At 71.6% G+C, this 452588-nt stretch carries 436 protein-coding genes, 8 tRNA genes, 4 pseudogenes and 2 riboswitches (2 of these 450 cut by a window edge); of the genes and pseudogenes, 205 read left to right on the top strand and 243 right to left on the bottom strand.

Annotated features, from left to right (window positions below; genetic code table 11):
* Window positions 1–3000, top strand: the 3' portion of a protein-coding gene (locus NMQ01_RS08570) for an alpha-(1->3)-arabinofuranosyltransferase family protein (protein ID WP_255183529.1). Its footprint begins 1035 nt before the window's first position; only the last 3000 of its 4035 coding nucleotides appear in the window; its start codon lies off the left edge, out of view; its stop codon occupies window positions 2998–3000.
* Here the strand turns inward: NMQ01_RS08570 and NMQ01_RS08565 are convergent.
* The gene (locus NMQ01_RS08565; protein ID WP_255183528.1) at window positions 2891–4078 is read right to left on the bottom strand and encodes an acyltransferase; all 1188 of its coding nucleotides are present in this window, start codon (window positions 4076–4078) and stop codon (window positions 2891–2893) included. The two genes, NMQ01_RS08570 and NMQ01_RS08565, sit on opposite strands and share 110 nt — an antisense overlap.
* A gap of 81 nt (window positions 4079–4159) precedes the next feature.
* Here NMQ01_RS08565 and NMQ01_RS08560 point away from each other — a divergent pair, with 81 nt between their 5' ends.
* The 4 genes from NMQ01_RS08560 (at window position 4160) to NMQ01_RS08545 (ending at window position 7527) form a co-directional block, all read left to right on the top strand.
* Window positions 4160–5203 (top strand): GHMP kinase, encoded by a 1044-nt coding sequence (locus tag NMQ01_RS08560; RefSeq protein ID WP_255183527.1) that lies wholly within the window; start codon window positions 4160–4162, stop codon window positions 5201–5203.
* Window positions 5200–5808 carry an SIS domain-containing protein gene (locus tag NMQ01_RS08555; RefSeq protein ID WP_255183526.1) on the top strand — a complete coding sequence of 203 codons (609 nt, stop codon included), beginning with the start codon at window positions 5200–5202 and terminating at the stop codon, window positions 5806–5808. Before NMQ01_RS08560 ends, NMQ01_RS08555 begins: the two co-directional genes overlap by 4 nt.
* 29 nt (window positions 5809–5837) lie before the next feature.
* Window positions 5838–6407, top strand: coding sequence for an HAD-IIIA family hydrolase (locus NMQ01_RS08550; protein ID WP_255183525.1), 570 nt, complete (start codon window positions 5838–5840; stop codon window positions 6405–6407).
* Window positions 6408–6483: 76 nt separating this feature from the next.
* Window positions 6484–7527 (top strand): DUF3068 domain-containing protein, encoded by a 1044-nt coding sequence (locus tag NMQ01_RS08545; protein ID WP_255183524.1) that lies wholly within the window; start codon window positions 6484–6486, stop codon window positions 7525–7527.
* A 76-nt stretch (window positions 7528–7603) separates the two neighbouring features.
* Here the strand turns inward: NMQ01_RS08545 and NMQ01_RS08540 are convergent, their stop codons facing one another.
* Window positions 7604–8455, bottom strand: coding sequence for a class I SAM-dependent methyltransferase (locus NMQ01_RS08540; protein ID WP_255183523.1), 852 nt, complete (start codon window positions 8453–8455; stop codon window positions 7604–7606).
* 150 nt (window positions 8456–8605) lie between these two features.
* Between NMQ01_RS08540 and rpsA the strand changes: the two genes are divergently transcribed.
* Window positions 8606–10093 (top strand): 30S ribosomal protein S1, encoded by a 1488-nt coding sequence (rpsA, locus tag NMQ01_RS08535; protein ID WP_255183522.1) that lies wholly within the window; start codon window positions 8606–8608, stop codon window positions 10091–10093.
* 68 nt (window positions 10094–10161) lie between these two features.
* Here the strand turns inward: rpsA and NMQ01_RS08530 are convergent, their stop codons facing one another.
* A complete protein-coding gene (locus NMQ01_RS08530) occupies window positions 10162–11454 on the bottom strand; it encodes a hemolysin family protein (protein ID WP_255183521.1) in 1293 nt (430 codons plus the stop codon).
* Window positions 11455–11512: 58 nt separating this feature from the next.
* Here NMQ01_RS08530 and coaE point away from each other — a divergent pair, with 58 nt between their 5' ends.
* The 4 genes from coaE to NMQ01_RS08510 all read left to right on the top strand — a co-directional run bounded on the left by coaE (window position 11513) and on the right by NMQ01_RS08510 (window position 16435).
* The gene (gene coaE / locus NMQ01_RS08525) at window positions 11513–12721 is read left to right on the top strand and encodes a dephospho-CoA kinase (protein WP_255183520.1); all 1209 of its coding nucleotides are present in this window, start codon (window positions 11513–11515) and stop codon (window positions 12719–12721) included.
* The gene (locus tag NMQ01_RS08520) at window positions 12721–13074 is read left to right on the top strand and encodes a hypothetical protein (protein WP_255183519.1); all 354 of its coding nucleotides are present in this window, start codon (window positions 12721–12723) and stop codon (window positions 13072–13074) included. The genes coaE and NMQ01_RS08520 overlap by 1 nt, the downstream gene beginning before the upstream one ends.
* Window positions 13075–13107: 33 nt before the next feature.
* Entirely contained in the window at window positions 13108–15201 is a 2094-nt protein-coding gene (uvrB, locus tag NMQ01_RS08515) for an excinuclease ABC subunit UvrB (RefSeq protein WP_255183518.1), read from the top strand.
* 244 nt (window positions 15202–15445) lie between these two features.
* Window positions 15446–16435 carry a TerC family protein gene (locus NMQ01_RS08510; protein WP_255186346.1) on the top strand — a complete coding sequence of 330 codons (990 nt, stop codon included), beginning with the start codon at window positions 15446–15448 and terminating at the stop codon, window positions 16433–16435.
* Between the two features lie 58 nt (window positions 16436–16493).
* On the opposite strand, the gene NMQ01_RS08505 is transcribed toward NMQ01_RS08510, so the two are convergent.
* The gene (locus tag NMQ01_RS08505; protein WP_255183517.1) at window positions 16494–17384 is read right to left on the bottom strand and encodes a DMT family transporter; all 891 of its coding nucleotides are present in this window, start codon (window positions 17382–17384) and stop codon (window positions 16494–16496) included.
* A 23-nt stretch (window positions 17385–17407) separates the two neighbouring features.
* Between NMQ01_RS08505 and NMQ01_RS08500 the strand changes: the two genes are divergently transcribed.
* On the top strand, window positions 17408–18025 hold the full coding sequence (locus NMQ01_RS08500) for a LysE family translocator (protein WP_255183516.1): 618 nt from the start codon (window positions 17408–17410) through the stop codon (window positions 18023–18025).
* Window positions 18026–18028: 3 nt separating this feature from the next.
* Here NMQ01_RS08500 and NMQ01_RS08495 read toward each other — a convergent pair whose 3' ends face one another.
* Entirely contained in the window at window positions 18029–18706 is a 678-nt protein-coding gene (locus NMQ01_RS08495; protein WP_255183515.1) for an MBL fold metallo-hydrolase, read from the bottom strand.
* A complete protein-coding gene (locus NMQ01_RS08490) occupies window positions 18703–20520 on the bottom strand; it encodes a glycoside hydrolase family 15 protein (protein WP_255183514.1) in 1818 nt (605 codons plus the stop codon). Before NMQ01_RS08490 ends, NMQ01_RS08495 begins: the two co-directional genes overlap by 4 nt.
* A 79-nt stretch (window positions 20521–20599) precedes the next feature.
* On the opposite strand from NMQ01_RS08490, the gene uvrA reads away from it, so the two are divergent.
* Window positions 20600–23686, top strand: coding sequence for an excinuclease ABC subunit UvrA (gene uvrA / locus NMQ01_RS08485; RefSeq protein WP_255183513.1), 3087 nt, complete (start codon window positions 20600–20602; stop codon window positions 23684–23686).
* A gap of 281 nt (window positions 23687–23967) precedes the next feature.
* Here uvrA and NMQ01_RS08480 read toward each other — a convergent pair whose 3' ends face one another.
* The 5 genes from NMQ01_RS08480 to NMQ01_RS08460 all read right to left on the bottom strand — a co-directional run bounded on the left by NMQ01_RS08480 (window position 23968) and on the right by NMQ01_RS08460 (window position 29571).
* A complete protein-coding gene (locus NMQ01_RS08480) occupies window positions 23968–24681 on the bottom strand; it encodes an ABC transporter ATP-binding protein (protein WP_303707491.1) in 714 nt (237 codons plus the stop codon).
* Window positions 24678–25562 carry an ABC transporter ATP-binding protein gene (locus NMQ01_RS08475; RefSeq protein WP_255183512.1) on the bottom strand — a complete coding sequence of 295 codons (885 nt, stop codon included), beginning with the start codon at window positions 25560–25562 and terminating at the stop codon, window positions 24678–24680. The genes NMQ01_RS08480 and NMQ01_RS08475 overlap by 4 nt, the downstream gene beginning before the upstream one ends.
* A complete protein-coding gene (locus tag NMQ01_RS08470) occupies window positions 25559–27226 on the bottom strand; it encodes a branched-chain amino acid ABC transporter permease (protein ID WP_255183511.1) in 1668 nt (555 codons plus the stop codon). The genes NMQ01_RS08475 and NMQ01_RS08470 overlap by 4 nt, the downstream gene beginning before the upstream one ends.
* Window positions 27223–28182, bottom strand: coding sequence for a branched-chain amino acid ABC transporter permease (locus tag NMQ01_RS08465; protein WP_255183510.1), 960 nt, complete (start codon window positions 28180–28182; stop codon window positions 27223–27225). The genes NMQ01_RS08470 and NMQ01_RS08465 overlap by 4 nt, the downstream gene beginning before the upstream one ends.
* Window positions 28183–28338: 156 nt before the next feature.
* Complete coding sequence (locus NMQ01_RS08460; protein ID WP_255183509.1) at window positions 28339–29571, bottom strand: branched-chain amino acid ABC transporter substrate-binding protein; 1233 nt, start codon at window positions 29569–29571, stop codon at window positions 28339–28341.
* Window positions 29572–29820: 249 nt separating this feature from the next.
* On the opposite strand from NMQ01_RS08460, the gene NMQ01_RS08455 reads away from it, so the two are divergent.
* From NMQ01_RS08455 to NMQ01_RS08410, 10 genes are all read left to right on the top strand, one after another.
* On the top strand, window positions 29821–30216 hold the full coding sequence (locus tag NMQ01_RS08455) for a Rieske (2Fe-2S) protein (RefSeq protein ID WP_255183508.1): 396 nt from the start codon (window positions 29821–29823) through the stop codon (window positions 30214–30216).
* A gap of 9 nt (window positions 30217–30225) precedes the next feature.
* Window positions 30226–32169 (top strand): excinuclease ABC subunit UvrC, encoded by a 1944-nt coding sequence (gene uvrC, locus NMQ01_RS08450; protein ID WP_255183507.1) that lies wholly within the window; start codon window positions 30226–30228, stop codon window positions 32167–32169.
* Complete coding sequence (gene rapZ / locus NMQ01_RS08445) at window positions 32169–33086, top strand: RNase adapter RapZ (protein WP_255186344.1); 918 nt, start codon at window positions 32169–32171, stop codon at window positions 33084–33086. Before uvrC ends, rapZ begins: the two co-directional genes overlap by 1 nt.
* 3 nt (window positions 33087–33089) lie before the next feature.
* Complete coding sequence (yvcK, locus tag NMQ01_RS08440) at window positions 33090–34040, top strand: uridine diphosphate-N-acetylglucosamine-binding protein YvcK (RefSeq protein ID WP_255183506.1); 951 nt, start codon at window positions 33090–33092, stop codon at window positions 34038–34040.
* 45 nt (window positions 34041–34085) lie between these two features.
* A complete protein-coding gene (whiA, locus tag NMQ01_RS08435) occupies window positions 34086–35066 on the top strand; it encodes a DNA-binding protein WhiA (RefSeq protein WP_255183505.1) in 981 nt (326 codons plus the stop codon).
* Window positions 35067–35184: 118 nt separating this feature from the next.
* Window positions 35185–36192, top strand: a complete 1008-nt coding sequence (gene gap / locus NMQ01_RS08430; protein WP_255183504.1) for a type I glyceraldehyde-3-phosphate dehydrogenase — start codon at window positions 35185–35187, stop codon at window positions 36190–36192.
* 44 nt (window positions 36193–36236) lie between these two features.
* Window positions 36237–37448, top strand: coding sequence for a phosphoglycerate kinase (gene pgk / locus NMQ01_RS08425; protein WP_255183503.1), 1212 nt, complete (start codon window positions 36237–36239; stop codon window positions 37446–37448).
* Window position 37449: 1 nt separating this feature from the next.
* On the top strand, window positions 37450–38244 hold the full coding sequence (tpiA, locus tag NMQ01_RS08420; RefSeq protein WP_255183502.1) for a triose-phosphate isomerase: 795 nt from the start codon (window positions 37450–37452) through the stop codon (window positions 38242–38244).
* Window positions 38245–38379: 135 nt separating this feature from the next.
* The gene (gene secG, locus NMQ01_RS08415; protein ID WP_072624685.1) at window positions 38380–38625 is read left to right on the top strand and encodes a preprotein translocase subunit SecG; all 246 of its coding nucleotides are present in this window, start codon (window positions 38380–38382) and stop codon (window positions 38623–38625) included.
* Window positions 38626–38652: 27 nt separating this feature from the next.
* Window positions 38653–39003 carry an RNA polymerase-binding protein RbpA gene (locus NMQ01_RS08410; RefSeq protein ID WP_255183501.1) on the top strand — a complete coding sequence of 117 codons (351 nt, stop codon included), beginning with the start codon at window positions 38653–38655 and terminating at the stop codon, window positions 39001–39003.
* Window positions 39004–39142: 139 nt separating this feature from the next.
* On the opposite strand, the gene pgl is transcribed toward NMQ01_RS08410, so the two are convergent.
* The 6 genes from pgl to tkt are packed head-to-tail and all read right to left on the bottom strand — an operon-like array spanning window position 39143 to window position 47377.
* Entirely contained in the window at window positions 39143–39880 is a 738-nt protein-coding gene (gene pgl / locus NMQ01_RS08405) for a 6-phosphogluconolactonase (RefSeq protein ID WP_255183500.1), read from the bottom strand.
* A 1-nt stretch (window position 39881) separates the two neighbouring features.
* Window positions 39882–40994 carry a glucose-6-phosphate dehydrogenase assembly protein OpcA gene (gene opcA / locus NMQ01_RS08400; protein WP_255183499.1) on the bottom strand — a complete coding sequence of 371 codons (1113 nt, stop codon included), beginning with the start codon at window positions 40992–40994 and terminating at the stop codon, window positions 39882–39884.
* On the bottom strand, window positions 40991–42535 hold the full coding sequence (gene zwf, locus NMQ01_RS08395) for a glucose-6-phosphate dehydrogenase (protein ID WP_255183498.1): 1545 nt from the start codon (window positions 42533–42535) through the stop codon (window positions 40991–40993). Before zwf (NMQ01_RS08395) ends, opcA begins: the two co-directional genes overlap by 4 nt.
* Entirely contained in the window at window positions 42532–44148 is a 1617-nt protein-coding gene (locus NMQ01_RS08390) for a glucose-6-phosphate isomerase (RefSeq protein ID WP_255183497.1), read from the bottom strand. Before NMQ01_RS08390 ends, zwf (NMQ01_RS08395) begins: the two co-directional genes overlap by 4 nt.
* Window positions 44145–45284 (bottom strand): transaldolase, encoded by a 1140-nt coding sequence (tal, locus tag NMQ01_RS08385; RefSeq protein ID WP_255183496.1) that lies wholly within the window; start codon window positions 45282–45284, stop codon window positions 44145–44147. Before tal ends, NMQ01_RS08390 begins: the two co-directional genes overlap by 4 nt.
* Window positions 45281–47377, bottom strand: coding sequence for a transketolase (gene tkt, locus NMQ01_RS08380; protein WP_255186343.1), 2097 nt, complete (start codon window positions 47375–47377; stop codon window positions 45281–45283). The genes tal and tkt overlap by 4 nt, the downstream gene beginning before the upstream one ends.
* A 314-nt stretch (window positions 47378–47691) precedes the next feature.
* Between tkt and NMQ01_RS08375 the strand changes: the two genes are divergently transcribed.
* Window positions 47692–48642, top strand: coding sequence for a heme o synthase (locus NMQ01_RS08375; RefSeq protein WP_255183495.1), 951 nt, complete (start codon window positions 47692–47694; stop codon window positions 48640–48642).
* Between the two features lie 280 nt (window positions 48643–48922).
* On the opposite strand, the gene NMQ01_RS08370 is transcribed toward NMQ01_RS08375, so the two are convergent.
* From NMQ01_RS08370 to NMQ01_RS08360, 3 genes are all read right to left on the bottom strand, one after another.
* Complete coding sequence (locus NMQ01_RS08370; protein ID WP_255183494.1) at window positions 48923–49834, bottom strand: heme A synthase; 912 nt, start codon at window positions 49832–49834, stop codon at window positions 48923–48925.
* A gap of 65 nt (window positions 49835–49899) precedes the next feature.
* Window positions 49900–50658: an ABC transporter permease gene (locus NMQ01_RS08365; RefSeq protein WP_255183493.1), complete on the bottom strand. Its 759-nt coding sequence runs from the start codon at window positions 50656–50658 to the stop codon at window positions 49900–49902.
* Entirely contained in the window at window positions 50648–51358 is a 711-nt protein-coding gene (locus tag NMQ01_RS08360) for an ABC transporter ATP-binding protein (protein ID WP_255183492.1), read from the bottom strand. The genes NMQ01_RS08365 and NMQ01_RS08360 overlap by 11 nt, the downstream gene beginning before the upstream one ends.
* A gap of 87 nt (window positions 51359–51445) precedes the next feature.
* Here NMQ01_RS08360 and NMQ01_RS08355 point away from each other — a divergent pair, with 87 nt between their 5' ends.
* Genes NMQ01_RS08355 through NMQ01_RS08310 form a run of 10 tightly spaced genes read left to right on the top strand, consistent with a single transcriptional unit; the run spans window position 51446 to window position 60660 of the window.
* Window positions 51446–52171: a metalloregulator ArsR/SmtB family transcription factor gene (locus tag NMQ01_RS08355; protein WP_255183491.1), complete on the top strand. Its 726-nt coding sequence runs from the start codon at window positions 51446–51448 to the stop codon at window positions 52169–52171.
* Window positions 52168–53589 carry a Fe-S cluster assembly protein SufB gene (sufB, locus tag NMQ01_RS08350; RefSeq protein WP_255183490.1) on the top strand — a complete coding sequence of 474 codons (1422 nt, stop codon included), beginning with the start codon at window positions 52168–52170 and terminating at the stop codon, window positions 53587–53589. The genes NMQ01_RS08355 and sufB overlap by 4 nt, the downstream gene beginning before the upstream one ends.
* Window positions 53589–54758 (top strand): Fe-S cluster assembly protein SufD, encoded by a 1170-nt coding sequence (sufD, locus tag NMQ01_RS08345; RefSeq protein WP_255183489.1) that lies wholly within the window; start codon window positions 53589–53591, stop codon window positions 54756–54758. Before sufB ends, sufD begins: the two co-directional genes overlap by 1 nt.
* Window positions 54755–55090, top strand: coding sequence for a non-heme iron oxygenase ferredoxin subunit (locus NMQ01_RS08340; RefSeq protein ID WP_255183488.1), 336 nt, complete (start codon window positions 54755–54757; stop codon window positions 55088–55090). The genes sufD and NMQ01_RS08340 overlap by 4 nt, the downstream gene beginning before the upstream one ends.
* A 28-nt stretch (window positions 55091–55118) precedes the next feature.
* Window positions 55119–55898: a Fe-S cluster assembly ATPase SufC gene (gene sufC, locus NMQ01_RS08335; protein WP_255183487.1), complete on the top strand. Its 780-nt coding sequence runs from the start codon at window positions 55119–55121 to the stop codon at window positions 55896–55898.
* A gap of 2 nt (window positions 55899–55900) precedes the next feature.
* Window positions 55901–57181 carry a cysteine desulfurase gene (locus tag NMQ01_RS08330; protein WP_255183486.1) on the top strand — a complete coding sequence of 427 codons (1281 nt, stop codon included), beginning with the start codon at window positions 55901–55903 and terminating at the stop codon, window positions 57179–57181.
* Window positions 57181–57651 (top strand): Fe-S cluster assembly sulfur transfer protein SufU, encoded by a 471-nt coding sequence (gene sufU, locus NMQ01_RS08325; protein ID WP_084451629.1) that lies wholly within the window; start codon window positions 57181–57183, stop codon window positions 57649–57651. Before NMQ01_RS08330 ends, sufU begins: the two co-directional genes overlap by 1 nt.
* Complete coding sequence (locus NMQ01_RS08320) at window positions 57648–57977, top strand: metal-sulfur cluster assembly factor (protein ID WP_255183485.1); 330 nt, start codon at window positions 57648–57650, stop codon at window positions 57975–57977. The genes sufU and NMQ01_RS08320 overlap by 4 nt, the downstream gene beginning before the upstream one ends.
* Before the next feature lie 13 nt (window positions 57978–57990).
* Entirely contained in the window at window positions 57991–58578 is a 588-nt protein-coding gene (locus tag NMQ01_RS08315; protein ID WP_255183484.1) for an acVLRF1 family peptidyl-tRNA hydrolase, read from the top strand.
* Between the two features lie 54 nt (window positions 58579–58632).
* Window positions 58633–60660: a BNR-4 repeat-containing protein gene (locus tag NMQ01_RS08310; protein ID WP_255183483.1), complete on the top strand. Its 2028-nt coding sequence runs from the start codon at window positions 58633–58635 to the stop codon at window positions 60658–60660.
* A 7-nt stretch (window positions 60661–60667) separates the two neighbouring features.
* On the opposite strand, the gene NMQ01_RS08305 is transcribed toward NMQ01_RS08310, so the two are convergent.
* Window positions 60668–61594 carry a neutral zinc metallopeptidase gene (locus tag NMQ01_RS08305; protein ID WP_255183482.1) on the bottom strand — a complete coding sequence of 309 codons (927 nt, stop codon included), beginning with the start codon at window positions 61592–61594 and terminating at the stop codon, window positions 60668–60670.
* Window positions 61595–61710: 116 nt separating this feature from the next.
* Between NMQ01_RS08305 and NMQ01_RS08300 the strand changes: the two genes are divergently transcribed.
* From NMQ01_RS08300 to NMQ01_RS08280, 5 genes are all read left to right on the top strand, one after another.
* Window positions 61711–63309 carry an ABC-F family ATP-binding cassette domain-containing protein gene (locus NMQ01_RS08300; RefSeq protein ID WP_255183481.1) on the top strand — a complete coding sequence of 533 codons (1599 nt, stop codon included), beginning with the start codon at window positions 61711–61713 and terminating at the stop codon, window positions 63307–63309.
* Between the two features lie 91 nt (window positions 63310–63400).
* Entirely contained in the window at window positions 63401–65050 is a 1650-nt protein-coding gene (locus NMQ01_RS08295) for a nitrite/sulfite reductase (RefSeq protein ID WP_255186342.1), read from the top strand.
* Window positions 65047–65787: a phosphoadenylyl-sulfate reductase gene (locus tag NMQ01_RS08290; RefSeq protein ID WP_255183480.1), complete on the top strand. Its 741-nt coding sequence runs from the start codon at window positions 65047–65049 to the stop codon at window positions 65785–65787. Before NMQ01_RS08295 ends, NMQ01_RS08290 begins: the two co-directional genes overlap by 4 nt.
* Before the next feature lie 4 nt (window positions 65788–65791).
* Window positions 65792–66439 carry a sirohydrochlorin chelatase gene (locus NMQ01_RS08285; RefSeq protein ID WP_255183479.1) on the top strand — a complete coding sequence of 216 codons (648 nt, stop codon included), beginning with the start codon at window positions 65792–65794 and terminating at the stop codon, window positions 66437–66439.
* Between the two features lie 88 nt (window positions 66440–66527).
* Window positions 66528–68411, top strand: a complete 1884-nt coding sequence (locus NMQ01_RS08280; protein WP_255186341.1) for an ABC transporter ATP-binding protein — start codon at window positions 66528–66530, stop codon at window positions 68409–68411.
* 1 nt (window position 68412) lies between these two features.
* On the opposite strand, the gene NMQ01_RS08275 is transcribed toward NMQ01_RS08280, so the two are convergent.
* From NMQ01_RS08275 to NMQ01_RS08265, 3 genes are read right to left on the bottom strand one after another with little or no spacing between them, the layout of a single operon-like run.
* Complete coding sequence (locus tag NMQ01_RS08275) at window positions 68413–69189, bottom strand: SURF1 family protein (protein ID WP_255183478.1); 777 nt, start codon at window positions 69187–69189, stop codon at window positions 68413–68415.
* Complete coding sequence (locus NMQ01_RS08270; RefSeq protein ID WP_255183477.1) at window positions 69189–69398, bottom strand: hypothetical protein; 210 nt, start codon at window positions 69396–69398, stop codon at window positions 69189–69191. The genes NMQ01_RS08275 and NMQ01_RS08270 overlap by 1 nt, the downstream gene beginning before the upstream one ends.
* Complete coding sequence (locus NMQ01_RS08265; RefSeq protein WP_255183476.1) at window positions 69398–69673, bottom strand: DUF3099 domain-containing protein; 276 nt, start codon at window positions 69671–69673, stop codon at window positions 69398–69400. Before NMQ01_RS08265 ends, NMQ01_RS08270 begins: the two co-directional genes overlap by 1 nt.
* Window positions 69674–69800: 127 nt before the next feature.
* Between NMQ01_RS08265 and fabG the strand changes: the two genes are divergently transcribed.
* Both fabG and fabI read left to right on the top strand, forming a co-directional pair.
* The gene (gene fabG / locus NMQ01_RS08260; protein ID WP_255183475.1) at window positions 69801–70511 is read left to right on the top strand and encodes a 3-oxoacyl-ACP reductase FabG; all 711 of its coding nucleotides are present in this window, start codon (window positions 69801–69803) and stop codon (window positions 70509–70511) included.
* A 46-nt stretch (window positions 70512–70557) separates the two neighbouring features.
* On the top strand, window positions 70558–71313 hold the full coding sequence (gene fabI / locus NMQ01_RS08255; RefSeq protein WP_255183474.1) for an enoyl-ACP reductase FabI: 756 nt from the start codon (window positions 70558–70560) through the stop codon (window positions 71311–71313).
* Between the two features lie 270 nt (window positions 71314–71583).
* Here the strand turns inward: fabI and serB are convergent, their stop codons facing one another.
* Both serB and glgC read right to left on the bottom strand, forming a co-directional pair.
* A complete protein-coding gene (serB, locus tag NMQ01_RS08250; RefSeq protein WP_255183473.1) occupies window positions 71584–72279 on the bottom strand; it encodes a phosphoserine phosphatase SerB in 696 nt (231 codons plus the stop codon).
* A 44-nt stretch (window positions 72280–72323) separates the two neighbouring features.
* Complete coding sequence (glgC, locus tag NMQ01_RS08245) at window positions 72324–73571, bottom strand: glucose-1-phosphate adenylyltransferase (RefSeq protein ID WP_255183472.1); 1248 nt, start codon at window positions 73569–73571, stop codon at window positions 72324–72326.
* An 86-nt stretch (window positions 73572–73657) separates the two neighbouring features.
* Between glgC and glgA the strand changes: the two genes are divergently transcribed.
* Window positions 73658–74854, top strand: a complete 1197-nt coding sequence (gene glgA, locus NMQ01_RS08240) for a glycogen synthase (protein ID WP_255183471.1) — start codon at window positions 73658–73660, stop codon at window positions 74852–74854.
* On the opposite strand, the gene NMQ01_RS08235 is transcribed toward glgA, so the two are convergent.
* Complete coding sequence (locus tag NMQ01_RS08235) at window positions 74827–75345, bottom strand: GNAT family N-acetyltransferase (RefSeq protein ID WP_255183470.1); 519 nt, start codon at window positions 75343–75345, stop codon at window positions 74827–74829. The two genes, glgA and NMQ01_RS08235, sit on opposite strands and share 28 nt — an antisense overlap.
* Window positions 75345–76100, bottom strand: coding sequence for a hypothetical protein (locus tag NMQ01_RS08230; protein WP_255183469.1), 756 nt, complete (start codon window positions 76098–76100; stop codon window positions 75345–75347). Before NMQ01_RS08230 ends, NMQ01_RS08235 begins: the two co-directional genes overlap by 1 nt.
* Before the next feature lie 38 nt (window positions 76101–76138).
* Here NMQ01_RS08230 and NMQ01_RS08225 point away from each other — a divergent pair, with 38 nt between their 5' ends.
* The 7 genes from NMQ01_RS08225 (at window position 76139) to NMQ01_RS08195 (ending at window position 81283) form a co-directional block, all read left to right on the top strand.
* Window positions 76139–76924 (top strand): ABC transporter ATP-binding protein, encoded by a 786-nt coding sequence (locus NMQ01_RS08225; RefSeq protein ID WP_255183468.1) that lies wholly within the window; start codon window positions 76139–76141, stop codon window positions 76922–76924.
* A 104-nt stretch (window positions 76925–77028) separates the two neighbouring features.
* Window positions 77029–77478 (top strand): NfeD family protein, encoded by a 450-nt coding sequence (locus NMQ01_RS08220; RefSeq protein ID WP_255183467.1) that lies wholly within the window; start codon window positions 77029–77031, stop codon window positions 77476–77478.
* A gap of 27 nt (window positions 77479–77505) precedes the next feature.
* Window positions 77506–78684: an SPFH domain-containing protein gene (locus NMQ01_RS08215; RefSeq protein ID WP_255183466.1), complete on the top strand. Its 1179-nt coding sequence runs from the start codon at window positions 77506–77508 to the stop codon at window positions 78682–78684.
* A gap of 54 nt (window positions 78685–78738) precedes the next feature.
* Window positions 78739–79512, top strand: coding sequence for a sulfite exporter TauE/SafE family protein (locus NMQ01_RS08210; RefSeq protein WP_255183465.1), 774 nt, complete (start codon window positions 78739–78741; stop codon window positions 79510–79512).
* Window positions 79509–80234 (top strand): sulfite exporter TauE/SafE family protein, encoded by a 726-nt coding sequence (locus NMQ01_RS08205; RefSeq protein WP_255183464.1) that lies wholly within the window; start codon window positions 79509–79511, stop codon window positions 80232–80234. Before NMQ01_RS08210 ends, NMQ01_RS08205 begins: the two co-directional genes overlap by 4 nt.
* A 9-nt stretch (window positions 80235–80243) precedes the next feature.
* The gene (locus NMQ01_RS08200; protein ID WP_255183463.1) at window positions 80244–81053 is read left to right on the top strand and encodes an RNA methyltransferase; all 810 of its coding nucleotides are present in this window, start codon (window positions 80244–80246) and stop codon (window positions 81051–81053) included.
* A complete protein-coding gene (locus NMQ01_RS08195) occupies window positions 81050–81283 on the top strand; it encodes a DivIVA domain-containing protein (RefSeq protein WP_255183462.1) in 234 nt (77 codons plus the stop codon). Before NMQ01_RS08200 ends, NMQ01_RS08195 begins: the two co-directional genes overlap by 4 nt.
* A 35-nt stretch (window positions 81284–81318) precedes the next feature.
* On the opposite strand, the gene NMQ01_RS08190 is transcribed toward NMQ01_RS08195, so the two are convergent.
* From NMQ01_RS08190 to NMQ01_RS08180, 3 genes are read right to left on the bottom strand one after another with little or no spacing between them, the layout of a single operon-like run.
* Window positions 81319–81864 carry a YbhB/YbcL family Raf kinase inhibitor-like protein gene (locus NMQ01_RS08190; RefSeq protein WP_255183461.1) on the bottom strand — a complete coding sequence of 182 codons (546 nt, stop codon included), beginning with the start codon at window positions 81862–81864 and terminating at the stop codon, window positions 81319–81321.
* 49 nt (window positions 81865–81913) lie between these two features.
* The gene (locus NMQ01_RS08185) at window positions 81914–82294 is read right to left on the bottom strand and encodes a DUF3037 domain-containing protein (RefSeq protein WP_255183460.1); all 381 of its coding nucleotides are present in this window, start codon (window positions 82292–82294) and stop codon (window positions 81914–81916) included.
* Window positions 82291–83058 (bottom strand): HipA family kinase, encoded by a 768-nt coding sequence (locus NMQ01_RS08180; protein ID WP_255183459.1) that lies wholly within the window; start codon window positions 83056–83058, stop codon window positions 82291–82293. The genes NMQ01_RS08185 and NMQ01_RS08180 overlap by 4 nt, the downstream gene beginning before the upstream one ends.
* 57 nt (window positions 83059–83115) lie before the next feature.
* On the opposite strand from NMQ01_RS08180, the gene NMQ01_RS08175 reads away from it, so the two are divergent.
* The 4 genes from NMQ01_RS08175 (at window position 83116) to NMQ01_RS08160 (ending at window position 85441) form a co-directional block, all read left to right on the top strand.
* Window positions 83116–83529: a VOC family protein gene (locus tag NMQ01_RS08175; protein ID WP_255183458.1), complete on the top strand. Its 414-nt coding sequence runs from the start codon at window positions 83116–83118 to the stop codon at window positions 83527–83529.
* Window positions 83530–83644: 115 nt separating this feature from the next.
* A tRNA-Leu gene (locus tag NMQ01_RS08170) sits at window positions 83645–83730 on the top strand.
* A gap of 110 nt (window positions 83731–83840) precedes the next feature.
* Complete coding sequence (locus NMQ01_RS08165; RefSeq protein ID WP_255183457.1) at window positions 83841–84086, top strand: hypothetical protein; 246 nt, start codon at window positions 83841–83843, stop codon at window positions 84084–84086.
* Window positions 84087–84115: 29 nt separating this feature from the next.
* Window positions 84116–85441 (top strand): M20/M25/M40 family metallo-hydrolase, encoded by a 1326-nt coding sequence (locus tag NMQ01_RS08160; RefSeq protein ID WP_255183456.1) that lies wholly within the window; start codon window positions 84116–84118, stop codon window positions 85439–85441.
* A gap of 16 nt (window positions 85442–85457) precedes the next feature.
* Here NMQ01_RS08160 and NMQ01_RS08155 read toward each other — a convergent pair whose 3' ends face one another.
* The gene (locus NMQ01_RS08155; RefSeq protein WP_255183455.1) at window positions 85458–85667 is read right to left on the bottom strand and encodes a DUF5703 family protein; all 210 of its coding nucleotides are present in this window, start codon (window positions 85665–85667) and stop codon (window positions 85458–85460) included.
* Between the two features lie 23 nt (window positions 85668–85690).
* Here NMQ01_RS08155 and NMQ01_RS08150 point away from each other — a divergent pair, with 23 nt between their 5' ends.
* The gene (locus NMQ01_RS08150; RefSeq protein WP_255186340.1) at window positions 85691–86011 is read left to right on the top strand and encodes a primosomal protein; all 321 of its coding nucleotides are present in this window, start codon (window positions 85691–85693) and stop codon (window positions 86009–86011) included.
* 10 nt (window positions 86012–86021) lie between these two features.
* On the opposite strand, the gene NMQ01_RS08145 is transcribed toward NMQ01_RS08150, so the two are convergent.
* Entirely contained in the window at window positions 86022–87023 is a 1002-nt protein-coding gene (locus NMQ01_RS08145) for a magnesium and cobalt transport protein CorA (protein ID WP_255183454.1), read from the bottom strand.
* 48 nt (window positions 87024–87071) lie between these two features.
* Here NMQ01_RS08145 and NMQ01_RS08140 point away from each other — a divergent pair, with 48 nt between their 5' ends.
* From NMQ01_RS08140 to mshC, 4 genes are read left to right on the top strand one after another with little or no spacing between them, the layout of a single operon-like run.
* On the top strand, window positions 87072–87788 hold the full coding sequence (locus tag NMQ01_RS08140) for an MSMEG_4193 family putative phosphomutase (RefSeq protein WP_255183453.1): 717 nt from the start codon (window positions 87072–87074) through the stop codon (window positions 87786–87788).
* Window positions 87785–88312 carry a DUF3090 domain-containing protein gene (locus NMQ01_RS08135; RefSeq protein ID WP_255183452.1) on the top strand — a complete coding sequence of 176 codons (528 nt, stop codon included), beginning with the start codon at window positions 87785–87787 and terminating at the stop codon, window positions 88310–88312. The genes NMQ01_RS08140 and NMQ01_RS08135 overlap by 4 nt, the downstream gene beginning before the upstream one ends.
* Before the next feature lie 2 nt (window positions 88313–88314).
* Window positions 88315–89103: an SCO1664 family protein gene (locus tag NMQ01_RS08130; protein ID WP_255183451.1), complete on the top strand. Its 789-nt coding sequence runs from the start codon at window positions 88315–88317 to the stop codon at window positions 89101–89103.
* 59 nt (window positions 89104–89162) lie between these two features.
* Entirely contained in the window at window positions 89163–90404 is a 1242-nt protein-coding gene (gene mshC / locus NMQ01_RS08125) for a cysteine--1-D-myo-inosityl 2-amino-2-deoxy-alpha-D-glucopyranoside ligase (protein WP_255183450.1), read from the top strand.
* Window positions 90405–90409: 5 nt separating this feature from the next.
* Here the strand turns inward: mshC and NMQ01_RS08120 are convergent, their stop codons facing one another.
* Window positions 90410–91267, bottom strand: a complete 858-nt coding sequence (locus tag NMQ01_RS08120) for a PAC2 family protein (RefSeq protein ID WP_255183449.1) — start codon at window positions 91265–91267, stop codon at window positions 90410–90412.
* A gap of 34 nt (window positions 91268–91301) precedes the next feature.
* On the opposite strand from NMQ01_RS08120, the gene NMQ01_RS08115 reads away from it, so the two are divergent.
* Window positions 91302–91985, top strand: coding sequence for an HAD family phosphatase (locus NMQ01_RS08115; RefSeq protein ID WP_255183448.1), 684 nt, complete (start codon window positions 91302–91304; stop codon window positions 91983–91985).
* Here NMQ01_RS08115 and NMQ01_RS08110 read toward each other — a convergent pair.
* Both NMQ01_RS08110 and metH read right to left on the bottom strand, forming a co-directional pair.
* Entirely contained in the window at window positions 91982–92806 is an 825-nt protein-coding gene (locus NMQ01_RS08110; protein WP_255183447.1) for a PD-(D/E)XK nuclease family protein, read from the bottom strand. The genes NMQ01_RS08115 and NMQ01_RS08110 overlap by 4 nt on opposite strands.
* Window positions 92803–96525, bottom strand: a complete 3723-nt coding sequence (gene metH, locus NMQ01_RS08105) for a methionine synthase (RefSeq protein ID WP_255183446.1) — start codon at window positions 96523–96525, stop codon at window positions 92803–92805. Before metH ends, NMQ01_RS08110 begins: the two co-directional genes overlap by 4 nt.
* Window positions 96526–96601: 76 nt before the next feature.
* Between metH and NMQ01_RS08100 the strand changes: the two genes are divergently transcribed.
* Genes NMQ01_RS08100 through arc form a run of 3 tightly spaced genes read left to right on the top strand, consistent with a single transcriptional unit; the run spans window position 96602 to window position 100449 of the window.
* The gene (locus NMQ01_RS08100) at window positions 96602–97708 is read left to right on the top strand and encodes a site-2 protease family protein (protein ID WP_255183445.1); all 1107 of its coding nucleotides are present in this window, start codon (window positions 96602–96604) and stop codon (window positions 97706–97708) included.
* 11 nt (window positions 97709–97719) lie between these two features.
* Window positions 97720–98736: a tRNA (adenine-N1)-methyltransferase gene (locus NMQ01_RS08095; protein ID WP_255183444.1), complete on the top strand. Its 1017-nt coding sequence runs from the start codon at window positions 97720–97722 to the stop codon at window positions 98734–98736.
* A 54-nt stretch (window positions 98737–98790) separates the two neighbouring features.
* Window positions 98791–100449 (top strand): proteasome ATPase, encoded by a 1659-nt coding sequence (gene arc, locus NMQ01_RS08090; RefSeq protein ID WP_255183443.1) that lies wholly within the window; start codon window positions 98791–98793, stop codon window positions 100447–100449.
* 28 nt (window positions 100450–100477) lie between these two features.
* Here arc and NMQ01_RS08085 read toward each other — a convergent pair whose 3' ends face one another.
* Genes NMQ01_RS08085 through NMQ01_RS08065 form a run of 5 tightly spaced genes read right to left on the bottom strand, consistent with a single transcriptional unit; the run spans window position 100478 to window position 103781 of the window.
* A complete protein-coding gene (locus tag NMQ01_RS08085) occupies window positions 100478–100843 on the bottom strand; it encodes a hypothetical protein (protein ID WP_255183442.1) in 366 nt (121 codons plus the stop codon).
* Between the two features lie 10 nt (window positions 100844–100853).
* Window positions 100854–101207 carry a hypothetical protein gene (locus NMQ01_RS08080; RefSeq protein ID WP_255183441.1) on the bottom strand — a complete coding sequence of 118 codons (354 nt, stop codon included), beginning with the start codon at window positions 101205–101207 and terminating at the stop codon, window positions 100854–100856.
* Window positions 101208–101216: 9 nt separating this feature from the next.
* Window positions 101217–101819: a DUF3054 domain-containing protein gene (locus NMQ01_RS08075; RefSeq protein ID WP_255183440.1), complete on the bottom strand. Its 603-nt coding sequence runs from the start codon at window positions 101817–101819 to the stop codon at window positions 101217–101219.
* A complete protein-coding gene (locus NMQ01_RS08070; RefSeq protein WP_255183439.1) occupies window positions 101812–102816 on the bottom strand; it encodes an alpha/beta hydrolase in 1005 nt (334 codons plus the stop codon). Before NMQ01_RS08070 ends, NMQ01_RS08075 begins: the two co-directional genes overlap by 8 nt.
* Entirely contained in the window at window positions 102813–103781 is a 969-nt protein-coding gene (locus tag NMQ01_RS08065; RefSeq protein WP_255183438.1) for an alpha/beta hydrolase, read from the bottom strand. The genes NMQ01_RS08070 and NMQ01_RS08065 overlap by 4 nt, the downstream gene beginning before the upstream one ends.
* A 63-nt stretch (window positions 103782–103844) precedes the next feature.
* Between NMQ01_RS08065 and NMQ01_RS08060 the strand changes: the two genes are divergently transcribed.
* From NMQ01_RS08060 to NMQ01_RS08025, 8 genes are all read left to right on the top strand, one after another.
* On the top strand, window positions 103845–104453 hold the full coding sequence (locus tag NMQ01_RS08060; protein ID WP_255183437.1) for a GNAT family N-acetyltransferase: 609 nt from the start codon (window positions 103845–103847) through the stop codon (window positions 104451–104453).
* 9 nt (window positions 104454–104462) lie between these two features.
* Complete coding sequence (gene dop / locus NMQ01_RS08055; protein ID WP_255183436.1) at window positions 104463–105959, top strand: depupylase/deamidase Dop; 1497 nt, start codon at window positions 104463–104465, stop codon at window positions 105957–105959.
* 35 nt (window positions 105960–105994) lie between these two features.
* Complete coding sequence (locus NMQ01_RS08050) at window positions 105995–106192, top strand: ubiquitin-like protein Pup (protein ID WP_255183435.1); 198 nt, start codon at window positions 105995–105997, stop codon at window positions 106190–106192.
* Window positions 106189–107019: a proteasome subunit beta gene (gene prcB / locus NMQ01_RS08045; protein ID WP_255183434.1), complete on the top strand. Its 831-nt coding sequence runs from the start codon at window positions 106189–106191 to the stop codon at window positions 107017–107019. The genes NMQ01_RS08050 and prcB overlap by 4 nt, the downstream gene beginning before the upstream one ends.
* Window positions 107016–107702 carry a proteasome subunit alpha gene (gene prcA, locus NMQ01_RS08040; protein WP_255183433.1) on the top strand — a complete coding sequence of 229 codons (687 nt, stop codon included), beginning with the start codon at window positions 107016–107018 and terminating at the stop codon, window positions 107700–107702. The genes prcB and prcA overlap by 4 nt, the downstream gene beginning before the upstream one ends.
* A gap of 9 nt (window positions 107703–107711) precedes the next feature.
* Entirely contained in the window at window positions 107712–109100 is a 1389-nt protein-coding gene (gene pafA / locus NMQ01_RS08035) for a Pup--protein ligase (RefSeq protein ID WP_255183432.1), read from the top strand.
* Between the two features lie 91 nt (window positions 109101–109191).
* Window positions 109192–110235 carry an FKBP-type peptidyl-prolyl cis-trans isomerase gene (locus NMQ01_RS08030; RefSeq protein ID WP_255183431.1) on the top strand — a complete coding sequence of 348 codons (1044 nt, stop codon included), beginning with the start codon at window positions 109192–109194 and terminating at the stop codon, window positions 110233–110235.
* A 42-nt stretch (window positions 110236–110277) separates the two neighbouring features.
* The gene (locus NMQ01_RS08025; RefSeq protein WP_255183430.1) at window positions 110278–110664 is read left to right on the top strand and encodes an FKBP-type peptidyl-prolyl cis-trans isomerase; all 387 of its coding nucleotides are present in this window, start codon (window positions 110278–110280) and stop codon (window positions 110662–110664) included.
* A gap of 43 nt (window positions 110665–110707) precedes the next feature.
* Here NMQ01_RS08025 and NMQ01_RS08020 read toward each other — a convergent pair whose 3' ends face one another.
* Window positions 110708–111829 (bottom strand): DUF3866 family protein, encoded by a 1122-nt coding sequence (locus NMQ01_RS08020; protein WP_255183429.1) that lies wholly within the window; start codon window positions 111827–111829, stop codon window positions 110708–110710.
* A gap of 38 nt (window positions 111830–111867) precedes the next feature.
* Between NMQ01_RS08020 and NMQ01_RS08015 the strand changes: the two genes are divergently transcribed.
* The 6 genes from NMQ01_RS08015 to NMQ01_RS07990 all read left to right on the top strand — a co-directional run bounded on the left by NMQ01_RS08015 (window position 111868) and on the right by NMQ01_RS07990 (window position 118774).
* The gene (locus tag NMQ01_RS08015) at window positions 111868–112857 is read left to right on the top strand and encodes a YafY family protein (RefSeq protein WP_255183428.1); all 990 of its coding nucleotides are present in this window, start codon (window positions 111868–111870) and stop codon (window positions 112855–112857) included.
* A complete protein-coding gene (locus tag NMQ01_RS08010) occupies window positions 112854–113816 on the top strand; it encodes a YafY family protein (RefSeq protein WP_255183427.1) in 963 nt (320 codons plus the stop codon). Before NMQ01_RS08015 ends, NMQ01_RS08010 begins: the two co-directional genes overlap by 4 nt.
* A 70-nt stretch (window positions 113817–113886) precedes the next feature.
* Window positions 113887–114150, top strand: coding sequence for a Sec-independent protein translocase subunit TatA (gene tatA / locus NMQ01_RS08005; protein ID WP_255183426.1), 264 nt, complete (start codon window positions 113887–113889; stop codon window positions 114148–114150).
* Window positions 114151–114176: 26 nt separating this feature from the next.
* Window positions 114177–115034, top strand: a complete 858-nt coding sequence (gene tatC / locus NMQ01_RS08000) for a twin-arginine translocase subunit TatC (RefSeq protein WP_255183425.1) — start codon at window positions 114177–114179, stop codon at window positions 115032–115034.
* A 10-nt stretch (window positions 115035–115044) separates the two neighbouring features.
* On the top strand, window positions 115045–115950 hold the full coding sequence (locus NMQ01_RS07995) for a diacylglycerol kinase family protein (RefSeq protein ID WP_255183424.1): 906 nt from the start codon (window positions 115045–115047) through the stop codon (window positions 115948–115950).
* 22 nt (window positions 115951–115972) lie between these two features.
* Entirely contained in the window at window positions 115973–118774 is a 2802-nt protein-coding gene (locus NMQ01_RS07990) for an RNA helicase (protein ID WP_255183423.1), read from the top strand.
* A 29-nt stretch (window positions 118775–118803) separates the two neighbouring features.
* Here the strand turns inward: NMQ01_RS07990 and NMQ01_RS07985 are convergent, their stop codons facing one another.
* Complete coding sequence (locus tag NMQ01_RS07985) at window positions 118804–119739, bottom strand: 5'-3' exonuclease (protein WP_255183422.1); 936 nt, start codon at window positions 119737–119739, stop codon at window positions 118804–118806.
* Between the two features lie 35 nt (window positions 119740–119774).
* Between NMQ01_RS07985 and NMQ01_RS07980 the strand changes: the two genes are divergently transcribed.
* The 4 genes from NMQ01_RS07980 to NMQ01_RS07965 are packed head-to-tail and all read left to right on the top strand — an operon-like array spanning window position 119775 to window position 123079.
* Window positions 119775–120197, top strand: coding sequence for an Lrp/AsnC family transcriptional regulator (locus NMQ01_RS07980; protein ID WP_255183421.1), 423 nt, complete (start codon window positions 119775–119777; stop codon window positions 120195–120197).
* On the top strand, window positions 120188–121774 hold the full coding sequence (lnt, locus tag NMQ01_RS07975) for an apolipoprotein N-acyltransferase (protein ID WP_255183420.1): 1587 nt from the start codon (window positions 120188–120190) through the stop codon (window positions 121772–121774). Before NMQ01_RS07980 ends, lnt begins: the two co-directional genes overlap by 10 nt.
* The gene (locus NMQ01_RS07970; RefSeq protein ID WP_255183419.1) at window positions 121767–122555 is read left to right on the top strand and encodes a polyprenol monophosphomannose synthase; all 789 of its coding nucleotides are present in this window, start codon (window positions 121767–121769) and stop codon (window positions 122553–122555) included. Before lnt ends, NMQ01_RS07970 begins: the two co-directional genes overlap by 8 nt.
* Window positions 122556–122608: 53 nt before the next feature.
* Entirely contained in the window at window positions 122609–123079 is a 471-nt protein-coding gene (locus NMQ01_RS07965) for an FxsA family protein (RefSeq protein WP_255183418.1), read from the top strand.
* Between the two features lie 125 nt (window positions 123080–123204).
* Here NMQ01_RS07965 and NMQ01_RS07960 read toward each other — a convergent pair whose 3' ends face one another.
* The gene (locus NMQ01_RS07960; RefSeq protein WP_084452036.1) at window positions 123205–123561 is read right to left on the bottom strand and encodes an RNA polymerase-binding protein RbpA; all 357 of its coding nucleotides are present in this window, start codon (window positions 123559–123561) and stop codon (window positions 123205–123207) included.
* 254 nt (window positions 123562–123815) lie between these two features.
* On the opposite strand from NMQ01_RS07960, the gene NMQ01_RS07955 reads away from it, so the two are divergent.
* Window positions 123816–125174, top strand: coding sequence for an MFS transporter (locus NMQ01_RS07955; RefSeq protein WP_255183417.1), 1359 nt, complete (start codon window positions 123816–123818; stop codon window positions 125172–125174).
* 26 nt (window positions 125175–125200) lie between these two features.
* On the opposite strand, the gene NMQ01_RS07950 is transcribed toward NMQ01_RS07955, so the two are convergent.
* Window positions 125201–126517 (bottom strand): D-alanyl-D-alanine carboxypeptidase family protein, encoded by a 1317-nt coding sequence (locus NMQ01_RS07950; protein WP_255183416.1) that lies wholly within the window; start codon window positions 126515–126517, stop codon window positions 125201–125203.
* Window positions 126518–126614: 97 nt separating this feature from the next.
* Window positions 126615–127388: an NYN domain-containing protein gene (locus NMQ01_RS07945; RefSeq protein ID WP_255183415.1), complete on the bottom strand. Its 774-nt coding sequence runs from the start codon at window positions 127386–127388 to the stop codon at window positions 126615–126617.
* 126 nt (window positions 127389–127514) lie between these two features.
* Here NMQ01_RS07945 and NMQ01_RS07940 point away from each other — a divergent pair, with 126 nt between their 5' ends.
* The gene (locus tag NMQ01_RS07940) at window positions 127515–128099 is read left to right on the top strand and encodes a hypothetical protein (RefSeq protein WP_255183414.1); all 585 of its coding nucleotides are present in this window, start codon (window positions 127515–127517) and stop codon (window positions 128097–128099) included.
* Window positions 128100–128137: 38 nt separating this feature from the next.
* Here NMQ01_RS07940 and NMQ01_RS07935 read toward each other — a convergent pair whose 3' ends face one another.
* From NMQ01_RS07935 to NMQ01_RS07910, 6 genes are all read right to left on the bottom strand, one after another.
* Window positions 128138–128614, bottom strand: coding sequence for a universal stress protein (locus tag NMQ01_RS07935; protein WP_255183413.1), 477 nt, complete (start codon window positions 128612–128614; stop codon window positions 128138–128140).
* 1 nt (window position 128615) lies between these two features.
* Window positions 128616–129992 carry an APC family permease gene (locus NMQ01_RS07930; protein ID WP_255183412.1) on the bottom strand — a complete coding sequence of 459 codons (1377 nt, stop codon included), beginning with the start codon at window positions 129990–129992 and terminating at the stop codon, window positions 128616–128618.
* 108 nt (window positions 129993–130100) lie between these two features.
* A complete protein-coding gene (arfB, locus tag NMQ01_RS07925; RefSeq protein ID WP_255183411.1) occupies window positions 130101–130547 on the bottom strand; it encodes an alternative ribosome rescue aminoacyl-tRNA hydrolase ArfB in 447 nt (148 codons plus the stop codon).
* Between the two features lie 12 nt (window positions 130548–130559).
* Window positions 130560–131693 carry a dimethylsulfone monooxygenase SfnG gene (gene sfnG / locus NMQ01_RS07920; RefSeq protein ID WP_255183410.1) on the bottom strand — a complete coding sequence of 378 codons (1134 nt, stop codon included), beginning with the start codon at window positions 131691–131693 and terminating at the stop codon, window positions 130560–130562.
* A gap of 80 nt (window positions 131694–131773) precedes the next feature.
* Complete coding sequence (locus NMQ01_RS07915; protein ID WP_255183409.1) at window positions 131774–132676, bottom strand: ketopantoate reductase family protein; 903 nt, start codon at window positions 132674–132676, stop codon at window positions 131774–131776.
* A complete protein-coding gene (locus NMQ01_RS07910; protein ID WP_255183408.1) occupies window positions 132673–133440 on the bottom strand; it encodes a hypothetical protein in 768 nt (255 codons plus the stop codon). Before NMQ01_RS07910 ends, NMQ01_RS07915 begins: the two co-directional genes overlap by 4 nt.
* Before the next feature lie 112 nt (window positions 133441–133552).
* Here NMQ01_RS07910 and NMQ01_RS07905 point away from each other — a divergent pair, with 112 nt between their 5' ends.
* The 5 genes from NMQ01_RS07905 to NMQ01_RS07885 all read left to right on the top strand — a co-directional run bounded on the left by NMQ01_RS07905 (window position 133553) and on the right by NMQ01_RS07885 (window position 136859).
* The gene (locus NMQ01_RS07905) at window positions 133553–134014 is read left to right on the top strand and encodes an Lrp/AsnC family transcriptional regulator (protein WP_255183407.1); all 462 of its coding nucleotides are present in this window, start codon (window positions 133553–133555) and stop codon (window positions 134012–134014) included.
* A 49-nt stretch (window positions 134015–134063) separates the two neighbouring features.
* Complete coding sequence (locus NMQ01_RS07900) at window positions 134064–134795, top strand: VOC family protein (protein WP_255183406.1); 732 nt, start codon at window positions 134064–134066, stop codon at window positions 134793–134795.
* A 9-nt stretch (window positions 134796–134804) separates the two neighbouring features.
* A complete protein-coding gene (locus tag NMQ01_RS07895; protein WP_255183405.1) occupies window positions 134805–135191 on the top strand; it encodes a glyoxalase/bleomycin resistance/extradiol dioxygenase family protein in 387 nt (128 codons plus the stop codon).
* Between the two features lie 27 nt (window positions 135192–135218).
* The gene (locus NMQ01_RS07890; protein WP_255183404.1) at window positions 135219–136292 is read left to right on the top strand and encodes an aromatic acid exporter family protein; all 1074 of its coding nucleotides are present in this window, start codon (window positions 135219–135221) and stop codon (window positions 136290–136292) included.
* Window positions 136293–136391: 99 nt separating this feature from the next.
* Window positions 136392–136859 carry a phage tail protein gene (locus tag NMQ01_RS07885; protein ID WP_255186297.1) on the top strand — a complete coding sequence of 156 codons (468 nt, stop codon included), beginning with the start codon at window positions 136392–136394 and terminating at the stop codon, window positions 136857–136859.
* 511 nt (window positions 136860–137370) lie between these two features.
* Here NMQ01_RS07885 and NMQ01_RS07880 read toward each other — a convergent pair.
* From NMQ01_RS07880 to NMQ01_RS07860, 5 genes are all read right to left on the bottom strand, one after another.
* Complete coding sequence (locus NMQ01_RS07880) at window positions 137371–137607, bottom strand: hypothetical protein (protein WP_255186296.1); 237 nt, start codon at window positions 137605–137607, stop codon at window positions 137371–137373.
* A gap of 82 nt (window positions 137608–137689) precedes the next feature.
* Window positions 137690–138214 (bottom strand): putative immunity protein, encoded by a 525-nt coding sequence (locus NMQ01_RS07875; protein ID WP_255186295.1) that lies wholly within the window; start codon window positions 138212–138214, stop codon window positions 137690–137692.
* Window positions 138211–139128: a dihydrodipicolinate synthase family protein gene (locus tag NMQ01_RS07870; protein WP_255186294.1), complete on the bottom strand. Its 918-nt coding sequence runs from the start codon at window positions 139126–139128 to the stop codon at window positions 138211–138213. Before NMQ01_RS07870 ends, NMQ01_RS07875 begins: the two co-directional genes overlap by 4 nt.
* A 19-nt stretch (window positions 139129–139147) precedes the next feature.
* Complete coding sequence (locus tag NMQ01_RS07865; RefSeq protein WP_255186293.1) at window positions 139148–139282, bottom strand: hypothetical protein; 135 nt, start codon at window positions 139280–139282, stop codon at window positions 139148–139150.
* A gap of 20 nt (window positions 139283–139302) precedes the next feature.
* Window positions 139303–139635 (bottom strand): single-stranded DNA-binding protein, encoded by a 333-nt coding sequence (locus NMQ01_RS07860; protein WP_255186292.1) that lies wholly within the window; start codon window positions 139633–139635, stop codon window positions 139303–139305.
* Between the two features lie 177 nt (window positions 139636–139812).
* Between NMQ01_RS07860 and NMQ01_RS07855 the strand changes: the two genes are divergently transcribed.
* From NMQ01_RS07855 to NMQ01_RS07835, 5 genes are all read left to right on the top strand, one after another.
* Window positions 139813–141222 carry an FAD-binding oxidoreductase gene (locus NMQ01_RS07855; RefSeq protein WP_255186291.1) on the top strand — a complete coding sequence of 470 codons (1410 nt, stop codon included), beginning with the start codon at window positions 139813–139815 and terminating at the stop codon, window positions 141220–141222.
* Window positions 141223–141395: 173 nt separating this feature from the next.
* A complete protein-coding gene (locus tag NMQ01_RS07850; protein ID WP_255186290.1) occupies window positions 141396–142409 on the top strand; it encodes a TerC/Alx family metal homeostasis membrane protein in 1014 nt (337 codons plus the stop codon).
* A 43-nt stretch (window positions 142410–142452) separates the two neighbouring features.
* The gene (locus tag NMQ01_RS07845) at window positions 142453–143589 is read left to right on the top strand and encodes an AraC family transcriptional regulator (RefSeq protein ID WP_255186289.1); all 1137 of its coding nucleotides are present in this window, start codon (window positions 142453–142455) and stop codon (window positions 143587–143589) included.
* On the top strand, window positions 143586–144728 hold the full coding sequence (locus NMQ01_RS07840; RefSeq protein ID WP_255186288.1) for a hypothetical protein: 1143 nt from the start codon (window positions 143586–143588) through the stop codon (window positions 144726–144728). The genes NMQ01_RS07845 and NMQ01_RS07840 overlap by 4 nt, the downstream gene beginning before the upstream one ends.
* Window positions 144725–145597, top strand: a complete 873-nt coding sequence (locus NMQ01_RS07835) for an SDR family oxidoreductase (protein WP_255186287.1) — start codon at window positions 144725–144727, stop codon at window positions 145595–145597. Before NMQ01_RS07840 ends, NMQ01_RS07835 begins: the two co-directional genes overlap by 4 nt.
* 106 nt (window positions 145598–145703) lie before the next feature.
* On the opposite strand, the gene NMQ01_RS07830 is transcribed toward NMQ01_RS07835, so the two are convergent.
* From NMQ01_RS07830 to NMQ01_RS07810, 5 genes are read right to left on the bottom strand one after another with little or no spacing between them, the layout of a single operon-like run.
* Window positions 145704–146714: an ABC transporter substrate-binding protein gene (locus tag NMQ01_RS07830; RefSeq protein ID WP_255186286.1), complete on the bottom strand. Its 1011-nt coding sequence runs from the start codon at window positions 146712–146714 to the stop codon at window positions 145704–145706.
* Between the two features lie 28 nt (window positions 146715–146742).
* A complete protein-coding gene (locus tag NMQ01_RS07825; RefSeq protein WP_255186285.1) occupies window positions 146743–147588 on the bottom strand; it encodes an ABC transporter ATP-binding protein in 846 nt (281 codons plus the stop codon).
* Window positions 147585–148658, bottom strand: coding sequence for an iron chelate uptake ABC transporter family permease subunit (locus NMQ01_RS07820; protein WP_255186284.1), 1074 nt, complete (start codon window positions 148656–148658; stop codon window positions 147585–147587). The genes NMQ01_RS07825 and NMQ01_RS07820 overlap by 4 nt, the downstream gene beginning before the upstream one ends.
* Window positions 148655–149707 (bottom strand): iron ABC transporter permease, encoded by a 1053-nt coding sequence (locus tag NMQ01_RS07815; RefSeq protein ID WP_255186283.1) that lies wholly within the window; start codon window positions 149705–149707, stop codon window positions 148655–148657. The genes NMQ01_RS07820 and NMQ01_RS07815 overlap by 4 nt, the downstream gene beginning before the upstream one ends.
* A gap of 53 nt (window positions 149708–149760) precedes the next feature.
* Window positions 149761–152124 carry an excinuclease ABC subunit UvrA gene (locus tag NMQ01_RS07810; protein ID WP_255186282.1) on the bottom strand — a complete coding sequence of 788 codons (2364 nt, stop codon included), beginning with the start codon at window positions 152122–152124 and terminating at the stop codon, window positions 149761–149763.
* A gap of 114 nt (window positions 152125–152238) precedes the next feature.
* On the opposite strand from NMQ01_RS07810, the gene NMQ01_RS07805 reads away from it, so the two are divergent.
* Window positions 152239–152976 (top strand): class I SAM-dependent methyltransferase, encoded by a 738-nt coding sequence (locus NMQ01_RS07805; protein ID WP_255186281.1) that lies wholly within the window; start codon window positions 152239–152241, stop codon window positions 152974–152976.
* A 3-nt stretch (window positions 152977–152979) separates the two neighbouring features.
* Here the strand turns inward: NMQ01_RS07805 and NMQ01_RS07800 are convergent, their stop codons facing one another.
* Window positions 152980–153567 (bottom strand): TetR/AcrR family transcriptional regulator, encoded by a 588-nt coding sequence (locus NMQ01_RS07800; protein WP_255186280.1) that lies wholly within the window; start codon window positions 153565–153567, stop codon window positions 152980–152982.
* A gap of 91 nt (window positions 153568–153658) precedes the next feature.
* Here NMQ01_RS07800 and NMQ01_RS07795 point away from each other — a divergent pair, with 91 nt between their 5' ends.
* The 5 genes from NMQ01_RS07795 (at window position 153659) to NMQ01_RS07775 (ending at window position 160725) form a co-directional block, all read left to right on the top strand.
* On the top strand, window positions 153659–155167 hold the full coding sequence (locus NMQ01_RS07795) for an aldehyde dehydrogenase family protein (protein ID WP_255186279.1): 1509 nt from the start codon (window positions 153659–153661) through the stop codon (window positions 155165–155167).
* On the top strand, window positions 155164–156921 hold the full coding sequence (gene betA / locus NMQ01_RS07790) for a choline dehydrogenase (RefSeq protein WP_255186278.1): 1758 nt from the start codon (window positions 155164–155166) through the stop codon (window positions 156919–156921). The genes NMQ01_RS07795 and betA overlap by 4 nt, the downstream gene beginning before the upstream one ends.
* Window positions 156921–158936 (top strand): choline BCCT transporter BetT, encoded by a 2016-nt coding sequence (gene betT / locus NMQ01_RS07785; protein WP_255186277.1) that lies wholly within the window; start codon window positions 156921–156923, stop codon window positions 158934–158936. Before betA ends, betT begins: the two co-directional genes overlap by 1 nt.
* A gap of 101 nt (window positions 158937–159037) precedes the next feature.
* Complete coding sequence (locus NMQ01_RS07780) at window positions 159038–159487, top strand: MarR family winged helix-turn-helix transcriptional regulator (RefSeq protein ID WP_255186276.1); 450 nt, start codon at window positions 159038–159040, stop codon at window positions 159485–159487.
* The gene (locus NMQ01_RS07775; protein ID WP_255186275.1) at window positions 159484–160725 is read left to right on the top strand and encodes an MFS transporter; all 1242 of its coding nucleotides are present in this window, start codon (window positions 159484–159486) and stop codon (window positions 160723–160725) included. Before NMQ01_RS07780 ends, NMQ01_RS07775 begins: the two co-directional genes overlap by 4 nt.
* Window positions 160726–160780: 55 nt before the next feature.
* Here the strand turns inward: NMQ01_RS07775 and NMQ01_RS07770 are convergent, their stop codons facing one another.
* Entirely contained in the window at window positions 160781–161284 is a 504-nt protein-coding gene (locus tag NMQ01_RS07770; protein WP_255186274.1) for a GNAT family N-acetyltransferase, read from the bottom strand.
* 76 nt (window positions 161285–161360) lie between these two features.
* On the opposite strand from NMQ01_RS07770, the gene NMQ01_RS07765 reads away from it, so the two are divergent.
* A complete protein-coding gene (locus NMQ01_RS07765) occupies window positions 161361–162989 on the top strand; it encodes an AMP-binding protein (protein ID WP_255186273.1) in 1629 nt (542 codons plus the stop codon).
* 70 nt (window positions 162990–163059) lie between these two features.
* On the opposite strand, the gene NMQ01_RS07760 is transcribed toward NMQ01_RS07765, so the two are convergent.
* The gene (locus NMQ01_RS07760) at window positions 163060–164361 is read right to left on the bottom strand and encodes a mechanosensitive ion channel (RefSeq protein WP_255186272.1); all 1302 of its coding nucleotides are present in this window, start codon (window positions 164359–164361) and stop codon (window positions 163060–163062) included.
* A gap of 111 nt (window positions 164362–164472) precedes the next feature.
* Here NMQ01_RS07760 and NMQ01_RS07755 point away from each other — a divergent pair, with 111 nt between their 5' ends.
* Window positions 164473–165600 (top strand): methyltransferase domain-containing protein, encoded by a 1128-nt coding sequence (locus tag NMQ01_RS07755; RefSeq protein WP_255186271.1) that lies wholly within the window; start codon window positions 164473–164475, stop codon window positions 165598–165600.
* Between the two features lie 16 nt (window positions 165601–165616).
* Here NMQ01_RS07755 and NMQ01_RS07750 read toward each other — a convergent pair whose 3' ends face one another.
* On the bottom strand, window positions 165617–165940 hold the full coding sequence (locus NMQ01_RS07750; protein ID WP_255186270.1) for a DUF4190 domain-containing protein: 324 nt from the start codon (window positions 165938–165940) through the stop codon (window positions 165617–165619).
* 149 nt (window positions 165941–166089) lie between these two features.
* Here NMQ01_RS07750 and tdh point away from each other — a divergent pair, with 149 nt between their 5' ends.
* Window positions 166090–167130, top strand: coding sequence for an L-threonine 3-dehydrogenase (tdh, locus tag NMQ01_RS07745; RefSeq protein WP_255186269.1), 1041 nt, complete (start codon window positions 166090–166092; stop codon window positions 167128–167130).
* Window positions 167131–167133: 3 nt separating this feature from the next.
* Window positions 167134–168336, top strand: a complete 1203-nt coding sequence (locus tag NMQ01_RS07740) for a glycine C-acetyltransferase (RefSeq protein ID WP_255186268.1) — start codon at window positions 167134–167136, stop codon at window positions 168334–168336.
* 51 nt (window positions 168337–168387) lie between these two features.
* Here NMQ01_RS07740 and NMQ01_RS07735 read toward each other — a convergent pair whose 3' ends face one another.
* Entirely contained in the window at window positions 168388–169008 is a 621-nt protein-coding gene (locus NMQ01_RS07735) for an L-threonylcarbamoyladenylate synthase (RefSeq protein ID WP_255186267.1), read from the bottom strand.
* Window positions 169009–169134: 126 nt separating this feature from the next.
* Between NMQ01_RS07735 and NMQ01_RS07730 the strand changes: the two genes are divergently transcribed.
* A complete protein-coding gene (locus NMQ01_RS07730) occupies window positions 169135–169689 on the top strand; it encodes a YceI family protein (protein ID WP_255186266.1) in 555 nt (184 codons plus the stop codon).
* Window positions 169690–169716: 27 nt separating this feature from the next.
* On the opposite strand, the gene NMQ01_RS07725 is transcribed toward NMQ01_RS07730, so the two are convergent.
* Both NMQ01_RS07725 and NMQ01_RS07720 read right to left on the bottom strand, forming a co-directional pair.
* Window positions 169717–170763: an ArsO family NAD(P)H-dependent flavin-containing monooxygenase gene (locus NMQ01_RS07725; protein WP_255186265.1), complete on the bottom strand. Its 1047-nt coding sequence runs from the start codon at window positions 170761–170763 to the stop codon at window positions 169717–169719.
* A 6-nt stretch (window positions 170764–170769) separates the two neighbouring features.
* Window positions 170770–171225, bottom strand: a complete 456-nt coding sequence (locus tag NMQ01_RS07720) for an OsmC family protein (RefSeq protein ID WP_255186264.1) — start codon at window positions 171223–171225, stop codon at window positions 170770–170772.
* Between the two features lie 82 nt (window positions 171226–171307).
* Here NMQ01_RS07720 and NMQ01_RS07715 point away from each other — a divergent pair, with 82 nt between their 5' ends.
* Window positions 171308–171904 carry a histidine phosphatase family protein gene (locus tag NMQ01_RS07715; RefSeq protein WP_255186263.1) on the top strand — a complete coding sequence of 199 codons (597 nt, stop codon included), beginning with the start codon at window positions 171308–171310 and terminating at the stop codon, window positions 171902–171904.
* Window positions 171905–171908: 4 nt separating this feature from the next.
* Here NMQ01_RS07715 and NMQ01_RS07710 read toward each other — a convergent pair whose 3' ends face one another.
* Entirely contained in the window at window positions 171909–173390 is a 1482-nt protein-coding gene (locus NMQ01_RS07710) for a glutamate--cysteine ligase (RefSeq protein ID WP_255186262.1), read from the bottom strand.
* Between the two features lie 271 nt (window positions 173391–173661).
* Here NMQ01_RS07710 and NMQ01_RS07705 point away from each other — a divergent pair, with 271 nt between their 5' ends.
* The 3 genes from NMQ01_RS07705 to NMQ01_RS07695 are packed head-to-tail and all read left to right on the top strand — an operon-like array spanning window position 173662 to window position 178594.
* Window positions 173662–174198 (top strand): sensor histidine kinase, encoded by a 537-nt coding sequence (locus NMQ01_RS07705; protein WP_369694864.1) that lies wholly within the window; start codon window positions 173662–173664, stop codon window positions 174196–174198.
* 20 nt (window positions 174199–174218) lie between these two features.
* Window positions 174219–175400, top strand: a complete 1182-nt coding sequence (locus tag NMQ01_RS07700) for an exonuclease SbcCD subunit D (RefSeq protein ID WP_255186260.1) — start codon at window positions 174219–174221, stop codon at window positions 175398–175400.
* A complete protein-coding gene (locus NMQ01_RS07695) occupies window positions 175397–178594 on the top strand; it encodes an AAA family ATPase (RefSeq protein WP_255186259.1) in 3198 nt (1065 codons plus the stop codon). Before NMQ01_RS07700 ends, NMQ01_RS07695 begins: the two co-directional genes overlap by 4 nt.
* A 551-nt stretch (window positions 178595–179145) precedes the next feature.
* Here the strand turns inward: NMQ01_RS07695 and gcvP are convergent.
* From gcvP to NMQ01_RS07650, 9 genes are all read right to left on the bottom strand, one after another.
* On the bottom strand, window positions 179146–182019 hold the full coding sequence (gene gcvP, locus NMQ01_RS07690) for an aminomethyl-transferring glycine dehydrogenase (RefSeq protein ID WP_255186258.1): 2874 nt from the start codon (window positions 182017–182019) through the stop codon (window positions 179146–179148).
* A gap of 70 nt (window positions 182020–182089) precedes the next feature.
* A riboswitch (glycine riboswitch) is annotated at window positions 182090–182184 on the bottom strand.
* A 44-nt stretch (window positions 182185–182228) separates the two neighbouring features.
* Window positions 182229–182804: a MerR family transcriptional regulator gene (locus NMQ01_RS07685; RefSeq protein ID WP_303708361.1), complete on the bottom strand. Its 576-nt coding sequence runs from the start codon at window positions 182802–182804 to the stop codon at window positions 182229–182231.
* A 143-nt stretch (window positions 182805–182947) separates the two neighbouring features.
* The gene (locus tag NMQ01_RS07680; protein ID WP_255186257.1) at window positions 182948–183436 is read right to left on the bottom strand and encodes a bifunctional nuclease family protein; all 489 of its coding nucleotides are present in this window, start codon (window positions 183434–183436) and stop codon (window positions 182948–182950) included.
* A 33-nt stretch (window positions 183437–183469) separates the two neighbouring features.
* Window positions 183470–184189, bottom strand: coding sequence for a MerR family transcriptional regulator (locus NMQ01_RS07675; protein ID WP_255186256.1), 720 nt, complete (start codon window positions 184187–184189; stop codon window positions 183470–183472).
* Between the two features lie 2 nt (window positions 184190–184191).
* Window positions 184192–184641 (bottom strand): FHA domain-containing protein, encoded by a 450-nt coding sequence (locus NMQ01_RS07670; RefSeq protein WP_255186255.1) that lies wholly within the window; start codon window positions 184639–184641, stop codon window positions 184192–184194.
* Window positions 184642–184721: 80 nt separating this feature from the next.
* The gene (gene gcvH, locus NMQ01_RS07665; RefSeq protein ID WP_255186254.1) at window positions 184722–185111 is read right to left on the bottom strand and encodes a glycine cleavage system protein GcvH; all 390 of its coding nucleotides are present in this window, start codon (window positions 185109–185111) and stop codon (window positions 184722–184724) included.
* A gap of 22 nt (window positions 185112–185133) precedes the next feature.
* Window positions 185134–186024, bottom strand: a complete 891-nt coding sequence (locus tag NMQ01_RS07660; protein WP_255186253.1) for a DUF881 domain-containing protein — start codon at window positions 186022–186024, stop codon at window positions 185134–185136.
* Window positions 186021–186353: a small basic family protein gene (locus tag NMQ01_RS07655; protein WP_130629221.1), complete on the bottom strand. Its 333-nt coding sequence runs from the start codon at window positions 186351–186353 to the stop codon at window positions 186021–186023. The genes NMQ01_RS07660 and NMQ01_RS07655 overlap by 4 nt, the downstream gene beginning before the upstream one ends.
* Complete coding sequence (locus tag NMQ01_RS07650; protein WP_255186252.1) at window positions 186350–187348, bottom strand: DUF881 domain-containing protein; 999 nt, start codon at window positions 187346–187348, stop codon at window positions 186350–186352. The genes NMQ01_RS07655 and NMQ01_RS07650 overlap by 4 nt, the downstream gene beginning before the upstream one ends.
* 100 nt (window positions 187349–187448) lie before the next feature.
* Here NMQ01_RS07650 and NMQ01_RS07645 point away from each other — a divergent pair, with 100 nt between their 5' ends.
* The 4 genes from NMQ01_RS07645 (at window position 187449) to NMQ01_RS07630 (ending at window position 191010) form a co-directional block, all read left to right on the top strand.
* Entirely contained in the window at window positions 187449–188576 is a 1128-nt protein-coding gene (locus NMQ01_RS07645) for a MalY/PatB family protein (protein WP_255186251.1), read from the top strand.
* A gap of 139 nt (window positions 188577–188715) precedes the next feature.
* The gene (gene ectA / locus NMQ01_RS07640) at window positions 188716–189240 is read left to right on the top strand and encodes a diaminobutyrate acetyltransferase (protein WP_255186250.1); all 525 of its coding nucleotides are present in this window, start codon (window positions 188716–188718) and stop codon (window positions 189238–189240) included.
* A gap of 53 nt (window positions 189241–189293) precedes the next feature.
* Window positions 189294–190574 (top strand): diaminobutyrate--2-oxoglutarate transaminase, encoded by a 1281-nt coding sequence (gene ectB / locus NMQ01_RS07635; RefSeq protein WP_255186249.1) that lies wholly within the window; start codon window positions 189294–189296, stop codon window positions 190572–190574.
* Between the two features lie 46 nt (window positions 190575–190620).
* The gene (locus NMQ01_RS07630) at window positions 190621–191010 is read left to right on the top strand and encodes an ectoine synthase (protein ID WP_072624544.1); all 390 of its coding nucleotides are present in this window, start codon (window positions 190621–190623) and stop codon (window positions 191008–191010) included.
* A 79-nt stretch (window positions 191011–191089) separates the two neighbouring features.
* Here the strand turns inward: NMQ01_RS07630 and NMQ01_RS07625 are convergent, their stop codons facing one another.
* On the bottom strand, window positions 191090–191359 hold the full coding sequence (locus NMQ01_RS07625) for a Rho termination factor N-terminal domain-containing protein (protein WP_255186248.1): 270 nt from the start codon (window positions 191357–191359) through the stop codon (window positions 191090–191092).
* Between the two features lie 157 nt (window positions 191360–191516).
* Here NMQ01_RS07625 and NMQ01_RS07620 point away from each other — a divergent pair, with 157 nt between their 5' ends.
* Window positions 191517–192134 (top strand): cysteine hydrolase family protein, encoded by a 618-nt coding sequence (locus NMQ01_RS07620; protein WP_255186247.1) that lies wholly within the window; start codon window positions 191517–191519, stop codon window positions 192132–192134.
* On the opposite strand, the gene NMQ01_RS07615 is transcribed toward NMQ01_RS07620, so the two are convergent.
* Window positions 192084–192638 carry a type 1 glutamine amidotransferase domain-containing protein gene (locus NMQ01_RS07615; RefSeq protein WP_255186246.1) on the bottom strand — a complete coding sequence of 185 codons (555 nt, stop codon included), beginning with the start codon at window positions 192636–192638 and terminating at the stop codon, window positions 192084–192086. The two genes, NMQ01_RS07620 and NMQ01_RS07615, sit on opposite strands and share 51 nt — an antisense overlap.
* Before the next feature lie 90 nt (window positions 192639–192728).
* Here NMQ01_RS07615 and NMQ01_RS07610 point away from each other — a divergent pair, with 90 nt between their 5' ends.
* The 4 genes from NMQ01_RS07610 (at window position 192729) to nhaA (ending at window position 196348) form a co-directional block, all read left to right on the top strand.
* Window positions 192729–193220, top strand: coding sequence for a DUF6328 family protein (locus tag NMQ01_RS07610; RefSeq protein WP_255186245.1), 492 nt, complete (start codon window positions 192729–192731; stop codon window positions 193218–193220).
* A 118-nt stretch (window positions 193221–193338) separates the two neighbouring features.
* On the top strand, window positions 193339–194763 hold the full coding sequence (locus NMQ01_RS07605) for an MFS transporter (protein ID WP_255186244.1): 1425 nt from the start codon (window positions 193339–193341) through the stop codon (window positions 194761–194763).
* A gap of 79 nt (window positions 194764–194842) precedes the next feature.
* Window positions 194843–195013, top strand: coding sequence for a hypothetical protein (locus NMQ01_RS07600; protein ID WP_255186243.1), 171 nt, complete (start codon window positions 194843–194845; stop codon window positions 195011–195013).
* 54 nt (window positions 195014–195067) lie between these two features.
* On the top strand, window positions 195068–196348 hold the full coding sequence (gene nhaA, locus NMQ01_RS07595) for a Na+/H+ antiporter NhaA (protein ID WP_255186242.1): 1281 nt from the start codon (window positions 195068–195070) through the stop codon (window positions 196346–196348).
* Window positions 196349–196353: 5 nt separating this feature from the next.
* Here the strand turns inward: nhaA and NMQ01_RS07590 are convergent, their stop codons facing one another.
* The gene (locus NMQ01_RS07590; protein WP_303708354.1) at window positions 196354–197256 is read right to left on the bottom strand and encodes an SDR family oxidoreductase; all 903 of its coding nucleotides are present in this window, start codon (window positions 197254–197256) and stop codon (window positions 196354–196356) included.
* Window positions 197257–197327: 71 nt separating this feature from the next.
* Complete coding sequence (locus NMQ01_RS07585; RefSeq protein ID WP_255186241.1) at window positions 197328–198008, bottom strand: GntR family transcriptional regulator; 681 nt, start codon at window positions 198006–198008, stop codon at window positions 197328–197330.
* Window positions 198009–198139: 131 nt separating this feature from the next.
* Here NMQ01_RS07585 and NMQ01_RS07580 point away from each other — a divergent pair, with 131 nt between their 5' ends.
* From NMQ01_RS07580 to NMQ01_RS07560, 5 genes are read left to right on the top strand one after another with little or no spacing between them, the layout of a single operon-like run.
* Window positions 198140–199396 carry an NRAMP family divalent metal transporter gene (locus NMQ01_RS07580; RefSeq protein WP_255186337.1) on the top strand — a complete coding sequence of 419 codons (1257 nt, stop codon included), beginning with the start codon at window positions 198140–198142 and terminating at the stop codon, window positions 199394–199396.
* A gap of 38 nt (window positions 199397–199434) precedes the next feature.
* Window positions 199435–200205: a LamB/YcsF family protein gene (locus NMQ01_RS07575; RefSeq protein ID WP_255186240.1), complete on the top strand. Its 771-nt coding sequence runs from the start codon at window positions 199435–199437 to the stop codon at window positions 200203–200205.
* The gene (locus NMQ01_RS07570) at window positions 200202–200816 is read left to right on the top strand and encodes an allophanate hydrolase subunit 1 (protein ID WP_255186239.1); all 615 of its coding nucleotides are present in this window, start codon (window positions 200202–200204) and stop codon (window positions 200814–200816) included. The genes NMQ01_RS07575 and NMQ01_RS07570 overlap by 4 nt, the downstream gene beginning before the upstream one ends.
* Window positions 200813–201736: a biotin-dependent carboxyltransferase family protein gene (locus NMQ01_RS07565; protein ID WP_255186238.1), complete on the top strand. Its 924-nt coding sequence runs from the start codon at window positions 200813–200815 to the stop codon at window positions 201734–201736. The genes NMQ01_RS07570 and NMQ01_RS07565 overlap by 4 nt, the downstream gene beginning before the upstream one ends.
* A 25-nt stretch (window positions 201737–201761) precedes the next feature.
* Window positions 201762–202517, top strand: coding sequence for a putative hydro-lyase (locus NMQ01_RS07560; RefSeq protein ID WP_255186336.1), 756 nt, complete (start codon window positions 201762–201764; stop codon window positions 202515–202517).
* A gap of 237 nt (window positions 202518–202754) precedes the next feature.
* Here the strand turns inward: NMQ01_RS07560 and NMQ01_RS07555 are convergent, their stop codons facing one another.
* A complete protein-coding gene (locus NMQ01_RS07555) occupies window positions 202755–204779 on the bottom strand; it encodes a VWA domain-containing protein (RefSeq protein WP_255186237.1) in 2025 nt (674 codons plus the stop codon).
* Window positions 204769–206169, bottom strand: a complete 1401-nt coding sequence (locus NMQ01_RS07550; RefSeq protein ID WP_255186236.1) for an AAA family ATPase — start codon at window positions 206167–206169, stop codon at window positions 204769–204771. Before NMQ01_RS07550 ends, NMQ01_RS07555 begins: the two co-directional genes overlap by 11 nt.
* 90 nt (window positions 206170–206259) lie before the next feature.
* On the opposite strand from NMQ01_RS07550, the gene NMQ01_RS07545 reads away from it, so the two are divergent.
* Window positions 206260–206889, top strand: coding sequence for a ClpP family protease (locus NMQ01_RS07545; protein ID WP_255186235.1), 630 nt, complete (start codon window positions 206260–206262; stop codon window positions 206887–206889).
* Entirely contained in the window at window positions 206886–207473 is a 588-nt protein-coding gene (locus NMQ01_RS07540; protein ID WP_255186234.1) for a ClpP family protease, read from the top strand. The genes NMQ01_RS07545 and NMQ01_RS07540 overlap by 4 nt, the downstream gene beginning before the upstream one ends.
* Before the next feature lie 3 nt (window positions 207474–207476).
* On the opposite strand, the gene NMQ01_RS07535 is transcribed toward NMQ01_RS07540, so the two are convergent.
* The 4 genes from NMQ01_RS07535 to NMQ01_RS07520 form a co-directional block, all read right to left on the bottom strand.
* A complete protein-coding gene (locus tag NMQ01_RS07535) occupies window positions 207477–207833 on the bottom strand; it encodes a helix-turn-helix domain-containing protein (protein WP_255186233.1) in 357 nt (118 codons plus the stop codon).
* Between the two features lie 74 nt (window positions 207834–207907).
* On the bottom strand, window positions 207908–208921 hold the full coding sequence (locus NMQ01_RS07530) for a LacI family DNA-binding transcriptional regulator (RefSeq protein WP_255186232.1): 1014 nt from the start codon (window positions 208919–208921) through the stop codon (window positions 207908–207910).
* Window positions 208922–210616, bottom strand: coding sequence for a glycoside hydrolase family 13 protein (locus NMQ01_RS07525; RefSeq protein ID WP_255186231.1), 1695 nt, complete (start codon window positions 210614–210616; stop codon window positions 208922–208924). It lies immediately after the preceding gene.
* Between the two features lie 100 nt (window positions 210617–210716).
* Window positions 210717–211898 (bottom strand): ROK family transcriptional regulator, encoded by a 1182-nt coding sequence (locus tag NMQ01_RS07520; protein WP_255186230.1) that lies wholly within the window; start codon window positions 211896–211898, stop codon window positions 210717–210719.
* Window positions 211899–211987: 89 nt separating this feature from the next.
* Between NMQ01_RS07520 and zwf (NMQ01_RS07515) the strand changes: the two genes are divergently transcribed.
* Genes zwf (NMQ01_RS07515) through ppgK form a run of 4 tightly spaced genes read left to right on the top strand, consistent with a single transcriptional unit; the run spans window position 211988 to window position 216651 of the window.
* Entirely contained in the window at window positions 211988–213445 is a 1458-nt protein-coding gene (gene zwf, locus NMQ01_RS07515; protein ID WP_255186229.1) for a glucose-6-phosphate dehydrogenase, read from the top strand.
* Window positions 213442–215256 (top strand): phosphogluconate dehydratase, encoded by a 1815-nt coding sequence (edd, locus tag NMQ01_RS07510; protein WP_255186228.1) that lies wholly within the window; start codon window positions 213442–213444, stop codon window positions 215254–215256. The genes zwf (NMQ01_RS07515) and edd overlap by 4 nt, the downstream gene beginning before the upstream one ends.
* On the top strand, window positions 215253–215879 hold the full coding sequence (gene eda / locus NMQ01_RS07505; RefSeq protein WP_255186227.1) for a bifunctional 4-hydroxy-2-oxoglutarate aldolase/2-dehydro-3-deoxy-phosphogluconate aldolase: 627 nt from the start codon (window positions 215253–215255) through the stop codon (window positions 215877–215879). Before edd ends, eda begins: the two co-directional genes overlap by 4 nt.
* On the top strand, window positions 215872–216651 hold the full coding sequence (gene ppgK / locus NMQ01_RS07500) for a polyphosphate--glucose phosphotransferase (protein WP_185222156.1): 780 nt from the start codon (window positions 215872–215874) through the stop codon (window positions 216649–216651). The genes eda and ppgK overlap by 8 nt, the downstream gene beginning before the upstream one ends.
* A 39-nt stretch (window positions 216652–216690) precedes the next feature.
* On the opposite strand, the gene NMQ01_RS07495 is transcribed toward ppgK, so the two are convergent.
* Both NMQ01_RS07495 and NMQ01_RS07490 read right to left on the bottom strand, forming a co-directional pair.
* The gene (locus tag NMQ01_RS07495; RefSeq protein ID WP_255186226.1) at window positions 216691–217251 is read right to left on the bottom strand and encodes a hypothetical protein; all 561 of its coding nucleotides are present in this window, start codon (window positions 217249–217251) and stop codon (window positions 216691–216693) included.
* Window positions 217229–217378 carry a hypothetical protein gene (locus NMQ01_RS07490; protein WP_255186225.1) on the bottom strand — a complete coding sequence of 50 codons (150 nt, stop codon included), beginning with the start codon at window positions 217376–217378 and terminating at the stop codon, window positions 217229–217231. The genes NMQ01_RS07495 and NMQ01_RS07490 overlap by 23 nt, the downstream gene beginning before the upstream one ends.
* Before the next feature lie 442 nt (window positions 217379–217820).
* Between NMQ01_RS07490 and NMQ01_RS07485 the strand changes: the two genes are divergently transcribed.
* Window positions 217821–217982, top strand: coding sequence for a hypothetical protein (locus tag NMQ01_RS07485; RefSeq protein WP_255186224.1), 162 nt, complete (start codon window positions 217821–217823; stop codon window positions 217980–217982).
* 136 nt (window positions 217983–218118) lie between these two features.
* Here the strand turns inward: NMQ01_RS07485 and NMQ01_RS07480 are convergent, their stop codons facing one another.
* From NMQ01_RS07480 to NMQ01_RS07435, 10 genes are all read right to left on the bottom strand, one after another.
* Window positions 218119–218250: a hypothetical protein gene (locus tag NMQ01_RS07480; RefSeq protein ID WP_255186223.1), complete on the bottom strand. Its 132-nt coding sequence runs from the start codon at window positions 218248–218250 to the stop codon at window positions 218119–218121.
* A gap of 194 nt (window positions 218251–218444) precedes the next feature.
* Window positions 218445–218518 (bottom strand) — tRNA-Pro (locus NMQ01_RS07475).
* A 78-nt stretch (window positions 218519–218596) separates the two neighbouring features.
* The gene (der, locus tag NMQ01_RS07470; protein WP_255186335.1) at window positions 218597–220078 is read right to left on the bottom strand and encodes a ribosome biogenesis GTPase Der; all 1482 of its coding nucleotides are present in this window, start codon (window positions 220076–220078) and stop codon (window positions 218597–218599) included.
* Between the two features lie 74 nt (window positions 220079–220152).
* Window positions 220153–220851 (bottom strand): (d)CMP kinase, encoded by a 699-nt coding sequence (gene cmk / locus NMQ01_RS07465; protein WP_255186222.1) that lies wholly within the window; start codon window positions 220849–220851, stop codon window positions 220153–220155.
* A 22-nt stretch (window positions 220852–220873) separates the two neighbouring features.
* The gene (locus NMQ01_RS07460) at window positions 220874–221998 is read right to left on the bottom strand and encodes a prephenate dehydrogenase (protein WP_255186221.1); all 1125 of its coding nucleotides are present in this window, start codon (window positions 221996–221998) and stop codon (window positions 220874–220876) included.
* Window positions 221995–222906, bottom strand: coding sequence for a pseudouridine synthase (locus tag NMQ01_RS07455; protein WP_255186220.1), 912 nt, complete (start codon window positions 222904–222906; stop codon window positions 221995–221997). The genes NMQ01_RS07460 and NMQ01_RS07455 overlap by 4 nt, the downstream gene beginning before the upstream one ends.
* Window positions 222906–223592: an SMC-Scp complex subunit ScpB gene (gene scpB, locus NMQ01_RS07450; RefSeq protein WP_255186219.1), complete on the bottom strand. Its 687-nt coding sequence runs from the start codon at window positions 223590–223592 to the stop codon at window positions 222906–222908. Before scpB ends, NMQ01_RS07455 begins: the two co-directional genes overlap by 1 nt.
* Window positions 223585–224499, bottom strand: a complete 915-nt coding sequence (locus tag NMQ01_RS07445) for a ScpA family protein (protein ID WP_255186218.1) — start codon at window positions 224497–224499, stop codon at window positions 223585–223587. The genes scpB and NMQ01_RS07445 overlap by 8 nt, the downstream gene beginning before the upstream one ends.
* A 5-nt stretch (window positions 224500–224504) precedes the next feature.
* Window positions 224505–225392: a ParA family protein gene (locus NMQ01_RS07440; protein WP_255186217.1), complete on the bottom strand. Its 888-nt coding sequence runs from the start codon at window positions 225390–225392 to the stop codon at window positions 224505–224507.
* A gap of 62 nt (window positions 225393–225454) precedes the next feature.
* Window positions 225455–226366: a site-specific tyrosine recombinase XerD gene (locus NMQ01_RS07435; protein ID WP_255186334.1), complete on the bottom strand. Its 912-nt coding sequence runs from the start codon at window positions 226364–226366 to the stop codon at window positions 225455–225457.
* A gap of 104 nt (window positions 226367–226470) precedes the next feature.
* Between NMQ01_RS07435 and NMQ01_RS07430 the strand changes: the two genes are divergently transcribed.
* Both NMQ01_RS07430 and NMQ01_RS07425 read left to right on the top strand, forming a co-directional pair.
* Window positions 226471–227106, top strand: a complete 636-nt coding sequence (locus NMQ01_RS07430) for a hypothetical protein (RefSeq protein WP_255186216.1) — start codon at window positions 226471–226473, stop codon at window positions 227104–227106.
* Window positions 227107–227540: 434 nt separating this feature from the next.
* Window positions 227541–228212, top strand: coding sequence for a helix-turn-helix domain-containing protein (locus NMQ01_RS07425; RefSeq protein ID WP_255186215.1), 672 nt, complete (start codon window positions 227541–227543; stop codon window positions 228210–228212).
* A gap of 72 nt (window positions 228213–228284) precedes the next feature.
* On the opposite strand, the gene hisS is transcribed toward NMQ01_RS07425, so the two are convergent.
* Both hisS and NMQ01_RS07415 read right to left on the bottom strand, forming a co-directional pair.
* Window positions 228285–229661: a histidine--tRNA ligase gene (gene hisS, locus NMQ01_RS07420; RefSeq protein WP_255186214.1), complete on the bottom strand. Its 1377-nt coding sequence runs from the start codon at window positions 229659–229661 to the stop codon at window positions 228285–228287.
* Window positions 229661–230362 (bottom strand): MBL fold metallo-hydrolase, encoded by a 702-nt coding sequence (locus NMQ01_RS07415; protein WP_255186213.1) that lies wholly within the window; start codon window positions 230360–230362, stop codon window positions 229661–229663. The genes hisS and NMQ01_RS07415 overlap by 1 nt, the downstream gene beginning before the upstream one ends.
* A gap of 56 nt (window positions 230363–230418) precedes the next feature.
* Between NMQ01_RS07415 and NMQ01_RS07410 the strand changes: the two genes are divergently transcribed.
* A complete protein-coding gene (locus NMQ01_RS07410) occupies window positions 230419–231792 on the top strand; it encodes a DUF349 domain-containing protein (RefSeq protein ID WP_255186212.1) in 1374 nt (457 codons plus the stop codon).
* A 262-nt stretch (window positions 231793–232054) separates the two neighbouring features.
* Here the strand turns inward: NMQ01_RS07410 and NMQ01_RS07405 are convergent, their stop codons facing one another.
* The 11 genes and pseudogenes from NMQ01_RS07405 to pdxT all read right to left on the bottom strand — a co-directional run bounded on the left by NMQ01_RS07405 (window position 232055) and on the right by pdxT (window position 242247).
* The gene (locus NMQ01_RS07405) at window positions 232055–234343 is read right to left on the bottom strand and encodes a bifunctional (p)ppGpp synthetase/guanosine-3',5'-bis(diphosphate) 3'-pyrophosphohydrolase (RefSeq protein WP_255186211.1); all 2289 of its coding nucleotides are present in this window, start codon (window positions 234341–234343) and stop codon (window positions 232055–232057) included.
* Between the two features lie 9 nt (window positions 234344–234352).
* Window positions 234353–234901 carry an adenine phosphoribosyltransferase gene (locus NMQ01_RS07400; RefSeq protein WP_255186210.1) on the bottom strand — a complete coding sequence of 183 codons (549 nt, stop codon included), beginning with the start codon at window positions 234899–234901 and terminating at the stop codon, window positions 234353–234355.
* Window positions 234898–236181: a protein translocase subunit SecF gene (gene secF, locus NMQ01_RS07395; protein ID WP_255186209.1), complete on the bottom strand. Its 1284-nt coding sequence runs from the start codon at window positions 236179–236181 to the stop codon at window positions 234898–234900. The genes NMQ01_RS07400 and secF overlap by 4 nt, the downstream gene beginning before the upstream one ends.
* Window positions 236178–238052 (bottom strand): protein translocase subunit SecD, encoded by a 1875-nt coding sequence (secD, locus tag NMQ01_RS07390; protein WP_255186208.1) that lies wholly within the window; start codon window positions 238050–238052, stop codon window positions 236178–236180. The genes secF and secD overlap by 4 nt, the downstream gene beginning before the upstream one ends.
* Window position 238053: 1 nt before the next feature.
* The gene (gene yajC, locus NMQ01_RS07385) at window positions 238054–238356 is read right to left on the bottom strand and encodes a preprotein translocase subunit YajC (protein ID WP_255186207.1); all 303 of its coding nucleotides are present in this window, start codon (window positions 238354–238356) and stop codon (window positions 238054–238056) included.
* A gap of 142 nt (window positions 238357–238498) precedes the next feature.
* A complete protein-coding gene (locus NMQ01_RS15960; protein ID WP_369694863.1) occupies window positions 238499–238756 on the bottom strand; it encodes a Holliday junction DNA helicase RuvB C-terminal domain-containing protein in 258 nt (85 codons plus the stop codon).
* Window positions 238757–238846: 90 nt separating this feature from the next.
* Window positions 238847–239601 (bottom strand): annotated as a pseudogene (ruvB, locus tag NMQ01_RS07380) (Holliday junction branch migration DNA helicase RuvB); the annotation flags it as partial.
* Window positions 239602–239618: 17 nt separating this feature from the next.
* Window positions 239619–240215 carry a Holliday junction branch migration protein RuvA gene (gene ruvA / locus NMQ01_RS07375; RefSeq protein WP_255186206.1) on the bottom strand — a complete coding sequence of 199 codons (597 nt, stop codon included), beginning with the start codon at window positions 240213–240215 and terminating at the stop codon, window positions 239619–239621.
* Window positions 240212–240745, bottom strand: coding sequence for a crossover junction endodeoxyribonuclease RuvC (ruvC, locus tag NMQ01_RS07370; RefSeq protein WP_255186205.1), 534 nt, complete (start codon window positions 240743–240745; stop codon window positions 240212–240214). Before ruvC ends, ruvA begins: the two co-directional genes overlap by 4 nt.
* An 85-nt stretch (window positions 240746–240830) precedes the next feature.
* A complete protein-coding gene (locus NMQ01_RS07365) occupies window positions 240831–241592 on the bottom strand; it encodes a YebC/PmpR family DNA-binding transcriptional regulator (protein ID WP_255186204.1) in 762 nt (253 codons plus the stop codon).
* A 43-nt stretch (window positions 241593–241635) separates the two neighbouring features.
* Window positions 241636–242247 carry a pyridoxal 5'-phosphate synthase glutaminase subunit PdxT gene (gene pdxT / locus NMQ01_RS07360; protein WP_255186203.1) on the bottom strand — a complete coding sequence of 204 codons (612 nt, stop codon included), beginning with the start codon at window positions 242245–242247 and terminating at the stop codon, window positions 241636–241638.
* A 123-nt stretch (window positions 242248–242370) separates the two neighbouring features.
* Between pdxT and NMQ01_RS07355 the strand changes: the two genes are divergently transcribed.
* The 6 genes from NMQ01_RS07355 to NMQ01_RS07330 all read left to right on the top strand — a co-directional run bounded on the left by NMQ01_RS07355 (window position 242371) and on the right by NMQ01_RS07330 (window position 246124).
* A complete protein-coding gene (locus NMQ01_RS07355) occupies window positions 242371–242736 on the top strand; it encodes a YtxH domain-containing protein (protein WP_255186202.1) in 366 nt (121 codons plus the stop codon).
* On the top strand, window positions 242729–243169 hold the full coding sequence (locus tag NMQ01_RS07350) for a phage holin family protein (RefSeq protein WP_255186201.1): 441 nt from the start codon (window positions 242729–242731) through the stop codon (window positions 243167–243169). Before NMQ01_RS07355 ends, NMQ01_RS07350 begins: the two co-directional genes overlap by 8 nt.
* Window positions 243166–243552 carry a DUF3618 domain-containing protein gene (locus tag NMQ01_RS07345; protein ID WP_255186200.1) on the top strand — a complete coding sequence of 129 codons (387 nt, stop codon included), beginning with the start codon at window positions 243166–243168 and terminating at the stop codon, window positions 243550–243552. Before NMQ01_RS07350 ends, NMQ01_RS07345 begins: the two co-directional genes overlap by 4 nt.
* Complete coding sequence (locus tag NMQ01_RS07340) at window positions 243552–244610, top strand: YihY/virulence factor BrkB family protein (protein ID WP_255186199.1); 1059 nt, start codon at window positions 243552–243554, stop codon at window positions 244608–244610. The genes NMQ01_RS07345 and NMQ01_RS07340 overlap by 1 nt, the downstream gene beginning before the upstream one ends.
* Before the next feature lie 165 nt (window positions 244611–244775).
* Complete coding sequence (locus NMQ01_RS07335) at window positions 244776–245567, top strand: hypothetical protein (protein WP_255186198.1); 792 nt, start codon at window positions 244776–244778, stop codon at window positions 245565–245567.
* 170 nt (window positions 245568–245737) lie between these two features.
* Window positions 245738–246124 (top strand): hypothetical protein, encoded by a 387-nt coding sequence (locus NMQ01_RS07330; RefSeq protein WP_255186197.1) that lies wholly within the window; start codon window positions 245738–245740, stop codon window positions 246122–246124.
* 68 nt (window positions 246125–246192) lie between these two features.
* On the opposite strand, the gene pdxS is transcribed toward NMQ01_RS07330, so the two are convergent.
* On the bottom strand, window positions 246193–247092 hold the full coding sequence (pdxS, locus tag NMQ01_RS07325) for a pyridoxal 5'-phosphate synthase lyase subunit PdxS (protein ID WP_255186196.1): 900 nt from the start codon (window positions 247090–247092) through the stop codon (window positions 246193–246195).
* A 124-nt stretch (window positions 247093–247216) separates the two neighbouring features.
* On the opposite strand from pdxS, the gene NMQ01_RS07320 reads away from it, so the two are divergent.
* Window positions 247217–248548, top strand: a complete 1332-nt coding sequence (locus NMQ01_RS07320) for an aminotransferase class I/II-fold pyridoxal phosphate-dependent enzyme (RefSeq protein WP_255186195.1) — start codon at window positions 247217–247219, stop codon at window positions 248546–248548.
* A gap of 41 nt (window positions 248549–248589) precedes the next feature.
* Here the strand turns inward: NMQ01_RS07320 and NMQ01_RS07315 are convergent, their stop codons facing one another.
* The 7 genes from NMQ01_RS07315 to thrS all read right to left on the bottom strand — a co-directional run bounded on the left by NMQ01_RS07315 (window position 248590) and on the right by thrS (window position 255256).
* Entirely contained in the window at window positions 248590–249162 is a 573-nt protein-coding gene (locus tag NMQ01_RS07315) for a hypothetical protein (RefSeq protein ID WP_255186194.1), read from the bottom strand.
* Window positions 249150–250367: a glycosyltransferase family 4 protein gene (locus NMQ01_RS07310; RefSeq protein WP_255186193.1), complete on the bottom strand. Its 1218-nt coding sequence runs from the start codon at window positions 250365–250367 to the stop codon at window positions 249150–249152. The genes NMQ01_RS07315 and NMQ01_RS07310 overlap by 13 nt, the downstream gene beginning before the upstream one ends.
* Window positions 250364–251314, bottom strand: a complete 951-nt coding sequence (locus NMQ01_RS07305; protein WP_255186192.1) for a phosphatidylinositol mannoside acyltransferase — start codon at window positions 251312–251314, stop codon at window positions 250364–250366. The genes NMQ01_RS07310 and NMQ01_RS07305 overlap by 4 nt, the downstream gene beginning before the upstream one ends.
* On the bottom strand, window positions 251311–251949 hold the full coding sequence (gene pgsA, locus NMQ01_RS07300; RefSeq protein ID WP_255186191.1) for a phosphatidylinositol phosphate synthase: 639 nt from the start codon (window positions 251947–251949) through the stop codon (window positions 251311–251313). Before pgsA ends, NMQ01_RS07305 begins: the two co-directional genes overlap by 4 nt.
* A 67-nt stretch (window positions 251950–252016) precedes the next feature.
* Window positions 252017–252577 (bottom strand): HIT domain-containing protein, encoded by a 561-nt coding sequence (locus NMQ01_RS07295; protein ID WP_255186190.1) that lies wholly within the window; start codon window positions 252575–252577, stop codon window positions 252017–252019.
* Between the two features lie 69 nt (window positions 252578–252646).
* Window positions 252647–253111: a GNAT family N-acetyltransferase gene (locus tag NMQ01_RS07290; RefSeq protein ID WP_255186189.1), complete on the bottom strand. Its 465-nt coding sequence runs from the start codon at window positions 253109–253111 to the stop codon at window positions 252647–252649.
* Window positions 253112–253207: 96 nt separating this feature from the next.
* Complete coding sequence (gene thrS, locus NMQ01_RS07285) at window positions 253208–255256, bottom strand: threonine--tRNA ligase (RefSeq protein ID WP_255186188.1); 2049 nt, start codon at window positions 255254–255256, stop codon at window positions 253208–253210.
* A 144-nt stretch (window positions 255257–255400) separates the two neighbouring features.
* Here thrS and NMQ01_RS07280 point away from each other — a divergent pair, with 144 nt between their 5' ends.
* Genes NMQ01_RS07280 through NMQ01_RS07270 form a run of 3 tightly spaced genes read left to right on the top strand, consistent with a single transcriptional unit; the run spans window position 255401 to window position 258558 of the window.
* On the top strand, window positions 255401–256507 hold the full coding sequence (locus NMQ01_RS07280) for a sterol desaturase family protein (protein WP_255186187.1): 1107 nt from the start codon (window positions 255401–255403) through the stop codon (window positions 256505–256507).
* A 25-nt stretch (window positions 256508–256532) separates the two neighbouring features.
* A complete protein-coding gene (locus NMQ01_RS07275; RefSeq protein WP_255186186.1) occupies window positions 256533–257255 on the top strand; it encodes an MOSC N-terminal beta barrel domain-containing protein in 723 nt (240 codons plus the stop codon).
* A gap of 49 nt (window positions 257256–257304) precedes the next feature.
* Window positions 257305–258558, top strand: coding sequence for a NupC/NupG family nucleoside CNT transporter (locus NMQ01_RS07270; RefSeq protein WP_255186185.1), 1254 nt, complete (start codon window positions 257305–257307; stop codon window positions 258556–258558).
* A gap of 49 nt (window positions 258559–258607) precedes the next feature.
* On the opposite strand, the gene NMQ01_RS07265 is transcribed toward NMQ01_RS07270, so the two are convergent.
* Entirely contained in the window at window positions 258608–258973 is a 366-nt protein-coding gene (locus tag NMQ01_RS07265) for a VOC family protein (protein WP_255186184.1), read from the bottom strand.
* Window positions 258974–259087: 114 nt separating this feature from the next.
* On the opposite strand from NMQ01_RS07265, the gene NMQ01_RS07260 reads away from it, so the two are divergent.
* Window positions 259088–260368, top strand: coding sequence for an MFS transporter (locus NMQ01_RS07260; RefSeq protein WP_255186183.1), 1281 nt, complete (start codon window positions 259088–259090; stop codon window positions 260366–260368).
* 8 nt (window positions 260369–260376) lie between these two features.
* Window positions 260377–261753 (top strand): GH1 family beta-glucosidase, encoded by a 1377-nt coding sequence (locus tag NMQ01_RS07255; RefSeq protein ID WP_255186182.1) that lies wholly within the window; start codon window positions 260377–260379, stop codon window positions 261751–261753.
* Here NMQ01_RS07255 and NMQ01_RS07250 read toward each other — a convergent pair.
* From NMQ01_RS07250 to NMQ01_RS07235, 4 genes are all read right to left on the bottom strand, one after another.
* Window positions 261745–262206, bottom strand: a complete 462-nt coding sequence (locus NMQ01_RS07250) for a hypothetical protein (protein ID WP_255186181.1) — start codon at window positions 262204–262206, stop codon at window positions 261745–261747. The genes NMQ01_RS07255 and NMQ01_RS07250 overlap by 9 nt on opposite strands.
* A gap of 101 nt (window positions 262207–262307) precedes the next feature.
* Window positions 262308–263153, bottom strand: a complete 846-nt coding sequence (locus NMQ01_RS07245) for a MaoC/PaaZ C-terminal domain-containing protein (RefSeq protein ID WP_255186180.1) — start codon at window positions 263151–263153, stop codon at window positions 262308–262310.
* Entirely contained in the window at window positions 263153–264490 is a 1338-nt protein-coding gene (locus NMQ01_RS07240; RefSeq protein WP_255186179.1) for a 3-oxoacyl-ACP reductase, read from the bottom strand. The genes NMQ01_RS07245 and NMQ01_RS07240 overlap by 1 nt, the downstream gene beginning before the upstream one ends.
* Window positions 264491–264524: 34 nt before the next feature.
* Complete coding sequence (locus NMQ01_RS07235) at window positions 264525–265814, bottom strand: acetyl-CoA C-acetyltransferase (protein WP_084452727.1); 1290 nt, start codon at window positions 265812–265814, stop codon at window positions 264525–264527.
* A 124-nt stretch (window positions 265815–265938) separates the two neighbouring features.
* On the opposite strand from NMQ01_RS07235, the gene NMQ01_RS07230 reads away from it, so the two are divergent.
* From NMQ01_RS07230 to NMQ01_RS07215, 4 genes are all read left to right on the top strand, one after another.
* Window positions 265939–266622: a TetR/AcrR family transcriptional regulator gene (locus NMQ01_RS07230; protein WP_255186178.1), complete on the top strand. Its 684-nt coding sequence runs from the start codon at window positions 265939–265941 to the stop codon at window positions 266620–266622.
* Window positions 266623–266632: 10 nt separating this feature from the next.
* A complete protein-coding gene (locus NMQ01_RS07225) occupies window positions 266633–268003 on the top strand; it encodes a M20/M25/M40 family metallo-hydrolase (RefSeq protein ID WP_255186177.1) in 1371 nt (456 codons plus the stop codon).
* On the top strand, window positions 268000–269418 hold the full coding sequence (locus NMQ01_RS07220) for an MFS transporter (RefSeq protein WP_255186176.1): 1419 nt from the start codon (window positions 268000–268002) through the stop codon (window positions 269416–269418). The genes NMQ01_RS07225 and NMQ01_RS07220 overlap by 4 nt, the downstream gene beginning before the upstream one ends.
* A 112-nt stretch (window positions 269419–269530) precedes the next feature.
* The gene (locus tag NMQ01_RS07215; protein WP_369694854.1) at window positions 269531–271465 is read left to right on the top strand and encodes an acyl-CoA dehydrogenase; all 1935 of its coding nucleotides are present in this window, start codon (window positions 269531–269533) and stop codon (window positions 271463–271465) included.
* Between the two features lie 15 nt (window positions 271466–271480).
* On the opposite strand, the gene NMQ01_RS07210 is transcribed toward NMQ01_RS07215, so the two are convergent.
* The 3 genes from NMQ01_RS07210 to NMQ01_RS07200 form a co-directional block, all read right to left on the bottom strand.
* A complete protein-coding gene (locus tag NMQ01_RS07210; protein ID WP_255186174.1) occupies window positions 271481–273166 on the bottom strand; it encodes an ABC-F family ATP-binding cassette domain-containing protein in 1686 nt (561 codons plus the stop codon).
* Between the two features lie 88 nt (window positions 273167–273254).
* Window positions 273255–273488 carry a superinfection immunity protein gene (locus tag NMQ01_RS07205; RefSeq protein ID WP_255186173.1) on the bottom strand — a complete coding sequence of 78 codons (234 nt, stop codon included), beginning with the start codon at window positions 273486–273488 and terminating at the stop codon, window positions 273255–273257.
* 15 nt (window positions 273489–273503) lie between these two features.
* Window positions 273504–274343: a PhzF family phenazine biosynthesis protein gene (locus NMQ01_RS07200; protein WP_255186172.1), complete on the bottom strand. Its 840-nt coding sequence runs from the start codon at window positions 274341–274343 to the stop codon at window positions 273504–273506.
* A 65-nt stretch (window positions 274344–274408) separates the two neighbouring features.
* Between NMQ01_RS07200 and NMQ01_RS07195 the strand changes: the two genes are divergently transcribed.
* On the top strand, window positions 274409–275530 hold the full coding sequence (locus NMQ01_RS07195; protein ID WP_255186171.1) for a cysteine desulfurase family protein: 1122 nt from the start codon (window positions 274409–274411) through the stop codon (window positions 275528–275530).
* An 8-nt stretch (window positions 275531–275538) separates the two neighbouring features.
* Here the strand turns inward: NMQ01_RS07195 and NMQ01_RS07190 are convergent, their stop codons facing one another.
* Window positions 275539–276675, bottom strand: a complete 1137-nt coding sequence (locus NMQ01_RS07190) for a class I SAM-dependent methyltransferase (protein WP_255186170.1) — start codon at window positions 276673–276675, stop codon at window positions 275539–275541.
* A 46-nt stretch (window positions 276676–276721) separates the two neighbouring features.
* On the opposite strand from NMQ01_RS07190, the gene NMQ01_RS07185 reads away from it, so the two are divergent.
* Window positions 276722–276997, top strand: coding sequence for an Ada metal-binding domain-containing protein (locus NMQ01_RS07185; protein WP_255186169.1), 276 nt, complete (start codon window positions 276722–276724; stop codon window positions 276995–276997).
* 59 nt (window positions 276998–277056) lie between these two features.
* Here NMQ01_RS07185 and NMQ01_RS07180 read toward each other — a convergent pair.
* The 5 genes from NMQ01_RS07180 to NMQ01_RS07160 all read right to left on the bottom strand — a co-directional run bounded on the left by NMQ01_RS07180 (window position 277057) and on the right by NMQ01_RS07160 (window position 280102).
* A tRNA-Val gene (locus tag NMQ01_RS07180) sits at window positions 277057–277133 on the bottom strand.
* A 97-nt stretch (window positions 277134–277230) separates the two neighbouring features.
* Window positions 277231–277782, bottom strand: coding sequence for a PGPGW domain-containing protein (locus tag NMQ01_RS07175; protein WP_255186168.1), 552 nt, complete (start codon window positions 277780–277782; stop codon window positions 277231–277233).
* A 26-nt stretch (window positions 277783–277808) separates the two neighbouring features.
* Window positions 277809–278657: an aminotransferase class IV gene (locus NMQ01_RS07170; protein ID WP_255186167.1), complete on the bottom strand. Its 849-nt coding sequence runs from the start codon at window positions 278655–278657 to the stop codon at window positions 277809–277811.
* Window positions 278654–279676: a chorismate-binding protein gene (locus NMQ01_RS07165; protein ID WP_255186166.1), complete on the bottom strand. Its 1023-nt coding sequence runs from the start codon at window positions 279674–279676 to the stop codon at window positions 278654–278656. The genes NMQ01_RS07170 and NMQ01_RS07165 overlap by 4 nt, the downstream gene beginning before the upstream one ends.
* A 21-nt stretch (window positions 279677–279697) precedes the next feature.
* Entirely contained in the window at window positions 279698–280102 is a 405-nt protein-coding gene (locus tag NMQ01_RS07160; RefSeq protein WP_255186165.1) for an MmcQ/YjbR family DNA-binding protein, read from the bottom strand.
* Between the two features lie 247 nt (window positions 280103–280349).
* On the opposite strand from NMQ01_RS07160, the gene NMQ01_RS07155 reads away from it, so the two are divergent.
* On the top strand, window positions 280350–281204 hold the full coding sequence (locus NMQ01_RS07155) for a helix-turn-helix domain-containing protein (protein ID WP_255186164.1): 855 nt from the start codon (window positions 280350–280352) through the stop codon (window positions 281202–281204).
* 11 nt (window positions 281205–281215) lie between these two features.
* Here NMQ01_RS07155 and NMQ01_RS07150 read toward each other — a convergent pair whose 3' ends face one another.
* From NMQ01_RS07150 to NMQ01_RS07140, 3 genes are all read right to left on the bottom strand, one after another.
* Complete coding sequence (locus NMQ01_RS07150; RefSeq protein WP_255186163.1) at window positions 281216–281662, bottom strand: DUF421 domain-containing protein; 447 nt, start codon at window positions 281660–281662, stop codon at window positions 281216–281218.
* Window positions 281659–282141: a hypothetical protein gene (locus tag NMQ01_RS07145; RefSeq protein ID WP_255186162.1), complete on the bottom strand. Its 483-nt coding sequence runs from the start codon at window positions 282139–282141 to the stop codon at window positions 281659–281661. Before NMQ01_RS07145 ends, NMQ01_RS07150 begins: the two co-directional genes overlap by 4 nt.
* A gap of 102 nt (window positions 282142–282243) precedes the next feature.
* Entirely contained in the window at window positions 282244–283038 is a 795-nt protein-coding gene (locus NMQ01_RS07140) for a SigB/SigF/SigG family RNA polymerase sigma factor (protein ID WP_255186161.1), read from the bottom strand.
* Between the two features lie 239 nt (window positions 283039–283277).
* Between NMQ01_RS07140 and NMQ01_RS07135 the strand changes: the two genes are divergently transcribed.
* Window positions 283278–283571 carry a PRC-barrel domain-containing protein gene (locus NMQ01_RS07135; RefSeq protein ID WP_162786848.1) on the top strand — a complete coding sequence of 98 codons (294 nt, stop codon included), beginning with the start codon at window positions 283278–283280 and terminating at the stop codon, window positions 283569–283571.
* Between the two features lie 72 nt (window positions 283572–283643).
* Window positions 283644–284315, top strand: coding sequence for a GAF and ANTAR domain-containing protein (locus NMQ01_RS07130; RefSeq protein ID WP_255186160.1), 672 nt, complete (start codon window positions 283644–283646; stop codon window positions 284313–284315).
* Between the two features lie 17 nt (window positions 284316–284332).
* On the opposite strand, the gene NMQ01_RS07125 is transcribed toward NMQ01_RS07130, so the two are convergent.
* A complete protein-coding gene (locus NMQ01_RS07125; protein ID WP_255186159.1) occupies window positions 284333–284938 on the bottom strand; it encodes a flavodoxin family protein in 606 nt (201 codons plus the stop codon).
* Window positions 284939–285061: 123 nt separating this feature from the next.
* Between NMQ01_RS07125 and NMQ01_RS07120 the strand changes: the two genes are divergently transcribed.
* Window positions 285062–286048: an aromatic acid exporter family protein gene (locus NMQ01_RS07120; protein WP_255186158.1), complete on the top strand. Its 987-nt coding sequence runs from the start codon at window positions 285062–285064 to the stop codon at window positions 286046–286048.
* Window positions 286049–286072: 24 nt separating this feature from the next.
* Here the strand turns inward: NMQ01_RS07120 and NMQ01_RS07115 are convergent.
* The 6 genes and pseudogenes from NMQ01_RS07115 to NMQ01_RS07090 all read right to left on the bottom strand — a co-directional run bounded on the left by NMQ01_RS07115 (window position 286073) and on the right by NMQ01_RS07090 (window position 295988).
* Window positions 286073–288299, bottom strand: a pseudogene (locus tag NMQ01_RS07115) (catalase).
* A 34-nt stretch (window positions 288300–288333) separates the two neighbouring features.
* Window positions 288334–289821, bottom strand: coding sequence for an FAD-dependent oxidoreductase (locus NMQ01_RS07110; RefSeq protein ID WP_255186157.1), 1488 nt, complete (start codon window positions 289819–289821; stop codon window positions 288334–288336).
* A 15-nt stretch (window positions 289822–289836) separates the two neighbouring features.
* Window positions 289837–291873, bottom strand: coding sequence for a CocE/NonD family hydrolase (locus NMQ01_RS07105; RefSeq protein WP_255186156.1), 2037 nt, complete (start codon window positions 291871–291873; stop codon window positions 289837–289839).
* A 4-nt stretch (window positions 291874–291877) separates the two neighbouring features.
* Window positions 291878–293176, bottom strand: a complete 1299-nt coding sequence (locus NMQ01_RS07100) for an acetyl-CoA carboxylase biotin carboxylase subunit family protein (RefSeq protein ID WP_255186155.1) — start codon at window positions 293174–293176, stop codon at window positions 291878–291880.
* A 62-nt stretch (window positions 293177–293238) separates the two neighbouring features.
* Window positions 293239–294630 (bottom strand): condensation domain-containing protein, encoded by a 1392-nt coding sequence (locus NMQ01_RS07095; RefSeq protein WP_255186154.1) that lies wholly within the window; start codon window positions 294628–294630, stop codon window positions 293239–293241.
* Window positions 294627–295988, bottom strand: coding sequence for a condensation domain-containing protein (locus NMQ01_RS07090; protein ID WP_255186153.1), 1362 nt, complete (start codon window positions 295986–295988; stop codon window positions 294627–294629). The genes NMQ01_RS07095 and NMQ01_RS07090 overlap by 4 nt, the downstream gene beginning before the upstream one ends.
* Before the next feature lie 192 nt (window positions 295989–296180).
* Here NMQ01_RS07090 and NMQ01_RS07085 point away from each other — a divergent pair, with 192 nt between their 5' ends.
* A complete protein-coding gene (locus tag NMQ01_RS07085) occupies window positions 296181–298394 on the top strand; it encodes an MMPL family transporter (protein WP_255186152.1) in 2214 nt (737 codons plus the stop codon).
* A gap of 33 nt (window positions 298395–298427) precedes the next feature.
* Here the strand turns inward: NMQ01_RS07085 and NMQ01_RS07080 are convergent, their stop codons facing one another.
* The 8 genes from NMQ01_RS07080 to NMQ01_RS07045 all read right to left on the bottom strand — a co-directional run bounded on the left by NMQ01_RS07080 (window position 298428) and on the right by NMQ01_RS07045 (window position 301303).
* Window positions 298428–298967 carry a PH domain-containing protein gene (locus tag NMQ01_RS07080; RefSeq protein WP_255186151.1) on the bottom strand — a complete coding sequence of 180 codons (540 nt, stop codon included), beginning with the start codon at window positions 298965–298967 and terminating at the stop codon, window positions 298428–298430.
* A gap of 52 nt (window positions 298968–299019) precedes the next feature.
* A complete protein-coding gene (locus tag NMQ01_RS07075; RefSeq protein WP_255186150.1) occupies window positions 299020–299832 on the bottom strand; it encodes a hypothetical protein in 813 nt (270 codons plus the stop codon).
* Window positions 299829–300389 carry a SigE family RNA polymerase sigma factor gene (locus NMQ01_RS07070; RefSeq protein WP_255186149.1) on the bottom strand — a complete coding sequence of 187 codons (561 nt, stop codon included), beginning with the start codon at window positions 300387–300389 and terminating at the stop codon, window positions 299829–299831. Before NMQ01_RS07070 ends, NMQ01_RS07075 begins: the two co-directional genes overlap by 4 nt.
* A gap of 238 nt (window positions 300390–300627) precedes the next feature.
* Window positions 300628–300702: transfer RNA gene (locus NMQ01_RS07065), tRNA-Val, on the bottom strand.
* A gap of 27 nt (window positions 300703–300729) precedes the next feature.
* Window positions 300730–300800: transfer RNA gene (locus NMQ01_RS07060), tRNA-Cys, on the bottom strand.
* A gap of 25 nt (window positions 300801–300825) precedes the next feature.
* A tRNA-Gly gene (locus NMQ01_RS07055) sits at window positions 300826–300898 on the bottom strand.
* Between the two features lie 229 nt (window positions 300899–301127).
* Window positions 301128–301199: transfer RNA gene (locus NMQ01_RS07050), tRNA-Val, on the bottom strand.
* 31 nt (window positions 301200–301230) lie between these two features.
* Window positions 301231–301303: transfer RNA gene (locus NMQ01_RS07045), tRNA-Gly, on the bottom strand.
* Between the two features lie 121 nt (window positions 301304–301424).
* Between NMQ01_RS07045 and NMQ01_RS07040 the strand changes: the two genes are divergently transcribed.
* Window positions 301425–303098, top strand: coding sequence for an acyl-CoA dehydrogenase family protein (locus tag NMQ01_RS07040; protein WP_255186148.1), 1674 nt, complete (start codon window positions 301425–301427; stop codon window positions 303096–303098).
* Window positions 303099–303113: 15 nt separating this feature from the next.
* Here NMQ01_RS07040 and NMQ01_RS07035 read toward each other — a convergent pair whose 3' ends face one another.
* Complete coding sequence (locus tag NMQ01_RS07035) at window positions 303114–303983, bottom strand: polyphosphate kinase 2 family protein (protein ID WP_255186147.1); 870 nt, start codon at window positions 303981–303983, stop codon at window positions 303114–303116.
* A 46-nt stretch (window positions 303984–304029) separates the two neighbouring features.
* On the opposite strand from NMQ01_RS07035, the gene NMQ01_RS07030 reads away from it, so the two are divergent.
* On the top strand, window positions 304030–304707 hold the full coding sequence (locus NMQ01_RS07030; protein ID WP_255186146.1) for a dihydrofolate reductase family protein: 678 nt from the start codon (window positions 304030–304032) through the stop codon (window positions 304705–304707).
* Window positions 304708–304727: 20 nt separating this feature from the next.
* Here the strand turns inward: NMQ01_RS07030 and NMQ01_RS07025 are convergent, their stop codons facing one another.
* A complete protein-coding gene (locus NMQ01_RS07025) occupies window positions 304728–305888 on the bottom strand; it encodes a S9 family peptidase (RefSeq protein ID WP_255186145.1) in 1161 nt (386 codons plus the stop codon).
* Between the two features lie 46 nt (window positions 305889–305934).
* Between NMQ01_RS07025 and NMQ01_RS07020 the strand changes: the two genes are divergently transcribed.
* Entirely contained in the window at window positions 305935–306993 is a 1059-nt protein-coding gene (locus NMQ01_RS07020) for an ATP-dependent DNA ligase (RefSeq protein ID WP_255186144.1), read from the top strand.
* Window positions 306994–307079: 86 nt separating this feature from the next.
* On the opposite strand, the gene NMQ01_RS07015 is transcribed toward NMQ01_RS07020, so the two are convergent.
* Window positions 307080–308162: a DNA polymerase domain-containing protein gene (locus tag NMQ01_RS07015; RefSeq protein ID WP_255186143.1), complete on the bottom strand. Its 1083-nt coding sequence runs from the start codon at window positions 308160–308162 to the stop codon at window positions 307080–307082.
* A gap of 158 nt (window positions 308163–308320) precedes the next feature.
* On the opposite strand from NMQ01_RS07015, the gene NMQ01_RS07010 reads away from it, so the two are divergent.
* Entirely contained in the window at window positions 308321–310747 is a 2427-nt protein-coding gene (locus NMQ01_RS07010; RefSeq protein ID WP_255186142.1) for a lamin tail domain-containing protein, read from the top strand.
* A 102-nt stretch (window positions 310748–310849) separates the two neighbouring features.
* Window positions 310850–311278 carry a peptide-methionine (R)-S-oxide reductase MsrB gene (gene msrB, locus NMQ01_RS07005; RefSeq protein WP_255186141.1) on the top strand — a complete coding sequence of 143 codons (429 nt, stop codon included), beginning with the start codon at window positions 310850–310852 and terminating at the stop codon, window positions 311276–311278.
* A gap of 50 nt (window positions 311279–311328) precedes the next feature.
* Here msrB and hemQ read toward each other — a convergent pair whose 3' ends face one another.
* Both hemQ and hemG read right to left on the bottom strand, forming a co-directional pair.
* Window positions 311329–312048 carry a hydrogen peroxide-dependent heme synthase gene (gene hemQ, locus NMQ01_RS07000; protein ID WP_255186140.1) on the bottom strand — a complete coding sequence of 240 codons (720 nt, stop codon included), beginning with the start codon at window positions 312046–312048 and terminating at the stop codon, window positions 311329–311331.
* Window positions 312045–313460: a protoporphyrinogen oxidase gene (hemG, locus tag NMQ01_RS06995; RefSeq protein ID WP_255186139.1), complete on the bottom strand. Its 1416-nt coding sequence runs from the start codon at window positions 313458–313460 to the stop codon at window positions 312045–312047. Before hemG ends, hemQ begins: the two co-directional genes overlap by 4 nt.
* 126 nt (window positions 313461–313586) lie before the next feature.
* Here hemG and NMQ01_RS06990 point away from each other — a divergent pair, with 126 nt between their 5' ends.
* Window positions 313587–314567 (top strand): DUF4349 domain-containing protein, encoded by a 981-nt coding sequence (locus NMQ01_RS06990; protein WP_255186138.1) that lies wholly within the window; start codon window positions 313587–313589, stop codon window positions 314565–314567.
* A 12-nt stretch (window positions 314568–314579) separates the two neighbouring features.
* Here NMQ01_RS06990 and hemE read toward each other — a convergent pair whose 3' ends face one another.
* Window positions 314580–315632 (bottom strand): uroporphyrinogen decarboxylase, encoded by a 1053-nt coding sequence (gene hemE, locus NMQ01_RS06985; RefSeq protein ID WP_255186137.1) that lies wholly within the window; start codon window positions 315630–315632, stop codon window positions 314580–314582.
* Window positions 315633–315695: 63 nt separating this feature from the next.
* Between hemE and NMQ01_RS06980 the strand changes: the two genes are divergently transcribed.
* From NMQ01_RS06980 to NMQ01_RS06960, 5 genes are all read left to right on the top strand, one after another.
* Window positions 315696–316277, top strand: a complete 582-nt coding sequence (locus NMQ01_RS06980; protein ID WP_255186136.1) for a DUF3000 domain-containing protein — start codon at window positions 315696–315698, stop codon at window positions 316275–316277.
* Entirely contained in the window at window positions 316274–317563 is a 1290-nt protein-coding gene (locus tag NMQ01_RS06975; protein ID WP_255186135.1) for an HRDC domain-containing protein, read from the top strand. Before NMQ01_RS06980 ends, NMQ01_RS06975 begins: the two co-directional genes overlap by 4 nt.
* 555 nt (window positions 317564–318118) lie before the next feature.
* A complete protein-coding gene (locus tag NMQ01_RS06970; protein WP_255186134.1) occupies window positions 318119–319330 on the top strand; it encodes a thiolase family protein in 1212 nt (403 codons plus the stop codon).
* A gap of 2 nt (window positions 319331–319332) precedes the next feature.
* Entirely contained in the window at window positions 319333–321405 is a 2073-nt protein-coding gene (locus NMQ01_RS06965) for a 3-hydroxyacyl-CoA dehydrogenase NAD-binding domain-containing protein (RefSeq protein ID WP_255186133.1), read from the top strand.
* A 159-nt stretch (window positions 321406–321564) separates the two neighbouring features.
* Window positions 321565–323106, top strand: coding sequence for a UDP-N-acetylglucosamine 1-carboxyvinyltransferase (locus tag NMQ01_RS06960; protein WP_255186132.1), 1542 nt, complete (start codon window positions 321565–321567; stop codon window positions 323104–323106).
* A gap of 120 nt (window positions 323107–323226) precedes the next feature.
* On the opposite strand, the gene NMQ01_RS06955 is transcribed toward NMQ01_RS06960, so the two are convergent.
* Window positions 323227–324726 carry a GntP family permease gene (locus tag NMQ01_RS06955; RefSeq protein WP_255186131.1) on the bottom strand — a complete coding sequence of 500 codons (1500 nt, stop codon included), beginning with the start codon at window positions 324724–324726 and terminating at the stop codon, window positions 323227–323229.
* 180 nt (window positions 324727–324906) lie between these two features.
* Between NMQ01_RS06955 and NMQ01_RS06950 the strand changes: the two genes are divergently transcribed.
* A complete protein-coding gene (locus NMQ01_RS06950; RefSeq protein ID WP_255186130.1) occupies window positions 324907–325689 on the top strand; it encodes a 3-hydroxybutyrate dehydrogenase in 783 nt (260 codons plus the stop codon).
* Window positions 325690–325715: 26 nt separating this feature from the next.
* On the top strand, window positions 325716–327584 hold the full coding sequence (locus NMQ01_RS06945) for a helix-turn-helix domain-containing protein (RefSeq protein ID WP_255186129.1): 1869 nt from the start codon (window positions 325716–325718) through the stop codon (window positions 327582–327584).
* Between the two features lie 46 nt (window positions 327585–327630).
* On the opposite strand, the gene NMQ01_RS06940 is transcribed toward NMQ01_RS06945, so the two are convergent.
* From NMQ01_RS06940 to NMQ01_RS06890, 11 genes are all read right to left on the bottom strand, one after another.
* Entirely contained in the window at window positions 327631–328566 is a 936-nt protein-coding gene (locus NMQ01_RS06940; protein WP_255186128.1) for an alpha/beta fold hydrolase, read from the bottom strand.
* Window positions 328563–329654 carry a branched-chain amino acid ABC transporter permease gene (locus NMQ01_RS06935; protein ID WP_255186127.1) on the bottom strand — a complete coding sequence of 364 codons (1092 nt, stop codon included), beginning with the start codon at window positions 329652–329654 and terminating at the stop codon, window positions 328563–328565. The genes NMQ01_RS06940 and NMQ01_RS06935 overlap by 4 nt, the downstream gene beginning before the upstream one ends.
* Window positions 329651–330535 (bottom strand): branched-chain amino acid ABC transporter permease, encoded by an 885-nt coding sequence (locus tag NMQ01_RS06930; protein WP_255186126.1) that lies wholly within the window; start codon window positions 330533–330535, stop codon window positions 329651–329653. Before NMQ01_RS06930 ends, NMQ01_RS06935 begins: the two co-directional genes overlap by 4 nt.
* On the bottom strand, window positions 330532–331260 hold the full coding sequence (locus NMQ01_RS06925) for an ABC transporter ATP-binding protein (protein WP_255186125.1): 729 nt from the start codon (window positions 331258–331260) through the stop codon (window positions 330532–330534). The genes NMQ01_RS06930 and NMQ01_RS06925 overlap by 4 nt, the downstream gene beginning before the upstream one ends.
* The gene (locus NMQ01_RS06920) at window positions 331257–331991 is read right to left on the bottom strand and encodes an ABC transporter ATP-binding protein (protein WP_255186124.1); all 735 of its coding nucleotides are present in this window, start codon (window positions 331989–331991) and stop codon (window positions 331257–331259) included. Before NMQ01_RS06920 ends, NMQ01_RS06925 begins: the two co-directional genes overlap by 4 nt.
* Window positions 331988–333187, bottom strand: a complete 1200-nt coding sequence (locus NMQ01_RS06915; protein ID WP_255186123.1) for a substrate-binding domain-containing protein — start codon at window positions 333185–333187, stop codon at window positions 331988–331990. Before NMQ01_RS06915 ends, NMQ01_RS06920 begins: the two co-directional genes overlap by 4 nt.
* A gap of 189 nt (window positions 333188–333376) precedes the next feature.
* The gene (gene dxs, locus NMQ01_RS06910) at window positions 333377–335239 is read right to left on the bottom strand and encodes a 1-deoxy-D-xylulose-5-phosphate synthase (RefSeq protein ID WP_255186122.1); all 1863 of its coding nucleotides are present in this window, start codon (window positions 335237–335239) and stop codon (window positions 333377–333379) included.
* Window positions 335240–335340: 101 nt separating this feature from the next.
* Window positions 335341–335784, bottom strand: a complete 444-nt coding sequence (locus NMQ01_RS06905) for a hypothetical protein (protein WP_255186121.1) — start codon at window positions 335782–335784, stop codon at window positions 335341–335343.
* Window positions 335785–335972: 188 nt separating this feature from the next.
* Window positions 335973–338774 (bottom strand): aconitate hydratase AcnA, encoded by a 2802-nt coding sequence (gene acnA, locus NMQ01_RS06900; RefSeq protein WP_255186120.1) that lies wholly within the window; start codon window positions 338772–338774, stop codon window positions 335973–335975.
* 114 nt (window positions 338775–338888) lie between these two features.
* Window positions 338889–340196: a class I SAM-dependent RNA methyltransferase gene (locus NMQ01_RS06895; protein WP_255186119.1), complete on the bottom strand. Its 1308-nt coding sequence runs from the start codon at window positions 340194–340196 to the stop codon at window positions 338889–338891.
* Entirely contained in the window at window positions 340193–342154 is a 1962-nt protein-coding gene (locus NMQ01_RS06890; protein ID WP_255186333.1) for an APC family permease, read from the bottom strand. Before NMQ01_RS06890 ends, NMQ01_RS06895 begins: the two co-directional genes overlap by 4 nt.
* Before the next feature lie 87 nt (window positions 342155–342241).
* Between NMQ01_RS06890 and NMQ01_RS06885 the strand changes: the two genes are divergently transcribed.
* The gene (locus NMQ01_RS06885) at window positions 342242–342907 is read left to right on the top strand and encodes a TrkA family potassium uptake protein (protein WP_255186118.1); all 666 of its coding nucleotides are present in this window, start codon (window positions 342242–342244) and stop codon (window positions 342905–342907) included.
* Window positions 342908–342910: 3 nt separating this feature from the next.
* Window positions 342911–343594 (top strand): TrkA family potassium uptake protein, encoded by a 684-nt coding sequence (locus NMQ01_RS06880; RefSeq protein WP_255186117.1) that lies wholly within the window; start codon window positions 342911–342913, stop codon window positions 343592–343594.
* Window positions 343595–343633: 39 nt separating this feature from the next.
* On the opposite strand, the gene NMQ01_RS06875 is transcribed toward NMQ01_RS06880, so the two are convergent.
* The 7 genes from NMQ01_RS06875 to NMQ01_RS06845 all read right to left on the bottom strand — a co-directional run bounded on the left by NMQ01_RS06875 (window position 343634) and on the right by NMQ01_RS06845 (window position 348334).
* Entirely contained in the window at window positions 343634–344356 is a 723-nt protein-coding gene (locus NMQ01_RS06875) for a DUF3159 domain-containing protein (protein WP_255186116.1), read from the bottom strand.
* On the bottom strand, window positions 344346–344714 hold the full coding sequence (locus NMQ01_RS06870) for an OB-fold nucleic acid binding domain-containing protein (protein ID WP_255186115.1): 369 nt from the start codon (window positions 344712–344714) through the stop codon (window positions 344346–344348). The genes NMQ01_RS06875 and NMQ01_RS06870 overlap by 11 nt, the downstream gene beginning before the upstream one ends.
* Entirely contained in the window at window positions 344714–345445 is a 732-nt protein-coding gene (locus NMQ01_RS06865; RefSeq protein ID WP_255186114.1) for a DUF3710 domain-containing protein, read from the bottom strand. Before NMQ01_RS06865 ends, NMQ01_RS06870 begins: the two co-directional genes overlap by 1 nt.
* Window positions 345445–345927 carry a dUTP diphosphatase gene (dut, locus tag NMQ01_RS06860; protein WP_255186113.1) on the bottom strand — a complete coding sequence of 161 codons (483 nt, stop codon included), beginning with the start codon at window positions 345925–345927 and terminating at the stop codon, window positions 345445–345447. Before dut ends, NMQ01_RS06865 begins: the two co-directional genes overlap by 1 nt.
* A 3-nt stretch (window positions 345928–345930) precedes the next feature.
* Window positions 345931–346230, bottom strand: coding sequence for a DUF4193 domain-containing protein (locus tag NMQ01_RS06855; RefSeq protein WP_068317285.1), 300 nt, complete (start codon window positions 346228–346230; stop codon window positions 345931–345933).
* Window positions 346231–346359: 129 nt separating this feature from the next.
* A complete protein-coding gene (locus NMQ01_RS06850) occupies window positions 346360–347220 on the bottom strand; it encodes an inositol monophosphatase family protein (protein WP_255186112.1) in 861 nt (286 codons plus the stop codon).
* 1 nt (window position 347221) lies between these two features.
* Window positions 347222–348334, bottom strand: coding sequence for a ferrochelatase (locus tag NMQ01_RS06845; RefSeq protein ID WP_255186111.1), 1113 nt, complete (start codon window positions 348332–348334; stop codon window positions 347222–347224).
* A 92-nt stretch (window positions 348335–348426) separates the two neighbouring features.
* Between NMQ01_RS06845 and sepH the strand changes: the two genes are divergently transcribed.
* Entirely contained in the window at window positions 348427–349734 is a 1308-nt protein-coding gene (sepH, locus tag NMQ01_RS06840) for a septation protein SepH (protein ID WP_255186110.1), read from the top strand.
* A 191-nt stretch (window positions 349735–349925) separates the two neighbouring features.
* On the opposite strand, the gene NMQ01_RS06835 is transcribed toward sepH, so the two are convergent.
* From NMQ01_RS06835 to NMQ01_RS06820, 4 genes are read right to left on the bottom strand one after another with little or no spacing between them, the layout of a single operon-like run.
* A complete protein-coding gene (locus tag NMQ01_RS06835) occupies window positions 349926–350606 on the bottom strand; it encodes a thymidine kinase (protein WP_255186109.1) in 681 nt (226 codons plus the stop codon).
* Window position 350607: 1 nt separating this feature from the next.
* Window positions 350608–351768, bottom strand: coding sequence for an alkaline phosphatase family protein (locus NMQ01_RS06830; protein WP_255186108.1), 1161 nt, complete (start codon window positions 351766–351768; stop codon window positions 350608–350610).
* 8 nt (window positions 351769–351776) lie between these two features.
* Window positions 351777–352382, bottom strand: a complete 606-nt coding sequence (locus NMQ01_RS06825) for a DUF5998 family protein (RefSeq protein WP_255186107.1) — start codon at window positions 352380–352382, stop codon at window positions 351777–351779.
* A 12-nt stretch (window positions 352383–352394) separates the two neighbouring features.
* Window positions 352395–355079: a bifunctional GNAT family N-acetyltransferase/acetate--CoA ligase family protein gene (locus tag NMQ01_RS06820; protein WP_255186106.1), complete on the bottom strand. Its 2685-nt coding sequence runs from the start codon at window positions 355077–355079 to the stop codon at window positions 352395–352397.
* Between the two features lie 133 nt (window positions 355080–355212).
* Here NMQ01_RS06820 and NMQ01_RS06815 point away from each other — a divergent pair, with 133 nt between their 5' ends.
* The gene (locus tag NMQ01_RS06815) at window positions 355213–357648 is read left to right on the top strand and encodes a DNA topoisomerase (ATP-hydrolyzing) subunit A (protein ID WP_255186105.1); all 2436 of its coding nucleotides are present in this window, start codon (window positions 355213–355215) and stop codon (window positions 357646–357648) included.
* Window positions 357649–357707: 59 nt separating this feature from the next.
* Here NMQ01_RS06815 and NMQ01_RS06810 read toward each other — a convergent pair whose 3' ends face one another.
* Together NMQ01_RS06810 and NMQ01_RS06805 are read right to left on the bottom strand one after the other, a co-directional pair.
* Entirely contained in the window at window positions 357708–359147 is a 1440-nt protein-coding gene (locus NMQ01_RS06810) for an APC family permease (RefSeq protein ID WP_255186104.1), read from the bottom strand.
* A gap of 143 nt (window positions 359148–359290) precedes the next feature.
* The gene (locus NMQ01_RS06805) at window positions 359291–361426 is read right to left on the bottom strand and encodes a type IIA DNA topoisomerase subunit B (RefSeq protein ID WP_255186103.1); all 2136 of its coding nucleotides are present in this window, start codon (window positions 361424–361426) and stop codon (window positions 359291–359293) included.
* 206 nt (window positions 361427–361632) lie between these two features.
* Here NMQ01_RS06805 and NMQ01_RS06800 point away from each other — a divergent pair, with 206 nt between their 5' ends.
* Complete coding sequence (locus NMQ01_RS06800) at window positions 361633–361857, top strand: hypothetical protein (RefSeq protein WP_072624437.1); 225 nt, start codon at window positions 361633–361635, stop codon at window positions 361855–361857.
* 13 nt (window positions 361858–361870) lie between these two features.
* On the top strand, window positions 361871–362386 hold the full coding sequence (locus NMQ01_RS06795; protein WP_255186102.1) for a DUF456 domain-containing protein: 516 nt from the start codon (window positions 361871–361873) through the stop codon (window positions 362384–362386).
* Between the two features lie 69 nt (window positions 362387–362455).
* Here the strand turns inward: NMQ01_RS06795 and NMQ01_RS06790 are convergent, their stop codons facing one another.
* The 7 genes from NMQ01_RS06790 to NMQ01_RS06760 all read right to left on the bottom strand — a co-directional run bounded on the left by NMQ01_RS06790 (window position 362456) and on the right by NMQ01_RS06760 (window position 370229).
* Window positions 362456–362893, bottom strand: coding sequence for a DUF3040 domain-containing protein (locus NMQ01_RS06790; protein WP_255186101.1), 438 nt, complete (start codon window positions 362891–362893; stop codon window positions 362456–362458).
* An 80-nt stretch (window positions 362894–362973) separates the two neighbouring features.
* Complete coding sequence (gene dinB, locus NMQ01_RS06785; protein WP_255186100.1) at window positions 362974–364242, bottom strand: DNA polymerase IV; 1269 nt, start codon at window positions 364240–364242, stop codon at window positions 362974–362976.
* Between the two features lie 7 nt (window positions 364243–364249).
* Window positions 364250–365029, bottom strand: a complete 780-nt coding sequence (locus tag NMQ01_RS06780) for a bifunctional 2-polyprenyl-6-hydroxyphenol methylase/3-demethylubiquinol 3-O-methyltransferase UbiG (RefSeq protein ID WP_255186099.1) — start codon at window positions 365027–365029, stop codon at window positions 364250–364252.
* Window positions 365030–365133: 104 nt separating this feature from the next.
* A complete protein-coding gene (locus NMQ01_RS06775) occupies window positions 365134–365502 on the bottom strand; it encodes a DUF4440 domain-containing protein (protein WP_255186098.1) in 369 nt (122 codons plus the stop codon).
* A 138-nt stretch (window positions 365503–365640) separates the two neighbouring features.
* On the bottom strand, window positions 365641–369399 hold the full coding sequence (locus NMQ01_RS06770) for a DNA polymerase III subunit alpha (protein ID WP_255186097.1): 3759 nt from the start codon (window positions 369397–369399) through the stop codon (window positions 365641–365643).
* Window positions 369396–369905, bottom strand: coding sequence for an SAV_6107 family HEPN domain-containing protein (locus NMQ01_RS06765; protein ID WP_255186096.1), 510 nt, complete (start codon window positions 369903–369905; stop codon window positions 369396–369398). The genes NMQ01_RS06770 and NMQ01_RS06765 overlap by 4 nt, the downstream gene beginning before the upstream one ends.
* A gap of 6 nt (window positions 369906–369911) precedes the next feature.
* On the bottom strand, window positions 369912–370229 hold the full coding sequence (locus NMQ01_RS06760) for a DUF6504 family protein (protein WP_255186095.1): 318 nt from the start codon (window positions 370227–370229) through the stop codon (window positions 369912–369914).
* A 161-nt stretch (window positions 370230–370390) separates the two neighbouring features.
* Here NMQ01_RS06760 and NMQ01_RS06755 point away from each other — a divergent pair, with 161 nt between their 5' ends.
* Window positions 370391–371476 carry a polyprenyl synthetase family protein gene (locus tag NMQ01_RS06755; protein WP_255186332.1) on the top strand — a complete coding sequence of 362 codons (1086 nt, stop codon included), beginning with the start codon at window positions 370391–370393 and terminating at the stop codon, window positions 371474–371476.
* Between the two features lie 3 nt (window positions 371477–371479).
* Here the strand turns inward: NMQ01_RS06755 and NMQ01_RS06750 are convergent, their stop codons facing one another.
* Complete coding sequence (locus NMQ01_RS06750) at window positions 371480–371857, bottom strand: Rv2175c family DNA-binding protein (protein WP_255186094.1); 378 nt, start codon at window positions 371855–371857, stop codon at window positions 371480–371482.
* Window positions 371858–372063: 206 nt separating this feature from the next.
* Between NMQ01_RS06750 and NMQ01_RS06745 the strand changes: the two genes are divergently transcribed.
* Window positions 372064–373206 carry a LysM peptidoglycan-binding domain-containing protein gene (locus tag NMQ01_RS06745; protein WP_255186093.1) on the top strand — a complete coding sequence of 381 codons (1143 nt, stop codon included), beginning with the start codon at window positions 372064–372066 and terminating at the stop codon, window positions 373204–373206.
* A gap of 35 nt (window positions 373207–373241) precedes the next feature.
* Window positions 373242–375188 (top strand): Stk1 family PASTA domain-containing Ser/Thr kinase, encoded by a 1947-nt coding sequence (gene pknB, locus NMQ01_RS06740; protein ID WP_255186092.1) that lies wholly within the window; start codon window positions 373242–373244, stop codon window positions 375186–375188.
* A gap of 10 nt (window positions 375189–375198) precedes the next feature.
* Here the strand turns inward: pknB and NMQ01_RS06735 are convergent, their stop codons facing one another.
* The 10 genes from NMQ01_RS06735 to NMQ01_RS06690 all read right to left on the bottom strand — a co-directional run bounded on the left by NMQ01_RS06735 (window position 375199) and on the right by NMQ01_RS06690 (window position 385719).
* Complete coding sequence (locus NMQ01_RS06735) at window positions 375199–376107, bottom strand: TauD/TfdA family dioxygenase (protein WP_255186091.1); 909 nt, start codon at window positions 376105–376107, stop codon at window positions 375199–375201.
* On the bottom strand, window positions 376104–377462 hold the full coding sequence (locus NMQ01_RS06730; protein WP_255186090.1) for an LLM class flavin-dependent oxidoreductase: 1359 nt from the start codon (window positions 377460–377462) through the stop codon (window positions 376104–376106). Before NMQ01_RS06730 ends, NMQ01_RS06735 begins: the two co-directional genes overlap by 4 nt.
* Window positions 377463–377494: 32 nt before the next feature.
* Window positions 377495–378370: an ABC transporter permease gene (locus tag NMQ01_RS06725; RefSeq protein ID WP_255186089.1), complete on the bottom strand. Its 876-nt coding sequence runs from the start codon at window positions 378368–378370 to the stop codon at window positions 377495–377497.
* Window positions 378371–379216: an ABC transporter ATP-binding protein gene (locus NMQ01_RS06720; protein WP_255186088.1), complete on the bottom strand. Its 846-nt coding sequence runs from the start codon at window positions 379214–379216 to the stop codon at window positions 378371–378373.
* Window positions 379213–380256, bottom strand: a complete 1044-nt coding sequence (locus NMQ01_RS06715; protein WP_255186087.1) for an ABC transporter substrate-binding protein — start codon at window positions 380254–380256, stop codon at window positions 379213–379215. Before NMQ01_RS06715 ends, NMQ01_RS06720 begins: the two co-directional genes overlap by 4 nt.
* On the bottom strand, window positions 380256–380855 hold the full coding sequence (ssuE, locus tag NMQ01_RS06710; protein WP_255186086.1) for an NADPH-dependent FMN reductase: 600 nt from the start codon (window positions 380853–380855) through the stop codon (window positions 380256–380258). The genes NMQ01_RS06715 and ssuE overlap by 1 nt, the downstream gene beginning before the upstream one ends.
* Window positions 380856–381121: 266 nt before the next feature.
* Window positions 381122–381236: riboswitch (SAM riboswitch) on the bottom strand.
* Window positions 381237–381633: 397 nt separating this feature from the next.
* On the bottom strand, window positions 381634–382986 hold the full coding sequence (locus tag NMQ01_RS06705) for a class II 3-deoxy-7-phosphoheptulonate synthase (RefSeq protein ID WP_255186085.1): 1353 nt from the start codon (window positions 382984–382986) through the stop codon (window positions 381634–381636).
* Window positions 382987–383050: 64 nt separating this feature from the next.
* Window positions 383051–383731 (bottom strand): response regulator transcription factor, encoded by a 681-nt coding sequence (locus NMQ01_RS06700; protein WP_255186084.1) that lies wholly within the window; start codon window positions 383729–383731, stop codon window positions 383051–383053.
* Window positions 383728–384906, bottom strand: coding sequence for a MacS family sensor histidine kinase (gene macS / locus NMQ01_RS06695; protein WP_255186083.1), 1179 nt, complete (start codon window positions 384904–384906; stop codon window positions 383728–383730). The genes NMQ01_RS06700 and macS overlap by 4 nt, the downstream gene beginning before the upstream one ends.
* Before the next feature lie 3 nt (window positions 384907–384909).
* On the bottom strand, window positions 384910–385719 hold the full coding sequence (locus NMQ01_RS06690) for a 1-acyl-sn-glycerol-3-phosphate acyltransferase (protein ID WP_255186082.1): 810 nt from the start codon (window positions 385717–385719) through the stop codon (window positions 384910–384912).
* Window positions 385720–385827: 108 nt separating this feature from the next.
* Between NMQ01_RS06690 and NMQ01_RS06685 the strand changes: the two genes are divergently transcribed.
* The gene (locus NMQ01_RS06685) at window positions 385828–386355 is read left to right on the top strand and encodes a hypothetical protein (protein ID WP_255186081.1); all 528 of its coding nucleotides are present in this window, start codon (window positions 385828–385830) and stop codon (window positions 386353–386355) included.
* A gap of 6 nt (window positions 386356–386361) precedes the next feature.
* On the opposite strand, the gene NMQ01_RS06680 is transcribed toward NMQ01_RS06685, so the two are convergent.
* The 5 genes and pseudogenes from NMQ01_RS06680 to NMQ01_RS06660 all read right to left on the bottom strand — a co-directional run bounded on the left by NMQ01_RS06680 (window position 386362) and on the right by NMQ01_RS06660 (window position 389640).
* Complete coding sequence (locus NMQ01_RS06680) at window positions 386362–387066, bottom strand: endonuclease/exonuclease/phosphatase family protein (RefSeq protein WP_255186080.1); 705 nt, start codon at window positions 387064–387066, stop codon at window positions 386362–386364.
* Window positions 387063–388045: pseudogene (locus NMQ01_RS06675) on the bottom strand (ROK family glucokinase). The gene NMQ01_RS06680 and the pseudogene NMQ01_RS06675 overlap by 4 nt, the downstream one beginning before the upstream one ends.
* Entirely contained in the window at window positions 388042–389001 is a 960-nt protein-coding gene (locus tag NMQ01_RS06670; protein WP_255186079.1) for an ROK family glucokinase, read from the bottom strand. Before NMQ01_RS06670 ends, NMQ01_RS06675 begins: the two are co-directional and overlap by 4 nt.
* The gene (locus NMQ01_RS06665; RefSeq protein WP_255186078.1) at window positions 388998–389318 is read right to left on the bottom strand and encodes a hypothetical protein; all 321 of its coding nucleotides are present in this window, start codon (window positions 389316–389318) and stop codon (window positions 388998–389000) included. The genes NMQ01_RS06670 and NMQ01_RS06665 overlap by 4 nt, the downstream gene beginning before the upstream one ends.
* A complete protein-coding gene (locus NMQ01_RS06660) occupies window positions 389311–389640 on the bottom strand; it encodes a hypothetical protein (RefSeq protein WP_255186077.1) in 330 nt (109 codons plus the stop codon). The genes NMQ01_RS06665 and NMQ01_RS06660 overlap by 8 nt, the downstream gene beginning before the upstream one ends.
* A 161-nt stretch (window positions 389641–389801) precedes the next feature.
* On the opposite strand from NMQ01_RS06660, the gene NMQ01_RS06655 reads away from it, so the two are divergent.
* The gene (locus NMQ01_RS06655) at window positions 389802–390179 is read left to right on the top strand and encodes a hypothetical protein (RefSeq protein ID WP_255186076.1); all 378 of its coding nucleotides are present in this window, start codon (window positions 389802–389804) and stop codon (window positions 390177–390179) included.
* 58 nt (window positions 390180–390237) lie between these two features.
* Here NMQ01_RS06655 and NMQ01_RS06650 read toward each other — a convergent pair whose 3' ends face one another.
* Both NMQ01_RS06650 and NMQ01_RS06645 read right to left on the bottom strand, forming a co-directional pair.
* Entirely contained in the window at window positions 390238–390684 is a 447-nt protein-coding gene (locus NMQ01_RS06650) for an SRPBCC family protein (RefSeq protein WP_255186075.1), read from the bottom strand.
* 10 nt (window positions 390685–390694) lie between these two features.
* Entirely contained in the window at window positions 390695–391054 is a 360-nt protein-coding gene (locus NMQ01_RS06645) for a hypothetical protein (protein ID WP_255186074.1), read from the bottom strand.
* A gap of 170 nt (window positions 391055–391224) precedes the next feature.
* Between NMQ01_RS06645 and NMQ01_RS06640 the strand changes: the two genes are divergently transcribed.
* The gene (locus NMQ01_RS06640) at window positions 391225–393018 is read left to right on the top strand and encodes a long-chain fatty acid--CoA ligase (RefSeq protein WP_255186073.1); all 1794 of its coding nucleotides are present in this window, start codon (window positions 391225–391227) and stop codon (window positions 393016–393018) included.
* Between the two features lie 39 nt (window positions 393019–393057).
* Here the strand turns inward: NMQ01_RS06640 and NMQ01_RS06635 are convergent, their stop codons facing one another.
* Both NMQ01_RS06635 and NMQ01_RS06630 read right to left on the bottom strand, forming a co-directional pair.
* Window positions 393058–393333, bottom strand: a complete 276-nt coding sequence (locus tag NMQ01_RS06635) for a hypothetical protein (protein WP_255186072.1) — start codon at window positions 393331–393333, stop codon at window positions 393058–393060.
* Window positions 393334–393612: 279 nt separating this feature from the next.
* Entirely contained in the window at window positions 393613–394650 is a 1038-nt protein-coding gene (locus tag NMQ01_RS06630; RefSeq protein ID WP_255186071.1) for a DUF2332 domain-containing protein, read from the bottom strand.
* 65 nt (window positions 394651–394715) lie between these two features.
* Between NMQ01_RS06630 and NMQ01_RS06625 the strand changes: the two genes are divergently transcribed.
* The gene (locus NMQ01_RS06625; protein ID WP_369694853.1) at window positions 394716–396392 is read left to right on the top strand and encodes a DEDD exonuclease domain-containing protein; all 1677 of its coding nucleotides are present in this window, start codon (window positions 394716–394718) and stop codon (window positions 396390–396392) included.
* 10 nt (window positions 396393–396402) lie between these two features.
* Complete coding sequence (locus NMQ01_RS06620) at window positions 396403–396681, top strand: Lrp/AsnC family transcriptional regulator (RefSeq protein ID WP_255186070.1); 279 nt, start codon at window positions 396403–396405, stop codon at window positions 396679–396681.
* Between the two features lie 25 nt (window positions 396682–396706).
* On the opposite strand, the gene trpD is transcribed toward NMQ01_RS06620, so the two are convergent.
* Window positions 396707–397768, bottom strand: a complete 1062-nt coding sequence (trpD, locus tag NMQ01_RS06615; protein WP_255186069.1) for an anthranilate phosphoribosyltransferase — start codon at window positions 397766–397768, stop codon at window positions 396707–396709.
* Window positions 397765–398217: a hypothetical protein gene (locus NMQ01_RS06610; RefSeq protein ID WP_255186068.1), complete on the bottom strand. Its 453-nt coding sequence runs from the start codon at window positions 398215–398217 to the stop codon at window positions 397765–397767. The genes trpD and NMQ01_RS06610 overlap by 4 nt, the downstream gene beginning before the upstream one ends.
* A 171-nt stretch (window positions 398218–398388) precedes the next feature.
* Between NMQ01_RS06610 and NMQ01_RS06605 the strand changes: the two genes are divergently transcribed.
* The 6 genes from NMQ01_RS06605 (at window position 398389) to NMQ01_RS06580 (ending at window position 404435) form a co-directional block, all read left to right on the top strand.
* A complete protein-coding gene (locus tag NMQ01_RS06605) occupies window positions 398389–398970 on the top strand; it encodes a heme-copper oxidase subunit III (RefSeq protein ID WP_255186331.1) in 582 nt (193 codons plus the stop codon).
* 53 nt (window positions 398971–399023) lie between these two features.
* The gene (locus NMQ01_RS06600; protein WP_255186067.1) at window positions 399024–399806 is read left to right on the top strand and encodes a c-type cytochrome; all 783 of its coding nucleotides are present in this window, start codon (window positions 399024–399026) and stop codon (window positions 399804–399806) included.
* Between the two features lie 39 nt (window positions 399807–399845).
* Entirely contained in the window at window positions 399846–400970 is a 1125-nt protein-coding gene (locus NMQ01_RS06595; RefSeq protein WP_255186066.1) for a ubiquinol-cytochrome c reductase iron-sulfur subunit, read from the top strand.
* 2 nt (window positions 400971–400972) lie between these two features.
* Window positions 400973–402679 carry a cytochrome bc complex cytochrome b subunit gene (locus NMQ01_RS06590; RefSeq protein WP_255186065.1) on the top strand — a complete coding sequence of 569 codons (1707 nt, stop codon included), beginning with the start codon at window positions 400973–400975 and terminating at the stop codon, window positions 402677–402679.
* 111 nt (window positions 402680–402790) lie between these two features.
* Window positions 402791–404053 carry a multidrug effflux MFS transporter gene (locus tag NMQ01_RS06585; RefSeq protein WP_255186064.1) on the top strand — a complete coding sequence of 421 codons (1263 nt, stop codon included), beginning with the start codon at window positions 402791–402793 and terminating at the stop codon, window positions 404051–404053.
* Window position 404054: 1 nt separating this feature from the next.
* Window positions 404055–404435, top strand: a complete 381-nt coding sequence (locus NMQ01_RS06580; RefSeq protein ID WP_255186063.1) for a metallopeptidase family protein — start codon at window positions 404055–404057, stop codon at window positions 404433–404435.
* 28 nt (window positions 404436–404463) lie between these two features.
* Here NMQ01_RS06580 and NMQ01_RS06575 read toward each other — a convergent pair whose 3' ends face one another.
* The 4 genes from NMQ01_RS06575 to coxB form a co-directional block, all read right to left on the bottom strand.
* Window positions 404464–405675, bottom strand: coding sequence for an Ig-like domain-containing protein (locus NMQ01_RS06575; RefSeq protein ID WP_255186062.1), 1212 nt, complete (start codon window positions 405673–405675; stop codon window positions 404464–404466).
* Between the two features lie 119 nt (window positions 405676–405794).
* On the bottom strand, window positions 405795–406196 hold the full coding sequence (locus NMQ01_RS06570; protein ID WP_255186061.1) for a cytochrome c oxidase subunit 4: 402 nt from the start codon (window positions 406194–406196) through the stop codon (window positions 405795–405797).
* Window positions 406193–407932 (bottom strand): cytochrome c oxidase subunit I, encoded by a 1740-nt coding sequence (ctaD, locus tag NMQ01_RS06565; protein WP_255186060.1) that lies wholly within the window; start codon window positions 407930–407932, stop codon window positions 406193–406195. The genes NMQ01_RS06570 and ctaD overlap by 4 nt, the downstream gene beginning before the upstream one ends.
* Window positions 407932–408753 (bottom strand): cytochrome c oxidase subunit II, encoded by an 822-nt coding sequence (coxB, locus tag NMQ01_RS06560; protein WP_255186059.1) that lies wholly within the window; start codon window positions 408751–408753, stop codon window positions 407932–407934. Before coxB ends, ctaD begins: the two co-directional genes overlap by 1 nt.
* Window positions 408754–408921: 168 nt before the next feature.
* Here coxB and NMQ01_RS06555 point away from each other — a divergent pair, with 168 nt between their 5' ends.
* Entirely contained in the window at window positions 408922–410112 is a 1191-nt protein-coding gene (locus tag NMQ01_RS06555) for a cysteine desulfurase family protein (RefSeq protein ID WP_255186058.1), read from the top strand.
* Here NMQ01_RS06555 and aat read toward each other — a convergent pair.
* The 4 genes from aat to NMQ01_RS06535 all read right to left on the bottom strand — a co-directional run bounded on the left by aat (window position 410109) and on the right by NMQ01_RS06535 (window position 413601).
* Window positions 410109–410864, bottom strand: coding sequence for a leucyl/phenylalanyl-tRNA--protein transferase (aat, locus tag NMQ01_RS06550; protein ID WP_255186057.1), 756 nt, complete (start codon window positions 410862–410864; stop codon window positions 410109–410111). The two genes, NMQ01_RS06555 and aat, sit on opposite strands and share 4 nt — an antisense overlap.
* 13 nt (window positions 410865–410877) lie before the next feature.
* Window positions 410878–411867 carry a carbohydrate kinase family protein gene (locus tag NMQ01_RS06545; protein WP_255186056.1) on the bottom strand — a complete coding sequence of 330 codons (990 nt, stop codon included), beginning with the start codon at window positions 411865–411867 and terminating at the stop codon, window positions 410878–410880.
* A 69-nt stretch (window positions 411868–411936) separates the two neighbouring features.
* Window positions 411937–412317: an iron-sulfur cluster assembly accessory protein gene (locus NMQ01_RS06540; protein WP_255186055.1), complete on the bottom strand. Its 381-nt coding sequence runs from the start codon at window positions 412315–412317 to the stop codon at window positions 411937–411939.
* A 117-nt stretch (window positions 412318–412434) separates the two neighbouring features.
* Window positions 412435–413601 (bottom strand): glycerate kinase, encoded by a 1167-nt coding sequence (locus tag NMQ01_RS06535; RefSeq protein WP_255186054.1) that lies wholly within the window; start codon window positions 413599–413601, stop codon window positions 412435–412437.
* A 40-nt stretch (window positions 413602–413641) separates the two neighbouring features.
* Between NMQ01_RS06535 and nadA the strand changes: the two genes are divergently transcribed.
* Window positions 413642–414853: a quinolinate synthase NadA gene (gene nadA / locus NMQ01_RS06530; protein WP_255186053.1), complete on the top strand. Its 1212-nt coding sequence runs from the start codon at window positions 413642–413644 to the stop codon at window positions 414851–414853.
* A gap of 39 nt (window positions 414854–414892) precedes the next feature.
* On the top strand, window positions 414893–415534 hold the full coding sequence (locus NMQ01_RS06525; protein WP_255186052.1) for a maleylpyruvate isomerase family mycothiol-dependent enzyme: 642 nt from the start codon (window positions 414893–414895) through the stop codon (window positions 415532–415534).
* Window positions 415535–415658: 124 nt separating this feature from the next.
* Here NMQ01_RS06525 and NMQ01_RS06520 read toward each other — a convergent pair whose 3' ends face one another.
* The 5 genes from NMQ01_RS06520 to NMQ01_RS06500 form a co-directional block, all read right to left on the bottom strand.
* The gene (locus NMQ01_RS06520) at window positions 415659–416513 is read right to left on the bottom strand and encodes a phosphatidylinositol-specific phospholipase C/glycerophosphodiester phosphodiesterase family protein (RefSeq protein WP_255186051.1); all 855 of its coding nucleotides are present in this window, start codon (window positions 416511–416513) and stop codon (window positions 415659–415661) included.
* Between the two features lie 81 nt (window positions 416514–416594).
* Window positions 416595–417635: a glutathione S-transferase family protein gene (locus NMQ01_RS06515; RefSeq protein ID WP_255186050.1), complete on the bottom strand. Its 1041-nt coding sequence runs from the start codon at window positions 417633–417635 to the stop codon at window positions 416595–416597.
* A 22-nt stretch (window positions 417636–417657) separates the two neighbouring features.
* Window positions 417658–418161 (bottom strand): O-acetyl-ADP-ribose deacetylase, encoded by a 504-nt coding sequence (locus tag NMQ01_RS06510; protein ID WP_255186049.1) that lies wholly within the window; start codon window positions 418159–418161, stop codon window positions 417658–417660.
* Between the two features lie 4 nt (window positions 418162–418165).
* Window positions 418166–418771 (bottom strand): hypothetical protein, encoded by a 606-nt coding sequence (locus NMQ01_RS06505; RefSeq protein WP_255186048.1) that lies wholly within the window; start codon window positions 418769–418771, stop codon window positions 418166–418168.
* 12 nt (window positions 418772–418783) lie between these two features.
* Window positions 418784–420148, bottom strand: coding sequence for a dipeptidase (locus NMQ01_RS06500; protein WP_255186047.1), 1365 nt, complete (start codon window positions 420146–420148; stop codon window positions 418784–418786).
* Window positions 420149–420213: 65 nt separating this feature from the next.
* On the opposite strand from NMQ01_RS06500, the gene NMQ01_RS06495 reads away from it, so the two are divergent.
* Entirely contained in the window at window positions 420214–420786 is a 573-nt protein-coding gene (locus tag NMQ01_RS06495) for a DUF3043 domain-containing protein (protein WP_255186046.1), read from the top strand.
* Window positions 420787–420854: 68 nt separating this feature from the next.
* On the opposite strand, the gene NMQ01_RS06490 is transcribed toward NMQ01_RS06495, so the two are convergent.
* The gene (locus tag NMQ01_RS06490) at window positions 420855–421061 is read right to left on the bottom strand and encodes a hypothetical protein (RefSeq protein WP_255186045.1); all 207 of its coding nucleotides are present in this window, start codon (window positions 421059–421061) and stop codon (window positions 420855–420857) included.
* Entirely contained in the window at window positions 421058–422170 is a 1113-nt protein-coding gene (gene gcvT, locus NMQ01_RS06485; protein WP_255186044.1) for a glycine cleavage system aminomethyltransferase GcvT, read from the bottom strand. The genes NMQ01_RS06490 and gcvT overlap by 4 nt, the downstream gene beginning before the upstream one ends.
* Window positions 422171–422253: 83 nt before the next feature.
* On the opposite strand from gcvT, the gene NMQ01_RS06480 reads away from it, so the two are divergent.
* From NMQ01_RS06480 to NMQ01_RS06465, 4 genes are all read left to right on the top strand, one after another.
* Window positions 422254–423741, top strand: a complete 1488-nt coding sequence (locus tag NMQ01_RS06480) for a leucyl aminopeptidase (RefSeq protein ID WP_255186043.1) — start codon at window positions 422254–422256, stop codon at window positions 423739–423741.
* Window positions 423742–423879: 138 nt separating this feature from the next.
* Complete coding sequence (lpdA, locus tag NMQ01_RS06475; RefSeq protein ID WP_255186042.1) at window positions 423880–425274, top strand: dihydrolipoyl dehydrogenase; 1395 nt, start codon at window positions 423880–423882, stop codon at window positions 425272–425274.
* Window positions 425275–425394: 120 nt separating this feature from the next.
* On the top strand, window positions 425395–427260 hold the full coding sequence (gene sucB / locus NMQ01_RS06470) for a 2-oxoglutarate dehydrogenase, E2 component, dihydrolipoamide succinyltransferase (protein WP_255186041.1): 1866 nt from the start codon (window positions 425395–425397) through the stop codon (window positions 427258–427260).
* Window position 427261: 1 nt separating this feature from the next.
* Window positions 427262–428179, top strand: coding sequence for a TIGR01777 family oxidoreductase (locus tag NMQ01_RS06465; protein ID WP_255186040.1), 918 nt, complete (start codon window positions 427262–427264; stop codon window positions 428177–428179).
* On the opposite strand, the gene NMQ01_RS06460 is transcribed toward NMQ01_RS06465, so the two are convergent.
* Window positions 428157–429812, bottom strand: a complete 1656-nt coding sequence (locus NMQ01_RS06460; RefSeq protein WP_255186039.1) for a serine/threonine-protein kinase — start codon at window positions 429810–429812, stop codon at window positions 428157–428159. The two genes, NMQ01_RS06465 and NMQ01_RS06460, sit on opposite strands and share 23 nt — an antisense overlap.
* Window positions 429813–430015: 203 nt before the next feature.
* On the opposite strand from NMQ01_RS06460, the gene lipB reads away from it, so the two are divergent.
* Window positions 430016–430690, top strand: coding sequence for a lipoyl(octanoyl) transferase LipB (lipB, locus tag NMQ01_RS06455; RefSeq protein WP_255186038.1), 675 nt, complete (start codon window positions 430016–430018; stop codon window positions 430688–430690).
* An 8-nt stretch (window positions 430691–430698) separates the two neighbouring features.
* Here the strand turns inward: lipB and NMQ01_RS06450 are convergent, their stop codons facing one another.
* Window positions 430699–431127 carry a pyridoxamine 5'-phosphate oxidase family protein gene (locus NMQ01_RS06450; protein ID WP_255186037.1) on the bottom strand — a complete coding sequence of 143 codons (429 nt, stop codon included), beginning with the start codon at window positions 431125–431127 and terminating at the stop codon, window positions 430699–430701.
* A gap of 160 nt (window positions 431128–431287) precedes the next feature.
* On the opposite strand from NMQ01_RS06450, the gene lipA reads away from it, so the two are divergent.
* From lipA to NMQ01_RS06435, 3 genes are all read left to right on the top strand, one after another.
* Window positions 431288–432343, top strand: coding sequence for a lipoyl synthase (gene lipA, locus NMQ01_RS06445; protein ID WP_255186036.1), 1056 nt, complete (start codon window positions 431288–431290; stop codon window positions 432341–432343).
* A gap of 36 nt (window positions 432344–432379) precedes the next feature.
* On the top strand, window positions 432380–433102 hold the full coding sequence (locus NMQ01_RS06440; protein ID WP_255186035.1) for a DUF4191 domain-containing protein: 723 nt from the start codon (window positions 432380–432382) through the stop codon (window positions 433100–433102).
* 76 nt (window positions 433103–433178) lie between these two features.
* Window positions 433179–434453, top strand: coding sequence for a M18 family aminopeptidase (locus tag NMQ01_RS06435; protein ID WP_255186034.1), 1275 nt, complete (start codon window positions 433179–433181; stop codon window positions 434451–434453).
* Window positions 434454–434525: 72 nt separating this feature from the next.
* On the opposite strand, the gene NMQ01_RS06430 is transcribed toward NMQ01_RS06435, so the two are convergent.
* Window positions 434526–434933, bottom strand: coding sequence for an RDD family protein (locus NMQ01_RS06430; protein ID WP_255186033.1), 408 nt, complete (start codon window positions 434931–434933; stop codon window positions 434526–434528).
* Between the two features lie 207 nt (window positions 434934–435140).
* Between NMQ01_RS06430 and glnA the strand changes: the two genes are divergently transcribed.
* The gene (gene glnA / locus NMQ01_RS06425; RefSeq protein WP_072624367.1) at window positions 435141–436565 is read left to right on the top strand and encodes a type I glutamate--ammonia ligase; all 1425 of its coding nucleotides are present in this window, start codon (window positions 435141–435143) and stop codon (window positions 436563–436565) included.
* Between the two features lie 109 nt (window positions 436566–436674).
* Window positions 436675–437145: a CinA family protein gene (locus tag NMQ01_RS06420; protein WP_255186032.1), complete on the top strand. Its 471-nt coding sequence runs from the start codon at window positions 436675–436677 to the stop codon at window positions 437143–437145.
* A gap of 69 nt (window positions 437146–437214) precedes the next feature.
* Here NMQ01_RS06420 and NMQ01_RS06415 read toward each other — a convergent pair whose 3' ends face one another.
* The 6 genes and pseudogenes from NMQ01_RS06415 to NMQ01_RS06390 all read right to left on the bottom strand — a co-directional run bounded on the left by NMQ01_RS06415 (window position 437215) and on the right by NMQ01_RS06390 (window position 442442).
* Window positions 437215–437700, bottom strand: coding sequence for an Hsp20/alpha crystallin family protein (locus NMQ01_RS06415; RefSeq protein WP_255186031.1), 486 nt, complete (start codon window positions 437698–437700; stop codon window positions 437215–437217).
* A 531-nt stretch (window positions 437701–438231) separates the two neighbouring features.
* Window positions 438232–439263: an aromatic acid exporter family protein gene (locus NMQ01_RS06410; protein WP_255186030.1), complete on the bottom strand. Its 1032-nt coding sequence runs from the start codon at window positions 439261–439263 to the stop codon at window positions 438232–438234.
* A gap of 211 nt (window positions 439264–439474) precedes the next feature.
* On the bottom strand, window positions 439475–439921 hold the full coding sequence (locus NMQ01_RS06405; RefSeq protein WP_255186029.1) for an SRPBCC family protein: 447 nt from the start codon (window positions 439919–439921) through the stop codon (window positions 439475–439477).
* A 27-nt stretch (window positions 439922–439948) separates the two neighbouring features.
* Window positions 439949–440080: a Rieske 2Fe-2S domain-containing protein gene (locus NMQ01_RS06400; protein WP_255186330.1), complete on the bottom strand. Its 132-nt coding sequence runs from the start codon at window positions 440078–440080 to the stop codon at window positions 439949–439951.
* A gap of 325 nt (window positions 440081–440405) precedes the next feature.
* Window positions 440406–441431, bottom strand: a pseudogene (locus tag NMQ01_RS06395) (NAD(P)/FAD-dependent oxidoreductase); the annotation flags it as partial.
* 321 nt (window positions 441432–441752) lie between these two features.
* Window positions 441753–442442 carry a TetR/AcrR family transcriptional regulator C-terminal domain-containing protein gene (locus NMQ01_RS06390; protein ID WP_255186028.1) on the bottom strand — a complete coding sequence of 230 codons (690 nt, stop codon included), beginning with the start codon at window positions 442440–442442 and terminating at the stop codon, window positions 441753–441755.
* 180 nt (window positions 442443–442622) lie between these two features.
* On the opposite strand from NMQ01_RS06390, the gene NMQ01_RS06385 reads away from it, so the two are divergent.
* From NMQ01_RS06385 to NMQ01_RS06370, 4 genes are all read left to right on the top strand, one after another.
* On the top strand, window positions 442623–444116 hold the full coding sequence (locus NMQ01_RS06385; protein WP_255186027.1) for a trehalose-6-phosphate synthase: 1494 nt from the start codon (window positions 442623–442625) through the stop codon (window positions 444114–444116).
* Between the two features lie 97 nt (window positions 444117–444213).
* Window positions 444214–445290: a glycosyltransferase gene (locus tag NMQ01_RS06380; protein WP_255186329.1), complete on the top strand. Its 1077-nt coding sequence runs from the start codon at window positions 444214–444216 to the stop codon at window positions 445288–445290.
* Window positions 445287–446261, top strand: a complete 975-nt coding sequence (locus NMQ01_RS06375) for a glycosyltransferase (protein ID WP_255186026.1) — start codon at window positions 445287–445289, stop codon at window positions 446259–446261. Before NMQ01_RS06380 ends, NMQ01_RS06375 begins: the two co-directional genes overlap by 4 nt.
* A complete protein-coding gene (locus tag NMQ01_RS06370; RefSeq protein WP_255186025.1) occupies window positions 446258–447139 on the top strand; it encodes a glycosyltransferase family 2 protein in 882 nt (293 codons plus the stop codon). Before NMQ01_RS06375 ends, NMQ01_RS06370 begins: the two co-directional genes overlap by 4 nt.
* Before the next feature lie 73 nt (window positions 447140–447212).
* Here NMQ01_RS06370 and NMQ01_RS06365 read toward each other — a convergent pair whose 3' ends face one another.
* Window positions 447213–448190 (bottom strand): cation diffusion facilitator family transporter, encoded by a 978-nt coding sequence (locus NMQ01_RS06365; protein WP_255186024.1) that lies wholly within the window; start codon window positions 448188–448190, stop codon window positions 447213–447215.
* Complete coding sequence (locus NMQ01_RS06360) at window positions 448187–448672, bottom strand: transporter substrate-binding domain-containing protein (RefSeq protein WP_255186023.1); 486 nt, start codon at window positions 448670–448672, stop codon at window positions 448187–448189. Before NMQ01_RS06360 ends, NMQ01_RS06365 begins: the two co-directional genes overlap by 4 nt.
* Window positions 448673–448743: 71 nt before the next feature.
* Here NMQ01_RS06360 and NMQ01_RS06355 point away from each other — a divergent pair, with 71 nt between their 5' ends.
* The gene (locus NMQ01_RS06355) at window positions 448744–449757 is read left to right on the top strand and encodes an NAD(P)H-binding protein (RefSeq protein ID WP_255186022.1); all 1014 of its coding nucleotides are present in this window, start codon (window positions 448744–448746) and stop codon (window positions 449755–449757) included.
* On the opposite strand, the gene NMQ01_RS06350 is transcribed toward NMQ01_RS06355, so the two are convergent.
* The 3 genes in view from NMQ01_RS06350 to NMQ01_RS06340 are tightly spaced (at most 4 nt apart) and all read right to left on the bottom strand, a layout consistent with a single transcriptional unit that may run on beyond the window.
* Window positions 449726–450940 (bottom strand): alanine racemase, encoded by a 1215-nt coding sequence (locus tag NMQ01_RS06350; RefSeq protein WP_255186021.1) that lies wholly within the window; start codon window positions 450938–450940, stop codon window positions 449726–449728. The genes NMQ01_RS06355 and NMQ01_RS06350 overlap by 32 nt on opposite strands.
* Before the next feature lie 4 nt (window positions 450941–450944).
* Window positions 450945–452045: an NAD(P)H-binding protein gene (locus tag NMQ01_RS06345; protein ID WP_255186020.1), complete on the bottom strand. Its 1101-nt coding sequence runs from the start codon at window positions 452043–452045 to the stop codon at window positions 450945–450947.
* A gap of 4 nt (window positions 452046–452049) precedes the next feature.
* A protein-coding gene (locus tag NMQ01_RS06340) for a CPBP family intramembrane glutamic endopeptidase (RefSeq protein ID WP_255186019.1) crosses the window boundary here: on the bottom strand, window positions 452050–452588 show its 3' portion. Its footprint extends 184 nt past the window's final position; 539 of the gene's 723 nt are visible here — the last part of the coding sequence; the start codon falls outside the window, past its right edge — the gene reads right to left on this strand; its stop codon occupies window positions 452050–452052.

The raw sequence follows: 452588 nt of genomic DNA, 5'->3' as shown, positions 1-452588 counted from the left end.
GGGGTCGTCGCCATGGCAGTCGGACGGTCCGGCTCGGCCTCCGGCCCGCTCGCGGAGATCGTGCAGCGGTGGCTCGACGGACCGCTGGCGCCCTTCCGCAACGTCCACAAGGCCGACCTCCTGGTCCGGCTGCCCGTCGCGATCGGGGTGGGGCTGCTCGCGCACTGGGCGACGCGCGTGGAGCGGGGGGCCACCCCCTTCGTCCGACAGCTCGTCGTCGTGGCGACGGTCCTCGCCCTCGTCGGCTCGCTCGCCCCCGTGTGGGCCGGCCGCGTCGGAGATGCCTGGGCGCCGACCGACGTGCCGCAGACCTGGCGCGCCGCGGCGAGCGAGGTCGACACGATGGCTGCCAGCGACGGCGGGACGACCCTCGTGCTGCCGGGCGCTCGCACCGCGGACTACACGTGGGGTCGGGTGACGGACGAACCCCTCGGGGCGCTCGCCGCGTCGCCGGTGCTGGCCCGTGCCGCCGCGCCGCTCGGTCACCCCGCAGCCACCCGCGTGCTCGACGAGGTGGACGAGCTCGTGGCCACCGGCAGGCGCCAGCCGCAGCTGGCGACGGGACTGCGCCGGCTCGGCATCTCGCGAGTCGTCGTGCGGGGTGGTCTCGACCCCGACGTGGGGGCCGTCGACTCCCCGAGCGTCGCCGCCACCCTCGCGGCATCACCCGGCCTGACCCGGGTCTGGTCGCGTGGTGACGGCTCGGAGGAGGTGAGCATCTGGCGCCTCGACGTGCCGGCAACGCCGGTGTCCGTCGTGCCGCAGGGCGGCGTCGTGGGCGTGGCCGGGGCGCCGGAGGCGTGGTTCGCGCTCGTCGCCACCGGGCTGCTCGACCCCGCAGCGGTCACGACGACGGCCGGGGGGTCCGCCGACGTGCGCACCGACACGCTGCGTTGGCAGGCGCTCAACTCCGGCCGCCCGCCGGCCGCCGGGCACAGCCCGACCCTGGCGGCGGACAACCTCTGGCCCGAGCTCCTCGGCACGCGCGACCTCGAGCCCGGTGGGCAGGAGCGGGGACGCACGACGCGCTTCCACGACGGCATCACCCGGGTGGCGGTCTCGTCGAGCGCAGCCGACCCCTTCGCCCGGCAATGGCGCAGCGCCGGCGACGGGCCCGCATCGATGGTCGACGGCGACCCGCGCACCGCGTGGGTGAGCGGCGACGGTGCCCGGACCCAGCGGGTGACCCTCACCCTGGCGCCGGGGGCGCGACCGACGGCCCTGCTCGTCCACGAGGCATGGGGCGGCGACCTCGCCGGTCTCGCTGCCGTCGAGGTCGACGGCAGCGACGGGGTGCGGGTCGGCTCCACGACGACCTGGCGCATCCCGCTCGACGGGCGCGAACGCCGGACGGTCACCCTCGAGCTCACGCGGGCGTCCGAGGCCGCCGCGCAGGCACCACTCGGCATCCGCGAGGTGCAGCTCGAGGACGGCCCGCGCATCGAGACCGGGCTGACCGTGCCCGCCGGCGACGGGCCGGTGCTCATCACCCGGGACCCGCGGGCGGGCGCCGACCTCGCGGCGGGGGAGGACCCGCAGGACCTCGTCCGTGAGGTCGGCGACCTGCCGGAGTCGAGCATCTCGACGACGGTCCGGCTGCGCCCGGGCGACGACGCGCAGGACCTCGTCACGGCCCCGTGGAGCCTCGTCGGCAGCACCCAGCCGGCGACGGCCGAGGCGGCGCGTGACCTCACCCGGTGGCCCGTCGCGGCCGTCGACGGGGACCCCGCCACCCGCTGGCGCCCGGCACCCGGTGCGGAGCCCGTGCTCGACATCGACCTCGGGCAGGAGCAAGCGGTCAGCACGATCACCCTCGACCGGGCCGCCGGTCCCGTGACCGTCGCGACGGACGACGAGCGCTACGTGCTGCCGAGCGGCACGACCCTGACGATCCCGCAGCAGAGCACCCGACACCTCACGCTGACCTTCGCGCGGCCGCGGACCCAGGCCGCGTGGTCGGGCCCCGAGGTGACCGTCGAGGGCGTGCCGGGCCCGGCGTCGCGGGTGTCGCTCGAGTGCAGCGAGGCCGGGGCCGTCGGGCGCGACAGCGGTCGCATCGGTCTGGCTCTCACGGCCTCGCGCTCCGCGCTCGTCTCCGGGGCCGCCGTGCCGGCGACGTCGTGCGGGAACCTGCCGGCCGGCAGCGGCACGGTCACCGCGGCCGCGGCCGGACCGCTCGTGCCCGAGATGGTCACCCTCACGCCGCAGGGCTGGCAGCGCGCCGCCGCCGAGCCCGACCGCACCGTGACGAGCACCCGTGAGCACACCGGCCGCTGGCAGGTCGACGTCGGCCGGGGCGGGGAGGGACTGCTCGTGCTCTCGCAGGGGGCCAACGCGGGCTGGCGGGCGACGACCGAGGACGGGAGCATCCTCGAGCCGGTGACCGTCGACGGATGGCGCCAGGCCTTCGTCGTCCCTGCCGGGGGAGCGGTCGGGGTCACGGTCGACTTCGTCCCCAACGGCCACCACCGGCTGGCCCTGGGCATCGGTGCCCTGCTCGCCGGCCTGCTCGTGCTCTGGGGGGCGCTCGAGGTGTGGTTGCGGCGTCGCTCCGGTGCGGTGACCACCGCCGACGGGGAGGCCGCAGTCGTCCACGCCACGGTGCGTGACGTGGACGCAGACGTGGACACCGAGCTGGGTGACGTCGCCGCCGACGCGGAGGCGGGGGTGGCCCCCTTCGTCCTCGGGGTGCTGCTCGGCGCGCTCGTCGGGCTGCTCGTCGCCGGCTGGTGGGGGCTGCTCGCCGGTGCGGTGGGCGCCGTGCTGCCGGTGCGTCGTCGAGCGACGGCGGTGGCCCTCGTCCTCGGTGCTGCGGGTATCGCCCTGGCCGTTCTCGGGGTCGCCGAGCGTCAGTCGGCGGGCTCGCTCGTCTCGCAGGTCCTCGGCGCGGTCACGCTCGGGGTGCTGGCTGCGGCGCTGGTGCGTCCGTCGTCCGGTGCGCGCGACGCAGCACCGGACGCTCCAGCAGGGACCACGACAGGTGCGCCAGACCCACGCTGACGACCGTCACGAGCAGCAGCGTCGCGGCGAAGGGCGCCGCGAAGAGCCGCAGGTCGAGCAGGGCGAAGGTCACCTGCAGCACGAGCACGTGCCACAGGAAGACCCCGTAGGAGATGTCGCCGAGCCACCGGGCGGCTCCGGCCACCGGTGAGCCGGTGATCGTCTCCGCGAGCCCTCGGGTCGTGCCCGCCAGCAGGAGGCACCCGGCGACGAGCCCGTAGAGCAGCTCCGCCGCGAGTGCCTGCGCGGGCGAGGAGTGCTCGATCCCGCGGGGTCCGGCGACCGGCGTCGAGGAGACCAGCCACAGCACCGCGGCGAGGAGCACGAGGGTGCCCGGGCTGGTCCGCACGGCTTCGAGCCACGGGCGCGGGGTGACCACGACCCCGGCCCGCTCCGCCTGCACGACGACCGAGACCGCGGCGCCGATGGCAAACCACGCGGCGTGACCGGCCGCGCTCGTCGCGAGGATGCCGCCCCACCGGCCGTCCGGCACCGCGGCAAGCGTCTGGAGCACGAGCCCGGCGACCGCGATGCCGGCGCAGACCGCCAGGAGCCGACGGGCGACCGTCGCGGGGGCGGCGCCGCGCACCACGGGCGCGATCACGGCGGCGACGAGGGGCAGTGCGAGGTAGAAGGTCAGCTCGCTCGTCAGGCTCCACGTCTGGGTGAAGGACTGGAAGGTCCGCCCCGTCCAGCCCTGCCCGACGACGAGGTGCACGAGGACGGTCGGCAGGTCGAAGGCGCTCGCGGCGGCTCCGCCGAGCCAGATCGCGACGGCGACCACGGCGACGAGCGCGAGGAGGTACCCGGGGTAGATGCGCGCCGCCCGCCGCACGAGGTAGCGCCGCGCCGACCAGTCGACCTCCTCGCCGAGCGCACGTCGGACGAAGGGGGTCGACAGCAGGAAGGCGGAGAGGGCGAAGAAGACCGCCACGCCGAGCTCACCGCGCACGGCGAGGCCGCCGACCACACCCTGCTCGCCGGCGCCGGTCCAGAAGGCGACGTGCGAGAGCAGGACGAGCCAGGCCGCGACCGCTCGGAGCAGGTCGAGGCCGAGCAGGCGTGACGTGCCGCTCACCGGGGGAGCCTGTCGTGTGTCGATGCCTTCACCTACCATTCGGTAACGATCGCCCATTCTGCCTGCTCGAGAGGACCTCGGATGACGCTCCGTCCCGTGCTGCGCGCCCGCGCACCCCTGCGGGTGAGCTTCGCCGGCGGCGGCACCGACGTCGCACCCTTCACCGAGCGCGAGGGCGGCGCGGTCCTCAGCGCCACGATCGGCAGCTATGCCTACGCGACGCTGCGGCCGCGCACCGACGGGCACATCACCGTCGAGTCGCACGACTACGGCACGAGCATCGGCTACGACGTCGGCACCCCCTTCGAGCTGGGCGGCGAGCTCGACCTGCCCAAGGCCGCGATCGCCCGGATCATGGCGCTCGACGGGGCCATGGCCTCCGACGGCTTCGACCTTTTCCTGCACACCAATGCCCCGCCCGGGTCCGGCCTCGGCAGCTCGAGCGCGGTCATGGTCGCGGTCATCCAGCTCGTGGCCCGGCACTGCGGCCTCGACCTCGGCCCGCACGAGACCGCCGAGCTGGCGTACCGGCTCGAGCGCGACGACCTGGCGATCCCGGGCGGCTACCAGGACCAGTACGCGGCGGCCTTCGGCGGCTTCAACTTCATGGAGTTCCGCACCGACGGGCAGGTCGTCGTCAACCCGCTGCGGGTGCGGCCGGACACCGTCCACGAGCTCGAGCACAACATGCTGCTCGCCTACACCGGACGCACCCGCGTGAGCGACCACATCATCCAGGACCAGGTCTCCCGCTACGAGACGGGCAACGCGGACGCGATCGCCGGGCTGCGGGCGCAGCGAGACCTCGCCGACGCGATGCGGGTGGCGCTGCTGCGCGGCCGGGTCGACGAGATCGGTCACCTCCTCGGCCAGGCCTGGCAGGAGAAGCAGCGGATGTCCTCGCGGATCACCACGCCGCTCATCGCCGACGCGGTCGAGAGCGCGCTCGCGCACGGCGCCCTCGGTGGCAAGGTCACCGGGGCCGGTGGCGGCGGGCACATGATCTTCATCTGCGAGTTCGAGAAGCGCCACCTCGTCGCCGACGAGCTGATCCGCCTGGGCCTGACGGTCTCCGAGTTCACCTTCACCAAGCACGGCGTCACGACCTGGAAGGGCCAGCAATGACAGCGACGCAGGGGGGCCACGCGCTCGTCACCCAGCAGCTCGACGCGGGGATCGCGGCGTGGGCCCGGTTGGCCAGCGAGATCTCGGCACCCGGGGTGCGTCAGGCCGTCGAGGCTGCCGGGCGCGAGGTCGTCGACGCCCTCGCTGCGGGGGGCACCCTCCTCGTCGCCGGCAACGGCGGGTCGGCCGCGATCGCCAGCCACGTCGCCGCGGAGTTCCTCGGCAAGTGCATCCACGACCGGCACCCGCTGCCGTCGATCAGCCTCGCCGAGTCGCACTCCTCGCTCACCGCGATCGGCAACGACTACGGCTTCGACCAGGTCTTCCTGCGTGGCGTGCAGGCCTTCGGCCGCCCGGGCGACGTCCTGCTCGCGATGTCCACCTCCGGTACGAGCCCCAACGTCGTCGCGGCCCTGGAGGAGGCGCGGGCCCGCGGCCTGCGCACGATCCTCATGACCGGCGCGAAGGGCGCGGGGCAGGGGCACCTCGCCGACCACCTGCTCGTCGTGCCCAGCGACGAGACGCCACGCATCCAGGAGGTCCACATGCTCTGGGCGCACGCGTGGTGCGAGGCGGTCGACCTGTCGATGCAGGGGCCCCGCTGACCCCCCAGCCGTGGTGGTTCGGACCGCCGGTGCTCGACCCGCCGGGGGAGGGCGCTCCCTTCGACCTCGTCCTGCTCGACCGTGACGGCACGATCAACGTGCGCATCCCCGACGGCTACGTCACGCGGCCCGACGAGCTGCGTCTGCTGCCGGGCGCGGCCGCGGCGGTCGGGGCGCTCACGGCGGCCGGCTGCCGGACCGTCCTGGTGACCAACCAGCGGGGTGTGGCCCGGGGGCTCATGGACCGCAGCGACCTCGAGGCGGTCCACGAGCGTCTCTCTCACGCGCTGGCCGCCGAGGGCGGACGCGTCGACGCGATCGCCGTCTGCCCGCACGACACGGGTGTCTGCTCCTGCCGCAAGCCGCTCGACGGTCTCTTCCGCGCGGCCCTCGCGGCGGCCCCGTGGGCCCACCCCGAGCGGTGCGTCATGGTCGGTGACATGCCGAGCGACCTGGCGCCGGCGCGGGGTCTCGGGATGCGGACCGAGCGGGTCACGACGAAGCGCGATCTCGCGGACGTCGTCGCGCTCCTCGCGCCGCCCTCCGGGGCGCGCCGGGCCGCGGGCGGCGTGCGACGTGGTGAAGGCCACGTCCCCTAGGCTGTCGACCGGCTGCTGCGACGCTGTCAAAGTGCTACTGTCCGGTAAGTTTCATAGGGCCAAGGAGGGTCAACTCGTGCGCAAGTACCTGTTGCCGGCGATCATCATGGGCGTCGGCGCATTCATTCTCACCATGGGGCTGCTCTTCCGGTTCTATGCATATCCCAAGCTCGCGGTGGTCCCGAACGACCAGAACACGACGCAGATCGTGCAGGACCCCGACGCGAAGTTCTTCGACGCCGACAACGTCAAGCCCGCCGAGGGCGAGCTGACGACGACCGCGCGCATCATCGGTGACCCGCAGGCGGCCGAGAACGCCTCCGAGGAGTCCGGGCGCGACCTGGCCGTGTGGAACAGCGGTCAGATCAGCGACAACAACGGCGACAACATCCCGATGGACGGCAGCACCGAGGTCTACGTCTTCGACCGCCACACCGGCGAGGCCGTCAACTGCTGCGGCGAGTCCAAGAACGGCGAGGAGGTCAAGCGCGACGGCCTGCTCGTGAAGTTCCCCTTCGACACGAAGAAGGACGGCTCCTACAAGTGGTGGGACAGCACCGTCGGCAAGTCCTTCCCGGTCACCTTCGAGGGTGAGGAGGACCTGCAGGGGATGAACGTCTACAAGTTCACCCAGGAGGTCCCCGAGACCAAGTACGCCACGCGTGAGCTGCCCGGCAACCTCTTCGGCGGGCCCGCCAGCTCCGGTGCCGTCAACGCGGACCGCTACTACTCCAACAAGCGCACCTTCTGGGTGGACCCGGTCACCGGTGTGGTCATCGACCGCGTCGAGGAGCAGCACCAGGAGTTCCGATACAACGGCAAGTCGCTGACGGCTCTCGAGACGACCTCGAAGTTCACCAAGGACACCGTCGACAAGAACGTCGAGGACTACAAGTCGAAGTCCTCGCTCCTGGGGATGGTCAAGTCGACCTTCCCCATCGTCTTCGGCATCCTCGGCGTGCTGCTCCTGCTCACCGGCCTCATCCTGTCGATCCTCATCGGTCGCCGCCGCGACCTCGACGAGCAGCCGGCCTACGTCGACAACCGTCCGGACCCGGTCTTCGGCCCCTCGGACCCCGACGAGCCGACGGTTCGCCGCAGCGACATCCACGGCGGCTGACGCCCACGCCGCTGGTCCCGTGACGAGGCCGGCCACCACCCGAGCGGGTGGTGGCCGGCCTCGTTCGTCGTCCCGGTCAACCCGGCCGGTGCGCGACGAAGATCGCGGTCCCGGGCAGGTGCGCCCCGCGCAGCGGAGACCAGCCGCCCCAGGTCTGCGTGTTGTCCGGTGGCCACTCCGGCTCGAGCAGGGCGTCGAGGACGAGACCGGCGTCGACGATCTCGGCGATGCGGTGGCCCGTCGTGCGGTGGTGCTCGACATAGCTCGCGCGTCCCTGCGTCGACTCCACGTAGGGCGTCTCGTCGAAGTAGGACCCCGTCGCGGTCAGCCCCTCCGGCCCGGGGACGTCGGGGAAGGCCCAGCGGATCGGGTGCGACGTGGAGAAGGCCAGCCGGCCGCCCGGGCGCAGGACGCGGGCCAGCTCGACCATGAGACCGGCGGAGTCGGCGACGAAGGGAGTGGCGCCGTAGGCCGAGAAGACGACGTCGAAGGAGGCGTCGGCGAAGGGCAGGCGGGTCGCGTCGGCCTGGGCGAGCAGCGGTGCCGGGCCGGGGGAGCGGGCACTGAGCCGGGCGGCCGTGGCGAGCATGCCGCCGGAGAGGTCGGTCGAGACGACCCGGGCGCCGTGGGCGGCGCACCACCGGGCGCCCTGGCCACCCCCACCGCCGAACTCGAGGACCGTGCGCCCGGCGAGCGATCCCGGTGGGCCGAGGACGTGCAGGTCGTCCTCCGACCAGCCCTCGGGGCCCCACACGAGATCGGCGTCGCCGAGGAAGTCGCCGTGCTCGGCGAGGTAGTCGTCCGCCTCGCGGTCCCACCAGGCGCGGTTGGCGTCGACGGTCTCGGACTGGGCGCTGTCGCGCCGGTGGACGGCGTCCGGCCCGGCCGGGTGGCCCTCTTCGATGCCCTCTTCGATGCCCTCATCCATGGCCGCGACGCTAGCCCACGGGCGCTTTTGCTCCCTTCGGCAGGGAGGCACTAGGATGAAGAAGCACTTTGTGTGCCCACCCGGGCGCCCCGGGTGCTCCCGCACCCGGTCCACACGAGATCAACTGTCCACAATCGGAGTTCCTACTACATGACTGCCAGCACGGTCGACACGACCGCCCCTCAGATCGCCGTCAACGACATCGGCTCTGAGGAAGATCTTCTCGCCGCGATCGACGCCACGATCAAGGACTTCAACGACGGCGACATCGTCGAGGGTCACATCGTCAAGGTGGACCGCGACGAGGTGCTCCTCGACATCGGCTACAAGACCGAGGGTGTCATCCCCTCGCGCGAGCTGAGCATCAAGCACGACGTCGACCCCTCGGAGATCGTCACCGTCGGTGACAGCGTCGAGGCCCTCGTCCTCCAGAAGGAGGACAAGGAAGGCCGACTCATCCTGTCCAAGAAGCGTGCGCAGTACGAGCGCGCCTGGGGCACCATCGAGAAGATCAAGGAGGAGGACGGCGTCGTCACCGGCACCGTCATCGAGGTCGTCAAGGGTGGCCTCATCCTCGACATCGGCCTGCGTGGCTTCCTCCCCGCCTCCCTCGTGGAGATGCGCCGCGTCCGCGACCTCCAGCCCTACGTGGGCAAGGAGATCGAGGCCAAGATCATCGAGCTCGACAAGAACCGCAACAACGTGGTCCTGTCGCGCCGTGCCTGGCTCGAGCAGACCCAGTCCGAGGTCCGCACGACCTTCCTCAAGGAGCTCCAGAAGGGGCAGGTCCGCTCCGGCGTCGTCTCCTCGATCGTCAACTTCGGTGCCTTCGTGGACCTGGGTGGCGTCGACGGTCTCGTCCACGTCTCCGAGCTGTCCTGGAAGCACATCGACCACCCGTCCGAGGTCGTCGAGGTCGGCGACGAGGTCACCGTCGAGGTCCTGGACGTCGACATGGACCGCGAGCGTGTCTCCCTGTCGCTCAAGGCGACGCAGGAGGACCCGTGGCAGCACTTCGCCCGGACCCACGCGATCGGTCAGGTCGTCCCGGGCAAGGTCACCAAGCTCGTTCCCTTCGGTGCCTTCGTGCGCGTCGAGGACGGCATCGAGGGTCTGGTCCACATCTCCGAGCTGGCCGAGCGCCACGTGGAGCTGCCGGAGCAGGTCGTCAACGTCGGCCAGGAGATCTTCGTCAAGGTCATCGACATCGACCTCGAGCGTCGTCGCATCTCCCTCAGCCTCAAGCAGGCCAACGAGGACGGTGCCAACCTCACCGAGTTCGACCCGACGCTCTACGGCATGGCCGCCGAGTACGACGAGCAGGGCAACTACAAGTACCCCGAGGGCTTCGACCCGGAGACCAACGAGTGGCTCGAGGGTTACGACACCCAGCGCGAGGCCTGGGAGAAGCAGTACGCCGAGGCGCACGCCCGCTGGGAGGCGCACCGCGCCCAGATCGAGAAGGCTGCGGCCGACGACGCCGCTGCCGCCGAGGGCGCTGGCGAGTCCGTCGCCACGTCCTACAGCTCGGACAGCACCCCCGCCCCCAGCGCCGGTTCGTCCGCGCCGGCGACCGAGGGCACGCTGGCCTCCGACGAGGCTCTGGCCGCGCTCCGCGAGAAGCTCACGGGCAACTGACCCGAGGCTTCTCGAAGGGGGCGTCGCACCATCCGGTGCGGCGCCCCCCTTCGTCATGCGCCGACGCCTCAGTCCTCGGCGGGTGTCATCCGTAGGCGCGCGACGCGACGACCGTCGACCCCGATGACCTCGAGGTGGTGGCCGGCGACCTCGACGACGTCACCGACCCTGGCCACGCGGCCCAGTCGAGCCATGACCAGGCCACCGGCGGTGTCGACGTCCTCGCCGGAGAGGTCAGTCCCGAGGAGCTCGGACAGCTCCTCGACGTTGAGCGAACCGTCGACGACGACGGCCTCCCCGCGGTGGCGCGTGGCGTCCTCGGGGTCGGTGCCGGTGTCGTACTCGTCGTAGATCTCGCCGACCACCTCCTCGACGAGGTCCTCCATCGTCACCATGCCGGCGGTGCCGCCGTACTCGTCGACCACGAGGGCGAGGGACTGCTTGTCGCCGCGCAGCCTGGCCAGCGCAGGCAGGACGTCGAGGCTGTCGGGGAGCGCAAGGATCGGCCGGGCCAGATCGCTGACCTGCGTCGTCGCACGTGAGGCCGGGTCAGCGCGCATGAGGTCACGGATGTGGACGAAGCCCGTGACGTCGTCGACGTCGCGGCCCGTGACGGGGAAGCGGGAATGGGAGGAGTGCACCACCTGTGCGGTGGCCTCCTCGACGCTCAGGTCGCCGGCGAGAAACTCGATGTCGGTCCGGGGACGCAGGACCCGTGCCAAGGCCCGGTCACCCGCGCGGAAAACGTCGGTGAGGATCCGCCGGGGGTACGGGTGCAGCCCCTGGTGACCCTCGATGAGGTCACGGATCTCCTCGGGCGTCATCTCCTCCTCCTCGGCCGAGGTGGAACCGCCCACGAGGCGCATCACGGCGTTGGTCGAGACCGACAGCAGCCAGATCACCGGTCGCACGAGCATCGCGAAGACGCCGAGGGGAGGGCCGAGGACCCGGGTGAAGGCGAGGTTGCGCTGCATGGCCAGTCGTTTGGGGACCAGCTCACCCAGAACGAGTGAGAGATAGGCGATGAGCAGCGTCATGGCCACCAGCGCGACCGTCCCCGCGGCGCCCTCGGGGATGCCGATGGCGATCAGTCCCGGGACGAGATCGGGCGCGATGGTGGAGCCGCCGTAGGCCGAGGAGAAGAAGCCGGCGACCGTCACACCGATCTGCACGGCGGACAGGAACTGGTTGGGGTTGCGCACGAGATCGGCGAGCCGGCGCCCGCGCTCACCGCCCGCCTCAAGGGCGCGCACCTGCCCCTCGCGCAGGGTGACGATGGCCATCTCGGTCGCGGCGAAGACACCCCCGACGAGGACGAAGAGCAGGACGAGCAGGAGGTTGACCAGGGTCTGTGAGTCCACGCACCGAGGCTACGATGGAGGACGACGTGCGTGCCGGGCCCGGCCTAGGATCGGGCGCATGCTGCGCATCGGACTGACAGGCGGGATCGGGTCGGGGAAGTCGACGGTGTCGGCGAGGCTTGCCGAGCTCGGGGCCGTCGTCGTCGACGCCGACAAGATCGCGCGCGAGGTCGTCGAGCCGGGGGAGCCGGCACTCGAGCAGATCCGGGAGCGCTTCGGGGAGCAGGTCTTCGGGCCCGACGGGGCCCTGGACCGTCCCGCCCTCGGGCGGGTCGTCTTCGGTGACCCGGCGTCGCTCGCTGCGCTCGAGGACATCACCCATCCGGCGATCTGGCGGCGGACGGCCGAGTACTTCGCGCAGGCCGAGGAGGCCGGAACGCTCATCGGCGTCCACGACATGCCCCTGCTCGTCGAGAAGGCCATGGCGGGGGAGTACCACCTCGTCCTCGTCGTCGACGCCGACGAGGAGGTCCGGCTGCAGCGCCTCGTCGAGCTGCGGGGGATGCCGCCGGAGGAGGCCCGCTCGCGGATCGCCGCCCAGGCCACCGACGAGCAACGTCGCGCCGCCGCCGACGTGCTGCTGGACAACAACGGCACTCCCGAGGAGCTCGCGGCGCAGGTCGACCGGCTCTGGCAGGAGCGGGTGACTCCCTTCGCCGACAACCTCGCCGCCGGGCGTCGACGCGAGCGCGAGCCGGTCATCACCCTCTCCGATCCGGACCCGACGTGGCCGGAGCAGGCCGGGCGCCACCTGGCGAGGATCCGGCACGCGCTCGGGGAGCGGGCCGTGACGCTCGACCACATCGGCTCCACCGCGGTGCCCGGCTTCGTCGCCAAGGACGTCCTCGACCTGCAGGTAGGGGTCTCCTCGCTGGCCGATGCCGACGAGCCGGACTTCGTCGCGGCCCTCACGGCGGCGGGGTACCCGCGGGTCGCGGGCTACTTGGCGGACACGCCGCGCGTCGACGGACGGGAGCCGCAGGAGTGGCCCAAGCGGTTCCACGGCAACTGCGACCCGGGCGTCGCGGTGCACCTGCATGTGCGTGAGGTGGGCTCTCCGGGCTGGCGGTGGGCCCTGCTCTTCCGCGACTGGCTGCGCACCGAGCCGGCTGCGCGCGAGGAGTACGCCGCGGTCAAGCGGGGGGTCGAGGCGCGGCGGCTGTCGATGGAGGACTACGCCGAGGCCAAGGAGCCGTGGTTCGACGGGATCCACGAGCGGCTCGAGGTCTGGGCGCGCGAGACCGGGTGGACCCCGGAGGGGCGCTGATGCCCTCGTACCGGGTGGCGATCGACGTGCACGGCGTGGTGCCGGGTTACGCGCCGGAGGACCTGCTGCCGCGGGCGGAGGAGCTGCTCGCCGCGGGGCACCGGGTCGAGGACCGCTCCGTCGAGCTCGTGCGGGGCCAGCCGCAGATCCACCTGCGCTTCCTCGTGACCGGCAGCCACGACGCCCGGGAGGACGACGAGGCTGAGGACGCCGTGCGGGCGCTCGTCGCCGCGCTGGCGCCCGTGGCGCACCTCGGGACCTGGACCCTGCGCCGCGGTCCTGGCGGTCACTGGCGCACGATCCGCAGCGGTGATGCCAGGGACGGCGTGCCGGAGCACCCCGTCGACTTCTGACCGCTGTCGGGGGTGTGGCCTACCGTTGTCGTCATGCGCCCGGTGACCGATCTGCAACGCACGGTGGCTCCCTTCGAGGTCATCTCCGAGTACGAGCCCGCCGGTGACCAGCCGACGGCGATCGCCGAGCTCGCCCGGCGGGTGCGCGCGGGGGAGCAGGACATCGTGCTGCTCGGTGCCACGGGCACCGGCAAGTCCGCGACGACGGCCTGGCTCATCGAGGAGGTGCAGCGGCCGACCCTCGTCATGGCGCCCAACAAGACGCTGGCCGCCCAGCTGGCCAACGAGTTCCGCGAGCTGCTGCCCAACAACGCCGTCGAGTACTTCGTCAGCTACTACGACTACTTCCAGCCCGAGGCCTACGTCCCGCAGACCGACACCTACATCGAGAAGGACAGCTCGATCAACGAGGAGGTCGAGCGGCTGCGGCACAGCGCGACCAACAGCCTGCTCACCCGGCGCGACGTGGTCGTCGTCGCCTCGGTCTCGTGCATCTACGGCCTGGGCACCCCGCAGGAGTACGTCGACCGGATGGTCAACCTGCGCGTCGGCGACGAGATCGACCGCGACGAGCTGCTGCGGCAGTTCGTCACCATGCAGTACACGCGCAACGACCTCGCCTTCACCCGCGGCACCTTCCGCGTGCGCGGCGACACGGTGGAGATCATCCCGGTCTACGAGGAGCTCGCCGTGCGGATCGAGTTCTTCGGCGACGAGATCGAGGCGATCCACACGCTGCACCCGCTGACCGGCGAGGTCGTGCGCGAGGAGCAGACCGTCCACGTCTTCCCCGCCACGCACTACGTCGCCGGGCCCGAGCGCATGGAGCGGGCGATCTCCGGCATCGAGCGCGAGCTCGAGGAGCAGCTGGCCACCCTCGAGCGCCAGGGCAAGATGCTCGAGGCGCAGCGCCTGCGCATGCGCACGACCTATGACATCGAGATGATGCGTCAGGTCGGCAGCTGCGCGGGGATCGAGAACTACTCGATGCACATCGACGGGCGCTCGCCCGGCTCGGCACCCAACTGCCTGCTCGACTACTTCCCCGAGGACTTCCTGCTCGTCATCGACGAGTCGCACCAGACGGTGCCCCAGATCGGCGCGATGTACGAGGGCGACGCCTCGCGCAAGCGCACCCTCGTCGAGCACGGCTTCCGGCTCCCCAGCGCGATGGACAACCGTCCGCTCACCTGGGAGGAGTTCCTCGAGCGCATCGGGCAGACGGTCTACCTCTCGGCGACGCCGGGCGACTACGAGATGGCCAAGTCCGACGGGCACGTCGAGCAGGTGATCCGCCCGACGGGTCTCGTCGACCCCGAGGTGGTCCTCAAGCCGACCAAGGGCCAGATCGACGACCTGCTCCACGAGATCCGCGCCCGTGCGGAGCGCGACGAGCGGGTTCTCGTGACGACCCTGACGAAGAAGATGGCGGAGGACCTTACCGACTACCTGCTCGACAAGGGCGTGCGGGTGCGCTATCTGCACTCCGACATCGACACCCTGCGGCGCGTCGAGCTGCTGCGCGAGCTGCGGCTCGGCGAGTTCGACGTCCTCGTCGGCATCAACCTCCTGCGCGAGGGTCTCGACCTGCCCGAGGTCTCGCTCGTGAGCATCCTCGACGCCGACAAGGAGGGCTTCCTGCGCAGCGCCCGGTCGCTCATCCAGACGATCGGTCGCGCGGCGCGCAATGTCTCCGGCCAGGTGCACATGTACGCCGACAAGATCACCCCGTCGATGCAGGAGGCGCTCGACGAGACCCAGCGTCGACGCGACAAGCAGATCGCCTACAACCGCGAGCACGGGGTCGACCCGCAGCCCCTGCGCAAGAAGATCGCCGACATCACCGACATGCTCCAGCGCGAGGACGCCGACACCGACGCGCTGCTCGGCTCGGGCCGCAGCCAGAGCCGGGGCAAGGGCGGCAAGCTCGCCGCGGCACCCGACGAGTCGACCGCCCGGCGTGATCGGGACCTCCCGGCGGGCGAGCTGGCCCGGCTCATCCAGGAGCTCACCGACCAGATGCACCAGGCGGCGACGGACCTGCACTTCGAGCTCGCGGCGCGCCTGCGCGACGAGATCGGGGACCTCAAGAAGGAGCTGAGGCAGATGACCGCCGCCACCCGCTGATTGGGGACCCCGAGGCGGTCCGGTCGCCGACGCGTCCCCGCACCGGGGCGTGTGACGTGAGAGACTTCGAGAAGCCAGCGGAGGGGAGTATCCCCGAGCGGTGTCTCGTCAACACGGCCGGTCTCCGGCCCGGGGCACCGGCCCACCAGGGTGGGAGAGACCTCCGGACGACTGACCCCTGTCCGGAAGGTTCGCCTTGACCACCATCTCCACCCTCCAACCCGCGATCATGAGCGGCGGCACGATGGACGTGCCGACGTGGGCGTGGCTGCTCACGCTCGCCGTCGCCGCCGTCGTCCTCACCTTCGACGTCATCATGGTCGCCCGCCGGCCCCACGTGCCCTCCACCAAGGAGGTCTCGGTCGTCCTCGGGATCTACGTCGCGGCCGCGGTCCTCTTCGGCATCGCCCTGTGGTTCCTCGAGGGCGGTGACCGCGGGACGGAGTTCTTCGCCGGGTGGTTGACCGAGTACTCGCTCTCGATCGACAACCTCTTCATCTTCATCATCATCATGGCGAAGTTCGGAGTGCCGGGCCGCTTCCAGCAGACCGCGCTGCTGTGGGGCATCATCATCGCCATCGTGCTGCGGACGATCTTCATCTTCGTCGGCGCCGCGGCCATCAACCAGTTCGCCTGGGTCTTCTACATCTTCGGCCTCTTCCTCATCTACACCGCCTACAACCTGGCGACGGAGAGTCATGACGAGGAGGAGGACTGGGAGCCCAATGCGATCATCAAGTGGTTCCAGCGCACCGTGCCGAGCACGACCGAGTGGTCCTCGCGCCTCTTCACGAAGGAGAACGGCAAGCGCGTCGCCACCCCGATCTTCATCGTCGTCATCGCCCTCGGCATGACCGACCTGCTCTTCGCGCTCGACTCCATCCCGGCGATCTACGGCCTGACCAAGGAGCCCTACATCGTCCTGACGGCCAACCTCTTCGCCCTCATGGGCCTGCGGCAGCTCTACTTCCTCATCGGTGGCCTGCTGAAGAAGCTGGTCTACATGAGCCTGGGCCTGTCGGTGCTGCTCGCCTTCATCGGCGTCAAGCTCATCCTGCACGCCCTCCACGAGAACAACCTGCCCTTCATCAACGGCGGTGAGCACGTCTCCGTCCCGGAGATCTCGACCGTCTTCTCCCTCGGCGCGATCGTCGTCATCCTCGGTGTCACGACCGTCGCCAGCCTCTGGAAGTCCAACAAGGACGCCAAGGAGGGCATCGACTCGGGTCACTGATCCGCAGGTGCGAAGGGGGGTGGTCACCGCACGGTGACCACCCCCCTTCGTCCTGTTGTCAGACCGGGATCTCGGGGGAGGGGCCGGTGCGGCGCGCACCCAGCCCGAGGACGAGGACGCTCGCGAGAACGACGAGGGCCATCCCGCCGAGCTGGACGGGCGACAGGCGCTGGCCCAGGACGAGGAGCCCGGCGAGGGCGGCGACCGCCGGCTCGAGGCTGAGCAGGATGCCGAAGACCGCCGGTGCCAGGCGCCGCAGGGCCACGAGCTCGAGCGAGTAGGGCAGCACCGAGCTGAGGACGGCGATGCCGAGGCCCTTGAGCAGGACGGTGCCGTCCCAGGCCGAGGTGCCGTGGACGCTCACGTCCCAGATGCCGAAGGGCAGGACGACGGCGGTCGCCACGACCATGGCCAGGGCCAGTCCCTCCAGCTGGGGGAAGGCCGCGCCAGTGCGACCGGAGAAGACGATGTAGGCGGCCCAGCAGGCACCCGCAAGGAGCGCCAGCACGATGCCGGTGCGCTCGAGGTCGGCGAAGGGGAGGCTCAGGGCCTGCGAGATGAGCACGACCCCGACGCCCGCCGCGGCGACGGCAAGGAGGTCGCGGGGTCGACGGGAGAGCACGGCCGCGAGAGTCAGCGGTCCGATGAACTCGATGGTGACCGCGACGCCGATCGGCAGGTGCCCGAGTGAGGCGTAGAAGGCGAAGTTCATCAGGCCGAGCGCGAGCCCGAAGCAGCCGACGGTGGCCCAGTCCCGGGGGCGGTGACCGCGCCATCTCGGTCGGGCGAAGAGCAGGAGCAGCGCGGTCGCGATGAGCAGGCGCAGGACGACGGATCCGGCGGCGCCGATCTGCGGGACGAGGGTCGCGGCGAGGGCGCCACCGAACTGGACCGACACCACCGCGGCGAGCACGAGGAGCGGGGCTGGGACGGCATCGACACGACTCACGGCGTCACCCTAGTCTTCGCCCCATGGCGACCTATCTGTCCTTCCTCGCCCTGGTCCTGGTCATCACGATCGCCCCGGGTCCGGACACCGCACTCACCCTGCGTGCCGCCCTCGTGCGGGGGCGTGGCGCCGGCCTGCTGACCATGGCCGGCGTGAGCACGGCGGGGGCCGTGCAGGGGTTGCTCGCAGCCGGCGGGCTGGGCGCGATCATCGTCGCCAGCGAGCCGCTCTTCCTCACGGTCAAGTGGGTGGGTGCGGCCTATTTGCTGTGGCTTGGGGGCCACGCGCTGTGGACGGCCTGGCGGGGTGACTTCTCGGCGGAGGCCGCCCGGGAGCCGGAGTCGCGCGGTCGGGGTCGGCTCTTCGCCCAGGGCTTCCTGTGCAACATCACCAACCCCAAGGTGCTGGCCTTCAACCTCGCGGTGCTGCCGCAGTTCGTCGGCGACGGCGCGGGTCTGCCCGTCCTTGCCCTCTACGCCCTGAGCCTCGTGGCCCTCGGGTCGCTCTACCTGTCGACGGTCGTGCTGCTCGCCGACCGGGCCCGGTCCTTCGTGTCCGCCCCGCGCGTGCGTCGACGGATCGAAGGGGGCATGGGCGCGGCGATGATCGGCTTCAGCGCCAAGGTCGCCACGACCCACTGACCGTCACCAGCCGCGCTCGCGCCACTCGTCGAGGTGCGGGCGCTCGGCGCCGAGGGTGGTGTCGGAGCCGTGGCCGGGGTAGACCCAGGTGTCGTCGTCGTAGACGTCGAAGACCCGCTGGGTGACGTCGGCGAAGAGCGCGTCGAAGCTCTGCCCCTCCATCTTGGTGTTGCCCACACCGCCGGGGAAGAGGCTGTCCCCGGTGAAGAGGTGCGTGTGCCCCTGCGGGTCGTCGTAGGCCAGCGCCACCGAGCCCGGGGTGTGCCCGCGCAGGTGGACGACGTCGAGGGTGATCTCGCCGAAGCGCACGGTGTCGCCGTGCTGCAGTCGCACGTCGGGCGCGAGCGGCAGGGCGTCGGCGTCGTCCTCGCCCGCCTGGGTCGTGGGGGAGAAGGTCTGAGCGGTCTCCTCGAGGGCACGCACGTGGTCCCAGTGCTGGTGCGTCGTCACCAGCTGGGCGAGGCCCGACCCACCGGCGGCGACGAGCTCACGAATGCGCTCCCCTTCGTCCGCGGCGTCGACGAGCAGCTGCTCGCCGGTGGTGCGGCAGGTGAGGAGGTAGACGTTGTTGTGCATCTGCGAGACGGCCATCTTGCGGATCGTCAGGTGGGCCAGCTCGCGGGTCGACCACGGGCCGCCCGGCTGGACGTCCGGGTCGTAGGCGTCGGTGGGGGTGCTCATGCGGGGTCTCCTTCGTCGGGGGTGGCGGCCGCGGCGGCCTCGGCGTCGCGCAGGGCATAGGCAGCGCCGATGAGGGTCAGGTGGCTGAAAGCCTGCGGGAAGTTGCCGGCTTGGCGGTCGCCCTCGACGTCGTACTCCTCGGCGACGAGGCCCACGTCGTTGAGCAGGCCGCACAGGCGCTGCATCAGCGCGTGGCCCTTGTCGAGCTGTCCGGTGAGGGCATAGGCGCTGACGAGCCACCACGAGCAGGCGAGGAAGGGGTGCTCGTCGCCGGCGAGCCCGTCGACACCGCTCTCCGTGCGGTAGCGCAGGAGGAACCCGTCGCGCATGAGGTCGTGCTCGACCGCGGCGACGGTGCCGAGGACCCGCGGGTCGTCGGGCGGGAGGAAGCCCACCATGGGGATGAGCAGGAGCGAGGCGTCGACCTCGTCGGTGTCGTAGTGCTGGGTGAAGGTCTGCTTGGCGTCGTTCCAGCCGCGCTCGAGGACGTCGGCGCGAACCCGCTCACGCAGGTCGCGCCAGAGCTCGACCTCGCCCTCGTAGCCGTGGACCTCCACCGCCCGGATGGCGCGGTCGAGGGCGGCCCAGACCATGACCCGGGAGTGGGTGAAGTGGCGCAGCGGACCACGGATCTCCCACAGGCCGTTGTCGGCCTGGTCCCAGTGCTCGGCGAGGTTGTTGACGAGCGAGCGCTGCACGGCCCACGACTGCGGTGACTCCTGCAGCCCCTGGGCCCGGGCGTCCTCGAGGGCGATCATCACCTCGCCGAGGACGTCGGTCTGCTTCTGGTCGACGGCGCCGTTGCCGATGCGCACGGGGCGGCTGTCGGCGTAGCCGGGCAGGTGGTCGAGCTCGCGCTCGGGCAGCTCGCGGCCGCCGTCGACGGCGTACATGATCTGCATGTCCTCGGGGTCGCCGGCGATGGCGCGCACCAGCCAGTCGCGCCACAGCTTCGTCGTGCCGACGTAACCCGACTTGAGCAGTGCCTCGAGCGTGAGCGAGGCATCGCGCAGCCAGCAGTAGCGGTAGTCCCAGTTGCGCACCCCGCCGAAGTCCTCGGGCAGGGAGGTGGTCGCGGCCGCGACGATGCCGCCACGTCGGGTGTCGGTCAGGAGGCGAAGGGTGAGCAGCGACCGGACGACCTCGGACCGGTAGGGGCCCTCGTAGGTGCACCGGGCGGCCCACTGCGAGGAGCGCTCGTGGGTGGCCTCGATGCGCGAGCTGATGTCGAGCGGCGGCGGGATCGCCTTGTAGGAGGCGAACCACGTCGTCGAGAAGTTGTAGTGCTCGCCGGCACGCACGGTCCAGCGGTCGCGGTGGTGGTCGCCGTCGGGCCGCGGCAGGCGGGAGCCGCGCAGCACGAGCATGTCGTTGCCGGCGATGGCCGTGATGACCTCGTCGTCGAGCTCGTGGCCGGGGGAGTGCGCGACCCAGGGGCGGATGCGGCCGTAGCCCAGGCGCACCACCCACTCGTGCTCCATCTCGACCTCGCCCTCGAGCCCCTCGACGACCCGCACGAGGTCGGCGCGACCGTCCCCGAGCGGCATGAGGTCGGTCACCTTGACCGCCCCCGTGGCGGTCCGGTGGATGGTCTCGAGGATGAAGGAGTCGCCGCGGTAGGCGCGGGTCGTCGTCGCCTCGGCGACCGGGCCAATGAGCCACCGGCCGTGCTCGGGGGTGCCGAGCAGCGCGGTGAAGCACGACGAGGAGTCGAAGCGCGGCAGGCAGAGCCAGTCGACGGAACCCCCCTTCGACACCAGGGCTGCGGTCTCGGTGTCACCGATGGCGGCGTAGTCCTCGATCGGGGTGCTCATCCCGACAGGCTAGTGGTCGGCGGCCCCACCACTCGGAGGCCTGACGGCGTTGTCGGGGGTGCGACCTAGAGTGGGGTGCGTGACTGTTGCCAAGGCCGCCGGCTCCCGCCTGCACGACCGGATCGTCGTCCAGGGGGCCCGTGAGCACAACCTCAAGGACATCCACGTCGACATCCCCCGAGACTCGCTCGTGGTCTTCACCGGCCTGTCGGGCTCGGGCAAGTCGTCGCTGGCCTTCGACACGATCTTCGCCGAGGGGCAGCGCCGCTACGTCGAGTCGCTCTCGGCCTACGCGCGCCAGTTCCTCGGCCAGATGGACAAGCCGGACGTCGACTTCATCGAGGGCCTGTCGCCCGCGGTCTCGATCGACCAGAAGTCGACCAACCGCAACCCCCGCTCGACGGTCGGCACGATCACCGAGGTCCACGACTACCTGCGCCTGCTCTTCGCGCGCGTCGGGCGGCCGCACTGCCCGGTCTGCGGCGAGCCGATCACCCGGCAGAGCCCGCAGCAGATCGTCGACCGGCTCCTCGAGCTGCCCGAGCGCACCCGCTTCCAGGTCCTGGCGCCCGTCGTGCGCTCGCGCAAGGGTGAGTTCGTCGACCTCTTCGCCGAGCTGCGGACCAAGGGCTACAGCCGCGCCCGCGTCGACGGCGAGGTCATCTCGCTCGCCGAGCCGCCGACCCTCGAGAAGCAGGTCAAGCACACGATCGACGTCGTCGTCGACCGGCTCGTGGCGAAGGGGGAGGGAGACCGCGCGGCGAAGCAGCGCCTCACCGACTCGGTCGAGACGGCACTGGGTCTGGCCGGTGGTGTGCTCATCGTCGAGTTCGTCGACCGCGACGAGGACGACCCGCAGCGCGAGCGTCGCTTCTCCGAGAACATGGCCTGCCCCAACGACCACGCGCTCAACATCGACGAGATCGAGCCGCGGTCCTTCTCCTTCAACTCGCCCTTCGGCGCCTGCCCGGCCTGCACCGGCCTGGGCACCGAACTCGAGGTCGACCCCGAGCTCATCGTCCCCGACGAGGACCTGACGCTCGCCGAGGGGGCGATCGCCCCGTGGGCGCAGGGGACGCAGTCGGCGCAGTACTTCCAGCGGACGATGGCCGCGCTCGGCGACGACCTGGGCTTCGACATGGAGACCCCGTGGCGGGCGCTGCCGAGCCGGGCCCGCACGGCCCTGCTCGAGGGCAACAACCACAAGGTGCACGTGCGCTACCGCAACCGCTTCGGCCGCGAGCGCTCCTACAGCACGGGCTTCGAGGGGGTCATCCCCTTCATCAAGCGTCGGCACACGGAGACCGAGTCGGACTGGAGCCGGGAGAAGTACGAGGGCTACATGCGGGAGATCCCGTGCCCGACCTGCCGCGGCACCCGCCTCAAGCCCGAGTCCCTCGCCGTCCTCGTCGGCGGACGCAGCATCGCCGACGTCTCGGCCCTGTCGATCGGGGAGGCGGCCGGCTTCCTCGACACCGTCGACTTCACCGAGCGGGAGCGGGCGATCGCCGAGCAGGTGATCAAGGAGATCAACGCCCGACTGGGCTTCCTCCTCGACGTGGGGCTGGAGTACCTCTCGCTCTCGCGGGCGGCCGGGACCCTCTCCGGCGGTGAGGCCCAGCGCATCCGTCTCGCGACCCAGATCGGGTCCGGTCTCGTCGGCGTCCTCTACGTCCTCGACGAGCCGAGCATCGGGCTGCACCAGCGGGACAACCACCGCCTGATCGAGACGCTCACCCGCCTGCGCGACCTGGGCAACACCCTCATCGTCGTCGAGCACGACGAGGACACGATCGCCGCCTCCGACTGGGTCGTCGACATCGGCCCGGGCGCCGGTGAGCACGGCGGGCACGTCGTCCACTCGGGCCCGCTCGCCGAGCTGCTGACGAGCGAGCGATCGGTGACCGGGCGCTACCTGAGCGGAGAGCTCGAGATCCCGGTGCCGCAGGTGCGTCGCCCGCAGGAGCCGGGCCGCGAGGTGACCGTGCGCGGTGCCCGGGAGCACAACCTCTCGGGCGTCGACGTCACCTTCCCGCTCGGCAACTTCGTCGCCGTCACCGGGGTGTCCGGGTCCGGCAAGTCGACCCTCGTCAACGACATCCTCTACAACGTGCTGGCCAACAAGCTCAACGGCGCGCGTCGGGTCCCCGGCCGGCACAAGACGGTGACCGGTCTGGACAACCTCGACAAGGTCGTCCACGTCGACCAGAGCCCGATCGGGCGCACGCCGCGGTCCAACCCCGCGACCTACACGGGCGTCTTCGACCACATCCGCAAGCTCTTCGCCGCGACGAGCGAGGCGAAGGTCCGCGGCTACCAGCCCGGTCGCTTCTCCTTCAACGTCAAGGGCGGTCGCTGCGACGCCTGCTCCGGCGACGGCACCCTGAAGATCGAGATGAACTTCCTGCCGGACGTCTACGTCCCGTGCGAGGTCTGCCACGGCGCCCGCTACAACCGCGAGACCCTCGAGGTGCACTTCAAGGGCAAGAACATCGCCGAGGTGCTCGACATGCCGATCGAGGAGGCCGAGGACTTCTTCGCGGCGGTCCCGGCGATCGCCCGGCACATGAAGACGCTCAACGCCGTCGGCCTGGGCTACGTGCGGCTCGGCCAGCCGGCGACGACGCTCTCCGGCGGCGAGGCGCAGCGCGTCAAGCTCGCGGCCGAGCTGCAGAAGCGCTCGAACGGCCGCACGATCTACGTGCTCGACGAGCCGACGACGGGCCTGCACTTCGAGGACATCCGCAAGCTGCTCCTCGTCCTGCAGGGCCTGGTCGACAAGGGCAACACCGTCCTGGTCATCGAGCACAACCTCGACGTCATCAAGTGCGCCGACTGGCTCGTCGACATGGGACCCGAAGGGGGGTCCGGCGGCGGCACCGTCGTCGCGACCGGCACCCCGGAGCAGGTGGCCGCCGTACCCGAGTCCTTCACCGGCCAGTTCCTCGCTCCGATCCTCGCCAAGAGCGCCACGCAGGCCGTGGTCGGCGAGCTCGTCCGCGAGGACGCGCCCGCCCCTGCGAAGAGGGCCACGGCCAAGAAGAAGAGCGCAGCGAAGAAGACCGCAGCGACCAAGAAGACGGCGTCGAAGAAGACCGCCGCCACGAAGGCGACGGTCTCCAGCAAGGCGACCGCAGCCGCCCGCCGCGCGAAGAAGGCCGGCTGAGTCAGGCCCCCTCCCCGCGCCAGAACTCCGCAGGACCCCAGGTCCTGCGGAGTTCTGGCGCACCACGGCCCGCCGCGCCAGGTGGGCTGGCCGGCTGAGCAGGGAAGGCGAGGCCCGGGGCTGCTGAGCCAACGCGAGAAGGTGAGGAGGGGGTCGGCGCACATCAAGCCGAAGTCCGGGACGTCAACCCGCGGCCGTAGGGAAACGTAGGGACTTCGGCGGGCGCCGACCCCCTCCTCGCCGCCCTGACCACGGAGCGGCGAGAAAGGGGGTGGGACGAGCTAGTCCTCGCCGAGATACGCCTTGCGCACCTCGTCGGAGGTGAGCAGCTCCTGACCGGTGCCCTCGGTGACGATCTTGCCGACCTCGAGGACATAGCCCTTCGAGGCGAGCTTGAGCGCGGCACGGGCATTCTGCTCGACGAGCAGGATCGTCGTGCCCTGCGACTGCAGCGTCTTCACCGTGGCCATGATCCGCTTCATCATGATCGGCGACAGACCCATCGAGGGCTCGTCGAGCATGAGCAGCTTCGGCCGGGAGAGCATCGCCCGGCCCATGGCGAGCATCTGCTGCTCACCACCCGAGAAGGTGCCCGCCGGCTGCTTGCTGCGCTCCCCGAGGATCGGGAAGAGCTCGTAGGCCGCCTGCAGGTCCTTCGGGACCTCCTTGTCACGTCGCCCGAAGGCGCCGAGCAGCAGGTTCTCCTCGACGGTCATCCGCGGGAAGATCCGCCGACCCTCGGGGGAGTGGGCCAGGCCCATCCCGACGATCTGGTGTGCCGCGGTGCCGTCGATGCGCTCCCCGCGGAAGCGGATCTCACCACCACTGGGGCGCAGCAGGCCCGAGATGGTGCGCAGGGTGGTCGTCTTGCCGGCGCCGTTGGTGCCGATGAGCGTGACGACCTCACCCTCGTCGACACTGAAGGAGATGCCCTTGACGGCGATGATCTTGCCGTAGGAGACCTCCAGGTCCTTGACCTCGAGCATGGCGCTCATCGGTCCTCCTTCTCGTCCTCGGCCGCGCTGAAGGCCGTCTCGACCTCGAGCGGGGCGACCTCTTCGTCCTCGTCCTCCGCGCCACCGATGTAGGCCTCGATGACCCGCGGGTCGGACTGCACCTCACCGGGTGTGCCCTGGACGAGGACCTCGCCCCGCACGAGGCAGAGGACGCGGTCGCAGAGGTTGAAGATGAACCGCATGTCGTGCTCGATGACGACGACCGCGAGGCCGGAGTCGCGGATCTTGAAGATCAGCTCCATGGCCTGCTCGGTCTCGCGCGGGTTCATGCCGGCCGTCGGCTCGTCGAGCAGCAGCACCTTGGGGTCCGTCGCGAGGGCTCGCGCGATCTCCAGGCGTCGCTGGTCGCCGTAGGGCATGTTGCGCGCCAGCAGGTGCGCGCTCTGCCCCAGCCCGACGTACTTGAGCAGCTCGTGCGCCTTCTCGGTCGTCTCCTGCTCCTCACGGCGGAACTTCGGTCCCCGGATGATCGAGGTGAAGGCACCGGAGGAGGTGCGGCAGAAGCGGCCGACCATGACGTTCTCGAGCGCGGTCATGTTGCCGAAGAGCCGGATGTTCTGGAAGGTGCGGGCCATGCCGGCCCGCACCACCGCCCGGGGCTTCGGCGGGATCTCGGTGTCGAAGAGCGAGACCCGGCCCTCGGTGGGCTTGTACATGCCGGTGAGGCAGTTGAAGAAGGTCGTCTTGCCGGCGCCGTTGGGGCCGATGAGGCCGACGATCTCGCCCTCACGCACCTCCATCGACACGTCGTTGACGGCCACGAGACCACCGAAGCGCATGGTGACGTTGCGGGCGTCGAGGATGGTGGTCGGCGCCCCCTTCGACCCCGGGGTGCTGGGGGTGACGGTCGCGGTGCTCACTTTGCTGCCTCCAGCTCGTCGATGGCCACTGTCTCGGCCAGGTCCTCGTCGTCGTCGTGGAATTCCAGCTGACGACGCTTGCTCGCGACCAGACCCTCGGGACGCACGCGCATCATGACGACGAGCACGAGGCCGAACATCAGCAGGCGGTAGTCGTCGAGGAAGCGCAGCTTCTCCGGCAGGAACTTCAGCAGTGCCGCACCGATGAGGACGCCGCCGACCGTGCCCATGCCGCCGAGCACGACCGCCGCGAGGAGGAAGGCCGACTCGAGGAAGATGTAGCTGTCGGGGGAGACGGCCTGGTCCATGTGTGCCTTGACCGTGCCGGCCATGCCGGCCAGCGAGGCGCCGCCGGCGAAGGCGAGCAGCTTGAGGCCGAAGACGTTGACACCCATGGCCTCGGCAGCCCGCTCGTCCTCGCGGATGGCGACCCAGCCGCGACCGATGCGCGAGTTGTTGAGGTGGGTGAAGACCACGATGACGAAGACGATGAGCGCGATGAGCACGAAGTAGTAGTTGCCCGCTCGCGGGATCTCGATGCCCAGGAGGGTGTGCGTCTCCCCGAAGTTGAACCCGAAGAGGTTCAGGTCCGGGATGGCGTTGATGCCGTTGGACCCCCGCGTGATGTTGGGGCCGGACGTGCCGTCGAGGTTGAACATCGCCAGTCGGAAGATCTCGCCGAAGGCGAGCGTCACGATGGCCAGGTAGTCACCGGAGACGCGCAGCGTCGGCGAGCCGATGATCAGGCCGAGGATGCTCGAGACGACCCCACCGATGACCATGACGACGAGGAAGGGGGGCTTCCAGCCGATCGTGGCGAAGGCCGACATGGACATCGAGGCACCGACGTACGCGCCGGCTCCGAGGAAGGCGATGTAGCCGAGGTCGAGGAGACCGGCGAGACCGACGACGATGTTGAGGCCGAGGGCGGTCGCCGCGAAGATCAGCACGTTGCCGGCGATCGTCAGGTTGGCCTCCGAGCCGCCCTGCGTGAAGGGGAAGGCCAGCGCCACGACGAAGGTCGCCAAGGTGAAGACCCGACGGTGGCGCGTCGTCACCCCGCCGAGCCAGGCGGCCAGGTTGGATCGGGTGATCGTCAGCGTGACGCCGATGAGCATGCCGACGAGCAGCACGAGGACCCAGGGCTCCTCCTGCTTGAGCGCGTACTGCGCCGTGAAGAGCGCCACCCCGAGCAGGAGCGCGATCGTGATGATCTCGACCCATGCCGGCAGGGCGATGGTGCTCGGGTCGAGCACCTTGGTCTCCGGGCGCAGGTAGCCGCCGACCGTGACGAGCACGGCTCCCACGAGGGCGATCCAGACACCTTCGTTGGCGTTGATCAGGCCGCCGGCCTCGAGCGTCACCGCGATGAGCGAGGCGAGCGCGAAGAGCACGCCCGTCACGCCGATGGTGCGCAGCCCACGGGCCGGGTCGATGTGCTCGGCCCAGCGACCGAGCGGTCCGCTGGCGACCAGCGCCAGGAGGAGCGCGACGGCACCGATGACCATCGCGTAGACCTGCAGCGTGACCGGCCAGAAGCGGACGGAGATGTCGCCGAGGATGGGCTCGTAGCTCCACGACAGCAGGCCGGAGAGCAGGAGCAGGACGGAACCGACGACGGCGAGGATGCCGCCGAGACGGGGATTGCGGGACAGCGTGGTCATGCGCGGTCCACCACCTTTGCGCCCATGATGCCCTGCGGTCGGAAGACGAGGACGAGGATGAGGATGGAGAAGGCCCAGATGTCCTTCCACGGCGAGCCGCCGGGGAGGTACTGGATGGCGATGGCTTCGAGGACACCGAGGACGAGGCCACCGACGACCGCGCCCTGGATGTTGCCGATGCCGCCGAGGACGGCGGCGGTGAAGGCCTTGAGTCCGTAGATGAAGCCCATCTTGAAGTTGATGTTCGTCGTCTGCAGGCCGTAGGCGACACCGGCGATCGCGGCGAGCGCGGCACCGACGGCGAAGGCCGTGACGATCATCCGGTCGACGTTGATGCCCATGAGCCGGGCGGTGTCGGGGTCCTGCGAGACAGCCTGCATCGCGCGCCCGGTGCGGGTGCGGTTGATGTAGAACCACAGGCCGACGGCGCAGATCGCCAGGCAGGCGATCGTGAAGAGCGCCGGGCGCTGCAGCGTCACGCCGCCGAGCTCGAAGGCCTCACCCGAGATGCCGTCCACCTGCGGGAAGACGACCTTCTGCTTCGCCGAGGGGAAGCCGAAGGGGTTGACGTCGGAGACGAAGAGCGTCGGGTCGTTGTAGCCGACGCGCACGAGCTCCTGCAGGAAGACCGAGATGCCGATGGCCGTGATGAGCGGGGCCAGGCGCGGGGCACTGCGCAGGGGGCGGTAGGCGACCCGCTCCATGACGACGGCGACGATGACCGACGCCGCGATGGCGCCGGCCAGGATGAGGGGGAGCGTCCACAGTGCCGTCTGACCCGGGAAGAGGATCAGGGACGTGGACAGCGCACCGAAGGCGCCGATCATGAAGATCTCGCCGTGCGCGAAGTTGATGAGCTGGATGATGCCGTAGACGACGGTGTACCCGACGGCGATCAGGGCATACAGGGACCCGATGGTCAGACCGTTGACGATCTGCTGGGCGACTTGTTCCACGTGTCCTCCTGGGCGTGACCACAGGTCGTGCGGCCACCACGTGTGTCGAGGGGGTGGTCGACAGATGACGAAGGGGAGCTGGGCAGGGGTGAGGCGGGGTGCGCGCGGCACCCCGCCCCTCCCGTGGTCAGACCGAGAAGGTCATGACCGGGTCGATCACTTGAACTCCTCGGTGTTGACGTCGGTCCACTTGCCACCCTTGACCTCGTAGGCGGTGAGGACGCGCGTCGTGTTGTCGCCGTACTCGTCGAAGGCCACCTTGCCGGTCACGCCGTCGAAGGAGACGTCCTTCATCGCGTCGATGGTCGCCTGGCGGGCGTCCTCGACGGTGTCGGCGTCCTTGAGCGAGACCTTGAGCGCCTCGATGATCGACTGGCCGGCGTCGTAGGCGTAGGCGCCGTAGGCCTCGGCGGGGTCGGAGTACCCGGCCTTGTCGTAGTCGTCGAGGAACTTCTTGCCGGCGTCGAGGCTCTCGGTCGGCGCACCCACGGAGGTGGCGAGGTCGCCGTCGGAGCCCTTGCCCGCGAGCTTGATGAACTCCGGCGAGAAGATGCCGTCACCACCCATGAGCGGCACCTTGAGGCCACCGGCCTTGAGCTGCTGGCTCAGCGGGGCGGCCTGGGGGTACTCGCCGCCGTAGTAGACCGCCTTGGGGTTCTTGGCCTTGAGCGAGGAGACGACGGCGTCGTACTTGTCCTCGTCGGGGTTGATCGTCTCGGCGGCGACGATCTTGCCGCCGAGCTTCTTGTACTCCTCGCTGAAGGCGTCGACGAGACCCTGACCGTAGGTCTTCTTGTCGTGGACCGTCGCGAGCTCCTTGATGCCGGCCTTCTCGTAGAGGTAGCGCGCGGCGAAGGGGCCCTGGACGGTGTCGGTGGTGCAGACACGGAAGTAGCTCGCGTAGACGCGCTCGGGGGAGTCGTCCGGCTTCGCGCCGCGGGTGAGCGTCGGGTTGGTGTTGGCCGGCGAGACCATCGTGATCTTCGCCTTGTCGAGGATCGGCTGGACCGGGCCGGCCACCGAGGAGTTCAGGGTGCCGACGACACCGACGACCTCCGGGTCGGAGGCGAGCTTGGAGGCGGCGTTCTTGCCGACCTCGGGCTTGCCCTCGTCGTCCTCCGGGACGACCTCGATCTCCCAGTCGCCGAGATCGCCGGACTCGTTGGCCTGCTCGGCCGCGAGCTCGACCGAGTGCTGGATGCCGAGGCCGAGAGCGGACAGGTCGCCCGAGAGCGGCGAGATGACGCCGATCTTCACGACCTTCTTGTCGCCCCCGCCGTCGCCGTCTCCGGAGCCGCCGCTGTCACCGCCGCGGGTTCCGCATGCGGACAGGGCCATGGTGGCGACGAGCATGGTCGCCCCCGTTGAGATGACGGAACGCCTGATCACGTGTCCTCCTGGTGAAGAAGTCTGGCCCTGGGGCCGCGGCCGGCGACCTGGGTGTCGCCGGCTGTGGAGGGACAGTAGTCCGGTCTGACTGTGTTCTGACCCACATTGGGAGAGCCGTGTCCTGCTCGTTACCAAGTGGTCGGCGAGGAGGGTTACCCGCAGGTCATGCATCCCGCACGCAGGCATCGCGCCGGGCGCTGGCGTGCGAGCATGATGGGACCTTCGACCCCCTTCGACGGAAGGCCTCCGATGACGACCCGACGCACCGCCCTGTCCATCGCCGCGGTCGGCGGGTCCGCCGCCGTCGTCGCTGCCTGCGGTGACGACTCCACACCCTCGAGCGGGGGCGAAGGGGGGAGCGCCGCCGGCACGAGCTTCCCCGTCGCCGACGTGCCGGAGGGCGGTGGCCTCGCCCGCGACCGCGTCGTCGTGACCCAGCCGAGTGCGGGGGAGTTCAAGGCCTTCGACGGCACCTGCCCGCACCAGGGCTGTGCCGTCTCGAAGGTGACGACCGAGGCGATCATCTGCCCGTGCCACGGCAGTCAGTTCGACATCACCGACGGTTCGGTGCTGCAGGGGCCGGCCACGGAGGGTCTCACCGAGATGAAGGCGACCGTCGACGGCGACGAGGTCACCGTCTCGTAGGGTCGAGGGGTGGCAGACCCGTCGACCTACCGTCCCGCACCGGGGTCGATCCCGACCGACCCGGGCGTCTACCGATTCCGGGACGAGCACGGCCGGGTCATCTACGTCGGCAAGGCGAAGTCGCTGCGCTCGCGGCTGTCCTCCTACTTCCAGGACATCTCGGCGCTGCACCCACGCACCTCGCGGATGGTGCGCACCGGTGCGAGTGTCGAGTGGACCGTCGTGTCCACCGAGGTCGAGGCCCTGCAGCTCGAGTACGCGTGGATCAAGGAGTTCGACCCGCGCTTCAACGTCAAGTACCGCGACGACAAGTCCTACCCCTACCTCGCGGTGACGATGGGCGAGGACTACCCCCGCGCGCAGGTCCTGCGCGGCGCCAAGCGCCGGGGTACGCGCTACTTCGGCCCCTACACGCATGCGTGGGCGATCCGCGAGACCCTCGACCTGCTGCTGCGCGTCTTCCCCGTGCGCACGTGCAGCAAGGGCGTCTTCAAGCGGGCCGAGCAGTCCGGTCGGCCCTGCCTGCTCGGCTACATCGACAAGTGCTCCGCCCCCTGTGTCGGCCGGGTGAGCGCCGACGAGCACCGGGCCCTGGCCCAGGAGCTGTGCGACTTCCTCGCCGGTGACACCGCCCGCTTCGTGCGCCGCCTCGAGCGGCAGATGAAGGCCGCGGCCGCGGACCTCGACTTCGAGCAGGCGGCCCGCCTGCGCGACGACGTCGCGGCCCTGACCAAGGCCCTCGAGAAGTCCGCCGTCGTCCTGCCCGACGGCACCGACGCGGACGTCTTCGCGCTCGCCGACGACGAGCTCGAGGTCGCCATCCAGGTCTTCCACGTTCGCGGTGGCCGCATCCGCGGCCAGCGGGGCTGGGTGGCGGAGAAGGACGCGGAGGACCTGCCCGAGCTCGTCGAGCACCTGCTCCAGCAGGTCTACGGCGGCGAAGGGGGCGAGGGCGTGCCTCGCGAGGTCCTCGTCCCGGTGCTCCCGCCGGATGCCGACGGCGTCTCGGCGTGGCTCGGCGAGCGACGCGGCAGCGCGGTGAGCCTGCGGGTGCCGCAGCGCGGCGACAAGCGGGCCCTCATGGAGACCGTGGCCCGCAATGCCGAGCAGTCCCTCGCCCGGCACAAGGTGGCCAGGGCCGGCGACCTCACCGCCCGCAGCCAGGCCCTGCAGGAGCTCCAGGAGGCCCTCGGTCTGGACGACGCCCCCCTTCGCATCGAGGGCTACGACATCAGCCACGTGCAGGGCAGCGACGTCGTCGGCTCGATGGTCGTCTTCGAGGACGGACTCGTGCGCAAGCCGGAGTACCGGCGCTTCATCGTCCGCGGTGACGTCGACGGACGCACCGACGACACCGCCGCGATGCACGAGGTCCTCACGCGGCGCTTCCAGCGCCACCTCAAGGACCGCGAGCGCGACGCCACCGACCCGGAGACGGGCGAGGCGCGGCGCTTCGCCTACCCGCCCAACCTCGTCGTCGTCGACGGCGGCGCGCCCCAGGTGGCCGCCGCCCAGCAGGTGCTCGACGAGCTCGGCGTCGACGACGTCGCGATCGTCGGCCTCGCCAAGCGCCTCGAGGAGGTGTGGGTGCCCGGTGACGACCACCCGGTGATCCTCGCCCGCAACAGCGAGGCGCTCTACCTGCTCCAGCGGCTGCGCGACGAGTCGCACCGCTTCGCCAACACCTTCCACCGCGAGCGGCGCAGCAAGTCGATGACCCGCAGCGCGCTCGACGGGATCCCGGGGCTGGGGGAGGCGCGGCGCAAGGCGCTGCTCGCCCGCTTCGGGTCGGTGAAGAGGGTGCGGGCCGCGAGCATCGAGGAGCTGACCGAGGTGCCGGGGATCGGACCTTCGCTCGCCGAGCGAATTGCGGCAGAGTTGGCCGAGAGGACGACCGCACCCGCCGTGAACCTCACCACCGGTGAGGTCCTCGACGAAGGAGAGCTGACGTGATGGATGCACAGGACCGCCTGCCCACCCCCGCGGGTGAGGGAGGGGTGCCCGAGGTCGTCGTCGTCACGGGCATGAGCGGCGCCGGCCGCTCGACCGTCGGCAACGTCATGGAGGACCACGGCTGGTACGTCATCGACAACCTGCCGGTGACTCTGCTGCCGGACCTGCTCCGGCTGTCCGCCGAGCAGGCCCAGGACCTCGCCACCCACGGCAGCCCGGTGCGCGTCGGCATCGTCCTCGACGTGCGGGCCCAGGGCTTCGACACGCTGACGGCGTCTCTCGAGACCCTTGCCGAGCGCGGGTGGCGCACGCACCTCGTCTTCCTCGAGGCGACCAACGAGTCGCTCGTGCGGCGCTTCGAGAGCGTGCGCCGGCCCCACCCCCTGCAGGGACAGGGCCGGATGCTCGACGCCATCGTCCGCGAGCGCGAGGTGCTCGCCGGCGTGCGGGCCAGCGCCGAGACGGTCATCGACACCTCGGGGCTCAACGTCCACCAGCTCAGCCGCAAGATCAGCCCGCTCTTCCAGGGGGAGACCTCCCAGCGGCTGCGCCTGGCCGTGCTGTCCTTCGGCTTCAAGTACGGCGTGCCCCTCGATGCCGACTTCGTCTTCGACATGCGCTTCCTGCCCAACCCCTACTGGGTGCCGGAGCTGCGCTCGCACACCGGCCGGGAGACCCAGGTCTCCGAGTACGTCCTGTCGCAGCCGGGCGCGGCCGAGTTCCTCGACGGCGTCGACACGCTCCTCGAGCCGGTCATCGCCGGCTACCTGCGCGAGAACCGACGCTACGTCACCCTCGCCGTCGGCTGCACGGGCGGCAAGCACCGCTCCGTGGCCGTCGCCGAGGCGCTCGCGACCCGGCTCTCCAGCCCAGACGTGGCGACCTTCGTCGTCCACCGCGACCTCGGGCAGGAGTGAGGCGTGGTCGACTCCCTTCGTCATGCCCGGGTCGTCGCGCTCGGCGGCGGCCACGGTCTCGCCGCCAGCCTCTCCGCCCTGCGTCTCGTCTGCGAGCAGGTGACCGCCATCGTCACCGTCGCCGACAACGGCGGCTCCTCGGGGCGGTTGCGGGGCGACTACGACGTCCTGCCGCCCGGTGACCTGCGGATGGCGCTCACCGCACTGTGCGACGACAGCGAGTGGGGCCAGACGTGGAGCGACGTGCTCCAGCACCGCTTCACCGGGGAGGGAGACCTCTCGGGGCACGCGCTGGGCAACCTGCTCATCGTCGCCCTCTGGCAGCTGCACGACGACCCGGTCACCGGACTCGACCTCGTCGGCCGGCTGCTGAGCGCACGCGGTCGGGTGCTGCCGATGGCGGCCGTGCCGCTCGAGCTCGTCGCCGAGGTCAGCGGGCTCGACCCGCACGACCCCGCGCACATCGAGACCGTCCGCGGTCAGGTGGCGGTCGCCCGGACCACCGGGCTCGTCGAGTCCATCGCGCTCGTGCCCGACAACCCACCGGCGCGACCGGAGTCGGTCGCCGCGGTCGACGCGGCCGACCACATCATCCTCGGGCCGGGCTCTTGGTACACCTCGGTGCTCACCCACCTGCTCGTCCCCGAGCTGCGCGAGGCCCTCGTCCACGCGCGGGCGCGCAAGGTGCTCACCCTCAACCTCGAGATGAACACGGCCGAGACCCGAGGATTCTCGGCGACGCGACACATCGAGACCCTCCACGACACGGCTCCCGACCTCACGGTCGACACCGTGCTCGCCGACCCCCAGACGATCGACGACCGTGACCGGCTCACCCGAGCCTGCGCGAGCCTGGGCGCCGAGCTCGTCGTCGCCCCGCTGGCCCGCCTCGAGCACCCGGGGCAGCACGATGCGCTGCGTCTTGCGGCGGCCTATCGTGACATCCTCTCGTGACCGCGCACCCGTGATCACGAGCGAGCAACCGAGAGGAACCCACCGATGGCGATGACCGACAAGGTCAAGGACGAGCTGAGCAGGTTCGAGGTGACCAAGACCTGCTGCCGCAAGGCCGAGGTCGCCAGCCTGCTGCGCTTCGCGGGCGGTCTGCACATCGTCAGCCGCAAGATCGTCGTCGAGGCCGAGCTCGACACCGCCAACGCCGCCCGGCGCCTGCGCAAGGACATCGCCGAGCTCTACGGCTACCCCTCAGAGCTGATGGTCCTGGCCGCCGGCGGCCTGCGCAAGGGCAGCCGCTACGTCGTGACGATCGCCGAGCACGGCCCCGCGCTGGCCCGCCAGACCGGTCTCGTCGACGCCGAGGGACGCCCCGTGCGCGGTCTGCCGCCGCGCGTCGTCGGTGGGTCCGTCTGCGACGCCGAGGCGGCGTGGCGCGGTGCCTTCCTCGCGCACGGCTCGCTCACCGAGCCCGGCCGCAGCTCCTCGCTCGAGATCACCTGCCCCGGGCCGGAGGCCGCGCTGGCGCTCGTCGGGGCGGCCCGTCGTCTCGGCATCCCGAGCAAGGCGCGCGAGGTGCGCGGGGTCGACCGCGTCGTCATCCGCGACGGCGACGCCATCTCGGCGATGCTCACCCGGCTCGGCGCCCACGAGGCCGTCATGGCATGGGAGGAGCGCCGGATGCGGCGCGAGGTCCGGGCGACGGCCAACCGTCTGGCCAACTTCGACGACGCCAACCTGCGCCGCTCCGCGCGCGCGGCGGTGGCCGCCGGGGCGCGCGTCCAGCGGGCCATGGAGATCCTCGGCGACGACATCCCCGACCACCTGCGCGAGGCCGGTCAGCTGCGACTGGAGCACACCGGCGCCTCGCTGGAGGAGCTCGGCCAGCGGGCCGACCCCCCGATGACCAAGGACGCCGTGGCCGGGCGGATCCGCCGGCTCCTCGCCATGGCCGACAAGCGCGCCGAGGACGAGGGCATCCCCGGCACCGAGGCGTCGCTGACCTCGGACATGCTCGACGGCTGAGGCCTGGAGCTGACCCGGGGGGGCCACCGACGAGACGGTGTGACGCAGGCCATAGGGTGGGTGCTGACCGGGTCGCTCCGGCGACTGCACTCGCACCACTGACGTGGAGGTACCCAGCGTGACAGTTCGAGTTGGCATCAACGGATTCGGCCGGATCGGCCGCAACTTCTTCCGCGCCGCCAAGGCCTCCGGGGCGGACATCGAGGTCGTGGCCTTCAACGACCTGGGTGACGACGCGACCCAGGCCCACCTGCTCGCCTACGACTCGATCCTCGGACGCTACGACGGGAGTGTCTCGGTCGTCGACGGGGGCATCGAGGTCGACGGCACGGTCGTGACCTCGCTGGCCGAGCGGGACCCGGCCGCGCTGCCCTGGGGTGACCTCGGGGTCGACGTCGTCATCGAGTCGACCGGCTTCTTCACCGACGCGACGCAGGCACGCGCGCACATCGAGGGCGGGGCTCGCAAGGTCGTCATCTCGGCCCCGGCCAAGCACGAGGACATCACCATCGTCATGGGGGTCAACGACGGCCTCTACGACCCCGAGCAGCACACGATCATCTCCAATGCCTCGTGCACGACCAACTGCCTGGCGCCGATGGCCAAGGTGCTCAACGACGGGCTGGGCATCGAGCGGGGGCTGATGACGACGATCCACGCCTACACCGCCGACCAGAACCTCCAGGACGGCCCGCACAAGGACCTCCGGCGCGCCCGGGCGGCCGCGCTCAACATCGTCCCGACGTCCACCGGCGCCGCCAAGGCGGTCTCGCTCGTGCTGCCCGAGCTCAAGGGCAAGCTCGACGGCTACGCCCTTCGCGTCCCGACGCCGACCGGCTCCGCGACCGACCTGACCTTCCAGGCCAGCCGGGAGACGTCGGTCGAGGAGGTCAACGAGCTCATGCGCGCGGCGGCCGAGTCCGGACCGCTCGCCGGCAAGCTGGTCTACACGCAGGACCCGATCGTCTCCAAGGACATCGAGACCGACCCGGCCAGCTGCATCTTCGACTCCGGCCTGACCAAGGTCCTCGGCACCCAGGTCAAGGTCGTCGGCTGGTACGACAACGAGTGGGGCTACTCCAACCGCCTCGTGGACCTCGCGGCCCACGTCGGCGGCTCGCTCTGAGACGATGCCCCCACACCACCACCCGCATCGCCCGAAAGGCCACCGTGAAGACCACTGCTGACCTCGGGGACGTGCGCGGCAAGCGCGTCCTCGTCCGATCCGACCTCAACGTGCCGCTCGACGGCGAGACGATCACCGACGACGGGCGCATCCGTGCCTCCCTGCCGACGATCTCCGCCCTGGCGGACGCGGGCGCTCGGGTCGTCGTCTGCGCCCACCTCGGCCGCCCCAAGGGCGCGCCCGACCCGCAGTACTCGCTGGCTCCGGTGGCGTCGCGGCTCGGCGAGCTCCTCGGGGCGCCGGTGGCCTTCGCCACCGACACGGTCGGGGAGTCGGCTCGCGCGGTCGTCGACGGTCTGGCCGACGGTCAGGTCGCCCTCCTCGAAAACCTGCGGTTCAACGCGGGCGAGACGAGCAAGGACGAGGCCGAGCGCGGCGCCTTCGCCGACGAGCTGGCCGCACTGGCCGACGCCTACGTGTCCGACGGCTTCGGCGTGGTCCACCGGGCGCAGGCCTCGGTCTACGACATCGCGACCCGGCTGCCGGCGGCGATGGGCGGTCTGGTGCGGGCCGAGGTCGACGTCCTGCAGCGACTGACCCGCGACCCCGAGCGCCCCTACGCGGTCGTCCTCGGTGGCGCCAAGGTGAGCGACAAGCTCGGGGTGATCGACAACCTCCTCGGCACCGCGGACCGGCTGCTGATCGGTGGCGGCATGGTCTTCACCTTCCTCAAGGCCCAGGGCCACGAGGTCGGCACGAGCCTGCTCGAGCAGGACCAGCTGGCCACGGTGAGCGAGTACCTCGAGCGCGCGCAGCGTGACGGGGTCGAGATCGTGCTGCCGACCGACGTCGTCGCGGCCACCGCCTTCTCCGCCGACGCCGACCACGAGGTCGTCGCGGCCGACGCGATTCCCGCTGACCGGATGGGACTGGACATCGGTCCCGAGTCCGCGCGGCTCTTCGCCGACAAGCTCGCCGACTGCCGCACCGTCTTCTGGAACGGCCCCATGGGGGCCTTCGAGATGGCGCCCTACGCCGCCGGCACCGAGGCCGTGGCCCGGGCGCTGGTCGAGGCGACGAAGGGGGGAGCCCTCACCGTCGTCGGTGGTGGTGACTCCGCTGCCGCGGTGCGTCAGCTCGGCTTCGCCGACGAGGACTTCGGGCACATCTCCACCGGTGGTGGCGCCAGCCTCGAGTACCTCGAGGGCAAGAGCCTGCCGGGCCTCGCCGTCTTCGACCAGGCCCAGGAGGGCTGACATGGCAACGTCGCGGACCCCGCTCATGGCGGGCAACTGGAAGATGAACCTCGACCACCTGCAGGGCACGCACCTGGTGCAGAAGCTCGACTGGACCCTGCGGGACGCCAAGCACGACTTCGGCGCCGTCGAGGTCGTCGTGGTCCCTCCCTTCACCGACCTGCGCTCGGTCCAGACGCTCGTCGAGGGTGACCGGCTCGCCCTGCGCTACGGGGCGCAGGACGTCAGCCCGCACGACTCCGGGGCTTACACCGGCGACATCTCCGCGGCCTTCCTCGCGAAGCTCGGCTGCGCCTACGTGGTCGTCGGGCACAGCGAGCGCCGCGACGGGCACGGCGAGACCGACGAGGTCGTGGCGAGCAAGGCGGTCGCCGCCTACCGGCACGGGCTCGTTCCGATCGTCTGCGTCGGCGAAGGCCTCGAGGTGCGTCAGGCCGGCGAGCACGTGGCCCACGTCCTGGCGCAGGTCGCGGGCAGCCTAACCGGCGTCACCGCAGAGCAGGCCGCGACGCTCGTCATCGCCTACGAGCCCGTCTGGGCCATCGGCACGGGCGAGGTCGCCACCCCCGAGGACGCCCAGGAGGTGTGCGCGGCTATCCGCGGCAAGCTCGCCGAGCTCTACTCCGCCGACACGTCCGCCGCGGTCCGCATCCTCTACGGCGGCTCGGTGAAGTCGGGCAATGTCGCGAGCATCATGGCCGGCGCGGACGTCGACGGTGCACTCGTCGGAGGTGCTTCGCTCCAGGCCGAGGAGTTCGCCTCGATCTGCCGCTACCAGCAGCACCTCACCGCGTGATCGAGGGGGCCAGGCGCGGGGGACCGCGTGTCGCACACCCCGGCCTGGCCCACCATCCATGTGACAGAGGTATCCTGACCCGGGCGTCAGCCGGTGACGCCGCACCCGAGACCCGACCGACAAGGACCTGATCGCGTGAACGCCGTCCGCATCGGACTGCAGGTGATCCTCGTGATCACCGGCCTGATCCTCACCCTGCTCATCCTCATGCACAAGGGGAAGGGCGGCGGCATGTCCGACATGTTCGGTGGCGGCATGTCCGCGTCGCTGGGCAGCTCGTCCGTCGCCGAGCGCAACCTCACGAGGTTCACGATCGTCATCGGCCTCGTCTGGTTCACGGCCGTCGTCGGCATCGGCCTCATCGACCGCTTCGACGCCTGACGCGTCACGCACCCACAGGAGCTTCGCATGGCAGGTGGAAACGCGATCCGCGGCAGCCGTATCGGCGCCGGTCCCATGGGCGAGGCCGAGCGCGGCGAGGCCGCCCCCCGGACCTTCGTCTCCTACTGGTGCGCCAACGGCCACGAGGTGACGCCCTCCTTCGCCGTCGAGGACGGTGTCGAGGTCCCCGACGTGTGGGAGTGCAAGCGCTGCGGCCTGCCTGCAGGCCGTGACAAGGACAACCCGCCGGCCCCGCCGACGGCCGAGGTCTACAAGACCCATCTGGCCTACGTGAAGGAGCGCCGCTCCGACAGCGAGGGCGAGGCGATCCTCGAGGAGCGCCTCGGCGAGCTGCGCGATCGCGGCCTCATCCGCTGATGTCCTGAGTCGCTGCCCTAGCCCGCCGGACAGACCTGAATCCGCATGACCCTAGGGTCATGCGGATTCAGGTCTGTCCGGCGGTGTTCGGCCGTCCGCAGGGGGCTTCCGGGCGTCAGATGGGCTGCGGGGGCCGGCGTCAGGTGAGCCGGGAGAGCCGGGAGGCGGCGGCCTCGTCGACCAGCCAGAGGGTTCGGCCCAGGGCCTGCAGCTGTGCGGCGGTGCTCTCCTGCGCGGGGGCGCCGGAGACCCCCTTCGCCACGGCCTCGGCCTTGTCGGCGCCCGCCACGACGAACCACACCTCGTGCGAGCGGGCGAGGCAGCCGAGGGTGAGCGAGACCCGGATGGGGGGAGGCTTGGGGGAGTCGTGGACGGCGATCGCGAGGGCGTCGTCGCGGAGCTGCGCCGGGTGGCCGGGGAAGAGCGAGGCGACGTGACCGTCTGGCCCCACACCGAGGAGCACGACGTCCCAGGAGCCCCCGCCGTCGACCCGCAGCGCCCGCTCGTAGGCGATCGCCGCAGCCTCGGGTGATTCCGAGGTGTCGGGGCCGGGGACCCGGTGGACGCGAGCCGGGTCGAGGGGGAGGCGGTCCAGGCCCGCCGAGTCGTTCTGGGTGTCGTTGCGGTCGGGGTCGCCGAGGGGCAGCCACCGCTCGTCGCCCCACCACACGTGCACCCGGGACCAGTCGACGACGTCGACCGCCGGGTGATCGGCGAGGGCCGCGACGAGGGCGGAGCCCATCGATCCGCCGGTGAGTGCCACGTGGGCCTCGCCCCGCAGCGCCACCGCCTCCTGGACGCTCGCCAGCAGCCGGCCGGCGATCATCGTCGCCGTCGTGGCGGCGTCCGGGTGGACGAGGACGATCCGCTGGGCCATCTCAGTCCTCCAGACGCTCGCGGACGGCGCTCTTGACCGCCTCGGTGCTCCGGTCGGCACGCTCGGGGGATGCCTCGACCATCGCGCTGCGGATGATCTCGCTCGACTCCTCCGCGAGGCGCTCGGTCGTGCGGCGCGCCTCGCTCGGCGACGGGACGAGCCCCGCGTCGACGGCCTCGGTCATCGTCATCCGTCGCCGGGTGATCTTGGGTAGACCCGAGGTCAGGGCGTCCTCGTAGACCTCGTCGGGGTCGAGCCGGCTCAGCTCGTCGGCGAGGCACTCGGCGTCCGACCGCGGCGCGAGCGCGATGGCCCGCTGCGGCTGGTCCGGCTGGTCGAGGGTGGCCGTCGCCCCGTGCTGCGGCCGCACGAGGTCGATCGGTCCGGAGGCGCGCTCGAGCCGGACGCTGACGATGCCGGAGCCGGCGCGCGACCGGATGAGCGAGACGGGGCAGCGCAGCCGGGCCCGCAGCCAGCCGGCGAGGAGGTCGGCGGATGGGGAGTCGGCGCCGCCGACGACGGTGGCCGACTCGACGGATTCGAAGGGAGCCCGGTCCAGGGTCGTCGCCAGCAGGCCGCGCCACAGGGTCACCCGGCTCCAGGCGAGGTCGGTGTCGCCCGGCTGGTAGGTGCGAGCGAGCCGCTTGAGGGTGCTACCCGTGTTGTCGGCGACGGCGCAGTCGGTGATCCGTCGCTGGGCCATGGCACCCACGGGGTCCGCGGACGGGTCCTTGGGCGCCTCGCGCGGCCACCAGGCGACGACGGGGGAGTCGGGCAGCAGCAGTGGCGTCACGACGCTGCGGGCATGGCCGACGAGCTCGCCGAAGAGTCGCAGCACGACGACCTCGGAGGCGCCGGCGTCGCCACCCACCCGGATCTGGGCGTCGAGACGCGCCTTGCCGCGGGCATTGGCGAGGATGACGCAGACGATGCGGGCCGGGTGCTGGTGGCTCGCGGAGTTGGCGACCGCCAGGGCATCCTCGGCGTCGTCCTCGTCGACGACGATGACGAGGGTGAGCACGCGGCTGAGCGCCATGGCGCCCACGTCCTCACGGATCTCGACGAGCCGGTGGCTGATCTGCGCCGTGGTGGCATTGGGCAGGTCGACGATCACGGCATCCTCCAGGTGCGTCCGTCACGCTGCATCATCTCGTCGGCGGCCGCCGGACCCCAGGTGCCGGCGGGGTACTGGTCGACGCCTCCGCGCTGCTTGGCCCAGAAGCGCTCGATCGGGTCGAGGATCTTCCACGACAGCTCGACCTCCTCGTGGCGGGGGAAGAGCGGCGGGTCGCCGAGGAGCACGTCGAGGATGAGTCTCTCGTAGGCCTCGGGGCTGGACTCGGTGAAGGCGCGGCCGTAGCCGAAGTCCATCGTCACGTCGCGCACCTCCATCTGGTTGCCCGGGACCTTGGCGCCGAAGCGCATCGTCACGCCCTCGTCGGGCTGGACGCGGATGACGACGGCGTTCTGCCCCAGCTCCTCGGTCTCGGTGTCGGTGAAGGGCAGGTGGGGTGCCCGCTTGAAGACGACGGCGATCTCGGTGACCCGTCGCCCGAGGCGCTTGCCGGTTCGCAGGTAGAAGGGGACACCGGCCCAGCGGCGGGTGTCGATGTCGAGGCGGACGGCAGCGTAGGTCTCCGTCGTGGAGTCGGCGGCGACCCCGTCCTCCTGCAGGTAGCCGATGACCTTGTCACCGCCCTGCCAGCCGCCGGCGTACTGCCCGCGCACGGTCGCGGTCTCGAGGTCCTCGGGGACGCGGACGGCCTCGAGGACCTTCTCCTTCTCGGTGCGCAGCGCGGCGGCGTTGAAGCTCGTCGGCTCCTCCATCGCGGTCAGGGCCAGCAGCTGGAGCAGGTGGTTCTGGATGACGTCGCGGGCGGCGCCGATGCCGTCGTAGTAGCCCGCGCGGCCACCGATGCCGATGTCCTCGGCCATGGTGATCTGCACGTGGTCGACGTAGTGGCTGTTCCACACCGGCTCGAACATCTGGTTGGCGAAGCGCAGGGCGAGGAGGTTCTGCACCGTCTCCTTGCCGAGGTAGTGGTCGATCCGGAAGATCGAGTCCGCCGGGAAGACCTGCTCGACGATCGTGTTGAGTTCTTGCGCGCTCTCCAGGTCGTGCCCGAAGGGCTTCTCGATGACCACCCGTCGCCACGAGTCGTCCGTCGGCGTCGCCAGCCCGGAGCGCTGCAGCTGCTCGCAGACGGTGGAGAAGAACCCCGGCGGGATCGACAGGTAGAAGGCGTGGTTGCCGCCGGTACCGCGCGCCTCGTCGAGCTCGCGCACCGTCTGCGCGAGCAGGTCGAAGGCCGCCGGGTCGTCGAAGGTGCCGGGGACGAATCGGAACCCCTCGGACAGGCTGCGCCACACCTCCTCACGGAAGGGCGTGCGCGCGTGCTCGCGGACGGCCTCGTAGACGACCTTGCCGAAGTCCTGGTCCGCCCAGTCACGACGGGCGAAGCCGACGAGGGAGAACCCCGGCGGCAGCAGCCCACGGTTGGCCAGGTCGTAGATCGCCGGCATGAGCTTCTTGCGGGCCAGGTCACCCGTCACGCCGAAGAGGACGAGGCTGCACGGCCCCGCGATGCGCGGCAGGCGCTTGTCGCGGGGGTCGCGCAGCGGGTTGGAATCGGCGGTGACCCGCGCCGGGCTCATGCGTCACGCCCCGTGAGGGCTCGCGTCACCGCAGCCAGTCCGGCGTCGTGGTCGGTGAGGTGCAGGACGAGCACGGGCCGGCCGTGGTCCGCGAGCACCTGGGCATCGCCGCCGGCCTGCGCGGCGATGAAGTCACCGAGCGTGAAGTCACGACCGGGGACCGGCAGGTCCTCGCGCGGGGTGTCCGTGACCTGCAGGTAGACCCCGGTGGCCGGGCCGCCCTTGTGGTACTGCCCCGTCGAGTGCAGGAAGCGCGGCCCCCAGCCGAAGGTCACGGGGCGCTGGACGCGCTCGGCGAGCGCGTCGGCCACCTCGGCGAAGGGAGCATCGCCCTCGCGGTCGAGGTAGGCCATGACGGCGACGTAGCCGTGCTGCGGGTCGAGCTGGGCGAGCAGGGCGCTGACGGCGGAGTCGACGTCCGTCGCCCCACCGAGCCAGTCACCGCCGAGGTGCCGCACGGTGACCGGGCCGTCGACGAGGTCGTCGGTCGCCTCGTCTCCGCCGGACCCCGACATCAGGTCGCGGGCGGCCTGCTTGGCGCTCTCGACGTCGGGCTGGTCGAAGGGGTTGATCCCGAGCAGCCGACCGGCGACCGCGGTCGCGACCTCCCACAGGAGGAACTGCGCGCCGAGCGAGCCGCCGACGTCCACGGTGGAGGCGGCCACGGGGGCGCTGTCGTCACCGTCGTCGGGCACGAGGCGCACGATCGTCGCGTCGGCCGGGGGAGCGCCCTCGCCGGGCCGGTCGAGGACGACCGGCAGCAGGCCGGTGCCGTCCTTGCCGGTCGACTCCGCGATGAGCTGCTCCGCCCAGTCGCCGAGACCGCGAGCCTGCGTGCCGTGGTCGACGAGGTAGACCTTGTCGCGAAGGGGGGAGGTCCCGCCGATCGCCGCCCCGAGCCGCAGCCCGGGGTTGGCCTCGTCGTCCTCGGCGAGCAGGTCGGCGACCGCCTCGGCGTCGTCGAGGAGGGCCTCGACGTCGGCCCCGGCGAGCCCGGAGGGCACGAGACCGAAGGCCGTCAGGGCCGAGTAGCGCCCACCGACACCGGGGTCGGCATTGACGACGTGGTAGCCGCTCTCGCGGGCCTGCTCGTCGAGCGGGCTGCCGGGGTCGGTGACGACGACGATGCGCTGCGCGGCGTCGATGCCCGCGTCGGCGAAGGCCTGCTCGAAGACCCGACGCTGCGAGTCGGTCTCGACGGTGGAGCCGGACTTGCTCGACACGACGACGACGGTGCGCTCGAGATCGGTCACGGCCCCGCGCACGACATCGGGGTGGCTCGAGTCGAGGACGACGAGCGAGACGCCGGCGGTGGCGCAGATGACCTCGGGCGCGAGCGAGGAGCCGCCCATGCCGCAGAGGACGACCCGGTCGACGCCCTGCTCGCGCAGCCGGTCGCGCAGCGCCGAGATCTCGCCGACGAGGTGGCGCGAGGTGCGCCCCAGGCCCACCCAGGACAGCCGCTTGGCGGCCTCTTCCTCGGCCGCCGGTCCCCACAGGCTCGCGTCCTGGGCGAAGATCCCGCTCGCGACGCCGTCGGCGACGAGGGCGGGGACGTGCGCGGCGACCGCGTCGGCCGCCGCGCCTGCAGCCGCGACGGAGAGGCTGGTCACTTCGCGGCCTTGGTCAGCTCCGCGCTCACTCCGTCGAGGAGCTCGCCCCACGCCTTCTCGAACTTCTCGACGCCCTCGACCTCGAGCTTGTCGGTGACCTCGGTGTAGCTGATGCCGAGGGCCTCGAGCCGGTCGAGGACCTCCTGGGCCTGCGCGTAGCCGCCGGTGATGGTGTCGCCGGTGACCTCGCCGTGGTCGATGGTCGCGTCGAGGGTCTTCTCCGGCATCGTGTTGACCGTGTCGGCCGCGACGAGCTCGGTGACGTAGAGCGTGTCCGGGTAGGCGGGGTCCTTCACGCCGGTGGAGGCCCACAGCGGACGCTGGCGGCGCCCCCCTTCGGCCTCGAGACGCTGCCACCTCGGCGTGCTGAAGACCTCCTCGTAGGCCTGGTAGGCGAGACGGGCATTGGCCACGCCCGCCTGGCCGCGCAGGGCCTTGGCCTCGTCCGTGCCGATGGCGTCGAGCCGGGCGTCGATCTCGGTGTCGACGCGGGAGACGAAGAAGGAGGCCACGGAGTGGATCTTCGAGATGTCCTTGCCCGCGGCGAGGGCCTGCTCGAGGCCCTCGACGAAGGCATTCATCACCGCGCGATAGCGCTCGAGGCTGAAGATCAACGTGACGTTGACGCTGATCCCCTCGGCGAGGGTGCGGGTGATGGCCGGCAGGCCGGCCTGCGTCGCCGGGATCTTGATGTGCACCTGGGGGCGGTCGACGGCGGCGGCGAGCTCCTGGGCGGAGGCCGCGGTGGCCTCGGGGTCGTGGGCCAGGCGGGGGTCGACCTCGAGCGAGACCCGGCCGTCGACACCGTCGGTCGCCTCGAAGATCGGGGCGAAGAGGTCACAGGCCTCGCGCACGTCGTCGGTCGTCAGGGCGAAGACGACCTCGTCGACGTCCTTGCCCTCGGCGGCGAGCCGGCCGAGCTGCTCGGTGTAGGCGTCGCCGTCGGCGAGCGCGGCCTGGAAGATCGACGGATTGGTCGTGACGCCGACGATCCCTGTGGTGTCGATGAGCTGCTGGAGGTTGCCCGAGCGCAGCCGCTCGCGGCTGAGGTCGTCGAGCCAGACGGAGACTCCTGCGTCGCGCAGCGCGGCGATCGGGGCGGGAGCGGTGGGGAGCTGGTCGGCCATGGCGGTCATCCCTTCGCGTTCTTGATGGAGGTCTTTGCCGCCTTGACGACGGCGGCGGACGTGATGCCGAACTTGTCGTAGAGGGTCGCCGCGTCGGCGGAGGCGCCGAAGTGGTCGATGCCGACGATCTCACCGGCATCGCCGACGACCTCGCGCCAGCCGAAGGGGGTCGCGGCCTCGACCGAGACACGCGCCCGGACGGCGGCCGGCAGGACCTTCTCCTTGTAGGCCTTCGACTGGGCGTCGAACCACTCGCGGCACGGCATGGAGACGACGCGTGTGCCGATCTTGGCCTTCTCGAGCGTCGTGCGGGCCTCGAGCGCGACCGCGACCTCCGTGCCGGTGGCGACGATGATCACGTCGGGCACCTCGGTGCTCGACTCGGCGAGGACGTAGCCACCCTTGGCCGCTCCCTTCGCCGACGCGTACTCCGACCGGTCGACGGTCGGCGTGCCCTGACGGGAGAGCGCGAGGGCCGCGGTGGAGCGGTTCTTGAGGACCTGCCCCCAGCACACGCTGACCTCGTTGGCGTCGCCCGGGCGGACGACGTCGAGGCCGGGCATGGCCCGCAGCGACGCGAGGTGCTCGATCGGCTGGTGGGTCGGGCCGTCCTCGCCGAGGCCGATGCTGTCGTGGGTCCAGACATAGGTGACCGGCAGTTGCTGCAGGGACGCCAGGCGCACGGCGGGGCGCATGTAGTCGGAGAAGACGAGGAAGGTGCCGCCGTAGACGCGGGTCAGGCCCTCGAGGGCGATGCCGTTCATCGCCATGCCCATGCCGTTCTCACGGATGCCGAAGTGGAGGGTGCGGCCGTACTCGTCGCCCTTCCACGTGTCGGTCTGCTTGCTCTTGGGCGTGAAGGAGGGCTGGCCGTCCATCGTCGTGTTGTTGGAGCCGGCGAGGTCGGCGGAGCCGCCCCACAGCTCGGGCATGACGTCGGCGAGAGCGGTGAGGACCTTGCCCGACGCGGCGCGCGTGGCCAGGCCCTTGTCCGAGGCCTCGAAGGTCGGCAGCGCCTTGTCCAGGCCCACCGGGACCTTGCCCGCGACGACACGGTCGAGCAGCTCGGCGCGCTCCGGGTTGGCCTTGCGCCACGCGGCGAAGCGCTTGTCCCACTCCTTGTGGGCCTCCTTGCCGCGCTTCTTCACAGCGCGGGTGTGGTCGAGGACGGCCTTCTCGACGGCGAAGGACTTCTTCGGGTCGAAGCCGAGCAGCTCCTTCGTCGCCGCGACCTCGTCCTCGCCGAGCGCCGAGCCGTGCGAGGCGCCGGTGTCCTGCTTCGTCGGGGCCGGCCACGCGATGATCGTGTGCAGCACGATCAGCGTCGGGGCCTTCGTGTTCTTCTTCGCCTGCTGGGTCGCGGCGAGCAGGGCGTCGACGTCCTCGACGTAGGCCTTGCCGTCACCGGTCTTGCGCCAGTCGACGTCGATGACCTCCCAGCCGTAGGCCCGGTAGCGCGCACCCACGTCCTCGCTGAAGGCGATGTCGGTGTCGTCCTCGATGGAGATCTGGTTGGCGTCGTAGATGACGTTGAGGTTGCCGAGCTCCTGGTGGCCGGCGAGCGAGCCGGCCTCCGCGGAGACGCCCTCCTGCATGTCGCCGTCGGAGGCGAGGCACCAGATCGTGTGGTCGAAGGGGGAGGTCCCCGCCTTGGCGTCGGGGTCGAAGAGACCGCGCTGGCGGCGCTGGGCCATCGCCATGCCGGTCGCGGAGGCCAGTCCCGACCCGAGGGGGCCGGTGGTGATCTCGACGCCCGCGGTGTGGTGGACCTCAGGGTGGCCCGGGGTCAGCGAGCCCCACGTGCGCAGGGACTTCAGGTCGCTGAGCTCGAGGCCGTAGCCGGAGAGGAAGAGCTGGACGTACTGCGTCAGGGAGGAGTGCCCGACCGACAGGACGAAACGGTCGCGACCGAGCCACGTCGGGTCGGCCGGGTCGTGTGTCATCACCTGCTGGTAGAGCAGGTAGGCGACGGGGGAGAGGCTCATCGCGGTGCCGGGGTGACCGCTGCCGCACTCCTGGACCGCGTCGGCGGCGAGGAGCCGGCCGGTGTCGACGGCGCGCACGTCGAGGTCGCTCCACCCGGCCTTCTTCACCACGGGCATCGGCAGGTCGCTCGAGCGGGACGAGGTGCCGGCGGGACCGGCGGGGTTGGCCGAGGCCACGGTGCGGGTCGTTCCCTTCGGGGCAGCGCTACCGGCTGCCTTCTTCGCGGGAGCCTTGGGCGAGGTGGCGGTGTCCGTGCTCACGGAGGACCTTTCTGCTGCGGGAGCGTGCGTGCTGCCGCCCACACTAGTCCCGTCCGCCGGGGCCGTGACGAGTGCAACCCGGGGCCGGGAGCACTGCCCGTCACGGGTAGACTCCTCGGAGGCCGGGCCCAGTTCGGCCGTGACCCAACCCCCTTCGGCAAAGGCAGTCCGTGACCACTCTCGAGTCGACGCGCGAGCTGTCGCCGGCGACCCGTTCGTGGCGCCGCACTGTGGGCGCCTACATCGCGCTCACCAAGCCGCGCATCATCGAGCTGCTGCTCGTCACGACGGTCCCGGTGATGTTCCTCGCCGAGCGTGGCGTCCCCTCCCTCGCGCTCATCGTGCTCACCCTCGTCGGTGGCAGCCTGAGCGCCGGCGCGGCCAACACCTTCAACATGGTCTACGACCGCGACATCGACGCCAAGATGGGCCGGACGCAGAACCGTCCGCTCGTCACCGGCGAGGTGACCCCGCGGGCCGCGCTCGTCTTCGGCATGGTGCTCACGGCGCTGTCGACCGCGTGGCTGTGGCTGCTGGTCAACCCGCTCTCGGCGGTGCTCTCGCTCGCCGCGATCGTCCTCTACGCCGTCGGCTACACGATGATCCTCAAGCGTCGCACCCCGCAGAACATCGTGTGGGGCGGCATCGCCGGCTGCATGCCGACGCTCATCGGCTGGTCGGCCGTGACCAACTCTGTCGGCTGGCCGGCGATCATCCTCTTCCTCGTCATCTTCTTCTGGACGCCGCCGCACTACTGGCCGCTGTCGATGAAGTTCACCGACGACTACGCCAACGCCGGCGTCCCGATGCTGCCGGTCGTCGAGCAGATGACGACGGTGTCGCGGCAGGTCGTCGCCTACTCCTGGGTGATGGTCCTGACCTCGCTCGCGCTCATCCCCGTCGCGGACATGGGCTGGGTCTACCTCGGCGCGGCCGTCGTCTCCGGCGGGCTCTTCGTCGGTGAGGCGCACCGCCTCCACGCCGCCGCCAAGCGCGGCGCGAAGCAGTCGGTCCTCAAGCCGATGCGGCTCTTCCACTTCTCGATCACCTACGTGACGCTGCTCTTCCTCGGCGTGGCGATCGACCCGCTGCTGCACCTGCCGCTGCCCGGCCTCGCCTGACCTCTTCGGGTCCGGTACCACTCGCGGGGCCGAGTCGTCCTGCTCCTCGCGCTGACGAAGGGGGCAGGTCGGCGCTGGGCCGAAGTCCTTCGTCGTCGTCCGGTCCAGTTGTCGAGCTCGACTTCGGCTTGATTCGCGCCGACCCACCCCCTTCGTCCGCTGGATGTGCGGTGACCGGCCCCTTCGTCTGCTGCTGCCGTCGCCGGGTCGAAGAAGGAACGCTCGCTCGAGCGGGCGTTCCTTCTTCGAAGCGCGTGTCCGAGCGCGTGGGCGCCGGGGCTCAGTCGGCCGGCAGGGGCTCCGTCGTCCGGGAGAGGACGATCGCGCGGGTGATGGCGACGACGAGCAGGCTCGCGCCGAGCATGTGGGCGAGCACGAGGACCTCGGGCAGCTTCGTCACGTACTGCACGTAGCCGATGAGGCCCTGGGCGAGGGTGACGATGAGCACGACCCACCACGCGCGGGCGGGGCCGGCGGCGCGCTGGGTGAGCTTCGCCCCGAGCCAGACGGCGACGCAGATGCCGACGAAGAGCATCACCGCGTCGGCGTGCAACCACGAGATCGTCCGGGGGTCGAAGCCCGTGCGGGCCGGGGTGTCGGCATCGCCGGAGTGCGGGCCGGAGCCGGTGACGATCGTGCCGAGCAGCAGGACGACCGCGGCCACGGCCACGAGGAGCCACTGCAGCCGGGCGACGAGCGGGTGCAGCAGCGAGCGGGTCGCGCCGGAGGGCTGCCGCTGGCGCCAGTAGAGCCACGCGGAGACGGCGATGAGGCCCATGGAGCACAGGAAGTGGAAGGCGACGATCCAGGGGTTGAGGCCGGTGCGCACGGTGATGCCCCCGACGATCGCCTGGGCGAGGATGCCGGCCATGACGACCCACGTGCCGATGACGAGCTCGCGCCGGTCACGCGCCCAGCGGTAGAGCGCGACGAGCAGCGCGAGCGCGACGAAGCCGAGGAGCCCGGTGAGCGTGCGGTTGCCGAACTCGATGAGCTTGTGGATGCCCTCCTCCTGCTCGACCGTCGGCACGTAGGAGCCGGGGACGCACTCCGGCCACGTCGGGCAGCCGAGCCCGGAGCCGGTGAGGCGGACGAGGCCGCCGGTGACGACGATGCCGACCTCGACGATCAGGTTGAGCAGGAGCAGGCGCGGCAGCCACGTGCGGGCGGCCTGGGGGAGGGTCTCGGGCACCCCACTACGGTATGTCGTAGCCGAGGGCGCTCCGACCACCGGGTCGGCAGCAGGCGAAGGGGGAGTCAGTCCCGCCAGCGGAAGGCCCGCACGACGGCGAGGCTGAGCACCGCGCCCCACCCCACGAGCACGAGCCAGGGCAGCAGCGGCACGCCGTCGCCGGTGAGGGCCTGGCGCAGGGCATCGCCGAGCGCGCCCGACGGCAGCCAGCGCACGACCGCGTCGAGCCCGCCGAAGGTGTCGCCGGGCAGCAGCAGGCCACCGGCGCCCGCGAGCAGCACCCACACGAGGTTGGCGACCGCGAGCACGGCCTCGGCACGCAGCACGCCGGCGAGCAGCAGGGCGAGGGCGACGAAGACCCAGACCCCGAGCGCCGCGCTCACCGGCGTCACGAGCAGGCCGACCGGGTCGGGGCGCCAGCCGAGGACGGCGGCGACGGCCCCGAGGACGACGAGCTGGCCGACGACGACGGACGCGACGGCCAGCGCCTTGCCGGCGAGCAGCCCGTCGGTTCCGACGGGTGAGGTCGCGAGCAGGCGCAGCACGCCGTAGCGCCGGTCGAAGGCGGTCTGGATCGCCTGACCGGTGAAGGCCGTGGAGACGATGGCCAGGGCGAGCACCCCGGGGGCGACGAGGGCGATCCGCGGCTCGGGCAGATCCGGGTAGGAGGTCGCGGTCAGGGCCAGCATGGCGAGCACGGGCAGGACGAGCGAGACGAGCAGCTGCTCGCCGTTGCGGACGAGGATCTCGGCCTCGAAGCGCGCCTGCGCGAGGACGCGTCGGCCCCGCGGCTGGACGGTGCTCGTCGTGGTCTCAGCGGTCACGCAGGCCTCCGGTGAGCGCGAAGTAGGCGTCCTCGAGACGCGCGCCGTCGGCGATCTCGTCGGGCGTGCCGTCGGCCACGACCCGGCCCCCGGCGAGGATGACGACCCGGTCGGCGAGACGCTCGGCCTCCTCGAAGCCGTGCGTCGTGACGACGAGGGCCACGCCCTCGTCGCGCCGCTCGCGCAGCAGGTCCCACACGTCCAGACGGGCGTGCGGGTCCAGCCCCGCGGTCGGCTCGTCGAGGAAGGCGACCTCGGGGTCGCCGAGCAGGGCGGCGGCGAGGGCGACCCGCTGGCGCTGGCCGCCGCTCAGGCGCCGGACCGGCGTGCGGGCGAAGGGGGTGATGTCGAGTCGCTCGACGAGCTCCGCGGCGCGGTGGGTCCGGTGGAGCCGGCCGAGGTGGGCGAGCAGGCGGGTGGCCGGCACGCTCTGGGGGAGGCCGCCGTCCTGGAGCATGACCCCGACGCGGGCGCGGTGCTCGGCGCTGGCGTGCCACGGGTCGGTGCCGAGGACGCGGCAGGTCCCGCCGTCCGGGCGTTGGAGCCCCTCGAGGCACTCGATGGTCGTCGTCTTGCCGGCACCGTTGGGTCCGAGGACGCAGGTGATCTCGCCCGTGCCGGCAGCCCACGAGGCCCCGTCCACGGCGATGGTGTCACCGAAGACGCGGCGCAGGTCCTCCACGACGACGGCAGCAGTCACGAGCGGCAAGTCTAGGCAGACCCCCTTCGGGTGTGGGGTTAGGCATACCTTTGTTGTGTGTTGCGTCGAATTACATAACATGGATGTGTGGTTATTTCCCCGCGGGCACCTCAGGCGTCGGACTCCGACGCCGCGACCCGCGATGCCCGCACCCGGGACCGCGTCCTCGCGATGATCAGCGAGCGCGGCCCGATCACCGCGGCCGACCTCGCCGCCCTCCTCGGACTGACGGCCACCGGCGTGCGCCGCCACCTCGACCAGCTCGCCGAGACCGGCGCCGTGACCAGCCGGGCACCGCACGCCGGCAAGCGCGGCCGCGGCCGCCCCGCCCGTGAGTGGGTCGTCGGCGACACCGGCCACGAGCGGCTCGCCTCCGACTACGACGACCTCGCGACCGATGCGGTCCGCTTCGTGCGCGACACCGCCGGCCCCGAGGCCGTCCGTGCCTTCGCCGACCAGCGCATGAGCGCCCTCGAGGCCCGCTGCGCCGCACAGGTCGACGCCGCGGGCGACCACCCCCGGGCCCGCACCGAGGCCCTGGTGTCCGCCCTTCGCGCCGAGGGCTACGCTGCCAGCGCCCGCACGGTCGGCGACGACGTCGTCGTCGGCCTCCAGCTGTGCCAGGGCCACTGCCCGGTCCAGCACGTCGCCGCGGAGTTCCCGGAGCTGTGCGAGGCCGAGACCGATGCCTTCAGCCGACTCCTCGGCGTCCACGTCCAGCGCCTGGCCACCCTGGCCCAGGGCGATCACGTCTGCACCACCTTCGTCCCCACCGCGGGGGCGCGTCCCCACACAGAGAGGTCCACCCGATGAGCACCAACATCGAAGAGCTCAACCCCGGGCTCAAGGACATCGGCAAGTACGAGTTCGGCTGGGCCGATGCCGACACCGCCGGTGCCAGCGCCAAGCGGGGCCTCAACGAGGCCGTCGTCAGCGACATCTCCGAGCGCAAGGGCGAGCCGCAGTGGATGCGTGACCTGCGCCTGAAGTCGCTGCGTCTCTTCGACAAGAAGCCCATGCCGAGCTGGGGCAGCGACCTCACCGGCATCGACTTCCAGAACATCAAGTACTTCGTGAAGTCCACGGAGAAGCAGGCCGCGTCGTGGGACGACCTGCCCGAGGACATCAAGAACACCTACGACAAGCTCGGCATCCCCGAGGCGGAGAAGCAGCGCCTCGTCGCCGGCGTCGCCGCGCAGTACGAGTCGGAGGTCGTCTACCACCAGATCCGCGAGGACCTGGAGGAGAAGGGCGTCATCTTCGTCGACACCGACACCGGTCTGCGCGAGCACGAGGACCTCTTCCGCGAGTACTTCGGCACGGTCATCCCCGCCGGCGACAACAAGTTCGCCGCGCTCAACACGGCCGTGTGGTCGGGTGGCTCCTTCATCTACGTCCCGCCGGGTGTCCACGTCGACATCCCGCTGCAGGCCTACTTCCGGATCAACACCGAGAACATGGGCCAGTTCGAGCGGACGCTGATCATCGCCGACGAGGGCTCCTACGTGCACTACGTCGAGGGCTGCACCGCCCCGATCTACAAGACCGACTCGCTGCACAGTGCCGTCGTCGAGATCGTCGTGAAGAAGAACGCCCGCGTGCGCTACACGACGATCCAGAACTGGTCGAACAACGTCTACAACCTCGTCACCAAGCGCACCACGGTCGCCGAGGGCGGCACGATGGAGTGGGTCGACGGCAACATCGGCTCCAAGGTGACGATGAAGTACCCCGCGTGCTTCCTCCTCGGCGAGCACGCGAAGGGCGAGACCCTCTCGATCGCCTTCGCCGGCGAGGGCCAGCACCAGGACGCCGGCGCCAAGATGGTGCACGCCGCGCCCAACACCTCGAGCTCGATCATCAGCAAGTCGGTCGCCCGTGGTGGCGGTCGCACCTCCTACCGCGGCCTCGTCCAGGTCCTCGAGGGTGCGACGAACAGCAAGTCCAATGTCGTCTGCGACGCGCTGCTCGTCGACACGATCAGCCGCTCCGACACCTATCCCTACGTCGACGTCCGCGAGGACGACGTGCAGATGGGTCACGAGGCGACCGTCTCCAAGGTCTCGGCCGACCAGCTCTTCTACCTCATGTCCCGCGGGCTGAGCGAGGAGGAGGCCATGGCGATGATCGTGCGCGGCTTCGTCGAGCCCATCGCGCGTGAGCTGCCGATGGAGTACGCCCTCGAGCTCAACCGCCTCATCGAACTCCAGATGGAAGGAGCCGTCGGCTGATGAGCCTTCTGGCTGACTCGGGCCCCAAGGCCCACACCCACTCCGCCGACACCCTGGTCCCGGACCAGTCCCGCGCCGAGCGCACGCGCTCGTGGTCGGTGGCCGACTTCGAGCTGCCGACCGGCCGCGAGGAGGACTGGCGCTTCACCCCCGTGGGTCGGCTCACCGACCTCCTGGCGGACGAAGGGGGGTCCGCCGAGCTCGGCGTGACCCACCACCTGCCCGAGGGCGTCACCCGGTCGGTCGTCCCGGCCGCGGAGGCCCGCGCCCTCGGCGTGCCGGCGCCCGGTGACCGTGCCGCGGCCGTCGCCGCCGGTGGCGGTGACGTGACGCTCATCGACATCCCCGCCGAGGCCGAGCTCACCGAGCCGGTCCGCATCTCGCTCGCCGGCACCGGCGGCGAGATCGTGCGGGCGCACCACGTCGTGCGGGTCGGGCGCTTCGCCCGCGGCACGATCGTCGTCGAGCACTCCGGCACCGCCGACTACACCGAGCTGCTCTCGGTGCTCGCCGGTGACGGCTCGCAGCTGACGATCGTCACGCTCCAGGACTGGGAGGACGACGCTCACCACCTCGGCCAGCACGACGTGGTCGTCGGCCGCGACGCGAGCGTGCGGCACATCGCCGTGACCATCGGTGGCGGCATCGTGCGCCTCAACACCAACGCGACCTACGCCGGTCCGGGTGGCTCCTTCGAGGGCCTGGGCGTCTACTTCGCCGACGCCGGCCAGCACCTCGAGCACCGGCTCTTCGTCGACCACGAGGCGCCGCACTGCTCGAGCAATGTCGAGTACAAGGGCGCGCTGCAGGGCGAGACGGCCCACACCGTGTGGGTCGGCGACGTGCTGATCCGCGCGGCCGCCGAGGGCACCGAGACCTACGAGCTCAACCGCAACCTCGTCCTCACCGACGGCGCGCGGGCCGACTCCGTGCCCAACCTCGAGATCGAGACCGGCGAGATCGTCGGCGCCGGGCACGCCTCGACGACCGGGCGCTTCGACGACCAGCAGCTCTTCTACCTGCAGGCTCGTGGCATCCCCGAGGACGAGGCCCGTCGCCTCGTCGTGCGCGGCTTCTTCAACAGCATCGTCGCGCGCATCGGCGACGCGGAGATCAGCGACCGGATCATGGCCGCGATCGACGTCGAGCTCGAGGGCGGCGCCGCATGAGTGCCGTCGCCGAGCCCGACTACATCCGCGTCTGCAGCCTTGACGAGCTGACCGTGGGGGAGGCGGCCAAGGCCGACATCGGTGGCCGCATCGTGGCGATCGTGCGCACCGAGGACGGCGCCGTCCACGCGGTCGACGACACCTGCACCCACGCCAACGTCTCGCTCTCCGAGGGCGAGGTCGACGGCTGCGCCATCGAGTGCTGGCTGCACGGCTCGCGCTTCGACCTGCGCACCGGCGCCCCCAGCCACCTGCCGGCGACCGTGCCCGTCGCCGTCCACACCGTCCAGGTCACCGAGGCCGGCGACGTGCTCGTCGCCCTCGCCGACTGACCTTCCCCCTTCGACCGAAAGAACCGACATGGCAACGCTCCAGATCACCGACCTGCACGTCAGCGTCGAGACCGAAGACGGCCCCAAGGAGATCCTCAAGGGCGTCACCCTGACCATCCGGTCCGGCGAGACCCACGCGATCATGGGCCCCAACGGCTCCGGCAAGTCCACGCTCGCCTACTCGATCGCCGGCCACCCCAAGTACACCGTCACCTCCGGCGAGGTCACCCTCGACGGCGAGGACGTGCTGTCGATGTCCGTCGACGAGCGCGCTCGCGCCGGCCTCTTCCTCGCGATGCAGTACCCCGTCGAGGTCCCCGGTGTCACGGTGAGCAACTTCCTGCGCACCGCCAAGACCGCCATCGACGGCGAGGCCCCCAAGCTGCGCACCTGGGTCAAGGAGGTCCGCGGCACGATGGAGGAGCTGCGCATGGACTCCTCCTTCGCCGACCGCAATGTCAACGAGGGCTTCTCCGGTGGTGAGAAGAAGCGCCACGAGATCCTCCAGATGGAGCTGCTCAAGCCGAAGTTCGCCGTCCTCGACGAGACCGACTCCGGCCTCGACGTCGACGCGCTGCGCGTCGTCTCGGAGGGCGTCAACCGCGCCAAGGAGTCGACCGACGCCGGCGTCCTGCTCATCACGCACTACACGCGGATCCTGCGCTACATCAAGCCCGAGTTCGTCCACGTCTTCGTCGACGGCAAGATCGCCGAGGAGGGCGGCCCGGAGCTGGCCGACCAGCTCGAGGCCGAGGGCTACGACCGCTTCATCGCGACGGGGGAGCCCGCCACGACCGCAGGGGCCTGACGATGACCTCGCAGCTGATCCCCGAGGAGGAGCTGGCCGCGATCCGCGGTCAGTTCCCGATCCTCGAGCGCACCGTGCGCGGGGGCAAGCCGCTCGTCTACCTCGACTCCGGCGCGACCTCGCAGAAGCCGCTTGCCGTCCTCGACGCCGAGCGCGACTTCCTCGTCACCGCCAACTCCGCGCCGCACCGTGGTGCGCACGCGCTGTCCGAGGAGGCCACCGAGGCCTACGAGAGCGCCCGGGCCGACATCGCCGGGCTCATCGGCGCCCAGCCGCGCGAGGTGGTCTTCACCAAGAACGCGACCGAGGCGCTCAACCTCGCCGCCTATGCCTTCTCCAACGCCGAGGCGGGGTCCCCCCTTCGTCTCGGTGAGGGCGACGAGGTGCTCATCACCGAGGCCGAGCACCACGCCAACCTCATCCCGTGGCAGGAGCTGTGCCGACGCACCGGCGCGACCCTGCGCTGGATCGGCGTGACGACCGACGGCCGGCTCGACCTCGACCAGCTCGACGAGATGGTCACCGAGCGGACCAAGATCGTGGCCTTCACGCACGCGTCCAACGTCCTCGGGGCCGTCACCGACGTCCCGCGGGTCGTCGCCGCCGCCCGCGCCGTCGGGGCCATCACGGTCCTCGACGCGTGCCAGTCGGTGCCGCACCTGCCCGTCGACGTCGCCGAGCTGGGTGTCGACCTGCTCGCCTTCTCCGGCCACAAGATGTACGGCCCGAGCGGCATCGGCGTGCTCTGGGGTCGCTACGACCTGCTCGAGCAGATGCCCGCCTTCCTCACCGGCGGCTCGATGATCGAGATCGTGCGCATGGAGGGCAGCACCTATGCGCCGCCGCCCACGCGCTTCGAGGCCGGCGTGCCGATGACCAGCCAGGCGATCGGCCTCGGCGCCGCCGTGCGCTGGATGCAGGACATCGGCGTAGAGCGCATCGCCGCGCACGAGCAGGCGCTCACCGCGCGGCTGCTCGACGCGCTCGCGCAGCGCCCGTGGGTGCGTCTCGTCGGCCCCGCCGACACCTACCACCGCGGCTCGGCCGTGTCCTTCGTCGTCGACGGGGTGCACGCCCACGACGTCGGCCAGGTCCTCGACGACCAGGGCGTCGCCGTGCGGGTCGGCCACCACTGCGCGTGGCCGCTGCACCGCGCCTTCGGCGTCGCGGCGACCACCCGCGCCTCGCTGGCGGTCTACAACACGCCGGCCGAGATCGACGCGCTCGTCGCGGCGCTCGACCGGGTGCCCGAGATCTTCGGCATCGATCGGGGGGCCGCCTGATGGACCTCTACCAGGAGCTCATCCTCGACCACTCCAAGCGCAAGGTCGGCCACGGCCTGCGCGAGGGGCACGTCGCCGAGGTGCACCACGTCAACCCGACCTGTGGCGACGAGGTGACGCTGCGCGTCCACCTCGACGGCACCGGCCCCGACGCCCACATCACCGACATCTCCTACGAGGCGATGGGCTGCTCGATCTCGATGGCGAGCACCTCGATCCTCGCCGAGGAGGTCACCGGTGAGGTGATCCACGACGCCATGGACGTCCACGCCGCGATGCGGCACATGCTGACCAGCCGTGGTCAGGACCCGGGCGACGAGGAGGTCATCGGCGACGGCGTCGCCCTGGCCGGTGTCGCCCAGTACCCGGCGCGCGTCAAGTGCGCGCTGCTCGGCTGGATGGCCCTCACCGACGCCCTGGCCCAGGCCGGCGTCGACGTCCCCAGCACGACCGAAGGAGAGTCCGCATGACCGCCCAGGCCCCGACCCCGAGCAATGTCGCCGATGTCGAGGAGGCCCTGCGCGACGTCGTCGACCCCGAGCTCGGCATCAACGTCGTCGACCTCGGCCTCGTCTACGGCATCACCGTCGACCCGCAGAACCACGCCGTCATCGACATGACCCTCACGTCCGCGGCCTGCCCGCTGACCGACGTCATCGAGGACCAGGTCGACGGTGCGCTGGCCGACATCGTCGCCGACGCCCGGATCAACTGGGTCTGGATGCCGCCGTGGGGCCCGGACAAGATCACCGACGACGGGCGCGAGCAGCTGCGCGCCCTCGGCTTCAACATCTGAGCGACCCCTGACGATGACCCGCACGGTCGAGGTCGGCCCCGAGCGGCTGGACCGGTGGGTCGAGGGCTTCGGTGCCCGGCACGACGGCGTCACGCGCGCCGACGAGCCGGGCACCGTCGTGCTCACCGGCGGTGACGGCGCCACGGCGACGGGGGAGCGCTTCGACCACGAGCGGATCGGGCTGGTCCTCGTGCGGCGCGGCGGGTACGCCGTCGGCCGTGACGAAGGGGGTGACCTCACCGCGCACACGTGCGGCACCGCCTACGTGCAGTCCCGGACGAAGAAGGGCGGCTGGAGCCAGCAGCGCTATGCCCGTCGGCGTGGCAACCAGGCCGACGGCGTGCTCGACAAGGTGCGGGAGATCTCCCTTCGCCATCTGGGGCCGGGCGCGGTCGACGCACTCGTCCTCGGTGGTGACCGGAGGATGGCCGAGCAGGTCCTCGACGACCCCCGTCTGGCGCACCTGCGGGACCTGCCGCGCCGGACCCTGTGGGACCTGCCCGACCCACGGCTGGCGGTCCTGCGGGACGCCGCGCGCCGGGCTCGGGCGGTGCGGGTCGTGATCACGCCGGTGCCGACCGACGGAGGAGCGCTCGACTAGAGTGCCCCGCGAACGCGGGCCGACGGCGGCCCGCCCGGGGGATCGGGGGATCTCATGCTGCGTCGACCACTCGTCGCCCTCGTGGCGCTCGGCGTCTCGTGGACCGTGGTGAGTGCCTCGGCGGTCGCCGCCGATCCCGCGGCGCCGACGCCCGCACCGACCTCGACGCCTCCCCTGCCCGAGCCGTGGATGCGTCCCGGCGAGGTGGCTCCGCAGGCCTACCAGGGCACGCCGCAGACGCAGTCCCTGGTGGCGAGCGCCCCACAGCGCCGATCCCTGGGGCCGGGGGTGCGGACCGCGGCGGTCGTCGCCGACTCGGCGTGGTCCTGGTACATGGATCCGCGGGTCCTCGGCACGCGCACCGCGACCTATCTCAGCTCGGTGCGCAACAACGGCGACATCCAGGTGACCAAGGTGGCCCGGGGGAGCGCCGAGCTGTCGCACACCGTCCTCGCCGCCCGCTTCCAGGCGGACGACCACAACGCGCCCTCGCTCACCGAGCTGCCCGACGGGCGGATCGCGGCCTTCTGGACGGCGCACTCGAGCGTTCCCGCGCGCTACCGCATCACGAAGCGCCCGGGTGACCTGTCGAGCTTCGGTCCCACGCTCCGGCTCACCGGCTCGGGGCTGGAGTCGGCCCCCTCGACCTACACGACGATGCTGCAGGTGGAGGGCGCCGCCTACCGCTACCACCTCTTCACCCGACGCACGTCGGACAACGCGTGGGTGATGACGCGCAGCAAGGACCTCGCGTCGTGGACACCGGCCGTGCGCCTCTTCGCGCACGAGGGGCGGGAGGACCCGCCCTACCCGAAGTTCGTGACGGCGGGCGACGGCACCATCAACATCGCGGTGTCCGACACGATGGCCTCGCCCGGGCAGCGCAGCTCGATGTACCACCTGACGCTGCGTGACGGGGTCTTCCGCCAGAGTGACGGCACCCCGATCCGCACGCTGGCAGAGGTCGCGGGGAGCGCCGGTCAGGCCCCGCGACCCATCGACCCGCGCGAGGCGACCCTCGTCTACGACGGCCGCAGCGCCGACGGCCGGGCGCGCGTCTACGACATCGCCGTGTCGGGTGGGGTGCCCACCATCGTCCTGACGACGGGCGCCGAGGACGGCACGTGGACCTACAAGTGGTTCCGCCACCTCGCAGGCACGTGGACGATGCGCACCCTCGACCGTGCCGGCGGCGCGCAGCCGTCGGGGATCACCCTGCGTCACGACGACGCCGACCGCGTTTTCCTCTCCCGCGGGGAGGGGGACGTGGGCAGCCGCGAGCTCTACGAGTACCGCACGGGCGACGACGGGGCGTCCTGGCAGGCGCGTGCGGTCACGCACGGGTCGACCAAGGGCAACCGGACCCCGGCCGCCCCGTGGGGAGCGCAGGACGGGTCGGTGTCGACGGCATGGCTCGCCGGCCCGTACACCTCCTTCAGCTCGGGCCAGTGGGCGACGACGGTCTCCATCGAGACGACCGACCCGGCGCCCCTCGAGCTGCGCTCGACGTGGCCGATCGGGTGGTCGAAGGGCAAGGGCATCGACGGCCGGATCACCGCGGGTGTCGGCGGGGTCGGCGTCCCCGGCCAGCGCGCCTGGATCGTCGCCCGGCTGCCCGGTGGAGAGGAGCGCCGGAGGAACTCGGCCCTCACCGACGCCGACGGATCGGTGCACCTCGCGGTCAACCGCTACTACCCGAGGGGGACGCGGGTGCGGGTCGAGGTGCCGGCTGCCGGCGGATGGGGGCGGGCGAGCACCGCGTCGGTCGACACCGCCACGGACACGACGGCCATCGACCTGGACTCGACGTGGCTGCCCGGGTGGGACCGGGGCCTGGGCGTCGGCGCCTCGGTGACGCAGGTCCGGGACGGCGCGCCCCGGGTCGGCGCGAAGGTGTGGGTGCTGGCGCGCTTCCCCGGCGGGACCGAGCAGCGGCGCAACTCAGCGGTGACCGACACGCAGGGATCGGTGCACCTGGGGATCAACCGCTACTACCCGAAGGGCACGCGCATCCGACTGCAGGTGCCGGCGCAGAGCGGGTGGGGCTCGGCAACGAGCGAGAGTCACTGGACGGGCAGCTGAGCCCCGCTCAGATGTTGTTGGGGTCGCTGACCTCGAAGGTGTCGCAGGTGTTGACCGAGTCGGTCTTCATCCCGCGCAGGAGCCAGGCCTGACGCGCCTTCGCCGAGCCGTGCGTCCAGCTCTCGGGGTTGACGCCGCCGCCCGACTTCTTCTGGATCTCGTCATCGCCGACGGACTTGGCCGCGCCCATGGCGTTCTTGATGTCCGACTCGCTGATGTCGGTGATGAGGACCTCGCCGTTGGCGTCCTTGGTCTCGGTCGCGTGCTTCATCCACATGCCGGCGAAGCAGTCGGCCATGAGCTCGACGCGCACGGCGCCCGAGTCGGCGCCCTTCGGGTCCTGCTGCGCGCGGTCGAGGATGCCGTAGACGTTCTGGATGTGGTGGCCGTACTCGTGGGCGAGGACGTAGAGCTCGGCGAGCGTGCCGTCCTGGGCGCCGAGCTGCTGCTCCATGATGTCGAAGAAGTCGGTGTCGATGAAGATCTTCTCGTCGAGGGGGCAGTAGAAGGGCCCGACCTGGTTGCTCGCGGTGCCGCACTGGGACTGGGTCTGACCCGTGTAGACGACCGTCTGGGCCGGGCCGCGGAACTGCTGCCCGGCGTCGTCGAGGGCCTTGGCCAGGTCCGGCTGGTCGCTCCAGAAGTCCTGCAGGCTGTTCTCGCCGAGGACCATGAGGCAGCGGCGCTCCTTCTTCGCGTCGGCGCCCGTCTTGCAGTTGTCCTGCACCCAGGAGTCGCCGCCCGCTCCCGCCGTGTCCTGCGGAGCACCGCCACCGCCGCCCCCGGTCGGGTCGAAGCCGAGCAGGACCATGACGATGACGACGATGACGCCGACGATGCCGCCGCCACCCGCGATGACCGGGCCGCGGCCTCCGCCGCCTCCTCCACCACCCATGCGGGAGGTGTCGAGCGACGCGTTGTCGTTGATGCTCATCTGCTGGCCTCCATCGGGGGCAGGGTCTCGACCGATGCACGCGGATGCGGGAACCCCCGGATCCGCGACTTACACTAGCCGCCGACCGACCCTTCGTACGTGCAGGAGAACCACCCGTGATCACAGCCAGCGGCATCGAGCTGCGCGCCGGGTCCCGGATCCTCCTCGAGGACGCCAGCTTCCGTGTGGCGGCGGGCGACCGGGTCGGTCTCGTGGGACGCAACGGCGCCGGCAAGACCACCCTGACCAAGGTCCTGGCAGGGCAGGGTCAGCCGGCCGCCGGGAGCGTCACCTCGAGCGGCGGCATCGGCTACCTCCCGCAGGACCCCCGCACCGGTGACCTCACCGTCACCGCGCGTCAGCGCATCCTCTCCGCCCGCGGCCTCGACCGCATCGTCACGGACCGGCGTACGGCCGAGCAGCGGATGGCCAGCGCCGACGCCGAGACGCAGGAGCGGGCGATGTCTCGCTTCGCGCGGCTGCAGGAGGAGTTCGAGGCCGCCGGCGGCTACGCCGCGGAGTCGGAGGCGGCGAGCATCGCCTCGGCGCTCGGGATCGACGAGGCCCGGCTCGACCAGACCCTCGAGACCCTCTCCGGTGGCCAGCGTCGTCGGGTGGAGCTCGCCCGGATCCTCTTCTCCGGCCACGAGACCCTGCTGCTCGACGAGCCGACCAACCACCTCGACGCCGACTCGATCACGTGGCTGCGCGACCACCTCAAGAGCTACAAGGGCGGGCTCATCATCATCAGCCACGACGTCGACCTGCTCGAGGTCGTCGTCAACCGCGTCTTCCACCTCGACGCCAACCGCTGCGAGATCGACCAGTACAACATGGGCTGGAAGAACTACCTCCAGCAGCGCGAGACGGACGAGCGCCGTCGCAAGCGCGAGCTGCAGAACGCGCAGAAGAAGGCCGGCGCCCTGCTCGACCAGGCCGAGAAGATGCGCGCCAAGGCCACCAAGGCCACCGCCGCCCAGCAGATGATCAAGCGCGCCGAGCGGATGCTCGCCGGCGTCGAGGGGGAGCGGACCCAGGACCGCGTGGCCAAGCTGCGCTTCCCCGACCCCGCGCCCTGCGGGCGGACCCCCCTTCGTGCCTCTGGCCTCTCCCGCTCCTACGGGAGCCTCGAGATCTTCACCGACGTCGACCTCGCGATCGACCGGGGGAGCAAGGTCGTCGTCCTCGGGCTCAACGGCGCCGGCAAGACGACGCTGCTGCGGATGCTCGCCGGGGTCGACGCACCGGACACCGGGCAGGTCGAGCCCGGGCACGGCCTCAAGCTCGGCTACTACGCGCAGGAGCACGAAAACCTCGACGTGGACCGCTCGGTCCTGGCGAACATGAAGTCCGCGGCCCCCGACCTGGGGGAGACCGAGGTGCGCAAGGTGCTCGGCTCCTTCCTCTTCACCGGTGACGACGTCGACAAGCCGGCCGGGGTGCTCTCCGGCGGCGAGAAGACGCGGCTGTCCCTCGCCCTGCTCGTCGTCTCCAGCGCCAACGTCCTGCTCCTCGACGAGCCGACCAACAACCTCGACCCGGCCAGCCGCGAGGAGATCCTCGGGGCGCTGTCGACCTTCAAGGGCGCGGTCGTCCTCGTCACCCACGACGAGGGGGCCGTCGACGCGCTGCAGCCGGAGCGGATCCTGCTGCTGCCCGACGGCGTGGAGGACTTCTACAGCGCCGACTACCGGGACCTCGTCACCCTCGCCTGACCACGCCGGCCCACCTCGCGCTCCATCAGGTGAGACGCATAACAGGCAGTTATGCAATCCATAAGGGCACTCGTAGGATGGGCGGGTGACTGTGACGACCCGCCCCACCCGCACGAAGTCCACCGGCGCCTGGGCCGACGGCGACCGGACCCCGCTGAACCACAACGAGGAGTTCAAGCAGGAGGACGACGCGCTCAACGTGCGTGCGCGGATCGAGGACGTCTACGCCCAGGGCGGCTTCGCCTCGATCTCGCCGGACGACCTGTCCGGTCGCTTCCGCTGGTGGGGGCTGTACACCCAGCGCAAGCAGGGGCTCGACGGCACGCACACCGGCGAGGACGGCCTCGACGACGAGTACTTCATGATGCGCGTGCGCAGCGACGGCGGCCGGATGAGCACCGAGCAGCTGCGCACCGTCGCGGGGATCAGCACCGAGTTCGCCCGGGACACCGCCGACGTCTCCGACCGGCAGAACATCCAGCTGCACTGGGTGCGCATCGAGGACGTGCCGGAGATCTGGCGCCGCCTCGAGTCGGTGGGGCTGTCGACGACGGAGGCCTGCGGCGACTGCCCGCGCACGATGCTCGGCTCGCCGGTCGCCGGCATCGACAAGGCCGAGATCATCGACGGCACCCCGGCCATGGACATCATCAAGCGCGAGCACATCGGCAGCCCCGAGTTCTCCAACCTGCCGCGCAAGTACAAGACGGCGATCTCCGGCTCGCCGGTGCTCGACATCGCCCACGAGATCAACGACATCTCCTTCGTCGGCGTCGAGCACCCCGAGCACGGTCCCGGCTTCGACGTGTGGGTCGGCGGCGGCCTGTCGGTCAAGCCGATCTTCGCCCAGCGTCTCGGCGTCTGGGTCCCGATCGAGGACGTCCCTGCCGTGTGGCACGGGGTCACCTCGATCTTCCGTGATCACGGCTACCGGCGCCTGCGCAACAAGGCCCGGCTGAAGTTCCTCATGGCCGACTGGGGCGCGGAGAAGTTCCGCCAGGTCCTCGAGGACGACTACCTCGGCCGCCGTCTCGTGGACGGTCCGGAGGCGGTCGCTCCGAAGGGGAGCCGCCGCGACCACGTCGGCATCCACGAGCAGGTCGACGGCCGGGTCTGGGTCGGCGCCGCGCCGATCGCCGGACGCATGACGGGGACCAAGCTGACCCGCCTCGCCGAACTGGCGGAGGCGGCCGGCTCGCAGCGGATCCGCTTCACCCCGCACCAGAAGATCCTCGTCCTCGACGTCGAGCCCGACCGGGCGGACGCGCTGGCCGCGGACCTCAAGGAGATCGACCTCGACGTCCACCCGAGCGAGTGGCGCCGCAACGTCCTCGCGTGCACGGGCCTCGAGTTCTGCAAGCTCGCCCTGACCGACACCAAGAACCGCGCCCGGTGGACCGTCGAGGAGCTCGAGAAGCGCCTGACCATCGACGTCCCCTTCAGCATCCACTTCAACGGCTGCCCCAACAGCTGCGCCCGCAGCCAGGTCGCCGACGTGGGCCTCAAGGGCATGCTCGACAAGCGCGAGGACGGCACCCACCAGGAGGTCTTCCAGGTCCACCTCGGTGGCGCCCTCGCGGAGGAGACCGCCCTGGCCCGCAAGACCCGTGCCCTCAAGGTGGCCGGCGACGACCTGCCCGACTACATCGAGCGCCTCGCCCGCACCTACCTCGCCCAGCGGGACGAAGGGGAGTCCTTCGCCCTGTGGGTGCGCCGCGCCGACGAGGACGACATCCGATGAGCACGCTCCTGGACACCGACCGCCTGCGCGAGCTCGCCCGTGAGGGGCAGGAGCGGTTCGACGCGCTCGAGGCGGAGCTCGGCGGTACCCACGAGGGCCGGGTCGAGATCGGCCGGCAGGCGCTGCAGTGGGCCCACGAGACCTTCGGCGAGGGGCTGACCGTCGCCAGCTCGATGGGTGACGAGGTGCTCGTCCACCTCGTCGGCACGACCCTCGAGGGCGCCGATGTCTTCTTCCTCGACACCGGCTACCACTTCGCCGAGACGCTCGGTACCCGCGACGCCTACGAGGCCATGCTGCCGATCAGCATCCGCACGATCTACCCGAAGCTCACCGTCGCCGAGCAGGACGCCGAGCACGGGCCGAAGCTGCACGACCGGGATCCCAACCTGTGCTGCGCGATGCGCAAGGTCGAGCCGCTCAACCGGGCGCTCGAGGACCACGACGCCTGGGTGACTGGCATGCGCCGCGAGGACGCGCCGACCCGCACCGACATCACCGTCGTCGGGTGGGACGAGCGTCGCGGCATGGTCAAGCTCAACCCCATCGCGGGCTGGACGCAGGACGACGTCGACCAGTACGCCGCAGAGCAGTCGGTCTTCCTCAACCCCCTTCGCCAGAGCGGCTACGCCTCGATCGGCTGCGCGCCCTGCACCCGCCCGGTCGCCGAGGGCGAGGACGCCCGCGCCGGACGCTGGTCGGGCACCGACAAGGTCGAGTGCGGCCTGCACACGTGAGCTCGTGACCACGATCCTGCTCGCGCACGGCTCGCCCGACGCGCGGCACGCGGCGACCCTGGAGCGGCTGCGCGCCCGGGTCGCCGGACCGCTCGACGAGGCGGGGCGCGGGAGCACCCACCTCGTCTACATCGAGCACGACCACCCGCGTCCTGACGAGCTCGGGCCCGGCATCGCCGACGAGGTCACGGTCGTACCGATGCTCATCACCCCGGCATTCCACGCGCGGGTCGACGTCCCGGCGGCCGTGCGGGCCTTCGGCGCCGGCGGTGCCCACGCCCGGGTCACGAGCGCCCTCGGTGGCCACCCGCTGCTCCTCGACGCCGTCGACGAGCGGCTGCGGGCCGCGGGCCACGACCCCGGCAGTCCGACCCTGCTCGTCGCCGGCGGGTCGAGCTCCGGGCAGGCCGGGCAGAGCATCCGTCGGCTGCTCGACGCGCACCCGCGCGAGGGCTGGCTGACCATGACCCTCGCTGCGCCCCGCGCCGGTGCCGCACGGGGCCGGCTCGTCGTGCCGGCCACCCTCGCGGAGGGTGTGCTGCACGACAGGGTGGCCGCCCTCGCCGAGGCGAACGGTGCCCCCTTCATCCCGGGGGGACTGGCCGACACCGACGCCGTCGCACGCCTCGTCCTGCACCGCGTCCTCGGCTGAGGCCGGCGCCCGCGGCACTTTGCGTGCGCGGGAATCCCTTGTGGTGCACCGTGGTTGTCGCACCGGGGACGACAAGGAGCGGACGATGATGATGAACAGCACCTGGGGGCTCATGCAGTCGATGAGCCGGGGTGACTCGGTGACCTCGACACCGCTGCCCAAGGGCACCGCCAGGCGGGTCCTCGGCTACGCGGCGCCCTTCAAGGGCACCATCGCGGCCTTCCTCGGGCTCGTCGCCGTCGGCTCGATGACCGTCGTGGCCGTGCCACTGCTCCTGCAGCGCCTCATCGACGACGGGGTCACGCCGCAGGACCGGCAGGTCGTCGTCGTCATCGCCCTGCTCGTCGCCGCGATCGCCGTCGTCGAGGCCGTGACGAGCCTCGTCCAGCGGTGGCTGTCCGCGCGCATCGGCGAGGGGCTGATCCACCTGCTGCGCACCGAGGTCTTCGCCCACGTGCTGCGCCAGCCGATCGCCTTCTTCACCCGCGCGCAGACCGGTGCCCTCGTCAGCCGGCTCAACAGCGACGTCATCGGGGCCCAGCAGGCCTTCACGACGGTGCTCTCGTCGGTCGTCAGCAATGTCATCTCGCTCGTGCTCATCCTCGGCGCGATGTTCGCCCTGTCGTGGCAGCTGACCCTCGCCTCGCTCGTGCTCGTGCCCTTCTTCGTCCTCCCGGCGAAGTGGATGGGCCGACGGCTGGCCGGGCTCGCCTCGGAGCAGATGAACCTCAACGCCGACCTCGGCAACCAGATGACCGAGCGGTTCAACGTCGCCGGTGCCCTCCTCGTGAAGATCTTCGGCTCGCCGGCCCGCGAGATCGAGCAGTACGACCAGCGGGCCGCCCGCGTGCGCGACATCGGCGTCAAGATCGCGACCAACCGGGCCTTCTTCTTCGTCATGCTCACCGCGCTGGCCTCGCTCGCGACCGCGATGGTCTACGGCGTCGGCGGGGTCATGGCCGTCGACGGAGCGCTGACCGTCGGCACGCTGCTCGCCCTGGCCGCGCTCCTCGCCCGCCTCTACGGGCCGCTCACGGCACTGTCCAACGTGCACGTCGACGTGCTCACCGCCCTCGTCTCCTTCGCCCGCCTCTTCGAGCTGCTCGACATGCCCTCGAGCATCCGGGAGGCACCCGACGCCCGGCCGCTGCCGCAGGGCGAGGCGCTGTCGGTCGAGCTCGACGACGTGCACTTCACATACCCCGGAGCCGACGCGATCTCCCTTCGCTCGCTCGAAGGTGCAACCACCGGCGACCGGGAGCAGGGCGGTCCGGTGCTGCAGGGCGTGACGCTGCGCGCCGAGCCCGGTCAGCTCGTCGCCCTCGTCGGGCCGAGCGGTGCCGGCAAGAGCACGATCACCTCTCTCGTCACCCGCTTCTACGACCCGACGAGCGGCAGCGTCCGCATCGGCGGTGTCGACCTGCGCGAGGCGACCCTCGACTCGGTGAGCGCCTCGGTCGGCATGGTGACCCAGGAGGCGCACCTCTTCCACGACACCATCCGCGCCAACCTCGCCTATGCCCGCCCGGAGGCGAGCGAGGACGAGTTGTGGGCCGCGCTCGAGGCCGCGCAGATCCGCTCGCTCGTCGCGGCGCTCCCGGCCGGGCTCGACACGGTCGTGGGGGACCGGGGGCACCGGCTGTCCGGTGGGGAGAAGCAGCGCTTCGCCATCGCCCGGCTGCTGCTCAAGTCACCGGCCGTGCTCATCCTCGACGAGGCGACCGCGCACCTCGACAGCGAGTCGGAGGTCGCCGTGCAACGGGCGCTCGACACCGCTCTCGAGGGGCGCACGGCCATCGTCATCGCCCACCGGCTGTCGACGGTCCGCGCCGCGGACCAGATCCTCGTCGTCGACGCGGGTCGCGTCGTCGAGCGCGGCACGCACGACGAGCTGCTCGCCGCGCACGGGCTCTACGCGTCGCTGCACGCCACGCAGTTCGAGGGGGAGGGCGACCCGGTCGAGGTCGGCTGACTCAGCCGTCCTCCTCGTCCCAGATCCGCACCTTCTTGGGCTTGGGGGCGCGCCCGGCGTCGCCCTGCTCCTGGCTCTCGCGGCGCAGCGCGAGGACGACGAAGAGCCACAGCGCCGGGATGACGAGCCACCACTGGATCGCATAGGCCAGGTGCGGCCCGGTGTCGGTGTCGGGCACCTCGAGCGGGTCTGGGCGTGGCCCGTCCGGCTCCTCCGACTGGAGCGCCACGTAGCCGCCGAGCACGTCGGCGTCGATCTGCTGCGAGACCTCGTCGAGGTTGATGCTCGCGACCTGACCGGTCGGCATGTCCCGCCCGAGGCTCTTCTCTCCCAGGCGGACCCAGCCGGTGACGGTCACCTCTCCACGCGGCGCGGCCGGGACCTCGGGGGCGACGTCCGCCCCCTTCGGGCTGTTGGGGACCCAGCCCCGGTCGACGAGGACGACACCGCCGTCCTCGAGGCGAAGGGGGAGGAGCACCTCGTAGCCGTAGGTCCCGTCGAGGGGACGGTTGCGCACGAGGACCTGCTCGGTGGTGAGGTACTCGCCGGTCGCGCGCACCCGGGTCCACTCGTGGTCCAGGCCCACCGGGTCGGTGCCCAGGACGTCCGTCACCGGGACCGGGTCGGCGGTGTAGTGACTCGTGATCCGGTCGGCGCTGGCGGACCTGGACTCGTACTTGCCCCACTGCCACTGGCCCAGCCACACGCAGGCCAGGGACACGACGAGGACGAGGAGGAACCACCCGAGCCACCTCGGGGTGAGGGCACGGCGCAGCATCAGCCGGCGTCGTCCGGGATCTCGTCGACCGCGCAAGTCGCGACGGGGAAGCCGCGCACCGCCAGGTGCTCGCGCAGGACCTCCTCGTGCTCGTCGCACGCGAGCCAGACCTTGCGCCGGGACTCGTCGTGGATGCGGGGGTTGCGCCACAGGACGGCGCGGGTCGCCGTCTGCCGGCACGCCTTGCGGCTGCAGATGAGCTCGTCCATCAGGCGCCCAGCTGCCGGCGGTGGTCGGTGACGGGCTGGAAGGTCTCGTCGGCGGCGCGGGGGCGGACGGCGTTGACGAGGACCACGGCGATGTAGGGCAGGACGACGGCGAGGCCCACGCAGACCCAGCGCAGCCAGCCCTCGAAGAAGTAGGCGCCGATGAAGCAGGCGGTGCGCAGGGCCATCGTCGCGAGGTACTGGCGCATCCGGCCGGCCTGCTCCTCGTGGAGCGAGATCGGCGCGGTGGTCACCGAGGGGACGGGCGTGTGGGGCACCCCTTCAGGGTACGTCGCGTGTCTGGGAGCCATCCGAGGGGCGGTCCGTGTCCGGCTACCCGGGGGTAGTGCTCTAGCGTCGGGACGGGCGTGACCTGACCCACACGAGCGGACACCAAGGAGAGAGATGACATCGCGGCGAGTGCTCGTCACCGGAGGCAACCGAGGCATCGGGGAGGCGATCGCGCGACGCCTGCTCGCCGACGGTCACCGCGTCGTCGTCACCTCCCGGTCCGGCGACCCGGTCGAGGGGCTCGACGTCGTCGCCTGCGAGATCACCGACAGCGACTCCGTCGACGCGGCCTTCACCGCGGCCAAGGAGCTGCTCGACGGTGAGGTCGAGGTCCTCGTCGCCAATGCCGGCGTCACCAAGGACACCCTGCTCATGCGGATGACCGACGACGACTTCTCGTCCGTCGTCGACACCAACCTGCACGGCACCTTCCGCTGCGTGCGCCGCGCGGCGACGCCGATGGTCAAGGCCCGCTTCGGCCGGGTCGTCCTGCTCTCGAGCGTCGTGGGCCTCTACGGCTCGCCGGGCCAGGCCAACTACGCGGCCTCGAAGTCCGGGCTCGTCGGCATCGCCCGCTCGATGACCCGTGAGCTCGGCGCCCGGGGCATCACCGCCAACGTCGTCGCGCCCGGCTTCATCGAGACCGACATGACCGCGGAGCTGCCCGACAAGACCAAGGCCGAGTACCAGGCCGCCATCCCGGCGCGGCGCTACGGCCAGGCCGACGAGGTCGCCGGCGCCGTCGCCTTCCTCGTCTCCGACGACGCGGCCTACGTCTCGGGTGCCGTCATCCCCGTCGACGGCGGCCTCGGCATGGGCCACTGAGCCCTCCCGCTCACCCCCGGACAACCCCCTTCGCGAAAGGCAGCAGATGCTCACCGGCAAGACCTTCCTCATCACCGGCGTCCTCATGGAGTCCTCGATCGCCTTCCACGTCGCCAAGCTCGCGCAGGAGCAGGGCGCGCAGGTGATCCTCACGAGCTTCGGGCGGACGATGAAGATCACCCGCACGATCGCCAAGCGCCTCCCGCAGGAGGCCCCGGTCATCGAGCTCGACGTCACGAGCGAGGAGGACCTCGCGGCCCTCGCCGACCGCATCGGCGAGCACACCGAGCGCCTCGACGGCGTCCTGCACTCGATCGGCTTCGCCCCCGAGGGGGCCTTCACCTTCCTCGACGCCGAGTGGCAGGACGTCGCGACGGCGATGCACGTCTCGGCCTACTCGCTCAAGGCTCTCGGGGTCGCGGCGCTGCCGATGATGACCGAGGGCGGGTCGATCGTGGGGCTGACCTTCGACGCGAGCTTCGCCTGGCCGGTCTACGACTGGATGGGCGTGGCCAAGGCGGCCTTCGAGTCGACCAACCGCTACCTCGCCCGTGACCTCGGCCCGAAGGGGGTCCGCTGCAACCTCGTCGCCGCCGGCCCCATCCGCACGACCGCGGCGAAGTCGATCCCCGGCTTCGAGCAGTTCGAGGAGTCGTGGGACGACCGTTCGCCTCTCGGCTGGGACGTCAACGACCCGGTGCCCACGGCCAAGGCCTGCACGATGCTGCTCTCCGACTGGTTCCCCGCCACGACCGGCGAGATCGTGCACGTCGACGGCGGCGTGCACGCGATGGGGATCTGAGCCACCTCTCCCGGTCCCTGAGGAAGGCCGTCCGCGGCCGGCTCGAAGGGTCGGCTCCCGGACCAGTGGGTCCCGTCCGGGCGAAGGGGACGTCGGCACCCGCCGAAGTCCTTGGCTGTCGTGTGGTTGCGTCGTCGTGCTCGACTTCGGCTTGATGTGTGCCGACATCCCCTTCGCCCTACCGCATGTCGTCCTGCAGTTCGGCGCCAGGAGGACCTGCCGGCCCCGGAATCTCGTTGGTCCCAGCGCGAACTGCAGGGCGACACGCGGTCAGGCGAGGGGGTGGCCGCCCTCGTCGTCGGGTTGGGGGAGCGGGTCGAGGCCGATGAGGTCGAGGACCCGGCGCAGGTCGGGCTCGTCGATGCTCGCGTCCGCCTGCTCGCGCACCGCCGGCTTGGCGCAGAAGGCGATGCCCAGCTCGGCGGCGGCCATCATGTCGAGGTCGTTGGCCCCGTCGCCCACGGCGACGGTGCGGTCCGGCTCGATGCCGGCGGAGGCCGCCAGCCGGCGCAGGAAGTCGGCCTTGGCCGCGCGGTCGACGACCTCGCCCAGCACCTTGCCGGTGAGGTGACCGTCGACCACCTCGAGGGTGTTGGCCCGCGCGGTGGGGATGCCGAGCTCGCGGGCCAGGTCGTCGACGATCTCGGTGAAGCCGCCACTGACCAGCCCGACGGTGTGACCCCCTTCGACCAGCGTGGTGACGAGGGTGCGGGCGCCGGGGGTGAGGCGCACGCTCGCCCGCACGCGGTCGAGGACCTCGACCGGCAGGTCGGCGAGGGTCGCGACCCGCGCGTGCAGGCTGCCGGCGAAGTCGAGCTCACCGCGCATCGCCGCCTCGGTGACGGCGGCGACCTCCTCACGGGTGCCGGCGTGCTCGGCGATGAGCTCGATCACCTCGTCCCGGATGAGCGTGCTGTCGACGTCCATGACGAGGGCGATCGGGCCCTCTCCGGGGAGCCGGCTCACGGGCGGTCCCCGACCTCTGCGTGGCTGCGTGGCATGGCCGCAGTCTAGGAGGCGTCGAAGACGTGCCCCTTGCCGACCACGGTGATCCCGGACTCGGTGACATGCAGTCCGCGGGCGCGGTCGGCCTCCGCATCGAGACCCAGCTCGATGCCGGCCGGCAGGCGCACGCCCTTGTCGACGATGACCCGGTGCAACCGCGCGTGCCGACCGACGTCGACACCGTCGAGCAGCACGCTGTCGCGCACCTCGGAGTAGCTGTGGACGAAGACCCCCGGCGAGAGCACCGAGTTGTCGACGTGGCCGCCCGAGACGACGACGCCGGGGGAGACGATCGAGTTCGTCGCGCCGCCGGCCCGCTCGTCGTCGGCGTGGACGAACTTCGCCGGTGGGTAGGGGCCGTGGTTGGTGTTGATCGGCCAGCTGTAGTTGTAGAGGTTGAAGACCGGGTGGATCGACGTCAGGTCGAGGTGGGCGTCGAAGTAGCTGTCGATCGTGCCGACGTCGCGCCAGTAGCCGCGGTCCCGGTCGGTCGACCCCGGCACGGTGTTGTCGGCGAAGTCGTAGGCGTGGGCGCTGCCCCGCGCGACGAAGTCGGGCACGATGTCGCCGCCCATGTCGTGCCGGCTGTCGGCCTCGGCGTCGCGCTTGACGGCATCCATGAGGGCATCGGTCGAGAAGACGTAGTTGCCCATCGACGCGTAGACCTCATGGGGTGCGTCCGGCAGGCCCACGGGGTCGGAGGGCTTCTCGCGGAAGGCCGTGATCCGTCGCCCGTCCTCGCCGACCTCCATGACCCCGAACTGGTCGGCCGTCGAGATCGGCTGCCGGATCGCCGCCACCGTGCACTCCGCGCCGGTGTCGAGGTGCTGCTCGACCATGTCGGAGAAGTCCATGCGGTAGACGTGGTCCGCCCCGACCACGACGACGATGTCCGGGCGCTCGTCGGTGATGGCGTTGAGCGACTGGTAGATCGCGTCGGCGCTGCCCGTGTACCAACTCTTGCCGCGGCGCTGCTGGGCCGGGATGGGCGCCACGTAGTGACCGAGCGGGGAGGCCAGCCGCCAGGCCTGGCTGACGTGGCGGTCGAGGCTGTGTGACTTGTACTGCGTCAGGACGATGATCTTGGCATAACCGGAGTTGACGACATTGCTCAGCGCGAAGTCGACGAGCCGGTAGATCCCGCCGAAGGGCACGGCCGGCTTGGCCCGGTCCGCGGTGAGCGGCATCAGTCGCTTGCCCTCACCTCCCGCGAGGACGATCGTCAGGACACTGGGCTGACCTCTGCGGACCATGTCGACTCCCTTCGCGGTGCCGGTGTCAGGGCCAACCTAGTGGCTCGCCGGTGTCCCTGTCCGCCCCCTCGCCCTAGGCTGACGGGGTGCGCGTCGACATCCTCAGCAAGGAGTACCCACCGGCGGTCTACGGCGGTGCCGGAGTCCACGTCGCCGAGCTGACCCGGGCCCTGCGGCAGCGGGGTGACACGGACGTGCGGGTGCGGTGCTTCGGCGCCCCGCGGGACGAAGGGGGGACGACGGCCTATCCCGACCCGCCGGGTCTGCAGGAGGCCAACCCCGCCCTGACGACGATGGGTGTCGACCTGGCAATGGCGGCCGACTGCGGGGGAGCGGACCTCGTGCACAGCCACACCTGGTACGCGAACTTCGCCGGCCACACGGCGAGCCTGCTGCACGGTGTGCCGCACGTCGTCTCGGCGCACAGCCTCGAGCCCCTGCGCCCGTGGAAGGCCGAGCAGCTCGGCGGCGGCTATGCCCTCTCGTCGTGGGTCGAGCGCACCGCCTACGAGGCAGCGGCCGGCGTCATCGCCGTGAGTCACGGCATGCGGGCCGACATCCTGCGCAGCTATCCCGCGATCGACCCCGACAGGGTCCACGTGGTGCACAACGGCATCGACGCCCGGCTGTGGCAGCCCGCGCACCGCCTCGACGTCGTGCGGCGCCACGGCGTCGACCCCGACCGCCCCTCGGTCGTCTTCGTCGGCCGAATCACCCGGCAAAAGGGCCTGCCGCACCTGCTGCGCGCGGCGCGCGAGCTGCCGCCCGAGGTGCAGGTCGTGCTCTGCGCCGGCGCCCCCGACACCCCGGAGATCCTCGCGGAGGTCGAGGCCCTCGTCGCCGAGCTGCGGGCGCGGCGGGACGGGGTGGTGTGGATCAGCGAGATGCTTCCCCGTGCCGAGGTCATCGCGCTGCTGACCGCGGCGACGGTCTTCGCCTGCCCGTCGGTCTACGAGCCTCTCGGCATCGTCAACCTCGAGGCCATGGCGTGCGAGCTGCCGGTCGTCGCGACCGCCACCGGTGGGATCCCCGAGGTCGTCGACGACGGCGTCACCGGGTGGCTCGTGCCGATCGAGCAGGTCCAGGACGGCACCGGCGCGCCGGTCGACCCGGCGCGCTTCGAGGCCGACCTCGCGGCGGCCCTCGTCGACGCCGTGTCCGACCCCGGGCGGGCGCGCGAACGTGGTCTCGCCGGGCGGCAGCGTGCGGTCGAACACTTCAGCTGGACGAGCATCGGCGATCGGACGATGGCGGTCTACGAGACGGTGCTCGCCCAGTCCTGACGGGTGATCTCGCTGATCACCTCGCCGAGCTCGGCGCCGGGCAGCGGGTCCTCCCACTCGCGGACCTCGATGCGCACCTCGCGCATCCCGAGGCGTCGCATGACGCCGCGAGAGCCGGTGTTGACGACCATCGTCTCGGCGCGCACGACGTCGAGGCCGGGGTCGGCGAAGCACTCTGCGAGCACGGCTCTCGCCCCCTCGACGGCCAGACCCTGCCGCCACCACCGGCCCGCGAGCCGGTAGCCGAGCTCGGCGGCACCCCCTTCGCGCGGCCACAGGGACCACCAGCCGACGGGCTCGTCCTCGACGTACCCGACCCACATCGGCCCGGGGATCTGCGGCGTCCAGAAGTCGCGCGCCTCCGCCTCGGTGCGGGCCCGCCCGAGTATGTGGCGCAGGACCTGCGCGTCGCCGTCGAGCTCGACGAGGAAGTCCAGGTCCCGCGCGACGATCGGCTCCAGCCGCAGGCGAGACGTGGTCAGCGTGCGCATCACCGGCTCGGCACCCAACCGGCCATCGCTGCGCAGGCGGCATTGGTCGCGTCGGCGAGGGTCCGCTCGCTCTCCCGCCGCAAGGAGCGAAGGGCGACGGCGCGCGACTCGTCACCCGCAGCCGTGAGGGCGCCGGAGGCCTGCAGGCCCACCTCGGCCGCGAGCGAGACGGTGCCGGCGAGCGCGATGACCTTGCGGGCCCGCTCCGGCAGCGCGGTGGGCAGGGCCCAGTCGGTGCCGAGACGCTCGTCGACGAGGTCGCGGGCGATCTCGTCGGCCCACGGGGTGCCGCCCACCGCGTCGAGCTCGTCGATGGCCAGGAGCAGCCGGCGGCGCAGGTGGCGCTCGAGCTGCGAGGGCTCGAGCGCCTCGATGCGGTGCGGGGGCACGGGGTCGGCGTCGTGGGCCATCCAGTCGATGCGCAGGCCCTCGGCCCCCGCAGAGCCGAAGGTCGAGACGCTCGGGACGAGCAGGCCGCCGAGCCCGGCGACGTAGAGCGCCTCCCCGGCGTCGGCCGCGGCATCGGTCGCGATCGGGCCGCAGCGCGGCAGCCCGGCGAGGTCGCCGGGAGAGGGCAGGGCCACGAGCACCGCCGCCTCGCCGAGGTCGCGCCACAGCCGCAGCTGCTCGACGAGGCCCTCGGTGTGGTCGACGTCGGGCAGGGCCCGTTCGACGGCCTCGGTGTGGGTGACGCCGCCCGCCCAGGCGTGCGTCACCCAGGCGGCGACACGGACGGATGCGGGCAGCTCGGGCATCTGACAGATGGTAGTCAGCGACGGTTAGGGTCGGGTCCATGAGTGATGTCCTCGCCCTGGCCGGTGCGACCGTGGTCCGCGGGGGATCCACCCTGCTGTCCGAGATCGACTGGGAGGTCGAGGAGGGTCAGCGCTGGGTCGTGCTCGGGCCCAACGGCGCCGGCAAGACGACGCTGCTGCAGCTCGCATCCGGGCGCATGCACCCGACCCGCGGGGTCGTCGGGATCCTCGGCGAGGTGATGGGTGCCGTCGACGTCTTCGAGCTGCGGCCCCGGATCGGTCTGGCCTCGGCGGCGCTCGCCGAGCGCATCCCCGGCCGCGAGCGGGTGGCCGACGTCGTCGTCACCGCCTCCTGGGGCGTCGTCGGCCGCTGGCGCGAGTCCTACGACGGCCTCGACCACGCGCGGGCCCTCGAGCTGCTCGAGGCCCTCGGCGCGGGCCACCTCGCCGACCGCACCTACGGCACCCTCTCCGAGGGCGAGCGCAAGCGGGTGCAGATCGCCCGGGCCCTCATGACCGACCCCGAGCTGATGCTCCTCGACGAGCCAGCGGCAGGCCTCGACCTCGGTGGCCGCGAGGACCTCGTCGGCCGGCTCGGCCAGATCGCCGGTGACCTCGAGGCCCCTGCGCTCGTCATGGTGACTCACCACGTCGAGGAGATCCCGCCGCACTTCACCGACGTGCTCCTCCTGCGCGAGGGTCAGGTCGTCGCGCAGGGCCCGCTCGAGATCACGCTCACCGAGGCCAACCTCTCCGAGACCTTCGGGCTCGACCTCGTGCTCGAGCAGCACGGGCAGCGCTGGGCGGCCCGCGCGCGCTCCTGAGGCCGGTGCCGGACACGCTGTGGTCACGACCGGTGGGCTGATCCCTCTTCGTCGGGGTGCGGTTGACATGATGGGGGCTCGACGCACGACCTAGGGGGCAATACATGGAGTGGCTCGGGGACAACCTCTGGCTGGCGTGGCTGGGCCTGGCGCTCGTCCTGATCGCGATCGAGGCGGCCACCGTCGACTTCGTCTTCGTCATGCTCTTCGGCGGGGCCCTCGTCGGGGCGCTGGCCGCCGGTCTCGGCGCACCCGTCGTCGTGCAGATCGTCGTGGCCGTGGCCGTGGCGCTGCTGCTCATCGCGGTGGTGCGCCCGATCGTCAAGCGGCAGTTCACCGATCCGGCCGCCTCCGCGGACATCGGGTCGGGTGCCCTGGCCGGCCGTCAGGCCCGTGTCCTCGAGACCGTCACCGAGACCGACGGGCGGGTCCGGCTCGCCGGTGAGACGTGGAGCGCCCGCGTCCCCGACGGCGCGCAGCCGTGCATGCCCGGTGACGAGGTCCGCGTCGTGTCGATCGACGGCGCGACCGCGATCGTCACCAAGACCCCCTGACCTGACCTTCCACGAAAGGACTCGCCCATGGACGGCGCCGGAATCCTCATCTTCCTGCTCGCGCTGCTCGTCTTCGCGCTCGTCATCCTCTTCAAGACGGTGCGCATCGTCCCGCAGCAGACCTCGCTGATCATCGAGCGCCTGGGTCGCTACTCGCGCACGCTCGAGGGGGGCATCCACATCCTCGTGCCCTTCGTCGACAAGGTGCGCGCCAGCATCGACCTGCGCGAGCAGGTCGTCAGCTTCCCGCCGCAGCCGGTGATCACCTCGGACAACCTCGTCGTCAACATCGACACGGTCATCTACTACACGGTCATCGACTCCAAGCGGGCCGTCTACGAGATCGCCAACTTCATCCAGGGCATCGAGCAGCTGACCGTCACGACGCTGCGCAATGTCATCGGCTCGCTCGACCTCGAGCAGACGCTGACCAGCCGTGACCAGATCAACGGCCAGCTCCGCGGCGCCCTCGACGAGGCGACCGGCCGCTGGGGCATCCGGGTCAACCGGGTCGAGCTCAAGGCGATCGACCCGCCGATGTCGATCCAGGAGTCGATGGAGAAGCAGATGAAGGCCGAGCGTGACCGTCGCGCCGCGATCCTCAACGCCGAGGGCGTCAAGCAGTCGCAGATCCTCACCGCCGAGGGTGAGAAGCAGTCGGCGATCCTGCGCGCCGAGGGCTCCGCCCAGGCGGCCGTCCTCGAGGCCCAGGGGCAGTCGCGAGCGATCAAGCAGGTCTTCGACGCGATCCACCGTGGCAAGCCGACGCAGAAGCTGCTCGCCTACCAGTACCTGCAGGTGCTGCCGCAGATCGCGACGGGCGACGCCAACAAGATGTGGATCATCCCCAGCGAGCTGACCGACGCCCTGCGCGGCATCGGTGGTGCGCTCGGTGGCGGCGACGGCGACGGGCCGAAGGGGGGTCTGGACTCGGAGGAGTGGGTCGACCCCGGCCCGGAGGACGCCAACGTCTTCGACCAGACTGCGCTCGAGGACCCGGGCGACGCCCTCGCCGAGGCGCGCGGTCAGGCCGGTCAGGCCAGTCGCGAGGCCACCGAGCACGCGACGCCCGCCTCGCGGGTCCAGCCGGCGAAGGGCCCCGGGGTCCGGCTGCCGGAGCCGACCGAGGCACCCGCCGGGCAGCCCCCGGCCCCCGCGCAGACGGACGCCGCCGAGTCGACCGAGGGGCCCGACGCGGCCCGCTGACCACACCGCGACCCCGCTCCACGACACCCGGCCCGCCCTCACTAGGGTGGCCGGGTGTCGTGGCTGGAGATGGGTGCAGTGGTCCTCGCCGGGGTGTGGGCGGGAGCGATCAACACCCTCGTCGGGTCCGGGACACTCGTGACCTTCCCCGTGCTGCTCGCGCTGGGGACACCGGCCGTCACGGCCAATGTCTCCAACTCCATCGGCCTGGTCGCCGGGGGAGTGAGCGGCACCATCGGCTACCTCCCCGAGCTCAAGGGCATGGGCCGGCGAGTCGCCCAGCTCGTGCCGATGTCCGTGCTCGGCGCGATCACCGGTGCACTGCTCCTGCTGTGGTTGCCGCCCGAGGCCTTCGAGGCGATCGTGCCGGTGCTCATCGGCATCGGGATCCTGCTCGTCATCTTCGGTCCCCGCCTGCAGGCGTGGACGAGGTCACGGCACGAGGAGGGCGGCTCGATGCCGACGAGCCACCTCGTCGCGCTCATGGCGGGCGTGCTCGTGGCCGGCGTCTACGGCGGCTACTTCGGTGCCGCCCAGGGCGTCATCCTCATCGGCCTGCTGTCGGCTCTGTCCACCGAGCCGCTGCAGTCCCTCAACGGTCTGAAGAACATGCTCGGCCTCTTCGTCAACGCGGTCGGCTCGCTCGTCTTCATCATCACCGCGCCGGACCTCATCGACTGGCGGATCGCCGCCCTCGTCGGGGTCGGCGCCATCGTCGGGGGAGTCCTCGGCTCCCGCTACGGTCGACGCCTGCCCCCCAACGCGCTGCGGGCCGTCATCGTCGTCGTCGGCGTCGCGGGCCTGGTGAAGTTCGTCTTCTTCCCGTGACCGAGATCCTGGACCCCACGATCCTCGCCCTCGGCGTCGTCGTCGCCATCGGGGCGATGGTGCAGTCGACGATCGGCTTCGGGATCGCGGTCGTCGCGGCCCCCTTCGTCGTCACGGCCCGACCCGATCTCATGCCGGCCTCGCTCATCGTCTGCGTCTTCTTCCTGCCCGTGCTGCAGCTGCTGGGCGGTGCGCGTGACATCGCGTGGCGTCATTTGGGGTGGGCCCTCGGCGCCCGGGTCCTCGCCACCCCGCTCGGGGTGCTGCTCGTCGCGGTGGCCCCGGCCGACGTGATCGCCGTGACCGTCGGCGTGCTCATCCTCGTCTCCGTCGCGGCCTCCGTGTGGGCGCTCGACATCCGCCTCGAGCGACGCAACTCGGCCTTCGCCGGTGCCATCACCGGGGTCTCCGGGACCGCTGCGTCCATCGGTGGTCCCTTCTTCGCGCTCGTCCTGCAGCACGAGCGGCCCGAGCGGCTCCGGGGGACGCTGGCCGCCTTCTTCCTCATGGGCACCGTCATCGGCATGACGGGTCTGGCCATCGGGGGCCAGGTCGATGCCGAGGACATCCGTGCGGGACTGCTGTGGGCCCCCTTCGTCCTCGTGGGGCACCTGCTCGCCGGACCGGTGCGCCGGCGGATCCGTCCGGAGACGGTGCGACGTGGCGTCCTGGTCTTCTGCGTCATCGCGAGCATCAGCGTCATCGCGCGGGCGCTCGTCTAGCCTGCTCAGGTGCCGATCACGATCACCGACCCCACCGACGAGCGGCTGCGGGACTTCGTCGGTCTCACCGACGTCAAGCTGCGACGGGTGCTCGAGCCCGCGGGCGGGCTCTACCTCGCCGAGAGCGAGAAGGTCATCCGCCGGGCGCTGGCCGCCGGGCACCGGCCCCGGGCGCTGCTGATGGGGGAGCGCTGGCTCACCGACCTCGCCGACGTCGTGGCGGACGCAGAGGCCGGCGGGGTCCCCGTCTACACCGGCTCGGCCGAGGTCATCGAGGGGATCACCGGCTACAACCTCCACCGCGGCGCGCTGGCGTCGATGCATCGTCCGCAGCTGCCGACGCTCGGCGAGGTGCTCGACGGCGCACGGCGGGTGCTGATCATCGAGGACGTCGTCGACCACACCAACGTCGGGGCGATCTTCCGCTCCGCGGCCGCGCTGGGCACCGATGCCGTCCTCGTGACGCCGCGGTGCGCAGACCCGTTGTACCGCAGGGCCATCCGCGTCTCGATGGGCACGGTCTTCCAGGTGCCGTGGACCCGGATCGAGCCGTGGCCTGCCGGCATCGCGGACCTGCGGGAAGCCGGGTGGACCGTCGCGGCGCTGGCCCTGGCCGACGACGCGGTCTCGCTCGACGAGCTGTCCGCCGACCCGCCGGAGCGCCTGGCTCTCGTGCTGGGCACCGAGGGAGACGGGCTGGCCCGGCGTACCCTCGGGCACGTGGACGTGACCGTGACCATCCCGATGGCCGGGGGAGTCGACTCTCTCAACGTCGCGGCGGCGGGTGCCGTCGCTGCCTGGGAGTTGAGGGTGCGATGAGCGCCGGCGCGGCCCGCCCGCAGTTCACCCCGACCCGCTGGCGCGAGGGCTATGCCGTGGCCGATGTCGACGACTTCCTCGACCGGGTCTTCCACGCGCTCTCGACCGGCCAGCCGGTGCCGGACGTCGCGAGTGCGATCTTCCGGCCCACCCGCTTCGGTGCGGGCTACGACATGGCCGAGGTCGATGCCTTCCTCGACGAGCTCGCGGCGGGCCTGCCCGGTCAGTAGGGCCGACCCGCCGCGCGGCGTGGGGTGCGGCAGCGTCAGCTGCGGTACATGCCGGTGATGACGGCGCGCCCGATCGTGTGCTGGAGGTAGTTGAAGGCCGCGACGGTGCACGAGACGGAGTCGTCGATGCCCAGGTCGTCGGTGTCGAGCGCGTGGACGGCGAAGACGTAGCGGTGGGCGATGTCGCCCTGCGGCGGTGCCGCTCCGCCGAACGCCTTGGTGCCGTAGTCGGTCGCGGTCATGAAGGCGCCCTCGGGCAGCTGCGTGCCGCCCTCGGTGCCGGCGCCCTCCGGGAGGGAGGTCGTGTCGGCGGGCAGCCCGACGACGGTCCAGTGCCAGAAGCCGGCGGGCGTCGGTGCATCCGGGTCGAAGCAGGAGATCGCATAGCCCTTGGTGCCCTCCGGGGCTCCCGACCAGCTGAGCTGGGGGCTGAGGTTGCCCCCGCTGAAGCCCCAGTCGTCGAAGACCTGGGCGTCGGCGAGGTCGCCGCCGTCGGTGAAGCTCTCGCTCGTCACCTCGAAGGAGGCCGTCGGCGGCAGAAGGTCGTAGGGGGCCGGTGCGGTCGGTCGCGTGAGGTCCATGACCCCGACCCTAGGACGTCACGGGCACGCGTCAAGGCGGCCCTCGGCGTCAGCGGACGAGGCGGTCGAGGAGCCGCTGCACCTCGGCGGCAGGGTCGTCGGTGAGCCCGCTGTGGACCGGCCCGGGCCGCACCACGGTGGACCGGGGGGCGCTCAGCCAGCCGAAGCGGCGCCCGTCGTCGCCGAGTCGCGGCAGGCCGCCGCCCTCCCGGCCGGAGGCGACCTCGCAGACCGTCCGCAGCGCGGCGTCGAGCTCGTCGAGGTCGAGATCGGGGGCGAGCGCACGCACCCGGTCGGCGTCGACGGCGAAGGCGGCCTCGAGGTGGTCGGCGGACTGGCTGCGCAGGACGATGCCGACGTTGACGAACTCCTCGCGCTCGGCCCGGGGGACGCAGCGCAGGACGACGTACTGGTAGGGGTGACGGGTCATCGGCCACCTCCGGGGAGCCAGGCGGAGGGGTGGTCGCGGCGGGTCGTGAGGTGCTGCACGTAGGCCTCTCGGACCGCATCGGGCGAAGGGAGGTGCTCCCCGGTCTCGAGCCACTCTGCGGGGACGAGGTCGACGATGGCCGCGAGCACGTCGTCGGTGAGCCGAGCGGCCAGGTCCGCGTGGGTCGGGGCGAGGTCGTCGACGAGGTCGCCGAGGACGTGGTCGTTCACGTCGTAGGGCTGCCGGGCGAAGCGCTCGGCGTCGGGGGAGCGGCGGGCCCAGGCGTGGTGGAAGTAGAGCGCGGCACCGTGGTCGATCACCCAGGGGTTGCCACCCCACACGAGGAGGTTGGGGTTGGCCCAGGTGCGGTCGATGTTGGCGGTGAAGGCGTCGAGCCAGACGATCGGCTCCGCCTGCTCGCGGGTCGCAGGCCGGCTGCCGTCGTAGCCGAAGCTGCCCGGCAGGTAGTCGAGACCGAGGTTGGTCCCGACGGAGGCCGTCAGCAGGTCCTGGACCTCCTCGTCGGCCTCGTAGCGCGCGATGTCACGCGGCAGGTCGACGACGGCCAGGCGGGGGACCGGGATGTCGAGCGCGCGGGCGATCTCGCCGACGAGCACCTCCGCGACGAGCACCTTGAGCCCTTGACCGGCGCCGCGGAACTTCACGACGTACATGCCGAGGTCGTCGGCGTCGACGAGGCCGGGGAGGGACCCCCCTTCGCGCAGGGGGACCGCAAATCGGGTCGCGGTGACGGTCTCGAGCACGGCCCCAGACTATGCACGGTTTGCCCCGACCCCCGACTTCAGGCAATGGTGGAAGGCATGCTTCCAGGACGCCGCCCGCCCCACGACTACCTCGGCACCGTGATCGGCACGCCCGACCCCCGGGGGCTCGCCCGCTTCTACGCCGAGGTCCTCGGCTGGACGATCCACAGCGACGAGGAGGACTGGGCGACGATCGCGCCGGAGCGCTCTCACGTCTACCTCGGCTTCCAGCTCGAGCGCAACCACGTGGAGCCGGTGTGGCCGGCCCAGCCCGGTGATCAGCAGATGCAGATCCACCTCGACATCGAGGTGAGCGACCTCGAGGCCGCGGTCAGCGCCGCGCTGCGCCTCGGTGGCCGTCTGTCGGAGCACCAGCCGCAGGAGGAGGTCCGCGTGATCATCGACCCCGCCGGCCACCCCTTCTGCCTCTACGTCGGCGCACCCGAGCAGGCGGCGCAGACCCCGTCCTGACCGGTTCTCGAGGTGCGGGCGGGGTCGTGTCGCAGCGGATTTCGCACTCACGACATCCGCGTGTAAAGTTTCACGTCGTTGCCCCGGTGGTTCCCAACCGCCGGATGCACCACTCGTCCGGGTGGCGGAATTGGCAGACGCGCTAGCTTGAGGTGCTAGTGCCCGTATTAGGGCATGGGGGTTCAAGTCCCCCCTCGGACACAGATCGGATCGGCCCCTCGCTCCTCGGAGCGGGGGGCCGATCGCGTTGTCCGAGGGCGATCGCTGCCTGCGTCTGGTAGGACGGACGATCACACGAAGGGAGAGTGACGATGACCGATCCCCGCATCGAGCACGCGGCCGAGGTGGTCCGGCGGGCAGTCGCCGAGGTGACCTTCCTCGGGCTCGACGAGAGCCTGGCCGTGGCGGAGGCGCTGCGCGATGCCGGGTGCCTGCCCGACCCCGCCGTGGCCTGGGAGCAGGGCTTCGAGGCCGGCCGCGAGATGGCCCGGCAGTGGGGCGATGCGCAGTGGTGGACCCTCGGCGAGGAGCCGGCCAACCCCTACCGCGCCCCCTGACCACCACCCTGGGCACGTACGCTGCCGACATGAGCGAGACCACCGCGCCCGAGCAGGAGGTCGTGCGCATCTGCCGCGACCTGCTGCGGATCGACACGAGCAACTACGGCCCCGGCCAGGACGGCCCGGGGGAGCGCGAGGCCGCCGACTACGTCGTCGCCCAGCTGCGCGAGGTCGGCCTCGAGCCCCAGGTCTTCGAGTCCGAGCCCGGTCGCACGACCGTGGCGGTGCGCATCGCCGGCGCCGACCGTGACCGCGGCGCCCTGTGCATCCACGGGCACCTCGACGTCGTGCCGGCCCACGCCGAGGACTGGAGCGTTCCCCCCTTCGACGGCGTGGAGCGTGACGGGTGCCTCTGGGGCCGCGGCGCGGTCGACATGAAGGACATGGTCGCGATGATGCTCGCCTGCCTGCGGCACCTCGCGCGGACCAGCACGGTCCCGCCGCGCGACCTGCTCTTCGTCTTCTTCGCCGACGAGGAGGCCGGTGGCGTCCTCGGCAGCCAGTTCATGGTCCGTGAGCACCGCGAGGTCTTCGACGGCGTCACCGAGGCGATCAGCGAGGTCGGTGGCTACAGCGTCACCGTCGACGACGCGAAGGGGGAGCCCCGCCGGGCCTACCTCCTCCAGACCGCGGAGAAGGGCATCGCCTGGCTCAGGCTCGAGGCGAAGGGCACGGCCGGTCACGGCTCCGTCCCGACCTCGGACAACCCGATCGTCCACCTCGCCGAGGCCATCGCCCGGATCGACGCCCACAAGTGGCCCCGTGAGTTCATCGCCAGCGTCCGCGGCCTGCTCGACGGGCTGAGCGAGCTCACCGGTGTCGGCTACAGCGACGAGGACGCCGAGGCGCTGCTCGAGCGGATCGGGCCGGCCGCCGGCTTCGTCCGCGGCGCGCTGCAGGACACGGCCAACGTCACCATGCTCGACGCCGGCTACAAGCACAACGTCGTGCCGCAGACCGCGAGCGCCTCGCTGGACTGCCGCTTCCTCCCCGGCCACGAGGAGGACCTCATGGCGACCATCCGGGAGCTTGCCGGGGAGCACGTCGAGGTGGTCGTCGACCACCGTGACATCTCGCTGGACGCGCCCTTCGACGGCGAGCTCGTCGACAGGATGCGCGCCGCGCTGCTCGGGGAGGACCCGGAGGCGACGATCCTGCCCTACTGCCTCTCCGGCGGGACGGACAACAAGGCGCTCGAGGCGCTCGGGGTCGTCGGCTACGGCTTCGCGCCGCTGCGGCTGCCCGCGGACCTGCCCTTCGCCCCGATGTTCCACGGGATCGACGAGCGGGTGCCGCTGGAGTCCCTGGAGTTCGGCGCGCGGGTGCTGTGGCGTCTCGTCGAGGACTGCTGAGGTCCCGGGACCGGGCTCAGGGAGTGGGCAGCATCGGCGGGCGTGGCACGCGGATGATCTTGCGCCGCAACCATGCCCGCTGCTTGCCGCTCATGTAGACGACCGTGCGGTGCAGCTCCCACCGGCCGTACTCGGCGTGGTCGGCCAGCTCCTGACGGATCGCGGAGCGTGCGGCATCGCGCGGGAAGACGATCGTGCGGAACTCGTACTCAGCCATCGGTGCCATTGTCGCCCATGACCGGTAGCGTCATGCCCATGAGCGACCCGCGCCCCGCCCTGAACCAGCTGATCGCCGCCTTCGAGCGTCACCTCGAGGCCTCGTCCCAGCGTCGCGGCGAGGACGACCCGACGGTCGTCGCCGCCTACGAGGACCTGGCCGATGCCTTCGAGGCCTACGACGACGCCCTCCACGACGCGACCGGCGAGATGACCCCGCTGGTCGTCGTCGACGAGCAGTTCATGGTCGACGACGATGACGAGTCGGACGACGACTACGACGACGACGAGGACGACCAGTCCTACTCGGGTCTCGACGACGAGGACTACGACCGGGACGACGACCGGTCCTGAGCCCGGTCGCTCACAGCCAGCCGGAGCGCTTGAAGAGCCGGTAGAGCCCGAGGCAGATGAGCACCATCGCCAGCAGGGCCAGCGGGTAGCCGTAGTAGACCTCGTGGCCGGAGACGTCGACGCTCGCAATGAGCTCGGGCATCCCCTCGAAGTTCATGCCGTAGACGCCGGCCACCATCGTCGGCAGGGCTGCCATCGCCGCCCAGGCCGAGATCTTGCGCATGTCCTGGTTCTGCTGCACCCCGACCTGCGCCAGGTGCGCGCTCAGCACGTCGGAGAGCAACCGGTCCTGCGACTCGGTGTTGTCGTTGACCAGTGACAGGTGGTCGACGACGTCGCGGAAGAGCAGGCGCAGCTCCTCCGTCGGCACCGGTGACGTGGCCCCGACGAGCTGGGTCAGCGGCCGGGCGAGCGGGAGGGAGGCCCGCTTGAACTCGAGCACCTCACGCTTGAGCGCGTAGATCTCGCCGCTGTCGACCCGCTGGTCGGGGGAGAAGACCCGGGCCTCGATCTCCTCGAGGTCGGTCTGCAGCTCGTCCTCGATCGCGAGGTACTGGTCCACGACGAAGTCGACGATCGCGTGGAGGACACCCCACGGACCGTGCTGCAGCGGGTGGTTGCGCTCCTCCAGGCGACTGCGCAGTCCCGCGAGCGGGCTGGCCTCGCCCCGTCGGATCGTCACGATGTAGTCGGGACCCCAGAAGACCATGATCTCGCCGGACTCGACGTCGGAGGTCTCCTCGACGTAGCGCAGGGGCCTCAGGACGGCGAAGAACGCGTCACCGTACTGCTCGATCTTGGGCCGCTCGTCGCCCTTGACGGAGTCCTCGACGGCGAGGGCGTGCAGACCCAGCTGGTCGGCGACCTCCTCGAAGCTCGCGGACGACGGGTCACGCATGCCGATCCACAGGAAGTCCGAGCCACCGCCCGAGCGGATGTCCGCCATGGTCGCGCCGATGTCGTCGCAGGGGAGGCGCTGGCCGTCGTGGTAGCGGGCCTGGTTCACGATCACCCGGGCATCGTCTCAGGCGCAGCGCCCGGGGCGCCTAGTGTGAGGGGCGTGGCGTACTGCATCCTCATCCGGCACGGACGGTCGACGGCCAACACGAAGGGAGTGCTGGCGGGCTGGACCCCCGGCGTCTCCCTCGACGAGACCGGCCGGCAGCAGGCCGCCCGGCTCGTCGAGCGGCTGGAGGACACCCCCTTCGTCCACGTCGCGACCTCGCCGCTGCAGCGCTGCCGCGAGACGGCCGAGCCGCTGCTCGCGGCGCACGGGCTGGAGGCACAGGTCCACGAGGGCCTGGGGGAGTGCCGCTACGGCGCGTGGACCGGTCGGGCCATCTCCGAGCTCGCCAAGGACCCGCTGTGGCGGGTCGTGCAGGACACACCGAGCCGGGTGACCTTCCCCGCCGGCGACGACTACGACGGTGAGTCGATGCAGGCGATGTCCGACCGCGCCGTCGCGGCCGTCCGAGAGATCGATGCCGCGGTCACGGCCGAGCACGGTGCGCACGCGGTGTGGGCCGCGGTCAGCCACGGCGACGTCATCAAGGCGGTGCTCGCCGATGCCGTGGGCACCCCGCTCGACGACTTCCAGCGGCTGCACGTCGACCCGGCCTCCATCTCCGTCGTGCACTACACCGAGAGCCGGCCGATGCTGCTGCGCAGCAACGACACCGGCAGCTCCGCGCTGAAGCCGCCGCCCCCTGCTCCGGACACCCCGGCAGCGGGGGACGCGGTCGTCGGCGGCGGGGCAGGACTAGGGTCGACGTCATGACCGTCGTCGAGTTCGACCCCCCGGAGCGCTTCGTCCTGGGCACCGTCGGCCCACCCGGGCAGCGGACCTTCTTCCTGCAGGCCAGCGACGAGAGCCGACGCGTGCAGGTGTCGCTCGAGAAGCTGCACGCCCAGGTCCTCGCCGAGCGCATCGGGGAGCTGCTCGACCAGGTCGCGGGGCTCGAGGCGACCGTCGCGGCCGCGGCCGAGGCGGCCGACAACGCCCCGCTCGACACCCCGATCTCCGAGGACTTCCGCGTGCAGGCCCTCGCCCTGTCGTGGGACGACGACCGGCACGTCGTGCTCATCGAGGCCCACGACCACGACCCCGACGAGGTCGACGAGCTCGAGGCCACGCCCGACCTCAACAGCCTGCGGGTGTCGCTGGGGCCGGCGCAGGCGCGTGCCTTCGCCCGCCGGTGCGAGACGGTCGTGCGCGCCGGGCGTCCGGCCTGCCCCTTCTGCGGTGGGGCGGTCGACGCCGACGGGCACATCTGCCCGCGTGCCAACGGCTACAAGCGCTGACGGTGGCGTCACCCCCTTCGCTCACCGACGGGGAGCTCGTCGTCCTCGGACGGCACCCGTTGGCGAGCAATGCCGTCTTCGTCGCCGAGGTGCGCTCAGCCGGCGGGCCCGCGGTGACCGTCGCCTACAAGCCGGTCGACGGCGAGCGCCCGCTGTGGGACTTCCCCGACGGCTCGCTCGCCGCCCGCGAGGTCGCCGCGTGGCGCATCGACGCCCTCGGCGGCTTCGGGCTCGTGCCCGAGACCGTGTGGCGCGACGGACCGGCCGGGCCGGGCTCCGTCCAGCGGTGGGTCGGTGAGCCGACGAGCCTGTGCCCGACGCCGGTGGCCGTCACCCCACCCGGTGCCGTGCCCGAGGGCAATCTCGTCGTCCTCGAGGGGGAGGACGAGACCGGTGCGCCCCTGCTGCTGTCGCACCCCGACGACTCCCGGCTGCGTTCGATGTCCGTGCTCGACGCGGTGCTCAACAACTCCGACCGCAAGGGCGGTCACGTGCTCGAGCACGACGGAGGCTTGTGGGGGATCGACCACGGAGTGAGCCTCCACGAGGACCCGAAGCTGCGGACCGTGCTGTGGGGCTGGGCAGGTGACCCGCTCACTGCTGGGGACCTCGAGCGCCTGTCGCGTCTCGACGGCGAGCTGTCGCGACCCGAGGTGGTGGCCGAGCTCGTCGAGCTCATCACGCCGACCGAGATCGAGGCGCTGCGGGGCCGCGTCGAGAGCCTGCTGACCACAGGCTCGCACCCGGTGCCCACCGGCGACTGGCCGGCGATCCCGTGGCCTCCGCTGTGAGGCCGCACCGCGTCTCGGGCGCTGGCGTGATCACCTCGCCGACCTCGTAGGCTGTCCGGGTGAGAGCCTGGCCTGCACCCCACCTGCCCGTCGTCCCCGGAGAGCCGATCTCCCTTCGCCTCCACGACGTGGCCCGGGGCGAGGTGGCCCCCGTCGAGCCCGAGGGCACGGCGAGTCTCTACGTGTGCGGCGTGACGCCCTACGACACGACGCACATGGGGCACGCGGCCACCTACGTCACCTTCGACGTCGTCGGTCGCGCGCTGCGCGACGGTGGGCGCGCGGTGACCTACGTGCAAAATGTCACCGACGTCGACGACCCGCTCTTCGAGCGGGCCGCGCGCGACGGGGTCGACTGGCGTGACCTCGGCAGCGACCAGATCGCCCTCTTCCTCGAGGACATGACCGCACTCGGCGTCATCCCGCCGGACCACTTCATGGGCGTCATGGAGTCGATGCCGACGATCATCGCCGCGGTCCAGCGGCTCGTCGCGCTCGGGGTGACCTACGAGGTCGTCGAGGACGGCGTCCGCGACACCTACCTCGACCTGGCCGCCGCCGGCGGACTGGGCGAGCTGAGCCACCTCGACCGCGAGACGATGCTCGCCTTCTCCGCCGAGCGCGGCGGCGACCCCCAGCGCCCCGGCAAGCGCGACCCGCTCGACCCGATGCTCTGGCGCGGCGAGCGTCAGGGCGAGCCCGCCTGGGACGCAGGCGAGCTCGGCCGGGGGCGTCCCGGCTGGCACATCGAGTGCACGGCGATCGCCATGGAGCACCTCGGTGACCACGTCGACGTCCAGGGCGGCGGGACCGACCTCGTCTTCCCGCACCACGAGATGTCGGTCGTCCAGGCCGAGGCGATCACGGGGGAGCGGCCCTTCGCCCGGCACACGGCGCACCAGGCGATGGTCGCCTACGACGGCGAGAAGATGAGCAAGTCCAAGGGCAACCTCGTGCGGGTGTCGACCCTGCGCTCGGAGGGCGTCGACCCGATGGCGATCCGCCTCGTCCTGCTGGCGCACCACTACCGCGGTGAGTGGGAGTGGACGGCCGAGGACCTCACCCGCGCCCAGGAGCGCCTCGAGCACTGGCGCGCCGGGCTCTCCACCGATGGTGGCCCCGATGCGACCGCGACCATTGCCGCGATCCGCGAGGCCGTCGCCGACGACCTGGACACCCCCACCGCGCTGCGGGCGGTCGACGCCTGGGCCGAGCAGTCGCTCGCGGGCCCGGGCGAGGTGCGCTCCGCGCCCGGCGAGCTGGCGCGGGCGATCGACGCCCTCCTCGGCATCCGCCTCTGAGGCGGTCAGGCGGGGTTGTCGGTGCCGTCGCCGCGACGACGCAGGTAGCGCTCGAACTCCTTGGCGATCGCGTCGCCGCTCGCCTCGGGCAGCTCGGACGTGTCCTGCGCGCTCTCGAGGGCCGAGACGTACTCGGCGACGTCCTCGTCGGTGCTGGCCAGCTCGTCGACGCCGCGCTCCCAGGCCTGCGCCTCCTCCTCGAGGTCACCGTGGTCGATGACCGTGTCGAGCAGGTCCTCGAGCTGGCTGAGCAGGGCGAGCGAGGCCTTGGGGCACGGGACCTGAGAGGTGTAGTGCGGCACGCTCGCCCAGGCCGAGATCGAGACCATCTCCGCCTGGTGGGCCCCGTCGGCCACGACGCCCGTGATGCCGGTGGGGCCCTCGTAGCGGGCGGGCTCGAGGTCGTGCTTGTAGGCGACCGCCTCGTCCTCGCTCGTGCACACGACGGGGATGGGCCGGGAGTGGGCGACGTCCGCGAGCAGGGCACCGAGGGTGATGACGGTCGTGACGCCGTTGGCCGCGGCGAGGTCGAGCAGCTCGGTGGTGAAAGCACGCCACCGGAAGGAGGGCTCGATGCCGGTGACGAGCAGGACGTCGCGCCCGAGGCTGTCGGGGGAGGCCAGCAGGATGCGCGTGGTGTTCCAGTGGATGCCGCGCCCCTGACCCTGGTTGATCACCCGCGGGCGGGTCACCTGGAAGTCGTAGTAGTCCTCCGGGTCGATGGCCGCGACGGTCTCGGCGTCCCACAGACTCCCGAGGTGCTCGATCGCCCGGGAGGCAGCCTCGCCGGCGTCGTTCCAGCCCTCGAAGGCGCAGATCATCACCGGGTCGTGCAGCTCGGGCAGGTCCTCGATCTCGATCACGACCACCACCCTACGACGCGTAATCTTGGCGCCTGTGAGCACCGAGCCCGCCGCCCTGCCCGCCGCCGTCCTGTGGGACATGGACGGCACCCTCGTCGACACCGAGCCCTACTGGATCACCGCCGAGCACGAGCTCGTCGAGGAGTTCGGCGGTACGTGGACCCACGAGCTGGCCGTCCAGCTCGTCGGCAACCCGCTCCTCGTCTCCGCGCAGTTCATCCTCGACAACTCGCCCGTCGACCTGCCCGCCGAGGAGGTCGTCCACCGGCTGCAGTCCCGGGTCGTCGAGCAGATCGCCCAGGAGGTGCCGTGGCGCCCCGGCGCACGTGAGCTGCTCGCCGCGTGCCGTGAGCTCGACATCCCGCAGGCGCTCGTGACGATGTCGTGGACCGACCTCGCCGGTGCCGTCGTCGAGGCCACCGAGTCGGGCTCCTTCGGCCTCATGGTCACCGGTGACCTCGTGACCCACGGCAAGCCGCACCCCGAGCCCTATGCCACCGCTGCGGAGAAGCTCGGCGTGCACCCGGCAGCCTGCATCGCCATCGAGGACTCGCCGACCGGCGTGCGCTCCGCGACGGCTGCCGGCGTGCCGACGCTCGCCGTGCCGCACATCGTCGAGATCCCGGACATCCCGGGCTCGGTCCGCGTCGACACGCTCGCCGGGCTCACCCCCTTCGACCTGGTGCCGCTGGCACTGGGGGAGGTCGCGCGGCCCTAGGGTCGCGCGGCGTCCGTGGTCTCCTCCGTCGCACGCGAAGGGGGGAGAGGCGGCGGTGTCCCGCCGAAGGCCGGGCACAGCGCCTTGAAGTCGCACCAGCTGCACAGCCGCGACGGGTTGGGCCGGAAGTCGCCGGTGGCCGTGGCCTGCTCGATCGCCTGCCACACGGCGCGCACGTTGCGCTCCAGGGCCAGCAGGTCGGCCTCGTCGGGGACGTAGCGGATGACCTGGCCGTCGCGCAGGTAGACGAGCTGGAGCAGGTCCGGCACCCGTCCCGTGGTGCGCCAGTGCACGAGGCCGTAGAACTTCATCTGGAAGAGCGCCTTGCCCTCGAAGCGCTCGGAGGGGGAGCGGCCGGTCTTGTAGTCGACGATGCGCACCTCGCCCGTCGGCGCCACGTCGACCCGGTCGATGATGCCGCGCAGGGTCAGCCCGTCCACCTCGACCTCGACCTTGACCTCACGTCGAGACGGCTCGAGCCTCGAGGGGTCCTCGAGGGTGAACCACCGCTCGACGAGCTTCGCCGCCTCGGCGAACCACGACTCCTCGGTGAGGGCTGCATCGTCGAGGATCATCTGGGCGAGCTCGGGCCGGTCGTCGACGAGCGCCTGCCACCGGCCAGGCAGCAGCCCGACAGCAGCCTCCGGGGTGCGCTCGGCCGCGGGCAGGTCGAAGAGCTCCTCGAGCACGGCGTGCACGAGGGTGCCCCTGGCCGCCGCCGGTGACGGCGCCTCGTCGAGCCGGTCGATCGAGCGGAAGCGGTAGAGCAGCGGGCACTGCTTGAAGTCGGCCGCCCGCGACGGCGAGATGCTCGGGGTCACTCCGGCGCGTAGCCGAGGTTGGGCCCGAGCCAGCGCTCGGCCTCGGCCAGGGTCCAGCCCTTGCGCTCGGCGTAGCTCTCGACCTGGTCCTTGCCCAGCCGGCCCACGACGAAGTACTGGCTGTCGGGGTGGCCGAAGTACCAGCCGGACACCGAGGCGCCGGGCCACATCGCCATGCCCTCGGTGAGCTCGATGCCGATCTCGTCGACGTCGAGCAGCTTCCACAGCGTCTGCTTCTCGGTGTGGTCGGGGCAGGCCGGGTAGCCGGGTGCGGGTCGGATGCCCGCGTACTGCTCCTTGATGAGCTGACGGTTGTCGAGCTGCTCGTCGGGGGCATAGCCCCAGATCTCGGTGCGGATCCGCTCGTGCATGCGCTCGGCGAAGGCCTCGGCGAAGCGGTCGGCGAGCGCCTCGAGGAGGATCGCGTTGTAGTCGTCGTTGTCGGCCTTGAACTGCGCGATGCGCTCCTGCACGCCGATGCCGCCGGTCACCGCGAAGGCGCCGACCCAGTCCTTGATGCCCGTGTCCCGGGGGGCGACGAAGTCTGCGAGCGACCGGTTGGGCACGCCCGCACGGTGCTGGCCCTGCTGGCGCAGCATGTGCAGGGTGTGCGCGACCTGCGAGCGCGACTCGTCGGAGTAGATCTCGATGTCGTCACCGACGGCGTTGGCGGGGAAGAGCCCGATGACCCCCTTCGCCGTCAGCCAGCGCTCCTCGATGATCCGGTCGAGCATCGCCTGCGCCTCGTCGTAGAGCTTGCGCGCGACCTCGCCCGTCGCCGGGCTGTTGAGGATGTCGGGGAAGGACCCCTTGAGCTCCCAGGCGTTGAAGAAGGGCTGCCAGTCGAAGTACTCGCGCAGCTCGGCGAGGTCGTAGTCGACGAAGACCTGCCGGGTCGGGCTCACGCCCGACAGGTGCGGCTGCTCGGCCGACCAGTCGACGGGCGTGCGCGCCTCGAGGGCCTCCTCGTAGGACAGCAGCGGTCGGTCGCCCTGCTTGTTGGCGTGCCGCCGACGCAGGGCCTCGTAGTCGGCCGAGACCTCCTCGAGGAGCTGGGGCTTCGCCGTCGGGCTGAGCAGCTGGCTGACCACCGGGACCGAGCGCGAGGCGTCCTTGACCCACACGACCGGCCCGTCGTACTGCTGGTCGACCTTGACGGCCGTGTGGGCGCGCGAGGTCGTCGCACCGCCGAGCAGCAGTGGGATGTCGAAGCCCTGGCGCTGCATCTCCGAGGCGACGCCGACCATCTCGTCCAGCGACGGCGTGATCAGGCCCGACAGGCCGATGACGTCGGCGTCGTGCTCCTTGGCCGTCTCGAGGATCTTCTGCGTCGGCACCATGACCCCGAGGTCGATGACGTCGTAGTTGTTGCACTGCAGCACGACGCCGACGATGTTCTTGCCGATGTCGTGGACGTCGCCCTTGACCGTTGCCATGACGATCAGTCCCTTGGAGCGGCTGGCGTCGCCGGGCTTCTTGGCGGCCTCGATGAAGGGGATGAGGTGGGCGACGGCCTTCTTCATCACCCGGGCCGACTTCACGACCTGCGGGAGGAACATCTTGCCCTCGCCGAAGAGGTCTCCGACGACCCCCATGCCGTCCATGAGCGGCCCTTCGATGACCTCGAGCGGCTCGCCGCCGGCCTCGTCGATCTCGACGCGCAGGGCCTCGGTGTCGTCGACGACGTGGGTGTCGATGCCCTTGACCAGTGCGTGCGTGATCCGCTCGCGAAGGGGGAGCTCGCGCCACTCCTCGGTCGCGGCCTCCGCGACGGCACCACTGCCACGGTGCTCCTCGGCGATCTCGAGCAGGCGCTCGGTGGAGTCCTCGCGCCGGTTGAGCACGACGTCCTCGATCCGCTCGCGCAGCTGCGGGTCGAGCGTGTCGTAGGGGACGAGGGCGCCGGCGTTGACGATGCCCATGTCCATGCCCGCCTCGATGGCGTGGTAGAGGAAGACGGCGTGGATCGCCTCGCGCACGGGGTTGTTGCCGCGGAAGCTGAAGGAGACGTTGGAGACGCCACCGGAGACGAGCGCGTGCGGCAGGTTGTCCTTGATCCAGCGGGTCGCCTCGATGAAGTCGGTGCCGTACTCGGCGTGCTCCTCGATGCCCGTCGCCAGGGCGAAGATGTTGGGGTCGAAGACGATGTCCTCGGCGGGGAAGCCGACCTCCTCGGTGAGGATCGTGTAGGCCCGCTGGGCGATCTCCTTGCGCCGCTCGAGGTTGTCGGCCTGCCCCTCCTCGTCGAAGCCCATGACGACGATCGCGGCGCCGTACTTGCGGCACAGCCGGGCCTGCTCGACGAAGGGCTCGACGCCCTCCTTCATCGAGATCGAGTTGACGATCGGCTTGCCCTGGGTGCGCTGCAGGCCGGTCTCGATGACGTGCCACTTCGACGAGTCGATCATCAGCGGCACGCGCGAGATGTCCGGCTCGGAGCCGACGAGGTTGACGAAGGTGCCCATGGCGGCCTCGCCGTCGAGCATGCCCTCGTCCATGTTGATGTCGATGACCTGGGCGCCGCTCTCGACCTGCTGCTGCGCGACCGCGAGCGCGGCCGGGTAGTCATCGGCCTCGATGAGCTTGCGGAACTTCGCCGAGCCGGTGACGTTGGTCCGCTCGCCGACGTTGACGAAGAGGCTGTCGGCGGTGACGTTGAAAGCCTCGAGGCCCGACAGGCGCAGGGCCGGCTCGACCTCGACCGGGACGTGCGGGGGAGCGGCGGCCGCTCCCTTCGCGATGGCGGCGATGTGCTCGGGGCTGGAGCCGCAGCACCCGCCCAGCAGGTTGACCAGCCCGGAGGTCGCGAACTCGGCGACGAGCCCGGCCATGTACTCCGGGTCCTGGTCGTACTCGCCGAAGGCATTGGGCAGCCCGGCGTTGGGGTAGGCCGAGATGTAGGTGTCGGCGACGCGGCCGAGCTCGACGACGTACTGGCGCAGCTCCTCGGCACCGAGCGCGCAGTTGAGCCCGACGGCGAGGGGCTGGGCGTGGCGCACGGAGTTCCAGAAGGCCTCGGTCGTCTGCCCGGTGAGGGTCCGGCCGGAGGCATCGGTGATCGTGCCCGAGATGATGACCGGCCAGCGCCGCCCGTGCTCCTCGAAGAGCGTCTCGAGGGCGAAGATCGCGGCCTTGGCGTTGAGCGTGTCGAAGATCGTCTCGACGATGAGCAGGTCGACCCCGCCCTCGACGAGGCCGCGGGCCTGCTCGAGGTAGGCGTCGACGAGCTCGGTGAAGGTGACATTGCGCTTGCCGGGGTCGTTGACGTCCGGCGAGATCGACGCGGTGCGGTTCGTCGGGCCGAGCGCACCCATGACCCAGCGCGGCCGCGACGGGTCCTTGGCGGTGAACTCGTCGGCGGCCAGACGGGCCAGCCGCGCAGCCTCGACGTTGATCTCCCGGGAGAGGTCCTCCATGCCGTAGTCGGCCATCGAGATCCGCTGCGCGTTGAAGGTGTTGGTCTCGATGAGGTCGGCACCGGCCTCGAGGTACTGCCGGTGCAGCTCGGTGATGAGCTCGGGCTGGGTGAGCACCAGCAGGTCGTTGTTGCCCTGCAGGTCGCTGCCCCAGTCGGCGAAGCGCTCCCCGCGGAAGTCCGCCTCCGACAGCCCCTGCCGCTGGATCATCGTCCCCATCGCCCCGTCCATGATCAGGACACGCTGGGCCAGCGTCTCCTTCAGCTCGGCGGTGGCGTCGGGGCGAAGGGCGGTGTCGGTCACCTGGTCGATCCTTGTGCACAGGGGGCGGTGGACCACTCATTATCCCCATTCACCCGCCTCGCCTAGGGTCGTGTCCATGGCGGCGCCCCTCGACGACACTCCCCGCGGCATCCGCCTGGCGACGATCGGCGGCGTGCCGGTCTTCCTCGGCTGGTCCTGGCTCCTCATGGGCGGGCTGATCCTCCTGCTCATCGGCCCCTCGGCCGCCCGCGTGCACGGCCCCGCGGTGGGCTACGGCGTCGCCGCCGTCTACGCCCTGGCCCTCCTGCTGAGCGTCCTCGCCCACGAGGCGGCGCACGCCGTCATGGCCCGCACCTTCGGCCACACCGTGCACCGGGTCGTCGCCGACCTCTGGGGCGGGCACACGACCTTCGAGGCGACGCGCGGCACGCCGGCGACGATGGCGGCCATCGCGATCGTCGGTCCGCTGACCAATGCGCTCCTCGGCATCGTCTGCTTCCTGCTGGCCGCGACGCTCGGCGACGGTCTCGTCGCCTCGGTGCTCGGCGGCATCGCCTTCGTCAACGGTGCGCTCGCGGTGCTCAACATGCTGCCCGGCCTCCCGCTCGACGGCGGTCAGGTCGTCGAGTCCCTCGTCTGGGGCGTGACGGGCGACCAGGGCCGGGCCCGGGTGGCCGCCGGCGTCCTCGGCCGGGTCCTCGTCGTCGCCATCGTCGTGGGGGTCGTGGTCCTGCCGCTGCTTCGTGGCCAGCAGCCCCAGCTGTCGACGATGGTCTGGACGATGTTCATCGCGGCCTTCCTGTGGTCGGGCGCCTCCTCGGCCATCGCCCACGGTCGGGCGATGGGCCAGCTCGGCCGGCTCGACGTGCCGAGCCTCGTCGAGCCGGCGGCGCCCATCGGGCTCGACGCGCCCGTGGCGGAGCTGACCTCCCTTCGCGCCCTGCCGGTGGTCGTGGCGGCCGACGGCAGCCCCGTCGGTCTCGTGGACCACGACGCCCTGCGGGCCGTCCCGCCGACCGCGGTGGGCACGACCCCCGTCTCCGCCGTCGTGGCCCGCGCCCCGCAGGGGTGGGCCGTCGAGCTGACGCCCGGCCACGAGGCCACCGACCTCGTCCGTGGCTTCCAGGAGTCGCGTTCGCGGATCGTCGCGGTGAGCGAAGGGGGAGTGCTGCGGGGCATCGTGCGGGTCGAGCGGGTCAACGCAGCCCTGGCGCGCAACTAGACTCGCCCACCATGACCGCCACCGGATCCGCCTACCGTCGCGGCCCCTTCCGTGAGGGTGACCGCGTGCAGCTGACCGACCCCAAGGGGCGGATGCACACGATCACCCTGACGCCGGGCAAGCAGTTCCACACCCACCGAGGGCACGTCAAGCACGACGACCTCATCGGCGCCCCCGACGGGTCGACGATCACCAACACGGCCGGCACCGAGTACCTCGTGCTGCGGCCGCTGCTCTCCGACTACGTCATGTCGATGCCGCGCGGCGCCGCCGTCGTCTACCCCAAGGACGCGGGCCAGATCGTGGCGATGGCCGACGTCTTCCCGGGCGCCACGGTCGTCGAGGCCGGAGTCGGCTCCGGGGCCCTGTCGATGTCGCTCCTGCGCGCGGTCGGCGACACCGGTCGGGTCCTGTCCTTCGAGCGCCGCGCCGACTTCGCCGAGATCGCGACGGCGAATGCCCGCGCCTTCTTCGGCGAGGACCACCCGGCGTGGACCGTGTCCGTCGGCGACCTCGTCGAGTCGCTGCCCGGGGCGGTCGAGCCCGGCACCGTCGACCGAGTCGTCCTCGACATGCTCGCCCCGTGGGAGTGCCTCGAGGTCGTCGCCGAGGCGCTCGCGCCCGGTGGTGTGCTCATCTGCTACGTCGCCACGGCCACCCAGCTGAGCAAGGTCGCCGAGGCGATGCGCGACTTCGGCACCTTCACCGAGCCCGAGGCGTGGGAGTCGCTCGTGCGCGGCTGGCACCTCGAGGGTCTCGCCGTGCGCCCGCAGCACCGCATGCACGGGCACACCGGATTTCTCATCACGACCCGCCGGCTCGCCCCGGGCGTCACCCCGCCGATGCGCAAGCGTCGCCCGGGCAAGGGCTACGCCGCCCAGGAGGGCGACGAGAGCACGGCTCCGGCCGAGGTGCCACCGGGCGCCGACGACGCCGAGTGGACCTCCGAGGCCCTCGGGGAGCGGGTCGCGTCGGAGAAGAAGATGCGCAAGCTCGCCCGAGGCGTGGTCCCCCCGACGCCGCGATAGGGCGAAGGGGGAGACTGGAGGCAGCCGACACCCCGGCCCGAAGGGAGCACGACGATGACGACCGAGCCCACGCCCCAGGACGTGCGGGCCCTGCAGGACAAGCTGACCCAGCAGAAGTCGCAGATGGCGACCGTCGCCTCGCAGAACGAGCGCCTCGTGCGCACGCTCAAGGACGCGCGCCAGCAGATCGTCACCCTCCGGGAGGAGATCGAGCGGCTGGCCCAGCCCCCTTCGTCCTATGCCGTGGTCATCGACGTCAACGACGACGGGACCGCCGACGTCCTCTCCGGCGGCCGCAAGATGCACGTCGCCGTCTCGCCGGCGGTCGAGACCGGTGAGCTCGGGGTGGGTCGTGAGGTGCGGCTCAACGAGGCGATGAACATCGTGTCGGTGCACCCCGAGGACGTCGCCGGCGAGGTCGTCGTCGTCAAGGAGGTCCTCGACGACGACCGCCTCCTCGTGCTCATGCGCCAGGACGAGGAGCGAGTCGTGCGCAGCGGCGGCCGGGTGACCGGCAAGCAGGTGCGCGTCGGCGACGCCGTGCTCGTCGACCAGCGCAGCAACATCGCCGTCGAGCGGATCCCGCGGGCCGAGGTCGCCGACCTCGTCCTCGAGGAGGTGCCCGACCTCGACTACGACGACATCGGTGGCCTCAGCACGCAGATCGAGGCGATCCGCGATGCCGTCGAGCTGCCCTACCTGCACGCCGAGCTCTACGAGCGCCACCAGCTCAAGGCGCCCAAGGGCGTGCTCCTCTACGGCCCGCCCGGCAACGGCAAGACGATGATCGCCAAGGCGGTCGCGGCCTCGCTGGCGCGCAAGGTCGCCGAGCGGACCGGGCAGGACAGCGCGACGGCCTACTTCCTCAACATCAAGGGCCCGGAGCTGCTCAACAAGTACGTCGGCGAGACCGAGCGGCACATCCGGCTGATCTTCCACCGCGCTCGGGAGAAGTCGAGCGACGGCACCCCCGTCGTCGTCTTCTTCGACGAGATGGACAGCCTCTTCCGCACCCGTGGCTCCGGCGTCTCCTCCGACGTCGAGACGACGATCGTCCCGCAGCTGCTCGCGGAGATCGACGGTGTCGAGGGCCTGGACAACGTCATCGTCATCGGCGCGACCAACCGCGAGGACATGATCGACCCGGCGATCCTGCGTCCCGGGCGCCTCGACGTGAAGATCAAGATCGAGCGACCCGACGCCGAGGGTGCCCGCGACATCTTCAGCAAGTACCTCACCGCCGAGCTGCCCCTGCACCCCGAGGACCTCGAGGAGCACGACGGCGACCGGCAGGCCACCGTCGAGGGGATGATCGAGGCGGTCGTCGAGCGGATGTACGCCGAGAGCGACGACAACCAGTTCCTCGAGGTGACCTACCAGGGCGGCGACAAGGAGATCCTCTACTTCAAGGACTTCAACTCCGGCGCGATGATCCAGAACATCGTCGACCGGGCCAAGAAGGCCGCGATCAAGGACCTCATCACGACCGGCGCCGAGGGCCTGCGGGTCGGCCACCTGCTCGACGCGTGCATCGCGGAGTTCAAGGAGAACGAGGACCTGCCCAACACGACCAACCCCGACGACTGGGCGCGCATCTCGGGCAAGAAGGGCGAGCGGATCGTCTACATCCGCACGCTCATCGGCGGCAAGTCCGGTGGCGCGGAGCCCGGCCGCTCGATCGACACCGGCACGCGCACCGGGCAGTACCTCTAGGCGCGGCCTGCCGCGCTCACGGCCGGCCTCACAGGACGACGACGAGGCCGGCAGCGATGGCCAGCGTGAGCGCGAGTCCGCAGGCGCCCGCGAGCGTGCCGAGCGCGATCCCGCCGAGCCGCGGCAGCCACGACCGCTGCACGGCGACGACGACGACGAGCACTGCGAGCAGGAGCGTCCCGACGGCGACCGGTGTCGCGAGGAAGGCGGCGAAGACCAGCGTGTCCTTCGGCGTGAGGGTGCACCCGAAGCCGAGCCCCTCGCACTGACCGCCGGCGTTGGCGTCGGGTGCGACGACCCAGGCGACGCCCCAGCACGCGATGGCGAGCAGCAGCCAGACGCCGAGAGTCACCACCGCGCGGCGACCGCGGTGCGGCGCAGGGGGAGGGGTCATGCCGGCCGTGTCAGGCGATCACACTCACGGCGAGCCACATGAGCGTGACGGTCGCGGCCACCGTGGCGACGCCGACGAGGCTCGACACGTTGCCCAGCGCGCAGGCGCTGCGCCCCGGCAGGGCTCGCGCATGCGCCCCGCCCAGCGCGACCGCGAGCCCGACGACGAGCGCGGGCACGAGGAAGGGAGCGGCCACGACCAGGAAGTACGGGAGGAGGTAGCCGATCCCCCCGCCGATCTCGGGGGGCAGCAGCCGCGCCGCCACGACGGGCAGGATGATGGGTGTCACGAAGAGCCAGGCCACGACGGCCGCCGAGGCCCCGGCGGCACGGAGGCATCGAGAGCCCTGCGTGGTGGTGTCCATGAGGTCAGACTAGTCCTGCGGCCGAGGGTCCTCGGGCGTGCGCGGCTGGCGGATGTCCAGCTCCTCGGCGACCCGGTCCCGGTCGCCGGGCGGGACGACGCCGCGGCCGCGTGTGCGGTCGGACGGACCGTGCAGGTCCTCGAGGCCGAGCGGGTCACCCACGCGGGTGTGCTCGACCGGCGGGCGGCCACGTCCCCGGCGCGGGTCGCTCGTCGGCTCCGGGCGCCGACGGTCCAGGAACCACAGCACCAGGCGCCACCCGACGAGCGTGACGCCGAGGAAGATCGTGGCCACGATGACGAAGGGCAGGGCCGTGCCCTGACCGACCATGTCCCGCAGGGCCATCCCGCCGAAGACCGTGGCGATCCAGACGGTCAGGCCGTGCCACCAGCGGGTCGGCCAGGTCTGGCTCGACAGGGCCACGACGGCCCAGCCGAGAGCCAGGCCCACGAGGAAGGGCCAGGCGGTGCTCCACCAGCCGGCCGGATCGAGCGGCTCGGCGTGGGTACGCCGGCCGATGAGGGTGAAGACCGCGACGACGAGCACGTCGAGACCGGCCGCGAGGGCGGTCCGCCGACCGGGGGACATCAGGGCCTCGTCGCGCTCACGCACCGCGACCGCCCTCGACGAGGTGGCGTCGGATCTCGGTGACGAGCTCGTGGCGTGCCTGCGCCCCGCTGCGTGCCACCCCGGGGAAGCTCGCGAAGCCGTGGGGCAGCCCGAGGTAGTTGGTGACCCGCACCTCGACGCCCGCGGCTCGTAGCGCCTCGGCGTAGCGGAGCCCGTCGTCGCGGATCGGGTCGAGGTCGGCCGTCTGCACCAGCGCCGGGGCGACCCCGGCGGCGTCGCCGAAGAGCGGGGAGACGACCGGGTCGGCGTAGTCGATCGCGTCGTCGGCCTCGCCGATGTAGAGCGAGCGGAAGGCGATGATCTTGGCCTCGGTGAGGATCGCCCCCTCGGAGTGCTCGCGGATCGAGGGCGAGGCCATCGTCAGGTCGGTGGCCGGGTAGATCAGTGCCTGGTGACGGATGACCGGCTCGCCCGCGGCCGTCCGCAGGTCCCGCAGCTGCTGGGCGACGATCGCCGACAGGTTGCCGCCGGCGGAGTCGCCGCACAGGCCGATGCGGTCGCGGTCGCTCCCGTGGTCGGCGCGCTCGTGGAGCCACCTGACGACGTCGATCGCGTCGTGGGTCGCCGTCGGGGCCCGGTGCTCGGGCGCCATGCGGTAGTCGACGCTCACGACGACGGCGTCGAGCTCGGCCGCCAGGTGGGCGCACAGCGGGTCGTACATCCGCGTCGACCCCTGCACCCAGCCACCACCGTGGAGGTAGACGAGGAGGGGGCGGTCCTCCCTTCGTCCGTCTGGCGTGTACCAGCGAAGGGGGATGCTCGCGCCATCGCGCACCGGTGCGCTGCCGTCGTCGATCGTCACGTCCGCGGGGACGCGCCCGGTGATCCACGAGAAGGGGGCGGACGTCGGGTAGACCTTGGCGCGGGCCGCCCGGATGTCCTCGAGCGTCGCGTCGACGATCGAGACCCGACCGATGTTGTCGAGGAAGGTCGTCAGGGTCGCGACGAGCGGCGGCAGGCCGGGGTAGGGGCGCTTCACGGGTGCTCCTCGTGCAGGTGGTGGGCGATCTCCCCGATGAGCTCTTCGAGGGCCGGTGCGGCGGCCGGGGCCAGCCCCGGGAAGGTCTGGTAGCCGTGCGGCGCCCCGCGGTAGGTCGTGTGGCGGACCTCGACCCCGGCCTCCCGCAACGCCTGCGCGTAGGCATCACCGTCAGGACGAAGGGGGTCGACCTCCGCCGTCTGCACGAGCGCCGGCGGCAGGCCGGCGAGATCGCCGAAGGCGGGGGAGACGATCGGGTCGCGGTCGTCGCCCTCCTCGCCGAGGTAGAGACTGCGGAAGGACCGCAGCATGTCGGGCGTGAGCACGGGGTAGCGCTGCGTGAGCAGCTGGAGGTCCTCGGTCTCGCGGTCGGAGAGGTCCGGCGCGGGGTAGACGAGCGCTTGGTGCCGCAGGCCGGCGAAGCCCTCGTCGCGCAGCGTCTGCGCCACGACGGCGGCGAGGTTGCCGCCGGCCGAGTCGCCCGTGACCCCGAGGGCATCGGTGCGTGCCCCGATCTCGGCCGCGTGCTCGATGGCCCAGCGGGTGGCGTCGAGGCAGTCGTGGGCGGCGAGGGGAGCGCGGTGCTCGGGGGCCATGCGGTAGGCGACGGTCACGACGACGACCTGCGCCTGCGCGGCGATCTGCGTGCACAGCGGGTCGTAGACACCCATGTGGCCGAGGACGAAGCCCCCGCCGTGGAAGTGCATGAGCAGCGGGAGCGGCCCGTCGGCCTCGGGGCGGTGGACCCGGACCTTGATCTCGTGGCCGTCGCGGACGGTGATCCGCTGCGTCTGCGAGGTCACGTCGCGCTCGGGGCGGCCGAAGAACCACGTGTACGGCGCGCGCATCGGGATGTTGGCGCGCATCCGCGACAGCTGGGCGGCCGTCATCTCCTCGGCGGGCACGCCCTTGCGGGTCAGCCACCCCAGCACCCGCGTCCGCCACGGCATCCACGTCGAAGTCACGGGCTCATTCCAACACGGCCCACTGGGTCTCGAGGCTCCTTCGTCGCACCTCGACCACCGGGGGTGGCCGTCCTCGACGTCGAAACTCGCTGGTGCACCGCCGGCCGCTGCACGAGCATGGCCGTCATGGAGCTGGCGACCCCGACCCTGCTGACCGAGCGGCTGCGGCTGCGTCCGGTGGAGGACGAGGACGCCGGCTTCCTCTGGGAGCTGATGTCCTCCCCCTTCGTCCTGCGCTACTGGGACGAGCCGCCGTGGAGCGATCCGTCGCGGGCCCAGGGGTTCGTCGACCGGTCCCGCAGGGCTGCGGCCGAAGGGAGCGGTGCGCGGGTGATGGTGGAGAGGGTGGCGGACGGTGCCCGCCTGGGGTGGTGCGGGCTGAGCAGCTGGGACCCGACCTTCCGCAGCGCGGAGCTGACCCTGTGCTTCGGGGAGACGTCCTGGGGGCACGGCCACGCGACCGAGGCAGCAGCGGCCCTGCTCGACTGGGCCTACGACGCCCTCGACCTCAACCGGGTCCAGGCCATGGCGGACACGCGCAACATCGCCTGCGGGCGGGTCCTGCACAAGCTGGGCTTCGTCCACGAGGGCACGCTCCGGGAGGACTGCGTCGTCGACGGTGTCGTCTCCGACTCCTGGGTCTTCGGGCTGCTCGCGAGGGACCGCACCTAGGGTGGGCCCATGAGCGTGCGGCGGGTCATGGGCATCGAGACGGAGTACGGCATCGCGGTGCCGGGGCAGCCCTGGGCCAACCCCATGACCGCCTCCGGTGTCGTCGTCACGACCTATGCGCGGGCGCACGGGCTGCGGGCCGGGCACGGCGCGTGGGACTACAGCGACGAGCACCCGCTCGTCGACGCGCGCGGCTTCGAGCTGCCGCGGGCGCGGGCCGACATCTCCCAGCTCACCGATGCCGAGGACCCGACCCTGGCCAATGTCGTCCTGGCCAACGGCGCTCGCCTCTACGTCGACCACGCCCACCCCGAGTACTCCTCGCCCGAGGTGACCTCGCCGCGGGATGCCGTCGTGTGGGATCGGGCGGGCGGGCTCGTCATGCGCGAGGTCGTCGAGCGCCTCGCCGACACCCCGCCGGGGATCACGCTCTACAAGAACAACACCGACGGCAAGGGCGCGTCCTACGGCACCCACGAGAACTACCTCGTGGAGCGGTCCGTCCCCTTCGACCGGATCGTGTCGGGGCTGACGCCCTTCTTCGTCGCCCGGCAGGTGGTGTGCGGCGCCGGCCGGGTCGGCATCGGCCCGGAGAGCGAGCGCACCGGCTACCAGATCTCCTCCCGCAGCGACTTCTTCGAGGCCGAGGTCGGCCTCGAGACGACCTTCAAGCGGCCGATCATCAACACCCGCGACGAGCCCCATGCCGACCCCGACCGGTGGCGCCGGTTGCACGTGATCATCGGCGACGCGACCCACGCGGACGTGGCCAACCTCGTCAAGGTCGGCTCGACCTCCCTCGTCCTGCGCCTCGTCGAGGCCGGTGCGCTCGACCGCGACCTCGCGCTGCTGCACCCGGTGACGGCGCTGCGCACGATCTCGCACGACCCGTCCTGCCGGGCCACCGTGCCCCTGCGCGACGGTCGGGAGCTCACGGCCGTGCAGATCCTCACCGAGTACCTCGAGATGGCGAGCGCCTTCGTCGAGCGCGAAGGGAGTGACCCCGCCACCGACGAGGTCCTGCACCACTGGGAGCGACTCGTCGGTCTGCTGGCCGGCGACCCGATGGACGCCGCCCGCGACATCGACTGGGTCGCGAAGCTCGCTCTGCTGCAGCGTTATCGGGAGCGTGACGGGATGGACTGGGGCGATGCCCGACTGAGCGCCATCGACTTCCAGTGGTCCGACGTGCGGCAGGACAAGGGCATCTTCCACAAGCTCGAGACGGCCGGGCGGATCACCCGCCTGACGACCGACGAGGAGGTCCGTGCCGCGGTGGGGGAGCCGCCCGCCGACACCCGCGCCTGGCTGCGTGGGCGCGTCGTCGAGCACTTCGGCGACGCGGTGGTGTCCGCGTCGTGGGACTCCCTCGTGCTGCGGATGCCCCGCGCGGGCCGCATCGCGCGGGTCCCGCTCACCGACCCGCTCGCCCACGGGCGCGACGCCGTCGAGGAGCTCGTGTCGAGGGGTGACGTCGACGACCTCGTGGCGGGTCTCGGGGCATAGGCTCGGAGCACGACCCGACGCGACAGGAGCACACGATGGCGCAGGAGCAGATCCGACCCCGGTCCAGCGGTGGGGGCGACGACGCCCAGCCCGATGACGGATTCGGCCAGGTGAGCGCGACCAACGCGGCGCGGGACGAGGACATCGACTCCGTGCTCGACGAGATCGACGGCGTCCTGGAGTCCAACGCCGAGGAGTTCGTCAAGGGCTTCGTGCAGAAGGGCGGCCAGTGAGCCGCGACCCCGCGCAGGGCCGCCTGCCCGCCGCCTTCCTCGCGGCCGGCGGGTCGTCCTTCACGGAGTTCGTGGCCCGGCACGACCCGCAGCTGCTGCCCGGTGGCCGGGCCGCGGGGCCGGTCGGAGGCCACCCGATCGAGACGCCCCACGCGACGACGATCGTCACCCTGACCTGCGCCGACGGCCTCGTCATGGCGGGGGACCGTCGCGCCACGCTCGGCAGCCTCATCGCCAACCGCGACATGCGCAAGGTCTTCGCCGCCGACGAGCACTCGCTCGTCGGCATCGCCGGAGCGGCAGGCGTGGCGATCGAGATGGTCCGCCTCTTCCAGGTCGAGCTCGAGCACTACGAAAAGATCGAGGGCGTCGTCATGTCCCTCGAGGGCAAGGCCAACCGGCTCGCCGCGATGCTGCGTGGCAACCTCGGCCTGGCCATGCAGGGCCTGTCGGTCGTGCCCGTCCTCGGTGGCTTCGACCCCGGCCGGGGGCAGGGGCGGATCTTCTCCTACGACGTGACCGGTGGCTGCTACGAGGAGCAGGAGCACCACAGCGTCGGCTCCGGCTCGCTCTTCGCCCGGGGTGCGCTCAAGAAGCTGTGGCGCCCGGGGCTCGACCGTGAGGCCGCCGTGCGCGTGGCCCTCGAGGCCCTCTACGACGCGGCCGACGACGACTCCGCGACGGGCGGGCCCGACGTCCACCGCCGCATCTGGCCGGTCGTCGGCGTCGCCGACGCCGCCGGGGTGACCTTCGTCGACGAGGCCGACAGCGAGCGACTCGTCGAGGCGATCCTCGCCGACCGCCGTGGTGAGGCAGGCACCCGATGAGCCAACCCCCCTTCTACGTCTCGCCCGAGCAGGTCATGGCCGACCGGGCCGACTTCGCCCGGGCCGGCATCGCCCGCGGCCGCTCGGTCTGCGTGCTCGGCTACGACGAGGGCATCCTCCTCGTCGCCGACAACCCGAGCAGCCGCTCACTCAACAAGATCAGCGAGATCTACGACCGCATCGCCTTCGCGGCGGTCGGGAAGTACAACGAGTTCGAGAACCTGCGGGTCGCCGGCATCCGCTACGCCGACCTGCGCGGCTACTCCTACGACCGATCCGACGTCACCGCACGGGCGCTCGCCAATGCCTATGCCCAGACGCTCGGCACCGTCTTCACCCAGGACCAGAAGCCCTACGAGGTCGAGATCGTCGTCGCCGAGGTCGGGCGGCTGCTCGCCGACGACCGCATCTACCGGCTGACCTACGACGGCTCCGTCACCGACGAGCGCGGCTGGGTCGCCATCGGCGGCGACAGCGACCGGCTCAACGACGAGCTCGGCTCCCGCTGGGTGCCGGGCATGGACCTGCACGACGCCTTCGACCTCGCCCGTGACGTGCTGTCGCTGCGGGACGAAGGGGGCGACCCGGTCGCCCCCGAGGGGCTCGAGATCGCCGTGCTGGAGCGCGGCAGGTCGCGACGCTGCTTCCGCCGGGTGAGCGCCCCCCTTCGCACCGAGGGCTAGCCTGCAGACGTGGAGCGACGCATCTTTGGGATCGAGACCGAGTTCGGCATCACGGCCGTCTCCGACGGCCAGCGACGGCTGACGCCCGACGAGGTGGCGCGCTACCTCTTCCGCAAGGTGGTCACGTGGGGCCGCTCGAGCAATGTCTTCCTGCCCAACGGCTCCCGGCTCTACCTCGACGTCGGCAGCCACCCCGAGTACGCGACCGCCGAGTGCGACGACCTGCTGACCCTCATCGCCCACGACCGGGCGGGGGAGCGGATCGTCCAGGACCTCGTCGTCGACGCCCAGGGGCGGCTGGGCGAGGACGGCGTGGCCGGTGAGATCTTCGTCTTCAAGAACAACGTCGACTCGGCCGGCAGCTCCTACGGCTGCCACGAGAACTTCCTCGTGGCCCGCACGTCCAACTTCGCCGCGGTGACCGACGGGCTGCTGCCCTTCCTCATCACCCGGCAGCTCATCGCCGGGACGGGCAAGCTCATGTCGACGGGGCGGACGACGGAGTTCTCCGTCAGCCAGCGCGCCGACCACATCTGGGAGGGCGTCTCGTCCGCGACGACCCGCTCGCGCCCGATCATCAACACCCGCGACGAACCCCATGCCGACGCCGAGCACTACCGGCGGATGCACGTCATCGTCGGCGACTCGACGATGACCGAGACGACGACGCTGCTCAAGGTGGGCTCGGCGCACCTCGTGCTGCGCATGCTCGAGGACGGCGTCGCGCTGCCGGACATGACCCTCGACAACCCGATCCGGGCGATCCGCGACATCAGCCTCGACCGCCACGGCCGCACCCCGGTCAAGCTCGCCGACGGCCGACGGATGAGCGCCCTCGAGATCCAGGGCGAGTACCTCGCCCGGGCGCAGGACTACGCGCAGCGCGAGGGCATCGACGACCCGGTGAGCCTGCAGGTGCTCGACCTCTGGGAGCGCACCCTCGCCGCCGTCGAGAGCGACGACCTGGCGCAGGTCGGCACCGAGATCGACTGGGTCGTCAAGTACCGCCTGCTCGACGCCTACGCCGCCAAGCACGGTCTGGACATCGCCGACCCGCGGCTCGCCCAGATCGACCTCGCCTACCACGACATCGACCCCGACCGGGGGATCCACCACGTGCTGCAGCGCGCGGGCAAGGTCGCTCGCGTCGTCTCCGACGACGACATCGCGCGTGCGGTCGACCTGCCGCCGCAGACGACCCGGGCGAAGCTGCGCGGTGACTTCGTGCGGACTGCCCGGGAGCACGGACGCGACGTGACGGTCGACTGGGTCCACCTGAAGATCAACGACGAGGCCCAGCGCACCGTCCTGTGCAAGGACCCCTTCGCCGCGGTCGACGCGCGGGTCGACACGCTGATCGACCTGCTGACCTCGCGCGGTACCCCCGCGCGGCCCTGAGCGCCACGCGGGGTGCGGTCGGGTCAGCGAGCGCACAGGGAGCGTGGTTAGGGTGAGCCCGATCGTTGTCCCCGAAGCATTGAGGTAGATCGTGCCGAAGGCCCCCCGCCTGACCACTGCCCTCGCGGCGTCCGCCGCCGCCGTCCTCGCCCTGAGCGCCTGCGGAGGCGACTCCAGCGGTGACGCCGAGAGCGACGCGTCGAAGTCCTCGTCCAAGGCCTCCGGCGACGACGCGAAGGACTCCAAGGACGTCACCCTCGCCGAGCCCAAGCCGGCCGACGCCAAGGCCGTCGAGGCCATCGCGGTCACCGAGGCGAAGGGCAAGAAGGGCCCGTCGATCAAGCTCGACGACTCGCCGGTCAAGGTCTCGGAGACCACGCGCGACATCCGCACCGAGGGCAAGGGCGAGGACCTCGCCGACGACGCCTACGCCGAGGTCGACCTCGCGATGTTCTCCGGCAAGGACGGCAAGGCCATCGAGGGCTCCGAGACCTACACGAGCTCGCCGATCGTCCTCGACCTGGGCAATGCCCAGGCCCTGCCCGGCCTGATCAAGGCGATCAAGGACCAGAAGATCGGCAGCAGCGGCGTCGCCGTCATGCCGCCCAAGGACCTCTTCGGCTCCAAGGGCATGCCCGAGTACGGCGTCGACGGCAAGGACAGCCTCGTGCTCGTCTACGACGTGCGCGGCCAGCTGCCGGAAAAGGTCGAGGGCAAGCAGAAGAGGCTCGGCAAGGACATGCCGGAGGTGAAGTACAACGACGGCAAGCCCGCGGACATCACCATCCCCAAGGGCGCGACGAAGCCGAAGAAGCTCGTCACCGAGACCCTCATCGAGGGCAAGGGCAAGACGATCAAGAAGGGCGACACGGTCTACGTCAGCTACACCGGCGTCACCTGGGACGACGGCAAGGTCTTCGACTCCTCGCTCAAGGACGGCCGCGGGCCCTTCTCCTTCCCGGTCGGTGGCCAGCAGGTCATCCCCGCCTGGGACAAGGCCGTCGAGGGCGCCAAGGTCGGCGACCGACTCCTCATCGTCGCCCCGCCGAAGGAGGCCTACGGCTCGCAGGCCCAGGGCCCGATCAAGGCCAACTCCACGCTCGTCTTCACCGTCGACGTCCTCGGCGCCCCCTGATCTCCACCCCCTGATCCCCGCCACCCACGACAAGGAGCCCACATGCCCTTCGACCCCAGCACCACCAAGCCCGAGATCGACTTCCCCGAGGGCGACGCCCCCACCGAGCTCGTCGTCGAGGACATCACCGTCGGCGACGGCGCCGAGGTGACCGCCGGGTCCCCGATCCAGGCGCACTACGTCGGTGTCGCCTTCTCCACGGGCGAGGAATTCGACGCCTCGTGGAACCGTGGCGCCCCGCTCGCCTTCACCGCCGGCATCGGCCAGGTCATCCAGGGCTGGGACCAGGGGCTGCTCGGCATGAAGGAAGGTGGCCGTCGCAAGATCGTCATCCCGCCGCACCTCGGCTACGGCGACCGCGGCGCCGGCGCCGCGATCAAGGGCGGCGAGACCCTGATCTTCGTCGTCGACCTGGTGAAGGTCGGCTGACGCCCCCTTCGCCCGCAGCAGGCTCCCATAACCCTGCAGGACCCTAGGGTCCTGCAGGGTTATGGTCGTCGTGGAGCAGGGCGGCGGCGTGGCGGCCGGCGAGGGCGGCCGTGACGAAGGGGGTGGGGTCGGCCTCGACGGACCGGCCCATCGTCGAGAGGGGCACCGGGCTCGCCGCGAGGTCGTCGGTGGCATCCGTGCTCGCCAGCGGCACGACCCGGGGTGACCCGGCCGAGGCCGCGACCGCGGTCTCGACCTGCTCGCGGACGCGCGGCCACGGGTCGGTCGCGTCGTCGGGCACGACGACGTCGGCGCTGCCGAGCAGCACGCGCGACAGGACGGTCGTCGTGTGGTGCGAGAGCCCGAGGTGCCGCTCCCTGGCGTCGCTCGCGGACACCCGGGGCACGGCGATGGCGCGGCCCCGCAGCACGTGCACGGCGTTGAGGACGTCGCCGGTCGCCAGGCCCGACCACCCCCAGGTCGTCGACGAGCCGGCATTGCCCGGCCCCTGCGCGACGACCACGACGTCGCAGCCGAGGACGTGCCGCGCGGCGAGCAGCGCGGAGTGGACGGTGATCGCCTCGTGCTCCGCGCCGAAGGCCTGCCCCGCCGAGATGGTCGTGTCGAGCCACCCGGCGTCGACGAGGACGGCGACGAGGTCCGACTGGGCGAAGGGGAGCGCTGCCGTGTCGGTCATGACGTAGCCGACCCGCGCCTGCGGGCGGGCGGCGCGCAGCCCCGCGAGGACCGCCGGCAGGGCGGAGTGCAGCTCCGCGACGACGACCGGCATCCCCTGGAGGTCACCGGCGGCGACGGCCGGGTGCTCGCGCATCGCCTCGTGGTGCGGTGACTCCTGCTCCTCGAGCGCGAGGACCATCTGCTGCAGGGGTGTGTAGCGCGCCTTGACGATGTGGCCGGGCCCGTCGGCGGGGTCCGCCGGGAGGCGGCTGGCGTCGGCGACGACGAGGGCGTGCCCACCGGTGCCCAGCCCACGGCGCAGGGCGGAGACGTTGAGCAGGACGGTGTCGCCGACCTCGGGGCTGCCTACGACCTCGGGCAGGGCCAGCGCGGGCGTGGCGACCCCGTCGACGTCGACGACCAGGCGCACCGCGCCACGCCGGGCGCGGCCGATCTCGCGGACCGTGCCGCTGCGCCAGTGGATCATGTGCGGCAGGTTAGCCTCAGGACGACGAAGGGAGCGATGTGGCAGCACCCAACACGCCCGCGGCCAAGACCGAGCGCCTGCTCAACCTCACGATGAGCCTGCTCAGCACGCGGATCCCCCTGCCCAAGCAGCGGATCCGGCGCATGGTCGAGGCCTACCGCTCGGTCGAGTCCGACGAGGCCTTCGACCGGATGTTCGAGCGCGACAAGGAGGACCTGCGGGCCATGGGGATCCCGCTCGTCACCGAGGAGATCGGGGTCTTCGAGGACGAGCAGGGCTATCGCATCGACCAGCGCGACTACGCCCTGGCTCCCGTGGAGCTGACCACCGACGAGCGTGCCGTGGTCGGACTCGCCAGCCGGGCGTGGGCGCACGCGACGATGGCCGGCCCGGCCGCGACGGCCTGGCGCAAGATCGCTGCCGACGACGAGGTGGGGGAGGACCCCTTCGTCGGTCTCGAGCCGCAGCTCGGGGGCACCGAGCCGGCCTTCGAACCGCTCAAGGACGCCGTGCTGCACTCCACGCCCGTCCGCTTCGACTACGCGCGGCCCGGCGCCGGTGGGTCGCGACCCCGCCACGTCGAACCCTGGTACCTCACCGCCTGGCACGGCCGCTGGTACCTCGTCGGGCACGACCTCGACCGCGAGGCGGCGCGCGTCTTCCGCCTGTCGCGGATCGCCTCGGCGGTCACGTCGACGGGGGAGGCGCCGACCGTGCCCGTCCCCGACGACCTCGACCCCGTCTCGATGATCGCCGCCACCGACCCTGCCCCGGGTCAGGCCTCGCCGGCCGCGCTGCGGGTGCGGGCCGGCACCGGGCACGGCCTGCGCCGCCGGGCCACCTCGGTCACCTCGCTCGACGGCGAGTGGGACCGCGTCGCGCTCGACCACTCCGACCTCGACGGCTTCGTCAGCGAGGTCGTCAGCCACGGCAGCGACGTCGTCGTCGAGGAGCCGGCGCAGCTGCGGACGGCCGTCGTCGACCGGCTGCGGGCCGTCGTCACCACGCACGAAGGGAGCCGCCGATGAGCCGGCCGCAGGTCGAGACCGCGACGAGCCGGGTCGAGCGGCTGCTCACGATGGTCCCGTGGCTCGTCGGACGTCAGGGCATCGAGATCTCCCGGGCCGCCGAGGGCCTGGGCATCACCGAGGACCAGCTGAAGAAGGACCTCGACCTGCTCTTCATGTGCGGCTACGGCCCGATGACCGACGAGCTCATCGAGGTCAGCTACGAGGGCGGGCGGGTCTTCGTCAGCAATGCCGACACGATCGCCCGGCCGCTGCGCCTGAGCGTCGACGAGGCGATCTCCCTCATCGTCGGGTTGCGGTCCCTGTCGGCCCTCGAGGCGGGGGAGTCGAGCGCTGTCGAGCGGGCACTGGCCAAGCTCGAGGAGGTCGCGGGAGCGATCCCCGGTGTCGAGCGGGTCATGGTCGTCGACGACGACACCGAGGCCGGTCGCACCCGCTCGGTGCTGCAGGACGCGCTCTCGGCCGGTCGCCGGGTGCACCTGACCTATCACGTGCCCAGTCGGGACGAGCGGACCGAGCGCGACGTCGACCCGATGCGGCTGGCCCGGGTCGAGGGCCACTGGTACCTCGAAGGGTGGTGCCACCGGGCCCAGGACGTGCGCCTCTTCCGCACCGACCGGATCGAGGCCGTCGAGGTGCTCGACGTGCCGTCCGAGCCCCCGGCCGACGCCGTGCGACGAGACCTGAGCGCCGGCGCCTACCAGCGCGGTGAGGGCGACCTGCCCGTCACCCTGCGCCTGGCACCGTCCGCCCACTGGGTCGCGGAGTACTACCCGGTGACATCTCGGGAAACCTCGGGTGAAGACCTCGTCGTCACCCTGCCGACGAGCAACGAGGGCTTCCTGCGTCGACTCGTGCTGCGCCTGGGCGGCGCGGCCGAGGTCGTCGAGCCCGAGGCGCTGCGCACCGCGGTCACGGCGCACGCGACGCAGGCCCTCGCCGCCTACGACCCCGCCTGAGGGGCGTCAGCGCCCCTCAGGGTCGGGGCATACACTGCAACTTGTTGGTCGCCATCCGAAAGGTCTTGCCATGCCCACTCTGGGTCCCATGGAAATCATCCTCATCCTGGTCGTCATCCTGCTCCTCTTCGGCTTCAAGAAGCTGCCGGATGCCGCCCGTAGCCTCGGCAAGTCGGCCCGGGTCTTCAAGGCCGAGGTCAACGAGATGAAGGAAGAGGACCGCCAGCGCGAGGAGGCCAAGCGCACGCGTGAGGCCGGTACCTCGACCGACGGCAATGCCGTCATCGACGAGGCCAAGCCGCGCACGGACAACCAGTCCGGCCCGGTCGCCTGAGCACCCTCCCTTCGCCCTCCGCACGCATGGCCCGTAGCCCCCGCACGCCCAAGGACCCCGAGGGGCGGATGCCGCTCAAGGAGCACCTCCTCGAGTTCCGCAACCGGCTGATCAAGGCCGCCGCCGCGATCGTCGTGGGCGCGGTCGTCGGGTGGATCATCTACAACCCCGTGCAGGTCGGGCCGTGGACCTACGGCGGTGTCTACGAGCAGCTGACCCTGCCCTTCACCGAGTACAAGAAGGCCAACCCCGGCAGCGTCGTCACGCTGAACTTCGGCAATGCCACGTCGGCCTTCTCCACCCAGCTCGGGCTGTCGATCTTCACCGGGGTCATCATCTCCAGCCCCATCTGGCTCTGGCAGATCTGGGCCTTCATCCTCCCGGGGCTGACCAAGCGCGAGAAGCGCCTGTCGCTCGGCGTCTTCGGGACGGCCCTGCCGCTCTTCCTCGCCGGCTGCTTCTTCGCCTACCAGACGCTGCCCAAGGCGTTGCTCATCCTCTTCGGCTTCACCCCCGACGACGACAAGTCGAGCAACATCCAGCAGGCGAGCGACTACTTCACCTTCATCACCCGATTCATCCTCGCCTTCGGCCTGGCGTGGCTGCTGCCGGTCTTCCTCGTCGGGCTGTGCGCCATCGGCGTGCTGCCCGGCCGCACCCTCAAGAAGTCCTGGCGGATGGCGATCCTGCTGATCTTCATCGCCTCGGCGATCATCACCCCGACGCCGGACCCCTTCACGATGTTCCTGCTCGCCGGGCCGCTGTGCGTCCTGTACTTCGTCGCCCTCGCGATCTGCCTCTGGATCGACAGGCGGCGGATCGAGCGGGGCGAGGAGCCCGACTGGTCGGACCTCTCGGACGACGAGGCGTCACCGCTCACCTAGTCTCGGGTCCATGACCCGTGTGACTGCCGATCGCATCGGCCTGCTCGTCAACCCCACCGCCGGCAAGCACCGCGGGGAGCAGATCGGCACCCGTGTGGCCGACCTCCTCGAAGCCGGCGGACGCGAGGTCGTCGATCTCACCGGCCTCGACGCCGCGCGGGCCGAGGCCAAGGCCCGCCGAGCCGTGGCGACGGGTGACATCGACATGCTCGTCGTCGCCGGCGGCGACGGGGCCGCCGGGCTCGGGGCCAACATCTGCGCCGACACCGACGTCCCGCTCGGCATCGTCGCGGTCGGCACCGGCAACGACAACGCCCGCGAGCTCGGGCTGCCGGTGCAGGACGTCGAGGCGTCGGTCCAGCGGATCCTCCAGGGCTCGGTGCGACAGATGGACCTGGGGCGGGTGAGCGGCCCCGACGGCGAGCCGGTCCGCGACTACCTCGGCGTGCTCTCCTGCGGCTTCGACGCCGTGGTCAACGAGCGCGCCAACCGCATGTCCTGGCCCCGGGGTCCGCAGCGCTACAACCTCGCGATCCTGCGCGAGCTCCCGGTCTTCGGCGCGATCCACTACGACCTGACGATCGACGGAGCCGAGCGCGAGGTCGACGGGATGCTCGTGTGCATCGCCAACGGCCGCGCCTTCGGCGGCGGGATGAAGATCGCCCCGGCCGCCGACGTCGACGACGGTCTGCTCGACGTCGTCATCGTCCACGAGATCCCCGTCCCGACCTTCCTCACGGTCTTCCCCAAGGTCTTCTCCGGCACCCACACGACGCACCCGGCGGTCGAGATCATCCGGGGCGCCCGGGTCACCGTGGCGACCGAGCGGATCGTCAGCTATGCCGACGGCGAGCGGGTCGCGCCGCTTCCGGCCACGGTCGAGGCGGCCCGCGGCGCGCTGTCGATCGTGCGCTGAGCCGCTGGCATAGCGTGGGGGCATGTCCTCTCCCGCCGAACGCTATGCCGCCGCCCGCCGTCGCAGCGCGGGGGAGCTCACCCCCTTCGTCGAGGGTCTGGGCTTCGAGCTCGACACCTTCCAGCGTGACGCCTGTGAGGCCGTCGAGGCGGGACATGGCGTGCTCGTCGCCGCCCCGACCGGCGCGGGCAAGACGGTCGTCGGCGAGTTCGCCGTCCACCTGGCCCTCGCGCGCGGGCAGAAGGCCTTCTACACGACGCCCATCAAGGCGCTGAGCAACCAGAAGTACCACGAGCTCGCCGCCCGCCACGGCTACGACCGGGTCGGTCTGCTCACCGGCGACGTCTCGGTCAACGGCGAGGCGCCCGTCGTCGTCATGACGACCGAGGTCCTGCGCAACATGATCTACGCGGGCTCGACGACCCTCGACACCCTCGCCTTCGTCGTCATGGACGAGGTGCACTACCTCGCCGACCGCTTCCGCGGGGCCGTGTGGGAGGAGGTCATCATCCTCCTGCCCCGCTCGGTGCAGGTCGTCTCCCTCTCGGCGACGGTCAGCAATGCCGAGGAGTTCGGTGCCTGGCTCGCCGAGGTGCGCGGCGGCACCGAGATCATCGTCTCCGAGGAGCGCCCCGTCCCGCTGTGGCAGCACATGCAGGTCGGCCGCGACGTCCACGACCTCTTCGTCGACGACGGCTCCGCCGGCACCCCGGCGAAGGTCAACCCCGAGCTGCTCGACGCCATCCGCGCCCGCGTGCGAGGTGGCGGCGAGGACGACCAGCGTGGCCGCGGCGGCCACCGGGGTGGTCGTGACCGTCGCGGCGGACGCGGCCGTCGCGACGATCGGGGCCGCGGCGGCCAGGGACCGCGCGGTGGGGGAGGTGGCCGCTTCGGCGGTGCCGCCTCCCGGACCGAGGTCATCCGCGAGCTCGACCGCGACGGCCTGCTGCCCGCGATCACCTTCATCTTCAGCCGGGCCGGGTGCGAGGGCGCGGTCGGTCAGCTCCTGGCCAACGACCTGCGCCTGGTCTCCGAGCGCGAGGGCGAGCTCAACCGTCGCACCGTCGAGGAGCGCGCCTCCGTCCTGGAGGGCGAGGACCTCGACGTGCTCGGCTACCACCAGTTCGTCGAGGGCATCTCGCGCGGCTTCGCCGCCCACCACGCCGGGATGCTGCCGCTCTTCCGCGAGATCGTCGAAGAGCTCTTCACCGCCGGTCGCATCCGAGCCGTCTTCGCCACCGAGACCCTCGCCCTGGGCATCAACATGCCGGCGCGCACCGTGGTGCTGGAGAAGCTCGTGAAGTTCAACGGCGAGTCGCACGTCGAGATCACCCCTGCCGAGTACACGCAGCTGACCGGCCGTGCGGGGCGCAGGGGCATCGACGTCGAGGGTCACGCCCTCGTCGTGTGGTCCCGGGGGCTCGACCCCATGTCGGTGGCCGGTCTCGCATCGACCCGGACCTACCCCCTTCGCTCCAGCTTCCGGCCGACGTACAACATGGCCGTCAACCTCGTCGCCCAGGTGGGCCGCCAGACGGCCCGTGAGGTGCTCGAGACCTCCTTCGCGCAGTTCCAGGCCGACCGGGCCGTCGTCGGGCTGGCGTCCAAGGTGCGCGAGCAGCAGGAGTCCCTCGACGCCTATGCCGAGGCCATGCACTGCCACATGGGCGACTTCCGCGAGTACGCCGCGCTGCGACGGCGCATCTCCGACGTCGAGAAGGAGAGCTCGCGCAAGCGCAATGCCAACCGGCGCGCCGAGATCGCCGTCTCCCTCGAGGCCCTGTCCGTCGGCGACATCATCCGCATCGGCGGCCGTCGCTCGGGCATCGCGATCGTCGTCGCGCCGCCGCGCTCCTACAAGGGCGAGCTGTCCGCGCCGACCGTGCTCACCGAGCACAAGCAGATCCGCCGCCTCACCGCAGCGGACCTCGACGGACCGGTCACCCCCTTCGGCCGCCTGGCAGTGCCCCGCGGCTTCAACCCGAAGTCGGTCAAGCAGCGCTCCGACCTCGCCGCGACCCTGCGGGCCAAGGCACCGCACGAGGACGCGCCGAGCGTGCAGACCCACGCGGTCCAGAGTGCGAAGGGGGAGGACGAGCGCCTCGAGCAGCTGCGCCGCGAGCTGAAGTCGCACCCCTGCCACCAGTGCCCGGAGCGCGAGGACCACGCCCGGTGGGCTGCCCGCTGGTGGAAGCTCAAGCGCGAGACCTCGGCCCTGCAGCGCAAGGTCGAGCACCGCACCAACTCCGTGGCGCAGACCTTCGAGCGGATCTGCGTCGTCCTGAGCCAGATGGGATACCTCGGCGAGGACGGCGAGACCGTCACCGACCTCGGCAGCCGGCTGCGCCGGCTCTACACCGAGAAGGACCTGCTCGCGGCCGAGTGCCTGCGCGGGGGAGCCTGGAAGCGGCTCGACCCGGCCGAGCTGGCCGCCGTCGTCTCCATGCTCATCCACGAGCCCCGGCACGACGACGACCCCTTCCCGCGGATGCCGACGGACAACGTCTCGGACGCGTGGCAGGACATGGTGCGCCGCTGGAGCGAGCTCGAGGACCTCGAGCAGGCCAATGCCCTGCCTCCGACCGGCGAGCCCGACGGGGGTCTCGCGTGGGCCGTGCACCGGTGGGCGAGCGGGCGCCGGCTCGACGAGGTGCTCTCCGGCTCGGACCTGACGGCGGGGGACTTCGTGCGCCGGTGCAAGCAGGTCGTCGACCTGCTCGACCAGGTCGCGGACGCCGCGCCCGAGCCGCACCTGCGTGGCGTGGCCCGCACCGCCGTCGACAAGGTCATGCGCGGGGTCGTCGCCGCCGACCGCCTGGACTGACCTCCCCTTCGCCCGCCGGATGGGTGCGCTCAGCCGCGCAGGGCGGTCGCCACCCGGTCGAAGGGGGAGGTGAGCGCGTGGTCGACGGCCAGCCGGCTCATCGCGGCCGGGTCGGCGATGTCGCCGGGCAGGCGCAGGTCGACATCGGGGATCGGCACGTCGTGGGCGACCCGCACCACGAGCGGGGCGACGTCGAGGTAGTCGCTCGCCGCCTCGAGGTTGGCCCGGCGCGCTCCCTTGATCCCGGGGTCGCCGGAGGCGACGGCCTCGCGCACGCCGGCCAGCGAGCCGTAGTCGCGGATGAGCGTCGCAGCGGTCTTGTCGCCGATGCCCTTGACCCCGGGCAGCCCGTCACTGGTGTCCCCGCGCAGCGCCGCCATGTCGGCATAGGCGTCACCGGAGGCGACGCCGTACTTCTCCTCGAGGAAGGCCTGGGTGACGAGGTCGGGATCGCGCACACCGCCGCGTGCGGTGTAGACGACCCGGGTCGCGGAGGCGTCGTCGACGAGCTGGAAGAGGTCACGGTCGCCGGTGACGACGTCGACGGGCATCTGCCCGCGGTGGGCCATCGCCAGGGTGCCGATGACGTCGTCGGCCTCGTAGCCGGCCGCGCCGATGCGGGCGATACCGATGGCCGCGAGCGCCTCGGCGATGACCGGGACCTGCGGGGAGAGCTCGTCGGGGACCTCCTCGCCCTCGCCCGGGTCCTCGGCGACCCGGTGCGCCTTGTAGGTCGGGATCGCGTCGACGCGCCACTGCGGGCGCCAGTCGTCGTCCCAGCAGGCGACGACGTGGGTCGGGCGGTAGCGGGTGACGAGGGTGGCGATCATGTCGAGGAAGCCGGCCACCGCATTGGTCGGGATGCCCGAGGGCGCGTCCGCGCGAGCTGGCACGCCGTAGAAGGCGCGGAAGTACAGCGAGGCGGAGTCGAGCAGGAGCAGGCGGGAGCGCGCCGAGTCGGACATGCTCCGACCCTACGGGTCTCGCTTATTGTTCATGCATGGAAGCGGCGGATCGACGCATCATCGAGCTCCTGCGCCAGGACGGGCGCACGAGCTACACCGACCTGGGCAAGGCCATCGGGCTGTCCACCTCCGCCGTGCACCAGCGGGTGCGGCGGCTCGAGGAGCGGGGAGTGATCACCGGCTACTCCGCGGTGGTCGACCCGGCCGCCGTCGGCACGCCCTTGACGGCCTTCATCTCGGTGACCCCGCTCGACCCCCGCGAGCCCGACGACATCCCCGACCGGCTGCGCGACATCCCGCAGATCGACGCGTGCTACTCCGTCGCCGGGGACGCCAACTACATGCTCCGGGTGCGCGTGGGCACCCCGCAGGACCTCGAGGAGCTCCTCGCGACGGTCCGTAACAAGGGCGGCGTGTCGACGCGCACGACCATCGTCCTGTCGACGCCGTGGGAGTGACGACCCGCCTGCCCCTGCGGCTTCTCCTCGCCCTCGTCGGTGGGCTGTGCCTGTGGCTGTCCTTCCCCGACCACGACCTCGCGCTCCTCGCGATCGTCGGCGTCGGCCTCGTCGGGGTCGCCATGTGGGATGTCAGCCCCCGCGCCGGCGCCCTGCTCGGCCTCGTCGCGGGGCTGGGCTGCTTCGTCCCCACGCTCAGCTGGTCGGGCATCTTCGTCGGCACCTTCCCCTGGATGGCCCTCGCCGTCACCGAGTCGCTCTACGTCGCCGGCATGGGTGCCGTCCTCGCGGCGGTGCAGCGCCCGCTGGTCCGACGGGGCCACCTCCTGCCGGCCGCCCTGCTCGTCCCCGTGCTGTGGGTGCTTCAGGAGTGGGTGCGCGGCACGCTGCCCTACGGCGGCTTCCCGTGGGCCCGCATCGCCTTCAGCCAGGCGGACACCCCCTTCGCCCGATGGGCAGCGATCGGTGGAGCGCCCCTCATCACGCTCGCCGTGGCTCTCGTGGCGGTCCCGCTGATCCTCGTCGTCGTCACCCGCCGCCCGCCGTGGGTGGCCCTGGGGCTCCCGGTCGTCGCCGTGGCCGGCGCCTTCCTCGTGCCGGTGCCGACCGGTGGTGAGGCGACGGCACGCGTCGGCCTCGTGCAGGGCAACGTCCCGCGGGCCGGGCTGGACTTCAACGCCGAGCGGCGCAAGGTGCTCGACAACCACGTGGCCGGCACCGAGGCCCTCGCGGAGCGCCACGACGACCTCGACCTGGTCATCTGGCCGGAGAACTCCTCCGACATCGACCCGCTGCGCAATGCCGATGCCGCGGAGCAGGTGCAGCGCGCGCTCACGGCGGTCGACGTGCCGATCATCGTCGGGGCGATCCTCGACGAGCCCTCCCCGGCGGTCTCCAATGCCTCGCTCTACTACCGTCCCGGGGGAGGGGAACCGGCGCGCTACGTCAAGCAGCACCCCGTCCCCTTCGCCGAGTACGTGCCGCACCGCGACTTCTACCGGCTCTTCAGCAGCAAGGTCGACCTCGTGCGCGTCGGCTTCGCGAAGGGGGACCGCAACGCCGCCTTCACCGTGCCCGGCCGCGATGGCGACTTCTCCGCCGTCCCGACGATCTGCTTCGAGGTGGCCTACGACGGCCTCATGCGCTCGGCGGTCAAGGACGCGGAGACGAAGGGGGACCCCAGCCTCCTCGTCGTACAGACCAACAACGCGACCTTCGGCTACACCGCGGAGTCGACGCAGCAGTACGCGATCTCGCGCATCCGGGCGATCGAGCACGGCCGCAGCGTCGCCCACGTCTCGACGGTCGGCGTCTCCGGCTTCGTCAATCCCGACGGCAGCACGACGCCGGTCACGCAGCTCTTCACCGCCGCCCAGCCGGTCGACGACGTCGTCCTGCGCAGCGGACTGACGGTCTCCGACCGCCTCGGCCCCTGGGTCGAGTGGGGCAGCGCCCTCGTGCTGCTGCTCGCGGTGGTCTGGCGCCTGCGCCGACGACCGACGGGTAGTGTCGGTGACGAGCCACGGAGCGACCAGAGCCCGACCGAGCAGACCGAGGAAGCCACCACCGGTGCCTGACACGCAGCATGCCCAGCGACCGCCGATCGAGCGGGTCGCGGTCCTCATCCCGACCTACAACGAGCGCGACAACCTGCCGCTGATCGTCGACCGGCTGCGCCGCGCGGTCCCCACGGCGGACGTCGTCGTCCTCGACGACAACTCCCCGGACGGCACCGGTGACGTCGCCGACGCGATGGCCGCCGCCGACCCGCAGGTCTCGGTCATCCACCGCGAGGGCAAGCAGGGCCTGGGCGCGGCCTACCTGCACGGCTTCCGCTGGGCGCTCGAGCAGGGCTACGACGCGATCGTCGAGATGGACGCCGACGGATCGCACCGCCCCGAGCACCTGCCCCGCATGCTCGAGGTCGCGGCCGACGCCGACCTCGTCATCGGCTCGCGCTACGTGCGCGGCGGCAAGATCGTCAACTGGCCGGTCGACCGCAAGGCGATCTCCATGGCCGGCAACATGTACATCAAGCTCGTCCTCGGCATGCCGGTCAACGACGCGACCGCGGGCTACCGCGTCTACCGCGCCGAGACCCTGCGGACCATCGGTCTCGACGAGGTGGAGAGCGCTGGCTACGTCTTCCAGACCGACCTGACGGTGCGCACGGTGCGCGCCGGGCTGCGGGTCGTCGAGGTGCCGATCACCTTCGTCGAGCGCGAGATCGGCGACTCGAAGATGGACGGTGACGTCGTGCGTGAGTCGATGGCCCGGATCACCGGCTGGGGCGTGGCCCACCGTCGCCAGCAGCTGCGTCGGCTCGTCGACCGGGAGCCCACGTGGCACCGGTTGTGATCTTCGGGTCGGGTCCCTCGGGGCCCGGCCCATCGCCCCGCCGTCGCCGTCGGGTGGCGTGGATCCCGCTGGCCCTGGTCCTGTGGCTGATCGTCGAGATCGCCGCCGTCGTCGGTGTCGTGCAGCTCGTCGGCGTCTGGTGGACCCTGCTCGCCTTCGTGCTCCTGTCGGCCCTCGGCGTGTGGTTCCTGCGGCGCGAGGGGCGTCGGACGTGGGTGGCGCTGCGCGAGGCGCTGCGCAGCGGTCAGATGCCCTCGCGCGAGATCGCCGACGCCGCGCTCGTCTTCGTCGGGGGACTGCTGCTCACCCTGCCCGGCTTCGTCTCCGACGTCGTCGGTCTCGTCTTCGTCCTGCCGTTCACGCGGCCGGTGGCCCGGATCGGCCTCGAGGCCGTCGTCGCGCGACGCCTGCTCGCCGCCGGCCTCCCGGTCGCGCCCGGCGAGGCCCGGGTGCGCCGCTCGCCGCGACGTGAGGGGCGCGACGACGGGGGAGAGGTCGTCGAGGGCGAGATCGTCGACGACTGACCTCTTCGAGACGGCCGCGGACGGCCTCCTCAGGGACCGAAGGGCGGGGACCGAAGGACATGACGAAGGGGGTGGCCCACCGGTGATCGGTGGGCCACCCCCTTCGTCGTGCTGGGGCGCCGAGGTCAGGCGCTGCGCTTGCGCGGCTTCTCGCCACGGGAGGCGCGCAGCAGCTCGAGGCGCTCCTCGAGCAGCTCCTCGAGCTCGGGGATGGAGCGACGCTCGAGCAGCATGTCCCAGTGGGTGCGGACGTGCTTGGCGGGCTTGAGCTCGGGCTCCGGGCCGTCGAGGAGCTTGCCGAGCTTGCCGCAGCGGCACTCCCAGGTGCCGGGGATGTCGGCCTCGACGGAGAAGGGCAGCTCCGTGCGGTGCCCGTCGTCACAGACGTAGGTCGTGATCTGACGGTCACTGGGGACGACGTTGTCCGTCGTCTCCATGCTGAAGCTGACCATGCGCGTTCCGCGCAGCGTGCGCTCTGCCATGTTGCAAGTCTCCTGGTGTCTCTCGCGATGTCCGCGCCCCTGCCGCGCGGGCCCCTCGTCACATGACAACGCTCGTGGTGCGTCATCTGTTCCGGCTGCACGCATCATTGCGGCGCCGTGACCCGTGGGCGGGCCTTCCGAGTGGGGCCCGATCTGGCGGTGTGCTCGTGGCACGACCTGGGCCGACCCCACAGGATAGCGGAGTGCCACCGTGTCGCGCACATCGAGCCCGCTCCGCCCGCTAGCCTCACCACGTGACCGACGTGATCCCACCGACGAGCGAGCCGACGACCGCCCTGCGATCCGAGCCCCAGGGCGGCAAGGGCCGGATCATCGGGTGGGCCATGTGGGACTGGGGGACCCAGCCCTTCAACACGGTCATCACGACCTTCGTCTTCTCCGTCTACCTGACGAGCGAGAGCTTTGGCGCCACCAACACCACCTCGACCGCGCTGGCGATCTCGACCGCCCTGTCGGGTCTGCTCGTCGCGCTGCTGGCGCCCGTGCTGGGGCAGAACTCGGACCGGTCCGGCAGGGGAGTGCGCAACCTGCGCCTGCAGACCTGGTTGCTGGCGGCCCTGTCGGCCGCGCTCTTCTTCGTCAAGCCGGAGCCGGGATTCCTCGTGCTCGGCCTCGTCCTGCTGGGCATCGGCTCGATCGTCTCCGAGGTCGCGAGCGTCAACTACAACGCGTCCATCGAGCAGGTCGCCTCCCCGCACAATGTCGGCCGGGTCTCCGGCTTCGGCTGGGGGATGGGCTACCTCGGCGGCATCCTCGTGCTGCTCCTGCTCTACTTCGTCTTCATCCAGCCCGAGGTGGGCCTCTTCGGCGTCACCGGCGACGACGGCATGGACATCCGGGTGTCGATGGTCGTCTGCGGCCTGTGGACCCTGCTCTTCACCATCCCAACCTTCCTCGTGCTGCGGGACCGCCCGCGGGAGAAGGCTCCTCGCGTCGGGGTCGTCGACTCCTACAAGCTCGTCGGGGCCTCCCTTCGTCGCCTGTGGCATAGCTCCCGGCACACGGTCTACTTCCTCGGGGCCTCGGCACTCTTCCGCGACGGGCTCGCCGGCGTCTTCGCCTTCGGCGCCGTCCTCGCCGCGGGCACCTTCGAGATGTCGGCCGGGGAGGTCATCATCTTCGGGGCCGCGGCCAACATCATCGCCGGCATCAGCACGATGCTCTTCGGCCTGCTCGACGACGTGCTCGGGCCCAAGCGGGTCATCCTCATCTCGCTCGTCGCGCTCGTGCTGCTGGGCGCCGGCGTCTTCGTCCTGCACGACGGTGGCCCGATGGTCTTCTGGACCCTGGGGCTGGCCATGACCGCCTTCGTCGGACCGGCCCAGGCCGCCTCCCGCAGTTTCCTCGCCAGGGTCATCCCCGAGGGGCAGGCGGGTGAGATCTTCGGCCTCTACGCGACGACCGGACGCGTCGTGTCCTTCCTCTCGCCGGCCGCCTTCGCGCTCTTCATCTGGATCGGCGCACGGATCACGGGGGAGTCCAACACCCAGTACTGGGGCATCCTCGGCATCGCGCTCGTCCTCGTCGCCGGGCTCGCGGTGCTCATCCCGGTCAAGACGCCGCAGGAGCAGGTCGGTCCCCAGGCGGGCTGATCAGCGGGACGGACCCGCCGGGCGTATCAGCCGGCGTACTCCCAGTGCCACGGCTCGGGCAGCGCACCGCCGGCCGCGGCCCAGGACGGGTGGAACCACCCGTAGAGCGGCGCATTCTGCTGCATCCACGCGTGGGCGGGGTGGCCGAAGCTGTTGACGCCACCGCACAGGTCGAGGGCCTTGCCCAGGCCGTGGTTGCTCGTGCCGGGCGCCGCCGCCCAGCCGCCGCGCTGCTGCTTGGTGACGACCTGGTCGGCGTAGGAGCGGTAGGAGTCGGTGACGCAGAGCAGGTGCCCGGTGTCGCGCTGGTAGGCCTTGCTCATCGTGTTGAAGGCCGCCGCGGCAGCGGGTCGCAGGGACTCGCCCGGCGCCCCGATGAGCGGGCAGAGCGCGCTCGGCGGCACCTGGCCGTTGGGATAGGTGCCGACATTGGTCGAGCAGGGCTTGAGCCCCTCGAACTGGCTGACGTCCTGCCCGAGCTTCTTGAGCGCCGAGGTGAGCCGGTCGCTCGCCCCCTGCGCCCGTCCGTCGGGCCGGCTGATCAGGGCGTTGACGACCGGGCCGGCCTCCTTGAGCTCTGCGGCGTGCTTGCGGCGAAGCTCGGCGAGCTCGTCCTTGCGCTCCTTGAGCACCTCGTCGGCACGCTGCTTGGCCCGGTCGGCACGACGCTTGGCGCTGGCGGCCTTCTTGAGGGCCGAGTTCTTCTTCTTCGTCAGCGACGACTTGGTCACCGTGTCCTTGCGGACGAGGTCGACGGTGCGGATCCGCTCGTCGGTCAGATAGCTCAGGTCGCCCGCGGACTCGCCCTTGGTCTTCGAGCTGTCGGTGAGCGTCCCGATCATCGTCATCGTGTCGCTGTACCCGCCGGCCTGGGTGTAGGTGTCGAAGGCCCAGCTGCGCAGGTCGGCGCGTCCCTTCGCCAGCCGGTTGCGGTACTTGTCGAGCTCGCGCTGAGCGGTGTCGGCCTCGGACTTCGCCGAGTCGTACTCGTCGCGTGCCTCCGCCTTCTTCTGCAGGAGCTTGTTGGCCTTCGTCGAGTACGACTTCAGCGACTTCACGGCCGCCGCGATGTCCTTGTTGTCCTTGACCAGGTCGGCCGTCAGCCGGTCCGCCTCGGCGATCTGCTCCTCGAGGTCGCTCGAGGAGAGCGGGGTGTCGTTGCCGTCGCCGACGGGCAGGCCCTCCTCGTCGACGGACCAGGCGGTGCTCGGGCTGGAGGGGGCGCTCGTCGTGGGGGTGGGGTCGACGGGCTCCGCCGACGCCGACGACGCGGCCAGACCGGTGGTCAGACACAGCGCGACGACCGCGCTGGTCGCACCGCCGTGGCGGGGACGAGCTCGCATGGGTTCTCCTGGGAAGGGACAGACCGAGCAATCATAGGGCCGTCGGTCGTCGACGTACACGTCCCCGTGGACGCAGCGCCGGGCGAAGGGGGTGCCCTCAGTCGGTCTTCGAGGTCGCCTTCGCCGTGGCCCTGCGCCGGCGCAGCCGCACCTGCAGCTGGGAGCCGGCCGCCCGGGTCTCAAGGTAGGGCTGCTCGTCGACGAGGGTCGACAGCTTCTGGTGGCCGAAGGTGCGCGGGTCGAAGTCGGCGTGCGCCCGGCTCAGGTGCTGCCCGACGGTGCCGAGCGTGCTCCACCCGTCGTCGTCGGAGGTCGCGTTGATCGCCTTGGTGAGTGCGGACTGGAGGTTGATCGTCGTCTCCGGCTCGGCCTCGGCAGGGGAGGGGGCACCCCCTTCGTCCCGGGCCGGCTCGTCGTCGCGGGCCTGCTCCTGGAGCAGCTCGAGGAAGACGAACTGGTCGACCGCACGCCGCAGCGACTCCGGGGTCTTGCGCAGACCCAGCCCGTAGACCCGCTTGCCCGACTCGCGCAGCCGGGTCGCCAGCCGCGTGAAGTCGGAGTCGGAGGAGACGAGCGCGAAGGCCTCGACGTTGCCCTGCCAGAGCAGGTCCATCGCATCGATGATCAGCGCGCTGTCGGTGGAGTTCTTGCCGACGGTGTAGGCGAACTGCTGGACCGGCTGGATGGCATTGCGGTGCAGCTCCGGTTTCCAGCCGCCGAGCTGGGTCGTCGTCCAGTCTCCGTAGGCCCGCTTGACGGTCGGGGTGCCGTACTTCGCGAGCTCCTCGAGCACGGCGGAGATGTGCTTGGCGGAGACGTTGTCGCAGTCGATGAGAACGGCGATGCGGGTCGTCGAGCGAGGGTCGTCCATGTCGGCGACGCTACCCTCTGGCGCTCGCACGCGAAGGGGGACATACTTCCCCCGGACGACGGGCCCAGGGGAGTGTCAACGGGGGCCGGGATCCGCCACACCCACACCTCTGTCAGGAGTTCACGAATGCACCTGTCCCGCCGCACCATCGCCATCTCGTCCGCCGTCGCCGCCGCCGCGGTCGCCGCCGGTGGGGCCGTCTCCGCGGCCACCACGAGCACCCCGCCGCAGCTGTCGACCATTACCTACGTGGGCGTCTACGACACCACCTTCGCCGGCTTCCCCGGCGACACCCACCGGGTCTCCGTGCTGATGAAGCGCGGTAACACGAGCACCTTCGGCAAGAACCAGCAGAACTTCGTCAACGTCGAGTCCTTCTCCTGCACGGGTGGTGCCGTCGTGCCTCCGGCCGGCCCGGTGCCGGCCGCCTGCACGCTCGTCGCGACGACGCCGATGCGCAACACCGACGCGACGACCGCCTGGGTCTCGAGCACCGGCCGCTCCGGGTCCTTCACCGGCCGTCTCACGTCCCGCTCGGGGACCTCTCGCTCGCTGAGCAGCACCCTGAAGTTCTTCTACACCAACCCGGGCGGCGAGCACTCCTTCGGCCCGGACATGAACGTGCGCAACGGCTCCGGGCGCGTCACGGGCCTGCTGGGTGGCAAGGCCCCGACCAGCGCCTCGGTGCTCGTCACGACCTTCGGCGCGTGAGGTCGACGTCGCCGCCGGCCCGTGTGCCGGCGGCGACGTCACGACTTCTTGCGTCGAGGCCGGGGGATCGGGCGCACGACGAGCACCGGGCACGGTGCAGTGCTCTGCACCCGCTGGGCGGTGCTGCCGATGAGGACCTTGTCCGTCAGACCCCGGCTGCCGCTCGCGACGACGATCAGCTCGATGCCCGACACCTTGGCCGCCCGGATGATCTCGGTCGACGGGGTGCCGCTGCGCACCCGGGTGCGCACCGTGGTCGTCTCGGACCAGTCGTCGAACTCCGCGGCGATGACCGCGACCGCAGCCTCCGCCTCGGCCTTGAAGGAGCTCCCGGTGAGCTGCCTGGGGGCCCTGGCGTCGGCCGAGATCTCGTCGACGAAGGACACACTCGCCAGGGGCCGGGTGACGGCCAGGACGAGGATGCTCTCGACCTTGGTGGGGTCCGCGAAGGACTTGAGGTGCCGGGCGGCCCGCAGGGACTGGCGGGAGCCGTCGGTGGCGATGAGCACGTGCATGTCAGCTCTCCAGATCGGTGGTCGGGGTGCCGCCGCCGAGCAGCCGCTCGGCGATGAAGAGGACGACGCCGACGCCCAGCAGCGCGGCGCAGTAGAGGAGCGACCCGGGGTCGTCGTAGATGACGTAGCCGAGGATGAGGAAGTTGGCCACGACACCGATCGCGAGGAGTGCCCGGGGCGCTCTGAAGGTCTCGTCGGTGCGGTCGTGGCGGTCGAGCTTGACGGCGGAGACGATGACGAGCGCGTAGATCAGCAGGGTGAAGACCACCGTGACATTGGCCAGCTGGGCCAGGTCGGCGCCGGAGACGAGCAGCGCGGCGATGACGAGGACGGAGAAGAGGATCGCCAGCCATGGCACCTGACGGCTGCTGACCTTGGCGAAGGGGGCGGGCACGACGTCCTCGCGTGCCATGCCGTAGAGGATCCGCGACTCGGTGACGAGGCAGACCAGGCAGGTGTTGGTGATGGCCACCATGGCGATGATCGCGAAGATGATCGTCAGCACGGCGACCGAGATCGGCAGGATCCCGGTCTTGACGACCTCGAGCAGCGCGGCATCCGACTCAGCCAGCTGCTGGATGGGGACCGTGACGGCCGCGGTGACCGCGATGAGGACGTAGAGGACGCCGGCCGTCGCCATGCCACCGATGAGCGCCCGCGGGAAGTCGCGGCGCGGGTTGCGCGTCTCCTCGGCGAGGTTGGCGGCATTCTCGAAGCCGGTCATGGCGAAGAAGGCCAGCGCGACGCCCGCGAGCAGGCCGAGGGCGGGGTTGCTGTCGGTCGAGAACTCGGCGATCCGGCCGAGCTCGACCTTGCCCTGGACGGCCGCGACCACGCCGATGACGAGCACGATGACCAGGCCGGTGACCTCGACGAAGGTCATGAGCATGTTGGCCACGACCGACTCGGTGATCCCGATGAAGTTGATGATCGCCAGGGCGACGATGAAGGCCAGGGCGACGACGAGCGCCGGTGCCGCCTCCCACACCTCGCCGAAGTACTGGGCGAAACCGGTCGCGAGGGAGCCCGCCGCCGCATAGCTCGCCGACAGCATGCAGAAGGTGATGAAGAAGGTCAGGGTCTTGTTCTTGAAGGCCTTGTTGACGTAGAGGGCGGCCCCCGCCGCCTGCGGGTACTTCGTCACCAGCTCTGCATAGGCGAGCCCGGTGATCGTCGCGACCGTGACACCGACGGCGAAGGCGGCCCAGAAGGCGCCGCCGACCGCTCCGGCGACGAGGCCGATGAGGACGTAGATGCCGGACCCGAGGACGTCACCGAGCACGTAGAAGTAGAGGAGGCGGCCGCTGACACCTTGCTTCAGCGCGGAGTCGGCGTTGAGCTCGGACGACCCTTCGGGGTTGGCTGTGTCGACGGACATCGGCGTCCTTCCGGCCCGGGTGCGTCGCCGGTGCGGCGCGTGCGTCCCGTGATCCACAACACAACGCACGAGGCGCCGTGTCAAACGGAGGGTGGACGCAGCGTGTCGTCAGTCGTCGCCGGACGGGCGTGAGCGGGCCCGCTTGATCTCGCCCCGTCGGGACTTCGCGGCGAGCCGGCGGCGCTGCGACCCGCGGGTGGGTTTCGTGGCCCGACGCGAAGGGGGAGGGGGCGCCAGTGCCTCGCGCAGCAGCGCGGCCATCCGCTCACGTGCGGCGCTGCGGTTGCGTCTCTGGGCTCGGTGCTCCGACGCGTCGACGGTGAGGGTCGTGCCCACGAGCCGGGGCGCCAGGCGGGCCAGCACCCGCTCCCGCTGACGGTCGGTGAGCGAGGTCGTCGTGGCGAGGTCGAGGGAGAGCTGCACGCGGGAGTCGGTCGTGTTGACCCCCTGGCCGCCGGGTCCGCTGGCCCGGCTGAACTGCTCGGTGAGCTCCCCGGCAGGCACGACGAGCCCGCCGGGGATCCCGGGCCCCGAGGGCACGCGCAGCTCGCTCATGACGTCAGGGTCTCACCCGACAGTGCGCCCCGCCCCGCCACCGGCCGCCACGAGGCGCTGGCTGTGCTGCTGCTCCGGCAGGTCCCGCTCGAGCTCACGCACGAGCGGGATGACCTCACGGCCGAAGCGCTCGACCTCCTCGCGCACGTGGAGGAATCCCGTGAGGACGAGGTCGATCCCGACCTTCTTGTACTCGACGATCCGCTCGGCCACCTGCTCGGGCGTCCCGATGAGCCCGGTGCGGAAGCCGTCGTTGTACTGCACGAGGTCCTTGAACTCGCTGTCGGCCCACATCCCCTTCTTGTCCGCGGTGGACGCTCCTGCCTGCTTGACCGCCTCGCCGAAGTCGTTGACCTTGTCGGTGTTCGCCTTGGCGATGATCTCGTCGACGACCGCGACGGCCTCGGCCTCGCTGTCGCGCACGACGGCGAAACCGTTGATGCCGAAGCGGACCCGGCGGCCGTGGAGGGCCGCCTGCTCGCGGACGGCCTGCACCTGCTCGGCGGCACCCTCGAGCGTCTTGCCGTTCATGAAGTACCAGTCGGACAGACGCCCGGCCATGGCCTGCGCCGACGTGGAGTTGCCGCCCTGGAAGATCTCCGGGTTGGTGTCGGGCGCCGGACGGAAGGTGACGTCGCGGGTGCGGTAGAAGTCGCCGCGGTAGGTGAACTCCTCCTCGTCCCACAGGCCGCGCAGGAACTCGATGAACTCCTCGGCGCGGCGGTAGCGCTCCTCGTGGTCGAGCCAGGCCAGGCCGAGGTCGGTGTACTCCTTCTTGAACCACCCGGAGACGATGTTGAGCGCCAACCGGTTGCCGGAGGTGGACTGCGCCGTCGCGGCCAGCTTCGCGAGGATGTGCGGCGGCCACTGGCCGGGGTGGACGGCGGCGATGACCTTGAGCCGCTCGGTGGCCCCGAGGAGGGCGAGGGAGAAGGCCACCGACTCCTGCTGGGCGTCGGCGCCGTAGGAGGCGAGGTAGCGCACCTGCGTCAGGGCGTAGTCGAAGCCGACCTGCTCGGCCGTGCGCGCCATGTCGATGTTGTACGCGGGGGAGTGGTCGGTGCGCTGCTCGATGTCGGAGACGACGAGGCCGCCGGACACGTTGGGGACCCAGTAGGCGAAGCTCAGGGCGTCGGGGCTGGTCACGATGGCTCCTTCGGTCGACTGCGGATTAGTCCTACCAAATAAGAAGGATTTCGATCACCCAAAGGTGTCTCGGTTCGTGGTCAGGCGAGGATCCAGGAGATCGTCTGGTTGTGCGGCGTGGGCACCCCGTGCCGCCTGCCGAGCTCGACCACGCGATCGGCGAAGAGGGCCACCTCGGTGGGGCGGCCGGCGAGCACGTCCTGGAGCATCGACGTGCGCCCCTCGCCGGGCAGGCCGGCGAGGACCTGGTCCCACCGCTCGCAGTCGGCCTCGCCGAGCGGCACGCCCTCGGGCCCGGAGACGGCGATGACCTCGTCACGCAGGGCGAGCATGAGCGAGCGGGCCGGACCCTCGACCGTGAAGTCCGCGTAGGGCCGGCGCAGCACGGCAGAGGCCTGGTTGATGCAGGTGTTGACCATGAACTTCCACCACATCTCGTGGCGCATGTCCGCCGGTGTCTCCCACCGCAGGCCGGCACGGTCGAGCGCGTCGGTGACGGCGTGGACACGATCGGTCGACGCCAGGCCGGGCGCCGTGCCGAGGGTCAGCTGGCCGGGGGAGAGGTAGGTGACCTCACGCCCTTCGCGGCCTGCCGCCATGCCGAGGGCGATGCACAGCAGCACGCTCTCCGCGCCGAACCGCCCGGCGAGGACCTCCTCGCTGTCCAAGCCGTTGAGCACGGAGACGAGTGTGGTCTGCGGCCCGACGAAGGGGGTGACGTCGTCCATCGCAGCCGCCAGGTCGTGGTGCTTGACCGCCACGACCACGAGGTCGACCGGCTGCGGAGCGTCACTGCCGGGATCGAGGACGGACGCCTGCAGCGGGGCGCCGTTGACGCTCAGACCTTCGGTGCGCAGGCGTCCGGCCCGCTCACCCGAGGCGACCAGGGAGGTGCGCAGACCCCCTTCGACGAAGTGCGCGGCGTACATGGCGCCCATGGCACCTGCCCCGACGACGGCGACGGACTCGATGGCCTGGCTCATGGCCGCAGGCTATCGAGGCGCCCGACGAGCCCAACCACGGCGAGGCATGCCGTCGTGGCTGCGACGAGCGCGAGCCCACCGAGGTGCGGCGCGGTGCAGGCCACGACGAGACCGAAGGCGGCGGCCCCGAGCGAGCCCCGGACCACTCCGCCCAGGAGGTCCTGCACGGCACGGGCTCCGCGGTACCGATGGGTCGACGGGGAGAGCACGAGCGCCACGAGCGGGGCGGCCGCCAGCGTGCCGGCGAGGCCCGAGCCCAGGGTCTCGACGGTCGCGGTCAGCGCGATGACGAGAGCGGAGCCGATCGCGACGCGGACGACGAGGTCGTGCCGTGCGCTCCGCCCGGGCCCGGCCATCGTGACCGGCTCGGCACGGGGCCACCAGGCCAGCACTGCCAGGGCCACGAGCACGTGGAGTGCGGCGGTCACGAGGACTCCCTGCGCGAACGTCCGCACGAGGGCGATGCCGATGACCCAGGCGACGAGGGTCATGGCGAGGGCGACGGCGGAGGAGTGGCGTGGGGCTGCGGTCGCATAGGTGACACACATGGCGACGACCGCGATCTGGCCACCGAGCATGCCCAGGGCGCCGTGGGCGAGTGCCTCGGGGCCATGTGACAGGTGGAGCAGGCCCAGGAAGGTGCCGGAGGTGAGGGGGAGCCCGACGACGAGGCCCCCGAGGCGATCACCGAGACGGCCTTGCGCGAGGCTCGCGACAGCGATGACGAGAGGCGGGAGGAGCAGACGGAGCGCGATGGTTTCCACGTGGCACCACCCTCGTCGGACGGCGACCCTGGATGGCGCGGGATGTGCCCCCGCTGCGCGGGTCTGGCCGTGATGATCGCGGCTAGGGCCTGGAATGGGCGATGATGTCACGGTGAGTCCACTCGATCGCCTCGACCGCCAGATCCTCGGCCATCTCGTGCGCGACGGCCGCGCGACCTATCAGGAACTCTCCCGCGAGGTCCGCCTGTCGGCGAGCTCGGTCGCGGAGCGGGTGCGCCACCTGCGCGCGTCCGGCGTCATCCGTGGCTACCGCGCCGAGCTCGATGCGGCTGCCCTGGGTCGGCCGCTGACGATGGTCAGCGAGGTGCGGCTGCGCGAGTCCACGGTCCGCAGGGAGTTTGCCGCCAGCCTCGCGGCCATCCCGCAGATCGTCGCCGGGTCGCGCCTGACCGGCGACTACGACTACGAGCTGCGCCTGGCCTGCCGGGACGCCGAGGAGTTCGAGTCGATCGTCGACCTGTTGCGCGCCGACCACGGCGTCGTCGCCATCCGGTCGCGCATGGTGCTGCACGACCTCGAGATCGACCCCGGGGGACTCGCCGGGCTCGACTAGGGGTCGAAAGTCCGTTGCGGCACCCGACCGCCCGCCCTAGCGTCGGTGGATGAGCTGCGAGCTGAGGTCCTTGTCCTTCGACGTGCGTGACCCGGCCGCGCTGGCCGCCTTCTGGGCGCGGGTCCTCGGCAGAGACGTGGGGGAGTCCGGCACCGAGCTGCTCCCGGCAGGCCCGAGCGACGTCGCGATCCGCTTCTGCCGACGTGACGACGTGCGACAAGGGCTTGGCCGGACTCACTTCGACCTGACGAGCGCCACCGCGGCAGAGCAGGACTCGACCGTCGCGCTGGCTCTCGACCTCGGTGCCTCGCACATCGACGTCGGACAACTGCCGGAGGAGGGGCACGTCGTGCTCGCCGACCCCGAGGGCAACGAGTTCTGCGTCATCGAGGCGGGCAACGGCTTCCTCGCCGACACCGCGCGCATCGGGGCGCTGTCGTGCGACGGCACCCGCGCGGTCGGCCTCTTCTGGAGCGAGGCCGTGGCGTGGCCGCTCGTCTGGGACGAGGGGGAGGAGACCGCCATCCAGTCCCCGGCAGGTGGCACGAAGATCGCCTGGGGTGGCCCGCCCGTCGCGGCCAAGGAGGGGCTCGACAAGCTCCGACTCGATCTCGTCGTGACGGGTGACTCGACGCTCGACCACGAGGTCGAGAGACTCGTCGGGCTGGGGGCTCGGCGGCTCGACCTCGAGCTCGAGCCGGGCGAGGTGCTCCTGGCCGACCCGGACGACAACGAGTTCTCCGTCGTCGCGCAGGGGAGCGAGGGCGATGCCCGGGGATAGCGTGGGCTCGTGATCACCTCGGGCCTCGTCAACGTCTTCACCCACGACGTGCTCCGGGCGCTGGAGTTCTACGGCGGGCGGCTGGGGCTCACGGAGACCTTCCGGACGCCCACCGACGGCGTGCCCGAGCACGCGGAGCTCTCCGCAGGGGGCTTCGTCGTGGCGATCAGCAGCGCCGAGGCCGCGCGCCGCGTCCATGGCCTCGATCCGCAGGTCGGCAGCCCCGCGATGAGCCTCGTCTTCTGGGTGGATGACGTGGACGCTACCTACCGCGATCTCGAGTCCCACGGGGTCGTCGGTCACACGGAGCCCCACGACACGGGCAACGACAACCGCAATGCCGTGGTTCTGGACCCCGACGGCACGCTCGTCGAGCTCGTGGCCAAGCGCGGATGACGAGCGCCGACGGCCTACGGTGAGGCCATGCGCCTGACCGCGGCCGTGCGCGCCTCCGCACGCGACCCACTCCTGCACGTCGCCAAGACCGCCCTGGCGACGATCGTCGCGTGGATCGTCTGCGACCTCGTGATCCCGGACGGTCCGCCGCCGGTCTTCGGGGCGATCGCCGCGATGCTCGTCGTCCAGCCGAGTCTCAACCAGTCCCTGACGAAGGGGGTCGAGCGCAGCGTCGGCGTGGTGGCCGGGGTCCTGCTGGCGACCGGCATGGGTGTCGTGCTCGGCACGGCGTCATGGGTCGTGATGCTGGCCGTGAGCGCGGCACTCGTGCTGTCGTGGGCGCTGCGGCTGACGACCGGGTCGGGCATCCAGATCGCGATCAGCGCACTGCTCGTCCTCACCCTCGGCGCGTCGACGCCGGACTACGCCACGATCCGCATCGTCGAGACGATGATCGGTGCCGTCATCGGCATCGTCGTGCACCTGATGCTCGTCCCGCCGGTCGCGCTGGCGCCGGCTCGTACGGCGCTCGACCTGCTGGGGGAGGAGACGGCAGAAGCCCTCGAACGCCTGGCCGATGCGCTCGTCTCCCGCAAGACCCGACCCGGCCGCCTGCTGCTGCTCCATGACGCCCGGCGGCTGCACCCCCTTCGTGACGAGGCGACGGAGGCCATCGACGCGGCCGAGGACTCGCTGCTGCTCAACCCGCGCGCAGCGCGCTACCGCGGTGAGCTCGCGGCGCTGCGCGACACGCTCGACATGCTCGCCAAGGTCGGCACGCAGGTGCGGGGGATGACCCGGGCCTACGTCGACCACTACGACGAGGGCGTCCGGCAGGAGCCGCTGGTCGCCGGCATCTCCGAGGAGCTGGAGCGCGCCGCGCACGACACCCGGATGAAGCTGCGGCTGGCCGTGCCGACCACGTCGGCGGACGCGCTCGAGGACACGGCGCCCGCGCTGACCGAGCCGCTCGACACGAGCGCACCGCAGGGCATGCGATGGGTGCTCGTCGGCTCGCTCATGGAGGACCTGCGGCGCATCCGGCACGAGCTGGGTGCCGACGGGCGTGGGGGGCAGGGTTCGACGTCCGGTCATGACTGAACTGACATAATGTGGATTATCGGCGTTATGCCGTCTCCGGTGTCGCGAGCGGTTCTCAGGCGTAGATTTCCTTCACCGGCACACCACGCAAGGAGCCTCATGAGCCAGGTCGTCGACTTCACGCACGTGTCCACCGAGGGCCTCGAGAGCTCGCCGGTCGCCGATGCCCTCGCCGGGCTGCGGGCCAACGAGGCGCGCTACTTCAAGAACAAGTACGACCACACCTTCGCCGTCGACGACGCGGCCGACGTGCCCGAGGTCATCGACCGGGTCTCGCGGATCCTCGAGGACGAGCGCGGCATCGTCATCGCCGCTCGGCCGCTGCAGGCCACCGTCGTCGAGGTGGACGGCATCCACTGGACGCACGTCTTCTACGAGTCCGGGCTGGCGATCAACGTGCTGTGGACCCTCGAGGATGGCGGCAAGCGCGCCGTCGGTTTCAAGCTGTCCGACGGAATGGAGGCGCCCGAGGAGCTGTCCGGCTTCAAGTTCGCCCGCCAGAAGTCGAAGCTCGCCGGGACGATCCGCGGCAGCTACTTCGTCATCAAGGGCGACTACCCGGTCTGACCGGCGAGCCTCCCCCTTGGAGCGTGACCGCGAGGACGAGCCAGACATTATGTCAGAAGCGTCCCGGGGTGGGCCCGGACGAGGTGCCGGGTCGAGTGCAACGTGGCCTCGTGGCGCTCGACCGTGGAGTCCGGGACCCACCAGACGCAGGGTGCCGCGAGGTCACCAGGTCGAAGGATCGATCCTCGAAGGGCAAGGCGTCGGACCGGGCGCCGACGACTCGGCACCACGCGGCCCCAGACGAGCACGTGCCCGGACCGAGTTGGGTGGCCAGGCCTCGGTGAGGACGGTGCGCGAAGGGAGGTCAGCGGCCTCGTCGACCACCTCTCCCCCGCGGTGTCGATGTCCAGTGCGGCGCCGGCATCAGCCAGCGCAGCCTCGATCCATCTGACATAACTCGATGGTGGGCGCTCCTCGGTCGTCCGTCCGTCGAGCCAAGCGAAGCCCCAGCCCGTGACGTCGGCGGCGGCCGCTTCGGCGACGAGGTCGTCGAAGGAGCGCACCGGCCGGATCAGTAGCCGTCAGGCGTGAAGTCGACCTGCGTCGGCGGCGCCAGCGCCTCCTTGGACACCTTGCGCCGCGCGGCCGTGTAGAGGTTCATGACGGCCTCGGGGTCGTGCGCTCGACCCTGGGTGATGGCGGTGAGGATGCCGGCGGCCTCGGCCTCCATCGTGCGTCCGTGGCTGCGGGCCACCTCGCTGAGACGAGTCTCGACGTCGGAGCCCAGGTCGTGGATCTCGAATGTCATCTGGATCACATCCCTTCGTCCACCAAGGTACCGCTGGCCCTCCTGCACGTCACGCGTAGCGCCACGCACGGGTGTCGCGTCGTCAGTGACCGTCCACGTCGAAGACCGACCAGCAGATGTCGTTGCGCCCTGCCATGTCTTCGAGGACCAGCTCGCGGACCGCGTCAGGGAGACGCTCGCACTGCCACGCAGCCTCCACCCGGCGGGCCTGCTCGCCCCCGTCGTCGGGTGCCGCCGCCACGGTCGCCTTGATCGCGTAGGCGGCCGCCCCGAGGTCGTGCTCGGCGACGTGGCCGACACAGGCCGCCTGGCCGGCGGCGTAGGCGGCGAACCGTGCGGGTCCGCGCAGCTCGCGAGCCGCACCCATCGCATGCCCGCCCAGGGCGCGTGCCGTCATCATCGGCATCTCGCCATCGGCCCACGTCCGGGTCGCAGCGATCGCCTCGCGCGGCCGACGGTCGTCGGGCACCGCCGCCTCGAAGAGTGGCAGGACGTGCTCCGCGCACTCGGCGGCCCACAGCGCGAGGAGCCGGTGGTCGGCGTCGGTGAGCGTCCCGCCACGCCGGACCATGATCATCCGGGGGTCACGCACTGGCGGCAGGATCACCGCTCGACCACACCCGCGTCACGAAGGGAGGTGAGCGCCGCCCGCACGTCGGCGCGCCCCCCTTCGTCCAGGGGCAGGACGGGGCGGGGCAGCGTGGGGTGCTGCACGAGGCCGAGCTCCTCGGCGAGCGCGGCGACGACTCGGTAGCTGCCGTGGGCGCCGAAGAGCTGCCACAGTGGGTCGAGCCGGCCGGACAGCCGCTGCGCCATCGCACTGTCGCCGGCAGCGGCCGCGTCGACGATCGCGCGGCACGGCCCCGGCAGCGTGCCGGCGAGCACGCTGTACCAGCCATCGCACCCGGCGAGCAGGGCATCGGCAGCCACGGCGTCTCCGCTGATGCCGATCTTCACCTCGGGCGCGATGACCGAGCGAAGGGAGTCCACCCGCGCCCCGACGACGTCCACTCCCCCGGTGACCGGCGGGATCTTGATCGCCGCCACGTACGGGAGCCGGCCGATCCGGGCGTACAGCTCGTCGCTGAAGGCCACGTGCGTGGTGCCGGGGTTGTCGTAGACGACGACGGGCACCGAGACGGCCGCGTCGACGTCGGCAAAGAGCTGGAAGACCTCGTCGTCGGTCAGCGCCTGGTAGGTGACCGGCGCGAGCAGCAGACCGCTCGCCCCGGCGGCCTGTGCGTCGTCGGCGTGGCGCAGGACCTCGCGTGTGCGTACGTGCCCGATGCCTGCGAGAACGGGGACGTCACCGGCGGTGGCCACCGCGAGCTCGACGACCCGGCGGCGTTCGTCCCGGTCGAGGTAGGCATAGCTGCCGGTCGACCCGAGGGCCGTGATGCTGTCGACCGCCGAGCCGTCGAGCTGCTCGACGATGCGCGCGAAGGCTGCCTCGTCGACCGCGTCGTCGACGATCGGCGTCAGCGGGAAGGCGCTCAACCCGCGGAGGTCGGTGGTCGTCACAGCGAGGTGCCAACGTGCGTCACACCGACTCCACGAGGTCGGACCTCAGTGCCTCGAGGTCGCCCGTCCAGCCGCTGCCCTCCATGGCGAGCATCTCGTCGCGCGTCATGACCGGCACCTCGTCGTGGGCGATCTCGAAGTTGGTGGACCCCATCCGTCCACGGTACACATCGCTCATCGGCGATCCCGGACGAGCCGCCGGACCTCGACCTCGTAGCGACTCGCGGCACCGGCCGGGGTGCGGAAGAAGCGGCGACGCAGGCTCCCTTCGACCCGGACCCGGTCCCCCTCGGACAGGCGCTGCGCGGCGCGGCGGGTGACCGCCGTCCAGCAGGCGCAGTCGATGGCATCGACCACGTGGCCCGCTCCCCGGGTGACCACGACCCGCAGCGTCACGAGCTCGTCGCCGCTGGGCAGCTCGCGGACCTGCGTCCCGCCGCTCAGCCGACCGGTCAGCACGACCTCGTTGACCTCCTCGACCGCCTCGCCCGTGCTCGTCGTGGCCATGGCACTCCCCCTTCGTCGGCATGTGGTGCGTCCAGCCTCACCGAACCGGAGAGTCCGCGGACGGGCCCGCCCGAGGCTGTGGACGCAGCCCGTCGACCGGAGGAGGATGTGGACGGCGCCTGGTCACGGATGGATGACGACGGCAACCACGACAGGGCCCGGCGCGTCGGGGGAATCATGGACATCTCACGTCGAACCGTCCTCGGTGCCGGGGCCGCGCTACCCTTCGTCGCACCCCAGGCAGCGTCAGCCGGGCCGAGCCCCACGGACTGGGCCGACCTCGACGCCGCGATCCGCGGCAGCATCGCCAGACCCGGCAGCAGCCTCTACTCCAGCCGTCGGACGCTCTTCGACCCGCGGTGGGACTTCCGCCGACCGGCGGCGATCGCCCGCGTGCTGTCGACCCGGGACGTCGCGACCTGCGTCGAGTTCGCCCGCGCGCACGGGCTGCAGGTGACCGGGCGCTCCGGTGGCCACTCCTACGTCGGCGCCTCGGCCACGACCGGTGCACTCGTCGTCGACACCCGCAGCCTGCGCTCGGTCTGGCTCACGCCCGGCCGCACGCAGACGACCGTCGGCGCCGGAGCCGGCCTCTACGCCGTGCACGAGGCCCTCGCCGCCCACGGACGCTCGATCCCGACGGGCACCTGCCCGACGGTCGGTACCGCAGGGCTCACCCTCGCCGGCGGGCTGGGCGTCGACAGCCGCCGCTACGGCCTGACGGCCGACCGCCTCGTGCGCGCGACCGTGGTCGACGGGCGTGGACGCATCCGCACGGTCGACGCGTCGCACGACGCCGACCTCTACTGGGCGCTGCGGGGCGGCGGATCGGGCGCCGCCATCGTCACCTCCTTCACCTACCGGACCATCCCGGCCACGTCGATGGGCTTCTTCACCCTCAGCTACCCGGCCTCGGCGGCGGCCACGGTCGTGCGGCGCTGGGCCGCCTGGATGGCCGAGCAGCCGAGCGACACCTGGGCCAATGCCCACGTCGACGTCTCCGGCTCCTCGCTGTCCGTGCGAGTCTTCGGCGTCTGCCCCGCGGGACGCCAGGACGCACGGGCGGCCTCTGCCCGCTCCGCGATCGGCGTCACTCCCCTGCGGACGTCGACGACCTCGCGCACCCACCTCGCCGCGGTGGCCTACCTCGGCGGCGGCACGACGACACCGCGCACGCGCTTCGTCGCCGGCTCCGACATCGTGCGGGTCATGACGAGCGGCACCGCCGAGGCCGTCGTCGAGGCGATGCGCTCGGCCGCCTCCCGCGGCCTGGCCGCCGCCGCGATCCTCGACCCGCTCGACGGGGCGGTCCGCACGCTCGGGGCGACGGACACCCCCTTCCCCTGGCGTGGTCACACCGCGAGCGTCCAGTGGTACGTCGGCATGTCCTCGGACGCCGGGTCGACGCAGTACTCACGTGCCCGCTCGTGGCTCGCGCACGCCCACGACCTCATGGGCACGCGCAGCTCCGGCGGCTACCTGGGCTACCTCGAGGCCGGGCGACCGCAGCGCGAGTATCTCTCGACCAATGCCACGCGGCACGCCCGGGTCCGCGGGACCTACGACCCCGACGCGGTCATCCTCTGAGGGCACGATTTCTCCGTCGGGGACCGTCTCCGTAGACTCCGACCAGCGAAGGGGAGTATCCCGACACCCCACGATCGTCACTACGGAGCCCCGGCTCCCGGTCGTGGAGGCGCGCACAGCGTGGGAGAGACGTTCGCGGACCTGTCCGCCGTCCCCACCCGAAGGGTTCCTCCGTGTCCGCCTACCAGATCTTCGAGATCGCCTCGCTGACCGTGCTCAGCGCGATCCTGATCCTCGACCTGCTCCTCGTCATCAAGCGTCCCCACGTGCCGTCGATGAAGGAGTCGAGCGCCTGGGTCGCCGTCTACGTCTCCCTCGCCCTGGTCTTCGCCGGCGTGCTCTTCGCCATGGGCGACACGCAGCGCTCCGGCGAGTTCCTCACGGGCTGGCTGCTCGAGTACTCGCTCTCGATCGACAACCTCTTCGTCTTCATCATCCTGCTCGGCAGCTTCGCGGTGCCGCACGCGCTCCAGCAGCGGGTGCTGATGATCGGCATCCTCATCGCCATCGTCCTGCGAGGCATCTTCATCCTCGTCGGCGTGCAGGTCATCGAGTCCTTCGCCTGGGTCTTCTACCTCTTCGGCGCCTACCTCGTGTACGTCGCGTGGAAGCAGGCCTTCGGCCACGACGACGAAGGGGGTGCCCCCGACAACCTCGTCATCCGCACCCTCAAGCGGCGGCTGAACTTCACCGACGAATGGCACGGGGCCAAGGCCGTCGTGCGCAAGGACGGGGTGCGCTTCTTCACCCCCTTCGTCCTGGTGATCCTCGCCCTGGGCACCGTCGACCTCGTCTTCGCGATCGACTCGATCCCGGCGATCTTCTCGGTGACCACCGACCCCTTCCTCGTCTTCGCGTGCAACATCTTCGCGCTCATGGGTCTGCGCCAGCTCTACTTCCTGCTCGGCGGGCTGCTCGAGCGCCTCGTCTACCTGCACTACGGCATCGCCGCGATCCTCGGGTTCATCGGCGTCAAGCTCGTGCTGCACGCCATGGAGGCCAACGAGGTGAGCTGGATCAACGGTGGCGAGCCGATCACGTGGGTGCCGCACATCGAGACCTGGCACTCGCTCGTCGTCATCCTCGTGTCGATGGTCGTCGCCGTGATCGCCTCCCTGTGGCGGATGCGTTCGCTCGACCGATCGAGCGCCACGCAGGACGAGGAGCGGGAGCGCGTCGACCACTGACCGGAGCCGGACGGGCAGGGGTGGCGTGCGGGAGACTGCTCGGATGCACCCGCCGCCTCCCCTGGCCGTCAGCGACGCCGGCCTCATCCGCAGCGCCAGCCTGCGCGGGTTCCCCGAGCTGGTGCGCGAGCTCGGGGGCGACCCGCTCGACCTGCTCGAGCAGCACGGGATCGACCCCGAGGTCCTCGAGGCCGACGACGGGGTGCTCCCCATCACCGGTCACGACCTCATGCTCGACCGGGCGGCCGTCGAGCTGGCCTGCCCCGACCTCGGCCTGCGGCTCGCCGCAGCCCAGGACCTGACGATCCTCGGCCCGCTCGCCGTGGCGATCGAGGCGTCGGGCACGGTGAACGAGGCACTCGAGTGCGTCACGAGGTTCCTCTTCGTCCACAGCCCGGCCTTGCGGATCGCCGTCGAGGAGGACCCGAGCGGAGCGAAGGGCGTCGTGGCGATCACCTACCGCAAGCAGCTGCGCGAGTCCCCCTACTCCCCCCAGGCGATGGAGCTCGGCATCGGGTTGCTCTTCCGCATCTCGACGGCGCTCGTGGGGACCACCGCGGGGCTGCGATCGGTCGACCTCCCCCACGCACCCATGTCCCCGCTCACCCGCTACACCGAGGTCTTCGGCGACAGGGTGAGGTTCGGCACCGAGGTCGCGGCGCTGCGGGTCGACCAGCGCACCATGGACGTGCGCTTCGCGGGCGCCGACGAGGCGATCCGCGCCCTGGCGATCGCCCACCTGGCCAGGGACCACCGCGACCCGGGGCAGACGACCTCGGTCAGGGTCCACCAGTTGCTGGTCGAGACCATCGGGACCACCGGCCACGCCCTCGCCGACGTGGCCCGCCTCCTCGCGATTCACCCGCGGACCCTCCAGCGCGCGCTGGCCGCAGAGGGGACGACCTACGAGGCGGTGCTCGACGACGTCCGGCGCACGCTGTCCCTTCGCCTCATCTCGACGAGCACGCTGCCCCTTGCCCAGATCTCGACGATGGTGGGCTTCACCTCGCAGAGCACGCTGACCCGCGCGGTGCGTCGCTGGACCGGCTCGAGCCCTCGGGAGGTGCGGTCGACACGCGGGGGGGCCGGACAATCTGTCGCGCTGAGTCAAGTTCTGCCCGGACGCGACGGCCATGCTGGACGGCACTGCGACCGCACCGACCCCGGAGGCACTACGTGACCGACACCCCGACCACCCACCCCACGACGACGGACGTCCGCTCCCTCGGGGCGCGCACGATCCCCGAGTTCGACGGGGTGCACGACATCTGGCCGCGCGGTGACCGGCTCGAGGCGGTGCGCAGCGCGGCCGTCGCCTACAAGAAGCGCTTCACGGCCCAGGGCCAGGTCACCGCGGTGAAGTCGGTGGACATCGCCTCGGCGCCCTACCCCGTCAAGTACGGCTTCAACACCGCCGTCATCGGGCCGCACAGCCCGCTGATCCCGATCATCAACCGGATGGTCGTCGTGCAGTACGACGACTGGGACGGTCGGCCACGCACGCTCGTCTTCGAGCCGACCGTGCCGGAGGGCTCGGCCAAGGCGCCCTTCTTCGACAAGCTGCAGCGCCTGATGAACAAGATCCCCTACGCGAATCGCGCCGAGCAGGTCATCGTCAACTACTACAACGAGCCGGACGAGGCGCTGGCCCAGGTCGGTCTGGGCCCCGAGGACGTCGACTTCTGCGCCTTCGACCACCTGCACGTGCAGGACCCGCGGATGATCCTCGGCTCCTCCACGAACATCCCCGGAGAGCAGGCCCCGCGCGGCCCGATCTTCGGCAAGGCCAAGATGCTCGTCAACACGCGCGAGCTGGCCACCCTGCAGAACCTGCATCCCATGCAGTGGGCCTGGTACGTCGAGGGCAGTCTCGAGGGCGTCGACCTGGACAAGTTCGCGACCTTCGAGGGCGACATCGAGCTCGGCCCGGGGGTCGCGCTGCTGTGGACCCCAGGGCACACCGACGGCAACCACTCGCTCGTCGTCAACACCCCGGACGGCGTCTGGGTCTCGTCGGAGAACGGGATCGCGCTCGACAACTGGCAGCCCGAGCAGTCCCGGATCCCGGGCGTGAAGCTCTACCACCAGCAGTACGGCCGTGAGATCTGCCCGAACGGCAACACCCTCGAGGACTCGCTCGACCAGTACGACTCGATGATCAAGGAGAAGACGCTCGCGGACCCGAGCACGGAGGACCCGCGGTGGTTGCAGATCCTCCCCTCGAGCGAGCTCGCCCCGTGGAAGCGCTTCTGGCCCGTCGTGCCGACCCATCACCACGGCGGCATCGACTACGGCACGATCCGGGCGGGTCGGCGATGAGCTCCTCCCCCACCCGCTGGCCCGCCGGTGCCGTCGTGACGGGCGCCGGGCGCGGTCTCGGGCGGCAGATCGCCACGATGCTCGTCGAGCGCGGCCACCACGTCCTCGTCACCGACGTCGACGGGGCGGCTGCCACCGAGACCGCCGCCGCGCTCGGCAGCCTGGCCACGGCGATGACCGTCGACGTGCGCGACGAGAGCCAGGTCCTGGCAGCGCGTGACCGCATCGTCGAGGTGGCCGGACGGCTCGACGTCTGGGTCAACAACGCGGGAGTGCTCGTCACCGGCCCGGCATGGGAGCACGACGAGGCGACGCGACGGCTGATGCTCGAGGTCAACGCCCTCGGCACGATGAACGGCACCCTCGCGGCGGTCGGCGCCATGCGCGGGAGCGGCGGCGGCCACATCATCAACATCGCCTCGCTCGCGGGCATCACCGCGGTCCCCGGAGAGGGCGTCTACGCCGCCTCCAAGCACGCGGTCATGGGCTTCAGCCTGAGCACGATCGCGGACCTGCGCGCGGCGAAGGTCAAGGACATCGACATCTCGTGCGTCTGCCCCGACGGCATCTGGACCCCGATGCTCCACGACAAGCTCGACGACCCGGCCGCGGCGCTGTCCTTCTCCGGCAAGCTGCTCCAGCCCGAGGAGGTCGTGCTCGCGGTGAGCCGGGTGCTCGACAAGCCGAGGCTCGTCACGGCCGTCCCGGCGTGGCGCGGCGCGGTCGTGCGCGCCGGCGACCTCTTCCCGGCCTTCGGTCTGGCCGCCGTGCCGGCGGTCGTCGCCCAGGGGCGCCGCGTGCAGAAGAAGATGGCCAAGCGGCGCCTGCGCACCGGAGAGGCGGTCCGCACGCCGCGGCGCCCCGGCTGAGCGCCGGCCGGAGCGTCACCTCACGACGCACGACACCGAAGGGGGCCGCACCGGATCGTCCGGTGCGGCCCCCTTCGTCAGTGGCGGGGCGGGGCGTGACGCCCGGTCACTTCGCCGTGGCGGCTGCCTTGGCGAGGTCGGGGGTGACCTTCTCGACGGCCACGGCGATCGACTCGGGGGTGCCGGCCGCGAGGGCGACGTTCACCTCGTCCTTCTCGTCGAGGACCAGCGCGCGGTCCTCCTTGACGACGGCCAGGGAGCTGATCTTGGCGTCGGACTCGAGGTCCTTGAGCGGCAGGCCGATCGTCGACAGCACGGCGACGTCGGCGTCGAAGGCCCCCACCTGCTCGGCCGCGACCGCGGCGAAGAAGCCACCGCTCGGGGTGAGCTTGCTGAGCGCGGGGTTCTCGACGAAGCCGAGCTCGCCGAAGACGTCGAAGCGCGCGTCGCCCTCGACGTAGCCGCCGTAGGCCTCGCCGAACTTCACGCCGTAGGCGAAGGTCTTGTCCTTGAACTCCGGGTGCTCGGCGGCGGCGTCCTTGATGACCTCGTCGGTCTCGGCGACGGCCTCCTTGGCCTCCTCGTCCTTGCCCAGGGCCTTGCCGATGATCTCGGTCTGGGTGCGCCAGTCGACCGCGAAGTCGGGCGCGTCCTTCGGGGCCGAGGCCACGGGCGCGATCTTCGAGAGGCGGTCGAAGACCTTGTCGTCGCCCGCCGCGCGGACGTTGAGGATGAGGTCGGGCTCGAGCAGCTCGATCTGCTCGTAGTTGTAGGTCGTGCCGGAGTTCTTGATGACCTCGATGTCGGCGTCCTCGACGTCGTCCTGGGCCCACTCGCCGACGCCCTTGTTGTCCGCGCCGTGGCCCTGCCAGTCGTAGATCGCCGTCGGGGTGACCCCGAGCGAGGCGGCGATCTCGCCGTCGGACCAGCCGAGGGCGACGACCTTGAGCTCGTCGCCGGCCTGGGTCACGTCGGTCTCGGGCCCGCGCTCGACGGTGCCGACGACCCTGCCGCCGTCACCGCTCTCCGCGGAGTCGTCGGACGAGCCGCACGCGGCGAGCGCGGTCAGGGCGAGCACGAGGGTCGGGGTGACGACGAGTCGTCGCAGGGGTGCCATGGGAGGGGTCCTTCCGAAGGGGGTGGGGTCAGGGGTGGGACGGGTCGTGGGCGATGGCGGTGTCGCCGGGCAGGTCGGCGGCGGAGACCGCCCCGCTGGCCAGGGGGATGACCATGGGTGTGCGGGTCTCCGGGTCGTCGATCACGCGGGCCCGCACACCGAAGACGCGGTGGACGACCTCCTCGGTGACGACCTCGCTCGGGGTCCCTTGCGCCGCAACGGCACCCGACGACATCGCGACGAGGTGCGATGCATAGCGGGCGGCCTGGTTGAGGTCGTGGAGGACGGCGACGAGGGTGCGTCCCTGTCGGTGCAGGCGGGTGCACAGCTCGAGCACCTCGAGCTGGTGCGCCAGGTCGAGATAGGTCGTCGGCTCGTCGAGCAGCAGGATCGGTGTCTCCTGGGCGAGCGCCATGGCGATCCAGACCCGCTGCCGCTGCCCGCCCGAGAGGGCTTCGACGGGTCGGGTGGACAGCTCGAGCAGCTGGGTGGCCTCGAGCGCCTCGCGCACGGCGCGCTCGTCCTCGTCGCTCCACTGCCGGAAGAGCCGCTGGTAGGGGAAGCGCCCCCGCGCGACGAGGTCGACGACGGTGATCCCCTCGGGCGCGATCGACTCCTGCGGCAGCAGGCCGAGCTCCCTCGCGAACTCCTTGCCGCCCATCTCCCGCACGTCGTGGCCGTCGAGGAGCACCGCCCCGTGCGTCGGTCGCAGCAGGCGGGACAGGGCGCGCAGCAGGGTGGACTTGCCACTGGCATTGGGGCCGACGATGACGGTGAAGGAGCCGTCGGGGATCTCGACGGACAGGTCCTCGATGATCACCCGGTCGTCGTAGCCGACCCGCAGGTCGGCAGCGTGCAGGCGGGAGGGGCTCATGTCGTGGCCTTCCGGGACTGGTGCAGGAGCAGACCGAGCAGGTAGACGCCGCCGAGCGCGGTCGTGATGACCCCCACGGGGAGCTGGACGGGCGCCAGCAGAGTGCGTGCCACCGCATCGCAGACGACGAGCAGCGAGGCCCCGACGGCCGCGGTCGTCGTCAGCGGGATGCCCGGGCTGCGGGCGAGCCGCGCGGCGACCTGCGGGGCGATGAGCGCGACGAAGGCGACCGGCCCGGCCACGGCGGTCACCGCGGCGACGAGCGCGACGGCGACGACGAGCAGGAGGAGCTGGTCGCGGGTGGTGTCGACGCCCTTGCTCCGGGCGGCGGCCTCCCCCAGCTCGAACATCCGCAGGCTCGGGGTCAGTGCTGCGAGCGCCGGCAGCAGGACCGCCAGCGCGGCGCCCACGGCGATGACGTCGACGAAGCGCAGCTGGTCGAAGATGCCCTGACCCCAGGCCGCGGCGGCCGCGGCATTCTCGACCCGGGCCCGCACGAGGAGGAATCCGTTGAAGGCCACGAGCATCGCGCTCACGCCGATGCCGATGACGATCAGGCGGGTGCCGTGCACGCCGTCCTTGAAGGCGAGGAGGTAGATCACCGCACCCGTGAGCAGACCCCCGACGAGCGAGCCGACCGTCGCCCCGGCATAGCCGGTGCCGAGCACGAGCATGGCGACGAGGGCGCCGGTGTTGGCGCCGCTGGTGAAGCCGATGATGTCGGGGCTGCCGAGGGGGTTGCGCGTGATCGTCTGCAGGATGGCGCCGCCGAGCGCCAGGGCCGCACCGCCGAGCAGGGCGACGAGCACCCGGGGCAGGCGGCCCTCGACGACGATGCGCCGCACCACCTCCGACTCGGTGCCGGTGAAGGCCCCGACCACCCGGTCGAGCGGCAGGTCGGACCCCGGCGTGGATCCCACGCCGAGCGACCAGACGGCAACGACGAGCGCGAGGAGGGTCAGGGCGAGCGTCGTGAGGCTCGTGCGCAGGTCCACGCGCAGACTCGTGCGCCCCGAGCGCGTGCGCAGCACGCGGACCCGGCGTGGCCAGATCTGGGCCGGCGCGCTCACAGCTCGCTCGCCCCGCGCGACCGGACGAGGTGGATGAGCACGGGTGCCCCGATGAAGGCCGTCACCATGCCCACCGGCAGCTCGGTCACGAGCAGGACCCGGCCGACGACGTCGGCGGCGAGGAAGAGCACCGGCGCCGCCAGCGCCGAGGCCGACAGAAGCCACCGCTGGTCGGGACCGACGAGCGTGCGCACGGCGTGCGGGATCATCAGGCCGAGGAAGGAGATCGGCCCGACGGCAGCCGTCCCCGCGCCGCAGAGCACGGTCAGGGCGAGGAAGCCGATGGTGCGGACCGCGGTCACCGGGACACCCAGGGAGCGTGCCCGGTCGTCGCCGAGGGCCAGGGCGTTGAGCTGGGTCGACAGCAGGAGCGCGACGACCAGCCCACCGGCGATCCACGGCGACGTGACGGTCAGCAGGTCGAAGGCGTGGTCCTTGTCGAGCGAGCCCACCTGCCACCCGCGGATGGCGTCGAAGGCCTTGGGGTCGACCATCGTCATGCCGAAGGCCACCCCGGTGAAGACACAGCTGACGGCCACGCCGGTGAGCACGAGCTTCGCCGGGCTGGCCCCTCCCCTGCCCCGGGAGCCGACGACGTGCACGAGCGTTGCGGCGACGAGGGCTCCGCCCATGGCGAAGGGGATGCTGCCGGCGGTCGACGTGGCGCCGACGAGGGAGAAGCCGACGACCATGGCGAAGTAGGCCCCGGCGTTGACGCCGAGGAGCCCGGGGTCGGCGAGCGGGTTGCGGGTGATCGCCTGCATGAGCGCGCCGGCGACACCCATCGCGGCGCCGACGGCGACGCCGAGCAGGGTGCGCGGAAGTCGCGACCCGCGGATGATCTCGGCATTGGTGCTGCCGTCGTCGTGCCACAGGGCCCGCCACGCCTCGCCGACCGGGATGTCGCCGCTGCCGACGAAGAGCGAGACGAGCGCGACCCCGACGAGCAGTGCGCCGAGGACGAGGAGGGAGATGGCCCGTCGGCCGAGCGAAGGGGGCGTCCGCGTCGCCTCGCGTGCGAGCTCGAGTCGCGTCGCGGTCGTCGTCATGCCTCACCTCCTCGCCCCCAGCGCCACCGGCCGGCACTGAAGGTGAGGCGATCCTAACTCTCGCGACCCACGTAGGCCGCCAGGTGCGTGGCGGTGAGGGTCTCCCCCTTCGCCACGAGATCGGCCGGCGTGCCCTCGAAGACGACCCGACCACCCTCGTGGCCGGCACCGGGACCGAGGTCGATGATCCAGTCGGCGTGCGCCATGACCGCCTGGTGGTGCTCGATGACGATGACCGACCTGCCCGAGTCGACGAGGCGGTCGAGCAGGGCGAGCAGGTTGTCGACGTCGGCGAGGTGCAGGCCGGTCGTCGGCTCGTCGAGGACGTAGACCTCGCCCTTGTCCCCCATGTGCACGGCGAGCTTGAGGCGCTGGCGCTCGCCGCCGGACAGCGCCGTGAGCGGCTGGCCGAGGGTGAGGTAGCCCAGACCCACGTCGACGAGGCGGGTGAGGATCTTGTGCGCGGCCGGCAGGGGGGCCGGGCCTTCCTTGGCGAAGAAGGCCTCGGCCTCGCTCATCGACATCTCGAGCACGTCGGCGATGTTCTTGCCGGCGAGCTCGTACTCGAGGACCGCCTCCTGGAAGCGGCGCCCCTCGCAGTCCTCGCACGGCGACTCGACGGTGGCCATGACGCCGAGCTCGGTGAAGATCACGCCGGCGCCGTTGCACGTCGGGCAGGCGCCCTCGGAGTTGGAGCTGAAGAGCGCCGGCTTGACGCCGTTGGCCTTGGCGAAGGCCTTGCGGACCGGCTCGAGCAGGCCGGTGTAGGTCGCGGGGTTGCTGCGCCGCGAGCCCTTGATCGCCGACTGGTCGACGACGACGACCTCGTCACGGTGGTCGAGACCGGAGTGGATGAGCGAGCTCTTGCCCGACCCGGCGACGCCCGTCACCGCGACGAGGACCCCGGTGGGGACATCGACGTCGACGTCCTGGAGGTTGTGCGTGCTGGCGCCACGGATCTCGAGCGCCCCTGCGGCGGAGCGGACCTCGTCCTTGAGCGCGACGCGGTGGTCGAGGTGGCGCCCGGTGAGGGTGTCGCTGGCCCGCAGCTCCTCGACGGTCCCCTCGAAGACGATCTCTCCCCCCTTCGACCCCGCCATGGGGCCGAGGTCGACGGCGTGGTCGGCGATGGCGATCGTCTCCGGCTTGTGCTCGACGACGAGCACGGTGTTGCCCTTGTCGCGCAGGCGCAGGAGCAGGTCGTTCATCCGGTCGATGTCGTGGGGGTGCAGCCCGATCGTCGGCTCGTCGAAGACATAGGTGACGTCGGTGAGCGAGGACCCGAGGTGACGGATCATCTTCGCCCGCTGGGCCTCTCCTCCGGACAGGGTGCCGGCGGGGCGGTCCAGGGAGAGGTAGCCCAGACCGATCTCGGTGAAGGAGTCGAGCAGGTGTTGCAGGCCGGCGAGCAGCGGCTCGAAGCCCGGCTCGTCGAGCTCGCGCACCCAGGCGGCCAGGTCGTTGATCTGCATCGAGCACAGGTCGGCGATGCTCTTGCCCTTGATCTTCGACGCGCGGGCCTCGGGGGTGAGGCGGGTGCCCTCGCACTCGGGGCAGGTCTGGAAGGTCACGGCCCGCTCGACGAAGCGGCGCACGTGCGGCTGCATCGCCTCGGGGTCCTTGCTGAGCATCGACTTCTGGATCTTGGGGATGATCCCCTCGAAGGTGAGGTTGACCCCTTCGACCTTGATCTTCGTCGGCTCGCTCCACAGCATCGTCTCGAGCTGCTTCTTCGTGAAGTCCTTGATCGGCTTGTCCATCGGCAGGCCCATGCCGGCGAAGAGGCGGCCGTACCAGCCGTCCATCGAGTAGCCGGGGACGGTCAGTGCGCCGTCCTCGAGCGTCTTGGTGTCGTCGTAGAGGGCGGTGAGGTCGATGTCGCTCACCTGCCCCATGCCCTCGCAGCGCGGGCACATGCCGCCGAGGTAGACCTGCTGCTTGACCGTCTTGCGCTCGGTGTGGGTGCCCTTGTCCGTCGTCATCGACCCGCTCGCCTTGCGCGTGGGGACGTTGAAGGAGAAGGCCGTCGGCGGCCCGACGTGCGGCTGGCCCAGGCGCGAGTAGAGGATGCGCAACATCGCATTGGCATCGGTCGCCGTGCCGACGGTCGAACGCGGGTTGGCCCCCATGCGCTCCTGGTCGACGATGATCGCCGTCGTCAGGCCCTCGAGGTGGTCGACGTCGGGCCGTGCCAGCGAGGGCATGAAGCCCTGGAGGAAGGCGCTATAGGTCTCGTCGATGAGCCGGCGCGACTCGGACGCGATCGTCCCGAAGACGAGCGAGCTCTTGCCCGAGCCCGAGACCCCGGTGAAGACCGTCAGCCGCCGCTTGGGCAGGTCGACGCTCACGTCCTTGAGGTTGTTCTCCCTCGCTCCCTGCACCCGGATGAGGTCGTGGCTGTCGGCGGCGTGCGGCATGCGAGCTCCAGACGAAGGGGGTGGGGTGGGCCACCTGTGATCCAACCAGACCGTCCCGACGACGTCGTCGAAATCCGGTGGCGGCCCGCTGCCTCGCCCTGCTGTGCTGGTGCGATGACGAGCAGCGACGTGTGGACGGCCGAGCAGGCGCAACGCTACGACGACCCGGCGGGCACCGGCATGTCCGCACCGGAGGTGCTGGATCCCGTGGTGGACACGCTCGCCGAGCTCGCGGGTGGAGGGCCCGCGCTCGAGCTCGCGATCGGCACCGGTCGTGTCGCGGTGCCCCTGCTGGCGAAGGGGGTCCCGGTCACCGGGATCGAGCTGTCCGCCCCGATGGTCGACGTCCTGCGGACGAAGGTCTCGGCGGCACAGCTGCCCGTGGTCGTCGGCGACATGGCGACGACACGGGTCGACGGTGAGTTCAGCCTGGTCTTCCTCGTCTTCAACACCATCGGCAACCTGCGGACGCAGGACGAGCAGGTCGAGTGCTTCCGCAACGCCGCACGTCACCTCCGCCCCGGCGGGCGGTTCGTCGTGGAGGTCGGCCTCCCTCCCCTGCGTCGGCTCGTCCCGGGCCAGGTGGCGGTCCCCTTCGACGTGTCCGACGGCCACGTCGGGTTCGACACCTTCGACCCGGTGACCCAGCAGGCGACCTCGCACCACCTGACTCGGCAGGCCGACGGCAGCTATCGCCGGGGCACCCACAACTACCGCTACGTCTGGCCCAGCGAGCTCGACCTCATGGCGCGTTGTGCGGGCCTGGAGCTCGAGTCCCGCCACGAGGACTGGAGCGGGACCCCCTTCGGCCCCGACACCGAGTCCCACGTCAGCGTGTGGCGCCGACCCTGACGGTCAGAACTCGGCGAGGGCGACCTCGACGAGGTGCGCGGCGGTGCGCTCGCCGGCGGCGATGGCCCGCTCCTGGTCGCCGCGGAGCATGCCGGTGATGGCGCCGAGGTAGGCGACGACGACCTCGTCGGCCAGTCGCACGCCACGCTCCCCCGGCACGACCTCGGCGGCGAGCGCCTCGATCCGCTCGTGCAGGAGGGTGTCCTCAGCCGTGAGCATCTCGGCGACCGCGGGTGCCGGGTTGCCCGTCGCGGCGGCCGTCCCGCTGAAGGCGCACCACCGCTCGTCGAGCCGCTCGCGCTGGTAGGTCCGCAGCGCCGGGAAGATCGCGAGCAGCCGGTCGGTGGGCGTGGCGGCGGCGGCGAGCGCCGCGTCCCAGACCTCGGTCCACTCCCCGAGCCTTCGCTCGAGCGCCGCGGCGATGAGCCCGTCCTTGTTGCCGAAGTTGGCGTAGAGCGTGGCGGGCGAGGCGCCGGCACGTCGCAGGATGACGTCGACGGGCGTCAGCACGACACCCTCGACGAACATCAGCTCGTCGGCTGCGGTGAGCAGCCGCTCCCGCGCCGGACGACGGCGCTCCGTGGTGGCCATGTCGCCAGCCTAACCGTAACGCGCGTTTCACATGGAACTGAAACGTGCGTTACGGTCGGTGCCGACCCACGCCACCGACAGGGAGCCACCGATGACGACCTTGCACATCAACGGGCAGTGGCGGACCGCCGCGTCCGGAGAGACCCGTGAGATCACCTGCCCCGCCGACGGATCCGTCGTCGCGACGGTCGACGAAGGGGGTGCCGCCGACGCCCTCGAGGCCGTTCGCGCCGCCCGACAAGCCTTCGACTCCGGCCCGTGGCCGAGCACCCCGGCGCCCGAGCGGGCCGCCCTCCTGCACCGCCTCGCCGACCGGCTCGAGAGCGAGCTCGAGGAGGTCGCGCGTCTCGAGGCCCTCGACACCGGCAAGCGGATGGTCGAGACGCGCATCGACATGCAGGACATCGTCGCGGTCTTCCGGCACTTCGCCGGCCTGGCCCAGGCCGAGGCCGGCCGGGTCGTCGACCCCGGCATGCCCGACGTCTCCTCCCGTGTCGTGAGCGAGCCCGTCGGCGTGTGCGCGCTCATCACCCCGTGGAACTTCCCGCTGCTGCAGACGGCGTGGAAGGTCGCCCCGGCGCTGGCCGCGGGCAACACCTTCGTCCTCAAGCCGAGCGAGCTGACCCCGCAGACCTCGATCTGGCTCGTGCGCACCCTCGCCGAGCTCGGCCTGCCCGACGGCGTCGCCAACCTCGTGCTCGGGCCGGGCGCCACCGTGGGCGCCGCGATGACCGAGGCCCCCGAGGTCGACCTCGTCTCCTTCACCGGCGGCCTGCACACCGGCCGCACGATCATGGCGGCGGCTGCCCCGACGGTGAAGAAGATCGCCCTCGAGCTCGGCGGCAAGAACCCCAACGTGATCTTCGCCGACGCCGACCTCGACGCCGCGATCGACAACGCGCTCACCGCGATCTTCCTCGACTCCGGCCAGGTCTGCTCCGCGGGCTCGCGCCTCGTCGTCGAGGAGTCGGTGCACGACGAGGTCGTCGACGAGCTGGTCCGCCGCGCCCGGGCGATCCGTCTCGGCGGCCCCTTCGACGAGCGCGCCGAGACCGGCCCGCTCATCAGCGACGCCCACCGGGACAAGGTCGAGGCCTACGTCGCCGCGGGTCTGGCCGAGGGCGCGGTGCTGCGCTGCGGCGGCGAGCGCCCCGGTGGCGACCTCGCGGGCGGCAGCTACTACCCGCCCACGATCCTCGACGGGTGCACGAGCGAGATGTCGTGCGTCCAGGACGAGTCCTTCGGGCCGGTCCTGACCGTCGAGACCTTCGCCGGCGAGACCCGCGAGGCGGCGGAGGACGCCGCGGTGGCCATCGCGAACGACACGATCTACGGCCTGGCCGGTGCCGTGTGGACCCAGGATGCGGGGCGCGCCGAGCGCGTCGCCCGCCGACTGCGCCACGGGACCATCTGGATCAACGACTTCCACCCCTACGTCCCCGCGGCGGAGTGGGGCGGCATGAAGCAGTCCGGCATCGGGCGTGAGCTCGGGCTCGCCGGCCTGCACGAGTACCAGGAGACCAAGCACATCTGGCACAACACCCGCCCGGCCCGCGCCGGGTGGTTCGACGACGCCACGACCGAGGGAGAGGACGCATGAGAGATCGCTACGACTACGTCATCGTCGGAGGTGGGTCCGCAGGATCCGCCCTCGCCAACCGCCTGAGCGCCGACGAGGGCACGAGCGTCCTCGTCCTCGAGGCCGGGCGGGCGGACTTCCTCGCCGACCCGCTGATCCACATGCCGGCGGCGCTGATGTTCCCCTCGGGCAACCCGCTCTACGACTGGGCCTACGAGACCGAGCCCGAGCCGCAGATGGGCGGCCGTCGGGTCCCGCACGCCCGGGGCAAGGTGCTCGGCGGCAGCTCGAGCATCAACGGCATGATCTTCCAGCGCGGCAACCCCGGTGACTACGACACCTGGGCCTCCTTCGACGGCATGGAGGCGTGGGACTACGCCCACTGCCTGCCCTACTTCAAGCGCATGGAGACGACGATCGCCGGCGCCGACGCGTGGCGCGGCGGAGCCGGCCCGCTCAAGCTCGAGCGCGGCCCCGCCGACTCGCCCCTCTTCCAGGCCTTCTTCGAGGCGACGACCCAGGCCGGCTTCGCCCGGACGGACGACGTCAACGGCTATCGCCAGGAGGGCTTCGCCCCCTTCGACCGCAATGTCTACAAGGGCAGCCGGATGTCGGCCTCGCGCTCCTACCTGCGGCCGGTCCGCGACCGCAAGAACCTCGACGTGACCACGCTGGCCATGGTCACCGGGCTGCGCTGGCAGGGCACCCGCGTGACCGGTGTGGACTTCGTGCGCGCCGGCCGCAGCCGGCACTCGGTCGAGGCCGGCGAGGTCATCCTCTGCGGCGGCGCCTTCAACTCGCCGCAGCTGCTCCAGCTGTCCGGCGTCGGCAACCCCGAGGTGCTCGGCGCCGCGGGCGTGCAGACCCGTGTGGAGCTGCCGGGTGTCGGCGAGAATCTCCAGGACCACCTCGAGGTCTACCTGCAGCACACCAGCCTGCAGCCGGTGTCGATCTCGCCGTGGCTGAAGAAGTGGAAGGCGCCCTACATCGGCGCCGAGTGGCTCTTCCTCAACCGGGGCGTCGGTGCCTCCAACCACTTCGAGGGCGGCGGCTTCATCCGCACCAACGACGAGGTCGCCTACCCCAACCTCATGTTCCACTTCCTGCCGATCGCCGTGCGCTACGACGGCACGGCTGCCGAGGGCAAGCACGGCTACCAGGTGCACATCGGGCCGATGAACTCCGACGTGCGCGGCCACGTCCACATCAAGAACGCCGACCCGCGGACCAAGCCGGGCATCCTCTTCAACTACCTGTCGACCGAGCGCGACCGGCGTGAGTGGGTCGAGGTCGTGCGCGCCGCGCGGCACATCCTCTCCCAGCCGGCCTTCGCCCCCTTCGACGGTGGCGAGATCTCGCCCGGGCCGGACGTGCAGACCGACCAGGAGATCATCGACTGGGTCGCCAAGGACGCCGAGACGGCCCTGCACCCGTCGTGCTCGGCGAAGATGGGCACTGACGAGATGGCGGTCGTCGACCCGGGCTCGATGCGGGTCCACGGGACCGAGGGCCTGCGCGTCGTCGACGCCTCGGTCTTCCCGACGATCACCAACGGCAACATCTACGCCCCCGTGATGATGGTCGCGGAGAAGGCAGCCGACCTCATCGCCGGCAACACCCCGCTCGCGGCGGAGCACCCGCCGGTCTACCGGGCCAAGCAGGGCATGCCGCTCTACCCGCAGGGCGACCCGCGCAACGACGCCTGGGATGCGCGCACCGAGATCCCCAGCGCCCTTGCGGCAGTGCGTGATGCGCAGTCGAAGGGGGACGCCTGATGAGCACGGTCATCGATCCCGAGCTGACCCGGGACCGGGTGAGCGCACCCCGCGCCAAGAAGTCGGTCCTCGTCGTCTCGGTCGTCGCGACGGTCGTCGTCGCGGCCTGGGCCCTCATCGCGCCGACCAACGCCGAGGCCACCCTCGGCAGCGTCGTGGGGTGGATCGCCAACTGGTTCGGCTGGTTCTACATCCTGCTGGCCACCGCGATCCTCGTCTTCGTCGTCTACGTCGGCATGCGCTACCGCCGCATCCGCCTGGGTGACGACGACGACCGTCCCGAGTACTCGACCTTCGCGTGGGCCTCGATGCTCTTCGCGGCCGGCATCGGCACCGACGTCATGTTCTTCGCCGTCGCCGAGCCCGCGAGCCAGTACCTCGCTCCCCCGCAGGGGCCGGGCGAGACCGTCGAGGCCGCCCGCGAGGCGACCGTGTGGACCCTCTTCCACTACGGCATCACCGGCTGGGGCATGTACGCGCTCATGGGCGTGGCCCTGGGCTACTTCGCACACCGCAAGAAGCTGCCCCTCGCCGTGCGCTCGGCGCTCTACCCGCTCGTCGGCAAGCGGGTGCGCGGGCCGATCGGCGACGCGGTCGACATCGCGACCGTCCTCGGCACGATCTTCGGCGTCGCGACCTCGCTGGGCATCGGCGTCGTCATGCTCAACGTCGGCCTCGGCGTGATGTTCGACGTGCCGCAGGGCATCCCCGCCCAGATCGGTCTCGTCGTCCTCGCCGTCGCCACCGCGACCGTGTCGGCCACCACCGGTGTCGACCGGGGCATCCGGCTGCTCAGCCAGCTCAACGTGCTGCTCGCGATCCTCCTCGCCCTGTGGATCCTCGTCACCGGCGAGACCGCCTTCCTGCTGCGCGCCATCACGATGAATGTCGGCGACTTCGTCTCGATGTTCCCCGGGATGACCCTCGACACGATGGCCTACGACCACCCGACCGAGTGGATGTCCCTGTGGACGCTCTTCTTCTGGGCCTGGTGGATCGCCTGGGCATCCTTCGTCGGGATGTTCCTCGCGCGCATCTCCAAGGGCCGCACCATCGGGCAGTTCATGCTCGGCACGCTGACGATCCCCTTCAGCTACATCGTCATGTGGGTCTCGATCTTCGGCAACAGCGCGGTCAAGCAGATCGCCGACGGCGACGCGGCCTTCGGCGATCTGGCGATGAACCAGCCGGAGCAGGGCTTCTACGCCCTCCTCCAGCAGTACCCGGGGGCGCTCTTCCTCGTGGGGCTGTCGACCTTCGTCGGGCTGCTCTTCTACGTCACCTCCGCCGACTCCGGCGCCCTCGTCATGGCCAACCTCAGCTCCGAGCTGCCCGACAGCGAGACCGACGCCCGCCCGTGGCTGCGGATCCTGTGGGCCGGCGCCACCGGCGTGCTGACGATCGCCATGCTCGTCGTCGGCGGCATCGTCGCGCTGCAGTACGCGACGATCGTCATGGGGCTGCCCTTCGCCATCGTCATGGTCCTCGTGATGATCGGCCTGCACCGGGCGCTCGAGGCCGAGCGCACCCAGACGACGGCTGCCCGCCTCTCGCTCGCATCGCACCTCGTCGGCCGCGAGGGCGCCCACCAGGGCTCCTGGCGCCGCCGGGTCGCCAACACCCTGGGCACGGTGAGCCTCAAGCGCGCCAACCAGCGCCTGGCGAGCGTCGTCGTCCCGGCCCTCCAGGAGGTCGCCGACGCGATGACCGACGAAGGGAGGACCGCCACCGTCGAGGTCAACGACGGCGGCCCCAACCGGCCGGGGTCGGCGCGGCTCGTCGTCGGCGAGGGGGCCTCCCCCTTCGTCTGGTCCGTCCAGGTGCGTCAGGTCGCGGCGCCGAGCTACGGCGCCCGGATGATCGAGGCCGACGACCGCACGGCACGCCTCGAGGTCGCCCTGCCGACCGGTGGCGGGTACGACGTCTTCGCCTACGACCGCGAGGAGGTCTGCCACGACGTGCTCGACCACCTCGAGCGCTGGACCGCCGCAGAGGTCCTCGCCGACCAGGTCTAGCCCGAGCCGACCACCCGAGAGGGCCGCGACACCGACCGGTGTCGCGGCCCTCTCGTCTGCCGGATTGCGTTACATAGGATCCCTATGTAACGTGACGGGACGTGCCCGACGACCCCTTGGACCAGACCGCGAGCGATCTCGTCACCTATGCCGCCCGTCTCGTCCGCGCCTCGCGCCAGCACATCCACCGCACTCCCCCCGCGGGCATCCGCGTGCTCTCCCTCGTCGACGAGCACGGACCCACGGGCATCGGACGCCTCGCCGAGCTCGACCGCACCACCCAGCCGACGATGTCCGGGGCCGTGGCCACGCTCGTCGAGCGCGGCTGGGTGACCAAGCAGCCCGATCCGTCCGACGCCCGCGCCACGAGGGTCACCCTCACCGACGCCGGACGCCGCGCGCTCGCCGTCGTCCGCGAGCGCAGCGGCGGCACCGTCTCCCGGATCATCCGGGAGCACCCCACCCTGACCCCCGAGGACCTCGCCACCGCCGTCGCGGTGCTGCGCGCGGTCATGGAGGCCAGCTCGTCCCAGCAGGAAGGTCAGCAGTGACAACCCCAGCAGTACCCGCCGAGAGCACCCCGTCGATGTGGAAGCAGCCGCGCGCCGTGTGGGCCGTCGCCTTCGCGTGCGTCATCGCCTTCATGGGCATCGGCCTCGTCGACCCGATCCTCAAGCCGATCGCGGACGAGCTGGGCGCAACGCCCAGCGAGACCTCGCTCCTCTTCACGAGCTACATGGCGATCATGGGCGTGGCGATGCTCGTCGCCGGCTTCATCTCCTCGCGCATCGGCGCCAAGCGCACCCTGATCACCGGGCTCGCGCTCATCATCGTCTTCTCCGCGCTCGCCGGCGCGTCCGACAGCATCGGTGCCATCGTCGGCTTCCGGGCCGGCTGGGGCCTGGGCAATGCGCTCTTCGTCGCCACCGCCCTGTCGACGATCGTCGTCGCCTCGGCCGGCAGCGTCGGGCAGGCCGTGATCTTCTTCGAGGCCGCCCTCGGCCTGGGCATCGCCGTCGGGCCGATCGTCGGCGGCCAGCTCGGCTCGATCTCCTGGCGAGCGCCCTTCTTCGGGGTCGCCGTCCTCATGGTCATCGCCGTGGTCGTCACGTCCTTCCTCCTACCGCCCACTCCCCCGTCGGGTCAGAAGACCTCGCTCGCCGCTCCGCTCAAGGCGCTGCGCCACCCGGGCCTGCTCACCGTCGCCCTGACCGCGCTCTTCTACAACATGGGCTTCTTCACCCTGCTGGCCTTCACCCCCTTCCCCCTCGACATGACCGCCTCGCAGGTGGGGTGGGTCTTCTTCGGCTGGGGCGTGCTGCTCGCCGTCACCTCGGTCAAGACGGCCCCGTGGCTGCAGCGGCGCTTCGGCACGATCCCCTCGATCATCGGCGCCCTGACGCTCTTCGGCCTCGACCTGGCGATGATGGCGCTGCTCGTCGACTCCAAGGCGGCGCTCGTCGTCGGGGTCGTCCTCGCCGGCGCCTTCCTCGGCGTCAACAACACGCTGATCACCGAGGCCGTCATGGGCTCGGCGCCGGTCGAGCGTCCGGTCGCCTCGTCGGCCTACTCGTTCGTGCGCTTCTCGGGCGGCGCCGTCGCGCCGTGGGCCGCCGGGCGTCTCGGTGAGGAGGTCGGCCTCAGCGCTCCCTACTGGATGGCGACGGTCGCGGTCTTCGTCGGTGTGGCGATCTTCGTCTACGGCTCGCGCTTCCTGCGGGGCGAGCAGACCCCGGCGGCACACAGCCCCGCCGAGGGCGAGGCGGTACTCGTCGGCGACGCCGACTGAGCGGCCCCTTCGAGACGGTCGCTTCGCGACCTCCTCAGGGACCGGGGCGGGCGTCCTACCCCAGGTCCAGGAACATCACGTGCAGGCCCACGGGACCGTGCTCCGGGTGGTCGAAGGCCCCGGGCACGGTCCCGATGACCTCGAAGCCGAGCGATCGCCACAGCCGCACGGCACGCTCGTTGGTCTCGACGACGGCGTTGAACTGGATCCCGGCGTAGCCCCCTTCGCGAGCCCACGCGACGACGTGCTCGCCGAGGGCTCGTCCCACGCCCCTGGTCCCGGCCTCGGCATCGACCATGAAGGACGCGGTCGCGATGTGCGCCCCACGACCGGGACGGTTGGGGCCCATCTTCGCCGAGCCGACGACGCGGCCCCCGACCTCCGCGACGACGGTGCGACCGGGCGCCGGCTCCATCCACAGCCCGTGCGCCTGCGCCGACGTCAGGCCCTCCGGGTAGGCATAGGTCCGCCCTTCGGTCACGATGCGGGCCCAGAAGGGGAAGATCTGCGGCCAGTCGTCGTCGGTCGCGGGTCGGATGCTCGGGTCGGCGATCGTCATGTCGCCAGCATCGCAGGCCCTGCGGTGGCAGGCTGACCCCTGCATCGCAACGACGCGACCATCGGAGGTTCGACCCATGACCCAGCCCGCGCTCCCTTCGTACTCGTCCGGCACCTCGGACGCGCCCCTGCTCGGGGACACGATCGGCGGCAACCTCGAGCGGACCGTGGCGACCCACGGCGGCCGGGAGGCACTCGTCGACGTGCCCAGCGGTCGGCGCTGGACCTATCGCGAGCTGCTCACCGATGTCGACGCCCTGGCCAAGGGGCTGCTGGCGAAGGGCGTCGCCGCCGGCGAGCGCATCGGGATCTGGGCACCGAACTGCGCCGAGTGGACGCTGCTCCAGTACGCCACCGCCCGCATCGGCGCGATCCTCGTCAACATCAACCCCGCCTACCGCTCCCACGAGCTGACCTACGTGGCGCAGCAGTCCGGACTGCGGATGCTCGTGAGCGCCCAGCGGCACAAGACCTCCGACTACCGCGCCATGGTCGAGGAGGTGCGTGGTGGGCTGCCCGCTCTGCGGGACGTCGTCTTCATCGGCGACCCGTCGTGGGACGAGCTCGTGGCCGGCGGCAGCCACATCGCGGACCAGGCCATCACCGAGCGCGGTGCGACCCTCACCCCCGACGACCCGATCAACATCCAGTACACCTCGGGCACGACCGGGTTCCCCAAGGGCGCCACCCTCAGCCACCACAACATCCTCAACAACGGCTACTTCGTCGGCGAGATGATCCGCTACACCGAGGCCGACCGCATCTGCATCCCGGTGCCCTTCTACCACTGCTTCGGCATGGTCATGGGCAACCTCGCGGCCACCTCGCACGGTGCCTGCATGGTCATCCCCGCGCCCTCCTTCGAGCCGGCGGCCACCCTGCAGGCGGTCGTCGACGAGCGCTGCACCTCGCTCTACGGCGTGCCGACGATGTTCATCGCCGAGCTCGGGCTGCCCGACTTCGCCGACTACGACCTCAGCTCCCTGCGCACGGGGATCATGGCCGGCTCCACGTGCCCGGTCGAGGTGATGAAGCGGGTCGTCGCCGAGATGAACATGGCCGAGGTCGCCATCAGCTACGGCATGACCGAGACCTCACCGGTGTCGACGATGACCCGCACCGACGACGACCTCGCCCGGCGCACGGAGACGGTCGGCCGCTCGATGCCGCACATCGAGTCCAAGGTCGTCGACCCGGTGACCGGCGTGACCCTGCCCCGTGGCGAGACCGGCGAGCTGTGCACCCGCGGCTACAGCGTCATGCTCGGTTACTGGGAGGAGCCGGACAAGACGGCCGAGGCGATCGACCGCGCCCGGTGGATGCACACGGGCGATCTGGCGACGATGGACGAGGCCGGGTACGTCGAGATCGTCGGCCGGATCAAGGACCTCGTCATCCGCGGGGGCGAGAACGTCTACCCCCGCGAGGTCGAGGAGTTCCTCTACACCCACCCGTCGATCGCGGACGTGCAGGTCATCGGTGTCCCCGACGAGCGCTACGGCGAGGAGCTCATGGCGTGGGTCGTCCTCAAGGACGGCGTCGGCACGCTCACCGCCGACGAGGTGCGCGACTTCGCGACCGGCAAGCTCGCCCACTACAAGATCCCGCGCTACGTCCACGTCACCGAGGCCTTCCCGATGACCGTCACGGGCAAGGTCCGCAAGGTCGAGATGCGCGAGCAGGCCGTGGAGATCCTGCGCCCCTGAGCGGTGACCCATGACGAAGGGCGGCACCCCGGTGGCCGGGGTGCCGCCCTTCGTGCTGTGGTGCGGTGGGTCAGACCTGCTGGTCACCCTGCGCCGAGGACTGCTGCTCGGCCTTGGCCGAGAGCTTGTCCAGGGTGCGGGCGGCCGCGTCGCGACCACCGAGCCCGAAGGCGAGCGCCGCGGCGGCAGCGCCACCGACGACGAGCGCACCGAAGCCGAGCTCGATGATCGAGTCGGCGATGCCCATGTACTTCAGGCCCATCGCGACGAAGAGGACGATCGTCGCGTACTTGACGATCGTGGCCCCGGCGCCGGACAGGAGCTTGGCGAGGAGGTTGGCGATGAAGAGGCCGGCCGCGATGATCGCCGCACCGAAGATCACCTTGCCGCCGAGGCCGAGGACCTCGCTGAGGAAGGCCGTGATCTGCGGGAAGTCGAGCAGCTGGGCCGCCATGACCGCGAAGAAGAGCACGATGCCGATCTGCACGATGCGCGCGACGATCGGCACGACCTTGGTGCCCTGCGGCAGCACGTCGAGCTCGGCGAGCTGGCGGTCGACCCCGATGCCGTCGAGCACCTGCTCGACGATGTCACCGGCGAAGCGGGCGATGAAGACACCCAGGGCGAGCATGATGCCCGCGGCGATGATGACCGGCACGGCGTCGAAGATCGACTGGAGCATCTGCTCCGCCGGGCGCGAGATCGAGGCGATGCCGAGGATCTGCAGGGCCGCGATCGTCACCACGATCATGATGAGGGCGTAGACGACCGTCGCGATGGTGCGCGGGATCGACGCGGCCGCGCCGCCACCCTGCTGCCCGCCGGCCGTGTGCACCTGCTGGGTCGGGTGCTGCTGCGGCGGGGCCGGCTGACCCGGCGGCGGGGGCGGCGGACCGGCCTGCGAGACGGCCGGGGCGCCGGGGAGCGAGCTCGTCGTCGAGCCGGCCTTCTTCAGCCAGCGGTCGAAGGGCAGGGCCGCGAGCGCGGTCTCCACGAGCTGACGCACGACCTTGGCGAGCAGGGCACCGACGAAGAAGACGATGCCGGCACCGATGAGGTTGGGCAGGAAGCCCAGGACCCCGTTGGCCATGCCCTGGATCGGCGTGAGCACCTGGCTCAGGCCGAGGACCTGCAGGATGGCGACGAGACCGAGCATCCACACGACGAGGGAGCCGATCGAGCCGAGCGTCGTCCCGACGGAGGCGCCGTCGGCACCTGCCCGCTGCAGCGCCGGGATCTTGCCCGAGAGCTTGGTGAAGAGCGACTTGACGATCATCGCGACGATCCAGGTGATGACGAGGATCGCCACGGCAGCCAAGGCCTTGCCGAGCAGTCCTGGCCAATCGACCCCGTCGAAGAAGCCGGTGTCCATGATGTCCTCCCGTTGTCGTGACATGTGTGTGTCTGGCCCTTCGACCGTACTGACGATCGGCCGTCGGTGCCGGATGAGAGGCCCCCGGATTCCGGATGGTTAGGTGAACCCATGCGCTGCTCCCATCACGAGGCCGGTGAGTGCCGCTCGTGCACCCTCATGGGCCGTCCCTACGAGCGCCAGGTCGTCGACCTCACGGAGCAGGTCGGCGGGCTCCTCGCCGACGCCGTGGACGACGAGGCATGGGGCACCCCCTTCGTCGGACCGGAGGCCGGCTTCCGCAACAAGGCGAAGCTCGTCGTCGGAGGAACCCGTGAGGCCCCGACCTTCGGGATCCTCGATGCCGACCTGCACGGCGTCTCGCTGCCCGAGTGCGGGCTCTACGAACCGCGGCTCGAGGCCGCGCTCGACCGGCTCGTGCCCGCCGTCGCCGAGCTGGGCCTCGTGCCCTTCGACGTGCCGGGACGGCAGGGCGAGCTCAAGCACCTCATCGTCACCGGGTCACCCGACGGCGACCTCATGGCCCGCTTCGTGCTGCGCTCCCCCGGGCAGGTCGGTCGCATCCGACGAGGTCTGGAGTCGCTGCGTGAGGCCGTGCCGGGCCTCAGGGTCGTCTCCGTCAACCTCCAGCCCGAGCACAAGGCGGTGCTCGAGGGAGACGAGGAGCTCGTCCTCACCGAGGAGGACACGCTGCCGATGCGACTGGACGACATCACCTTCCACCTGCGGCCGCGCAGCTTCTTCCAGACCAACACGACCGTCGCGGCCGGCCTCTACCGACAGGCCAGGCAGTGGGTGGCCCGGCTCGACCCGGCGAGCGTGCTCGACCTCTACTGCGGGGTGGGCGGCTTCGCCCTCAACGCCGCCGTGGCGAAGGGGGACCACCCGCGCCGTGTCGAGGGGGTCGAGGTGGCGCCCGACGCCGTCGAGAGCGCCCGCCGCTCGGCGGCCGAGCTCGGGGTGGCCGCCGACTTCCGCGTCGGTGACGCGGGGGCTCTCGCCGATGTCGGCCACGAGCTGGTCGTCGTCAACCCGCCACGACGCGGCATCGGGGCGCCGCTGTGCGCGGCGATCGAGACCGCCGCACCTGCGCACGTCATCTACTCCAGCTGCAATGCGCGCAGCCTCGCCGTCGACCTGGCGGCGCTGCCCGGCTACACCGTGACGCGGGCGCGCCTGTTCGACATGTTCCCCCAGACGCAGCACCACGAGGTGGCCGTGCTGCTCGAGCGGCGCTGAGCCGGAGCGCGATCCGTCAGGTGCCCGGTGCCGACGCCACGAAGAGGAGGACCCCGACGAAGTAGAGCAGGCCGAGCAGGAAGAACACCGCGAAGATCGCCGTGCCGACCATCCCGAGGATCGTGCCGACCTTCGCGTGGTCGCGGTTGCTCCACGCCTGCGGGTTGGCGTCGATCTCCTTCATCGCCGAGGCACCGAGCACCCACGCGAGGATCCCCAGGCCCGGCACGACGGTCAGGCCGACGATGCCGAGCACGAGCGCCGCGGTCGCGGTGCCGTGCGCGCGCTGCTGCGGGAAGGGGTAGGGCGACGGGGCGTAGGGGCCTGGCTGCTGGGTCATGGTGCTCCCACCGTAGGACCTCGCCGCCGCGGTGCACCACGGGGAGGACTCCCCCGTCGACACCGCGTGGTCGCGGCTGGTGTGACCTGCGTCTCGGGGCGGCTACTGTCGGGGGTCGCGTCACCCCGCAGTCCCCGACAGGAGAACGCATGAGAGCGCTCGTCAAGCCCCGCCCCGGACCCGGTCTGGAGCTGACCGACGTCCCCGAGCCGCACGCCGGTCCCGGCGAGGTGCGCATCCGCGTGCTGCGCGCCGGCCTGTGCGGCACCGACCTCCACCTGCACGGGTGGGACGAGTGGGCCGCCTCGGCGGTGCCGAGCACGCCGCAGGTCATCGGCCACGAGTTCTACGGCGTCGTCGACGAGGTGGGGCGCGACGTGACCTCCGTGCAGGAGGGCGACCGGGTCTCCGGCGAGGGCCACCTCGTGTGCGGCACCTGCCGCAACTGCCGCGCCGGACGACGGCACCTGTGCATCAACACCATCGGCGTCGGGGTCAACCGCGACGGCGCCTTCGCCGACCACGTCGTCATCCCCGCGTCCAATGCCTGGGTGCACCACGACGACATCGACCCCGAGCTGGGCGCGGTCTTCGACCCGCTGGGCAATGCCGTCCACACGACCCTGTCCTTCCCGCTCGCGGGCGAGGACGTCGTCATCACCGGCGCCGGGCCGATCGGCGTCATGGCGGCGGCGATCGCCCGTCACGTGGGCGCCCGCCACATCGCCGTCACCGATCTGTCGGACACCCGCCTCGCGCTGGCGAAGGGGGCCGGCGCGGACCTCGTCGTCAACGCCGCCCGCAGCGACCTCGGCGCCGCGATGCGCGAGCTGGGCATGAAGGAGGGCTTCGACATCGGCCTCGAGATGTCCGGCGCTCCCCCGGCGGTCGGCGACATGCTCGACCACATGAACCACGGCGGCCGGATCGCCATGCTCGGCCTGCCCAAGGACCCCTACCCGATCGACTGGGGCAAGGTCATCACCCACATGATCACCATCAAGGGGATCTACGGCCGGGAGATGTACGACACCTGGTACACGATGAGCGCGATGCTCTCGACCTCGCCGACCCTGCGTGAGGCGATCTCCTCGGTCATCACCCACCGCTTCCCCGCGGAGCAGTGGGAGGACGCCTTCGCCACCGCCGCCTCGGGAGAGTGCGGCAAGGTCATCATGGACTGGAGCTGACGCATGTACACGATCAAGGACGACCTCGCTGCCACCCTGCAGGAGATCCGGGACGCCGGGCTGTGGAAGGACGAGCGGCAGCTGACGAGCCCCCAGCAGGCGCACATCACGACGACGAAGACCTCGGCGATCAACTTCTGCGCCAACAACTACCTCGGTCTGGCCGACCACCCCGACGTCCTCGCCGCGGCCACGGATGCCCTGCAGGAGTGGGGCTTCGGCATGGCGAGCGTGCGCTTCATCTGCGGCACGCAGGAGCAGCACACCCGCCTCGAGGGCGCGCTGTCCGACTGGTTCGGCACCGAGGACACGATCCTCTACTCGAGCTGCTTCGACGCCAACGGCGGCGTCTTCGAGGTGCTCTTCGGCCCGGAGGACGCGATCATCTCCGACGCGCTCAACCACGCCTCGCTCATCGACGGCATCCGGCTGAGCAAGGCGGCGCGCTACCGCTACGCCAATGCCGACATGGACGACCTGCGCGCCCAGCTCGAGGCGGCGAAGGGGGCCCGCCGCGCCGTCATCGTCACCGACGGCGTCTTCTCCATGGACGGCTACCTCGCTCCCCTGGAGCAGATCTGCGACCTCGCCGACGAGTACGGCGCGATGGTCCTCGTCGACGACTCCCACGCGGTGGGTTTCGTGGGCGCCGGCGGCGGTGGCACTCCTGAGGCGTGCGGCGTCGCCGACCGCGTCGACCTGCTCACCGGCACGCTCGGCAAGGCGCTCGGCGGGGCCAGCGGTGGTTACGTCAGCGGCCCGGCGGAGGTCATCGCGCTGCTGCGCCAGCGGTCGCGGCCCTACCTCTTCTCCAATGCCGTGGCCCCGGTCGTCGCGGCCGGCTCCCTCAAAGCGATCGAGATCGCGCGCGGGTCCGACGCGGCGCGAGAGACCCTGCAGCGCAACACGGCTCTCTTCCGTGAGTTGATGACGGACGCGGGCTTCGAGCTGCTCCCCGGGTCGCACCCGATCACGCCGGTGATGTTCCCCGGCGACGACGGAGCCCGTCAGGCCGCGCAGATCGCCGACGCGATGCTCGCCCACGGCGTCTACGTCATCGCCTTCTCCTACCCCGTGGTCCCGCAGGGCCAGGCGCGCATCCGGGTGCAGCTGTCCGCGGCGCACAGCGAGGAGGACGTGCGCACGTGCGTCGCGGCCTTCGTCGCCGCCCGGGCCGAGGTGCTCGGGGACCAGCCCACCGCCTAGCGGTCCGCCGACGCGGCGCGCGCTACGCGAGCCGCGGGCCGGCCCCCTTCGTCACTCGAAGGGGGCCGGGTCACCGGCGCCGTGCCGGGCCACCTCGGCGGCACCCGACGAGAAGTCCACGACCGTGGTCGGCTCGGTGCTCACCTCACCGGCGTCGACGACGATGTCGACCTGGTGGTCGAGGGCCTCCTTGACGTCCCAGCCGAAGGTCGGGGTGCGCTCCTCCCCCGGCAGCAGGAGCGTCGAGGTGAGCATGGGGTCGCCGAGGCCCTCAAGGAGGGCCTGGGTCAGCGGGTGCTGCGGGATCCGCACGCCGACCGTCTTCTTCTTCGCGTGGAGCAGCCGACGCGGCACCTCCTTCGTGGCCGGGAGGATGAAGGTGTAGGGCCCCGGGGTCGCCGCCTTGACCGCGCGGAAGACGGCGTTGTCGACGTGGACGAGCTGCCCGAGCTGGGCGAAGTCGGCGCACAGGAGCGTGTAGTGGTGCCGGTCGTCCAGGCGGCGGATCGTGCGGATGCGGTCCTTGATGTCCTGGTCGTCGAGCCGCCCACCGAGGGCATAGCCCGAGTCCGTGGGGAAGGCGACGAGCGCCCCCTCGCGGATCCGCTCGACGAGCTTGCCGACCGTGCGGGGCTGGGGGTTGTCCGGGTGCACTTCGACGAAGGTGGCCATGAGTCCACCGTAGGCGGCGCGGGCCCGGGCGTGGCGCACCATCCGCGCCCGCGCGCCTGCAAGACTGGTGGCGCCACACCGAGTTGCTACAATCTTCAACAAAAGTTTCGTCTCTCAGGGGAGCCCATGACCGACACCGACCTCGACCTCAACGGTCACTGGACCATCGACCCCGGCCACAGCCGCTGCGGCTTCTCGGCCCGGCACGCGATGATCTCGACCGTCCGCGGCTCCTTCAACGACGTCTCCGGCGAGGTGCACGTCGACGTCGACGACCTCGATGCATCCACGGCCCGCGTCGTCCTCAAGGCCGCGAGCGTCGACACCCGCAACGACCAGCGCGACGAGCACCTGCGCAGCCCCGACTTCTTCGACGTCGAGCGCTTCCCCGACATCACCTTCGTCAGCACCAACATCGAGGAGATCCGCGAGCGCGCCTACATCGTCAGCGGTGACCTGACGATCCGCGACGTCACGAAGCAGATCACCATCCCGCTCGAGCTCGGCGGCGTCATGGTCGACGCCTTCGGCGCCGTGCGCGCGGGCTTCGAGGGGTCGCGACGGGTCAACCGCCGTGACTACGGCCTCGAGTGGAACATGCCGCTCGACAAGGGTGGCGTCCTCGTCTCCGAGAAGATCGACCTCGAGTTCGAGATCTCCCTGGTCAAGCAGGACCAGTAGTCCGACCAGCGCTGGGCGCCGACCGGATCACCGGTCGGCGCCCAGCTGCGTCTCCAGGCGTGCGGCGAGCGCCTTGGCCGTGCGGCCGACCCCGATGAGCGTCGCCGACGCGGGTCCGGTCCAGTCCCCGTAGCCGACGAAGCACACCCGCGGGTCGCGCACCGACTGGTTGTCGACGACCTGCGGCACCCCCTCGGACGTCCGCAGGCGCAGCGAGCGCAGGTGCCGCAGCGCGGGCCGGTAGCCCGTGCACCAGATCACCGCGTCGAGCTCGAGCAGGTCCCGGCCGATGATCGCGCCCTCAGGGACCATCCGGTCGAACATTGCGCGCACCCTCAGCGCACCCGCGGCCCGGGCACGCTGCACCTGGGGCAGGGCGACGACATTGCCGACGAAGGCAGCCTGTGCCTCGCCCGGGTCACGCAGCCGCGCGGTCGCCTGGTCGAAGAGGTGCCGGCCGTCGACGTCGTCAGGCAGGAAGCGCAGCCGTCTCGCGGTGACGAGCGAGACCCGGTCGGCGACGTCGACGAGGTCGGCCGTGATCTGGACCCCGGAGTTGCCGCCGCCGACGACGGCGACCCTCAGCCCGGCGAAGTCCTCCGGCCCCCGGTAGTGGGCGCTGTGCAGCTGGCGCCCGGCAAAGCTCGTCGCACCCTCGACCATCGGCACGAAGGGAGCGGACCACGTGCCCGTGGCGCTCACGACGCAGCGCGCTGCCAGCTGCCCGGCGCTCGTGTCGAGCACGAGCGCTTCGCGCGTCGCGTGCACGTCGTGCACTCGCACCGGGCGCTGGACGTCGAGGTCGTAGCGCTCCTCGTAGGCACGCAGGTAGGCCCGCACGTGCTCGACCGGCGGGAAGGTGTCGGGGTGCGGGGGCATCGGCCACCCCGGCAGCGACGAGTAGGCCGACGGCGAGAAGAGGCGAAGGGAGGGCCACGTCGAGGTCCACGCTCCGCCCGGCTCGTCGCGGTCGTCGAGGACGACGTGCTCGATCCCCCGGCGGCGCAGGTGGTAGGCCGTCGCCAGCCCGGCCTGACCTCCGCCGATGACGGCGACGTCGACCTCTCGGCGCATGTAGCCTCAGGCGTCCTCTGCCGTCATCTCCACCGGGACGCCGATCTGCACGGTCCGTGAGACGGTGCACAGCCGGTCGCGGGACTGCGCGACCGACCGGGGGAAGGCCGCCCGGGCGGCGTCGCCCCCTTCGCCCTCGGGGAAGCCCAGGCGGAAGGTGACGGCGAGGTCGCTCATGTGGTTGCCGTCCTCGGGGGTCGAGACCTTCTCCCCCTCGGCGACGACCTCGAAGGACTCCGGCTCGGCCCGCCGCGAGGTGATGTGGTCGACGTCGACGGAGCTGCAGCCGGCGAGGGCCGCGAGCAGCAGCTCGACGGGCGTGAAGTCGTCGGTGGACCCGTCACCGATGGTGATCCGGCCGCCGCGCGCATTGGTGATCTCGTAGCGCCCCAGGGCCAGCCGGGTCAGCTCCACGCTGCGGTGGCCGGGCCCGCTCCCGCCGGTCGTCTCGTCGCTCGTCATGCCTACCTCCACGTCGCTGGTCTGCGGGGCGCGCCCCGTGCTGGTCCGATCCTCGCAGACCGGGCACCACTAGCCTGACCGCATGCACGCGACCCCGCCGCACCGCCTCGTCCTGCTGCGCCACGGAGAGACCGAGTGGAGCCGCGACGGGCGGCACACCGGCTCGACGGACCTGCCCCTGACCGACGAGGGCCGGGCCCGCGCCGCCGAGGCCGCCGGGCGGCTCGAGGAGCTCGGTGTCCGCCCCGTGCTCACCCTGACCTCGGACCTGCAGCGAGCTCGGGACACGGCTTCTCTCGCCGGGCTCGACGCCACCGTCGACCACGACCTGCGCGAGTGGGACTACGGCGGCTACGAAGGGCGCTCGACGGCCCAGATCCGGGAGGACCTCGGCACCGACTGGGATGTCTTCCGTGACGGTGTGGTCCCCGGGGCGACCCCGGGCGAGACGGTCGAGGAGGTCGCGGCCCGTGCCTCACGCGTGCTCGCCCGCGTGCGGCCGCACCTGCTCGAGGGCGACGTCGTCCTCGTCGGGCACGGCCACACCTCGCGGATCCTCGCGACGGTGTGGCTGCGCACCGCTCCCCGGCTGGCGGCCCAGCTGACGCTCGACGCCTCCCGGCTCGCGGTGCTCGGCCACCACCGAGAGGACCCCTGCATCCTCAGCTGGAACTGCTGACGGGCTACGGCAGCGGCCAGGTGTGCACCGGGTCGTTGCGGTGCATGTGCTCGGTGTAGAGCCCGGTCATCTCGGCGAGCGCGGCGGACCGGTCGAGCCCGGCCTTCTCGAGCCGGCGCACGCACTCGGCCTGCCAGACGGCGCCGTTGACGCCGGTGGTGCACCGCCCTTCGATGACCGACAGATAGCGCTCGATGACGCTCTCGGCGACGCCCCAGTCCTGCAGACCGGCGCGAGCCATGGGCAGCAGGTGCCGCAGGACGAGCTCGTCGGCGCCCAGCTCGCCCAGCCCCGGCCAGTAGAGGCGGGAGCCGATGCCGTCGCGGGCCGCCGCCTCGAAGTTGGCCTCGGCCGCGGGGAAGGACATGCGCGTCCAGATCGGCCGGTCCTCGTGGGCGAGGGTGCGCACGCACCCGTAGTAGAAGGCGGCATTGGCCAGGGTGTCGATGATCGACGGGCCCGCCGGGAGGACCCTGTTCTCGACCCGTACGTGCGGGTGACCCTTGCCGGGGTCGTAGATCGGTCGGTTCCACCGGTAGACGGTGCCGTTGTGGAGGTTGAGCTCGCCGAGGTCGGGGGTGCCGCCCTCGCTGAGCACCGCCACGGGGTCCTCGTCGGTCGCCTCGGCGAGCAGCGCCGGGAAGTAGCGCACGTTCTCCTCGAAGAGGTCGAAGATCGAGGTGATCCAGCGCTCGCCGAAGAAGACCCGTGGACGCACGCCCTGGTTCTTCAGCTCGATGGGCCGGGTGTCCGTGGCCTGGGAGAAGAGGGCGATCCGGGTCTCGGCGTGCAGGCGGCGACCGAAGAAGAAGGGTGAGTTGGCCGCGAGCGCGAGCTGGGGCGCCGAGATGACCTGGGCGGCATTCCAGTGGTCGGCGAACTGGCCCGGACCGACCTGCAGGTGCAGCTGGACCGAGGTGCACGCCGACTCCGGGGCGATCGAGTCCGCGAAGGTGTGCAGCCGCTCCCCCGTCGGCCCCTCGATGTCGATGACGATGTCCTCGCCGCGGGCGACGAAGATCGAGTCGTTGAGCGCGGTGTAGCGGTTGTTGGCGCTGATCCACTCGCCCTGGAAGTGCTCGGGCCGGATCGTCGGCAGGATGCCGATGGCGATGATCCGCGCGCCGGCGTCCTCGGCCTTGCCCTCCGCGCGGTTGAGCGACTCGCGCAGGCTCTCCTCGAGCTGCAGCGCCGACTCCCCGGGCAGGGGCCGCGGAGCGACGTTGAGCTCGATGTTGAACTGCGCGAGCTCCGTCTGGTACTCGGGATCGGCGATCGCCTCGAGGACCTCGTCGTTGACGAAGGCCGGTTGCTGCCCCTCGTCGATGAGGTTGAGCTCGATCTCCAGACCGGTGAGCGGCACCTCCTCGTCGAAGGCACGCTCATTGAGCATGCGCTCGAAGACGTCGAGGTTCTGCCGCACCTTTTCCCGGTAGCGCTGACGCTCCTCGCGCGAGTAGCTCTGCGCGGCGACTTCCTTGCCCATGAGTCCACCTCTTCCGGGTCGGCTGCAGTCGAATCTACCCACGCGACCGACCCGCGGCGAGGATCAGACCACGGTCGGATGCGGCACCCCCTTCGTCCTGCCTACGCTCGGTCGGTGATCTCCGAGACGGCACCCCGGCGAGCGGGGACGACCACCAGCGTCCGGGACTGGTTCGACGGGCACGTGGGTCAGCTCGTCGCCGCCGACTCACCGATGCCGGCATCAGACGCCTCGGCCTGGGTCTCGCCGCGATCGTGACCAGCGAGCCCGGATCGCCGTCCAGGGCGAGCGCACCCGCATCGCGCGCGAGATGCACGACGTCGTGGCCCAGCCGCTGAGCGTCGTCGTCGTGCAGGCCGACGGCGCCGCCTGCGCCGCCCGGCACGGCACGGACTTCGGCCGGGAGCAGGCCCACGCCGCGCTCACGACCATCGGTACGACCGCCCGCGGGGCCCTCGCCGAGACCCGGCACTTCGTGGGTGTCCTGCGCACCACGGACGACGAAGGGGAGGTCCCTCACCTCGCGTACGCCCCCACCGAGGGGCTGGCCGACCTGCACGAGGTGCCCCGCGAGGTCGGGCTCGCGGCCTACCGGATCGTCCAGGGGTCGGATCCCTTCGACGGAGCGATCGACGTCCGCGCTGTCGGCCCGTCGGGCGGCACGGGGTCGCCCCGGCCGCTGCGCTGGCCGCCGACTGACGGGCCGACTGCCCGGGGAGTGAGGCCGCGCAGGGGGCGGCCCCACCCCCTTCGTGCCTCGTGCCACGGCTCGGGCGAAGGGGGTGTCGCGCCACGGGGTTGTCGGTGAGGGCTCCTAGGTTGGTGGTCGTGAAGCTGATCCACACCTCCGACTGGCACCTGGGGCGCTCCTTCCACGGCGCCGGCCTGCTGCCTGCCCAGGCGGAGTACGTGGACCACCTCGTCGAGACGGTCCGCTCCGAGGGGGTCGACGCCGTCCTGGTCTCGGGCGATGTCTACGACCGCGCCCTGCCCCCGCCCGACGCCGTGGAGCTGCTCTCCGAGAGCGTCACCCGGCTCATCGACGCCGGCGCCCAGGTCGTCCTGTCCAGCGGCAACCACGACTCGGCGATCCGACTCGGCTTCGCCGCCGACCTGCTCAGCCGGGCCGGCCTGCACATCCGCTCCGACGTGAGCACCGTGGGCACCCCGGTGCTCGTCGGCGACACGGCGATCCACGCGATCCCCTACCTCGAGCCGACCGCGACGACCGTCACCGACGCCCTCGGCGTGACCGAGCGGTCCCACACGGCGGTGCTCGGCGCCGCGATGGACCGGGTCCGTGCCGACCTGGCCGGGCGGGGACCGCGCAGCGTCGTCATGGCCCACTGCTTCGCGAGCGGTGGGGCGGCGAGCGACTCCGAGCGCGACATCACGACCGGCGGCGTCGCGATGGTGCCCGCGAGCACCTTCGACGGGGCCGCCTACACCGCTCTCGGTCACCTGCACCGCCCGCAGCAGATCGGCGAGACCGTCCGCTACAGCGGTTCCCCCGTTGCCATGTCCTTCGGCGAGGCCGGCCAGACGAAGGGGTCGCTGCTCGTCGAGATCGACGAGCGTGGCCTGACCACGGTCGAGCACGTCGCCGCCCCCGTCCACCGCGAGCTCGCCCTCGTGCGGGGGCACCTCGACGAGGTCCTCACCGACGCCCGCCACACGGCCGCCGAGCAGGCCTGGGTCCAGGTCACGCTCACCGACCCGGTCCGTCCCGTCGGTGCCTACGACCGGCTGCGTCGACGCTTCCCGCACCTGCTGCAGCTGTGCTTCGAGCCCACGGGTGAGGTCGTGCCGGTGCGCAGCTATGCCGCCCGGGTGCGGCAGCGCGAGCCGCTCGACGTGTGTTGCGACTTCGTCAGCGACGTGCGGCGCGGCGCGATCGCCGACGAGTCCGAGCGGCGGCTTCTGGGTGACGCCCTCGAGGCCGGCCGGCGTGACCGTGACCGGGCCGAGGAGCACGGCGCTCCCCGGCGACGACGGCGAGGCGCGGCGTGAGGCTGCACCGCCTTAGAGCCAGCGCCTTCGGCCCCTTCGCCGGCACCGTCGAGCTCGACCTCGAGACGATCGGCGAGGGCGGGCTCTACCTCATCCACGGCCCGACCGGCTCGGGCAAGACGAGCCTGCTCGACGCGATCTGCTTCGCGCTCTACGCGGGGGTGCCGGGTGACCGGCAGAGCACCTCGCTCCGCAGCCAGCACGCTGCCGCCGACGTGCCGACCGAGGTGGAGCTCGAGCTGACCCTGGCCGGGCGTCGCCTGCGGGTGGTGCGTCACCCTGCTCATGAGCGCCCCAAGCGGCGAGGGTCCGGCACGACCACCGAGCCGGCGGGCGTGCGTCTCGAGGAGCGCGAGAGCTCGCGGTGGCGGACCCTCAGCACCCGCATCGACGAAACGGCGCAGTTCCTCGACGACCTGCTCGGCATGGGGCTCGAGCAGTTCCGCCGGGTCGTCATGCTGCCCCAGGGCGACTTCGCCGCCTTCCTGCGCGCGAGCGACGAGCAGCGCCGCGAGGTCCTCGAGCGGCTCTTCGACGTCTCGGACTTCGCCGCGGTCGAGGACGTGCTCGTCAGACGCCGGCAGGACGCCGAGGCGACGCTCTCGCAGTCACGCGGACGGCTCACCACCCATGTGACGCACCTCGTCGACGTCCTGTCCGCGATCGACGTCGAGCTGCCAGAGCCCGATGCCCCGTGGGCCGAGCTCGACCCGACGCAGCTGCCGGTCGCGCTCCGGGCGGTCGGCGAGGCCTTCGACATGGTGACCGCGGAGGCGATGGCCCGCGTGGACCGCACCGACGCCGCCGCCGTCGCATCGCGCGAGGCCCTCGACGCGGAGCGTCGACGAGCCGACCTGCGGCGTCGTGGCCTGGTGGCCCGGCGGCAGGTGGCGGAGCTCGAGTCCGTCGCCGACGAGCACGCCCGGCGTCGCCGCACCCTCGAGGAAGCACGGGCTGCGGCTGCCGTGCTCCCGCACGTCGAGGCCACGGCGCGCGCCGAGTCCACACTCGCGGAGGCTCAGCTGGCCCGGGAGGCTGCTGCCAAGGCCCTCCCCCAGGAGCTGCGTGCACGGTGGGAGGCCTCCGCGCCCGGTCGTGAGGCCGAGGCGTCCGCGCAGGCCCGTGGGGTTGAGCTGCTCGAGGTGCTCGACGCGGGTGGCGCTCGTATTGAGCGGGCGCGGCACGAGGCGGCCGGCTTGCGGCGCCGATCGGCGGAGCTGCCGGCCGTGGCCGAGCGGCTGGCAGATGCACGTTCCGCGCTCGAGCGAACCGAGGGGCTCGTGGCCCGCCTCGAGACCGAGGCCGAGGCCGACGAGTCCGTCCTGGAGAGGCTCCAGCACGACCGCGAGCAGCTGGCTACCTCTGCTGCGGAGCTGGAGCGTGTCGAGGCCCTCATCGCCGCTCGCCGGCATGGCCGGACCGTCGACGAGCAGCTTCGCCGGGCGACCGACGAGGCCCAGGAGGCTCGCGGCCATGCCCAGGAGCTGCGCGAGGCGCTCAACGAGCTCGTCGCGGCCCGACTCGACAACATGGCCGGCGAGCTCGCGGGGTTGCTCTCCGACGGTGACCCGTGCGCCGTCTGCGGGTCGACCGAGCACCCCCGGCTGGCCGAAGCCGCCCGCGTGGTCAGGCCCGCGGACATCGAAGCGGCCCGTGCGGCCGCCACCCGTGCCGAGCAGGTCCACGAGGCCGCACGCCAGGCACGTGACGCCGTCGCCTCCCGGCTCGAGGTCGCACGCGCCGAGGTCGCCCGACTGGCTGGGGCGGACGAGTCCGGCACGACCGACGAGAGCGCTGATCCCTTCGAGGTGTCTGCCGCCGAGGTGAGCGCACGCGAGCAGCTTGCGCAGGACGTTGCCCGGCTGCGCACCGCGGTCGGCGCCGCCGACGACGTGGCGCGTCGGGTCGACGCGCGCGCCGCGCGGCTGGAGCGCGCACACGAGTCCGTGCGCGTCGCTGCGGACGAGCTCGCGGCCCTGCGTGCCCGGCACGATCAGATCACCGAGCAGATGGTCGAGGCCGCCGACATCGTGAGAGTAGTCGTGCTCGAGCACGCCGCCTGCGTCTGTGCCGACCCGGCTGACGACCACGACGACCACGCCGGCGGGCACGACGTCGCGCTCTCACCGATGGCCGACGGGTCCGTCGAGTGGGTCACTCCCCTTCTCGATGCCGCCCGGGATGTCGACGAAGGTCACTCCCGCGCCCGAGCCCTCGCGGAGAACCTCGCTTCGGCGACCCTCGACGAGCGCCGCGCCCGTGACGGGGTCACCGATGCCGCCGAGCACCTGGCGGGCGCCCTGGGCGAGCACGGCTTCGACGGTGCGGCCGAGGTGCGGGCCGCGGCTCTTCCGCGGCCAGAGATCGCCGCACTCGAGGCGCGCGTGCATGCCCACGAGCAGCAGCTGGCGACGGCCCGTGGGGTCCTCGCCGAGCCGGACGTCGTCGACGCGCTCGAGACCCAGCCCGTCGACGTCGACGACCTGGCCGAGACCGCGTCCCGGGCCAAGCACGCCGCAGATGACGCGCGCCGGCACCAGGCAAGCACGTCGACCGTGCACCGACAGCTGACGCGGGTCACCCAGCTCGTCGTCGACGAGTGCACGCGCATCGGACCTGCTGCAGCCGAGGCCGAGCTCGTGCGTCGGATGGCCGACCTGGTGACGGGGACGAGCGCCGACAACGACAAGCGCATGCGCCTGAGCACCTATGTCCTCGCTGCCCGGCTGGAGCGAATCGTCGAGCTGGCCAACTCACGGCTGTCGGTGATGGCAGACGGCCGATACGAGCTCGCCCACGACGACGCCTCTGCCAGGGGCCGTCGACGCGGCGGGCTCGGCCTGGTCGTGCGCGACCTGTGGACCGGTCAGGACCGGGCGACGGCGACCCTGTCCGGTGGCGAGTCCTTCACCGCGTCACTGGCTCTGGCTCTCGGGCTGGCCGATGCGATCCGCGAGGAGTCGGGTGGGCTCGAGTTCGGCACGCTCTTCGTCGACGAAGGATTCGGCAGTCTCGACCAGGACAGCCTCGAGCAGGTGCTCGACGTCCTCGACGCGCTGCGCGACGGAGGGCGCTGCGTCGGTGTGGTGAGCCACGTCAGCGAGATGCGCACTCGCATCCCCACTCAGGTGCGGGTCGACAAGGCCCAGCACGGCTCGACCGTCACGGTCGTGGGGGTCCAGGGCGCGGCCTGATCCCCCTTCGTCCCCGTGGCCGGGGACCAGTCCCGTTCGTCTCCCCGCATCAACGACCGCCCCTCCCCCTTCGAATTTCCTTAAGGTCGTGCGGCCGTTGGGCGGAACCAGCCCCAACCCTGCAAGACCCTAGGGTTTTGCAGGGTTCAGCCGCGGGGGCGGTGGATCGAGCGCAGGATGTCGGCCCGAGGCGTGGGTCGTCAGTTCCGTTCGTCCCCGTGGGCGGGGACCAGTCCCGTTGGTCTCGCCGCATTGACGACCGCCCCTCCCCCTTCGAATTCCCTATGGTCGTGCGGCCGTTGGGCGGAACCAGCCCCAACCCTGCAAGACCCTAGGGTTTTGCAGGGTTCAGCGGCGGGGGCGGTGGATCGAGCGCAGGATGTCGGCCCGAGGCGTGGGTCGTCAGTGCCGTTCGTCCCCGTGGGCGGGGACCAGTGCCGTTCGTCCCCGCCCTCCGCCGTCCAGTACAGCAGCGAGCCCCGGCTTCGCACGAGATGCGTGCGACGCCGGGGCTCGTCGGGTCACCCGTGGTTCGGGGGTGCCCCGGTGGCTCAGTCCTCGAAGGCCTCGGGCGAGGGGCAGGAGCAGACGAGGTTGCGGTCGCCGAAGGCGCCGTCGATCCGCGAGACCGGCGGCCAGTACTTGTCGGCTGCGTCGACCCCGACGGGGAAGACGGCGGTGGCGCGGTCGTAGTCGTGCGGCCACTCCCCTGCGAGCTCCGCCGCGGTGTGCGGGGCATTGCGCAGGACGGAGGACTCGACGTCGCCGACCTGGTCGATCTCCTCGCGGATGGCGATCATCGCGTCGCAGAAGCGGTCGAGCTCGCCCTTGTCCTCGGACTCCGTGGGCTCGACCATCAGGGTCCCGGCGACCGGGAAGCTCATCGTCGGGGCGTGGAAGCCGTAGTCGATGAGGCGCTTGGCGACGTCGTCGACGGTCACGCCGGTGTCCTTGGTCAGGCCACGCAGGTCGAGGATGCACTCGTGGGCCACGACCCCGCCGGGGCCGCTGTAGAGGACCGGGAAGTGGCTGCCGAGACGACGCGCGACGTAGTTGGCGTTGAGTACCGCCACCTGCGTCGCCCGAGCCAGACCCGCCCCACCCATGAGTCGGACGTAGGCCCACGAGATCGGCAGGATGCCGGCCGAGCCATAGGGAGCGGCGCTGATCGGGCCCACGCCGGTCGCCGGTCCCGCTGCCTCGGCGAGCGGGTGGTTGGGCAGGTAGGGAGCCAGGTGCTCGCGCACGGCCACCGGCCCCACGCCCGGGCCACCGCCACCGTGCGGGATGCAGAAGGTCTTGTGCAGGTTGAGGTGGCTGACGTCAGCACCGAAGCGGCCCGGCTGGGCGAGCCCGACGAGCGCGTTGAGGTTGGCGCCGTCGACGTAGACCTGGCCACCCGCGTCGTGGACGAGGGAGCACAGCTCGCTGATGGTGTCCTCGTAGACACCGTGGGTGCTCGGGTAGGTCACCATGATCGCCGCGAGGTCGTCACGGTGCTGCTCGACCTTGGCCCGCAGATCGTCCATGTCGATGTCACCACCCTCGGCGGTCTTGACCACGACGACCTTCATGCCCGCCATGACGGCGGAGGCCGCGTTGGTGCCGTGGGCGCTGGCGGGGATGAGGCAGATGTGCCGCTCGGACTGGCCGTTGGCCGCGTGGAAGGCACGGATCGCCAGCAGCCCGGCCAGTTCCCCCTGCGACCCGGCATTGGGCTGGAGCGAGACCGAGTGGTAGCCGGTGACCTCGCTCAGCCAGCCGCTCAGCTGACCCACGAGCTCACGGATGCCGACGGTCTGGTCATCGGGTGCGAAGGGGTGCAGCCCCGCGAACTCCGGCCACGTGATGGCGACCATCTCGGTGGTCGCGTTGAGCTTCATCGTGCAGGAGCCGAGGGGAATCATGCCTCGGTCGAGCGCGAAGTCGCGGTCGGAAAGCCGTCGCAGGTAGCGCAGCATCGCGGTCTCGCTGCGGTGCGAGTGGAAGACCGGGTGAGTGAGGTAGTCGCTCGTGCGCACCAGCTCCTGCGGCCAGCTCGGGGAGATGCGCGCGGTCTCGACGTCAGCGACCTCCGTGGCAGCGCCCAGCGCACCCGCGACGGCCGCGATCTCGCTCGCATCGGTCGTCTCGTCGACGGAGACGAGGACCGTGCTCTCGTCGTGCTGCCAGATGTTGACCCCGGCGGTGACGGCGGCCGCGGCCGCGGCGGCAGCTCCCCCGGGCACGCGCACGCGCAGGGTGTCGAACCACGGGCCCTCGGCCACCTCGACGCCCGCGGCGCGCAGCCGCTCGGCGAGGGCGACCGCGGTGCCGTGGACTCGCTCGGCGATCGCCCGCAGGCCGTCGGGGCCGTGGTAGACCGCGTACATCGAAGCCATCACGGCGAGGAGCACCTGCGCGGTGCAGATGTTGCTCGTCGCCTTGTCACGACGGATGTGCTGCTCGCGCGTCTGGAGCGCCAGACGGTAGGCCGGGCGACCGGCGGAGTCGACGGAGACGCCGACGAGCCGGCCGGGGAGCGTGCGCTCCAGCCCGGCGCGCACCGCCATGTAGCCGGCGTGCGGGCCACCGAAGGACATCGGGACACCGAAGCGCTGGGTCGTCCCGACGGCCACGTCGGCGCCCCACTCCCCCGGCGCGGTGAGCAGCGTGAGCGCGAGCAGGTCGGCCGCGGCGGTGACGAGGGCACCCACCTCGTGGGCCGCGTCCGTCAGGGCACGCCAGTCGCTGATGATGCCGTCGGCACCGGGGTACTGGACGAGCACGCCGAAGACGTCACGGCCACCGGCCGCCTCGCGCAGCGCCTCGGCCGAGGTGACCCCCGTGAGGTCGGCGACGACGACGTCGATGCCGAGCGGCACCGCGCGGGTGTCGATGACCGCCCGGGTCTGCGGGAAGGTGTTGGCGTCGACGAGCAGGACCGCGTCCTTGGCGACCTTGCTCGAGCGCCGCATCACGGTCATCGCCTCGGCCGCGGCCGTGCCCTCGTCGAGCAGCGACGAACCCGACGTCTGCAGACCAGTGAGGTCGGCGACCATCGTCTGGAAGTTGAGCAGCGCCTCGAGCCGCCCCTGGCTGATCTCGGGCTGGTAGGGCGTGTAGGCGGTGTACCAGGCAGGGTTCTCCAGGACGTTGCGCTGGATGACGGCCGGCGTCACCGTGCCGTAGTACCCGAGGCCGATCATCGAGGTGAGCACTGTGTTCTTCGCCGCGAGGGCGCGCAGCTCCTCGACGACCGCGAGCTCGCTCGGGGCTGCCTCGATCGTCAGGGCCTCGGTCTGGCGGATCGCCCCCGGGACGGCCGCGTCGCACAGTGCGTCGAGGGTGGGCTGCCCGATCGTGGCGAGCATCTGCTCGACGTCGCCCTCACGGGGACCGACGTGACGGCCGACGAACTCGGACAGGGGGGACGAGGCGCTCATGAGGCTCCCTTGGACGCGGGTGTACAAAGCCAGCCTCCCCATCTGTCACGCGAGGGCGCTCCAGAGGTGCCTGATCCACGAGGTCCTGGCGCCTGAGAGGTTCCGGGGAGTTTGCCCCTTCGGCGCCCCGCGCGAGACGCGCGAGGACTCTCCCCCGTGGGGTGAGCAGCGGCCACAGGCTATCAGCGGCCGTGGCCCCGTACGGTGCGTCAGGCGAGCTTGGCGCGGCGGCGAGCCGACAGCTCGTCACCGGGGAGCTCGGTCGGCGCGGCGTCGCCGCCACCCATGCGCTCGCTCGGGATCTCGAGCAGGGAGCCCTCGACCTCGCGCCAGACACGGCCGACGGCGATGCCGAAGACACCCTGACCGCCCTGGACGAGGTCGATGACCTCGTCGGCGGAGGTGCACTCGTAGACGCTGGCCCCGTCGCTCATCAGGGTGATCTGGGCGAGGTCCTCGACGCCGCGCTCACGCAGGTGCGTGATGGCGACGCGGATCTGCTGGAGGGAGACACCGGTGTCGAGCAGTCGCTTGACGACCTTGAGCACGAGGATGTCGCGGAAGCCGTAGAGACGCTGGCTGCCGGAGCCCGCCGCTCCACGGACCGAGGGCTCGACGAGGCCGGTGCGGGCCCAGTAGTCGAGCTGGCGGTAGGTGATGCCGGCTGCGGCGCACGCGGCGGGACCGCGGTAGCCGATGTCCTCGGAGAGCTCGGGCAGGTCGTCGTCGAAGAGCACGCCCTGGGCGCGGACCGGGGTCTTGCCCTCGTCGCTGGTGGCGTCCACTACGCCCTCCTGAGTCACCGTCGGTCCGACCCGAGCGGTCGGAGATGACACCGGTGTGCTTCCGGTGATGTCTTCGACGCTACGGCGGTGCCAGCAAACGGTCAAACACCCCCGCCGCGGGAGGCGGGGCGTGTCGGTAACGATCAGGTCGCGGGCGGGTCCTCGTCGGGCGCCTCGAAGTCCTCGGGCGAGACCTCGTCGAGGAACTCCTTGAACTTCGCCACCTCGTCCTCTTCCTCGTCGGACGACTCGATGCCGACCTCGTCGAGGACGGCGTCCGTGGTGACGACCTCGGCCGCCGTCCGCAGCGCGAGGGCGATCGCGTCCGAGCTGCGCGAAGGGATCTCGGTGTCGTCGTCGAGCACGAGGGTCGCGTGGAAGACGCCCTCGACGACGGCGTCGATCCGCACGGTCACGAGGTGCCGGCCGAGGGCCTCGATGACGTCGACGAGCAGGTCGTGCGTCAACGGGCGGGGCGGCTCGACACCCTCTTGGGCGTAGGCGATGGCGGTGGCCTCGGCCGCGCCGATCCAGATCGGGACGTGACGGCCACCGTCGCGCTCGCGCAGGAGCACGATCGGCTGGGAGGTGGGCATCTCCACCCGGACACCGAGGACGTCGAGAGGCTTCACCCCCACACCGTATCCCTCCACCGGGAGGAGCGGTCAGGCACCGTCGGCGAGGCCGCGGCGCACGAGCGCCAGGTGCAGCTCGAGGCAGTCCTCGACGACCTGCCGCCGCACGGTCTCGTCGTCGAGACCGACGGCATCCGCGGCACGGCCCCGCAGCGCCTGCTGGCCCAGGACGTGCTCGGCCAGACCGACCTCGCGCTCGGCCGCGCTCTTGAAGGGGCGCAGGTGCCGCACGTCGATCCCGGCCGCCACGAGCGCCCCGCAGGCCCGGGCGACCTCGAGGTCGCTGCGGTCGAAGTGGTCACGCTGCTTGGGCAGCAGACCGTAGGCGACGAGCTCGCGGAAGGTCCCGGTGTCGATGTCGGCGGCGTGCTGCAGCTCGATGGCCGTGAGGCGAAGGGGGCGACCCCGGTCGGCGGGTGCCAGCCGTCCGGTGGTGGTCGGCTGACTGTCGCCACCGTCGGACGACGGGGCGACGACCGCCCCGTCGTCGGCGACGTCGAGGCCACGGTCGTGGGCGTCGAGCCGCTCACGGATCACCTTGAGCGGCCAGAAGCGGTCACGCTGCGCCGTCAGCACGAAGCGCAGCCGGTCGACGTCGTCCTCGGAGTACTTGCGGTACCCCGAGGCCGTCCGCTCCGGAGAGACCAACCCCTCGCTCTCGAGGTAGCGCACCTTGCTGATCGAGATGTCGGGGAAGTCGCCCTCCAGCCGCTCGATCAGGGCGCCGATCCCGATGCGGTCGCCGGGCAACGTCAGCTGGCGGAGCTGGCGTAGTAGACCAGCCGGAACTTGCCGATCTGGACCTCGTCGCCCGTGCGGAGCGTCGCCTGGTCGATGCGCTCCTTGTTGACGTAGGTGCCGTTGAGCGAGCCCACGTCGCGCACGCCGTAGCCCTGGCCGTCACGGGCGAAGACCGCGTGCTTGCGCGAGACCGTGACGTCGTCGAGGAAGATGTCGCTGTCCGGGCCGCGCCCGGTCGTCACCTCGGCGTCGTCGAGGAGGAAGCGCGCCCCGGTGTTGGGCCCCCGCAGCACGATGAGCAGCGCCGTGCCGGGGTTGAGCGCGTCGACGGTCGCCTGCTCGTCGCGGGTGAGGTGGTAGTCCGAGTCCGGCGCGTCGGCCGGCAGGCCCACCTCCGCCCCGGTGAACTGCTGCGTCGCCGGGTCCTGTCGTGCGGGCTGGTCGTGGTCGTTGCCGCTCATCCAGCGCTCCCTCCTGTGTGTCCGTGGTCAAGCCTACGTGACCGGCACCACTCGGTGCCGGTCACCGTGGTGCGGTGTGGTCAGCCGATCTCGGCCGCGTAGGCCGCGGCGTCGAGCAGGCCCGAGGTGTCGGTGCCGTCGGCGAGCTGGAGCTCGTACATCCAGCCCTCGCCGTAGGGGTCGGAGTTGACCAGCTCGGGGGTCGCGTCGAGCGCGTCGTTGACCGCGGTGATGGTCCCGGCCAGGGGCGCGTAGAGGTCGCTCACCGACTTCGTGGACTCGACCTCACCGCACGAGCCCCCCGCCTCGACCGCGTCGCCGACCGCCGGCAGGCTGACGTAGACCACGTCGCCGAGCGCGTCCTGGGCGTAGTGCGTGATGCCGACGCGGACGACGCCCGCTCCGCTCTCACGAACCCACTCGTGGTCGCTCGTGTACCGCAGGTCCTCGGGGTAGGTCGCGTCGGTCATCTCTCTCCTCGTCGAGCCCGGATCACTTCGAGCCGTCGGTCGGCTCCGGGACGGGCTGAGCGTAACGAGGCGACGAATCGGTGTGCAATGCCTCGACGTTGATCGTCGAGAACTCGCGGATCGTCACCTCCCCTCCCTTGCTGCGCACCGACTCCGACACGCCTCCGGGGATCTCCATCGCAGAACTCATCGTCTGCGGGTCACCGATGACCGTGAAGGTGTACGGACGCTCCAGGGAGGCGCCGTCGGCGATGACTCCGTCCGCGTCGTCGCGGAACCAGGTGCTGGCGACGATGCGCACGTCGTCGACCTGCATCGCCTCGGCCCCCGCATCGCGCAGCTCCTGCACGGTGTCGAGGAGGGTGGCGGCATCGACCCCGCCGTCGGGGTCCTCGATCGTCAGGGTGATGCCCGGGCCGGTGGCACGTTCGGTCCCCGCGAGGATCCCGAGCGTGTCGGCGCGCTCCTGCGCGGCAGCGATCGCCTCCGGCGAGTTGCCCTCGCTCGTGGCGAGACCGTCACGGGTCGACTCGAGCTCGGCGATCTCGTCGTCGAGGCGGTTGCCGTTCTGCGTCACGTCGTCGAGGATCCGCACGAGCTCGTCCTGCCGCAGGTCCTCGAGGCCCTGCGACTGCGTCTGGCGCACCTGGGTCGCGATCGCGAAGCCGAGCAGGCACGCCAGCAGGAGCGCGAAGGCGTTGGCCCGCGTGGCCCGTGGTCTGGCCATGAGGTGGACCCGGCGCCACGCACTGGTCGGGGCCGCGGCGGCAGCCGACGACGTGGGCGGCTCCCCCTTCGGCGTCGTGACCTCGGGGGTCGCCTCGGACGCGGGCGGCTCCCCCTTCGCCGTCTGCGCCTCGCTCGTGGGCTCGGACTCGTCGGGGGTCTCGGGAGTGCTGGGGGTGCTGGTCATGCCTTGAAGAGGTGTCGGCGGATGGAGGCGACGTTGGAGAAGATCCGCACGCCGAGGACGACGACGACACCTGTGGACAGCTGGGAGCCGACACCGAGCTGGTCGCCCAGGAAGACGATGAAGGCGGCGACGACGACATTGGACAGGAAGCTGACGACGAAGACCTTGTCGTCGAAGATCCCGTCGAGCGTCGCCCGCACGGCACCGAAGACGGCGTCGAGGGCGGCGATGACCGCGATCGGCAGGTAGGGCTGCAGCCAGACGGGCACGTCGGGCTGCAGGACGAGGCCGAGCACGATCCCGGCCACGAGTCCGAGGGCGGGGATCACGAGGTCTCCTTCTTCAGTGGGGTCACCCGGGGTGCGGTCCGTCCCTGCGGGACGACCGTGGCCTCACGGGTGCTGACGTTGACGGCGCTGGGCAGGTGGAGCTCCTCCTGCGTCGTCAGCGAGGTCTGGATGCCGTAGTTGCTGCTCAGCCCCGTGAGGTAGGAGCCGGCCGCGCCCTCGGCGAAGCGGGTCTGCATGTCGGTGGAGTCACCGATGGCCTCGATCGTGTAGGGCCGGGTGAGCGGGCGGAAGTTGACGAGGATCGCCTCGCCCGCAAATCGGATCGCGGTGCGCGAGGTGAGCCGCTGGCCGTTGATGCTGATCGCCTCGGCGCCCGCGTCCCACAGGCCGTTGGTGATCAGCTGCATGTCCCTGGACTGCACCCGCCCCTCGTTGCTCACGCTCGTGCGCGGGTTGCCGTCGGCGCTGGTGTCGCCGCCGGGTGCGTCGTCGAGCGTGATCCGCAGCCCCGGCCCGTCGACGGCGACGAGCCCGCTCGCGACGCGCAGGGCGTCGAGCTCGGCCTGCTGGGTGCCCACGAGGTCCGGGTCGAGGCGGGCGGTCGCCCGGTCGATCTCGCGCTGCAGCTCCAGGGCTCGCTTGTCCCGGGAGTCGACGTCGGACTGCCGGTCCTCGATCTGCTGGATCAGCTCGGCACGTGCCTGGGCCCGGGTGCCGTCGCGGTCGCGCAGGGCGGCGGTGCTCACGCCGATGACCAGGCCGATGATGAGCAGCCACACGAGCAGGATGGGCCGGCGCGTCCCGCTGGAGTCCGGCAGGCCGGCGGCCCGTCGCTGCTCCGCGGCAGCTGCGTAGCCGGGGTCGAGCGGCCGCTCGAGCATCGACGTGAGCAGCGTCATCGAGGCGTCACGCCGCCGCGCGGGGTGGGCCACGCCCGAGGCGTCGGCGTAGTCCACCTCGTCCTCGCCGAGGTCCTCCTCGCTCATCCGCGCCGGAGCAGGACGGCGTGCGCCGTCGGGTGCGTCAGGTCGCACTCGCTGCTCCTCTCGTGCGCGGTCGGGTGCCCCCGAGACCGTAGATGTCGGACGGGATCCAGTACAGCCCACCACGCCGGGGCGGTGCCAGAGTGGTCCCATGGACCGACGTCTGCTCACCCTCGACGAAGCCACCTGCCGACGCCGCACGAGCCTGAAGTGGCGCCAGTACCCCGAGGACGTCCTGCCCCTCTGGATCGCCGAGATGGACGTCATGCCCGCGCCCGGCGTCGCCGAGGAGCTGGCCCGCATCGCGCGTGACGGGGACACCGGATACCCCGTCAACGGGCCCTATCTCGAAGCCCTGGCCGACTTCTACGTGGAGCACGGCGCGGACGTCACGGTCGAGAGGATGCGACCGGCCGCGGACGTCATGAGCGGCATGAAGGCCGCCGTCGGCGCGATGACCGAGCCCGGCGACCCGGTCTACGTCACCGTGCCGGTCTACCCGCCCTTCCACGCGATCGTCGGCGAGCTCGGCCGCCGCCTCGTGACCGTGCCGCTGAGCCCGCAGGGTCGGCTCGACGCCGCCGCCCTCGACGAGGCCTTCGGCCGCGACGGCCGTGGGGCCCTGCTCCTCGCCAGCCCCCACAACCCCACGGGAGTGGTCCACACGGCCGACGAGCTACGGGCCGTGGCCGAGGTCGCCGATCGCCACGGCGTCTCCGTCGCGTGCGACGAGGTGCACGCCCCGCTCGTGCTGCCGGGCGCCCGCTTCACCCCCGCACTCGCGGTCCCCGAGGCGCAAGGCTGGCTGTCGGTCATCTCCGCGGCGAAGGGGTGGAACCTCGCCGGGGTCAAGGCGGCCGGGATCGCCGGCGGCGGCGCCGCCGGGGACCTCCTCGCGGCGCTGCCGGAGGGTCTGGGCTACACGACGAGCCACCTCGCGGTCCGACTGCACCGGGTCGCCCTCGAGCAGGACCGCCCATGGCTGGCCGACCTCGTCGCGGACCTCGACGCCAACCGGGGCCTGCTGACCGACCTGCTCCGCGAGCACCTGCCGCTGGTGCGGTGGCAGCCGGTCGAGGCGACCTATCTCGCCTGGCTGGACTTCCGCGAGCTCGGTCTCGGTGAGGACCCGGCGCGACACTTCGAGCGGCACGCCAGGGTCGCCCTGAGCTCCGGCCTCCCCTTCGGCGCCGGCGAGGGCTGGGCCCGGCTCAACCTCGCCGCCTCGCCGCAGATCATCACCGCGGCCGTCGAGCGCATGGCCGCCTCGCTGCCATGACGAAGGGGGTGACCACCGCCACTCCCCCGACCCGCCGGTGGCGAGGTGGTCCGGATCACGAACACGCCAGATCCCTTGGGGCGCAACGGATCTGGCCACCTGAGACGGGACTCGATTTGATCTTGGAAATGGTCACGTTATGTTCGACGAGGTGACCGCCCCCGACGAGACGACCCCCACGACCGAGCCGTCCCCCTTCGTGCTGCGCCCGCCGACCGTCCAGGACGGTGGCGCGATGTGGCGCGTGGCGAGGGACAGCCAGACCCTCGACCTCAACAGCTCCTACGCCTACCTGTTGTGGGCACGGGACTTCGCCGCGACCAGCGTCGTCGCCGAGCGCGACGGTGCCGTCGTCGGCTTCGTCAGCGGCTACCTCCGCCCCGACTCCCCCGAGACGCTCATGGTCTGGCAGGTCGCAGTCGACGCCGACCAGCGGGGCCACGGGCTGGCCGGCCGCATGCTCGACCACCTCGCCGAGCACGTCCCCGGCGTCACCATGCTCGAGACCACGATCACGGACGACAACGGGGCCTCCCGGGCGCTCTTCGCCCGCTTCGCCCGCACCCGTGACGCTCAGCACGAGGAGACCGACCTCTTCGTGAAGGCCCACTTCCCCGACGAAGGGCACGACCCGGAGGTGCTGCACCGCATCGGACCGTTCTGACCCGGCCCCAACGACAGCCCCGCCACACTCCCCCTTCGAGGAAGGACCCCCACATGACCAACCCCGCCACGCAGATCTTCACCGAGCGCGAGTCCGAGGTGCGCAGCTACTGCCGCAACTGGCCCGTCGTCTTCGACACCGCCAAGGGCGTCTACCAGACGACCGAGGACGGCGAGGTCTACACCGACTTCTTCTCCGGCGCCGGCGCGCTCAACTACGGGCACAACAACGACGTGCTCAAGCAGGCCCTGGTCGACTACGTCTCCCGGGACGGCGTGACCCACTCGATGGACATGCACACCGTCGCTAAGCGTGAGTTCCTCGAGACCTTCACCGAGGTGATCCTCGAGCCGCGCGGCATGAACCACAAGATCCAGTTCCCCGGACCGACCGGCACCAACGCGGTCGAGACGGCGCTGAAGACGGCCCGCAAGGCCACCGGCCGCGAGGAGATCGTCTCCTTCACCAATGCCTTCCACGGCATGACCCTCGGCTCGCTGGCCGTGACGGGCAATGCCTTCAAGCGGGCCGGCGCGGGCACCCCGCTCTACCACGCGACGTCGGCCCCCTACGACGACTACATCGTCGGCGAGACCTCCGACTTCGCCTGGCTCAAGCGGATCTGGGCCGACAGCGGCTCCGGTCACAACCTGCCGGCCGCCGTCATCGTCGAGACGGTCCAGGGCGAGGGCGGGCTCAACGCCGCCCGCGGCGAGTGGCTCAAGGAGCTGCAGGACCTGTGCCGCGAGCACGGCGTGCTGCTCATCATCGACGACGTGCAGGCCGGCTGCGGCCGTACCGGCACCTTCTTCTCCTTCGAGCCCTTCGGCCTCGACCCCGACATCATCACGATCAGCAAGTCGATCTCCGGCTACGGTCTGCCGATGGCGCTGACCCTGATGAAGCCCGAGGTGGACGACTGGGAGCCGGGCGAGCACAACGGTACCTTCCGCGGTCACAACCCGGCCTTCGTCACGGCGACCACCGCGCTGCGCACCTACTGGACCGACGACGCCCTGCAGCGCAACATCGCCGACCGCGCCGCCCAGCTGCGTGAGCGGCTCGAGGTCCTTGCCGGCCTCGCCGAGGGCAGCGAGGTCCGCGGCCGCGGGCTGCTGGCCGGCGTCGCCTTCGCCGACCACGAGGTCGCCGAGAAGATCGCCAAGGCAGCCTTCGCCCGCAAGCTGCTCGTCGAGACCTCCGGTCCCGACAGCGAGGCGGTCAAGGTCATGCCCGCGCTGACCATCACCGAGGAGGAGATGGCGGCCGGTCTCGACCAGCTCGAGGACGCCGCGCGCGAGGTGCTCGGCGCACCTGCTCGCACCGCAGCCTGATCCCCCTTCGCCCACCCGAACTGCACCACGAGACAAGGAGATCCGCATGAAGGTCCTCAACGTCAACGACCTCGACGGCACCGAGTACGACGTCACCCACGGCAACTGGCAGAGCCGCCGCATGGTGCTCGCCAAGGACAAGGTCGGCTTCAGCTTCCACATCACGATCCTCAAGGCGGGGACGTCCTCGGAGTTCTGGTACGCCAACCACGTCGAGGCCGTGTACGTCTACCAGGGCAAGGGCACGCTGCTCGACCGCGACACCGGCGAGGAGTACGTCCTCGAGCCCGGCGTGATGTACATGCTCGACGACGCGGACAAGCACACCGTGACCGTCGAGGAGGACATCCACTGCGCGTGCGTCTTCAACCCCCCGGTCACCGGCCGTGAGGTCCACGACGAGAACGGCGTCTACCCGGTCCTCACCGAGGACTGAGCACTCCCCCGGCTTCGGCCGGACGAAGGGGGCGGACCCCAGCGGTCCGCCCCCTTCGCCATGTCCCGGGTCGGACGGGTCAGTGGTGGCGCAAGGCGTCGATCAGGTCGTCCTTGTCCATCGACGAACGCCCCTCGATCCCGAGCTCTCGGGCGCGATCGCGCAACTCGTCGACGGTCCAGTCGTCGTACGACCCGGACTCACCGCCGCGTCGACCCACGTCGGAGCGTGAGCTGTTGGCCGCGGCGTTGGCGATCCTCGCCGCCTTCTCCTTGCTCGCCCCGTCGTCACGCAGCTCCTCGTAGAGCTCTTCGTCCTTGACGCTCGGTCCTGGTGTTCGCTCGGGCACGGCGTGCTCCTCTCGTGGTCACGTGGACCGGTCCTACCCTCGCAGGCGGTCGGCATGCGCGAGAGCAGCATGTTCGGTTCCCTGCGGGGTACACGGGCCCCATGGACAGCCACTGCCCGATCACGCCCTGTGGCGTGCACCCCTCGAGCGCACGGCCGTGCTGACCGTCGACCTGCAGGAGGCCTTCTTCGAGGACCTCGCACTCGCCGCGTGCCGGGACGCCGTCGTCACCCGCTGCCGTCAGGTGCTGTGCTGGGCCCACGCCGAGCGGTTGCCCGTGGTCTCGGTGGTCACCGAGCACCAGCGCGACCGGTCGACGTGGACGACCACCATGTGCGAGGACGATCAGGGCTTCCTCTTCGAAGGCGATGCCCACTCGTCCACGATCGCGGAGCTCGACCTGTCCCGGGCCGTGCGAGTCGTCAAGACGCGCGACGACGCCTTCGTGGGCACGCCACTCACCGACGTCCTCGACGAACTCGCCGTCCAGGCGGTCGTCCTCGTGGGCGTCTCGACGCACACGTGCGTGTACCTCACCGCAGCCCACGCCTTTGCCGCCGATCTCGAGGTCGTGCTCGTGCGCGACGCCATCGCCTCGCACCGACCCGAGCTGCACGAGCTGGCCCTGGACGTGCTCCGCGACGAGTTCCGCCTCCCGGTCGTCTCGGCGGATGCCCTCTGCCGGGTCACCACCTCGCCGAGCCAGGCAGCGCGGCCAGCTCGCTCAGCCGACCGCAGCCAGCACGTCGAGGACCACGGCATTGAAGCCCGGTAGGTCGTCGGGTTTGCGGCTCGTCACGAGCGAGCCATCGGTGACCACCTCCTGGTCCACCCACGTGCCGCCGGCATTGCGCACGTCGGTCTGCAGACTCGGCCACGAGGTGACGGTCCGCCCCCGGACGACGTCCGCCTCCACGAGCATCCAGATCGCGTGGCAGATCGCCGCGACCGGTCGTCCCCCCTCCACGAACTCGCGCACGAGGTCGACCGCCGCGGTGTCGGTGCGCAACGCGTCGGGGTTGGCCACGCCTCCGGGGAGCAGCAGTCCGGCGAACCCCCCAACCGTCACGTCGGCGACCGTGCGGTCGACCGGAAAGGTGTCGGCGCGGTCGAGGTGCTCGAAGGCCTGGACCTCGCCGGCGTCAGGGGCGATGAGCACCGGGTCCCAGCCGCCCTCCACCAAGGCCTTCCACGGGCCGGTGAGCTCGACCTGCTCGATGCCCTCCTGCGCCACCAGTACTGCGATGCTGCGTGTGGCCTGCTCGTCTGCGGACGTCATGCTCTGCTCCTGTCGTCAGATTCGGGTGTCCCCTGCCCCTACCCGGCACCGCTGCCCCCATGTGTCGTCCCCCCGGGGCAGGATGGGGTGATGAACGTGCACGCCGGGGACGGTGACCGCCACGAGACTCCCGCGGAACGGGCCGACCGCAACTGGAACGACCTGCTGCAGGAGTTCCGCGTCCTGCAGACCGGGGTGCAGGTGCTCGGGGGTTTTCTTCTGACCCTGCCCTTCCAGTCGGCCTTCGCCGACCTGGACTCCTTCCAGCGCGGCCTCTACCTCGCGCTCGTCCTCCTCGCGACGGCCACGACGACCGCGCTCGTCGCGCCGATAGCCATCCACCGACGGGTCTTCAGATGGCGCCGCAAGGACCGGGTCGTCGCCGCCGGGCACGCGATTGCCCGAGTCGTCCTCGGCCTCGTCTCGCTGCTCGTCGCCGGGATCGCGACCTTCGTCTTCGATGTCGTGGTCGGACGGGCCGCGGCGCTCGCGGTGGGTGGCGCCATGACCCTGCTCGTCCTCGGATCTCTCGTGGTCCTCCCCTTCGTCGTCGGTGGCCGCGCCCCGGGGTCCGGGACCTGAGAGACCGCTCCACCCCTGGTCACGGCGTTTCGAATGGCGACACGGAGTGGATCTACGTAACGTCGGGAGACGTGCAAAGCCGCGCCACGGCGCGGAAAAGATCAACCCAAGGAGATCCATGAGCACGCACAGCACGGCTGGTGATCCGGCTGCCGAAGGCGCATCCGGCGCCACGGCCTTCGAGGACCTGCCGGACCGACGGACGATCCGCAAGGCCGTCGCCGCCTCGGCGATGGGCAATGCCACCGAGTGGTACGACTACGGCGCCTACGCGGTGGTCGCGACCTACATCGGCACACACTTCTTCCCGGGCGAGCACGCCACGCTGCTGACGATGGCCACCCTCGCCGTGTCCTTCATCGCCCGCCCCTTCGGCGGCTTCTTCTGGGGCCCGCTCGGCGACCGCCTCGGTCGCAAGGGCGTCCTCGCGATGACGATCATCATGATGTCGGCCGCGACCTTCTGCATCGGCCTGCTGCCGACCGCGGAGACCATCGGCGTCGGCGCGCCGATCCTGCTGATCATCCTGCGTCTCATCCAGGGCTTCTCGACCGGTGGTGAGTACGGCGGCGCCGCGACCTTCATGGCCGAGTACGCCCCGGACAAGCGCCGCGGCCTCTACGGCAGCTTCCTCGAGTTCGGCACGCTCGGTGGCTTCGCGCTCGGTGCCTCCGTCGTCCTCGTGCTGCAGCTCGTCCTGGGCGAGGCCGCCATGGAGGACTGGGGCTGGCGCATTCCCTTCTTCGTCGCCGGGCCGCTCGGCGCGATCGGCCTCTACCTGCGCTCCAAGCTCGACGAGACGCCCGTCTACGCCGACCTCGAGGACGCCGGAGAGAGCGAGCAGTCGGCCACCAAGGGTCTGCGTGACCTCATGGTCGAGTACTGGAAGCCGATGCTGACCATGGCCGGTCTGGTCATCCCGCTCAACGTCGTCAACTACACCCTGCTGACGTACATGCCGACCTACCTGCAGACCAAGATCGGTCTGGGCGACAACGAGTCGCTCATCGTCATCATCGTCGGCGAGCTGTTGATGATGCTGATCCTGCCCTTCTGCGGCCACTTTTCCGACATCACCGGCCGCCGGCCGATGTGGTGGTTCTCGCTCATCGGCCTCTTCGTCTTCGCGCTGCCGATGTACTTCCTCATGGGCACCGGCTTCGTCGGCGCGGTGGTCGGCTTCGCCGTCCTCGGCCTGCTCTACATCCCGCAGCTGTCGACGATCTCGGCGACCTTCCCCGCGATGTTCCCCGCCCACGTGCGGTTCGCCGGCTTCGCCGTGACGTACAACGTCTTCACGGCGGCCTTCGGTGGCACCGCGGGCACGATCAACGAGGCGGCCGTCGACGCCACCGGCTTCCTCGAGTTCCCCGCGGCCTACATGATGGGCGCCTGCGTCATCGGCATGATCGCGATGCTCTTCGTCAAGGAGACTGCCGGCGCCTCGCTCCACGGCACCGACATCCCCGAGTCCGAGCCGGAGGACTTCGGCTCCGACGCGATCGCCGAGGAGCAGGCAGCGATGGACGCCTGCGGCCGTTGACGCACGGCAGCAGCGCGAAGGGAGGTGACCGCGGCGAGCCCGCCGGTCACCTCCCTTCGTCCATCCCTAGACTCAGCCTGTGACCGGTCCCGAGTCGCGCACCGCCGCGCAGCCCCGCCTCCTCGCGGAGGCGGCGCGCATGCGCGCGCACATGCGCACGGTGCGGCATCCCGGGACCAATGGCTGGATCAGCACGTGGGGCACCAATGCCCACGGGGAGATCGCCGGCTGCCCGCCGCCGAGCGGCTGACGCGCCACACGGCGCCACCAGCCCACCTCCCTTCGCAAGACAAGGTCGTCACGCATGTCCCAGACCCCCCGAACCACGAGCCGTCTGGCTCCCCACGAGCTGTGGCGCGGTGTGCACGCCACGGCGCAGAGCGACGCCGTCGGCGGAGCGCTCCTGCTCGGCGCGACCGTCGTCGCCCTCCTCCTGGCCAACACTCCCGCCGCTGATCTCTACACCGCGGTCCGCGACTTCACCGTCGGCCCGCACGCGCTGCACCTCGACCTGACGATCGGTGAGTGGGCCGCTGACGGTCTGCTCGCGATCTTCTTCTTCGTCGTCGGCCTCGAGCTCAAGGAGGAGTTCGTCGCGGGCAAGCTGCACAACCCGAGGCAGGCCGCCCTGCCCATCGCGGCCGCCTTCGGCGGCGTCGTCACGCCGGCGCTGATCTTCGCCGCCATCGCCCTGTCCTCCGACTCCGAGGGGGCGATGCGCGGCTGGGCGATCCCCACCGCCACCGACATCGCCTTCGCCGTCGCCGTGCTCGCCGTCGTCGGGCGCTACCTGCCGCCGGCGCTGCGGGTCTTCCTGCTGACCCTGGCGATCGTCGACGACCTGATCGCCATCACGATCATCGCCATCGTCTACGCCGAGGGACTGCAGCTGCAGTGGCTGCTCCTCGCGCTCGTGCCGCTCGCCCTCTTCGCGCTGCTGGTCCAGCGCGGGGTCATCACCTGGTGGCTCCTCGCCCCCCTGGCCGCACTCACCTGGGCGCTCGTGCACGCGTCCGGCATCCACGCGACGGTTGCCGGCGTGCTGCTCGGTTTCACCGTCCCCGTCGTCGCCACCCAGCGGGCTCGGGTGCAGAGCTCGACCGACGAGGACGGGACGCCCGTCTACGACGGCCTGACGGCCTACCTCGCCGACCAGTGGGGTGTCTTCACCACGCTGGTCGCGGTCCCGGTCTTCGCCTTCTTCTCGGCAGGGGTCACCGTGGGTGGGCTCGACGGCTTCCGCACCGCGATGCAGGACCCGATCACCCTCGGCATCATCGCCGGGCTCTTCCTCGGCAAGCCGATCGGGATCACCGCCACGACCTTCCTGCTGAGCCGACTTCCGGCCTTCCAGCTCGACGAGTCGCTGCGCTGGCCGGACATCATCGGCATGGGCTTCGTGGCCGGTGTGGGCTTCACCGTCTCGCTGCTCGTCGGCGAGCTCGCCTACGGCGCCGCGAGCGTCGCCGACGAGCACGTCAAGATCGGCGTGCTGCTCGGCTCGCTCGTCTCCGCACTCGTCGGAGGTGGCTTCCTCGCGGTGCGCAGCCGCGCGGCGCGGGCTCGGGGCTCCGCGCCCGCCTGACCCCGTCAGAAGACCGGCTTGCCGCCGGTCACGCCGAGCACCGTGCCCGACACATAGCTCGCCTCCCGCGGGGAGGCGAGGAAGACGAAGGCCCCGGCCACCTCGGCTGGCTGGCCGGCACGGCCCAAGGGGGTGTCCGCACCGAAGGCCTCGATCTTCTCCCTCCTCTGGGTGGCCGGCTGGAGCGGTGTCCAGATCGGTCCCGGGGCAACGGCATTGACCCTGATGCCCCGGGACCCGACCTCGGCAGCGAGGTTGACGGTGAAGTTGTTGATCGCCGCCTTGGTCGCCGCGTAGTCGAGCAAGGACGTCGAGGGCTCGAAGGCCTGGATCGAGCTGACGTTGATGATGCTCGAACCTCGCCCGAGGTGCGGCAGCGCCGCCCGCGTCAGCCAGAAGAGGGCGTGCAGGTTGGTCCGCATCACTCGGTCGATGCGCTCGTCGCTGATGTCCTCCAAGCCCTCGTCACGGGCCATCTGCACCCCGGCGTTGTTGACCAGGACGTCGAGCCCACCCAGGCCGTCGACCGCTGTGTCGACGACCTCGTCGCACGCGGTGCGCTCGGTGATGTCCGCCGGGCAGAGCATGGCGATGCGGCCCGCCTGCTGGACCCAGTCAGCCGTCACCTCGGCATCGTCCTGCTCCTGCGGCAGGTAGCCCAGCGCCACGTCTGCTCCCTCCCGCGCGAAGGCGATGGCGACGGCCCGACCGATGCCCGAGTCGCCACCGGTGATGAGCGCGCGCATCCCCTTGAGGCGCTCGGCGCCGACCCAGCTGTCCTCACCGTGGTCGGGAAGGGGGTCCATCTCGCGGGTCTCGCCGGGCAGCTGCTGCTGCTGGGCGGCGAATCCCCCTTTGGGGCCGTTGGCCAGCTGCGCGGCTCTTCGGGCGATCTCTGCCTCGATCATCAGGTGCTCCTTCGTCGTCGGGACGAAGGGGACGTACCCAACCCTCCGCGCCGGCAAACTGCACCCGGCGCTCAGGCGGCCATGGCTGCCAGGAGCTGGCTCTCTGCCGTCGCGAGGTAGTCGAGCAGGGACTGCTCCGCCTCGGGCCACCGGCCGGCGTCGAGAAGCTCGACGAGCACACGGTTGTGGGCGAGGTAGGGCTGGTGGAAGGTGCGGGGGTCGTCCATCGTCGCGAAAACCAGGCGCATCTGCGCGAGGACCTGTCGCATCGCCTCGTCGAGTCGCCGGATCCCCGCCAGGGCGGTGAGCTCGGCGTGGAAGTGCATGTTGGCCGAGCCCAGCGCCCGCCAGTCCTCGTCGGCCGCGGCGCGCCCCCCTTCGTCCACGGCGGCACGGACGGCGGTCAGGTCGCCGCCCCGCTCGGCCAGCCGGCGGACGGCCGCGGTCTCGAGGACCCGCCGGAAGGCGTAGAGGTCGCGCACGTCGTCGACATCGAGCGACCGGACGAAGACCCCGCGGTTGAACTCACGGACGACCAGACCCTCGTGACCGAGGAGGTGGAAGGCCTCGCGCAACGTGTTGCGGGAGACGCCGAGCGCTCGCCCGATGCGCTCCTCGGACAACCGCACCCCCGGGCGCAGATCGCCCTCGGTGATCCGCGTCCGCAGTGCATCGGCGACCTTGTCGGTCGCACTCGCGCGCTCCATCTGCTCTCGCTGCGCCTCCAGCGCCGCGACCCAGTCGTCCGCCATCCCGCTCACCCCTTCGTCACCGGTCTGCGGCGACTCTAGCCGATAGGGGTATTGCGGGATTGTTGAACAATCGCTACTTTGGCTGATCGGGAGCACACTGAGGTGGTCCCGTGAGCGACAGGAGAACCCCGATGACGCAGGCTCCCAGCCCCGACACCCACGACGCCGGATCGGTGAAGCCCCCCGGCACGGCCGCCACGGCCACGAAGGGCGCGCTCCTCGGGGCGATGTTCCTCATGGCCACCAGCGCGATCGGCCCGGGCTTCATCACCCAGACCACCGTCTTCACCGCGCAGCTCGGCGCAGCCTTCGCCTTCGCGATCGTCATCTCGATCATCGTCGACATCGCCGTGCAGCTGAACGTCTGGCGCGTCATCGGCGTCTCCGGCCTGCGCGCCCAGGACCTCGCCAACAAGGTGATCCCCGGCTTCGGCTACGTCCTCGCCGGACTCGTCGTCTTCGGCGGGCTCGTCTTCAACATCGGCAACATCGGCGGGACCGGGCTGGGCGCCAACGCGATGCTCGGCGTCGACGCCAAGATCGGCGGTGCGATCTCCGCCCTCGTCGCCATCGGCATCTTCGTCAGCAAGCGCGCCGGCGTGGCCATGGACCGGATCGTCGTCGTCCTCGGCGTGCTGATGATCGCGATGGTCGCCTACGCCGCCGTCGCGACCGAGCCGCCCTACGGCGAGGCGCTCAAGCAGACCGTGATGCCCGACAAGGTCGAGTTCCTCATCATCACCACCCTCATCGGCGGCACCGTCGGCGGCTACATCACCTACGCCGGCGCCCACCGCATCGTCGACTCCGGCATCACCGGCCCCGAGCGCGTCGCCGAGATCAGCCGCGGCTCGATCACCGGCATCCTCGTCACCGGCGTCATGCGTGCACTGCTCTTCCTCGCGATCCTCGGAGTCGTCGTCGGTGGCGTGAACCTCGTCGGGGTCGACAACCCTCCGGCCGTGGCCTTCGAGTCGGCACTCGGCAAGGTCGGTCTGCACATCTTCGGTGTCATCCTCTGGGCCGCGAGCATCACGAGCGTCATCGGGGCGTCGTACACCTCGGTGAGCTTCCTGACGACCTTCAGCGAGACGATCAAGCGGCACGCGCAGTGGGTCGTCGTCGGCTTCATCATCTTCTCCGCAGCCATCTACCTCTCCCTCGGGCAGACTCCGGCGACGCTGCTCGTCCTCGCCGGTGCGCTCAACGGCCTCATCCTCCCCTTCGGCTTCGGCATCCTCATCTGGGTGGCACTCATGCGGCGGGACCTGCTCGGCGGCTACCGCTACCCCAAGGTCCTGGCCTACGTCGGGCTCGTCGTGTGGCTGCTGACGATCTACCTCGGCTACGAGTCCTTCAGCGGGATCGTCGACCTCTGGGAGCAGTGAGTCCCGGGACCGACCACGACGTACGACGACAGGAGCAGATGATGCAGATCGACCTCAACGCCGACCTCGGTGAGAGCTTCGGCCGCTGGACCCTCGGCGACGACGACGCGATGCTCGAGGTGGTCTCGAGCGCCAACGTCGCGTGCGGATTCCATGCCGGCGACTCGTCGGTGCTGCGCCACAGCTGCGAGGAGGCCGCGGCCCGGGGCGTCGCCATCGGCGCCCAGGTGGGCTATCGGGACCTGGCGGGCTTCGGGCGACGCTTCATCGACATCGCACCGGCCGAGCTGACCGACGACGTGCTCTACCAGATCGGCGCGCTCGAGGCCTTCGCCCGGGTCGCCGGGACGCGGGTGCGCTACGTCAAGCCGCACGGGGCGCTCTACAACGCCATCGTCCACCACGAGGAGCAGGCCGCCGCGGTCGTCGCGGCCGTCGTGCAGTACGACCCGACGCTGCCCGTCCTCGGCCTGCCCGGCTCGGCCTGGCTGCGGCTGGCCGGCGAGGCCGGCCTGACGACGGTCGGCGAGGCCTTCGCCGATCGGGCGTACACCCCCGAGGGCACCCTCGTCTCGCGACGCGAGGCCGGCGCCGTGCTCCACGAACCCGACGAGATCGCGCAGCGGTGCATCCGGATCGCGACGAAGGGAGAGGTCGTCGCCGTCGACGGCAGCGTCGTGCCGGCCCCCGCCGGGTCGCTGTGCGTGCACGGCGACAGCCCCGGTGCGGTCGAGATCGCCCGGCGTGTGCGCGCCGGGCTCGAGGATGCCGGGGTGCGGCTCACTCCCTTCGCCCTGGGGGCGGCATGAGGCTGATGCCCGCGGGTGACACCGCGCTGCTCGTCGAGCTCGGCGACCTCGACGAGGTGCTCTCGCTCTACGCCCAGCTCGACGAGGACCTGCCCGAGGGGGTCATCGACCTCGTGCCGGCCGCGTCGACGCTGCTCGTGACGATCGACCCGAGGGCGACCGACGTGGAGCGGATCTCGCGGCAGGTCTCGGGCGTCACCGTCGGCAGCCACGAGCGGGCCACGACGGGTGAGGTGGAGATCCCGGTCGTCTACGACGGTGAGGACCTGGCCGAGGTGGGTCGGATCACCGGGCTCGGCGAGCGGGGCGTCATCGAGGCACACACCGGGTCTCCGTGGACCGTCGCCTTCTGCGGTTTCGCGCCCGGCTTCGGCTACATGATCGGCGGGGACGAGCGGCTGCGGGTGCCGCGACGCGACAACCCCCGCACGCGCGTGCCGGCCGGGTCCGTGGCGATCGCCGGCGAGTTCGCGAGCGTCTACCCGCGCGAGTCCCCGGGAGGCTGGCAGCTGATCGGCCGCACCACGCTCAAGGTGTGGGACATCGGCCGCGAGCCCCCGGCGCTGCTCGTGCCCGGCACGACGGTGCGCTACGTCGAGGTGTCGTCGTGAGTACCGGGGCGGTGACCGGGACGGCGGCCCGGGCCGGGGCCGGGACGCGGGCGATCGAGGTCCTCGCGACCGGGCCGCAGACGACCGTCCAGGACCTCGGCCGGGTCGGGCTCGCCGGGCTGGGCGTGGGCCGGTCCGGCGCCGCCGACCCGGGCTCGCTCCGGCTGGCCAACCGGCTGCTCGGCAACCGGGAGGGGGCCGCGGCCCTCGAGGTCACCTTCGGCGGGCTCGAGGTGCGGTCCGTCGGCGGCACGTGGTTCGCCGTGACGGGGGCGACCACCCCCGCGACCGTCGACGGGGTCCCAGTGGGCCACGCGGCGGTGACCTGGCTGCCGGACGGGGCGCGGCTGCGGCTCGGGGCGGCGGCGGCCGGGCTGCGCAGTTATCTCGCCGTGCGCGGTGGGATCGACGTCGAGCCGGTGCTGCGCTCCCGCTCGACCGACACCCTCGCCGGACTCGGCCCGGCGGTGCCCTCCCCCGGCAGCCTGCTGCCCGTGGGACGGGCTCCCTTCGCCGTGCCGCTCGTCGACCTGGCGCCGGTCGCCGCGCCGACGACCGGCGAGGTGCGGCTGCGGGTCGTCCCCGGACCGCGGGACGACTGGTTCGAGCCCACGGCCCTCGACGCCCTCCTCGGCGGCACGTACGAGGTGACCTCGGAGAGCGATCGGGTCGGGATGCGCCTGTCCGGGCCGCGGCTGGAGCGCGCCCGCGAGGGTGAGCTCAGCAGCGAGGGCATGGTGCCCGGAGCTCTCCAGGTGCCGCCGACCGGGCAGCCCACGCTCTTCCTCGCCGATCATCCGGTGACCGGTGGCTACCCCGTCATCGGGGTCGTCATCGCCGCCGACATCGGGCGCGCGGCCCAGGCACAGCCGGGCCAGCGCCTTCGCTTCGAGCTCGAAGGGAGTGTTCGCCGTGGCTGACCTCGTCCCGGCCGCCTTGTCCCCCATGGAGGCTCGTGCGCGATTTCGCGACGGGCTGTCCGTCCCGGCCTCCGGCTGGAGCGCGGGCTACACGCAGGCCAACCTCATCGCGGTGCCGCGCGAGCAGGCCTATGACGTGCTCCTCTTCGCCCAGCGCAACCCCAAGCCGTGCCCCGTCCTCGACGTCACGGAGCCGGGCGAGGTGGCCTGCTCGATCTTCGACGGCGACCTGCGCACGGATCTGCCCGGCTACCGGGTCTACGAGCACGGCGAGCTCGTCGCCGAGGTGACCGACGTCCGCGACGTGTGGCGCGACGACCTCGTCGCCTTCCTCGTCGGGTGCAGCTTCACCTTCGAGGCGGCGCTGCTCGAAGCCGGGGCACCCGTGCGCCACATCGAGGTCGGCAGCAACGTGCCGATGTACTCCACGAACCGGCAGTGCCGGTCGGCGGGCCAGATCGGCGGGCCGCTCGTCGTGTCGATGCGGCCGATGCCTGCGGACCAGGTCGCCACCGCGGTCCGCGTGACCTCGCGCTACCCCGCGGTGCACGGCGCGCCCGTCCACGTCGGCGATCCTGCCGCTCTCGGCATCCGCGACCTCGGGTCGCCGGACTTCGGCGACGCTGTGCCCGTGCGCGCCGGTGAGGTCCCGGTCTTCTGGGCCTGCGGCGTGACCCCGCAGGCGGCGATCATGCAGTCCCGCCCGCCGTTCGCCATCGGGCATGCACCGGGGATGATGGCGATCACCGACGCGCGCGACTCCGACTACCTCGTGCCCTGACACACCCACCGGGGCTCCGGCGCGCCATGCCGTTGCTCCGCACGACGAGCGGCATCGGTCGAGGCTGCCCCCTCGGCCCCGTGCACTTCGCCGTTGCTCCGTACGACGAGCCACACGGGTCGAGGCTGCCCTCTCAGCACTCGCAGTACGCCGTTGCTCCGTACGCCGAACCGTTCGTCGTACGGAGCAACGGCGTATCGGTCAGCACCGGCCCCCGGCCCGCCGTCGCGGCGGGCATCACTGGTCGAACCAGAAGCCCCGGCCGCCGAACCAGCCGCCGTAGCCGCCCCCTTCGTCTCCGCGGCCCGGCTGCCGTGAGCCGAGATAGGAGCCGACGACCGCAGCGCCGAGGTCGTCGAGCTCGGGCGCCACGACCCGGCCGTCCGCCCGCCGGGCGAGCGACTCGATGAAGCGGGCAAGACCCGGGTCCTCGCCGAGCCGGAAGAAGGTCGTCTGCGCCCCGAGCCGGCTCACCGCGTCGAGCTCGCGCACCGTCCGCGCGATCGTCAGGGGGTGCGGCGGGTAGTCGAAGAAGGTCTCCCCGTGCGGCTCGAGATGGGCGGTGGGCTCGCCATCGGTCACGACGAGCAGCACGGGCTGCGCGTTGGGGTGCTTGCGGAAGTGCCGGTGTGCCAGGAGCAGGCCGTGGTGGAGGTTGGTCCCCTTGTCCCAGAAGGCGTCGAGCGCGGTGAGCTCCTCGATCTCCATGACGCGCGCGTGCCGACCGAAGGCGATCAGCTGCAGGTGGTCACCGCGGAAGCGGGTGCGGATCAGGGTGTGCAGCGCCAGCGCGGTCCGCTTCATCGGCACCCAGCGTCCGTCCATCGCCATCGAGAAGGAGGTGTCGACGAGCAGCGCGACGGCGGCCTGGGTGCGCGCCTCCGTCTCGGCCACCTCGATGTCTTCGGTCGTGATGAGCCGACCACCGTCGGCGCCGGCACCCGCCCGGCGCAGCACGCCGTTGAGCACGGTGCGCGGGATGTCCCACGGCTCGGTGTCGCCGAAGGCCCAGGGCCGGGTCGCGCCCGAGCGCTCCCCCGCCGCGCCCGCCTGTCGCAGGTCGCGCTGGCCCTGACGGCCGGACATGCGTTGCGCAATGTCACGCAGCAGGGCCTTGCCCAGCTGCCGCATCGCCTTGGGCGTCAGCCGCAGGTGTCCCTCGGAATCCCGGCGCAGCGCCCCGCTGCCACGCAGGGCCTGCTCGAGCTCGCGGAGCGCGCGGGCCTCGACAGCGGCGTCCTCACCGAGGAGCCGGGCGAGGGCGTCGAGGTCGATGTCGTCGAGTCGTGCTCCGCCGTAGGTCTGCGACACCTGCTCCGCCAGGGCATCGAGGCTCGCGATGTCCTGGAGCATCCCGGTCCCGTCGCCCAGGCCCAGCCCCTGGTCACCGCCGAAGCGCTCCGACCCGCTCCAGTCCTCTCCCGGACGCATGGCCTGCAGGTTGCCGTCGAGCCGCCCCAGCGCCTCCATCAGGTCGGGCGAGCCGAAGGCCTGCGCGGACAGCTCCATGAGCTCCTGGCGCTGCTCGGGCGTCATCGAGGCCAGCATCCGCTGGGCTGCGGCGGCTCGCTGGGCCAGCGCGTCGACGAGCTCGTCGATGTCCTGGGGTCCCTCGGGGAAGAATTCCCCGTGCTCGGCCATGAAGTCGTCGAAGTCCTGCGGCGTGTCCTCGCCGCGCTGGTGCTTCTCGAGCAGGGAGTTGAGATCGCGCAGCATCTCCCCGACGGCAGCACGGTCCTCGTCCGTGGCCCCCTCCAGCGCCTGCTTCATGCCGGCGAAGCGCTGGTCGAGCACCTCGCGGCCGAGCAGGTCCTTGATCTGCTCGTAGTCGGTCCGCGCCTGCGAGGACTGCCAGGAGTAGTCCTGCAGCTCGCTCACCGCCGCCGCCGTGGACGAAGGGAGCCCGTCGAGCCTCATCTCGGCGAAGGCCCGGTCGGTGTCGTCCATCTGCACGTCCCGGGCCAGCTGCCCCCGCTCTTCGAGCACGGCCCGGTCGAGCAGCTCGCGCACCTGCTGGAGGGTGCCGTCGAGGTTGTGCCGCTGCAGCAGCTCCCGCCGCTGCTCGTGGATGCGTCGGGACAGCTCGTCCAGCCCGATCTGGTCGGACGTGCCCCGGCGCAGCAGCTCCTGCAGCGCCCGCTCGGGCGAGGACCCGCCCATGACCCGCTCGCCGATGTCGTCGAGCGCCTCGGCGATGTCGACGGGCGGGGCGAGCGGGTCACCCCCGGCGTAGCGACGAAATCGACTGCGGCTACTGGCCATACACGGTCTCGCCCCCAGCAGAGTCCTTGCCGACCTTGCGCGCCAGGTAGAGGCCCTCGAGCGCGAGCTCGGCGGCTGCGGCCCGCTCGCCGTCGCTCGTGGCCCCGAGCCGGTCGAAGAGCTCCTCGTAGACCTGCGCCTCCCCCAGCGCCGGCAGTGCGTCGAGGACGTCACGCGCCGTGACCTGCTCGCCGGTCGCGACCTCCGCGCCGTCCTCGATCGCGGCCACGAGCGGGCCGAGGTCGATGCCGCGCAGCAGGTGACGGACGGTGTCGGCCACGGCGGTGCGCAGCAGGTGCGTGAGGACCTCCTGCTCGCGGCCCTCCTCGCCACTCTCGAACTCGATCTTGCCGCCGAGGACCTCGACCGCGGCCTCGAGGTCGACAATGCGGGCGACGGCCTCCCCTTCGTCCTGACGTGCCGCGCGGTGCAAGGCCGACGCGGCGACGGTCTCGGCCCCGGCGATGGTGAAGCGGGCGCTCACGCCGCTGCGCTGGTCCACGGACGAGGAGGCCCGTAGGTTGCGGGTGAACCGGGCGAGGATCTCGAGCAGGTGGTCGGGGACCTCGGCGACGAGGTGCGCCTCCTGCCGGGTGACGGCGACCTCGGCCTCGAGCTCCTGCGGGTAGTGCGTGCGGATCTCGGCGCCGAAGCGGTCCTTGAGCGGCGTGATGATCCGCCCGCGGTTGGTGTAGTCCTCGGGGTTGGCGCTCGCGAGGACGAGCACGTCCAGCGGCAGGCGCAGGACGTAGCCGCGGATCTGGATGTCGCGCTCCTCCATGACGTTGAGCATCGCCACCTGGATCCGCTCCGCGAGGTCGGGCAGCTCGTTGATCGCGACGATGCCGCGGTGGCTGCGCGGGATGAGCCCGAAATGGATCGTCTCGGGGTCGCCGAGCGAGCGTCCCTCGGCGACCTTCATCGGGTCGACGTCGCCGATGAGGTCGGCGACGGAGGTGTCGGGGGTGGCGAGCTTTTCGACATAGCGCTCGTCGCGGTGCATCCAGCTGATGCGAAGGGAGTCACCCTCGGCCTCGGCCCGCCGGCGGGAGGCATGCGTGATCGGCTCGAAGGGGTGCTCCGCCAGTTCCGAGCCCTCGATGACCGGCGTCCACTCGTCGAGCAGGCCGGCGATGGTGCGCAGCAGGCGGGTCTTGCCCTGACCGCGCTCGCCGAGCAGGACGATGTCGTGCCCGGCGAGCAGGGCCCGCTCGACCTGCGGGATGACCGTGTCCTCGTAGCCGTGCAGCCCCGGCCAGGGGTCTTCCCCGGCACGCAGGCGGGCCAGGAGGTTGTCGCGGATCTCGATCCGCAGGGGCTTGGCCTCGTGGCCGGCGGCGCGCAGCTCGCCGACGGTGGAGATGGTGGGGGCGGCAGTCGCGGTGCTCACCCTCCGCAGGCTAGACCCCTCTGCTGTGGGCGGATCCGCCGCAGGCGGATTCGTGCCGCCGGGCGCGCTGCGCCGCGCGACGGTGGACCCATGAGCGAGACACCGACACCCACCTCCTTCGACGACCGCACCCGGCGAGAGCTGCAGCGACAGCGAGTCCTCGTCCTCGACGGCGTCCTCGACGACGACAACGGCACGCTGCTGATGACCCAGCTGATGTCGCTGGCCGCCGACGACCCGACGAGTGACATCGCGCTGTGGATCCACTCCCCCGGCGGCTCCGTCCCCGCGATGCTCGCGATCCGCGACATCATGCGGCTGGTGCCCAACGACGTGAGCACGCTGGCGCTCGGGATCGCCTGCAGCGCAGGCCAGTTCCTGCTCTCGGCGGGTACCCCGGGCAAGCGACGCGCTCTGCCGCACTCACGGATCCTGCTCCACCAGGGCTCGGCCGGCATCGGCGGCACGGCCGTCGACGTGGAGCTGCAGGCCGACGACCTGCGGCACACCCGCGACACGGTGCTCGGCCTGATCGCCGGCGACACCGGGCAACCACTCGAGCGGGTCTTCGAGGACTCCCTTCGTGACCGCTGGTACAGCGCGACCGAGGCGCTCGACTACGGCTTCGTGGACGAGATCGTCGCGAGCTTCGACGACGTGGTCCCGGGCGGCCGCGCGCCCACGGGATTCCGCGGCGGACTCGTCGGGAGCAACCGATGAGCACCTACCCGATCCCCAACGTCATCGCCCAGCACCCGCGCGGCGAGCGGATCATGGACGTCTACTCGCACCTGCTCACCGAGCGGATCATCTACCTCGGCACCGCCATCGATGCCTGCGTCGCCAACGCGCTCATCGCGCAGCTGATCCACCTCGAGTCGGTCGACCCCGACCGCGACGTCCAGCTCTACGTCAACTGCGAAGGGGGCGACCCCAGCGCCATGCTCGCGATCCACGACACGATGCGCTACATCCGCCCGGACGTCGCGACCACCTGTGTGGGACAGGCGATCTCGGTCGGTGCAGTCCTGCTCGCGGCGGGCGCGCCGGGCAAGCGCGCAGCGCTCTCCCACGCCCGGGTGGTGCTGCACCAGCCGTCGACCCAGGGGCGCGGCCCGATCCCCGACCTCATCCTCGAGGCCGACGAGCTGGTGCGCGTGCGGTCCGACATCGAGGGCATCCTCGCCCGAGCCACCGGCCGCACGCCGGAGCAGCTGCGGCGCGACACCGACCGCACTCGGGTCCTCACCGCCGCGGCCGCCAAGGACTTCGGGATCGTCGACGAGGTGATGGACGTGCGGTGAGCGTCAGGCGGCCAGGGCCAGGGTGGACGCGCTCCCCCGCGCCCTGGCCGGCGCCTGCAGCGACGCCGCCACCGAGAGGGTGAGGTCGAGGAGGGTGACGTCGAGCGCGCCGGCGACCGCGGCGATCATCTCGCTCGACGGCTCCTTGAGCCCGCGCTCGATCTCCGAGAGGTACTGGGGGGAGATCCCCGCTCGGGTGGCCGTGTCGTCGAGGGTGTCGCGACGCTCGTGGCGTCGTCGCCGGAGCTGCTCGCCCAGGGCATCGCGCCACAGTGGCTCGGCTGCTCGTCGTCGTCGCTGGAGCAGCGCCCGCTCGAAGGGGGTCGCCTCGCGGTGGGTGGTCTGGGCTGACTCGGCCATGCCTCAGCGTAGGACTGGCCGGCGGCGCTGCGGTGAGAGTTCCGCTCCCGACAGAATCCGGGGGTCGAGTCGCGTCAGCGTGCCCGCGCTGTCGACCCGCGGAGCACGAGCTCGGGCTGGACGAGGAACTCCGCGCGGTGGGCCGTGCTGCCGCCGATCTCGTCGAGCAACGCGTCGACCGCTGCGGTCCCCATCGCCTCGACCGGCTTGCGCAGCGTCGTGAGTGCGGGATGGGAGAAGGCCGCCATCGGGCTGTCGTCGAAGCCGACGACGGAGACCTCCTCGGGCACCGAGAGCCCACGGGCACGGATGCCACGGACCGCGCCCAGCGCCATGATGTCGCTGCCGCACACGATCGCCGTGCACCCCCGGTCCAGGAGCGCACCGGCGGCCGCCTGCCCACCCGCCAGGGTGAAGAGCGAGTGCTCGACGTGGCCTGCGTCGAGGCCCCTGCGGCGCATCGCGTCGGCGAACCCGGCGACCTTGCGGGCGACGGGGACGAACCGTTCGGGCCCCAGCGCGAGACCCACTCGCTCGTGGCCCAGCTCGGCGAGGTGGCTCACGGCCATCTCCATGGCCGCGGCGTCGTCGGCCGAGACGAAGGGGGCCGAGATCCGCTCGCTGTACCCGTCGACGAGGACGAAGGGGATGCCCTGCGCCGCGATCTGTGCGTACCGCTCGTGGTCGGCCGTCATGTCGGCGTGCAGGCCGGAGACGAAGATGATCCCGTCGACGCCGCGCGCGATGAGCACCTCGACGAGGTCGTCCTCCGTCGACCCGCCCGGGGTCTGTGTGCCGAGCACCGGGATGTAGCGGTGTCTCGCGAGGGTCTGCTCGATGACCTGGGCGATCGCCGGGAAGATCGGGTTGCTCAGCTCCGGCATGATCAGCCCGACGAGACCGGCCTTCGTCTCCTTGGGCCGGCGGGGTCGCTCGTAGCCGAGCACGTCGAGCGCGGCCAGGACGGCCTGTCGCGTCGACGCGGAGGGGCCCGCCCGACCGTTGAGGACGCGCGAGACCGTCGCCTCACTGACCCTGGCGTGTGCAGCGACGTCGGCGAGACGCGCTCCCGGGCGCGACTCGGTCATCTAGCCCAGCCACCACGCGGTCGTGTCAGCCGGCAGCACGGCCTCGTCGCCGTCGACCGCGAGCTCCGCCGATGCGAGCAGGAGGCCCCCGGGCAGCGGGAGGCGGACCTCCTCACTCGTGAGATTCGTCGTGACGACGACGGGCGCGCCGTCCTCGCCGCGCCGGACCAGGGCGAGGACGCCGTCGGGCGCGTCGAGCCACTCGACCTCGTCGCCGGCTCCGAGCGAGGGCTGCTCGCGGCGCACGTCGAGGGCGGAGCGGTAGAGCTCGAGGGTCGACCCGGCGACCCCGGTCTGGGCCTCGACGCTCAACTCGCGCCACGCGTCCGGCTGCGGCAGCCAGCTCGGGCCGCCCTCTCGTGGGCCGAAGCCGTAGGGCTGGCTCGTCCCGGACCACGGGATGGGCACGCGGCAGCCGTCCCGGAAGCCTTCCTGCCCGGCCGCCCGGTGGAAGGAGGGGTCGGCGCGGACCTCGTCGGGCAGGTCGGTGACGTCAGGCAGGCCGAGCTCCTCCCCCTGGTAGAGGTAGGCGGAGCCGGGCAGGCCGAGCATGAGGAGCGTCGCGGCCCGGGCGCGGCGCAGGCCGAGGACCGGGTCGCCGGGCGTCACCATCTGGGTCCCCGAGCCGGGTGGGTTGCCCAGACGGGTCGTGTGCCGGGTGACGTCGTGGTTGGACAGGACCCAGGTCGCCGGGGCGCCCACCCGCCGCATCGCCTCGAGCGTCGTGTCGACGACCTCGCGAAGGGCGCAGGCGTCCCAGTCCGTCGCGAGGTAGGTGAAGTTGAAGGCCTGGTGCATCTCGTCGGGGCGGACGTAGCACGCCGACCGCTCGATGGTCGGGGTCCACGCCTCGGCGACGAGGACTCGCTCACCGGGGTACTCCTCGAGGACACGCCGCCAGTCGCGGTAGATCTCGTGGACACCGTCCTGGTCGAAGAAGGGCATCGGTGCGTTGCCGAGCAGGCCGACCTGACCGGTCCGACCGATGTCCGGCAGGCCGGGTGCCTTGACGAGGCCGTGGGCGACGTCGACGCGGAATCCGTCGACCCCGAGGTCGAGCCAGAAGCGCAGGACGGAGCGGAACTCCTCGCGCACGACCGGGTTGTCCCAGTTGAGATCCGGCTGTTGTGGGGCGAAGAGGTGCAGGTACCACTCGCCGTCCTCGACGCGGGTCCACGCCGGCCCGCCGAAGATCGACTCCCAGTCGTTGGGCGGCAGCTCGCCGGCCTCGCCCCGCCCCTCGTGGAAGTGGAAGAGCGCGCGGCTGGCGGAGCCGGGCCCCTCGGCGAGGGCCCGCTGGAACCACTCGTGCTCCTCGGAGCAGTGGTTGGGGACGATGTCGAAGATGACCCGCAGCCCGAGCTCGTGGGCATCGCGCACGAGCCCCTCCGCGTCGGCGGCGTCACCGAAGACCGGGTCGACCTTGCGGTAGTCGGAGACGTCGTAGCCGGCGTCGGCCTGGGGTGAGGCGTAGAAGGGCGAGATCCACACGGCGTCGACGCCGAGGTCCCGCAGGTAGGGCAGCCGTGCGCGGATGCCGGCCAGGTCACCGATGCCGTCACCGTCGCTGTCGGCGAAGCTGCGCGGGTACACCTGGTAGATGACGGCGCCGCGGTACCAGTCGGCCGCGTCCTCGTGGGCGAAGGGGGCGGCCGAGGCGGGCGCGGTGGGTGCGGTGGGTGCGGGGTGGGTCATCGGTCTCTCTCGGTCGGGGTGAGTGCCGACCGACGGTAACGCAGCCGCAAGTTGCCGTGCAAGAGATCTGCAACTTGCTGCAAGCGCGTGTCGCGAGCCCTCAGGACCCCGCCCGCGCGAGGTAGCGGTCCACCCGCTCGGGTCGGAGCACCTCACTCAGGGCCAGCTGGGCGCAGCCGACGACTCCGGCCTCCTGCCCGTGCGTGCTCGGCAGGATCTCGAGGTCCCGCGTCGCGAGTGCCGTCGCCTCCGCGTAGAGGGTCTCGCGCAGTCCCGCGACGAAGAAGTCGTAGCCCGCAGCCATGTCGCCACCGACGACGACCGCCCCGGGGTTGAGCAGGTTGACGACCCCGGACAGCACCTCGCCGACCCGCCGTCCGCTCTCGCGCAGCTGCCGACGCGCGGCGGCGTCGCCCTCGATGGCCCTGGCGACGAGCTCGCGCACGTGGGCCACCGGACGGTCCGCGGCCACCGTGTCCTGGACGAGCGCCCAGCCGCCCGCGACGGCTTCGAGGCAGCCCGTGCCACCGCACCGGCAGGTGCGTCCCGCCGCCGCCGGGGTGCGGGTGTGCCCGATCTCCCCGGCCGCGCCGAGAGCGCCCCGCAGGAGGCGCCCTCCGCCGAAGATGCCGACACTGATCCCGGTCGAGGCCTTGAGGGCGACGAAGTCGTCGAAGCGCCGACGGTGGCCGTCGGCCTCCGAGAGGGCGAGGACGGTCGCGTCGTTTTCGACGCGTACCGGGGCCTCCCCGTAGGCGTCGAAGAAGGGGGCGAGCGGCACGCCGTCCCACCCGGGCATGATCGGCGAGGACAGGCTCATGCCGCGCTCGGTGTCGACGGTGCCGGGCAGGCTGACCCCGATGCCCCGGACTCGTTCCGGCGGCACGTCGATCGATGCGAGGAGCTCCTCGAGTGCCCCGAGGATCCGCGGCATCATCTCCTCCGGCGATGCCCCGTCGGCGTGGTCGAAGGCCGTGGCGGCGAGGACCTCGCCGTCGAGGGCACACACCGCGGCCTGGGTCCGGCTCCGTCCGAGCGGGACGGCGAGGACGACCCCGAAGTCCGAGTTGAAGGTCAGGCGCGCCGGCGGGCGGCCACCTCCCGAGGGTTCGACGACTGTCTCGACGAGCAGCCCGGCCCTGAGGAGCGCGGTCAGCCGAGCGGTCACGGCGGTGCGGGAGAGCCCGGTGACCCGACCGACATCGCCTCGGGTCGTCGCTCGCCCTTCGCGGATGAGTGCGAGGACCTCCCCGGCAGTGGCGGGCGCGGAGGGGGCGGGCACCGCGTCATTCAACCACGCAGGACTTTAGTTCTTTCAAATACTGACTTTTGTATTGCCAGCGTTCATAAGTTTCCCTAGGCTCACCGCCCATGAACGTGACCGCGCCTCTCGAGGCCACCGACTTCGTCATCTTCGGAGGCACGGGCGACCTCGCCCTCCGCAAGCTGCTCCCCGCGCTGCTGCTCCGACTGCGCGACGGCCAGCTGCCCACGCGGACGCGCGTCGTCGCCGTCTCGCGCGCCGGTCTCGACGACGCCGGCTACCGCGACAAGGTGCGCGGCGCGCTCCCGGAGTTCGTCCCCGGCGTCACGTCGGGCGAGATCGACGACTTCGCCGCGCGGCTCGAGCACGTGTGCCTCGACGTCGACGAGCCGGACGACTGGCACGCACTCGGGGATCGCCTCCGCGAGCGGGCGAACCCGGTCCGGGTCTTCTACCTCGCCGTCGGGCCGGCCCTCTTCGGGACGATCTGCCACCGCCTCGACGAGATCGGGCTCGTCCAGCCGAGCAGCCGTGTCGTCCTCGAGAAGCCGCTCGGGCACGACCTCGCCTCTGCCCGGGAGATCAACGACTCCGTCGGCGAGGTCTTCGCCGAGTCGCAGATCTTCCGGATCGACCACTACCTCGGCAAGGAGAGCGTGCAGAACCTCCTCGTGACGCGCTTCGCCAACTCGGTCTTCGAGCCGCTGTGGCACGCCACGGCCATCGACCACGTGCAGATCACGGTCGCCGAGTCGGTCGGTGTCGGGAGCCGCGGCGGCTACTACGACAGTGCAGGCGCGATGCGCGACATGCTGCAGAACCACCTGCTCCAGCTCCTCTGCCTCGTCGCGATGGAACCCCCGACCCAGGTCGCCGGTGAGTCGGTGCGCGACGAGAAGCTCAAGGTCCTGCAGGCCCTCACGCCGCTCGAGGACCTCGACGGCGCGTGCGTCCTCGGGCAGTACACGGCCGGTCTCGTCGACGGCGCGGCCGCCCCCTCCTACGTCGAGGAGGTCGAGGCGCCGAGCCGGACGGAGACCTTCGTCGCGCTCCGGGCGGAGGTCCGCAACTGGCGCTGGGCGGGCGTCCCCTTCTACCTGCGCACCGGCAAGCGGATGCGCGAGCGCTGCTCCGAGATCGTCGTCGCCTTCAAGCCGACCCCGCACCCGATGTTCCCCGGCAGCGAAGGGACGCAGGAGCCGAACAGGCTCGTCATGCGCCTCCAGCCCGACGAGAGCGTCAGGCTCCACCTCGTCGCCAAGGAGCCCGGACCCGGCGGGATCCGAGTCCGCCCCGTCTCGCTCGACCTCAACTTCTCCCAGGCCTTCGGCGCACCCTCCCCCGACGCCTACGAGCGACTCCTCATGGACGTCGTGCGCGGCAACACGACGCTCTTCATGCGCCGCGACGAGATCGAGGCGGCCTGGCGCTGGGTCGAGCCGATCATCCGTGGGGTCGGTGCCCGCCGACCCCGCCCATACGCGGCCGGCACCGACGGCCCCGCCGCGGCCGACCTGCTGATCGAGCGTGACGGACGCTCCTGGAACGAGGACGTGACCCGATGAACCCCACCCTCCACCCCGTCATCGACGACGTGACCACCCGACTCCGCGAGCGGAGCGCGACGACCCGCCGGGCCTACCTGTCACGGGTGCGTGCCGCCGCCGACCGCGGACCCGCCCGCGGCCGGCTCGGCTGCGCCAACCTGGCCCACGGCTTCGCCGGAGCACCTCGGGAGGCGAAGGCGGACCTGCGCGGCCTGGTCAAGCCCAACATCGCGATCGTCACGGCCTACAACGACATGCTCTCCGCGCACGTCCCCTTCGCCGGCTACCCCGAGACGCTCAAGAGGGCGGTGCTCGGGGCGGGCGGCATCGCGCAGGTCGCCGGCGGCGTGCCCGCGATGTGCGACGGGATCACCCAGGGACGCGACGGCATGCAGCTCTCGCTCTTCAGCCGTGACGTCATCGCGATGTCGACCGCTGTGGCGCTCTCGCACGACATGTTCGACGGCACGCTCCTGCTCGGCGTGTGCGACAAGATCGTGCCGGGCATGCTCATCGGTGCGCTGTCCTTCGGCCACCTGCCGACCCTCTTCGTGCCCGCGGGTCCGATGACCTCGGGACTGCCGAACGGTGAGAAGGCGCGGGTGCGGCAGGAGTACGCCGAGGGCAAGGTCGACCGGCGCGCCCTCCTCGACGCGGAGGCCAGCTCGTACCACTCCGAGGGTACGTGCACCTTCTTCGGCACGGCGAACAGCAACCAGCTCCTCATGGAGGTCATGGGCCTGCACCTGCCGGGAGCCACCTTCGTCAACCCCGGCACGCCACTGCGGGAGGCGCTGACCGTCGAGGCCGGGCGCCGGGTCACCGAGCTCGCGCTCGCCGGGCAGGCGCCGCTCGGGGAGGTCGTCGACGAGCGGGCGGTCGTCAACGCGTGCGTCGCGCTCCTCGCAACGGGCGGCTCGACGAACCACACTCTCCATCTCGTGGCCATCGCGCGGGCCGCCGGCATCATCCTCTCTTGGGACGACCTCGCCGACCTGTCGACGGTCGTGCCCCTCCTCGCCCGCATCTACCCCAACGGCTCCGCGGACGTGAACCACTACGCGGCGGCGGGCGGGCTCGCCGTCACCGTGCGCACCCTCCTCGAGCACGGACTGCTCCACGAGGACGTCCTCACCGCGGATGGCCGGGGCCTGCGGCGGTACACCCGTGAGACGCGGCTGCGCGACGGCGAGGTGGTGCGTGAGGAGGGACCGGCAGAGAGCCTCGACGAGTCCGTGCTGCGGACGGTGGACGCCCCCTTCGCCACGGACGGCGGTCTGCGGGTCATCGAGGGCAACCTCGGTCGCGGCGTCGTCAAGGTCTCCGCGGTCGCGCCGGAGCACCGGAGCGTCACCGCACCGGCGCGGTGCTTCGACGACCAGCACGACCTGCTGCGCGCCTTCGAGGAGGGCAGCCTCGACGGCGACCTCGTCGCCGTGGTCCGGCACCAGGGTCCGGCGGCCAACGGGATGCCGGAGCTGCACAAGCTCACGCCCGCGCTCGGGGTCCTCCAGGACCGAGGCCACCGGGTCGCGATCGTCACCGACGGCCGGATGTCCGGCGCCTCGGGCAAGATCCTCGCGGCCATCCACGTCACGCCCGAGGCCAGCCTCGACGGCCCGCTCTGCCGCGTGGTGGACGGCGATCTCGTCACCGTCGACGCGGATGCCGGGACCTTCTTCGTCCACGACGACATCAGTGCGCGGGAGGCGCACCTCGTCTCCCACGACTTCACGGGCACCGGCCGTGAGCTCTTCGACAACATGCGCGCGTCGGCCGGCCCGGCCGACGAGGGCGCGTCCTTCTTCTTCTCAGGTGGTCACGCATGAGCCTTCTCGACATCTCCCCCGTCATCCCCGTCGTCATCCTCGAGGACGCCAGCCGGGCGGTCCCGCTCGCACGGGCCCTCGTCGCGGGCGGCATCGACATCATCGAGCTCACCCTGCGCACCTCGTCCGCGCTCGAGTCCATCGAGCGGATCGCCAAGGAGGTGCCCGAGATCACCGTCGGGGCGGGCACGGTCGTCGACCCGGCGCAGGCGGGGCAGGCTGCAGCGAAGGGGGCGAGCTTCCTCGTCTCCCCGGGCGCCACGGACCCCCTCCTCGACGCCATGACGGAGACCGGGCTGCCCTTCCTCGCCGGCACCGCGACCGTGAGCGAGATGCTCGCCCTGCGCGAGCGCGGCATCCGCGAGGCGAAGGTCTTCCCCGCGCGGGCCTCGGGTGGTGCTCCCTTCCTCCAGGCGGTGCACAGCCCGGTGCCCGACATGCGCTTCTGCCCCACGGGTGGGATCGGCCCGGCCGACGCCGCCGACTACCTCGCGCTCCCCAACGTCGGCTGCGTCGGCGGCTCGTGGATCACCCCCGCGGCCGTGGTCGAGGTCGCTGACTGGGGCGAGATCACCCGCCTCGCGAGCGAGGCGCTCGCGGTGGCCGGGACCATCCGTGCCTGAGCACGTCGTCGGGGTCGACGTCGGCGGGACGACGATCAAGTCCGCCCTCGTCGACGCCGGCAGCGGCATCCTCATGGGACAGCGATTCGTCGCCGACACCCCCCGGCCGGCCACGCCGGCGGCGATCTCCGAGTGTGTGGCGGAGATCGTGCGGGCGTTGGCACCGACCGACGCCACCCCCGTCGGCATCGCCCTCCCGGCCGTCGTCCGGCGCGGGGTGGTCGAGACGGCCGCGAACATCGACCCGTCGTGGATCGGGTACCCCGTCGAGGACTCGCTCCACACGGCACTGGCGCGCCCCGTCACGGCCGTCAACGACGCCGATGCCGCCGGCATCGCCGAGACCAGGCGGGGCGCCGCGGCGGCAGGCTCCGGTGTCGTCGTCGTGACGACCCTCGGCACCGGCATCGGCAGCGCCCTCCTCGTCGACGGCACCCTCGTGCCGAACACCGAGCTGGGTCACCTGCCCATGTCGGGCCGCCCCGCCGAGCACCTCGCCTCGACCGCGGCCCGGGAGCGGGAAGGGCTCTCGTACGTGAAGTGGGCGGAGCGGCTCACCGCCTACTACGGGCTCCTCGAGAGCCTCCTCACCCCCGACCTCATCGTCGTCGGCGGGGCGGTGAGCGCATCGGCCGACCGGTTCCTCCCGCACGTGCGCACCCGCGCCCCGATCGTCCCGGCAGCGCTCGGCAACGACGCGGGGGTCATCGGCGCCGCTCTGGCAGGCCGACGGGTCGCCGACCAACCCGTGGTGATGCCCGCGGCCGGATGACGATGGGGTCCTCAGTCGGGCCGGGCTCGTCGGTGACCTTCACGGCTTCATCCTGATGCCGGGAACGGTCCGATCGACGGTGTAGGCGTGTGCTGCGGTGATGTGCCGCTCCTGACGATCGACGACAGCGGCCACCTCCGTGGACTTGAGGATGTCGTCGAACTGCTGGCGGGAGTCGGCTCCGATGACCAAAGCCGCGTGGTGGCGGCGGTGCGCAGGGCCCGCGTGGTTCACGCCCGGGGTGCTCCACATGGCTGCGATGTAGCGCATGAAGGTGTACGTGCGCAGATCCTGGGCGCCGGCCCCGTGCAACGCTCGTCCCAGCTCGTCGTGGATGAAGGTGCGGAAATCACGGGACCGGGTGCCCTTGCGCTGCCGGATCATGACGACGGTCCGATGCCCGACGCTGTCGTCGAGTCGTTCGGTCCACCACCGCCCTCGAGACTGGCCGGTCTGGTAGCCGATGACGGTCTCGAAGGGGTTCTGCTCGTCGAAGTAGACAGCCTCGGAGTGCGGGATGTTGCGGACGGCTCCGACGACACCCGCGAAGCGGAGCTCGGCGATCCCGTCGTAGTCCTCAGGACTGATGGTGCCGACCATCCCGGTCGCCGGCCGCACGGTCGGCGAGCAGTTCTCCGGTGGTCGTCGCCGAGGTGTCGACCCGAACGGCGCCCTCGGTGGTCTGGACCCACCAGGCGTCGGCGGTTCGAAGGATCGAGATGCTCATGAGGTTGCCACTTTCATCAGGCCCCGGAGCCGGGACAGGTCGAATTCGTTGTCTTCTCGCAGGGCGACGGCCATCGCACGTAGTTCGCGCACCGACTCGCGGCCGGGCGCGATGCCCCGTGTAAACAACACCGCCCACCCCCGCCCCCTTCGCACGCCCCCCGCCCCCTGCCTCGGCGATGCGATGCAGGATGCCTTCCTCGGCGCCCTGCACGGCCTCACCGCCGTCGGTCCCCGTGCGCGAAGCCGCCGAGCAACTCGGCGTGACGACCGACGAGGTCCGGGCCATGGTGGGGCAAGGCATCCTCTCGGCGACTCCCTCCGGTGCTGGCATCACCGTCCCCTCGCTCAACAGGGCCGCAGGACGGCACCAACAGGGCAGCGGGCGCCGCCCGTCGCCGAGCGCTAAGGGTGGGAGCGCCACGACGCGGAAGCGACGCGCGGTGAGCGTCGAGGAGGCTGCCGCCGCCGATCGGCGCCGCCTTTCGATCTTCGATCTATTGGACCGTGAGGACGCCGAGGACGCCCGTAAGATCGAGCGGATGGAAGCGCGCGCGGCGGACCGACGCGCGCGCGGGGGTACCCGCAGCCTCGCGACGGCATGACCGGCCGGCCGGTGAGCGGGGGTCTGCCGACATTGGGCCGCCGTCGCTAGAGCCTGCCTCGGCGCACCGCGCCCCTGTCGGTCTCCCCGGCCGCGTTCTGGCGTGGGGTCGGGACCTCGGCCGCTCCGCGCGCGCTCTAGCCCTCTCCGAGCCCGAACTCCTCCGCCGGGCCCCATGACCCGTCACTGAAGAGCGCGACCGCGCGCCCGTCCTCACTGGCCACGACGACGAAGGTCGCCCCGGCCTCTCCCCCTTCGATCTCATCCATGCGGCGACGGTAGGCCCGCGCCTGACCCTCCGCAACAAATCTCACGCGAGGCGCCTTGCGCATTGCTGTCTGACGCTTCCCGACCACGCCCCGTTTCCCCGTTGCTGTCACGGTTGCTGTCAGACACGCTCTCGCTCCTCGCCCCGGACACGACGAAGGCCCGGAATCCGTTAAGATTCCGGGCCTTTTACCCGTCGGGCTGACAGGATTTGAACCTGCGACCCCTTGACCCCCAGTCAAGTGCGCTACCAAGCTGCGCCACAGCCCGTGGCTGCTCCCTCAGGAGCGAACGTCACCATATCCCACGTCCCCGGCACTCACCGAATCGAGGTCCGCGGGTCTCGGATCAGCGCCGACGACGCTTCTCGCGTACCCGCACGGAGATCTCGATGGGCGTGCCCTCGAAGCCGAACTCCTCGCGCAGACGGCGCTCGAGGAAGCGTCGGTAGCCGGCCTCGATGAAGCCCGAGGCGAAGATGACGAAGCGCGGCGGACGGGTCGAGGCCTGGGTCGCGAAGAGGATCCGCGGCTGCTTGCCCGAGCGCACCGGGTGCGGGTGCGCCGAGGCGATCTCGCCGAGCACGGCATTGAGCCGCGAGGTCGGCACACGGGTGTCCCACGAGTCGAGAGCCGTGTCGAGAGCCGGCGTCAGCCGGTCGACGTGGCGACCGGTGAGCGCCGACATGTTGACTCGCGGCGCCCACTGCGTCTGCACGAGCTCGCGCTCGATCTCCCGCTCGAGGTAGAAGCGGCGCTCCTCGTCGAGCATGTCCCACTTGTTGTAGGCGATGACGAGCGCGCGTCCGGCCTCGACGACCTGGCTGATGATCCGCAGGTCCTGCTCGGTGATCGACTCGTGCGTGTCGATGAGCACGACGGCGACCTCTGCCTTCTCGAGCGCCGCCTGGGTGCGCAGCGAGGCGTAGAAGTCGGCGCCCTTGGTCTGGTGGACCCGCCGCCGGATGCCAGCGGTGTCGACGAAGCGCCACGGGCGCCCGCCGAGCTCGATGATCTCGTCGACGGGGTCACGCGTGGTCCCGGCGAAGTCGTCGACGACGACCCGCTCCTCCCCCGCGAGCTTGTTGAGCAGACTCGACTTGCCGACATTGGGCCGGCCGATGAGGGCCACGCGACGCGGACCCCCTTCGGGCAGTGCCTTGCCGGAGGCGGAGACCTCCGGCATGACGTCGAGGACGGCGTCGAGGGCGTCGCCACTCCCCCGCCCGTGGAGGGCGGAGACGGGCAGCGGCTCGCCGAGGCCGAGGTTCCACAGCGCGGCCGCGTCGGCCTCGAAGCGCTGGTCGTCGACCTTGTTGGCCACGAGCACGACCGGCTTGCCGGACTTGCGCAGCAGCCGCACGACCGCCTCGTCGTCGTCCGTGGCACCGACGATGGCGTCGACGACGAAGACGACGACGTCGGCCATCTCGATGGCCACCTCGGCCTGCTCGGCGACGCGCAGGTGGATGCCCTCGGCGCCGATCTCCCAGCCACCGGTGTCGAGGAGGGTGAAGCGGCGGCCCGCCCACTCCGCGTCGTAGGCGACGCGATCACGGGTGACGCCGGGGGTGTCCTCGACGACCGCCTCGCGGCGCCGCAGCACGCGGTTGACGAAGGTCGACTTGCCGACGTTGGGCCGGCCGACGATGGCGACGACGGGCAACGGCCCGGCGGCGTGCTCCTCCTCGCCCGGCTGGAAGCCGTCGATGATCGCGCGGTCCTCGGCCGTCAGCTCGAAGTCCTCGAGCCCGGCACGCAGCACCCGCTCGACGCCCTCGGCGCTCTCGTCGTCCCCGTGGGGTGCGGTGGGTTCGGTGGTGTCCACGATGCTCCTGGTCAGTCGGTGGTGACGGCCATTGTCGCAGCCGTGGGCGGGCGGGGCCGCCGATGTCGAAGGGGGTGTCAGCTCGCTCGCGCAGCAGCGACGACGTCCATCACCGCGGCGACCGAGCCGTCGAAGTCGAGATCGGAGGTGTCGACGACGGTCACACCCTCCGCGGCCTCGGTGAACTGCGAGACGGTCGAGTCGTCGCGGTCGCGCCGCACGACCTGGTCGCGGGTCGCGGCGATGGCCGCGTCGTCGGTGGCGCCGTGCACCTCGAGCGAGCGGCGCCGCAGCCGGGCCTCCTCGCTCGCGGTGAGCAGGATGCGCACCTGGGCGTCGGGCGCGATGACGGTCGTGACGTCGCGTCCCTCGGCGACGCACGCACCGTGGCGCGCGGCGATGTCGTCGATGAGCGCGCGCTGGCGTCGCTGCATCTCGACGCGCACCTCGGGCACGGTCGCGACGGTCGAGACGAGCGAGCTGATCTCGCTGGTGCGGATCGCCGCGGCGACTTCGGTGCCGTCGACGGCGACCGTCGGCGCCTGCGGGTCGTCGCCGATCTCGAGCGGCAGGCTCAGCGCGGCCGCGATGATCGCATCGGCGTCACCGAGGTCGACCTCGGTGTGCCGGCACCACCAGGTCAGGGCGCGGTACATCGCGCCGGTGTCGAGGTAGCCGGCGCCGAGCCGGGTGGCGACGGCGCGCGAGACGCTGGACTTGCCGGATCCCGAGGGTCCGTCGATGCCGATGACGAAGGGGGCGGGCTGGCTGGTCACGAGGGGTCAGCCTAGTCGCCGCTCAGGAGTGGATCTGCCACCCGCGGGTCTGCAGGGCCTCGGTGAGGGGTCCGGCAGCAGCCGGCAGCACGGAGATCTCCGCCACGCCGAAGGGCAGTCCGAGGCCGTGGTCGAGGCGCAGGTCCTCCATGTTGACCCCCTCCTCGCCGATCTCCGTGAGCAGACGCGCGACCTCGCCCGGGCGGTCGTCGACGACGACCCGCACGACGGCGTAGGCGGCCGGCGGCGCACCGTGCTTGCCGGGGATGCGGGCGTGGCCGGCGTTGCCGTCGGCGATGCTGCGGGCGAGCACCGCACGGGCCCCGGGGGCGTCCGCGACGTGCGGGTCGGTCGACAGGGCCTCGAGGGCCTCGACGATCCCGACGAGGTCGTGCGACATCGCGCGCAGCACCTGCGCGACGGCTCCGGCGTTGCCGGAGAGGATCTGGGTCCACAGGCCGGGGTCGCTCGCGGCGATCCGCGTGACGTCACGCACGCCCTGGCCGGCCAGACCCACGGCCTGCTCGCTCAAGTGCTCCAACCGGGCCGCGACGAGCGAGGCGGCGACCTGCGGAGCGTGGGAGACGGCGGCCACGGCGGCGTCGTGGTCGGCGGGGCTGAGGGTCGTGACCGCGGCACCCGTGGCCTGCGCGAGCCGGGCGACGACCTGCGTGGCGGTCGGGTCGCTCCCTTCGTGCGGGCAGAGCACCCACGCCCGACCCTCGAAGAGGTCGGCCCGCGCACTGATCGCGCCCGAGCGCTCGCGGCCGGCCATCGGATGGCTGCCGACATAGCGCTCGATGGCCACCCCGGCGCGCACGAGGTCGGCGAGGATCACCTGCTTGACGGACGCGACGTCGGTGACGACGGCCTCGGGCCACCGCTCCAGGGCAGCCACGACGAGGCGTGGCGTGACGTCCGGCGGCGCGGCCACGACGACGACACCGGGGACGACGTCGGCGCTGATCCGCCCGGCCCCGAGGTCACGGGCGAGCGAGACCGAGGTCTCCGACTGGTCCTCGAGCGTGACGTCGGCGCCGGCCGCGGTGAGCGCCAGCCCGATGCTCGCGCCGATGAGGCCGGTCCCGACGACGTGCACCGGGGGCAGGGCGGAGGCCGCTCCCTTCGCCTCGGTGGAGGCCGTCACAGCCCCGCAGCCTTGTAGAGGTCGCTGATCTCGCGCTGGCTCAGCGGCCGCCAGCGGCCGGACTTCGTCGACCCGAGGGTGATCGGCCCGACCTGGGTGCGCACGAGCGAGATGACCGGGTGACCGACGTGCTCGAGGAGGCGACGCACGATGTGCTTGCGCCCCTCGTGGAGGATCACCTCGACGATCGCCTTGCCCGGCTTGGAGTCGACGATGCGGAAGGAGTCGGCCTGGACCGGCCCGTCGTCGAGCTCGACGCCGGCGCGCAGCGTCTTGCCGAGGTCCTTGGGCACCGGGCCGGGGATCTCCGCGATGTAGGTCTTGAGCACGCCGTGCGCGGGGTGCTGCAGCCGGTGGGCGAGGTCGCCGTCGTTGGTGAGGATGAGCAGGCCTTCGGTGTCGGCGTCGAGCCGGCCGACGTGGAAGAGCCGCTCCGGGCGGCCGGCGACGTAGTCGCCGATGTTGAGCCGGCCGAGCTCGTCGGACATCGTCGTGACGACGCCGGCGGGCTTGTTGAAGGCGAGGTAGACCCGCGACTCGTCGAGCTGGATCCGCTCGCCGTCGACGTGGACGGTCTGGCGAAGGGGGTCGACGCGCACCCCGAGCTCGGTGACGACCTGGCCGTCGACCTCGACGCGACCCTCGGCGATGAGCAGCTCGCAGGCGCGGCGGGAGCCGACGCCTGCGGCGGCCAGCACCTTCTGCAGGCGGGTGCCCTCGGGGTTGTGGACGTCGATCGTCGGGCCGGTGGGCGGCGGGGGCGCGAGGTCCGGCTGGCCGGTTCGGCTGCGACCGGTGGTCCCCCGGTCGGGCTGGGGTCGGCGGCCGGGGCGCGGCGGCTTCTTCGGTCCGGTGCCGCGCGGGGCTCCCTGGGGTCCTCCGGGGCGGCGGTTGCGGGGTGGGGTCATCAGCGGGCCTCGTTCACGAGTTCGTCGAGCACGGATGCGTCGGGCAGGTAGGGGGCGATGGGCGGCAGGTCGTCGAGGGAGTTCAGGCCCATGCGCTCGAGGAAGTAGGGCGTCGTCCCGTACAGCGTCGCACCCGACTCCTCGTCCTTGGTCACCTCGATGATCAGGCCACGGGTGAGGAGGGTGCGCACGACGCCGTCGACGTTGACCCCGCGCACGGCGGAGATGCGCGCGCGGGAGATCGGCTGACGATAGGCGACGACGGCGAGGGTCTCGAGCGAGGCCGCGGTCAGGCGCGACTGCTGGCCGTCGAGGACGAATCGCTCGACGACGGGCGCGTAGGCGTGGTGGCTGTAGAAGCGCCAGCCGCCGCCGACGTTGCGCACGGTGAAGCCGTGCGAGCCGTCGGCGTACTGCCGCTCGAGGTCGGCGAGGTGGTCGCGGATCTCCTCGACCGGCAGCTCGAGCGCGGAGGCGAGCGCGTGGTCGGTGACCGGCTCCTCGACGACCATGAGCACGGCCTCGATGGCCGCCCGGGCGCCGCCCGGCAGCTCACCGACGTCGAAGGCCACCTGCACGTCGTCGCCCTCGGGCTCGAGGCCTTCGGGCTCGAGGCTCTCGGGCTCGAGGGCCTCCGCGGCCACCTCCGGCACCGCCTCCGGGACCGGGGCGTCTGGTTCAGTCATCGCTCTCCTCCACGACCCGCTCGTCCTGCTCGTCCTGCTCGTCCTGCTCGGGCGAAGGGGGCGGGGCCTCCCCTTCGTCGAACTCGGCACCAACGTCCACGGTGCCCTCCTCGCTGCCCGTCCAGCTCACCTCGAGCTCGCCGAGCGCCTCGGGCTGCTCGAAGACGACCTGCTTGTCGCGGAAGAGCTCGAGCAGCGCGAGGAAGCGCGCGACGACGACGAGCGTCGAGTCCGCGTCGCGCACGAGCGACCGGAAGGACGTCGTGCCGTCGCGGCGCAGCCGGTCGACGACCACGACCGCCTGCTCGCGCACGCTCACCGCGGGCGCGTGCAGGTGGGCCAGCCCGACGGTCTCGGGCTCCTTGGGCGTCAGGGCGCGGGCAGCGACCATCGCCAGCTGCTCGGGCGTGACGCTGATGACCAGCTCGGGCAGCAGCTTGGCCAGGTGCGGCTCGAGGCCGGCCTGGCGGGCGGTCATCCGACCGGTCGCGGCCATCGTCTCGCCGAGGAAGCGCGCCACGTCCTTGAAGGCGCGGTACTGCAGCAGCCGCGCGAAGAGCAGGTCACGCGCCTCGATGAGCTCGAGGTCATCCTCGTCGCCATCACCGGTGCTCGGTAGCAGGCGGGCGGCCTTGATGTCGAGCAGCGTGGCGGCGACGAGCAGGAACTCGCTCGTCTGGCCGAGGTCCCACGAGGGCTCGCTCGCCTGGAGCGCGCGCAGGTGGGCCATGAACTCGTCGGTGACCTTGGCGAGCGCGATCTCGGTGATGTCGAGCTGGTGCTTGCTGATCAGGCCGAGCAGCAGGTCGAAGGGACCTTCGAAGTTGTCGAGGTGGACGGTGAAGGCCTGCTCGGCGCCCCGCTTGGTGATGACGCCGCCCGGGACAGCGACCTCGGGGGCCTCCACGGTCGTCAGGGGGCGCCGCCGCGCGAGATGAGCTCGCGGGCCAGCTGACGGTAGGCGTTGGCGCCCGAGTGGCCGGTCGCATAGGTGGTGATCGGCTCCGCGGCGAGCGTGGCGTCGGGGAACTTCACCGTGCGGGAGATGACGGTGTGGAAGACCTTGTCGCCGAAGTGTTCGACGACCGAGCCGACGACCTCGCGGCTGTGCAGGGTGCGTCCGTCGAACATCGTCGCGAGGATGCCGTCGATCGTCAGGCCGGGGTTGAGCCTGTCGGTGATCTTGTCGATCGTCTCGACGAGCAGCGCGACACCACGCATGGCGAAGTACTCGGTCTCGAGCGGGATGATCACGCCGTGCGCCGCGGTGAGGGCGTTGACGGTGAGCAGGCCGAGCGAGGGCTGGCAGTCGATGAGCACCACGTCGTAGTCGTCGACGACGGGGCGCAGCACGCGCGAGAGGATCTGCTCGCGGGCGACCTCGCCGACGAGCTGAACCTCGGCGGCCGACAGGTCGATGTTGGCCGGGGCGACGTCGAGCCCCTCGACGGCGGTGTGCTGGATGATCTCGGTGATCTCGTGGCCGCGGGTGACCAGCAGGTCGTAGATCGTCAGGTCGAGGGTGTGGGTCGGCACGCCGAGGCCGACGGAGAGGGCACCCTGCGGGTCGAAGTCGACGAGCAGGACCCTGCGGCCGGCCTCGGCCAGGGCCGCGCCGAGGTTGATCGTGGTCGTCGTCTTGCCGACGCCGCCCTTCTGGTTGCACATCGCGATGATGCGCGCCGGGCCGTGCGACGCCAGGGGCGGCGGCTCGGGGAAGGAGGGCAGGGGTCGGCCGGTCGGACCCGGCTGGGCCAAGTCGTGCTCGAAGTCGAGCGGCGGCGTCACCTCGGATGCCACAGGCGGATCACTCCATCGGGTCTGGCGGTCGGTCAGCCTCTCGCTGATCAGCGACGACACTATCAGCGGGCACGGGGGTGGCTCTGTGCGTAGACCTCGCGCAGCTGGTCGACGGTCACCATCGTGTAGATCTGCGTGGTCGTCACGGACGCGTGCCCGAGCAGCTCCTGGACCACGCGCACGTCGGCCCCGCCCTCGAGCAAGTGGGTCGCGAAGGAGTGGCGCAGCGTGTGCGGCGAGACGTGGCCGGCGAGGTCGGCCCGGCCGGCGGCCGTCGTGATGACCTCCCAGGCGCTCTGCCGGGACAGCCGCGCCCCGCGTCGGTTGAGGAAGAGCGCCGGCCCGGCCCTCCCCTTCGCCGACAGCTCGGGACGGGCCCGCACCAGCCAGGCGCGCACGGCGTCGACGGCATAGGAGCCGAGCGGGACGACCCGCTCCTTGCCGCCCTTGCCGAGCAGCCGCGCAGCGCCGATGTCGAGGTCGAGGTCGTCGAGGTCGAGGCCGACGGCCTCGGAGATGCGGGCACCGGTGCCGTAGAGGAGCTCGAGCAGGGCCCGGTCGCGCAGCGGTACCGGGCCGTCGCCGACGCCGGCGGCGTCGATGAGGCGGACCACCTCGTCGCGGCCGATGGCCTTGGGCAGGCGCGAAGGGGGTGCCGGCGGCGCCACGTCCTGGGCCGGGTTGTGCGTGGTCTCGCCCTCGAGCGCGAGGAACTTGTGCAGGCCCCGCACCGCGACGAGCGTGCGAGCGGCCGAGCTGGCGGCCAGCGGTGGGTGGTCGTCGTCACCGGAGCGAAGGGAGGCGAGGAAACCCGAGACGTGGAGTTCCGTGACGTCGGCGGGGTCGGTGATGCCGTGCGTCGCGAGGTGGTCGACGTAACGCCGCGCGTCGCGGGTGTAGGCCGCGAGGGTGTGGGCGGAGACGCCGCGCTCGACGTCCAGCTGGGTCAGCCAGGTCCGCACGGCCCGCTCCATGGGGGTCGTGCTCACCGGTCCAGCCTTCCGTGGAGGGATGTGCCGCGGGCACGCCATTGTGCCCACGGGTGGCAGGGCCACGGATCGGGAGTGTAATGGCCTGCATGAAGCTCTACGCGGATCTGCCCGCGCGTCGAACCCGACAGATCGTCGCTGACCTCTTCCTCCTCGCCTGGGTCGTGGTCTGGGCGAGGATCGGGCTGGCCGTCCACGACTCGACGCTGCAGCTGGCCGCTCCGGGGCGGCGCCTCGAGTCGGCCGGCAGCGGCTTCCGCGAACGGCTGGAGTCCGCGGGCGACGGCGTCGACGACCTGCCGATCCTCGACGACCGGGTCGCCGATCCCTTCCGCGACGCCGCGGGCGCGGGGACGTCGATCGAGGACGCTGGTCGCGATCTCGTCGATGCCTGCGAGAAATTGGCGGACGTGCTCGGCTGGGTCACCGCGCTCACGCCGATCGTCATCGTCGGCGCGCTGTGGCTGTCCCAGCGGTGGCGCTTCGTGCGGCGGGCCACCGCGGCCCAGGCGCTCGTCGACGACGTGGACGACCTCGACCTCTTCGCGCTGCGGGCCATGGCCAACCAGCCGCTCCCGGCGCTCTCCCGGATCAGCTCCGACCCGGCCGGCGCCTGGCGTCGCGGCGACACCGAGGTGATCCGCAGCCTCGCACTGCTCGAGCTCGCCGACTGCGGCCTGCGCCCGCCCGCGGACTCTCGCGACTCCCCCGGCTCCGGGCGCTGACCACCCGCTCAGCGAACGACCGGGGAGGACCGCGGGCCCATACGCCGTTGCTCCGTACGGCGAGCCGGACCTGCCCGGCCGCCAAGCGACCGGGGACCATCCCGGAATTCGCCACTGCTCCGTACGACGAGCCGGACCTGCCCAGCCGCCAAGCGACCGGGGGGCCATCTCGGTATTCGCCATTGCTTCGTACGACGCGAACGGCCGCGCTGCTCCGTACGGCGAGCACGGTCCTGCGTAGCGATATCCGTCGTACGGAGCAGCGGCGTAGCGAACGGGGCAGGCGGGCACTGCCCCGCGAAGCCCACTTGGCCCGTCGTACGGAGCAACGTCGCCCGTGACCGTCGTCCACAGAAGGGGCGTGGCAAATGGCTGCCATCCACAGGTTCGTCGTGGGTCTCCCGAGCCCGACCGGGACGGCCAAGGATCGGATCATGACGAGCACACACGATCCCGAGACCACCTGCCCGATGGAGTGCGAGGTCTGCACGGCACCGGGTGATTGCGACGACTGCCTCGACTGCCTCTACTGGCCCCGGTTGGTTGACGAGGACCAAGTTCCTGCTCCCCCACCTCGGGGATACGCCCACCCCAGCAAGGCGAGCGAGCTGGAGGGCGCCCGGGCCGACCTGGGGCTCGCCGATCGGATCGGGCTCCTGTCCCGGCTCCACCGTCGCTTGCACCACCTGACCCAACGCGACCTGGCCGCCGAGGTCGGGTGGAGCCGCGCCTCCTTGGGCAGGTTGGAGAGCGATGCCGGCGTGCAGTCCGTCGACAAGGTCGACAGCCTCCTGCGTCACATCGGCTACCGCTTGGCCCTGCTGCCGGTGGACCCGACCAAGCCCGGTCCGTGGCCGCCGGATCCCGAGCCGCCCGACCCCGTCGCGCCGGCGCTGCCCGTCGCCCGCCCACCAGATCTCGCGGCGGCAGAGCCACGGAGCACCTGGTGGGGTGCCGAGGACCTGCTGGCGCGCGATGCCCGCCACCGGCGCCCGCCCCCCGACGCGCAGGTCACCTGGCACCCGGCGAACGAGCTGCGCGAGGACCCCTCCCTCAAGGGGCGGGCGTGGACGTGGCGACGCCCCCAGAGCGGCTCGGCCGCGTGACCCCGCGCCGCTCGGCCAGCGAGCCCACCGACCCGGCAGGAGGCGCGGCTCCTCCCGCTCGTCGTGCGGCGCTCAGCCCTCGAGCGCGATGACCTGAGGCCGCAGGTCCTCCTCCGGGCACTCCCACGCCGACGCCTGCGCGTCGACCTGCTCGCCGGAGCGGATGTCCTTGACCTGGTCTCCGTCGTCCTCCCCCGCTCCGGGGAACCACACGAAGGGGATGCCACGACGCTCGGCGAAGCGGATCTGCTTGCCGAACTTCGCCGCAGCGGGCGCGACCTCGCACGGGATGCCCCGCGCCCGCAGAGCGGTGGCGACGGCGACGGAGCGGGGGCGGCTCCCTTCGTCCGTGACGGCCACGAGTACCGCCGACGGCGACTTGCGGCTGGCCCCGACGAGGCCCTTGCCGAGGAGCAGACCGAGCAGCCGCGAGAGACCGATCGAGATGCCGACCCCGGGATAGGTGGTCCGTCCGTCGCTCGCCAGCTCGTCGTAGCGACCGCCGGAGCAGAAGGAGCCCCACGACTCGTAGCCGACGAGCTGGGTCTCGTAGACCGTGCCGGTGTAGTAGTCGAGCCCGCGGGCGATGCGCAGGTCGGCGACCATCGCCCCGGGTGCAGCGGCCGCGCCCGTCTCGATGACGGCGGCCAGGGCGGCCAACCCTTCGTCGAGGACCGGGTGCTCGACGCCGAGCTCCCGGACCCGCTCGACGAAGGAGGTGTCCTCGGTGCGGATCTCCGCGAGGGCCAGGCAGGCTCGCGCCTGCTCGGGCGTGCGCCCGGCCTCGACGAGCAGGGCGGCCACCTTGTCCGGCCCGATCTTGTCGAGCTTGTCGACGATGCGCAGGGTGCCCGCGACGTCCTCGATGCCCAGACCCCGGTAGAAGCCCTCGGGGATCTTGCGGTTGTTGACCTGGATGACCATCTGCGGGATCGGCAGCTTGGCGAAGATCTCCGCCATGACGAGCGGCATCTCGGCCTCGAAGTGCGGCGCGAGCTCGCCGGCGTCGACGACGTCGATGTCGCACTGGGTGAACTCGCGGTAGCGACCCTCCTGGGGGCGCTCGCCGCGCCAGACCTTCTGGATCTGGTGACGGCGGAAGGGGAAGTTGAGCTTGCCGGCGTTTTCGACCACGTAGCGGGCGAAGGGCACGGTCAGGTCGAAGTGCAGGCCGAGCTCGCCCTCACGACCACCGGCGGCGGGACCCCCTTCGTCCTCGGCGAGGCGGTGGATGCCGTAGATCTCCTTGTCGGCATCACCCCCCTTGCCGAGCAGGCGCTCGACCGGCTCGACGGCGCGGGTCTCGATGGAGGGGAAGCCGTGCAGCTCGAAGGTCGACCGGATGACGTCGATGAAGTGCTGCTCGACGACCCGCTGCTCGGGCAGGTACTCGGGGAAGCCCGACAGGGGCGTGACCTTCGTCGGGCGGGGGGTGGTGCGGTCAGTCATCACAGTCCTTGCAGGTACGGGTTGGTCGCCTTCTCACGGCCGAGCGTCGTCGCCGGTCCGTGGCCGGGCAGGACGAGGCTCGAGTCGGGCCGCGGATGGACGACGCGACGAAGGGAGTCCTGCATCGCCTCGTGCGACCCTCCCGGGAGGTCGGTGCGGCCGATGGACCCGGCGAAGAGCACGTCACCCGTGATCAGGGTGCGGTCGACCTGCGCCTCGTCGGGGATGCCGTCGGGGACCCGGCCCATGCCGAAGACGACTGAGCCCTCGGTGTGGCCGGGTGCGTGGGCGACCTCGAGTTCGAGACCGGCAACGGTCACCGTCTCGCAGTCCCGGATCTCGACGACACGCTCGGGCTCGCGCCAGGTGACCTGCTTGCCGAACTGCTGCTCGAGCATGCCGCTGAGGGCAGGTCCGAGCGAGGAGCCGGACAGCGGGTCCTCGAGGCGGTAGCGGTCGTCGGTGTGGATGTAGGCGGCGAGCTCGCCCCCGCAGACGGGCGTCACGGAGAAGACGTGGTCGACGTGACCGTGGGTGAGCAGCACCGCTGCCGGCTTGAGCCGGTGCGTGGCAAGCACCTCCCGCAGCGTCTCCTCGATGCCGATCCCGGGGTCGACGATGATGCACTCCTCGCCGGGGGCATCGGCGAGCACATAGCAGTTGGTCCCGAACGCCTGGGCCGGGAAGGACACGGTGAGCACGTCCCAACCCTACGTGCGCCCACGCACGAGCCGCGGGAATGGGTAACCTCGGGCCTGTGAGTGACGACACCAACGCCCCGCGCCCCGCTGCGCCCTCGCCTGCGGCCCTGGCCCGCATGGCCCCCCGCCCCTCCGTGACCCCGGCCCCCGAGGTGCCTGCGGTCACCGACGACCACTCCGCGTCAGCCGCCTTCGGCCGCGCCGACGAGGAGGGCAAGGTCTACGTGCGCGAGGGCGACGGCGAGCGTGAGGTGGGCTCCTACCCGGGCGCCACGCCCGAGGAGGCGCTGCAGTACTTCGCGCGCAAGTACGACGAGCTCTTCGCCTCGGCGACCCTGCTGCGGCAGCGCCTCGACTCCCACGACGTCTCGGCCAAGGAGATCGCCGACGGCCTGAAGTCCCTGCGCGAGCACGCCGAGCAGCCCAACGTCGTGGGCGACCTGCCCGCCCTCGCCACCCTCATCGGCGAGCTCGAGGAGGGCCTGACCGCAAAGCGCCAGACCGAGTCCGCCGAGCGCGCCGAGGCCAAGAAGGTCGCCGGCGCCGAGCGCGAGAAGATCGTCGCCGAGGCCGAGCAGATCGCCGCCCAGCCGGTCGAGAAGGTCCAGTGGAAGCAGTCGACCGCGCGGATGCGCGTCCTGCTCGACGAGTGGAAGGCCCACCAGCGCGGCAAGGTCCGTCTGGACAAGGACGTCGAGAGCGCGCTGTGGCAGCGCTTCTCCAAGGCGCGCAACGGCTTCGACAAGGCACGGCGCTCGCACTTCGCCCACCTCGAGCAGTCCCGCGGCGAGGCGAAGGGGATCAAGGAGGACCTCGTCGTCGAGGCCGAGCGCCTGTCGACCTCCACCGACTGGAATGCCACGGCCGGCGCCTACAAGCGCCTCATGGACCAGTGGCGTCGCGCCGGTCGCGCCGGCCGCGCCGACGACGACCGCCTGTGGGAGCGCTTCCGCAGCGCCCAGGACACCTTCTTCAACGCCAAGGACGCCGAGGCCGCCAAGGAGGACGAGGCGCACCAGGGCAACCTCGAGGTCAAGGAGGGCCTGCTCGCCGAGGCGGAGGCCCTGCTGCCGGTCAAGGACCTCGAGCGCACCAAGGCCGCGCTGCGCGGCATCCAGGAGCGGTGGGAGGCTGCGGGCAAGGTCCCGCGCGCCGACATCGACCGGATGGAGAAGGGCATGCGCCGTGTCGAGCAGACCGTGCGCGAGGCCGAGGACAAGAAGTGGGCCTCCTCCAACCCGGAGCTGTCGGCCCGCGCCTCCTCGATGGTCACCCAGCTGGAGTCGAAGGTCGCCGAGCTGCAGGCCGACGTCGAGGCAGCCGAGGCGAAGGGTGACACCTCCCGCGCGACGAAGCTGCGCGAGCAGCTCGACGCCCAGCAGGCGTGGCTCGACCAGGCCCGCAAGGGGCTCGACGAGTTCGGCGGCTGACCCCGCGCGGTCCCTGAGGAGCAGGGCCGCCCGCGCCCGCAGCGTCTCGAAGGGTCCGCTCCCGCTCCCGGACGGGAGATCCGGCGCAGCAGCACTGGACGCGTGTCTCACGGCGGCCGGCAGCACAGCGGACGGTGAGGAGGGGTGGCGCAGCATCAAGCCGAAGTCGAGAACGACGACGTGACCACACGACGGCGAAGGACTTCGGCAGCGCGCCACCCCTCCTCACCGGGAGCGGTCCGCAGGCTCCGCAGGGCGAAGCTCACCCCTTCTTGCTGGTGCCGCCCGTGATCCGGAAGCAGTCGAAGACCGACTCGATCCGCTTGACCTGGTCCATGACGTGACTCAGGTGCGCGACGTCGCCCATCTCGAAGGTGAACCGCAGGACGGCGACGCGATCGCGTGAGGTCTGCACGGCGGCCGAGAGGATGTTGACCCCGCTTTCGGAGAGCACGCGCGTGACGTCGGAGAGCAAGCCGGCCCGGTCGAGCGCCTCGACCTGCACCTGCACGAGGAAGAGGCTCGTGCTGCTCGGGGCCCACTCGACGTCGATGAGCCGTTCGGCCTCCTTCTTCAGCGACGAGGCGTTGGGGCAGTCGACGCGGTGCACGGAGACGCCGTTGCCGCGAGTGATGAAGCCCATGATCTCGTCACCGGGGACCGGCGTGCAGCACTTCGCGAGCTTGACCCACAGGTCGTCGACACCGCGGACGACCACCCCGGGGTCGCCGCTGCTGCGCGGACGCCCGACGGGCCCGGGCAGGGTGGCCTCGGCGAGGTCCTCGGTCGCGCCGTCCTCGCCACCGGCCGCGGCGATGAGTCGCGAGACGACGTGCTGCGCGGAGACGTGCCCCTCCCCGACCGCGGCGTAGAGGCCGTCGACGTCCTGGCGCCGCAGCTCGCTCGCGACGGCGGTGAGGCTCTCGACGGTGACGATGCGGTGCAGCGGGAGGTTCTGCTTGCGCACGACCTTGGCGATCGCCTCCTTGCCGGCGTCGACCATCTCCTCGCGGCGTTCCTTGGTGAACCAGTGCTTGATCTTGTTGCGGGCGCGCGCCGAGCGCACGAAGGTCAGCCAGTCGCGCGACGGACCGGCGCCCTCGGCCTTCGAGGTGAGGATCTCGACGGCGTCACCGTTCTCGAGAGGTGAGTCCAGCGGCACGAGACGGCCGTTGACCCGGGCACCGATGCACCGGTGCCCCACCTCGGTGTGGACCGCATACGCGAAGTCGACGGCCGTCGACCCGGCGGGCAGGGCGATGACCTGCCCCTTCGGGGTGAAGGCGTAGACCTCCTGGGTGGTGATCTCGTAGCGCAGCGAGTCGAGGAACTCGCTCGGGTCCGAGGTCTCCTTCTGCCAGTCGAGCAGCTGGCGCAGCCACGCCATCTCCCCCACCTGGCCGTCGTCGACGCGACCGCCGTCCGGGCTGCCCCGGTCCTTGTACTTCCAGTGCGCGGCGACGCCGTACTCGGCCCGCCGGTGCATCTGGTGGGTGCGGATCTGGATCTCGACCGGCTTGCCCTGCGGCCCGATGACCGTCGTGTGCAGCGACTGGTACATGTTGAACTTCGGCAGCGAGATGTAGTCCTTGAAGCGCCCGGGAAGCGGGTTCCACCGGGCGTGCAGGGCGCCGAGCGCCGCGTAGCAGTCACGCACGGTGTCGACGAGGACCCGGACCGCGACGAGGTCGTAGATCTCCCCGAACTCACGGCCGCCGACGATCATCTTCTGGTAGACGGAGTAGTAGTGCTTCGGCCGCCCGGTGACCGTCGCCTTGATCCGCGCCTCACGCAGGTCGGTGACGACCTGGGCCTTGACCGTGGTGAGGTACTCCTCGCGGGCCGGCGCCCGCTCGGCGACGAGGCGCACGATCTCCTCGTAGACCTTCGGGTAGAGCGTCGCGAAGGCGAGGTCCTCGAGCTCCCACTTGATGGTGTTCATGCCCAGCCGGTGCGCGAGCGGAGCGTAGATCTCCAGCGTCTCCTGCGCCTTGCGCTGGGCCGAGGCGGCGGAGACGTAGCGCCAGGTGCGGGCATTGTGCAGACGGTCGGCGAGCTTGATGACGAGCACCCGGATGTCGCGCGCCATCGCGACGATCATCTTGCGGACTGTCTCGGCCTGGGCATTGTCGCCGTAGGTGACCTTGTCGAGCTTGGTCACCCCGTCGACGAGCTTGGCCACCTCGGCGCCGAACTCCTCCTCGAGGTCGTCGAGGCCGTAGTCGGTGTCCTCGACCGTGTCGTGGAGCAGCGCCGCGGCGAGGGTCACCGGCGTCATGCCGAGCTCGGCGAGGATCGTCGTCACCGCGAGCGGGTGCGTGATGTAGGGGTCGCCGCTCTTGCGGACCTGCCCGCGATGCGCCTTCTCGGCGACGACGTATGCGCGCTCGATGATCGAGGTGTCGGCCTTGGGGTGGCCCTGCCGCACGATCTGCAGCAGCGGGTCGAGGACTCCCGGAGTCGCGGTTCGTCCGCCGCCGATACGAGCCAGCGAGGCGCGCGCGAGCGACCGCGGAGAAAATCCGCTGCTGCCGGCGTTGCGCTCGCTCATGGAGTGAGCCTAGACCGTGACGAGGCTGCGGACGTCACGCCCCGCCAGCGCTGCGCGTCCGCCGAGAGCGGCGATCTCGACGAGGACCTCGATGCCGGGCACCTCTGCGCCGCAGGACTCGAGGAGATCGCACGCCGCTCGGGCCGTCCCACCCGTCGCGAGCACGTCGTCGACGACGAGCACCCTGGCTCCCGGGGCGACGGCGTCGGCATGTACCTCGATGCGGGCCGTGCCGTACTCCAGCGCGTAGTCGAGCCCGACCGTCTCCCCCGGCAGCTTGCCGGCCTTGCGCACCGGGACGAACCCCACACCCAGGTGCAGCGCGACCGCCGCGCCGAAGATGAAGCCCCGTGCCTCGAGCCCGGCGACGACGTCGACCTGTCCGTCCCAGACCCGTGCGTGGTCCCGGGTCACCTCGCCGAAGAGCCGCCCGTCGCCGAGCAGGGGCGTGATGTCCTTGAAGGTCACGCCCGGCTCGGGGAAGTCGGCCACGTCGCGCAGCGCACCGAGGATCTGCTCCCGCAGCTGCGCCGGCACGTCGCGGTCGACCTGGCTCACGCCTTCCCCCGCCGGTTGCGCGGGGTCTTCTTCGGCTGGTTGCGCGGCCCGGCCTGGGCGTACTTGTGCACCTTGCGCCCGGTGACGGTCTGGGCCTCGTCCGGGTCCGCCGAGGACGAAGGGGGCGCCGCCTCGCTCGTCGTGGCCGTGCCGGACGAGTCGCCGGCCGTCGTGGCGGTCCCGGCGGTCGTGGCGGTGCCGGCGGTCGTGGCACCAACCGTCGCCGTGCCCTCGCCGGCGCCGGTCGAGCCGGCCCCCGTGCGCGCACCGGCGGTGGCGGGCACGGCCCGTCGCGCGGCCGATGCCTGGTGCTTCGTCGCCGCCTTGTCGAGCGCGACGACGTCGGCGTCCTTGCGCCGCAGGTCGACGAGCAGCGGGGTCGCGATGAAGACCGACGAGAAGGCACCGACCGTCATGCCGATGAAGAGCGCCAGCGAGAGGTCGAGCAGGGTGCCGGGGCCGAGCTTCGCGAAGCCGATGATGAGGACGGCGACGATCGGCAGCACGGCGATGACCGTGGTGTTGATCGAGCGCACGAGCGTCTGGTTGACCGCGAGGTTGGCCGCCTGCGCGAAGGTCGAGCGCTTGTTCTGGAAGGCGGCCCGGGTGTTCTCCTTCACGTGGTCGAAGACGACCACCGTGTCGTAGAGGGAGTAGCCCAGGACCGTGAGGAAGCCGATGAGCGTCGCCGGCGAGACCTCGAAGCCGGTCCACGTGTAGATGCCGACCGTGATGAGCATGTCGTGCGCCAGCGCGACGATCGACGAGATCGCCATCTTCCAGTTGCGGTAGTACAGCGCCATCAGCGCCGTCGTGATGACGATGAAGACGATCAGGGCCCGCAGGGCCTGCTGGCTGACCGAGGCACCCCACGAGGGGCCGATGAAGCTGGAGTTGACCTCCGACTGGGGCACGCCGAAGGTGCGGGCCAGCTCGCGGGCCACCTCCCGCGACTCGTCGCCGTCGAGCTCCTCGGTCTGCACGCGGACCGTGTTGCCGCCGATGGTGGTGACATTGGCCGAGGCGGAGCCACCGGCGACCTCGCGGACGGCCGAGGTCGCGTCGTCCTCGTAGGAGGCCGGTGCCCCCTGGGTGACGACGCGGAACTCCGAACCGCCGGTGAACTCGAGGCTGAGGTTGAGCCCCTGGACGACGAAGCCGAGTGCGGCGACCGCCATGATGACGGCCGAGGCGATGTACCAGGTCTTGGACTTGCCGACGAAGTCGATCGACCGGTCGCCGGTGTAGAGGTCGTTGCCCCACTGCGCCATGCGACTCATCGGGCGCTCCCTTCGGCCGGCACGGCGACCGGGTTGTCGATGTCGAAGTTGCCGCGCCCCTTGTAGCGGACCTTGGCCTCACGCAGCGTGTCGACGTCGAAGCCGGACCACTTGTGCCCGGAGGCGAAGAACCTGTTGCGGGCGAGGATCGTCAGCAGCGGGTGGGTGAAGAGCCAGAAGATCGCGAGGTCGATGAGCGTCGTCAGGCCCAGCGTGAAGGCGAAGCCACGCACACCCGAGCTGGCGAGGACGTAGAGCACGACGGCGGCGATGAGGTTGACGCCGTCGGCGACGAGGATCGTGCCCTTGGCCCGGGCCCAGCCGGCCTCGACCGCTGCCCGCAGGTTCCTCCCTTCGCGCAGCTCGTCCCTCACCCTCTCGAAGTAGACGATGAAGGAGTCGGCGGTGACACCGATGGCGATGATCAGGCCGGTCACGCCGGCCATGTCGAGCCGGTAGTTGTAGCCCCATGCGAGCAGGGCGATCGCCAGGTAGGTGATGCCGAAGGCCACGAGCATCGAACCGATGACGACGATCGACAGCGCGCGGTACTGCACGAGCGAATAGAGCAGCACGACGAAGAGGCCGATGAGCCCGGCGATGATGCCGTAGCGCAGCTGCTCGGAGCCGAGCGTCGGGCTGATCTCCTGACGGCTCTCCACGTCGAAGGACAGCGGCAGGGCGCCGAACTTCAGCGACTTGGCCAGTGACCGTGCCTCGTCGATCGAGAAGCCGGAGATGCTCGCCTGGCCGTTGGGGATCGCCTCGTTGAAGCCCGGGTCGATGAGGACCTTGGAGTCCAGCACGGCGGCCAGCGCGTTGTAGGAGGCCGGCGGGTTGGTCGGGTTGGCCGGGTTGAGCCCCTGCAGCTTGACCATCTGCTTGGAGACGTCGCCGTACTCCTTGCGGCCCTTGCTCGTCAGCGTCAGCTGGATCTCGGGCTCGTTGGTCTGCTGGCCCTGCGGGCCGACCCGGTAACCGGCCTGCGCGTCGGCGATCTCGGTACCGGCGACGACGACCGGGCCGAGCACGTACTTGAGCGAGCCGTCCTCCTTGCAGGCGACGATCGCGCTGTCGGTGTTGCCGGCCGGCTGGTCCTCCGGCGGCTTCGAGCAGTCGAGGTCCTGGAACTCCTTCCAGACCTTCGTCGAGATGTTGTTGGGGTCGAGCTCGTCGGTCGGCTTGCCCGAGGGCTTCCACGACTGCTCGCTCGCCGTGGGAGTGGCGCCCGAGGTGGTCTTCGTGCCGGACGTGGTCTTCGTGCCGGACGTCGTGCTCGACTTCGAGTCGCTCGGCGTCGAGGTCGGCTCGGCGGTGCGCTCCTGCTCGCGCGAGGCGGCGGTCGAGCTGCTGCGGCTGGCGCTCGGCTGGGTCGAGCTGCTCGACGAGCTGCTCTTGGACCCGCTGCCGGACCCGGAGGTCGTCGCGGAGGGCGTCGGCTCGGCGGCCTGCGGCGAGCCGAGGTCCGTCGCGAGCACCGGGCGGAACTGCATCTGCGACGACGCGGCGATCGCGTCCTGCTGCTCCTTGGTCGGCACACCGGGCATGGCGACGACGATGTTGGACGAGCCCTGCGTGGTCACCTCCGCCCCCGAGGTTCCCTGCGCGTCGATGCGCTGGACGATGATGTCGCGGGCCTCCTCGAGCTGCTGCTGGGAGACCGAGCCACCCTCGGTGCTGCGCGGCGAGAGGATGAACTGGAAGCCGCCCTCGAGGTCGAGCCCGAGCGCGGGCGTCCACGAGGCATCCTTCTTCCACACGCCGTAGCCCAGCGCGCCGGTGAGCATGATGATGAAGGCGAAGAGCCACATCAGGGTGCGCTTGGCGTTGTCCTTGCGGGCCACGTCCTTGCTGCGTCGCCGGTCAGCCATGTCAGTCCCGCCCGTCGGTGTCGGTGGTGACGTCCCCGCCCGGCGCGACCTTGGCACCGATGGCGCGTCGGTCGAGGGTGAGCACGATGCCCGGGGCGGCCTCGAGGCGCACCCGGTCGTCCTCGACCTCGGTGATCCGCCCGAAGATGCCCGAGGTCGTCACGACCTCTTCCCCGACCTGCAGGGAGGCAGAGAAGTCCGCCATGGTCTTCTGCCGTCGCCGCGCGCTCCAGAGCATGAATCCGATGAGGATCAGCGGGAGGATCAGCAGGATCAGGCTGGCGGTCTGCGAGCCTTGGTTCATGAGTGCGGACTTCCTGGGTCGGGACTGGTCGGTCGAGGTGACGTCGCAGTGGCTCGGGGTCGCCCGAGCCAGTGGCAGAGTCTAGGTCAGGCACCTGCGCCCTCACCAACAGACACGGCGGGCGATCTGGTTCCGTGTGACGTCAGCCGAGACGGCCGGTGTCCGGCCGCTCGGCGAAGGGGAGAGCCCCCTGCTCCCCCGCTGGCGGGGTGAGGCCGAGGTGGGCCCAGGCCGCCGGCGTGGCCATCCGTCCGCGCGGGCTGCGCACGATGTAGCCCTGCCGCACGAGATAGGGCTCGGCGACGGTCTCGACGGTGTCGGTCTCCTCGCCGACGGCGACGGCGAGGGTCGACAGGCCGACCGGCCCGCCCCCGAAGCGGCGGCACAGCGCGTCGAGCACGGCCCGGTCGAGGCGGTCGAGCCCGGCCTCGTCGACGTCGAAGAGCGCCAGCGCGGCCCGGGCGGCGTCGACGTCGACCTGCCCGGTGCCGTGCACCTGGGCCCAGTCGCGCACCCGGCGCAGGAGTCGGTTGGCGATGCGGGGGTGCCGCGGGAGCGCATCGCGATCTCGGCGAGCGAGGCGTCGTCGGCGGTGACGCCGAGCAGCCGGGCGCTGCGGGCGAGGATGCGCTCGAGGTCGGCGACCTCGTAGAAGTCGAGGTGACCGGTGAAGCCGAAGCGGTCGCGCAGCGGCGCCGGCAGCAGGCCGGCCCGGGTCGTCGCCCCGACGACGGTGAAGGGGGGCAGCTCGAGCGGGATCGCCGTGGCCCCCGGGCCCTTGCCGACGACGACGTCGACGCGGAAGTCCTCCATCGCGAGGTAGAGCATCTCCTCGGCGGGGCGGGACATGCGGTGGATCTCGTCGAGGAAGAGCACCTCCCCCTCCGACAGCGAGCTCAGGACGGACGCGAGGTCGCCGGCGTGCTGGATCGCGGGGCCGGAGGTCACCCGGATCGGCTGCTCGAGCTCGGCGGCGACGATCATCGCCAGGGTCGTCTTGCCCAGGCCGGGCGGACCGGACAGGAGCACGTGGTCGGGCGGGGCGCCGCGGCGGCGCGCGGCCTCGAGCACGAGACCGAGCTGGTCGCGCACCTTGGGCTGGCCGGGGAACTCGTCGAGCCGTCGCGGTCGCAGCGCCGCCTCGACGGTGGTGTCGTCGTCGGTGCCGCCGGCGTCGACGACGCGGGCGGTTGCGTCGTAGGAACCGTCGGAGGCCCGGGGGTCCTCGTCGTCGGCGACCCGCATCTCGGAGCTGAAGCCGCTCACCGGGCGAGCACCTGCAGGGCGGCCCTCAGGACGCTGGAGACGCCACCGTCACCGTGCTCGTCGGCGACCTTGGCCACCGCGTCCGCGGACTGCTTCGCGGAGTAACCCAGACCCACGAGCGCCTCGATGACCTGGTCCTGCCAGGGCGCGGCCGTCGCTCCCCCGGCGGCACCCGCGGCGGCGGCCCCGGGCACCTCCGGCAGCTTGCCCCGCAGCTCGAGGGCGATGCGCTCGGCGCCCTTCTTGCCGATGCCGGGGACCTTGGTCAGCGTGGCGATGTCGTCCGCGGCGACGGCGGCGGCGAGCTCCTGGGGGCTGAGCACCGACAGCAGCGCCATGGCGACGCGCGGGCCCACGCCGGTGACGGTCTGCGCGAGGTCGAAGGTGTCGCGCTCGGAGGCCTCGGCGAAGCCGTAGAGGGTCATCGAGTCCTCGCGCACGATCATGCTCGTCGCGAGCTCGACCGGCTGGCCCACCCGGGTCGCGGCGGCCACCGCCGGCGGGGTGTGCACGAGCAGCCCGATGCCGTGGACGTCGACGACGACCCGGTCGAGGCCGACGTGCTGGGCGGTGCCGGTGACGGAGGCGATCATCGGGCGACCGACCTCAGGCGGGCCCGCTCGCTCGCGGCGGCGAGCTCGCGGCGGGCGGCACCGGCCCCGCGCCACTGGTGGCAGATCGCGAGCGCCAGGGCGTCGGCCGCGTCGGCCGGCCGGGGGGCCTCGGTCAGGGAGAGGATGCGGGTGACCATCGTCGTGATCTGTGCCTTGTCTGCCCGGCCGGAGCCGGAGACGGCCGCCTTGACCTCGGTGGGCGTGTGCAGGGTGACCGGCAGCCCGCGGCGGGCCCCGGCGAGGTGGACCAGCCCGCTCACCTGTGCCGTCGTCATGACGGTCGGCACGTGGTCGGCGGCGTAGACGCGCTCGAGCGCGATCGCGTCGGGCTCGAAGCGGTCGAGCCAGGCGTCGAGCTCGTCCTGGACGTAGGCCAGTCGGTCACCGGTGGAGCGGTCCGCCGAGGTGCGCACGACACCGACGGCCACCATGCGCAGGGCACGGGCCTCCCCTTCGACGACGCCGAGACCGCACCGGGTCAACCCGGGGTCCACGCCGAGCACTCGCACCTGCGGCCTCCCGGATCGACTCGAACACCTGTTCTGGTCGAGACTACGTGTCGGCGGCGCACCGGGCGCCGCCGACACGCCGGGCTCAGGACTCGTCGGCCTCGAGCTGGGCGAGGACCTCGTCGGAGATGTCGCCGTTGGTGAAGACGTCCTGGACGTCGTCGCTGTCCTCGAGGGCCTCGACGACGCGGATCATCTTCTTGGCGCCCTCCTTGTCGAGGGGCACCTGCATGCTCGGCAGGAAGGAGGCCTCGGCCGAGTCGTAGTCGACCCCGGCCTCCTGGAGCGCCGTGCGGACGGCGACGAAGTCGGTCGCCTCGGACACGATCTGCCACGAGTCGCCGAAGTCGTTGATCTCCTCGGCGCCGGCCTCGAGCACGATCTCGAGCAGGTCGTCCTCGCTCTTCTCCGCCTTGGGCACCATGACGACGCCCTTGCGGTTGAAGAGGTAGGCCACCGAGTTGGGGTCGGCGAGGTTGCCGCCGTTGCGCGACAGGGCCGTGCGCACCTCGGTGGCGGCGCGGTTCTTGTTGTCGGTCAGGCACTCGATGAGGATGGCGACACCGCCGGGGGCGTAGCCCTCGTAGGTGATGTTCTCCCAGTCGGCGCCACCGGCCTCGGCGCCCGAGCCGCGCTTGACGGCGCGGTCGATGTTGTCGTTGGGGACCGAGCTCTTCTTCGCCTTCTGGATCGCGTCGTAGAGCGTGGGGTTGCCGGTGGGGTCGCCGCCACCGGTGCGCGCCGCGACCTCGATGTTCTTGATCAACTTGGCGAAGAGCTTGCCGCGCTTGGCGTCGATCGCCGCCTTCTTGTGCTTCGTGGTTGCCCACTTGGAGTGGCCGGACACGTTGTCTCCTCGTTGTGGCTGGCAGGTGGTCCGAGGGTCGATCCTACGCGGCGCGCCGCACCATCTCGACGAAGAGCGCGTGGACGCGGTGGTCCCCGGTCACCTCGGGGTGGAAGCTCGTGGCGAGCAGGTGGCCCTGCCGCACGACGACCGGACGGGTCTCCCCCTTCGCCTCCACGCCGGCGAGCACCTCGACGCCGTCGCCGGCCTGCTCCACCCAGGGAGCCCGGATGAAGACGGCGCGGACCGGCCCGCCGGCGATGTCGGCCACCTCGAGATCGGTCTCGTAGGAGTCGACCTGGCGGCCGAAGGCATTGCGCCGCACCGTGATGTCGAGCCCGCCGAGCGTCTGCTGCTGCGGGTGCCCGTCGAGCAGGCGGTCGGCGAGCAGGATCATCCCGGCGCAGCTGCCGTAGACCGGCATCCCGTCGGCGATGCGGGAGCGAAGGGGGGCACGCAGGCCGAAGGTGCGGGTGAGCTTGTCGATGGTCGTCGACTCCCCTCCGGGGAGCACGAGCGCGTCCACCGTCGCCAGCTCCTCCGGTCGACGTACCGGCAGCGTCGCTGCGCCGGCCTCCTCGAGGGCGGCTCGGTGCTCCCGGACGTCGCCCTGGACCGCGAGGACTCCGATGACGGGACGGGAGAGGTCGCTCATGGAGCGGAATGTAGTCGCCCGCACGCCTGCGACTGCCGCCGCCTCGATGCGTGGACGTGTTTGGTCCCCCGGTCAGCGGGTAGCCAGATGAACCAACCGCACGACTCAACCCAGGAGGTTGTCATGGGCAAGATCTCGATGCTCGCCGCCGGAGCCATCGGCTACGTGTTCGGCACGCGAGCCGGCCGTGAGCAGTACGACAAGATCAGCGGCCAGGCCAAGCGGCTGTGGAAGGACCCCAAGGTGCAGCGCAAGGCCGGTCAGGCCCAGGAGGCCGCCGAGGACCTGGGGCACAAGGCGGGGGACAAGATCACCGCCAAGGTCAAGGAAAAGGCGGGGAACGACTCCACCGACACCCCGACGACGACCACCACCGCCTCCCCCGGCACCGGCGTCGGCACCACCCCCGGGACCGGCGCAGGCGGTCTCGGGTCGGGCGAGCCCACCTCGGGCCCCGGCACCACCCCGGGACGTGGCGGCCTTGGCTGATCCCACCCACGCGAGCGGCTCGCACGCCGCGGGCCGCGACGACATCCCGACCCAGCACGAGAGCACGGGGCAGCTCGTCGCCGACGCCACCGAGCAGATCGGGCAGCTCGTCCGTCAGGAGATGGCGCTCGCTCGTGCCGAGCTGACGCAGAGCGCGAAGAAGGCCGGGACGGGAGCGGGACTCTTCGGAGGTGCCGGTCTCGTCGCGCTGTACGGCGTCGCCGCGCTCGTCGCGACCGCCATCATCTCCCTCGACCTCGTCATGCCCCTGTGGCTGGCCGCGTTGGTCATCGGCGTGGTCCTCCTGGCGGTCGCCGGTCTCCTTGCCCTCGTGGGCAAGAAGCAGGTGTCCGAGGCGGCACCGCCCGCCGAGCGCACCGTCCACAACGTCAAGGCCGACATCGACACGGTCAGGGGAGGCAACCACCCGTGAGCACCTTCGACGAGCAGGAACCCCGCCATGACCTCCGCGCGGTCCCGGACGAGCACCATCCGTCACCGGACGAGGGGGTCGAGCAGCTGGAGCGCGAGGCCGCCGCCACGCGAGCCGAGCTCGGTGAGACGGTCGACGCACTCGCCGCAAAGCTCGACGTCAGGACGCGGGCGAAGCACGGGGCCGACGAGCAGAAGGCGCGGGTGCAGCACGCCGTGGCCAACGTGCGGCGCTCCGCGACCGATCGTGAGGGGAAGCCGCTGCCGCAGGTCTGGGCAGCGGGTGTCGCCGCGGCCGTCGCGCTCGTCGGGCTGCCGCTCGCCGTGCGCCTCGTCCGTTCACGTGGCAGACGGCTCCACCGGTACCGGGGCTACCGGCTCTGATGACCGGACGAGCTGACCGCAGCGGTCCAGCACCGCACTCGGAGGACTCCCGCGCGCCGGACGGGCCGACCGACCTCGAGAAGCCCACGCTGCGCCACGTGCTGCGCCGGACGGCGCGGGAGTTCTCCGCGGACGAGTGCACGGACCTCGCGGCGGCACTGACGTACTACGCCGTCGTGGCACTCTTCCCGGCATTCATCGCGCTCGTCTCACTCGTGGGCCTCGTCGGGCAGGGGCCGCAGACGGTCGACACGGTCCTCGGCGTCCTGCGGGACACGGCGGGAGCCTCCGTGGCGGACACCCTCGAGCCGGTCCTCACCTCACTGGCCCAGGGCACCGGCGCCGGCTTGGCCTTGGTGCTCGGCCTCGCCGGTGCCCTGTGGTCGGCATCGGGATATGTGAACGCCTTCTCCCGGGCGATGAACAGGATCTACGGCGTCACCGAGGGCCGGCCGGTCTGGAAGCTGCGCCCGCTGATGCTCCTCGTCACCGCGGTGCTTCTCGTCCTGGTGGCCGCCGTGCTCGTGGCACTGGTCGTCTCGGGACCGGTCGCGGAGTCGATCGGCTCGTTGCTGGGGCTCGGGTCGAGTGCCGTCACGGTCTGGCAGATCGCCAAGTGGCCGGTCCTCCTCCTCGCCGTGGTCGTCATCGTCGCGCTGCTGTACTGGTCGACGCCGAACGTGCGCCAGCCGAAGATCAGGTGGATGAGCCCCGGCGCGCTCGTGGCGATCCTCGTGTGGGTGCTCGCGTCCGTGGCCTTCGGCATCTACGTGGCGAACTTCGGCTCCTACAACAAGACCTATGGATCGATGGCCGGCGTCATCGTCTTCCTGCTGTGGCTGTGGCTGACCAACCTCGCCCTGCTCTTCGGTGCTGAGCTCGACGCCGAGCTCGAGCGTGGGCGGGAGCTGCAGGCCGGCATGCCCGCCGAGGACGAGATCCAGCTGCCTCGGCGGGACACGACCGGCATCGACAAGAAGAAGGACAAGCACGAGGCGGACGTCCGGGATGCGCGAGCACTGCGCCGCAGGGGGCACGGGCGCACCGACGGCGACTGAGCGCAGGCCACGCGGTGTGCCCCGGTCGGAACCGCCGCGGAAATGCACGGACGTCCGCCTCGCCCACGGCGCGGCACGGTGCGCTAGGTTTTCCCCCGCACGCAGTGTGCGTGCCTTGCCCGGAGGGGAAGCCCGGGCTGGTCACCGGGGGTCACCTTGCTCATCATGCCTCGCCGCGGGCTGATCGCGTCCGTCCTGTCAGCACTTCTCCTCGCCGTCCTCCTCGTCCCGTCCGGGAACGCTGCGGCCATCGACGACGAGTTCGTCCCGGTCGACCGGTACGTCGTCGGAGGGTGCCGGATCGCCTTCGACGCGGCCGGGACCGCGAGTCCGGTCGGCTCCGCGGGGCGGCCCTGCGTGGGCGTCAGCTCGCTCGGGGTCGACAGCCGCGGCGACCTCATCGTGCGGATGACGCCCCAGGCGCCGTATCCCTCGCTGCGGATCATGGTGCAGGCCGGCCCCGTGCTCAGTGCTCGCGGCATTGACACCAGTGCCACGGGCAACGGCAAGCACGTCACCGTGAGGTTCTACGACGCCCGGGACAAGAGCCGGATCAGCCTGCGCAGCACCACGCAGCGGCGGAGGGTGGTCGGCGCCGACCTGGTCATCGGCTGGGTCAAGGTGACACCGTCCGGGACGACCGCGGCGTCCCTGCTCAAGGACCCGGGGTACGACGCGCTCGGCCCCTACCGTGACCGCACGGCGACGTCGGAGACGACGATCGCGGGCGGATGCGTCATCCGCTTCGACAGCGAGACCCCGCGCGTCCACGCCAACTCGTCGCACCGATGCATCGGGGTCTCGTCCGTGCGCCTGTCATCCACCGGTGACCTGCAGGTCGTCTCGTCGACCGAGCAGCGTGGAGCGGTCGTCAACGCCCAGGCGGACCCCGACGAGACGCTCGCCACCCGCGGTCTGGTCACCGGCGTGTCCGCGACCCCGTCGGTCAGACGGTGAGCATCTTCGACTCCCGTCTGCGTCGGCGGCTCGACCTGCGGCAGCTGCAGGACTAGGCGCGAGTGGTCGGCAGCACCGCGAACGTGTGGCTCTCCTGGACCAAGACGACCCAGCGACCGGGAGTGTCCAATGCCGTGACGACGCCCGCAGCGCACGCATACGGACCCTTCATGGACGGCTCCGTCGAACCCATCGCCCTCGTTCAGCGCGGGTGTCGCATCCGCTTCTCGGAGACGTCTGCCGACGCGCTCGCCTACGGCAACCGACATCACCTGTGCACCGGGGTCACCGGGTTGGGCGTGGACCGGGCCGGGTACGTGGCCGTCTACGGCCCCCCGCACAACATCATCTCCACCACGACGATCGCCATGAGCGGCAAGACCGACCACGGGTTGCGGGCGGGCCTGAGCGGCGGGGGCGGTCGCTCGGTCATCCGCATCTACAGCTTCAAGCTGGGCCGCCCGCTCGACCTGCGCAAGGCCGCGGACCGCAAGATCCTGGTGTCCGACGGCGCCGAGCTGTACCCCGGATGGACCCAGTTCGTCGGCAGCTACTGACCGGGCGGCGGCAGGTGAGGGGCCCCGGTCGTCGACCGGGGCCCCTCACCCATGCGCTGGGTGACACGTCACCAGCCGCGCTCGGCCAGGCGGTGCGGCTGCGGGATCTCTTCGACGTTGATGCCGACCATGGCCTCACCGAGCCCGCGAGAGACCTTGGCCAGCATGTCCGGGTCGTCGAAGAAGGTCGTCGCCCGGACGATCGCCTCGGCCCGCTGGGCGGGGTTGCCGGACTTGAAGATCCCGGAGCCGACGAAGACGCCCTCGGCGCCCAGCTGCATCATCATCGCGGCGTCGGCGGGCGTGGCGATCCCACCGGCGGTGAAGAGGACGACCGGGAGCTTTCCGGCAGTCGCAACCTCCTTGACCAGCTCGAAGGGGGCCTGCAGCTCCTTGGCCGCGACGTAGAGCTCGTCCTCCGCCAGACCCTGGAGGCGACGGATCTCCTGACGGATCTGGCGCATGTGGGTCGTCGCGTTGGACACGTCACCGGTGCCGGCCTCCCCCTTCGACCGGATCATCGCGGCGCCCTCGGTGATGCGACGGAGCGCCTCGCCGAGGTTGGTCGCGCCGCAGACGAAGGGGACGGTGAAGGCCCACTTGTCGATGTGGTTGGCGTAGTCGGCCGGGGTGAGCACCTCGGACTCGTCGATGTAGTCGACACCCAGCGACTGCAGGACCTGCGCCTCGACGAAGTGGCCGATGCGGGCCTTGGCCATGACGGGGATGGAGACCGCGCTGACGATGCCGTCGATCATGTCGGGGTCGCTCATCCGCGAGACGCCACCCTGGGCGCGGATGTCGGCGGGGACGCGCTCGAGGGCCATGACGGCGACGGCTCCGGCGTCCTCGGCGATCTTCGCCTGCTCGGGGGTGACGACGTCCATGATGACGCCGCCCTTGAGCATCTCGGCCATGCCTCGCTTGACGCGCGCGGTCCCGGTCTGGGTCTGGGTCTCGGTGCTCATGTCGTGCTCCTCGTCGGGTCGCAGGTTGCGACGTCGTTTGATCTAGGCCAAAAACTAGCACGGCACAGGACAATGCCGATCCGCCGTCCACGGACGGGGACGACGCCACCTAGACTCGGCTGTCGTGAGCACCCAGACGCCGCAGATCTCCGGCGGCACCGCGGCCGAGATCGCCGAGAGCGTGCGCGGCCTCGTCGAGCGCGGGCAGCTCGCCCCCGGCGAGGCGCTGCCCCCGGTCCGGGCGCTGGCCGAACAGCTCGGCGTCAACCGCAACACCGCCGTCGCGGCCTATCGCGACCTCGCTCGCTCCGGTGTCGTCATCTCCCAGGGACGGGCGGGGACCCGCGTGGCCCGACGCAGCCGGGTGCCCCAGGAGGGTTTCGCCGGTGCGGGTGCCCTGCGTGACGTCGGCACCGGCAACCCGGACCCGAGCCTCATCCCAGACCTCGGCCCGGCGCTGGCGGCCGCTGCCGGACGCCACGTGCTCTACGGCGAGCCGACGATCGACGCCGACCTGCGCTCCTGGGCACGGGAGTGGATGGCGCCCGACGTGCCCGTGGGGGCCGACGACCTGCGCCTGACCCTGACCAGCGGCGCCGTCGACGCGGTCGAGCGGCTGCTCGCCCAGGCGCTCCTGCGCGACGACACCGTCGCCCTCGAGGACCCGTGCTTCCTCGCGAGCATCCACCTGGCCCAGCTCGGCGGCTATCGGGCGGTCCCGGTCCCCGTCGACGACGAGGGGATGACCGTGGCGGGGCTGCGGCACGCGCTCGAGCAGGGCGCGCGGGCGGTCGTGTGCACCCCGCGGGCGCAGAACCCGACGGGGGCGTCGCTCACCGCCGAGCGAGCCGCGGCGCTGCGCGAGGTCCTCGCCGACCACCCCTACGTCCTCGTCGTGCAGGACGACTACTACTCCTACCTGTCCCGGCAGCCCTTCCACTCGATCGTGGGCCCCGAGCACCAGCGCTGGGCCCTCGTGCGGTCGGTGTCGAAGTTCGCCGGGCCCGACATGTGCCTCGCCGTGACCGCGTGCGACCCGGAGACCGCAGCCCGGCTCGAGCTGCGCCTGAGCCCCGGCACGACGTGGGTGAGTCACCTGCTGCAGCGGATCACCCACGCGGTGATGACCGACGAGGCGGCGCTGGCGCTCATCGAGCGGGCCGGTGCGCACTACGCCGAGCGCAACGCGAGCTTCGCCGGGCTGCTCACCGACCGGGGTCTGCCCACCGTCGCGGGCGACGGGATGAGCCTGTGGGTCCCTCTGCCGGTTCCCGCCCGCGAGGTCACCGAGCGACTGACCCGGCGCGGCTGGCTCGTGCGCACGGGCGACGGGTTCCGCCTCGAGGAGGGCGACGAGCCGTCACAGCACCTGCGGCTCACGGTGCACGACCTCACCGACGCGGAGGCCGCCGCGCTCGCCGACGACCTGTTGGCTGCCGTCGACGAGTGCTCCTGACCTCCCTTCGCCCCTGTGGCCGGGCCGAAGGGAGGCTCGGCTCACGCCCCCGGGAGGGCGTCGTCGAACTCGACCGTCTGGGGCAGGGCGGCGTAGCCGGCGAGGCGGAAGAGTCGCACGATGCGCTTGGCCCGCACCCGCTGGACCTCCTTGACCGCCTCGTTGTGGAAGCGCCTGGCCAACTGCACCCGCAGCCCGGCCTCGCGCACGCGCTCCAGCGCGGCGGCGCCCGACCCGCCGTCCGCGTCGATCCCTCGCGCGACCTCGGGCGGCAGGGCCGCGTGGAGCACCTCGGTCAGCTCGCTCTCGACGGCCTCACGCCCCGCGAAGTGCTGTCCCTCCAGCAGATCGGTCTCGAAGGTGCGCTCGTTGACGCGCTCGAGCGACTCGCTGGCCGCCGCAGCGACGAGGAAGCCGCTCGCCGGGTCAAGGGCACCGGAGTTGGCCAGCTCGAGGCTGGCCTCGGCACGCCGCACGATGTGGGCGTCGAGGGCCGACAGGGCCCCCTCGACCTTCGCGTGCAGCCGGTCGAGCCGCGCCGCGCTGTAGGAGAGGTACCAGGCGAGGACGAGGACCACGCACAGCGCGAGGGCGATCCAGCTCAGCGTCTCCATGGCTCTCCTGCCTGACCGTGGTCACGGCCCTCGCCGGGCAGGCGCCCCAGCCCCGGCCGCAGACGGGTGACCTCGTGGTGCCGGTGCCCGGCGTCGAGGACCGTCTCGTAGACGGCGATGATCTCGCGGGCCACGACGTCCCAGTCGAAGACGCGTGCCCGCTCCCGGCCCAGCTGTGAGAGCGTCGCGCGTCGCGCCGGATCGCCGAGGAGCTCGATCGTGCGTGCCGCCAGGTCGTCGGGGCGCTCGGAGTGGAAGAGCGCCCCGGCCATGCCGCTCCGGCCTCCGTCGAGGACCCGCTGGAAGGCCGCGAGGTCACTGGCGAGCACCGGCGCACCGGCGGCCATCGCCTCGACGAGCACGATCCCGAAGCTCTCTCCCCCGGTGTGCGGCGCGACGTAGAGGTCGGCCGAGGCCAGCGCACGCGCCTTGTCCTCGTCGGACAGGGCGCCGAGGAACTCGGCTGCGGCAGCGACCCGCTCGGGCATGCGCGCTCGCGCCGCCTCGGCGCTGCCCGGCCCGACGACGAGCAGTCGCGCCCCGGGCACGGCGTCGAGCACGGCGGGCATGGCCTCGGTGAGGACCGGCAGACCCTTGCGCGGCTCGTCGATGCGGCCGAGGAAGACGATCGTCGGTCGGCCGGGCGCACCGGTCCACTGCGGGTCACGGGTGACCGAGGCGAAGGCCGAGGTGTCGACGCCGTTGGGGATGACGACGGCGTCCCCGCCGATGTGGGTCGTCACCGTGCGGCGGGCGTCCTCGGAGACGGCGATGCGGCCGTGGATCTTTTCCAACGAGGGGCGCAGCAAGGGGTAGGCAGCCTGCATGACGCGGGAGCGGACGTTGGAGGTGTGGAAGGTCGCGACGACGGGGGTCGTCGCCGCCCACAACGCGAGGATCGACAGGCTCGGTGCGAGCGGCTCGTGGATGTGCACGACGTCGAAGTCGCCCTCCTCGAGCCAGCGGCCCACCTTGCCCGCCGCCACCGGGCCGAAGAGCAGGCGGGCGGTCGAGCCGTTGTAGCGGATCGGCACGGCGCGGCCGGCGGGCACGACGTAGTCGGGCAACGCGGTGCCCTCGTCGGCCGGGGCGAGCACGGAGGCCTGGTGACCGTGGGCGCCGAGGTACTCCGCGAGGTCGCGGATGTGGAACTGCACTCCCCCGGGCACGTCGAAGGAGTAAGGGCTGACGAGGCCGATCCTCATGCGACCTCCCGTCGGGAGGCCTCGCGTCGGGCGGCATCGAGTGCCGGGTCGAGGTCGTCGACGAAGACCCGCTGCATCATGTGCCAGTCGGCGGTGTGCTCGCGGATCGCCGAGCCGAAGGCGTTGGCGCAGGCCTGGGTCGTGCGGGCCACCGCGTCGGGCGCGCTCGCCGGTGCGACGGCGACGGCGTCGTGGACGGTCACGACCATGCCCCAGGTGCCGCCGACCCGCTCGTGGCGCAGCGTCACCGGGTAGAGCGGCAGGCCGGTCTCGACGGCGAGGGCCGCGGGGCCGGCGGCCATGCGCGCCCGGTGCCCGCACAGGTCGACCTCGACGCCACTCGCGGACAGGTCACGGTCGGCGAGCAGCGGCATGACGACCGGCTCCCCCGTCGCGAGCTGCTCGCGCAGCCTGACGAAGGTGCCCCGCTCGGCCGGGTGGATCACCATGCCCAGGCTCTCTCGGTAGTCGAGGAAGGCGCGGAACATCTCCTCCGGCTCGAGCCGTTCGGCGACGGTGACGACGGTGCCGAGGTGGCGGGCGCACCAGACCCCGGCGAGGTCCCAGTTGCCCGTGTGGCCGAGGAAGGCCAGGACCGGTCGGCCGGCGAGCAGGTCCGCCTTGAGCTGCGGCATCGCCCCCTCGAAGCGGACGACCGAGTCGACGTGCTCGCCGCTCACCGCGGGCAGTCGGAAGGCCTCGACGTAGTAGCGCAGGCTGGCCCGCACGCCATCGGCGACGAGCCGCTCGAGCTCGTCCGCCGACAGCTCCGGGCGGACCCGGGCGTAGTTGGCCCGCAGCCGCTGGACGGACGGGCCGTCGGCGCGGTGGGTGCGGTCGGCCGCGAGGCCGAAGAGGAGATAGGCCAGCCGGGCCGGCAGCAGCCGCAGCGCCCGCCACGCCAGGAGGAAGGCGAGGACGGTGGCGCGCTGCCGGAGCCGCGTCATGACCCGGCGGGTGCGGTGCCGGAGGACTCTTGGGCAAAGGCCTGCCGGCGCACGAGCAGGACGCGCTGGAAGATCGTCACGACACTGGCGACGGCAAGCAGCCCGAGCACGACCTTGAGCACCACCTCGGGCAGGCCCATGCCGACGAAGCCGGTCGTGACGAGCGCGGCGACGAGCCGATCGGCCCGCTCCGCGATGCCGACGTCGGCCCGCATCCCGAGCCCCTCGGCGCGGGCGCGCGCGTAGGAGACGACGCTGCCGAGGACGAGACAGGCCAGGGCGAGCCAGGCCATGAGCCGGTCGTCGCCGCCCTGGAAGAACCAGATCGCCAGGCCGGAGAAGATCGCGGCGTCACCGAGCCGGTCGAGCGTCGAGTCGAGGAATGCACCCCAGCGGTTCGACCGGTCGAGCTGGCGGGCCATGATCCCGTCGATCGTGTCGGAGAAGACGAAGGCGGTGATGACGAGCACGCCGACGAGCAGCTGCCCGCGGGGGAAGAAGACGAGGGCACCGAGGCAGACGCCGAGGGTGCCGATGATGGTGACGGCGTCGGGGCTGATGCCCAGCCGGAGCAGAAGGCGCGCCACCGGGGTGAGGATCCGGGTGACGGCGGCGCGTGCGTATCGATTGAGCATGGCGGGTCCAGCGTAACCGCGCCCCGCACCGCCGCCGGACGGCGCACCGGCGTGTGGGCGAGCAGCCTCAGCGGCTGGCGTCCTCCCACGCCGCGACGAGGGCCGCACGGGCGTCCTCGAGCAGGATCGGCAGCGCCTTGGTCTGGGCGATGATCGGCAGGAAGTTCATGTCCCCGCCCCACCGCGGGATGACGTGCTGGTGCAGGTGCGCTGCCACCCCGGCGCCGGCGACGGCGCCCTGGTTCATCCCGAGGTTGAAGCCGTGCGGGTTGGACGAGGCCTGCAGCGCGCGGATCGCCGTCTTGGTCAGGGCCGTGAACTCCGCCGTCTCCTCGTCGGTGAGGTCGATGTAGAGCGAGACGTGCCGATAGGGGCAGACGAGGACGTGACCGGCGTTGTAGGGGAAGAGGTTCATGACGACGAAGCAGGTCTCGCCGCGGTGGACGATCAGCCCCTCGGCGTCGTCCTTGTCGGGGGCCACGCAGAAGGGACACCCGTCTCCCGCGTCGTCGCTCGGCCGCTCCCCCGTCACGTAGGCCATGCGGTGCGGCGTCCACAGCCGGTCGAAGCCGTCGGGCACGCCCACGAGGGAGCGCGCGTCCTCGGTCGGGTGGTCCTGCTGCGTCATGGGCCCGATCCTGTCACGCCCCGTGACGAAGGGGGGTCCGCCCCCTTCGTCCCCTGGCCGGGCCGGCGCTCAGACCTGCCGCGGGACCCACTCGCGCAGCCGGGCGGTCGGGTCGTCGAAGCCGGTGGCGTCGAAGAGCGGCCGCCCGGCGTCGCTGGCGTTGAGTCGCACGAAGCGGACCCGCTCGGCGGTCGCGGCCTCCTGCACCGCGTGCAGCAGGCGGCGGCCCAGCCCCTCGCGGCGTCGGTCGGCGGAGACGAAGACCTGCTGGACGTACCACCACTCCGGCCGCCCGAGGTGGCTCAGCGTGGGCAGCTTGCGCACGCGCAGCGCGAGCACGCAGCCGACCGGCCGCCCGTCGGGCTCCTCGGCGATCCAGCCACGGACCCCGTCGAAGTCGGCGAGCAGCGCATCGGCGTAGTCGGTGAGGAAGCCGGGCCGCGGCGTGTGCCCGACCTCCCGGTCCTGCTGCAGGCGCAGCGCGCCGAGCGAGAGCGCGTCGTCGCGCTCGATCGGGCGGATCCGCGTCGTCATGCCCGCAACATAGCCAAGAACCCGCACTTCCTTGAGGAAATGCGGCCCGGAGGCCGCACGACCTAAGGAAATGCGGGTTCTTGTGGGGTTGACGCCTCAGATCGTGCCGGCGGGCGCGGCGTCGGGGCCGGGGTTGGTCAGGCTCGGGGCCGAGGTGATCTGGTCCTTGGCCTCGATGGCCGCGAGGACCCGCGCGATCGCGGTCTCGATCGGCAGCCCGTTTTCCTGGCTGCCGTCGCGGTAGCGGAAGGAGACGGCGTTGTTGCTGCGGTCCTCCTCGCCGGCGATGAGGGTGAAGGGCACCTTGGACTTGCTCGCATTGCGGATCTTCTTCGGGAAGCGGTCGTCGCTCTCGTCGAGCTCGACGCGGATCCCCTTCGCCCGCATCTGCTGCAGCACGTCCCAGAGGTAGTCGTTGTACTCCTCGGCGACCGGCACGCCGAGCACCTGGACGGGCGAGAGCCACACCGGGAAGGCGCCGGCGTAGTGCTCGACGAGCACACCGATGAAGCGCTCGATCGAGCCGAACTTCGCCGAGTGGATCATCACCGGCTGCTGCCGCGAGCCGTCGGCCGCCTGGTACTCGAGCGCGAAGCGGTCGGCCGAGGGCTGGTTGAAGTCGTACTGGATCGTGCTCATCTGCCAGGTGCGGCCGATGGCGTCACGGGCCTGCACCGACACCTTGGGGCCGTAGTAGGCGGCGCCGCCCGGGTCCGGCACGAGCTCGAGCCCGGTCTCGGAGCACACCTGCTCGAGGACGGCGGTCGCCTCGGCCCAGTCCTCGTCGCTGCCGATGAACTTGCTGGACTTCTCGCCCCCTTCGTCCCGGGTGGACAGCTCGAGGTAGAAGTCGTCGAGACCGAAGTCGCGCAGCAGCCCGAGGATGAAGTCGAGCAGGTGGCGGATCTCGTCGGGCGCCTGCTCCTTGGTGACGTAGGAGTGGCTGTCGTCCTGGGCGAAGCCGCGCACCCGCGTCAGGCCGTGGATGACACCGGACTTCTCGTGCCGGTAGACGTGGCCGAACTCGAAGAGCCGCAGCGGCAGCTCGCGGTAGGAGCGCTGCTTGCTCCGGTAGATGAGGTTGTGCATCGGGCAGTTCATCGCCTTGAGGCGGTAGTCCATGCCGTCGACGTCGAAGGGGGGATACATCCCCTCGCCGTAGTAGGGCAGGTGGCCGGAGGTGTGGAAGAGCCCCTCCTTGGCGATGTGCGGCGTGCCGACGTACTCGAAGCCCTCCTCGATGTGCCGCTGGCGGACGTAGTCCTCCATCTCGCGCTTGATGACGCCACCCTTGGGGTGGAAGACCGGCAGGCCGGAGCCGATCTCGTCGGGGAAGGAGTAGAGGTCGAGGTCGCGCCCGAGCTTGCGGTGGTCGCGCTTCTCCGCCTCGGCGAGCCGGTCGAGGTAGGCCTTGAGCTCGTCCTTGGACGGCCAGGCCGTGCCGTAGACACGCTGCAGCTGGGGGTTCTTCTCGCTGCCGCGCCAGTAGGCCGCGGCGCTGCGCATGATCTTGTAGGCATTGCCGATGACCTTGGTGCTCGGCACGTGCGGTCCGCGGCACAGGTCGCCCCAGGCGCGGGTGCCGTCGCGGCGGACGTTGTCGTAGATCGTCAGCTGGGCGCCGCCGACCTCGACCGAGGCGCCCTCGGCCGCGTCCTCGGAGGCGCCGCCCTTGAGCCCGATGAGCTCGCACTTGTAGGGCTCGTCGGCCAGCTCGACGAGCGCGTCGTCGTCGCTGATCTCGCGGCGCACGAAGGTCTGGCCCTCGTTGATGATCCGCTGCATCGCCTTGTCGAGCGCCTTGAGGTCCTCGGGGGTGAAGGGCTCCTCGACGTCGAAGTCGTAGTAGAAGCCGTCGCGGATCGGCGGGCCGATGCCGAGCTTGGCGGAGGGGTTGATCTGCTGCACGGCCTGCGCGAGCACGTGGGCCGTGGAGTGGCGCAGGACGTCGAGACCGTCCTGCTCGGCGGCCGTGACCGGCTCGACGACGTCGCCCTCGGCGACCTCGTGGGCCAGGTCGCGCAGCTCGCCGTTGACCCGGGCGACGAGGACCGCCCGGTCCCCCTCGAAGAGGTCCGCCGCAGTAGTCCCCCGGTCCACCGATCGCTCGTCTCCGGCGACGTTGATGGTGATCTGGGCAGACACGGGATGCTCCTGTGGGACGGGGTGCGGTGCCCGGCCGGGCACCGCGAAGAACTCTATCCCCGCGAAGGGGGCGGCCCCCAACGCATTCCACCTTGAGTACCAGACCTCAGGCCGCGCCCCCTTCGCCCTCCCTAGCGTCGATGCATGCTCACCAAGGACGCTCGACTGCTCCCGCACACCGCCTGCTGGTTCGGCGTGCTCAGCCTGCTCGCCGTGCTGTGCTTCCACTTCCCCGAGCTCCTCACGAGCCAGGAGTTCCGCCCCGTCTACACCTCGGGCTTCGCCCGCGGGCTGCTGCTCGTCGGCATCATCGGAGCTCTGGTCATCGGCACGGTCGCCGTGCTCGCCGGGCAGCGACGGCCCATCGCCTTCACCGGGGTCGTCGCGGCCACGGTGGCTGTGCTGCTGGGTGGGTCCGAGGTCCCCCTCGGCGAGATCGAGGCGACCCCGTGGTCGCTGGGTGTCGACTGGTTCATCCTCTCGCTCGTCTTCTCGGCGGTCGTCTTCATCCCGCTCGAGCGCCACCTCGCCCACCGACCGCACCCGGTGCTCCGCCGGGGCTGGCGCACCGACGTCTGCTACTTCTTCCTCAGCCACGTCCTCGTCCAGCTGATCCTCATCGTCGTCACGACGTCGACGACGACGGTCGCCGCAGCCATCGCCGTCGACCCGATCAAGGAGCTGGTCCGCGCGGTCCCCCTGTGGTTGCAGGTCCTGCTCGCGGTCTTCGTCGCCGACCTCGCCCAGGCGGTGCTGCACCGCGCCTACCACCGGGTGAAGAGCCTGTGGCGGTTCCACGCCGTGCACCACTCCAGCCGCGACCTCGACTGGCTCGCCGGCTCGCGCGTCCACCTCGCCGAGACCGTCCTGACCCGCAGCATCGTCCTGCTGCCGCTCATGGTCCTCGGCTTCTCGACCCCCGCGATGAACGCCTATGTCATCATCGTCGGCCTCCAGGCCGTCGTGGCCCACGCCAACATCGGGGTGCGCTTCGGCTGGCTCGAGTACCTCGTCGTCCTGCCGCGCTACCACCACTGGCACCACGCCCGGCACGTCGACTACTGGGACCGCAACTACGCGATCCACCTGCCGGTCGTCGACATGCTCATGGGCAGCTTCAAGCTCCCCCGTGACGGCAGCTGGCCGGAGGAGTACGGCGTCCTGCGGCTGGAGAGCGTGCCGGAGGGCATCGTCGAGCAGCACCTCATGCCCTTCCGCGGCGACCGCGACTACGAACGTCACGTCGCCTGAGCCCACGGCTGGTTGACTGGCGGCCGTGCACATCACCCGCATCGGACTCACGCCGCTCAAGGGCGCCCGCCACGCCGACCTCGCCCACCTCCACGTCGACCCGACGGGCCCACGCGGCGACCGGCTCTTCTGCCTGCTCGAGGCCGACCGCGACCACGTGCTGCGCACGGTCGACAACCCGTCGATGGTCCTCGTCTCCGCCTCCCTGGGCGGCCCCCGGCTGACGGTCACCACGCCGAAGGGAGGGCCCCTCACCGGGGAGCCCACACCCACCGGTGAGGTCGTCGAGGCCGACTACTGGGGGCGGCGAGCCCGGCTCGAGGTCATGGCCTCGGATCATGCCGACCTCCTCGGCCAGCACCTGGGCCGACCGGTCCGGCTGGCCCGCATCCGCTCAGCCGGCGAGGTCGTCTACGGCGGCTCCGTGAGCATGGTGACGACCGGGGCGCTGCGCGACCTCGGCGAGGCGCAGGCCGCCCGGTTCCGCGCGACGCTGACGATCGAGGCCGACCGTGACCCCGAGCCGGGGAGCCTGCTGCGCCTGGGCGAGGCCGTGGTCCGGGTGCGCGGCCCGGTCCCCCGATGCCGGGTCGTCGACATCAACTGCGAGACGGGCGAGCTCGACACGCGGCATCTGCACACGCTCGCCCGGCGGGAGCGGCCCGAGGGTGAGGTCCCCTTCGGCGTCGACGCCGACGTCGTCACCCCGGGGGTCGTGCGCCGGGAGGACCCGGTCGCCGTGATCTGAGAGTGTGGGCGGGCACGCGTCCGCGGACACACCACGAGAGGGATGGACCATGCACGTCATCTGGGGCCTGGCGGGCATGCTCGGCCTGCTCGTCATCGCCGCCGCGCTGTCGACCAACCGTCGGGCGATCCGGCTGCGCACCGTGCTGCCGGCCCTGGCGATCCAGGTCGGCTTCGGCGCGCTCGTGCTCTTCGTCCCGTGGGGCCGCACCGCGCTGCGGTGGGTCTCCGACGGCTTCCAGTCGGTCATCGACTCGGCGACCGAGGGGATCAGCTTCCTCTTCGGTCCCCTGCTGCCCGACGAGGGCGTCGTCTTCGCGCTGCAGGTGCTCCCCGTCGTCGTCTTCTTCGCCTCGCTCACCGGCGTGCTCTTCCACCTCGGCTGGCTCCAGGTGGTCGTCCGGGTGCTCGGCGGCGGGCTGCAGCGGGTCCTGGGCACGGGCAGGGCCGAGTCGACCAATGCCGCGGCCAACATCTTCCTCGGCCAGACGGAGGCGCCCCTAGTGATCCGGCCCTATGTCGCCGGGCTGACCCGCTCGGGCCTCTTCGCCGTCATGGTCGGCGGCCTGGCGACCGTTGCGGGGTCCGTGCTCGTCGGCTACTCATTGCTCGGCGCCGAGCTCGACTACCTCATCGCCGCAAGCTTCATGGCCGCCCCGGGTGCCCTGCTCATGGCCAAGATGCTCGTGCCCGAGGAGCCGGACAACGTCGCGGCCGGCATCGAGTTCGACGAGGACGAGGTCGATGCCGCCAAGGACACGCCGAGCGAGCTCGGCGACGTCACCGAGCACCGCAACGTCATCGACGCGGCGGCCGCCGGTGCCGCCGACGGGGCGAAGCTCGCGATCAACATCGGCGCGATGCTGCTCGCCTTCATCTCCCTCATCGCCCTGCTCAACGCGATGATCGGCGGGGTCGGCGGCTGGTTCGGCCACCCCGGCCTGTCCTTCGAGACGATCATCGGCTACGTCTTCGCGCCGATCATGCTCATGATCGGCGTCCCGTGGCACGAGGCCGTCGACGCCGGGTCCTTCCTCGGGCAGAAGGTCATCGTCAACGAGTTCGTGGCCTTCACGAACTTCGGCCCCGAGGTCGAGTCCTACAGCCCGCGCACGCAGGCGATCGTCACCTTCGCCCTGACCGGCTTCGCCAACCTCAGCTCGCTCGGCATCCTGCTCGGCGGGCTCGGGTCGATGGCGCCGAGCCGCCGCAAGGACATCGCCAGCCTGGGCATGCGGGCGATCCTCGCCGCGACCCTGGCCAACCTCATGAGCGCGACGATCGCCGGGATCATGCTCGGCTGACCGGGTCCACCGTCGGTGGCCACACCCCGTGCGGCCACCGACGGGACGGTCAGCCCGCCTCGGTCGTGCCCTCGTAGAGCCCGATGTGGTTGCCGTCCGGGTCGGCGAGCACGGCGAACCAGCTCGTCTCCGAGATCGGTGACTTGGGCATGACGACCGAGCCGCCGGCCTGCTCGACCTTGGCGAGGACCTCGTCGATCGAGTCGACCTCGACGTAGGAGCGAGGATGCTCGAAGCCCTCGCCCCGGGGCGCCAGCCCGCCGCCGCTGATCTTGTTGGGGGCCTGCCACATGGGGTAGCCCTCGAAGCCGGGGATCTCGGCGATCTGCCAGCCGAAGAGCCCGCTGTAGAAGGCCGCGCCTGCCGTGAGGTCGCTGACCGGGATGTCGATGTGCGTGATGTCTCCGTGTGCCATCCACCGAGCATGGCACCCGGGTGTGACAGCCACCACACCCGCGAGGTGAACGGTCGGATCGACCCCCGGCAGCGCAGACCCCCGACGGGCCCGACCCGCGGCTAGCCTCGGCGCATGCAGCCCCCGGAGGCCGTCACCGTCGACGGCCACGACCCCTCAGCCGAGCCCACGCATCCGGTCCCGACCTCGTGGGTGGCGCGCCTCGGCCTCGCCGGCGTCGGCATGTGCGCCGGCTGGTTCGGCCCGATCCAGGTCCTCCTCGGCCTCCAGGCCGCGAGCCTGACGCCCGACCACAAGGAGGCCACCCTCTCCCTCGTCACGGGCATCGGCGCCGCCGTGTCGACGCTCGCCAACCCCCTTGCCGGGGCCTTCAGCGACCGCACGACCTCACGGTGGGGACGCCGGGTCCCCTGGGTCGTCGGCGGCACCCTCGTCGGCGCGGTCGGTCTCGTCCTGCTCGCGATGGCCACCACGGTCCCCGGCATGGTGCTCGGGTGGTGCCTCGTGCAGGCCGGGCTCAACGGCACGCTCGCCGCCCTGACCGCCGCGATCCCCGATCTCGTGCCCGTCGAGCAGCGCGGCCTCGTCAGCGGCGTCGTCGGCATGACCCAGACGCTCGGCATCGTCGTCGGCACCGGCGTGGCCACGCTCGTCGCCGGGACCACGGCTGCCTACCTCGTCCTGGCCGTGCTCGTCGTCGCCGCGGTGACCCCCTTCGTCCTCGGCTCGCTGGACCGGCCGCTCCCCCGCGGCCACCTCCCCCGCATCGGCGTGGGCGCCTTCCTCGCCGGCTTCTGGATCTCGCCGCGGCGCCACCCCGACTTCGCGTGGGCCTGGGCCACGCGCTTCCTCGCGACGATCGCCAACTCGATCTGCACGATGTACCTGCTCTTCTTCCTCACCGACGCCGTCGGCGTCGAGGACCCCGAGCTCGGGGTCCTCGTGCTCACGCTGCTCTACGCGGCGTGCCTCGTCGTGTCCGCGATCGTCGCGGGTGCGTGGTCGGACCGGCTCGGGGTTCGCAAGCCCTTCGTCATGGTCTCGGGTGTCGTGATGTCTTGCGCCGCAGCGCTGCTCGCGATCGTGCAGACCTGGTCCGCGGCTCTCGTGGGCGCGGTGATCCTCGGGATCGGCTACGGCGTCTACCTCGCCGTGGACTTCGCCCTCATCACCCAGGTGCTCCCCCGCGCCGACGACCGGGCCCGCGACCTCGGCGTCATCAACATCGCCAATGCCCTGCCGCAGGTCCTCGCCCCGGCGATCGCCGGCCCGATCATCACGTGGTTCGCCGCCCACGGCACCCACGCCGACGGCTATCGGGCCCTCTACCTGCTCGCAGCGGCGATCGGCATCGCCGCCGCCCTGCTCATCCGCAAGATCCGCACCGTCGACTAGGAGACCCCGTGCCCCTGCCCCACGACTTCGTCTTCGGCACCTCCACCGCCAGCTACCAGGTCGAAGGGGGTGTGGCCGCCGGTGGCCGTGGCCGCAGCATCTGGGATGACTTCTGCGACCGTTCCGGAGCGATCGCCGACGGGTCGTCGGGGGCGGTGGCCTGCGACAGCTACCACCGGTGGGACGAAGACGTCGCGCTCGTGCGCGACCTGGGCACCGACGCCTACCGCTTCTCCATCGCCTGGCCCCGCATCCAGCCGACCGGAGCCGGGCCGGCCAACCCACAGGGCCTCGACTTCTACGACCGCGCCGTCGACGCACTGTGCGAGGCGGGGGTCGCTCCCTTCGTCACGCTCTACCACTGGGACCTGCCCGCCGCCCTCCAGGCGCGGGGAGGCTGGATGGTCCGGGAGACCGCCGAGCGCTTCGGCGACTACGCGGGGCTCGTCGCCGAGCGTCTCGCCGACCGGGTGGCCATGTGGCTGCCGGTCAACGAGCCCGTCGTCGCCACGCTCTTCGGGCACGCCATCGGGGTCCACGCCCCCGGTGAGTCCCGGGGCTTCGAGGCACTGGCCGCGGCCCACCACCTGCTGCTGGGTCACGGGCTGGCGACCCGGGCGCTGCGCGCGGCGGGTGCCGCGGCGGTCGGCACGGCCAACAACCACACGCCCGTGCACGCGGTGAGCGATGCCGACGGGGACGTCGCTGCCGCAGCGCTCTACGACACGATCCACAACCGGGCCTTCGCCGAGCCGATCCTGCTCGGCGAGTACCCCAACGGCATGGGTGACGGGATGCCCGGACCGGTCGCCGAGGACCTGGCCGTGATCAGCGAGCCGCTCGACGCCTACGGGGTCAACTACTACAACCCGACGCTCGTCGGGATGCCCGGGTCGCCCGGCACCGAGGCCGCCCGCGACGCGGTCCCCGACCAGCAGGTCCAGCTGACCGTCCCCGAGGGCATCCCCTTCGACCTCGTGCCGGTACCGGCTGGTGAGTACACCGCCTTCGGCTGGCCGGTCGCGCCGGAGGGGCTGACCGAGGTGCTCGTGCAGCTGCGCGACCGCTACGGCGACCGGCTCCCGCCGGTGCACGTCACGGAGTCGGGCTGCTCGACGCACGACGTCGTCGAGGACGGCACCGTGCACGACGACGCGCGCATCCGCTACCTCGACCAGCACCTCGACGCCGTGGCCGACGCCATCGACGTCGGGGTCGACGTCAGGGGGTATTTCGTGTGGTCGCTGCTCGACAACTTCGAGTGGGCGGAGGGCTACACCCAGCGCTTCGGGCTCGTGCGGGTCGGTGCCGACCAGGAGCGCACCCCCAAGGACTCCTACGCCTGGCTGCGCGACCGCATCCTGGCTGTGCGCGCCTCAGGCTGAGGCCCGCCAGACGGGCAGGCCCGTGCCGCGCAGCTCACGCTCCTGAGCGCTCGCGACGATGCCCCAGATGCACAGCACGAGGTGCCAGAGGGAGATCAGGGCCCAGGCCGTGATGACCAGACCGAAGGGGAAGAAGCTCATGGTCCCCTCGGGGTCGTCGGCGGTGAGGTACCAGAGCAACCCGAAGTGCGTGCCGACGAGGACGACCGTGAGGACGAGGTAGGTCAGACCCCAGTTGGCCGCGTGCACCCCGTTGCGGGCGGCGAGCCCTCCCTTCGGCCGCAGGGACAGGCCGACACAGATCATCAGGACGCTCGCGAGCAGGCTGCCGACGAAGGGCAGGCACATGAGGGCGGTCAGACCCATCCCCCAGGCGAGCGTCCCGCGCCCGGCCGGCACGGGCTGCTGGACGAAGGGAGGCGGCTGCGGCGGAGACGGGGGCGGGGACGTCATGACCCCATCGTCGCCCACGGACCCGCGGGCCGGCGCGACGGCCCGAGACGCACGACGGCCCGTGTCCCCCTGCGGGACACGGGCCGTCGTGAGCTCGGCGGTCAGGCCAGGGTGAGCACGAGGTGCTCGGTCTCGGGCTTGCGCGTGCTGCGCAGTCCCGCGACGACCTGCTCGCCAGTGGTGTCGATGACGAAGTCGACCTTGGCCGGCAGCAGCACCGGCTTCTTGAACCACACGTGGCTCGTGCTCGAACCGCTGGTGCGCGGACCGATGGCTGCGAGCACCCGGGCGTAGGTCCACATGCCGTGCGCGATCGCCGACGGGAAGCCCATCGCCTTGGCCGTCACACCGCTCATGTGGATCGGGTTGATGTCACCCGACACCAGACCGTAGGTGCGCCCGAGGTTGGCGGGCAGGCTCCACTTGGCTGCCGCCTGACCCGCGGGGATCGCCGGGGGCTGCGCACCGCGGTCCGCGTCGGCGTCACCCTTGCCGCGGGCCAGGTAGGTCGAGCGACCCTCCCAGACGCGCTCTCCCGCGACGTCGACCTCGGTGACGAGGTCGACGACCTTGCCCTTGGGGTGGGCGCGCAGGTTCTCGGCCGAGACGGTGATGTCCAGGGCCTCGTCGAAGCGGATCTCACGGTGCACCGTGATGACGTTCTCGACGTGGACCAGGCCCATGAGCGGCAGGGGGAAGCCCTTGCCCGACATGAGCTGCATCTGCAGCGGGAAGCCGACGACGTGCGGGTAGGTGTGCGGCAGCACGTCGCTGTTGTTGAAGCCGCAGATGCGCTGGTACTCGAGCAGGTCGGACCGGTCGATCTCGTGGCCCTGGAGCCGCAGCCGGGTGTCGGGCAGCGACGAGCCGCCGCCCTTGCCCGGCAGCGCCGCCTTGGCGTAGATCGGCCCCAGCGCGGGGATGCTCTTGACGGTCGTGACGGCCATCAGGCACCCAGCAGCATCTGGCCGCACACGCGCACGGTGTTGCCCGTGACGGCGCGGTTGCTGTCCCAGCTGAACCAGCCGATCGTCTCGGCGACGTCGACCGGCAGACCACCCTGCGACAGGGAGTTGGTCAGGCGGCCGATCTCGCGGGTCGCGAGCGGGATCTTCGCGGTCATCTCGGTCTCGATGAAGCCCGGGGCGACGGCGTTGACCGTCACGCCCTTGGCGAGGACCTGCGGGTCCTTGGCCAGGCTCGACGTCATGCCGATGACGCCGGCCTTGCTCGCGCCGTAGTTGGCCTGGCCACGGTTGCCCGCGATGCCGGCGATCGAGGCGACGTTGACGATGTGGCCGCCCTCGTTGATGGCGGGCACGAGCGCCTCGTTCATCTTGAGGATCGACAGCAGGTTGACGTTGAGGACGGAGCCCCAGCGGTCGGCGTCGGTGTTGACGAGCAGCTTGTCGCGGGTGATGCCCGCGTTGTGCACGACGATGTCGAAGCCACCGTGCAGCGAGGCGGCGTGCTCGACGATCTTGGCCCCGGCATCCTCCGCGGTGACGTCGACCTGCAGGGCCGAGCCACCGATGCGGTTGGCGACCTCGGCGAGCGGGCCGCCGGCGGCCGGGATGTCGACGCAGATGACGGTCGCGCCGTCACGGCTGAGCACCTCGGCGATCGCGGCCCCGATGCCGCGCGCGGCACCGGTGACGACGGCGACCTTGCCCTCGAGCGGGGCGTCCCAGCTCTCGGGGACGACGATGTCGCCGACGGCCTCGCCGACGTGCACGACCTGGGCCGAGACGTAGGCGGAGCGGCCGGAGAGGAAGAAGCGGACGGTCGCCTCGGCGTTGGCGTCGGCGCCCTCGGCGACGTAGACCATGTTGGCCGTGCCGCCGGCGCGCATCTCCTTGCCCACCGAGCGGACGATGCCCTCGAGGGCGCGGCGGGCCGCGGCCTCGGCGACGTCGTCGGTGTCCTCGACCGGGCGGCCGATGACGATGACCCGGCCGGTCGGCGCCAGCGTCTTGAGCGCCGGCGCGAGGATGCCGCGCAGGGTCTCCAGGTCCGCCGGGGTCCTGGCCTGCGTCATGTCGACGACGACACCCGCCACCGAGGTGGACGGGGAGGTCGCGATCTGCACGCCGTCGGCCTGCAGCGCCTGGGTCAGCAGCGCGGCGACGGGGGCGTCACCGTGGCCACCGAGCAGCACGGCGCCGCCGATGAGCGGGGCGCCGGCCTTGTGGCGACGCAGCTTGGTCGGCCGGGGCAGGCCGAGGGTGTTGGCGATCTGCTTGCCCAGACCGGAGCTGACGAACTTGCCGTACTCGAATCCCATGTGGGTGTTCTCCTTGAGTCGGTGCGGGGAAGGCTCAGGCGCCCTCGAGGATGGCCACGACGCCCTGTCCACCGGCGGCGCAGATGGAGATCAGGCCACGGCTGCCCGGGCCCTTGGCGTGCAGCATCTTGGCCAGCGCGGCGACGATGCGGCCACCGGTGGCGGCGAAGGGGTGACCAGCGGCGAGCGAGGAGCCGTTGACGTTGAGCTTGTCGCGGTCGATGGACCCGAGCGGGGCGTCCAGGCCGAGCTTCTCGCGGCAGAAGTCCTCGTCCTCCCACGCGGCGAGCGTGGAGAGCACCGTCGCGGCGAAGGCCTCGTGGATCTCGTAGTAGTCGAAGTCCTGCAGCGTCAGGCCGTTGCGCTCGAGCATGCGCGGGATCGCGTAGGCGGGAGCCATGAGCAGGCCCTCGGCACCGTGGACGTAGTCGACCGCGGCGGCCTGGCCGTCGACGAACCACGCGAGCGGGGTCAGACCCTGCTCCGCGGCCCACTCCTCGGAGCCGAGCAGCACCACGGACGCGCCGTCGGTGAGCGGCGTCGAGTTGCCGGCGGTCATCGTCGCGTCGTCACCCTTGCCGAAGACCGGCTTGAGCTTGGCGAGCTTCTCCATCGAGGAGTCGGCCCGCATGTTCTGGTCCTTGGACAGACCCATGAAGCTCGTGACGAGGTCGTCCTGGAAGCCCTCGTCGTAGGAGCGGGCGAGGTTGTGGTGGCTCTTCATGGCGAGCTCGTCCTGCGCCTCGCGGGTGATGCCCCACTTCTTGGCCGTGATGGCCATGTGGTCACCCATCGACAGGCCGGTGCGCGGCTCGACGTTGGCCGGGGTGGCGATGCCGAGGTCCGTCGGGCGGATCTTGGTGAGCGCCAGGGCCTGCGCCTTGGCGCCCTTGGCCCGGTTGACCTTGAGCAGCTTCTTGCGCAGCGACTCGGTGACGGTGATCGGGGCGTCCGAGGCGGTGTCGACGCCACCGGCGATGCCGGACTCGATCTGGCCCAGCTTGATCTTGTTGGACACGAGGATCGCGGTCTCGAGGCCGGTGCCGCAGGCCTGCTGCAGGTCGTAGGCGGAGGTCGTCGGCGCGAGGGCCGAGCCGAGGACGGCCTCGCGGACGAGGTTGAAGTCGCGGGAGTGCTTGATGACCGCACCACCGGCAACCTCGTCGATGTGCTTGCCACCGAGGTTGTAGCGGGCGACGAGCCCGTCCAGGGCGGCGGTGAACATGTCCTGGTTGGACGCCTCGGCGTACGCGGCGAACTGGCGGGCGAAGGGGATGCGGTTGCCACCGAGGACGGCGGCGCGACGCGGCAGGTTGTTAGCCACCACAGGTCTCCTGGGTCGTGTTGGTGTCAGTCGGGGACGGCGTCGTGCGCCGCCTCTCCCTCCACTGACTTTATGCGATACGGACGGTAGCAGGTACTCCTCGTCCCTGATACCGTCCCGCCTTGTGAGTGACACCACCGACGGCCGCAGCGCCCGCTGGGAGGTGCATCGTCAGGAGCGTCGCAAGGCGCTCGTCGAGTCGGCGATCCGCACCATCCGCAGCCGGGGCGCCACCGTCGGCATGGACGAGCTCGCCGCCGACGCCGGCACCTCCAAAACGGTCTTCTACCGGCACTTCACCGACCGACGCGGCCTCTACCAGGCCGTCGCCGCCCGAGTCGACGAGCTCATCCTGCGCGACATCGGCAAGGTCCTCGGTCGCCGGACGGGCGGGTCCGGCTCCGGGCTCGACGCGCTCGACGTCGACCCGCGCTCGGTGATCCACGCCGCGATCGACGCCTACCTCCAGCTCGTCGAGCGCGACCCCGAGGTCTACCGATTCATCGTCTCCGCGCCGATCGTCGGCACCTCGACCGGCGGCAACGCCGCCGAGGTCGCCGCCAGCGCCACGGGTCGGATGGCGGGGCAGATCAGCGACCTCGTCGCAGCCGCCCTCGTCGAGCGCGGCAACGACCCGGCCCCCGCGATGCTGTGGGGCCAGTCGATGGTCGGACTGGTGCGAGCCGGCGCCGACGCGTGGCTCGCCGGCACCGCGGGCGAGGTCTCCCGCGAGGAGGTCACCGCCCAGCTGACCGACCTCGCCTGGTCGGGTCTGAAGATCGCCTGGAAGCGGCCTACCGACGCGTAGGGTCGCGCCCATGGACCCCATCGACGCGGCCCCCGTCGCGGCACTGCGCGAGATCCTGCGGCTGCCCACCGTGGCCTCCGCGGACCCGGAGACGACCGACCCCGCTCCCTTCGTCGAGCTGCACTCCCGCCTGCGCGAGCACTTCCCCCTGACCCACGAGGTGGGAGAGGTCATCGACGTCCCGCCGCACGCGCTGCTCATCCGGGTGCCCGCCGACCCGACCTCGCCGACGGCCACCGCCGACCCCGTCGTCCTCATGGCCCACATGGACGTGGTCCCGCTCGGCGACGAGAGCCTGTGGACGCACCCGCCGCTGGCGGCCGAGGTCGTCGACGGCGTCATCTGGGGCAGAGGGACCCTCGACGACAAGGGCCAGCTCGTCGCCGTCATCGCCGCCGTCGAGTCCCTCCTGGCCGACGGGCAGCGGCCCGCACGCGACGTGTGGCTCTCCTTCGGCAGCGACGAGGAGGTCATGGGCAGCAGCGCCCGTCGAGCCGTGGAGACGCTGCGCGAGCGGGGCGTACGCCCCTGGTTCGTCCTCGACGAGGGCGGAGCCGTCGCTTCCGAGGCCTTCCCCGGGGTCACGCGGCCCCTCGGGGTCGTGGGCGTCTCGGAGAAGGGGGTGCTCTCCCTTCGGCTCACGGCCAGCGGCCGCGGCGGTCACGCTTCGCGACCGGCGAAGGGGGGTCCCGCCGCCCGCGTGGCCGCGGCGATCACCCGACTGGAGCACCGCCCCTTCCCGGCCCACGTCTCCCCCGCGACGCTCGAGATGCTCCGGCGTCTCGCGCCGCACCTGCCGCGCCCCCTGCGACCGGTCGTCGAGCGCGCCGACCGCTTCCCCGGTGCCCTTGCCCGGCTGCTCGTCGCCGCCGGCCCCGAGGCCGCCGCACTGGCCCGCACGACCGTGGCGGTCACGACGCTCACCGGGTCGCCGGCCATCAACGTCAGCCCCACCTCCGTCGTCGCCGGGCTCAACCTGCGCATCGCGGTCGGCGAGACCACCGCGGACGCCACCGACCGGATCCGGCGGGTCGTCGGGTCCGACATCGACGTCGAGGTGGCCGACGCCCACGAGCCGAGCCCGCTCTCCCCCGTCGACGACCCGGCCTTCGCCCTCCTCGAGCGGACGATCACGACCGTCTTCGACGACGCGGTGCCGGTGCCCTACGTCATGTACGCGGCGACCGACTCCCGGCACTTCACGACGATCTGCCACCGGGTCTACCGCTTCGCGCCCTTCCGGATGAGCGGTGAGCAGCGCGAGGCGATCCACTCCTACGACGAGCGCCTCGGCGTCGCGGACTTCCTCGACGGGGTCCGCTGGTACCGGGCGCTGCTCGACGGGCTGGGCGGGGTCGACGCGACGGGCCCGGCGACGTGAGCCCGACGATCTGGCGAATCGTCGGCTTCCTCGCCGCAGTCGAAATCGCCTCGGGCATCCTGCAGGGCTACTACACGCCGATCTACAGCGACATCGCCGACCACCTGAGCATCGCCGACGGCGATGTCAACTGGTTCGAGGCCGCCCAACTCATCGTCGCGGCGCTGGCGGTGCCCGTGCTCTCCCGGCTCGGCGACCTGCACGGTCACCGTCGGGTGCTCGTCGTCGCGACGGTGATCACGGCGGTCGGCGGGTGGGTCGTGGCCCTGGCCCCCGGCTTCTGGACCTTCCTCGTGGGCTGGGCGATCCAGGGTGCCTACACCGTCTGGCTCCCGATGGAGATCGCGATCCTCCACGAGCGCTCTCGCGAGCACCCCGACCGCCCGGCGCTCGTCAGGCGCGGCGCCGCCCTCCTCGTCATGGCACTCGAGGTCGGCGTCATCGCCGGCGCGCTGGGGGCCGGCGCGCTCCAGCCGGTCCTCGGCATGACCGCACTGCTCGCCGTGCCCGCCGCCGCGACGACGATCGCCCTGGTGGCCATCCTCCTCGGAGTGCGCGACGAGTCGGCTCCGGCCACCGGCCGCCTCGACCTCGTCGGCACCGCGCTGCTGAGCACCGGGCTGCTGCTCGTCCTGGGTGGGCTCGTCGTGGTGCGCCTGCAGGGCCTGGACAGTCCCCCGGCCTGGCTGCTCGTGGCCCTCGGCTGCGCCGTGATGTGGCTCTTCGTCCGCGTCGAGATGGTGAGCAGCTCGCCGCTCCTCGACGTGCGCGCCCTCGCCACCCCGACGATGTGGCCGGTGCAGCTGGCCGCGGCCCTCTTCGGCATGAGCGTCCTGGGCGCCCAGATCCCCCTGTCGACCTTCGCCCGGACCGACCCCGCGGAGGTGGGCTACGGACTGGGCGTCGACGCCGCGGCGATCGCCAACCTCATCGGCCTCTACGTCGTCGCGATGGCCGTCGGGGCGCTGCTGTCCCCCTTCGCCGCCCGTCGTCTCGGGGTGCGGGGCATGCTCGTCGGGGCCGCCGTGCTCGTCGCCGTCGGCTACGCGACCTTCATCCCGCTGCACGACGCGCTGGCGCACGCGATGCTCGCCATGGGCATCGCCGGCCTGGGATCGGGGGCCCTCGTCGCCTCGCTCCCGGCCGCCGCGGCCGCGGCCTCGACGCACGGGGGCACGGCCGAGGCGGCGGGCCTGACCAATGCGACCAAGACCGTCGGCGGCTGCCTGGCCTCGGCGCTCTTCGCCGTGGCCCTGGCGTCCACGGGCAGCATCTCCGACCCGACCGAGGGGCACGCGCCCCTGTCGGGCTACCTCGTCGTGTGGGGCATCTGCGCCGGCTCGGCCCTGCTCGCCGCGCTGGCGCTCTCTCGCCTGCCTGCGACGGATCGGGAGCTCGAGGCCGTCGAGGTGTGAGCTGCCGACCGCATTTCCTTAGGGTCGTGCGACGTCTGGCTCGGCGTCGACGTGACGCGGTCACCATCGGCTCGGCGCCCGCCGCGCCCGGGGATCTGCGAGCATGCGAAGCATGAGCGCCCAGCAGACCAAGGACCCCGTCGCCGAGCAGATCCGCGCCGTCCTCGACGGTCGGTGGGAGGCGATCCGTCAGCAGCTGCGAGCGGACCCGCGCTTCCCCGTGGCCGAGCCCGACCTGCGCCTCGACCTCGAGGAGCACCGGGCGCGCACCCTGGAGCTCGTCACCGCCCTCACCGACAGCGAGCTCGTCCGGGCGACCCTGCCGGTCGAGCTCGGTGGCACGGGTGACGTCGGGGCCTCGGTCACCGGGCTGGAGATGATCGGCCACGGGGACCTGTCGGTCTTCGTCAAGGCGGGCGTGCAGTTCGGCCTCTTCGGTGGGGCCATCGCCAACCTCGGCACCGAGCGCCACCACCGCGAGTACCTGCCCGGCATGGCCGACCTGTCGCTGCCCGGGTGCTTCGCGATGACCGAGACCGGTCACGGCTCCGATGTGCAGTCGATCCTCACGACGGCGACCTACGACCCCGCGACCGACGAGCTGGTCGTGCACTCCCCTTCGCCCGCTGCCCGCAAGGACTACATCGGCGGCGCCGCCCGCGACGCCCGGCTCGCCGCGGTCTTCGCCCAGCTCGTCGTCGGCGAGGAGCAGCACGGCGTGCACTGCGTCCTCGTCCCCCTGCGCGACGAATCGGGCCAGCCGATGCCCGGCGTGACGATCGGCGACTGCGGGACCAAGCTCGGCCTCAAGGGGGTCGACAACGGCCGGCTGATGTTCGACCAGGTGCGCGTCCCCCGCGCCAACCTGCTCAACAAGTACGGCGACATCGACGACCAGGGCCGCTACTCCTCGCCCATCGAGAGCGTCAACCGGCGCTTCTTCACCATGCTCGGCACGCTCGTGCGCGGCCGGGTGACGGTCGCCGCCGGCGCCGGTGCGGCCACCCGCAGCGCCCTCACCCTCGCGGTGCGCTACGGCCTTCAGCGCACGCAGTTCACCTACCCCGACGGCGAGCACGAGGTCGTCGTCATGGACTACCGGGCCCACCAGCGCAAGCTCCTGCCCCGGCTCGCGAGGTCCTACGCGCTGGCCCTCGCGCAGAACGCCCTGACCGGCAAGCTCGCCGACATCAGCACCGGCGAGATCACCGACGAGTCCTCGCAGCGCGAGCTCGAGGCGCGCGCCGCCGGGCTCAAGGCGATCACGACCGAGCACGCCAACGACACGATCCAGGCCTGCCGGGAGGCGTGCGGCGGGGCCGGCTACATGGCGCTCAACCGCTTCGCCGACCTCAAGGCCGACACCGACGTCTTCGCGACCTTCGAGGGCGACAACACGGTGCTGCTGCAGCTGCTCGCCAAGGGCATGCTCACCGACTACAAGAGCGACTTCCAGGAGCTCGACACCCGAGGCGCGATCCTCTTCGGCGCCCGGCAGGTGACGACCTCGGTCATCGAGCACACCATCGGAGGGTCGATCATCCAGCGACTGATCTCCGGCGCCCCGGGCAAGGACGGCGACAACGCGCTCGAGGACCGCGGCGGTCAGCTCGCCTTCTTCGAGGACCGCGAGTCGCACCTCACCGAGACGCTCGCGATGCGCCTGCGCCGCGCCGGCGAGGAGGGCGCCGACTCCTTCCGGGTCTTCAACGAGGCCCAGGACCACCTGCTCGAGTCGGCCCGCGCGCACATCGACCGGATCGCGCTCGAGGCCTTCGTCACCGCGATCGAGGAGGCCCCCGACGGTCCCGGTCGCGACCTGCTCAACCTCGTGTGCGACCTCTTCGTCTTCAGCACGGTCGAGGCCAACCGCGCCTGGTTCATCGAGCACGGTCGGCTGAGTGCCAGCCAGTCGAAGGGGGTCGTCGCGCGCGTCAACGAGCTGTGCGGCGAGCTGCGGCCCCACGCGGCGACGCTCGTCGGTGGCTTCGGCATCCCCGACCACTGGCTGACCACGGAGATGATGGCGGACCTGGCGAGCTTCTAGACCGGGGCGGGAGGGTCACCGAGCGCGGGTGACCCTCCCTTCGTCCCAGACCGGGCCGTCGGTCTCCCGGACCCGCCCGTCGGCCCCGTAGACGAGGAAGCGGTCGAAGCCTCGGGCGAACCACCGGTCATGGGTCACGGCGAGCACGGTGCCGGCGAAGGCGTCGAGGCCCTCCTCGAGGGCCTCGGCCGACTCGACGTCGAGGTTGTCGGTCGGCTCGTCGAGGAGGAGGAGGGTCGCGCCCGACAGCTCGAGGAGCAGGATCTGGAAACGCGCCTGCTGCCCGCCCGACAGCGACTCGAAGGTCTGCTCCCCCGCGTGGGCCAGCTCGTAGCGGTCGAGGACCCGGCTCGCGGCCTCGCGCCCGAGACCCGATCGGTGGTCGTCGCCCCGGTGCAGGATCGCCAGGAGGGTGCGCCCGATGAGCTCGGGGTGCTCGTGCGTCTGGACGAACCACCCGGGGCGCACCCGCGCACCGAGCCGGGCCCGTCCCGTGTGCGCGACCGGCTCGATGACGGCCTCGCCGACCGGGAGGTTGTCGACCTCCGGGTCGCTGCCGCCGGCAGCCAGCAGGCGCAGGAAGTGCGACTTGCCCGAGCCGTTGGACCCGAGCACCGCGACCCGCTCGCCGTACCAGACCTCCAGGTCGAAGGGCTGCATCAGCCCCGTGAGCTCGAGCCGCTCGCACACGACCGCGCGCTTGCCGGTCCGACCACCCTGCAGGCGCATCGTCACCTTCTGCTCGCGGGGCTGCTCGCTCGGCGGCCCTTCCTGCTCGAAGCGCTCGAGCCGGGTGCGGGCCGACTGGTAGCGCGAGGCCATGTCCGAGTTGTACTTCGCCTTCTGCTTGTACATGAGCACGAGCGCCTTGAGCTTCGCGTGCTCCTCGTCCCACCTCTTGCGCAGCTCCTCGAAGCGGGCGAAGCGCTCCTGGCGGGCCTCGTGGTAGGTCCCGAAGCCGCCCGGGTGGGTCCACACGCGGTTGCCCGCGGTCCCGAGCTCGACGGTGACGACGCGCGTGGCGGTGTTGGCGAGCAGCTCACGGTCGTGGCTGATGTAGAGGATCGTCTTGTCGGAGGCGCGGATCTGCTCCTCCATCCAGATCTTGCCGGGAACGTCGAGGTAGTTGTCCGGCTCGTCGAGCAGCAGCACCTCGTCGGGCCCGCGCAGCAGGTACTCGAGGACGAGCCGCTTCTGCTCGCCCCCGGAGAGCGTGGCCAGCTCGCGGTACTTGCAGCGCTCGAAGGGGACGCCCAGCGCGGCCGTCGTGCACACGTCCCAGACGACCTCCTGGTCGTAGCCGCCCGCATCGGCGAAGTCGGACAGCGCCGTCGCATAGCGCATCTGGGTGCGCTCGTCCTCGATCTCCATGAGGGCCAGCTCGAGGCGGTCGACCTCGGCGGCCGCCTCGCGAACCGCCTTGGGAGACACCGACATCAGCAGGTCGGTAACCGTGGGCCGCTCCCCCAGACCGGCACCGACGTGCTGGCGCATGATCCCGAGCCCACCGGTGCGAGCGACCGACCCGGCGTGCGGAGTCAGCTCCCCGGTGACGATCCGCAGCAGCGTCGTCTTGCCGGCGCCGTTGGCCCCGACGAGGGCGACCTTGGCGCCCTCGCCGACGCGGAAGGAGACCTCGTCGAGCAGCACGCGCCCGTCCGAGAGCTCGTACCTGACACCGGCGATGTCGACATGTCCCACGAAGGGGGATCCTCCCCCATCAGCCCTCGGCCACCAACAGCATTCTTTGCCGGTCCCTGAGGAGGCCGCCCGCGGCCGTCTCGAAGGGTCAGCGCACCTCGAGGATGCGGTGCTCCTTGATCGACATGACGAGGGCGACGATCCACCCGACGACGGTCCAGCCGAGGAGCAGGTTGACCCAGAAGACCGACCAAGCATTGCGGTTGCCCCGCACGGCCGCGATCGCCCACGGGAGCATGTAGCCGGCACTGACGACGGCGACGATGATCGCCACCGGGGCGCTGACGACTCGGGTCTTCTGGTCGGTGACGATGCGTGGCATGGCTCCAGCCTAGGGTCAGAGGCTGATCGTGCCCTGCACGAGTGAGGTGACCGTGCCGCCGACCCGGACCTCGCCGCCCGCGGCGGTGAGCGACAGGACGCCGGAGCGCCCGATGCACCCGCCCTGGGTCACGGTCCAGCGGTGCGGGGCCTCCCCTTCGGCCACGAGCCACTGGGCGATGCCGGCGTTGAGGCTCCCGGTGACGGGGTCCTCGCCGACGCCGAGGCCGGGCACGAAGGCCCGCGTCTCGTAGAGGTGCTCGCCGCCGTCCTCGTGCCAGCCGATGACCCCGACCTTGGCGTCGGGCGCGTGCGACCAGTCAGGCCGCAGGCCACGGACGTGCTGGGCCGAAGGGAGGCGCAGCGCGGCCCAGCCCGGACCGTTGTCGACCCACTGGTGCCCGACGACGTCGGCGCGCGTGATGCCCAGGGCCGCGACGAGGCGGTCGAGGTCGGCGTCGTCCAACGGCCCCGTGCGCACGAGCGGCGGTGCGGTGAAGGCGAGCTCGCTCCCTTCGCGATGGACGTCGACGAGCCCGGCGCCGCACTCCTGCACGATGCGGTCCTCGTGCCGTGGGGTGCCTCCGTGGGTCAGCCAGGCGTGGGCGGTGCCGAGCGTCGGGTGCCCGGCGAAGGGGAGCTCGCCGCCGGGGGTCATGATGCGCACCCGGTAGTCGGCCTCGGGCGTGGTGGGCGGCAGGACGAAGGTCGTCTCGGACAGGTTGGTCCACCGCGCGACCTCCTGGAGCAGGTCGTCGTCGATGCCCTCGCCGTCGAGGACGACGGCCAGCGGGTTTCCGGAGTACGGCCGAGTGCCGAAGACGTCGACCTGGGTGAAGGCACGGGAGCGGGGCATCGCGGTCCTCTCGTCGGGGGTGGCCCCATCCTCCCCGGCCGGGCAACGCTCGACATCATGGGGGCATGGCCGCTGACCCCGTGTACCTCGACCACAACGCGACGACGCCCATCGCCCGCGAGGTCGCCGAGGCGGTGTGGCCGCACCTGACGCAGGACTTCGGCAACCCGTCGAGCGCCTCGGTGCAGGGCCGGCGTGCTCGGGTGGCGGTCGACCGGGCCCGCGAGCAGGTCGCGGCACTCGTCGGCGCCGAGCCCGACGAGATCGTCTTCACCTCCGGTGGCACCGAGGCCAACAACATCGCGATCCGGGGCACCGCTCGGCACCTCACGACCCGCGTGGCCGTCACCTCGTGCGTCGAGCACCCGGCGACCGCCGCTCCCTTGGCGCACCTGCAGGAGCACCACGGCTGGCAGGTGCACGAGCTGCCGGTCGACGGCGAGTGCCGGGTCCGCCTCGACGCGCTCCCCACCGGTGCGATCGGCCTCGGCACGCTGATCCTCGCGCACAACGAGACCGGCGCGATCCAGCCGGTGGCGCAGCTCGCCGAGCGCGTCCACCGTCTGGGTGGCCTCGTCCACGCCGACGCGGCCCAGGCGGTCGGCAAGATCCCGGTCGACGTCGACGACCTCGGGGTCGACCTGCTGTCGATCGCGGGGCACAAGCTCTACGGGCCGAAGGGGGTCGGTGCCCTCTACGTGCGCCGCGGCACCCGGGTCTCCCCCGTCGTCCTCGGAGCCGGGCAGGAGGGTGGCCTGCGCCCGGGGACGGAAAATGTCGCGCTCATCGTCGGTCTCGGGGTCGCCGCCGAGGTCGCCGGGCAGCTGCTCTCCGCGGAGGTCGAGCGTCAGGCCGCTCTGCGAGAGGCGTTGTGGGACAGGCTCGCTCGTGCCGTGCCGGGGTTGGTGCGGGTGTCGCCCGAGCAGGCCTGCCTGCCCAACACCCTCATGGTGTCCCTCCCCGGTCGCCTCGGGGCGCAGGTCCTCGAGGCGGTCAGCGACGTGTCGGCATCGACCGGCAGCGCCTGCCACGCGGGCGTGCACTCGCCCAACGCCGCGCTGCTCGCCATGGGCCTCGACGCCGACACCGCGCTCGGTGCCCTCCGGCTCTCGCTCGGCCGGTCGACGAGCACCGAGGACGTCGAGTCGGCCGCAACCGCACTGGCCCGGGGACTCGTCGCGCTCTGAGTGCCCGGCTACCGGGCCGGCTGGCTTCCCTGGGCCACCGTCAGCCGCCAGAGGGACGTGACCTCGGCACGTCGAGCGGCGTGGAGGGCGTCCTTCGCGTCGCTCGCCCGGCTGTGGCGCGGCACCGTCTCCAGCCGGTCGACGACCTCGAGTCCGGCATCGCCGATGAGGCCGAGCAGCTCCTCCCGAGCGCGCAGACCGAGGTGCTCGGCGAGGTCGGAGATGACCAGCCAGCCCTCGCCCCCCGGCTCAAGGTGCTCCGGGAGGCCGGCGAGGAAGCGGCGCAACATGTCCGAGCCGGGGTCGTAGATGCCCGCCTCGAGGTCGGAGGTCGGCTCGCCGGGCAGCCACGGCGGGTTGCACACGACGAGATCGGCCCGACCGTCCGGGAAGAGGTCCGCCTCGAGCGCCTCGACCCGGTCGGCGACGCCCAGCCGGTGCGCGTTGTCGCGGGCGCAGGCCACGGCGCGCGGGTTGATGTCGGTGGCGACGACCCGCTCGACACCTCGCTGCGCCAGCACGACGGCGAGCACTCCTGTGCCCGTGCCGAGGTCGAAGGCCGTGCGCGGGATCGGTTGCGCCAGAGGCGCATCGGCCACGAGATCGATGTACTCGCCGCGGACCGGGGAAAAGACGCCGTAGGCCGGGTGGATGCTCGCCCCGAGCGCCGGGACGTGCACCCCCTTCGTCTGCCACTGGTGGGCGCCGATGACGCCGAGCAGCTCGCTGAGGGCGACCACCATGGGTCCGAACCCCGGGCCGTAGGCGGCCAGGCAGGCCGCGCGCACGTCGGGCGCGCGCCGCAGGTCGAGCGAGCGGTCGACACCGAGCTCGACGACGAGCTGCGCCATGAGCCTCGCCCGCTCGGCTCGCTCGGCCCGGTGCCCGGCGAAGGTCACCTCGCCGCGCTGCCGCCGCGAAGCGCGGCGCTCGATGCGACGGTCCATGGCCTTGAGCAGCTGGCGAGCGTTGTGGTGGTCACCGCGCCAGAGGATCGCGGTGCCCCGGGAAGCAAGCCGTATCGCGGTGTCGGCGGTCATCGTGTCGTCGCCCACGACGACCCGGGACGGGACGGGCGCCCCGCTCTCGGAGTGCCACTCGGCCTCGTGGTCGGTGCCGTCCTCGACCCAGTGGATGGTGTCCATGGTGCGGTGAGTCTACGGTCGTCACGTCGACCGAAGGGAGCGCCCGATGACCAGGAAGACGTACACGCTGCTCGGCGCGGACAGGGTGCCGTACGACAGCCCGACCTCCGGCACCTTGGGCGGGCACCGAAAGGGACGGATCTACGGTCGTCTCGACTGCCCGACGGCGCTGCGGGCCATCGCGAAGGGCGGATACGTCACCCAGCGCGTGTTCTTCGCCGACGAGGCCACGGCGATCGCTGCCGGGTTCCGCCCCTGTGCCGTCTGCCTGCCGCAGGAGTACGCCGCGTGGCGACGGGCGGGCGAGCGGTGCGTCTCGTGACGGCCCCCTCGACGACGAAGGCCCGAGACCTGCTCGTGCAGGGTCTCGGGCCTTCGGTGTGGTGGACGTAAAGGGACTCGAACCCCTGACCTTTCGCGTGTGAAGCGAACGCTCTAACCAACTGAGCTATACGTCCGTGGTGCTCCCTGACCAGTCTCCCGGCCGGGCAACCTGAGCAGAGTACCCGGCGGGCTCCCTTCGGTGCCAATCGGTCCCGCGGCGTGTCCCGCCGATCAGGCCCGGTGCAGCCCCGGGACCTGCAGCAGCAGGTCGAGCACCTGCTGGGGCAGCCATCCGGGGACGCCCGTGATGAGCAGCGCGAGGTAAAAGCAGAACCACCCGAAGGCCGCCGAGAGCAGCAGCATCGGGATCTTCGCCTTCCACGGCAGAGCGCGCGTGTACTGCTCGAAGGCCTTGACCTCCGCCTTGACGAACTGCGTCACGCGACGGGCCCAGATGAACTCCGTGCTCCACAGGAAGAGGCCGACGAAGATCACCGCCCACCCCGGCCCCACGAGCGGGACCATCGGGATGCCGGCGATGATGAGCAGCAAGCCGAGCGTCGCGATGACGACCCGGTAGACCGGCCCGATGACCGGATGGGTGCGCAGCGCCCGTCGCCAGCGGATCGGGTCCTCGTGCGCGTCGATCCGGCCGTCCTCGCCGAAGCGGTCGAGCAGCTCCTGGCGCACGATCGCGTGCTGCTCGCGGCGCACGTCACGGTAGGCCCGTCGGGCCCCCGATGCGTCCTTGCCCTGACCAGCAGTCTCGCTGGTCGTGTCCACGTCCCCCGCCATGGTCTCCACTCCGGTCAGGGGTTGATCTCGGTCGCGGACGCCGCGGCCCAGGCCTGCTGGACGCGGGTGGTCACGGGGCCGGGCGCCGGCAGCTCACGATCGTCGACCCGGTGGACCGGGTGCACGTCGCGGGTGGTGCCGGTGAGGAAGACCTCGTCGCACGTCTCGAGGACGGACATCGGCAGGGCCTCCTCGACGACCTCGATGCCGGCGGCACGGGCCCACTCGATGGTCAGCTCACGGGTGATGCCGGCCAGCGGTGCACTGCTCAGCGCGGGCGTGCGCACCACACCATCGACGACGACGAAGATGTTGCTGCCGGTCGCCTCGCACAGCTCGTCGCGGTTGTTGCCGAAGATCGCCTCCGACGCCCCGCGGGCCTTGGCGTGTGCGAGCGCGATGACGTTGTCGGCGTAGGAGGTCGTCTTCAGCCCCGCCGTGGCCGCCCGCTCGTTGCGGGTCCAGGGCACGGTCGCGACCGCCACGCTGGGGGCGAAGGGGGGAACCTCCGCCGCGGTGACGATGTAGGTCATGCCGCTGTCGCCCCGGTCGGAGCCGAGCGGCCCCAGACCCGCGGTGATCGTGTAGCGCAGCCGGCCGAAGCCGATTGTGGGGCCGGCCCCGAGGACTGCGGCGACACCCTCCTCGATGACCCCGCGGTCGGCGGGCGGCAGGCCCAGCCCGGCGAGGGTGCGGTCGAGGCGGGCGTAGTGCCGGTCGGCCGCGAAGACCTGCCCGTCGACGATCTTGCACGTCTCGAAGGCGCCGTCGCCCACGGTGACCCCGTGGTCGAGGGCGGCCAGCGCCGGCTGGTCCGCCGCGACGAGCGCCCCGTCGACCCAGACGCGTACCTCGTTGCTCATGTCACCACTCTTCCAGATGCCAGCCCGACGAGGACACGTGCCTTGAGCTCGCACTCACGCCACTCCCCCTCCGGGTCGGATGCCCAGGTGATGCCCGCCCCGGTGCCGAAGCGCAGCCGACGCACCCCGTCGGGGTCCGTCGCAGTCCAGAACGTGCGGATCCCCACGGCGAGTTCCCCGCGCGGACCGTCAGGATGATCGGCGTCGACCCAGCCCACCGCACCGCAGTAGGGACCGCGCGGCACCGGCTCGAGGTCGGCGATGGCGGTGAGGGCGCTCGACTTCGGGGCCCCGCTCACCGACCCGGGCGGGAAGCTCGCGTCGAGCACCTCCGCCCACGTCGTGCCGGGCCGCAGATCTCCGGCGACGTCGCTCACGAGGTGCACCAGCCCGGGGTGCTCCTCCGGCCCGCAGAGCCGCTCGACGACGACGCTGCCGGGAGCACACACGTGCTGCAGGTCGTTGCGGACGAGGTCGACGATCATGACGTTCTCCGCGACGTCCTTGGTGCGCATCTGCTCGACCGTCGGCGCGGTCCCCTTGATCGGGCTCGACACGATCCGGTCCCCCGTGCGGGTCAGGTAGCGCTCGGGTGAGGCCGTGACGACGTCGACACCGGCGGAGGGCACGTGCACGATCCCGGCGAAGGGGGCGGGGTTGCCGGCCGCGAGCCGCGCGGCGAGGTCGGGCAGCCGGGCCTCGTCGGGCAGCGGCGCCGAGAGCACCGTCGTGAGGTTGACCTGGTAGACCGTGCCGGCCGCGATGCGGCGACGGACCTCCTCGACCCCGGCGACGTAGGCGGCTCGGTCGAGCGACGGGCGCCAGTCCGTGACCGCCGGCCAGTGGGCGGCGTCACCGGGGGCGCTCCCCCCTTCGTCCCGACGCGCGAAGCGCACGGCGGTCAGCTCGCCCTCGAAGGTCACGACGACGGCCCACCGGCCACGCTCGAGGTGGGCCGGGTCGTGGCTGACCTCGACCGGGTCCCACCACGTCGTCGACCCGAAGCGCGCGAACTCCACGCGACGAGGATAGGCGGCGGGTCAGTCGGCTCCGCGCTCCGCGTCGAGCCTCGCGACGAGTCGCGCGCCGGCGGTGCGCCGGTAGGAGATCTCGAGCAGCTCGGCGACCTCGTCCCAGTCGGTGCCGTCGTCGAGGTCGAGCCCGACCCACCCGCTCGGCCCGAGGTAGGCCGGCCGGTAGCAGCGCGGGTCCTGCAGGAGCGCGCGGGCCTCCTCCTCGTCCGGCTGGACGACGAGCGAGGTGCCGTGCTGCTCGTACTGCCCATCGACCTTGATCGAGCCGCCGTAGTAGGCGAAGACCTTGGTCGTGAAGAAGGCGGGGTGCCCGTGGCTGACCTTTTCGTCGCTGCCGGGCAGGGCGAGGGCCAGCCCGCGGACGCGCGCCAGCAGCGGATCGTCGTCGTCGAACATCAGCGGGTGCGCCATGCGCTCCACAGTAGGCATGGCCCTCCTACCCCGTGGCGGTCCGCACAAGCGGCAATCCAGCGGCAACCTTGCCGCCATCACTGGAGTCCACCGCGGCCACAGACCTACCGTTGGGTACGCACAAGTACATCGCTCCGGGGGAGATCGTCGAAGGGGGCCGTTACCGACGCCGGGAACGGCCCCCTTCGACATGCCGGGGGGTGTGGTCTGCGCCCCACCGGAGCCGCCGCTGGTGCACCCTTGGAGCATGAGTCGGGCAGCACGGGGAGGCGCGTGGCTACGTCGGGTCCGCCGCGAGGAGGGCCTGACCCAGGGCGCCCTCAGCGACCACTCCGGAGTGAGCGTGCGGACCATCCGTGGCCTCGAGCGCGGTGAGATCCTCACCCCGCAGATCGCCACGCTGCAGCAGATCGCCGTCGCGCTCGGCCTCACGCCCCAGGAGCAGACCGAGTTCATGCACGCCTGGGCGACCGAGCGGCTCATCACCTTCGAGGAGCTGCTCGACCCCGGGCTCAGCGAGCTCGAGCAGATCGACGCCCTGACCCGCCTCTCGCTGGGCGCCTACCGCGTCATCAGCCAGGTGTGGCGCACGAGCGTCGCGGCCAACCGCCGCATCACCCGCACTGGGTGCCAGACCTCCATCGCCGCCGTCGAGGACGGCCTCGAGCGGGTCTTCAGCGTCCAGGGCGGCGACGAGACGACGTGCGCGGCGGACATGCGCTTCGTCCCGTTGCTCGGTTGCTCCCTGCTGGGCCGACAGGACTTCCCCGACAGCAATGTCGTCGTCTTCGAGGTGGGCCTCCCCCGGCGGTTGGCGAAGGGGGAGATGCACGCCTACGCCTACCAGATCATCGACGAGGTGGCACCGGACGCCGACCTGGGTGACAGCGACGGCTTCGTGTGGGGGCCACCGCACACGGCCCGATCGGTCGTCGTGTCGGTGGAGTTCGAGGTGGCGCCGGCCGCGATCACGCGGGTCGAGTGCCCACCCGGAGGACAGCTGGTCCTGGGTGAGGCCGTGACCCTCGACGACGACCGCCGCGCGTCGATCGTCCTGGAGGACGCGGGCCCGGGCGCCTTCGGCTTCACCTGGCAGTGGTGAGGCCGCAAGGGTCATCGCCCTGACCGCTCGAAGAAAGAAAAGGACCCGTTGGGCTCGAGCAGTCCCAGCCTGATCTCGGCGAGGTCCTTGATCCCCTGCGCGCGTGCCGCCTCGGCCAGGTCGTCGACGGTGACCCGCTCGCGTCGCATCACCCGCTCGTCCGGCGCGCCGTCGATGAGGACGATGCACGGCACCCCGTCGACCACCGGTCGGGCGGGCGCCCACCGATAGCTCAGCCACGACAGCAGGACCGTGAGCACGGCGAAGGTCGCCGTCGCGACGAGGGCCCCGACGAGCGAGGTGTCCTCGGAGATGACCGCCTCGGCGACGATGTCACCGATGACGAAGAGCATGACGAGCTCGAAGGCGGTCATCTGGGACAGCTCGCGCTTGCCCATGACGCGCAGGACGACCATCAGGACGAGGAAGACGGCGGCCGCGCCGAGGATCGTCGTCACGGCAGCACCCACGTCCGTGTCGAGACGGTCTGGACGTCGCCGTCGACGACGGCGGAGATGTCCCCGTCGCGAGCGCCTGCACCCAGCTGGGTCGGGACGCGGCCGTCGAGGCTGACCCTCGTCGCCCGGGAGCCCGCTCCTTCGAACTCCAGCTCGACCTGGCCTCCCCGGCTGCGGGTCGCCGACGGCTGCGGGTGGAAGGTCTCGATGCCCAGGTCGTCGAGGACGGTCCGGTCGATCCGGACGACGTGCCGAGACGAGTCGCGACCCGGCGGGATGGTGACCACGATCCTGCTGTCGAGCGCCGGGCGGGTAACGGTCGGGTAGGTGACCGTCAGGTCCCCGGCTCCGGCCGTCCTCGTCGCGGTCCCGGGGCCGAAGAGTCCCGCTGCAGCGGCGATGAGGACGAGGCACAGCACACCGACGCCGACGCGCCTGAGGAGGGCCTCGCGCTTCTGCCACCGCGTGGGGAGCGCCACGCGCGCCGTGGGCACCTCCTCGACGACGTCGTCACGATCCTTGCCGCTCCCCTACCCCGGTTGTCGCCGGGGATGCACGCGGCGTCGCACGGTCAAGCCGGGTCAGCCCTCGAGGCGTGTGCGCAGTCGCCGGCAGATCCCAGTGATGAGCCGCGAGACCTGCATCTGGCTGACGCCGATGCGCTCCCCGATCTGCCGCTGGGTGAGGTCCTGCCCGAAGCGCAGGCTGATGATGCGGCGGTCGCGCTCGTCGAGGTCGGCCATCGCGGCGCGCAGCGAGATGAGCGTGACCGACCGGTCGAAGGGGTCCTCCCGCCCGTCGTCGAGGGTGTCGCCGAGCGTCGCCGCGGCGTCGTCGTGGACGGGCTGGTCCAGCGAGGTCGAGCGGTACCGGTCTCCGGCCGCGCGGGCCCGGCGGACGTCCTCCGGCGTGACGCCACCCTCCTCGGCGATCTCGTCCACCGACGGGTCGCGTTGCAGGCGCTGCTGCAGGCTGGTGGTGGTCTCTCGCACGCGGTGGTGCAGCTCCTGCAGCCCGCGCGGCGGACGCACCGCCCACCCGTGGTCGCGGAAGTGGCGCTTGAGCTCCCCGGTGATCGTCGGGGCGGCGAAGGCGCTGAAGCCACTGCCCCTCTCGGGGTCGTAGCGCCGGGCGGCGAGGACCAGGCCGAGCATCGCGACCTGGACGAGGTCGTCGAGGTCGATGCCCCGGCCGGCGAAGCGGGTGGCCAGACCGACGGCGAGGCCCTCGTTGGCCATGACGGCGCGCTCGCGCAGCCGTGCGGCATGGGCGGGGTCGGACTCGGCGCGTGCCTGGGCCAGCAGATCGGTGGTCCGACGGTCACGCTCCCCGTACGATCCGGTGGATTCTTCGGTACCGGTGTGGGTGATGGACATGCGGCGGCCTCACTCTCATGGAGCAATGGGCCAGCCACGGTCTCGAGCCGACGTCGTGCTCCTCAAGCCAACCACCGCGTCGGACGACACGCAACACATCGGCGCATCACCTGCGCCGAGCGGGGCATGCCCGCTTGCCCGTGAGGGTAGGGGCGACAGTGACGATCCGGCCTGCAGCCGAACCGAGACAGGGGGTGAGCTCAGCCGTGACCACGCGTGACCGGAAGACGTGTGAAGCCTTGGAGCGCTACCTCGGCCGCGAGGTGCACGCGGCCGACGGGACCCTGCTCGGGCGCGTCAGCGACGTCCTCGCGGACGCACGGGGCGGCCCCCCGGACTGGCTCGTCGTGCGCCTGGTCGGCCCGCTCCCCCGTCATCGCGCCATCCCGTTGCGGATGTCGATCGAGGTCACCGGGCGTCTGCTCGTCCCGACCTCGCGTGCGGCGCTCCGCTCGGCACCTGCGGTCCGTCCGGGCCGGGGCCTGACCGCACCCGAGGAGCTGCGTCAGCGCCGCCACTGGTCCGAGGGATAGGCATCCTCCCGACCGGAGCGGGTATGACGCCATGATGGAGCATGTCCGCACCACCAGAGGAGTCGTGAGCGCGTGAAGGATGCCGACCTGGCGCACATCGTCGAACAGCTGTCGACGGAGCCGGACGAGAGCTACACCCTGCAGCAGGTCGTCGACCAGGCGGTCGCCAACGTGCCCGGGTGCGACATGTGCAGCGTCTTCGTGCGCGACCGCAAGATCGTGCAGGTCGCGGCCACCACCGATCCGCGGGCCAGGGCCGTCGACGACCTGCAGTTCGACCTCGACGAGGGCCCCTGCCTGTCGGTGCTCAGGGAGCACGAGATCGCCTCCGTGCCGGACACGGACACCGACCAGCGCTGGCCCCGGTGGAGCTCGGGCGCCGCCGAGCAGGGCGTCCGCTCGTCGCTCAGCGTGCGGCTGGCGATCGAGGATCCGTACCTCGCCTGCCTCAACATGTACTCGTCACGGGTCGATGGCTTCGACGACGACGCCCTCGAGGAGTCGGTCGTCTACGCCCGTCTGGCCTCGGTCGCCCTGCTGCAGGCCCGGGAGATCTCCGGGCTGCGCAGCGCCCTGGGCAATCGTCTGCTCATCGGGGCCGCGCAGGGCATCCTCATGGAGCGCTACGGCCTGACGATGGGTCGGGCCTTCGAGGTGCTGCGTCGCCACTCCAACGACACCAACTCCAAGCTGCACGACGTGGCCCAAGGGGTCGTCGACGGCATCACGCTGCGCAGCTCCTGACGGCGTCCCCGCTGCCGTCAGCCGGGCGGGGCGGGGATGGGCTGCATGCGCAGCGCCCGGGCGACCGCCACGAGGTTCGAGGCCATCGTGCGGCCGGTCTTCGCCGACCAGTCGTGCTTGTGGTCGGTCTCGGTGTACGAGGGACCGGGTCCGGGACCCATGTTCCAGTAGGTCCACGCCTGACCGGGCACGGTGAAGCCGATGTCACCGAGCGCCCCGGCCACCTCGGCGATGACGTGGTGCGCGCCGTCCTCGTTGCCGGTGACGACGACACCGGCGATCTTGTTGTAGGCCACCGGGGTGCCGTCGTCGTGGGTCTCGGAGATCATCGCGTCGAGACGCTCGAGCACCACCTTGGACACACTCGACGGCTGGCCGAGCCACGTGGGTGTCGCGATGACGAGGATGTCGCTGGCGAGGACCTCGGCATGGATCGCCGGCCACTCGTCCCCGCTGCCCATGTCCGTCGACACGCCGTACGGGATGGAGTGGTCGACGACCCGGTGGACGCCCACGTCCACGCCATGCTCCTCCAGCGCCGAGATCACCACGTCGGCGAGCGCCTGCGTGTTCGACGGCTCCGGAGAGGCCTTGAGGGTGCAGTTCAGGACGAGTGCCTTCATGCCGCCGGACTACCCCCGGGGTGCTTCGACAAAACCCCTGGCCTCCGCCACGCCGTCAACGCCCCGGGGTGCGGCATGGGACCTGCCGCGTCGGGTAGGTGGACGCTGGCCGAAGGGAGAGCCATGCCCGCAACCGACGTCACCGTCCCTCGTGACGAGTGGCGCGACCGCGCCCGCGCGCGTGCCACCTCGCTCGTCCCGCCCCTGCGCTCCCCGCGCACCCGCTCCGACCTCGTCCAGATCCTCAAGGCCGTGCTCGCTGCCGTGCTCGCGTGGTACGTCGCAGCGCACCTGCTCGGGTTGACCGAGTCGTTCATGGCTCCGTGGACGGCGATGCTCACCGTGCACGCCACGGTCTACCGCTCCTTCACCCGGGGCGGCCAGGTCGTGCTCGCGTCGCTCGCCGGCATCGTGCTCGCCTACCTGGCCGTCGAGTTCGTGGGGCAGTCGCCGGCGGCCCTCGGGGTGGCCCTGCTCGACCGCGTCATCTGCACCGGCGTGAGCATCGCCCTCGGCGTCATCGTCAACTTCGTCGTGCTCGCCCCGCTCGACGACCGCCTCGCCCGCCGGGAGGTCGACGCCGTGCGCGCACAGCTCGGGGAGCTGCTGCGCGACATGGCCGATGCCCTGCGCGGCGACGGCGAGGTCGACCCGCTCGCCTGGCTCCGCCGCTCCCGTCGCGCGGAGGACCGGATCGGGCGTGCCCGGGAGTTGTTGCGGCACACCCGGGAGGCCCGCCGCGGCAACCCCCGCCGCCGCTCCCGTCAGCTGGACCCCGTCGCGTACGAGACCCTGCTGCTGCGCATCGACGAGGGCATCGCCCAGGCTCGGGCGATCGCCCGCACCGTGCAGCAATCGCCGCTCGAGCCCGCGCGGTGGGACGAGGACTTCTGCGAGATGTGGACGCAGCTGCTGTGCGACCTCGGGGAGCGGGTGGCCGACCCGCAGGCCGGGCTGCCGAGCCTGCAGCCACGGCTGCACTCCCTGACCCAGCAGATGTCCCGTGAGGACCTGCCGGAGGTCGAGTGGCCGGTGTACGGGGCGCTGATCAACAGCACGCGCAGCATCATCAACATCCTCGACGAGGTCCTCACCCGCCCGCAGGGGTGAGGACCTCGTCGGTGGACGCACTGGTCAGTCCTGCGGGGTGAGGCGCTCCCACGCACGGTGACCGCCGAGCAGCTCGAGGACCTCGCCCAGGACGCCGTCGGCGTCCTCGCCCACGACGACCCCGGGAGCACCGCCGGTGGCCAGGGCCGCGAGGGCGTCGCTGACCCGACCCCAGGCACCGATGGCCTTGCCGTGGCGGAATGCCTCGGCGACGAGCAGCTGGAGGCGCGGGTCGATCGCCGTGCTCGCCGACCCACCGGAGGGGTCGAAGGCGCGGGCGTCCGCGCCCGACTGCGGGTCGCTCGTCGCGGCCGGGGCTCCCGCGAGGAGCACGGCGTCGAACTCGACCGAGCGGGCCGTGAGGAGCGTGCGCTGCACGGGCACGGCGTCGTCACCGGAGCCGAGGACTCCCCCGACGGGTGCGATGACCAGCGGCACGAGGCCGCTCTCGTGGACCGACGTGCGCAGCTCGGCGAGCTCGTCGAGGTCCGTGTCCTCGTCGACGACGATCCCCACCGTCCGGCCGTCGACCGGCCACACCCCGCCCAGCTGCGACAGCGCCGGACTCGGCTCCAGCTGCGGCAGGTCCTGCCGCTGCGGCGTCTCCAGACCGAGGCCCTGCGCGACGCGCTGCGCGAGGTCGGCGTCGATCTGCGCCAGCGCAGCCACCTGCCGCTCACGCACGGCCTGCTCGTAGCAGCGCCCCAGCTCGAAGGTGTAGGCGGAGACGACGTGGCCCTGCTCGGTGGGCGAGAGGCTGAGCCAGAACAGGCGCGGTTGGCTGAAGTGGTCGTCGAAGGAGGCCGCCGCAGCTCGCGACTTCGGCCCGGACACCGGCTGCGGCACCTCGATGAGCGCACCGTCCTGCGTCCCCGCGTGGAAGGGGCACCCACCGTCCAGCGAGTTCGGTCGGTACGGGGCGACGCCGGTGTGGTCCCCGGTCTGGTGCATGCCGTCACGCAGCATGTCGTTGACCTCCGCGTGCGGCCGGTTGATGGGGATCTGCCCGAAGTTCGGGCCGCCGAGCCGGCTGATCTGCGTGTCGAGGTAGGAGAAGAGCCGGCCCTGCAGCAGCGGGTCGTCGGTGACGTCGATGCCGGGGACGAGGTGGCCGGGGTGGAAGGCGACCTGCTCGGTCTCGGCGAAGTAGTTCGTGGGGTTGGCGTCGAGACGCAGCCGACCGATCGGTTGGACCGGCGCCAGCTCCTCGGGCACGAGCTTCGTCGGGTCGAGCAGGTCGATGCCCTCGAAGGTCTGCTCGGGTGTGTCGGGCATGACCTGGATGCCGAGCTCCCACTCCGGGTACGCGCCGGACTCGATGGCGTCCGCGAGGTCGCGCCGGTGGAAGTCCGGGTCGGCGCCCGTTGACGAGCTGTGCCTCGTCCCACACGAGCGAGTGCACGCCGAGCCTGGGCTTCCAGTGGAACTTCACCAAGCTGGTGCCACCGTCCTCGTCGACGAGCCGGAAGGTGTGGACACCGAAGCCCTCCATCATCCGGAAGGAGCGCGGGATCGCCCGGTCCGACATCTGCCAGATCGCGTGGTGCTGGGCCTCGGTGTGCAACGAGACGAAGTCCCAGAAGGTGTCGTGGGCGCTCTGGGCCTGGGGGATCTCGCGGTCCGGGTGCGGCTTGGCCGCGTGGACGATGTCGGGGAACTTGATGGCGTCCTGGATGAAGAACACGGGGAAGTTGTTGCCGACGAGGTCGAAGGTGCCCTCGCTCGTGTAGAACTTCGTCGCGAAGCCCCGCGTGTCCCGGACCGCGTCGGCGGAACCCCGGGAGCCGACCACGGTGGAGAACCGGGTGAAGACCGGCGTCTCGACTCCGTCCCCGAGGAAGGCCGCGCGGCAGACCCCCTTCGCCGTGCCGTACCCGGTGAACGTGCCGTGCGCTGCCGCGCCGCGGGCATGGACCACGCGCTCCGGGATGCGCTCGTGGTCGAAGTGGGTGATCTTCTCGCGCAGGTGGTGGTCCTGCAGGAGGGTCGGGCCGCGTTCACCGGCCGTGAGGGAGTGGTCGGTGTCGCGCAGCCGGGCGCCCTGGGCGGTGGTGGGGTGGGCGCCGCTCTGGGCCCGATCTCCCTCGGCGCCGCTCGGTCGACCCGTCGGGGAGAAGGGGGCCACGGGTCGCTGGTCGGGCGACGGCGTCAGCGGCTCGCGGGGTTGCGTCGGCTCCTCGACGGTCGGTGTGCCAGAGCCCGGCGAGCCGGGGACGGGGATGTCGTCGTGGGGCTTGTTGGAGGTGCTCATGGATCTCTCCTCGGGGACGAAGGGGGCTCTGCGCCTACCCCTGCGGCTCCCCCGGTATGCGCCGTTGCGCCAGCGGACGTGACGCCGGCCCCTCGAGCACCTCGCCCGTCGCCGCAAAGCGCGACCCGTGCAGCGGGCAGTCCCAGGTCCGCTCCGCGTCGTTCCACTCGACGACCCCGCCCAGGTGCGTGCACAGTGCCGAGACCGCGCACGTGCGACCCTCGATCATGGCCCGGGCGACGGGGACGATCCCGTCGCGTCCGACCTCCCCTTCGCCTTCGGGCGGACGAGTGGGGCGAAGGGGGCGCACCGCCACCCCCGCGGCACCCGAGAGCAGGTCGAGACCGACGCGTGCGTTCATGCCGACGATGCGCGCGGCGGCGCGCGGACGGGTGATGCGCCGGTGGACCGGTCGCGACCACGACATGCTGCCGCCGAGGATGTCCGCGCTGATGTCGAGGGCAGCGGCGACGCCGCCGGTCATCCCCCACTTGTCGTAGCCGGTCGCGACGTGCACGTGGCCGAGGCCGCGCGGCATGCGGCCGACGAAGGGAAGGCCGTCGTGCGAGCGGTAGTCCTGGGCCGACCACGCGTGGGTCTCGACGGCATCGGGGAAGTGCACGGCGGTCCAGGCGCGCAGGCGCTCGAGGTGCTCGGCCTCGGAGCGGGTCCGGCCGACCGGGTGGCCCTCACCGCCGACGAGCAGGAGCGACCCGGGGGCGTCGCGCACCGACCGGGTCGGCCCGTCGGCGGAGATGAGCATCAGCTGCGGCGGGTCGGGGTGCTCGTGCGCGATCGCGTAGGAGCGCGAGGCGCTCACCTTGGCGAAGTAGCCACCGCGGTCCAGCACCGGCGTGCCCGTCGCGAGGACGATGTGCGCGCACCGGGTCCGACCACGGGTGTGCCGCACGACCGGCCGCAGCGGCGAACCCACGCCGGTGACACGGGCGCCCGTGACGACCCGCCCTCCGTGGGCGCGCAGGTCCTCGACGAGCGCGGTGAGCAGGTCCATGGGATCGAGCTGCGCCTGGTCGTCGAGGACGACTCCCCCGGCGTGCTCGAAGGGCACCGGCAGGTCGCGCGCCCAGTGCACGGGCAGGCCGAGGCGTGAGGCGGCGTCGAGCTCCTCGCGCGCCCGCTCGAGGCCCTGACCACGGTCCGGTGCGTAGGTCACGGCAGGACGCACCTGGTAGGGCACATCGCGCTCCTCGCAGTAGCGCAGCAGCCAGTCGCGCCCCTCGCGGTTGCCCTCGACGTGGGCACCGACGACCTCCTCCGACTGGTCGCGCAGCAGCCGCGACCACCGGGTGCCCTGCAGCACGGACACCTTGGCGGTGCTGTGGCCGGTCGTCACCGCCCCGACGTCGCGCGCCTCGAGGACGACCACCTGGCGCCCCGCGCGGGCGAGCAGGAGCGCGGTCACGAGCCCGGTGATGCCGGCGCCGACGACCACGTCGTCGCACCGCTCCGGCGGGTCGTCCGAGGTGATCTGCGGGCGCGAGGCCCGCCACAGGGAGGTCATGATGGTTCCTTCGTCTCAGACGAGGTCCCGGGGGATGACCCGGTCCCAGCTCTCGGCGTGCACGCGTCGGTGGCCGCGCGCCTCGTCCAGCTCGTAGGCGTCGAGGTCGGCCCGGATGACGAAGTCGTCCTCGGTGCACGTCAGGACCGTGCTCGTCACGACCTCGGTGCGCCAGTCCCCTCGCTCGAGACGGCGCACCGTCCGGGTCTCTCCGCGCACGGACGTCACGTCGTCCCAGCGGAAGGAGTACCACTCCGTCGTCGACCTGCGCACGACCGTGCCGGTCTCCTCGATGCGGAAGGCGCCCTGGTCGTTGACGATCTCGAGCGTCGAGACGTCCGTGGCCAGGTCCCTGGTGACCCGCCAGTCGTGCTCGCTCGGCTCGAGGACAGTCGTCTCCAGCTCCGGCGCCATGACCGGCTCGTGGAAGGGGGATGCCCTCCCGTCGTCGTCCTGCCGCGGCCTGATCGGCACCCGCAGGACGCTGTCGGCCGGGTGGATCGTCAGCTCTGCCGAGCGCGGCGCCGGCCACACGAGCGGCCAGTACGACGTCGAGATCGACAGCCGCAGCCGGTGCCCGGCCGGGAAGGAGTGGGCCACGCCGTTGAGCTGGACCTGCACGTCGTAGCGCTGACCCGGCACGAGCGGCTCGGGGCTGCTGCTCGAGCTGCGGTGGGTCAGGTTGAGCACCCCGTAGGTGATCCGCGTCGCCTCACCCGTGGGCGCGACGTCGGACAGACGCACCGCGATCTGGGCGACCGGTTGGTCCGCCGAGAGCGAGACGTCCAGTCGCGGCAGTCCGAAGACCTCGGTCACCTCCTCGAGCGGCGCCCCCTCCCACACGAGGGCGCCCCCGTCCTCCTCGCGCTGGTCGTACGGCAGGTCGGGCACGGCGGCGTACGAGGCCCACTTCCCGGCGAACATGCCGACGCTCAGCGGTGACCGCAGCGTGAGGGGGGTGCCATCCCCTTCGCCCTGGTCGCCCTGGGCGAGGCTCGCCCGGGTGAGCCGCAGCTCGCACTCGGTGATCCGTGGCGACGGCCAGGTCTCCTCGGCGACCCAGCGACCGGGCCGCTCCTCGTACGACGCGCGCGGCGGGACGCTCTCCTGCATCCACGCCCGCAGCGCCGGCTCGTCGTCCAGACCGGTGTCGCGCCCCTTGAGCCAATGGTCCCACCACCGCACGAGCTCTTGGAGGAACCCGATCTCCGGACCCGGGACGCCCAGGTGCGGGTACTTGTGGCCCCACGGGCCGATGAGCCCGTGGCAGGGCACCTCGAGGTGCTCGAGGAGGCGGAAGATCGCGTTGGTGTAGCCGTCCGCCCATCCTCCGACGGCCATGACGGGGCACCGGATCGTGGCGTAGTCCTCACTCACCGAGGCGGGACGCCAGTACTCGTCGCGGCGCTGGTGGCTCAGCCAGGTATCGAGCCACAGGCCACTGCCCCGGAGGCGCTCGAGCCACATCTCGCGCCACGCGTCACCGACGATCTCGGGGTCCGGCGGCAGGCTGTTGAAGGCGAGCATCACCGTCGCCTCGGACAGGTTGTCGCCGAGCAGGCAGCCGCCCATGTAGTGCATGTTGTCGACGTAGAGGTCCTCCGTCGCCGACGCGCTGACGATCGCCTTGAGCGCAGGGGGCTGCCGTGAGGCGACCTGCAGGCTGTTGAACCCGCCCCACGAGATCCCCATCATCCCGACGTTGCCGTCGCACCAGTCCTGCTCCGCGGCCCAGGCGATGACGTCCTCGGCGTCGGAGAGCTCCTGCTCGCGGTACTCGTCGACGAGGACGCCGTCGGAGTCACCGCTCCCCCGCAGGTCCACCCGCAGGCAGACGTACCCGTGGGCGGCGAGGTAGGGATGGTTGACGGAGTCGCGACCTCGGGTGAGGTCCCTCTTGCGGTAGGGGATGTACTCGAGGACCGCCGGCAGCGGCCCCACCTCTCCCACCGGCCGCCACACCCGGGCGGCGACCCGGTGCCCGTCGCGAAGGGGGATGAAGACGTTCTCCTCGGCCTCCACCTCGTGGGGGACCTGGGTGTCGATCTTCATACGGTCATGCACTCCTCTCGTTGCAGTCCTCCAGCTCAGGCCGGAGTCGCTGCTCGATGTCGTCGATCCGCTCCTGCAGGCTCTCACGGTCGGGTGCGCCGAGATAGACGAAGGCGAGCATGTAGCGGTAGGAGTCCTGGTGCGGTTGGTCGGAGAGCCGGTCCCCCGGGGTGAGGCGTAGGTCGACGACCGTCCCGGGGTACTTCTCGCTGACCTGCCGCAGGGCCTGCTCGTCGGGCACGGAGCGCACGATCGCGTCGTGGTCGTGCGCCATGTAGTACTGGGCCGAGACGGCGTACTCGCCGCCACCCTCGGGCATCCGCGGTGCGTGACCGAGGGCGACGTCGACGGCGACCTGGTGGTTGGACCGACCGTCGACGAGCGCGAAGAGCTCGCTGTGCGACTGCGAGATGCGCGTGTTGACCTCGATGAGACGCAGCTGCTCGCGCTCCTCGTCCCACATGAACTCGGAGTTGAAGCAGCCGTCGTCGAAGCCGATGTGCTCGAGGAGCCGCCCGGTCACGTCGATGGCCTGCTGCTGGACGTGGTCGGGGACGGTGGCCGCCGGGTAGTCGATCCGCTCGATGCTCACGCCGTTGTCCCTCTTGTGCATGTCGACGACGCCGTGCACGGCGTACTGCCCGCGCGAGACGCTGCCCTCGGGGGCGAACTGGGTCCCCCGGATGATCTCCTCGGCGAGGCAGGCCGAGCCGCCGAGGTCGCGCAGCTCCTGCGGCAGGTCGACGCGCCCGAGCACCTGCTCGAAGGCGTCGCCGACGTCGGTGATGTCGGCGCGGATCTCCTCCAGCGCCTCCTCGAGGTCCTCCTCGCTGCGGATCTCGAAGCCGAGGCTGGACGAGTGTCCCTTGATCGGCTTGACCCAGTACGGGAAGTCGAGGTCGATCTGCTCGGCCACGTCGTCGGTGAAGGGGTCGAAGGCGACGAAGCCGGGCACGACCTCCGGGACGCACCGACGCTGCTCCAGTCGGCTCCAGTACTTGTGCTCGCACTTGAGCAGGCTCGTGAGGGACGGGGCGGGCAGCCCACGCTCGGTCGCCAGGACGGGCCCGAGGACGGAGGTCGGGAAGTCCCAGTGGGTGACGATCGCATCGACGCTGCCGTCGAAGGCGTCGAGCTCGGCGCGGGAGCGCTCCAGCAACGCGTCGAAGTCGATCTCCTCCGTCTCCACGAGCGCCTCGTGGTCGAGCAGGCCGTGGAACTCGAGCGGCCCGTCCTCCCGGACGGTGTCGAGCTCCTCCCGCTGTCGGTCGGTCAGGCCGAGGACGAAGACGTGTGTGTTCATGCACGGGCACTACCCGCTCCCCCGCTGACAACACCTGCTGGGCTCGGCCCCCGTGGAGGTCGTCAGAGCAGGGCGCGCAGATGCTCGCCGGCCCGGGCGAAGAGGCGCTGCACGCTCTCCTCGGCCTCGGGCGTACCGGGCAGCAGGGCGAGCACGTGCATCGCCGACGCCTCCCGCATGACCCAGGCGGTGACATTGCTGTCCCGGCCCCCGCGCGAGACGAGCACCGCGTCGGCGTCGCCCCACGTCGCCGCGCCGGGCAGGTGACGCAGGTCCATGTACGACAGCATGAAGCGCTCCCCGACCTGCGAGAGCTTTGTGCCGAGGGTCTGCTCGACGACGTCGTAGACCTTCCGCGCCGGCAGCGCGGACGCCCCGCGCGCCTCACGGAAGGACTGCCGGACGCGTCCGGCCACCTCGACGAGGTCTCCCTCGGCCACGTCGACGTGCACCGGCATGACGTTGATGAACCACCCGGCGGCGAGCAGCCACTCCGGGGCGTCGCGGGTGTGCACGGGGTTGAGGAAGCGCAGGCTCTGCGCCCCGCCCAGCTCGCGCGCGGCCACCCCGACCGCGGCGTAGACGAGCTGGGTGGTGCGCGCGCCGAGCCGCTCGGCGACGAGGTCGAGGGCCTCGGCCTCCTCCCCGGTGAGCAGCGGCTCGTGGTAGCGCTCGAGCTCCACGGGCTGGTCCGCAGTCGTGCCCAGGGGCAGCGGGAAGCGGCCCAGCTCCTCGTCGCCGGCGAACCAGAAGCCGGCCCAGGCCGCGAGCGCGGGGTGGGTCAGGTCGATGTCGGCGGTGCGCTCGCGCTCGGCCTGCGCGAAGTCCATGAAGTCACCGACCGGCGGCAGCTCGATCGCCTCTCCCCCGGTCTCCTCGCGGTAGATCGCGTCGAGCTCGAAGAAGACGAGGAAGAAGGAGAACCCGTCGGTGTAGCTGTGGTCGAGCCCGAGGTAGAGGACCGTCTCGTCCTCGGCGACGACGGCCCGGAAGCAGTAGCCGATGCGGCCCAGCGGGTTGCAGCCGGCCCGGAAGTCGTCGCTCACCCGCGCATTGACGTCCGCCGCGGCCACACTCCCTTCGCTCCGGGGCTCGAAGGCGATGTCCTCCGGCGCGAGGTCGACCCGGGCCCAGCCGGTCGGGCGCTGCTCGTCCCGGGTGAACCACCCGCGCATGACGCCGTGCCGACGCACCCACCGCGTGATCGTGCGCGCGAGGGCGTCGGCGTCGAGGCGCCCGGGGATCCGGTAGGTGAAGCCGAGCCAGATGTCGTCCTGCTCGCCGGTCTCGCTCGTGTCGGAGCGCAGGTCGAGGTGCGCCGCCTGCATGTACGAGGGCTGCCGGTCCCCCGGCGTCGCCGTGGCGATCGCACGCTCCATCCCGGCGGTCGGCACGAAGGAGAGGTACTCGCCGCCGACCGTCTCGCGGTCGGTGATGCGCTGCATCTTGATCATGCGGACAGCTCCTGGTGGACGAAGGGGGCGGATGTCTCGACCTCGACGAGCCGGGCGAGGCGTGCGGCGACGCCGTCGAGCCAGTCGCGGCTGCCCGGGGCGAGCGGCAGCCGGGTGACGAGGCTGACGCCCTCGGGCAGGATCGTCAGCCACAGATGGGTCTGGCTGCTCGGCGGGACGTCGCCGAGCAGGATCCCCGCCTCGAGCGGTCGCCACCACTCGTGCCCCTCGACCCGTGACCCGTCGATCGTCGACAGCACGACCTGGGGGGCGACCGGCACGTCGAGCACCCTGTGGACGAGGCCGAGCGGGAGCGCTGCGGCCGGCGCGGACGCGCGCCACCTGTCGACGGCGGCAAGGACCCAGTCGCGGGAGGAGGCGCCCGACGGCATCCTCAGGCCGAAGGGGGCGACCCCCGCGAACCACCCGACCGACTCGGTCCACAAGGCGGAGGGCCGCCCGTGGGTGGAGACCATCACGTGCACCTCGTCGCCCATCGCCTGCATGAGCAGCGCGGTCCAGAGCATGCCGGTCGGGATGCCCTCGGCGGCGTAGAGCAGGTCGAGGGTGGCAGCGACGTCGCCGTCGCAGATGTCGTGGCGCACGAGGTCGTGCTCGTAGCGGCCCTCGGGGTCGATCCCGGACGCAGCGGGGGCACCCGGCACCGACCCCCCGGCGAGGAAGTCCCGCCACGGTCGCAGGCGCGCGTCGTCGTCGCCCAGCCCGTCACCGACGGCACGCTCGAGCATCGTCGTCTCGACGTGGCTCGGGGAGGTGTGCGGCTCGTGCAGGTCGGCGACGATCGCGGTGTGCAGTCCGGCCAGGGCGCCGACCGCGGCGTAGGCCGACAACCCGTCGAAGGTGATGTGGTCGAAGGCGCCGTGCAGGACGTGGCCGCCGTCGACCTCGACGGTGAAGATGGCGAAGGCCGGCGCCGCGCTCGGGCGGCACCGGGTGTGGAACTCGTCGACGAGGAGCGCGCGCAGTGCCTCCTCGTCGTGGTCGCCGAGCGCGGTCGCGGTGACGTCGACGGCGTCGGCCGGCAGGGTCCGCCGACGGATGCTGCCGTCGTCGAGGGTGAGACGGCTGCGCAGTGACTCGTGCTGTCGCACCCAAGCGGTCAGGGTGGCGCGCACGCTCTCCGGCGTCGCGTCCGGGAGCAGCACCGAGAACCCGATCCACGCCGACCAGGGGGCCGTGCCGTCCGGGTCCTCGCGCAGTCGGCCCTGCTGGTCGAAGCTCGCGGGACGCGGGTCGGTGGGTTGCTCGCTCCAGCGTGCGAGCGTCGTGACGTCGAGCTCCCAGCGGGTGACGTCACCGCCTCGCAGCTCCTGGTCGGCCAGCGTGCAGGGGATCATGCAGGCCTCCTGGGGTCGGTGAGGTGCGGTGCAAGCGTCGCAGCGGAGCGCAGGTCTCGCGACCGCTCCCGGTGTGATCTGGACCTCCCTCGGCGTCGCGAATCCGCTTGTGCCGCAACGGATCCGCGCCACATCGTGAGCAAGGCCGGCCGCCGGGACGCCCGGGGCTCGCCCGGGTGGCAGGCTGACCCGGTGACCAGCCGAGACCGCCGCACCCTCCTGCACCGACTCGGCTCCGGCACGGCCAGGCACCCGTGGGCGATCGTCGGGGCCTGGGTCGCACTCGTCGCGGCCTTCTTCGCGCTCGCGCTCGGCGGGGTCACCGGCGAAGGTCTCTTCGACCGGCTGCACAGCGGCGAGATGACCACACCCGGCGAGGCCCAAGAAGCCCGGGACCTCATCACGGACTCCGGCGGTAGCGAGCTGGCCAGCGACACCCTCATGGTCTCGGGGTCGCCGGCCACCGACCCCTTCGTCCGCCGTGGCGTCGCCGAGCCCCTCCGCCGGATCCACGAAATGGACGGGGTCGCCTCGGTCGTCAACCCGCTCGTCCTCGACGGCGGCGTCAAGAACCCCCGTGCCGAGCCGCTCGTCGTCGACGAGCCCGGAGACCGCCGCTACGGGTTCCTCACCGTCGTCGAGTACGACAGCACCCTGAACGACGACGAGCTGGCGAAGGTGCGACGCGACGTCGACGTCCAGCTCGACCAGGTCGTCCTCGGCTCCCAGGGCACGAGCAGCCAGCGCGGGAGCGTCGCCGACCTCGTCGACGAGGTCGTCGGCCAGGTCGGGACCGACATGAAGGTCGGCGAGGGCATGGCCCTGCCGATCTCCTTCATCGTCATGGTCCTCGTCTTCGGTGGCTTCCTCGCCGCGGGCATCCCGATCGCCGGAGCCATCGCCTCGATCGGGGGCGCCCTCGCCTCGTTGTGGGGCTTCTCCCACCTCATCGACCTCGACGCGACCGTCGTCAACATCGTGAGCGTGCTGGGGCTGGGCCTGTGCATCGACTACGGGCTGCTCGTCGTCTCCCGGTTTCGCGAGGAGATGCGCGACCTCCTCGACGGCCAACCGCTCGGCGCGGACGCGCGCGAGCTCGTGGTCGAGGCCACCGGGCGCACCGTGGACCGCGCCGGACGCACGGTCGTCTTCTCAGCGGTCACCGTGGCCATCGCGCTGTCCGGTCTGCTCTTCTTCCCCACCGTCTTCATGCAGGCGGCAGGCGCCGCGGGCGTCTCGGTCGTCGTCCTCTGCCTGCTGGTGGCCGTCACCCTCGTGCCCGCGATCTGTGCCCTGTCGGCCCGCCGCCTGCTGCGTGGCCGCACCGACCGCACCTCCGACACCGGCGTCTTCGCCTCGCTCGCCGGCGGTGTGCAGCGCGCCCCGTGGCTCGTCGTCGGTCTCGTCCTCGCCGCACTCGTCGCCATGGCCCTGCCCGCCACCCGCATGGAGGTCACCTCCTCGGGTGTCGAGCTGCTCCCGGCCGACAACGAGCAGCGCACCTTCTTCGAGGACCTCGGACGCGACTACCCCCTCCTCGCCTCCCCGGACCTGCAGGTCGTGACCACGGCGGAGGCGGACGAGGTCAAGGACTGGGCGAAGGGGGATGCCCGCGACCTCCCCGGTGTCGAGTCCGCCGAGGTGGTCACCATCGGCACGCTCGACGGGCAGACGGTCCGCAGCGTCGACCTGCGCACGTCCGACGGTCCGCTCGGGCCCGGCACGCGCGACCTGGTGACGCACCTGCACGAGGAGCGTCCCCCCTTCGACGCCAAGGTCGGCGGCCAGGCAGCCGACCTCGCCGACTTCACCGGCTCGATCGCCGACACGGCACCGCTGGCCATCGGCACGGTCGTGCTCGCGACCTTCGTCCTGCTCTTCCTCATGACCGGCTCGGTCGTCGTCCCGATCAAGGCGCTGCTGATGAACATCGTCTCGCTGGGCGCATCGCTCGGCGTGCTCGTCTGGGTCTTCCAGGACGGCCACCTCGAGGGGCTGCTGGGCTACGACTCGGTCGGGGCGGTCGAGGTCTCGATCCCGGTGCTCGTCCTCGCCTTCGGGTTCGGGCTGTCGATGGACTACGAGGTCTTCCTGCTCTCGCGCATCGTCGAGCTGCACGAGCGCGGCCACTCGACCAACGAGGCGGTCCGGCTCGGCCTGCAGCGCTCGGGCAAGATCATCACGAGCGCCGCGCTGCTCATGTGCATCGTCTTCGGAGGCTTCGTCCTGGCGCGGGTCCTGGCCGTCAAGGAGACCGGCGTCGCCCTCGTGCTGGCGATCGTCATCGACGCGACCCTCGTGCGCATGCTGCTCGTCCCGGCGACCATGTCGGTCCTCGGCGAGTGGAACTGGTGGGCGCCGCGGTGGATGAAGCGCCTCCACGCGCGGTTCGGGATCACCGAGTAGGTCTTGCCGGCCGGCTCCGGACGCCGGAGCCGGTCACCGCCGGCGGCGCGGCTCCGTGGGCGGCCACTCCCCGTCGTCGCTGCCGTCGTCGGCGGCGAAGAGCAGGTTCTGCAGCTCGACCTGGACCTGCTCGACGTGCGGCACGTCGGTCAGCTCCATGCCGGCCTTGTCCGTCGCGTCGGAGATGATCAGGGTGCCGCAGCCGAGCATCCGGTCGAGCAGGCCCTTCTCGACGGCGACGTCGTTGATCCGGTAGATCGGGATGTCGCGACCGTGCTTGGTGAGCAGGCCGTAACGGTGGCTCACCCTGCGGTTGGTGAAGACGTAGTGGGTCGACCGCCAGCGCCACAGCGGTAGGAGCACCCCGACGACGGCGAGCAGGAACGCGACGACCCCCACGACGAGCGTGATCCAGCCAGCCTGGTCGGAGTCCCGCGTGAGCATCGCTGCGGCGACGACGACCGCGACGAGGACGACGAGGGTCAGCAGCGGCTGGATCAGCGCCTTCCAGTGCGTGTGCATCTCGAGGCGGATCTCCTCGCCGTCGGAGAGCTGGCTGTCCTTGAGGCCCATGGGTCGCATCCTGCCACCGGACGGGACGTCGCGGCAGGATGCGACCCATGGGTCAGCCCTGCTCCGGCGGCTCGGTGAGCAGTCGGGTGATGAGGTCCTGGACCGAGGCATCGGTGACGCCCGGACCGCTGCCGTCACTGGGCACGAACCGGCCCGCGCCCTTGAAGCTCGACGCCCACACGATCAGGGCACCGTGCGACTGGTCCTCCTCGACGATCCACAGCTGGTCGATGTCACCCTCGGTCTGCAGGCCGCGGTCGATGTCGAGGACGCGGGCCGTGACCTCCTCATCGCCGACCTGCCACGTCGACTCGCGCTCGGTCAGCGTGCCCTCGTTCTTGTTGAGCGCCACGAGGCGGTCCGCCTGCACGTTCGTGCTGACCGAGACGGTGATCTCGCCGACGATCTCGGGGGGCTTGGACCCCGAGCGGTCGCGGTAGACGGTGACGAGCGACTCGTAGGCGCCCATCGTCGTGCCCTCGCCGTCGCCCGTCGGCGACGGCCCGTACTCACCGATGTGCACCGTCGTCGTGCCGCCGACGACCTTTTCGTCGACCCAGGCGTCGATGACGTCGGGGTCGCAGGTGGCCGGGGCCAGCGTGCACCCGCTCATGGTGGCGGGCGCGGCGGGGGCGACAGGCCAGTCGGACCGCGGCATGTTGGCCAGGCCCAGCCCCACGACGCCGGCGACGATGGCGACGCCACCGGCCACCGTTCCCGCGGTCGCGACGACGGCACGTCGGCGGTGCCGTCGCGCGCCGGTCACCGTGGCCTCGACATCGATGCTCGGCGGCATCGCGTTGAGCTCGGCGAGCAGGCGGGCAGCGAGCTCCTCGTCGGACGGCTGCAGGACGGTGCGGGTCATCGCTGGGCTCCTTGGGTGAAGACCCGGCGTGCTGCCGGGTGGGTGGGTGTGGGGGCGTCGGCGGGACTCGCGAGGGCCCGGCGCAACCGGGCCAGCCCCTCGGCCGATGCCGACTTGACGTTGCTCTCGCTCGACCCGAGGACGCGCGCGACCTCGGCGACCGGCAGACCCTCGACGTGGCGCAGGACGACGACGAGACGCTGTCGGGCGGTGAGCGTGCTCAGGGCCGCGTAGAGGCCGGGGGTGTCGTCGACCTGGCCGTAGCCGCGCTCGGCGAAGGCGGTCTCGGGCAGGATCTCGAAGGAGCGCTCAGACCGGCGCCAGGCCCGTCGACCGCTGTCGATGAAGGCCCGCACGAGCACGGTGCGGGCGTAGGCCATGGGCGGCTCGTCGCGGCGCTCGATCCGGCTCCAGGCGCCGCACATCTTCTCCAGCGTGGTCTGGACCAGGTCGTCGGCGTCGTGGCGGTCGCCGCAGGCCGCGAGGGCGATGCGGTGCAGCTGCGGGATGGCCGCACCGGCGAACTCCCTGAAGGCGTCCACCTCGGTGTCCTTCATGCTCTCCCCTTCTCCGGTTGCTCTCACCAGACATCACGGTGCAGCCCGCCGATCGGTCGGTCCCCACGACGATCTTTGCGGAGCGAGGGTGCGCACGGGACGCTGGAGCACGACAACGGCCCCGGTCCGCGGACGGATCGGGGCCTGTCTGGCTGACGTGGGAAGAATCTGCTTCTAGAAATACGAAGTCCCTGCCGCACCAGCGGACAGGGACGGCTTCTGGGAAACACAAAGTCCCTGGTGGGCGATACTGGGTTTGAACCAGTGACCTCTTCCGTGTCAAGGAAGCGCGCTACCGCTGCGCCAATCGCCCGGGGTCATGCAGGTGTCTGCATGGTCGAGGTGGAGACGGGATTTGAACCCGTGTAGACGGCTTTGCAGGCCGTTGCCTCGCCTCTCGGCCACTCCACCACCGAAGGTGGTCTTCAACCTTCTGAGCGGATGACCGGGCTCGAACCGGCGACCTCAACCTTGGCAAGGTTGCGCTCTACCAACTGAGCTACATCCGCACGCCCCGCCAGGTCGCGTTGTAACGCGGGGCACGAGGAGAAACATTAACCCATGGCCCCCGAGACTCCCAACCCGGCCCGGACGGCGCGCCGCCACCGGCGCCGGCCCCCTCCCGAGGCCCACGTCCGAGCACGACGAAGGCCCCGGACCGCTCACGCAGTCCGGGGCCCTCGCCATGCTTTTGGAAACACAAAGTCCCTGGCCGCGCCAGCGGACAGGGACTCTCGGTGGGCGATACTGGGTTTGAACCAGTGACCTCTTCCGTGTCAAGGAAGCGCGCTACCGCTGCGCCAATCGCCCGGGGACGGCGCCACCGGAGTGGCGCCATCAGAGCGGATGACCGGGCTCGAACCGGCGACCTCAACCTTGGCAAGGTTGCGCTCTACCAACTGAGCTACATCCGCACTCGCTGTCGGCATCTCTGCTGACCGCGCTGAGCGAGAGTAGCCCAGAGCGAGGCCAGATTCCAAACCGAGGGTGAACGCTGCCGGGATCCCTGTCCGTCGCTGGCCGTATCGTGCGGTCATGCCGACGCACGAGGTCACCAACCAGGTCCCGCCCTACGGGGGTCACGACGTCTTCGCGAGCGATCCCGTTGTCGCACAAGGTGTCGAGCGGTGGGTTCCCACGGAGCACCTCGCCGGGGCCACGAGGGACCTGTCCGCGCTCGGTCGGCTCGCCGGGTCCCCCGAGGCCGCCGAGCTCGCCGACCGGGCCCAGCGCAACATCCCCCGCCTCGTGACCCACGACCGCTGGGGCCACCGCATCGACGAGGTCGAGTTCGACCCCGCATGGCACGCGCTCATGGGCCACGCGACCGCCGCGGGCCTGACCGCCGTGCCGTGGACCCGACCGCAGGGCAGCGGGGCCCACGTCACCCGCGCCGCCGGCTTCCACACGTGGAGCCAGGTCGAGCCGGGGCACATCTGCCCGATCACCATGACCAACGCGGCCGTCCCCGCCCTTCGCCACTCCCCCGAGCTCGCCGAGCGGTGGACGCCCAAGCTCGCCTCCCGCGACTACGACTTCGGGCTGCGCGAGGTCGGGACCAAGGCCGGGGCGATCGCCGGCATGGGGATGACCGAGAAGCAGGGCGGGTCCGACGTGCGGGCCAACTCCACCCTCGCCGTGCGCACCCCCGGCGGCCCGCTCACCGGCGAGACCTACCGACTCACCGGGCACAAGTGGTTCTGCTCCGCCCCGATGAGCGATGTCTTCCTCGTCCTGGCCAAGACCTCGCCCGAGGCCGCGCCGAGCTGCTTCCTCGTCCCCCGGGTGCTCGAGGACGGGACGCGCAACCCCTTCGCCCTGCAGCGGCTCAAGGACAAGCTCGGCGACCGGTCCAATGCCTCCTCCGAGATCGAGCTCGACGGCACCTGGGGCGCGCTCGTCGGCGAGGAGGGGCGCGGGGTCCGCACGATCATCGACATGGTCTCGGCGACCCGCCTCGACTGCGTGCTCGGCTCCGCCGGCACGATGCGCACGGCCCTGACGCGGGCGGTCCACCACACCCGCCACCGTCGGGCCTTCGGCGCGCTGCTCGTCGACCAGCCGCTGATGCGCAACGTGCTCACCGACCTCGCTCTCGAGTCGGAGGCCGCGACCCTCCTCGGGATGCGGCTGGCCCACGCCGTCGACGAGGGCGAGACCGAGCTGACCCGCCTCGGCGTCGCCGTCGGCAAGTACTGGGTCTGCAAGCGGACCTCCCCCTTCGTCGCGGAGGCGCTGGAGTGCCTCGGGGGCAACGGCTACGTCGAGGAGAACGGCATGGCCCGGCTGTACCGGCAGGCGCCGCTCAACTCCATCTGGGAGGGCTCGGGCAATGTCAACGCGCTCGACGTGCTGCGCGCGATCGGCCGCGAGCCGGCGTCGCTCATGGCGCTGCTCAAGGAGGCCTCGGTCGCCCGGGGCCGGCTCACGACGCTCGACACCGCGCTCGACGAGGTGGAGCGCGACTGCGCCGGGCTCGCCGCGCTCGACGGGGTCGAGGCCGCCACGGGCGCCCGCCGGCTCGTCGAGCGGCTGGCCCTGACCCTCCAGGGCAGCCTCGTGGTGCAGCACTCGCCCGCCGAGCTGGCCGAGGCCTTCGTCGAGTCGCGGCTCGGCGGGGCGAAGGGAGACAGCTTCGGCACGCTCGACGCCGGCCTCGTGGCCGCGGCGGGCCCCGCCGCCATCGAGCGCGCCTCGGTCACCGCCTGACCCGAGTCCTGCGGGTCAGGACTTCTTGAGCCGCTTCTGCTCGGCGGCGACGTCGAAGTCGGCCTTCGGCCACTGCGGGTCGAGCTCCTCGAGGTGCTCCTTGAGCAGCTGCATCACGGCCAGGCGGGCAAACCACTTGCGGTCGGCCGGCACGACATACCAGGGCGCGACCTCGGTCGAGCACTTGTCGATGACGGCCTGGTAGGCCTCCTGGTAGTCGTCCCAGTGCTCGCGCTCGTCGATGTCGCCGGGGTTGAACTTCCAGTGCTTGTCCGGGCGGTCGAGACGCTCGGTGAGGCGCTCCTTCTGCTCGTCCTTGCTGATGTGCAGCATCACCTTGATGATCGTCGTGCCCTTGTCGGCGACGGTCTCCTCGAAGGTGTTGATCTGCCCGTAGCGGCGCGACCACTGCGCGCGCGGCACGAGGTCGTGGACCCGCACGATGAGCACGTCCTCGTAGTGGCTGCGGTCGAAGACCCCGATCATCCCCGGCTCGGGCAGCGCATTGCGGATGCGCCACAGGAAGGGGTGCTTGCGCTCCTCGGCGCTCGGCGCCTTGAAGCTCGTGATGTCGACGCCCTGGGGGTCGACCGCGCCCACGACGTGTCGCATGATGCCGCCCTTGCCGGCGGTGTCCATCCCCTGCACGACGAGCAGGACGCTGCGACCGCCGCCCGCCTTGGACTCGGCGAAGAGCCGCTCCTGCAGCTCGGACAGGACATCGGCGAGCTCGGCGAGCGCGGCCTGCCCGGCGGCCTTGTCCCCGTCGAAGCCGGGGGTGCCACGGGGGTCGATCTTCGACAGGTCGGTGCCGGGGTCGGCACGCAGCACCTCGCGGAAGGACGTGGCAGACGACGTCTTGGCTGACTTCTTGTCCTTGGCCATGGCCGCATCATGTCAGGGCGGGGGTCCCGTGGGGCAGACTCGCGCCATGCGGATCCTCAGCGCCGACGACGCGGCGACCGACGTCTCCCCCGGCTCCGACGTCGACGAGGAGACCCTCGACGCGCTCTACGCCCACGACGGTCCGCTCCTGCGGCTGAACTTCGTCACGACCCTCGACGGCGCCGCCACCGGCAGCGACGGGCTCTCGGGGTCGATCAACTCCTCGGCCGATCACCGGGCCTTCACGGCGATGCGCTTCGCGGCGGACGTCCTGCTCGTCGGCGCCGGCACCGCCCGCGCGGAGGGCTATGGCAGCGCCGACATGCCCCTCGTCGTCGTCTCGCGCCGCGGGCACTTGCCCGAGACCCTCCGGGGCGAGCCCGACGTCGTGCTCGCGACGACGAGCGCCGCCGGCATCGACGAGGAGGAGAACACCTGGCTGTGCGGCGACGAGACCGTCGACCTGGCGCAGGTCCTCGAGCGCGCCCGGGAGACCTTCGGGCCCCACGTGCTGTGCGAAGGGGGGCCCTCCCTGGCCGCGGACCTCGCCGGCGCCGGACTCGTCGACGAGCTCGGCCTGTCGTGGACCCCGCAGGTCGTCGGGGGGCGCCGCGTCGACCACCCGCGCATCCTCGACGGTGACGGGGTCGCCCTTCGCCTGTCGTGCCGGCACCTGCTCGAGGAGGACGGGACCCTCCTCGGCCTGTGGCGGGTGAGCCGCTGACCGGCTGACGGCAGTCGGCGCTAGCGGACGAAGTCGAGGACGGTGTCGGTCCAGCGACGCGGGTCGACGTTCCACTCCTTGCAGTGCCGGGCGAGGGACCACGGCTCGAAGGTCACGAGGTCGGGCCGTGCCGCGGCGAGCGCCTCGCTCGGCCCGACGGGCACGAACTCGTCGTCACGCGAGTGGATGAGCAGGATCTGGTGCTCGAGCTCCTCCGCCCGGGTGACCCAGTTGGTCCTCGCGACGTCGACGCTCTCGCTGACGCCCACGAGACGACGGGCCCAGTGCTTGCCCATGAGCGCGCTGCCGAGGTGGGACACGGGCGCGGGCACGCGGTGCAGCTCCGCGTGGTGCCGCAGCACGTCGCCCCAGTCGACGACCGGACCGTCGAGGACCGCCCGGGAGACGTCGGAGGCGAGGGGCGAGCGGTCGAGGAACTGCAGGACGATCGCCCCGCCCATCGACCACCCGACGAGCACGATCTCGCGGGCGCCACGGGCGAGCGCCAGGCGCACGGCGTCCTCGATGTCGCGCCACTCGGACAGGCCGAGGTTGTAGCGCCCGTCGGGACCGCGCGGGGCGTCGCCGTCGTTGCGATAGCTCGGGACCAGGCAGGTCAGGCCGGCGGCGTGCAGCGCCGGGATGGCGCGCAGCGTCTCGTGCCGGCGCGCACCGCGCCCGTGGACGAGGACGGCCCACCGGTCGCCGCTGCCACCGGGCACGACCCACGCGGGCATCGGCCCGAGCTCCGCGGGCACGACGACGTCCTGGGTCTCGAGGCCGAGGTCGGCCCGGGGGTCGCGGCCGTAGTAGTAGCCGTTGAAGCGGGCCGTCCCGGGCTGCAGCACGCCTTCGTCGACGCCGAGGAGCTCACGGCGCACCCGCTGCCGGCGGTGGTCGACCTCGAGGACCCCACCGATGCGGGCGTGGCCACGACCGCCGTCCAGCCACAGCCCGTAGCGACCGGGGACGAGCAGGTCGGGGGTGCCGGAGAGGGTCACGCTGTCCGAGTGGATGACGTGGATCCGGGTGTCGTCGGGGCGGACGAGGTCGGGGGTGAGCACCTTGCGCGCGAAGTAGGTGCCCGCCCCGACCCACACCGAACCGGCGCCCATGAGGGCGGATCCCGCGGCGACCGCGCCGTAGGTCAGGGCCCGCTCGGCCACCGTCCGTTGAGTCACGGCGTCATCGTCTCAAATGTCGTGGCTCGCGGGCAGAATGTGGTGAGTGACACCACTTCCCGCTGACCTCGTGCTCGACCCGATGCTCGCCAAGGCCGTCACGGACGTGCCCGCGCCGGATGCCGTGGAGGGTGGCTACTCCTACGAGCCCAAGTGGGACGGCTTCCGGTGCATCGTGCGCAAGGAGGGCGACGACGTCGAGCTCGTCAGCCGGGGCAAGAAGCCGCTCACCCGCTACTTCCCCGAGCTCGTCGCCGCGATCCGTGAGCACCTGCCCGGCAGCGCCGTCGTCGACGGCGAGGTCGTCGTCCGCAGTGGCGAGCCGGGGGCCCAGCGCCTCGACTGGGAGGCCCTCGGGCAGCGGATCCACCCGGCCGAGTCGCGGATCACCAAGCTGTCGCAGGAGACGCCCGCGGAGCTGATCGCCTTCGACCTGCTCGCCGTCGGCGACGAGGACGTGACGAGCTCTCCCTTCGCCCAGCGGCGGGAGCGGCTCGAGACGCTCTTCGACGGCATGGCGAAGGGGGCGCCGCTGCACCTGACGCGGGTCACCCGCGATGCCGACGAGGCCCGCGACTGGTTCACCCGCTTCGAGGGCGCCGGGCTCGACGGGGTCGTCGCCAAGGCGCTCGCCTCGCCCTACTCCCCCGGCAAGCGGACGATGCTCAAGATCAAGCACAAGCGCACCGCCGAGGCGGTCGTCACCGGCTATCGCGTGCACAAGTCCGGCCAGGGGGTCGGCTCGCTGCTGCTCGGGCTCTTCCACGAGGGGCAGCTCTTCAATGTCGGCGGCATCGCGGCCTTCACCGCGAAGCGGCGGCTCGAGCTCGTCGAGGAGCTCGAGCCGCTCGTGCGGCGCGACGCCGACGGCAACATCGAGCACGCCGAGACCGACCGCTCACGCTTCAGCTCGGGCAAGGACGTCAGCTTCGTGCCGCTGCGACCCGAGCGGGTCGTCGAGGTCGCCTTCGACCAGCTCGAGGGCTGGCGATTCCGGCACACCGTGCAGTTCCTGCGCTGGCGGCCCGACCGCGACCCCGAGTCGTGCACGCTCGACCAGATCGACCGGGCCGCGGCCTACGACCTGGGCGAGGTCCTCGACTGATCTGGCCTGAGTGACCACATGTGCACGTGTGTGACCCGATGGCGTGACACAGGTGAGCAGACCGTCACGCAGGCGGGCCAACGCACCTACTCCTCGATGCGGTTGCCGTCCTCGTCCCAGTGCGACGCGACCTTCTTGCTCGGCTGCACCCGGGGCGGCTCGCCGGGCATCTTCGGGTAGTCGGGCGGGAAGTTCAGCTCCCCGCCGGGCAGGGTCTCCCACAGGTCGAGGAGCGGCTCGAGCGAGTGGGCGGTCTCGTCGATGTCGGCCCACGGGTCGCCGCCGGCCAGGTGGTCGATCACGGTCAGAATGTTGTGCTCGGCCGGGTCGGTGACCTCGGCGAGCTGGTCCCAGGTCATCGGGGTGCTCACGGGAGCACCGGGCCGGGCGCGCAGGCTCCACGCGCCGGCGATCGTGCGGTCGCGGTTGTTCTGGTTGAAGTCGACGAAGATCCGCTCGCCGCGCTCCTCCTTCCACCAGGCCGTCGTCACCCCGTCGTCACGCCGCTCGAGCTCGCGGCCGAAGCCGATCGCCGCGTGCCGCAGGTCCTCGAAGGACCAGCGCGGCTCGATGCGCACGTAGACGTGGATGCCGCGGTTGCCGCTCGTCTTCGGGTAGCCGCGCATGCCGAGATCCTCGAGGAGCTCCCGGGCGACGCCGGCGACCCGCTGGACGTCGGCGAAGGTCGTGCCCGGCTGCGGGTCGAGGTCGATGCGCAGCTCGTCGGGGTGGTCGACGTCCGGTCGGCGCACCGGCCACGGGTGGAAGGTCAGCGTGCCCATCTGCGCCGCCCACACGAGCGCCCCCGGCTCGCTCGGGCACAGCTCCTCGGCACCGCGGCCGCTCGGGAAGGTGATGCCGACCGTCTCGATCCACTCGGGCGCTCCCCGGGGCAGCCGCTTCTGGTAGAAGCCGTCGGCGTCCTTGTCCCGCGGCCCGACCGCCAGGCGCATCCCCTCGCGCCACCCGTCGGGCCAGCGCTCCATCGCCGCGGGGCGGTCGCCGATCTGGCGCATCATCGCCTCGCCCACGGCGGCGTAGTACTCGCACACCTGCAACTTCGTGATCTCGGGGGTGCGGTCGGTGGCCTCGTAGATCACCCGGTCGGGGCTCGAGACGCGCACCTCCCGGTCGCCGGCGGGCACCATGACGGCGGGGGTCTTGGCCATGCGGTCAGCGTATGGGCTGCCACCGACGAAGGGGGGCGGCTGAACCCCCTTCGTCCCGACGCGTGATCGTCACGCGACGTTCACCCGCTCGCGCTGCGCGGAGCACCCGGTGGTCCTACTGTGCCCGTGGCCACACCCACCCCTTCCCAGGAGCCCACATGCCCTCCCGTCGTCGCCGCGTGCTCGCGGCACTGACCGTCGCGCCGCTCGGCCTCACCGGCCTCGCGGTGCTCGCCCCGAGCGCCTCCGCCGCCTCGCCCGACCTCGTCATCTCCGAGGCCTACGGAGGGGGTGGCAACTCGCGCGCGACGCTGCGCAGCGACTTCGTCGAGCTCGCCAACCGCGGCCAGGCCGACGTCGACCTCACCGGCTGGACGCTGCGCTACTACTCCGCGAGCGGCACCACGCCGCAGACGACGTCGCTGAGCGGCCAGGTCGTCGCCGGCGGTCGTTACCTCGTCAAGCAGGCCGACGGCGCCAACACCTCGCTGCCCGCGCTGCCGACGCCGGATGCCACGGGCACCGTGCCGATGTCCTCCTCCGGCGCCCGCGTCGAGATCGTGCGCCCCGACGGCCAGGTAGCCGACCGCCTCGGCTGGGGCGCGGCCACGACCGCCGAGGGCGCTGCCGCCGACGCGACGAGCAACGAGACCTCCGTGGCGCGCACCGACGTGTGCGTCGACACCGACAACAACGCCGCCGACTTCGCCGTCGGCGCGCCGACCCCGCAGAACTCCTCGACCACGCCGGTCGTCTGCGAGCCCGACGACGGCGGGGAGCCGCCGGTCGACGAGCCCGAGACCATCGCCGAGATCCAGGGCAGCCACCACATCTCCCCCTTCGACGGGTCGAAGGTCAACGGCGTCGAGGGCGTCGTCACCGCGGTCTCGCCCTCGGGCTTCTGGCTGCAGAGCACGACGCCGGACGACGACGAGGCGACGTCCGAGGGGATCTTCGTCTACACCCGCTCGACGCCGACCGTCGCCGTCGGTGACACGGCGAGCGTCGACGGGGTCGTCGACGAGTTCCGCCCCGGCGGCTCGAGCGGATGGGACAACCTCACGACGACCGAGATCGTCTCCCCCGTCGTGACCCGCACCGGCACCGGCGAGGTGCCCGCGCCCGACGTCCTCGGCGAGGACCGCGTCGCGCCGCAGCAGACCATCGACGCCGAGGACCCCAAGAGCGTCGAGTACGCCGAGGCTGCCTTCCGCCCGGACCGCGACGCGATCGACTTCTACGAGTCGATGGAGGGCATGCAGGTCGCCGTCCGTGACGCGCAGGTCGTCGGGCCGACCGGCTACGAGATCCCCGTCGTCCCCGGCTCGCAGGTCGAGGCGACCCGCTCGTCGGCCGGTGGTGTCGTCTACGGCGGTTACGACCAGCCCAATGCGATGCGGGTGCTCGTCGACGACGTGCTCCTGCCGAGCGGCTCGCTGCCCGACGCCGACGTGCGCGACCGCCTGCCCGGTCTCGTCGCCGGCCCGCTCGACTACTCCTTCGCCAACTTCAAGCTGCTGGCTACGCAGGTCCCGACCGTCGAGGACGGCGGGCTCGAGCGTGAGGTGACCCAGCCGCAGCACGACCGCGAGCTGTCCGTCGCCTCCTTCAACGTCGAGAACCTCGCGCCGAGCAACGACCAGAGCAAGTTCGACCGGCTCGCCGGTCAGGTCGTCACCAACCTGCGCAGCCCCGACGTCATCGCCGTCGAGGAGGTCCAGGACAACAGCGGGCCCACCGACGACGGCACCGTCGACTCCAGCGCGACGACCGACAAGCTCATCGCCGCCATCGAGTCCGCGGGCGGACCCACCTACGAGGCCCACTGGGTCGACCCGCAGGACAAGACCGACGGCGGTCAGCCCGGCGGCAACATCCGCAACGTCCTGCTCCACCGCACCGACCGCGACATCGACTTCGTCGAGCGCAGCTCGGGTGCCGCCGACCACGCCACCGACGTGGTCGCGGACAAGAAGGGCGCCCACCTCACCGAGTCGCCCGGTCGCATCGCCCCCTCGTCGGCGGCCTTCGACGACTCGCGCAAGCCGCTCGTCGGCGAGTACCGCTACCGCGGTGAGCGGGTCTTCGTCGCCGCGGTCCACTTCAGCTCGAAGGGGGGCGACGACCCGCTCTTCGGTCGCTGGCAGCAGCCGGTGCGCTCGAGCGAGGACGCCCGCCACGAGCAGGCCCGTGAGGTGCGCGCCTTCGCCGACGACCTGCTCGCGGCCGACCCGCAGGCGAAGTTCGTCGTCGCCGGCGACGTCAACGACTTCGAGTTCAGCGAGACGAGCGACATCCTCGCCGACATCGTCGAGGGCTCCGGGTCGAAGGCCCTGACCGACCTGCCGCGCACCCTGCCGGAGTCGGAGCGGTGGACCTATGTCTACGAGGGCAACAGCCAGGTGCTCGACCACATCTTCGTCTCGCCGGCCCTGGCGACGCTCGACACGAAGGTCGGCCCCTTCCGTCCCGGCAAGGGCCAGCGGCCGGCCTTCACCTACGACATCGTCCACACCAACTCACCCTTCGCCGACCAGGACAGCGACCACGACCCGCAGGTCGTCCACCTCGACCTGAAGAAGTGAGCTGACCTCCCTTCGCCCACCACGGCGTGCGACGGCCCCCGGATGATCTCCGGGGGCCGTCGCGTTGCATGATGAGCAGACCGATCGACGAGGAGCCAGACGATGATGGAGCCCACCGGCCGCGACTACGCGGTCACCAAGTCCGACGAGCAGTGGCGCGAGGAGCTGTCGGCCGACGAGTTCTCCGTCCTGCGGGCCGCGGGGACCGAGCGGCCCTTCACCGGTGAGTACACCGACACCAAGACCGAGGGCGTCTACGCCTGCCGCGCCTGCGGCACCGAGCTCTTCACCTCGGACACGAAGTTCGACAGCCACTGCGGCTGGCCGAGCTTCTACACCCCGCTCGCCGAGGACCGGGTCGAGTACATCCAGGACGACTCCCTCCCCGGCCGCCCCCGCGTCGAGGTCCGCTGCGCAAACTGCGGCAGCCACATGGGCCACGTCTTCGAGGGCGAGGGCTACGACACCCCGACCGACCAGCGCTACTGCATCAACTCGATCTCGATGACGCTGCGCCCGGCACAGGGCTGAGCCCGTCCCTCGGGGGCCTCACCATCGGGTGGGGCCCCCGAGGCATGTCGTCAGCGCAGGCCGGCGACGAGCGCCTCGACGCTCACCCGCGGACCGGTGAAGAAGGGGATCTCCTCACGCACGTGCAGGCGTGCCTTGGAGGCGCGCAGCTCGCGCATGAGGTCGACGATGCGGTGCAGCTCGTCGGCCTCGAAGGCGAGGATCCACTCGTAGTCGCCCAGGGCGAAGGCGGGGATCGTGTTGGCGCGCACGTCGGGGAAGTCGCGGGCCATCGCGCCGTGCTCGGCGAGCATCGTGCGCCGTTCCTTCTCGTCGATGACGTACCAGTCGAAGGAGCGCACGAAGGGGTAGACGCACACGTAGTCGCGCGGTTCCTCCCCCGCGAGGAAGGCCGGCACGTGGCTACGGTTGAACTCCGCCTGACGGTGGACGGCGGCGTTGGACCACACCGGGTCGAGGTGTGCGCCGAGCTCGGTGCGCAGCAGTCGCTTGTAGGCGTCCTGCAGCTGCTCGATGTCGTCGGCGTGCCACCACACGAGCACGTCGGCGTCGGCGCGCAGTCCGGCCACGTCGTAGACACCGCGGATGCGCACGCCGTCCTCGGTGAGCTCCGCGAAGAGCTCCTCCACCTCGCGCGTGATCGCCGCGCGGTCGTCGTCGCCGATCGGCGTGACGAGCGCGAAGGCGGAGAACATCGCGTAGTGCACGCTGCTGTTGATCGCCTCGAGCTGCTCGCGGGAGGGCTTGGCGGGGACGGGCCGGGTGGTCATCGGGGCTCCTGTCGAGGGGTGGACGAAGGGGGAAGTGCGTCGAGGATCGTGGTGGCCGTGGCGGCGGCCCCGGTGAGGACCGCACCGATGCCCACACCGTCGTAGGCCGCGCCGGTGACCTCGATCCCGGGCAGCTCGGCGACCGCCGCGCGCACGGCGGCGACCCGCTCAGTGTGCCCGAGGTCGTACTGCGGCAGCCCGCCGCCCCACCGCTGCACGTGGTGGTCGACCGGCGCCGGCAACGGTGCACCGAGGGCCTGGCCGATCTCGGAGAGCGCAACGGCGACGAGCTCGTCGTCGTCGCGCTGCAGGGCCGCGACCTCCCCCGCACGACCGGCGGAGGCGCGCAGCAGGACGACCTCGTCGCTGGCCTCGCGCACCCACGCCCACTTGCTCGCGGAGAAGGTGCTCGCCTTGATCGTGCGGCCGTCGACCGCGGGCACGAGGAAGCCGCTGCCCGGCAGTGCGGGTGCCGCCGCCGCGGGCAGGGCGATCGTCATGACGGCCATCGACGCGTGGTCGATGCCCGCGAACGCGGTCGAGGCCGCGGGCGCGTGGTCGGCGAGCAGCCGCGACGTCGGCGTCGCGGGGGTCGCGAGGACGACGAGATCGGCGTCGAGCGCCCGGGGCGCGGTGGTCGCTCCCGTGACGACCCGCCACCCCGTCGGGATGCGCTCGATCCGTCGCACGAGCGTGCCGGTCTCGATCCGGCCGCCTGCGGCCTGCACCGACGCGGCGAGGGCGTCGGCGAGCCCGCCGATGCCACCGGACAGTCCCATGACCCGGGGTCGCGGCGTGGCGCTCGGGGGTGGCAGCAGCCCGTCGACGGCCTCGGTCATCGTGCGACCGCCGGCCATCGCCGACCACAGGACCGGCATCGTGGCGCGCAGCGACAGCCGGTCGACGCGGCCGGCGTAGACCCCGCCGAGCAGCGGCTCGACGATGCGGTCAACGACCGCCCGGCCGTGGACCGCGGCGACCGCCTCGGCGACGGTGACGTCGTCACAGTCGAGAGCGAAGGGGGCCGGCTGCGCGGCGCGAGCGACCTCCCCTTCGTCGAGGAGACCGGAGGTGTCGGTCTCGTGGCCGGGCACCCCCATGAAGGTGCGTCCGGGCACCGGATGCCGGCGCCCGCGGGACCAGATGGAGGCCGGGACCGGCTCGGGGTGGACGAGGCGGTCGGCCAGGCCCAGCCCGGTGACGAGGTCCCGGGCGGCGGCGCTGCTGGCCACGACCGACTCCGCGCCGACGTCGACGAGGACGCCGCCGACCTGCTCGCGGCGCACCTTGCCGCCGGGGCGGTCACCGCCGTCGACGACGGTGAGGTCGAGGTCGGGGCGTGCCCGTAGGAGGTGGTGGGCGGTGGCCAGACCGGCCAGCCCACCACCGATGACGACGACCCGCGAACCCATGGCCCCACTCTCCCACCGCGCTTCGGGCCCCGCGGACGGGGGTGGGAACCGAACTGGGGTCCGCTCTCGTCAGACCCACGACACCGCGGCGGGACCGACCCGCCGCACGACGCAGGGGGTACGACGATGGGCACCACGGCAGGCACGGCACGGTGGACGACGGCACGGTGGGCGGCGCTCGTCGCGGCCGGCGGGCTGGCGCTCGCCGGGTGCGGAGGCGGCAGCAGTGACGAGTCGGTGAGCAGCCGACCGATGAGCCAGGACGAAGGGGGCGGCGCCGCCTCGTCCGCGACCTCGGCGGCGGACCAGGAGTCGGGCAGCTCCGACAGCGCCGCCGGCTCCGGGTCGGGCGACTCGGGCTCGTCGAAGCGGGCGGGCAACACGACGCAGGTCGCGAGCGGGACGCACGTCGCCCGCACGGCGAGCCTGTCGATCACCGTCGACGACGTCGAGAAGTCGACCGCCAAGGTCCGCTCCACGGCCGCCCGGGTCGACGGCTACGTCTCGAGCGAGGACTCGCGGGCCGACGACGGGCACCGCGGCGACTGGGCCGAGATCACCGTCACCGTCCCCGTCGACGACCTCGACGCGACGATGACCCGTCTCGCGGACATCGGCGAGGTGACCCACCGCTCGAGCGAGGCCGAGGACCTCACCGCGCAGTACACCGACACCGAGGCGCGGGTGCGCACGATGACGAAGTCGGTCGAGCGCCTGCGCAAGCTCATCGACTCGGCCGAGGGCCTCGACCAGGTCGTGACGCTCGAGAGCGAGCTGAGCCGACGCGAGGCGGACCTCGAGGCGATGACGAGCCAGCAGAAGTCGCTCGAGAAGCGCACGACGACGGCACCGATCACGGTGAGCCTGTCGACGCAGGACGCACCCGCCGACGAGCCCGAGGAGGAGCGCACCGGCTTCCTCGCCGGGCTCGGGTCCGGGTGGTCGGCCTTCACCGGGGCCCTGACCGTCGGCCTGACGGTGCTGGGTGCGGTGACCCCCTTCGCCGTCGTGGGCCTGGTCGTCGGCTGGCCGCTCGCGCGGTGGGTCCGGCGCCGGCGGGCGTCTCGTCCGCTCGCCACGCCGACGGCCCCGACCGCGGAGGCCTGAGCCCCGCGGGGCTCAGCGGGCGCTGACCTCGTGGACCAGCTCGACGACGCGGGTGAGGACCACGGGGTCGGTGTCGGGCAGCACGCCGTGGCCGAGGTTGAAGATGTGGCCGGGCGCGGCGCGACCCTCGTCGAGGATGCGGCGGACCTCGCGCTCGACGACCTCCCAGGGCGCGAAGAGCAGTGCCGGGTCGAGGTTGCCCTGCACCGGCTGGTTGCCGCCCACGCGCTCGATGGCCTCGGCGAGGTTGACCCGGTAGTCCACCCCGATGACCTCGGTGCCGGCCGCGGCCATGTCCGGCAGCAGCTCACCGGTCCCGACGCCGAAGTGGATGCGCGGCACGCCCGCGTCGGCGAGCGCCGCCAGGGTGGCCTCGGTGTGCGGGAGGACGTAGCGGCGGTAGTCGGCCTTCGACAGGAAGCCGGCCCACGAGTCGAAGAGCTGGATCGCGCTGGCCCCCGCCTCGACCTGGACCTTGAGGAAGGCCGCGGAGATCTGCGACAGCCGGGCGCACAGGTCGTGCCACAGCTGGGGGTCGCCGTGCATGAGCGACTTGGTCAGCTCGTGGTTGCGGCTCGGCCCGCCCTCGATGAGGTAGGAGGCGAGGGTGAAGGGCGCGCCGGCGAAGCCGATGAGCGGCGTCGCACCGAGCTCGAGGACGATCCGGCGGACCGACTCGGTGATGTCGGGGACCATGTCCGGGGTCAGCTCGGGCAGGCGGTCGAGGTCCTCGCGGGAGGCGAAGGGGAGGTCCAGCACCGGCCCGACGCCCGGCTCGATGTCGATGTCGACACCCGCCGCGGCGAGCGGCACGACGATGTCGGAGAAGAAGATCGCCGCGTCGACCCGGTGCCGGCGCACCGGCTGCAGGGTGATCTCGGTGACGAGGTCGGGCGTGCGGCAGGCCTCGAGCATGTCGGTGCCGCGGCGCACCTCGCGGTACTCGGGCAGCGACCGGCCGGCCTGCCGCATGAACCACACGGGGGTGCGGGGCACGGACTCTCCGCGGGCCGCGCGGACGAGGGGGCTGTCGGAGGGCGAGGCGTGGGTGGTCACGGGGCGCATCCTCCCATGCCCGCCCGGCGTGCCCTCCCGCCGGCGGGGCCTCTCGCGACCTAGGCTCGACAGGTGGCCACCCGAGAGATCTCCGAGGCGCAGTCGCCGGACTTCGCCCATGCGCTGCGGAGCCTGCACGAGACCCGGCTACGCCCCGAGGTGCGCCTGACCGAGGTGCCCGCGCCGACCCGTCTGGCCCCCCACGCCGTCGCGATGACCGCCGACATCGTCGACTCCGCCGACGGCGAGGACCTCGCGACCGGACGCTTCGTCCTGCTGCACGACCCGAGCGAGCCCGAGCCGTGGGGCGGCGCCTGGCGCATCGTCACCTTCGCCCGCGCCGAGCTCGAGCCCGAGGTCGCCGGCGACCCGATGCTCGGAGCCGTCGGCTGGTCGTGGCTCACCGACGCCCTCGAGGAGCACGGCATCGAGGCCGCCAACCTCGCCGGCACGGTGACGCACGTCGTCTCCGAGTCCTTCGCCGACCTCGAGGACCGAGAGCCCGACGTCGAGATGGAGATCCGCGCCTCGTGGAGCCCCGCCGACTCCGCCGTCGGCCCCCACCTGCTGGCCTGGGCCGACATGCTGGGCACGGTCGGCGGTCTGCCGCCGCTGCCCTCTGGTGTCGTGGCCCTGCCGGGGCGTCGCCGGTGACGCCGCAGGACACCGGGGCCCCGCCCGAGCCCGAGAGCACTCCCGAGGCGGCCGCCCCGCCCGGCGACGAGACTCCCGACTCGACGCCCGAGCCGGCTCCCCTGCCGGTCCTCACCGAGCCCGCCGAGGGCATCCCGCCGGTCATCACCCTCGAGTCCGAGCTCGACGCCTGCGCCCAGGCGATCGGCAGCGGTGTCGGGGCCGTGGCCCTCGACGCCGAGCGCGCCTCCGGCTACCGCTACGGGCAGAGCGCCTATCTCGTCCAGGTCCGCCGCGAGGGCTCGGGCACCTGGCTCATCGACCCGGTGACCCTGCCCGACCTCACCCCGCTCGACCGGGCCATCGGCACCGGCGAGTGGATCCTGCACGCCGCAACCCAGGACCTGCCCTGCCTGCGCGAGCTCGGTCTGGCGCCCCGGCAGATCTTCGACACCGAGCTCGCGGCCAGACTGCTCGGCCTGCCCCGCGTCGGCCTCGCCGCGGTCATCGAGCACTACCTCGGCATCAGCCTGGCCAAGGAGCATTCGGCCGTCGACTGGTCGACCCGGCCGCTGCCCGAGCCGTGGCTGCGCTACGCCGCCCTCGACGTCGAGGTGCTCACCGAGGTGCGCAACCTCATGGGCGCCGACCTCGCCGCGCAGGGCAAGAGCGAGTGGGCACGGCAGGAGTTCGAGGCGCTGCTCAGCTGGCGGCCGGCGGTCAAGGAGGACCCGTGGCGTCGGACCTCGGGCCTGCACAAGATCCGCCAGCCACGGGTCCTCGCGACGGTGCGCGAGCTCTGGTACGAGCGTGACCGCATCGCCCGCGACCGCGACACCTCCCCCGGCCGGGTGATCCCCGACACCGCTCTCGTCGACATCGCCCTGGCCGACCCGCAGGCACCCGGTGACCTGCCGCGTGGGCACCGCGCGATCCAGCGCAGCCAGCGCGCCTGGCTCGACGCCGTCGCCCGGGCACGACGCCTGCCCGACGACGAGCTGCCGCCGGCCTCGGTCAAGTCCGACGGCCCTCCGCCGCAGCGCTCCTGGGCCAACCGCGACCCGCTCGCCGCCGACCGACTGACGGCCACCCGCGAGGCCCTGGGCAGCTTCGCCGACGAGCGCACCATCCCGATCGAGAACGTCTGCTCCCCCGACCCCCTTCGCCGGGTCGTGTGGTCGCCGCCGCAGGACCGCAGCCCGGAGGGCTTCGCCGAGGCCCTCGCCGACCTCGGCGTGCGCCCCTGGCAGCGCGAGATCGTCGCCCCCATGCTCGCCGACGCCTTCGCCGCCCACCCCGACGCCTGACGGGCTCGAGGGCAGGGCGCCGCAACGGGTGGAGGTACCAGCGACCTGATAGTCGGACGCGATCACCTCAATCCACCACTCGGGGGCGGGGCGCGGGAGCGGGTGGAGGTAGCAGCGACCGGATAGTCGGACGCGATCACCTCAACCCGGCAGTCGGGCGCGGGGCTGCCTTCGAGGCGGCCGCGGGTGAGGCGCAGGTCGAAGGGGGATGTCGGCGCACATCAAGCCGAAGTCAGGCACGACAACCTCCGGCCATGCGCGAACGAAGGACTTCGGCGGGCGCCGACGTCCCCCTTCGTCCGGAGCCGGGTCTCGAGGCTCGTCGCAGCGCGCCGGCCCTCCTCGCCGGGAGCGGGTCGGGCGCCGACGTCCCCCGTCGACCGGAGCCGGGGTCTCGAGGCTCGTCGCAGAGCTCCTTGCACCTCGACCACCGGAGGCGAACGTGGGCGGGGTCACGTGAGGCGCACCTGTCCGAGGTGAGCAAGCGCTTAGTAGCCTGATCGCGGACGGGCTCCAGCCCGTCGTGCCACCTGCACCACGACAGAGAGGCCCACCGTGCCCCGCACTTCACGTGAGGTCGTCTTCGTCGACGGCGTTCGCACGCCGTTCGGCAAGGCCGGGGAGAAGGGCATGTATGCCCAGACCCGCGCCGACGACCTCGTCATCACCTGCATCCGCGAGCTCATGCGCCGCCACCCGGAGCTGCCGCCCGAGCGGGTCGAGGAGGTCGCGATCGCGGCCACGACCCAGATCGGCGACCAGGGCCTGACCCTGGGCCGCATGGCCTCCCTGCTGTCCGGGCTGCCCAACACCACGCCCGGCTACTCCATCGACCGCATGTGCGCCGGCGCGATGACCGCGGTGACCAACATCGCCGGTGCCATCTCCTTCGGCTCGATCGACGTCGCCGTCGCCGGCGGTGTCGAGCACATGGGCCGCCACCCGATGGGTGAGGGCGTCGACCCCAACCCGCGCGTCGTGTCGGAGAAGCTCGTCGACCCGTCGGCCCTCGTCATGGGCAAGACGGCGGAGAACCTGCACGACCGCTACCCGAGCCTGACGAAGCAGCGCTCGGACGAGTTCGCGGTCAACAGCCAGCGCAAGCTCGCGCAGGCCTACGAGGACGGCAAGATCCAGCCCGACCTCGTGCCGGTCGCGACCCGCCACGCGGAGAAGGGCTGGGGCTTGGCGACGACCGACGAACCGCCGCGCCCGCAGACGACCCTCGAGTCGCTGCAGACCCTGAAGACCCCCTTCCGCCCCCACGGCAAGGTCACCGCCGGCAACGCCGCCGGGCTCAACGACGGCGCGACCGCCTGCATCCTCGCCGCGGAGGAGACCGCCGCCGAGCTCGGCCTGCCCGTCGGCATGCGCCTCGTCGAGTTCGCCTTCGTCGGCGTCGAGCCGGAGGTCATGGGCTACGGCCCGGTCCCCGCCGCCGAGAAGGCGCTGGCCAAGGCCGGCCTGACGATCGACGACATCGGTCTCTTCGAGCTCAACGAGGCCTTCGCGGTCCAGGTGCTCTCCTTCCTCGAGCACTTCGGCATCGACGACGACTCCGACAAGGTCAACCGCTACGGCGGCGCCATCGCGACCGGTCACCCGCTCGCCTCCTCGGGGGTGCGCCTCATGACGCAGCTGTCCCGGCAGTTCGCCGAGGACCCGAGCGTCCGCTACGGCATGACCGCGATGTGCATCGGCATCGGCATGGGCGGCGCCGTCATCTGGGAGAACCCGCACCACGCCGACTACGGCAAGGAGAACTGAGCATGAGCGAGCCCAAGCCCGAGGTCGTCACCCGCGCCCTCGTCCAGGACGTCCAGCTCCCCGCCGACGGCGGCACGCTGGCCCTCGTCACGCTGGACAACGGCCACGACCACACCAAGCCCAACACCTTCGGCCTCGAGGGCATGGCCGGCCTGCGCGCCGCCGTCGCCACGCTGCAGCAGCGCGCCGAGGCCGGCGAGATCGTCGCCGTCGCCGTCACCGGCAAGCCCTTCATCTTCGCCGTCGGCGCCGACCTCACCGGAGTCCCGGGCATCACCAGCCGCGAGCAGGCGCTCGAGATCGCCCGCACCGGCCACGCGGCCTACGCGGCGATCATGGACCTGCCCGTGCCGACCTTCGCCTTCGTCAATGGCGCGGCGATGGGCGGCGGCGTCGAGCTGTCGCTGGCCTGCGACTACCGCACGATGAGCAAGGCCGTGCCGGCCATCGCGCTGCCCGAGGTCTTCCTCGGGCTCGTCCCCGGCTGGGGCGGCTGCTACCTGCTCCCCCGCCTCGTCGGTCCGGAGAAGGCCCTCAAGGTCATCGTCGAGAACCCGCTCAACACCAACCGGATGCTCAACGGCCCGGCCGCGGCGAAGCTCGGCCTGGCCGACGCCCTCCTCGACGCCGCCGACTTCCTCGAGCAGTCGATCATCTGGGCCGCGGGTGTCCTCGCCGGCGAGACGAAGGTCGAGCGCGAGCCGGTCAGCGACGACGCCGCCGTGTGGGAGGCCGCTGCCGCGGCCGCCACGAAGCTGGCCGACGCGAAGACCGCACGGAAGTCCCCTTCGCCCTACCGGGCCATCGAGCTGGTGACCGCCGCCCGCACCGCCGAGCGCGATGCTGCCTTCGCCGCCGAGGACGAGGCCCTGGCCGACCTGCTCATGGGTGACGAGCTGCGCGCCGGCCTGTACTCCTTCGACCTGGTGCAGAAGCGGGCGAAGCGCCCCGCCGGCGCACCCGACAAGGCGCTCGCGCGCCCCGTCGGCAAGGTCGGCATCGTCGGCGCCGGCCTCATGGCCAGCCAGCTCGCGATGCTCTTCATCCGCTCGCTCAAGGTGCCGGTCGTCATGACCGACCTCGACCAGGAGCGGGTCGACAAGGGCGTCGCCTACGTCCACGGCGAGATCGACGCGTCCCTCGCCAAGGGCAAGATCACGCAGGACAAGGCCAACCAGCTCAAGGGCCTGATCACCGGCTCCACGAGCAAGGAGGGCTTCGCCGACGCCGACTTCGTCATCGAGGCCGTCTTCGAGGAGATGGGCGTCAAGAAGAAGGTCTGGGCCGAGGTGGAGCAGATCGTCACCCCCGAGTGCGTCCTCGCCTCCAACACCTCGTCGCTCTCGATCACCGAGATGGCGTCCGAGCTGCAGCACCCGGAGCGGGTCGTGGGCTTCCACTTCTTCAACCCCGTCGCCGTCATGCCCCTGCTCGAGATCATCCCGGGCGAGCGGACCGACGACGCCGCGCTGGCGACGGCCTTCGCCACGGGCAAGGGCCTGAAGAAGACGTGCATCCTCGTCAAGGACAGCCCCTCCTTCATCGCCAACCGTCTGCTCGGTCGCTTCATGGGCGAGTTCTCGAAGATCGTCGACGAGGGCACGCCGGTCGAGGTCGCCAACGAGGGCATCGCGGGCCTGGCCCCGATGCCGCCGCTGGTCCTCGTCGGTCTCGTCGGCCCGGCGATCGCGCTGCACAACAGCGAGACGCTCCACCGTGAGCTCGGCGAGCGCTTCTACGTCTCGCCGAACCTCAAGGCGCTCGTCGAGGCCGGCAAGCGCTCCTACGACGACGAGGGAGCGGCCGAGCTGCTCACCGTTCCGGAGTCCCCCGTCGTGCTCACCGCGCAGCAGGTGCGCGAGCGCGTCCTCGGCGTCCTCGCCGAGGAGGTGCGCACGATGCTCGACGACGGTGTCGCGCAGGCCCCGATGGACATCGACCTCGCGATGATCACCGGTGCCGGCTTCCAGTTCTGGAACGGCGGCCTCACCCCGCTCCTGGACCGTGAGGGCGTCTCGGAGAAGGTCACCGGTCAGCGCTTCCTGCCGCCGGGTGCGGCCAGCGTCCCGGCCTGATCACGGCTCGGCGCGTCCGCGTCAGCCCGAAGGGGAGGTCCCGCCACGGCGCGGGGCCTCCCCTTCGTCATGGGCCGGGTGTGGCAGCATCGAGGTGGGGCGACACGCGGGGAACCACACGGGCTGTACATATCTCATATATGGGTTACCGTTGTCGGCATGTCTGATGACTACCTCGCCCGCATCGGCACGACGATCAAGGAGGCGCGTCACCGCGCCGGCCTGTCGCAGTCCGACCTCGCCACCAAGCTCGAGACGAGCCAGAGCGCCGTCGCGCGCATCGAGGCTGGAGGGCAGAACCTCACGCTCGACAACCTCGCCCGGATCAGCGAAGCGCTCGACACCGAGCTCGTCGCGCTGACCCGTACCTCGACCAGTGGCGCCGTCCACCTGCAGATCGAGGGCGGCCGCCGCCTCTCCGGCGCCATCGACGTCAAGACGAGCAAGAATGCCGCCGTCGCGCTGCTGTGCGCCTCGCTGCTCAACAAGGGCACGACGACGCTGCGCAACCTCGCCCGCATCGAGGAGGTCAACCGCATCCTCGAGGTGCTGCACTCCATCGGCGTGCAGACCCGCTGGCTGCCCGACAGCTCCGACCTCGAGATCATCCCGCCGGAGCGGCTCGACCTCGACGGCATGGACGAGGAGGCCGCCCGCCGCACGCGCACGGTGATCATGTTCCTCGGCCCGCTGCTGCACGAGTTCCCCTCCTTCCGCCTGCCCTACGCCGGTGGCTGCGACCTGGGCACCCGCACGGTCGAGCCGCACATGACCTCGCTGACCCACTTCGGTCTCGACGTCGAGGCGACGCACGGCTGGTACGAGGCCCGGGTGACCGGCCAGGGCACGCAGGACAAGACCTTCGTGCTCACCGAGCGCGGCGACACCGTGACCGAGAACGCGCTCATGGCGGCCGCCCGCCACCCGGGCCGCACGACGATCCGCAATGCCTCGCCCAACTACATGGTCCAGGACCTGTGCTTCTTCCTCGAAAAGCTCGGCGTCCGGGTCGAGGGCATCGGCACGACCACGCTCGTGGTCACCGGTGCGCGCGAGATCGACGTCGACGTCGAGTACTCGCCGAGCGAGGACCCGATCGAGGCGATGAGCCTCATCGCGGCCGCCGTCGTCACGAAGTCGGAGATCACCATCCGCCGCTCCCCCATCGAGTTCCTCGAGATCGAACTGGCGACCCTCACCGGCATGGGCATGCAGTACTCGCTCTCCGAGGAGTACCTCGCGCACAACGGCCGCACCCGGCTCGTCGACATCACGACCCACCCCGGGCCGCTCAAGGCACCGATCGACAAGATCCACCCGATGCCCTTCCCGGGTCTGAACATCGACAACCTGCCCTTCTTCGCGCTCATCGCCAGCTGCGCCGAGGGCACGACGACGATCCACGACTGGGTCTACGACAACCGCGCGATCTACCTGACCGAGCTCAACAAGATCGGTGGCCGGGTCACGCTCATGGACCCGCACCGCGTGCTGGTCGAGGGCCCGGTCCGCTGGCGCGCCAACGAGGTCACCTGCCCGCCCGCGCTGCGCCCCGGAGTCGTCGTCCTGCTGGCGATGCTCGCCGCCCCGGGCACGTCCTACCTGCGCAACGTCTACGTCATCAACCGCGGCTACGAGGACCTCGCCGAGCGCCTCAACGCCCTGGGTGCCAGCGTGCACCCCTTCCGCGACATCGGCTGACGCCGCCGCGGACGGTCCACGACGAAGGGGAGGCCCCCACCGGTGATCCGGTGGGGGCCTCCCCTTCGTCGTGGCGCTGGCGCGCCTCCTCAGGGCGGCGCCTTCGCGACGGGGCCTGCGTCAGAAGCTGCCGAAGACCGAGCCCAGCACGATGATCGTGATCAGGGCGAGCACCGGGACGGCGATCGCGACGACCGCGATGTCCTTGTAGGACTGGCGGTGGCTCAGGCCGCAGATCGCCAGCAGCGTGATGACCGCGCCGTTGTGCGGCAGGGCGTCGAAGCCGCCGGAGGAGATCGCCGTGACGCGGTGGACGAGCTCGAGCGAGATGCCCTGCTCGACCGCCATCGTCTTGAACTGGTCGCCGAGGGCCTCGAGCGCGATGCTCATGCCGCCGGAGGCGGAGCCGGTGATGCCGGCGAGGACGTTGACCGACAGGGCCAGCGAGATGAGCGGGCTACTCGAGACACCGAGGACGGCGTCCTTGATCGTGCCGAAGGCCGCGAGCGAGCTGATGACGGCGCCGTATCCGACCTCGGAGGCGGTGTTGAAGATCGGCAGCAGCGAGCCCATGGTGCCCTCGTTGACCGCGTCCTTGACGTCGACGAGCCGGGTCCAGTTGGCCGCGAGGACCAGGGCGATCGACGCGACGAGGGCGACGATGATGCCCCAGATGCCGGCGACGTCGTCGATGCCGACGGAGCCGTAGGCCTCCTGCTTGAGGTAGGCGAAGTCCATCGAGGGGAAGATCCAGTTGACGAGCGCGTAGTTGAGCGCGATGACGACGACGATCGGCGCGAAGGCGATCACCCACGGCACGTGCGGACGGTCCATGAGCTGGGCATCGGCCTCGCTCTGCTCGACCTCGACCTTCTCCTTGACGGTGACGGCACCCTCACCGTCGGCGTCGCCGCGCGGCGCGTCGTCGGAGCCGGTGCGGCCACGACCGAAGAAGCCACCCCCGGTGGCGACCGGGGGCTCGTAGACCTCACCCGCGGCCACGAGCTTGCCCGAGCGGTACTGCAGCCAGGCGACACCGCCGACGAACATGATCAGGCCGGCGATGATGCCGAGGCCGGGCGCCGCGAAGGCATTGGTCGAGAAGTAGGGCGAGGGGATGGCGTTCTGGATGGCCGGGGTGCCCGGCAGGGCGGTCATCGTGAAGGTGAAGGAGCCGAGCGCGATGGTCGCCGGGATGAGCCGCTTCGGGATGCCCGACTCCTTGAAGAGGGCCGCGGCGATCGGGAAGACGGCGAAGGCGACGACGAAGAGCGAGACACCCCCGTAGGTGAGGATGCCGCAGGCGAGGGTGATCGCGAGGATCGCGCGCTGCGCACCGATCTTGTCGACGATGAAGTCGGCGATCGCCTTGGCCGAGCCGCTGACGTCCATGAGCTTGCCGAAGATCGCGCCGAGGAGGAAGAGCGGGAAGTACGTGATGGCGTACTTGCCCAGGGCCGGCATGAAGACCTGCGTGTACGTGGCGAGCAAGGGCCCCCCGGACATCAGGGTCGCCAGCAGGGCGAGGATCGGGGCGAGGATCAGCACGTTGATGCCGCGATAGGCCAGATACATCAGCAGGCCGAGCGAGGCGATGATGCCGACAAGTCCGAGGGACATCGGTGTCTCCTACTTTCGGGGGATCAGGGGTGGCGTCGGCCGGGCCGACGCCAGGTGTGGCGCCGTCGATGGTCGCACCGGCCACGAGCCGCGGCGTGGGTGTGTCGCCACACCATTTCACCGATATCACGTGGCGGCACACCACCTCGCCGGCGTGGTCGGGCTCGTACCTTGCTCGTCATGAGCCAGCAGCCCGAGTCCGCACTCCTCACCGACCTCACCGGTCGTCACGTCCTCGTCACCGGCGCCGCGAGCGGGATCGGCGCCGCCTGCGTCGCGAGCTTCGCTGCCGCAGGGGCGCGCGTCACCGCGGTCGACCTCGACGAAGGGGGTCTGACCTCCCTGGCCGGCGGGCTGCCCGACCTGGCCGTGGAGACCCGGGCCGTCGACCTCGCCGACCTCGACGGGCTGGCCGACCTGCCCGAGGACGTCGACGTCCTCGTCAACAACGCCGGCATCCAGCACGTCAGCCCGGTCCACGAGTTCCCGGTCGAGAAGTTCGACCTCATCCACAGGTTGATGCTCCAGTCCCCCTTCAGGCTCATCCGGTCGGTCCTGCCGCACATGTACGCCCAGGGCTGGGGCCGGATCATCAATGTCTCGAGCGTCCACGGCCTGCGAGCCAGCGCCTACAAGTCGGCCTACGTCTCGGCGAAGCACGGGCTCGAGGGGCTGAGCAAGGTCGTGGCCCTTGAGGGCGCTGCCCACGGCGTGACGAGCAACTGCCTCAACCCCGCCTACGTGCGCACCCCGCTCGTGGAGAAGCAGGTGGCCGACCAGGCCCGCACCCACGGCATCGCCGAGGAGGAGGTCCTCGAGCAGATCATGCTCGGACCGGTCGCGATCAAGCGTCTCGTCGAGGTGGACGAGGTGGCCGCGATGGCGCTCTTCCTCTGCTCCCCCGCCGCCACGAGCATCACGGGGTCCTCGCTGCCGGTCGACGGGGGCTGGACCGCACACTGAGCGGCCGCGTACCTAGGATGCAGGCCATGTCGGGCACCGAGGATCACGAGCAGACCGAGCAGGTGGTGCACCTGCTCGAGCTGCTCGCCGCAGACGCCCCGGTGGACCAGCTCGCCGACGCGCCGGCCCCCGAGCGGGCCCGCGACCTCGCCCTGCGCATCGGAGCCACCCGCGAGCTGCACCGGCGACGGGAGTCGGCGCAGTCCTCGCTGCTCGACATCGCCCGCGAGCTGTCGACCGAGAAGGAACCCGAGGTCGTCCTCGAGGCCATCGTGCGGCGGGCCCGCACCCTCATCGGCACCGACCTGGCCTACCTGACGCTCTACGACCCCGAGGCCGGCGACACCTTCATGAAGGTCACCGACGGCTCGGTGTCCGCGGACTTCCAGTCGCTGCGGCTCTCTCTCGGCGACGGCCTCGGCGGGCTCGTCGCCTCGACCCGCAAGCCCTACTGGACGGCCGACTACCCCGCCGACGAGCGCTTCAGCCACACCCACGAGATCGACCACGGGGTCGGCGACGAGGGCATCATCGCCATCTGCGGCACCCCGCTCATCGTCGAGTCCAACTTCGTCGGGGTGCTCTTCGCGGCCAACCGCAGCCCGCGCCCCTTCTCCCGGTCCGAGGTCGTCCTCCTCGGCGACCTCGCGGCCTTCGCCGCCCTGGCCATCGTCCAGACCCGTGCGCTCGCCGACGCGCAGACGGCCTTCGCCGCCCTCACCGAGGCGCACGAGACCGTCCGGCAGCAGGCCACCGGTGTCGCGCGCGCCGCGGCGGCCCACGACCGCTTCGCCTCCGTCGTGCTCGAGGGCGGTGGCGTCGCCGACGTCACGCGGGCCCTCGTCGACCTGCTCGGTGGGTGGGCGGTGCTCTTCGACGGCACCGGCGAGCGGCGCAGCACCCTCGGGCCGGCGCCGGCCCCCGACGGGGACCGGGACGCGCTCCTCTCGCTGCCCGTCGTCGACCGCGCGCGGCACGAGGCCGGGCGACTCGTCGAGGAGGACGGGGTGCACGCCATCGGCGTCATCGCCTCGCACGAGGAGCTCGGCACCCTCGTCGTCGGTGCCCCGGGCACCCTCGAGGAGGCCGACCAGCGCACGGTGGAGCGGGCCGCAGTCGTCACCGCCCTCGTCCTGCTCTTCGAGCGCCAGGCCGACGACGCCCGCCAGACCGCCCGCAACCGACTGCTCGCCGACCTGCTGAGCGGTCGCGGCAGCCACGAGGAACGGACCGGCTACCTGCGCTCGGCCGGCCTCGAGCCGCGCGAGCCGATGTGCCTCCTCGTCGCCCGGGGCGGCGACCCCACGCAGCAGCGCGCGCTGGCCCTCACCGTGAGCACGCTCCTCGGCGAGGGCTCGCTCGTCGGCACGCACGACGGCGCGATCGTCGCCCTCGTCGGGGGCGACGACGCCGACCACCTCGCCCGTTCGCTCGCCGAGCGCGTCACCCGCGGACCCCGACTGACCGTCGGCGGCTGCGGCCCGCTGACCGACGTCGACGACCTCCCCCGGGCCTTCGAGGACGGCGCCCGGACCGCCGGCGCGCTCATCGCCCTGGGGCGCTCGGGCACGGGCGCCGCGGCCCGTGAGCTCGGCTTCGCCGGCCTCATCGTCGGCTCCGACCCCGACGTCCACGACTACGTCCAGTCGGTCCTCGGTCCGGTCCTGCACTACGACGCGGAGCGGGGCAGCGACCTCGTCGGCACCCTCGTGGCCTACTTCGCCGCCGGCTCGAGCCCGCGCCACGCGGCCGGCGAGCTGCACGTCCACGTCAACACCGTGGCGCAACGACTGGCTCGGGTCTCCGCCCTGCTCGGGGACGACTGGCAGCACCCCGACCGCGCGCTGGAGATCCAGCTCGCCCTGCGCATGCGACGACTGCTCGAGAGCCGCTGACGCCAGGTTGAGGTATCCCCGACCGACTATCCGGTCGCTGGCACCTCTACCCGTCGCCCAACGATCGGTCGACGACGTCGGCGACGGTCGTCAGCCCCTCCCCGGTGAGGATGACGTCGTAGTGGTTGGCCTCGACCCGGTGCATCGCCAGGGACGAAGGGAGGTCGAGCGCCGCCAGCCGGGACTCGTCGTAGAGCCCCTGGGGCTCGTCCATGAGCCCCCGCTCGGCCCACACGAGCTCGAGGTGCACGTCCTGCTCGACCGCTCGCCGTGCGGCCGCGTGCACGGTCGCGTCGGCGAGCACGTCGGCACCGTCCGCGCGGACGGCGTCGAGGATGCACGAGCTCATCCACCGGCCCGGCACGTCGGGCGCCGGCACGAGGTCGTGACCGAGGTAGGCCCGCACGACTGATGCCGCCGGACCCGCGAGCAGCGGGCCGACCGCGGGGTGCCGGGCCCAGAAGCCCAGGTGGGCCGAGGGGCTCTCGAAGCGCATCGCCAGGCGGTCCATGGCCGGCCCGATCACGGCCTGGAGGGCCGCGTCGATGTCGAGGTCCGCAGGTGCGGGGAAGGCCAGCCCGCCGTCCACGAGGACGACGGAGCTGAAGAGGCCCGGTTGGGCTGCGGCGGCGAGCGCGGCGACGAAGGCTCCCATCGAGTGCCCGACGACGACCGGCCGCACGCCGAAGACCGCCGAGATCGTGGCCAGGTCCTGGGCGTGGACCGCCAGACCATAGGGGCCTGACGCCTCACGGCTGGCCGCACGGCCCCGCAGGTCCGGTGCGAGCACCCGGACCGCCCCCGGCCCGTGACGTCGGTGCAGCTCGTCGGCGAGCGCACGCCACGAGAGCCCGTTGGCGGTGATGCCGTGGACGGCGAGCACGACGGGTGCCCCCTCGCGCGCAGGCGCGACGGTGAGGTCGTGGACCGCGAGCGAGCCCACGGGCTGCTCGATGACGAAGGTCGACTCGTCGGGGCTCATGCGTCCGACCTCCTCGGCAGGAGGCCCCGAGCGCCCTCGGTCTGCCGGGATCGGCCGGACCGGGAGCGCTGCAGCAGTCGGGCGCCCAGGCCGGTGAGCCCCTCGGGCGCGAAGTACACGACGACGATGAAGAGCACGCCGAGGATGAGCAGCGGCTCCCCGAGCAGGCGCTGGACGATGTCGGGCATGGAGGCGACGACAGACGAGCCGCTCACCTCGACCAGCCGGGCGTCGGCGTAGTGGTAGACGAACCCGCCGACGACCGCGCCCCACAGCCGACCCGCTCCCCCGAGGACGACCATGACGAGCAGCGCGAGGGTGAACTCGGTCGTCGTGACGTGCGGGCTCGAGCCGCCGAGGACGATGGCGTGCACGATGCCTCCGAGGCCACCGAGGACGGCGCCGACGACGATCGCCAGGAGCTTGACCCGGTAGACGTCGTAGCCGAGGACGGCGGCACGCTCTTCGTTCTCACGGACGGCGGCCATGGCGTGCCCGGCGCGGGTGCGGACGAGCAGCGCCACGGCGACGAAGGCGAGGACGACGAAGGCGAGCGCGAGCCAGTAGCGGTAGGGGGCGTTGTGCACCCCGACGAGCAACGCCGGGACCGCCTCACGGCTGAGGATGAGCCCCTCCTCACCGCCGGTGACGTCGCCGGGGTTGCGCAGCACGACGATCGACGCGGCCTGGGCGAAGGCGAGCGTCACCATGGCGAAGGCGATGCCACCGACCCGCAGGGCGATGCCACCCACGACGAGCGCGAGGAGGAGAGTCACCCCGAGCGAGAGGAGGACCGCGACGGGCAGCGAGGTCCCCCATGACGACAGCGAGATCGTCAGCAGGTAGCTGCCCGCCGCGACGAAGAGCGCGTGGCCGAAGCTCAGCAGACCGGTGCGGCCGAAGATCACGTCGTAGCCCAGCGCGAAGCCGGCGAAGATGAAGCAGGTGGCGAGCAGCTGCAAGGAGCCGGGGCCGTTGACCCGGCCGGGCAGCACGCCCGGGACCGTCGCCGACACGTAGGGCAGGGCGACGAGGACGAGCAGGAGGGCCAGGCCCGGGAGGGCCTTGGCGACCGATCGGGCACTCATGCGGGTGCTCCCTTCATGGCGGCGGGACGAGCCAGCAGGACGAGGGCCAGCAGGAGGACGACGGACAGGTCGCCGACGCCGCTGGCCGCGTAGTAGTTGGCGAGCTGCTGCACCAGCCCGACGGCGACCGCGGCGACCGCGGTGCCGGTGAGCGACCCCATGCCCCCGATGACGACGACGATGAAGGCGTAGATGAGCAGCGAGCCACCCTGGGCGGGCGACACCGAGCCGGCGTACTGCGAGTACAGGACACCGGCGAGCGCGGCGGCGGCCCCGCCCATCGCGAAGACGATGGTGAAGGTCGCCCGCACGTTGATGCCGAGTGCCTCGACCATCGTGCGGTTCTCGACCCCGGCCCGGATCACCAGCCCGAGGCGCGTGTAGCGCAGCAGGGCGTGCAACCCCGCGAAGACGAGCCCGGCCACGAGGACGAAGAGCAGCCGGTCGTTGGGCAGGTGCGCGCCAGCGAGCTGGGTCGTCGACGCCATCCACGACGGCTTCTCCACCGGCTTGGGGTCGGCGGACCAGACGGCCTGGGCGACGGCGACCGCCGCGAGGGAGAGCCCGACGGTGACGAGCACCTGCTGGATGTGGTGCTTGTAGAGGGGGCGGATGAGACACACCTCGACGACCACACCGATGACGGCACCGACGAGGAGCGCCACGACGACCGCAGCGAGCAGTCGCACGCCGACGGACAGCTCGCCGGGCAGGCGCTGCATGGTCTCCCAGCCGGCGTAGGCGCCGGCCATCATGAAGGCGCCGTGCGCGAAGTTGAGTACGCCCATCAGTCCGTAGATGAGGCTGAGCCCGGCCGCGGCGAGGAAGTACAGCGCGCCCAGCCCGAGGCCGGTGCCGAGGATCAGGGTCAGGTCGCTCATGCCGCGCTCTCCCTTCGCATCGACACCCCGAGCAGCTCGCGGGTGAGCTCCTGGTCGGCGACGAGGTCGGCCGCCGTGCCGGTGTGCACGACGCTGCCGGCGTCGAGGACGACGACGGTGTCGGCGATGCGGCGCACGAGCGGCAGGTTCTGCTCCACGAGCAGGATCGGGGTCGTGCGGGCCACCTCGGCGAGGACGTCGGCGACCTCGGTGACGAGCTTGGGCGCCAGGCCCTTGGTCGGCTCGTCGATGAGGAGCAGCCGGTTGTCCCGCAGGAGGACCCGCGCGAGCGAGACCATCTGCTGCTGCCCGCCGGAGAGCGTCCCCGCCCGCTGGTCCCTACGGGTCACCAGGTCGGGGAAGAGGTCACGCACGATCGGCGCGTCCGCCCCGGCCGCCGCATCGACGAGGCGCAGGTTCTCGTCGACGCTCAGGCCACCGAAGACCTCCCGGTCCTCGGGGACGTACCCGATGCCGTCGCGGACGATCCGGACCGTCTGACGTCCCTGGATCTCCTGCCCGTCGAGCCGGATCGTGCCCGTGCGGGGTGCCAGCCCGAGCAGCGCCTTGAGGGTCGTCGTCTTGCCGACGCCATTGCGCCCGAGGAGGGCGGTGACCCCGGTGGACGGCACCTCGAAGGAGACGCCCTGGAGGATGTGCGAGCCGCCGTAGCGCACGTGGAGGTCCTCGACGGTGAGGACCGGCGGCGTGGTCGTGTCGTTCACAGTGCTTCTCCCAGGTAGGCCTGCTGGACGCGCTCGTCCGAGGTGACCTCGGTCGGGCTGCCGACGGCGAGCAGCTGACCGTGGTGCAGCACGGCCACCCGGTCGGCGAGGCCGAGCACGACGTGCATGTGGTGCTCGACCATGGCGACCGAGACACCGCTGTCGCGCACGTCTCCGATGATCTCGGTGAGCCCGTCGACGTCCTCGGCCGAGACGCCGGCCATGGGTTCGTCGAGCAGGAGCACCTTGGGGTCGGACGCGAGCGCCATCGCCAGCTCGAGCTTGCGGCGATCGCCGTGCGACAGGTCCCGGGCGAGGGTCTGCCCCTTCCCGGGCATCCGCACCCGCGCGAGCAGGTCGTCGATCCGGTCCCCGCCGACGGCCCCGGCCGCGCGGAAGGGCGAGAAGGGCGCCGGCCCCGCCGCCTGGATGGCCAGCCGCACGTTCTCCCTCGCGGACAGCCCGTCGAAGAGCGCCGAGGTCTGGAAGGACCGGGCGAGCCCCCGACGGGCGCGCTTCGTCGCGCTCAGCCGGGTCACGTCGTCCTCCCCCAACGTCACCCGCCCGTCGCTCGGCCGGGTGACGCCGGAGAGGATGTTGACGAGCGAGGACTTGCCCGCTCCGTTGGGACCGATGATGCCGAGCAGCTCGCCGACGCCGACCTCGAGCGTGATGTCCTCGAGGATCCGCGCGCCGCCGATGCGCCACCCGACACCGGCAGCGGCGATCACTTCGACCCGGCGACGGGCGGGGCCACGTCCGCGGCGTCGATCGTCTTGCCGAGGACGGGCACGAAGTTCTTGCCCTTCTTCTCCAGCGACACGGTGAACATCGGCTGCAGCAGCGCGTGGTCCTCGGCGCGGATCTCCATCGGACCCTTGGGCCCCTCGAAGCTCCACCCCTCGAGGGCCTTGACCATCCTGTCCGGGTCGTTGCCGCCCTCCTTGATCGCCTGGACGACCATCTGGCCGGCGACGAAGCCGTCGGTGCTGAAGAGGTCGACCTCCTCGCCGTCCTTCGCCAGGCTCTCCTCCAGCGCGGTGTAGGCCTCGTTGTCGGCGGCGCCGGCGAAGAAGTGGCTGAGGAAGTCGATCTTGGTCCCGGCCTCGCCGAAGAGCGCGTGCGTCGCCTTGATGTCGAGACCGGTGACGACCTTGGTCTCGTCGAAGACGCCCTGCTGGGACAGCGTGCTCCACATCGCGGTCGCGTTGTCGCCGGCCCACGCGACGAAGAGCAGGTCGGGCGAGCCGGCCTTGATCTTCGTGGCGAAGGGGGTGAAGTCCTTGGCTCCCGCAGGCGCCTCGACGGCGGTCACCTTCGCGCCCTGGGCACCGAGCACGCTCTTGACCGCGTCGATGTTGGCGGTGCCGAAGGCGCTGTCCTGGGCCAGGACGGTGACCTTCTTGCCCTTGACGTCGCCGAGCATCGTCCCGGCGGTCGCGACGTCCTGGTAGGTCTGGCGGCCGGAGCGGAAGGTGTAGTCGTTGGCGCCCGTGACGCCGTCGACCGCCGCCGGACCGGAGATGAAGAGGACCTTGTTGTCCTCGGCCAGCGGGGCGACCTGCAGGGCCACGCCCGAGGCCGTCGAGCCAGCGATGATCTTCGTGTCCTGGCCGATGAGGTCGGTGGCGCCGGAGACGGCCTTGGCCGGGTCGCCGGCGTCGTCCTTCTCGGTGATCTCGATCGGCTGGCCGTCGACCTCTCCGGTGCCGTCGGTGGCGTAGTCGATGCCGGCGTCGAAGGCGGCGCGGTACTGGGCGCCGTACGTCGCGAGTGGTCCCGACTTGCTGTAGACGAGGCCCACCTTGTGCGGCCCGTCCGCGTCTCCCCCGTCGCCGCCCGACCCGGGGCTGCCGGGGGCACCGCACGCGGTGACGCTCAGGCTGACGGCGACGCTCGCGAGAGCGAGCTTCCACGACATGGACATGGCAGGACCTCCACCCCGGCGAGCGCTCGCGCCTTTGCTGCAACGAGAACCGTTGACGCTCGACCGATGGCGGGAGTCAACCGGTGGCGGTCACGCCGTGGCGTGGGTTGTCGCACCACTCTTGGCGCCGGGTCATGGCACGCCGCACCACGACGAAGGGGGTCCCGCCCCCTTCGTCTCGTGGTCGGGTCAGAGGTGCGCGCGCAGCCGCTCGACGATCGGCTCGGGCGTCAGCCCGACGGTCTCGAGCACCTGGGCGCGGGAGGCGTGGGCGAGGAACTCCTTGGGCAGGCCGAAGCGGTGCACCGGCGCGGTGACGCCGGCCTCGTCGAGGACGCGGGCGACCTCGGCGCCGACGCCGCCGGAGACGTTGTTGTCCTCGATGACGGCGACCCGGCCGGAGCGAGCGGCGAGCTCGACGAGGGCCGCAGGCACCGGCAGGACCCAGCGGGGGTCGACGACCAGCGTCGAGTGGCCCTCTGCCGCAAGCTTTTCGGCGACCGTCGTCGCCGTGCCGGCCATCGAGCCGACCGAGACGACGAGCACCTCGGGGTCGACCGCCGGGTCACCGGCGAGGACGTCGAGCCCGTCGACCGTCGCGACGGCCTCGAGCGGGTCGGCGACGCTGCCCTTGGGGAACCGGATGACCGTCGGGCCGTCCTCGACGTCAACGGCCTCGCGCAGGGCGACCCTGATCTGCTGCCCGTCGCGGGGGGCGGCCAGGCGCAGGCCGGGCACGATGCTCGCGAGCGACATGTCCCACATGCCGTGGTGGCTGGCGCCGTCGGGGCCGGTCACGCCGGAGCGGTCGAGGACGAAGGTCACGCCTGCCTTGTGCATGGCGCAGTCCATGAGCAGCTGGTCGAAGGCGCGGTTCAAGAAGGTCGCGTAGATCGCGACGACCGGGTGCATCCCGGCGAAGGCGAGTCCGGCCGCCATGGTCGTCGCGTGCTGCTCGGCGATGCCGACGTCGAAGATCCGGTCCGGGTGGGCCAGCGCGAAGGGCTGCAGCCCGACGGGCATCATCATCGCGGCGGTGATCGCGACGACCTCGGGCCGCTCGGCCCCGAGCGCGAGCATCTCGTCGCCGAACTCGTCGGTCCACGAGCGACCGGCGATCTCGAGCGGCAGGCCGGTCTCGGGGTTGATCTTGCCGACGGCGTGGAACTGGTCGGCCTCGTCACCGACCGCGTGCTCGTAGCCGCGGCCCTTCTGCGTGATGACGTGGACGAGAACCGGCCCGCCGAAGGCCTTGGCCCGGCGCAGTGCCTGCTCGACGCTCGCCTCGTCGTGCCCGTCGACGGGGCCGACGTACTTGATGCCGAGGTCCTCGAACATCCCCTGCGGCGCCCAGAAGTCCTTCGCGCCCTTCTTCATCGAGTGGATGGCCTGGTAGGCCGCCCGCCCGACGACCGGGGTGCGGTTGAGCTTGTCCTTGCCCCAGTCGAGCACCTGCTCGTACTGACGGTTGGTCCGCAGCATCGCGAGATGGTCGGCGAGGCCGCCGATGGTCGGCGCATAGGAGCGCTCGTTGTCGTTGACGACGATGACGAGCGGCAGGTCCTTGTCGGCCGCGATGTTGTTGAGCGCCTCCCAGGCCATGCCGCCGGTGAGCGCACCGTCGCCGATGACGGCGACGGCGTGCCGCTCCTCGCCGCGCAGGCGGTAGCCCTTGGCGATGCCCTCGGCCCACGACAGGGAGGTCGAGGCGTGGCTGTTCTCCACCACGTCGTGCTCGGACTCGGCCCGGCTCGGGTAGCCGGAGAGCCCGTCACGGGTGCGCAGCGCGCTGAAGTCCTGCCGCCCCGTGAGCAGCTTGTGCACGTAGGACTGGTGACCGGTGTCGAAGACGAGCGTGTCGTCGGGCGAGTCGAAGACCCGGTGCAGGGCGATGGTCAGCTCGACGACACCGAGGTTGGGGCCGAGGTGCCCGCCGCTGCGTGAGACCTCGGCGACGAGGAAGGAACGGATCTCCTGCGCCAGGGTGTCGAGCAGCTCGTCGGGGAGTCGCTTGAGGTCGGCGGGAGAGGTGATCGTCTCGAGGACTGCCACGCGGGCTTCCTTCCGGTGTCGGGAACCGCCTGAGTCTACGTCTCGAAGGCTGGCACGTGGCTGTGACCCGCCTCGGTCCTCACCATGTCGGGCGAAGGGGGTCACAGCCGCTCGACGAAGACATTGCCGTCGAGCGCCTCGCGCAGCAGCAGGATGCTGCGCTGCGCCGAGCGCAGCCGCAGCCCCTCGTGCTCGAGGCACACGAGCAGGGCGTCGACGGTCCCCTCGGGCAGGGCCTCGGCGAGGTCGACCCGCACGGTGCGATAGGCCTGCCGCATCGCCTCGACCTGGGCGGCGACGTGCTGCTCGGCGAGCCAGGCCAGGGCGATCGGGTGGCGCCGCAGGACCGCGTGCCCGCGGTAGTCGGGCGGGCACAGGTCGAGCAGCCACGAGACCGCTGCCGGCTGCCAGCCGCGCACCCCGGGCGGCGGGACCCGGTCCGGCCACCCCGGCGGTCCCCCCTTCGCCCCCGCAGCCTCGGTCCGCGCGCCCGGCGACCCGGGCAGCGCCGTCCGCACCGGCGGGCGCACTGACTGATCGAACACGTGTTCGAGTGTACGCCCCTGAACCCACCCCACCAGAACTCTGCAAAACCCTAGGGTCTTGCAGAGTTCGGAGGTCACAACCCTGCACAACCCCAGGGTCATGCAGGGTTGGGAGCTTGCACAGCACGCACGACGAAGGGGGGTCACCACCCCTAGGTGGCCACCCCCCTTCGGCGGTGCGTCGGAGATCAGCCGACGAGCGACCGCAGCACGTACTGCAGGATGCCGCCGTTGCGGTAGTAGTCCGCCTCACCGGGGGTGTCGATGCGCACGACCGCGTCGAACTCCACGGTCTCGCCGCCGTCCTTGGTCGCCGTGACCTTGACCGTCTTGGGCGTCGAGCCGTTGTTGAGCTCGGTGATGCCCGCGATGTCGAAGGTCTCGGTGCCGTCCAGGCCGAGCGAGTCGGCGCTCTGCCCCTCGGGGAACTGGAGCGGGATGACGCCCATGCCGATGAGGTTGGAGCGGTGGATGCGCTCGTAGGACTGCGCGATGACGGCGCGGACGCCGAGCAGGCGCGTGCCCTTGGCCGCCCAGTCGCGCGACGAGCCGGAGCCGTACTCCTTGCCCGCGAGGACGACGAGCGGGACGCCGGCCTCGATGTACTTCTCCGAGGCCTCGAAGATCGTCGTCTGGCCACCGTCGCCGAGGAAGTCGCGGGTGAAGCCACCCTCGACGCCGTCGAGCAGCTGGTTCTTCAGCCGGATGTTGGCGAAGGTGCCGCGGATCATGACCTCGTGGTTGCCACGGCGCGAGCCGTAGGAGTTGAAGTCCTTGCGCTCCACGCCGTGCTCGGCGAGGTAGACGCCCGCCGGGCTGTCGGCCTTGATCGCACCGGCCGGGCTGATGTGGTCGGTCGTGACCGAGTCACCCAGCTTGGCCAGGACGCGCGCACCGGAGATGTCCTCGACGGCATCGAGGTCCATCTTCATGCCCTCGAAGTACGGGGGCTTGCGCACGTAGGTCGACTCGTCGGCCCACTCGAAGGTGTTGCCCTCGGGGGTCTCGAGCGAGGTCCAGCGCTCGTCACCGGCGAAGACGTCCGCGTACTTCTCGGTGAACATCTCCTGCGTGACCGCGGTGTCGATCGTGCTCTGCACGTCGGCCGGGTTGGGCCAGATGTCCTTGAGGAAGACGTCGTTGCCGTCGGCGTCCTGTCCCAGGGCCTCGGTCTCGAAGTCGAAGTCCATCGTGCCGGCGAGCGCGTAGGCGATGACGAGCGGCGGCGACGCGAGGTAGTTCATCTTCACGTCGGGGTTGATGCGCCCCTCGAAGTTGCGGTTGCCGGACAGGACCGAGGTCACGGCGAGGTCGTTGGCGTTGACCGCCTGCGAGACCTCCTCGATGATCGGGCCCGAGTTGCCGATGCAGGTCGTGCAGCCGTAGCCGACGAGGTGGTAGCCGAGCTTCTCGAGGTAGGGCCACATGCCGGCCTTCTCGTAGTACTCGGTGACGACCTTCGAGCCGGGCGCCATCGACGTCTTGACCCAGGGCTTGACCTGCAGACCGCGCTCGACGGCGTTCTTCGCGAGCATCGCGGCGGCCATCATGACCGACGGGTTGGACGTGTTGGTGCAGCTGGTGATCGAGGCGATGACGACGTGACCGTGGTCGATCTCGACCTCGGTGCCGTCGATGACCGCCTTGGTGGGGTTGGTGGCCCGGTCACCGTTGGTCCGCATGGCGGAGTGGCTCGGCCGGCCGGCCGTCTCCGAGGCCTCGAGCGCGTCGTGGCTCGGGGCGTCGGACGCCGGGAAGGTGCCGGCGAGCTCGGTGTCGACCGAGGACTTCTCGATGCCGTTGCCGTCGACGACGTAGTTCTTCAGGTCGCCGCGGAACTGCTCCTTGGCCTTGCTGACCTCGATGCGGTCCTGCGGACGCTTCGGGCCGGCGATCGAGGGGACGACCGTCGACAGGTCGAGCTCGAGGTACTCGGAGAAGCGGGGCTCGACAGCCGGGTCGAGCCACATGCCCTGGGTCTTGGCGTAGGCCTCGACGAGCGCGACCTGCTGGTCGGAGCGGCCGGTGAGGCGCAGGTAGTCGAGGGTGACGTCGTCGATGGGGAACATCGCGGCGGTCGAGCCGAACTCGGGGCTCATGTTGCCGATGGTGGCGCGGTTGGCCAGCGGCACCTGGGCGACGCCCTCGCCGTAGAACTCGACGAACTTGCCGACGACGCCGTGGTCACGCAGCATCTCGGTGATCGTCAGGACGACGTCGGTCGCGGTGGCGCCGGCCGGGATCGAGCCGGAGAGCTTGAAGCCGACGACGCGCGGGATGAGCATGGAGACCGGCTGGCCGAGCATGGCCGCCTCGGCCTCGATGCCGCCGACGCCCCAGCCCAGGACGCCCAGGCCGTTCTCCATCGTCGTGTGCGAGTCGGTGCCGACGCAGGTGTCGGGGTAGGCGACGCCGTCGCGGGTCATCGTGACGCGGGCCAGGTGCTCGATGTTGACCTGGTGGACGATGCCGGTGCCCGGGGGGACGACCTTGAAGTCGTCGAAGGCCGTCTGGCCCCAGCGCAGGAACTGGTAGCGCTCGTTGTTGCGCTCGTACTCGAAGTCGACGTTGTGCGCGAAGGCCTGTGCCGTGCCGAACTCGTCGATCTGCACGGAGTGGTCGATGACGAGCTCGGCGGGCGCGAGCGGGTTGATCTTCGTCGGGTCGCCACCGAGCTCGGCGACGGCCTCGCGCATCGTGGCGAGGTCGACGACGCAGGGGACGCCGGTGAAGTCCTGCATGATCACGCGGGCGGGCGTGAACTGGATCTCGGTGTCGGGCTGGGCGTTCTCGTCCCAGGAGCCGAGCGCGTTGATGTGGTCGGCGGTGACGTTCTCGCCGTCCTCGGTGCGCAGCTGGTTCTCCAGCAGGACCTTGAGGCTGTAGGGCAGGTTCTTCGAGCCCTCGACCTTGTCGATCCGGTAGATCTCGTAGGACTCGTCACCGACGGTGAGCGTGTCCTTGGCGTTGAAGGTGTTCGAGCTGGCCACAGTCGACTCCTCTGTCGTGGTTATCTTGACGTCAAGATAAAACTATCACAGCGCCTGCGGACGCGAACCCACCGGCGCGCTCCCCTGCACTCTTCCCCACGTCGCCCTCCCCTGTCACGGGGCGGGCGGCGCCCCCGTCGGCTCGAAGGTCGCCACGCACTCGACGTGGTGCGTCATGGGGAAGGCATCAAGAGCACGCAGGCGCGCCAAGCTGTAGCCCTGGTCCGCGAGGTAGGCGGTGTCCCGGGCCAGCGCCGCAGGGTCGCAGGCCACGTAGACGAGACGACGCGGGCGAAGGGAGGACAGCGCCTCGACGACCTGGCGTCCGGCCCCGGTGCGGGGCGGGTCGAGGACGACGACGTCCGCACTCGGCGGCAGCATGTCGGAGCGGGCCGGGCGGCGCGGCCCGCGACGGCGGCCCTTGCGGGGCACACCGAGCAGGTCGTCGACGCGACCGGGCACGACGAGGCCCCACGGGCGACCGGCGAGGTTGTCGCGCAGGTGGTCGGTGGCCCGACGGTCGGACTCGACGGCGACGAGCTGGCCCTCGGGGCCCACGGCCTCGGCGAGCGGGACGGAGAAGAGGCCGACGCCGCTGTACAGGTCGAGCACCCGCTCCCCCGGCCGGACGTCGGCCGCGGCCAGCACGGCCTCGACGAAGGCGCGCGGGGCATCCCGGTGCACCTGCCAGAAGCCGCGGGCGTCGACGTGCATGGCCCGCTCCCCTGCTGCGGTGGCGACGGTCTCGGTGACGGTGATCGGCGGGGTCGGCGCGTCGTGCGGGACCTCGACGACGACGGTGTCGCTCTCCCCCGACGGGACGACCACGTCGAGCGCGCTGATCCCGTCGAGCGAGCCGGCCGCGCTCTCGGCCTCGGCGAGCGCGTCGGAGATCGCCTCGTCGACGGCCGCGACCCCGATCGGGCAGCCGGTCACCGGGACGACGTCGTGGCTGCGGTGCCGGCGCAGGCCGACCCGACCGTCCGCGACGGCGAGCTCGACCCGGGTGCGGTAGCGCAGCCCGTCGTCGTCGGCGAGCGCCTCGACGACGACCTCCCGCTCGACCCCCGCGAGCCGCTGCAGCTGCTCCGCGACGACGGCCGCCTTGAGCTCGCGCTGGTGGGCGGTGTCGACGTGCTGGAAGTCGCAGCCTCCGCACCCGCCGGGCCCGGCGACCGGGCAGCGGGAGGAGACGCGGTGCGGCGATGCCTCGACGACCTCGACGGCGTCGGCCCGCAGGAAGCGGTCACCGGGACCCCCTTCGGTGATCCGGGCACGCACCCGCTCTCCCGGCAGCGTGTGCCGGACGAAGAGCACCCGCCCCTCGTAGCGGGCCACGCAGTGCCCGCCGTGCGCGACGGGGCCCACCTCGACGTCGACCTCGTGCCCCACGGTCAGCTCGTCTGCGCTCGGTCCGGTCATGCTCCACCTCGTCGTACGTCGCCCACCACGGGGCCGTCCATGCGTTCCTCGGCGCCCTCGGAGCTCGCCAGCTGCCAGGGCACGGAGGACACCATGACACCCGGGGTGAAGAGCAGGCGACTGCGCAGCCGCAGCGCCGACTGGTTGTGCAGGGCCTGCTCCCACCAGTGGCCGAGCACGTACTGCGGGATGTAGACGACGACGAGGTCGCGGGGGTTGCCCGACCGGATCGACTTGACGTAGTCGACGACCGGCCGGGTGATCTCGCGGTAGGGCGAGTCGAGCGCCTTGAGCGGCACCGGGATTCCCCGCCGGTCCCACTCGGCCTGCAGGCCGCGCGTCGCCTCGTGGTCGACCTCGACGGTGATCGCCTCGAGCCGCGAGGGCCGGGTCGCCGAGGCATAGGCGAGGGCCCGCAGCGTCGGCCGGTGGATCGTGCTGACGAGCACGATGGCGTGCACGCGCGAGGGCAGCAGCTGGTGCTTCGTGTCGCCCTCGGGCACGGCGAGCTCCTGGCTCACGTGCTGGTAGTGCTTGCTGATCGCGCCCATGAGGACGAAGAGCGCGGCCATCGCGGCCATCGCGAAGCCGGCGCCGTGGGTGAACTTCGTGAGGACGACGACGACGAGGACGACCCCGGACATCAGCGCGCCGACGCCGTTGATCGCCCGGCGGCGCACCATCCGCCGCTGCTCCGGGACGTCCTTCTCCACGGCGAGGTGCCGGTTCCAGTGCCGGACCATGCCGATCTGGCTGAGCGTGAAGGAGACGAAGACGCCGACGATGTAGAGCTGGATGAGCTTGGTGACCTGCGCGTCGTAGATGACGATGAGCAGCGCCGCGGATGCCGCGAGCAGGATGATGCCGTTGCTGAAGGCGAGCCGGTCGCCGCGCGTGTGCAGCTGCCGGGGCAGGAAGCCGTCGCGGGCCAGGATCGAGCCGAGCACGGGGAATCCGTTGAAGGCCGTGTTGGCGGCGAGCACGAGGATCAGGCCGGTGACGACGGAGACGATCACGACGCCCGCAGGGAAGCCGTCGAAGACCGAGCCCGCCACCTGCGCCATCACCGTGTGCTGGACATAGCTGTCGCCGACCGGGACGCCGTCGCGCAGCAGCTGCGTGCCCGGGTCGTCGGCGACCTTGACCCCGGTCCACGTGGCGAGCGCGATCATCGACAGCAGCATGGTGACGGCGATGCCGCCCATGAGCAGCAGCGTCGAGGCGGCGTTGGCGCTCTTGGGCTTGCGGAAGGCGGGCACGCCGTTGCTGATCGCCTCGACACCGGTGAGGGCGGCACAGCCGGACGAGAAGGCGCGCAGCAGCAGGAAGGCCATGGCGAGCGTGCCGAGCTGCTCCATGCCCGGCTCCGGGGCCAGCGTCAGCGCCGCGCTCTCGGCGGGCGGCAGGGAGCCGGTGGCCCGGCGCACGAGGCCGACGAGCGCCATGCCGACGACCGACAGCATGAAGAGGTAGGTCGGGATGGCGAAGGCCTTGCCCGACTCGCGCACGCCGCGCAGGTTCATCCCCGTGAGGGCGGCGACGAGGGCGAGCGCACCGAGCACCTCGTGCCCACGCAGCCAGGGGAAGGCGGCCGCGGCATTCTGCACGCCCGAGGAGATCGAGACGGCGACGGTGAGGACGTAGTCGACGAGCAGCGCGCTCGCGACGGTCAGGCCGGCCTTGGGGCCGAGGTTGGTGCTCGCCACCTCGTAGTCGCCACCACCCGAGGGGTAGGCGTGCACGTTCTGCCGATAGCTCGCGACGACGACGACCATGACCGCGACGACGGCGAGCGCGACCGGCCACGACCGGGTGACGGCGAGGGCGCCTCCGGCGAGCCCCAGAGTGAGCAGGATCTCGTCCGGGGCGTAGGCCACGGAGCTCAGTGCGTCGCTGGCGAAGACGGGTAGGGCGAGCCGCTTGGGAAGGAGGGTCTCGCCGAGCCGATCGCTGCGCATCGCGCGACCGACGAGGAGACGCTTGATGAGTCGTCCTGAAGACACCACGCGAGTGTAGGCCCGTCCCGGGAGGGGTACCGTCAACCCGTGCACTTCGTCATCATGGGCTGCGGCCGCGTGGGCGCCTCGCTCGCCCGATCCCTCGAGCGCCTCGGGCACGACGTGGCCGTCGTCGACCAGGACCCGGCCGCCTTCCGCCGCCTCGGCAGCGAGTTCAGCGGGCGCCGCGTGGCCGGCGTCGGCTTCGACCGCGACACCCTCCTGCAGGCCGGCATCGAGGAGGCCTATGCCCTCGCGGCGGTCTCCAGCGGCGACAACTCCAACATCCTCGCCGCCCGGGTGGCCCGCGAGACCTTCGGGGTCGAGCACGTCGTCGCCCGCATCTACGACCCGGACCGGGCGCAGGTCTACCAGCGCCTGGGCATCCCCACGGTCGCGACCGTGCGCTGGACCGCCGACCAGGTGCTGCGGCGCATGCTCCCCCAGGGGCAGGCGACCGAGATGACCGACGCCTCCGGCCGCCTCGTCATCGCCGAGATCCAGGTCGCCGCGGCCTGGGTCGGCCAGCGCCTGACGCGACTCGAGGAGGCGACCGACGCCCGCATCGCCTATGTCACCCGCCTCGGCGAGGGCATCATCCCCGGCCCCGAGACGGTCCACCAGGAGGGCGACCTCGTGCACCTCGTCATCCCGCGCGACCGTGTCCCCGACGTCGAGCGCGTCCTCGACGGCCACCCCCCGCAGGAGGTCTGAGTCATGCGTGTCGTCATCGTCGGCGCCGGGTCGGTCGGCCGGTCCATCGCCCAGGAGCTCCTGCAGAACGAGCACGCCGTCCTGCTCATCGACAAGGACGCCAACGAGAGCCGGGTCAACAAGCTGCCGGACGCCAGCTGGCTCTCCGGCGACGCCTGCGAGCTCTCGACGCTCCAGGAGGCCGAGGTCCAGACCTGCGACGTCGTCGTCTGCGCCACGGGTGACGACAAGGCCAACCTCGTCGTCTCGCTGCTCGCCAAGACCGAGTTCGGCGTCCCGCGCACCGTCGCCCGCGTCAACAACCCCAAGAACGAGTGGATGTTCGACGAGTCCTGGGGTGTCGACGTCGCCGTCTCGACGCCGCGCCTGATGACCGCTCTCGTCGAGGAGGCCGTGAGCGTCGGCGACCTCGTGCGCATCTTCGACTTCCAGCAGGGCAATGCGTCGATGGCCGAGATCACCCTACCGGCCGACAACCCCAATGTCGGGCGTCGCGTCGGCGACATCGACTTCCCCGCCGACACCCTCCTCGTCGGCATCATCCGCGACGGTCGCCCCTTCGGCCCCACGGCCGACGACTCCCTCGAGGCGCACGACGAGCTGCTGCTGCTCACCACCGCCGACGCGGAGCCGGAGCTCGAGGCGATGATGCGCCCGGGCGCCGCACCCCGGCGCCGCCCCGCGTGACCCCATGACGAAGGGGAGGTCCCTCCCCTTCGTCCGTGGTCAGGCCCGGGTGACGTCGACCGGCTGGACCAGCTCGTCGTCGGGGTCGATCGGCGTGTGGCCCTTCATGAGCATCGCTCCCATGACGGCCACGGCGCCGACCCACAGCGGCCAGCCGAGCGCGACCTTGGCGATCGTCAGACCGGCGACATTGCCCGCGAGGTAGAGCGGGCCCATGATGCCGACGCGGATCACGTAGACCGCGACGAGCACGAGCGTCAGGCGGCTGCACACGCGCACGGCCGCCGCATTGCGGCGCCAGCGGAAGGGATCACCCGCGGCGACCGCCGCCTGGTCGGCCACGCCGACCATCAGACCCACGACCGGCCAGCGGACGAGGACCGACACGAGCGAGCCGACGAGGTAGGCCAGCGAGGTGAGGATGCCGGGGAGGAAGGCGTCCTCGGCATTGCCCGAGCGCAGCGCGAAGAAGGCCGCGAGCCCGGTGGCGAAGATCGAGGTGAGGACGTACTGGAGCGTCTGGCGCTGCACGAGACGCGCGACGGCGAGGACGACGGTCAGCGCAGCCGCCGAGCCGAGCGAGAGGGTGCGGTCCTTCGTCACCGACCACACGACGACGAAGACGAGCATCGGCAGCGCGGCCTCGAGGGAACCGCGCAGACCGCCGAAGGCCTCGCCGAGGCGGTGCCGGATGAGCGCCTCGACCGTGGGGTGGACCGGCGCGGAGATCGCGGGGGCGTCGTGCGGCCCGTCAGCCGCCATGGCCGGGGAGGATCTCGTAGGCGGGGTTGTACATGACCGGCGTGCCCTTGGGACGGCACACGAGACCGGTGGCCTTGACGTAGGCGCCGGGGTTGATCCCCCCGATGCTGCGGCGACCCAGCCAGACCAGCTGCACGGTGGCCGACCCGGTGAAGACGTCGGCCACGAGCGCCGGGACGGTCACCTTGGGGCGCAGGGTCACGGCCGTGACGGTGCCGGCCACGGTGACGACCTCGCGGTCGGTCGACTCGGTGATCTGGGTGCAGCCGTGGGCGGTTGCCGCGTCGCGCAGCTCGTCGGCCGCGACCTCGTCGTCGGAGCGGCCGAGGTCGATGAGTCGACGCAGCAGGGTGGCCATCAGCGCACCTCGGTGATCTCGGGGCCGCGCTCGAAGGGCTTGAGGTCGTCGACCGGGCCCTCGGGCTCGGTCGGGGCCTGCGACCGGGACTGCCGGGCCACGGGCATCTTCAGCGGCAGCATCTCGCGCGGGGCGCGCGGGTCGTCACCGCGGACGACGACCGCGCTGCGCACGATGTCGTCGAGGTCGGCGCGGGCCGCCTCGTCGACGGCGGCCGAGCCTGAGTAGACGGCCCGCAGGAACCACCGGGGTCCGTCGACACCGGCGAAGACGGCCGGGGCGAAGACGGTGCGCCCCTGGGGCCCGGGCTGGGCCAGCCGGCTGCGCAGCTCGTCGCCGAAGGGACCGCTCACGACCTCGACCGTGCCGCCGCTGCCGGAGATCATCTCGGAGATCTCGTCGCGGATGTCGCCCCAGATGCCGGCCGAGCGCGGGGCGGCGAAGACCTGCAGCTGGACGGCGCCGTGGTCGTCACCGAGCTGGACGGCGGTGACCTCGTTGGACTCCTGGTCGACCTCGACGCGCAGCTCGATGCCCTCGCGCGCGGGCGCGATGAGGAGGGAGCCCAGGTCGACAAGGTGGTCGACGTCGGTGACGTCGCCGGAGTCGTGCGGGCCGTCGGTGGCCGTTCCGCCGCTCGCGGGGCCGGTCGCCTCGGCGCCGGCCTGCGTCGTCGTGTCCTGCTCGGTGCTCGCCTCGGAGGAGGCGGCCTTCTTCTTGCGCCCGAACATCACTCACGTCCTGTCGTCGACTGTGGGCCGAAGCCCCCACTGGATCCGTGTCCAGTCTCACCCCGAGGGCTGGGTGGAAGCGAATCGACCGTCTCGAAGCGGCCCTCGCCGACCTCCTGGAGCACGAGCTGGGCGATCCGGTCGCCGACGTGCACGGTGAAGCTCTCGCGCGGGTCGAGGTTGACCAGGTTGACGAGGATCTCGCCGCGATAGCCCGAGTCGACGGTGCCGGGCGCGTTGACCACGGAGATGCCGTGGCGCGCCGCGAGGCCGGAGCGGGGGTGCACGAGTCCCACCCATCCGGCGGGCAGGGCGATGGAGACGCCCGTGGGCACGAGGGAACGCTCCCCCGGCGCGAGGGTCACCTCCGCGACGGAGGTGAGGTCCGCACCCGCGTCGCCGGTCTTGGCGTAGGCGGGCAGGACAGCGTCCCGGTGCACGAGGTGCACCGGGACCGGGACCTGACGGACTCCGTCAGCCACGGCTCACGCGGCGCACTCGGTGCAGACCGGACCGTTCTTGCCGTCGCTGGCCAGCTGGCTGCGGTGGTGGACGAGGAAGCAGCTCGTGCAGGTGAACTCGTCGGCCTGGCGCGGGACGACCCGCACCGACATCTCCTCGCCGGAGAGGTCGGCGCCGGGCAGCTCGAAGCCTTCGGCCATCTCCGTCTCGTCGACGTCGACGTTCGCGGAGGTCGCGTCGCCGCGACGGGACTTGAGCTCCTCGATGGAGTCCTCGGACAGGTCGTCGTCGGTCTTGCGAGGGGCGTCGTAATCGGTCGCCATCTCTCCTGATTCCTTGGGGGTAGCAGGGCTGAAATCGTGATGCGCCGTCATCAACGCAGCGAATGCTGAATTTGTGCCCGGCGCGCCGGATTGTGCCCCATTGCGGTGACGAAAGCCACCTCTATGACGTCACCGACCGGATCGTGGTCCGACCCGCCCCACTCCGTCGACGAGCAGCGCGAGCAGATCGGCGTGCAGGCCGGGCGCCCCGGCGACCGTCATGGCCTCCCGGGGAGCCTGCCCGTCGAGGTCGGTGACGAGCGCGCCGGCCTCCGTCGCGACGAGCCAGCCGGCGGCCATGTCCCAGGGGTTGAGCCCCCGCTCGTAGTAGACGTCCAGGCTCCCCTCGGCCACCCGGCACAGGTCGAGGGCGGCGCTGCCGAGGCGGCGGATGTCGCGGACCCGGGGCAGCACGTGCGTGAGCAGTGCGGCCTGCCAGGCGCGCCGGTCGGCGTCGTAGCCGAAGCCGGTGCCGCACAGGGCGAGGCCGAGGTCGGTCTCGGCGACGCGCAGGCGCTGCGGGGTGCCGTCGCCGACGGCGCGCCAAGCACCGCCGCCGCTCCACGCGCTGTAGCGCTCCCCCGTCACGGGGTTGACGACGGCACCGGCCACCGGTCGCCAGGCGCCGTCGCGCGTCGGGTCGCCGACGACGGCCGCGACGGAGACGCAGTAGGCGGGGATCTCGTAGAGGTAGTTGACCGTCCCGTCGATGGGGTCGACGACCCAGGTGATGCCGGAGGTCCCGGCCCGACCGCCCCGCTCCTCCCCCGCGAAGCCGTCGTCCGGACGCAGCTCCCCCAGCCGGCTCAGCAGGTGGTCCTGGCTGCGCTGGTCCATGACGGTGACGACGTCGGTGCGCGAGCTCTTGGTCTCGGCGACGCCCAGTCGCGCCGGCCGGTCGTGGACGATGAGGTCGCCGGCCTCGACGGCGACGGCCAGCGCGGTGCGGGCGAGCTCGGCCGGGTCGGTCCCGGCAGGCAGCTGGGTCACCTCAGTCCGATCCGCAGAGCGCGGGCCGGGCCTCGCGCAGGTTGGGGCAGCACCCGACCGGGCAGACCGCCGGGTGCGAGTCGAGGTCGCGCCACGTGGGGCGCACCGGCTGCTCGCCGCGGGCCTGGGCGGCGCGCTCGAGCATGAGGTCGACGAGCCCGGCGACGAAGGCCCGGTCGCTGCCCGGCGTGGGCACGCGCGACATCCCCAGACCGACCTCGGCGGCCGTCGTGGCCGCCTCGACGTCGAGGTCGTGGACGACCTCCATGTGGTCGGAGATGAAGCCGATGGGCACGACGACGACGTGCGCGATCTCCCCTTCGTCGGCGAGCTCGCGCATCCGGTCGTTGACGTCCGGCTCCAGCCACGGGGTGCGCGGCGAGCCCGACCGCGAGCAGAAGCAGAGCCCGGCGGGCAGGTCGGTGCCGAGGACCGTGTCGACCTCCGCCGTGATCGCCGCCGCGAGCTCGGCCTGGTCGGCGGAGTAGGCGCGGCCGTCGCCGTCACCGGGACCGGAGGTCTCGTCCATCGCATCGGGGATGGAGTGGGTGACGTAGAGCAGCGCGACCCGGTCGGCGCCGGCCGCCTCCACCGCCGCACGGGCGGCGGCGAGCGTGTCGGCGGCCAGGGTCGCGGCGAAGCCCGGGTGCTCGCCGAAGGGCCGGACCTTGTCGAGGACCAGGTCCGGACGTCCGTCGACCGCGTCGGCCAGACCCTCGCGGTACTGGCGGCAGGAGGAGTAGCTGCGCCAGGCGCTCGTCGGCACGACGAGGATCCGGCGGGCACCACCGGCGGAGAGCTCGTCGAGCGCATCGGGGACGAAGGGGGCGGAGTTGCGGTTGCCGAGGGCGACCGGGAGGGGGCACTCCCGGGCCGCGAGCTCGGCGGCCAGGTCCGCGACGAGGCGCCGGTTGAGCGCGGGCAGCGGGCTGACCCCGCCGACACGGTCGTAGTGCTCCCCCACCTCGGCGAGGCGCTCGTCGGGGACACCGCGGCCGGCGGTGACCCGCCGCAGGAAGGGCAGGACCTCGTCGGGCCCCTCGGGACCGCCGAAGGACTGCACGAGGACCGCGTCGTAGGGGCGAAGGGGGTGCTCGGTCACGGGTTCGGGCATGGACACAAGGTAACCCCGCGGCGTGTGCGTCACCGGATCGGGCGCGGCAGGTGGCAGAGTCGTGCCGAGCACGAAGACGAGAGGGATTGTTGATGCGCGACCTGCGACTCATCGGGGTGCATGACGACGGCGAGCACCTCGTGGTGACCGACGATGCCGGCGAGGAGTACCGCCTGCGCATCGACGAGCCCCTGCGCGCCGCCGCGCGCCGCGATCGCCCGCGACTGGGCCAGCTGCAGATCGCGATCGACAACAACGTTCGCCCACGCGAGGTGCAGGCCATGATCCGCGCCGGCGCCAGCGCCGACGAGGTCGCCGCCCGCACCGGCTGGGACCTCGACAAGATCGCCCGCTTCGAGGGGCCGGTGCTCGCCGAGCGCGAGCACGTGGCCAGCCGCGCCCAGACCGTGCGCATGCGCGGCACCAACCAGGCCGGCTCCCCGGAGACCCTCGCCCAGCGTGCCGCGACGCGCCTGACCGGCCGCGGCGTCGAGCCGTCCTCCGTCGAGTGGGATGCCTTCCGCGACGCCGAGGGCCAGTGGACCGTCTCCGCGGTCTTCGCCGCCGGCGGCCGAGACCGCACGGCGACGTGGTGGTTCGACCTCGCCGGCATGAGCGTCGTCGCCAAGAACGACGAGGCCAAGTGGCTCTCCGAGGCCGACACCCCCGCTGCGGGGCCCGTGCCGACGGCCGTGCACCGGCCGACCGCGGTCTTCGACGTCGAGGTCGAGGAGACCAAGGCCGAGCGCGCCAGCCGCGCGTCGACCGACGAGCTGATCAACTCCATGCGCGAGCACTCCGGCGCCAAGAGCCGTCGGCGGGGCGGGCGACGCAAGCGCTCTGCCGAGCCGACCGGCGCCCAGCCGACGGACGTCGCGCTCCCCCTCGACGAGCTGCCGCCCCCGGCCGGCGGCACGCACCCGCGTGACGAGGAGCCTGCCGACTCCGGTGCTGCTGCCCGCGGCCGGCCGCCGCAGAGCGCCGTGCCCCTGCGGCCGCCGCTGCCACGCCCGAGCCGGCCGCGCCGGAGCGCGCGCAGGCCGAGCCCGAGCCCGAGCCCGAGCCGGAGCAGACCGAGCCGGCCGAGCAGGCAGTCGCCGACGACGAGGCACCGCAGCAGGTCTCCCGCGCCAACCAATCAGCGGGCGAGGGCGCCGACCCGTCGGGCAAGACTGCCTCCAACTCGTCGTCCACCGACGAGAAGCCCTCGGCCGACGAGTCGGACTCGACTCCCACCGCCGGGGCCGAGCCCGCCGACAGCGCCGACACCGTTTCCGAGGCATCGGACGACGCACCGGAGCAGGACGACACGCAGCAGGACGACGCCGAGCAGCAGGAGCCCCAGGGCAAGGGGCGGGGCCGCAAGGGCCGCGCCAGCGTGCCGAGCTGGGACGACGTGATGTTCGGGACCACCCGCGACTGACCCGACGCCGGCACCCGGGCTGCGCCCGGCCCCTGCTGAACTCTGCACAACCCCAGGGCTGTGCACGGCCCCTGCTAACTCTGCACAACCCGAGGGTCTTGCAGAGTTCGGGGCTCGCCCTCTCAACCCTGCAAAACCCTAGGGTTGTGCGGAGTTCGGACTCCGACGTCAGGTCGGCGGCGGGACCGGGCAGGCGTCGAGGTCGAAGGGCAGGACGTCCGCCGACTGCGCGACGGCTCGTGCGGCGCGCGAGCTCATCCGTCGCATGTGGTGCCGTCGGCAGAGCACCTCGTACTCGACCTCGGCCTCGTGCTGCGGGTTCGCGGTGTCGCCGACGACGACCTGCTCCCCCTCGACGACCATGACGCCGTCGACGACGCGGGCATTGTGCGTCGCCCGGCGCCCGCACCAGCACAGCGCCGAGACCTGCAGCACCTGGGTGCGGTCGGCGAGCTCGATGAGCCGCTGGCTGCCCGGGAAGAGCTGGGTGCGGAAGTCGCTCGTGATGCCGAAGGCGTAGACCTCGATGTCGAGCTCGTCGACGATCCGCGCGAGCTGGTCGACCTGCTCGGGGGTGTAGAACTGCGCCTCGTCGCAGATGAGGTAATCGACACGGCCGCCGGCGGTCAGCTGGGCGACGACCGTGTCCCACAGGTCGAGGTCTTCGGCGACCTCGACGGCCGGGGTGGACAGACCCAGTCGGGAGGAGAGGACGGCCTCGCCGGAGCGGTCGAGGCGGGTGAGGATGATGCCGACCCGCCCCCGGGCCCGGTGGTTGTGGTCCATCTGCAGGGCGAGCGTGGACTTGCCGCAGTCCATCGTCCCGGCGAAGAAGCTCAGCTCTGCCACGTCACTGCTCCTGGGCGTCGAGGACGAGCCACGGGATCGTGACCTCGTCGGCGGTGATCGAGCCGTGCACGCCGAGCAGCGCCCGCAGCTCCGGGCGGTGGCGTCGCGAGTCGACGACGGCGACAGGGCCGGTCATCGCGGCGATGACGTCGCCGATCCGCGGCCGCACCGTCTCGCTCACGGGACCGAACCACCCGCGGGCGATCGCGTCGTCGGCGTCGAGCACGAGCGCGTCGTCGCCGAGCCGCCCACGCCAGGTCGCCAGCACGTCGTCACGGGCACCCGGGGTGACGTGCAGCTGCAGGCAGCGCGGCTCGCCCGACACGTGCCGCACGCCGGCGTCGAGCTCCGCGTCGTCCGCCAGGTCGGGCCGGGACTCGAGCGGGACGTCGACCATCCCGTGGTCGGCGGTGATGTGCAGCGCCGTGTCGTGTGGGAGGAGGGAGGCGAGGCGGGCGAGCTGCGCGTCGACCTCCTCGAGCTCCTCGCCCCACTCCAGCGAGCCGACGCCGTGGACGTGGCCGACCTTGTCGACATCGCCCCAGTAGAGGTAGACGAGCGAGCGCGGCGCTGCGCGCAGGGCGGTCACGGTCGCGTCGACGCGGGCAGCCAGGCTGTTGGCTGCGGTGAAGCGGCCACCGCGCAGGGCCGCCTCGGTGAGCCCGGATCCGTCGAAGAAGCCCGGTCCGACGCGGGTGACGGCCACCCCGGCCGCCTGCGCCGCCTCGAAGACCGTCGGGGTCGGCTGCCACCGGTGGGGCTGCGGCCCGTCCTCCCACGACAGCTCGTTGAAGACGCTGTCGGTGTCGGGGTCGTAGGCCTCGTAGCCGACGAGCCCGTGGACCCCGGCGAGGGCACCGGTGCCGAAGGTGCCCATCGAGGTCGCGGTCGTCGACGGGAAGCCGCAGTCGATGGTCACGGCGGCCTGCGGGTCCTGCAGGAGCCGCCGCAGGAAGGGCGCGTGCCCGCCGCGTCGGGCCAGCAGCGCGGCACCGAGCCCGTCCACGAGGACGACGACGGCCCGGCGGGCGGGACGAAGGGGGCGGTCTCCCGCCTTGGTCAGCCCGGGCACTCCCAGGCTCGTGGCGACGGCGGGCAGGACGCGGTCGAGCCGCGGGGTGGTCGGCAGAAGCGGTCCGTGGGCGTGGTCGTGGTGGGCCATGCGCCGGATCAGTGGCCGATGCTCGCCGAGAGGTCCCGGGCGAACTCGATGGCCCGGTCGAGCGCGACCCGACCCTCGGCCTCGGCGCTGATGCGCAGGGCGATGTCGTCGCTCGCGATGGTGCCCTCGTAGCCGTGGTCGCCGCCGTCGCAGTCGGGGTCGTTGCACAGCGCGGGGAGCAGGTCGACCCGGCTGACGGCACCCCAGCCGATGGTGAGGGTCAGCTCGCGACCGAGGGAACCCGGCACGTAGCGGGAGGGGTCGCCGACGACGTGCGTGAGCATCACGCCGCGCACCGACGACAGCGGGATGCACTCGGTCGTCGCCGTCGCGATCTCCTGCGCGCCGGAGAAGTGGTCGGGGTAGTCGTCGGCGTGCGCGACGACCAGGCGGGTCGCCGTGCGGGCGAAGACGGTGATGTGCCGACGCACGGTGTCCTGGTCGAAGGTCGTCTCCTGGTGGACGAGGTGCCCGTGGACCTCCTCGGTGCCCACGGCCGCCTTGACCACGTCACCGACGAGCGCCGGGTAGTAGCCCGCCCGCTCGATGTCGGCGGTGAGTGCGTCAGGCAGGCTGATCGCGGTGAGGTCGGCGTGTGCGGGCATGCCCGCCATTGTGCCCCAGCCTCAGGTCAGGCTCCGCGCACTGGCGTCGATCCGGCGGAGCGCGGGGGCGATCATCACGTCGGCGCCGAGGACCGTCAGGCCGGAGGGGTGGGCGATGACCGGGTTGAGCTCCACCGACGACAGCTCGAGGAAGTCGTCGGACATGAGCGACAGACGACCGAGGAGATCCTCGAGCGCCGCCCGGTCGACCGGCGCCGCTCCCCCGTGCCCCATGAGCAGCGGCGCCGACTTGAGGTCCTCGACGAGCTCGCGCACGTCGACGTCCGTCAGGGGCGGGATCCGGTAAGCGATGTCGTCGAGCAGGGTCGTCGTCGCCCCGGCGATGCTGAAGGAGACGACCGGCCCGAAGAGCGGGTCCTCGATCGACGAGCAGACCGTGGAGACGCCGGTACCGGCCATCTTCTGCACGACGAAGTAGTTGGCGTCGAGCGGCGCCAGGCGCCGGTCCATCGTCTCGAAGGCCACGCGGACGGCATCGGCGTCGTTCAGGTCGACGCGGATGCCCTCGAGGACGGCCTGCCCGCGCACGAGCGGCGAGAGGGACTTGACGACGACGGGGTAGCCGACCTCCTCGGCGGCGAGGACGGCCTCCTCGGCGGTGGCCACCTCGCGCCGCGGCCACAGGGTGATGCCATAGGCGGCGAGCAGCTCCTGGGACTCGTCGGCCGTCAGGGCCCGCCCCTCGGGGTCCTCGGCGAGCACCCGGTCGAGCAGGGCCCGGGCGGCCCATCGGTCGATCCCCTCACGCACGACCGCCTCACCCTTGTCCTTGTCCCGCCAGGCGCCGTAGTCCGTCGCGGCCGCGAGCGCCCGCACCGCCTCCTCAGGCATCGGGTAGATCGGGATCGCCTGGCGCGGTTGCCCCTCCTCGGTCTCGCCCCACTCGTTGGCGAAGTGAGCGCTCTCGCCGCCGGTGTCGACGCCGCGCATGCCGAGCAGGGTGGCGACGCAGGGCTTGTCGGAGCGTGAGGCGGCGTGCCGCACCGCGTCGACGACGTCCTGCTCGAGGGCGCCGACGGGTGGGATGAAGCAGACGATGACCGAGTCGACCTGCTCGTCGTCGAAGGCCGCGTCGACGGCCCGGCGGAACTCCGCCGCCGAGGCCTCGGTGCGCACGGCCACCGGCCCGTGGGTGACCTCGAGCCCGCGCGAGGTGGCGTTGTCCGCCGAGAGCGCGACGAGCTGGTTGGAGTTGCCGACGACGGCGACCCGGCGGCCCCTCGGCAGGGGCTGGTGGACGAGCAGCTGGGCCACGTCGAACATCTGGTGGACGTTTTCGCAGCGAATGACGCCCGCCTGGTTGAGCATCGCGGTGAAGGCGTGCGGCTTGACCTTCGGTCGGCGCACGCGGTGCCCGGGCGGGGCGCTGAAGTTGGCCGACGCCGCCTTGACGACGATGACCGGCTTGCTCGACGCGAGGTGGCGGGCGATCCGGGAGAACTTGCGCGGGTTGCCCATGGACTCGAGGTAGAGGCCGACGGCGTGGGTGCGCTCGTCCTCGACCCAGTACTGCATGAGGTCGTTGCCCGAGACGTCGGTGCGGTTGCCCGCGGAGGCGAAGACCGAGATGCCGAGGTTGCGTCGGGCGGCCGAGTCGAGGTTGGCGATGGCCAGCGCACCGCTCTGCGAGAAGAGCCCGAGATGGCCGGGCTCGGGGATGATCGGCGTGAGCGTCGCGTTGAGGCTGACCGCGGGGTCGGTGTTGATCAGGCCGAAGGAGTTGGGCCCGACGACCCGCATCCCGTGGGTGCGGGCCAGCCGCAGCACCTGCTGCTGCATGCGCGCGCCGTCCTCGTCCACCTCGGCGAAGCCCGAGGAGATGATCAGCAGCGTCTTGACCCCCGCGGCGGCGCACTCGCCGACGATCTGCGGGACCTTGTCCGCCGGCACCGCGATGACCGCCAGCTCCACGCCCCCTTCGATCTCGCCGATGGATCGCTCGGCCTGCAGGCCCAGGACGGTCCCGGCCTCGGGGTTGACCGCGTGGACCCGACCGGTGAAGCCGCCGTCGACGATCTGCTTGAGGACCTGGTGACCGATCGCCCGCTCCCGGCGGCTCGCGCCGATGACCGCGACGGAGTCCGGGTGGAGCATCGCCCGCACGCTCTGCGCCTCGGCGCGGTGCTCGCGGGCGAAGCGCACCGACAGCGACTCGGCGGTCGGCTCGATGGCGAAGTGGAGGGTGACGACACCGTCCTCGAAGCGCCGGCTGACCTGGTAGCCCGCGTCGGAGAAGACGCTGAGCATCTTGCGGTTCTGCGGCAGGACCTCGGCCTCGAACTCGGTGATGTCGGTCGCATAGGCGATCGCCGCGAGGTGCTCGAGCAGCACCGAGCCGATGCCCTTGCCGTGGTAGTGGTCCGAGATGTTGAAGGCGACCTCGGCGCTGTGCGGGCTCACCCGGTCGTAGCGGCCGATGCCGATGATGTCGTCGCGGATCGTCGCGACGAGGGCCATGCGATCGACGTAGTCGACCTCGGTGAAGCGCTTGATGTCGCGGTCGCTGAGGTTGCGCATCGGGGCGAAGAAGCGCAGGTAGATCGACTCGTCGGACTGGCCGGCGTGGAAGCGACGGACACCGTCGGCGTCCGAGGGCTTGATCGGACGCAGACGGCAGACCGAGCCGTCCCGCAGCACGACATCGGCCTCCGCGTGGACCGGGTACCCCGGAGGGAGCTCCGTCATGGCCCCAATCCTGCCACGGCCTCCCCCGCCCGACCGGGCGCCCACCGGGCGTGTGTCGGTCCCGCGGCAGAGCCGGCCCAGGGGTGAGGATGGACGGGCTCGACACCCGCCCACCGAGGAGTGCACCGCCAGCATGGCCCGCCGTTCCGCCACCCCCGCGACGCCCGACGTCCCCGAGCGGATCGTCGACATCGACGTCGCGGACGAGATGCGCAATGCCTTCCTCGAGTACAGCTACTCCGTGATCCACGCGCGGGCCCTGCCCGACGCCCGCGACGGCCTCAAGCCGGTCCACCGCCGCATCCTCTACTCGATGAGCGAGATGGGCCTGCGGCCCGAGCGCGGCCACGTGAAGTCCTCGCGCGTCGTCGGCGAGGTCATGGGCAAGTACCACCCCCACGGCGACTCGGCGATCTACGACGCCCTCGTGCGCATGGCCCAGCCCTTCTCCATGCGCCTGCCGCTCGTCGACGGCCACGGCAACTTCGGCTCGCTCGACGACGGCCCCGCCGCGAGCCGCTACACCGAGGCGCGCATGGCCCCGGCCGCGCTGCTCATGGTGACCGGGCTCGACGAGGACACCGTCCCCTTCGTCCCCAACTACGACGACCAGCTGATGCAGCCCGAGGTGCTGCCGGCGGCCTACCCCAACCTCCTCGTCAACGGCACGACCGGCATCGCCGTCGGCATGGCGACGAACATGCCGCCGCACAACCTCGTCGAGGTCATCGGGGCGGCCCGCCACCTGCTGACCCACCCCGATGCCAGCCTCGACGACCTGATGAAGTTCGTCCCCGGCCCGGACCTGCCCGGCGGTGGCCGGATCATCGGCCTCGACGGCATCCGCGACGCCTACCTCACCGGCCGCGGCAGCTTTCGCACGCGGGCGACGACCCGGATCGAGAAGGTCGCGCCGCGCCGCCAGGGCATCATCGTCACCGAGCTGCCCTACCTCGTCGGCCCCGAGAAGGTCATCGAGAAGATCAAGGACTCCGTCCAGTCGAAGAAGCTGCAGGGCATCGCCGACGTCAAGGACCTCACCGACCGCGAGTCCGGCCTCCAGCTCGTCATCGAGATCAAGAACGGCTTCAACCCCGAGGCGGTCCTCGAGCAGCTCTACAAGCTGACGCCGATGGAGGACTCCTTCTCCATCAACAACGTCGCGCTCGTCGACGGCCAGCCGCGGACGATGGGCCTCAAGGAGCTGCTCACCGTCTACGTCGACTTCCGACGCGACGTCGTGCGCCGGCGCAGCGAGTACCGGCTCGCCAAGCGCCGCGAGCGGCTGCACCTCGTCGAGGGCCTGCTCATCGCGATCCTCGACATCGACGAGGTCATCCAGGTCATCCGCTCCAGCGACGACGCGACGATCGCGCGCACCCGGCTGCAGGAGGTCTTCGACCTCTCCGAGGTACAGGCGACCTTCATCCTCGACCTGCAGCTGCGCCGGCTGACGAAGTTCTCCAAGCTCGAGCTCGAGAAGGAGCAGAGCGAGCTGCTCGCCCAGATCGCCGAGCTCGAGGAGATCCTCGGCGACGACAAGGTCATGACCCGGCTCATCTCCGGCGAGCTCGCCGAGGTCGCGAAGAAGCACGGCGACCCCCGCCGCACGGTCCTGCTCGAGTCCGCGGGCGCCCCGGCGACCGCGACCACCCCGCTCGAGGTCGCCGACGACCCGTGCTGGGTGCTCCTCTCCAGCACCGGCCTGCTCGCCCGCACGAGCGACGCCGAGCCGCTCAGCCGCGAGGGCGGGCGCAGCAAGCACGACGCGATCGTCGCCGCGGTGCGCACGAGCGCGCGCGGCGAGGTCGCCGTCGTCACCTCGGCCGGCCGGGTCGTGCGTCTCGGGGCACTCGAGCTGCCGACCCTGCCGCCCTCCAACGGCGCGCCCACCCTCTCCGGCGGTGCCCCGCTCGCGGCCTACGTCGACCTGCCCGGTGACGAGACCCCGCTGACCCTGATGAGCCTGTCGCCCGACTCCCCCGGGCTGGCCCTGGGCACGGCGCACGGCATCGTCAAGCGCGTCACCACCGACTACCCCAAGGGCCACTCCTGGGAGGCGATCTCGCTCAAGGAGGGCGACCGCGTCGTCGGTGCCGTCGAGCTGACGACCGGCGAGGAGGAGCTCGTCTTCGTCACGAGCCAGGCCAGCCTGCTGCACTTCTCCGCGGCCGACGTGCGGCCCCAGGGACGAGGTGGCGGCGGTGTCGCCGGCATCCGGCTCACCGACGGGGCCCAGGTCGTCTTCTTCGGCGCCGTCGACCTCAACTTCGACAACATCGTCGTCACCGTCTCGGGCTCCTCCGACGCGCTGCCGGGCACCGATGCCGGCTCGTGGAAGGTCACCTCCTTCGACGAGTACCCCGGCAAGGGTCGCGCCACGGGCGGCGTCCGCGCGCACCGCTTCCTCAAGGGCGAGGACGCGCTGGTCACCGCCTGGGTGGGCCGCGCCGGCGCCCGTGCCGCGCAGCCCAACGGCGTGGCGATCACCCTGCCCGAGGCCGACGGCCGCCGCGACGGCTCCGGCACCCCCGCCTCCGCCGTGATCGGCGGCATCGGCTCCCTCTGAGGACATGACGAAGGGGGCGGCACCGGATCGCCGGTGTCGCCCCCTTCGCGTCGTGGAGCTCAGTCGTGGTCGATGTGCTCCGGGTCGCGCATGTAGGTCTTCTTGGCGTAGACCGCGCGGTTGATGAACCAGGTGATGACCCAGAGGAGGATGCCCAGACCGAGCAGGATGGCGGCGATCTCGTACTGCTGCTGCTGCTCCTCGCTGCGGGCCCACGGGCCGACGAGGAAGGCGCAGGCGATCGCACCGATGATCGGCAGCACGGTCGGGGCCCTGAAGTGCTCGCGGCCGACCTTGTCGCGACGCAGCACCAGCACCGCGATGTTGACGATGGTGAAGACCGCGAGCAGCAGGAGCGAGGTCGTGCCACCGAGCAGCGCGACGACCTGCGACTCGCTGTCGAGGACGACGTAGCTGATCAGTCCGAAGGAGATCAGCGTGGTGAAGATGATGGCCACCCACGGAGTCTGACGGGTCCTGTGGACCACGCCGAGGCCGGGAGGCAGGACCTCTTGGCGGGCCATGCCGTAGACGAGGCGCGAGGCCATGAGCATGTTGATCAGGGCCGAGTTGGCGACGGCGAACATCCCGATGAAGGGGAAGATCTTGTCGAAGGGCAGCCCGGGCGCGCCGGCAGCAACGACCTGCGTCAGGGCCGAGGCCTTGTCCGGGTCGGTGAGGTCGCCGACGGGGACCAGGGCCACCGCGGTGATCGAGACGAGGACGTAGATGACACCGGTGATGCCGAGTCCGGTGAGCATGACCTTGGGGAAGATCCGCGAGGGCTCGTGCGTCTCCTCGGCCATGTTGACCGAGTCCTCGAAGCCGACCATGGCGAAGAAGGCGAGCGAGGTCGCCATGGTGATGGCGAAGAAGGTGTTCTTGTCGCTCGCGCTCTCGAAGACCATCACGCGGGAGAAGTCGGCCTTGCCCTGGGTCACGGCGTAGAGGCCGATGAAGATGATGAGCAGCAGACCGGAGAGCTCGACGAGGGTCAGCACGACATTGGCCTTGACCGACTCTCCGACGCCGCGGAAGTTGACCAGCGCGATGACGAGCATGAAGGCCAGCGCGGCGATCAGGAGCTGGTTCGGGCCCCAGTCGAGGCCGAGTCCGTCGCTGAGGAACCCGGCGAAGGCGTTGGAGGCGGTCGACGCCGAGGTGATACCGGAGCACATGACGGCGAAGGCCACCATGAAGGTGAGGAAGTGCAGGCCGAAGGCCTTGTGGATGAAGGTCGCCGCACCTCCGGCCTTCGGGTACTTCGTCACCAGCTCGAGGTAGGAGAAGGCCGTGATCGTCGCGACGACGAAGGCCGCGATGAAGGGGGCCCACGCGGCGCCGCCGACTTCGCCGGCCACCGCGCCGGTCAGGGCGTAGACGCCCGTACCGAGGATGTCTCCGACGATGAAGAGGAGCAGGAGCTTGGGGCCCATGACCCTCTTGAGCTCGGTGTTGTCCTCACCTGCGGCATGGTCCGAGGTGGCGACGTCGGACATGGGTCCTCCCTGGGTCGGGGGTGCACGGGTGCGCGCACCGATCCCCTAACCGTGACCCAGAGCACGTCCGCGTGCAACCACCGACGCGGCGACGCGCCGAGATCGTGTCCAAACGGGCCGCGTCGTACCGGACCCAGCCGGCCTCAGGCGTCGATGCGCTCCCGGTCGAGCTGGTCGGCCGAGGAGACGATGAAGTCGCGGCGGGGGTCGACGTCCTTGCCCATGAGCAGCTCGAAGACCTGCTCGGCCATCTCGAGGTCCTCGGTCGTCACCCGGCGCAGCATCCGGTGGCGCGGGTCCATCGTCGTCTCGGCGAGCTGGTCGGCGTCCATCTCGCCCAGACCCTTGTAGCGCTGGATCGGCTGCTTGATGTTCTTGCCGCGCGAGCCGAGCGACGACAGCTTCTTGCGCATCTCCGCCTCGGAGTAGGTGTAGATCAGCTCGTTCTTCTTCGAGCCGGGGTTGACCACCTCGATGCGGTGCAGCGGCGGGACCGCGGCGAAGACCTTGCCGGCCTCGACGAGCGGGCGCATGTAGCGGAAGAAGAGGGTGAGCAGCAGGGTGCGGATGTGGGCGCCGTCGACGTCGGCGTCAGTCATGATGATGACCTTGCCGTAGCGGGCGGCGTCGAGGTCGAAGCTGCGCCCGGACCCGGCCCCGATGACCTGAATGATCGAGGCGCACTCGGCGTTCTTGAGCATGTCGCCGACGGCGGCCTTCTGCACGTTGAGGATCTTGCCGCGGATCGGCAGCAGCGCCTGGAACTCGCTGTTGCGCGCCTCCTTGGCCGTGCCCATCGCGGAGTCACCCTCGACGATGAAGAGCTCGGTGGACTCGACGTCGCTGCTGCGGCAGTCACGCAGCTTCGGCGGCAACGACGAGGTCTCCAGCGCGTTCTTGCGGCGCTGGGTCTCCTTGTGCAGCCGCGCTGAGATGCGCGACTTCATCTCGGCGACGACCTTCTCGAGCAGCTGCGTCGCCATCTGCTTGTCGCCGCGCTTGGTCGACGTCAGCTGCGAGGTCAGCTCGGTCTCGACGACCTTGGAGACGATCGAGCGCACGGCGTTGGTGCCGAGCACCTCCTTGGTCTGGCCCTCGAACTGCGGCTCGGCCAGACGCACCGTGACGACCGCGGTCAGGCCGGCGAGGACGTCGTCCTTGTCGACCTTGTCGTTGCCGACCTTGAGCTTGCGGGCGTTGACCTCGAGCTGCTTGCGGAAGACCTTGAGCAGCGCCTGCTCGAAGCCGGCGACGTGGGTGCCGCCCTTGGGCGTGGCGATGATGTTGACGAAGGAGGACATCTTCGCGTCGTAGCCGGTCCCCCACCTCAGGGCGATGTCGACACCGCACTCGCGCTCGACCTCGGTCGGCGTCATGTGCCCCTTGTCGTCGAGCACGGGCACGGTCTCGGTGAAGGTCCCCGTGCCCTCGAGCCGCCACACGTCGGTGACCGGAGCATCGGGCGCGAGGAAGTCGACGAACTCGCTGATGCCGCCGTCGTGGTGGAAGACCTCCTCGAGCGGCTCGTCGCCGCGCAGGTCGCGCACGACGAGGGTCAGGCCGGGCACGAGGAAGGAGGTCTGGCGAGCGCGGGCGGCCAGGGCCTCCCGGTCGATGCCGGCGCCCTTGAGGAAGATCTGCGGGTCGGCCCAGTAGCGCACCCGGGTCCCCGTGACGCCCCGCTTGGGCTTGCCGACGACCTGCAGCTCGCTGCCCTTGTCGTACGGGACGAAGTCGTGGTCGGGAGACTTCTCCCCCTTCGCCCCGGCGTCGTCGGAGAAGGTGCCGGGCTCACCACGGCGGAAGCTCATGGCCCAGGTCTTGCCGCCGCGGTCGACCTCGACGTCGAGGCGGGAGGACAGCGCGTTGACGACCGAGGCGCCGACGCCGTGCAGACCACCGGAGGCGGTGTAGGAGCCGCCGCCGAACTTCCCGCCCGCGTGCAGCTTGGTGTAGACGACCTCGACACCGGTGAGGCCGGTGCGCGGCTCGATGTCGACGGGGATGCCGCGACCGTTGTCGTGGACCTCGACGGAGCCGTCGGGGTGCAGGACGATCTCGATCCGGTCGCCATGGCCACCGAGGGCCTCGTCGACGGCGTTGTCGATGATCTCCCACATGCAGTGCATGAGGCCGCGCTGGTCCGTGGACCCGATGTACATGCCCGGGCGCTTGCGCACGGCCTCGAGGCCCTCGAGCACCTGGAGATGGTGCGCGGTGTAGTCCTTCGCGGACTTGCTGCTCGCGGTCTTCTTCGCGGAGGTGTCTGCCGGAGGCACGAAGGGGGCCGTCCTTGCGTCGTCGGGTCGGTGGGCTCCTCGCAGGGTAGACCGCGCCACCGACGACGCCCGGGAGGCACCGCCGGTGGCGCCGCGACGGTGTGCCCTCGGTCACGCCGCGCGGAACGGGTGCGGGACGGGAAGGCTTTCGCGTGTTTGACTGTTGACCGAGACGTCCACGCAACACTGCAGGAAATGAGGCACACGTGAACGCGACCCTGGCCAGCCCCTTGACCGCAGCCGACCGCTGCGACCGCTGCGGAGCCAAGGCCTACGTGCGCGCCCGCCTCCACGCGGGCGGCGAGCTGCTCTTCTGCGCCCACCATGGGCGTGAGCACCTCCCGGCACTGAAGGACCTCGCCGACATCGAGGACGAGACCGCCCGTCTCGACGAGAGCACCCCCGCGTCGGCCCCCGTCGACGAGCGCTGAGCGGCCCCCGGCCGTGCTCTCCCTGGCTGCCGAGGCCACCCACGACCCGACGTCGATCGCTCTCGCGATCGGCATCCTCTTCTTCGTCGTGGGTGTCCTCGGCATCGTCGTCCCCGTGCTGCCCGGGCTGCTCCTGTGCGTCGCGGGAGTGCTCGTCTGGGCCGGCTACACCGGCGGCACGACCGCGTGGGTGACCTTCGGCGTCGTCGCGGCGATCTACGCGGTGACCCTGCTCCTGCAGTTCCTCATCCCCGGCCGGCGCATGAAGCGCGAGGGAGTCGGCGGCATGACGCTCGGCTTCGGGATCGTCGGCGCGATCGTCGGCCTCTTCGTCATCCCGGGCATCGGCCTGCCGATCGGCTTCGTCTTCGGCGTCTTCGCCGCCGAGTACGTGCGCTTCCGTGACCTCGAGCGGGCCTGGCAGGCGACGAAGTCAGCCCTGCGCGGCGTGCTGCACAGCATGGGCATCGAGCTGTCGGCCGCCACCCTCATCGCGCTGACCTGGACCGTCGGGGTCCTCGCGCACTGATCGCCCCGGTGGTCGAGGTGGCGAGCGCCAGCGAGCCCTCGAGACCCCCGAAGCCACGCTCCCGGGGACCTACCAGCCCTGCCCCTGCTGGCGACGGTGCTCCCAACGCTGCTCGAGACGCTGCATGAAGCTGCCCTGACGCTTCGCCCGGGCGGGGCGAGCGCCCCCCTTCGACCGGGGGCCACGGGGCTTGGGGCTGCGGACGGTGCCGTCGGAGCCGACGACGCCCAGACCGTGCTGCTCGCGGGGCCGCCCGGGGGTCAGCGCCAGCGCGACCGACGCGACGATGACCACGAAGCCGGCGACGCCGACCCAGATGATCGTGTTGATGCCGAGCAGGACGAGGCCGAGACCGGCGAGGGCACCGACGATGCCGACGGCGAGGCGACGGCGGTCTCCCCCGACCGCGCGTGAGCCGTTCATCTGCGAGGCAAATCGAGGGTCCTCAGCCCGGATGGCTTCTTCCATCTCCTCGAGCATCTGCCGCTCGCGCTCCGACAGCGCCACGGTGACCTCCTGACCACGCCTGTTGTCTGGCGGGCTGGTGCCCGCGGGGTGCACACGACGGGAGTACCGCCGTGGTCTTCTCATGATAGGTCGCGTCCGGGGCCCGCGGTAGGTGGGGACTGCCGTCGGCTGCGATCGCCGAGCAGGCTCGCCGGGCGCACGCTGCCCGCGCCGAAGCGCGCGCTCGCCCGGTCGACGGCCCGGTCGGCCTCGCGCCAGCCGTGCTCGGGCTCGTCGAGAGCGACCTGGACCGGGGTCGACGCGGCCTCGGAGAGCTGCTCGACCCGCACGCCGACGAGCCGGACCCGGGCCCGCTGCAGGCCGAGGGCGTCGTAGAGCTCACGGGCCAGCGCGGCGATGTCGCGGGAGACGTCGGTGGCATCGCGAAGGGAGCGGGAGCGCGTGATCGTCGTGAAGTCGGCGAAGCGCACCTTGATGCTCACGGTGCGGCCGACGAGGCCGGCGCCCCGCAGCCGGGAGGCGACCTTGTCGCTCAGGGCGAGCAGGGTGCGGTGGACGACGACGGGGTCGTCGACGTCGTGGTCGTAGGTGCGCTCGTTGCCGATGGACCGCTCGCGGCGCACCGGCTCGACGGAGCGGTGGTCGCGGCCCCAGGCGAGGTCGTGGAGGTGGTTGCCGGTGGCCTCGCCGAGGGCGCGGACCAGGGTCTGGCGCGGGGTGTGGGCGATGTCGGCGACGGTCTTCAGGCCCAGCCTGGCGAGGGCCTCCTCGGTCTTGTCCCCCACGCCCCACAGGGCGCCGACGGGCAGCTGCTGGACGAAGGTGACGACCTCGTCGGCGGGGATGACGAGCAGCCCGTCGGGCTTGGCGAGGCCGGAGGCGAGCTTGGCGACGAACTTCGTGCTCGCGACCCCGACGGAGCAGGTGATCCCCTGCTCGTCGGCGACGGTGTCGCGGATGCGCTGGGCGATCGTCGCCGGCGAGCCCATGAGGCGCACGGCTCCGGCGACGTCGAGAAAGGCCTCGTCGCTGCTCAGCGGCTCGACGAAGGGGGTGATGTCGGCGAAGGTCGCCATGATGGCCGAGGAGATGCGCGAGTAGAGCTCGTGCTCGGGTGGCAGGACCGTCGCCTGCGGGCACAGCCGCCGGGCACGGCCCATCGGCATCGCCGAGGTGACCCCGAAGGCCCGGGCCTCGTAGGTCGCGGAGAGCACGACGCCGCGGTTGCCGCCACCGATGATGACGGGGGTGCCGACGAGCTCGGGGTGGGCGATGAGGGAGGCGGACGCGAAGAAGGCATCCATGTCGACGTGCAGGATCGTGCACCCGGTGTCGTCCGGGGGGCCCTGGCCGGCCCGCGGTGGGGGCCGGTACTGACGCCGGCTCATCGTCGCCTCAGTCGCGGCGGGCGACGAGGTGGACCGCGGCCCCCAGGCCGCCCAGACCGGTGCGGCCGTCGTCGGCCGAGGCGAGCTCCTCGAGCTCGAGCAGGGCGGCCCGCTCGGCGTCGGAGTCGACGAAGGCGCTCGGGACGAGGTCGCTGAAGAGACGCACGCCGCGGGCCTCGAGGGTCGTGAAGCCGGCCCGGGTGAGCATCTCGCCGAGCTCGTCGCGGTCGAAGCGGCGCGGGATCGGGTCGTCGTCGCCCCAGCGGCCGTCGGCGCTGGTCAGCGCGGCCCTGGCCTGGTCGAAGCGCCCGGCGATCGCGCGCGCGATGACGGCGGCGACCCGCTGCGCGGTCACGAGGGAGAGGTGCCCGCCGGGGGCGAGGACCTCGGCGATGCGGGTGAGGGTGGCCGTGGGGTCGTCGACGTACTCGAGGGTGCCGTGGCAGCACAGCAGGTCGATGCTGCCGGGCGCGACGGTGCCGGCGAGGGTGTCGGCGTCGCCCTGGACGGCGCTGATGCGCGCGGCGGCGTCGGACTCGGCGACCCGGCGGCTCAGCGAGGCCAGGGCGTCGGGGCTGGGGTCGACGACGGTGACGGTGTGCCCCTGCTCGGCGAGGGCGACGGCCAGGCCGCCGGTGCCGCCGCCGAGGTCGAGGACGCGCAGGGGCCGGGAGAGCTCACGCTGCCGGGACTCGCTGAGCGTGCGGACCTGGGACCACACGGCTGCCGTCCGGACATTGCCCTCGACTCCGCTGCCGCCACGTCGCCACGCACGCTCCTCACTCATGGCCCCAACCCTAGTCGCCGCCGCCGACACCCCCTTCGGCCTCCCCGCTCCCGGGTCGAGGTATCCGCGACCGACTATCCGGTCGGTGCCACCTCGGTCCACCGTCAGGTCAGCAGAGTCCCCTGGTGGTGGACCTGGCGCCAGCCGCCCTCTCGTGCGCACCAGATCGACGTGCGCCGCGCGCGGCGCTCTCCTTGGGCCGACGTCCACGAGACCCGGATGACGCCCGGTGCGATGACCCGGGCTCGCAGGTCGTCGATCTCGATGCTCGACGAGTCGTGTTCCGCGGCCTCCGACTCGAGCATCGCAAGGATCGAGTCGCGGTCCCAGACCCGACCAGATGCCCCGACCTCCTCGAAGTCCGGGGCAAGGAGGTCGCGCACCCGCCCACTGTCGGCCCGCGTCTCGGGCGACTGCAGCTCGCGCTCGAGGTCCAGGACCGTGGTCAGCGTCGCGTCATCCGTGTGAGGCATGCACGTACCGTCGCACGCCGGTACGCGCGAGATGTCCCCCACCTGACTGCCCTCGGTCAAAGACGCAGCGCGTGTCCCCACACGCGCTGCGTCTTTGACCCGGACGAAGGGGGACCCGCCCCGGCCGGTCGACGCCCCTCAGTGGCCCGAGCTGCCGGGCGAGGAGTGCCACAGCTTGCGCGGGGGCTCGACGCCGGTGCCGGCGGGGCGGGTGTCGGCCCACGGCGACTGGCGGAAGCCCGACGCGTGGACGAGCACCCGGTGCCCGGCAGGCTGCTGGTGCGCGGCGTCGCGGGCGCGGGCGAGGTCGTCGGCCTCGTCGAGCGCGGCGTGCACGGCGGTGATGCCGCCGCGTTGCCAGGCCTCCCACAGCGTCGACAGCTCCCACGCGCCGGAGGCGAGCACCGAGACCCCGCGCGGCCCCGCGCGCCGGATCGTGCCGCGCACGAGCAGCAGCCACGAGTGGAAGATCGTCGCCGCGTAGGGCCCCTGCACGTCCTCGAAGAAGGTCGCGTCGACCGGCCCGGTCGCGTCGTCGACGGTGAGGAAGACGACCCGACGCCCGGAGCGGATCGGCGGGGTCTGGGTCGCGACCTTGACCCCCGCGGCGAGGATCTGGGCACCGCTGCGCACCGAGAGCAGGTCGGCGCTGCGGGTCACCCCGAGCGCCTCGAGCATCGGCGCGTAGAAGTCCATGACGTGCCGCGAGGCGTCGAGCCCGAGAATCTCCAGCTCGGCGCCCACCTGGTCGGGGACGCTCATCTCGGGCAGGCCGACGCCCTCACCGAGCTCCGGAGAGTCACCGAGGTCGAGGGTCAGCTGGCTCGCGACCGGGGTCGGCGTCGTGCTCGTGCGCACCTGCTGCGCCCCGGGTCGCCCCGCGGCCCAGGCCGGCGCCTCGGACGACCGCCCCCGCGCGCCCCGGCCACCGGCGCCCCGCCCCCGGGAGCGCCCGGTCGCCGTCGCCCGGGACCACCGGTCGAGCTCGGCGACGTGGAGCAGCAGGTCGCGTCGGGTCAGCCGCCCCCTGTGGCCGAGCCCCGGCCCACCGCGGTCGGCGCCGGTGCCGTGGACGGAGTCGAAGGCCCCGACGAGGACGAGCCGCTCGACGACCGGCCGGCTCACCCGGGCCCGCTGCCAGAAGTCGGTGAGCGAGTCGAAGGGGGCCCCGGCGACGACGTGGGCGATCTCCCCTTCGCTCATGCCCTTGACATCCGCCAGCGAGAGCCGGATCGCCCACGGCGACCCGTCGGGCAGGTCGGGGTCGTCCGGCACCCGGCCGGGGACGGGCGCGCGCTCGACGCGGTACTCCCCCGTGCTCGCGTTGACGTCGACGCCGAGGATCGTCACGCCGAGCGAGCGGGCCTCCTCGAGGAGCAGCCGCTTGGGGTACATGCCCGGGTCGTGGGTGAGCACGCCGGCGAGGAAGGCCGCAGGGTGGTGCGCCTTGAGCCAGGCCGACTGGTAGGTCGGCATGGCGAAGGCCGCCGCGTGCGCCTTGCAGAAGCCGAAGGAGGCGAAGGCCGCGAGCACCTCCCAGATGCGGTCGACGTCCTCCGGCGGGTAGCCGCGGGCCGCGGCCGCCGGGCGCCACCACGCCTCGATGCGCTCCTGCCCCTGCGGGCTGCCCATCGTGCGGCGCACCTCGTCGGCCTGGGCGAGGGTCGCGCCGGTCGTCTCGGCGATGATCCGCAGCATCTGCTCGTGGAAGACGACGACCCCCTCGGTCTCGGCGAGCGCGGGCACGAGCCGGTCGTGGAGGAACTGCGGCCGGCTCCACCCGTGCCGCGCCTCGAGGAAGGGCCGGATCATGTCGGACTTCACCGGACCGGGGCGGAAGAGCGAGATGTCGATGATCAGGTCGTCGAAGACGGTCGGCGCGAGCTTGCCGATGAGCTCGCGCTGCCCGGGGCTCTCGATCTGGAAGCACCCGAGGGTGCGGGTCGTGCGGATCATCGCGAAGGTCGCCGGGTCGTCGAGGGGCACGTCGGACCGGTCGTCGAGGTCGACCCGCTCCCCCGTGACCCGCTCGACCTCGCCGACGGCGTGCGCCATCGCCGACTGCATCCGGATGCCGAGGACGTCGAGCTTGAGCAGCCCGAGCGCCTCGACGTCGTCCTTGTCGAACTGGCTCATCGGGAAGCCCAGCCAGCTCGACTCGACCGGGGTGCGGTCGAGCAGCCCGCCGTCGGACAGGACCACCCCGCACGGGTGCAGGGCGATGTGCCGGGGCAGCCCGTCGAGCCGCTCGACGAGGTCGAAGAGCGTCGTGAGGCGCCCGCCGTCGAGGCTGCGGGTGCGCAGCTCGGGCAGCTCGGCCATCGCCGAACGCACGTCCTTGGCCCGGATGTGCGGGAAGGCCTTGGCGATCTCGTCGACCTCGGCCGGCGGCACGCCGAGCGCGGCGCCGACGTCGCGGATCGCGTGCCGCGCCTTGTAGGTGTCCATCATCGACACGCACGTCACCCGGTCGCGGCCGAAGCGCTGCAGGATCAGCTCATACATCTCGGTGCGGCGGGCCGACTCGACGTCGATGTCGATGTCGGGCAGCTCGGCCCGCAGCGGCGAGCAGAAGCGCTCCATGAGCAGGTCGTGCCGGATCGGGTCGATCGCGCTGATGCCGAGCAGGTGGTTGACCAGGCTGCCGGCGCCGGAGCCACGGGCGGCGACCCGCACCCCCGCGCCGGTGATGATGTCGACGACCTCGGCGACGGTGAGGAAGTAGGTCGGGTAGCCCAGCGCCTCGACGACGTCGAGCTCGTCGGCCAGACGCTCCTCCACCTGCCGCAGCACCGCCGGCGACGCGTCGGGGTAGCGCTCGCCGATGGCCGCCCGGCAGCGCTGCGCGAGCACCGCCTGCGGGTCCTCGTCGGGGCGCAGCCCGAGGACGCGCGCCTCGGGCAGGTGCACCCGGCCGATGCCGAGGTCGCGGCGGTCGTCGAGCGCGCACGCCATCGCCGTGCGGGCCGTCTCCTCGAGCAGCGCCGCGGCCCGCTGCCGGGGGCTGGCGCAGGCGAAGCCACCGGCACCCCCGCCGAGGACGGCCGCGACCCGCTCGGCGCGCGCGGCCATCGTCGCGTCGTCGGCGAGGTGCCCGGCCGTCGTCACCCGGTCGAGGTGGCGGGTGTCGAGGACGACGAGGCGGCGGGTCGCGTCGAGGACGTCGGCGGTCGCCGCGTCCTGCGGGTGCAGGTGCCGCACGGCGGCGGTGAGCACGGCCGGGACCCCGCAGGCATCGGCGAGCCCGAGCAGGTGGGCCGCGTGCCCGGTCGAGGCCGGTGTGCCCGGCGGGCCGCCGTGGTCGACGACCTCGATCGCCATGGCGCCCGGCGGCAGCAGCCGCTGCCAGGCGCGCAGCCGCTCGCGGGCGAGGTCGGGCCGGCGGGCGAGCAGCGCGGCGCCGACGTCGGAGGTCGGGCCGAGCAGGACGAGGAGCGGCGCGGGCTCGTCGGGTCCGGGCGAAGCGGCGTGCCGGGCGATCATCGCCGCGGTCGCCACGGCCTCGCCGCGCTCCCCCGTGAGGTGCACCTCGCTGACGAGCCGGCACAGCCGTGCCCAGCCGACCCCGTGCGGCACCCCGGCGCCGGCACCACGGGCGAGCACGGTGACCCGGGGGTGGCGCGGGTCGACCTGCGCACCGCCGCGCACCGGGGTGCGTCGGGCACCTGCCGGGGCCCGGCCCCCGCCGTCGACGGCGAGGTCGACCCCGAGCACCGGCGCGATGCCTGCGGCGGTCGCCGCCCGGACGAACCGCACCGCCCCGTAGAGCCCGTCGCGGTCGGTGAGGGCGAGCGCCGGCTGCCCGAGCTCCGCGGCCCGGGCCACGAGGTCCTCCGGTGTCGTCGTGCCATGACGAAGGGAGAAGCCCGACGCCACGTGCAGGTGGGCGAAGCTCACCCGGCCTCCCCCCTTCGCATGTCCTCGAGGTCGTGCGACGGGGGGATGGCGACGAGGTCGGCGGTGACCCGGACCGGGGGCAGCCCGAGGGTGCCCGCCGCGATCCGCACGAAGTCCTCGCCCTGGCGCAGCAGGTCGTCGACCTCGCGCACGCTCATCGGCCCGGCCGCCCCGACGCCGGGGCGGGCGCCGCCCTCGGGCAGGACGGTCGCGAAGAAGTCGGCCCACTCGGTCAGCTCGGGCGCGACCCGCGGCAGCAGGCGCCACACGTCGACCGGGCCACGGGTGGTCCCACCGGCGCCGTGCCCGGGCGACTCCGCCGGGGCGGGCCTCCCCCGGACGGTGAGGACCGCGGCGGCCGCCCGCAGCACGGCGAGCTTGGTGCCGGCGCTGCGCCCGGCGACGGTGCGGGCCATGTGCGCGGTCGCGAGACTCTCGCCGGCGGCGGCGAGCAGGTCGAGCGCGGCGTCGAGGCGCTCGGGGTGCAGGACGGGGACGGCAGCCATCGCGCCTCAGTCCTGGGTCCGCAGAAGGAGCCAGCCGGCCCCGCCCGACGTGCCGTCGCCGTCGACCCCGAGGTCGTAGACGCCCGGGCTGCTCGCGCGGCCCCGCTGGGCGCTCACCCGCCACACCTCACGGGCGAGCGGGACCTGCGCGAGCGCCCTCTCACCGGTCGAGCGCCACCACGCGTGCCGCTCCTGCCAGTGGTCGACGACCTCCGTCACCCGGTAGAGCCGCCCCCGCCACAGGAACTGCTCGGGGGCTGCGCCACCCGCCGGCTGCGGGTCGCCCACCCGCACCTCGATGGCCTCCTCGACGAGCCTGACCATGACCACTCCTTCTGCTCGAACACCTGTTCGAACAACAGTAGCCCGGGGTGCCGACACCCCGTCAACCCCGGCCACCCCGCCCGACGTAGGCTGGTCGCGACCCGGTGATCCGACCACGGACCACCGACACCCGCCCCGCCCCCTTCGTCACTGGAGCCCCCGTGCCGCACCCGCTGGACCGCGCCGACCTGCGCTCGCGCGTCCAGGCCCGCATCGACACCGAGCTCGACCGCTGGGGCGGCGAGCTCGCCGAGATCGGGCCCGACGTCGTCGACCTGACCACCCCCGTCCGTAGCCTGCTGCAGGGCGGCAAGCGGCTGCGCGCCGGCTTCGCCTACTGGGGCTGGCGGGCCGCCGGGCAGCCCGACGACGACGGGGCGATCACCCTCGCGGCGTCGATGGAGCTCTTCCAGGCCGCCGCGCTCATCCACGACGACGTCATGGACGACAGCGAGACCCGACGCGGCCAGCCGGCGCTGCACCGCGCCCTCGCCCGCTCCCACGCCGAGCGGGCCTGGCACGGCGACCCCGAGCGCTTCGGCACCGCCGGCGCGATCCTCGCCGGCAACCTCTGCCTCGGCTGGTGCGACGATCTCTACGCCGACAGCGGGCTGCCGACCGCGGCCCTCGCCGCCGCCCGTCCGGTCTTCGAGCGGATGCGCGGCCAGCTCATGGGAGGGCAGTTCCTCGACATCGTCACCTCGATGCGCCCGTGGCACGACCTCGCCGACGACGAGCGCATCGAGTGGGCCCGCAAGGTCATCCGCTACAAGAGCGCGAAGTACTCCATCGAGCACCCCCTGCTCATCGGTGCGACCGCCGGCGGCGCGAGCGCCGACGACCTCGCCGCCCTCTCCCGCTACGGCCTGGCGCTCGGCGAGGCCTTCCAGCTGCGCGACGACGTGCTCGGCGTCTTCGGCGACCCGGAGGTCACCGGCAAGCCCGCCGGCGACGACCTGCGCGAGGGCAAGCGCACCGTCCTCATCGCGCACACCCTCGCCGGTGGCGACGACGTCACCGCGACCCGGGTCGACCAGTGGCTCGGCGCGCCGGACCTGGGCACCGACGAGGTCGAGGCCTTCCGCGAGCTCATCGTCGCCACGGGTGCGCTCGACGCCGTCGAGCGCGACATCGCCGAGGGCGCACAGGTCGCACGCGATGCGCTCGAGCAGGCCACCGGCATCGCCGACGAGGCCCGCGAGGTGCTCGCCGAGCTCGTCGACGCGACGACGGCCCGCGCCACCTGAGGCCTAGGCCTCCTCCATCGCCCGGCGGCGCACCTCGGTCTTGAAGCCGGCGCGGATCGCCGCGATCGGGGTCGACCCACCGGGCAGCGTGTCGTCGTGGGCAAACATCCACTCGACGATCTCGTCGTCGGCGAAGGCATGGTCCGACAGGACGGTGAAGGTCCCCGCGAGCTCCGGCAGCGGCCCCTCCTCACCGAGGAAGTCGACCGGCACCGACAGCACCTTGCGCTCACCGCGACGCACCGCCACCAGCTGACGCTCCTCGAGCATGCGGCGCACGTCGCCCAGCCGCACCCCGAGGCGCTCGGCGACGTCCGGCAGGGTCAGCCACTGCGTCTCGTCGGGGGTCGGTCCAGGGGTCACGGCAGGGGTCTCGTCCACGCCCGCCAGTGTGTCAGCCGCCCCGGCCACGAGCGACGAAGGGGGCCCGCCACGCCGTTCATCCCGCCTCGGGCACGGATCTTCGGTACCGTCGCCAGCGAAACCACATACGCCACACGAGTCACATGCACAACATGCGTCTCGGCACAGCACCTCGCCCCGCTGCCCACCGGGCGTCCCCTGCGCCCCGAACATCGGAGTCCCCCTTGGTCCTTCCGCTCATCGTCCCCGTGCCGGCCACGCCCGTGGCCCCGACCGTCGACCTGACCGCCGAGACCACCACGCACGTCACCTCCTCGGCCGGCGGCCGCCACCACACCGTCCGCTCCGGCGAGACGGTCTACGACATCGCCGCCCGCTACCACGTCTCCCCCGGCGCCCTGCTCTCCCGCAACGGCCTGGCCGCCAGCGACTTCATCCACCCGGGCCAGCGCCTGACGGTGCCGGGCCGCTCCGGCGCGTCCTCCCCTTCGTCCACCGTGCGCAAGCCGGCCCGCTCCGGCTCCACCCGCGGCTACACCGTCCGCAGCGGCGACACCCTCTCCGGCATCGCCGCCCGCCACCGGATGAGCGTCGACCGGCTGCGCAGCCTCAACGGCCTCGGCCAGGGCTTCATCCACCCCGGGCAGACGCTGCGCGTCACCGGTGTCGCCGCCAAGCCGGCCAAGCGGGCGACGGCCCGCCCCGCCGCCACGTCGACCCACACGGTCCGCTCCGGCGAGACCCTCTCCGGCATCGCCGCCCGCCGCAGCATGAGCGTCACCCGCCTGGCGAAGCTCAACCACATCAGCACGAGCGACTTCATCCACCCGGGCACCAAGCTCAAGGTCACCGGCTCCGCGCCGCGCAAGGCCACCCCCGCGAAGACCTCGAAGAACACCTTCGCCGGCCGCACCTACGCCGACCACATCGTCTCCGCCGCCGACCGCAACCGCGCGACCCTGGCCTCCCGCGGTGTGCCGAGCCGCGACGAGACCCGGGCCAAGATCACTCGCATCGCCCGCCAGCACGGCGTCGACCCCTCGCTCGCCCTGGCCATCTCCTACCAGGAGTCGGGCTGGGACATGGGGCAGGTCTCCGTCGCCAATGCCGTCGGCGCCATGCAGGTCATCCCGAGCACCGGTGAGTGGACCTCGCAGCTGGCCGGCCGTGAGCTCGACCTGCTCGACACGGACGACAACATCACCGCGGGCGTGCTCCTGCTCAAGGTCCTGACCCAGCAGGCCGACACGACCTCCGACGCCATCGCCGGCTACTACCAGGGCCTCGCCTCGGTCGAGTCCCACGGCATGTACGCCGACACCAAGCAGTACGTCGCCAACGTCAAGGCACTCCGGACGCGGATGTGACGGGCTGACGAAGGGGGCGAACCTAGACTTTGGGCGTGACCACCGCATCCACGCACCCGCTCGTCGGCGACCTCGTCGACGGTCGCTACCGCGTGCTGCGGCACCTCGCCGACGGCGGGATGGCCACGGTGCTGCTCGCGACCGACACCCGGCTCGACCGCGAGGTCGCGCTCAAGGTCATGCGTCCCGACCTCGCGGCGGACGAGACCTTCGTCTCCAGGTTTCGTCGTGAGGCCCGCTCGGCCGCACGGCTGAGCCACCCCAACGTCGTGCCCGTCTTCGACCAGGGCGAGGACGGCGGTCAGGTCTTCCTCGCCATGGAGTACGTCGAGGGCCGCACCGCGCGCGCCGTGGTCGACGCCGAGGGCGCGCTCACCGTCCGCGCCGCGCTCGACGTCCTCGAGCCCGTGCTCACCGGGCTGGCCGCGGCCCACGAGGCCGGCTACATCCACCGCGACGTCAAGCCCGAGAACATCCTCATCCCCGACCGGGGCGCCATCAAGGTCGCCGACTTCGGCCTGGCCCGGGCGGTCACCTCGCAGACGACGACCGCCGAGGACGGGGTGCTCTTCGGCACCGTCGCCTACCTCTCCCCCGAGCAGGTCGAGCGCGGCATCGCCGATGCCCGCAGCGACGTCTACGCGTGCGGGCTGATCCTCTTCGAGCTGCTCACGGGCCGTCGCGCGGTCGACGGCGAGTCGCCGATCCATGTCGCCTTCCAGCACGTGCACGGGTCGGTGCCGCTGCCGTCGGAGCGGGTGGCCGACCTGCCGCCCGAGCTCGACGACCTCGTCGCGCTGGCCACCGCCCGCGACCCCGATGAGCGTCCGCGCGACGCGGGCGCCTACCTCGCCGAGCTGCAGCGCGTGCGCGCCGGCCTGTCGGCCCAGGAGCTGGACCGGCGGCCGCAGGTCGCACCCTCCGACGGGGGCGACGGCAGCGACCGCACGTCACGAGGTGGCGCCGCACGTGGTGGCGCGGCCGCGACCGTCGCGCACCCGCGCCCCGAGCGGACCCAGGCGATCCGGACCGGCGACGGCGGCGGTGCTGCCGGAGGCGGTGCCTCGACGACCGCAGCGGACCTCCCTTCGACCCGGAAGCGGTGGCCGGCAGCCCTTGCCGCACTCCTGCTCGTCGCCGCGCTCGCCGTCGGCGGCGGCTGGTGGTGGACGCAGGAGGGGCCCGGCAGCACGGTCCTCGTCCCCGACGTCACCGGCCTCTCCCGCGCCGACGCCGAGGCCAGCGTCACGCAGGACGGCGACCTGTCCTACGTCGAGTCCACGGCCTTCGACGAGCAGGTGCCCAAGGGCGAGGTCATCACGTCCAACCCGCCGGTCGGCACCGAGCTGTCGAAGGGGTCCGACGTCACCGTCGTCGTGTCCAAGGGTCCCGAGCGCTACGAGGTCCCCGACCTGGCGGGCCGCACCGCAGCGCAGGCCAGGACCTCGCTCGGCTCCCGCCACCTGGCGCTCGGCACGACGACCGAGGCCTACGACGACGAGGTGCCGGCCGGCGAGATCGTCTCGACCTCGCCGGCCGCGGGCACCGAGGTCAAGCGCGACGCCAAGGTCTCCCTCGTCGTCTCCAAGGGCCCCGAGCCGGTGGCCGTGCCGACGGTGACGGGGCAGGGCGCCGAGGCCGCGACGACCGCGATCGAGAAGGCCGGGCTCGAGGCCACCCGCGCCGACGACGCCTACTCGACGACCGTGCCCAAGGGTTCGGTCATCAGCCAGTCCCCCAGCAGCGGCACCCTCCTTCCCGGTGAGACGGTGACGATCACCGTCTCCAAGGGCCCGGAGATGGTCGCCGTCCCGTCGGTCGAGGGCCTGAGCCGCTCTGCGGCGACGAGCAAGCTGCAGGCGGCGGGCTTCAAGGTCTCGGTCCAGACCTTCCTCGGCGGGCCGCTCGACGAGGTGCGCGCCTCGCGCCCGAGCGGCGGCACCGCCCCCAAGGGCTCGACGGTCACGATCCTCGTCGTCTGACGAAGGGGGGTCAGACCGCCGGCGCGTAGTGCGAGGCGTCACCCGTGATCGACCGGCTGCGCTCGCCGTCGATGCCGACCGGGACCTCACCGGCGACGGTGACCCGCTCGAGCCGGCGGGGCAGGCCGTCGTAGTTGTCCGGGGCGTAGTGCTGGGTGATCTGGTTGTCGAAGATCACCAGCTGGTCGGGCTCCCAGACGACCCGGACGACATTTTCCGGGCGGGTGACATAGCTCTGGAGCAGGCGCAGGATGTCCCGGCTCTCGGTCTTCGACAGCCCGACGAAGCGGGAGACGAAGCCACCGAGGTAGAGGCCGCGCTCCCCCGTGCGCGGGTGGACCCGCACGACCGGGTGCTCGGTCTCGAAGGTCTGCGAGGTGAACTCGGCCCGGCGCTCCTTGAGCGCGTCGTCGTGCTCCTCCGGCGGCGTCGCGTAGTCGTAGTCGTTGGTGTGCACGGCCCACAGGCCGTCGGCAAGGCGCCGCAGCGGCTCGGGCAGGTCGCGGTAGGCCGCGGCCGTGTTGGAGATGAGGGTCTCGCCGCCGTGCGGCGGCACGACCTTGCTCGACAGGGTCGTGTAGGCCGGGGGCGCCTGGACGAAGGTGACGTCGGTGTGCCAGTGGTTGGCCGCGGACCCGCCGAAGGTCTCCGAGGCGACCGGCAGGACGCGCGGAGCGCCCTCGACCGAGGCGACCGTCGGGTGGGCCGTCGTCAGCTCGCCGAGCTGGGCGGCGAAGCGCTGCTGGCCCTCGCCGTCGAGCGGCGCGCCCCTGAAGACGAGCGCCTTGTGCTCGTCGAGGGCCTCGCGGACGAAGCGCAGGGTCGGCTCGTCGAGCGGGGCGGTGATGTCGACGCCGACGACCTCGGCGCCGATCCGGCCGGTGATCTTGCGGATGTCGCGGATGGGTGCGGTGCTCATGCTGCGTGCTCCTTCGTGGTGGACGTGCTGGTGGGGTGGGTGCTGCTGATGTGGCCGGCCGCCGGGCGGGCGAGACCGTAGTGCTCGCGCAGGGTCGTGCCCGTGTACTCGCGGCGGAAGAGGCCCCGCTCCTGCAGGATCGGCACGACGGTGTCGACGAAGACCTCGAGGCCCTGGGGGTAGGTCGGCGGCATGATGTTGAAGCCGTCGGCCGCCCCCTGGGTGAACCACGTCTCGAGGTCTTCGGCGATCTGCTCGGGCGTGCCGGCGAGCACGCGGTGCCCCCGGCCGCCGGCGAGTCGCTCGATGAGCTGGCGCACCGTCAGGTCCTCGCGACGGGCGAGCTCGGTGACGAGGGTGAAGCGGCTCTGGTTGCCCTGGGTGATGCGCTCGACGTGCGGCAGCGGCGCGTCGAGGTGCTCCTCGGTCAGCTCGACGTCGAGCATCGCGCTCAGCTGGGCCAGGCCGTAGGCCGGGACGATGCCGGCGTTGATCTCGGCCTCGAGCCGCTGCGCCTCCTCCTGCGTCGACCCGATGATCGGGCTGATGCCGGGCAGCACGAGCAGCTCGTCGCGGGAGCGGCCGTGCTGCGCCAGTCGACGCTTGAGGTCGTCGGAGAAGTCGATGCCGTCCTGCAAGGTCTGCTGGGCGGTGAAGACCGCCTCGGCGTACTGCGCGGCATAGGCCTTGCCCGCCTCGGACGACCCGGCTTGGACGAGCAGCGGGTAGCCCTGGACCGGTCGCGGCACGTTGAGCGGGCCGGCCACGTCGAAGAACTCGCCGTGGTGGTCGATCGGCGAGATCCGGTCGGTGTCGGCATAGGTCCCGCCCGCCGCATCAGCGACGATCGCGCCGTCGCCGAAGCTGTCCCAGAGCGCGGCGACGACCTGGACGAACTCCTCGGCCCGCGCGTAGCGCCGGTCGTGGTCGGGACGCTCGATGCCGAAGTTGCCCGCCTCGACCGTCGACCCGGAGGTGACGATGTTCCACCCGGCGCGCCCGCCGCTCAGGTGGTCGAGCGAGGCGAAGGCCCGCGCCAGCGTGTAGGGGTGGTTGTAGGTCGTCGAGGCCGTCGCGATGAGCCCGACGTGCTCGGTGCTCGCGGCGAGCGCGGAGAGCAGGGTCAGCGGCTCGAAGCCCGAGTGCGAGTTGTGCCGCACGTTGTCGGGAAGCCCGACGACGTCGGCGAGGAAGACCGAGTCGAGGCGACCGCGCTCGGCGGTGCGCGCGATGTCGACGTAGTGCTGCAGGGTCCGCGCCCGCACGGGATCGGCCGAGGGATGCCGCCAGGCGGCCTCGTGGTGGCCGTTGGGCATGATGAAGGCATTGAGGTGGAGCTGGCGTTGCGTGGTCATCGTGAGTGGGTTCCTTTGCAGGCGAAGGGAGTTCAGCTGCCGGTGGGCGTGGTGCGCCAGGCCGAGAAGTGACGCTCCAGGCGCACGAGCGCGATGTTGACGACGAGGCCGAAGACCGAGACCGTGAGGATCCCGGCGTACATCTGCGGGATCTGGAAGCTGCTCTGGGCGTTGACGATGAGGTAGCCCAGGCCGGCCTTGGCGCCGACCATCTCCGCGGCGATGAGCACGAGGATCGAGGCGGTGCCGGCCATCCGGATGCCGGTGAAGATCGTCGGCACGGCCGACGGGAGCACGACCTTGACGAAGAGCTGCAGGTTGGACAGCCCGAGGGTCCGCGCGGCCCGCACCAGCAGCGGGTCGACGGTGCGCACACCGGCAACGGTGTTGAGCAGCACGGGGAAGAAGGCCGCGAAGGCGACGATCGACACCTTGCTCAGCTCACCGATGCCCAGGAGCAGCGTGAAGACCGGCAGCAGGGCCAGGGCCGCGGTGTTGCGGAAGAGCTCGAGCAGCGGCGTCAGCACCTCGCGCAACCCGTCGTACCAGGCGACGGCGATGCCGAGGACGACCCCGGCGACGACGGCCAGGCCGAAGCCGACGACCGATCGGGTGAGGCTCGCCTGCAGGTGCTCCTGCAGCTGACCGGTGCGCGCGAGGTCCCACAGCGCGCCGAGCACGACGTGCAGCGGCGGCAGGAAGACCTTGCGGGTCGGCTCGAGCAGGTACTGCGTGCCGAACTCCCACAGCAGGAGGAAGAGCACGACGGCCGCCGAGCGGCGCACGCCGGTGCGCAGCGCAGAGACCACCCGCTGGGTGCGGCTCGGCGCCTCGGAAACGGTCACGGTGGACGAAGGGGGCGCCTCCGCCGGTGCCGTGGTGGGCTGGGACAGGGTCGCGGTGCTCATTCAGGCCGCCTTCTCGGTGCCGTCGGGCTGGATCTTGGAGTGGCCGGCGCGGCGGGCGCGCTCGACCTCGTCGTGCAGCAGGCTCCAGACCTGGTGCCGGTAGGCGACGAAGTCGGGGTCGGAGCGCAGGTCCGTCGCGCCCTCGCGGTCGCCGAGGTCGACGTCGACGACCGCCTTGAGGCGTCCGGGCCGCGAGGAGAGGACCGCGACGCGCTGGCCGAGGTAGACCGCCTCCTCGATGCCGTGGGTGATGAAGACGGCCGTCGTCCCGGTCGTGCGCCAGATGCGCAGCAGCTCGTCCTGGAGCTGCTCGCGGGTCTGGGCGTCGAGCGCGGCGAAGGGCTCATCCATGAGGAGGATCCCCGGCTCGTAGGCGAGGCTGCGGGCGATCGCCACCCGCTGCTTCATGCCGCCCGAGAGCTCGTGCGGCAGCCGCTCCTCGAAGCCCTCGAGGCCGACGAGCGCCAGGTAGTGACGGGCCCGCTCGGTGCGCTCCCGGCGGCTGAGCGGCAGCTGCTCGAGGCCGAAGGCGACATTGGCCAGCGCCGTGCGCCAGGGGAAGAGGGCGTACTGCTGGAAGACGATCCCGCGGTCGAGACCGGGTCCGGTGACGGCCTCGCCGTCGACGAGGACCTGGCCGCTCGTCGGGGTGCTCAGCCCGCCGAGGAGGTCGAGCAGGGTCGTCTTGCCCGACCCGCTCGGGCCGACGAGGGTGAGGAACTCCCCCGCCGGGACGGTGAGGCTGATGTCCCCCAGGGCCCGCAGCACGCTCGCGCGGGGCTGGTCCTTCGTCGGGCGGACGACGAACTCCTTGGTGACGTGGCGCAGCTCGATGCTCGAGGTCACTTCTGCTCCCCCTTCGCGAGGTCGTTGTACTCGTTGGTGTAGAGGCTCGAGGGGTCGAGGTCGGCCCGGTCGACGATCCCGGTGCTCTCGAGCCAGGCGGCCCACTGGGTGAAATCACGGTCGGTGACGACTCCCCCCTTCGCCGGGACGCCGGTGCTCTTCCAGAAGCGGACGTTGTCCGTCGTCTCGTTGCGGTCGCGGCCCTCGATGATCCGCTCGAAGCGGGCGATGACCTGCGCACGCGGTGTCCGGCGGGCCCACTCGATGGCCTTGGCGACACCTGTCGTGAAGTCGCGGACCGCGTCCGGGTGCTCGGCGATGAAGTCGTCGCGCAGGACGTACTGGCCACCGTTGAGCTCGCGCCCGAGGACGTCGACGTCGCGGATCAGCTCGCGGATGTCGTCCTGGGCCTTGGCCCGGTCCTGCAGGATCCCGCCCAGGGCGCCGACGTCGACCTGCTTGCGGCGGATCGCCTCCTCGGTGTCGTTGGGCGGCAGGACGACGAGCTGCACCTGATCGATCTCGGCGGCGCTCAGCCCCGCCTTCGTCAGCCAGGTCTCGACGAAGGCCTCGGCATGGGCACCCAGGGTGTTGACGGCGATCTTCGCGCCGACGAGGTCCTTCGGCCCACGGATCGTGCTGTCCTTGCGCACGTAGAGGCCCTGGTAGGAGGTCTCGTCCGAGCCGTAGTAGTTGATGACCGCGGTGATCGGCGAGCCGGCCCCGGCGAGCTTGACGACGGCACCGGAAAAGGCGCCACCCACGTCGGTCTGGCCGGTCGCGACGGACTGGATGTCCTGCGGCCCGCTCACCGTGGCGCCGACGTACTCGAGGGTGACCTTGCTGAAGTAGCCGAGGTCGTCGGCGAGCTCGGGGAAGGTGACGTTGTTGGCGCTGCCCTGGTAGCGGAAGGTGACCTTGCCCCCGGGCGCGGTGCCGGCGGCATCGCTCGACGGCAGGGCGCAGCCGGCGAGGGTGGACGTCGTGGCGATGCCGGCGAGGCCGAGCAGGACGGTGCGGCGGGAGGTGAGCGCGCTCATCAGGCCACCGCCACCGAGCGCGCGAAGAGCTCACCGCGGTGCGCCGCATCAGCGGCGGCGACGAGCGAGCGGCCGGCGACAGCATCGAGGAAGACGCGGGTGACCTCGGCGAGCGGCCCCGCCGCGGAGTCGGCGATGCTCACCTCGCCGTCGTCGTACCGGGTGACCTCGGAGGCCAGGACGAACCACCCCGGCGTGATGGCACTCGGCGCCAGGCTCGCCAGGACCGGCCGCAGGGCGTAGTCCACCGCGAGGACGTGGGCGGGGCTGCCGCCGGTGGCGATCGGCAGGACCACCTTGTCCTTGAGCCCGGTCTGCGGCAGCAGGTCGAGGAAGGCCTTGAGCAGTCCGCTGTAGGCCGCCTTGTAGACCGGGGTCGAGACGATCACGGCGTCGGCCCGCTGCAGGGCGCAGGCGGCCCGGGCGATGTCGTCGTGCTCGGCGTCGGCCCGCAGCAGCGGCTCTGCGGGCAGGTCCCGCAGGACGATCGGGTGCACGACGTGCCCGGCGCGCTGGACCCGGTGGGCGAGGTCGCCGAGCACGGCTTCGGTGCGGGAGGTGGTCGAGGGTGAGCTGGAGATCGTGGCGATGACAGCCATGGGGGTGCCTTTCGATGGGCAGGTGGGTACGACGGATCGACGGCTGACGAAGGGAGGTCGTCACCGGTCGTGAGAGTGGGAGTGGGTGTGCAGGGTTCGCCGAGGGTGCGCATTGCCGTTGGGCAATGCGGGTTCAGGTCAGCGACAGAGGGCGCTGTTGACCCGCAGGAGGTCGACGTGGCGCCGCAGCGCCGGACGCAGCGACCGCGGTGCGGTCGGGGCGGTGGTGCTCATGGGGAGTCCGTCCTGTCATGAGGCCGGTGAGTGCCTCGCGCTTGCTCCGGCCGCGACGGCAGGAGCCAGGTCCTCACCCGGAGCACCCCACCGCGAGTGGAGGGTTGCCGCCCAGCAAGCCGGGGCTTGACGCTGGAGCTCGTGACCTGATGACAAACCTACGCAGATCCATCTCCTACTGCAAGAGAAGGAGATGGACGTCTCGCCATCCGGGACACCAATTCCCCTGCCCCGCAACGAGACCGCCCACGACGAAGGGAGACACGGCCCGGGTTGTGTTGTGTGGTCAACCGGTAGCGCCGGGTGCCGGCAGCGCCCGGTGAGCGCCGCCGGCTCGCTGAAATCCCGGTTCAACACACAACCATCAGCACGACGAAGGGGGCGCCGCCGCCAGCACGACGAAGGGTGGGGTCGACGCGAATCAAGGAAAAGTCCGGACTGCCTGCGCCCCGTGAGAGGCAGACCAAGCGGTCCGGACTTTTCCCCAGCGTCGACCCCACCCTTCGGCGGGCGGCCCGGTCTTCGGCAGGACGGACGAGAGGGCTCAGCCCTCGCTGAGCATCTCCGCGGTGAGGAAGGCCAGCTCCAGGCTCTGCTGGTGGTTCAGCCGCGGGTCGCAGACGCTCTCGTAGCGCTTGTTGAGGTCCTCGTCGAGGATGCGCTCGGCGCCGCCGAGGCACTCGGTGACGTCGTTGCCGGTGAGCTCGACGTGCAGGCCACCGGGGACGGTGCCGAGCGCGCGGTGCACCTCGAAGAAGCCGCGCACCTCGTCGACGACGTCCTCGAAGTCGCGCGTCTTGAAGCCCGACGCCGACTCGAAAGTGTTGCCGTGCATCGGGTCGCAGATCCACGTGACCATCGCGCCGGAGTCACGCACCCGCTCGACGATGCGCGGCATCGCCTCGCGGATCTTGCCCGCCCCCATCCGGGTGATGAAGGTCAGGCGGCCGGGTTCGCGGTGCGGGTCGAGCAGGTCGATGATGCGCAGCAGCTCGTCCGGGTCGGCCTTGTCGGAGACCTTCATCCCGATGGGGTTGCGGATCCGGCTGACGAAGTCGAGGTGCGCGTGGTCGATCTGCCGGGTGCGCTCGCCGATCCACAGGAAGTGCCCCGAGGTGTCGTAGAGGTCGCCGGTGCGCGAGTCGACGCGGGTCATCGGGCGCTCGTAGTCCAGGAGCAGCGCCTCGTGCGCCGACCAGAACTCGGTCGTCTTCATCGCGTCGAAGTCGACGTCGCACGCGGCCATGAAGCGCATGGCCTTGTCGATCTCGCGGGCCAGGCCCTCGTAGCGCCGGTTGGCGGCGTTGGAGACGAAGCCGACGTTCCAGTCGTGGACGCGCCGCAGGTCGGCGAAGCCGCCCTGCGTGAAGGCCCGCACGAGGTTCAGCGTCGCGGCGCTCGTGTGGTAGCCGCGCAGCAGCCGCTCGGGGTCGGGCTCGCGGGACTCGGGCGTGAAGGCGAAGTCGTTGACCATGTCGCCGCGGTAGGCGGGCAGGGTCACGCCGTCGCGGGTCTCGGTGTCCTTGCTCCGCGGCTTGGCGAACTGCCCCGCCATGCGGCCCATCTTGACGACCGGCATGCCGGCGCCGTAGGTGAGCACGGCGGCCATCTGCAGGATCGTCTTGATCCGGTCGCGGATGTTGTCGGCGGTCGCGTGGACGAAGGTCTCGGCGCAGTCGCCGCCCTGGAGCACGAAGGCCTCACCGACCGCGGCCTTGGCCACCCGGTCGCGCAGGTCGTCGCACTCCCCCGCGAAGACGAGCGGAGGATAGCTCCCGAGGGTCGCCACGACGTCGTCGAGAGCGGCCCGGTCGGGCCAGCTCGGCTGCTGGGCAGCGGGCAGGTCGCTGGCGATGGCGTCAGCGGCGGACGTGGAGGTGGGCACTGCGGTGGTCACCACCCAAGGATAGGTCGAGCCGCCACCGCACCGGCGACCCGTCCACCTGCAGGACGAAGGGAGGTCACTCCGGCTGGTCGAGACCCCGGCTGATCGCGAAGCGGGTCAGCTCCACGCGGTTGTGCAGGTGGAGCTTGCCGAGGATGTTCTGCACGTGGTTCTGCACCGTCCGGTGCGAGATGACGAGGTCGGCCGCGATCTCCTTGGCCGTCATGCCCATGGCGACGTAGCGCAGGATCTCGGTCTCGCGCTCGGTGAGCTCGGGCACCGGCGAGCTGCTCGCCTCCGGCTCGGGCGCGCTGCGGGCGCGGGTGCGCATCTCGCGGAATTCGCCGAGCACCAGACCCGCGAGGCCCGGGGTGAAGACCGCGTCCCCCGCCCCGGTCGCCGTGACGGCGTCACGGATCTCCTGCGGCGAGGCGGACTTGACGAGATAGCCGCTCGCGCCGGCCTTGACCGCCGCGAGCACGTCGTGCTCCTCGCCGCTCGCCGAGAGGATGAGCACCTTGGTCGCGAGGTCGCTGATCGCCGTGCACACCTCGTCGCCGCGCAGCTCCGGCAGGTTGAGGTCGAGGACGAGCACGTCGGGGGTCGTCGCGCGCGTCCGGCGCACCGTCGAGGGCCCGTCGGCGGCGGTGCCGACGACGTCGAAGCCTGCCTCCTCGAGGTCTCGCACGAGGGCATCGCGCCACAGCGGGTGATCGTCGGCGACGAGGACGGTGAGGGGGGCGCCGGGCTCGGTCATGAGGAGGAGCCTGCCATGTGCGTGGTCGGCACGGTGAGGGTCACCGTCGTGCCGCCGGTGGACGGCGAGCGCCAGCTCGCGTCGCCGCCGAGGTCGAGCATCCGTCCGCGGATCGAGCTGCTCGCGCCGAGGCGCCCCTCGTCGGCGGCCCGGACGAGCCGGTCGACGGGCATGCCGACGCCGTTGTCGCGGACGACGACCTCGAGGCCGGTCTCGTCGGCGTCGAGCAGGGCCCGCGCCCCGTCACCGGCGTGCCGGGCGACGTTGTCGAGCGCCGCGACGACGGCGGCCTCGACCTCGCGGGCGACGAGCTGCGGCACCTGCACCGGCCCCGCGGGCAGGACCACCTCGACGGTGGCCGAGCGAAGTGAGGCCAGCCCGGCAGCGAGATCACGGCGGTCGCCCTCGTCCGCCGGCACGGCGGTCGGCCCGGAGGTGGCCGGCTCGAAGCGGGTGATGCGCAGGGAGCGCTCCTGGTCGGCGGCGAGATCGGCCAGGGCCTCCCCTTCGCCGCCGATCTCACGACCTCGCCGGTGGATCATCGCCAGGGCCTGGAGCACCCCGTCGTGCACCTCACGACCGATGCGCTCGCGCTCGGCGAGCCGCTCGCTGATCGCGAGCGCCTGCTCGAGGCGCTTCTGGCTCTCGCGGGCGAGCTGCACGGCGAGCCCGACGAGGATGCCGAGGATGTAGAGCAGGAAGATGTTGTGCCAGGTCAGCTGGCCCGGGTGCTCGGCCTGGACGAGGTTGGCGGCGGCGATGACCGTCGCCGCGAGGACCCCGCCGCGGATCCCGGTGAGCAGTGCGCCGGCCATGACCGACGCGGCACTCCACACACCCGGGACGGTCGAGATGCCGGCGCTCACCTCCGCGGGGTCGTAGACCTCGCTCGTGAGGAAGATGCCGACGCACGCGATGACGAGCTCGACGGCGATGGCGACGCTGGTCGGTCGCGGCAGCAGCGGCGCGACCACCGACCACACGAGCGCGACGACGAACCACGCGATGATCGGCCACCACAGCTCGACGTGACCGCGGTGGACGCCGACGAGCACGGCCGCGTAGACGAGTGCGACGAAGCGGTAGAGGGCTAGCCCCCGCCCTCCGGCGCTGTCGATGAGCGGCGACGGGTTGTAGTGCCGACGTAGCGCGCTCGCCCCGGGGTCGAGGACCACGGCCTACAGACCGTCCTTGCCCTCGCCGGACCAGGGGTTGCTGGCGTCGCCGGCGTCGAGGCCCTCCTCGAGCTCGGGCACGGCCCGCCCGGGCCGGGCGGCCTCCTGCAGCTCGCGTGCGCGACGACGAGCCTTGGTGAGCAGCTTTTCCTTCATCGACGTCGCGTACATGTCGACGTACTCCTGGTCGGACAGCTGCATGAGCTCGTACATGATCTCGTCGGTGATCGAGCGCAGGACGAAGCGGTCGCCCTCCATGCCCTCGTAGCGCGAGAAGTCGAGCGGCTTGCCGATCTTGACCCCGACGCGGCGGATGTTGGGGACGATCTGGCCGGTCGGCTGTGCCTTGTCGGTGTCGATCATCGCGACCGGGATGACGGGCACGCCGGCCGTCAGCGACATGCGTGCGACGCCGGTGCGGCCGCGGTAGAGGCGCGAGTCGGGCGAGCGTGTGCCCTCCGGGTAGAGCCCGAGCAGGTCACCGCCCTCGAGGACGCGCAGGCCGGCGCGGAGCGCGGCCTCGCTCGCCTTGCCACCGCTGCGGTCGATCGGCAGCTGCCCGACCCCACGGAAGAAGGCCGCCGTCAGCCAGCCCTTGAGGCCCGTTCCGGTGAAGTAGTCGGACTTCGCCAGGAAGGTCACCCGGCGGTCGACGACCAGGGGCAGGAAGATCGAGTCGGAGAAGGAGAGGTGGTTGCTGGCGAGGATCGCCGGCCCCTCCTCGGGGATGTGCTCCAGGCCCTCGACCCATGGTCGGAAGAGCACCCTCAGCACGGGTCCGATGACGATCCTCTTGAGAATCCAGTACAGCACTGCTCCATCACCTCCAGATCGCTGCGAACTCTACGGTAACGACGGCCCCCGTGACGCGTGCCAGACTGTCCACGAGCGAGGACGAGCGGACGGACCGACGGAGCAGGCATGGTGGAGCGACAGCATCCAGACGAGGAGGACGTCGACGCGGCCTTCGCGTCGATCGTCGCCCGCTGGGACGACGAGCTGCCCCTGGCCGACACCCCCGAGCACGACCGCGCCGACGAGCCGCCGCGTCCGCTCCCACCTCGACGGCAGAGCACGGGCGACGTGCGCGACCACCTGCCCCGCACCGAGCCCGCGCACGAGGTGCCGTGGCGCGTCGACCCGACCCACTCGGTCGCCGATGCGCTCCTCGGTCAGGACGACGACCCGGGCAGTGCCGACGACGGCGAGGGCTTCACCCCGCCTCCCCCGGCCCCGCTGCCGCCGCGCACCGACCGGCTCTTCTGGGGCGCCCTGCTCGGTCTCGTCCTCGGCCCGCTGATGCTCGTGTGGCTCGTCGTCGCCCGCCCGTCCGTGGGCGGCTGGGCGACCGCCGTGGCCATCGGCCTGGTCGTCGGGGGCTTCGTCTGCCTCGTCCTGCGCCAGCCCGAGAGTCGCGACGACGACCCGACGAACGGCGCCCGGGTCTGACCGGCGTCACTCCCCCGACGTGGCGGCGCCCGCCGGCAGCGGCGAGGTCTCGACGTCGACCCACACCGGCCGGTGGTCGGTCGCGGCCTTGAGGTCCTCCCACACCCACGGCACCTCCCGGTGCGGCAGCACCTCGACGTCGGGCGTGGCGAAGATGACGTCGAGCAGACGCTCGGGCGTCGCCGAGGGATAGGTCGGCTCCGTCGGGCTCACCGGCCGCATCGCCGCCCCGAAGAGCTGCCACGCCGCGCCGTCCTCCTGCTCGTTGAGGTCGCCGGCGAGCAGCGCCGGCCCGGGCACCGCCGCGAGCCGCTCCATGATGGCGCGGGCGTGGGCGAGGCGCTCGTCGGCGTCGAGGCTGAGGTGGACGCTGGCGACGGCGATCGAGGTGCGGCCGAAGGGGGCGACCCGGGTGATCGCGACGCCCCGCCGGTCGCGCCACGAGCGGGTCGGCAGGCGGTGGTGGGTCACCGACAGCACCTGGGTCCGCAGGTTGGTCAGCACGCTCGTCTGCCCGGCTCGCTGGCTGCGACCGGACCACACGAGTCCGCAGCGTTGCGCGAGGTCGGCGATGCGGTGGTCGACCGCACCCACCCACGGCACCTCCTGCAGGCACAGCACATCGGGGTCGATGACCCGCACCGTGCGCGCGAGCGCCGCGACGTCGTCCTGCAGCCCCCGCAGGTTGTAGGAGGCGACGCGCAGGCTCACACCTGCTCCTCCGCCCCCAGGGCGGCCGCGCCGATGAGTCCCGCGTCGGGACCGAAGCGGGCCTCGACGATCCGTGCGGCCGGGCGGTAGCCACGGCCGGTGAGCTGGCGGGCGAAGGTGTCGCGTGCCGGCCCGAGCAGCAGGTCGCCGCGCGCTCACCGCCGCCGCCGATGACGAAGACCTCGGGGTCGAGGGCGGCCGCGAGGTTGGCGATGCCCACGCCGAGCCAGTGCCCGATCTCGGCGAGCAGCTCGACGGCGATGGCATCGCCCCCTTCGCCGCCTCGGTGATCATCGGACCGGTGAGCGAGGCCGGGTCACCACCGACGTGGGCGAGCAGATCGGTCGCCATCGGCGAGTTGGCCATCGCCAGGCCGCGGGCCTCGCGCACGAGGGCGTTGCCCGAGGAGTACTGCTCCCAGCAGCCGCGTTGCCGCACTCGCAGCGCTGCCCGCCGGGCACGACCTGCATGTGGCCGAACTCCCCCGCAATGCCGTAGCGACCACGCACGAGGTGGCCGCCGACGAGGATCGCGCCGCCGATGCCGGTGCCGAGGGTGATCATCACCGCGTGGGTGGTGCGCGGGCGGCGCCGAAGCGGTGCTCCGCCCACAGCGCGGCGTTGGCGTCGTTGTCGATGGAGATCGGCAGGTCGAGGCGGGCGCCGAGCGCCTCGCGCAGGGGTTCGTTGCGCCAGGACAGGTGCGGGGCGAAGACGACCGTCGAGCGGTCGGCCGCGACGAAGCCGGCGGCACCCACCCCGACGGTGCCCGGCGGCGTCACGCCGGCGTCCTCGGCGAGGTGGCGCAGCTCGTCGACGACCTCGACGATCGTGTCCTCGACGACCCGCGGTGCGTTGGAGCGGTCGGGGGTGTCGCGCCGGGTGCGCACGAGGATGCGTCCCTCGCCGTCGACGACGCCGCCGGAGACCTTGGTCCCGCCGATGTCGATGCCCAAGCTCGTCGCGTCGCCCGTCGTCACGTGCTCGCCTCCCGGGCGAGGGTCGCCGCCCCGACGATGCCGGCGTCGTTGCCGAGGGTGGCCCGCACGATCTCCGGCGAGGGCCGGTTGCCCCGGCCGATGAGGTGGCGGGCGAAGGACCTGCGCGTCGGCTCGACAAGCAGGTCACCGGCGTCGGCGACCCCACCCCCGATGACGACGAGGCCGGGGTCGAGGACCGCGCAGATCGAGGCCAGTCCCTGGCCGAGACGGGTGCCGAGGTCGTCGAGCAGCTCGATGCTGGCGCCGTCGCCTGCCTGGGCCAGCTCGGTGACGTCGCGGCCGGACAGGGCCTCGGGGTCGCCGCCGCACCGCTCCCGCAGGGCGGCACCCAGGGGCGAAGGGGAGGTCACCAGCTCGCGGGCGGTGCGGACCAGGGCGGTGCCCGAGGCGAAGACCTCGAGGCAGCCGGTGTTGCCGCAGCCGCACCGGGGTCCGCTCGGGTCGAGGGCGACGTGGCCGATCTCGCCGCCGATGCCGAAGGCACCGCGCAGCAGGCGGTCGTCGACGATGCAGCCACCACCGACGCCCGTGCCGACGGTGACGAGCACCATGTCGTCGTGCTCGCTGCCCGCGCCGTGGCGGTACTCACCCCACGCGGCGGCATTGGCGTCGTTGTCGACGACGACCTCGCGACCCACCGCGGAGCCGACCGCGTCGGCGAGGTCGAGGTCGCGCCAGGGCAGGTTGGGGGCAAACCACACGTGGCCGGCCCGGGCGTCGACGAAGGCCGCGCAGGCCATGCCGACGCCGACCGTCGGGTCGTCGGCGGCGGCCTCGAGGGTGCGCACGAGCTCGGCCGTGGCCTCGATGATCGCGTCGGTGTCGTCGGCGGGCGTCGCGACCTGCTCGCGCCCGGTGATCCGGCCTGCCTCGTCGACGAGGGCGCCGGCGATCTTGGTCCCCCCGATGTCGATGCCGATCGCGCTGCCGCTCATGCCCCGCTCACCTCTCCGCCGCTCTGCTCGGCCTCGTCGTCGTGGACCGCGATGCGTTCGCCGCGAGAGCGCAGCGGCACGTGGGGTGGCGCCTCGTCGAGGGTGACCCCGAGGGCACCGGCGACGGTGTCGGAGCCGAAGGCCGCCCGGGTGATCGCCTCGGCCAACATGCTCGCGCCGGTGAGGGCGCGTCGGGTCGTCGCGTCGTCGAGGTGGCGCAGGTCCTCGCCCAGGCCCTCGAGGTCGACCTCGGAGAGCACGCGCAGCAGCTGGACGACGACGTCCTGGGGGTCACCGTGCAGGTCCTCGTCAGCCACGCGGCCACACCGCCTCGTCGGGGGTCATCGTCACGGTGAGCACGCCGTGGGCGACGCCCGCGCGGGCGACGTCGCAGCGGCGCAGCACCGAGGGCAGCAGCACCCGACGGCTGCGCCCGGCGCACCCGAGGACGAGCTCGTCGTCGTGCCGCACGAGGTCGAGGTCGGCGGCGCGCACCCCGGGCAGCCCGATGTGCAGGCGCCAGGCGTCGCTGCCGTCGTCGGCACGCTCGACGCGCACGCCGGGGTCGCCGGCGGGGGCCGGCAGGTGCTCGACACCGGCCCCGCCCTCGGGATGGACGGCCGTGAGCGTGCGTCCCATGAGCGCGAGGAGCACCTCGGCGTCGGCGCGGCGCGCGGCGCCGACCGGCCCGGCGGGCGCGGCGAGGTGCAGGGTGGGTCGCCGGGGTCGGCGAGGGCGGCGTCGAGCGCCTCGAGGAGGGCCGCCCCCTCGCGCAGCGCGGTGAGCACCGGCGGGTTGGGGTGCGGGAGGTTGCCGACGCCGTCGGGCGCGACGAGCACCTCCCAGCGGGCGATGACGGGGACGAAGGCGCTCATCGCGCGGGCCACCCGCTGGGGCGCGTCGAGCAGCCGGGCCACCTCGAGGTCGACCTCGAGGACGAGCTCGTGGCCGTCGCGCCCGGCCCGGTCGAGCTGGCGCGCCAGGCGGAGCAGGTCGGGCAGCTCCGGCGGCAGGATCCGCGAGACGAGGTCGGCGACGACGGGCGAAGGGAGGTCCAACGCCGTGAGGAGCCGGTCGAGCAGGTCCTCGAGCGCGGTGACGACGGGGTCGGGCAGGCCGTCGTCGGGCGCCGGCCGCGCGACCACGTGGTGAGGGGTCAGCGCGGCGAGCACCCGTGAGGCGACGGCCGGACCGTGGTCACCGCCACCGACGACGAGGTGGGCGCGCACGGTCCTCTCAGGCCTCGGCGCGCTTCTTGAGGTCACGCAGCGCGGTGTCGATGATGACCTTCTCGGCCTTGCGCTTGAGCATCCCGAGCATGGGGACCTTGACGTCGACGGTCAGGTCGTAGACGACCTCGGTCGTGCCGTCCTCGAGCGCGGTGAGGGTGTAGGAGCCGTCCATGACCTTGAGCATCGTCGCCTCGACGAGCGTCCACGAGGCCACTCCCTGGCCGTCCTCGTCGACGTCCCACGTGTAGTCGAGGACGTAGGTGTCCTTGATCGGGCCCGCGTCGAGGGTGAAGGACGCGGTGTCGGGCCAGCCGTCGCCGTCCTCGGTGAGGATCTCGACCCGGGTGATCTCCTTGGCCCACTCGGGGTAGGCCTCGAGGTCGGCGATGATGTCGAGGACGTCACCGGGGGCGGCGTCCACGACGGTGCTGGAGCGTGTGCTGTCGGCCATGCGGGCGACACTATCGTGCGCGGCCCTCGAGGCGGTCCTTGATCTCGTGGACCGCGCCCTTCCACCGGCGCCGGTAGCGCCGGGCCCATCGCGCCGAGCCCCGACCGTGCTCGCCGTGGACGAAGTGGTGGACGATCGTGCCGCCGTGGGCGGCCTCGAGCCAGACCTCCATGCGACCGGTGACCTCACCCTCGATCCGCCAGCGCACCCCCTTCGTCCCACGGTCCTGCACGACCTCCCGGCGCACGCCGGGGCACAGCCCGTCGAGCAGACCGGGGGCCTCGAGCCGTGCACGCACCACGTCCGGGGCAGCGCGCACGAAGGTCTCGTCGACGATGTCGACGAGCGGGGCCGGGCGCAGCAGGGGCACGGGAGGTCCTTCGGGTGGCTCGGGAGCGGTGGTGGCGGGAGCTCTGGTCCCGCTGGAAGAGTATGGCCACCATCACGAGAGGACCCCCCGAGGAGCGTCCAACCCGCGGGTAGGCTCCTCGCGAGCCCAGCCTCCAGCAGGTGGACCGGACGGCGAACGAAGGAGATCCCGTGAACGACAGCCAGATGCCCCGACTCATCGAGGGCAACCCCGACGACTCCCTGGCGGACCTGCCGGGGCGCAATGCGGACAACAACCCGCAGCGGGTCGCCTTCACCGTCAAGGAGCAGGACGCCTGGCGCGACGTCACGGCGGCGCAGTTCAACCTCGAGGTTCGTTCCTTGGCCAAGGGCCTGATCGCCGAGGGCCTGCAGCCCGGCGACCGGCTGGCCATCATGGCGCGCACCCGCTACGAGTGGACCGTCCTCGACTTCGCCACGTGGGTCGCCGGCGGCGTGCCGGTCCCGATCTACGAGACGAGCTCGGCCGAGCAGGTCGAGTGGATCGTCAAGGACTCGGGCACCCGATTCGCGGTCGTCGAGACGGCGAAGCACCAGGCCATCGCCCAGGAGGCTGCGGGCAACCTCGCCGGCGGCATCGAGAAGCTGTGGGTCATCGACAACGGCGACCTCGACACGATCGTCGCCGCGGGCACCGAGGTCACCGAGGAGCAGGTCGACGAGCGCATCGCCGCGCAGGACCGCAGCTCGCTCGCCACGATCATCTACACCTCGGGCACGACCGGCCGCCCCAAGGGCTGCGAGCTGACCCACGACAACTTCCTCGGCCTGGCCGAGAACGCGGCGGCCAAGCTCGGTGACGTCCTCCACCGCTCCGACGCGTCGACGCTGCTCTTCCTGCCGCTCGCGCACGTCTTCGCCCGCTTCATCGAGGTCCTCGCGGTCTCGGCGGAGGCCCGCATGGGTCACAGCGCCGACATCGCCAACATCCTCGACGACTTCCAGGCCTTCCGCCCGACCTTCATCCTCGCGGTGCCGCGGGTCTTCGAGAAGATCTTCAACAAGGCCAACGAGCAGGCCACGGCCGGCGGCAAGGGCAAGATCTTCGCCCGCGCGGCCGACGTCGCCATCGCCTGGTCCGAGGGCCAGGACACCGGCTCGGTGCCGCTGAAGATCAAGCTCCAGCACGCCGTCTTCGACAAGCTCGTCTACAGCACGCTTCGGGCCAAGATGGGCGACAAGGTGCAGTACGCCGTCTCCGGCGGCGCCCCCCTCGGCACCCGTCTGGGCCACTTCTTCCGGGGCATCGGCGTGACCATCCTCGAGGGCTACGGCCTCACCGAGACGACCGCGCCGGCGACCGTCAACCTGCCCGACCGGGTCAAGATCGGCACCGTCGGCCCGGCGCTGCCCGGCGTCTCGCTGCGCATCGCCGACGACGGCGAGGTCCTCATCAAGGGCGTCAACGTCCTGCGCGGCTACCACGGCAACGACGCGGCGACGGCCGACGCGATCGTCGACGGCTGGTTCCGCACCGGCGACCTCGGCGAGCTCGACGAGGACGGCTACCTCAAGATCACCGGCCGCAAGAAGGAGATCCTCGTGACGGCCGGCGGCAAGAACGTCGCCCCGGGTGTCCTCGAGGACCGCCTGCGCGCGCACCCGCTCATCAGCCAGTGCCTCGTCGTCGGCGACGGCAAGCCCTTCATCGCCGCGCTCGTCACCATCGACGAGGAGATGCTCCCGGGCTGGGCGGCCAACAACGGCCTCGGCACCCTGACCATCGAGCAGGCCCGGACCAACGAGACCGTCCTCGCCGAGATCCAGGGCGCGGTCGACGAGGCCAACAAGGCCGTCTCCAAGGCCGAGTCGATCCGCAAGTTCTCCATCCTCAGCGAGGACTTCACCGAGGACAACGGCACCCTGACGCCCTCCCTGAAGCTCAAGCGCAATGTCATCATGCGCGACTTCGAGGAGGACGTGGAGGCGCTCTACGGCAGCTGATCACCCCGGTGATCGATCGACGTGCGCCGGTGCGTGGGCTCAGCCCGCGTACCGGCGCACGTCGTCGTAGTGCTCCATCGGCTCGGCGACCGCGCGGGCCTCGTTGGCCTCCTGGACACTGACCAGTCCCGCCGCGATGAGCCGCGAGACGACCTCGCGCTCGCGGCGGTCGAGCGGCAGCTGGGGCGCCAGGTCGGGGTCCGTGAGGGTGGCCGGCGACTCCAGCGCGGTCACGATGCAGTCGGCGCAGCCGACGTGCTGGACCGGGCAGGTGCCGCAGTCGATCGTCAGGGGCAGTCCGGGTCGACGGGTCATGTCCGTCACCTCCTCGTCGCACCGGGTCCCTCCCGGCACCGACCACGCTAGGAGCGGCCCCCGACAGCCCTTCGTCACGGCCTCCGCTGCCCCTGTCGCGTGCGCGCTTCCGCTCCCGAAGGGAGACGGGGCGACACTGCCGAAGTCCCTTCGTCGTCCTGCGGCCGGCGGTTGTCGTGCCGGACGTCGGCTTGACGTCGCCGCCCCGCCTCCCTTCGTCCGCTCGCGACCAACCCGTCCCCATCGTCCGCTTGCGTGTGGCCCGGGCGACGGCTCGCGTCAGCACCAGGTGAGGCGGCGGCCGTGGCCGTGGGTCCAGCCGACGGCCGAGGCGTCGAGGCCGAGGCAGAAGTCACTCTCGACTCCCTCGCACCGTGCGGTCGCGGTGACGTCGGGCAGGACGCGGGCGCCCTCGTTGGACACCCAGTGGGCTCGGCCGCCGTCGGCGCGCACCCGCGCGACGGTCTCCTGCGCCAGCTGCTCCCACTGCCGCCGGCCCGCATCGTCGAGGTAGGCGATGACCGCCGAGTGGAAGACCACGAGGGTCGCGTCGGGTGCCTGGGCACGGGCCCGGTCGACGAGCGCGTCGAGGTCGGTGAGCAGGTCGCCCCGCACGACGTCGACCGGCACGTCGGCCACCTCGCGGCAGGCGGCGGCCAGTCGGGCCCGCCGGTCCTCGTGCTCGGGCCACACGAGCGTCTCGAGCCACCGGGCGGTGTCCGGCTGGGTGAGGTCGAGCGGGTTGAGGTCGAGCCCGCCACGCCAGACCACCTGCGGTGCCGAAGGGGGGATCGGCGCCTCCCCGCGCACGATGCAGTCGAGGACGACGCCGGAGGGACCGGTCGCGGGGTCGATGCGGGCGACCTGCGCGCCGGTGTCGTCGACATAGCGGTAGGACCAGAGATCGGGGTGCAGGCACAGCCCGGCGCTCGCCCCGACCTCGATGAGGGCCAGCGGCCCCTCGAGACCGGCGAGCACGGGCAGCAGCGTCGCGCACCGACCGACCTCGTTGGTCTGCGTCGAGCGGGCGAGGACCGTCTCGCGCACCTGCGGCCACTGCCCGAGCAGCACCTCGCGCAGCGCACCGGGGTCGTCGTAGCCGGACGGGGTGCGCGCACCGTGCCACCGGGCCGCCGCGAAGACGAGGTTGGGCTGGCGCTTGCGCACCGGCAGCGTCGCGACGAGTGCCAGCGCCTCGGGGTCGGCCGCGAGGCCACGGGCCCACTCCTCGAAGGTGCGGGACTCCCCCTTCGCCTCGCGCTCGGCGAAATGGCGGTAGAAGTCGGCCGGGTCCCCGAGATCATCCATGGTCCGCATGCGGGCACCCTGTCACACCGTGCGCCTCCCGCTCGTTGTCGGTGGGGCGACCTACGGTCGTCGTCATGGAGGTCGTCCAGGACAGGCTCGGTGATCTCGGCACACCGCTGGCCGAGGTCACCTTCGTCGTCGTCGACCTCGAGACGACCGGCGGCTCGGCCCGCGACTGCGGCATCACCGAGATCGGCGCGGTCAAGGTGCGCGGCGGCGAGGAGCTCGGCGAGCTGCAGACCTTCGTCAACCCCGGCGAGCCGATCCCCGCCTTCATCCAGTCGCTGACCGGCATCACCGACGCGATGGTCGCCGACGCCCCGCGCACCGGCGAGGCCGTCGCGAGCTTCCTCGAGTTCGCCCGCGGCGCCGTCCTCGTCGCCCACAACGCCGGCTTCGACATCGGCTTCCTCAAGGCCGCGTGCGCCGCCCACGACCTGCGCTGGCCGGGACCGACCGTGCTCGACACGGTGCGGCTGGCCCGGCAGGTCGTCTCGCGCGACGAGGTGCCCAACCACAAGCTCGGGACCCTCGCGAGGTACTTCGGCGCCACGACGACCCCCGACCACCGGGCCCTGCACGACGCCCGCGCCACCGTCGACGTCCTCCACGCGCTCATCGGGCGGCTGGGCTCGGTCGGGGTGCACACCCTCGAGGAGCTGAGCTCCTACACCTCACGGGTGAGCGACGAGCTGCGGCGCAAGCGCCACCTCGCCGACGGGCTGCCGTCGGCGCCGGGCGTCTACGTCTTCAAGGACGAGCGCGGCGAGCCGCTCTACGTCGGCACCTCGATCGACATCCGCTCACGCGCCCGCAGCTACTTCACCGCGTCGGAGCAGCGCCGGCGCATGGGCGAGATGGTGCGGCTGGCCACCGAGATCACCCCGATCGTCTGCGCGACGACGCTCGAGGCCCAGGTGCGCGAGCTGCGGCTGATCGCCCGGCACAAGCCGCGCTACAACCGCCGCTCGCGCCACCCCGAGCGCGCCTGGTGGCTCAAGCTCACCGACGAGGTCTTCCCCCGGCTGTCGATCGTGCGCTCGGTGGGACCCGACGACCTGGCCTTCGCCGGACCCTTCGGCACGCGTGGCACCGCCGAGGAGGCCATGGCCGCGCTCCACGACGCCGTCCCCCTGCGCCAGTGCCTCACCCGGCTGTCGCCGCGGCGGCCGACCTCCGCGTGCGCGCTCGCCGACATGGGCCGCTGCTCCGCCCCGTGCACCGGCGAGGTGCCCGTCGAGGACTACGCGGTCACCGTCGCCGAGGCCGCCCAGGTCCTCGTCGGCGACTCGCGCTCCGCGGTCGCGGCGCTGCGGGAGCGCATGGCCGAGCTGTCGGCCCAGGAGCGCTTCGAGGAGGCCGGCGCCCTGCGCGACCGGCTCGCCGACCTCGTGCGGGCGGCCTCGCGCAGCCAGCGCGCCGCCCCGCTCACGGCCGCCCCCGAGCTCGTCGCGGCACGCCGCACCGCGCGCGGCGGCTGGGACCTGGTCTGCGTGCGCCACGGCCGGCTCGCCGGCAGCTCGCACTCCCCGTCGGCGCCGACCCGATGCCCTACGTCGCGGCCCTGCGCGCCAGCGCCGAGGTGGTCGCGCCGCCCGCGGGGCCGGGCACGAGCGCCCTGCCCGAGGAGACCGAGCTCGTCCTGCGCTGGCTCGAGGCTGAGGGCACCCGGCTGGTCGACATCGAGGGCGAGTGGACCTGCCCCGTGGGCGGTGCCGCTGCCGCCCACCGCGAGCTGGCGCCTGCTCTAGGGTGGGCCTCGTGATCACCGCCATCGTCCTCATCCACGCCGACACCGCCCGCATCCCCGAGGTGGCCGAGACCGTCGCCGACCTCGACGGCGTCAGCGAGGTCTACTCGGTGGCGGGCGACGCCGACCTCATCGCGATGGTCCGCGTCCACGAGCACGAGGAGCTCGACGACGTCATCGCCGGCCGGCTCAACAAGGTCGAGGGGATCGTCGACACGTCGACGCACATCGCCTTCCGCGCCTACAGCCGCCACGACCTCGACGCCGCCTTCAGCATCGGCCTGGAGTAGGTCCCGCAGGCCCGGGCTCAGCGGGTCAGGCCGAGGCCACGTCCTGCGTCGCCCGGACCCAGCGCTGCAGCTGCTCCGCAGCACGACCGGAGTCGAGCACCGCCTCGACGGTGTCCATGCCCGCGCGCAGGGTCGCGATCGGGTCGCTCGGCTGCTGGTCACCCTGCTGCGCGAGGGCGACCGCCGCACCGGCGTTGAGCACCACGGCATCGCGGACCGGACCGCGCTCCCCGGCGAAGAGTCGTCGGGCGACGTCGGCGTTGAAGTCCGCGTCGCCGCCGCGCAGCGCGTCGAGCGGGCTGCGACCCAGGCCGAGGTCCTCCGGCGTCAGGTGCACCTCGCGGATCTCGCCGTCCGCGACCCACCACACGTGCGAGCCGTCGGCGACCGTGAGCTCGTCGAGCCCGTCATCCCCACGGAAGACGAGCGCGGTGGTCCCGCGCTGGGCGAAGACACCCGCCATGAGCGGCGCGACCCGCTCGTCGGCGACGCCCACGACCGAGTAGGTCGGGCGCGAGGGGTTGGTCATCGGGCCGAGCACGTTCAGGGCCGTGCCGATGCCGAGGTCGCGCCGGGGCGCGGCCGTGTGGCGGAAGGAGGGGTGGAAGGTCTGGGCGAAGCAGAAGGTCATGCCGGCCTCACCGGCCACCCGCGACACGTCAGCGGGGCTCAACGTCAGGTTGACCCCGAGGGACTCGAGGACGTCGGCGGAGCCGGACTTCGACGACGAGGCGCGGTTGCCGTGCTTGACGACCCGCACGCCGGTCGCGGCGATGCAGATGGCCGACATCGTCGAGATGTTGACCGTGCCCGCCATGTCACCGCCGGTCCCGACGATGTCCAGGGTCGGGCCGTCGACCTCGATCGGCAGGGCGTGCTCGAGCATGACGTCAGCCAGCGCCCGCAGCTCGGTGACGGTCTCCCCCTTCGCCCGCAGCGCGACGAGGAAGCCGGCGATCTGCGCGGGAGCCGCGTCGCCGGACATCATCTCGCGCATCGCCCACGCGGTCGCGTCCGACTCCAGGTCGTGCCCCGCGAGGAGCTGGGTGAGGACGCCCGACCAGGTGTGGGTGCCCGCCTGGCTCATCGGGCGGACACGCCCCGCGCCAGATCGGCCACCGCGTCCGCGAGGACGATCGGGTCGATCGGGTGCGGCACGGCGGAGTCCGCGAGGGACCACGTGGCCAGCCAGCCGTCCTGCGGGCGGCCGGTGAGGACGAGCACCGGGGGGCAGTCGTGGATCTCGGACTTCAGCTGACGGCACAGCCCCAGACCACCGAGCTTGGCCGCCTCGCCGTCCAGGACGAGCAGGTCGACCCCGCCGGCCTCGACGGCCTCGACGACCGCCGCCGGCGTGGCGCACTCGCGCCACCCGGAGATCTCGACGTCGCGCGCCGGGCGACGTCCCACCGCGGCGCGCACGGCGTCACGGGTGGTGATGTTGTCGCTGTGCAGGAGCACCTGCACGGAGACGGTGGTGCCCTCTCCGGCCGATGCTGCCGGGGCGGAAGAGGTGGCTGACGAGGTACCGGTCATGCCCCAGAGCGTAGCGGTGACCCACCCCACGAGACTCGCGGAGGGGGGTGGCGCACACGCGCTCACGGTTGAGGACATAATGGGCCCGTGGCCACTGCAACCTCCCTGCCTTCAAACGTCTCCGGGCACACCGCCGCCGACCCTGCGATGGGTCCGGTCAGCCGCCCCAACATGGTGTCCGTCGGCACCATCGTCTGGCTGTCCAGCGAGCTGATGTTCTTCGCCGGGCTCTTCGCGATCTTCTTCACGGTCCGGTCGATGCGCCCGGACCTGTGGGAGCACAACATCGAGATGCTCAACGTGCCCTTCGCGGCCGCCAACACGCTGATCCTCGTGGTCTCGTCGGTGTGGTGCCAGCTCGGTGTGCTCAAGGCAGAGCACGGTCAGAAGTCCCGCACGGGCTCCCTGCTCAACGTCGCCGGCTGGGGCATGCGTGAGTGGTACGTCCTCACCTACATCTTCGGCGCGGTCTTCGTCTCCGGCCAGATCCTCGAGTACGCCACGCTCGTCACCGAGGGCGTGACCATCTCGACCGACTCCTGGTCCTCGATCTTCTACCTGACGACCGGCCTGCACGGCATCCACGTCACCGGTGGCCTGATCGCCTTCCTGCTGATCATCGGCCGCACCTACACGACCCGCAGCTACAGCCACGCGCAGCAGACCGGCGCGGTCGTCACGTCGTACTACTGGCACTTCGTCGACGTCGTGTGGATCGCCCTCTTCGCCGCCATCTACCTCCTGGGCGCGTGACCCCCATGCGCCTCCCCCTGCTCCGTACCCGCTCCCAGAGGACAGGATCGTCCATGCCGACCCTCTCTCGCCGTCACCCCGCGGCGATCGCCCTGCTGCTCATGCTCGGCCTCTTCGTCACCGGCACCGCCTACGCGGCCGTCGCACCGAAGCAGGCCGAGGCCACGGTGACCAGCTCCGACGACGTCGCCAACGGCAAGAAGCTCTTCGTCGCCAACTGCGCGACCTGCCACGGGGCCAACGGCCTGGGCATCGAGGACTCCGGCCCGAGCCTCGCCGGCGTCGGCGCCGCGTCGGTCGACTTCCAGATGGGCACCGGCCGCATGCCGATGGCCGAGCCGGGCGTGCAGGCGCCGGGCAACATCAAGGTGAAGTTCACCGACGAGGAGATCTCCGACATCGCCGCCTACGTCGCCTCCCTCGGCGCCGGCCCGGCCGTGCCGGACGAGGAGTACACCGACGGCGCGCAGGGCGACCCGGGCAAGGGTGGCCAGATCTTCCGCGTCAACTGCGCCATGTGCCACAACAGCGCCGGCGCGGGTGGCGCCCTGACCCGCGGCAAGGACGCGCCCAAGGTCACCGGGGTCTCCGGCAAGCACATCTACGAGGCCATGGTCACCGGCCCCCAGAGCATGCCGGTCTTCAACGACAAGAACCTCACCCCCGAGAACAAGCGCGACGTCATCGCCTACCTCGAGGCCCAGCAGGAGGCCGGCAGCCCCGGCGGCAACCCGCTCGGTGGCCTCGGCCCGGTGCCCGAGGGCCTCTTCGCCTGGACCGCCGGCCTGGGCCTCTTCGTGGGCATCGCCGTCTGGCTCGGCCAGAAGTCCGCCTGACAGACCTGACAACTCGCCACACAGACAGGAACGACGTAGATGAGTGAGCACCCCCCGACAGGGGCGACGCCGCAGGAGCCCTCGGGCTCCGATGCGGTGCGTCTCGACCAGGGCCACGTGCAGGGCTCCGGTGGTATCCCGGAGCGATTCAGCAACCCGGGGCTGCCGCCCCACGTGCTGCGCAACGCCGACCGCGACGAGAAGGCGGCCAAGCGTGCCGAGCGCCAGGTGGCTGCGCTCTTCGGCTTGTCGATCGTCGGCACCGTGGTCTTCCTCGTCGCCTACTTCCTCGTCGACGTCGAGGACCAGGTCTGGGTGCCCTTCACCAACGAGATGAGCCTGTCCAACCTCGTGCTGGGTCTCGGGCTGGCCTTCTCTCTGCTCGGCATCGGTCTGGGTGCGGTCCACTGGGCCAAGACCCTCATGCCCGACACCGAGAGCGTCGAGATGCGGCACCCGATCCGCTCGGCCGACGCCGACCGTGACGACTTCGTCGAGGTCATGCAGGGTGGCGCCGAGTCCGCGCAGCTGACGCGTCGTCCGCTGCTCAAGGCGACCTTCGCCGGCGCGATGGGCCTCTTCGCCCTCCCCCTGCTCGTCCAGCTCGTCGGCTCGCTCGGCCCGCTGCCCAAGAACGACCTCTCCGTCACCTTCTGGAACGGCGAGAAGGGCCCGGACGGCAAGTACCACCCGAAGAAGCTGCGGCTGCACCGCGACCCCGAGGACACCCCGATCAAGCCGGGCGACGTGACCATCGGCTCGGTCTTCCACATCCAGCCCGAGGGCCTGCTGACGCTCGAGCACGACAAGCTCAACGAGATGAGCAAGGCCTCCGTGCTCCTCATGCGCCTCAACCCCGAGGACTTCCAGGACACCGACAAGGGCCGCAAGGCCCGCGACTGGGGCTACCAGGGCATCGTCGCCTACTCCAAGGTGTGCACCCACGTCGGCTGCCCCGTCGGCCTCTACGAGCAGACCACGCACCACCTGCTCTGCCCCTGCCACCAGTCCACCTTCGACGTGACCAACGACTGCGAGGTGATCTTCGGTCCCGCCGGGCACCCCCTGCCGCAGCTGAAGATCACCGTCGACAGCGAGGGTTACCTCATCGCTGACCAGCCCTTCCAGGAACCGGTCGGCCCGAGCTTCTGGGAGCGTGGTTGATCGTGACCGCCAATGCTCGTCCCGCAGACGGCCTGCGCACCGGTGACGCACCGGCGAAGGCGCCTGTCTCCCCCGGCATGAAGAAGGTCGGTGGGGTCGCCGGTTGGATCGACGACCGCACCGGTGCCGCCAAGGGCATCAACTACTTCATGAAGAAGGTCTTCCCGGACCACTGGTCCTTCATGCTCGGCGAGATCGCCATGTACTCGATGATCGTGTGCATGCTCACCGGGGTCTTCCTGACCTTCTGGTTCGACCCGTCCATGGGCCACACGACGTACGAAGGCAGCTACGCGCCGCTCCAGGGCGTCGAGATGTCCCGCGCCTACGCCTCGACGCTCGACATCTCCTTCGACGTCAAGGGCGGTCTGCTCGTCCGGCAGATCCACCACTGGGCGGCGCTGCTCTTCATCGTCGCGCTGTCGGTGCACATGCTGCGCGTCTTCTTCACCGGCGCCTTCCGCAAGCCGCGTGAGATCAACTGGATCATCGGCTGCGTCCTGTCGCTGCTGGCTCTCGTCGAGGGCTTCGCCGGCTACTCCCTGCCCGACGACCTGCTCTCGGGCACCGGTCTTCGCGCGGCACAGGGCTTCATGGTCGCCGCACCGGTCATCGGCAGCTACCTGAGCTACTTCCTCTTCGGTGGCACCTTCCCGGGCGAGGACATCATGCCGCGCCTGTACTCGGTGCACATCCTGCTGCTGCCGGCGATCCTGATCATCCTCTTCACCGTCCACCTGCTGCTGGTCGTCGTGCACAAGCACACCCAGTACCCCGGGCCCGGCAAGACCAACGACAACGTCGTCGGCTTCCCGGTGATGCCGGTCTACGCGGCCAAGGCCGGTGGCTTCTTCTTCATCGTCTTCGGCGGCATCGCCCTCATCTCCTCGCTGGTCCAGATCAACGCGGTGTGGGTGCACGGCCCCTACGAGCCCAATGCCACCACGGCCGGCGCCCAGCCGGACTGGTACATGGGCTTCCCCGACGGCGCCCTGCGACTGCTGCCGAGCTGGCTCGAGTTCGAGACCTTCGGCTTCACCTGGGCCCTGCCGGTCGTCATCGGTGCACTCGTCGTCATGCCGGCCTTCTACGCGGGCATGATCGCCTACCCCTTCATCGAGTCGTGGGTCACCGGTGACAAGCGCGAGCACCACCTGCTCGACCGCCCGCGCAATGCCCCGACCCGCACCGCCCTCGGCATGGCGGCGATGACCCTCTACGGCGTGCTCATGTTCGCCGCGAGCAACGACATCATCGCCATCAAGTTCGGCATGTCGATCAACGACATCACGCTCATTCTGCGGGCGCTCGTCTTCATCGGCCCGGTGGTCGCCTTCTGGGCGACCCGCCGGATCTGCCTGAGCCTGCAGCGGCACGACCGCGACCTCGTCCTCCACGGTCGCGAGACCGGCCGCATCCACCGCGGTGCTGCGGGCGACTTCGAGGAGATCCACGAGCCGCTCGACGAGTACACCCGCTGGACCCTCGTCCAGCACGAGGGCGCTCCCCCGCTGGAGCTCGAGTCCGCCACCGATGCCAACGGCGTCGACAAGAAGGGCGCCCGCAAGCGCAAGCTGCGCGCGCGTCTGCACGACTTCTACTTCGGCGGCGTCGTCGCACCGGTCACCCCGGCCGAGCTCGAGGCGGCCCACCACGACCACGGCCATCACGAGGCCATCGAGTCGGGAGACAAGGTCTCCACGCACTGACCTGGTCAGCGCAGCCCGCAGGCCCCGGAGGTTCTCCTCCGGGGCCTGCGGCGTTCCCGGGCACGGACCAGCGCGAAGGGGGTCCACGGCCAGTGCGAGGATGTCCCCGACATGCTCACCACCGACGCACCCGCCAGCCGGCGCACCGCACCCCTGGCGGTGACGACCGTCCTGCTCGCGCTGCTCGGCATGTTCGGCCCCTTCTCCATCGACACCCCCTTCCCTGCCTTCCAGGAGATGGGCGAGGCCTTCGACGCCTCCGAGGCATCGATGCAGCTCGTCGTCAGCGCCTACCTCGGGGCCTTCGCCGTGATGAGCCTCTTCCACGGGCCGCTGAGCGATGCCGTGGGACGCAAGCCGGTCATGGTCACGGGGGCCGCGGTCTACGCGCTGGCCTCCGTCGGGTGCGCCCTGGCCCCGTCCCTGCCCGTGCTGCTCGCCTTCCGCGTGCTCCAGGGCATGTCGGCCGGGGCGGGCACGATCGTCTCGCGCACGGTCGTGCGCGACCTCTTCGAGGGCCCACGTGCCCAGCGGCTGATGAGCACGATCGCGATGATCTTCGGCATCGGCCCGGCCCTGGCCCCCATCGTCGGCGGCTGGCTGCTCCTCCTCGGCCCCTGGCAGCTCGTCTTCTGGTTCCTCACCCTCTTCGGGGCGGTCATCGCGATCAGCGTGCTGCTGCTCCTGCCGGAGAGCCACCCGCCGCAGCGGCGCACTCCCCTCGACGTGCGTTCCGTCGTCGGCGGGGTCGTCGAGGTCGCCCGGATGCGCCCCTTCCTCGTCCTGACCGCCGCCTCGGCCTTCTCCTTCGCCGGGCAGTTCCTCTACATCGGGGCGGCGCCGATCTTCGTCGTCACCCTGCTCGGTCAGGGACCGCAGGACTTCTGGGTCTTCTTCGTGCCGATGGTCGCCGGCATGGTCCTCGGTTCCTTCACCAACGGCCGCCTGGCCGAGCGGGTGAGCGGCGAGCGACTCATCGTCGGGGGTCAGGCGGTTGCGCTCAGCGGCGCCGTCGTGGGTGTCGCGCTGGCGACCTTCCCCGCGACAGCGGTGCTGCCGTGGGCCGTCGTCGGCTCCACGGCGATCGCCTTCGGCACCGGCATCTCGATGCCCGTCTACCAGCTGGCCCTGCTCGACGCGGTCCCGCACGCCCGGGGCACGGCGGCCTCCGTGTCGACCTTCTGCATGCTCGTCCTCAACTCGCTGCTCACCGCGCTCGTCGTGCCCGTCGCCGCGACCTCCCTCGTGCGGCTGGCGCTGACGAGCCTGGGGCTGCTCTCCCTCGGCATCGTGCTCTTCCACGTGCACCGGCACGGGACGCGACGCCCCGTGCGCGCGGTGCCGGCGCCGCCCCCTTCGCCCGAGGTGGTCTGACGTGGTCGACATCAGTGCCGAGGACTTCGAGCTCGCCGTGCAGGACGCCCTCGACGCAGTGCCCCGCGAGCTGCTCGACGTGCTCGACAACGTCGCCTTCTTCGTCGAGGACGAGCCGGGGCCCGAGCACGCCGACCCGGACCTGTCCGACGAGGACAACGCCGAGCTGCTCGGCATCTACCTCGGGGTGCCGCTCACCGAGCGCACCGACGGGTGGGCCGGGTCCTTGCCCGACCGGATCGTGCTCTTCCGGGGGCCGCTGACCCGGATGTGCGAGGACCTCGACGAGCTGCGCGAGGAGATCGCCATCACGATCGTCCACGAGGCCGGGCACCACGTCGGCATCGACGAGGAACGCCTCCACGAGCTCGGCTGGGGCTGAGCCCGCCCGTGGTGAGCCCGGCAGCGGGTCAGGAGAGCGCGCTCTGCGCCTGCCAGTCGGCCCAGGAGTACTGCCACACCCCGATGCCCTCGGAGGGCTGGAACTGGCGGCTGGAGCCGGTGAAGTCGACCGGGTCGCCCGGCAGCGAGTTGTCGTAGAACCACTCGGCATTGCCCGGGGCCATGTTGACGCAGCCGTGCGAGACGTTGGAGCTGCCCTGGGCACCGACGGACCACGGAGCCGAGTGGACGAACTCCCCCGTCCACGTCACCCGGACGTTGTAGTCGGTGTCGACCTTGTAGTAGCCCGGCTCCCCCTTGTCGATGCCGATCGTCGAGGAGTCCATCGTCATCTCGCGCTGCTTGTTGATGACGACCTTCATCCCCGAGCGGGTCTCGGTCTCCTTGCCGGGGCGACCGCTGCTCACGGGGAAGGACTTGACCTGCTGCCCGGCCCGGCTGACGGTCATCTTGTGCTTGGCGATGTCGACGTGGGAGATCTGCTCGCGACCGATGGTCATGGACCCCGAGAGGTCCTCCGCGATCCACTTGTCCTCACCGGTCTGGAACCCGGTGAGCGGAGCGTCGACGGAGACCTGCGTGCCGGGGGCCCAGAAGTCCTTGGGCCGCCACATCAGCTGCCGGTTGTCGAGCCATCCCCAGGACCCCTCGACCTTGGGGGTGGTCGTGACCGAGACGGCCTGCTCGATCTTCTTGCGGTAGGCGGGCTCGGTGACGGCGGTGTCGAACTGGATGCTCACGGGCATCCCGACGCCCACGGTCTGCCCGTCGTAGACGATGCCGTAGGTCGCCGTGATCTCAGGGTCGTGGGTGGTGAAGGTCGAGCGCTGGGTCGACGAACCGCCCTCGGGTCCCTCGGCCGTGACGGCCACGGTGTAGGTCGTCGCCGGTCGCATCCGGGAGGTCGAGGTCCACGTCTGACCGCTGACATCCCCGTCGACCGAGGCTCCCCCGGGCCCGGTGACCTGCACGCGGTCGAGGCTGCCGCGCATCACCTGGACGCTGATCTCGGCATCGGGCATGACGTCCTTGGCCCCGGCGCCGGGGTTGACCTTGACCTCGGCCTCGGGCAGGTCGGGTGTCGTCGTGGTCGTCGAACCCGCAGAGCTCTGGCTGGCCGTCGGCGAGTCAGATCCCCCACCGGCGCAGGCCGCCAGTGCCAGGACGATCACGAGAGCCAGCGCGAGCATGCGCAGCGGGCGAACGAGAGCCGAGATCACGAGACGATGCACCCCCCAGGGATCGAGACGACACGTCCGACGGTGTCCCTGACCGCGGACGTGCTGAAGGGGCCCGGACCGGTGGTCCGTGGCCCCTTCAGCCGAGTGTACGCCCCGCGTCAGTGCGCGTGCTCACCCTTGTAGTACTCGAAGACCCAGCCGCACAGCGCCCACACGCCCACGACCAGACCCAGCGCGCCGACCCAGAAGCCCACGGCGACGCCGAGGAAGATCAGCGCCCCGGAGAGGGAGAGCCACAGGGGCCACCAGGAGTAGGGCGAGAAGGTGCCGTAGGGACCCTCGGCCTGCTCGATGTCGCCGTCCTCGTCGTCGTCCGGGCGCAGCGGCAGCTTGCGCGCGGTGTTCCAGAGGAAGAAGGAGATCATGAAGCCCAGGCCGGCGGAGAGGAAGAGCGCCACCCACCCGACGGGCTCGGCCCAGTCGGTGACGATCCCGTAGCCCACGGCCACGGCGGCGAAGAAGGCGCCGATGATGGCGAACAGCGAGATCTCGGACTTCATCGGGTGCCCTCACCGTCAGTCGTGGCAGCCACGGCCGTGCGCGCCGCGCGCGAGCGGATGGCAGCCGGGGCGTACTCGGGGTGGTTCATGTCGAAGACCGGGCGCTCGGAGCGGATCGGCGGGATCGACGTGAAGTTGTGCCGCGGCGGCGGGCAGGAGGTCGCCCACTCGAGGCTGTTGCCGTAGCCCCACGGGTCGTCAACCTCGACCAGCGGCGCGCTCGTCTGCGTCTTCCACACGTTGTAGAAGAAGGGCAGGAAGCTCGCGGCGAGGATGAGCGAGCCGACCGTGGAGATCTGGTTGGCCAGCTGGAAGTTGTCCTCCGGCATGTAGTCCGCGTAGCGGCGCGGCATGCCCTCGACGCCCAGCCAGTGCTGGATGAGGAAGGTCGTGTGGAAGCCGATGAAGAGCAGCCAGAAGTGGATCTTGCCCAGACCCTCGTTGAGCATCCGCCCGGTGAGCTTGGGCCACCAGAAGTACAGACCGCCGAAGAAGGAGAAGACGATCGTCCCGAAGAGCACGTAGTGGAAGTGCGCCACGATGAAGTAGGTGTCCGTGATGTGGAAGTCCAGAGCGGGGCTGGCCATGATGACGCCGGTCAGACCGCCGAAGAGGAAGGTCACGAGGAAGCCCAGCGCCCAGACCATGGGCGTGTCGAAGACGAGCTTGCCGCCCCACAGCGTGCCGATCCAGTTGAAGAACTTCACACCCGTCGGCACCGAGATCGCCATCGTCATGATCGCGAAGAAGGGCAGGAAGACCTGGCCGGTGCCGTACATGTGGTGGGCCCAGACGGAGACCGAGAGGGCGGCGATGGCGATCGTCGCGAAGACCAGCGTCTTGTAACCGAAGATCGGCTTGCGGGAGAAGACCGGCAGGATCTCGGAGACGACACCGAAGAAGGGCAGTGCCAGGACGTAGACCTCGGGGTGACCGAAGAACCAGAAGAGGTGCTGCCACAGCAGGGCGCCACCGCTCGCCGAGTCGAAGATCTGCCCACCGAAGCGACGGTCGACACCCAGGCCGATGAGGGCGGCCGCCAGGACCGGGAAGGCCATGAGGATCAGGATCGAGGTGATCAGCACGGTCCAGGTGAAGACCGGCATCCGGAACATCGTCATGCCCGGGGCGCGCATGCAGATGATCGTGGTGATGAAGTTGACCGCACCGAGGATGGTGCCGAAGCCGGAGAGGGCCAGACCCCAGACCCAGAGGTCGCCACCGAGGCCGGGGCTGTAGGTCGGGTCCGACAGCGGGGTGTAGGCGGTCCAGCCGAAGGAGGCCGCACCGCCGGGGGTGAAGAGCCCGGCGCCGGCGATGATGCCGCCGAAGAGGTAGAGCCAGTAGGCGAACATGTTCAGTCGCGGGAAGGCGACATCCGGTGCACCGATCTGCAGCGGCATGAGCGCGTTGGCGAAGGCGGCGAAGGCCGGCGTCGCGAACAGCAGCAGCATGATCGTGCCGTGCATCGTGAACATCTCGTTGAACTGCTCGGGGTTGTCCACGACCTGCAGGCCGGGGGCCCACAGCTCGAGGCGGATGACGAGCGCCATGAGGCCTCCGAGGAGGAACCACACGAAGCTCGTGATCATGTAGAGGTTGCCGATGACCTTGTGGTCGGTCGTCGTGATGTGGCGGAAGAACTGCGAGCCGGCGCGCTCACGTCGCGCGATGGTGCGCTCGGAGACCTGTCGCTCGTCGGTGGTGCGGGCCATGGCCCCGGAGATGGTCGACATCAGTTGGACTCCTGCGACGGGATGAGGTCCTGGTCACGCTCGTTGATCTCTTCGCGGTTGAGATCGTTGCCGAGCAGGCCGGTCTGGCCCTTGTCCTCGAGCTCCTTCATGTGGGCGTCGTACTCGCTGCGCTCGACGACCTTGACGTTGAAGAGCATCTGGGAGTGGTAGGCGCCGCAGAGCTCGGCGCACTTGCCCTGGAAGGTGCCGGTCTGGTTGGGCGTCACCTGGAAGCGGTTGACGATGCCGGGGTTGACGTCCATCTTCTCGAGGAAGGCGGGCACCCAGAAGGAGTGGATGACGTCACGCGAGGTGAGCACGAACTCGACCCGCTCGTTGACGGGCAGGTAGAGCGTCGGCAGCTTCTCCTCGGCCCCCTTCTTGCCCGTGAGCTCGGCCATCTGGCCGGCCTCGTGGACGTCGTCGTCGACGTAGTTGAAGTCCCAGCTCCACTGCTTCGCCGCGACGTTGATCGTCACGTCGGGCTCCTTGGAGACGTCGTGGAGCTTCGTCTGCGCGTCCTCGGTGTAGTAGAAGAGCGCTCCGACCATCAGCATCGGGACGACCGTGTAGAGGATCTCGAGCGGCACGTTGTACTGCAGCTGGACCGGCAGCGAGCCGTCGTCGTCCTTGCGGCGGCGGTAGGCCACGATGCACCAGAGGGTCAGGCCCCACACGAGGATGCCGACGGCCAGGGCCGCGACCCAGGACCAGATCCAGAGGTTCTCGACGATCGGAGCCTCCTCGGTGATGCCCTCGGGCAGGTAGCCGTTCTTGGGATCGGTGTGCACACCCACCGCGCTGCACGCGGAGAGTGCCACGACGGCAAAGGCGAGTCCGATGGCACCAATCCTGCGGCGCGTACGCCGGGAGGGGCTCGAAGACACAGGCAAGGGGCACCTACTACTGGTCCGAAGTTTTCAGAAGACGGGATCACGTTACCGCAGGTCAGCCGGCCTGCAGACGAAGGGTGGCACTAGCCTCGATCCGTGGCGCGAGAAAGCATTTCGGACCAGCAGGACATCACGGGCGCGACCCCGGCGACGGGTGTCGACGGCCTCCTCGACGCCACCCCCGGCCCTCTCCACCCGCAGGCCCTCGAGACCCTCCTCGGCGCCCATGACCTGGCCTGGGCGGACCCCTCCGCGCGGCACCCCGCCGGGCGCCGCAGCCGCAGCCTCCTCGACCGGTCGCGCGCCGTCCTCGCCGAGGGGCTCGGGGTGCGTCCCGACGAGCTGACCTTCCACGCGAGCGGCGACCAGGCCGCCCGCACGGCCCTGGCCGTGCTCGCGCGCGGACGGCACCGCCGCACCGCTCCCCCGGTCGCCTCCGCGGTCGAGCACTCGGCCCTGCTGCGCTGGCTGCGCACCGGCGTGGTCCCCGCGACCGAGGTGCCCGTCGGGCCCACGGGCGCGCTCGACCTCGATGCCTGGCGGGCGGCCATCGGTGCGGAGACCCCCTTCGCCGTCCTGCAGTCCGCCAACCAGGAGGTCGGGACCCGCCAACCCCTCGCGGCCGCCCGGGCCGTCACGAGCGAGCACGGCGTGCCGCTGCTCGTCGACGCCCGCGCCGGGCTCGGCCGCGACGACCTGCCGACCGGGGCCGACGTCCTCGTCGGCGACGCGACCGCCTGGGGCGGCCCGCGGCTCGGCGTGCTCGTCGTGCGCACCGGCGCCCGGGTGGCGCCGCACCACCCTCCGACGCCCCACGAGGGGGGCCTCGCGCTCGACCCGGTCGACGTGCCGACGGCACTGGCCGCCGCCGAGGCCTGGCAGCAGACCGCGGCGGACCGCGTCGGCGACGCGGACGAGGCCCGAGCGCTCGTCGAGCGCGTGCGCGCCGCGGCTGCCGCCATCCCCGAGGTCGACGTCGTCGGCGACCCCCAGGACCGGCTGCCGCACGTGTGCACCTTCAGCGTGCTCTACGTCGACGGCGAGACGATCGTCGACGAGCTGGCTCGCCGGGGCCTGGCGGTCGCGTCGGGGTCGGCGTGCACCTCCGACACGCTCGAGCCGAGCCACGTGCTCGCCGCGATGGGGGCCCTCACCCAGGGCAACGTGCGGGTGACGCTGCCGCTGCGGTCCGTCTCCCCCGACCGGGCAGCCGCCGTGGAGCGGCTCTGCACCGAGCTGCCCGACGTCGTCACGACCTGCCGGGCGCGGCTCGGCCTCACCCCCTAGGCGAAGGGGAGGTCCCGCGCCTCGACGAGGGCGCCGAGGTCGAGTGCCGGCGCCTGCAGCGCCTGCGCCAGCCGCGCGAGGTACTCGTGGCGGTGCACCTCGACGATGCCGAGCGTGCCGAGGTGCGGGGTGCGCCACTGGACGTCGATGATCCGGCGCGGGTCGCCGTCGGCGCTGACGAGCCGGTCGAGGGCGACGAGCGCGGCCTTCGATGCGTCGGTGACGTGGTGGAACATCGACTCCCCCGCGAAGAGCCCGCCGATCGCCACGCCGTAGAGGCCGCCGACGAGGGCGCCCTCGTCGTCGCGGACCTCGACGCTGTGCGCCCAGCCGAGGGCGTGCAGCTCCTCGTAGGCCGCCCGGATGGCATCGGTGATCCAGAAGCCGTCACGCTGCGGGTCGCCGCAGGCGGCGACCACCCCGGCGAAGTCCTCGTCGACGGTCACGGTGAAGCGGGGCAGCGACCGTCGCAGCGACCGGCTGACGTGCACGGTCCCCGGCTCGAGCACGCCGCGCCACCGGGGGCACCACCACCCCATCGGCGGGGACCCCCCTTCGCCCAGGCCCATGGGGAAGATCCCGAGCCGGTAGGCGGTGACGAGGGAGGCCGGGTCGAGGCGGCCACCGACGCCGACGACCTCGCCGACGTCACCGGGGGCGCTCTCGGCGGCCTCGAGGCCGGCGCGCAGGTAGCCGCTCCACAGCGCCGACGAGCCCGGCGGCTCGATCGGCGGGAAGGGGACGCGGCTCATCGTCGCCGTGCGGTCAGGGACGGTGGCAGGAGATGTGCTGGCCGATGAGGTCGGCGCTCTCCTGCCCGTAGGCCTCGGCGAGGCGCGCGAGGAAGCGGGCCGTGCCGATCTCGTACTCCTGCGTGCCGACGGTCTCGATGACATAGGTCGCGAGCATCGAGCCGAGCTCGGCGGACTCGCGCAGCGGCAGACCTTCGCAGATGCCGGTGAGGAAGCCGGCACGGAAGGCGTCGCCGACGCCCGTCGGGTCGGCCTTGGTCACCTCGCGGGCGGTACCGACGACGATCGGCTCGTCGAGCCCGCGGCCGGTGATCCGCACGCCGTCCTTGCCCAGGGTCGTGACCCGGTAGCCGACCCGGGAGGCGATCTCCTCCTGGGACCAGCCGGTCTTCTGCTCGGTGAGGTGCGACTCGTACTCGTTGGTGATGAGGTACTCCGCGCCGTCGATGAGGTCACGGATGAACTCGCCGTCGCCGAAGGCCAGCTGCTGGCTCGGGTCGCTGACGAAGGGGATGCCCCGCGTGCGGCACTCGGCGGTGTGGCGGCGCATCGCCTCGGGGTCGTCGGGGCCGACGAGGACGAGGTCGAGGCCACCGACGCGGGCCGCGATGGGCGCGAGCTCGATCTCACGCGCCTCGGACATCGCCCCGGCGTAGAAGGTCGCGATCTGGGCCATGTCGTCGTCGGTCGTGCAGACGAAGCGCGCGGTGTGCTGCGTCTCGGAGACGTGGACGGACTCGCAGTCGACACCGTGGCGCTCCAGCCAGCTGCGGTAGTCGGCGAAGTCCTCGCCGACGGCACCGACGAGCACGGGGCGCTGGCCGAGGTTGGCCATGCCGAAGCAGATGTTGGCCGCGACCCCGCCGCGGCGGATCTCGAGCTTGTGCGCGAGGAAGCTGACGGAGATCTTGTCGAGCTGGTCGACGACGAGCGAGTCCGCGAAGCGACCCGAGAAGGTCATCAGGTGGTCGGTGGCGATGGATCCGGCGATGGCGATGGGCACCCGGTCACCCTACGACGAAGGGCCTCCCCGCCGGTGCGGCGGGAAGGCCCTGTGCGTCGTGCGCGTCGGTCAGCTGAAGCTGTCGCCGCAGGCGCAGGAGGAGCCGGCGTTGGGGTTGTCGATCGTGAAGCCCTGCTTCTCGATCGTGTCGGCGAAGTCGATGGTCGCGCCACCGAGGTAGGGGGCACTCATCCGGTCGACGACGACCTCGACACCGCCGAAGTCGCGGACGAGGTCACCGTCGAGGGAGCGCTCGTCGAAGTACAGCTGGTAGATCAGGCCGGAGCAGCCACCGGGCTGCACGCCGATGCGCAGGCGCAGGTCGTCACGACCCTCCTGCTCGAGCAGCGACTTGACCTTGCCGGCGGCGACGTCGGTGAGGACGACGCCGTGGCTCTCGGTGGCGTCGGTGGTCTCGGGGGTGGTGGCCTGGGTGTCCTGGACGCTCATGCGATGTCCTCACGGCTCGGGGTCTGTATGGGTGGCGGGGTCCGCCACGACGGGGTCAACAGGGGCGGTGTGCAGGTTGTTCCCGTCCGTCCACCATACGTCAGGGGCGAAGGGAGGTCACCGTCGCGGTGACCACGTGGCGGCCACCCGCTCGGCCCGCTCCGCGAGGGTGCCGACCGGGTCGGCCATGACCGGCGCGAGGTCCGCGTGCTTGTCGGCGACGGCATAGCTGCCGGCCAGACCCATCGCCATCGCCTCCCGGCGACCGATGAGCACCTGGCCCGCGAGCGCGACCGCGGGCGTCGCGTGGGCGGCGGCCAGCTCGGCGACCCCGGCGACGACCTTGCCCTGCAGGCTCTGCCAGTCGAGGCAGCCCTCACCGGTGATGACGAGGTCGGCGGCGGCGACGAGCCGGTCGAGCCCGACCGCGGCGAGCACCGTCTCGACACCGCTCACCCGGCGACCGCCGAGGAGGAGCAGCGCGTAGCCGACCCCGCCGGCGGCGCCGGCACCCGGCTCGCGGTCGAGGCGGCGCTCCCGCCCGGTGAGCAGGTCGCTGCCCGCGGGCATGACCCGGCGTACGACGTCGGCGAAGTGCCCCAGAGCCCCCTCGAGGACCTGGGCCTGCTCCGGGGTCGCGCCCTTCTGCTCGGAGAAGACGGCGCTGGCTCCCTGCAGGCCGAGCAGCGGCGAGGCGACGTCCGTGGCCGCGACGAGCTCGACGCCGGCGAAGCGCTCCCGGGCGGCGGCCAGGCCGGCGAGATCGGGCTCGCGGACCGCGATGAGGCCCGCTCCCCCGCCACCGAGCGCCTCGCGCGGTCCGGCGCCGAGGGCGGCGAGCATGCCGGCGCCGGCATCATTGGTCCCGGATCCGCCGAGGCCGACGACGATGCGCTGCACGCCCTGCGCGAGCGCGGCGTCGAGCAGCTCGCCGAGGCCGTGGGTGGTGGTGACGCCGGGGTCGCGCTCGGTGGCGTCGAGCAGGTGCAGGCCGATCGCCTGGGCCGACTCCACCCAGGCCGTGCGTCGCCCCCCTTCGTCCGTCGTGATGTGCAGGGCCGCGGGCACGGACCCGCCCCGGGGACCGCTCACGGTGACGATCGTCGACTCGCCGGGCACGCTCGAGGTGAGCACGTCGAGGAATCCGGGACCGCCGTCGGACAGGGGCACGAGCGTCAGCAGGTCGTCGGGGGCGCGGCGGCGCCAGCCGGCGGCCATGGCCTCGGCCGCCTGCGTGGCGGTGAGGGTGCCGGTGAAGCAGTCGGGCGCGATGAGCACGTGCACGCGTGGACTCTACCGAGGGGCTCGACGCCGCTGTGGGATCATGCCTGCCGTGAGCGCCCCGACGCAGTCCTCGCCCAAGCCCCTGTCCCTGCTCGTCCTCGGGCAGGGCACCGACCCGCACTCCGAGCGGGGAGTCGAGTGCCCGGGCGACCTGCCCGCGCCCTCCGACCCCGACCTCGTCGCGCGGGCGCGAGCGGCCAAGGAGGCGCTGGGCGACCGGGTCTTCGTCCTCGGGCACCACTACCAGCGTGACGAGGTCATCGACTTCGCCGACACCACGGGCGACTCCTTCAAGCTGGCCAAGGAGGCCGCGGCCCGGCCCGACGCGCCCTACATCGTCTTCTGCGGCGTGCACTTCATGGCGGAGTCGGCCGACATCCTCACCAGCGACGAGCAGACCGTCGTGCTCCCCGACCTCGCCGCCGGCTGCTCGATGGCCGACATGGCCGCGCTGCACCAGGTCGAGGAGTGCTGGGACGAGCTCGTCGAGGCGGGCGTCGCCGACGTGACGATCCCGGTGACCTACATGAACTCCTCGGCGGCGATCAAGGGCTTCACCGGCCGCCACGGCGGGACGATCTGCACCTCGTCCAACGCGCAGACCGCCCTCGGCTGGGCCTTCGACCAGACCGGCGGGGTCGACGGCGGGGGCAAGGTGCTCTTCCTGCCCGACCAGCACCTCGGCCGCAACACCTGGGCCCGCGACCTCGGCCGCGACCTCGACGACTGCGTCGTGTGGAACCCCCACCTGCCGATGGGTGGCCTGACGGTCGAGCAGATCCGTGACGCCCGGATGATCCTGTGGCGCGGGCACTGCTCGGTGCACGGGCGCTTCACGGTCGACGCCGTCGAGACGGCGCGGCGCGAGATCCCGGACGTCAAGGTCATCGTCCACCCCGAGTGCCGCCACGAGGTCGTCGAGCTCGCCGACGAGGTCGGCTCGACCGAGAAGATCATCAAGGTCGTCTCCCAGGCCCCCGCGGGCACGAAGTGGGTCGTCGGCACCGAGCTCAACCTCGTCCAGCGCCTGGCGCAGCAGTTCCCCGAGCAGCAGATCAGCTTCCTCGAGAAGAACGTCTGCTACTGCTCGACGATGAACCGCATCGACCTGCCCCACCTCGTGTGGGCGCTCGAGTCCCTCGTCGAGGGGCGCGTGGTCAACCCGATCACCGTCGACCCCGACGTCGCGCACTGGGCCAAGGTCGCGCTCGACCAGATGCTCGCCCTGCCGGGCGAGACGTCGAAGGACTGAGCCGCCCCCCTTCGGCCGCAGCGCTGGCAGGCTGGGCCCGTGGACGACACCCAGCTCCTCGCCCGGACCGCCGACAACCGGCGGCTCTTCGCCGATGTCCTCGACTCCCTCGGCGAGGACCACGCGCACGACGCCACGCTGTGCACCGACTGGGACGTGCGCACCCTCGCCGGTCACATGCTGCAGCCGGTGCACGTGCCGTCGTGGCGCTTCCTGCTGACCGCGGCGCGGCACCGCTCGATGGCGCGGGCCTGCGACGTGCACGCGGCCCGGCTCGGCGACCGACCGCTCGCGGAGACGGCGGCGGAGCTGCGGCACCCGGCCGGCACCGGGTCGAAGCCCTGGTTCATCGGCTGGGCCGGCCCCTTCACCGACTCGTGCATCCACCTGCGTGACCTCGCCGAGCCGCAGGGTCTCGACGTCACCGTGCCGCGGGAGCACTGGCAGTCGGCCCTGGAGATCATCGTCTCCCCCCGAGGCCGCGAGTCCTTCGTGCCGACCAAGGGCCTCCCCGACGGCCTGCGCTGGGAGGCGACCGACTCCGACTGGACCCACGGCGACGGCCCCGCGGTGACGGGGACCGTAGAGGCGCTCGCCATGGTGATGTCGGGCAGACGCGCCTACCTCGACCGGATCGGCGGGGACGGAGCCGCGACGGTGCGCGAGCGGCTCGGTGCCTGATACGGGCTTGTGACTCGCGGGTACGGATATCTCTCGTCGGATGGCCGCGGCGTGAAATCGCGAGTTTCCGGGCTTCGCCGGAGTCTCGGCGGGAAAAGTGGTATCCGTACCCGCGCGTAGGGACTCACTCCTGCGTGAGGAAGTCCTGCAGCCCACCGAGGTCGTCGGTGTTGATGTGGTCGACGCCCGCGGCCCGCAGCTCACGCCAGAGGTTGGTGCGGGCCTCGCCGGCGATGTCGTTGGTCGCCCAGAAGCGCACCCGGTAGCCGTCACGGTGGGCGCTGGCGACGTAGGCGTGCAGCCGCTCGCGCTCGACCTGCGGCATCTCGCCGATGCCCTGCCAGGTGAAGAGCTTCGTCCAGTTCTCGCTGACGAGCGGCATGAGGGCGGCGTCGGTGCCCGAGTCGAGGTCGGTGGAGCGCCCGTCGTAGAAGGAGTAGCGCGTCGTGGCCGCCTCCATCTCGGCGCGCGGGCGGTTGCCGCTGATGACCGCCTCGACGGCGCGGTCGTGGACCAGGCCGTTCTTGACCCGGGTGAAGATCTGCGCGTGGTCGGCGAGCTCGGCCTCGACGGCACGCCAGGTCGACTGCCCGTCGCTCTTGATGTCGATGAGCAGCTGGACGTCGCCTGCGTAGCCCGGGTAGATCTGCCGGCCGCCGCGCGAGGCGATCTCGCTCAGCGGGTCGAGGTAGGCCTCCTCGAGGGTCGGCGCGTCGGCGAGGCCCACGGCGTCGTGGCTGACCCGCAGCTCACCGTCGACGAGCCACACGTCGGCCTCGACCGAGGTGAAGCCGTGCTCGAGGGCATCGAGAAGCGGGCGCTCGTGCTCGTAGTCGTTGTGCGCATGGGCCTGCGGCAGCGGGGTGCCGAGGTCGACGGGAGCCGGTGCGGCTGCGGCGGGCTGGGCCAGTGCGGCGAGGGCCAGTGCCAGGGCTGCGGTCGTGGCGGTCACCGAGCGGGTGCGGGAGATCGGGTGCATGGTCGCACCCTCGCGGCCGCGGGTGTCGCGAGCGCGCCCACGGGGTGAATGCTGCGCCAACGCGCGCCGGCGGCCGGGGCGTCAGGCGGAGCGGACCATCCCGGTCTCGTCGATCAGGGGGTTGTGCGCCACCGGGACGCGCTCCCCTTCGCTCGGCGGGCCGGGAGGCGTGGCACCAGGGGCGAAGGGGGAACCGCCGAGGGCCTCGCGGCCGTGCGGCTCCAGCCAGTTCGACAGGTCGGGACCTGCGGGGACGATGCCGGTCGGGTTGATGTCGCGGTGGACCTCGTAGTAGTGGCTCTTGATGTGCACGAAGTCGGTCGTGTCGCCGAAGCCGGGCGTCGTGAAGAGGTCGCGGGCGTAGGCCCACAGGACCGGCATCTCCGACAGCTTCGAGCGATTGGCCTTGAAGTGGCCGTGGTAGACGGGGTCGAAGCGCGCCAGGGTCGTGAAGAGGCGCACGTCGGCCTCGGTGATGTGCTCACCCATGAGGTAGCGGCGGGTCGACAGCCGCTCCTCGAGCCAGTCCATCGCGGTCCACAGCCGCTCGTACGCGGCCTCGTAGGCGGCCTGGTCGCCGGAGAAGCCGCAGCGGTAGACGCCGTTGTTGACCTCGGTGTAGAGCCGCTTGTTGACGAGCGCCATCTCCTCGCGCAGGTGCTCGGGCCACAGGTCGGGAGCCCCCTCGCGGTGGTGCTCGCGCCACTGGGTCGACAGGTCGAAGGTGATCTGCGGGAAGTTGTTGGTGACGACCTGGCCGGAGGGCACGTCGACGATCGCGGGGACGGTGATCCCCTTCGAGTAGTCGGGGAAGCGCGCCAGGTAGGCGTCCTTGATCCGGGGGATGCCGAGCACCGGGTCGAGGTGCCCCTCGTCGAGGTCGAAGGTCCACGAGTCGGCGTCGTGCGTCGGGCCCGTGATGCCCATGGAGATGACGTCCTCGAGGCCGAGCAGGCGGCGCACGATGATCGCGCGGTTGGCCCACGGGCAGGCCCGGGAGACGACGAGGCGGTAGCGCCCCGGCTCGACCGGCCAGTCGCTCGACCCGTCCGAGGTGATCCGGTCCTCGATGTACGCGGTGTCGCGGGTGAAGTCCTTTTCGACGTATGTGCCCTGTGCCATGTCGACCACCTTAGTTGAATCTTTAACTTTTAGCCAGAGCGGCGGCGACCCGCTCGTACGCCGCCGCGTCGAAGGCCACGATCCGCGCCTCCACCACGTCGGTGTCCGCCGCCGAGATCGTCTCGACGGCGGCAGCGATCGCGTCGTCCTTGGGCCAGCCGTAGATGCCGGCGCTGACGAGCGGGAAGGCGACCGAGCGCGCTCCCAGCGCGTCGGCGACCTCGAGGCAGCGTCGGTAGCAGGAGACGAGGAGCGAGCGATCGCGTTGTCCCACAGCGTGGTTGGGCCCGACCGTGTGGATCACCCAGCGCGAAGGGAGGTTCCCCGCCGTCGTCCACCCGGCGTCCCCTGTGGCCAGGCCGTCGGGGAACCGGGCGATGCAGTCCTCGAGGACGGCCGGACCGCCGGCGCGGTGGATCGCACCGTCGACACCCCCGCCACCGCGCATCGCGGAGTTGGCGGCGTTGACGATCGCGTCGACCTGCTGGGCGGTGATGTCTCCGTGCACCGCGAGGAGCCGGACCATGACCTCAGTCTCCTCCGCTCGCCCCGTCGCGCGTGCCCATCACCGCGACGACCTCGTCGACCTCGCGCTGCCAGACCTCCTCGGGCACCGGCGGCAGGATGTCGTCCCACTCGACGGCGAAGGAGCCGATGACCTGCGGCAGGCGCGCCGGCCGGACCATCGCGAGGGTGTGCAGGTGGGCACTCCCGTCGCCCCACTTGCCAAGGTGGACGCGACCGGCGTTGGGCAGGGCGAGCATCGCGTTGTGCAGGCGGTGCACGAGCCGCCCCCACTCCCCCGCGAGGTCCTCGTCCATGTCGCCGAAGTCCATGTGCTCGCGGGTCTGCAACCACAACGCCAGCAGACCGCCGCGCCCCTCGCGATCGGCCGAGAGCACCCAGCGCTCGTTGCTCCAGACCACCCCCTCGTCGGGGTGGTCGCAGCGCCAGCAGTCGCGGCCCCCTTCGCCGTCGCGGACGCGGTCGGCCTCGGCCGGTGGGAGCAGGTCCTTGGCGACCACGCGACCACCATCGGCCACCCAGGGGAAGGCGGGCCACTCGACGAAGTCCAGCGAGGGCGCGTCGGTGCGCGTCCTCGCCAGCTCGAAGATCTCCTCGGCGCTCTGGGGCACGTCAGCTCCTCGTCAGCCGCGCATCGCGCCGAGGCGGGCCAGCAGCAGCGCCTCCGCGGTGCACACCTTTTCGAACTCGCCCAGGTGCAGCGACTCGTTGGCCCCGTGGGCGCGGGTGTCCGGGTCCTCGACGCCGGTCACGAGGATCGCGGCGTCGGGGAACTTCTCCGCGAACGCCTGGACGAAGGGGATGGAACCGCCGATACCCACGTCGACCGGGTCGGTGCCCCAGGCGTCGGCGAAGGCCGCCCGAGCCTGGTCGTAGACCGGCCCCTGCGCATCGGCCGCGAAGCCCCAGCCCTGCTCGTCGAGCTCGACCTCGACGGTCGCACCCCACGGGGCGTGCTCCTGCAGGTGGCGCTGCAGCGCCTCCCACGCCTCGGCCGGGTCCTGGGTCGGGTTGAGCCGCAGGTTGATCTTCGCCCGGGCGGACGCGGCGAGGACATTGCCCGCCTCGTCGACGGCGGGGGCGTCGATGCCGATGACGACGGCCGCCGGCTTCGTCCACAGCCGCGAGGGGATCGAGCCCGTGCCGATGAGCTCGGTCGCGTCGAGCAGGCCGGACTCCTCACGCAGCCGCGCCTCGTCGTAGTCGATCTCGGGGGCGTCGGTGTGCACGAGCCCCTCGATCGCGACATCGCCCTGGTCGTCGTGCAGGGTCGCCATGAGCCGGCACAGCGAGGTGATCGCGTCGGGGCAGGCGCCGCCGAACATGCCCGAGTGCACGCCGTGGTCGAGGGTGCGCACGGTGACGACGGCGCGAAGGGAGCCGCGCAGGGTCGTCGTGAGCGCGGGCGTGCCGATGGCCCAGTTGAGCGAGTCCGCGAGGACGATCGCATCAGAGGTCAGGCGGTCGCCATGACGCTCGAGCAGCCGCGGCAGCGACTCGCTGGCGATCTCCTCCTCGCCCTCGACGAAGATCGTCACACCGACCGGCAGGTTGCCCGAGTGGGCGCGCAGCGCGGCGACGTGCGCCATGACGCCTGCCTTGTCGTCGGCGGCGCCGCGGCCGTAGAGGCGACCATCGCGCTCGACCGGCTCGAAGGGGTCGGAGTCCCAGTCGGCGAGGTCGCCGGGGGGCTGCACGTCGTGGTGCGCGTAGAGCAGGACGGTCGGCGCGCCCTCGGGGCCGTCGACGTGCCCGATGACGGCGGGGCGGCCCCCTTCGCTCACGATCTCCACGTCGAGGCCCTCCGCCCGCAGCAGCTCGGCGGTGCGCTCGGCGGAGGCCTGCACGTGGGCCTGGTCGAAGGAGTCGAGGCTGACGCTCGGGATCCGGGTGAGGTTCTCGAGGTCGGCACGCACCTGCGGCATCAGCTCGCGCACGCGGGCGCGCAGGGTCTCGATCTGGTCTGCGGTGAGGGTGGTGTCGGTCACGCGGCAGACGCTATCGCGGACGACCCGCTCCGACCCACCGGCGCGGTGCACCTAGAGTTCTCCTCGTGTTCGGACGCAAGAAGGACGACCAGCCCGCCTCCCCCGTGGACGAGCGGCCCCACCGCGAGGGCGCCAAGAACCGGCCCACGCCCAAGCGGCGCGACCAGGAGGCCGCGCGCAAGCGTCCCCTCGTGCAGGCCGACCGCAAGGGCGCGAAGGCCGCCGACCGCGAGGCCCGCCGCGAGAACGGGCGCAAGATGCGCGAGGCGATGGTGACCGGCGACGACCGCCACCTGCCGCCGCGCGACAAGGGCCCGGTCCGTCGCTTCGTCCGCGACGCCGTCGACGTGCGCTGGAACCTCGGCGAGCTGCTCCTGCCGCTCATGCTCGCGGTGCTCGTGCTCAGCCTCTTCGCCGGCACGTGGGCGACCTACGTCTTCCTCGGCGTCTACGTCCTCATCCTCATCGCGATCGTCGACGTGTGGCTGCTGTGGCGTCGCACGAAGCCGAAGCTCCTCCAGCGCTTCGGCGCCGACACCAACCTGCGTGGTCTGGCCATGTACCTCGCGATGCGCGCCTTCCAGATGCGCCGCACGCGCATGCCCAAGCCGATGGTCGAGCGCGGCGACACGCTCTGACCGCTCCGGCGACGAGCTGAGGGCCGCACCCGGATCGGGTGCGGCCCCTCAGCTGTTGGTGGCGGCTGTCAGCCGGCCGACAGCGGCATCGGCCCGTAGACGACCTCCGCCTCGCGCAGCAGGCTCACCTGGGCCACGCCCGCGTCGGCGAGGTCCTCCCACGACTCGGCGAACCACGCCTCGGCGTCGGCCTGGGTCGGGAAGGGCACCGAGTGCTCGCTCGGCAGGGGCTGCCCCGAGGTGTCCTCGAAGCGCCAGCGGTAGGCCTCGCTCATGCCTGCCTCACCTGCACCTCGACGAAGGGCGGCTTGGTCACCGTGGCGGCGACCTCACGCCCGCGCACGTCGATGACGACCTCGTCGCCCTCGCCGACCGACCGGTCGAGCAGCGCCAGGGCGATGCCCTGCTTGAGCGTCGGGCTGAAGGTGCCCGAGGTGACCTCGCCGACCTCGGTGCCGTCTGCGGTCTTGACGGCGCAGTGGCTGCGCGGGATGCCGCGGCCGGTGACGAGCAGGCCGCGCAGGAGCGGGCCCGACTTCGCGACCCGCTGCGCGACGAGCGCGTCCTTGCCCCAGAAGGTCTCCTTGTCCCAGCCGACGGCCCACGCCGAGCGCGCCATGACCGGGGTGATCTCGGGCGACAGGTCGTTGCCGTGCAGCGGGTAGCCCATCTCGGTGCGCAGGGTGTCGCGGGCACCGAGACCGCACGGCAGGCCGTCGAAGGGAGCCATCGCCGCGATGATCGCGTCCCACAGCTGCAGGCCGGCGGCGGCCGGGGCGACGAGCTCGTAGCCGCGCTCGCCGGTGTAGCCGGTGCGGCAGACGGTGATGTCGTGGCCCTCCCACACGGCGTCGTCGAAGGACATGTAGTCGTGGTCGACGGGCAGGCCCATCGAGGTGAGCACCTCGTCGCTCCTGGGCCCCTGGACCGCGAGGACGACGTAGTCCTCGTGCAGGTCGGTGACCTCGACGCCCTCGGGCGCGGCCTCGCGCAGCATCTCGACGACGGTCGCGGTGTTGGCGGCATTGGGGATGAGGAAGACGTCGTCGTCGCCGCGCAGGTAGGCGATGAGGTCGTCGACGACGCCACCGGACTCGTTGCAGCACAACGTGTACTGCGCCTTGCCGGGGCTGATCCGGCCGAGGTCGTTGGTCAGCGTCGAGTTGACCAGCTCGGCGGCGCCGGTGCCGGCGACGCGGGCCTTGCCGAGGTGGCTGACGTCGAAGAGCCCGACCCGCTCGCGCACGGCCGTGTGCTCGGCGACGACGCCGCCGCCGGGGTACTCGATCGGCATCTCCCAGCCGCCGAAGTCGGCCATCTTGGCGTCGAGCGCGACGTGGCGCTCATGGATCGGTGAGGTGCGCAGGGCATCGCTGGCGGTCATGCCCCAGACGCTACCGTCTCGCCATACGGGATAGCCTGCGCGTGGTACATCCACCGTTTCCCCGCGCGAAAGGTCCCACTCACGTGGCCCAGCTGATCCTCGGTTCCCGTTCCCTCGCCGCCTGGTCCGGCCGCACCCTCGTCCTGGGTGTCACCGGCTCCGAGCCGACCGCCACCGCGAGCGCGGATCTGCCGAAGTCCGCCGTCGAGCACCTGGCCACGGTTCTGCCTGCCCTCGAGGCCAGCACCAAGGTCGGCGCCACGACGAGCCTGCCGGCCGTCCCGGGCCTCAAGGCCGCCAAGGTCGTGCTCGTGGGCCTCGGTGAGGAGCCGGGCGAAGGGGGGACCGACTCCCTTCGTCGTGCCGCGGGCGCCGCCGTCCGCGCCGCGGGCACCGGATCCGTCGCCATCGCCCTCCCCCACGAGGACGACGCCGACCTGGCCGCCATCGGCGAGGGTGCCCTCGCCGGCGCCTACACCTTCACCGCGCACAAGTCCGCGCCCGCGGAGCAGGACGAGCAGGAGATCACCGTCTTCTCCTCCCTCGACCGCAAGGCCGCGCCCAAGGAGGTCCTCGAGACCGCCGCGACGATCGCGCGCAACGTCGCGTGGGCCCGCGACCTCGTCAACACCGCGCCCAACCTGCTCTACCCGCAGTCCTTCACCGAGCAGGTGCAGCAGGTGGCCAAGGCCTCCTCCGGCAAGCTCAAGGTCGAGGTCCTCGACGACAAGGCCCTGCTCGAGGGCGGCTTCGGCGGCATCGTCGGCGTCGGCCAGGGCAGCAGCCGCCCGCCGCGCATCGTCACCCTCAGCTACAGCCCCCGCGGCAAGAAGTCGCACGTCGCGCTCGTCGGCAAGGGCATCACCTTCGACACCGGCGGCGTGTGCATCAAGCCCTCCGCCAGCATGGCGACGATGAAGTCCGACATGGCCGGTGCCGCCGCCGTCGCGGCCACGGTCGTCGCCGCGGCCGAGCTCGAGCTCGACGTCGCTGTGACCGGCTACCTCTGCCTCGCGGAGAACATGCCGGGCGGCAATGCCCAGCGCCCCGGCGACGTCGTCACGATGCGCAACGGCATGACCGTCGAGATCCTCGACACCGACGCCGAGGGCCGCATGGTCCTCGCCGACGGCATGGCCCTGGCCGCCGAGTCGGGTCCCGACCAGATCCTCGACGTCGCCACCCTCACCGGCGCCTGCGTCGTCGCCCTCGGCCCGCACATCTTCGGTGTCATGGGCAACGACGAAGAGCTGCGCACGGCGATCACCGAGGCCGCCGACCGCGCCGACGAGCCGAGCTGGCCGCTCCCCCTGCCCACAGCCCTGCGCGCCGGCCTCGACTCCGCCACCGCCGACATCGCCCACAAGGGCGACCGCATGGGCGGCGCCCTGACTGCGGGCCTGTTCCTGCAGGAGTTCGCCAAGGACGCCGACGGCGAGCAGATCCCCTGGGCCCACCTCGACATCGCCGGCCCCTCCTTCAACGAGGGCGGCGCCACCGGCCACCTGCCCAAGGGCGGCACCGGCGTCGCCGTCGGCACCCTCCTGGAGCACATCGCCAACCTCGACTGACACCCACGCAGATCCATTCGAAGAAGAAGCGCCCGGTCGACCGGGCGCTTCTTCTTCGATTGGGCACCTGACGCCGAGAACCCCTTACGCTGGGGCCGGTCCGTGACCCCGGACACATCCCGTGCAAAGGAGCATCTCGTGGCAGACCCCGCGACCTCGACCCCCTTCGACCTCGTCGTCCTCGGAGCCGGCAGCGGCGGATATGCCTGCGCGCTGCGGGCAGCGCAGCTGGGCATGAAGGTCGCGCTCGTCGAGGAGGACAAGATCGGCGGGACCTGCCTGCACCGCGGGTGCATCCCGACCAAGGCGCTCCTCCACGCGGCCGAGCTCGCCGACGGCGCGCGGGCCGGTGCCGCCCACGGGGTGCTCACGAGCTTCGAGGGCATCGACACCACGGCCCTGCACGCCCGCAAGGACAAGGTCATCGGGCAGCTCCACAAGGGCCTGACCGGCCTCATCGGCCAGGCGGGCATCGAGGTCGTCAGCGGCCGCGGTCGCCTTGTCGACGCCGGCACCGTCGAGGTCGAGGGCGAAGGGGGCACCACCCGCGTCAGCGCGAAGACCGTTGTGCTGGCGACGGGTTCGTACGCGCGCACCATCCCCGGCGTCGAGCTCGGGCCGCGCGTCATGACGAGCGACCAGGCGATGAACCTCGAGACGATCCCGCAGCGGGTCGCGGTCCTCGGCGGCGGCGTCATCGGCGTCGAGTTCGCCTCGATGCTGCGCAGCTTCGGCGCCGAGGTGACGGTCGTCGAGGCGCTCGACCGGATCGTCGCGGCCGAGGAGCCGTCGATCTCCAAGCACCTGACGCGCGAGTTCAAGAAGCGCGGCATCACCTCACGCACCGCCACCCGGGTCGCCTCCGTCGAGGCCGACGAGCAGCGCGCCGTCGTGCACCTCGAGGGCGGCGACCAGCTCGAGGTCGACCTCGTGCTCGTCGCCGTCGGGCGCGGTCCGCGCAGCGAGGGTCTCGGCTTCGAGGAGGCGGGTGTCGCCGTCGACCGCGGGTTCGTCCCGACCGACGAGCGGCTGCGCACGAATGTCGAGGGCGTGCGCGCGGTCGGTGACCTCGTGCCCGGCCTCCAGCTGGCCCACCGCGGCTTCGCCCACGGGATCTTCGTCGCCGAGGACCTCGCCGGGCTCGACCCGCGACCGGTCGACGACGTGACGATCCCCAAGGTCACCTACTGCGACCCCGAGATCGCCTCCGTCGGGCTGTCGACGGATGCGGCGAAGGGGGCCGGTCACGACGTCGAGGTCGTCACCTATCCCTTGGGCGGCAACGGCCGCAGCATCATCCGGGGCACGACGGGCTCGGTGACGCTCGTCCGCGAGAAGGACGGCCCCGTCCTCGGGGTCCACATGGTCGGACTCGGCGTCAGCGAGCTGATCAGCGAGGCGCAGCTCGTCGTCGGCTGGGAGGCCCACCCCGAGGACGTCGCCCCGCTCGTGCACGCCCACCCGTCGCAGGGTGAGGCCCTGGGCGAGGCGGCCATGCTCGCCGCCGGCCGGCCCCTGCACGCGCACGCCTGAGCCGGACGAGGGCGGCACCTGCAGATCTCCACGGGACACGACGTGGGCCCCGTGGACAAGACCCCGCAGACTCGTGAGAGTCTGTGACGTATCCCATCTCGATAGAAGGAGCAGAGGCGCATGTCTGAGCGGGTTGCCATGCCGGCACTGGGTGAGTCCGTGACCGAGGGCACCGTGACGCGATGGCTCAAGAACGTGGGCGACACGGTCGAGGTCGACGAGCCGCTGCTCGAGGTCTCGACCGACAAGGTCGACACCGAGATCCCGTCGCCTGTCGCGGGCACGATCCAGGAGATCCTCGTCGAGGAGGACGAGACCGTCGAGGTCGGAGCCGACCTCGCCGTCATCGGGGACGGCGACGCCCCTGCGGCCTCCGACTCCGGCGACGACTCCGCGCAGGAGGAGGCTCCCGCCGAGGAGCCTGCCGCCGAGGAGCCGGCTGCCGAGGAGGCCCCGGCAGCGGAGTCTGAGGAGGCTCCCGCCGCCGAGACCCCGGCCGAGGCCCCCGCGGCCGAGAGCTCGTCGAGCGACTCCGGCGACGGTACGACCGTGGCCATGCCGGCCCTGGGCGAGTCCGTCACCGAGGGCACCGTCTCCCGCTGGCTGAAGGCCGAGGGCGACACCGTCGAGGTCGACGAGCCGCTGCTCGAGGTCTCGACCGACAAGGTCGACACCGAGATCCCCTCCCCCGTCGCGGGCACGCTGACCAAGATCCTCGTCCAGGAGGACGAGACGGTCGAGGTCGGCGCCGATCTGGCGATCGTCGGTGGCTCCGGTGGCGGCGCCGCCGCGCCCGCCGAGGAGCCCAAGGCCGAGGAGCCGAAGCAGGAGGCCCCCAAGGAGGAGCCGAAGGCCGAGGAGCCCAAGCAGGAGGCCCCCAAGGAGGAGCCGAAGGCCGAGGAGCCCAAGCAGGAGGCTCCGAAGGAGGAGCCCAAGGCGGAGGCACCCAAGGAGGAGCCGAAGCAGGAGGCCCCCAAGGCCGAGGCCCCGAAGGCGGAGGCCCCCAAGGCGGAGGCTCCGGCTGCGTCCGGTGGCGACGCCGCCGCCTACGTCACGCCTCTCGTGCGCAAGCTCGCCGCCGACAACGGCATCGACCTCTCGCAGGTCCAGGGCACCGGCATCGGTGGTCGGATCCGCAAGCAGGACGTGCTCGACGCCGCCAAGGCGAAGAACCAGCCGCAGGAGGCTGCCGCCCCGGCCGCCGCCGCTCCGGCTGCTGCTCCCGCTGCGGCTGCCCCCGCGGGCGTCCCGGCCGGTCTGGAGTCCAATGTCCCGCAGTCCAAGCGCGGCACCCGCGAGAAGATGACCCGCCTGCGCAAGGTCATCGCCCAGCGGATGGTCGAGTCGCTGCAGGTCTCCGCCCAGCTGACGACGGTCGTCGAGGTCGACATGACCAAGGTGGCCCGCGTCCGCGACGCCGCCAAGGCCGACTTCGCCAACCGCGAGGGCACGAAGCTGTCCTTCCTGCCCTTCATCGCCCTGGCCACCGCCGAGGCGCTCAAGGCGCACCCGGGCATCAACGCCAGCGTCGAGGGCGAGGAGATCGTCTACCACGGTCAGGAGAACCTCTCGATCGCGGTCGACACCGAGCGCGGCCTGCTCACGCCGGTCGTCAAGAACGCCGGTGACCTCAACGTCGCCGGTCTCGCCCGGGCGATCGCCGACGTCGCCGACCGCACTCGCAACAACAAGATCACGCCGGACGACCTGTCGGGCGGGACCTTCACCATCACCAACACCGGCAGCCGGGGTGCGCTCTTCGACACCCCGATCCTCAACCAGCCGCAGGTCGCGATGCTCGGCACCGGCGCCATCGTGCGCCGTCCCGTCGTCATCACGACCGACGACGGCGGCGAGACGCTGGCGATCCGGTCGATGATGTACCTCGCGCTCAGCTACGACCACCGCGTGGTCGACGGCGCCGACGCGGCCCGCTTCCTCGGGACCGTCAAGGCCCGTCTGGAGGAAGGCCGCTTCGAGGCCTGACATGAGCACACGAAGACAGCGCGTCGCCATCACGGGAGCATCCGGACTGATCGGCGGCGCGCTGTCGTCGTCCCTGCGTGCGGACGGTCACGAGGTGGTCCACCTCGTGCGACGTGAGGCGAAGGGGGACCACGAGCGCCCCTGGGACCCGGACCGTCGGGTCCTGGACCCGGCAGTGCTCGCCGACGTCGACACCGTCGTGCACCTCGCAGGCGCCGGGGTCGGCGACCGGCGCTGGACCCCGACCTACAAGATGCTCATCCGCACCTCGCGGGTGCACGGCACGGACCTCGTCGCGAGGACGGTGGCGGCCGGGGCCGGCCCGACACGACTCGTCACGGCATCCGCCGTCGGCTTCTACGGCGACCGCGGCGACGAGGTGCTCACGGAGGCGTCCGCTCCCGGGCGCACCTACCTCGCCGGCGTGGTCCGCGACTGGGAGGCCGCCGCGGCTCCCGCCGTCGCTGCGGGTGTCCCCGTGGCCCACGCGCGCACCGGCATCGTCCTTGCCGCCCACGGTGGCGCCCTGGCCCCGATGCTGCTCGTCGGCCGTCTCGGCATCGGCGGCCCGCTCGGCTCGGGACGGCAGTGGCTGCCATGGGTCTCCCTCGAGGACGTCGTGGGCGTCTACACCCGGCTCGTCGAGGACCCGACCCTCGAAGGGCCGGTCAACCTCACCGCGCCCCACCCGGTGCGGCAGCGCGAGCTCGCTCGAGGCATCGGGCGGCGGCTGCACCGCCCCGCGGTGGTACCGACGCCCGCGGTCGCGATGCGGCTGGCGATCGGCGAGTTCGCCGGCGAGGCGCTCGCCTCGACCCGGGTGCTCCCCCAGCGGCTCGACGCAGCCGGCTTCGAGCACCGGCACCCCCATCTCGACGACGCCCTCGACGACCTGCTCAGCCCGCGTCCGACGCGGTGACGTCGCGCACCCGCCACCTCCCGTCCCACACGAGCACGAGATCGGCGCGCTGCGCACGTCGGGCCGGGCGCTGCTGGCGCGAGCCGTCGCGGGCGACGACCGTGTAGGCACCCTCGTCGACGACGGTGCGCAGCACGGCGGTGCTGCCGCTCGTGCGCTCCAGGCTCGCCGAGCGGACCGTCATCGACAGCCCCTCGTAGCGCAGCCCACCCCCACGCAGCTCCTCGAGCAGCTCGCGATCTCGCGTCGCCGAAGGTGAGCCCTGCTCGTCGAGCCGGCCGAGCACGACCGGATCCAGGTCGGTGACGACCTGCTGCCGCATCGTCGTCAGGGCCTGCGCGAGACGCACCGGCGCCGACCGGGGTGCGGAGCGATCGGTGAGCACGCGGGTGTCGGCGGCGTCCGCCGAGCCGGTCCCGGCCGGATCGTCCGTCGCGACCACCGACGCGGGGCGCGGGGCGCTCCCTTCGTCATCGGCGGAGGCCAGCTGCCGCCATGGCACGACGACCGCGAGGGCCAGCCCCAGCGCGACGGTGACGGCCACCGCGAGGCGACGGCTGCTCGGACCCTGCTCGGCCGCCCGCGCGATGTCCCGGGTGGATGACACGTCGGCGTCGCGTGACAGATCGATGTCCTCGTCACGGGGACGGCGGGGTGCCGCGTGGCGTCCGGCCCGCGCTCGCGGTCCTTCGCTCGCGGTCCGCTCCTCCTCGCGTCGGCGCTGCCACCACCGCCGGGTCGGCGAGGGCGCCTCGTCGGCGACGAGCTCACGCTGCCAGTCGGGCACCTGCACCCCGTCCCGGGCCGCCGCCTCACGGATGCGCCGCGTCAGGCCCGAGGCGACATCACCGGTGGCGGTCATGCGCAGGGGCTGCGCCGCTGCCGCGTCGAAGACGTCGACCGCCACCTCGTCGGCCTCCGGACGGCTCGCCGGGTCACCCGCGAGGCAGGACTCGACGACGTCGACGAGGGCGGGGTGGTCGGCCAGGCCCGCACCCAGGTCGAGCCGGTCCGCCACGTGGCCGGGGGGCTCCCCGACGAGGCACAGCCAGGCGAGCGCGCCGAGGGCGTGGACGTCGCTGGCCCGGCTGGGCTCCTCGCCGTCGAGGACCTCCGGCGCGACGTAGCCGTCGGTGCCGTGCACGTCGCCCGGCGCCTCCCCGGTCAGTCGGGAGAATCCGAGGTCCGCGAGCACCGGCCGTCCGGTGCTGTCGAGCAGGACGTTGCCCGGGCTGAGGTCGCCGTGGACGACCCCGAGGCCGTGCAGCCCGGCCAGGGCACGGGCGATCGGCGCGATGACGGTGACGGTCTCCCCCGGGGTGAGGTGGCCCCGCTCGGCGACGACGCGGCCGAGGCTGCCGCCGGCGAGCAGCTCGAGCACGAGGGCCGTGGCCGGCCCCTCGTCGGTGTCGACCTCGCGGACCTCGTGCAGGGTGACCACGTGCTCGGCGGCCGCGTGCTGGAGCATCGAGTACTCGCGCAGCGCCTCGTCGTCGGCTCCTCCGCGCAGCAGCTTGATCGCCACCAGTTCGTCGTCGGCCTCGCGCCGCGCCCGCCAGACCGTCGACGTCGAGCCGGTCCCGAGCAGGCGGGTCAGGCGATAGCCGGGGACCTCGGGTGGGATCTCGTCCATGCCCTCCACCCTGACGGATCGCGCCGATCCGGCCGCCGAGATTTCCACAGCCCTCCCCGAACCCTGCAAAACCCTAGGGTCTTGCAGGGTTTCGAGCGGAACTCTGCAAGACCCTAGGGTCTTGCAGGGTTCGTGCCGGGTGCGGATGGGCGACGTGGCGGAGGGCGAAGGGAGGGCCGCGGGCGCGGCGTAGGCTGGCGGCCATGCGTTTCGAGGAGCTCGGCTTCGCCCCAGACACCGTCGACTACCTGACCGCGTGGGAGTACCAGAAGCGGGTCCACGCCGCCGTCGTCGCCGGCGATCTCGAGGACACGACCCTGCTGCTCGAGCACACCGCCGTCTACACCGCGGGCAAGCGCACCGAGCCCCACGAGCGACCGATGGACGGCACCCCCGTCATCGACGTCGACCGTGGCGGCAAGATCACCTGGCACGGCCCCGGGCAGCTCGTCGGCTACCCGATCGCCCACCTGCCCGGACGGCGCGACGTCATCGCCCACGTGCGTCGTCTCGAGGAGATGATGATCCGGGTCGCCGCCGACGTGGGCGTCACCGCGACCCGCGTGCCCGGCCGCTCCGGCATCTGGGTGCCCGGCACCGACGGCACCCGCGACCGCAAGCTCGGCCAGATCGGCATCCGCGTCTCGCGCGACGTCGCCATGCACGGCTTCAGCCTCAACGTGAACTGCGACCTGTCGTGGACGCAGACGATCGTCCCGTGCGGCATCCCCGATGCCGACGTCTCGACCCTGGCCCTCGAGACCGGTCGCGACATCACCGTGGCCGACATCCTCCCTTCGGCCCGGGCCCACCTGCTCGAGGTGATGACCGAGGACCTGCCGCTCACCACAGGGGCTGCTCAGGCGCAGGGCGCCTGACCGACGCGTCAGCCGGTCGGGATCATGTGCTCCCAGGGCTTGGCCAGGTCGAAGCGCCGCCCGCTCACCTCGCGGGGCGTGATCTCGACGAAGACGTCCTTGTCCGTCGGGACCCACGAGCGCAGCCGCGACGCCTCGGCCCGCGCCTGCTCGTCCGTCGTCTCGAGCACCCGTGCGTTGCCGCGCACGATGACCGACCAGGCGTGCGCGGAGTCGTAGCCGTCGATCTCGAAGGCGACGTCGGCGCTCATGACGATCCCGAGGAGCTTGTTGCCCTGCGAGGTGCGGAAGAGCAGGACCTCACCGTCCGTGGCGTAGTTGATCGGCACGATGTGCACCTCCCCCGCGAGGTGGAAGGCCAGGCGTCCGAACTCGTTGGCATGCAGCGCCTCCCAGCTCTCCTCGGCGCGCATCACGTGGACAGGTGATTCCGTCATGACGACCTCCTGCGTCGGGCGCGGGCCTCGCCCGCGGCTACTACACAGTGTAGTGGCGAAGGGGGGTCCGTGTCGCCCCCCTTCGGCCCTCCACGGTGGAGGCGTAGTCTGGAGTGACTCCGGACACCACCGGGGTCACCGAGATTGCCAGGAGAGCTGCGTGACCGTCGCACCCGAAGGACGTCGTCTGCTGCGCGTCGAGGCGCGCAATGCCGAGACCCCCATCGAGCGCAAGCCGGAGTGGATCCGGACCACCGCCAAGATGGGCCCCGAGTACAACGCCATCCGGGGCCGCGTGAGTGGGCAGGGCCTGCACACCGTGTGCCAGGAGGCCGGCTGCCCCAACATCTTCGAGTGCTGGGAGGACCGCGAGGCGACCTTCCTCATCGGCGGTGACGTGTGCACCCGACGGTGCGACTTCTGCGACATCGCGACCGGCCGCCCGACCTCGCTCGACATGGACGAGCCGCGCCGCGTCGCCGAGTCCGTCCGCGAGATGGGCCTGCGCTACTCCACCGTCACCGGTGTCGCCCGCGACGACCAGCCCGACGGTGCGGCCGCGCTCTACGCCGAGACGATCCGCGCGATCCACGAGCTCAACCCCCACACCGGCGTCGAGATCCTCCCGCCCGACTTCGGCGCGAAGCCCGAGCTCGTCGGTCAGGTCTTCGATGCCCGCCCCGAGGTCTTCGCCCACAACCTCGAGACCGTGCCGCGCATCTTCAAGCAGATCCGCCCGGCCTTCACCTACGACAAGTCGCTCAAGGTGCTGTCGATGGCCCGCGAGGCCGAGCTCGTGACGAAGTCCAACCTCATCCTCGGGATGGGCGAGGAGGACCACGAGATCGAGACCGCACTGCGCGACCTGCACGACGCGGGCTGCGACATCATCACGATCACCCAGTACCTGCGCCCGTCGAAGCTGCACCACCCGATCGACCGGTGGGTCAAGCCCGAGGAGTTCGTCCACTGGAGCGAGCTCGCCGAGGAGATCGGCTTCAAGGGGGTCATGGCCGGGCCGCTCGTGCGCTCGAGCTACCGCGCCGGCCGCCTCTACTCGACGGCCATGGCCAAGTGGGGCCGCCCGATCCCCGAGCGCCTGTCGCACCTCGCCGCTGCGGCCGACGAGCCGGCCCGCCAGGAGGCCTCCTCGCTCGTCGCGAAGTCGCGTGCGCAGGCGATCCTCGACCAGCCCGCCACCGGCACCGACGGCTGACCGGGCACCCAGACCGAGCAACTAGACTCTCTCCTCATGGCCAGCAAGAACGACAAGCCCGAGAAGCCGAAGCGCGAGAACCCCTTCAAGCGGATCGCCTCGGTCTACAAGACAATCAAGGCGATCGACCCGCAGGTGACCCTGTGGATGATCCTTGCCTTCGTCGTCGTGCTCGCCATCGGGGCGGTCATCGGCCTGATCTTCGGCCACGTCATCGCCTCGCTGCTCGTCGCGCTGCCCTTCGCCGCACTCGCGGCGATGATCGTGCTCTCGCGCCGCGGTGAGCGGGCCGCCTTCGCCCAGATGGAGGGCCAGCGCGGCGCCGCCATCGGTGGCATGTCGACCCTGCGTCGTGGGTGGTACTTCGACCAGGAGCCGGTCGCTGCCGACGCGACCAAGCCGAGCGAGATCAACACCGCGGCCGTCGTCTTCCGCGCTCTCGGTCGCCCGGGCATCGTCCTGCTCGGCGAGGGCCCGAAGCACCGCGTCGACAAGCTCTTCGCCAAGGAGACCAAGAAGGTCAACCGGGTCGCCCCCGGTGTGCCGGTGCACACCTACATCGTCGGCTCGGGCGAGGGCGAGCTGCACCCGCGCAAGATCCGCATGACCCTCACCCGCCTGCGCCCCGAGCTGAGCAAGGAGGAGATGGCCGTCGTCAACAAGCGGCTGAAGTCCCTCCCCGGCATCCGCCAGGGCGTCCCCGCCGGCGTCGACCCGACCCGTGCGCGGATGAACCGCAGCGCCCTGCGCGGCCGCTGACCCCACGGGTCCGCCCGCGTCGAGCGGCCCGGACCCACCCACGGCCCCCACCCGCCGACCTCCGGGAGACCCACTCGTGCCTGCTGCCGCCACCACCCACGCCGAGGACCTGGCCGACTTCGTCGCCGCGTCGCCGTCGAGCTACCACGCGGCGGCCGAGGTGGCTCGCCGCCTGCAGGAGGCGGGCTTCGCCCCCCTTCGTGAGACGGATGCGTGGCCGCAGGGACCGGGCCGCTACCTCGTCCTGCGCGAGGGCGCGGTCATCGCCTGGGTCGTGCCCGAGGGGGCGACCACGACGACGCCGGTGCGCATCTTCGGTGCGCACAGCGACTCCCCCGGCTTCAAGCTCAAGCCGCAGCCGACCACGGGCCGCCTCGGCTGGCTGCAGGCCGGCGTCGAGGTCTACGGCGGACCGCTGCTCAACTCCTGGCTCGACCGCGAGCTGCGCCTGGCCGGTCGGCTCGTGCTCGACGACGGCACCGAGGTGCTCGCCGACTCCGGGCCGCTGCTGCGGCTGCCGCAGCTGGCGATCCACCTCGACCGCGAGGCCAACGAGCGCTTCGCCCTCGACAAGCAGGTGCAGACCCAGCCCGTGTGGGGCGTGGGCGCGGCTGCCTCTGCCGACCTCATCGGCGAGCTCGCCGCGACCGCCGGCGTCGACGCGACGCGGGTGCGCGGCTACGACCTCATGACGGCCGACTCCGCACGCGGCGCCGTCTTCGGCAAGGACGACGTCTTCTTCGCCGCCGGCCGCCTCGACGACCTCGCCAGCGTGCACGCCGGCACCGTCGCGATGACCCAGCTCGAGGACGTCGCGGGCGATCACATCCCGCTCCTGGCCGTCTTCGACCACGAGGAGGTCGGCTCGGCGACCCGCACCGGCGCCGGTGGCCCCTTCCTCGAGGAGGTGCTCGAGCGCATCGGCATCGCCCTCGGTGCCGACCGTGGTGAGCGGCTGCGTGCCCTCGCGTCGTCGTGGTGCGTCTCCAGCGACGTGGGGCACTCGGTGCACCCCAACTACCCCGAGAAGCACGACCCCGCCGTGCGGCCGGTCCTCGGCTCCGGCCCGATCCTGAAGATCAACGCCAACCAGCGCTACGCCAGCGACGGCGTCGGCGCCGCGGCCTGGCGCGGGTGGTGCGAGCAGACCGGTGTGACGAGCCAGGACTTCGTGTCCAACAACACCGTGCCGTGCGGGTCGACGATCGGGCCGATCACCGCGACCCGCCTCGGCATCCGCACCGTCGACGTCGGCATCCCGATCCTGTCGATGCACTCGGCCCGTGAGCTGGCCGGCACCAGCGACCTGCTCGACCTGTCGCGGGTGGCGTTGACCTTCTTCCGCGGCTGAAGGGGCCGACCCACAGCGCCCAACTCCGCAAAACCCTAGGGTTTTGCGGAGTTCACGGGCGGGAGACGCTGGTCAGACCCGGACGACGTGGGTGCGGGCGGCGAGGTCGTGCAGGCCGCGGCCGTCCCCCTTCGCCGTGACGAGCGCGGGGATGAAGAGGCAGAGCAGGGCGGCCCGCACCGCGGAGCGAAGGGGGGTGACCCACTCCCCCACGAGCGGCACCACCCGCAGCCCGAGGAGCCGGTGACCGAAGGTCGCGCCACCGAGGGTGACGCCGACGAGGTTGAGCAGGAACAGCAGCCCGAGCGGGACGAAGGAGAAGGCCTCCGGGCTCAGCTCGACGAAACGGCCGATGAGGCCGTTGGTGATGAGCAGGCAGGCGACCCAGTCGATGACGACCGCCACCAGGCGCCGACCGAAACCGGCGCTGCTCCCCCCTTCGTCAGGGGTCGGGACGGGACGGCCGGTGCTGCTGCTCACCGGGGCAGCCTATGCAACGCCCGTGGACGCTCCTGCCGGGCCGCTGTCCCGAGCGCTAGGGTTGGTCTCAGCACGTGGGACGCACGTCTCATGTAACACCGGTGAAACATTCGGGTCATGGTCGAGAAACCGGCCGTGCCTACAGTCATCACCAACAGTTGAAGCGGCGGGTCAGAGCGGCCTGCCGCCCCACCCCAGGAGGATGGTTTGTTCAGCTCCCCTGACGAGGTCCTTGAGTTCATCAAGGCCGAGGACGTCAAGTTCGTCGACATCCGCTTCTGCGACCTGCCGGGCATCATGCAGCACTTCAACGTGCCGGCCGAGTCGATCGACGAGGACTTCTTCACCGAGGGCCAGATGTTCGACGGATCCTCGATCCGCGGCTTCCAGGCCATCCACGAGTCCGACATGAAGCTCGTCCCGGACATCAAGACCGCCTACCTGGACCCCTTCCGCGAGGAGAAGACGCTCATCGTCAACTTCTCGATCGTCGACCCCTTCACCGGTGAGCAGTACAGCCGCGACCCGCGCAACGTCGCGGCGAAGGCCGAGGCCTACCTCAAGTCGACCGGCATCGCCGACACCGCCTACTTCGGCGCCGAGGCCGAGTTCTACGTCTTCGACGACGTGCGCTTCGACACCCAGCCGCAGGGCTCCTACTACTTCGTCGACTCGATCGAGGCCAAGTGGAACTCCGGTCGCAAGGAGGAGGGCGGCAACCAGGGCTACAAGACGGCCATGAAGGGCGGCTACTTCCCCGTGCCGCCGGTGGACCACTTCGCCGACCTGCGCGACAAGATCTGCCTGAACATGAAGACCGTCGGCCTCGAGGTCGAGCGCGCCCACCACGAGGTCGGCTCCGCGGGTCAGCAGGAGATCAACTACAAGTTCAACACCCTGCTCCAGTCCGGCGACGACATCATGAAGTTCAAGTACGTCGTCAAGAACACGGCCTGGCAGGAGGGCCGCACGGCCACCTTCATGCCGAAGCCGATCTTCGGCGACAACGGCTCGGGCATGCACACCCACCAGTCCCTGTGGAAGGACGGCGAGCCGCTCTTCTACGACGAGCAGGGCTACGGCGGCCTGTCCGACATCGCCCGCTGGTACATCGGTGGTCTGCTCAAGCACGCCCCCGCGCTGCTCGCCTTCACCAACCCGACGGCCAACAGCTACCACCGCCTGGTCCCGGGCTTCGAGGCCCCGATCAACCTCGTCTACTCGGCCCGCAACCGCTCGGCCTGCATCCGCATCCCGATCGCGGGCAACTCCCCCAAGGCCAAGCGCGTCGAGTTCCGCATCCCGGACCCGTCGAGCAACCCCTACCTGTGCTTCGCCGCGCAGCTCATGGCCGGCCTCGACGGCATCAAGAACCGCATCGAGCCCCCGGAGCCGGTGGACAAGGACCTCTACGAGCTGCCGCCGGAGGAACACGAGGCCATCGAGCAGGTCCCGACCTCGCTCCCCGAGGTGCTCAAGGCCCTCGAGGCCGACCACGAGTTCCTCCTCGAGGGGGACGTCTTCACCCAGGACCTCATCGACACCTGGATCCAGTGGAAGTACGAGAACGAGGTGCTCCCGCTCCAGGTCCGCCCCCACCCGCACGAGTTCGAGATGTACTTCGACATCTGAGCCGTCTCTGACGAAGGGCGGGACCCGGTCACGGGTCCCGCCCTTCGTCATGGGTCGCGCTGCGCGACAGCACTCGCACCGGCACCATCGACGTACTAGCCTTCTGGTCGTGACCTCCGCCTCGGCAGACGAACTCGTCGACGAGATCGCCCGTGCCGCCTGCGCCGTCGACGCCCGGATCGCGGTGGCCGAGTCCCTGACGAGCGGGAACATCGCCGCGCGTCTGGGGCGGGGGCAGGATGCCAGTCAATGGTTTGCCGGCGCCGTCGTCGCGTACAGCGTCGACGTCAAGACCACCGTCCTGGGCATGACGCGTGGACTCGATCCCGTGTCGGGCGCCGCCGCCCAAGAACTCGCGCGCGGGGTGCGTGAGCTGACGGACGCCACCATCGCCGTCTCCGCCACGGGTGTCGGGGGCCCGCAGGACCAGGACGGCCACCCTGCGGGGACGGTGTACCTGGGGTGGTCGACCGCGTTCGAGGAGGGCAGCCGACTGCTGGAGTGCTCCGACGACCCGGCGAAGGCCCTCGAGGACACCGTCGAGTCCGCGCTGCAGGAGATCCACCGACTCCTGACGTGACCTTCGCCCTGCCCGACACGCGAAGAGCCCTGCACGGGTGCAGGGCTCTTCGCGTGGATCGCGGGGCGACTAGGTGGAACTCTCGCGATCACGGGTGCTGGACGACTCCTCGCCCCGGTCGGAGGACGCCTCCACTTCGAGCGGCTGGGAGGACGGTGTCCCGACCGAGATCTGTCGCGGCAGCGATCGCTTGTTCACCGGCAGGACAACGGTCAGGACCCCGTTGTCGTAGGTGGCCGACACCTGATCGGGATCGATGTCATCCCCGAAGGTGATCTGCCGCCGGTAACTGCCGGAGAAGCGTTCACTGGTCAACCACTGCACCTCTTGCTCGTGCAGGGACGAGCGGTGAGCGGTCAGGGTCAGGACGCCGCGACCCATGTTGACGTCGATGCTCCCGGGGTCCATGCCCGGAAGGTCCGCGTGGACGAAGTAGCGATCCTCCATGCGGTAGACGTCGACCGGCATGAACTGGGGCGAACGTGATGTCGAGCGAGTCCCCAGGAGGCCCTGCGCGAGGGCGTCCAACTCGGTGAGTGCATCAGAGCGCATCATCAGAAATCAACCTCCAACGATGAGGCCACCCACCGCCCCGCGGGGGTGGCTGTACCTGAACTGACCTCACCAAAATTAGCACTCTCTACCCGAGAGTGCCAACCGTTTGGAGACGGAAATTTGGCGTGATGGACGGGCCAGCACCTCGACCAGCTGCGCGACGCTGGGAGAGCCGTCCGGGCTCAGTGGCGTGCGGTAGTTCCGGCAGGCGAGCCCGACCGGTGCGTCCGGTGCAGCGAAGGGGTCGTGGCCGTCCAGCAGCACGGACCGTGACCCGTGAAACCCCCATTCCTGCGCCTCTTCCGGGGTCCTGACCCGCACCGCCTCCACGTCGCGGACCGGCCGACGGCGGCCAAGGCCCGGCTCAGGTGCTCACCGGCCACCTGCTGATGGGGCAGCCGTCGACGACGAGGAGCTGGATGGGCATGAGTCCATCCTCCCCGTACGTCGACTCGAACGCGAGGCCCTTCACACAGCGCCGATCGCAGCTGGTCGACCCCTGCGCCATGACTGACGCGCGGTCTCGCAGCCTCAGGTGCGCACCGGCTCCGCCGTGGCCACGTCGTCGACGACGTCGATGAGGACCTGGAGGTTGGCGATGAGGGCGCCGTACAACGGCCACAGCAAACCGGACAGATCCTCGGTCGACAGGTCCTCGGACAGGCGACGCAGATCCTCACGCACCTCGGCCACGTCCGCGTCAGGGTCGGCGATGCGCCGACCCAGGTTCTCGAGGAGGTCGATGTAGCGATCGCGGAAGCGCGGATCCCATTCCTGCGACGCACGGCTGGACTCGCGTACGTGCCGTGCGATGCTGCGCACCAGGCTGACGCCCTCCTCGAGCCGCACCAGGATCTGCGGGTAGGTCTCCAGGTGCTGACCCGGATGGAGCCTGTGCCGCGGGTTCCACGAGCGTCCCTCCTGCGCGGTGCGCACGAGCGACCACGCCTCCGCCAGATCGGTGTCGATGGATCTCGTCGTCTCGATCCAGTCGGCCTCCTCCTGCTCCTTGCGCGGCTCGCGCAGCTGCTGGGCCATGTCCACCAGCAGAGCCCCCAGCCTGCGGTCCACGTCGTCGATCTGTCGCTGGGCGCTGCTGTCGTACAGCGGCGGCAGCACCAGGAAGTTGACGAGCAGCGCCACGACCACGCCCACGGCTGTGCTCAGCAGGCGGTCGGGCAGCAGGTCGATGGCCCGAGAGTCCGGGATGTTGTACCCGGTCGCGAGGACGAACAGCACGGTGGTCGCCACGGTGATGCCCTCGTCGCGCAGGACCCGCAGACGGGAGAGGGCGAGGCCCATGAGCAGCGCCAGACCGAACGACCAGGCTGTGACCTCGAAGAGCTCGACGACCACGAGCGCCAGGAGGATGCCCAGCCCGACGGTGATCACCGTCTGCAGGCCGCGCCACATCGTCCGGTAGACCGTGGCATGGACGGTCAGCAATGCCACCCACGGCGCCAGGTAGGCCTGCTTCAGCTCCCACACCAGCTCGGCCAGGACCCAGGCGCCGACGGCGGCCACGGTGGCCTTGAGCAACTGCAGGAAGTCGGTCTGGGTCACCGGGGACGAGAACCACGATCTCGCCCGTGACGTCCACCTCGGTGCGTTCAGTGCGTCCACCCGGCCAGTAGACCCCACCGTGAGCACCGCGCCAAACGTCGTCACGGACCCGTCAGCGTCTCAGGGGCGTGCGGTCGCGCGTGGCCGGCAGAGTCACCCACGGACGCGGTCAGGCGTCGCCCACTCAGGCTCTCGCGACGCGCGCTCAGCCTCATGCGGTCCGGCCGGCGCGCCCCTCCACGAGCAGACGCAGACGGCGCAGAGTCTCGGAATTGCGCCACATCAGGGCCGGCTGACGCACCAGCCCCGGCACGAGCACCCCCGGCCCGGAGACGACGTCCTCGTGGATGGCCACCTCGGTCTGTTCACCCAATGGTGTCAGGGTGAGCCGGACCTCGGCCTCCCCCATCGGCCAGGTGCGCGCGCACAGGGTGAGGGATCGGTCGGGGTCCGATGCGAGCACCCGGGTGTGGTCGTCGACCAACCCGGGCCAGACGCCGACCGAATGGTGGATGCGGCTGCCGGCAGCGGGCCAGTCCGCATCGACATCGCGCATCCTCGAGGCACCGACGACCCACAGGGGGTAGAGCCAGCCGTCGCTCAGCACCGACCAGACGTCCGCGGTCGAGGCGTCGATGAGGGTGGTGTTCTCGCTCATGCAGAAATCCTCCGGTTCAGGGATGTTTCAGGAATGGTCGTCGTCGCGCAGGGCGAGGGCTCGGGTGGCGGGTCCCTCGAGGACCTCCCCGGTCGGCGCGAAGCGCGACCCGTGGAGGGGGCAGTCGTAGCTGTGGTCGGCATCGTTCCACTCGAGCACCCCACCGAGGTGGCTGCAGATCGCCGTGACGGTGCACGTGCGCCCGTCGATGGTCGACCGGCAGCAGCCCCTCGCGGCCGACGGCGCCTTCACCTTCCGGCACGTGCTTGGGCAACGGCTTCAGGGCCGCGCGTCCCAGTTCCAGGGAACCGGCTGCGGCGACGCCCGCGTTGATGCGGGCCATTCCCACAGCCGCGGGGAGGCGCCCGCGCCCGCGGTGCAGACGCTGCGCCCACGGCACCGGGTCGCCGAGGATCTGCCCGGACACGGCCAACGCGGCAGCGGCCCCGTTCGTCATCCCCCACTTCGCGAACCCGGTGGCCACGTGGACCCGGCAACGCCCCAGCGGCAGGAGTCCCACGCGCGGCAGCGCGTCGGGCGAGGTGTAGTCCTGCGCCGACCAGTGGTGGGTCTCCACCGCCTGGGGGAAGTGCTCCGCCGTCCACTCCCGCAAGCGGTCCAGGTGGCCCTGCTCGTGCCGGGCCCGGCCCACGGTGTGACCCTCTCCGCCGACCAGGAGGCGACGGGCGGCCCCGTCGCCGGGTGCATCGCGCACGGATCGGCTGCTGCCGTGGGCGCTGAGCAGCATCAGGTCCGGAGGGTCCGGGTGGTCGAAGGCCAGGGCGTAGGAGCGCTGCGGCTCGAGCCGGGCGAAGTGGAGCGCGCGGTCCACGGTGGGCGCGCCGGTGGCCAGGACGATGGTGTCGCTCGACATCCGACCGCCGTCCCAGCGCACCGTGGGCCGGCCGATCACCGAGACGTGCTGGACGCGGGCACCGGTGACCACCCGGCCATCGGCGGCACGCAGATCCGCGACGAGACCGTGCAGCAACTCCATCGGGTCGAGCTGTGCCTGGTCGGCCAGCACCACGCCCCCGGCGTGCGGGAAGGGAACGGGCAGGTCGTCGCTCCAGCGCGTGGCCAGCCCCACCGCCGTCGCGGCCTCGTGCTCGCGCAGGGCCGCGCGGCGACCTCGATCGGTGTCGGGGGCATAGGTCACCGCGTCGCGTCGCTGGACCGCGATCCCCTGCGCCTGGCAGTACTCCAGCACCCAGTCCTGGCCGGCTCGGTTGGCCTCGAGGTAGGCGGAGGCGACGTCGACGGGGTGGCGACGCAGCAGGGTGCTGTACTTCGTCCCCTGCAGCAGGGAGACCTTTGCCGTCGTGTTGCCGGTGGCGACGGAGCCGAGATCGCGCGCCTCGAGGACGACGACATCGCGCCCAGCGCGGGCCAGCAGCAGGGACGTGGTCAGCCCGGTGATACCGGCGCCGACGACGACGTCGTCACACCGCTCGGAGGTGAGGACATCCGAGGGGATCGGCGCTCGTCCGTCACGCCACAGGGACGTCATGACCTAACCCGCGCGTCACCGCAGGACGTGTCATCGGCGCCCTGGCGGATCACCGCACTGGACCGTTGGGCAGGTGACGCGGGAGTGCTGGGGTGCATGAGTTCTCCTGGGAGGTGGTGGTCGCTCCGGTGGCGCGTGGACGTGCCCACCACCGAAGAGATGGGCGACGCGAGCCGCGCTTCGCACGTACCGCTACCCCACATCACCGGTCACGAATCCGCCCCGGTGCTCGCCGGAGGATCATCCTCGCCATGGGTCTGGCCGCGCCGGTGAGGTCCGGGGCGGGACAGCCGCGCACCCTCCTGCTTGCAGACCTGGTGATCAGAAGGTCCGCTCGATCCGGTCGATGAGGGCTTCAAGACCCACCTCGAACTCCTGGGTGCTGCTGTCCTGACTGAGCCGGTCCCGCATCCGGACCACGTGCGGCGCCTTCGCCAGGGGCTCGCGCAGGCTCGTCTCCCGCTCCTCGGCCTTCGCCGTGTCCGCGTCTGCGATGTCGCTGCCGTGGGCCGCGACCTCCAGGAGCAGGGACCCGACGAGGAAGGTGGTGAACAGCTTGTACGCATCCACCGCGGCAGCGTCGTCGAACCCTGCGTCCGTGAGGGTCAGGAGGAAGTTCTCGACCAGTTCGATGCTGCGCAGCGGCGGTCGCAACCACGGTGCGGCCGGGTGTCGCGTGGCGGCCAGGGGGAAGGCCGCAGGGTGCTCTTGGGCCATGCGGCGCATCTCGTGGGCCAGGGTCTGGAGGTACCCCTGCCAAGAGGTCGGCTGGAGATCCGTGACCTCCCGCGCGACCGAGGACAGGAGATGGTCGATGACTGCCTCCAGCAACTCCTCCCGGCCCGAGACGTAGCGATAGAGCGCCATCGCCTCGACGCCGAGTGCCTGGCCGACACGACGCATCGTCAGCCCGTCCACACCCTGCTCGCTGATCAGTTCCGTTGCTGCACGGACGATCTGGTCACGGTCCAGCCTGGGACGGGGTCCCCGCTGCGGCACGGGATCGCTCATCGCGGCCCTTCCTGTCGACAACGCCTCGGGGAGTTCACCTGGGAGAACAGCCTAGGGGGCCTCACTCCGGGGAGGAGGCGGCCTGTTGCCACATTGGAATTTACGCCGTAAGTTTACGACGTAATCATCGTCGGGAAACCGCCCGCGCAGCGACGCGTCCGGTGTCGGGAAGGATCAATCATGGGTCTCACCCAGCCCGATCAGCACCGCGGGACCCGAGTCGAGTTCCCCTCTCATCCCACCTTCGACGAGGTCGTGGTGGCCAACCGGCTGCCCGTGACGCGTGACCTCGACGAGGACGGTTCCGGTCTCTGGAGAACCAGCCCCGGTGGCTTGGTGACCGCCATGGGCGCCATCACGGGTGGACGCCGGGGGGCGTGGGTGGGGTGGACCGGGGACGCCGATGAGGTGCCCGAGCCCTTCGTCCTGGGGGGCTCCACACACCTCGTTCCGCTGTCCTTGGGCCACGACGAGGTCAGCGACTTCCACGAGGGATTCAGCACTGCCACCTTGTGGCCGCTGTACCACGACGTGATCGCGCAGCCCGTCTTCCGCCACCGGTGGTGGGACGCCTATCTGCGGGTCAACGAGCGCTTCGCCAGCTCCGCTGCGGCATGCGCTGCGCCGGGCGCCACCGTGTGGGTCCACGACTACCAGCTCCAGCTGGTCCCCGATCTGATCCGCCGCGCCCGGCCGGACGTGCGGATCGGGTGGTTCAACCACATCCCCTTCCCCGCCGCGGAACTCTTCTCGCAGCTGCCCTGGCGCGAGGAGGTGCTGCGCGGACTCCTGGGGGCAGACGTGCTCGGTTTCCAGCGCCGGTCTGACGCGGACAACTTCCTCCGCACCTGCGCACAGGTCCTCGGCCTGTCGACCGAACCGGGATCGATCATCTGCCCGGACAGCACCACGGCCGACCCCGCTGCCGCACCGCGACGGGTCAGCGTCACGGCCATGCCGGTCTCCGTCGACGCCCAACAGATCCACGAGCTGGCCCGCAGCCGTCGGGTGACCGAACGGTCGCGCGAGATCCGCCGGAGTCTGGGCGACCCGAAGACGCTGCTGCTGGGCGTGGACCGACTCGACTACACCAAGGGCATCCGTCACCGCTTGCGGGCCGTGTCCGAGCTCTTGGCAGAAGGAGAGCTCGTCGCCGGCGAGCACGCCGTCGTGCAGGTCGCCACTCCCAGCCGCGACCGGGTCGCTGCCTACCGGGGCCTGCGAGACGAGATCGAGGGCATGATCGGCAACATCAACGGGGACCATGCAGACCTGGGCGTCACGGCCGTCCACTATCTGCACCAGCGGCACTCTCGCGAGGAGATCGTCGCCCTGTACCTGGCCGCCGACGTCCTGGTGGTCACCCCCCTGCGCGACGGGATGAACCTGGTGGCCAAGGAGTTCGTCGCCGCGCGTGCCGACGGGGGCGGCGCCCTGGTCCTGAGTGAGTTCGCCGGGGCCGCCGACGAACTCGACGCCGCCTACCTGTGCAATCCGCACGACCTCAGCGATCTCAAGCGCACCATCCTGCGAGCCATGCGCGACGAAGCGGACGACGCGCGCCGACGGATGCACGTGATGCGTCAGCGGGTCCTGGCGCACGACGTCCACGCGTGGGCCGCAGGATTCTTGGCCGCCGTGGAGACGATGTCGCCGCAGGTGACCCGTGGCTGAACCGGCCCCGATCGCCCGGGACAGGACCCCGGCCGACCCACCGTGCGCACGCGGACCTCTCCCGTGGGGTGCGAGCAGGCCCACGGCCACGACACCGCTGCGCATCTGCCTCATCGGATCGAGCCGCTTCCCGATCAGGGAGCCCTTCGCCGGGGGCCTCGAGGCACACACCCATGCCCTGGCCCGAGAGCTCCTGCGACGGGGGCATGACGTCTCCCTCTTCGCCGCGGCCGGATCCGATCCCGCGCTGAACGTGGTGCACCTGCCCTGCGCCGTCTACGAGTCCGACGAGGAGTCCCGCCGCGACGTGGCCGCTCCCCCGGAGCAGTGGATGGACGAGCACCACGCCTACCTGGGGCTGATGATGGACTTGGTACGCAGCGGGCGTCGCTCCTTCGACGTCATCCACAACAACAGCCTTCATCACCTGCCGATCGCGATGTCGAGCGCCGTCGACCTCCCGATCATCACCACCCTGCACACCCCACCCGTCCCATGGCTGACGTCGGCGATCGCCTACGCCGGGGACAACTGCCACTTCGTCTCGGTCAGCCACGCGACGGCCCGCGCGTGGTCACCCATGATCGCCAGCACCCCGGTGCACAACGGCATCGACCTCGATCAGTGGTCCCCCGGACCCGGTGGCGGACCGGCCGTGTGGTCGGGGCGGATCGTCCCGGAGAAGGCGCCGCACCAGGCGGCCCGGGCGGCGCGTTCGATCGGGATGCCGCTGTGGATCGCCGGCGAGATCCTCGACCGGCGCTATTTCACGACCGAAGTCCAGCCGCTCCTCGGGGACGGCATCGAGTACGTCGGACACCTGACGCACCGCGAGCTCACCGATCTCGTGGGTCGGGCCACCGTCGCCGTCGTCACCCCCGCGTGGGAGGAGCCCTTCGGGCTCGTCGCCGTCGAGGCCTTGGCCTGCGGCACCCCGGTGGCAGCATTCGCGCGGGGCGCCCTGGGCGAGATCGTCGACGAGACGACAGGCGCGCTGGCCCCGGGCGGGGACGTCCCGGCCCTGGCGCTGGCGATGCGCGCCGCCGCCACCCGCGACCGCGTGGTCGTGCGAGCGGCCGCCCGTGCGCGGTTCTCCCACTCAGCGATGGTCGACAGCTACGTGGACCTCTACCGTCGCGCGACCGGGGCCACGACCGAGGACCCGGCCGCGTGATCGGCTACTACATCCACCACCACGGCTCTGGACACCTGCACCGCGCCCGGGCGGTCGCCGCGTCGTGGGGGTCACAGATCACCGGGCTGTCCTCGCTCCCCCGCCCCGCGGACTGGCCGGGCGAGTGGGTCCGCTTGGAGGACGACGCGCCCGTCGACCCGGGTGCCGACGTCACGGCCGGTGGGCACCTGCACTGGGTCCCGCGCAGGCACCCCGGCCTGGGGCAGCGCATGGGTGCGCTGTCGGCGTGGCTCGTCGCCGCCAAGCCGCGCGTGCTCGTCTGCGACGTCTCGGTAGAGGTCGCGGTGCTGGCGCGCCTGCACGGGGTCCCTGTCGTCACCGTCGTGCAACCGGGCGAGCGCTCCGACGACCCCCACCTGCTCGGGTACGGGATCTCCGACGCCCTGGTGGCCCTGTGGCCGGAGACCGCCGACATCCGCACCGGTCTCCCCCTTCGCCTCCGCTCGCGCATCCGGTACCTGGGCGGACTGTCCCGTTTCCCCGCCACCGCCGCCGGTGCGGTCCGGGACAGGAGCGTGGCCGTGCTGTGGGGACGCGGCGGAGGGGCTGACCCGGAGCGCCTCCTCGAGGCCGCCCGGGCAGGCAGTGCGGGCTGGACCTGGACGATGCTGGGCGGGCAGACCTGGAGCGCGGACCCCTTCGCCGTCCTCTCCACCGCCGAGGTCGTCATCACCCATGCGGGGCAGAACGCCGTCGCCGAGACAGCCGCGGCCCGCCGGCCGGCCGTCGTCATCCCCCAGATCCGCCCCTTCTGGGAGCAACACGTGACCGCCCGAGCGCTGCGGGCCCCCCGCTGGCCGGCCACCGTCCTCGACACCCTCCCCCGACGCGGGTGGACGGACCTGCTCGAACGCACCGCTGGACTCGACGGCAGCGCATGGTCTGCATGGTGCGACGACCGTGCCGCGTCACGTTTCGTACAGGTTGTGCGGGAGGTGGCGGCGGCATGAGCACCGTCGCTCTCATCACCATCGTGCACGGGCGCCATGACCACCTCGCGAACCAGGCCGTGACCGTGACGGACGGCACCCGGCGCCCCGATCTGTGGGTCGTCGTGGCCATGAACGACCCGACGCTCACCGTGGCGGGGGCGTGTGTGCTCCACCTGGACACCGACCTGCCGGGCCTGCCCCTGGCCGCCGCCCGCAACCTCGGGGCACGGCACGCCATCTCCCTGGGTGCCGACGTCCTGGTCTTCCTCGACGTGGACTGCCTGCCCGGACCACGACTCGTCGAAGCCAGTGCCGCCGCCGTCGACGACGCGCCGGACGTCGTGTGGTCGGGGGTGGTGACCTATCTGCCGCCGCCACCGGACCGCGGCTACGCCCTCACCGACCTGCAGACCCTCGACGCGCCCCACCCCGGGCGGCCGGCTCCCGACGCGGGAGAGCGTCTGGACAACCCTGACCCCGACCTCTTCTGGTCGTTGTGCTTCGCGCTCCACCGCCACACGTGGCAACGCATCGGCGGATTCTGCGAGGAGTACGTCGGCTACGGCGGGGAGGACACCGACTTCGCCCGGGTCGTGCACGAGCGCGGCTTCCGGCACGGGTGGCTCGGCGATGCCCGGGCGTACCACCAGCACCATGAGATCGAATCACCACCGGTGCGGCACGTCGACGCCATCGTGCGCAACGCAGCGATCTTCCACGACAGATGGGGCGTCTGGCCGATGACGACGTGGCTGAACGCCTTCGCCGAGCTCGGCCTGGTCGAGTGCCACGACGGTCGATGGCGCCGCACGCAGGCGCACGATGTCCCGGCCGTGCCCGAACGGCAGACCCCTGGGACCACCTCGGGCGCGCAGCCTCGCTCCGGGCACGTCTGAGACCTCGGGGCCACCATGACGGCCGTCGTCGCGGCCGGCAGGACTGCGGCGTGGACGATGGCGGTCGCGCCCGTCAGCGGGTGAAGGCCTCGGGGATCTGCCGAACGGGGACGATGACGACGTCGTCGACCTTCCAGTCGAGGTCACGCGCCACCTGGGCGGCGTGCTCGAGATCGTCGATGTCGGCGGTGTGGCCCGCGTGCGGCACGACGAAGCTCTCCACATGGAAGACGTGCCCCATGTCGCGCACGCGGCTGTGGCTGCTGTGCACCCACGCGATCTCCTCGAGTGCCTCGTCGACCTGCTCGGTCAGGGGGTGGCGCCGCGTCCCGTCCACCGTGCGGGCCTGGGCGTCCATGAGCGCGCCCGAGGCGTGTCGCACGTTGGTCCACCCGTCGCGGATGATCGACACGGAGATCGCGATCGCGACGACCGCGTCCGCCCACCACAGCCCGACCCCGATGCCGAGGACACCGACGATCGTCCCGGTCGCAGTGCGCCAGTCCGCCTTCTGCATGTCGGCGTCGTTGTACAGGACCCGGTCGTGCAGGGTGTCCGCGAGCGGCAGCTTGATCCGTCCCAGGATGACGGGGCCGATGGCGGTGTAGACCATCGCGGCGATCATCACCCAGCCCGCCCACACCACATGACCGAAGAGGTCGACGGTCCCGACCGGAGGGTGCTCGCCGCGCAGCAGACCCATCGCCGAGTCGACGATGAGGTAGACGCCCATGCCCAGGAGGGCGACCGCGGCCGCCAGGTGTCCGCCACCGACGGCGCGATGGTGACCGTAGGGGTGCTCGGCGTCCACCGGGCGTCGGGCGCGCCGCTGCGCGAACAGGAAGGCGATCGGCGGGATGAGGGCGAGCATGTCCTCCACCCACGCCGCCTTCATCGCCTGCGAGCTGCCCATCGCGAAGGAGACCACGACGATGCAGGTCGCCATATACCCCAGGGTCACCCACTCGAGCCGGATGGCCCGCCGCAGGGCCGTGCCCTGCTCGTCCGGTAGACGGGTGCGCCCGAAGGAGAGCGCTCCCGGCGTGCTCACGGCGCCCTCCCGTGGGTGTCGAGCCACCGCTCGAGCGAGGACTGCGCGGCGTTCTCGCCGGCCGGGACCGCCATCACGTGGGCGCGTGGTCCGTCCGGACCAGGGACCTCGACGTAGGGCCGGGTGAGTCCGACCTTCGAGCTCCACGCGCTCTGGTCCGTGAGGCCGCCGATGAGGACATCGATGTCACCGCGCTCGAGTGCGGCCACGAGGGCCTCCTCACCATCGACCTGCCAGGCGACCGTGGCACCGAGTGATTCGGCCCATCCCGTGATGATCTCGACCTCGGAGCCGGAGGGCGGGCTCGTCGTCACGTCGGTCCACGGTGGGTGGTGCGACACACCCACCCGGATCTCGCCCGATGAACGCACCCGGTCGAGCGTTCCGTCAGGGTCCTGCGGGATGCTCCCGCACGCGGCAAGAAGCAGCAAGAGCACGGCGCAGGCTGCCAGACGCACGACATTCCCCAGGCCGACGACCATGGGGACATGCTAGCCACGCGGCTCCAGTCGGGTCAGACTCCACGCCCTTCGCGAGCACTACTGTCACGCACATGACTCCTCCCGTGAGATCGCCCCGCCCATCCACGGACGCCACCGACGAGGACGGCGCCCTGCGGGTCCTGGTCACCGGCGCGACGGGATACGTCGGCTCCCGCCTCGTGCCCGAGCTGCTCGCCGCCGGCCACACCGTCGTCGCGGCGAGCCGCTCGGGGACGCAGAAGTTCCCGTGGGACGACGAGGTCGAGACCCGCGAGTTCGACATCGAGGACGACGACCTCGTCGCCAGCGCCGTCGACGGGGTCGACGCCGTCATCTACCTCGTGCACTCCATGGAGTCCGAGGACTTCGAGCGCAGGGATCGCCAGGCTGCCCAGCGGATGGCGTCGGCCTGCGAGCAGGCCGGTGTGCAGCGGATCGTCTACCTGTCGGGCCTGGTCCCGGACGGCCAGCTCTCCCCCCACCTTCGTTCGCGGTACGAGGTCGAGCAGGTCTTCCTCAACTGCGCGGTGCCCACGGTCGTGCTGCGCGCCGCGATGATCATCGGGGCCGGATCCACGTCCTACGAACTGTTGCGGCGACTGAGCCAGCGCGTCCCCCTCTTCACCCCGGTCCCGACCTGGATGCACAGCAAGGTCCAGCCCATCGCCATCGTGGATGTCCTCCACCTCGTCCGCCGGGCACTGACCGTCCAGCCGCCGCCGAACGACCACTTCGACGTGGGCGGTGAAGACGTCCTGGAGTACGTGGAGCTGCTGCGGCTCTTCGCCCAGGTCGCCCGCCTGCCGCGCGTGCAGGTCGAGGTCCCGGGACTGCCGAGCGCCGTGGTCGGTCGGATCAGTGCCCTGATCTCCGGGATGCAGTCGACCGAGGTCAACCACCTCATCGTGAGCCTGCGCCACGACATGGTGTGCGAGGACTACTCGGTCCGCGACGAGCTCCTGGAGCCGGGGTACGACTACGTGCCGATCGGCGAGGCACTGCAACGGGCACTGGACAGCTCCGGCCCGGCCGGGACCACGCGCGAGGGGGATGTCATGAGCGGGGCGCCCACCGACCCCCTCTGACCCCCCTTCGCCCGTAGGCCGGACACCGCGGGCTCGCGGGGTCAGGCGAGCCTGGCGCCGAGGTCGCGCAGGTACCCCGAGAAGCCACCGGCGACCCGGCCGCGCAGTCGCCCCGAGGTGAGGATCGTCGGACTCGCGGCCACGTTCGCGCCGGCGGCGACCACCGCCTCGACGAGCAGCACGTCCTCGTGCTCGGGCACGGGCGGGAACCCACCCGCCGCCTCGAAGGCCGACCAGCGCACCCCGAGGTCGCGCCGTGCACGTGGCGCGTCGGGTGGGTCGAGGGGTGCAAGCGCGCCCACTCCCGGTACGTGGCCTCGTCGAGGTCGCGGGGATCGGGCCGGGCCTGCCCCAGGACGAGGTCGGCGGTGAGCAGGGACGCGTCGTCGGGTCCGCGGCCGATGACCGTCGCCACGACCGACAGGGCGATGTCGTCGATCTGGCACGCGCCGTTGCCGGCCATGACGAGGTCGAAGAAGACGAAGACCCCGGCCCGCACTTCGGTGACGCCGGTGAGGTCCTGCGCGGCGTGAGCGGTCGGGGTCGAGCCGATGCTCACCACGGGCGCGGCGTGGCCGTCGGCGCGCAGCCGGTGCGCCGCCTCGACGCTCGCGCGCCGCTCCTCCTCGGCGGCCGGTGCCTGCGCAGCCCGCCCGATCGCGCCATAGGACTCGCCCGCGTGGGTCATCACGCCGCGCACCTGCGCGCCCCCGTCGGCCAGGGACCGGGCGATCTCGAGCAGCATCGGGTCGTCGGGGCGCACCCCGCCGCGGTGACCGTCGGCGTCGATCTCGATCAGGACCGGGATGCGCTCGTCGTGCTCGACCGCGTGGGCGAGCACCGCCTGGGCCTGAGCCGGCGTGTCGAGCAGGACGGTCAGGTCGACGCCGCGCCGGCGCAACCGCACGACGCGCTCGAGCTTGCTCGGCGCAATCCCGACCGCGTAGAGGATGTCGGTGTACCCGGCGTCGGCGAAGAACTCCGCCTCGGCCAGCGTCGAGACCGTGATCGGCCCCGTCCCACCGTCGAAGAGCATCGCGGTCGGCTCGAGCGCCTTGGTGGTCTTCACGTGCGGCCTCAGGGGAACGCCCAGACCGTCCAGGTGGGCCCGCAACCGCGCGATGTTGCGTTCCACCTTGGCGCGGTCGACCAGGGCGAAGGGGGTCTGTGCCGCAGTACTCATGGGGTCATGATGGTCGCCGGCGTCGCCGGCGTCGCCGGGGACCACCGGCACGGGGCCGCGACTCCTCGGCCGACCGGCTGCGGCGGACGAACGCGGCCGTGAGGACGCCGAGACCGATGGCGCCGGCCGCCGCGGTGAGCGCGTTGCGCAGCACGTGGTCCGGCTCGACGCCACGCATCGCCGCAGTGACCGCCTCGTCGAACCCGAGCAGACCGCGCTCGGGCTGTCCGGCGTACTCGTCCAGGTCCCACTCGCGACGCACGACCTCGTGGACGAGGCTGCCGACGAGAGGCTTGGCGACTCCGGCCTCCACCGGGGTGATGATCCCGACCCAGTGGCTGGCCAGCCACGGGGTGAGCACGGGCACGGGCAGGATGACCCGCCGGCGCAACCCGGTGACCGCGGCGAAGCGCTGGATCATCTGCTCGTAGGTCATCACCTCGGGCCCGCCGATGTCGAAGGTGCGGTTGACGTCCTGGGGCAGGCTCGCGGCCCCGACCAGATAGTGCAGGGCGTCGTCGACCGCGATCGGCTGGATCCGGTTGCGCAGCCACCGAGGGGCGACCATGACTGGCAACCGCTCGGTGAGGTAGCGCAGCATGTCGAAGGATGCCGACCCGTCGCCGAGGATTACCGCGGCCTGCAGCACCGCGGTCGGGACCGGACTGTCGAGGAGGACCTGACCGACCTCGACACGCGAGGCGAGGTGGACCGAGAGCTCGACGCCCTCGGGGTGCAGCCCGCCGAGGTAGACGATGCGGCCGACCCCTTCCGCGGACGCCGCCGCCGCGAAGCCCTGCGCGAGCTCACGGTCCCGCCGGGCCAGGTCCCCGCCTCCGTCCATCGAGTGCACGAGGTAGTAGGCGACGTCGACACCGCGCAGCGCCGTGCGCAGGTCCTGCCCGGAGGTGACATCGCCCTCGACGATCTCGATCCGGTCGGCCCACGGCTGGGAGTCCAGGCGCTGGGCCGAGCGGCTCAGTGCGCGCACGTTCCAGCCGGCATCGAGGAGCTCGGGCACGAGCAGGCCGCCGATGTAGCCGGTGGCGCCCGTGACCAGGACGGTCCCGCGGGAGGACGAGACGGCGGAGGGGGTAGGGGTCATGTGATCACCTGACGACGTCGAGAAGGGGTGGGAGGAGCAGGAGCATGGCGCTGGACCACAGGATGTGGGTGATGATCGGCGCGAGGACGCCACCGGTGACCCGGCGCTGGGCACCGGTGAGCACCCCCAGCAGCACGGCCGCGAAGGCCAGCATCAGGTTGCCGGTCAGGGCGGTGGCGGCGGCGTAGACGACGGTCGTGACGGCGATCGGGTGGCGTCGCCCGATGGCGGCGTAGAGGGCCCCGCGGAAGTACAGCTCCTCCCCGATGCCCGTCAGGACGGTGATCGCCCAGATGAGACCGAGCGTGCCGTAGCGCGCGTGGTCGAGCACGGCGTCGACCGGGCCGGCCAGCCACGGCACCCTGCCGACGACGACCGCGCCGGCGAGGAAGATGGCGATGGCCAGGGCGGCGAGGGCGACGGGTTGGACGACGGGTCGCACGAGCCGACCGTCGCGGGAGTGCGCCCAGCCCAAGTGCAGCGAACCGGCGATCAGTCCACCCACGGCCCAGACCGCGGCGAGCACGAGACCCCCGAGGTAGA

Source organism: Janibacter sp. CX7, assembly GCF_024362365.1.
GTDB lineage: Bacteria > Actinomycetota > Actinomycetes > Actinomycetales > Dermatophilaceae > Janibacter.
The sequence above is the reverse complement of the archived record's forward strand: the minus strand, read 5'-3'. Positions and strand labels throughout refer to the sequence as shown.

Coding starts and splice junctions, on each gene's coding strand:
- NMQ01_RS08560 (WP_255183527.1), top strand. CDS start 4,160: ATGACGCTCCGTCCCGTGCTGCGCGCCCGCGCACCCCTGCGGGTGAGC.
- NMQ01_RS08555 (WP_255183526.1), top strand. CDS start 5,200: ATGACAGCGACGCAGGGGGGCCACGCGCTCGTCACCCAGCAGCTCGAC.
- NMQ01_RS08540 (WP_255183523.1), bottom strand. CDS start 8,455: ATGGATGAGGGCATCGAAGAGGGCATCGAAGAGGGCCACCCGGCCGGG.
- rpsA (WP_255183522.1), top strand. CDS start 8,606: ATGACTGCCAGCACGGTCGACACGACCGCCCCTCAGATCGCCGTCAAC.
- coaE (WP_255183520.1), top strand. CDS start 11,513: ATGCTGCGCATCGGACTGACAGGCGGGATCGGGTCGGGGAAGTCGACG.
- NMQ01_RS08520 (WP_255183519.1), top strand. CDS start 12,721: ATGCCCTCGTACCGGGTGGCGATCGACGTGCACGGCGTGGTGCCGGGT.
- uvrB (WP_255183518.1), top strand. CDS start 13,108: ATGCGCCCGGTGACCGATCTGCAACGCACGGTGGCTCCCTTCGAGGTC.
- NMQ01_RS08510 (WP_255186346.1), top strand. CDS start 15,446: ATGGACGTGCCGACGTGGGCGTGGCTGCTCACGCTCGCCGTCGCCGCC.
- NMQ01_RS08500 (WP_255183516.1), top strand. CDS start 17,408: ATGGCGACCTATCTGTCCTTCCTCGCCCTGGTCCTGGTCATCACGATC.
- NMQ01_RS08495 (WP_255183515.1), bottom strand. CDS start 18,706: ATGAGCACCCCCACCGACGCCTACGACCCGGACGTCCAGCCGGGCGGC.
- NMQ01_RS08490 (WP_255183514.1), bottom strand. CDS start 20,520: ATGAGCACCCCGATCGAGGACTACGCCGCCATCGGTGACACCGAGACC.
- NMQ01_RS08480 (WP_303707491.1), bottom strand. CDS start 24,681: ATGAGCGCCATGCTCGAGGTCAAGGACCTGGAGGTCTCCTACGGCAAG.
- NMQ01_RS08470 (WP_255183511.1), bottom strand. CDS start 27,226: ATGACCACGCTGTCCCGCAATCCCCGTCTCGGCGGCATCCTCGCCGTC.
- NMQ01_RS08455 (WP_255183508.1), top strand. CDS start 29,821: ATGACGACCCGACGCACCGCCCTGTCCATCGCCGCGGTCGGCGGGTCC.
- rapZ (WP_255186344.1), top strand. CDS start 32,169: ATGGATGCACAGGACCGCCTGCCCACCCCCGCGGGTGAGGGAGGGGTG.
- whiA (WP_255183505.1), top strand. CDS start 34,086: ATGGCGATGACCGACAAGGTCAAGGACGAGCTGAGCAGGTTCGAGGTG.
- tpiA (WP_255183502.1), top strand. CDS start 37,450: ATGGCAACGTCGCGGACCCCGCTCATGGCGGGCAACTGGAAGATGAAC.
- NMQ01_RS08410 (WP_255183501.1), top strand. CDS start 38,653: ATGGCAGGTGGAAACGCGATCCGCGGCAGCCGTATCGGCGCCGGTCCC.
- pgl (WP_255183500.1), bottom strand. CDS start 39,880: ATGGCCCAGCGGATCGTCCTCGTCCACCCGGACGCCGCCACGACGGCG.
- zwf (WP_255183498.1), bottom strand. CDS start 42,535: ATGAGCCCGGCGCGGGTCACCGCCGATTCCAACCCGCTGCGCGACCCC.
- tal (WP_255183496.1), bottom strand. CDS start 45,284: ATGACCGCCATGGCCGACCAGCTCCCCACCGCTCCCGCCCCGATCGCC.
- tkt (WP_255186343.1), bottom strand. CDS start 47,377: ATGCCCGTGGTGAAGAAGGCCGGGTGGAGCGACCTCGACGTGCGCGCC.
- sufB (WP_255183490.1), top strand. CDS start 52,168: ATGAGCACCAACATCGAAGAGCTCAACCCCGGGCTCAAGGACATCGGC.
- sufD (WP_255183489.1), top strand. CDS start 53,589: ATGAGCCTTCTGGCTGACTCGGGCCCCAAGGCCCACACCCACTCCGCC.
- NMQ01_RS08340 (WP_255183488.1), top strand. CDS start 54,755: ATGAGTGCCGTCGCCGAGCCCGACTACATCCGCGTCTGCAGCCTTGAC.
- sufC (WP_255183487.1), top strand. CDS start 55,119: ATGGCAACGCTCCAGATCACCGACCTGCACGTCAGCGTCGAGACCGAA.
- NMQ01_RS08330 (WP_255183486.1), top strand. CDS start 55,901: ATGACCTCGCAGCTGATCCCCGAGGAGGAGCTGGCCGCGATCCGCGGT.
- sufU (WP_084451629.1), top strand. CDS start 57,181: ATGGACCTCTACCAGGAGCTCATCCTCGACCACTCCAAGCGCAAGGTC.
- NMQ01_RS08320 (WP_255183485.1), top strand. CDS start 57,648: ATGACCGCCCAGGCCCCGACCCCGAGCAATGTCGCCGATGTCGAGGAG.
- NMQ01_RS08315 (WP_255183484.1), top strand. CDS start 57,991: ATGACCCGCACGGTCGAGGTCGGCCCCGAGCGGCTGGACCGGTGGGTC.
- NMQ01_RS08310 (WP_255183483.1), top strand. CDS start 58,633: ATGCTGCGTCGACCACTCGTCGCCCTCGTGGCGCTCGGCGTCTCGTGG.
- NMQ01_RS08305 (WP_255183482.1), bottom strand. CDS start 61,594: ATGAGCATCAACGACAACGCGTCGCTCGACACCTCCCGCATGGGTGGT.
- NMQ01_RS08290 (WP_255183480.1), top strand. CDS start 65,047: ATGAGCACGCTCCTGGACACCGACCGCCTGCGCGAGCTCGCCCGTGAG.
- NMQ01_RS08280 (WP_255186341.1), top strand. CDS start 66,528: ATGATGAACAGCACCTGGGGGCTCATGCAGTCGATGAGCCGGGGTGAC.
- NMQ01_RS08275 (WP_255183478.1), bottom strand. CDS start 69,189: ATGCTGCGCCGTGCCCTCACCCCGAGGTGGCTCGGGTGGTTCCTCCTC.
- NMQ01_RS08270 (WP_255183477.1), bottom strand. CDS start 69,398: ATGGACGAGCTCATCTGCAGCCGCAAGGCGTGCCGGCAGACGGCGACC.
- fabG (WP_255183475.1), top strand. CDS start 69,801: ATGACATCGCGGCGAGTGCTCGTCACCGGAGGCAACCGAGGCATCGGG.
- fabI (WP_255183474.1), top strand. CDS start 70,558: ATGCTCACCGGCAAGACCTTCCTCATCACCGGCGTCCTCATGGAGTCC.
- glgC (WP_255183472.1), bottom strand. CDS start 73,571: ATGGTCCGCAGAGGTCAGCCCAGTGTCCTGACGATCGTCCTCGCGGGA.
- NMQ01_RS08235 (WP_255183470.1), bottom strand. CDS start 75,345: ATGCGCACGCTGACCACGTCTCGCCTGCGGCTGGAGCCGATCGTCGCG.
- NMQ01_RS08230 (WP_255183469.1), bottom strand. CDS start 76,100: ATGCCCGAGCTGCCCGCATCCGTCCGTGTCGCCGCCTGGGTGACGCAC.
- NMQ01_RS08225 (WP_255183468.1), top strand. CDS start 76,139: ATGAGTGATGTCCTCGCCCTGGCCGGTGCGACCGTGGTCCGCGGGGGA.
- NMQ01_RS08220 (WP_255183467.1), top strand. CDS start 77,029: ATGGAGTGGCTCGGGGACAACCTCTGGCTGGCGTGGCTGGGCCTGGCG.
- NMQ01_RS08215 (WP_255183466.1), top strand. CDS start 77,506: ATGGACGGCGCCGGAATCCTCATCTTCCTGCTCGCGCTGCTCGTCTTC.
- NMQ01_RS08195 (WP_255183462.1), top strand. CDS start 81,050: ATGAGCGCCGGCGCGGCCCGCCCGCAGTTCACCCCGACCCGCTGGCGC.
- NMQ01_RS08190 (WP_255183461.1), bottom strand. CDS start 81,864: ATGGACCTCACGCGACCGACCGCACCGGCCCCCTACGACCTTCTGCCG.
- NMQ01_RS08185 (WP_255183460.1), bottom strand. CDS start 82,294: ATGACCCGTCACCCCTACCAGTACGTCGTCCTGCGCTGCGTCCCCCGG.
- NMQ01_RS08175 (WP_255183458.1), top strand. CDS start 83,116: ATGCTTCCAGGACGCCGCCCGCCCCACGACTACCTCGGCACCGTGATC.
- NMQ01_RS08165 (WP_255183457.1), top strand. CDS start 83,841: ATGACCGATCCCCGCATCGAGCACGCGGCCGAGGTGGTCCGGCGGGCA.
- NMQ01_RS08160 (WP_255183456.1), top strand. CDS start 84,116: ATGAGCGAGACCACCGCGCCCGAGCAGGAGGTCGTGCGCATCTGCCGC.
- NMQ01_RS08155 (WP_255183455.1), bottom strand. CDS start 85,667: ATGGCACCGATGGCTGAGTACGAGTTCCGCACGATCGTCTTCCCGCGC.
- NMQ01_RS08150 (WP_255186340.1), top strand. CDS start 85,691: ATGCCCATGAGCGACCCGCGCCCCGCCCTGAACCAGCTGATCGCCGCC.
- NMQ01_RS08135 (WP_255183452.1), top strand. CDS start 87,785: ATGACCGTCGTCGAGTTCGACCCCCCGGAGCGCTTCGTCCTGGGCACC.
- NMQ01_RS08100 (WP_255183445.1), top strand. CDS start 96,602: ATGGCGGCGCCCCTCGACGACACTCCCCGCGGCATCCGCCTGGCGACG.
- NMQ01_RS08095 (WP_255183444.1), top strand. CDS start 97,720: ATGACCGCCACCGGATCCGCCTACCGTCGCGGCCCCTTCCGTGAGGGT.
- arc (WP_255183443.1), top strand. CDS start 98,791: ATGACGACCGAGCCCACGCCCCAGGACGTGCGGGCCCTGCAGGACAAG.
- NMQ01_RS08085 (WP_255183442.1), bottom strand. CDS start 100,843: ATGACCCCTCCCCCTGCGCCGCACCGCGGTCGCCGCGCGGTGGTGACT.
- NMQ01_RS08080 (WP_255183441.1), bottom strand. CDS start 101,207: ATGGACACCACCACGCAGGGCTCTCGATGCCTCCGTGCCGCCGGGGCC.
- dop (WP_255183436.1), top strand. CDS start 104,463: ATGAGCGTGCGGCGGGTCATGGGCATCGAGACGGAGTACGGCATCGCG.
- NMQ01_RS08050 (WP_255183435.1), top strand. CDS start 105,995: ATGGCGCAGGAGCAGATCCGACCCCGGTCCAGCGGTGGGGGCGACGAC.
- prcA (WP_255183433.1), top strand. CDS start 107,016: ATGAGCCAACCCCCCTTCTACGTCTCGCCCGAGCAGGTCATGGCCGAC.
- NMQ01_RS08025 (WP_255183430.1), top strand. CDS start 110,278: ATGCCCTTCGACCCCAGCACCACCAAGCCCGAGATCGACTTCCCCGAG.
- NMQ01_RS08020 (WP_255183429.1), bottom strand. CDS start 111,829: ATGATCCACTGGCGCAGCGGCACGGTCCGCGAGATCGGCCGCGCCCGG.
- NMQ01_RS08010 (WP_255183427.1), top strand. CDS start 112,854: ATGAGCCGGCCGCAGGTCGAGACCGCGACGAGCCGGGTCGAGCGGCTG.
- tatA (WP_255183426.1), top strand. CDS start 113,887: ATGCCCACTCTGGGTCCCATGGAAATCATCCTCATCCTGGTCGTCATC.
- tatC (WP_255183425.1), top strand. CDS start 114,177: ATGGCCCGTAGCCCCCGCACGCCCAAGGACCCCGAGGGGCGGATGCCG.
- NMQ01_RS07995 (WP_255183424.1), top strand. CDS start 115,045: ATGACCCGTGTGACTGCCGATCGCATCGGCCTGCTCGTCAACCCCACC.
- NMQ01_RS07990 (WP_255183423.1), top strand. CDS start 115,973: ATGTCCTCTCCCGCCGAACGCTATGCCGCCGCCCGCCGTCGCAGCGCG.
- NMQ01_RS07985 (WP_255183422.1), bottom strand. CDS start 119,739: ATGTCCGACTCGGCGCGCTCCCGCCTGCTCCTGCTCGACTCCGCCTCG.
- NMQ01_RS07980 (WP_255183421.1), top strand. CDS start 119,775: ATGGAAGCGGCGGATCGACGCATCATCGAGCTCCTGCGCCAGGACGGG.
- NMQ01_RS07960 (WP_084452036.1), bottom strand. CDS start 123,561: ATGGCAGAGCGCACGCTGCGCGGAACGCGCATGGTCAGCTTCAGCATG.
- NMQ01_RS07950 (WP_255183416.1), bottom strand. CDS start 126,517: ATGCGAGCTCGTCCCCGCCACGGCGGTGCGACCAGCGCGGTCGTCGCG.
- NMQ01_RS07945 (WP_255183415.1), bottom strand. CDS start 127,388: ATGGACGACCCTCGCTCGACGACCCGCATCGCCGTTCTCATCGACTGC.
- NMQ01_RS07940 (WP_255183414.1), top strand. CDS start 127,515: ATGCACCTGTCCCGCCGCACCATCGCCATCTCGTCCGCCGTCGCCGCC.
- NMQ01_RS07935 (WP_255183413.1), bottom strand. CDS start 128,614: ATGCACGTGCTCATCGCCACCGACGGCTCCCGCCAGTCCCTGCGGGCC.
- NMQ01_RS07930 (WP_255183412.1), bottom strand. CDS start 129,992: ATGTCCGTCGACACAGCCAACCCCGAAGGGTCGTCCGAGCTCAACGCC.
- arfB (WP_255183411.1), bottom strand. CDS start 130,547: ATGAGCGAGCTGCGCGTGCCCTCGGGGCCCGGGATCCCCGGCGGGCTC.
- NMQ01_RS07915 (WP_255183409.1), bottom strand. CDS start 132,676: ATGAGCCAGGCCATCGAGTCCGTCGCCGTCGTCGGGGCAGGTGCCATG.
- NMQ01_RS07900 (WP_255183406.1), top strand. CDS start 134,064: ATGAGCTGCGAGCTGAGGTCCTTGTCCTTCGACGTGCGTGACCCGGCC.
- NMQ01_RS07890 (WP_255183404.1), top strand. CDS start 135,219: ATGCGCCTGACCGCGGCCGTGCGCGCCTCCGCACGCGACCCACTCCTG.
- NMQ01_RS07885 (WP_255186297.1), top strand. CDS start 136,392: ATGAGCCAGGTCGTCGACTTCACGCACGTGTCCACCGAGGGCCTCGAG.
- NMQ01_RS07880 (WP_255186296.1), bottom strand. CDS start 137,607: ATGACATTCGAGATCCACGACCTGGGCTCCGACGTCGAGACTCGTCTC.
- NMQ01_RS07865 (WP_255186293.1), bottom strand. CDS start 139,282: ATGGGGTCCACCAACTTCGAGATCGCCCACGACGAGGTGCCGGTCATG.
- NMQ01_RS07860 (WP_255186292.1), bottom strand. CDS start 139,635: ATGGCCACGACGAGCACGGGCGAGGCGGTCGAGGAGGTCAACGAGGTC.
- NMQ01_RS07855 (WP_255186291.1), top strand. CDS start 139,813: ATGGACATCTCACGTCGAACCGTCCTCGGTGCCGGGGCCGCGCTACCC.
- NMQ01_RS07845 (WP_255186289.1), top strand. CDS start 142,453: ATGCACCCGCCGCCTCCCCTGGCCGTCAGCGACGCCGGCCTCATCCGC.
- NMQ01_RS07835 (WP_255186287.1), top strand. CDS start 144,725: ATGAGCTCCTCCCCCACCCGCTGGCCCGCCGGTGCCGTCGTGACGGGC.
- NMQ01_RS07830 (WP_255186286.1), bottom strand. CDS start 146,714: ATGGCACCCCTGCGACGACTCGTCGTCACCCCGACCCTCGTGCTCGCC.
- NMQ01_RS07825 (WP_255186285.1), bottom strand. CDS start 147,588: ATGAGCCCCTCCCGCCTGCACGCTGCCGACCTGCGGGTCGGCTACGAC.
- NMQ01_RS07815 (WP_255186283.1), bottom strand. CDS start 149,707: ATGACGACGACCGCGACGCGACTCGAGCTCGCACGCGAGGCGACGCGG.
- NMQ01_RS07810 (WP_255186282.1), bottom strand. CDS start 152,124: ATGCCGCACGCCGCCGACAGCCACGACCTCATCCGGGTGCAGGGAGCG.
- NMQ01_RS07805 (WP_255186281.1), top strand. CDS start 152,239: ATGACGAGCAGCGACGTGTGGACGGCCGAGCAGGCGCAACGCTACGAC.
- NMQ01_RS07800 (WP_255186280.1), bottom strand. CDS start 153,567: ATGGCCACCACGGAGCGCCGTCGTCCGGCGCGGGAGCGGCTGCTCACC.
- NMQ01_RS07795 (WP_255186279.1), top strand. CDS start 153,659: ATGACGACCTTGCACATCAACGGGCAGTGGCGGACCGCCGCGTCCGGA.
- betA (WP_255186278.1), top strand. CDS start 155,164: ATGAGAGATCGCTACGACTACGTCATCGTCGGAGGTGGGTCCGCAGGA.
- betT (WP_255186277.1), top strand. CDS start 156,921: ATGAGCACGGTCATCGATCCCGAGCTGACCCGGGACCGGGTGAGCGCA.
- NMQ01_RS07770 (WP_255186274.1), bottom strand. CDS start 161,284: ATGACGATCGCCGACCCGAGCATCCGACCCGCGACCGACGACGACTGG.
- NMQ01_RS07765 (WP_255186273.1), top strand. CDS start 161,361: ATGACCCAGCCCGCGCTCCCTTCGTACTCGTCCGGCACCTCGGACGCG.
- NMQ01_RS07760 (WP_255186272.1), bottom strand. CDS start 164,361: ATGGACACCGGCTTCTTCGACGGGGTCGATTGGCCAGGACTGCTCGGC.
- NMQ01_RS07755 (WP_255186271.1), top strand. CDS start 164,473: ATGCGCTGCTCCCATCACGAGGCCGGTGAGTGCCGCTCGTGCACCCTC.
- NMQ01_RS07750 (WP_255186270.1), bottom strand. CDS start 165,940: ATGACCCAGCAGCCAGGCCCCTACGCCCCGTCGCCCTACCCCTTCCCG.
- tdh (WP_255186269.1), top strand. CDS start 166,090: ATGAGAGCGCTCGTCAAGCCCCGCCCCGGACCCGGTCTGGAGCTGACC.
- NMQ01_RS07740 (WP_255186268.1), top strand. CDS start 167,134: ATGTACACGATCAAGGACGACCTCGCTGCCACCCTGCAGGAGATCCGG.
- NMQ01_RS07735 (WP_255186267.1), bottom strand. CDS start 169,008: ATGGCCACCTTCGTCGAAGTGCACCCGGACAACCCCCAGCCCCGCACG.
- NMQ01_RS07730 (WP_255186266.1), top strand. CDS start 169,135: ATGACCGACACCGACCTCGACCTCAACGGTCACTGGACCATCGACCCC.
- NMQ01_RS07725 (WP_255186265.1), bottom strand. CDS start 170,763: ATGCGCCGAGAGGTCGACGTCGCCGTCATCGGCGGAGGTCAGGCCGGG.
- NMQ01_RS07720 (WP_255186264.1), bottom strand. CDS start 171,225: ATGACGAGCGACGAGACGACCGGCGGGAGCGGGCCCGGCCACCGCAGC.
- NMQ01_RS07715 (WP_255186263.1), top strand. CDS start 171,308: ATGCACGCGACCCCGCCGCACCGCCTCGTCCTGCTGCGCCACGGAGAG.
- NMQ01_RS07710 (WP_255186262.1), bottom strand. CDS start 173,390: ATGGGCAAGGAAGTCGCCGCGCAGAGCTACTCGCGCGAGGAGCGTCAG.
- gcvP (WP_255186258.1), bottom strand. CDS start 182,019: ATGAGCGCCTCGTCCCCCCTGTCCGAGTTCGTCGGCCGTCACGTCGGT.
- NMQ01_RS07670 (WP_255186255.1), bottom strand. CDS start 184,641: ATGAGCGGCAACGACCACGACCAGCCCGCACGACAGGACCCGGCGACG.
- gcvH (WP_255186254.1), bottom strand. CDS start 185,111: ATGACCGACGCGACCTACCCCGAGGACCTGCGGTACACGAGCGACCAC.
- NMQ01_RS07660 (WP_255186253.1), bottom strand. CDS start 186,024: ATGACCAGCACCCCCAGCACTCCCGAGACCCCCGACGAGTCCGAGCCC.
- NMQ01_RS07645 (WP_255186251.1), top strand. CDS start 187,449: ATGGACCGACGTCTGCTCACCCTCGACGAAGCCACCTGCCGACGCCGC.
- ectA (WP_255186250.1), top strand. CDS start 188,716: ATGTTCGACGAGGTGACCGCCCCCGACGAGACGACCCCCACGACCGAG.
- ectB (WP_255186249.1), top strand. CDS start 189,294: ATGACCAACCCCGCCACGCAGATCTTCACCGAGCGCGAGTCCGAGGTG.
- NMQ01_RS07630 (WP_072624544.1), top strand. CDS start 190,621: ATGAAGGTCCTCAACGTCAACGACCTCGACGGCACCGAGTACGACGTC.
- NMQ01_RS07615 (WP_255186246.1), bottom strand. CDS start 192,638: ATGACGTCCGCAGACGAGCAGGCCACACGCAGCATCGCAGTACTGGTG.
- NMQ01_RS07610 (WP_255186245.1), top strand. CDS start 192,729: ATGAACGTGCACGCCGGGGACGGTGACCGCCACGAGACTCCCGCGGAA.
- NMQ01_RS07605 (WP_255186244.1), top strand. CDS start 193,339: ATGAGCACGCACAGCACGGCTGGTGATCCGGCTGCCGAAGGCGCATCC.
- nhaA (WP_255186242.1), top strand. CDS start 195,068: ATGTCCCAGACCCCCCGAACCACGAGCCGTCTGGCTCCCCACGAGCTG.
- NMQ01_RS07590 (WP_303708354.1), bottom strand. CDS start 197,256: ATGATCGAGGCAGAGATCGCCCGAAGAGCCGCGCAGCTGGCCAACGGC.
- NMQ01_RS07585 (WP_255186241.1), bottom strand. CDS start 198,008: ATGGCGGACGACTGGGTCGCGGCGCTGGAGGCGCAGCGAGAGCAGATG.
- NMQ01_RS07580 (WP_255186337.1), top strand. CDS start 198,140: ATGACGCAGGCTCCCAGCCCCGACACCCACGACGCCGGATCGGTGAAG.
- NMQ01_RS07575 (WP_255186240.1), top strand. CDS start 199,435: ATGATGCAGATCGACCTCAACGCCGACCTCGGTGAGAGCTTCGGCCGC.
- NMQ01_RS07570 (WP_255186239.1), top strand. CDS start 200,202: ATGAGGCTGATGCCCGCGGGTGACACCGCGCTGCTCGTCGAGCTCGGC.
- NMQ01_RS07560 (WP_255186336.1), top strand. CDS start 201,762: ATGGAGGCTCGTGCGCGATTTCGCGACGGGCTGTCCGTCCCGGCCTCC.
- NMQ01_RS07555 (WP_255186237.1), bottom strand. CDS start 204,779: ATGGCCAGTAGCCGCAGTCGATTTCGTCGCTACGCCGGGGGTGACCCG.
- NMQ01_RS07545 (WP_255186235.1), top strand. CDS start 206,260: ATGAGCGAGACACCGACACCCACCTCCTTCGACGACCGCACCCGGCGA.
- NMQ01_RS07540 (WP_255186234.1), top strand. CDS start 206,886: ATGAGCACCTACCCGATCCCCAACGTCATCGCCCAGCACCCGCGCGGC.
- NMQ01_RS07535 (WP_255186233.1), bottom strand. CDS start 207,833: ATGGCCGAGTCAGCCCAGACCACCCACCGCGAGGCGACCCCCTTCGAG.
- NMQ01_RS07530 (WP_255186232.1), bottom strand. CDS start 208,921: ATGACCGAGTCGCGCCCGGGAGCGCGTCTCGCCGACGTCGCTGCACAC.
- NMQ01_RS07525 (WP_255186231.1), bottom strand. CDS start 210,616: ATGACCCACCCCGCACCCACCGCACCCACCGCGCCCGCCTCGGCCGCC.
- zwf (WP_255186229.1), top strand. CDS start 211,988: ATGAACGTGACCGCGCCTCTCGAGGCCACCGACTTCGTCATCTTCGGA.
- edd (WP_255186228.1), top strand. CDS start 213,442: ATGAACCCCACCCTCCACCCCGTCATCGACGACGTGACCACCCGACTC.
- eda (WP_255186227.1), top strand. CDS start 215,253: ATGAGCCTTCTCGACATCTCCCCCGTCATCCCCGTCGTCATCCTCGAG.
- NMQ01_RS07495 (WP_255186226.1), bottom strand. CDS start 217,251: ATGGTCGGCACCATCAGTCCTGAGGACTACGACGGGATCGCCGAGCTC.
- NMQ01_RS07490 (WP_255186225.1), bottom strand. CDS start 217,378: ATGAGCATCTCGATCCTTCGAACCGCCGACGCCTGGTGGGTCCAGACC.
- NMQ01_RS07480 (WP_255186223.1), bottom strand. CDS start 218,250: ATGGATGAGATCGAAGGGGGAGAGGCCGGGGCGACCTTCGTCGTCGTG.
- NMQ01_RS07455 (WP_255186220.1), bottom strand. CDS start 222,906: ATGACCCCACCCCGCAACCGCCGCCCCGGAGGACCCCAGGGAGCCCCG.
- scpB (WP_255186219.1), bottom strand. CDS start 223,592: ATGACTGAACCAGACGCCCCGGTCCCGGAGGCGGTGCCGGAGGTGGCC.
- NMQ01_RS07435 (WP_255186334.1), bottom strand. CDS start 226,366: ATGGAGCGGGCCGTGCGGACCTGGCTGACCCAGCTGGACGTCGAGCGC.
- NMQ01_RS07430 (WP_255186216.1), top strand. CDS start 226,471: ATGAAGCTCTACGCGGATCTGCCCGCGCGTCGAACCCGACAGATCGTC.
- NMQ01_RS07425 (WP_255186215.1), top strand. CDS start 227,541: ATGACGAGCACACACGATCCCGAGACCACCTGCCCGATGGAGTGCGAG.
- hisS (WP_255186214.1), bottom strand. CDS start 229,661: ATGACTGACCGCACCACCCCCCGCCCGACGAAGGTCACGCCCCTGTCG.
- NMQ01_RS07405 (WP_255186211.1), bottom strand. CDS start 234,343: ATGAGCGAGCGCAACGCCGGCAGCAGCGGATTTTCTCCGCGGTCGCTC.
- secF (WP_255186209.1), bottom strand. CDS start 236,181: ATGAGTCGCATGGCGCAGTGGGGCAACGACCTCTACACCGGCGACCGG.
- secD (WP_255186208.1), bottom strand. CDS start 238,052: ATGGCTGACCGGCGACGCAGCAAGGACGTGGCCCGCAAGGACAACGCC.
- yajC (WP_255186207.1), bottom strand. CDS start 238,356: ATGAACCAAGGCTCGCAGACCGCCAGCCTGATCCTGCTGATCCTCCCG.
- ruvA (WP_255186206.1), bottom strand. CDS start 240,215: ATGATCGCCTCCGTCACCGGCACCGCCCAGCACGTCGGCCTCGACCGG.
- pdxT (WP_255186203.1), bottom strand. CDS start 242,247: ATGAGCGACCTCTCCCGTCCCGTCATCGGAGTCCTCGCGGTCCAGGGC.
- NMQ01_RS07355 (WP_255186202.1), top strand. CDS start 242,371: ATGGGCAAGATCTCGATGCTCGCCGCCGGAGCCATCGGCTACGTGTTC.
- NMQ01_RS07340 (WP_255186199.1), top strand. CDS start 243,552: ATGACCGGACGAGCTGACCGCAGCGGTCCAGCACCGCACTCGGAGGAC.
- NMQ01_RS07335 (WP_255186198.1), top strand. CDS start 244,776: ATGCCTCGCCGCGGGCTGATCGCGTCCGTCCTGTCAGCACTTCTCCTC.
- NMQ01_RS07330 (WP_255186197.1), top strand. CDS start 245,738: ATGGACGGCTCCGTCGAACCCATCGCCCTCGTTCAGCGCGGGTGTCGC.
- pdxS (WP_255186196.1), bottom strand. CDS start 247,092: ATGAGCACCGAGACCCAGACCCAGACCGGGACCGCGCGCGTCAAGCGA.
- NMQ01_RS07315 (WP_255186194.1), bottom strand. CDS start 249,162: ATGGAGACGCTGAGCTGGATCGCCCTCGCGCTGTGCGTGGTCCTCGTC.
- NMQ01_RS07310 (WP_255186193.1), bottom strand. CDS start 250,367: ATGAGGATCGGCCTCGTCAGCCCTTACTCCTTCGACGTGCCCGGGGGA.
- NMQ01_RS07305 (WP_255186192.1), bottom strand. CDS start 251,314: ATGACGCGGCTCCGGCAGCGCGCCACCGTCCTCGCCTTCCTCCTGGCG.
- pgsA (WP_255186191.1), bottom strand. CDS start 251,949: ATGCTCAATCGATACGCACGCGCCGCCGTCACCCGGATCCTCACCCCG.
- NMQ01_RS07295 (WP_255186190.1), bottom strand. CDS start 252,577: ATGACGCAGCAGGACCACCCGACCGAGGACGCGCGCTCCCTCGTGGGC.
- NMQ01_RS07290 (WP_255186189.1), bottom strand. CDS start 253,111: ATGACGACGCGGATCCGCCCGATCGAGCGCGACGACGCGCTCTCGCTC.
- NMQ01_RS07280 (WP_255186187.1), top strand. CDS start 255,401: ATGCTCACCAAGGACGCTCGACTGCTCCCGCACACCGCCTGCTGGTTC.
- NMQ01_RS07270 (WP_255186185.1), top strand. CDS start 257,305: ATGCACGTCATCTGGGGCCTGGCGGGCATGCTCGGCCTGCTCGTCATC.
- NMQ01_RS07265 (WP_255186184.1), bottom strand. CDS start 258,973: ATGGCACACGGAGACATCACGCACATCGACATCCCGGTCAGCGACCTC.
- NMQ01_RS07260 (WP_255186183.1), top strand. CDS start 259,088: ATGCAGCCCCCGGAGGCCGTCACCGTCGACGGCCACGACCCCTCAGCC.
- NMQ01_RS07250 (WP_255186181.1), bottom strand. CDS start 262,206: ATGACGTCCCCGCCCCCGTCTCCGCCGCAGCCGCCTCCCTTCGTCCAG.
- NMQ01_RS07245 (WP_255186180.1), bottom strand. CDS start 263,153: ATGGCCGTCACGACCGTCAAGAGCATCCCCGCGCTGGGGCCGATCTAC.
- NMQ01_RS07240 (WP_255186179.1), bottom strand. CDS start 264,490: ATGGGATTCGAGTACGGCAAGTTCGTCAGCTCCGGTCTGGGCAAGCAG.
- NMQ01_RS07225 (WP_255186177.1), top strand. CDS start 266,633: ATGGACCCCATCGACGCGGCCCCCGTCGCGGCACTGCGCGAGATCCTG.
- NMQ01_RS07215 (WP_369694854.1), top strand. CDS start 269,531: ATGAGCGCCCAGCAGACCAAGGACCCCGTCGCCGAGCAGATCCGCGCC.
- NMQ01_RS07205 (WP_255186173.1), bottom strand. CDS start 273,488: ATGCCACGCATCGTCACCGACCAGAAGACCCGAGTCGTCAGCGCCCCG.
- NMQ01_RS07200 (WP_255186172.1), bottom strand. CDS start 274,343: ATGCCCCGCTCCCGTGCCTTCACCCAGGTCGACGTCTTCGGCACTCGG.
- NMQ01_RS07195 (WP_255186171.1), top strand. CDS start 274,409: ATGGCCGCTGACCCCGTGTACCTCGACCACAACGCGACGACGCCCATC.
- NMQ01_RS07190 (WP_255186170.1), bottom strand. CDS start 276,675: ATGGACACCATCCACTGGGTCGAGGACGGCACCGACCACGAGGCCGAG.
- NMQ01_RS07185 (WP_255186169.1), top strand. CDS start 276,722: ATGACCAGGAAGACGTACACGCTGCTCGGCGCGGACAGGGTGCCGTAC.
- NMQ01_RS07170 (WP_255186167.1), bottom strand. CDS start 278,657: ATGAGCAACGAGGTACGCGTCTGGGTCGACGGGGCGCTCGTCGCGGCG.
- NMQ01_RS07160 (WP_255186165.1), bottom strand. CDS start 280,102: ATGGCGCACCCGCTGATGTTCGACGACGACGATCCGCTGCTGGCGCGC.
- NMQ01_RS07155 (WP_255186164.1), top strand. CDS start 280,350: ATGAGTCGGGCAGCACGGGGAGGCGCGTGGCTACGTCGGGTCCGCCGC.
- NMQ01_RS07140 (WP_255186161.1), bottom strand. CDS start 283,038: ATGTCCATCACCCACACCGGTACCGAAGAATCCACCGGATCGTACGGG.
- NMQ01_RS07125 (WP_255186159.1), bottom strand. CDS start 284,938: ATGAAGGCACTCGTCCTGAACTGCACCCTCAAGGCCTCTCCGGAGCCG.
- NMQ01_RS07120 (WP_255186158.1), top strand. CDS start 285,062: ATGCCCGCAACCGACGTCACCGTCCCTCGTGACGAGTGGCGCGACCGC.
- NMQ01_RS07110 (WP_255186157.1), bottom strand. CDS start 289,821: ATGACCTCCCTGTGGCGGGCCTCGCGCCCGCAGATCACCTCGGACGAC.
- NMQ01_RS07105 (WP_255186156.1), bottom strand. CDS start 291,873: ATGAAGATCGACACCCAGGTCCCCCACGAGGTGGAGGCCGAGGAGAAC.
- NMQ01_RS07100 (WP_255186155.1), bottom strand. CDS start 293,176: ATGAACACACACGTCTTCGTCCTCGGCCTGACCGACCGACAGCGGGAG.
- NMQ01_RS07095 (WP_255186154.1), bottom strand. CDS start 294,630: ATGATCAAGATGCAGCGCATCACCGACCGCGAGACGGTCGGCGGCGAG.
- NMQ01_RS07090 (WP_255186153.1), bottom strand. CDS start 295,988: ATGATCCCCTGCACGCTGGCCGACCAGGAGCTGCGAGGCGGTGACGTC.
- NMQ01_RS07080 (WP_255186151.1), bottom strand. CDS start 298,967: ATGGGCCTCAAGGACAGCCAGCTCTCCGACGGCGAGGAGATCCGCCTC.
- NMQ01_RS07075 (WP_255186150.1), bottom strand. CDS start 299,832: ATGACCCGCACCGTCCTGCAGCCGTCCGACGAGGAGCTCGCTGCCCGC.
- NMQ01_RS07070 (WP_255186149.1), bottom strand. CDS start 300,389: ATGAAGGACACCGAGGTGGACGCCTTCAGGGAGTTCGCCGGTGCGGCC.
- NMQ01_RS07040 (WP_255186148.1), top strand. CDS start 301,425: ATGCCGACGCACGAGGTCACCAACCAGGTCCCGCCCTACGGGGGTCAC.
- NMQ01_RS07035 (WP_255186147.1), bottom strand. CDS start 303,983: ATGGCCAAGGACAAGAAGTCAGCCAAGACGTCGTCTGCCACGTCCTTC.
- NMQ01_RS07030 (WP_255186146.1), top strand. CDS start 304,030: ATGCGGATCCTCAGCGCCGACGACGCGGCGACCGACGTCTCCCCCGGC.
- NMQ01_RS07015 (WP_255186143.1), bottom strand. CDS start 308,162: ATGGCCAAGACCCCCGCCGTCATGGTGCCCGCCGGCGACCGGGAGGTG.
- NMQ01_RS07010 (WP_255186142.1), top strand. CDS start 308,321: ATGCCCTCCCGTCGTCGCCGCGTGCTCGCGGCACTGACCGTCGCGCCG.
- msrB (WP_255186141.1), top strand. CDS start 310,850: ATGATGGAGCCCACCGGCCGCGACTACGCGGTCACCAAGTCCGACGAG.
- hemQ (WP_255186140.1), bottom strand. CDS start 312,048: ATGACCACCCGGCCCGTCCCCGCCAAGCCCTCCCGCGAGCAGCTCGAG.
- hemG (WP_255186139.1), bottom strand. CDS start 313,460: ATGGGTTCGCGGGTCGTCGTCATCGGTGGTGGGCTGGCCGGTCTGGCC.
- NMQ01_RS06990 (WP_255186138.1), top strand. CDS start 313,587: ATGGGCACCACGGCAGGCACGGCACGGTGGACGACGGCACGGTGGGCG.
- hemE (WP_255186137.1), bottom strand. CDS start 315,632: ATGCGCCCCGTGACCACCCACGCCTCGCCCTCCGACAGCCCCCTCGTC.
- NMQ01_RS06965 (WP_255186133.1), top strand. CDS start 319,333: ATGAGCGAGCCCAAGCCCGAGGTCGTCACCCGCGCCCTCGTCCAGGAC.
- NMQ01_RS06960 (WP_255186132.1), top strand. CDS start 321,565: ATGTCTGATGACTACCTCGCCCGCATCGGCACGACGATCAAGGAGGCG.
- NMQ01_RS06955 (WP_255186131.1), bottom strand. CDS start 324,726: ATGTCCCTCGGACTTGTCGGCATCATCGCCTCGCTCGGCCTGCTGATG.
- NMQ01_RS06950 (WP_255186130.1), top strand. CDS start 324,907: ATGAGCCAGCAGCCCGAGTCCGCACTCCTCACCGACCTCACCGGTCGT.
- NMQ01_RS06945 (WP_255186129.1), top strand. CDS start 325,716: ATGTCGGGCACCGAGGATCACGAGCAGACCGAGCAGGTGGTGCACCTG.
- NMQ01_RS06940 (WP_255186128.1), bottom strand. CDS start 328,566: ATGAGCCCCGACGAGTCGACCTTCGTCATCGAGCAGCCCGTGGGCTCG.
- NMQ01_RS06935 (WP_255186127.1), bottom strand. CDS start 329,654: ATGAGTGCCCGATCGGTCGCCAAGGCCCTCCCGGGCCTGGCCCTCCTG.
- NMQ01_RS06930 (WP_255186126.1), bottom strand. CDS start 330,535: ATGAGCGACCTGACCCTGATCCTCGGCACCGGCCTCGGGCTGGGCGCG.
- NMQ01_RS06915 (WP_255186123.1), bottom strand. CDS start 333,187: ATGTCCATGTCGTGGAAGCTCGCTCTCGCGAGCGTCGCCGTCAGCCTG.
- NMQ01_RS06895 (WP_255186119.1), bottom strand. CDS start 340,196: ATGACCGGACCGAGCGCAGACGAGCTGACCGTGGGGCACGAGGTCGAC.
- NMQ01_RS06890 (WP_255186333.1), bottom strand. CDS start 342,154: ATGCGCAGCGATCGGCTCGGCGAGACCCTCCTTCCCAAGCGGCTCGCC.
- NMQ01_RS06880 (WP_255186117.1), top strand. CDS start 342,911: ATGCGTGTCGTCATCGTCGGCGCCGGGTCGGTCGGCCGGTCCATCGCC.
- NMQ01_RS06875 (WP_255186116.1), bottom strand. CDS start 344,356: ATGGCGGCTGACGGGCCGCACGACGCCCCCGCGATCTCCGCGCCGGTC.
- NMQ01_RS06870 (WP_255186115.1), bottom strand. CDS start 344,714: ATGGCCACCCTGCTGCGTCGACTCATCGACCTCGGCCGCTCCGACGAC.
- NMQ01_RS06865 (WP_255186114.1), bottom strand. CDS start 345,445: ATGTTCGGGCGCAAGAAGAAGGCCGCCTCCTCCGAGGCGAGCACCGAG.
- NMQ01_RS06855 (WP_068317285.1), bottom strand. CDS start 346,230: ATGGCGACCGATTACGACGCCCCTCGCAAGACCGACGACGACCTGTCC.
- NMQ01_RS06845 (WP_255186111.1), bottom strand. CDS start 348,334: ATGCCCGAACCCGTGACCGAGCACCCCCTTCGCCCCTACGACGCGGTC.
- sepH (WP_255186110.1), top strand. CDS start 348,427: ATGCGCGACCTGCGACTCATCGGGGTGCATGACGACGGCGAGCACCTC.
- NMQ01_RS06830 (WP_255186108.1), bottom strand. CDS start 351,768: ATGGCCCACCACGACCACGCCCACGGACCGCTTCTGCCGACCACCCCG.
- NMQ01_RS06825 (WP_255186107.1), bottom strand. CDS start 352,382: ATGGCGGGCATGCCCGCACACGCCGACCTCACCGCGATCAGCCTGCCT.
- NMQ01_RS06820 (WP_255186106.1), bottom strand. CDS start 355,079: ATGACGGAGCTCCCTCCGGGGTACCCGGTCCACGCGGAGGCCGATGTC.
- NMQ01_RS06815 (WP_255186105.1), top strand. CDS start 355,213: ATGGCCCGCCGTTCCGCCACCCCCGCGACGCCCGACGTCCCCGAGCGG.
- NMQ01_RS06810 (WP_255186104.1), bottom strand. CDS start 359,147: ATGTCCGACGTCGCCACCTCGGACCATGCCGCAGGTGAGGACAACACC.
- dinB (WP_255186100.1), bottom strand. CDS start 364,242: ATGAGCCGGCGTCAGTACCGGCCCCCACCGCGGGCCGGCCAGGGCCCC.
- NMQ01_RS06780 (WP_255186099.1), bottom strand. CDS start 365,029: ATGAGTGAGGAGCGTGCGTGGCGACGTGGCGGCAGCGGAGTCGAGGGC.
- NMQ01_RS06775 (WP_255186098.1), bottom strand. CDS start 365,502: ATGCCTCACACGGATGACGCGACGCTGACCACGGTCCTGGACCTCGAG.
- NMQ01_RS06765 (WP_255186096.1), bottom strand. CDS start 369,905: ATGGCTGCCGTCCCCGTCCTGCACCCCGAGCGCCTCGACGCCGCGCTC.
- NMQ01_RS06760 (WP_255186095.1), bottom strand. CDS start 370,229: ATGGTCAGGCTCGTCGAGGAGGCCATCGAGGTGCGGGTGGGCGACCCG.
- NMQ01_RS06735 (WP_255186091.1), bottom strand. CDS start 376,107: ATGAGCACCGCACCCATCCGCGACATCCGCAAGATCACCGGCCGGATC.
- NMQ01_RS06730 (WP_255186090.1), bottom strand. CDS start 377,462: ATGACCACGCAACGCCAGCTCCACCTCAATGCCTTCATCATGCCCAAC.
- NMQ01_RS06725 (WP_255186089.1), bottom strand. CDS start 378,370: ATGAGCACCGCGACCCTGTCCCAGCCCACCACGGCACCGGCGGAGGCG.
- NMQ01_RS06715 (WP_255186087.1), bottom strand. CDS start 380,256: ATGAGCGCGCTCACCTCCCGCCGCACCGTCCTGCTCGGCCTCGCCGGC.
- ssuE (WP_255186086.1), bottom strand. CDS start 380,855: ATGGCTGTCATCGCCACGATCTCCAGCTCACCCTCGACCACCTCCCGC.
- NMQ01_RS06700 (WP_255186084.1), bottom strand. CDS start 383,731: ATGACCGAGCCCGGCGCCCCCCTCACCGTCCTCGTCGCCGACGATCAC.
- NMQ01_RS06685 (WP_255186081.1), top strand. CDS start 385,828: ATGGTGGAGCGACAGCATCCAGACGAGGAGGACGTCGACGCGGCCTTC.
- NMQ01_RS06670 (WP_255186079.1), bottom strand. CDS start 389,001: ATGAGCGGCAGCGCGATCGGCATCGACATCGGGGGGACCAAGATCGCC.
- NMQ01_RS06660 (WP_255186077.1), bottom strand. CDS start 389,640: ATGGGACGCACGCTCACGGCCGTCCATCCCGAGGGCGGGGCCGGTGTC.
- NMQ01_RS06650 (WP_255186075.1), bottom strand. CDS start 390,684: ATGGCCGACAGCACACGCTCCAGCACCGTCGTGGACGCCGCCCCCGGT.
- NMQ01_RS06635 (WP_255186072.1), bottom strand. CDS start 393,333: ATGACCCGTCGACCCGGACTGCCCCTGACGATCGACTGCGGCACCTGC.
- NMQ01_RS06630 (WP_255186071.1), bottom strand. CDS start 394,650: ATGCGGACCATGGATGATCTCGGGGACCCGGCCGACTTCTACCGCCAT.
- NMQ01_RS06625 (WP_369694853.1), top strand. CDS start 394,716: ATGGAGGTCGTCCAGGACAGGCTCGGTGATCTCGGCACACCGCTGGCC.
- trpD (WP_255186069.1), bottom strand. CDS start 397,768: ATGAGCCAGGCGGGCACCCACACCTGGTCGGGCGTCCTCACCCAGCTC.
- NMQ01_RS06610 (WP_255186068.1), bottom strand. CDS start 398,217: ATGACCGGTACCTCGTCAGCCACCTCTTCCGCCCCGGCAGCATCGGCC.
- NMQ01_RS06605 (WP_255186331.1), top strand. CDS start 398,389: ATGGTGTCCGTCGGCACCATCGTCTGGCTGTCCAGCGAGCTGATGTTC.
- NMQ01_RS06600 (WP_255186067.1), top strand. CDS start 399,024: ATGCCGACCCTCTCTCGCCGTCACCCCGCGGCGATCGCCCTGCTGCTC.
- NMQ01_RS06595 (WP_255186066.1), top strand. CDS start 399,846: ATGAGTGAGCACCCCCCGACAGGGGCGACGCCGCAGGAGCCCTCGGGC.
- NMQ01_RS06585 (WP_255186064.1), top strand. CDS start 402,791: ATGCTCACCACCGACGCACCCGCCAGCCGGCGCACCGCACCCCTGGCG.
- NMQ01_RS06570 (WP_255186061.1), bottom strand. CDS start 406,196: ATGAAGTCCGAGATCTCGCTGTTCGCCATCATCGGCGCCTTCTTCGCC.
- ctaD (WP_255186060.1), bottom strand. CDS start 407,932: ATGTCGACCATCTCCGGGGCCATGGCCCGCACCACCGACGAGCGACAG.
- aat (WP_255186057.1), bottom strand. CDS start 410,864: ATGAGCCGCGTCCCCTTCCCGCCGATCGAGCCGCCGGGCTCGTCGGCG.
- NMQ01_RS06540 (WP_255186055.1), bottom strand. CDS start 412,317: ATGAGCGTCCAGGACACCCAGGCCACCACCCCCGAGACCACCGACGCC.
- nadA (WP_255186053.1), top strand. CDS start 413,642: ATGCCTGCCGTGAGCGCCCCGACGCAGTCCTCGCCCAAGCCCCTGTCC.
- NMQ01_RS06520 (WP_255186051.1), bottom strand. CDS start 416,513: ATGCACCCGATCTCCCGCACCCGCTCGGTGACCGCCACGACCGCAGCC.
- NMQ01_RS06515 (WP_255186050.1), bottom strand. CDS start 417,635: ATGGCACAGGGCACATACGTCGAAAAGGACTTCACCCGCGACACCGCG.
- NMQ01_RS06510 (WP_255186049.1), bottom strand. CDS start 418,161: ATGGTCCGGCTCCTCGCGGTGCACGGAGACATCACCGCCCAGCAGGTC.
- NMQ01_RS06490 (WP_255186045.1), bottom strand. CDS start 421,061: ATGAGCGAGGCCTACCGCTGGCGCTTCGAGGACACCTCGGGGCAGCCC.
- gcvT (WP_255186044.1), bottom strand. CDS start 422,170: ATGACCGCCAGCGATGCCCTGCGCACCTCACCGATCCATGAGCGCCAC.
- sucB (WP_255186041.1), top strand. CDS start 425,395: ATGTCTGAGCGGGTTGCCATGCCGGCACTGGGTGAGTCCGTGACCGAG.
- NMQ01_RS06465 (WP_255186040.1), top strand. CDS start 427,262: ATGAGCACACGAAGACAGCGCGTCGCCATCACGGGAGCATCCGGACTG.
- NMQ01_RS06460 (WP_255186039.1), bottom strand. CDS start 429,812: ATGGACGAGATCCCACCCGAGGTCCCCGGCTATCGCCTGACCCGCCTG.
- lipB (WP_255186038.1), top strand. CDS start 430,016: ATGCGTTTCGAGGAGCTCGGCTTCGCCCCAGACACCGTCGACTACCTG.
- NMQ01_RS06450 (WP_255186037.1), bottom strand. CDS start 431,127: ATGACGGAATCACCTGTCCACGTGATGCGCGCCGAGGAGAGCTGGGAG.
- NMQ01_RS06440 (WP_255186035.1), top strand. CDS start 432,380: ATGGCCAGCAAGAACGACAAGCCCGAGAAGCCGAAGCGCGAGAACCCC.
- NMQ01_RS06415 (WP_255186031.1), bottom strand. CDS start 437,700: ATGATGCGCTCTGATGCACTCACCGAGTTGGACGCCCTCGCGCAGGGC.
- NMQ01_RS06405 (WP_255186029.1), bottom strand. CDS start 439,921: ATGAGCGAGAACACCACCCTCATCGACGCCTCGACCGCGGACGTCTGG.
- NMQ01_RS06390 (WP_255186028.1), bottom strand. CDS start 442,442: ATGAGCGATCCCGTGCCGCAGCGGGGACCCCGTCCCAGGCTGGACCGT.
- NMQ01_RS06385 (WP_255186027.1), top strand. CDS start 442,623: ATGGGTCTCACCCAGCCCGATCAGCACCGCGGGACCCGAGTCGAGTTC.
- NMQ01_RS06370 (WP_255186025.1), top strand. CDS start 446,258: ATGAGCACCGTCGCTCTCATCACCATCGTGCACGGGCGCCATGACCAC.
- NMQ01_RS06360 (WP_255186023.1), bottom strand. CDS start 448,672: ATGGTCGTCGGCCTGGGGAATGTCGTGCGTCTGGCAGCCTGCGCCGTG.
- NMQ01_RS06355 (WP_255186022.1), top strand. CDS start 448,744: ATGACTCCTCCCGTGAGATCGCCCCGCCCATCCACGGACGCCACCGAC.
- NMQ01_RS06350 (WP_255186021.1), bottom strand. CDS start 450,940: ATGAGTACTGCGGCACAGACCCCCTTCGCCCTGGTCGACCGCGCCAAG.
- NMQ01_RS06345 (WP_255186020.1), bottom strand. CDS start 452,045: ATGACCCCTACCCCCTCCGCCGTCTCGTCCTCCCGCGGGACCGTCCTG.